The sequence below is a fragment of the Brevibacillus sp. FSL L8-0520 genome (genome assembly GCF_037963895.1).
Taxonomy (GTDB): domain Bacteria; phylum Bacillota; class Bacilli; order Brevibacillales; family Brevibacillaceae; genus Brevibacillus; species Brevibacillus borstelensis.
Genome location: NZ_CP150171.1, coordinates 1,523,528 through 1,984,900, shown reverse-complemented (window position 1 = coordinate 1,984,900; position 461,373 = coordinate 1,523,528). Strand labels below are relative to the sequence as shown.

415 protein-coding genes, 2 tRNA genes, 1 other RNA gene, 5 pseudogenes, 2 riboswitches and 4 other annotated features (2 of these 429 only partly in view) are annotated in these 461,373 nt (G+C 51.6%); of the genes and pseudogenes, 112 read left to right on the top strand and 311 right to left on the bottom strand.

The window, feature by feature from the left end:
- Together NSQ24_RS09845 and NSQ24_RS09840 are read right to left on the bottom strand one after the other, a co-directional pair.
- Positions 1–76: the 5' portion of an MFS transporter gene (locus NSQ24_RS09845; RefSeq protein WP_339167711.1), read on the bottom strand. The gene continues 1,148 nt to the left of window position 1, outside the view; only the first 76 of its 1,224 coding nucleotides appear in the window; its start codon is at positions 74–76; its stop codon lies beyond the left edge, outside the window.
- Positions 73–783 (bottom strand): FadR/GntR family transcriptional regulator, encoded by a 711-nt coding sequence (locus NSQ24_RS09840; protein WP_024983694.1) that lies wholly within the window; start codon positions 781–783, stop codon positions 73–75. Before NSQ24_RS09840 ends, NSQ24_RS09845 begins: the two co-directional genes overlap by 4 nt.
- Before the next feature lie 613 nt (positions 784–1,396).
- Between NSQ24_RS09840 and NSQ24_RS09835 the strand changes: the two genes are divergently transcribed.
- Positions 1,397–2,842: an IS1182 family transposase gene (locus NSQ24_RS09835; RefSeq protein WP_024985259.1), complete on the top strand. Its 1,446-nt coding sequence runs from the start codon at positions 1,397–1,399 to the stop codon at positions 2,840–2,842.
- Here NSQ24_RS09835 and ltrA (NSQ24_RS09830) read toward each other — a convergent pair.
- From ltrA (NSQ24_RS09830) to NSQ24_RS09820, 3 genes are all read right to left on the bottom strand, one after another.
- Positions 2,781–3,941 (bottom strand): group II intron reverse transcriptase/maturase, encoded by a 1,161-nt coding sequence (ltrA, locus tag NSQ24_RS09830; RefSeq protein ID WP_338463474.1) that lies wholly within the window; start codon positions 3,939–3,941, stop codon positions 2,781–2,783. The two genes, NSQ24_RS09835 and ltrA (NSQ24_RS09830), sit on opposite strands and share 62 nt — an antisense overlap.
- Before the next feature lie 1,342 nt (positions 3,942–5,283).
- A tRNA-Thr gene (locus NSQ24_RS09825) sits at positions 5,284–5,354 on the bottom strand.
- A 101-nt stretch (positions 5,355–5,455) separates the two neighbouring features.
- Positions 5,456–6,181, bottom strand: coding sequence for an NAD-dependent deacylase (locus tag NSQ24_RS09820; RefSeq protein ID WP_003390802.1), 726 nt, complete (start codon positions 6,179–6,181; stop codon positions 5,456–5,458).
- 86 nt (positions 6,182–6,267) lie between these two features.
- Between NSQ24_RS09820 and NSQ24_RS09815 the strand changes: the two genes are divergently transcribed.
- The gene (locus NSQ24_RS09815) at positions 6,268–7,056 is read left to right on the top strand and encodes a metallophosphoesterase family protein (protein WP_003390805.1); all 789 of its coding nucleotides are present in this window, start codon (positions 6,268–6,270) and stop codon (positions 7,054–7,056) included.
- Here the strand turns inward: NSQ24_RS09815 and NSQ24_RS09810 are convergent.
- Positions 7,053–8,885, bottom strand: a complete 1,833-nt coding sequence (locus tag NSQ24_RS09810; protein WP_243014395.1) for a copper resistance protein CopC — start codon at positions 8,883–8,885, stop codon at positions 7,053–7,055. The two genes, NSQ24_RS09815 and NSQ24_RS09810, sit on opposite strands and share 4 nt — an antisense overlap.
- Positions 8,886–9,006: 121 nt before the next feature.
- On the bottom strand, positions 9,007–10,065 hold the full coding sequence (locus tag NSQ24_RS09805) for a DUF4198 domain-containing protein (protein WP_339167709.1): 1,059 nt from the start codon (positions 10,063–10,065) through the stop codon (positions 9,007–9,009).
- Between the two features lie 228 nt (positions 10,066–10,293).
- Here NSQ24_RS09805 and NSQ24_RS09800 point away from each other — a divergent pair, with 228 nt between their 5' ends.
- The 5 genes from NSQ24_RS09800 (at position 10,294) to NSQ24_RS09780 (ending at position 14,454) form a co-directional block, all read left to right on the top strand.
- Positions 10,294–10,722, top strand: a complete 429-nt coding sequence (locus NSQ24_RS09800; protein ID WP_024985450.1) for a disulfide oxidoreductase — start codon at positions 10,294–10,296, stop codon at positions 10,720–10,722.
- Between the two features lie 3 nt (positions 10,723–10,725).
- Entirely contained in the window at positions 10,726–11,193 is a 468-nt protein-coding gene (locus NSQ24_RS09795; RefSeq protein ID WP_003390813.1) for a thioredoxin family protein, read from the top strand.
- A 274-nt stretch (positions 11,194–11,467) separates the two neighbouring features.
- Positions 11,468–12,268: a FixH family protein gene (locus NSQ24_RS09790; RefSeq protein ID WP_024985451.1), complete on the top strand. Its 801-nt coding sequence runs from the start codon at positions 11,468–11,470 to the stop codon at positions 12,266–12,268.
- A 187-nt stretch (positions 12,269–12,455) separates the two neighbouring features.
- The gene (locus NSQ24_RS09785) at positions 12,456–13,718 is read left to right on the top strand and encodes a stalk domain-containing protein (protein WP_338461757.1); all 1,263 of its coding nucleotides are present in this window, start codon (positions 12,456–12,458) and stop codon (positions 13,716–13,718) included.
- Positions 13,719–14,013: 295 nt separating this feature from the next.
- Positions 14,014–14,454, top strand: a complete 441-nt coding sequence (locus NSQ24_RS09780) for a GreA/GreB family elongation factor (RefSeq protein ID WP_003390819.1) — start codon at positions 14,014–14,016, stop codon at positions 14,452–14,454.
- 150 nt (positions 14,455–14,604) lie between these two features.
- Here the strand turns inward: NSQ24_RS09780 and NSQ24_RS09775 are convergent, their stop codons facing one another.
- From NSQ24_RS09775 to NSQ24_RS09760, 4 genes are all read right to left on the bottom strand, one after another.
- Complete coding sequence (locus tag NSQ24_RS09775; protein ID WP_003390822.1) at positions 14,605–14,958, bottom strand: hypothetical protein; 354 nt, start codon at positions 14,956–14,958, stop codon at positions 14,605–14,607.
- A gap of 228 nt (positions 14,959–15,186) precedes the next feature.
- On the bottom strand, positions 15,187–16,176 hold the full coding sequence (locus NSQ24_RS09770) for a C40 family peptidase (protein ID WP_243015109.1): 990 nt from the start codon (positions 16,174–16,176) through the stop codon (positions 15,187–15,189).
- Positions 16,177–16,389: 213 nt separating this feature from the next.
- Positions 16,390–17,553, bottom strand: coding sequence for a UDP-N-acetylmuramoyl-tripeptide--D-alanyl-D-alanine ligase (murF, locus tag NSQ24_RS09765; RefSeq protein ID WP_172920813.1), 1,164 nt, complete (start codon positions 17,551–17,553; stop codon positions 16,390–16,392).
- 113 nt (positions 17,554–17,666) lie between these two features.
- Complete coding sequence (locus NSQ24_RS09760) at positions 17,667–19,277, bottom strand: alkaline phosphatase family protein (protein WP_051925463.1); 1,611 nt, start codon at positions 19,275–19,277, stop codon at positions 17,667–17,669.
- 387 nt (positions 19,278–19,664) lie between these two features.
- Here NSQ24_RS09760 and NSQ24_RS09755 point away from each other — a divergent pair, with 387 nt between their 5' ends.
- The 3 genes from NSQ24_RS09755 (at position 19,665) to NSQ24_RS09745 (ending at position 22,633) form a co-directional block, all read left to right on the top strand.
- Positions 19,665–21,131 (top strand): potassium/proton antiporter, encoded by a 1,467-nt coding sequence (locus tag NSQ24_RS09755; protein WP_003390831.1) that lies wholly within the window; start codon positions 19,665–19,667, stop codon positions 21,129–21,131.
- Positions 21,132–21,321: 190 nt separating this feature from the next.
- Positions 21,322–21,918 carry a TetR/AcrR family transcriptional regulator gene (locus NSQ24_RS09750; RefSeq protein ID WP_024985455.1) on the top strand — a complete coding sequence of 199 codons (597 nt, stop codon included), beginning with the start codon at positions 21,322–21,324 and terminating at the stop codon, positions 21,916–21,918.
- Between the two features lie 13 nt (positions 21,919–21,931).
- Positions 21,932–22,633 (top strand): DUF2306 domain-containing protein, encoded by a 702-nt coding sequence (locus NSQ24_RS09745; protein WP_122958944.1) that lies wholly within the window; start codon positions 21,932–21,934, stop codon positions 22,631–22,633.
- 51 nt (positions 22,634–22,684) lie between these two features.
- Here the strand turns inward: NSQ24_RS09745 and NSQ24_RS09740 are convergent, their stop codons facing one another.
- Positions 22,685–23,017 carry a MazG-like family protein gene (locus NSQ24_RS09740; protein WP_003390838.1) on the bottom strand — a complete coding sequence of 111 codons (333 nt, stop codon included), beginning with the start codon at positions 23,015–23,017 and terminating at the stop codon, positions 22,685–22,687.
- Positions 23,018–23,109: 92 nt separating this feature from the next.
- On the opposite strand from NSQ24_RS09740, the gene NSQ24_RS09735 reads away from it, so the two are divergent.
- Both NSQ24_RS09735 and NSQ24_RS09730 read left to right on the top strand, forming a co-directional pair.
- Entirely contained in the window at positions 23,110–23,694 is a 585-nt protein-coding gene (locus NSQ24_RS09735) for a TIGR00730 family Rossman fold protein (RefSeq protein ID WP_122958943.1), read from the top strand.
- A gap of 153 nt (positions 23,695–23,847) precedes the next feature.
- Positions 23,848–24,336: a cation:proton antiporter regulatory subunit gene (locus NSQ24_RS09730; RefSeq protein ID WP_003390843.1), complete on the top strand. Its 489-nt coding sequence runs from the start codon at positions 23,848–23,850 to the stop codon at positions 24,334–24,336.
- Positions 24,337–24,415: 79 nt separating this feature from the next.
- Here the strand turns inward: NSQ24_RS09730 and NSQ24_RS09725 are convergent, their stop codons facing one another.
- The 8 genes from NSQ24_RS09725 to ltrA (NSQ24_RS09690) form a co-directional block, all read right to left on the bottom strand.
- A complete protein-coding gene (locus NSQ24_RS09725) occupies positions 24,416–25,636 on the bottom strand; it encodes a cation:proton antiporter (protein WP_003390846.1) in 1,221 nt (406 codons plus the stop codon).
- 133 nt (positions 25,637–25,769) lie between these two features.
- Positions 25,770–26,264 (bottom strand): cation:proton antiporter regulatory subunit, encoded by a 495-nt coding sequence (locus NSQ24_RS09720; RefSeq protein WP_003390849.1) that lies wholly within the window; start codon positions 26,262–26,264, stop codon positions 25,770–25,772.
- Positions 26,265–27,377: 1,113 nt separating this feature from the next.
- A complete protein-coding gene (locus tag NSQ24_RS09715; protein WP_003390853.1) occupies positions 27,378–27,833 on the bottom strand; it encodes a YhcN/YlaJ family sporulation lipoprotein in 456 nt (151 codons plus the stop codon).
- A 186-nt stretch (positions 27,834–28,019) separates the two neighbouring features.
- Positions 28,020–28,385, bottom strand: a complete 366-nt coding sequence (locus NSQ24_RS09710; RefSeq protein WP_003390856.1) for a sigma-70 family RNA polymerase sigma factor — start codon at positions 28,383–28,385, stop codon at positions 28,020–28,022.
- A gap of 33 nt (positions 28,386–28,418) precedes the next feature.
- On the bottom strand, positions 28,419–29,918 hold the full coding sequence (locus NSQ24_RS09705; RefSeq protein ID WP_003390858.1) for a recombinase family protein: 1,500 nt from the start codon (positions 29,916–29,918) through the stop codon (positions 28,419–28,421).
- 183 nt (positions 29,919–30,101) lie between these two features.
- Positions 30,102–30,413, bottom strand: coding sequence for a ParB N-terminal domain-containing protein (locus tag NSQ24_RS09700; protein ID WP_003390861.1), 312 nt, complete (start codon positions 30,411–30,413; stop codon positions 30,102–30,104).
- A gap of 221 nt (positions 30,414–30,634) precedes the next feature.
- Positions 30,635–30,946 carry a hypothetical protein gene (locus NSQ24_RS09695; RefSeq protein WP_035990217.1) on the bottom strand — a complete coding sequence of 104 codons (312 nt, stop codon included), beginning with the start codon at positions 30,944–30,946 and terminating at the stop codon, positions 30,635–30,637.
- A 400-nt stretch (positions 30,947–31,346) separates the two neighbouring features.
- Positions 31,347–32,645, bottom strand: coding sequence for a group II intron reverse transcriptase/maturase (gene ltrA, locus NSQ24_RS09690; protein WP_024985477.1), 1,299 nt, complete (start codon positions 32,643–32,645; stop codon positions 31,347–31,349).
- A gap of 652 nt (positions 32,646–33,297) precedes the next feature.
- Between ltrA (NSQ24_RS09690) and NSQ24_RS09685 the strand changes: the two genes are divergently transcribed.
- Positions 33,298–34,743, top strand: a complete 1,446-nt coding sequence (locus tag NSQ24_RS09685) for an IS1182 family transposase (RefSeq protein ID WP_024985259.1) — start codon at positions 33,298–33,300, stop codon at positions 34,741–34,743.
- Positions 34,744–34,772: 29 nt separating this feature from the next.
- Here the strand turns inward: NSQ24_RS09685 and NSQ24_RS09680 are convergent, their stop codons facing one another.
- The 3 genes from NSQ24_RS09680 to NSQ24_RS09670 all read right to left on the bottom strand — a co-directional run bounded on the left by NSQ24_RS09680 (position 34,773) and on the right by NSQ24_RS09670 (position 37,124).
- Positions 34,773–35,420, bottom strand: coding sequence for a hypothetical protein (locus tag NSQ24_RS09680; RefSeq protein ID WP_003390865.1), 648 nt, complete (start codon positions 35,418–35,420; stop codon positions 34,773–34,775).
- Positions 35,421–35,435: 15 nt separating this feature from the next.
- Positions 35,436–36,005: a C39 family peptidase gene (locus NSQ24_RS09675; RefSeq protein ID WP_003390867.1), complete on the bottom strand. Its 570-nt coding sequence runs from the start codon at positions 36,003–36,005 to the stop codon at positions 35,436–35,438.
- Between the two features lie 798 nt (positions 36,006–36,803).
- The gene (locus NSQ24_RS09670) at positions 36,804–37,124 is read right to left on the bottom strand and encodes a YopX family protein (protein ID WP_003387510.1); all 321 of its coding nucleotides are present in this window, start codon (positions 37,122–37,124) and stop codon (positions 36,804–36,806) included.
- A gap of 1,133 nt (positions 37,125–38,257) precedes the next feature.
- Between NSQ24_RS09670 and NSQ24_RS09665 the strand changes: the two genes are divergently transcribed.
- Positions 38,258–39,319: a transposase gene (locus NSQ24_RS09665; protein ID WP_339167702.1), complete on the top strand. Its 1,062-nt coding sequence runs from the start codon at positions 38,258–38,260 to the stop codon at positions 39,317–39,319.
- Here NSQ24_RS09665 and NSQ24_RS09660 read toward each other — a convergent pair.
- Entirely contained in the window at positions 39,316–40,023 is a 708-nt protein-coding gene (locus tag NSQ24_RS09660) for a tyrosine-type recombinase/integrase (protein ID WP_339167701.1), read from the bottom strand. The two genes, NSQ24_RS09665 and NSQ24_RS09660, sit on opposite strands and share 4 nt — an antisense overlap.
- Entirely contained in the window at positions 40,020–42,989 is a 2,970-nt protein-coding gene (locus NSQ24_RS09655) for a Tn3 family transposase (RefSeq protein ID WP_339167699.1), read from the bottom strand. Before NSQ24_RS09655 ends, NSQ24_RS09660 begins: the two co-directional genes overlap by 4 nt.
- 326 nt (positions 42,990–43,315) lie before the next feature.
- On the opposite strand from NSQ24_RS09655, the gene sulP reads away from it, so the two are divergent.
- The 6 genes from sulP (at position 43,316) to NSQ24_RS09625 (ending at position 47,996) form a co-directional block, all read left to right on the top strand.
- On the top strand, positions 43,316–45,076 hold the full coding sequence (sulP, locus tag NSQ24_RS09650) for a sulfate permease (protein WP_339167697.1): 1,761 nt from the start codon (positions 43,316–43,318) through the stop codon (positions 45,074–45,076).
- A gap of 109 nt (positions 45,077–45,185) precedes the next feature.
- On the top strand, positions 45,186–45,512 hold the full coding sequence (locus NSQ24_RS09645; protein WP_339167696.1) for a metalloregulator ArsR/SmtB family transcription factor: 327 nt from the start codon (positions 45,186–45,188) through the stop codon (positions 45,510–45,512).
- Positions 45,513–45,541: 29 nt separating this feature from the next.
- Positions 45,542–46,171, top strand: a complete 630-nt coding sequence (locus NSQ24_RS09640) for a hypothetical protein (RefSeq protein WP_339167695.1) — start codon at positions 45,542–45,544, stop codon at positions 46,169–46,171.
- A 137-nt stretch (positions 46,172–46,308) separates the two neighbouring features.
- Positions 46,309–46,716 carry a GNAT family N-acetyltransferase gene (locus NSQ24_RS09635; RefSeq protein WP_339167693.1) on the top strand — a complete coding sequence of 136 codons (408 nt, stop codon included), beginning with the start codon at positions 46,309–46,311 and terminating at the stop codon, positions 46,714–46,716.
- A 160-nt stretch (positions 46,717–46,876) separates the two neighbouring features.
- Positions 46,877–47,413, top strand: a complete 537-nt coding sequence (locus tag NSQ24_RS09630) for a transposase (protein WP_339167692.1) — start codon at positions 46,877–46,879, stop codon at positions 47,411–47,413.
- A 187-nt stretch (positions 47,414–47,600) separates the two neighbouring features.
- On the top strand, positions 47,601–47,996 hold the full coding sequence (locus NSQ24_RS09625) for a hypothetical protein (RefSeq protein WP_051925459.1): 396 nt from the start codon (positions 47,601–47,603) through the stop codon (positions 47,994–47,996).
- A gap of 230 nt (positions 47,997–48,226) precedes the next feature.
- Here the strand turns inward: NSQ24_RS09625 and NSQ24_RS09620 are convergent, their stop codons facing one another.
- Positions 48,227–48,436, bottom strand: coding sequence for a hypothetical protein (locus NSQ24_RS09620; protein WP_141334276.1), 210 nt, complete (start codon positions 48,434–48,436; stop codon positions 48,227–48,229).
- Positions 48,437–48,879: 443 nt separating this feature from the next.
- Between NSQ24_RS09620 and NSQ24_RS09615 the strand changes: the two genes are divergently transcribed.
- Positions 48,880–50,325, top strand: a complete 1,446-nt coding sequence (locus NSQ24_RS09615; RefSeq protein WP_024985259.1) for an IS1182 family transposase — start codon at positions 48,880–48,882, stop codon at positions 50,323–50,325.
- On the opposite strand, the gene NSQ24_RS09610 is transcribed toward NSQ24_RS09615, so the two are convergent.
- The 5 genes from NSQ24_RS09610 to NSQ24_RS09590 form a co-directional block, all read right to left on the bottom strand.
- Positions 50,264–50,698, bottom strand: a complete 435-nt coding sequence (locus NSQ24_RS09610; protein ID WP_339167691.1) for a sigma-70 family RNA polymerase sigma factor — start codon at positions 50,696–50,698, stop codon at positions 50,264–50,266. The two genes, NSQ24_RS09615 and NSQ24_RS09610, sit on opposite strands and share 62 nt — an antisense overlap.
- A 418-nt stretch (positions 50,699–51,116) precedes the next feature.
- Positions 51,117–52,106, bottom strand: a complete 990-nt coding sequence (locus NSQ24_RS09605) for a hypothetical protein (RefSeq protein WP_003387516.1) — start codon at positions 52,104–52,106, stop codon at positions 51,117–51,119.
- A 390-nt stretch (positions 52,107–52,496) separates the two neighbouring features.
- Positions 52,497–54,188 carry a methyl-accepting chemotaxis protein gene (locus tag NSQ24_RS09600; RefSeq protein WP_161785206.1) on the bottom strand — a complete coding sequence of 564 codons (1,692 nt, stop codon included), beginning with the start codon at positions 54,186–54,188 and terminating at the stop codon, positions 52,497–52,499.
- Between the two features lie 160 nt (positions 54,189–54,348).
- Positions 54,349–54,915 carry a GNAT family N-acetyltransferase gene (locus NSQ24_RS09595; protein WP_003387520.1) on the bottom strand — a complete coding sequence of 189 codons (567 nt, stop codon included), beginning with the start codon at positions 54,913–54,915 and terminating at the stop codon, positions 54,349–54,351.
- 147 nt (positions 54,916–55,062) lie between these two features.
- Positions 55,063–56,130 (bottom strand): HD-GYP domain-containing protein, encoded by a 1,068-nt coding sequence (locus NSQ24_RS09590; RefSeq protein WP_003387522.1) that lies wholly within the window; start codon positions 56,128–56,130, stop codon positions 55,063–55,065.
- 183 nt (positions 56,131–56,313) lie between these two features.
- Here NSQ24_RS09590 and NSQ24_RS09585 point away from each other — a divergent pair, with 183 nt between their 5' ends.
- Entirely contained in the window at positions 56,314–56,811 is a 498-nt protein-coding gene (locus tag NSQ24_RS09585; protein WP_024983692.1) for a Mov34/MPN/PAD-1 family protein, read from the top strand.
- Here the strand turns inward: NSQ24_RS09585 and NSQ24_RS09580 are convergent.
- The 4 genes from NSQ24_RS09580 to mltG all read right to left on the bottom strand — a co-directional run bounded on the left by NSQ24_RS09580 (position 56,759) and on the right by mltG (position 61,171).
- Complete coding sequence (locus NSQ24_RS09580; RefSeq protein ID WP_003387524.1) at positions 56,759–58,552, bottom strand: penicillin-binding protein 2; 1,794 nt, start codon at positions 58,550–58,552, stop codon at positions 56,759–56,761. The two genes, NSQ24_RS09585 and NSQ24_RS09580, sit on opposite strands and share 53 nt — an antisense overlap.
- A 116-nt stretch (positions 58,553–58,668) precedes the next feature.
- Positions 58,669–59,310, bottom strand: a complete 642-nt coding sequence (gene udk, locus NSQ24_RS09575) for a uridine kinase (RefSeq protein WP_003387525.1) — start codon at positions 59,308–59,310, stop codon at positions 58,669–58,671.
- Between the two features lie 66 nt (positions 59,311–59,376).
- On the bottom strand, positions 59,377–60,012 hold the full coding sequence (locus NSQ24_RS09570; protein ID WP_039070568.1) for an O-methyltransferase: 636 nt from the start codon (positions 60,010–60,012) through the stop codon (positions 59,377–59,379).
- Positions 60,013–60,079: 67 nt separating this feature from the next.
- On the bottom strand, positions 60,080–61,171 hold the full coding sequence (mltG, locus tag NSQ24_RS09565; RefSeq protein WP_051567355.1) for an endolytic transglycosylase MltG: 1,092 nt from the start codon (positions 61,169–61,171) through the stop codon (positions 60,080–60,082).
- Positions 61,172–61,401: 230 nt separating this feature from the next.
- On the opposite strand from mltG, the gene NSQ24_RS09560 reads away from it, so the two are divergent.
- Together NSQ24_RS09560 and NSQ24_RS09555 are read left to right on the top strand one after the other, a co-directional pair.
- On the top strand, positions 61,402–61,869 hold the full coding sequence (locus NSQ24_RS09560) for a hypothetical protein (protein ID WP_024983691.1): 468 nt from the start codon (positions 61,402–61,404) through the stop codon (positions 61,867–61,869).
- Positions 61,869–62,462: a hypothetical protein gene (locus NSQ24_RS09555; RefSeq protein WP_031932380.1), complete on the top strand. Its 594-nt coding sequence runs from the start codon at positions 61,869–61,871 to the stop codon at positions 62,460–62,462. The genes NSQ24_RS09560 and NSQ24_RS09555 overlap by 1 nt, the downstream gene beginning before the upstream one ends.
- A 143-nt stretch (positions 62,463–62,605) precedes the next feature.
- Here NSQ24_RS09555 and ltrA (NSQ24_RS09550) read toward each other — a convergent pair whose 3' ends face one another.
- The 6 genes from ltrA (NSQ24_RS09550) to NSQ24_RS09525 all read right to left on the bottom strand — a co-directional run bounded on the left by ltrA (NSQ24_RS09550) (position 62,606) and on the right by NSQ24_RS09525 (position 69,798).
- Positions 62,606–63,904: a group II intron reverse transcriptase/maturase gene (gene ltrA, locus NSQ24_RS09550; protein WP_024985477.1), complete on the bottom strand. Its 1,299-nt coding sequence runs from the start codon at positions 63,902–63,904 to the stop codon at positions 62,606–62,608.
- Positions 63,905–64,483: 579 nt separating this feature from the next.
- On the bottom strand, positions 64,484–64,774 hold the full coding sequence (locus NSQ24_RS09545; protein WP_003387530.1) for a DUF1292 domain-containing protein: 291 nt from the start codon (positions 64,772–64,774) through the stop codon (positions 64,484–64,486).
- 5 nt (positions 64,775–64,779) lie between these two features.
- Entirely contained in the window at positions 64,780–65,196 is a 417-nt protein-coding gene (ruvX, locus tag NSQ24_RS09540; RefSeq protein WP_024984956.1) for a Holliday junction resolvase RuvX, read from the bottom strand.
- Positions 65,197–65,346: 150 nt separating this feature from the next.
- On the bottom strand, positions 65,347–65,610 hold the full coding sequence (locus NSQ24_RS09535) for an IreB family regulatory phosphoprotein (protein WP_003387534.1): 264 nt from the start codon (positions 65,608–65,610) through the stop codon (positions 65,347–65,349).
- A 140-nt stretch (positions 65,611–65,750) separates the two neighbouring features.
- The gene (gene alaS / locus NSQ24_RS09530) at positions 65,751–68,399 is read right to left on the bottom strand and encodes an alanine--tRNA ligase (RefSeq protein ID WP_003387536.1); all 2,649 of its coding nucleotides are present in this window, start codon (positions 68,397–68,399) and stop codon (positions 65,751–65,753) included.
- Between the two features lie 334 nt (positions 68,400–68,733).
- A complete protein-coding gene (locus NSQ24_RS09525) occupies positions 68,734–69,798 on the bottom strand; it encodes an AI-2E family transporter (protein WP_003387540.1) in 1,065 nt (354 codons plus the stop codon).
- A gap of 393 nt (positions 69,799–70,191) precedes the next feature.
- Here NSQ24_RS09525 and NSQ24_RS09520 point away from each other — a divergent pair, with 393 nt between their 5' ends.
- A complete protein-coding gene (locus NSQ24_RS09520; protein WP_003387542.1) occupies positions 70,192–70,878 on the top strand; it encodes a TerC family protein in 687 nt (228 codons plus the stop codon).
- Between the two features lie 88 nt (positions 70,879–70,966).
- Here the strand turns inward: NSQ24_RS09520 and NSQ24_RS09515 are convergent, their stop codons facing one another.
- The 7 genes from NSQ24_RS09515 to NSQ24_RS09485 all read right to left on the bottom strand — a co-directional run bounded on the left by NSQ24_RS09515 (position 70,967) and on the right by NSQ24_RS09485 (position 77,669).
- Complete coding sequence (locus NSQ24_RS09515) at positions 70,967–71,824, bottom strand: MurR/RpiR family transcriptional regulator (RefSeq protein WP_122958167.1); 858 nt, start codon at positions 71,822–71,824, stop codon at positions 70,967–70,969.
- 281 nt (positions 71,825–72,105) lie between these two features.
- On the bottom strand, positions 72,106–72,291 hold the full coding sequence (locus NSQ24_RS09510) for a hypothetical protein (protein ID WP_003387544.1): 186 nt from the start codon (positions 72,289–72,291) through the stop codon (positions 72,106–72,108).
- Between the two features lie 27 nt (positions 72,292–72,318).
- A complete protein-coding gene (locus NSQ24_RS09505) occupies positions 72,319–72,525 on the bottom strand; it encodes a hypothetical protein (RefSeq protein ID WP_003387545.1) in 207 nt (68 codons plus the stop codon).
- A 36-nt stretch (positions 72,526–72,561) separates the two neighbouring features.
- On the bottom strand, positions 72,562–73,044 hold the full coding sequence (locus tag NSQ24_RS09500; RefSeq protein ID WP_003387546.1) for a PRC-barrel domain-containing protein: 483 nt from the start codon (positions 73,042–73,044) through the stop codon (positions 72,562–72,564).
- A 78-nt stretch (positions 73,045–73,122) separates the two neighbouring features.
- Entirely contained in the window at positions 73,123–75,384 is a 2,262-nt protein-coding gene (locus tag NSQ24_RS09495; RefSeq protein WP_024984957.1) for an ATP-dependent RecD-like DNA helicase, read from the bottom strand.
- Positions 75,385–76,094: 710 nt separating this feature from the next.
- Positions 76,095–77,237 carry a cysteine desulfurase family protein gene (locus tag NSQ24_RS09490; RefSeq protein ID WP_024983958.1) on the bottom strand — a complete coding sequence of 381 codons (1,143 nt, stop codon included), beginning with the start codon at positions 77,235–77,237 and terminating at the stop codon, positions 76,095–76,097.
- Between the two features lie 12 nt (positions 77,238–77,249).
- Positions 77,250–77,669, bottom strand: coding sequence for an Rrf2 family transcriptional regulator (locus tag NSQ24_RS09485; protein WP_003387550.1), 420 nt, complete (start codon positions 77,667–77,669; stop codon positions 77,250–77,252).
- Between the two features lie 107 nt (positions 77,670–77,776).
- Here NSQ24_RS09485 and NSQ24_RS09480 point away from each other — a divergent pair, with 107 nt between their 5' ends.
- Positions 77,777–77,950 carry a hypothetical protein gene (locus NSQ24_RS09480; protein ID WP_170208318.1) on the top strand — a complete coding sequence of 58 codons (174 nt, stop codon included), beginning with the start codon at positions 77,777–77,779 and terminating at the stop codon, positions 77,948–77,950.
- 41 nt (positions 77,951–77,991) lie between these two features.
- On the opposite strand, the gene NSQ24_RS09475 is transcribed toward NSQ24_RS09480, so the two are convergent.
- From NSQ24_RS09475 to NSQ24_RS09445, 7 genes are all read right to left on the bottom strand, one after another.
- On the bottom strand, positions 77,992–79,329 hold the full coding sequence (locus tag NSQ24_RS09475) for an AAA family ATPase (protein WP_024983959.1): 1,338 nt from the start codon (positions 79,327–79,329) through the stop codon (positions 77,992–77,994).
- Between the two features lie 6 nt (positions 79,330–79,335).
- Positions 79,336–80,091, bottom strand: a complete 756-nt coding sequence (locus tag NSQ24_RS09470; RefSeq protein WP_003387554.1) for a tRNA threonylcarbamoyladenosine dehydratase — start codon at positions 80,089–80,091, stop codon at positions 79,336–79,338.
- A 119-nt stretch (positions 80,092–80,210) separates the two neighbouring features.
- Positions 80,211–80,393: non-coding RNA, 6S RNA (gene ssrS, locus NSQ24_RS09465), on the bottom strand.
- Positions 80,394–80,443: 50 nt separating this feature from the next.
- Positions 80,444–82,228 carry an aspartate--tRNA ligase gene (gene aspS, locus NSQ24_RS09460; protein WP_003387555.1) on the bottom strand — a complete coding sequence of 595 codons (1,785 nt, stop codon included), beginning with the start codon at positions 82,226–82,228 and terminating at the stop codon, positions 80,444–80,446.
- Between the two features lie 42 nt (positions 82,229–82,270).
- The gene (gene hisS, locus NSQ24_RS09455) at positions 82,271–83,542 is read right to left on the bottom strand and encodes a histidine--tRNA ligase (RefSeq protein WP_122958166.1); all 1,272 of its coding nucleotides are present in this window, start codon (positions 83,540–83,542) and stop codon (positions 82,271–82,273) included.
- Positions 83,543–84,001: 459 nt separating this feature from the next.
- Positions 84,002–85,537, bottom strand: coding sequence for a coproporphyrinogen III oxidase (locus NSQ24_RS09450; RefSeq protein WP_003387559.1), 1,536 nt, complete (start codon positions 85,535–85,537; stop codon positions 84,002–84,004).
- Positions 85,538–85,622: 85 nt separating this feature from the next.
- Positions 85,623–85,796 carry a hypothetical protein gene (locus NSQ24_RS09445; RefSeq protein ID WP_003387560.1) on the bottom strand — a complete coding sequence of 58 codons (174 nt, stop codon included), beginning with the start codon at positions 85,794–85,796 and terminating at the stop codon, positions 85,623–85,625.
- Positions 85,797–86,075: 279 nt separating this feature from the next.
- Here NSQ24_RS09445 and NSQ24_RS09440 point away from each other — a divergent pair, with 279 nt between their 5' ends.
- The 3 genes from NSQ24_RS09440 to NSQ24_RS09430 all read left to right on the top strand — a co-directional run bounded on the left by NSQ24_RS09440 (position 86,076) and on the right by NSQ24_RS09430 (position 90,006).
- On the top strand, positions 86,076–87,974 hold the full coding sequence (locus tag NSQ24_RS09440; RefSeq protein WP_003387563.1) for an SH3 domain-containing protein: 1,899 nt from the start codon (positions 86,076–86,078) through the stop codon (positions 87,972–87,974).
- A 142-nt stretch (positions 87,975–88,116) separates the two neighbouring features.
- On the top strand, positions 88,117–88,908 hold the full coding sequence (locus NSQ24_RS09435; RefSeq protein WP_122958164.1) for a TetR family transcriptional regulator: 792 nt from the start codon (positions 88,117–88,119) through the stop codon (positions 88,906–88,908).
- A gap of 111 nt (positions 88,909–89,019) precedes the next feature.
- On the top strand, positions 89,020–90,006 hold the full coding sequence (locus NSQ24_RS09430; RefSeq protein WP_003387565.1) for an alpha/beta hydrolase: 987 nt from the start codon (positions 89,020–89,022) through the stop codon (positions 90,004–90,006).
- Positions 90,007–90,134: 128 nt separating this feature from the next.
- Here the strand turns inward: NSQ24_RS09430 and dtd are convergent, their stop codons facing one another.
- The 9 genes from dtd to NSQ24_RS09385 all read right to left on the bottom strand — a co-directional run bounded on the left by dtd (position 90,135) and on the right by NSQ24_RS09385 (position 101,750).
- Entirely contained in the window at positions 90,135–90,572 is a 438-nt protein-coding gene (gene dtd, locus NSQ24_RS09425; RefSeq protein WP_003387566.1) for a D-aminoacyl-tRNA deacylase, read from the bottom strand.
- A gap of 144 nt (positions 90,573–90,716) precedes the next feature.
- Positions 90,717–92,888, bottom strand: a complete 2,172-nt coding sequence (locus NSQ24_RS09420) for a bifunctional (p)ppGpp synthetase/guanosine-3',5'-bis(diphosphate) 3'-pyrophosphohydrolase (RefSeq protein WP_003387567.1) — start codon at positions 92,886–92,888, stop codon at positions 90,717–90,719.
- 412 nt (positions 92,889–93,300) lie between these two features.
- Positions 93,301–94,566 (bottom strand): group II intron reverse transcriptase/maturase, encoded by a 1,266-nt coding sequence (gene ltrA, locus NSQ24_RS09415; RefSeq protein ID WP_024985202.1) that lies wholly within the window; start codon positions 94,564–94,566, stop codon positions 93,301–93,303.
- 591 nt (positions 94,567–95,157) lie between these two features.
- Entirely contained in the window at positions 95,158–95,670 is a 513-nt protein-coding gene (locus NSQ24_RS09410; protein ID WP_003387568.1) for an adenine phosphoribosyltransferase, read from the bottom strand.
- 13 nt (positions 95,671–95,683) lie between these two features.
- Entirely contained in the window at positions 95,684–98,041 is a 2,358-nt protein-coding gene (recJ, locus tag NSQ24_RS09405; protein WP_031932375.1) for a single-stranded-DNA-specific exonuclease RecJ, read from the bottom strand.
- A 67-nt stretch (positions 98,042–98,108) separates the two neighbouring features.
- Entirely contained in the window at positions 98,109–99,029 is a 921-nt protein-coding gene (locus NSQ24_RS09400; protein ID WP_339167682.1) for a cation diffusion facilitator family transporter, read from the bottom strand.
- A 76-nt stretch (positions 99,030–99,105) separates the two neighbouring features.
- Entirely contained in the window at positions 99,106–100,047 is a 942-nt protein-coding gene (secF, locus tag NSQ24_RS09395) for a protein translocase subunit SecF (protein ID WP_003387571.1), read from the bottom strand.
- Positions 100,037–101,275, bottom strand: a complete 1,239-nt coding sequence (gene secD, locus NSQ24_RS09390; protein WP_003387573.1) for a protein translocase subunit SecD — start codon at positions 101,273–101,275, stop codon at positions 100,037–100,039. Before secD ends, secF begins: the two co-directional genes overlap by 11 nt.
- Positions 101,276–101,522: 247 nt before the next feature.
- Entirely contained in the window at positions 101,523–101,750 is a 228-nt protein-coding gene (locus NSQ24_RS09385) for a post-transcriptional regulator (RefSeq protein ID WP_003387574.1), read from the bottom strand.
- Positions 101,751–101,847: 97 nt separating this feature from the next.
- Between NSQ24_RS09385 and spoVB the strand changes: the two genes are divergently transcribed.
- Complete coding sequence (gene spoVB / locus NSQ24_RS09380) at positions 101,848–103,434, top strand: stage V sporulation protein B (protein ID WP_031932373.1); 1,587 nt, start codon at positions 101,848–101,850, stop codon at positions 103,432–103,434.
- A gap of 15 nt (positions 103,435–103,449) precedes the next feature.
- Here the strand turns inward: spoVB and NSQ24_RS09375 are convergent, their stop codons facing one another.
- Together NSQ24_RS09375 and corA are read right to left on the bottom strand one after the other, a co-directional pair.
- Positions 103,450–104,166 carry a DUF421 domain-containing protein gene (locus tag NSQ24_RS09375; RefSeq protein WP_031932372.1) on the bottom strand — a complete coding sequence of 239 codons (717 nt, stop codon included), beginning with the start codon at positions 104,164–104,166 and terminating at the stop codon, positions 103,450–103,452.
- 84 nt (positions 104,167–104,250) lie between these two features.
- Positions 104,251–105,228 (bottom strand): magnesium/cobalt transporter CorA, encoded by a 978-nt coding sequence (gene corA, locus NSQ24_RS09370; RefSeq protein WP_003387578.1) that lies wholly within the window; start codon positions 105,226–105,228, stop codon positions 104,251–104,253.
- 130 nt (positions 105,229–105,358) lie between these two features.
- Between corA and NSQ24_RS09365 the strand changes: the two genes are divergently transcribed.
- The gene (locus tag NSQ24_RS09365) at positions 105,359–105,730 is read left to right on the top strand and encodes a TIGR04086 family membrane protein (RefSeq protein WP_003387579.1); all 372 of its coding nucleotides are present in this window, start codon (positions 105,359–105,361) and stop codon (positions 105,728–105,730) included.
- Positions 105,731–105,835: 105 nt separating this feature from the next.
- Here the strand turns inward: NSQ24_RS09365 and yajC are convergent, their stop codons facing one another.
- From yajC to NSQ24_RS09320, 9 genes are all read right to left on the bottom strand, one after another.
- A complete protein-coding gene (gene yajC, locus NSQ24_RS09360; RefSeq protein ID WP_003387580.1) occupies positions 105,836–106,147 on the bottom strand; it encodes a preprotein translocase subunit YajC in 312 nt (103 codons plus the stop codon).
- Positions 106,148–106,158: 11 nt separating this feature from the next.
- The gene (tgt, locus tag NSQ24_RS09355; protein WP_003387581.1) at positions 106,159–107,289 is read right to left on the bottom strand and encodes a tRNA guanosine(34) transglycosylase Tgt; all 1,131 of its coding nucleotides are present in this window, start codon (positions 107,287–107,289) and stop codon (positions 106,159–106,161) included.
- 87 nt (positions 107,290–107,376) lie between these two features.
- Positions 107,377–108,405, bottom strand: coding sequence for a tRNA preQ1(34) S-adenosylmethionine ribosyltransferase-isomerase QueA (gene queA / locus NSQ24_RS09350; RefSeq protein ID WP_003387582.1), 1,029 nt, complete (start codon positions 108,403–108,405; stop codon positions 107,377–107,379).
- Positions 108,406–108,443: 38 nt separating this feature from the next.
- Positions 108,444–110,525: a SpoIID/LytB domain-containing protein gene (locus NSQ24_RS09345; protein ID WP_039069859.1), complete on the bottom strand. Its 2,082-nt coding sequence runs from the start codon at positions 110,523–110,525 to the stop codon at positions 108,444–108,446.
- A gap of 193 nt (positions 110,526–110,718) precedes the next feature.
- On the bottom strand, positions 110,719–110,937 hold the full coding sequence (locus NSQ24_RS09340) for a DUF2905 domain-containing protein (protein ID WP_171506119.1): 219 nt from the start codon (positions 110,935–110,937) through the stop codon (positions 110,719–110,721).
- On the bottom strand, positions 110,934–111,935 hold the full coding sequence (gene ruvB, locus NSQ24_RS09335; RefSeq protein ID WP_003387585.1) for a Holliday junction branch migration DNA helicase RuvB: 1,002 nt from the start codon (positions 111,933–111,935) through the stop codon (positions 110,934–110,936). The genes NSQ24_RS09340 and ruvB overlap by 4 nt, the downstream gene beginning before the upstream one ends.
- 4 nt (positions 111,936–111,939) lie before the next feature.
- On the bottom strand, positions 111,940–112,557 hold the full coding sequence (ruvA, locus tag NSQ24_RS09330) for a Holliday junction branch migration protein RuvA (RefSeq protein ID WP_243014538.1): 618 nt from the start codon (positions 112,555–112,557) through the stop codon (positions 111,940–111,942).
- Positions 112,554–113,054 (bottom strand): crossover junction endodeoxyribonuclease RuvC, encoded by a 501-nt coding sequence (ruvC, locus tag NSQ24_RS09325; protein WP_003387588.1) that lies wholly within the window; start codon positions 113,052–113,054, stop codon positions 112,554–112,556. Before ruvC ends, ruvA begins: the two co-directional genes overlap by 4 nt.
- Before the next feature lie 142 nt (positions 113,055–113,196).
- Positions 113,197–113,388: a hypothetical protein gene (locus tag NSQ24_RS09320; RefSeq protein ID WP_003387589.1), complete on the bottom strand. Its 192-nt coding sequence runs from the start codon at positions 113,386–113,388 to the stop codon at positions 113,197–113,199.
- Between the two features lie 60 nt (positions 113,389–113,448).
- On the opposite strand from NSQ24_RS09320, the gene NSQ24_RS09315 reads away from it, so the two are divergent.
- A complete protein-coding gene (locus NSQ24_RS09315) occupies positions 113,449–114,639 on the top strand; it encodes a hypothetical protein (RefSeq protein ID WP_339167676.1) in 1,191 nt (396 codons plus the stop codon).
- A gap of 60 nt (positions 114,640–114,699) precedes the next feature.
- Here NSQ24_RS09315 and NSQ24_RS09310 read toward each other — a convergent pair whose 3' ends face one another.
- The gene (locus NSQ24_RS09310; protein ID WP_003387591.1) at positions 114,700–115,269 is read right to left on the bottom strand and encodes a BofC C-terminal domain-containing protein; all 570 of its coding nucleotides are present in this window, start codon (positions 115,267–115,269) and stop codon (positions 114,700–114,702) included.
- Positions 115,270–115,460: 191 nt separating this feature from the next.
- Between NSQ24_RS09310 and NSQ24_RS09305 the strand changes: the two genes are divergently transcribed.
- Positions 115,461–117,449: a bifunctional 2',3'-cyclic-nucleotide 2'-phosphodiesterase/3'-nucleotidase gene (locus NSQ24_RS09305; RefSeq protein ID WP_339167675.1), complete on the top strand. Its 1,989-nt coding sequence runs from the start codon at positions 115,461–115,463 to the stop codon at positions 117,447–117,449.
- Positions 117,450–117,519: 70 nt separating this feature from the next.
- Here the strand turns inward: NSQ24_RS09305 and NSQ24_RS09300 are convergent, their stop codons facing one another.
- Both NSQ24_RS09300 and NSQ24_RS09295 read right to left on the bottom strand, forming a co-directional pair.
- The gene (locus tag NSQ24_RS09300; RefSeq protein ID WP_003387593.1) at positions 117,520–118,578 is read right to left on the bottom strand and encodes a phosphotransferase; all 1,059 of its coding nucleotides are present in this window, start codon (positions 118,576–118,578) and stop codon (positions 117,520–117,522) included.
- Positions 118,559–119,791 (bottom strand): hypothetical protein, encoded by a 1,233-nt coding sequence (locus NSQ24_RS09295; RefSeq protein ID WP_238986204.1) that lies wholly within the window; start codon positions 119,789–119,791, stop codon positions 118,559–118,561. Before NSQ24_RS09295 ends, NSQ24_RS09300 begins: the two co-directional genes overlap by 20 nt.
- A gap of 32 nt (positions 119,792–119,823) precedes the next feature.
- Between NSQ24_RS09295 and NSQ24_RS09290 the strand changes: the two genes are divergently transcribed.
- Positions 119,824–120,159, top strand: coding sequence for a hypothetical protein (locus NSQ24_RS09290; RefSeq protein WP_339167673.1), 336 nt, complete (start codon positions 119,824–119,826; stop codon positions 120,157–120,159).
- Positions 120,160–120,419: 260 nt separating this feature from the next.
- Here the strand turns inward: NSQ24_RS09290 and pheA are convergent, their stop codons facing one another.
- Genes pheA through NSQ24_RS09265 form a run of 5 tightly spaced genes read right to left on the bottom strand, consistent with a single transcriptional unit; the run spans position 120,420 to position 125,100 of the window.
- Positions 120,420–121,280 carry a prephenate dehydratase gene (pheA, locus tag NSQ24_RS09285; RefSeq protein ID WP_003387595.1) on the bottom strand — a complete coding sequence of 287 codons (861 nt, stop codon included), beginning with the start codon at positions 121,278–121,280 and terminating at the stop codon, positions 120,420–120,422.
- A gap of 20 nt (positions 121,281–121,300) precedes the next feature.
- Positions 121,301–122,233, bottom strand: coding sequence for a homoserine kinase (gene thrB, locus NSQ24_RS09280; protein WP_243014551.1), 933 nt, complete (start codon positions 122,231–122,233; stop codon positions 121,301–121,303).
- Positions 122,233–123,330: a threonine synthase gene (thrC, locus tag NSQ24_RS09275; protein WP_172920373.1), complete on the bottom strand. Its 1,098-nt coding sequence runs from the start codon at positions 123,328–123,330 to the stop codon at positions 122,233–122,235. Before thrC ends, thrB begins: the two co-directional genes overlap by 1 nt.
- A gap of 2 nt (positions 123,331–123,332) precedes the next feature.
- Entirely contained in the window at positions 123,333–124,631 is a 1,299-nt protein-coding gene (locus NSQ24_RS09270) for a homoserine dehydrogenase (RefSeq protein WP_003387598.1), read from the bottom strand.
- A gap of 25 nt (positions 124,632–124,656) precedes the next feature.
- Positions 124,657–125,100, bottom strand: coding sequence for an ACT domain-containing protein (locus tag NSQ24_RS09265; RefSeq protein ID WP_003387599.1), 444 nt, complete (start codon positions 125,098–125,100; stop codon positions 124,657–124,659).
- Between the two features lie 185 nt (positions 125,101–125,285).
- Here NSQ24_RS09265 and NSQ24_RS09260 point away from each other — a divergent pair, with 185 nt between their 5' ends.
- On the top strand, positions 125,286–125,438 hold the full coding sequence (locus NSQ24_RS09260) for a hypothetical protein (protein ID WP_170208321.1): 153 nt from the start codon (positions 125,286–125,288) through the stop codon (positions 125,436–125,438).
- A 167-nt stretch (positions 125,439–125,605) separates the two neighbouring features.
- Here NSQ24_RS09260 and NSQ24_RS09255 read toward each other — a convergent pair whose 3' ends face one another.
- The 7 genes from NSQ24_RS09255 to NSQ24_RS09225 all read right to left on the bottom strand — a co-directional run bounded on the left by NSQ24_RS09255 (position 125,606) and on the right by NSQ24_RS09225 (position 130,874).
- Entirely contained in the window at positions 125,606–126,265 is a 660-nt protein-coding gene (locus tag NSQ24_RS09255; RefSeq protein WP_003387600.1) for a PilZ domain-containing protein, read from the bottom strand.
- Between the two features lie 8 nt (positions 126,266–126,273).
- Positions 126,274–127,551 (bottom strand): GTPase ObgE, encoded by a 1,278-nt coding sequence (obgE, locus tag NSQ24_RS09250; protein ID WP_024983973.1) that lies wholly within the window; start codon positions 127,549–127,551, stop codon positions 126,274–126,276.
- Between the two features lie 10 nt (positions 127,552–127,561).
- A complete protein-coding gene (locus NSQ24_RS09245; RefSeq protein WP_003387602.1) occupies positions 127,562–128,149 on the bottom strand; it encodes a Spo0B domain-containing protein in 588 nt (195 codons plus the stop codon).
- Positions 128,150–128,257: 108 nt separating this feature from the next.
- Entirely contained in the window at positions 128,258–128,551 is a 294-nt protein-coding gene (rpmA, locus tag NSQ24_RS09240) for a 50S ribosomal protein L27 (RefSeq protein WP_003387603.1), read from the bottom strand.
- 2 nt (positions 128,552–128,553) lie between these two features.
- Positions 128,554–128,910, bottom strand: a complete 357-nt coding sequence (locus NSQ24_RS09235) for a ribosomal-processing cysteine protease Prp (protein ID WP_003387604.1) — start codon at positions 128,908–128,910, stop codon at positions 128,554–128,556.
- 10 nt (positions 128,911–128,920) lie between these two features.
- Complete coding sequence (rplU, locus tag NSQ24_RS09230; protein ID WP_003387606.1) at positions 128,921–129,232, bottom strand: 50S ribosomal protein L21; 312 nt, start codon at positions 129,230–129,232, stop codon at positions 128,921–128,923.
- Between the two features lie 10 nt (positions 129,233–129,242).
- Positions 129,243–129,320: a sequence feature (ribosomal protein L21 leader region), on the bottom strand.
- Between the two features lie 51 nt (positions 129,321–129,371).
- Positions 129,372–130,874 (bottom strand): Rne/Rng family ribonuclease, encoded by a 1,503-nt coding sequence (locus tag NSQ24_RS09225; RefSeq protein ID WP_339167671.1) that lies wholly within the window; start codon positions 130,872–130,874, stop codon positions 129,372–129,374.
- Positions 130,875–131,104: 230 nt separating this feature from the next.
- Here NSQ24_RS09225 and NSQ24_RS09220 point away from each other — a divergent pair, with 230 nt between their 5' ends.
- The gene (locus tag NSQ24_RS09220) at positions 131,105–131,644 is read left to right on the top strand and encodes a GNAT family N-acetyltransferase (protein ID WP_003387609.1); all 540 of its coding nucleotides are present in this window, start codon (positions 131,105–131,107) and stop codon (positions 131,642–131,644) included.
- Between the two features lie 25 nt (positions 131,645–131,669).
- On the opposite strand, the gene NSQ24_RS09215 is transcribed toward NSQ24_RS09220, so the two are convergent.
- The 21 genes from NSQ24_RS09215 to NSQ24_RS09115 form a co-directional block, all read right to left on the bottom strand.
- The gene (locus tag NSQ24_RS09215) at positions 131,670–132,506 is read right to left on the bottom strand and encodes a M50 family metallopeptidase (protein ID WP_024983976.1); all 837 of its coding nucleotides are present in this window, start codon (positions 132,504–132,506) and stop codon (positions 131,670–131,672) included.
- A complete protein-coding gene (locus NSQ24_RS09210; RefSeq protein WP_031932365.1) occupies positions 132,499–133,278 on the bottom strand; it encodes a M23 family metallopeptidase in 780 nt (259 codons plus the stop codon). Before NSQ24_RS09210 ends, NSQ24_RS09215 begins: the two co-directional genes overlap by 8 nt.
- 137 nt (positions 133,279–133,415) lie before the next feature.
- The gene (locus NSQ24_RS09205) at positions 133,416–133,616 is read right to left on the bottom strand and encodes a cold-shock protein (RefSeq protein ID WP_003387612.1); all 201 of its coding nucleotides are present in this window, start codon (positions 133,614–133,616) and stop codon (positions 133,416–133,418) included.
- Positions 133,617–133,877: 261 nt separating this feature from the next.
- A complete protein-coding gene (rodA, locus tag NSQ24_RS09200; RefSeq protein ID WP_003387613.1) occupies positions 133,878–135,008 on the bottom strand; it encodes a rod shape-determining protein RodA in 1,131 nt (376 codons plus the stop codon).
- A 124-nt stretch (positions 135,009–135,132) separates the two neighbouring features.
- Positions 135,133–135,927, bottom strand: a complete 795-nt coding sequence (gene minD, locus NSQ24_RS09195) for a septum site-determining protein MinD (RefSeq protein WP_003387614.1) — start codon at positions 135,925–135,927, stop codon at positions 135,133–135,135.
- A 78-nt stretch (positions 135,928–136,005) separates the two neighbouring features.
- Positions 136,006–136,677 carry a septum site-determining protein MinC gene (gene minC / locus NSQ24_RS09190; protein ID WP_024983978.1) on the bottom strand — a complete coding sequence of 224 codons (672 nt, stop codon included), beginning with the start codon at positions 136,675–136,677 and terminating at the stop codon, positions 136,006–136,008.
- A gap of 97 nt (positions 136,678–136,774) precedes the next feature.
- Positions 136,775–139,270 (bottom strand): penicillin-binding transpeptidase domain-containing protein, encoded by a 2,496-nt coding sequence (locus NSQ24_RS09185; RefSeq protein WP_339167668.1) that lies wholly within the window; start codon positions 139,268–139,270, stop codon positions 136,775–136,777.
- 42 nt (positions 139,271–139,312) lie between these two features.
- Complete coding sequence (gene mreD, locus NSQ24_RS09180) at positions 139,313–139,837, bottom strand: rod shape-determining protein MreD (protein WP_003387617.1); 525 nt, start codon at positions 139,835–139,837, stop codon at positions 139,313–139,315.
- The gene (gene mreC / locus NSQ24_RS09175) at positions 139,837–140,781 is read right to left on the bottom strand and encodes a rod shape-determining protein MreC (RefSeq protein ID WP_039069868.1); all 945 of its coding nucleotides are present in this window, start codon (positions 140,779–140,781) and stop codon (positions 139,837–139,839) included. The genes mreD and mreC overlap by 1 nt, the downstream gene beginning before the upstream one ends.
- Positions 140,782–140,795: 14 nt before the next feature.
- Positions 140,796–141,839, bottom strand: a complete 1,044-nt coding sequence (locus NSQ24_RS09170; RefSeq protein WP_003387620.1) for a rod shape-determining protein — start codon at positions 141,837–141,839, stop codon at positions 140,796–140,798.
- Positions 141,840–141,906: 67 nt separating this feature from the next.
- On the bottom strand, positions 141,907–142,581 hold the full coding sequence (gene radC / locus NSQ24_RS09165; protein WP_170208322.1) for a DNA repair protein RadC: 675 nt from the start codon (positions 142,579–142,581) through the stop codon (positions 141,907–141,909).
- A 122-nt stretch (positions 142,582–142,703) separates the two neighbouring features.
- Positions 142,704–143,288, bottom strand: a complete 585-nt coding sequence (locus tag NSQ24_RS09160; RefSeq protein ID WP_003387622.1) for a Maf family protein — start codon at positions 143,286–143,288, stop codon at positions 142,704–142,706.
- A gap of 11 nt (positions 143,289–143,299) precedes the next feature.
- A complete protein-coding gene (locus tag NSQ24_RS09155; protein WP_003387623.1) occupies positions 143,300–143,542 on the bottom strand; it encodes a DUF4321 domain-containing protein in 243 nt (80 codons plus the stop codon).
- 248 nt (positions 143,543–143,790) lie between these two features.
- Complete coding sequence (locus NSQ24_RS09150; RefSeq protein WP_122958157.1) at positions 143,791–145,005, bottom strand: hypothetical protein; 1,215 nt, start codon at positions 145,003–145,005, stop codon at positions 143,791–143,793.
- Positions 145,006–145,087: 82 nt separating this feature from the next.
- Positions 145,088–146,080 (bottom strand): ketoacyl-ACP synthase III, encoded by a 993-nt coding sequence (locus NSQ24_RS09145; RefSeq protein ID WP_031932363.1) that lies wholly within the window; start codon positions 146,078–146,080, stop codon positions 145,088–145,090.
- A gap of 137 nt (positions 146,081–146,217) precedes the next feature.
- Entirely contained in the window at positions 146,218–147,600 is a 1,383-nt protein-coding gene (gene murC, locus NSQ24_RS09140) for a UDP-N-acetylmuramate--L-alanine ligase (protein ID WP_003387626.1), read from the bottom strand.
- 1 nt (position 147,601) lies between these two features.
- Entirely contained in the window at positions 147,602–148,972 is a 1,371-nt protein-coding gene (locus tag NSQ24_RS09135; protein WP_003387628.1) for a folylpolyglutamate synthase/dihydrofolate synthase family protein, read from the bottom strand.
- Between the two features lie 43 nt (positions 148,973–149,015).
- Entirely contained in the window at positions 149,016–151,691 is a 2,676-nt protein-coding gene (locus NSQ24_RS09130; RefSeq protein ID WP_003387629.1) for a valine--tRNA ligase, read from the bottom strand.
- A 38-nt stretch (positions 151,692–151,729) separates the two neighbouring features.
- Positions 151,730–151,983, bottom strand: a binding site (T-box leader).
- 70 nt (positions 151,984–152,053) lie between these two features.
- A complete protein-coding gene (locus NSQ24_RS09125; protein WP_003387630.1) occupies positions 152,054–152,359 on the bottom strand; it encodes an STAS domain-containing protein in 306 nt (101 codons plus the stop codon).
- A 95-nt stretch (positions 152,360–152,454) separates the two neighbouring features.
- Positions 152,455–153,684, bottom strand: coding sequence for an ATP-binding protein (locus tag NSQ24_RS09120; RefSeq protein ID WP_024983982.1), 1,230 nt, complete (start codon positions 153,682–153,684; stop codon positions 152,455–152,457).
- Complete coding sequence (locus NSQ24_RS09115; protein WP_003387632.1) at positions 153,681–155,786, bottom strand: PP2C family protein-serine/threonine phosphatase; 2,106 nt, start codon at positions 155,784–155,786, stop codon at positions 153,681–153,683. The genes NSQ24_RS09120 and NSQ24_RS09115 overlap by 4 nt, the downstream gene beginning before the upstream one ends.
- A gap of 186 nt (positions 155,787–155,972) precedes the next feature.
- On the opposite strand from NSQ24_RS09115, the gene NSQ24_RS09110 reads away from it, so the two are divergent.
- Positions 155,973–156,152 carry a hypothetical protein gene (locus NSQ24_RS09110; RefSeq protein ID WP_003387633.1) on the top strand — a complete coding sequence of 60 codons (180 nt, stop codon included), beginning with the start codon at positions 155,973–155,975 and terminating at the stop codon, positions 156,150–156,152.
- A gap of 54 nt (positions 156,153–156,206) precedes the next feature.
- Here NSQ24_RS09110 and NSQ24_RS09105 read toward each other — a convergent pair whose 3' ends face one another.
- From NSQ24_RS09105 to NSQ24_RS09050, 12 genes and pseudogenes are all read right to left on the bottom strand, one after another.
- A complete protein-coding gene (locus NSQ24_RS09105; RefSeq protein ID WP_003387634.1) occupies positions 156,207–157,202 on the bottom strand; it encodes a hypothetical protein in 996 nt (331 codons plus the stop codon).
- Complete coding sequence (locus tag NSQ24_RS09100) at positions 157,199–158,188, bottom strand: hypothetical protein (protein ID WP_003387636.1); 990 nt, start codon at positions 158,186–158,188, stop codon at positions 157,199–157,201. Before NSQ24_RS09100 ends, NSQ24_RS09105 begins: the two co-directional genes overlap by 4 nt.
- 13 nt (positions 158,189–158,201) lie before the next feature.
- Positions 158,202–160,088, bottom strand: a complete 1,887-nt coding sequence (locus NSQ24_RS09095; RefSeq protein WP_339167661.1) for a LysM peptidoglycan-binding domain-containing protein — start codon at positions 160,086–160,088, stop codon at positions 158,202–158,204.
- Positions 160,089–160,887: 799 nt separating this feature from the next.
- A complete protein-coding gene (hemY, locus tag NSQ24_RS09090; RefSeq protein WP_024983985.1) occupies positions 160,888–162,312 on the bottom strand; it encodes a protoporphyrinogen oxidase in 1,425 nt (474 codons plus the stop codon).
- A gap of 3 nt (positions 162,313–162,315) precedes the next feature.
- Complete coding sequence (hemH, locus tag NSQ24_RS09085) at positions 162,316–163,257, bottom strand: ferrochelatase (protein ID WP_039069877.1); 942 nt, start codon at positions 163,255–163,257, stop codon at positions 162,316–162,318.
- Positions 163,258–163,273: 16 nt separating this feature from the next.
- Positions 163,274–164,311, bottom strand: coding sequence for a uroporphyrinogen decarboxylase (gene hemE / locus NSQ24_RS09080; RefSeq protein WP_003387640.1), 1,038 nt, complete (start codon positions 164,309–164,311; stop codon positions 163,274–163,276).
- A gap of 136 nt (positions 164,312–164,447) precedes the next feature.
- Positions 164,448–165,305, bottom strand: a complete 858-nt coding sequence (locus NSQ24_RS09075; protein WP_031932359.1) for a DUF4097 family beta strand repeat-containing protein — start codon at positions 165,303–165,305, stop codon at positions 164,448–164,450.
- Between the two features lies 1 nt (position 165,306).
- Positions 165,307–165,858 (bottom strand): DUF1700 domain-containing protein, encoded by a 552-nt coding sequence (locus NSQ24_RS09070; protein ID WP_003387642.1) that lies wholly within the window; start codon positions 165,856–165,858, stop codon positions 165,307–165,309.
- Positions 165,855–166,175 carry a PadR family transcriptional regulator gene (locus tag NSQ24_RS09065; RefSeq protein ID WP_003387643.1) on the bottom strand — a complete coding sequence of 107 codons (321 nt, stop codon included), beginning with the start codon at positions 166,173–166,175 and terminating at the stop codon, positions 165,855–165,857. Before NSQ24_RS09065 ends, NSQ24_RS09070 begins: the two co-directional genes overlap by 4 nt.
- Before the next feature lie 162 nt (positions 166,176–166,337).
- Entirely contained in the window at positions 166,338–167,603 is a 1,266-nt protein-coding gene (gene ltrA / locus NSQ24_RS09060) for a group II intron reverse transcriptase/maturase (protein WP_024985202.1), read from the bottom strand.
- A gap of 636 nt (positions 167,604–168,239) precedes the next feature.
- On the bottom strand, positions 168,240–170,114 hold the full coding sequence (locus tag NSQ24_RS09055; RefSeq protein WP_003387645.1) for a 5'-nucleotidase C-terminal domain-containing protein: 1,875 nt from the start codon (positions 170,112–170,114) through the stop codon (positions 168,240–168,242).
- 88 nt (positions 170,115–170,202) lie between these two features.
- A pseudogene (locus NSQ24_RS09050) lies at positions 170,203–170,980 on the bottom strand (alpha/beta hydrolase).
- Positions 170,981–171,094: 114 nt separating this feature from the next.
- Here NSQ24_RS09050 and NSQ24_RS09045 point away from each other — a divergent pair.
- A complete protein-coding gene (locus NSQ24_RS09045) occupies positions 171,095–171,526 on the top strand; it encodes a hypothetical protein (protein WP_122958153.1) in 432 nt (143 codons plus the stop codon).
- On the opposite strand, the gene NSQ24_RS09040 is transcribed toward NSQ24_RS09045, so the two are convergent.
- Positions 171,523–172,089 (bottom strand): GyrI-like domain-containing protein, encoded by a 567-nt coding sequence (locus tag NSQ24_RS09040; RefSeq protein WP_228006843.1) that lies wholly within the window; start codon positions 172,087–172,089, stop codon positions 171,523–171,525. The two genes, NSQ24_RS09045 and NSQ24_RS09040, sit on opposite strands and share 4 nt — an antisense overlap.
- Positions 172,090–172,320: 231 nt before the next feature.
- Here NSQ24_RS09040 and NSQ24_RS09035 point away from each other — a divergent pair, with 231 nt between their 5' ends.
- The gene (locus NSQ24_RS09035; protein ID WP_003387650.1) at positions 172,321–173,202 is read left to right on the top strand and encodes a hypothetical protein; all 882 of its coding nucleotides are present in this window, start codon (positions 172,321–172,323) and stop codon (positions 173,200–173,202) included.
- A gap of 90 nt (positions 173,203–173,292) precedes the next feature.
- Here NSQ24_RS09035 and NSQ24_RS09030 read toward each other — a convergent pair whose 3' ends face one another.
- Complete coding sequence (locus NSQ24_RS09030; RefSeq protein ID WP_243014756.1) at positions 173,293–174,723, bottom strand: PLP-dependent aminotransferase family protein; 1,431 nt, start codon at positions 174,721–174,723, stop codon at positions 173,293–173,295.
- A gap of 117 nt (positions 174,724–174,840) precedes the next feature.
- On the opposite strand from NSQ24_RS09030, the gene NSQ24_RS09025 reads away from it, so the two are divergent.
- Complete coding sequence (locus NSQ24_RS09025) at positions 174,841–175,779, top strand: EamA family transporter (protein ID WP_003387652.1); 939 nt, start codon at positions 174,841–174,843, stop codon at positions 175,777–175,779.
- Positions 175,780–175,902: 123 nt separating this feature from the next.
- On the opposite strand, the pseudogene NSQ24_RS09020 reads toward NSQ24_RS09025, so the two are convergent.
- The 10 genes and pseudogenes from NSQ24_RS09020 to hemA all read right to left on the bottom strand — a co-directional run.
- Positions 175,903–176,325, bottom strand: a pseudogene (locus NSQ24_RS09020) (transposase); the annotation flags it as partial.
- A 114-nt stretch (positions 176,326–176,439) separates the two neighbouring features.
- Positions 176,440–177,219, bottom strand: a complete 780-nt coding sequence (gene istB / locus NSQ24_RS09015; RefSeq protein WP_338462886.1) for an IS21-like element helper ATPase IstB — start codon at positions 177,217–177,219, stop codon at positions 176,440–176,442.
- A complete protein-coding gene (gene istA / locus NSQ24_RS09010) occupies positions 177,216–178,457 on the bottom strand; it encodes an IS21 family transposase (RefSeq protein ID WP_339166746.1) in 1,242 nt (413 codons plus the stop codon). Before istA (NSQ24_RS09010) ends, istB (NSQ24_RS09015) begins: the two co-directional genes overlap by 4 nt.
- A 112-nt stretch (positions 178,458–178,569) precedes the next feature.
- Positions 178,570–179,453: pseudogene (locus NSQ24_RS09005) on the bottom strand (IS1182 family transposase); the annotation flags it as partial.
- A 172-nt stretch (positions 179,454–179,625) separates the two neighbouring features.
- Positions 179,626–180,909, bottom strand: a complete 1,284-nt coding sequence (hemL, locus tag NSQ24_RS09000) for a glutamate-1-semialdehyde 2,1-aminomutase (RefSeq protein WP_122958150.1) — start codon at positions 180,907–180,909, stop codon at positions 179,626–179,628.
- A gap of 3 nt (positions 180,910–180,912) precedes the next feature.
- On the bottom strand, positions 180,913–181,890 hold the full coding sequence (gene hemB / locus NSQ24_RS08995; protein WP_003387655.1) for a porphobilinogen synthase: 978 nt from the start codon (positions 181,888–181,890) through the stop codon (positions 180,913–180,915).
- Positions 181,874–182,695: a uroporphyrinogen-III synthase gene (locus NSQ24_RS08990; protein ID WP_172920959.1), complete on the bottom strand. Its 822-nt coding sequence runs from the start codon at positions 182,693–182,695 to the stop codon at positions 181,874–181,876. The genes hemB and NSQ24_RS08990 overlap by 17 nt, the downstream gene beginning before the upstream one ends.
- Positions 182,692–183,633, bottom strand: coding sequence for a hydroxymethylbilane synthase (gene hemC / locus NSQ24_RS08985; protein ID WP_243014757.1), 942 nt, complete (start codon positions 183,631–183,633; stop codon positions 182,692–182,694). Before hemC ends, NSQ24_RS08990 begins: the two co-directional genes overlap by 4 nt.
- 26 nt (positions 183,634–183,659) lie before the next feature.
- On the bottom strand, positions 183,660–184,478 hold the full coding sequence (gene ccsA, locus NSQ24_RS08980; RefSeq protein WP_003387660.1) for a cytochrome c biogenesis protein CcsA: 819 nt from the start codon (positions 184,476–184,478) through the stop codon (positions 183,660–183,662).
- A 30-nt stretch (positions 184,479–184,508) separates the two neighbouring features.
- Entirely contained in the window at positions 184,509–185,870 is a 1,362-nt protein-coding gene (gene hemA / locus NSQ24_RS08975; RefSeq protein ID WP_327926483.1) for a glutamyl-tRNA reductase, read from the bottom strand.
- 405 nt (positions 185,871–186,275) lie between these two features.
- Between hemA and NSQ24_RS08970 the strand changes: the two genes are divergently transcribed.
- Complete coding sequence (locus tag NSQ24_RS08970) at positions 186,276–187,217, top strand: DMT family transporter (protein ID WP_024984474.1); 942 nt, start codon at positions 186,276–186,278, stop codon at positions 187,215–187,217.
- A gap of 120 nt (positions 187,218–187,337) precedes the next feature.
- Here NSQ24_RS08970 and NSQ24_RS08965 read toward each other — a convergent pair whose 3' ends face one another.
- The 13 genes from NSQ24_RS08965 to racE all read right to left on the bottom strand — a co-directional run bounded on the left by NSQ24_RS08965 (position 187,338) and on the right by racE (position 203,193).
- A complete protein-coding gene (locus tag NSQ24_RS08965; protein WP_003387663.1) occupies positions 187,338–188,690 on the bottom strand; it encodes a protein O-GlcNAcase in 1,353 nt (450 codons plus the stop codon).
- A 38-nt stretch (positions 188,691–188,728) separates the two neighbouring features.
- Positions 188,729–189,394 carry a ribosome biogenesis GTP-binding protein YihA/YsxC gene (gene yihA / locus NSQ24_RS08960; protein WP_024984473.1) on the bottom strand — a complete coding sequence of 222 codons (666 nt, stop codon included), beginning with the start codon at positions 189,392–189,394 and terminating at the stop codon, positions 188,729–188,731.
- On the bottom strand, positions 189,391–191,730 hold the full coding sequence (gene lon / locus NSQ24_RS08955) for an endopeptidase La (protein WP_003387665.1): 2,340 nt from the start codon (positions 191,728–191,730) through the stop codon (positions 189,391–189,393). The genes yihA and lon overlap by 4 nt, the downstream gene beginning before the upstream one ends.
- A 249-nt stretch (positions 191,731–191,979) precedes the next feature.
- Positions 191,980–193,677 carry an ATP-dependent protease LonB gene (lonB, locus tag NSQ24_RS08950; RefSeq protein ID WP_003387666.1) on the bottom strand — a complete coding sequence of 566 codons (1,698 nt, stop codon included), beginning with the start codon at positions 193,675–193,677 and terminating at the stop codon, positions 191,980–191,982.
- Positions 193,678–193,944: 267 nt separating this feature from the next.
- A complete protein-coding gene (locus tag NSQ24_RS08945) occupies positions 193,945–195,390 on the bottom strand; it encodes an IS1182 family transposase (protein WP_024985259.1) in 1,446 nt (481 codons plus the stop codon).
- 143 nt (positions 195,391–195,533) lie between these two features.
- Positions 195,534–196,799: an ATP-dependent protease ATP-binding subunit ClpX gene (gene clpX / locus NSQ24_RS08940; protein ID WP_003387667.1), complete on the bottom strand. Its 1,266-nt coding sequence runs from the start codon at positions 196,797–196,799 to the stop codon at positions 195,534–195,536.
- Positions 196,800–196,821: 22 nt separating this feature from the next.
- On the bottom strand, positions 196,822–197,403 hold the full coding sequence (gene clpP / locus NSQ24_RS08935) for an ATP-dependent Clp endopeptidase proteolytic subunit ClpP (protein WP_003387668.1): 582 nt from the start codon (positions 197,401–197,403) through the stop codon (positions 196,822–196,824).
- Between the two features lie 220 nt (positions 197,404–197,623).
- Positions 197,624–198,916: a trigger factor gene (tig, locus tag NSQ24_RS08930; RefSeq protein WP_003387669.1), complete on the bottom strand. Its 1,293-nt coding sequence runs from the start codon at positions 198,914–198,916 to the stop codon at positions 197,624–197,626.
- A gap of 134 nt (positions 198,917–199,050) precedes the next feature.
- The gene (locus tag NSQ24_RS08925) at positions 199,051–199,575 is read right to left on the bottom strand and encodes a metallophosphoesterase (RefSeq protein ID WP_003387671.1); all 525 of its coding nucleotides are present in this window, start codon (positions 199,573–199,575) and stop codon (positions 199,051–199,053) included.
- Between the two features lie 29 nt (positions 199,576–199,604).
- Positions 199,605–200,207, bottom strand: a complete 603-nt coding sequence (locus NSQ24_RS08920; RefSeq protein ID WP_024984471.1) for an XTP/dITP diphosphatase — start codon at positions 200,205–200,207, stop codon at positions 199,605–199,607.
- Positions 200,200–200,982: a ribonuclease PH gene (gene rph, locus NSQ24_RS08915; RefSeq protein ID WP_024984470.1), complete on the bottom strand. Its 783-nt coding sequence runs from the start codon at positions 200,980–200,982 to the stop codon at positions 200,200–200,202. The genes NSQ24_RS08920 and rph overlap by 8 nt, the downstream gene beginning before the upstream one ends.
- A 173-nt stretch (positions 200,983–201,155) precedes the next feature.
- Complete coding sequence (locus NSQ24_RS08910) at positions 201,156–202,214, bottom strand: GerMN domain-containing protein (protein WP_003387674.1); 1,059 nt, start codon at positions 202,212–202,214, stop codon at positions 201,156–201,158.
- Positions 202,215–202,362: 148 nt separating this feature from the next.
- Positions 202,363–203,193: a glutamate racemase gene (racE, locus tag NSQ24_RS08905; RefSeq protein WP_243014758.1), complete on the bottom strand. Its 831-nt coding sequence runs from the start codon at positions 203,191–203,193 to the stop codon at positions 202,363–202,365.
- Between the two features lie 168 nt (positions 203,194–203,361).
- Between racE and NSQ24_RS08900 the strand changes: the two genes are divergently transcribed.
- A complete protein-coding gene (locus NSQ24_RS08900) occupies positions 203,362–204,321 on the top strand; it encodes a superoxide dismutase (protein ID WP_243014759.1) in 960 nt (319 codons plus the stop codon).
- A 249-nt stretch (positions 204,322–204,570) separates the two neighbouring features.
- Entirely contained in the window at positions 204,571–204,954 is a 384-nt protein-coding gene (locus NSQ24_RS08895) for a DUF3899 domain-containing protein (protein WP_243014760.1), read from the top strand.
- On the opposite strand, the gene NSQ24_RS08890 is transcribed toward NSQ24_RS08895, so the two are convergent.
- From NSQ24_RS08890 to NSQ24_RS08830, 13 genes are all read right to left on the bottom strand, one after another.
- Positions 204,945–205,892, bottom strand: coding sequence for an oligopeptide/dipeptide ABC transporter ATP-binding protein (locus NSQ24_RS08890; protein WP_031932345.1), 948 nt, complete (start codon positions 205,890–205,892; stop codon positions 204,945–204,947). The genes NSQ24_RS08895 and NSQ24_RS08890 overlap by 10 nt on opposite strands.
- Positions 205,889–206,911 (bottom strand): ABC transporter ATP-binding protein, encoded by a 1,023-nt coding sequence (locus NSQ24_RS08885; RefSeq protein WP_003387681.1) that lies wholly within the window; start codon positions 206,909–206,911, stop codon positions 205,889–205,891. Before NSQ24_RS08885 ends, NSQ24_RS08890 begins: the two co-directional genes overlap by 4 nt.
- Positions 206,912–206,931: 20 nt before the next feature.
- The gene (locus NSQ24_RS08880) at positions 206,932–207,876 is read right to left on the bottom strand and encodes an ABC transporter permease (RefSeq protein ID WP_003387683.1); all 945 of its coding nucleotides are present in this window, start codon (positions 207,874–207,876) and stop codon (positions 206,932–206,934) included.
- 3 nt (positions 207,877–207,879) lie between these two features.
- Entirely contained in the window at positions 207,880–208,812 is a 933-nt protein-coding gene (locus NSQ24_RS08875) for an ABC transporter permease (protein WP_024984465.1), read from the bottom strand.
- Positions 208,813–208,830: 18 nt separating this feature from the next.
- Complete coding sequence (gene pepV / locus NSQ24_RS08870) at positions 208,831–210,264, bottom strand: dipeptidase PepV (protein ID WP_024984464.1); 1,434 nt, start codon at positions 210,262–210,264, stop codon at positions 208,831–208,833.
- 25 nt (positions 210,265–210,289) lie between these two features.
- Positions 210,290–212,341 (bottom strand): sigma 54-interacting transcriptional regulator, encoded by a 2,052-nt coding sequence (locus tag NSQ24_RS08865; protein WP_024984463.1) that lies wholly within the window; start codon positions 212,339–212,341, stop codon positions 210,290–210,292.
- Between the two features lie 68 nt (positions 212,342–212,409).
- Complete coding sequence (locus NSQ24_RS08860) at positions 212,410–214,065, bottom strand: peptide ABC transporter substrate-binding protein (protein ID WP_003387689.1); 1,656 nt, start codon at positions 214,063–214,065, stop codon at positions 212,410–212,412.
- A 69-nt stretch (positions 214,066–214,134) separates the two neighbouring features.
- Complete coding sequence (locus NSQ24_RS08855; RefSeq protein WP_003387690.1) at positions 214,135–215,160, bottom strand: asparaginase; 1,026 nt, start codon at positions 215,158–215,160, stop codon at positions 214,135–214,137.
- A gap of 275 nt (positions 215,161–215,435) precedes the next feature.
- Positions 215,436–215,594 (bottom strand): hypothetical protein, encoded by a 159-nt coding sequence (locus NSQ24_RS08850; RefSeq protein WP_339167649.1) that lies wholly within the window; start codon positions 215,592–215,594, stop codon positions 215,436–215,438.
- 10 nt (positions 215,595–215,604) lie between these two features.
- Positions 215,605–215,901 (bottom strand): 4Fe-4S dicluster domain-containing protein, encoded by a 297-nt coding sequence (locus NSQ24_RS08845; protein WP_003387692.1) that lies wholly within the window; start codon positions 215,899–215,901, stop codon positions 215,605–215,607.
- Positions 215,901–217,196, bottom strand: a complete 1,296-nt coding sequence (locus tag NSQ24_RS08840; RefSeq protein ID WP_003387693.1) for an FAD-dependent oxidoreductase — start codon at positions 217,194–217,196, stop codon at positions 215,901–215,903. Before NSQ24_RS08840 ends, NSQ24_RS08845 begins: the two co-directional genes overlap by 1 nt.
- Entirely contained in the window at positions 217,180–218,211 is a 1,032-nt protein-coding gene (locus NSQ24_RS08835; protein ID WP_003387695.1) for an electron transfer flavoprotein subunit alpha/FixB family protein, read from the bottom strand. The genes NSQ24_RS08840 and NSQ24_RS08835 overlap by 17 nt, the downstream gene beginning before the upstream one ends.
- The gene (locus NSQ24_RS08830; RefSeq protein WP_003387698.1) at positions 218,208–219,038 is read right to left on the bottom strand and encodes an electron transfer flavoprotein subunit beta/FixA family protein; all 831 of its coding nucleotides are present in this window, start codon (positions 219,036–219,038) and stop codon (positions 218,208–218,210) included. The genes NSQ24_RS08835 and NSQ24_RS08830 overlap by 4 nt, the downstream gene beginning before the upstream one ends.
- A gap of 328 nt (positions 219,039–219,366) precedes the next feature.
- Positions 219,367–219,476: riboswitch (glycine riboswitch) on the top strand.
- 290 nt (positions 219,477–219,766) lie between these two features.
- On the opposite strand from NSQ24_RS08830, the gene NSQ24_RS08825 reads away from it, so the two are divergent.
- Positions 219,767–221,122: a sodium:alanine symporter family protein gene (locus NSQ24_RS08825; protein ID WP_024984461.1), complete on the top strand. Its 1,356-nt coding sequence runs from the start codon at positions 219,767–219,769 to the stop codon at positions 221,120–221,122.
- A 42-nt stretch (positions 221,123–221,164) separates the two neighbouring features.
- On the opposite strand, the gene NSQ24_RS08820 is transcribed toward NSQ24_RS08825, so the two are convergent.
- Positions 221,165–222,610, bottom strand: a complete 1,446-nt coding sequence (locus NSQ24_RS08820) for an IS1182 family transposase (protein WP_024985259.1) — start codon at positions 222,608–222,610, stop codon at positions 221,165–221,167.
- Positions 222,611–222,731: 121 nt separating this feature from the next.
- Positions 222,732–224,177, bottom strand: coding sequence for an IS1182 family transposase (locus NSQ24_RS08815; protein WP_024985259.1), 1,446 nt, complete (start codon positions 224,175–224,177; stop codon positions 222,732–222,734).
- A gap of 276 nt (positions 224,178–224,453) precedes the next feature.
- Here NSQ24_RS08815 and NSQ24_RS08810 point away from each other — a divergent pair, with 276 nt between their 5' ends.
- The 4 genes from NSQ24_RS08810 (at position 224,454) to NSQ24_RS08795 (ending at position 228,023) form a co-directional block, all read left to right on the top strand.
- A complete protein-coding gene (locus tag NSQ24_RS08810; protein WP_031932341.1) occupies positions 224,454–225,212 on the top strand; it encodes a TrmB family transcriptional regulator in 759 nt (252 codons plus the stop codon).
- A gap of 93 nt (positions 225,213–225,305) precedes the next feature.
- Entirely contained in the window at positions 225,306–226,487 is a 1,182-nt protein-coding gene (locus tag NSQ24_RS08805) for an MFS transporter (protein ID WP_024983876.1), read from the top strand.
- Positions 226,488–227,176: 689 nt separating this feature from the next.
- A complete protein-coding gene (locus NSQ24_RS08800) occupies positions 227,177–227,536 on the top strand; it encodes a hypothetical protein (protein ID WP_327926498.1) in 360 nt (119 codons plus the stop codon).
- Positions 227,537–227,567: 31 nt separating this feature from the next.
- Positions 227,568–228,023 (top strand): N-acetyltransferase, encoded by a 456-nt coding sequence (locus tag NSQ24_RS08795; RefSeq protein ID WP_003387704.1) that lies wholly within the window; start codon positions 227,568–227,570, stop codon positions 228,021–228,023.
- Between the two features lie 49 nt (positions 228,024–228,072).
- Here the strand turns inward: NSQ24_RS08795 and NSQ24_RS08790 are convergent, their stop codons facing one another.
- Positions 228,073–229,404 carry an ATP-binding protein gene (locus tag NSQ24_RS08790; protein ID WP_327926500.1) on the bottom strand — a complete coding sequence of 444 codons (1,332 nt, stop codon included), beginning with the start codon at positions 229,402–229,404 and terminating at the stop codon, positions 228,073–228,075.
- Positions 229,405–229,481: 77 nt separating this feature from the next.
- Positions 229,482–231,167, bottom strand: a complete 1,686-nt coding sequence (locus tag NSQ24_RS08785) for a M20/M25/M40 family metallo-hydrolase (RefSeq protein ID WP_031932338.1) — start codon at positions 231,165–231,167, stop codon at positions 229,482–229,484.
- A 267-nt stretch (positions 231,168–231,434) separates the two neighbouring features.
- Between NSQ24_RS08785 and NSQ24_RS08780 the strand changes: the two genes are divergently transcribed.
- Positions 231,435–232,616 (top strand): M20 family metallopeptidase, encoded by a 1,182-nt coding sequence (locus tag NSQ24_RS08780; protein ID WP_003387707.1) that lies wholly within the window; start codon positions 231,435–231,437, stop codon positions 232,614–232,616.
- Between the two features lie 83 nt (positions 232,617–232,699).
- On the opposite strand, the gene NSQ24_RS08775 is transcribed toward NSQ24_RS08780, so the two are convergent.
- The 13 genes from NSQ24_RS08775 to cysK form a co-directional block, all read right to left on the bottom strand.
- Complete coding sequence (locus NSQ24_RS08775; protein ID WP_003387708.1) at positions 232,700–233,920, bottom strand: FAD-dependent monooxygenase; 1,221 nt, start codon at positions 233,918–233,920, stop codon at positions 232,700–232,702.
- A gap of 212 nt (positions 233,921–234,132) precedes the next feature.
- Complete coding sequence (ptsP, locus tag NSQ24_RS08770) at positions 234,133–235,884, bottom strand: phosphoenolpyruvate--protein phosphotransferase (RefSeq protein ID WP_339167647.1); 1,752 nt, start codon at positions 235,882–235,884, stop codon at positions 234,133–234,135.
- A gap of 2 nt (positions 235,885–235,886) precedes the next feature.
- Positions 235,887–236,147, bottom strand: a complete 261-nt coding sequence (locus NSQ24_RS08765) for an HPr family phosphocarrier protein (protein WP_031932336.1) — start codon at positions 236,145–236,147, stop codon at positions 235,887–235,889.
- A gap of 33 nt (positions 236,148–236,180) precedes the next feature.
- Positions 236,181–236,906, bottom strand: coding sequence for a KDGP aldolase (locus NSQ24_RS08760; protein ID WP_339167645.1), 726 nt, complete (start codon positions 236,904–236,906; stop codon positions 236,181–236,183).
- Between the two features lie 10 nt (positions 236,907–236,916).
- Positions 236,917–238,023, bottom strand: a complete 1,107-nt coding sequence (locus tag NSQ24_RS08755; protein ID WP_327969939.1) for a DgaE family pyridoxal phosphate-dependent ammonia lyase — start codon at positions 238,021–238,023, stop codon at positions 236,917–236,919.
- Positions 238,024–238,066: 43 nt separating this feature from the next.
- A complete protein-coding gene (locus tag NSQ24_RS08750) occupies positions 238,067–238,717 on the bottom strand; it encodes a DUF4310 family protein (RefSeq protein ID WP_003387714.1) in 651 nt (216 codons plus the stop codon).
- Positions 238,717–239,505 (bottom strand): DUF4311 domain-containing protein, encoded by a 789-nt coding sequence (locus tag NSQ24_RS08745; RefSeq protein WP_003387715.1) that lies wholly within the window; start codon positions 239,503–239,505, stop codon positions 238,717–238,719. Before NSQ24_RS08745 ends, NSQ24_RS08750 begins: the two co-directional genes overlap by 1 nt.
- Before the next feature lie 21 nt (positions 239,506–239,526).
- Positions 239,527–239,865, bottom strand: coding sequence for a DUF4312 family protein (locus NSQ24_RS08740; RefSeq protein ID WP_003387716.1), 339 nt, complete (start codon positions 239,863–239,865; stop codon positions 239,527–239,529).
- Between the two features lie 3 nt (positions 239,866–239,868).
- Positions 239,869–240,231 carry an SFCGS family glycine-rich protein gene (locus tag NSQ24_RS08735; protein WP_172920947.1) on the bottom strand — a complete coding sequence of 121 codons (363 nt, stop codon included), beginning with the start codon at positions 240,229–240,231 and terminating at the stop codon, positions 239,869–239,871.
- Between the two features lie 41 nt (positions 240,232–240,272).
- Positions 240,273–240,638: a hypothetical protein gene (locus NSQ24_RS08730; protein WP_003387718.1), complete on the bottom strand. Its 366-nt coding sequence runs from the start codon at positions 240,636–240,638 to the stop codon at positions 240,273–240,275.
- Positions 240,629–241,768: an amidohydrolase/deacetylase family metallohydrolase gene (locus tag NSQ24_RS08725; protein ID WP_024983886.1), complete on the bottom strand. Its 1,140-nt coding sequence runs from the start codon at positions 241,766–241,768 to the stop codon at positions 240,629–240,631. Before NSQ24_RS08725 ends, NSQ24_RS08730 begins: the two co-directional genes overlap by 10 nt.
- The gene (locus tag NSQ24_RS08720) at positions 241,758–243,698 is read right to left on the bottom strand and encodes a transcription antiterminator (protein ID WP_003387720.1); all 1,941 of its coding nucleotides are present in this window, start codon (positions 243,696–243,698) and stop codon (positions 241,758–241,760) included. The genes NSQ24_RS08725 and NSQ24_RS08720 overlap by 11 nt, the downstream gene beginning before the upstream one ends.
- A 239-nt stretch (positions 243,699–243,937) precedes the next feature.
- Positions 243,938–244,852, bottom strand: coding sequence for a cysteine synthase A (gene cysK / locus NSQ24_RS08715; RefSeq protein ID WP_003387721.1), 915 nt, complete (start codon positions 244,850–244,852; stop codon positions 243,938–243,940).
- Between the two features lie 282 nt (positions 244,853–245,134).
- On the opposite strand from cysK, the gene NSQ24_RS08710 reads away from it, so the two are divergent.
- Entirely contained in the window at positions 245,135–246,247 is a 1,113-nt protein-coding gene (locus NSQ24_RS08710; RefSeq protein WP_251255263.1) for a beta-eliminating lyase-related protein, read from the top strand.
- Between the two features lie 77 nt (positions 246,248–246,324).
- Here the strand turns inward: NSQ24_RS08710 and NSQ24_RS08705 are convergent, their stop codons facing one another.
- Positions 246,325–247,293, bottom strand: coding sequence for a hypothetical protein (locus tag NSQ24_RS08705; protein WP_339167641.1), 969 nt, complete (start codon positions 247,291–247,293; stop codon positions 246,325–246,327).
- A 138-nt stretch (positions 247,294–247,431) separates the two neighbouring features.
- Between NSQ24_RS08705 and NSQ24_RS08700 the strand changes: the two genes are divergently transcribed.
- Entirely contained in the window at positions 247,432–247,767 is a 336-nt protein-coding gene (locus NSQ24_RS08700; RefSeq protein ID WP_003387725.1) for a hypothetical protein, read from the top strand.
- 84 nt (positions 247,768–247,851) lie between these two features.
- Here NSQ24_RS08700 and NSQ24_RS08695 read toward each other — a convergent pair whose 3' ends face one another.
- Positions 247,852–248,199, bottom strand: a complete 348-nt coding sequence (locus NSQ24_RS08695; protein WP_031932331.1) for a YkgJ family cysteine cluster protein — start codon at positions 248,197–248,199, stop codon at positions 247,852–247,854.
- A 298-nt stretch (positions 248,200–248,497) separates the two neighbouring features.
- Here NSQ24_RS08695 and NSQ24_RS08690 point away from each other — a divergent pair, with 298 nt between their 5' ends.
- The gene (locus NSQ24_RS08690) at positions 248,498–249,055 is read left to right on the top strand and encodes a DUF3231 family protein (protein ID WP_051567372.1); all 558 of its coding nucleotides are present in this window, start codon (positions 248,498–248,500) and stop codon (positions 249,053–249,055) included.
- Between the two features lie 91 nt (positions 249,056–249,146).
- Positions 249,147–249,563, top strand: coding sequence for a DUF2243 domain-containing protein (locus NSQ24_RS08685; protein ID WP_003387728.1), 417 nt, complete (start codon positions 249,147–249,149; stop codon positions 249,561–249,563).
- A gap of 665 nt (positions 249,564–250,228) precedes the next feature.
- Here NSQ24_RS08685 and NSQ24_RS08680 read toward each other — a convergent pair.
- Both NSQ24_RS08680 and NSQ24_RS08675 read right to left on the bottom strand, forming a co-directional pair.
- On the bottom strand, positions 250,229–250,891 hold the full coding sequence (locus NSQ24_RS08680) for an O-methyltransferase (protein ID WP_003387729.1): 663 nt from the start codon (positions 250,889–250,891) through the stop codon (positions 250,229–250,231).
- Between the two features lie 104 nt (positions 250,892–250,995).
- A complete protein-coding gene (locus NSQ24_RS08675) occupies positions 250,996–251,616 on the bottom strand; it encodes a PadR family transcriptional regulator (RefSeq protein ID WP_243014942.1) in 621 nt (206 codons plus the stop codon).
- Between the two features lie 492 nt (positions 251,617–252,108).
- Here NSQ24_RS08675 and NSQ24_RS08670 point away from each other — a divergent pair, with 492 nt between their 5' ends.
- From NSQ24_RS08670 to NSQ24_RS08655, 4 genes are all read left to right on the top strand, one after another.
- Entirely contained in the window at positions 252,109–252,600 is a 492-nt protein-coding gene (locus NSQ24_RS08670) for a hypothetical protein (protein ID WP_243014943.1), read from the top strand.
- A 137-nt stretch (positions 252,601–252,737) separates the two neighbouring features.
- On the top strand, positions 252,738–254,309 hold the full coding sequence (locus NSQ24_RS08665) for an IS1182 family transposase (RefSeq protein WP_339167637.1): 1,572 nt from the start codon (positions 252,738–252,740) through the stop codon (positions 254,307–254,309).
- A gap of 35 nt (positions 254,310–254,344) precedes the next feature.
- Entirely contained in the window at positions 254,345–254,704 is a 360-nt protein-coding gene (locus NSQ24_RS08660) for a hypothetical protein (protein ID WP_003387732.1), read from the top strand.
- 247 nt (positions 254,705–254,951) lie between these two features.
- Complete coding sequence (locus NSQ24_RS08655; protein ID WP_339167636.1) at positions 254,952–255,536, top strand: DUF4183 domain-containing protein; 585 nt, start codon at positions 254,952–254,954, stop codon at positions 255,534–255,536.
- A gap of 962 nt (positions 255,537–256,498) precedes the next feature.
- On the opposite strand, the gene NSQ24_RS08650 is transcribed toward NSQ24_RS08655, so the two are convergent.
- The 6 genes from NSQ24_RS08650 to NSQ24_RS08625 all read right to left on the bottom strand — a co-directional run bounded on the left by NSQ24_RS08650 (position 256,499) and on the right by NSQ24_RS08625 (position 263,646).
- Positions 256,499–256,720: a response regulator transcription factor gene (locus tag NSQ24_RS08650; protein WP_003387736.1), complete on the bottom strand. Its 222-nt coding sequence runs from the start codon at positions 256,718–256,720 to the stop codon at positions 256,499–256,501.
- Between the two features lie 176 nt (positions 256,721–256,896).
- A complete protein-coding gene (locus tag NSQ24_RS08645; RefSeq protein ID WP_003387737.1) occupies positions 256,897–257,823 on the bottom strand; it encodes an ABC transporter permease subunit in 927 nt (308 codons plus the stop codon).
- A gap of 30 nt (positions 257,824–257,853) precedes the next feature.
- Positions 257,854–258,717, bottom strand: coding sequence for an ABC transporter permease subunit (locus NSQ24_RS08640; protein WP_024984218.1), 864 nt, complete (start codon positions 258,715–258,717; stop codon positions 257,854–257,856).
- Between the two features lie 165 nt (positions 258,718–258,882).
- Positions 258,883–259,341 carry a chemotaxis protein CheX gene (locus NSQ24_RS08635; protein WP_003387739.1) on the bottom strand — a complete coding sequence of 153 codons (459 nt, stop codon included), beginning with the start codon at positions 259,339–259,341 and terminating at the stop codon, positions 258,883–258,885.
- Between the two features lie 90 nt (positions 259,342–259,431).
- Positions 259,432–259,815: a hypothetical protein gene (locus NSQ24_RS08630; RefSeq protein ID WP_024984219.1), complete on the bottom strand. Its 384-nt coding sequence runs from the start codon at positions 259,813–259,815 to the stop codon at positions 259,432–259,434.
- 66 nt (positions 259,816–259,881) lie between these two features.
- Positions 259,882–263,646, bottom strand: coding sequence for a S8 family serine peptidase (locus NSQ24_RS08625; protein WP_227278121.1), 3,765 nt, complete (start codon positions 263,644–263,646; stop codon positions 259,882–259,884).
- A gap of 174 nt (positions 263,647–263,820) precedes the next feature.
- Here NSQ24_RS08625 and NSQ24_RS08620 point away from each other — a divergent pair, with 174 nt between their 5' ends.
- On the top strand, positions 263,821–265,425 hold the full coding sequence (locus NSQ24_RS08620; RefSeq protein ID WP_039069951.1) for an MDR family MFS transporter: 1,605 nt from the start codon (positions 263,821–263,823) through the stop codon (positions 265,423–265,425).
- 114 nt (positions 265,426–265,539) lie between these two features.
- On the opposite strand, the gene NSQ24_RS08615 is transcribed toward NSQ24_RS08620, so the two are convergent.
- The 4 genes from NSQ24_RS08615 to NSQ24_RS08600 all read right to left on the bottom strand — a co-directional run bounded on the left by NSQ24_RS08615 (position 265,540) and on the right by NSQ24_RS08600 (position 270,217).
- Entirely contained in the window at positions 265,540–266,931 is a 1,392-nt protein-coding gene (locus NSQ24_RS08615) for a hypothetical protein (protein WP_339167634.1), read from the bottom strand.
- Positions 266,932–267,058: 127 nt separating this feature from the next.
- Positions 267,059–267,808 (bottom strand): succinate dehydrogenase iron-sulfur subunit, encoded by a 750-nt coding sequence (gene sdhB, locus NSQ24_RS08610; protein ID WP_003387745.1) that lies wholly within the window; start codon positions 267,806–267,808, stop codon positions 267,059–267,061.
- 18 nt (positions 267,809–267,826) lie between these two features.
- On the bottom strand, positions 267,827–269,587 hold the full coding sequence (gene sdhA / locus NSQ24_RS08605) for a succinate dehydrogenase flavoprotein subunit (RefSeq protein WP_003387746.1): 1,761 nt from the start codon (positions 269,585–269,587) through the stop codon (positions 267,827–267,829).
- Positions 269,588–269,605: 18 nt separating this feature from the next.
- On the bottom strand, positions 269,606–270,217 hold the full coding sequence (locus tag NSQ24_RS08600) for a succinate dehydrogenase cytochrome b558 subunit (RefSeq protein WP_003387747.1): 612 nt from the start codon (positions 270,215–270,217) through the stop codon (positions 269,606–269,608).
- Positions 270,218–270,618: 401 nt separating this feature from the next.
- On the opposite strand from NSQ24_RS08600, the gene NSQ24_RS08595 reads away from it, so the two are divergent.
- On the top strand, positions 270,619–271,065 hold the full coding sequence (locus NSQ24_RS08595) for a DUF2507 domain-containing protein (protein ID WP_003387748.1): 447 nt from the start codon (positions 270,619–270,621) through the stop codon (positions 271,063–271,065).
- 181 nt (positions 271,066–271,246) lie between these two features.
- Here the strand turns inward: NSQ24_RS08595 and NSQ24_RS08590 are convergent, their stop codons facing one another.
- The 12 genes from NSQ24_RS08590 to NSQ24_RS08535 form a co-directional block, all read right to left on the bottom strand.
- On the bottom strand, positions 271,247–272,488 hold the full coding sequence (locus tag NSQ24_RS08590; protein WP_003387749.1) for an aspartate kinase: 1,242 nt from the start codon (positions 272,486–272,488) through the stop codon (positions 271,247–271,249).
- 223 nt (positions 272,489–272,711) lie between these two features.
- Positions 272,712–272,899, bottom strand: a riboswitch (Lysine riboswitch).
- Between the two features lie 94 nt (positions 272,900–272,993).
- The gene (uvrC, locus tag NSQ24_RS08585; RefSeq protein ID WP_003387750.1) at positions 272,994–274,769 is read right to left on the bottom strand and encodes an excinuclease ABC subunit UvrC; all 1,776 of its coding nucleotides are present in this window, start codon (positions 274,767–274,769) and stop codon (positions 272,994–272,996) included.
- Between the two features lie 33 nt (positions 274,770–274,802).
- Entirely contained in the window at positions 274,803–275,063 is a 261-nt protein-coding gene (locus tag NSQ24_RS08580) for a DUF2164 domain-containing protein (RefSeq protein ID WP_285844057.1), read from the bottom strand.
- Positions 275,064–275,385: 322 nt separating this feature from the next.
- Positions 275,386–275,703 (bottom strand): thioredoxin, encoded by a 318-nt coding sequence (gene trxA / locus NSQ24_RS08575; RefSeq protein WP_003387752.1) that lies wholly within the window; start codon positions 275,701–275,703, stop codon positions 275,386–275,388.
- A 217-nt stretch (positions 275,704–275,920) separates the two neighbouring features.
- Entirely contained in the window at positions 275,921–276,880 is a 960-nt protein-coding gene (locus NSQ24_RS08570) for an electron transfer flavoprotein subunit alpha/FixB family protein (protein WP_031932323.1), read from the bottom strand.
- Positions 276,881–276,899: 19 nt separating this feature from the next.
- Positions 276,900–277,667 (bottom strand): electron transfer flavoprotein subunit beta/FixA family protein, encoded by a 768-nt coding sequence (locus NSQ24_RS08565; protein WP_003387754.1) that lies wholly within the window; start codon positions 277,665–277,667, stop codon positions 276,900–276,902.
- 122 nt (positions 277,668–277,789) lie between these two features.
- Positions 277,790–278,563 carry an enoyl-CoA hydratase gene (locus tag NSQ24_RS08560; protein ID WP_003387756.1) on the bottom strand — a complete coding sequence of 258 codons (774 nt, stop codon included), beginning with the start codon at positions 278,561–278,563 and terminating at the stop codon, positions 277,790–277,792.
- A gap of 116 nt (positions 278,564–278,679) precedes the next feature.
- Positions 278,680–279,267, bottom strand: a complete 588-nt coding sequence (locus NSQ24_RS08555; protein ID WP_024984375.1) for a TetR/AcrR family transcriptional regulator — start codon at positions 279,265–279,267, stop codon at positions 278,680–278,682.
- Positions 279,268–279,396: 129 nt separating this feature from the next.
- The gene (locus NSQ24_RS08550; protein WP_024984376.1) at positions 279,397–281,097 is read right to left on the bottom strand and encodes an AMP-binding protein; all 1,701 of its coding nucleotides are present in this window, start codon (positions 281,095–281,097) and stop codon (positions 279,397–279,399) included.
- A gap of 215 nt (positions 281,098–281,312) precedes the next feature.
- Complete coding sequence (locus NSQ24_RS08545; RefSeq protein ID WP_024984377.1) at positions 281,313–282,305, bottom strand: LCP family protein; 993 nt, start codon at positions 282,303–282,305, stop codon at positions 281,313–281,315.
- 232 nt (positions 282,306–282,537) lie between these two features.
- Complete coding sequence (locus NSQ24_RS08540; protein WP_024984379.1) at positions 282,538–283,713, bottom strand: acetyl-CoA C-acetyltransferase; 1,176 nt, start codon at positions 283,711–283,713, stop codon at positions 282,538–282,540.
- Between the two features lie 103 nt (positions 283,714–283,816).
- On the bottom strand, positions 283,817–284,740 hold the full coding sequence (locus NSQ24_RS08535; protein ID WP_003387763.1) for a 50S ribosomal protein L11 methyltransferase: 924 nt from the start codon (positions 284,738–284,740) through the stop codon (positions 283,817–283,819).
- A 321-nt stretch (positions 284,741–285,061) separates the two neighbouring features.
- On the opposite strand from NSQ24_RS08535, the gene csaB reads away from it, so the two are divergent.
- The 3 genes from csaB (at position 285,062) to NSQ24_RS08520 (ending at position 288,166) form a co-directional block, all read left to right on the top strand.
- Positions 285,062–286,162: a polysaccharide pyruvyl transferase CsaB gene (gene csaB, locus NSQ24_RS08530; RefSeq protein ID WP_003387764.1), complete on the top strand. Its 1,101-nt coding sequence runs from the start codon at positions 285,062–285,064 to the stop codon at positions 286,160–286,162.
- A gap of 71 nt (positions 286,163–286,233) precedes the next feature.
- Positions 286,234–287,085: a class I SAM-dependent methyltransferase gene (locus NSQ24_RS08525; protein ID WP_003387765.1), complete on the top strand. Its 852-nt coding sequence runs from the start codon at positions 286,234–286,236 to the stop codon at positions 287,083–287,085.
- Between the two features lie 205 nt (positions 287,086–287,290).
- Positions 287,291–288,166, top strand: a complete 876-nt coding sequence (locus NSQ24_RS08520; RefSeq protein WP_031932320.1) for an AraC family transcriptional regulator — start codon at positions 287,291–287,293, stop codon at positions 288,164–288,166.
- A gap of 123 nt (positions 288,167–288,289) precedes the next feature.
- Here NSQ24_RS08520 and NSQ24_RS08515 read toward each other — a convergent pair whose 3' ends face one another.
- Positions 288,290–289,921, bottom strand: a complete 1,632-nt coding sequence (locus NSQ24_RS08515; RefSeq protein WP_339167631.1) for a polysaccharide biosynthesis protein — start codon at positions 289,919–289,921, stop codon at positions 288,290–288,292.
- A gap of 166 nt (positions 289,922–290,087) precedes the next feature.
- On the opposite strand from NSQ24_RS08515, the gene NSQ24_RS08510 reads away from it, so the two are divergent.
- Positions 290,088–291,269 (top strand): phenylacetate--CoA ligase family protein, encoded by a 1,182-nt coding sequence (locus tag NSQ24_RS08510; RefSeq protein WP_339167629.1) that lies wholly within the window; start codon positions 290,088–290,090, stop codon positions 291,267–291,269.
- 176 nt (positions 291,270–291,445) lie between these two features.
- Here the strand turns inward: NSQ24_RS08510 and murJ are convergent, their stop codons facing one another.
- Positions 291,446–292,975: a murein biosynthesis integral membrane protein MurJ gene (gene murJ / locus NSQ24_RS08505; protein WP_003387770.1), complete on the bottom strand. Its 1,530-nt coding sequence runs from the start codon at positions 292,973–292,975 to the stop codon at positions 291,446–291,448.
- Positions 292,976–293,148: 173 nt separating this feature from the next.
- Between murJ and NSQ24_RS08500 the strand changes: the two genes are divergently transcribed.
- Genes NSQ24_RS08500 through NSQ24_RS08490 form a run of 3 tightly spaced genes read left to right on the top strand, consistent with a single transcriptional unit; the run spans position 293,149 to position 296,858 of the window.
- On the top strand, positions 293,149–294,414 hold the full coding sequence (locus NSQ24_RS08500) for an O-antigen ligase family protein (RefSeq protein WP_003387771.1): 1,266 nt from the start codon (positions 293,149–293,151) through the stop codon (positions 294,412–294,414).
- Between the two features lie 10 nt (positions 294,415–294,424).
- Positions 294,425–296,056 carry a hypothetical protein gene (locus NSQ24_RS08495; protein WP_003387772.1) on the top strand — a complete coding sequence of 544 codons (1,632 nt, stop codon included), beginning with the start codon at positions 294,425–294,427 and terminating at the stop codon, positions 296,054–296,056.
- Positions 296,049–296,858, top strand: a complete 810-nt coding sequence (locus NSQ24_RS08490; RefSeq protein WP_003387773.1) for a hypothetical protein — start codon at positions 296,049–296,051, stop codon at positions 296,856–296,858. The genes NSQ24_RS08495 and NSQ24_RS08490 overlap by 8 nt, the downstream gene beginning before the upstream one ends.
- Positions 296,859–297,011: 153 nt before the next feature.
- On the opposite strand, the gene NSQ24_RS08485 is transcribed toward NSQ24_RS08490, so the two are convergent.
- Both NSQ24_RS08485 and NSQ24_RS08480 read right to left on the bottom strand, forming a co-directional pair.
- Positions 297,012–298,178, bottom strand: a complete 1,167-nt coding sequence (locus NSQ24_RS08485; RefSeq protein WP_227277575.1) for an MFS transporter — start codon at positions 298,176–298,178, stop codon at positions 297,012–297,014.
- A gap of 148 nt (positions 298,179–298,326) precedes the next feature.
- Positions 298,327–299,697, bottom strand: coding sequence for a glycosyltransferase family 4 protein (locus NSQ24_RS08480; RefSeq protein WP_122958123.1), 1,371 nt, complete (start codon positions 299,695–299,697; stop codon positions 298,327–298,329).
- 195 nt (positions 299,698–299,892) lie between these two features.
- Between NSQ24_RS08480 and NSQ24_RS08475 the strand changes: the two genes are divergently transcribed.
- Complete coding sequence (locus NSQ24_RS08475; protein ID WP_003387776.1) at positions 299,893–301,032, top strand: glycosyltransferase; 1,140 nt, start codon at positions 299,893–299,895, stop codon at positions 301,030–301,032.
- Positions 301,033–301,386: 354 nt separating this feature from the next.
- The gene (locus NSQ24_RS08470; RefSeq protein WP_031932314.1) at positions 301,387–302,214 is read left to right on the top strand and encodes a M55 family metallopeptidase; all 828 of its coding nucleotides are present in this window, start codon (positions 301,387–301,389) and stop codon (positions 302,212–302,214) included.
- Positions 302,215–302,310: 96 nt separating this feature from the next.
- Here NSQ24_RS08470 and NSQ24_RS08465 read toward each other — a convergent pair whose 3' ends face one another.
- The 4 genes from NSQ24_RS08465 to NSQ24_RS08450 form a co-directional block, all read right to left on the bottom strand.
- Positions 302,311–303,609: a nucleotide sugar dehydrogenase gene (locus NSQ24_RS08465; protein WP_122958122.1), complete on the bottom strand. Its 1,299-nt coding sequence runs from the start codon at positions 303,607–303,609 to the stop codon at positions 302,311–302,313.
- Positions 303,610–303,819: 210 nt separating this feature from the next.
- Entirely contained in the window at positions 303,820–304,125 is a 306-nt protein-coding gene (locus tag NSQ24_RS08460) for a 2Fe-2S iron-sulfur cluster-binding protein (RefSeq protein ID WP_122958121.1), read from the bottom strand.
- A gap of 15 nt (positions 304,126–304,140) precedes the next feature.
- Positions 304,141–304,551 carry a DUF350 domain-containing protein gene (locus NSQ24_RS08455; RefSeq protein ID WP_003387782.1) on the bottom strand — a complete coding sequence of 137 codons (411 nt, stop codon included), beginning with the start codon at positions 304,549–304,551 and terminating at the stop codon, positions 304,141–304,143.
- 65 nt (positions 304,552–304,616) lie between these two features.
- Positions 304,617–306,974 carry an endonuclease MutS2 gene (locus NSQ24_RS08450; protein WP_003387783.1) on the bottom strand — a complete coding sequence of 786 codons (2,358 nt, stop codon included), beginning with the start codon at positions 306,972–306,974 and terminating at the stop codon, positions 304,617–304,619.
- A 157-nt stretch (positions 306,975–307,131) separates the two neighbouring features.
- Here NSQ24_RS08450 and NSQ24_RS08445 point away from each other — a divergent pair, with 157 nt between their 5' ends.
- Entirely contained in the window at positions 307,132–307,506 is a 375-nt protein-coding gene (locus tag NSQ24_RS08445; protein WP_003387784.1) for a phage holin family protein, read from the top strand.
- 48 nt (positions 307,507–307,554) lie between these two features.
- Here NSQ24_RS08445 and larB read toward each other — a convergent pair whose 3' ends face one another.
- From larB to pheS, 5 genes are all read right to left on the bottom strand, one after another.
- The gene (gene larB, locus NSQ24_RS08440; RefSeq protein ID WP_003387785.1) at positions 307,555–308,304 is read right to left on the bottom strand and encodes a nickel pincer cofactor biosynthesis protein LarB; all 750 of its coding nucleotides are present in this window, start codon (positions 308,302–308,304) and stop codon (positions 307,555–307,557) included.
- Entirely contained in the window at positions 308,297–309,160 is an 864-nt protein-coding gene (larE, locus tag NSQ24_RS08435) for an ATP-dependent sacrificial sulfur transferase LarE (RefSeq protein WP_024984392.1), read from the bottom strand. Before larE ends, larB begins: the two co-directional genes overlap by 8 nt.
- A gap of 82 nt (positions 309,161–309,242) precedes the next feature.
- Complete coding sequence (gene zapA / locus NSQ24_RS08430; RefSeq protein ID WP_003387787.1) at positions 309,243–309,512, bottom strand: cell division protein ZapA; 270 nt, start codon at positions 309,510–309,512, stop codon at positions 309,243–309,245.
- Positions 309,513–309,604: 92 nt separating this feature from the next.
- Positions 309,605–312,028, bottom strand: a complete 2,424-nt coding sequence (pheT, locus tag NSQ24_RS08425) for a phenylalanine--tRNA ligase subunit beta (RefSeq protein WP_243013980.1) — start codon at positions 312,026–312,028, stop codon at positions 309,605–309,607.
- 20 nt (positions 312,029–312,048) lie between these two features.
- Entirely contained in the window at positions 312,049–313,083 is a 1,035-nt protein-coding gene (gene pheS / locus NSQ24_RS08420; protein WP_003387789.1) for a phenylalanine--tRNA ligase subunit alpha, read from the bottom strand.
- Between the two features lie 449 nt (positions 313,084–313,532).
- Here pheS and NSQ24_RS08415 point away from each other — a divergent pair, with 449 nt between their 5' ends.
- The gene (locus tag NSQ24_RS08415) at positions 313,533–314,258 is read left to right on the top strand and encodes a DUF2225 domain-containing protein (protein ID WP_024984394.1); all 726 of its coding nucleotides are present in this window, start codon (positions 313,533–313,535) and stop codon (positions 314,256–314,258) included.
- Here NSQ24_RS08415 and rlmB read toward each other — a convergent pair.
- Both rlmB and NSQ24_RS08405 read right to left on the bottom strand, forming a co-directional pair.
- The gene (gene rlmB / locus NSQ24_RS08410; protein ID WP_003387792.1) at positions 314,251–315,075 is read right to left on the bottom strand and encodes a 23S rRNA (guanosine(2251)-2'-O)-methyltransferase RlmB; all 825 of its coding nucleotides are present in this window, start codon (positions 315,073–315,075) and stop codon (positions 314,251–314,253) included. The genes NSQ24_RS08415 and rlmB overlap by 8 nt on opposite strands.
- Entirely contained in the window at positions 315,076–315,729 is a 654-nt protein-coding gene (locus tag NSQ24_RS08405) for a TrkA family potassium uptake protein (RefSeq protein ID WP_003387794.1), read from the bottom strand. It lies immediately after the preceding gene.
- Between the two features lie 200 nt (positions 315,730–315,929).
- On the opposite strand from NSQ24_RS08405, the gene sspI reads away from it, so the two are divergent.
- Positions 315,930–316,166: a small acid-soluble spore protein SspI gene (gene sspI / locus NSQ24_RS08400; RefSeq protein WP_003387795.1), complete on the top strand. Its 237-nt coding sequence runs from the start codon at positions 315,930–315,932 to the stop codon at positions 316,164–316,166.
- Positions 316,167–316,208: 42 nt separating this feature from the next.
- On the opposite strand, the gene NSQ24_RS08395 is transcribed toward sspI, so the two are convergent.
- The 7 genes from NSQ24_RS08395 to NSQ24_RS08365 form a co-directional block, all read right to left on the bottom strand.
- A complete protein-coding gene (locus NSQ24_RS08395; RefSeq protein WP_003387796.1) occupies positions 316,209–317,369 on the bottom strand; it encodes a Ger(x)C family spore germination protein in 1,161 nt (386 codons plus the stop codon).
- Positions 317,362–318,525 carry an endospore germination permease gene (locus NSQ24_RS08390; protein WP_172920939.1) on the bottom strand — a complete coding sequence of 388 codons (1,164 nt, stop codon included), beginning with the start codon at positions 318,523–318,525 and terminating at the stop codon, positions 317,362–317,364. Before NSQ24_RS08390 ends, NSQ24_RS08395 begins: the two co-directional genes overlap by 8 nt.
- Positions 318,522–320,054: a spore germination protein gene (locus NSQ24_RS08385; RefSeq protein ID WP_243013977.1), complete on the bottom strand. Its 1,533-nt coding sequence runs from the start codon at positions 320,052–320,054 to the stop codon at positions 318,522–318,524. Before NSQ24_RS08385 ends, NSQ24_RS08390 begins: the two co-directional genes overlap by 4 nt.
- Positions 320,055–320,171: 117 nt before the next feature.
- On the bottom strand, positions 320,172–320,558 hold the full coding sequence (locus NSQ24_RS08380) for a DUF1294 domain-containing protein (protein ID WP_024984397.1): 387 nt from the start codon (positions 320,556–320,558) through the stop codon (positions 320,172–320,174).
- A 2-nt stretch (positions 320,559–320,560) separates the two neighbouring features.
- Positions 320,561–321,178, bottom strand: a complete 618-nt coding sequence (locus NSQ24_RS08375) for a DedA family protein (RefSeq protein WP_003387800.1) — start codon at positions 321,176–321,178, stop codon at positions 320,561–320,563.
- 179 nt (positions 321,179–321,357) lie between these two features.
- A complete protein-coding gene (locus NSQ24_RS08370) occupies positions 321,358–323,139 on the bottom strand; it encodes a B12-binding domain-containing radical SAM protein (protein WP_003387801.1) in 1,782 nt (593 codons plus the stop codon).
- Between the two features lie 118 nt (positions 323,140–323,257).
- On the bottom strand, positions 323,258–323,770 hold the full coding sequence (locus NSQ24_RS08365; RefSeq protein ID WP_243013975.1) for a molybdenum cofactor biosynthesis protein B: 513 nt from the start codon (positions 323,768–323,770) through the stop codon (positions 323,258–323,260).
- A gap of 206 nt (positions 323,771–323,976) precedes the next feature.
- Between NSQ24_RS08365 and NSQ24_RS08360 the strand changes: the two genes are divergently transcribed.
- The gene (locus NSQ24_RS08360) at positions 323,977–325,416 is read left to right on the top strand and encodes a PLP-dependent aminotransferase family protein (protein WP_003387805.1); all 1,440 of its coding nucleotides are present in this window, start codon (positions 323,977–323,979) and stop codon (positions 325,414–325,416) included.
- 110 nt (positions 325,417–325,526) lie between these two features.
- On the top strand, positions 325,527–326,873 hold the full coding sequence (locus tag NSQ24_RS08355) for a TrkH family potassium uptake protein (RefSeq protein ID WP_003387806.1): 1,347 nt from the start codon (positions 325,527–325,529) through the stop codon (positions 326,871–326,873).
- Positions 326,874–326,895: 22 nt separating this feature from the next.
- Here the strand turns inward: NSQ24_RS08355 and NSQ24_RS08350 are convergent, their stop codons facing one another.
- The 10 genes from NSQ24_RS08350 to NSQ24_RS08305 form a co-directional block, all read right to left on the bottom strand.
- A complete protein-coding gene (locus NSQ24_RS08350) occupies positions 326,896–328,296 on the bottom strand; it encodes a Na+/proline symporter (RefSeq protein WP_003387807.1) in 1,401 nt (466 codons plus the stop codon).
- Positions 328,297–328,504: 208 nt separating this feature from the next.
- On the bottom strand, positions 328,505–329,599 hold the full coding sequence (gene leuB, locus NSQ24_RS08345; protein ID WP_024984402.1) for a 3-isopropylmalate dehydrogenase: 1,095 nt from the start codon (positions 329,597–329,599) through the stop codon (positions 328,505–328,507).
- Between the two features lie 221 nt (positions 329,600–329,820).
- A complete protein-coding gene (locus NSQ24_RS08340) occupies positions 329,821–331,356 on the bottom strand; it encodes a 2-isopropylmalate synthase (protein ID WP_003387809.1) in 1,536 nt (511 codons plus the stop codon).
- 42 nt (positions 331,357–331,398) lie between these two features.
- Positions 331,399–332,388, bottom strand: a complete 990-nt coding sequence (ilvC, locus tag NSQ24_RS08335) for a ketol-acid reductoisomerase (protein WP_003387810.1) — start codon at positions 332,386–332,388, stop codon at positions 331,399–331,401.
- Between the two features lie 55 nt (positions 332,389–332,443).
- Positions 332,444–332,944, bottom strand: a complete 501-nt coding sequence (ilvN, locus tag NSQ24_RS08330; RefSeq protein WP_003387811.1) for an acetolactate synthase small subunit — start codon at positions 332,942–332,944, stop codon at positions 332,444–332,446.
- A complete protein-coding gene (gene ilvB / locus NSQ24_RS08325; protein ID WP_003387812.1) occupies positions 332,945–334,681 on the bottom strand; it encodes a biosynthetic-type acetolactate synthase large subunit in 1,737 nt (578 codons plus the stop codon).
- 209 nt (positions 334,682–334,890) lie between these two features.
- Positions 334,891–335,349: a hypothetical protein gene (locus NSQ24_RS08320; RefSeq protein WP_003387813.1), complete on the bottom strand. Its 459-nt coding sequence runs from the start codon at positions 335,347–335,349 to the stop codon at positions 334,891–334,893.
- 9 nt (positions 335,350–335,358) lie between these two features.
- Positions 335,359–336,525 (bottom strand): sulfate adenylyltransferase, encoded by a 1,167-nt coding sequence (gene sat / locus NSQ24_RS08315; protein ID WP_003387815.1) that lies wholly within the window; start codon positions 336,523–336,525, stop codon positions 335,359–335,361.
- A gap of 19 nt (positions 336,526–336,544) precedes the next feature.
- A complete protein-coding gene (locus tag NSQ24_RS08310; RefSeq protein WP_003387816.1) occupies positions 336,545–337,246 on the bottom strand; it encodes a phosphoadenylyl-sulfate reductase in 702 nt (233 codons plus the stop codon).
- 181 nt (positions 337,247–337,427) lie between these two features.
- Positions 337,428–337,694, bottom strand: coding sequence for a hypothetical protein (locus tag NSQ24_RS08305; protein ID WP_003387817.1), 267 nt, complete (start codon positions 337,692–337,694; stop codon positions 337,428–337,430).
- A 272-nt stretch (positions 337,695–337,966) separates the two neighbouring features.
- On the opposite strand from NSQ24_RS08305, the gene NSQ24_RS08300 reads away from it, so the two are divergent.
- Positions 337,967–339,004: a hypothetical protein gene (locus tag NSQ24_RS08300; protein WP_039071390.1), complete on the top strand. Its 1,038-nt coding sequence runs from the start codon at positions 337,967–337,969 to the stop codon at positions 339,002–339,004.
- A gap of 285 nt (positions 339,005–339,289) precedes the next feature.
- On the opposite strand, the gene NSQ24_RS08295 is transcribed toward NSQ24_RS08300, so the two are convergent.
- Positions 339,290–339,577, bottom strand: a complete 288-nt coding sequence (locus tag NSQ24_RS08295; protein WP_003387819.1) for a tyrosine-protein phosphatase — start codon at positions 339,575–339,577, stop codon at positions 339,290–339,292.
- Between the two features lie 36 nt (positions 339,578–339,613).
- Here NSQ24_RS08295 and NSQ24_RS08290 point away from each other — a divergent pair, with 36 nt between their 5' ends.
- The gene (locus NSQ24_RS08290) at positions 339,614–339,997 is read left to right on the top strand and encodes a hypothetical protein (RefSeq protein ID WP_327926904.1); all 384 of its coding nucleotides are present in this window, start codon (positions 339,614–339,616) and stop codon (positions 339,995–339,997) included.
- A 114-nt stretch (positions 339,998–340,111) separates the two neighbouring features.
- On the opposite strand, the gene rplT is transcribed toward NSQ24_RS08290, so the two are convergent.
- From rplT to glp, 6 genes are all read right to left on the bottom strand, one after another.
- On the bottom strand, positions 340,112–340,471 hold the full coding sequence (rplT, locus tag NSQ24_RS08285) for a 50S ribosomal protein L20 (RefSeq protein WP_003387821.1): 360 nt from the start codon (positions 340,469–340,471) through the stop codon (positions 340,112–340,114).
- A 151-nt stretch (positions 340,472–340,622) separates the two neighbouring features.
- Positions 340,623–340,820, bottom strand: a complete 198-nt coding sequence (gene rpmI, locus NSQ24_RS08280; RefSeq protein WP_003387823.1) for a 50S ribosomal protein L35 — start codon at positions 340,818–340,820, stop codon at positions 340,623–340,625.
- Between the two features lie 54 nt (positions 340,821–340,874).
- Positions 340,875–341,378, bottom strand: a complete 504-nt coding sequence (gene infC / locus NSQ24_RS08275; protein ID WP_031932304.1) for a translation initiation factor IF-3 — start codon at positions 341,376–341,378, stop codon at positions 340,875–340,877.
- Positions 341,379–341,419: 41 nt separating this feature from the next.
- Positions 341,420–341,565, bottom strand: a sequence feature (ribosomal protein L20 leader region).
- A gap of 73 nt (positions 341,566–341,638) precedes the next feature.
- Positions 341,639–342,658 carry a GTP 3',8-cyclase MoaA gene (moaA, locus tag NSQ24_RS08270; protein ID WP_003387825.1) on the bottom strand — a complete coding sequence of 340 codons (1,020 nt, stop codon included), beginning with the start codon at positions 342,656–342,658 and terminating at the stop codon, positions 341,639–341,641.
- Positions 342,659–342,697: 39 nt separating this feature from the next.
- Positions 342,698–344,620 (bottom strand): molybdopterin biosynthesis protein, encoded by a 1,923-nt coding sequence (locus NSQ24_RS08265; RefSeq protein ID WP_039071391.1) that lies wholly within the window; start codon positions 344,618–344,620, stop codon positions 342,698–342,700.
- A gap of 76 nt (positions 344,621–344,696) precedes the next feature.
- The gene (gene glp, locus NSQ24_RS08260) at positions 344,697–345,932 is read right to left on the bottom strand and encodes a gephyrin-like molybdotransferase Glp (RefSeq protein ID WP_171506405.1); all 1,236 of its coding nucleotides are present in this window, start codon (positions 345,930–345,932) and stop codon (positions 344,697–344,699) included.
- 79 nt (positions 345,933–346,011) lie between these two features.
- Between glp and NSQ24_RS08255 the strand changes: the two genes are divergently transcribed.
- Both NSQ24_RS08255 and NSQ24_RS08250 read left to right on the top strand, forming a co-directional pair.
- A complete protein-coding gene (locus tag NSQ24_RS08255; protein ID WP_003387828.1) occupies positions 346,012–346,287 on the top strand; it encodes a ubiquitin-like small modifier protein 1 in 276 nt (91 codons plus the stop codon).
- Position 346,288: 1 nt separating this feature from the next.
- The gene (locus tag NSQ24_RS08250; RefSeq protein ID WP_003387829.1) at positions 346,289–346,561 is read left to right on the top strand and encodes a hypothetical protein; all 273 of its coding nucleotides are present in this window, start codon (positions 346,289–346,291) and stop codon (positions 346,559–346,561) included.
- Positions 346,562–346,636: 75 nt separating this feature from the next.
- Here NSQ24_RS08250 and NSQ24_RS08245 read toward each other — a convergent pair whose 3' ends face one another.
- Positions 346,637–348,445 (bottom strand): aldehyde ferredoxin oxidoreductase family protein, encoded by a 1,809-nt coding sequence (locus tag NSQ24_RS08245; protein WP_339167618.1) that lies wholly within the window; start codon positions 348,443–348,445, stop codon positions 346,637–346,639.
- Between the two features lie 254 nt (positions 348,446–348,699).
- Between NSQ24_RS08245 and NSQ24_RS08240 the strand changes: the two genes are divergently transcribed.
- From NSQ24_RS08240 to NSQ24_RS08220, 5 genes are read left to right on the top strand one after another with little or no spacing between them, the layout of a single operon-like run.
- A complete protein-coding gene (locus NSQ24_RS08240; protein ID WP_003387831.1) occupies positions 348,700–349,629 on the top strand; it encodes a helix-turn-helix transcriptional regulator in 930 nt (309 codons plus the stop codon).
- Between the two features lie 31 nt (positions 349,630–349,660).
- On the top strand, positions 349,661–350,605 hold the full coding sequence (locus tag NSQ24_RS08235) for an extracellular solute-binding protein (protein ID WP_339167616.1): 945 nt from the start codon (positions 349,661–349,663) through the stop codon (positions 350,603–350,605).
- Complete coding sequence (locus NSQ24_RS08230; RefSeq protein WP_003387833.1) at positions 350,589–351,251, top strand: ABC transporter permease; 663 nt, start codon at positions 350,589–350,591, stop codon at positions 351,249–351,251. Before NSQ24_RS08235 ends, NSQ24_RS08230 begins: the two co-directional genes overlap by 17 nt.
- Positions 351,252–351,255: 4 nt before the next feature.
- Positions 351,256–351,996, top strand: coding sequence for an ATP-binding cassette domain-containing protein (locus NSQ24_RS08225; RefSeq protein ID WP_003387834.1), 741 nt, complete (start codon positions 351,256–351,258; stop codon positions 351,994–351,996).
- 17 nt (positions 351,997–352,013) lie between these two features.
- Entirely contained in the window at positions 352,014–353,048 is a 1,035-nt protein-coding gene (locus NSQ24_RS08220; protein ID WP_024984411.1) for a ThiF family adenylyltransferase, read from the top strand.
- 221 nt (positions 353,049–353,269) lie between these two features.
- On the opposite strand, the gene thrS is transcribed toward NSQ24_RS08220, so the two are convergent.
- The 4 genes from thrS to NSQ24_RS08200 all read right to left on the bottom strand — a co-directional run bounded on the left by thrS (position 353,270) and on the right by NSQ24_RS08200 (position 357,865).
- On the bottom strand, positions 353,270–355,183 hold the full coding sequence (thrS, locus tag NSQ24_RS08215; RefSeq protein ID WP_003387837.1) for a threonine--tRNA ligase: 1,914 nt from the start codon (positions 355,181–355,183) through the stop codon (positions 353,270–353,272).
- A 352-nt stretch (positions 355,184–355,535) separates the two neighbouring features.
- Positions 355,536–356,453, bottom strand: coding sequence for a putative sporulation protein YtxC (locus NSQ24_RS08210; RefSeq protein ID WP_003387839.1), 918 nt, complete (start codon positions 356,451–356,453; stop codon positions 355,536–355,538).
- 166 nt (positions 356,454–356,619) lie between these two features.
- Positions 356,620–356,838 (bottom strand): hypothetical protein, encoded by a 219-nt coding sequence (locus tag NSQ24_RS08205; protein WP_003387841.1) that lies wholly within the window; start codon positions 356,836–356,838, stop codon positions 356,620–356,622.
- A gap of 79 nt (positions 356,839–356,917) precedes the next feature.
- Positions 356,918–357,865, bottom strand: coding sequence for a spore coat protein (locus NSQ24_RS08200; protein WP_339167613.1), 948 nt, complete (start codon positions 357,863–357,865; stop codon positions 356,918–356,920).
- A 220-nt stretch (positions 357,866–358,085) separates the two neighbouring features.
- Between NSQ24_RS08200 and NSQ24_RS08195 the strand changes: the two genes are divergently transcribed.
- From NSQ24_RS08195 to gerQ, 3 genes are all read left to right on the top strand, one after another.
- Positions 358,086–358,652 carry a VTT domain-containing protein gene (locus NSQ24_RS08195; protein WP_003387844.1) on the top strand — a complete coding sequence of 189 codons (567 nt, stop codon included), beginning with the start codon at positions 358,086–358,088 and terminating at the stop codon, positions 358,650–358,652.
- Positions 358,653–358,840: 188 nt separating this feature from the next.
- On the top strand, positions 358,841–359,263 hold the full coding sequence (locus NSQ24_RS08190) for a cell wall hydrolase (RefSeq protein ID WP_003387845.1): 423 nt from the start codon (positions 358,841–358,843) through the stop codon (positions 359,261–359,263).
- 46 nt (positions 359,264–359,309) lie between these two features.
- The gene (gerQ, locus tag NSQ24_RS08185; RefSeq protein WP_003387846.1) at positions 359,310–359,750 is read left to right on the top strand and encodes a spore coat protein GerQ; all 441 of its coding nucleotides are present in this window, start codon (positions 359,310–359,312) and stop codon (positions 359,748–359,750) included.
- Positions 359,751–359,805: 55 nt separating this feature from the next.
- On the opposite strand, the gene NSQ24_RS08180 is transcribed toward gerQ, so the two are convergent.
- The 15 genes from NSQ24_RS08180 to NSQ24_RS08110 form a co-directional block, all read right to left on the bottom strand.
- Positions 359,806–360,270 (bottom strand): PilZ domain-containing protein, encoded by a 465-nt coding sequence (locus tag NSQ24_RS08180; RefSeq protein WP_338461970.1) that lies wholly within the window; start codon positions 360,268–360,270, stop codon positions 359,806–359,808.
- 138 nt (positions 360,271–360,408) lie between these two features.
- Positions 360,409–360,582 (bottom strand): hypothetical protein, encoded by a 174-nt coding sequence (locus NSQ24_RS08175; RefSeq protein WP_155807990.1) that lies wholly within the window; start codon positions 360,580–360,582, stop codon positions 360,409–360,411.
- Between the two features lie 62 nt (positions 360,583–360,644).
- Positions 360,645–361,910 carry a GNAT family N-acetyltransferase gene (locus NSQ24_RS08170; protein WP_339167611.1) on the bottom strand — a complete coding sequence of 422 codons (1,266 nt, stop codon included), beginning with the start codon at positions 361,908–361,910 and terminating at the stop codon, positions 360,645–360,647.
- A gap of 218 nt (positions 361,911–362,128) precedes the next feature.
- A complete protein-coding gene (locus NSQ24_RS08165) occupies positions 362,129–362,758 on the bottom strand; it encodes an NUDIX domain-containing protein (protein ID WP_031932297.1) in 630 nt (209 codons plus the stop codon).
- 211 nt (positions 362,759–362,969) lie between these two features.
- On the bottom strand, positions 362,970–363,923 hold the full coding sequence (locus tag NSQ24_RS08160) for a Gfo/Idh/MocA family oxidoreductase (protein WP_122958112.1): 954 nt from the start codon (positions 363,921–363,923) through the stop codon (positions 362,970–362,972).
- Between the two features lie 364 nt (positions 363,924–364,287).
- Positions 364,288–365,553, bottom strand: coding sequence for a group II intron reverse transcriptase/maturase (gene ltrA / locus NSQ24_RS08155; protein WP_024985202.1), 1,266 nt, complete (start codon positions 365,551–365,553; stop codon positions 364,288–364,290).
- A gap of 607 nt (positions 365,554–366,160) precedes the next feature.
- A complete protein-coding gene (locus NSQ24_RS08150; protein ID WP_003387851.1) occupies positions 366,161–367,429 on the bottom strand; it encodes a cation:dicarboxylase symporter family transporter in 1,269 nt (422 codons plus the stop codon).
- 439 nt (positions 367,430–367,868) lie between these two features.
- The gene (gene murQ / locus NSQ24_RS08145) at positions 367,869–368,774 is read right to left on the bottom strand and encodes an N-acetylmuramic acid 6-phosphate etherase (protein ID WP_003387852.1); all 906 of its coding nucleotides are present in this window, start codon (positions 368,772–368,774) and stop codon (positions 367,869–367,871) included.
- A gap of 37 nt (positions 368,775–368,811) precedes the next feature.
- On the bottom strand, positions 368,812–369,774 hold the full coding sequence (locus tag NSQ24_RS08140) for a dipeptide ABC transporter ATP-binding protein (RefSeq protein ID WP_003387853.1): 963 nt from the start codon (positions 369,772–369,774) through the stop codon (positions 368,812–368,814).
- Positions 369,771–370,745, bottom strand: coding sequence for an ABC transporter ATP-binding protein (locus NSQ24_RS08135; protein ID WP_172920931.1), 975 nt, complete (start codon positions 370,743–370,745; stop codon positions 369,771–369,773). Before NSQ24_RS08135 ends, NSQ24_RS08140 begins: the two co-directional genes overlap by 4 nt.
- An 18-nt stretch (positions 370,746–370,763) precedes the next feature.
- Positions 370,764–372,092: a serine hydrolase domain-containing protein gene (locus NSQ24_RS08130; RefSeq protein ID WP_172920930.1), complete on the bottom strand. Its 1,329-nt coding sequence runs from the start codon at positions 372,090–372,092 to the stop codon at positions 370,764–370,766.
- A gap of 13 nt (positions 372,093–372,105) precedes the next feature.
- Positions 372,106–372,939 carry an ABC transporter permease gene (locus tag NSQ24_RS08125; RefSeq protein WP_003387856.1) on the bottom strand — a complete coding sequence of 278 codons (834 nt, stop codon included), beginning with the start codon at positions 372,937–372,939 and terminating at the stop codon, positions 372,106–372,108.
- Positions 372,940–372,954: 15 nt separating this feature from the next.
- Positions 372,955–373,896 (bottom strand): ABC transporter permease, encoded by a 942-nt coding sequence (locus NSQ24_RS08120; protein ID WP_003387857.1) that lies wholly within the window; start codon positions 373,894–373,896, stop codon positions 372,955–372,957.
- A gap of 63 nt (positions 373,897–373,959) precedes the next feature.
- On the bottom strand, positions 373,960–375,513 hold the full coding sequence (locus tag NSQ24_RS08115; protein ID WP_003387859.1) for an ABC transporter substrate-binding protein: 1,554 nt from the start codon (positions 375,511–375,513) through the stop codon (positions 373,960–373,962).
- Between the two features lie 23 nt (positions 375,514–375,536).
- Complete coding sequence (locus NSQ24_RS08110) at positions 375,537–376,760, bottom strand: anhydro-N-acetylmuramic acid kinase (RefSeq protein WP_051925446.1); 1,224 nt, start codon at positions 376,758–376,760, stop codon at positions 375,537–375,539.
- 212 nt (positions 376,761–376,972) lie between these two features.
- On the opposite strand from NSQ24_RS08110, the gene NSQ24_RS08105 reads away from it, so the two are divergent.
- Entirely contained in the window at positions 376,973–377,755 is a 783-nt protein-coding gene (locus NSQ24_RS08105; RefSeq protein ID WP_024984418.1) for a YheC/YheD family protein, read from the top strand.
- Positions 377,756–377,824: 69 nt separating this feature from the next.
- Here the strand turns inward: NSQ24_RS08105 and mscL are convergent, their stop codons facing one another.
- The 3 genes from mscL to NSQ24_RS08090 are packed head-to-tail and all read right to left on the bottom strand — an operon-like array spanning position 377,825 to position 379,998.
- Positions 377,825–378,289, bottom strand: a complete 465-nt coding sequence (gene mscL / locus NSQ24_RS08100) for a large conductance mechanosensitive channel protein MscL (protein ID WP_003387862.1) — start codon at positions 378,287–378,289, stop codon at positions 377,825–377,827.
- A gap of 48 nt (positions 378,290–378,337) precedes the next feature.
- On the bottom strand, positions 378,338–379,264 hold the full coding sequence (locus NSQ24_RS08095; protein ID WP_003387863.1) for a nucleoside hydrolase: 927 nt from the start codon (positions 379,262–379,264) through the stop codon (positions 378,338–378,340).
- Positions 379,261–379,998, bottom strand: a complete 738-nt coding sequence (locus NSQ24_RS08090; RefSeq protein WP_024984420.1) for a nucleoside hydrolase — start codon at positions 379,996–379,998, stop codon at positions 379,261–379,263. The genes NSQ24_RS08095 and NSQ24_RS08090 overlap by 4 nt, the downstream gene beginning before the upstream one ends.
- A gap of 225 nt (positions 379,999–380,223) precedes the next feature.
- Between NSQ24_RS08090 and NSQ24_RS08085 the strand changes: the two genes are divergently transcribed.
- Positions 380,224–380,583 carry a hypothetical protein gene (locus NSQ24_RS08085; RefSeq protein WP_003387865.1) on the top strand — a complete coding sequence of 120 codons (360 nt, stop codon included), beginning with the start codon at positions 380,224–380,226 and terminating at the stop codon, positions 380,581–380,583.
- 704 nt (positions 380,584–381,287) lie between these two features.
- Here NSQ24_RS08085 and NSQ24_RS08080 read toward each other — a convergent pair.
- The 7 genes from NSQ24_RS08080 to NSQ24_RS08050 form a co-directional block, all read right to left on the bottom strand.
- Positions 381,288–381,476: a hypothetical protein gene (locus tag NSQ24_RS08080; RefSeq protein ID WP_024984421.1), complete on the bottom strand. Its 189-nt coding sequence runs from the start codon at positions 381,474–381,476 to the stop codon at positions 381,288–381,290.
- A 342-nt stretch (positions 381,477–381,818) separates the two neighbouring features.
- Positions 381,819–384,377, bottom strand: coding sequence for an ATP-dependent helicase HrpB (hrpB, locus tag NSQ24_RS08075; RefSeq protein ID WP_339167604.1), 2,559 nt, complete (start codon positions 384,375–384,377; stop codon positions 381,819–381,821).
- Positions 384,378–384,418: 41 nt separating this feature from the next.
- Positions 384,419–386,836 carry an RNA polymerase recycling motor HelD gene (gene helD, locus NSQ24_RS08070; protein ID WP_339167602.1) on the bottom strand — a complete coding sequence of 806 codons (2,418 nt, stop codon included), beginning with the start codon at positions 386,834–386,836 and terminating at the stop codon, positions 384,419–384,421.
- 259 nt (positions 386,837–387,095) lie between these two features.
- The gene (locus NSQ24_RS08065; RefSeq protein ID WP_339167601.1) at positions 387,096–387,233 is read right to left on the bottom strand and encodes a hypothetical protein; all 138 of its coding nucleotides are present in this window, start codon (positions 387,231–387,233) and stop codon (positions 387,096–387,098) included.
- A gap of 25 nt (positions 387,234–387,258) precedes the next feature.
- Positions 387,259–387,702 carry a hypothetical protein gene (locus NSQ24_RS08060; RefSeq protein ID WP_172920927.1) on the bottom strand — a complete coding sequence of 148 codons (444 nt, stop codon included), beginning with the start codon at positions 387,700–387,702 and terminating at the stop codon, positions 387,259–387,261.
- Positions 387,699–387,944: a hypothetical protein gene (locus NSQ24_RS08055; protein ID WP_003387871.1), complete on the bottom strand. Its 246-nt coding sequence runs from the start codon at positions 387,942–387,944 to the stop codon at positions 387,699–387,701. Before NSQ24_RS08055 ends, NSQ24_RS08060 begins: the two co-directional genes overlap by 4 nt.
- A 112-nt stretch (positions 387,945–388,056) precedes the next feature.
- Positions 388,057–388,356, bottom strand: coding sequence for a zinc ribbon domain-containing protein (locus NSQ24_RS08050; protein WP_003387872.1), 300 nt, complete (start codon positions 388,354–388,356; stop codon positions 388,057–388,059).
- Positions 388,357–388,499: 143 nt separating this feature from the next.
- Between NSQ24_RS08050 and NSQ24_RS08045 the strand changes: the two genes are divergently transcribed.
- Positions 388,500–389,399 (top strand): SDR family oxidoreductase, encoded by a 900-nt coding sequence (locus tag NSQ24_RS08045; protein ID WP_339167596.1) that lies wholly within the window; start codon positions 388,500–388,502, stop codon positions 389,397–389,399.
- Between the two features lie 208 nt (positions 389,400–389,607).
- On the top strand, positions 389,608–391,590 hold the full coding sequence (locus tag NSQ24_RS08040) for a methyl-accepting chemotaxis protein (protein ID WP_003387874.1): 1,983 nt from the start codon (positions 389,608–389,610) through the stop codon (positions 391,588–391,590).
- A gap of 168 nt (positions 391,591–391,758) precedes the next feature.
- Here NSQ24_RS08040 and NSQ24_RS08035 read toward each other — a convergent pair whose 3' ends face one another.
- Positions 391,759–392,178 (bottom strand): NUDIX hydrolase, encoded by a 420-nt coding sequence (locus NSQ24_RS08035; RefSeq protein ID WP_003387875.1) that lies wholly within the window; start codon positions 392,176–392,178, stop codon positions 391,759–391,761.
- 89 nt (positions 392,179–392,267) lie between these two features.
- On the bottom strand, positions 392,268–392,462 hold the full coding sequence (locus tag NSQ24_RS08030; RefSeq protein ID WP_339167593.1) for a transcription initiation factor TFIIIB: 195 nt from the start codon (positions 392,460–392,462) through the stop codon (positions 392,268–392,270).
- Positions 392,463–392,647: 185 nt separating this feature from the next.
- Here NSQ24_RS08030 and NSQ24_RS08025 point away from each other — a divergent pair, with 185 nt between their 5' ends.
- The gene (locus tag NSQ24_RS08025) at positions 392,648–393,310 is read left to right on the top strand and encodes a YHYH domain-containing protein (RefSeq protein ID WP_024984427.1); all 663 of its coding nucleotides are present in this window, start codon (positions 392,648–392,650) and stop codon (positions 393,308–393,310) included.
- 262 nt (positions 393,311–393,572) lie between these two features.
- On the opposite strand, the pseudogene NSQ24_RS08020 reads toward NSQ24_RS08025, so the two are convergent.
- A pseudogene (locus NSQ24_RS08020) lies at positions 393,573–394,785 on the bottom strand (RtcB family protein).
- A gap of 222 nt (positions 394,786–395,007) precedes the next feature.
- On the opposite strand from NSQ24_RS08020, the gene NSQ24_RS08015 reads away from it, so the two are divergent.
- Positions 395,008–396,117, top strand: coding sequence for an NADH-dependent flavin oxidoreductase (locus NSQ24_RS08015; RefSeq protein ID WP_339167591.1), 1,110 nt, complete (start codon positions 395,008–395,010; stop codon positions 396,115–396,117).
- A 38-nt stretch (positions 396,118–396,155) separates the two neighbouring features.
- Here NSQ24_RS08015 and NSQ24_RS08010 read toward each other — a convergent pair whose 3' ends face one another.
- Positions 396,156–396,719 carry a histidine phosphatase family protein gene (locus tag NSQ24_RS08010; protein ID WP_003387881.1) on the bottom strand — a complete coding sequence of 188 codons (564 nt, stop codon included), beginning with the start codon at positions 396,717–396,719 and terminating at the stop codon, positions 396,156–396,158.
- Positions 396,720–396,870: 151 nt separating this feature from the next.
- On the opposite strand from NSQ24_RS08010, the gene NSQ24_RS08005 reads away from it, so the two are divergent.
- Positions 396,871–397,821 (top strand): TIGR01777 family oxidoreductase, encoded by a 951-nt coding sequence (locus NSQ24_RS08005; protein WP_311067676.1) that lies wholly within the window; start codon positions 396,871–396,873, stop codon positions 397,819–397,821.
- Between the two features lie 157 nt (positions 397,822–397,978).
- Here the strand turns inward: NSQ24_RS08005 and NSQ24_RS08000 are convergent, their stop codons facing one another.
- The 3 genes from NSQ24_RS08000 to NSQ24_RS07990 all read right to left on the bottom strand — a co-directional run bounded on the left by NSQ24_RS08000 (position 397,979) and on the right by NSQ24_RS07990 (position 400,731).
- Positions 397,979–398,524, bottom strand: coding sequence for a hypothetical protein (locus NSQ24_RS08000; protein WP_024984432.1), 546 nt, complete (start codon positions 398,522–398,524; stop codon positions 397,979–397,981).
- 176 nt (positions 398,525–398,700) lie between these two features.
- The gene (locus tag NSQ24_RS07995) at positions 398,701–399,093 is read right to left on the bottom strand and encodes a hypothetical protein (RefSeq protein ID WP_243013954.1); all 393 of its coding nucleotides are present in this window, start codon (positions 399,091–399,093) and stop codon (positions 398,701–398,703) included.
- A gap of 300 nt (positions 399,094–399,393) precedes the next feature.
- A complete protein-coding gene (locus tag NSQ24_RS07990; protein WP_122958170.1) occupies positions 399,394–400,731 on the bottom strand; it encodes a glycosyltransferase family 2 protein in 1,338 nt (445 codons plus the stop codon).
- A gap of 355 nt (positions 400,732–401,086) precedes the next feature.
- Here NSQ24_RS07990 and NSQ24_RS07985 point away from each other — a divergent pair, with 355 nt between their 5' ends.
- The gene (locus NSQ24_RS07985) at positions 401,087–401,797 is read left to right on the top strand and encodes an FHA domain-containing protein (protein ID WP_003387887.1); all 711 of its coding nucleotides are present in this window, start codon (positions 401,087–401,089) and stop codon (positions 401,795–401,797) included.
- Positions 401,798–401,890: 93 nt separating this feature from the next.
- Here the strand turns inward: NSQ24_RS07985 and NSQ24_RS07980 are convergent, their stop codons facing one another.
- The 4 genes from NSQ24_RS07980 to NSQ24_RS07965 all read right to left on the bottom strand — a co-directional run bounded on the left by NSQ24_RS07980 (position 401,891) and on the right by NSQ24_RS07965 (position 409,092).
- Entirely contained in the window at positions 401,891–403,903 is a 2,013-nt protein-coding gene (locus NSQ24_RS07980) for a penicillin-binding transpeptidase domain-containing protein (protein ID WP_327986057.1), read from the bottom strand.
- 263 nt (positions 403,904–404,166) lie between these two features.
- A complete protein-coding gene (gene htpG, locus NSQ24_RS07975) occupies positions 404,167–406,047 on the bottom strand; it encodes a molecular chaperone HtpG (protein WP_339167587.1) in 1,881 nt (626 codons plus the stop codon).
- Positions 406,048–406,252: 205 nt separating this feature from the next.
- Entirely contained in the window at positions 406,253–407,428 is a 1,176-nt protein-coding gene (locus NSQ24_RS07970) for a substrate-binding domain-containing protein (protein ID WP_338461996.1), read from the bottom strand.
- A 110-nt stretch (positions 407,429–407,538) separates the two neighbouring features.
- Entirely contained in the window at positions 407,539–409,092 is a 1,554-nt protein-coding gene (locus tag NSQ24_RS07965; RefSeq protein ID WP_003387893.1) for a 2-isopropylmalate synthase, read from the bottom strand.
- Positions 409,093–409,185: 93 nt separating this feature from the next.
- Positions 409,186–409,415 (bottom strand) — a binding site (T-box leader).
- A 300-nt stretch (positions 409,416–409,715) separates the two neighbouring features.
- On the opposite strand from NSQ24_RS07965, the gene NSQ24_RS07960 reads away from it, so the two are divergent.
- Entirely contained in the window at positions 409,716–409,898 is a 183-nt protein-coding gene (locus NSQ24_RS07960; protein WP_218032624.1) for a hypothetical protein, read from the top strand.
- A 394-nt stretch (positions 409,899–410,292) separates the two neighbouring features.
- Here NSQ24_RS07960 and NSQ24_RS07955 read toward each other — a convergent pair.
- The 4 genes and pseudogenes from NSQ24_RS07955 to NSQ24_RS07940 form a co-directional block, all read right to left on the bottom strand.
- A pseudogene (locus NSQ24_RS07955) lies at positions 410,293–410,692 on the bottom strand (DoxX family protein).
- A gap of 332 nt (positions 410,693–411,024) precedes the next feature.
- Entirely contained in the window at positions 411,025–411,447 is a 423-nt protein-coding gene (locus NSQ24_RS07950; protein ID WP_024984441.1) for a VOC family protein, read from the bottom strand.
- Positions 411,448–411,479: 32 nt separating this feature from the next.
- Positions 411,480–411,956: a helix-turn-helix transcriptional regulator gene (locus tag NSQ24_RS07945; protein ID WP_122958099.1), complete on the bottom strand. Its 477-nt coding sequence runs from the start codon at positions 411,954–411,956 to the stop codon at positions 411,480–411,482.
- Positions 411,957–412,017: 61 nt separating this feature from the next.
- Positions 412,018–413,055 carry an AraC family transcriptional regulator gene (locus tag NSQ24_RS07940; protein ID WP_031932271.1) on the bottom strand — a complete coding sequence of 346 codons (1,038 nt, stop codon included), beginning with the start codon at positions 413,053–413,055 and terminating at the stop codon, positions 412,018–412,020.
- 225 nt (positions 413,056–413,280) lie between these two features.
- Here NSQ24_RS07940 and NSQ24_RS07935 point away from each other — a divergent pair, with 225 nt between their 5' ends.
- Positions 413,281–413,856 (top strand): NAD(P)H-dependent oxidoreductase, encoded by a 576-nt coding sequence (locus tag NSQ24_RS07935; RefSeq protein WP_339167585.1) that lies wholly within the window; start codon positions 413,281–413,283, stop codon positions 413,854–413,856.
- A 15-nt stretch (positions 413,857–413,871) separates the two neighbouring features.
- Here the strand turns inward: NSQ24_RS07935 and NSQ24_RS07930 are convergent, their stop codons facing one another.
- A complete protein-coding gene (locus NSQ24_RS07930) occupies positions 413,872–414,804 on the bottom strand; it encodes a hypothetical protein (protein WP_039071102.1) in 933 nt (310 codons plus the stop codon).
- A 221-nt stretch (positions 414,805–415,025) separates the two neighbouring features.
- Here NSQ24_RS07930 and NSQ24_RS07925 point away from each other — a divergent pair, with 221 nt between their 5' ends.
- Positions 415,026–415,496 carry a DinB family protein gene (locus NSQ24_RS07925; RefSeq protein WP_172920920.1) on the top strand — a complete coding sequence of 157 codons (471 nt, stop codon included), beginning with the start codon at positions 415,026–415,028 and terminating at the stop codon, positions 415,494–415,496.
- Positions 415,497–415,659: 163 nt separating this feature from the next.
- Here NSQ24_RS07925 and NSQ24_RS07920 read toward each other — a convergent pair whose 3' ends face one another.
- Complete coding sequence (locus NSQ24_RS07920) at positions 415,660–418,053, bottom strand: penicillin acylase family protein (protein WP_172920919.1); 2,394 nt, start codon at positions 418,051–418,053, stop codon at positions 415,660–415,662.
- Positions 418,054–418,459: 406 nt separating this feature from the next.
- Here NSQ24_RS07920 and NSQ24_RS07915 point away from each other — a divergent pair, with 406 nt between their 5' ends.
- Positions 418,460–419,062: a sigma-70 family RNA polymerase sigma factor gene (locus NSQ24_RS07915; RefSeq protein ID WP_227277557.1), complete on the top strand. Its 603-nt coding sequence runs from the start codon at positions 418,460–418,462 to the stop codon at positions 419,060–419,062.
- 82 nt (positions 419,063–419,144) lie between these two features.
- On the top strand, positions 419,145–419,957 hold the full coding sequence (locus tag NSQ24_RS07910) for a hypothetical protein (protein ID WP_141334126.1): 813 nt from the start codon (positions 419,145–419,147) through the stop codon (positions 419,955–419,957).
- Positions 419,958–420,143: 186 nt separating this feature from the next.
- Here NSQ24_RS07910 and NSQ24_RS07905 read toward each other — a convergent pair whose 3' ends face one another.
- Positions 420,144–420,314, bottom strand: coding sequence for a zinc-binding dehydrogenase (locus NSQ24_RS07905; RefSeq protein ID WP_227277577.1), 171 nt, complete (start codon positions 420,312–420,314; stop codon positions 420,144–420,146).
- Between the two features lie 234 nt (positions 420,315–420,548).
- Here NSQ24_RS07905 and NSQ24_RS07900 point away from each other — a divergent pair, with 234 nt between their 5' ends.
- A complete protein-coding gene (locus tag NSQ24_RS07900) occupies positions 420,549–423,665 on the top strand; it encodes a GNAT family N-acetyltransferase (RefSeq protein ID WP_339167581.1) in 3,117 nt (1,038 codons plus the stop codon).
- Positions 423,652–424,509 carry an amidohydrolase family protein gene (locus NSQ24_RS07895; RefSeq protein ID WP_003387913.1) on the top strand — a complete coding sequence of 286 codons (858 nt, stop codon included), beginning with the start codon at positions 423,652–423,654 and terminating at the stop codon, positions 424,507–424,509. The genes NSQ24_RS07900 and NSQ24_RS07895 overlap by 14 nt, the downstream gene beginning before the upstream one ends.
- Before the next feature lie 122 nt (positions 424,510–424,631).
- Here the strand turns inward: NSQ24_RS07895 and NSQ24_RS07890 are convergent, their stop codons facing one another.
- Together NSQ24_RS07890 and NSQ24_RS07885 are read right to left on the bottom strand one after the other, a co-directional pair.
- Positions 424,632–425,156: a hypothetical protein gene (locus NSQ24_RS07890; RefSeq protein ID WP_051925441.1), complete on the bottom strand. Its 525-nt coding sequence runs from the start codon at positions 425,154–425,156 to the stop codon at positions 424,632–424,634.
- 284 nt (positions 425,157–425,440) lie between these two features.
- On the bottom strand, positions 425,441–426,079 hold the full coding sequence (locus tag NSQ24_RS07885; protein ID WP_024984450.1) for an isochorismatase family cysteine hydrolase: 639 nt from the start codon (positions 426,077–426,079) through the stop codon (positions 425,441–425,443).
- Between the two features lie 296 nt (positions 426,080–426,375).
- On the opposite strand from NSQ24_RS07885, the gene NSQ24_RS07880 reads away from it, so the two are divergent.
- Entirely contained in the window at positions 426,376–428,898 is a 2,523-nt protein-coding gene (locus tag NSQ24_RS07880) for an SEL1-like repeat protein (protein WP_024984451.1), read from the top strand.
- Between the two features lie 301 nt (positions 428,899–429,199).
- Here NSQ24_RS07880 and NSQ24_RS07875 read toward each other — a convergent pair whose 3' ends face one another.
- The 8 genes from NSQ24_RS07875 to ltrA (NSQ24_RS07840) form a co-directional block, all read right to left on the bottom strand.
- Positions 429,200–430,381, bottom strand: a complete 1,182-nt coding sequence (locus NSQ24_RS07875) for an MFS transporter (protein WP_339167578.1) — start codon at positions 430,379–430,381, stop codon at positions 429,200–429,202.
- 82 nt (positions 430,382–430,463) lie between these two features.
- On the bottom strand, positions 430,464–431,018 hold the full coding sequence (locus NSQ24_RS07870) for a MarR family transcriptional regulator (RefSeq protein WP_024984453.1): 555 nt from the start codon (positions 431,016–431,018) through the stop codon (positions 430,464–430,466).
- 300 nt (positions 431,019–431,318) lie between these two features.
- Positions 431,319–432,287 carry an NAD-dependent epimerase/dehydratase family protein gene (locus tag NSQ24_RS07865; RefSeq protein ID WP_003387920.1) on the bottom strand — a complete coding sequence of 323 codons (969 nt, stop codon included), beginning with the start codon at positions 432,285–432,287 and terminating at the stop codon, positions 431,319–431,321.
- Positions 432,288–432,466: 179 nt separating this feature from the next.
- The gene (locus NSQ24_RS07860; protein WP_003387921.1) at positions 432,467–432,988 is read right to left on the bottom strand and encodes a TetR/AcrR family transcriptional regulator; all 522 of its coding nucleotides are present in this window, start codon (positions 432,986–432,988) and stop codon (positions 432,467–432,469) included.
- Positions 432,989–434,329: 1,341 nt separating this feature from the next.
- Positions 434,330–435,001: an SUMF1/EgtB/PvdO family nonheme iron enzyme gene (locus NSQ24_RS07855; protein WP_339167575.1), complete on the bottom strand. Its 672-nt coding sequence runs from the start codon at positions 434,999–435,001 to the stop codon at positions 434,330–434,332.
- Positions 435,002–435,037: 36 nt separating this feature from the next.
- Entirely contained in the window at positions 435,038–435,406 is a 369-nt protein-coding gene (locus tag NSQ24_RS07850) for a DUF4180 domain-containing protein (RefSeq protein WP_003387923.1), read from the bottom strand.
- Between the two features lie 29 nt (positions 435,407–435,435).
- A complete protein-coding gene (locus NSQ24_RS07845) occupies positions 435,436–436,089 on the bottom strand; it encodes a TetR family transcriptional regulator (RefSeq protein WP_339167573.1) in 654 nt (217 codons plus the stop codon).
- A 283-nt stretch (positions 436,090–436,372) separates the two neighbouring features.
- Entirely contained in the window at positions 436,373–437,671 is a 1,299-nt protein-coding gene (ltrA, locus tag NSQ24_RS07840; protein WP_024985477.1) for a group II intron reverse transcriptase/maturase, read from the bottom strand.
- 120 nt (positions 437,672–437,791) lie between these two features.
- Here ltrA (NSQ24_RS07840) and NSQ24_RS07835 point away from each other — a divergent pair.
- Positions 437,792–438,915 (top strand): IS3 family transposase gene (locus NSQ24_RS07835; RefSeq protein ID WP_339166086.1). Its coding sequence is split into 2 segments (ribosomal slippage): positions 437,792–438,041 and positions 438,041–438,915, totalling 1,125 coding nucleotides; the frame shifts between segments, so codons are not numbered across the junction.
- Between the two features lie 601 nt (positions 438,916–439,516).
- On the opposite strand, the gene NSQ24_RS07830 is transcribed toward NSQ24_RS07835, so the two are convergent.
- From NSQ24_RS07830 to NSQ24_RS07820, 3 genes are all read right to left on the bottom strand, one after another.
- On the bottom strand, positions 439,517–441,586 hold the full coding sequence (locus tag NSQ24_RS07830) for a UvrD-helicase domain-containing protein (RefSeq protein ID WP_339167571.1): 2,070 nt from the start codon (positions 441,584–441,586) through the stop codon (positions 439,517–439,519).
- A 199-nt stretch (positions 441,587–441,785) separates the two neighbouring features.
- Positions 441,786–442,370 carry a TetR/AcrR family transcriptional regulator gene (locus tag NSQ24_RS07825; protein ID WP_003387927.1) on the bottom strand — a complete coding sequence of 195 codons (585 nt, stop codon included), beginning with the start codon at positions 442,368–442,370 and terminating at the stop codon, positions 441,786–441,788.
- Between the two features lie 278 nt (positions 442,371–442,648).
- Complete coding sequence (locus NSQ24_RS07820; protein WP_122958661.1) at positions 442,649–443,224, bottom strand: LysE family transporter; 576 nt, start codon at positions 443,222–443,224, stop codon at positions 442,649–442,651.
- 137 nt (positions 443,225–443,361) lie between these two features.
- On the opposite strand from NSQ24_RS07820, the gene NSQ24_RS07815 reads away from it, so the two are divergent.
- Entirely contained in the window at positions 443,362–444,228 is an 867-nt protein-coding gene (locus NSQ24_RS07815; protein ID WP_003387931.1) for a LysR family transcriptional regulator, read from the top strand.
- Positions 444,229–444,370: 142 nt separating this feature from the next.
- Entirely contained in the window at positions 444,371–444,511 is a 141-nt protein-coding gene (locus NSQ24_RS07810; protein WP_221175481.1) for a putative holin-like toxin, read from the top strand.
- 176 nt (positions 444,512–444,687) lie between these two features.
- Here the strand turns inward: NSQ24_RS07810 and NSQ24_RS07805 are convergent, their stop codons facing one another.
- Both NSQ24_RS07805 and NSQ24_RS07800 read right to left on the bottom strand, forming a co-directional pair.
- Complete coding sequence (locus tag NSQ24_RS07805) at positions 444,688–446,964, bottom strand: excinuclease ABC subunit UvrA (protein ID WP_003387932.1); 2,277 nt, start codon at positions 446,962–446,964, stop codon at positions 444,688–444,690.
- Between the two features lie 155 nt (positions 446,965–447,119).
- Entirely contained in the window at positions 447,120–447,461 is a 342-nt protein-coding gene (locus NSQ24_RS07800; protein ID WP_003387933.1) for a metalloregulator ArsR/SmtB family transcription factor, read from the bottom strand.
- Between the two features lie 172 nt (positions 447,462–447,633).
- Here NSQ24_RS07800 and istA (NSQ24_RS07795) point away from each other — a divergent pair, with 172 nt between their 5' ends.
- Together istA (NSQ24_RS07795) and istB (NSQ24_RS07790) are read left to right on the top strand one after the other, a co-directional pair.
- A complete protein-coding gene (gene istA, locus NSQ24_RS07795) occupies positions 447,634–449,142 on the top strand; it encodes an IS21 family transposase (RefSeq protein WP_251256056.1) in 1,509 nt (502 codons plus the stop codon).
- Entirely contained in the window at positions 449,139–449,882 is a 744-nt protein-coding gene (istB, locus tag NSQ24_RS07790; protein ID WP_025846873.1) for an IS21-like element helper ATPase IstB, read from the top strand. Before istA (NSQ24_RS07795) ends, istB (NSQ24_RS07790) begins: the two co-directional genes overlap by 4 nt.
- A 318-nt stretch (positions 449,883–450,200) precedes the next feature.
- On the opposite strand, the gene NSQ24_RS07785 is transcribed toward istB (NSQ24_RS07790), so the two are convergent.
- The 3 genes from NSQ24_RS07785 to NSQ24_RS07775 all read right to left on the bottom strand — a co-directional run bounded on the left by NSQ24_RS07785 (position 450,201) and on the right by NSQ24_RS07775 (position 452,552).
- Positions 450,201–450,755 carry a DUF1062 domain-containing protein gene (locus NSQ24_RS07785; RefSeq protein ID WP_327970109.1) on the bottom strand — a complete coding sequence of 185 codons (555 nt, stop codon included), beginning with the start codon at positions 450,753–450,755 and terminating at the stop codon, positions 450,201–450,203.
- A gap of 202 nt (positions 450,756–450,957) precedes the next feature.
- Positions 450,958–451,233, bottom strand: coding sequence for a CD3324 family protein (locus tag NSQ24_RS07780; protein WP_003387935.1), 276 nt, complete (start codon positions 451,231–451,233; stop codon positions 450,958–450,960).
- A 353-nt stretch (positions 451,234–451,586) separates the two neighbouring features.
- The gene (locus NSQ24_RS07775) at positions 451,587–452,552 is read right to left on the bottom strand and encodes a YafY family protein (protein ID WP_339167567.1); all 966 of its coding nucleotides are present in this window, start codon (positions 452,550–452,552) and stop codon (positions 451,587–451,589) included.
- Between the two features lie 50 nt (positions 452,553–452,602).
- Here NSQ24_RS07775 and istA (NSQ24_RS07770) point away from each other — a divergent pair, with 50 nt between their 5' ends.
- The 3 genes from istA (NSQ24_RS07770) to NSQ24_RS07760 all read left to right on the top strand — a co-directional run bounded on the left by istA (NSQ24_RS07770) (position 452,603) and on the right by NSQ24_RS07760 (position 455,830).
- Entirely contained in the window at positions 452,603–453,844 is a 1,242-nt protein-coding gene (gene istA, locus NSQ24_RS07770) for an IS21 family transposase (protein WP_339166746.1), read from the top strand.
- Positions 453,841–454,620 carry an IS21-like element helper ATPase IstB gene (gene istB / locus NSQ24_RS07765; RefSeq protein WP_338462886.1) on the top strand — a complete coding sequence of 260 codons (780 nt, stop codon included), beginning with the start codon at positions 453,841–453,843 and terminating at the stop codon, positions 454,618–454,620. The genes istA (NSQ24_RS07770) and istB (NSQ24_RS07765) overlap by 4 nt, the downstream gene beginning before the upstream one ends.
- Positions 454,621–454,852: 232 nt before the next feature.
- Positions 454,853–455,830 carry an NADP-dependent oxidoreductase gene (locus tag NSQ24_RS07760; protein ID WP_339167565.1) on the top strand — a complete coding sequence of 326 codons (978 nt, stop codon included), beginning with the start codon at positions 454,853–454,855 and terminating at the stop codon, positions 455,828–455,830.
- A gap of 55 nt (positions 455,831–455,885) precedes the next feature.
- On the opposite strand, the gene NSQ24_RS07755 is transcribed toward NSQ24_RS07760, so the two are convergent.
- Positions 455,886–455,961: transfer RNA gene (locus NSQ24_RS07755), tRNA-Ala, on the bottom strand.
- Positions 455,962–456,361: 400 nt separating this feature from the next.
- On the opposite strand from NSQ24_RS07755, the gene efeO reads away from it, so the two are divergent.
- From efeO to NSQ24_RS07740, 3 genes are read left to right on the top strand one after another with little or no spacing between them, the layout of a single operon-like run.
- A complete protein-coding gene (efeO, locus tag NSQ24_RS07750) occupies positions 456,362–457,222 on the top strand; it encodes an iron uptake system protein EfeO (protein WP_051567333.1) in 861 nt (286 codons plus the stop codon).
- Positions 457,223–457,225: 3 nt separating this feature from the next.
- Positions 457,226–458,497 carry an iron uptake transporter deferrochelatase/peroxidase subunit gene (efeB, locus tag NSQ24_RS07745; protein ID WP_024983189.1) on the top strand — a complete coding sequence of 424 codons (1,272 nt, stop codon included), beginning with the start codon at positions 457,226–457,228 and terminating at the stop codon, positions 458,495–458,497.
- A 17-nt stretch (positions 458,498–458,514) separates the two neighbouring features.
- Positions 458,515–460,401: an FTR1 family protein gene (locus tag NSQ24_RS07740; protein ID WP_035991247.1), complete on the top strand. Its 1,887-nt coding sequence runs from the start codon at positions 458,515–458,517 to the stop codon at positions 460,399–460,401.
- Between the two features lie 206 nt (positions 460,402–460,607).
- Here the strand turns inward: NSQ24_RS07740 and NSQ24_RS07735 are convergent, their stop codons facing one another.
- A protein-coding gene (locus NSQ24_RS07735) for a copper amine oxidase N-terminal domain-containing protein (RefSeq protein WP_339167562.1) crosses the window boundary here: on the bottom strand, positions 460,608–461,373 show its final stretch. It continues 1,073 nt past the right edge of the window; 766 of the gene's 1,839 nt are visible here — the last part of the coding sequence; the start codon falls outside the window, past its right edge — the gene reads right to left on this strand; the stop codon is at positions 460,608–460,610.

Here is a 461,373-nt window from a genome sequence, read left to right as displayed (position 1 = left end):
CAAGTATAATCCCGAAGGCGAGCAGCCATATGCCGGCCCGTGCTCCTTCACGGGATAAAGCTTGATCTGTATTCATTTTGCATCTCCCCGTTCTTGATCCTCGAAAGCCTGCTGCGCTGCTTCAATATGAGCCCGGACAGCGAGTATTGCCTCTTCCGGTCTGCCCGCGACAATCGCATCTATCAGCTCTCTGTGGATTTTTTTATGCAGGGCGAGTCGCTTGGACGCAGCCGAGAAAACCACTTTGTCTACCGTCTCTCCAATGGACTGCTGGATCGACTCAGTCATGTGCTCATAAAGCTCCAACAGGATGCTGTTGTGCGCTGCTTTTACGATAGACATGTGAAGCTGCACGTCTGCTTCAATATAGGTCTGGGCGTTATCGGCTACCTCGCTTGCTGTCAACCAGGTCTTCATGGCTTCCACGTCTTCCGGCGTTCTCCTGAGCGCAGCAAGGCGGGCGGCATCCTGCTCCAGTGCAGAACGCACCTCCAGCGTTTCTGTCAAGGCAGAGCGCTGAAACCGACGCTGCAGAGCAGCACCCAGTTCACTGGAAGAGCAAACATAGGTGCCGTCTCCCTGTCTTGTTTCCAGCATACCTGTATGCACCAAGGCCCTGACGGCTTCCCGTACCGTGTTGCGGCTGACCCCCAACTGATTGACCAGCTCCGGCTCTGGCGGAATTCGCGTGCCAACCGGCCAGTCCCCTGACTGGATCAGGGAATAGATCTGTGCTACAACCTGCTCCACCAGTGTCATTCTCCCTGCCTGTTTTAATTTCATAATTCTCACTCACCACCAAACGTAGGATGATTGGATGTTTTTGATTATAACATAGGCGAATGGTGTGTCAACCCATCAACTCTTTTGAAAATAGGATTATAGACCCTTGCTCCCGTTATTAAAGATGGGCTTTTTTAAAATTTTTTACAAAAGTTACAGGAAAACAGTAAAAAAGACCTACCCTTCTGACGATAAAGGTAGTAGACGCTTTTTCATTTTTCACCTGACCAATGATTGGTCAGGCTTTTTTTCTGTTCCAATCGAGTAGGAGGGGGCGACTAACCCCCGTCCTCTCACACCACCGTACGTACCGTTCGGTATACGGCGGTTCACCAAGCTTGACGAATTTGAGAATATCGTTGCACTAAGCTTTTCAGCCCTTGTTGTTGCCAGTAGGCAATGCCGAGGGCTTTGTGTATATGCGGAGATTTTGTGGTACGCCATGCACCCTTGCGGGTATTTGCAATTTCAATGGCTTTTACGTGAGATATGCCAAGAGAACGAAGTTCTCGCAGCCTGTAGACAAAGTTCCGTAAGGAACAGGGTCTGCAGGCTTTTTTGTTGAATATAGAACATGTTACGTTTTCAAAAGTTATTTTTTAGAGGTGGCATTATGCTTAATAAGCAAGAGGCCGAAGGGCGTTATCAGATATCTGCATTCTCGCTAGATGAGTTGGTGCCAGAAGATCATCTCGTAAGAAAAATTGAAAATGCAATCGACTTTTCGTTCATCTATGACTTGGTGGAAAGCCTCTACTGTCATGACAATGGCAGACCCAGTGTTGACCCTGTAGTCTTAGTTAAAATTGCTTTCATCCAATATATTTTTGGAATTCGTTCCATGCGACAAACGATTAAAGAGATCGAAACCAATGTTGCCTATCGGTGGTTTATTGGCTATGATTTCAGTCAGCCCATTCCCCATTTCACGACCCTAGGCAAGAACTATGTTCGCCGTTTTCGGGATACTCAACTCTTCGAGTCGATCTTCCTTCGAATATTGGAGGAGGCGGTTCATCATGGATTCGTGAAGCCTGATGTGCTTTTCATTGATGCTACGCATGTAAAAGCCAGTGCGAATAAGCATAAATACGTGAAAGAAATCGTTGAAGAACAAGCGAAGAAATATCAAGAGCTGCTGGACGAAGAAATCAATCAGGATCGTATTGCACATGGAAAGAAGCCCCTTGAAAAAAAGACAGAAACTTCGAAGAAGGAGGTGAAAGTCAGCACAACTGACCCGGATTGCGGATTGTTTGTAAAAGGGGAAAAGGAACGTGTATTTGCTTATAGTTTTCATACAGCATGTGATCGAAATGGATTTGTGCTTGGTGCCAAGGTAACGCCAGGCAATGTGCATGACAGTCAGGTTTTTGAGGATGTTTTGAATCAAGTGCGAAAGACGTTTGCACAGCCTCAAGCTGTGGCAGTGGACTCGGGATACAAGACGCCTTACATCAGTAAAACACTCCTTGATGACCAGATTCGCCCCGTTATGCCCTACACAAGACCACGCACCAAAGAAGGTTTTTTTAAAAAGCACGAATATGTGTATGATGAATATTTCGACTGCTACATCTGCCCGAACGAGCAAATCTTAACATATGAGACAACAAACAAGGATGGGTACCGTATCTATCGATCAAATTCTCAAGTTTGCCGAAGTTGTCCGTTCTTGAAACAATGCACGGAAAGTAAAGACTACACAAAGAGAGTGAGTCGCCACATCTGGGCTGATTACCTCGAAGAGGTAGACCACCTCCGGCATACCGAGGAAAACAAACAAATCTATAGCAAACGGAAAGAAACGATTGAACGTGTATTCGCTGATATGAAGGAAAAGCATGGCATGCGTTGGACGACCTTACGAGGACTGGAGAAGGTCACGATGCAGGCGATGCTTGTTTTCGCTGCCATGAACTTGAAAAAAATGGCGACCTGGCTATGGAAATCAGGTCGCCAAAAGGTGAACGATCAAAACACCTTCGGTATTTTCATCAAATTATTAAACAAACTCCCTCTGCTGTTCGTTCAGCGAGGGAGTTTGTCTGCAACCTGAGAGAACGAAGTTCTCGATATCTGGTTCTCACGCGTTTCCACTGCATCCACAAACAAAGACGGAGCCTGCGCCTTGTCCATTCCTCAATGGATTGTAGAATGCCCTTCGCGTCTGCAAGGGCGAAATATCCAATCCAGCCCATGAGGTACTGATTTATTCTTTCAATCCGCTTCTCCATCGAGATGCTCCACACCGGATTCGTGATCGTGCGGATTTTCTCTTTTAGCTTGAGGAGGGATTTGGGGTGGATGCGAATCCTTGTCTGTTTTGCAAAGGTAAAACTAAAGCCCAAGAATTTTCGTTTCCATGGTCGGTCTATCGCGCTTTTCTCCTCATTTACTTTTAGCCTTAGTACCTTCTCCAAGTGGTTTTGAATACTCTTCTTTACTCGTTCCCCTGCCCGTTTTGTTTTCACGTAGATATTACAATCGTCTGCGTAGCGGCAGAAACGGTGGCCTCTCTTTTCGAGTTCCTTGTCCAAATCATCAAGTAGGATATTTGCCAAAAGTGGGCTTAACGGCCCACCTTGCGGTGTTCCTTCACTTGATGTTGTACAGACGCCATTTATCATGATCCCCGCATTCAAGTAGGAACGAATCAGTCTTAAAATTCTCTTGTCCTGAACTTTTCGAGCCACACGGCTCATTAGAATATCATGATTTACGCGATCAAAGAATTTCTCTAGATCGATGTCCACCACGAAACGATATCCTTCGGAGATATACGCTTGCGCTTTCCTTACTGCCATGTGAGCGCTACGTTTTGGACGGAACCCATAGCTAGATTCCGAGAAGGTGGGGTCGAAGATCGGCGTTAACACTTGGAGGATGGCCTGCTGAATAAAGCGGTCTACCACGGTGGGAATGCCTAATAACCTTACACCACCGTCAGGTTTCGGGATTTCGACTCTGCGAACAGGTGAAGGTCTATAGGTTCCCCTTTCCATCTTCTCGCGGATGGCTTGCCAGTGTTCACGTAGATAATCGCGTAGTTGTTCGGTTGAAACACCATCGACTCCACCGACACCTTTGTTTTCCTCCACTCGTTGGAGTGCCATCCGTAAGTTTTCCCGTGATAAGACTTTTTCCAGCAAATCCATAATGATGTTCCTTCCTTCGCACATGCGGACTCCGTGCTTGCTGTACGATACTCAGCCCTCTTTTGTACCCTCGGGGCTTCACCCCTGCTCTTCAAAAGTAGTTCCTTGACAGAATTCTGCTTCGACGTACCGTATCAAAAGACATGGATCGCATGCTGACTTGATGTTCGGCCCTTCCCCATTCAAGCGTCCTCTACTCGGGTACTATGGCCTCTGCTGACTTCTGCATGTTCAGCGTCTCCTTACGGAGACGGTTACCAACAGTTGAAGGCGTTTCATGCAGACCTCCCCAGGTAAGAACGATAACTTTCATCCCATGTACCTGCCCAAGTTTACTACTGTATCCCTTGGCTGTATGGGGCTTTGTCTTGTTTGGCAGACTCGCCCGGATACAACAGCCTCAAATTGGGTTCGTGTACCTCAGGTCGGGATTTTGCCGCCGGCTTCCTTCAGATTCGACCTCGCGGTCGACACCCTTGCCTTGAGCTAACGGTTGGTACAGCCAACCCCCGTTCGGGACTTTCACCCTATAGCTATCGCCCATGCTGGGCGCACCAAAAAATCCCCCGTCCATGCATTCGTCCGGGGGCCTATACCTATTCCTTTTAGCTCCTGCTACAAACCAATTCGCGGTTATATCATGCACTCGTTTTCTGATATCACCAAAGGGATTCCGTTCTCCCCAAAAATACGTACTACGCGGATATATTGATGTACAGGGAGGTCCGGGAACATAAATGCAATTTCGCCGCTCGGAAAAGACGTGACGATGTGCGGGATGGAATCGGGTATCTTGGCCAGCTCGCGCCGAAAAGCAGCGGCCTTTCTCCACGGTACTTTAAAATAGAAGGAAGGACGAATCACGGGCAAACACGCTCCTTATTTGTTTCATTTCTGTATCGGAGAGTGCCGGGGCATCGAATATATGAAAAAAGCTGCGATATCGAGCTATAGGCATGATAATTTTGACGGGACTTTTGTATTACTTTTGCTCTCTGTTTCATTCATGAATAGCTTCTTACACCAATGCTCTGTATCTTCCGTTTACTTTGCAATACCTACAAAATGAGACTCCTCTTTTCCGTTGCGGACCAATTCACAAACGATCGCACTATGATTGGACAAAATTTTCCATGCCAGTAGCAACTCATTTTCGTTTGTCCTGTTGTGGCATTTTTTACATGCCGATCAACCCTTCGATCAGAGGCCAAATTAACACTATTTGCGTTTCCCTGCAAACGAAATAGAAAAAGCCCCTTCCATTTGCCCGTAAAAGACAATGAAAGAGGCGATTATGTATCGGATAAAAACGTCGATATGGCGAGCATTTGATGAAAAATGATGCCCCCACGCGGAATCGAACCACGAACTGATCATTACGAGTGATCTGTTATACCGTTTAACTATAGGGGCAGGTTCAAGACAGTTTCTCTTTTTCTGCCTGGTAAAATAATACCCAGCCGTTTTACAAAAATTATTCTAGTAAAAAGAAGGCTAAAAATCAAGAGGAAATTTTAATGTTTCCACTCGATTTCAGCCTTCCGCAAAACGTCGCCAATCGGCGCATCTTGTATCAACAGATCGGCAATACCGTCGAGATGGGTAGCATCCCGATTGATAATGACCAGCTTCGCCCCTCTTGCTTTCGCCTGCTCTGGAAACCAGTTGGCCGGACTTACGGCAAGCGATGAGCCCAGTACAAGGAACAGGTCTGCCCGCTCTGTCCATTCCACCGCTTGTGCAAAGGCGGCTTCCGGAAGCGATTCTCCAAACAGCACGACAGAAGGACGCAAAAACCCGCCGCACTCGCACGCAGTCCCCCCCTGATCCAAATAGCGGGCAGACTCGTATTTGTTTGTACAGCGCATGCAGGTAAGCGTGGCTAGTGTCCCGTGGAGCTCCGCAACACGCCGGCTGCCGGCACGCTGATGAAAGCCGTCCACATTTTGCGTAATGATCCCCTTGATCTGTCCCCGCCGTTCCCATTCGGCCAAAATCACATGCCCCTGGTGAGGCTTACACGACAGAAGCCCTTCCACTCTCATCCGGTAAAAGGAGACAAATTCCTCCCGATTGTTGCGAAGAGCATCTGTGCTGGCGAGTCTTGCCGGGTCTTTTCCCTGCCACCATCCCGTCCGTGCAGAACGGAAATCAGGCAGTCCGCTTTCCGTTGACATCCCGGCTCCCGTGAAAACGATGGCGTGGCGGGCATCCTTGAGCAGCTTGTTCAATTCGTCCAAAGCCTTCCCCTCCTCTCACGAATGCATACAATTGTTCATATTTTATAGGAAGTCAACGACAAAGTACACGGGGAGGAGCAGTCAAGATGAACATCTATCTCGTCTCAGACATCCACGGTCAGTATCAAGCGCTTCGCGAAGCCTTGCAGCGGGTTTCCTTTTCCCCGGAACGCCAAGACAGCCTCTACGTAATCGGAGACATGGTCGACCGCGGCCCCCAATCAAAAGAGGTACTGGAGTATTTGCTCAGTCTGAAGAATGCTTATCCGGAGCAGATTTTCTTGCTCAAGGGAAATCATGAGCAGATGTTCGAGGACTGGCTGAAGGGGAATATGGATCCCACTTTGTATTTGCTGATGAATGGCGGAGATGCCACCGTGCGCTCGTTTTTGGGGCGACAGGCATTGCGCCGCGCCTTTCTTGGCGAAGTCCCCCCCGTCGAAACGCAAAACGCAGCTCGCGAAGATATTCTTGCCCGTTACACGTACTTGCTCCCCACTCTCGAATCGCTGCCTCTCTACCAAATGCTGCCTGCCAATGAATCCACCGGAGGGCAGCCGCCGCTGCTCGTGCACGCAGGCATTCGGCCGGGCATCCCCCTTTCCAAACAACGTCCCGAGGACCTCCTCTGGATTCGAGAGCCGTTCTACGATCATTACAGGGGAGAAGAAATGGTTATCTTCGGTCACACGCCCGTCCCCAGGCTTCCCGGGTATACCGGACAGGGCCCTTGGCACCACGGGAACCTGATCGGCATCGACGGCGGAGCGGCGTCCCCGCAAGGCGGCATTCTCCTCGTCAACTGGCCTTCCCTCCGGTATGTTTATGTTCCGCTCAGAGGTCTGCAATCGGCTCCCCGGGTACGCCTCACTTAACGAATGATCGGCGGGGGAGTTGCCGAGAGCAGACCCGCCAATATCAAGGCCGCCAAGACAATGATGAGCTCAAGGCGCAGCGTCCAGGACAGCTTCTTCGCCAAGCGGAGAGCGTCTTTTTCCTGCAATCCGGAAAGCACGGTCAGTCTGGGCATTACCCGTCCGCGATGGAATGCGGCGATGAGTAGCGCAAGCAAAAACGCGCCGATCTTGGCGGTCAGGATGAGCCCGTACGAAGTGGTCGCCAGCTGCTGGAGCTGTGAGAAGCGGAGCAGCCCGAGGACAATGCCTGTCCCGGAAATGACTGCGACCGAATACAGTGCCAGCTGGGCGAATTGGCTCATCAATTTGTGCATGGCAATCAGCCCATCGGGATTCATGGCGAGCCGGAATGACAATACCGTCAATCCAGACAAGCCCCCCATCCAGATGACTGCCGCCGCCATATGGAGAACGTCAGAGGTCATCGAAGCAAATCTCTCCTGTCCTGCCATGGCGTGACCCGTCAATGGGAACGTGCAAAACAGGGCGATGACTGCTATCGTACTTCCCCACCGGAAATGAGCCGTATAGCGCACTGCCAGAAGAAGCAGGAAGCAGAGCAGGGGCCGAATCCATCCGATCGTGCCTGTCATCGTTTCACGAAGCAGCGTCAGCATGTTTTCCCCAAAGCCTCCCGGCAAGCGAAGCATGTCAGCCAAAAGGCAGATTCTTACGGCACCGCTCACCGCAAAAAAGAGCATGGCCAGCCAGATGATCAGCTTGACCTTTCTGCTGTGGAGCCACTTGGTGTCGATGGCCCGGACAAACCCTTCCCACCTGGAGAGAAACACCAAAATGCCTAAGCCTCCCGCAACAAGCACATCTGCCATCCGCAGCCATCTGTTCCATGCCTCATGAGCCTCGTGGTTATGGTCTTCCGGGGAGGCAAACTTGTCGGCGACAATTTCTACGCCGCTTTCCCCTTTTGTAACCTGGGCATCCGAGGAGCCATTTCCTTTTCCAACGGTTACGGAAGGCTGCTGTCCGTTATTTGCCTGAACCCCCGAAATGGACACCGATGGGGCTTGACCGGCTTCGTCGGCGGGAGATGTCTGTTCCGCTTTTACGGAGTTTTTATCCGCTTCCGCTGAAGAGGACTGCCCTGCTGTACCCGGGGCTGCAAGCTCTGAAGATCCTGTATTTTGCGATTGCCTGGCATCTTGGCTGTCAACGGGAGCTTTTTTCACTTCTTGTTGCGGGCTGGCAGCCTTTGGATCGGCGTAAGGAGCGGCCTTCTCTTCACTTTTTGAGCCTTTTGTTTTTTCCGTCGCTGCCGAAGCGTTCTCGTTTTGTTTAGCCGGTCCGTTTTTTGACTGATTCAAAGCTTCCTGTTCCTGTGCCGGAAGAGCAGTGGGCGGCGGAACAGCAGCTTCAGTCGTCTCGTCCCCGTCCAGGGAGACCGTATCAGCCGGACGATGTTTGGGCAGCGGTACTCCTACAGCGAATCGGAACGAGCCTTCCGTAACATGAGTATCTACCGACAACACTTGCCATTCCACACGGTATATACCGTTTTTCAAGGAAGAGACCGGCATCACGAGCGTCTTTTTTCCCTCTGCCCGAAACGTACCCGGTACGACCTCTCCCTGCTCTGTTTTCAAAACGAGCGAGCTCACATTTGCATTGATTTCCTCCGTGAAGGATATCCGTATCTCCTTCGGCGAGGTTTGCAGCTCTGACTCCTGCTGTGGCGAGGATTGATCCACATTGGCATGAGCGTACACAAATGACGGAACACTGCACACCATGCATACACACAGACAGAAGTAAAGGAGCCATCTTTTCATACGTTGTTCCCCTTTCCATTTGCCAAGCCCTTTCGCCGCCGAGAAATAGCTTCCGGCAGAGAAGACGACTAGAAAGCCGCCGAAAAACTTTCGACGGCTTTTTCCGATTGGCTATCGCTGCTTATTTCTTCGAGATGACAATCGCTTCCGGCAAAGTGCCGATCGGTGCCAATACTTCGACTGTCGCTCCTGCTTCCATTGCGGCTTTCCGCAAATCCACCTGGCCGGTTCCCTGATAAGCAGGATTCAAAGCCGTTTTCACGAATGTAGCTGGTACAGTCGTCTTCCCGTCAGCCGATGTCAGCCCGGACACGTCAGTCAGCTTGCCGTTGATATAGACGAGCGGCTGCGCACCCTTCGCCTTTTGCGCCGGGAGGGAAAACTTCCCGTTCTGGACGGAAAAGGTCATGGTTGCCTCGTAATTGGTTGTATCGTATTGACCTGCCACTTTTTCATCGGTAGCCGGTTTCGCCCGGAGCAGATAATAGTCAGCCGGGCCAGTCGTAAAGGCAATCGTGCCATTTGCATCTGTCTTGTAGATGGCCGCATCACTGGTGCTGCGGCGGATCAGGGTAATTTCCGAGTTTGCAAGCGGCTTCCCTTTTAGCAGCAGTTGAACAGACACCTTCTGATCAGGTGTAACCGCTGCCGGGTTGAACTGCGGCACCAGCTCCGCCCGATCCAGGCTGACCGGACGGCTGAAGCCCTTCAGCTCTTTTACTCTTTCCAAAGAAGGGATATCGCTGACGGCGACGAAGGATTTAGCACTGCGCAATGTCCGGCTGGAGACCTCGGCATTTTGAAAGAGACTGTCTCCTTCCACGGACACGATGTATGCACCCGGGGTGGAAGCGGAAAAAGAAGCTACGTAATAGTTGTTTTTCCCCGGCTCTGTCACTTCTTTCTCTTCTCCCGTATAAAAGAGAGTCGTGGTAATATCTGCTTTGCTTCCATTCGGAGAGGTAACGTATACTTTGGTAGAATCGGTACTCCACTTGCCCTCAATGCGATAGCTGCCATGATGGTTGGAGTGGTTTCCGAACAGCAACTCTACGTACGAAACCTCGCCAGCCGAGACAATCGGTGTATTGGTTTGCGACCAGCCGTCATGTGCCGATGCCGGTACAGCGAGCAGGCACGCCAAAGCGAGAGCAGGAATAAGCGTCATTCGTTTTTTCATGGTTGAGTTCCTCCCGATCGATTGTTTTTCCTTTGATATCCAGTCTCAGTATATGGCTCGTCCGCTGGATTGAGTATGACTCAACAGGGCTATCTTTGAGGGGCCAGGGTTGAACGATATGTGAACGTGGGTGAAAACAGGCAAGTTCAAACAGCGTTCACAAGTTGTTACTTAACATAAGTTACTTCCTTTATGTAATTATGGTAAGATAATGGGCGAGGTGTTGATATGAGACGAGAGAGTATAGTGGAGCAAGCGCTCTTTGCAGCCTGGGTGGTTTCCCTGGTCGCAACCGGGGGCAGCTTGTTCTTCTCGGAAGTGCTGAAGTACATTCCGTGCGAACTGTGCTGGTACCAACGAATTTTTATGTATCCGCTGGTCCTTTTGCTCGGGATCGCTTCCGCAAAAAAAGATTACGGAATTGCGCGATATGCCCTGCCTCTGTCTATTATCGGGGGAGCCATTTCACTCTATCACTATCTGGTACAGAAGGTCCCCGCTCTGCATGAGCTCGGCAACGCGTGCGGAATCATCCCGTGCAACACGGACTACATCAACTGGCTAGGCTTTATCACCATTCCGTTCCTGGCGCTCATCGCTTTTCTTTTGATTACCGTACTGCTTATTTTCATTCGTACCAATGGGAAGGAGAAGTAAAGCATGAAAAAGATCATTATCCTATCCGTCATCGCTGCTGTATTTCTGATCGGAGCCGTCGTGTATTCGGATATGGCCAACAAGCAAGCTGCAGAAGGAAATCCTTTCGGCAAAACAAATCTGAATCCGGCTACGATCGCTCAATTGGATGACCCCAATTACGGAAATCAAATTCTCCCTGACGAATTGAAAGCAAAGCTGGAAGGGAAAGAAGAGCTGTTCATTTACTACTACAGTCCGACTTGCGAACACTGCCAGCGAACGACACCCGTCCTGGTTCCGGTTGCCGATGAGCTGAAAGTGGATGTCAAGAAGCACAACCTGCTCGAATTTGCATCCAGCTGGGATGCGTTTGCCATTGAGTACACCCCTACTCTCGTCCACTACAAAGATGGAAAAGAAGTATCTCGTCTGGTCGGCGAACAGACAGCCGATGAATTGAAACAATGGTTTCAGGAACAGAAAAAATGACTTGCAGCCTCCCAATTTACGGGAGGCTTTCCTGTTCTCGCATAAAAAAGGTGGCGTTTATGTGAACACTCTTGTAAATCAACAGGGAAATAGCCCGTTTGAGTCATCTTTTTCTCCCCCTTTTTGCCTATAATGTTGTGGGAGCAGGAAAAGACTTTTCACACCGCCGGGCAGGATACTTGCCCCAGCGAAAAGAAACCGTCCGCTTTTTGATGCAATTTGACAAAAGCAGGGGTTTCTCGTAATTGTGATGACAGAAAGTGAGGATGTACAAGTGAAACGACATATATGGACAGTGATTGCCTCGCTCGCCCTGATCGTGGGCGCGGGCTGCAGCAAAGAAGAGAATGCCCTCCCCTCTGGGTCTCCTATTGAGGTAGCCTTGACGATTGAGCCGCAGGAGGTCGTAGCCAATGAAGCGGTAACCTTCTCGATAAAAGTGACCCAAGACGGTGCTCCTGTCGACGATGCCAGGGAAACGGAATTCGAAATCTGGAAGGATGGACAGGAACAGCACGAAACCATCCCGGCGACACTCCAAAAAGAAGGAGTTTACACCGCCCAAAAAACGTTTGCCGAGCCAGGAGCATACAACGTGATGTACCACGTGACAGCCCGCGATTTTCACAATATGCAAACACAGACCTTTACGGTAAAAGGCGCCGCTGATCAAGCTGACGGCTCTCATGCAGCGCACGAGCACGATCAGGCTTCCCAGCCGGAACATTCGGCTGCGCATGAACACGGCAGCTCTCACGGGTCAGAGGAACACCATCACGGTGCCGTTGTCAATATGCACTTTCAGCCGGCTGAGTCAATCAAAGCAAATGAAGCTGCTTCCTTGACGGTTCATGTGCAAAAGGACAACCAGGCTTTGACGGAAGCTGCGGTCAAATTTGAAATCTGGCGCGAAGGCGAAGAGAAGCACCAGTATGTGGATGCCAGCGAAAAACAGCCTGGCGAATACACGACGGCAAACGCCGCTTTCCCTGCTTCGGGTACGTACACCGTCAAGGTGCATGTGGAAAAGGGAGAGATCCATGACCATAAGGAATTCTCGGTAACCGTACAATAAGCCTTGCCATTCGAATGTTTGCGACAAGCCCCGCCCACTAGTATGAGCGGGGTTTTTTACGGCTTGGGCAGCCCGGCCGCTTTTCCGTTTTCTCAATATTTTTACATATCCACAGAAACTTTCATCTTGCAGAAATGTCCATGGACTGATATAAGAATCGAGTAGAGAGAAGTTGGGAGAGGATACGATGAAAAAGAACAAACGATCATTTTTGCTTGCACTCGCCTGTTTTGGCATGTTGAACGGACTGGTACCTTCTGCCGAAGCCGCGACAGTTCCGTCCGCCCCCACGATATTGCTGGATGGGTATCCGCTGACCTTTGCCGCTGAACCCAGACTTGTTGAGGGCAGAACCATGGTTCCCTTCCGTGTAATCGCGCAAGCGTTGGGAATTGACGTACAGTGGGACGGCAAAACGCGAACGATTACGGCGGACAAGGACGGGAAGCACATACAAATGCAGCTGGATAATCCGCAGGTTATGGTGAACGGCGTGGCCACGCAGCTCCCCGTCGCCCCCTTTGAGCAAAACGGGCACACCTTGATCCCCCTGCAGTTTTTCAGCACGCAATTCGGTGCGCAAGTAAACTGGGAGCCTGCCACACGGACCGTTTCGATTGCTTCACCGCGCCAGAAGCTGCATACCACGGCGTTTTACGCGATTTCATCTTATTCGCAGCGGCAGTATATCCCGGCGTTTGATGCAGTCGCGTTTGGTTGGGCCCGGATCGACGGCAATGCTCAGCTTACCCTTGAGGGGAAGGATTTTTATTGGCCGAAGCCGGCAAATGACATCACTCCCGAGAAGATCATCGAAGCCACCAAAGAACAAGGGACGGCTCCCTCTCTCATGGTGTTTGCCACAGACGGCACCGGAGAGCTGACGCGCCTGCTGTCTGAACCCGGTCTGCGTGAGCGTGCGATAGCTGAAATTGTCTCGCTTGCCAAGGAAAAAGGGTTTGCCGGTGTGTCACTAGACTTCGAAGGTCTTGGACTGAGCGGCGATATCGCATTGGCCCGCCAGCAATTTACCGAGTTCGTTCAGTTGTTGGCGAAACCTTTGCATGAGTCAGGCATTTTGCTTTCGCTCGTACTTCATCCCCTCAACAGCTCCTATCAGGGGTATGACTACGCCTCTCTTGGCAAGGTGGCCGATGAGCTCGTATTGATGGCCTACGCGTACGAGGACGAAAAGCGTCCCGAGCCGATGGGTAAAGTAAATGAAGCAATCACGATGGCACTGGCACACGTGCCAAAGGAAAAGCTGCTGCTCGGAATTTCAGCAGCCAGCGAAGACGAGCAGTCAATTGACAGCAAGGTCGGTCTGGCCAAACGCCATGGATTGAAGGGCATCGCTCTATGGCGCCTCGGACTCATCACCGAGGCCGAAAAGGCTCGCTTGGCGCAATCCATCGAAATGAAAGAAGCTGCTCCAGCCTTTCTTCAATAATCCCATGACGATAGCAACGCGAGCTCCATAGACTCATTGGAATCCCCCGTATCCGCCAAGGACACCGGGGGATATTTTGTTGTTTCTGCTTTTTCAAGGAGCCTGTGCCAACTGGAAACGATGTTGTTTTTTTCTAGGATTTAGGTAAAATGAAAGTATGGTCCCCTGCACATGGAGCAAGGGGCCACCTTTTATTATATGGGGGGATTATGCATGAAAATGAGGCGAACACCGTGGCGACTCGCAGACTTTGCTGACCGTTGGTTCATTCCAATACGAACAGGAGATGAATACGATGAACCGTAGTACCCTGCCTAATTCCATGCACCGCCGTTTGGTGGAGCAGTTGGTTTTCTTTGACGAACAACGCATTCCTTTTTTAGATCTTCATTTTGCCGGTAAACACAACGAACGCCAAAAAGCCAATCAGTGGCTGGACCAATATGTTTCTACTGTGGAAACACTGCTGAAGGAAACGAAAGATCAAGAGACTTCCCTATTGCCCAAAGTGGTGATCGGATCGCAAGTTGCTTTGCAATACGTGGATGACGGGTTGGAAGAGTCCCTGACGATCTGCTTTCCGGAACATACTGACCCCGATCTGGGACGAATCTCGTTCCTATCGCCTATAGGTCGACAACTGCTGATGAATCCTGTCAATGAGCCGGTCCGTCTGGAAATGCCCATGGGGACGCAGGAGGTCATTGTCCGCTCGATTCGTTTTGTCGACTGGTAACGTTGAAAATAACAGCAATCCCTTTTCCGTACTGTGCGATTGCCTTCACAATACACGACAGAACCGCGGCCACCCGACAGGGAAGGACCGCGGTTTATGGTTTTCCCCTAAAAAAAGAGCCGCTTTCGCAGCGGCTCTCATGTTCTCATTTTAAAAGCAAGTAAAGGATACAATCCGATTTAAAGCTAAGCCGAAGTATTGCCATGTGAAGCCGTTCCATCGATAGCCTGCAACTGTGGTGCGGCTGACGAAAACGGGATAAAACCAGAACGACCGGCCGTTGCGCAGCCAGACGAACGTAAAGCGGAACAAGCATCCTCGGAACGATCCGCGGTCTACGCGGAACTGCTGCCCGAAGGAACGAGGAGCGCTCGGTATCCTGCTAGGCGGCGGTACAGATGGCGGGGGCGGGAAGCCTCCGGGAGGGAATGCGCTGCTTCCAGGCGGCTGACTGCTGCTGCCGGGGGGAAAACCACCACTGCCAGGGGGAAACGGAAAACTCATGATCGTTACACCTCCTACAAGTTTCCCTATATAGAAATGCAGAAAAAGGCAGAAAGGCATGCGCGAATGCCGCTGGTCAATCATCCATTTTTCCGCGACTGCCGTCTGGCTCATGTCCTTGCTTTCTGTTTTAAGGGGAAATAAAAAGAGCGGTTGCACTGCAACCGCCCTGGTGATGGCTATTTCGGATGTTCATTTGATGCTTGCTCTGACTTACTCGACGTGCGATTAATACGGACGCCCGCCCATGATAAAGCGGTATTCCCAGTGGGTATCAGAAAAGTTGGTTATTTTCACACCGCCCGATTCTTTGGAAAACGTTTGCAACAGCTTGTCATCTCCCATGTAGATGCCTACGTGGGTAATGCTTTGCTTGAGGGGATCGACTCCTTTGTAATCCGACTCTTTCCAGCCGCGATAGCTCATGAAAAAGACGAGATCCCCTTTCTTCAACTGTTTCATGTCATAGGTATAGTGACCGTGCTGCTTCACATAATTCGCTTGCGAACGGGCACCGCCTCGTCCCATGTCGATTCCCAGACCATCCCGGTACGCCCACATCGTAAATTCTGAGCAGTCCATCGTATCTTTATTGGAGCGGGTAGAGCCGTATTGATACGGTGTCCCCAAATATTTTTTTCCAGCCTCGATCACCTTGTCTCCTTTGGACTCGGCATCATTGTTCACTGGTGGTTTCGCAGGGGCTGGATTACTTGTGCCTGTCCCATCCGTCAAAAAGGAACGCACCCCAACCAGTTTGCCTGTATAGGCGGACAGACGTTTTTCCACGACCTCGTCTTCGCCTTGCGAGGAATAGATGAACCGGTCATTCCCGACATAGATCCCCATAAAATTGGGATTGCCGGTCCCCTTGCTGGAGAAAAACAGCAGGTCGCCCGCTTTTACCTGATCCTTGCTCACTGTTTTTCCGGAACGATACAATTCAGCGATGGTGTCCTCAATGGTTACGCCTACTTTTCCAAATATGTACGTGGCCAAACCTGCAGAACCGAACTGAGTCGGGCCTTCCGCTCCATATTTGTAATCCTTTCCCAAAAGCGATTGGGCCAAGGCCGCTACCTGCTCCGCTTTGCCGGAAAGTTGCGAATCATCAGACGCTTCGGCTGCTTGTCCATTTTCTGCGAACATCAGCAGGGATGTACCAAGCATGACGGCAACCGTAGACTTCTGTATCCAATCTCGTTTCGTCACTCGCATTCTCCTCCTAGCTGTGTTTTCCCAACAGATTGGGTACGCAACCAGTTTAAAGCAAAAAGGGCGCAGCCGATAAGGCTGTAAATCTTTCCAACAGTGGATTTGATTACATAGTCCGAGGACAATAGCCCTATTTTTCCTGTATATATAGCAACACAAAACAAAGCGAACCAGCCTCGAGCAACATTCGAGGGGGAGTGGTTCGCGCAGCTATTCTTATCCGTTTTGCTCGGAAATCGCGAAGGCTTTTCTGCACAAAAAATCGACCGTCCGGTTCATTCGCAGGCGGTGAGAGCCTTTCACCAAAAAAGAAGTATCCGGACGAATGTGCTCATGCAGCATTCGATGCAGCTGTTTTTTGCTTCTGCAAAGGATTACCCTCTCGGGCGGAAAACCTGCCCGAATCGCACCTGCAGCGATATAACGGGCATGCTTGCCTAAAGCATACAAATAATCTACTTGTTTTCTGCAAGCATACTTCCCGACAAAAGAATGTCCTGGAACTGTGTACCTGCCCATTTCCAGCATACTGCCAAGGATCGCGATCCTGGTGCCGGTTTCAAGCTCCTCCAAAACATCCAATGCCGCTTTTACCGCCTGTGGATTGGAACTGTATGTGTCGTCGATCACATTGACATTGGGTCCGACATTCATGGTTGTCAATCTTCGGTTCTGCGGCTGGAATTGCCGCAACCCTTTTTCGATCCCTGAGACGGGAACTCCCAGTTGATGACTGACTGCGATGGCAAGCAGCGCATTGGAGACATTATGCTCACCTCTGACCGGGACAAAAAACGGAAATCGCTCTCCATCGATCGAACAATGAAAGCGGATGCCGTCCCCCTCCCGCTTGAGGCCGCTCGCCTGATAATCCGCTTGGTGCTTGATACCGATGGTGAAAAATTCCCCCTGGAACCTTCCACGAAAAGGCTGCTGTGTGAATTCGCGAGAATACGAGCAGTCCACATTGAGAAACACTTTTCCCTTTGGATCCATCGCACGTATCAATTCGGACTTTGCCATCGCCAGCGCGCGTATATCGCTCCCGACATTGCCGACATGCGCAGAACCGATGTTCGTAATCACAGCGTACCCAGGCTGAATGATTCGGCAATGGCGGGTGAGATCGCCTTTGTACAGCAACCCGTATTCGAGAACTGCGACCTGATGCTCGGGTCCAATCTGCTGGGCATGAGCCTTCAAGTTCCCCAAATAATTTCGGTTCCCTCTAGACTTGTAGATCGTAAATTGCGTACTCAGGATGGATGCGATCATCTCTTTGGTCGTGGTTTTGCCAGCACTCCCTGTAACCGCGACGACTGGCAGATGAAGCTGCACAGGCTGTTTGGCTTTTGCCCTTTTTCCACCCAAACGCCTCAATGGGCATCTCTCCTTTGGTTTCCAGGTCCACTTCCGCGTAACTATCCTATGAGCGTTCGGGACAGCCCGTATAGACCTCTAACCAGCCAAGCAGTTCCGCAGTCGGCTATTCTCTACCATTTCCTCTGGATCTGGATCAAGGAGAGAACAAATGACTTTATTTCTACTTGGCGCTCCGGCAACGAGGGAAGCCTGCCCTTCCCCGTCACGATCATCGGGGCCAGAGAGTCTTCGCGGTGCAAAGAACCGTGATTGCCTCCGCCCGGATGATTCGGGGACCGGTTCACATGAAGCTCCGTTCCCGGCATTGCAGTAGCTACGAGAAATTCTCCCTGGTGAGAATCGAGCGAACCCTTCAGTCTGGAAAACGCATCCGGGTATTCTGGCGACCCGATTCTCCGCTCTTTTCCGTGGACCGCAAGACCGAGCACGGACCAATCGCCCTCCACATCCCACAACTTCCCGAATTCGTCCCGGTACGCCTGCCCCTCCCTGTAGCGAAGCCACCGCTCCGAACCTCCCCGCCTCACATAAATCCACCCTTGCTCCTTCCACGCGACCAAATCAATCCGCGGATCGCTTGCAAACAGAGACACCAGCGCTGCAAGCGGGGCACGCTGGGACAAGGAGTAGACGTAGCACATCCGCCCGTTCACCGCAATTGCCACATCATCGTCAGGAGCGGCTGTCCTCCCCAGCGGTGTGTTGCGGTAACCTCGGGCCTGCATCAGCTCGTCCAGATCGATAACTGCCGTTTTTTTCTCCGCCACTGTCGCGGTAACGCCGCTGTCCCCCAGCAAAATAAATACGTGATCACGGAGCGCACGTTCCCAATCGCCGAATGCGTTCAGCAGCCGCTGCAGCCGTTCGTCCACCTCCAGCACCCCTGATACATCCGCAGGGCCTTTTTTATGCAGTTTTCCGTCCAAATCCGGAAAGTAGGCAAAAGTCACATCAGGAAGTGTTCCTTCTTTTATGAGCTGAAGAAGGCTTTGAAGCGTGTATTCGTCATGAAATCCATAAGCATGGGCGGGCCCCGTCGGCAACGGTGCCGGACTCACCTTTGACAAGGCGCCAAATCCAAGCAGATTCGGTCCCATCACATTCACCCGGCTGCTGCCCATCACCAAGCGAAGCAATTCGTTCGGGAAGACAAGCTGATGGGGAACATTCCCCCGATAAATCAAGCCGTTAATGGAAGCGGAAGTAAATCCGGCCTGGTGCAGCTCCTCGTGGAGAGTGCGAACGCGCTTTGAGAGATGAACCTGGTTTAAGTTCATCAAGGTGTCTGTCAGCAAATTAACTGGCCCCTGCTGCCATACCGCTCTTTGCCCGTCACCGTAGTTGACGATCCTTCTCTCAGAAGGGTGAAACCACAGCAAGCCAGGGATATTGTGCTCATCCGGATACGTTCCGGTCAACATGGAACTGTCTATGGTGACGGACATCGTCGGGAATGAGCTGATTACATCTCGCTTGTACACCCCGTTCTTGATCAAAAAGCCGATTGCCGGCAGCTTGTTTGCTTGCATCAATCGGTCTATCGCAGCCGATTGGAGCGAATCGACGAGCAGCATGATCACCTTGGGACGGCTGTCAGCAGACCGATTTTCTCCAGACAAAGGCAATTCTTGTTGGATGTGCGGCTTGGCGCATGCAGCTATCGCGCTGAGCATCAGTACGAAGCTGAGCGCTAGCAATAGAGACTTTCGTTTTACCGGCACGTTGTGTTCCCCTCCGCGATGTTTCGATCAGGCAGTATTTGTGTATGGTTAACATTTACACTCCCCAGCCGGAAACAACATTATCCCATCTGTCCCACGACGCCTGTCCCTTTAAATCAAAACAGCCCTGCTAAGCAGAGCCGCAACTTGTGCCGGGGAAGCCACGCCGTCCGGTTCGCGGAGGCGCAAAAATCTGTGTAAACTTTCATTGCTTGAGAAAACTGTTACAAACAATACTTGTTTGCGTTACAATAAAAGATGGTTGGCTTTTCCACTTTGCCGCCGAAAAGCAACTCTCCAAGCCAGGCGTCAGGCCAGCCCCTCCCAGGACGAATCCAGCTCTTTTACATAGACAGTCTTCCAGATTCTCAGAAAGTAGGTGGCTCTTTGGAATTTACGACAGACAGCATTATTTTGCTCTTTGCCATCCTTTTGGTTGTCGGTGTTCTGACCACGAAGTTTTCCTCCCGGATCGGCTTGCCCTCTCTCGTATTCTTTATCGCCGTCGGCATGTTCCTCAATCAAATCATTTATTTTGACAACGCCGCCCTGACCCAGCTCTTCGGCATAATGGCGCTGATCGTCATTCTTTTTGAGGGCGGCATGCAGACAAAGTGGAGCAAAGTGCGCCCCGTGATTGCTCCGTCTTTATCGCTGGCTACGCTGGGAGTTGTCTTGACCACGCTGGTTATTGGCGTATTTGCCGTATTCATTCTCCAGCTCTCCTGGCTCGAGGGGCTGCTGTTTGGCGCTATCGTCGGTTCTACGGACGCCGCCGCCGTATTTGCCGTGCTTGGAAACAAGAACATCAAAGAGCGGATTACCTCGCTTTTGGAGGCAGAGTCGGGAACAAACGATCCGATGGCCGTTTTTTTGACCGTCTCGTTCATCCAAATGATCCAGGAGCCCGAAGCCAGCTTCTTTACGATGATCCTTTCCCTGATCTGGCAAATGGGCTTTGGCCTCGTGATGGGATTGCTCCTGGGAAAAATCTCGGTCTGGGCGATCAACCGGATCAATCTGGATTCGTCAGGGCTTTATCCCGTGCTCGCCTTATCCCTCGCCGTGCTTACTTACAGCGGAACTGCGCTGCTTCACGGCAGCGGCCTGCTCGCGGTGTACGTCATGGCTATGGTTGTGGGCAATTCCGATTTGACCTATCGCCATTCGATCTTCCGCTTTAACGAAGGCTTCGCCTGGATGATGCAAATCCTGATGTTTATTCTGCTGGGGTTACTCAGCTTCCCGGACGATCTGCTGGTGATCGCGTGGCAGGGGCTTGCTCTCTCTGCACTGCTCATGTTTGTTGCCAGACCGATCGGCGTTTTCATCAGTACCGCCCTCACTCGCTATTCGCTAAAAGAAAAGATGTTTATTTCCTGGGCGGGCTTGCGTGGAGCCGTTCCGATCGTTCTGGCCACGTACCCGTTGCTCGCTGGACTGGACAATGGGATTCTCTTCTTTAACGTCGTCTTCTTCGTCGTGTTGACATCGGCTCTGATTCAGGGTGCGACGCTCTCCCCGCTCGCTCAGAGATGGGGGCTCACCAGTGCACAAAAGCCGGTGATTCCGCACAGCCTGGAGCTGGTCTCGATCGGCAAGACAAACTCGGAAATGATGGAAATCGAGGTAAAGGCCGGTACCCGTGCCGAAGGACAGGACCTGCAGTCTCTCACACTTCCGGAGAACACCTTGATCACAGCCGTCATCCGCCAAACAAAGTTGATCACTCCGCAAGGCTCGACTACACTTAAAGCAGGAGACATTTTGTACGTGCTCTGCGAAAAGAAAATGCGCGAGAGCGTGAAATCGGTCTTCCTGGAGCAGATGCCGGGCAAAGAAAGTGAGCAGTAGGACGGTCAGCGGAACCGTCCAAATTCCATCTCCACACTCAATCGCGAGATCTTCGGAAAGCGGTGTATGAAAGCCTTTTGTCCGAAGATCTTTTTTACTTCCCTCTTTACAGACTGACCGTCGGTTTGTATACTTTAACATGTAACACTTCCAGGGAATTTTTTCTTCCCCTCGAAAGGATGATCTGTTGATGATATCGCGAGCCAACGATTCCCCCAGCTTTCGTCTCCTGCTGGAAACGACCGCAGCGTGCATTCGGGAAAAAGGCTGCAAAAAAACAACGCTGCAGGAGATTATGAACCGGTCCGGGCTGTCCAAGGGAGCCATTTACCACTATGTGCGAAGCAAGGATGAGCTGTTCGGTCTCATCCTCAAGAACAAGCTGGAATCATTGAGCGACAGCTTTTATCAAACGGCGTACGCGAAAAAAGATTTGCATCATCCGATGGAAGTCATCGCTGCCAGTGTCCGGCCTTTTGCCAATCCGGATGACGTAACTACTCCTATTTTCTTGTATTTGCTCAGTCAACAGGACCAAGCATCTGTAAGAAGCATCCTGGAGGACGTGTACCGTCATTCAGAGGAGAACTCGATCAAGTGGATCGAGCTTGGAAAAGAGGCTGGTGTCATCCCTGAACACATCGACGCTCGCAAAGCAGTCCGGCGGTTTATCACGTATTCGTATGGACTTCGCGTCAGAAGCGTCATCAGTCCGGATGAAATGGAAGAAGCGATTGCGGACTACTATGAGCTGATGAAGCGCGAACTGACGAAGCCCAACACCTAAGGGAGGATTCATTATGGCGGGATTTGAATTTTTCAGGATTATTCATATCATTGCAGGCTTTCTTGCGTTAGTTGTCTTCTGGATTCCGATCGTTACGAAAAAAGGAGGAAAGGCGCATAACCGCGTCGGCTGGGTGTACGTCATCTCCATGGCCGCCGTCGCTGTGTCCGCCCTCTATATGGGGGTGTGGCGCATCGGCTTTGACCCGGACCGGACCTTGGCTTCGGTCTCTTTTGCCTGGTTTTTGATCTATATCTCCCTGCTCAGCTCGGCGACGGCCTGGTACGGCATGCGGGTGCTGCGATTTAAAAAACGCGTTTCTGCTCACCGCAACCCGTGGGATTTGCTGTTTCCCGGCCTGCTTTTCATCTCCAGCTTTTTTATCGGGGGCTACGGCTATCTGATCGACTCGCCGCTGCTCAACTGGTTTCCGCTCGTCGGCGTATTTCTCGGCGGCACTCAGCTCAAGTATTGGCTTCGCCCGCCTGCTACAAAAATGCACTGGTTTTTTCAGCACATGTCGGGCATGATGGGCTGTTGTATCGCAACGATTACCGCCTTCACCGTGTTTGGAGCGCCCCGTCTGCTTCATCTGGAGAGTGTAAATCCGATCATCTGGTTTTTCCCTACAATCGTGATAACCCCGGTTATTGTCGGCATGAGTGTCTATTATCAAAAGAAGTTCTCGAAAAAACCGATATCGCCAGGCAAGTAAACAGCCAAAGGAAGGCAGAATGGGATGCCTTCCTCTGTTGCCGTCTTCAGCCTACTTTTTCTCAGCCATTTCGCCAAATCGCTTAACCAGCTTTTCCTGATGCGCTTTCATGATCTCCTCTGGCCCCACACCGTACTGCTCGGCAAGCAGCACCAGATTCCCCAGTACATCACCCATCTCCTCGATCAGCTCGGCACGAATTTCTTCAACAGAACGATCCCCTTCATCCGGCCGGTCTCTTCCGATCTCCGTCGTCCGTACAGCACGTGCCAGTTCGCCCACTTCTTCCATTAAAAAACCGACCCGGATAAAGGGCCCGTACTTTGTCCAGCCGCGTTCTCCGTAAAAATCATTGACCCATTTTTGAAAATGATCCAGATTCATCGATCTATCCTTCCTTCTTCCAAGATTCACCTGTATACTATACCTTGGCAAAAGTCCGGTCAACTGCCGTCTTTAGCGAAGGAGGAAGAGCAATGAAACGAATTTGTGTCTATGCTGGCTCCAATCCCGGCACCAAACCCGTTTATACCGAGAAGGCAAAGGAATTGGGAATGGAATTGGCCAAACGGGGTTTGGAGCTCGTATACGGCGGGTCCAACATGGGTCTGATGGGAAGCACAGCAAACGCCGTCCTGGAAGCCGGAGGAGCCGCGATCGGGGTCATGCCTCGCGGGTTGTTCCGCGGAGAAATGGCCCACAGCGGGTTGACCCAATTTTATCAAGTGGAAAATATGCATGAGCGTAAGGCAAAAATGTCTGAGCTCTCTGATGCGTTCATCGCCCTGCCCGGCGGCTATGGAACCTTTGAGGAGCTGTTCGAAGCGCTCTGCTGGGGACAAATAGGCATTCATGAAAAGCCGGTAGGCGTCTTGAACGTCGATGATTACTACTCCCCGCTGATTCAGCTCGTCGAGACTGCCGTCGCAGCCGGCTTCATGCCTGCTACCCATAAGGAATTGCTGATCGTCGACAGCGCGCCTGTAAAACTTCTTGACAAGCTCGCTACGTACAAGCGTCCGAATCTGACAAATAAATGGAACGAACCGGATCAGTCATAATCAGACAGGGGCATTTGACACGCTTCTACAGACAATCCGTTTCGCCCAGCCCAGCCAGGAAAATCCTGCAAGCGGTTCCCAGACTTTCTAGCATCTTGGGCCTTCCTCCTGTATAATAGGGGCAACTTACGTACAAAAAAGGAGGTTGCCATTTTGAACATTTGGGAATCCGATTTGCCAGGAATCGGACGTAAATTTCAAATGGAGACCCGAATGGGAGAAAAGCTGGTTGTTGTCATCCATGACAGCGGCAGAAGAGAATTGTACTTCTTCGATGCCGGTGATCCGGATGAGTGCACATCAACCATTACGCTTGAAGACGATGAAGCCATGCAGGCAGCGGGAATTCTCGGCGGCATGAGCTACAAGCCGAAAGCGCTGGAGACCGTGAATCTCTCCCTGAACGATCTGGTTATCGAATGGTTCAAAATTCCTTCTGGGGCTGCATGCATCGGCAAAACGATAGGAGAAGTAGATGTCCGGCAAAAGACCGGTGTCACGATTATCGCCGTCATTGATCGGGAAAAGAAAAAACAGATCAACCCGGGTCCCGAGCACGTATTCATGGCGGATACGCAGCTCGTTGTGGCCGGCGAACGGGATCATTTGAAAAAACTGAAGGAATTGCTGCAACACGGCTAAGCTCTTTTACGAAAATAAAAGGGGCAGGTATCGATCATACAGATACCTGCCCCTTGCTTTTTTCAACCCAATGGTACGATCAACCTGTTCCATCGCCCTGCTGTTTTCGCCTGCTGAAATTCCCCGACACTTTTTCCCAGAAGTTGTAGATGGTTTTTGATTCTTTGGTCAATAGTGGTCCCAGAACAGCCAGGATCAGAACATACAGCACAGCGAAGGACTGAACGACCGGGTCCAGGCCTCCTGCCTTCCCGATGTTTGCCATGATAATGGAAAACTCGCCGCGTGATGCGAGCGTAAACCCGATATTGAAGGAAGCCCGCTTGGATATACCTGCCGAGCGTCCCCCCATCATGCCTGCGAAAATATTTGCCACAAGCGTGAGGACAACAGCCACGATCGTGATCCACACTGCTCCTCCAAGCGACATCGGATCAATTGTCAGCCCGAAGCCAAAGAAGAAGATCGCACCGAAAAAATCCCGGAACGGCAAAACCAGATGCTCGATTCGCTTGACATGCTTGGAATCCGCCAGCACAAGCCCCACCAAAAGCGCCCCGATCGCCTCTGCCACGTGCAGCGTTTCGGAAAAACCCGCCACCAGGAACAGAGCCGTAAACACGAGGATGAGGAACAGTTCGGTCGATTTGATGTCGAACAAGCGATCTACATACTTGATAACGTATCTTCCCGCGATCAGGAAGAACAAAATGAAGAGCAGCGCCGATAACGAAGTCATCAAAACACCTGTAAATGAGGTAGCTCCGCTCAAGACCAGGCCGGACAATATGGACATGTGTACGGCGATGAACAGATCGTCAAACATGATCATGCCCATGATAATCTCCGTCTCCGGGTTGGCTGTCCGTTTCAGATCAACGAGAACCTTGGCTACGATCGCTGTGGAAGAGCTGGTCATGATTCCCGCGACCACCAGCGTTTCCTTTAACGGCAAGTCCATCATCCATCCAAGCAGCAAGCCAGATACAAAATTGAGCGCGACGTAAAAAATACCGCCGACGAGGATTGATTTTCCCGACTTGATCAGGCGACTTACGGAAAACTCCAGGCCCAGGTAAAACAACAGGAAGAGCACGCCAAGACGGCCCATGAACTCGATAAACTCCGAGCTTTCAATAAATCGCAAATCAAGGATTCCAAAATGAGGTGCGTGCGGTCCTACCGCCATCCCTATCAAAATGTAAAATGGTATGACCGAGAAGCGCAGCTTTGTGGAGATCAAGCCGACGATTGAAATTAAAGCAAGGGCAAGCCCTATCTCAAATATTACGGTATCCATATGTTCCTCCTTTTTCAGTCTTTTTCATGAGTTGCTGATGCACAGCTTCCATCTTTTTTGCATCCGAAAATCAGTGGAATGCATGCAAATGGAATTTCTCTTGATTGCTTTCCAGACTGGGAAAAGGAGTACGCTAATCGCGTCCACCGAGCAAATACGCCTTTAAAGCTTTGAGATGCTGCCTCTCCCCTGCGACGATGAGCGTCGAGTTGGCAGTGAAGACATAATCGGGTCCTGGATTGATATGCTTCGTATGGTCTTTTTCTACGACAGCGATGATGGAGGCTCCCGTTTTCTGGCGAATCTCCAGTTCTCCGATCTTTTTCCCGATGCACTTTGCGCTGGCTTCGATTTTGTGCCACTCGATCACCAGATCGTCAAGGCTGATGTCAATCGACTCGAGCGCCTTCGGTTTATACGCCATCCCGCCAATAATGCCGGCAACCTGTCGCGCCTCTTCGTCATCGAGCGCCACCATCGAGACGCTGCTCTCAGGATCATCCTGGTCAAAATGGTACAGTTCGCGCCTTCCGTTATCGTGAATCACAACTACAAGCTTATCTCCGCTTTGGGTATCCAGTTGAAATTTTTTCCCGATTCCCGGCAAATGAGTTTCACGTACATTCATGAAAAATACCTCCAAGTTCGTTTTTAGCCATAACAAAGAAATCCCATCTGTACACTTAGTATTTTGGCAATCGCAACTCCCTTATCTGTTTTTCGTGAACAACAAAGCCGACTGTGCGCGCTTTCGCGTCGTTTTTCCATTCAGGCTAACGCAGTGTTCTGCCTCCGAGTAAGTTCTTGTATCATCGTTTTGTTCTGCCGAGTAAGTTCCTCATTGTTGTCCACAACAAAAATAGGAGTCGCTTCCTTTTTGCCAACAACATTCCTGTCAACTACATTGTGATTTATTTCACAATCGTGAGAATTTATTTACTAAACGACCTTGGCAAAATTTATTTTCATCCTTTATTCGAACGATTCAGGGATTTTTATACAATTTTTATACAATGGTGTGGTCCGTGCCAGACAGGCTAAAAAAATCATAGCTGTCGAGCTATCGGGAGGTGTTTGGGAGAAAAAACGTCGAGGTGAATTTAATAGGCATCAGAAAGAGACTTTTCATTTTAATGGGAATGAAAGTCCGATACGTAAACCGAGGTATAGGGGTAGCGCGAAGGAAAAGCAGCGGCAGCACAAGGATCAACAATGCTTCTCTGATAGGCGCATATTGAAACTTGATCGGAGATGCCTTGCGGAAATGAACGAAATGCTTTTCGTACGGATTCGCGGAAATTTGCGGAGAATCTTCTTCCATGGACTGAGCGTCTGCATTATACAAGGGAGCGGATGCAAAGACGATAAGGATTAGCACGCTAAAAATGAAAAACGGGATGCCCCTGCGACTCGCTTTTCTATTCAATGCGTGCACCTCCTTTCCAGATTTTTGTTCAGTGTCCCTGTCCTTGCGACGTTTGCCTCGCTCTCATCATCCAGGATTAAAAAACAAATAAACGCATAATAATTTTCTTATATTATGTATACATAAAAAGGGTATCATTTTGAAACAATTAAGTCAAATCAGATGCTTGTCTGCTTAGCTTGAAAACGCTCTCACTCGTTATTAAAAGGAATGCTCAAAATCCACTTTATGGTAAATCATCATTGAAAAGAACATAAAAAAAGCGGCCCTTTTCGCTGTGAAAAGAGAGCGCTGTCTGATAAATGATTGCTTTCTCTACCCTTTCATCTCTTTCTCAATTTGCTTGAGCTTTTTCTTTTGCTTGCAGGCTTTCTCCTGTTCACTGGACCATGGGGTGTCACTCAGTTTCTGCAATTCATCGATAAGCTTCTTGTCTGAGGTAACATGGATCGCAGAATCGGGAAACTCCTTTTTTAATTTCTCCCCGACTTCTTTTTCGATCGACTCCAATCGGAAGCGATTAAAGTTGCTTACTTCAATGGCGACGTCCAGCTCCTTGTCGATGTGAACAGCGACAGCTTTATCGATTCCATGTACTTGTTCCGTAATGGACTTGGCTTTCTGTTCCTTGTCAAAGAAACGAACCGGCGTCGGCTTGCACAGAGGATCTTCTGCCGCGGATTTTGTTTTTGCCTGTTGATTTTGATTGGCTTGCGGATTGCAGCCTGTGGCGAAAAGAACCAGAGACACGACTAGTACTATGGTACGCAAAAGAAAACCTCCCACTAAATAGCGTACCTTTAGCGTTTCCTAACATGGGTTTTCTATGATATGTAATTTGTTCTGTCGCCAGTACGGATGTTCTGAATTTGTATAGAAATCAAAAAACGCGAGAAGGACACTTTCATAAAATGTCCTTCTCGCGGATGACAGCACATACCTGACACACGGTAAGTGCTATCTATTCTGTGCCTGTTTTGTCCGGTAAAACTCATTAAACAGCTTCATCAGCGCCCGCTTTTCGATCCGGGAGACGTAAGAACGGGAAATGCCAAGCTCGCGTGCGATTTCTCTTTGCGTTTTTTCTTTGTCCTGATCCAGGCCAAACCTGCCGATTATCACTTCTTTTTCGCGTTCATCGAGAATGTGAATGTGCTGGTAAATCTTATTCGACTCCAGCTTTAGCTGGACAGCATCCACGACCTCGTCTGTTTCCGTGCCCAGGACGTCGATCAGCGTGATCTCGTTGCCCTCTTTGTCCGTACCGATCGGATCGTGCAAAGAGACATCTTTCTTGGTTTTTTTCAGGCTGCGAAGATGCATGAGGATTTCGATTCTAATGTCAATAGTGGCGCATCAGAAGGTGTAGAGCTCGATGTTATTTTCGTATACCCGTATCTCTCTTACTACATGACGAATGAGTTCTCGCTTATCCTCAAATGTAAGTTCATCCGGTTTTTTGGACAGATAATACTTTGCCGCTTCTTGGAGTAAATCTCGGTTGTAGCCACTTTCCTTCATACGCTGGGCTTGCTCTTCGAGTTCTGTGAGCTGTTGAAGCAGCCTTTCTTCCCTCGCTTTTAGATCACGCAGCTCTTGACGGATCTCCTCTTCGCCCAAGTCCTCTTCGCCTGAAGAAAACAGTTTTAATAACCGCTTTCGGCCATTCCTCGTTTTCTCCAGCTCCTTTTGCAGCCGTTCTACCTCTGCCAATTCGTAAGGTGCCTCGCTTCTTTCTTCGACGGCAGCAGCAATCTCATCTGGATTGTCCAGCCAAGATCGAACCGTTTCCCAGACTTCTTCATCCAGTTCCTCACACTTAATTTTTCGGCCACATCCATGATTTTGGGCACCAGCGGTGTTTTTTACATCGGTGTATTCGAAGACATGCTTCCCCCAATTTTTAGATTTCCGGCCGGTCATCGTGTTGCCGCAGTCTCCGCAACGAAGCAATCCACTCAGCAAATACTGATTTAGACTCCTGCCCGCCCAACGCCTTCTTGACTCTTTCAAAAGCTTTTGTGCATGCTCAAACTTTACTTCATCGATAATGGCAGGGCAGCTCAGTTGTATCCACTCTTCTTGCGGACGTTGACGCATCCGAACTTTTTCTTCGGAATTCCGGAATTTGTTTCCGAGCATGCCTTCCGTATTCCAACGATTCTGATAAAACCTCCCGATATACGCTTCGTTCATCAGCAATTGACGGACAACCTGGCGATGCCACACTCTGGCCCCGCGTTTGGTTGGAATGCCTTTTTCCGTTAGATACTTGGCAATCCCATTCATACCTTGTACCAATTCGTTTGGCTGCGTAAACAGGTCAAAAATCAATCTGACAACTGCCGCTTCCCCTTCATTTACAATCATTTGTTCTTTTTCCGGGTCATAGCTGTATCCATATATCTGAAAATCACGCAGGACACGACCTTGCCTTGCCTTCTCTCTTCTGCCACGGCTCATCCGTTCATTTATTTTTGCTTTTTCAAACTCCGCGATCGCTCCACGCATGCTATAAAATAGTTGTCCCTCAGGTGTCTTGGCATATTCCCCGTTTACAAAAACGAGCTCAATCCCACGCTTATCGAATTCGTCAGTAATAAGCAGCTGGTTCATGAGTTTTCGTGATAATCTGTCTGGATCGAGGCAGATGATTTTTGTTATAACGCCATCTTTTACATCTTGTCGTAATTTCGTGAGAGCGGGACGGTCCAGAAATTCACCTGACATATCGTCTACATACTCAACAACGTCAAGCGTTCCCGCCTTCTTCCGACATTCCCTGATCTGGTCATCAAGGCTGAAGCCGCTTTTTGCTTGTTCCTCGGTGCTTACTCGCGCGTAAATCCCGACCATCCAGCTTCTCCTTTCTGTACTTTCTCAGCAGATATCGGTAGCAGTCAGAACGAGCCTTGTCAGTCGTACTTCCGGGTATGATTCTTACATGCATCGTTCATCCCTCCCTGATCAGAGGGTATGCATATACTGCTTGTCAAAAGTCGTCATATAGAAAAAAGCCCCCAGTAAATAAAAGAGGCTTTATCGAAGAGCGTCCGGGTTTACATCGAGAAGGGAACGGCGACGGAGCCAATTGAAATCAAAGGATTCGGGGGTGCGTTTGATTGATACCTCTACCTCGGTGGCTCCCTGCTCGTGGACAAGGATTTTGAACTGTTGATGACCTCCAACGAGATTCCCGGTTCGTTCATTCCACACGATCGGTTCTACATACCCAAATTCTTCGATGGAGTATTTCAGTTTTTCATATTCCAGGTCGCCCGGCTGCAGTTCAATCCTTGGATTGTACGGGTTCAGGTTGATCATCGAAACAGGTATTTTTCGTAAGTCCAAGCTGGATTTCTCTTCTTAGTGGCGATAGATATAAGAATAAAGAATATTGCCAGCGCCAAAATCGCTGTAAGCCTTGATACAGGTGGGCTGGTGGCAACTTTTTGAGTGATGCGAAACGACTACTATTTACCTGAAAAAGTATACGTTTTGTATCACCGCAAAAAACAACGGTTGTGCTTAGAGCGTCAAGGCTTTAAGGCCTGTCTGCTTCTGGCGACCCCCTATTCGGAATTCGGGTCCTCCCCAGCTTCCGTGATCTCCCATTTGAAGAGTTGCAGGAGCGATGTTTCAGCTGACTTGCCGTTGAACGAATAAAGTGGATTGATCGCAAGCGCTGTCCTGCCGTCGATCTCCACGCGCCGAAGAATTCGCTCAGCGATGAACGCCCGGACGATCTTGCGGGCGGTCGGATAGGAACAGTCTGCGATGCAGGCAAGGTCCTTTACCGTAAGCGGTACACCTCTCTGGCCGCGCTCGTTATCGCCCTCAAGGAGATTGGTTCCCTCACTAGCATACGGCGTGATCTTCAACAAAAAGCCAGCCTCGGCGAGTGACAGCTTCCTGAGCCGTCGCTTTGCCTTCTGGCTGGCGTTTGATCTTTACGAATTTTGAGCTGCGGCCGACTGGACGAAATACTTTTACTATCTCATCCGAAAGCCGCAGCACTTCCTCGGTGTAAAATATTTCTCACGTATCTGAGTCAACAAACTGGCGCATTACATGATCATCACCATTGCTTCAATTGATGTGCGGAAATGTATAATCTAATTTGAAATTGTTACTTTCTTTATTTAAATGTAGAGTAGAGAACTGAAACTTTCGGGCGACCGTATGGTCGCCTTGCTCATTTCAGCTCCCCCTCATCAAACCGTACGTGAGGTTTTCCCTCATACGGCTTTCCGATGTTCTTCTTTCTTTGGCATTCGGCTTACTTTATCCGGCTAATTTCAATAAACTACCCTGCGTGTTTTGTATGACCTTCAGCTTTCCGGCATGTTTATTCCGCTTGCTTCTTTTCTTGTTGCAGAAGATTGTAAGGCGTTCAATCACATACCAGTCTATCCGTCTTGCCCATCGTTTGGCGATGGGCGAGATGAAGTAGTAGTTCTTGAACCCCCTTAGCTTGCGATTTAGCCCTTTCACTAGCTCTTCTAGAGACAGAAACAGTTTGTTCCTTGGTGCAGTGTATTCCTTAATTTTACGTCTCATTTCCTTCATTGCTTTCTTAGCTGGTACATGAGACATAGCAAATACCTTGCTCCCCCCTTTGTTGAACACGGGGAATTTGCGATGGTGCAGCCCAAGAAAGTCAAACCCAGTGGAATTGTCCCAAATATTAACGAGTCTAGATTTCTCTTTACTGAGACTAAGCTCCAGCTTGTTTAGAATAGCCATCAGCACTTGAATGCTTTCCAATGCTTCTTGTTTGGTTCTGCACATGATAACGAAGTCATCCGCATAGCGGATAAGTGTGCCAAGATGGGAGAATTGATTTTCCCAAATGGTGTCCATGTAGTTTAGATAGATGTTTGAAAGAAGAGGCGAGATTACCCCTCCTTGCGGAGTTCCCAGTTCTGTTTCATGGAATTGATCATTTTCCATGACCCCAGCCTGCAGCCATTGTCGGATAAGTTTCAGAACACGTCTGTCGCTGATTCTCATTTCGACCAGTTTCATCAACTTCTCATGGTTGATGTTGTCGAAATACCCTTTAATGTCAACATCTACGACCCAATAACACCTCTTGCTTGCTTTGCGTATCTGTGCAATTGCCTGGTGAGCATTTCTTCCTGGCCGAAAGCCATAAGAACAGTCCCGAAAATCAGCTTCAAAGATCGGTTCAATGACTAGCTTAGTAGCCATTTGGACCACCCGATCCTTGATCGTCGGGATGCCGAGTGGACGTTTCTTGCCATCCGGTTTAGGGATGTAAGTTCGACGAACCGGATGTGGACGATACCGCTTTTCTTTTAAATCTAGATAGATCTCGTTAAGAAAACGGCTCTCCCCATACTCCTCCACAATCTGTGCGATGGATTGTCCGTCGATTCCTCCGCTCCCTTTATTTGCTTTTACTCTCCTCCAAGCTGTCGCTAGAATATCCGGGCGGTAGATTTTGTCATACAAGGCATGAAATCGCCGTTTTGAGTTTGCCTTGGCACAAAGATATAGGGTTGTCCAAAGTTGTCGAGCTTTTACATCGGTGTAGTTAGCAAGTTTACTTGCATTCACTCACTCTTACCTCCTTCGACCCGTGAACAAAGCAGGGCTCCTTCCCTCCATAAGGTTGTGTTGTCCTTATGTTCATCGGTACTATGAACCCCTCCGACTCCCTCTCTGCCATCCACCACTTCCCTTACGGTTATAGGTTTCCGTTTTACGCTCCTGACGGGGCGTGCAGAGTAGGGTCTCCCCAGTTCCGTTAACTACTTTCTCAACATACCGCTCCCCATACCCCGAGGGATTCATAGGTGCTGTATTCCAAGTTCTCCACACCGTCCTTGGCCTTCGCCCATATGAAACAAGCTCGGCTTCCCTTTGTCCACCTCTCGGTGGTCTTTCTTAACGAGGCTGCAGGATTCACTTTATGTTACGGCCTGCTGATTTGCTCGCACTCTTTCGAGTTACTTTGTCACAGGGCTTCAACCTTAGGATTTCTCCACCAGTTGCCTGTCAGCTACGAGGTGACTTGGCTCCTGCCTCGGTTGGACTTTCACCAACTAGCAATTAACGGCTTGCTGGGCACGCTTCAATGATAAAAAAGGACAGCATATCGCTGTCCCCAGCCTGTAGACAAAGTTCCGTAAGGAACAGGGTCTGCAGGCTTTTTTGTTGAATATAGAACATGTTACGTTTTCAAAAGTTATTTTTTAGAGGTGGCATTATGCTTAATAAGCAAGAGGCCGAAGGGCGTTATCAGATATCTGCATTCTCGCTAGATGAGTTGGTGCCAGAAGATCATCTCGTAAGAAAAATTGAAAATGCAATCGACTTTTCGTTCATCTATGACTTGGTGGAAAGCCTCTACTGTCATGACAATGGCAGACCCAGTGTTGACCCTGTAGTCTTAGTTAAAATTGCTTTCATCCAATATATTTTTGGAATTCGTTCCATGCGACAAACGATTAAAGAGATCGAAACCAATGTTGCCTATCGGTGGTTTATTGGCTATGATTTCAGTCAGCCCATTCCCCATTTCACGACCCTAGGCAAGAACTATGTTCGCCGTTTTCGGGATACTCAACTCTTCGAGTCGATCTTCCTTCGAATATTGGAGGAGGCGGTTCATCATGGATTCGTGAAGCCTGATGTGCTTTTCATTGATGCTACGCATGTAAAAGCCAGTGCGAATAAGCATAAATACGTGAAAGAAATCGTTGAAGAACAAGCGAAGAAATATCAAGAGCTGCTGGACGAAGAAATCAATCAGGATCGTATTGCACATGGAAAGAAGCCCCTTGAAAAAAAGACAGAAACTTCGAAGAAGGAGGTGAAAGTCAGCACAACTGACCCGGATTGCGGATTGTTTGTAAAAGGGGAAAAGGAACGTGTATTTGCTTATAGTTTTCATACAGCATGTGATCGAAATGGATTTGTGCTTGGTGCCAAGGTAACGCCAGGCAATGTGCATGACAGTCAGGTTTTTGAGGATGTTTTGAATCAAGTGCGAAAGACGTTTGCACAGCCTCAAGCTGTGGCAGTGGACTCGGGATACAAGACGCCTTACATCAGTAAAACACTCCTTGATGACCAGATTCGCCCCGTTATGCCCTACACAAGACCACGCACCAAAGAAGGTTTTTTTAAAAAGCACGAATATGTGTATGATGAATATTTCGACTGCTACATCTGCCCGAACGAGCAAATCTTAACATATGAGACAACAAACAAGGATGGGTACCGTATCTATCGATCAAATTCTCAAGTTTGCCGAAGTTGTCCGTTCTTGAAACAATGCACGGAAAGTAAAGACTACACAAAGAGAGTGAGTCGCCACATCTGGGCTGATTACCTCGAAGAGGTAGACCACCTCCGGCATACCGAGGAAAACAAACAAATCTATAGCAAACGGAAAGAAACGATTGAACGTGTATTCGCTGATATGAAGGAAAAGCATGGCATGCGTTGGACGACCTTACGAGGACTGGAGAAGGTCACGATGCAGGCGATGCTTGTTTTCGCTGCCATGAACTTGAAAAAAATGGCGACCTGGCTATGGAAATCAGGTCGCCAAAAGGTGAACGATCAAAACACCTTCGGTATTTTCATCAAATTATTAAACAAACTCCCTCTGCTGTTCGTTCAGCGAGGGAGTTTGTCTGCAACCTGAGGACAGCATATCGCTGTCCCTTTTCTTTCTTATTTTCCTCCCCCTAGCGAGTCATCGTCAGAGACATCCTCGTCGCTAGAGTTTAGCCCATCGTTGATACTTTCAAGAACTTGTTCAGAACTGTACTTGGTTCCGGGACTAAGATCAAGTAGCTTCGCTGCTCGTTCTTCGAGCCATATACCTTCATTTCCATTTGGATCAACCGCTACAAAAATAAAACCACCTGCGTAGTCCAAATATTTCACTTGAACATCTTTACCATACTCCTGAATGATATCCTTGTACATTTCATACAATTCCGGCCCTGTTTTTTCGAGACCTGCTTGAATTGGCTCAGTATCCGTTGCTATAACTATGCCTTTAGCTTTATCTCCCTCCATAATAAACCACAGTTTTTCATCTGAAGGTACTAGTAAATCAGTAATACTAGAGCCTTTAAAAGATTTTATTGCTTCTGAATCAGGTAAATGAGCACTGTCGATTGAATAATCAGACAAATGAGATTCGTTCACATTATTTTTTTGTGGTGTTTTAGTTTTATTATTGCCTGCTGACTCGAATTTTTTATATGCATTAAAGGCATCCTTTTTCCCTTCATTAATTGCCCCGACAGCAGAAAACGAAAACATTACAGCAAGAGTTGCTATTCCCAAAACCGCAAATGTAATCTTCTTCATGTTTTACCTCCTCAATTAATTTTCCTCGAATCCATATATGGTATGGGTCCACTCTTGACCCGAGCTATCTACAAATCTGTCATAAGTCATAATAGAATATTCACCTTTATCAGGATCCATATACCTTAGATATTTAGTTGAGCTGTTTGTGTAGCCATCAATAACAACCATATGACCAATAGCTGTATTTCCCGTTTTCCATTTTATGCGTGCTAATACAGGTATATCATTGTTTATTTCCCTTACCGTCTCCTTAAAAGTTAATGAGTTATTCTCTCGATAACTTTGAAGCCCATAATGATCGAGTCCATCCATGACTTCACTAATATTTCCCGATTTATTCGAAACCTCACCTTTTACATATTCAACAAAATCGGATTGAGTAACTTTAATACCAAAATAATCTAATACAGATACTGAAGATGCTGCCCAGCACCATAACTCTGCTGCTTGAGTGACTTTTTTTACTCCTAAAGTTACAGTTGTTGAAGCAGCGTGTGATGGACTACTTACAGTTGCCAAAATTGACAAAGAAACTGCTGCAACCCCTAGTACAAAAAATTTTTTCATGCTTTTTTTATACACAGCAAGTCCTCCTACAACAAATATTATTGTGTACTGTCCACATTATAATGAAAATTACCATATTTTTGAATTAATGTCAACCTATTTCTAGAAACAATTCATATAATTGGAATTTCACTTCTTTCAATAATCTAACTTTTACTTCAAAAAGATGAGTGATACTGGACAGGGGGCGAGGGGCAGGAGCCGTCTCTCGCATTTAGCTCTGGTTCCTTGCTCTTAATTCAAGGTTACCGATCCCGTATGGAAAAAACGTCCATGATTTTTTTGTCCCTATTTTGTCCTGCTTTTTGTCGGGTTTTTGTCGGGAAAATAAGAAACGGCACTCAAATGATGCGGAGTGCCGTCGCGATTTGAAATATTGCTTCATTCTTTTTAATGTAATACTGATCCTTTGTCAGCCCTAAGTCCAGGTATACGTTGATGTCATTTACTCTGACCGGACTAGGTACTTTTCTTTAATGATTTTTCTTTCTGTTTCATCCAGTGAATACTGTAAAGCCCGCTCGATCTGCCTTGCTTTCAATTCGTTTTTTGTCTCTGAATGCTATAGCCGTGGAAAGAGTTGATCAATTCCCTCTTCCGCTTGCTCTTGTTTATTTTGAACAGCGACTCGGCGTTGTTAAGCCAGTTGTACCATACTAGAATCGTCTCTATACCACAGTTGGCAACCCCAACTCTCTGCCCCTGAATTTAAGTCTGTTGTGACTTCTGAGCACCATTTTTCCCCGTTTCTAAACCACGGCCCTGGAGTAGCTAGGTCACACATCTGTAGGTCCTTTTCTGCATCTCGTTCCATCACTTCCCCACCTCCAGCAGCTCCGGGTTTTCATAGATGTTGCCGATGACTACGTATTCAAACATACTCGGGAATACCCCCCAACCAATCCCGTATCCAGTTTCATCTTCGCCGATCCATTCAACAACCACCGGCTCTTCCCCAAACAGATCGCTACCTTTGTTGAACAGCAGACATACATCTCCCTCATAAATCTCCTTGCCGTTCTTGTCGCACAAGCCGGTGAATTGCATCAAGGTCGAATAATGACCATCTTCTACGTTGTGGATCAGAAACTCTGACAGATCAGGAGCATTCACCAGATGCTTCCACTGCAGCATGAGATTGTTAATTTTATCCTATATCCGTAACTTGATCTCACGTCCTTGCATCCCGTTCCCCTCCTGTTATTCGATCACGTCTTCTGGAATTTTCACTTTGCATTTTTCGCACGTTACCCGTGACCTACCCGACCAAGCAAAGTTCCCTTTCATTCCGTGCCTATAACCACACAACGCTTTTGGCGATCTTTTGTCCGTAACCGCGTGAACCGTACCAGAGCCACTTTTAATAATGCCGATCAGCTTGGACATTTCTCCACCTCTTTCCACAAGTAATGTTACTGTAGTGTTTTGATTAGTTTTGTTCTTTGATCAAAGGACTACATGCTTTTACGCGTAAGTCTTTAATTCATTGTGCAGACACTCCTTTTAGGCGGGTATTTTGGAGGGCGTAGCCCACACGGGAGGTGTCGCAGGTAGATTGCGAAGCAATCTACCGAGAAAATCTTTTCATATCTTTTCCACAGAATTAAACTAAATGATACCGATGTATCTCTGAACAAAACGTGGGCACATCCTCGGTTGTAGCTCTGCGTAATGTTTGGGAACATCGGCCTTTGCAGGAATAACTCTATTTCCTAACGAATCTTTTACGTTGCCAATGTATTCCTGAACACAATGTGGGCACTCCTGATGGATAGAGCTCTACTAACTATTTGGGAACATTGGTCTTGCAGGAGTACACTCGCTCACTAGCGAATCATATATATTGTGCAGTGACCTTTCATGGTTTTACCTACCATATTAGGATTGGGGCTGATAGATTTCAGACCTCTGATATAACACTGGGGCACTCCACGTGTATTGGCACTGCACCCATGTCAGCGTTTAACCCGTCCTTTGGCGGGTTTTTTTGTTTTCCAAAATTAACTAAACCAGAGCAGGAATTTTCTCAGAGGTAACGTATAAGTTTTTTAAAGTCTATATAACGGAAAATTGTACTCCATATAAAGTAAAGCAATTGAAACCCTTCAACGTTTGGGGCTAACTTGCGTTAGACCTCTTGAGACAATTTGGGTACAGATCACCTGGCGCTATAATCCTGACATGCTACATTGGGCAAATGAAGCTCTCACAGTAACTTGGATAGTCAGGTGTATTACATATTGCTTAATAAAAGGAGAACATAACTTATGAAGGAAGATCAGTTAATGACTTTTAGTGTCACTCAAACCGATGGGCAAAAAGAATTCGTAAGACTCTTTTATCCAATATACGTTGGTGTCGATATTGGAGCTGATTTTCATGTGGCTACCTGCATTACTCCCGAACAGTTTCGTGATGGAAAATGGAAAAGGGCCAAAACAATGAAATTCGATGCCGATAGTTTGGGTATCTCTGATTTCTTGAAGGCCCTTCAAGATGTACAGGAGCATCTAGGATTAAAACCAATCGACTTTTTCGTATTAATGGAGCCGACAGGTGGGCATTATTCCTTTCTTCTTCAACAGGTATTATTAAAAGCTGGTTACTCACTTCATATGGTTGAAAATGCCTCTGTTAAAAAATTTCGGGAAGAGACTCTTGGTATTCAAGAGAAATCCGATGCTATTGATGCTAGAACGATGGCCTATATGGGATGGCATAAATCGCTCCACCCCGATATGAAAGCTGTACGACTAGCGAGTCCAGCCTCAATGTCACAGTCTATCGTCCGTACTCTCATGCGTGATCGCTGGTTACTTACCACTACCCTGACACGCAGGAAAAACCAGGTGCAACAGTTATTTCAAATCACTCACCCTGACCTTAAAAGAGCATTTAAGAAGCTTTCAAGCCCTTCTGTGTTACGCCTAGCGTTAATGTATCCAACTGCTTTGGATATGAAGGGTCTCTCCGAGATTGAACTTCGAGAAGCAATAACCAAATGCGGTGCTAAAGCTATTGCAAAGAAGGCAGCCAGCGAATTAGCTCATGTTTTACCTAACACCGTTGCTCTGCCATTGGTCCATGTTGTCGATCGACAAAGTTGGCTTATCCAAGAAGCCTTGCGCATTGAAGAAAGTTTAAGCAGTATTGACGCAAGCATCCATGAGTTATTACATGGTAATGCTGAAAAAGGAACTTCCCCACACCCATATACCAATTTGCTCTTTTCTTTACCTGTCATGAGTGATAATTGGGCTTGTACTCTCATTGCTGTAATAGGGGGTAGTACCAGCGTAGCTGACACCACCCGCAAATGTATGGGTTAAACTGGAAAATTGTTAATAACCTCGTTATACTCAAACTGCGCATCAGTGATCGCCAGCTTTGAATATACCTCAAGTGATTTACGACTTTCGTGACCGGAATAGGGCTGAATCAACGCATCGTCAATGCCTTGCTTTTTCAACCAAGTCAGCAGAAAATGCCGAAGCTTGTGCGGCGATAAATTTTGAGCGAGTCCGGCTTCCTCGGAATACTTGGCCAAAATCTTACGAATTCCCCGATCTGTGTATTTTTTCTTCCAGGAGGATTCAAATACATAGACAGCCTGCTTCTTTTTCATCGAATCCGCGTGCATGGCCAGCAGCTCTTTAAAGGTCTGTGGGAAAGGAACAATCCGATCCTTGCTGCCCTTTCCTTTGTTGATCCGGATTTGGCAGTAGTGAAAGTCGATATCCGTCAGCTTGATGTTGATTAACTCGCTAACGCGGACGCCAGTATACATCAGCGTTTTCACGATCATCATGTCCTGAAAATTCTTTGTCTTCCAGACTACTTCGTAGTATCGTTTTAACTCTTCTTCAGTCGGGACATAGGGTAATTTTTTTGATACTTTCGGTACCTCTATTTCAAGCTCATCCCTTAGGTGCTGAAACAATCTTTTTAGGTAAGCATAGTCCGGACGTTCAGCCCGCAGGTATTTTGCCAGCTCGCGGGCTTTCTTTTTTGCAGATACACGTTTTTCACTCATGCCAATTCACCTTCTAGTGGAAGTCGTTCCTTCATGTCCAAACGGAATGTACCATACGGATTCACGTGGGTATAGATTAACGGGGTTAAAGCCCGGAAATCTTCCGGGGTCATAAGGTCAAACCATTTTTTCTCAGATAAAATATTTTGAAACATGATGGTGTTGATGTACACCAGGCAGTTTTGTAACAAATGCAGGGATAAAACGGCCATTTCCTGATCTTCCATGCGATTCGTGGCAATTTCTCCGCCTTTGCCATAGAAGATAAAGCTGTTGGCTGAGTTCCAGTTCTCTACGACATTCAATCCTTCGTTAATTTCGAGGCGCAGCTCCTCGGAGTGCAAATAGTTACAGAGGAAAATGGTTTTTACTGCCTTTCCCAGCTCTCCTAAAGCTTGATATGGAGGATGCTTAAGGTTATTCCGAGTGAAGCGTTTCAGGATGGCTTCGGTTTCTGCGGTACCCAAGCGTAGAGCTGTCGCATATTTCACCATTTGGTCATACTGCTGCCGGATTAGCTCCCAGTTTATCGGACGTGTCAGTACCGGTTGTAGATGAGGATAAGCATCTGTCATTCCTGGCTCCGGACGATACAGTTTTTGTGAGTGGATTGCTTTTAGTCGCGGCATGAGCTGAAAGCCCAGCAGATGACAAAAAGCAAAGGCGACTTCGCTTTGGCCGTGAGAATCCACATAGTTTTTCTCTACTTCCATATCAGTACAATGCCGGAGCAGCCCTTCGATCATGGCGGCAATCTCAGATGAAGAACATGATTTGAGTTGTGAATAGATGCACGTTGAATTTTTCTCCACATGCCAGTAAATCATCACGCCGCGGCCACGGTAACGGATATGCCACTCTGTCATAAGATTCTGATCCCAGGCCCCGAACTTTTTCGAGTCGGAGGCACAAGAAGTTGTTCCTTCTCCCCATATTTCCTGCATCCGCACCCGAAAGATCGCATTTACTACTTCTGCAATGGCATTACGTAGGTTGTCTTTGTGAATGAATTTACGCCGCACATAAAGAAGATCCTTATAGCTTTCGATATGATCACCAGCACTGACCCGTTTTAAGCCGGTATTGGTTCCAAGACCGTAAAGGGAAAGAATCAATCGTTTTTGCAGCGTCTCCCGATCTAAAATCTCGCGGTTAGCTACCGTTTTAAATTGTTCTGTAAATGAAATGCGCAAGTCCGTCTCCTTCAAAATGTCCAGCAGGCTGGTCATCGGCCAGCGGCGTGCGATTTCGGCTTTCACCCGAACCAAATTTAATGGCTCTGGCTGTGGTTCCAATGGAGAGACGGAGATCCAGCCGTTGCCTCTTTCCGTAATCCGTACTTTAGGGTTTTTTGGCATACCAGCGTGCAGCTTTTCTAGTCCTTGGATCATCTCTTGTTTAAGTGCAGCAATAAACGAATCCGCATCTAAGGGCTGATTCAATGCCTTATAGTTTTCTTCTCGTCGTTCCTCAAAATCAGACGGGAGGTCCTCGTCCGGATTCCGGTACCGGTTAGACCCAGGTACCCAGATTTCTTTGCAACGCAATTTATCCCGTAGCATCTGCAAGGCGCTGATCTCGTAATTGATTCGGTTAATCCGTTCCTGTCCTTTGTCATCTTTTTCGATAATAATTTCTTTGTACGCGGTACGAATGACACCATCGATCGGAATGTCATTGGCTAAAGGGAAATAATGCAGTCCAGTGTTCGCGTATTTTTTGATCAATTCCAATGCCCGGATCACTGGCCGATGAACCTCGTTATTGGAACGAAAATCTAGAATGCTGAGAATTTCCGGAACCATCCGCCGGTAATGGCTTCCATAGGAGGCACGAATGACGGTATGGACTTTTTCACGGTAAGCTGGGCCGGTATGTTTAAATTCTTTGACGAGATCCTTCAAGGTTTGTTCGTTGACCACTGGGTATAATACCTCTTTAATGATTCCATCTGGATGGTTGATAGCTGTTTGGGCTAGGTTGAACAAGCTTCCGTACTTGTTGCTGACTCGCCGTAAATCCTTCAGGATTTCCTTTTCTACCTTGCGTTCTGCTCGAACCCCAATGCGATGAATGATCTGAATAAGAAGATCGACCAGGTTGTCCGATATTTCCATGCTGCGAAGCCAGAAAAAAGCAGACAGCAACGTATACCGAATCGGCGCAGGATGGCGGCGCAACTCCCGAATATCCTCTGTAGCCACACGCTGCCGATATTTCTTCAGCACCTTCTGGGGGATATCTTTAAACAGATCGTCCGGAAGTTCCAAATTTCGAATCGTGCGCAACTTATTGATTTCTTTTAACACACTCTCAAGCCCTGCTCGTCCAGGATCGGCTTTCAATTCATGAAACGATAACTGACCATTCTCTTCTCCGGAAACTTCTTCGTCATCTATTTCCAAATAGGCGATGCTATTAATCAAGGAATCTATCTTGGCTAAGGTTGAGGAAGGTAGCTTTTGATATGCAGTTTGGAAAAAATTCTCTTCGTAGGTGTGAATGGCGGAACGAATGAGCCGTTCGATGCGGTCTGGGGTGGGAGGTACGATTTTCAGCTCACGAAATCGACTGTACACGTGTTCCTTTAGGTGCTCGACATCATGATCATGATACAGGACATGTTGGCATAACCATTCTGTCATTTCATGTGCGTCCTCTAGCGTATCCTCGCGGAAACCAAAGAACTCACGGATCTGTGTTCGATGGTAAGTGATTGAACGACCAGTCCAATCGTATCTGGCATACAGTTCCGGATCGGAAAAAATCTGTTTGGCAATGTAGGCAATCACAGCTTTGGGTACCTCGAACTTATGCGTTGGAAAACGAGCCTCGTTTTGGAAAAACTTGAATAGCACCGCAAATCCAATTCTGGTTTCTCCCGTTTTATTTTCGATCAACTTCATTTCGTTCGGGAGTATTGTAAAATGCTCAATCAACTCATCCAGTTCCCAATTTCGCTTCACATGATCCCCTCCAGATAAAGTTCCTATTATGGTGAGAGTCGGCACTTTGTATCCTTTTGAGTATAACAATAGACCGATCATTGTATGAATAAATGCGCAAAAATACTTGAAGTTCTAATACCAAAACAAAAATCGGAACTTTTAAGCGCACCATATCCAAATTAGATTTATCTGCACTTAGCATATTAAATATTACTTACCGAAAAGCATGGCAGAATGAAATGTAGTAATCCCCCTTTTCTTCGAATTGACAATGAGTACATTGAGGCGTACTATTTATGTATCTTCAAATAATCAAATATTCAAAAAGAAGAAGGGTTAAAAACATGAAGTGGATAGGAAGATTTGAAGACTACAACGTGAAATCATTCCAGAAAGATTGCATTTCAGGATTGATTGTTGGGATCATTGCCATTCCTTTAGGGATGGCATTTGCCATTGCATCGGGCGTAAAACCGGAATATGGCATCTACACCACGATTATTGCAGGTATTTTGATTTCCTTGTTTGGAGGCTCCAGATTTCAGATTGGAGGGCCAACTGGTGCTTTTATTCCCATTCTGTTCGGGATTGTCATGCAATACGGCTATGAAAACTTACTCATTGCTGGTTTAATAGCTGGAATTATGCTCGTCTTGATGGGGATTTTTAAGTTGGGCGCACTGATTAAGTTTATTCCTCGACCAGTCACCATCGGATTCACCGCAGGGATTGCCATTATAATCTTCTCCGGACAGATTGGTAATTTTCTTGGTCTTAGCGGTCTTCAAAAACATGAGGATTTTCTTTCCAATATGAAGGAAATTTGGGTGCACATTTCTACAACAAATCTTTATAGCGTAATTACGGCTTGTATTTGCCTGTTCATTATTTTGGTTACACCACGAGTGTTGCCAAAAGTACCAGGTTCACTGATCGGACTTGTGATATCAAGTATTGTAGCTTCGTTGTTGTTCGAAGGTAAAGTTGCCACAATTGGCTCTACGTTCGGCACGATACCTAGCACTCTACCCAGCTTTCATTTCCCTGAAATAACGTTGCAACGGGTTCAACAATTGCTAACCCCTGCATTTATCATTGCAATGCTTGGCGGCATTGAATCTCTTTTATCTGCAGTGGTTGCAGACGGGATGACCGGGCATAGGCATAACAGCAATCGGGAATTGATTGGTCAAGGAATTGCAAATATCATAACCCCTTTATTCGGGGGAATACCGGCAACCGGAGCAATAGCGCGGACAGCTACCAATATTAAAAATGGTGCGGTATCTCCTATTTCCGGTATCATACACGGACTTGTGGTGTTACTCGTATTGATACTGCTTGCTCCTTATGCATCACATATACCGTTGGCAAGCATGGCTCCCATTTTGATGGTTGTAGCCTGGAACATGAGTGAACGTAAAGAATTTGCTCATGTTCTCAGGACTAAGACGAGCGATTCAGCCGTGTTATTGATTACTTTTCTTCTAACAGTTTTTACGAACTTGACAACTGCTGTAGAGGTCGGTTTGATTCTTGCGGTGATTCTGTTCGTGAAACGAATGAGTGACATCTTGACTGTAGCCAAAGTGCTTCCCGATCCTTCGGTTAAACATGGGAAGGTAAAACCTCAAATGGTCACGGAGGGCCACGATTGTCCTCAAATCAGTATTTTTACCGTTGAAGGAGCTTTATTTTTCGGAGCAGCTGCCATGTTTGAACAGTCCATTATGAACACGATTCAATACCGTCCCAAAATATTGATCCTACGAATGGGGAAGGTTCCTTTCATGGATACCACAGGTGAGTCTAATCTGGCGAGTGTGGTTCAAGATTTTAAAAATCATGGTGGGCTTGTACTCATTTCCGGCATTCAACCTCAGCCCAATGAAGTACTAAGACGTACCGGACTTTATAAATACATTGGGCATCAACATTTCTTTGAACATACGGGAGAAGCGATTGATTTCGCCCTTACCCAATTGGAACATAACAAATGTTTAGGTTGTAAGAACTTTGCCTTCCGGGAATGTGCTCATTTGTCGGCTCCAGATCAATCAAAAATGCAAACGAAACCTGAGTTAAGTCCAGCTCATAGAGCATAGCAAGTGAACAGCCGTATAGGTTTTTACTGTTTATGTTTCTTGATTACGGTCACATCAAGAAATCGTAGATGTTGGTTTTACACGATTCATGAAGAATGGGGGATTTTTGTTGAATCTTGAGTTGCAACAATTCAAAGCAGATTTTTTTAAGGCATTGGGCCATCCTTTACGGATTCGAATTCTAGAGTTGCTATCTGATGGTGACAAAAACGTCAATGAGTTGCAGGTGTTAATAGGAAGCGAAGGCTCCGCTGTTTCCCAGCAACTTGCAATCTTACGGAACAAAAACATTGTGTACGGAACCAAGGATGGAAATAAAGTCACATACTCGCTTCGTGATCCTATGATCATCGAACTCTTAGCAGTCGCTCGACAAATCTTTAATAATCATTTGATTGATACGATCTCAATGCTCGATCGATTTAATGAGGAATAACAAGAAATGTCCGTAGGAAAGGAGAATCTATGTCTGGCACACGTAAAACATGTAGAAAAGCTAATCATCCCACAATTTCAAGTGAAAAAAAGGTAGAGTTTGAAAATCGTAAAGATGGGAAGTGTGTCACAACAAGAGAAGATGTGATTCAGTTTGGGATTAAGTACCTTGAAGGAATCGGTTCATCATATATTTGTCAAGTCTGTATCTCACATGGAGGGTCTTGTTGTTTGGATTGTCGCCATTTGAAATACGGGAAAGGATGCCAGCAGCGTAATACCAGTTGTACGGCGTGGTTATGCGGTTTTTTAAAGTTTATTTTCTACGAAGCAGGACTTCTTCAAGAATGGAATCAGTTTTGGGATCAAATACCGGGACAAGATTTCAGAAAGGACCATACTCCGCCTGTTTTTGTCATACAAACATGGTTAGAGGTACCCAATGTCCAGCTATTAAGCCAAGCATTTGCACAAGATTTAACTGACTTAGTTAAGAAAAATGATAACCCGTATTATATCAGTGAATTGAATAACGAAATTGACTGGTACGTAACGAGGTCGTTTTCTTATCACGATCCTGAAGTATTACGAGTCGTAAGGAAAAAATTGAAGAAAATAACAAGGGATTTTTGCCATTTTCAATCTGCAAAAGAAAGATAGAGAAAGGATAGTATCTTACCCTGCATGAAACCAGCCCCTGTGTCCACCTATCGGCAGCAGGGGCTTTTAAAGCAACTCCAAAAAATCTCATTGTGGTCGACAGAAGGGCTGCAAAAGTTTGGAGGGATTAGTGGAATATGGTCATTCAGTCATTTCAATTAGCAGATTATGCAGGAGTGTCAAGACTATTAACGAGTATTCTACCTGCGGAGTGTTTCGAGGAAACAAGGAGGGCTTTTGTCAACCAATTGTCACTCGATCACCATTTAATCCTTGTAGCATCGAAGAATGGGGAGATGATGGGCGTTGTCATTGGAACAATTGCTCAACACCGCGGCATTATTTATAGAGTCGTAGTCAAGCCAATTTATCGACATCAAGGCATTGGAACATCGTTGTTACATACTTTACATGCGCGCTTTACCCTTCGTCAGATCACGGAAATTGTAGTTGCAATTGACACTTATAATGTAAGCATCATGAGCTTTTTCGAATCAGTTGGTTTTAAAGACAAGACCATCATTACTTCTATAGACTCAAGGTAACTACAAGATCGTCCAGATCATAACTGGCAGTCATGACTCATCTTGTTCAAAAGGTGCAATTGATCACCGAACGAATTGATTGTTTACAGAATCATACACAGGAAAAATAATCACTTTCGTCCCTAGAGCAAGAAAAAGGAGTTAGAGGACATGGATAGACGTGTATGGAGTAATATTTTCCACTAATTTACATACGTTTGCGGATGGTGACAGCTACGCTGGTATTGGGCCAATAGGTGACATTCATCGGTTTAGTACCTATAAAGAATTTAAAAAATACCTTGGTGTATCTGCCGAAAATAAGCAGTCTGGGACTTCTGTAAAAGGCACTCGCCAGACGTTCAGTGGTGTTCGCGATACACGCAGGGTCATGTTTCAGATGGCTCTAATACTTATTGCCCAAAGAGGTGGTCCTAATGTGTTTGCGGCATATTACGAGCGCCTATTGGCACGTCAAATGCCAAAAATGAAAGCTATAGGACATATGTCTGGAAAAGTTGCAAAGATTATCTACAGTGTTCTAAAAACAGGTGTCCCCTACGATCCCAAAAGACACGCAGCAGCCTGTGGTGTTCCATGGAATGAGCAGTATAAGGAAAAGTCTTTAGATATCGATATAGAGCCATTTGAAACTGAAGCTAAAATGCTTGCCGGAATCTCAGATGAATCAGTCGACATTGAGATTGATGAAGAATAGTGCAACCTATGTGCTATTCTTCATTTCCATTCACTGTCTCAATGCTTTAATTCTGCCAAAATAGCGCGTTTTTATCGGAAAATGAAGCAATTTGTTATAAAAGACCTTACGGTTTTTTTCTGTTAAGCACTACGCTACATTTTGTTAAATATCATGGTTGGGGAAACTTTTTTCGAGGTGATCGTTCATGTTAGTTCTGAGCAGTATTATCCTGGCACTCATTTTCCCCAATAAAGTTGCACCTGACCAAATAGTTACATTTCAAAAGCATGCTGAAATATTACACGTCTCAACTGATTTACCTAAGATAGGTAACTGGTGGAGAGTGCCAAAAGGCGTTGATGAGATGACCATTTTTGTTAAAGCCAACAATACTGAAACAGTGCTGTTCTGGTTGATCCCAACCGGTACCCAAACATGGGGTCAAAGAGAACTAATCGGTTATGACAAGGACGGAAGTGATGGATGGACATTGACATGGAAGTTTGGAAATCGCGTTCTTCATGATCATATCCACGTACAAGCACTTGGTGATCAAACATTGTCTAACTCCTCCATTAACATAACAACAAGCTTTCCTTAATTACCGATTTTTTTAAATCAGCCTTTCAATCCACGCTTAACAATTAGACAATGATCGTATTTCGCCCAGTGAAATGACTTCCCATCTTCCCCAAATCATCGAACATACACCGACTTTCCCGATAACGAGATATCATCGACAATTCCATGATTCAAGTGCTTCCACTTGCTCCGATGGCAATTTGATTTGCGTGCTCGACTATATCGCCTTTTTTCAGACCATTTAGTGCTTCAGTTCGCATGCTGCTGTCCCTCCTCATTCGGGTTCATGTCCGCCAAGCGCGGAGCGTAGTAGTCGCTCAAGGTACTTCTCCCGCTTCGCGGAACCTCGACCAGCGAGCGCCGGTTAAGGCTGGTTCGTTGTCCCTTCAACCGGCTTTTCGGAAGTTCCGCCGGTAGGAAATCGGTGGCGTCATCATCCGGTCCCAAGAATGCAATCAAAATGCCACGCTTTTCTTTCCAGCTCCCCTTGGCCATCGGAATTAATTGAGAACGCTGTCGATCCAGATTACAGCCAGATAAATTTCTCCAAGTGGAAAAAAGGAACAAAAGCTGAACTCGTTTTTTGTGAGAAAGGCGAAGAAATTCTCACCACATATCATTTTGACGAAAAAGAATATCTACAGAAAGTTGTTATGTTGGAGTTGGTCGTGAAAGCATCATCTACGACAGAGAAAAAGAGATTGCTTCAATTATGGAGGAACTCACAGAGGCAGTGCGTAATGAATAGTTCCCAAAGATTCAAAGCACATAACAAACAAAGGAGAGCTTAGGCTCTCCTTTCAGCCTGTAGACAAAGTTCCGTAAGGAACAGGGTCTGCAGGCTTTTTTGTTGAATATAGAACATGTTACGTTTTCAAAAGTTATTTTTTAGAGGTGGCATTATGCTTAATAAGCAAGAGGCCGAAGGGCGTTATCAGATATCTGCATTCTCGCTAGATGAGTTGGTGCCAGAAGATCATCTCGTAAGAAAAATTGAAAATGCAATCGACTTTTCGTTCATCTATGACTTGGTGGAAAGCCTCTACTGTCATGACAATGGCAGACCCAGTGTTGACCCTGTAGTCTTAGTTAAAATTGCTTTCATCCAATATATTTTTGGAATTCGTTCCATGCGACAAACGATTAAAGAGATCGAAACCAATGTTGCCTATCGGTGGTTTATTGGCTATGATTTCAGTCAGCCCATTCCCCATTTCACGACCCTAGGCAAGAACTATGTTCGCCGTTTTCGGGATACTCAACTCTTCGAGTCGATCTTCCTTCGAATATTGGAGGAGGCGGTTCATCATGGATTCGTGAAGCCTGATGTGCTTTTCATTGATGCTACGCATGTAAAAGCCAGTGCGAATAAGCATAAATACGTGAAAGAAATCGTTGAAGAACAAGCGAAGAAATATCAAGAGCTGCTGGACGAAGAAATCAATCAGGATCGTATTGCACATGGAAAGAAGCCCCTTGAAAAAAAGACAGAAACTTCGAAGAAGGAGGTGAAAGTCAGCACAACTGACCCGGATTGCGGATTGTTTGTAAAAGGGGAAAAGGAACGTGTATTTGCTTATAGTTTTCATACAGCATGTGATCGAAATGGATTTGTGCTTGGTGCCAAGGTAACGCCAGGCAATGTGCATGACAGTCAGGTTTTTGAGGATGTTTTGAATCAAGTGCGAAAGACGTTTGCACAGCCTCAAGCTGTGGCAGTGGACTCGGGATACAAGACGCCTTACATCAGTAAAACACTCCTTGATGACCAGATTCGCCCCGTTATGCCCTACACAAGACCACGCACCAAAGAAGGTTTTTTTAAAAAGCACGAATATGTGTATGATGAATATTTCGACTGCTACATCTGCCCGAACGAGCAAATCTTAACATATGAGACAACAAACAAGGATGGGTACCGTATCTATCGATCAAATTCTCAAGTTTGCCGAAGTTGTCCGTTCTTGAAACAATGCACGGAAAGTAAAGACTACACAAAGAGAGTGAGTCGCCACATCTGGGCTGATTACCTCGAAGAGGTAGACCACCTCCGGCATACCGAGGAAAACAAACAAATCTATAGCAAACGGAAAGAAACGATTGAACGTGTATTCGCTGATATGAAGGAAAAGCATGGCATGCGTTGGACGACCTTACGAGGACTGGAGAAGGTCACGATGCAGGCGATGCTTGTTTTCGCTGCCATGAACTTGAAAAAAATGGCGACCTGGCTATGGAAATCAGGTCGCCAAAAGGTGAACGATCAAAACACCTTCGGTATTTTCATCAAATTATTAAACAAACTCCCTCTGCTGTTCGTTCAGCGAGGGAGTTTGTCTGCAACCTGAAAGGAGAGCTTAGGCTCTCCTTTGACATTAATATCTCGTTTTCAATGCACCGCGCTGCATACGTCGCCAGCTTTGTCCCCTTATCCACCTGGTAGCTCTCGATGGCCTTGATCAGCCCAATCGTTCCGATGGAAATGAGGTCTTCGCTGTCCTCGCCGGTGTTTTCAAATTTTTTCACAATGTGGGCAACCAGCCGCAGGTTGTGCTCAATGAGCTTATTCCGGGCGATCGGGTCGCCTTTGGCCATCAGCCGGAGGTACTTTTCCTCTTCCGTGTCAGGCAGCGGTTGGGGAAAAGCATTGTTTTTGACGTAGGCCACGAACAGCATGATTTCCTTGATAAACAGAGAAAGCGCCGCAAAGATGCTGGACACGCTTGCCACCTCCCACGAAGGATATGCGCTTATTTCTATCCTTATGTGGGCGATTGCCTACTCGTGCATGTACAGGGAAACCGCAGGGAAAAATGATCGTTTCCACTTTGCTTGCACCTACGACACTTTCTTCGCCAAGCACTGATGAGTCACTGTGCAAAGGAGGATACGCATGTTCAGACATGGTGAGAATATCATCATCATCGAGAATATATGGTTTATTTTGGTTCCCTTGCTACTTGGGATTATCGGTTTGTCTTGTCTTCTTGTCGGAATCGTAAGGAAAGACAAAATAAGCCTGCTTGTCAGTACTGTCTGCTTTCTGTGTCTCTTCCTTTTTGCCACTGCTTGTCATTTCTTAATTCCACCGATAACCGGTTAATCCATAGAGCTGACGTCTCTTTCTGGATCGAATGCGTCAATTCGCCGTCGCCTTGCGGTAGTATCCCTCGGCCTTGCTCTTGTAGCCGTTTAAGATTTTATTCGCTGCCGCCAGCTCCTGTTTTGCTTTCCCGAGCGCTTCCTTTCCGGCTTGAGCCACTTCGTTGTACTTTTTCGTGCGGTTTTCTTTGTCGGCGATCTGCTCTTTTACCTGACTCCACAATACCTCAGCCTGATTCAAATCGCCTTGCATAATTTCGATAATATTGCTGATCGACTTGGCCTTTTGCCCTATGCTTGCATCGAGCACATGGATACCATCCATAACTGCGCTCATGCTGGCCACCATGGATGACTTTACCTCTGACATGCCTGTGTCTTGACCCAAAGCCGCTATTTCCTCCGAGAGCGCCTGCAAATCTGCGAGGTGCTGTTCGTAAATGGCCTGATCCTCGGAAACGTTCAAATCGGACAAATACTTCACATTTTCAGCGATATCCGCCTCCAGCTTTGTCAGCTGCTCCACTTTTTTTGCCAATTCCGCCGCTTCCTTCGCTTTTTGCTCGGCCCGCTGCTTTTTGATATCCTCCGCTCTCTCGCTGACCCGCTGATTCAAAGCCACAAGTTTTTCATTGTAGGCCGTTGTTTGTGTCGCCACAAGCTTCGTTTCCGGTTCATACTGCTCCAGCCATTGCCCATGGAAGACGAGCTCGTCCGGCGTCACTGCTGCGGCAACGGCTTGCCCCTGTTGTGTAGTCAGTGACAATTTCCCCTCTTCCAAAGAGCCTGTAAAAATATAGGTGGTGTTTGTCACTGCCGGGAGATCGTCGATCGTCTCAACCTTCGCTTCCTGTAGTTCTACGGTTACGTTCTCTTTTCCCGGAATGACCTTGGCGTGCAGGACCCGGTTCTCCTCTTCGTACACGTACCCCTCCGCGAGCCGAACCGCGGTAAAAGACCATACGGCAAAGCCGGCCGCTATCAGTATCAGTAAAGCAGCGATGATGACCACATGTTTCTTTTTCACTTGTACGGCGACCCCTTTACTTCCTTTTTTATTCGCGTCGGCACATCTATGACATATGCCGCAGCGCGCTTCTATCATTCTACCATATCCTGCCTCTGTGCCTCCTCATAGATCCCCAGGTTCGTTCCATACTACCAGGTCTTGTGAGGGAGTTTCTTCTCATTGTGGGGCCTACCGACTAGTTCTTCTTTTCACCAATGTCCCTCAGTTCGGTTACCTGTTCTGGATGGACATTTTGGGCCGGCTGTGAAATTCAGTTATGAACGATGGATGCGGCTGAACAAAAAGAGAGGACCCTTCGCGCGTATCGCAAGTGTCCTCTCCTGGTGGTACTCTATATACGCCTTCAGGCTTTTCGCTTAGCCTGATGCGGCCTTCTGCCTTTGAATGCTACGACACCCGAAACCTCGAGACCAGCGTTCGCAGCTCCTCTGCCATTTTCTCCAACGCCCCGGCAGACGCCGCAATTTCCTGCATGGAGGCGAGCTGTTCTTCGGAAACGGATGCGACATTTTGCGAATTGGCTGCCGACTCCTCCGCAATTCGGGCCATCTCCTCGATAGACGCCTTGATTTGTTCGGAGCTGGCGGTCATCTCCTCGGCGACTGCGGTCACTTCCTGAATTTGCGCAGAGGTTTGCTCGACTGCGTGGAAAATGCGCTGGAAGCCTGCTCCTGTCTCTTCGACAATCTCCCTGCCTGCGGCTACTTCCTTCTGTCCTTGTTCCATGGCAGCAACGGCATGGGACGTATCAGATTGAATCTCACGGATCAGATTGGCGATTTGCTCGGCAGAGTTCTTGGACTGCTCGGCCAGTTTGCGCACTTCATCTGCCACGACTGCAAAGCCTCTACCGTGCTCTCCCGCCCGTGCCGCTTCAATCGCGGCGTTCAGAGCAAGCAGGTTGGTCTGATCGGAGATGCCAGTAATGACCTGGATGATCTCATCGATTTGCTTGGATCTTTGCTCCAGCCGCTTGACCACTTGGTCAGTTTGCCCGACGGCATCGCTGATCGTCTGCATCTGGTCGATAACCCTGTGAATCATTTCATTGCCGCGCTCGGTTTCTTTCGACGTCTCGACGGAAACCTCGGCTACGTTCGCTGCTGTTTGTGCTACCCGCTGGACGCCCAAATTCATCTCGGTAATGAGACGGACACTGTCTTCTACGCTGCGGCCCTGTACCTCGGCTCCATGAGCGACTCCCTGAATAGCAGACGCGATCTGGTTGGTCGCCTGAGTGGTCTGCTCTGCACTGGCAGTAAGCTGCTCGGATGAAGCGGCGACCTGCTGCGCATTGCCGACTACTTCCGTCACCAGCGTGCGGAGATTTTTCACCATCTGCCCAAAGGCCTGCGCCAGTTTGCCCAATTCGTCACGATTTTTGACGCGCCCGATCGCAACTGTCAAATCGCCGGCTGCGACCCGCTCTGCCGCAGCGGTCAACTGAACGATCGGCTTGGAAATATGGCGGGAGAGCCAAAAGCCGACGACGATCGCTGAGGCAATGGCGACCAAGCTGATGATCTTGATTGTATTGCGTATCTGCTCAACCAGCTCGCTGTTTTGCAAGGTCTCCGCTTCCATCAGCTTCTTTTCATTGTCCACGAGCAAATTTGCCAAATTTCTGATTTCGCGGGAGACTGGCATGGCATCGTTGAGAGCGACCCGCTTTGCGTTCTCCCAATCATTGGTGCCGATCAGCTTTTCGACTTGGACAGCCTTTTCCTTATACTGGTCATTCAAACGCTGCAGGCTTTCCAAAAGTGTTTTTTCTTCCTCCGTAGAAACCAATTCAACAGTCGATTTGATCGTGGCATCCAGAGTTTCAATCGCTTCGTCCATAGTACCGGCCGAATTCGCTTCGGCCAACAGAACGGCCCGTAGTGTGGAAATTTCCCGTGAAGCACTGTTTTGGATTTCTTTTGCATTTTCCAAAACCTGGACCCGTTTGCCAAGCAGTTCCGCATAGGAATCATTGAGCTGCTTGATAAATAAATAAGCAACGCCATTTGTAATCCCAAACATGAGCACGATACCCAAGAATCCCAGCAATAACTTGTTGCGAATAGACAGCGACAAATTCATCATCCTCCGTATATCATGCAAGACAAACCCCTACTCCATAGTACCCAATTATCATAATTTTCACAAGGAAGATAGTACCAATATATTGATAGATAAAACAAAGCCCCCGTGATCCTGCAGGAAAATCGGGGGCCACGCCCTTTGCACGAACGTCCTAGATCGGGACTGCCAGCATTTTGACCATATGATCGTACAAATGCCCGCTGACCATCAACGAGCCATCCATCTGATACCCGATATGCTCGTATAACTGGCGTGCGCGAACATTGTCTTTTTCCACCAGCAGGGCTGTCCGTTCATACCCCTGCCGTATCGCTTCCTCTTCAAAACTGGCCAAAAGCCGCGTGCCAATGCCTTTTCCCCGATAATTCGGGTCGACGACAAGCGTATCGAGATAATATTCGTCTGAGCGTGCTTCTTTGACGATGATGGGAGCTGTTCCGGTTAGTTGTTCCAAGCGCTTGGCAAATGGCCTGTCCAGCTCCTCGGTTCTGCTCCCGTGATAGCTGATCAAAAGGCCTGCCGGTTTCCCTTCGGCTACGGCGATCATGCAATTTTCATGGCTGATCCGGTTCTGTTTTTCCCGGAAAAACTGCTCCATGACTTTAATGGCCTCATCCTGTTTATCCGCTCCGGTCAATGTGTGGGCAATATCCCCGATTGCTTCATAGATCAGAGGGGCCGCCCAACTTGCGTCCTCTGGTGCCGCGTATCGTATCATGTTTGCCTCCTTGCATTCCCCTGTCAGAACTCTGTGTTCTGTCTACGTATAGACATACTATACCATTTTGCCATAACAATGAAAAAAGGTCGATCCCATAGAAAAAAGACGCTCTTTCAAAAAGAGCGCCTCCTTGCTGGCGAATGCCTATACAATCATTTTTTCAATGGTGAGCGAACGGTGGTTTCGCAGATCAACAAATTCCTTTTTCCTGCGGACCAACGGCCTCATCGGTTCATCTTGATGAATGAGAATGATTTCGACCTCTTCCCCGTCATTCAGCCTTGCCCTGGACCCGACGTACAGCTGCGCAATGTAGCGGACAAACACGGTAACAATTTCAATGTTGAGCAGCCCCTCACAGGCCGATTTCCACAGAAGTTGGGCCGCTTCAAAGGGCGATGTGCGGGTCTTGTACACACGGTCTGAACAGATCGCGTCAAACATGTCGGCAACGGCAAGCACCTGGCATTCAATCGGAATATTCTCCTTGGTCCTTCCTTCCGGATAGCCGGAGCCGTCCAGCCGCTCATGGTGAAGCAGAGCACAAAGCAAGAGAGTTTCACAGCATCCTTCCATCTCGTTGATCAGCTCATAGCCATAGACGGTGTGCTGCTTCATCTGGGCAAATTCTTCGTCCGTCAATTTCCCCGGCTTGAGCAAAATCTCTTTGGGAACCTTCATTTTTCCGATATCGTGCAAAAAGCCAGCAGCTCCCATGATCTTGACGCGCTCGTCGTCCCACTTGAGGAGCTGGGCTATCAAGGTTGAGAGAATGCCGACGTTTATGGAATGGCGGTATGTATAGCTGTCAGCTCCCTCAAGTACATACAGGGAGCGAAACAGTCCCATTCGCTTTTTGGTGCAATTGGCGACTTTGTGAAATGCTTCTGTAAATTCCTCCAGCCGAGGCATTCGCTCCAGCTCAACGCTTTCGAACAAGCGGCGCGTATCTTCCATCGCTTCCAAATAAAATGCCACGCTTTCCTGATCCGTCCCTAAATCCATCAGCTGATTAGAAATTTCTTCACCGTTCCCCTCGGACCAGGTGCGATCCGTAATATGCACATGATTGATCCGCTGTTTGCGAAAAAGCTGTACATGCGTTTCCGTGAGAACCGTTCCTTTTTGCAGCAGGAGGATCCCGCTATGCGAATACAAATCCTTTTCGAGGACGCGTCCAACCAACAAGAGATTAACAGAAGCCAATGGCATAGGATCAAAACCTTTCCTGCAACACTCTTTTTCTAAATTATAGGAAAAGCGCCTTTTGACTTACAACCCTTTTTTTGCCTTACATGGGTAATTGACCCGGGTCACCTGACTTGATCTCGTCATATGATAGGAGGCGGCCTTTATAAAAAGCATCGGATTTGCAGCGAAGGAGGTTTTCCTGCAATGGCTTCATTGTATCTCACACCAAAGGTATGGCGGCAGATTGAGCAAGCCGTACGAAAAAACCCCTATCTGGAGACGGGCGGCGTCCTGATGGGGTATCCGATAAGCGAGGATAGAGAAGAATGGCTTGTGACCTATGCCAGCGGACCTGGTCCCAAAGCCATTCATCAGCCCCACTCGATCATGTTTGACGACCAGCATTTGCGCAACCTGGTGAGAAAACAGCGAAGACGCAGACCGTGGCAATACATTGGAGATTGGCACAGCCATACGGTTCGCCGATTGTCCCCGAGCAAAGGGGATCGACGGACCATTTGGGAAAAGGCATCACAGTCTGTATACATGTCCACTTCCCCTTTCATGCTGATCGTCGGTCTAAACAAGCGCAATCAGTTGCAGGGCAGAGCCTACAGTCTTGGCGATACCCTTTCCGAGGTAAAGGATCTCAGAGTGATCGACCGGCAATTTCTTCAACAACGTCTTGAAAAATCTCCATAGCCCTGTTTCCGGTCGACACCGGCTGATTTTCGGCAACAACACAAATGGCATAGCGCGGGTTGTCAGCCGGAGCGTAGCCAGCAAACCACAAATGGTTTCTCTCGTTATGCCCGGCTCCCGTCTGAGCCGTTCCGCTTTTGCCGGCAATCGGCCATGAGCTGTTGTTCAAAAGCTTCCCCGTACCGCTCGTGACCACAAGTCTCAATAGTGTTCTCAGCTTTTTGGCAGTCACATAATCAATTCCCGCTTCGTCCAGGGACTGAACGGGAAACCGAAAAAACGATTGGCCGTTTTTATACGTGATTTCCTGTACAAGCCTTGCCTGGCCCGGCTGTCCCCCACGGGCGATCGTCGCCATCATATTGGCAATCTGCAGCGGGGTCATTCGGACATCTCGCTGTCCGATTGCTGTCTGAATCAATACGCCTTCGTCTTTTCGCGACACGTCATCCAAATAGACCCGCCCTTTTTCCTCGCCGTCTATTTGGCGAAAGCCTTCCAGTTTGAACAGATGAGCTGTACGATGCCCAACCTGTGTCAGCAATCCCAATCGCCGGGCATACTCCTCCAGCTTTTCCCCGCCTACCCGCTTGGCGATCTCTGCAAACGCGATATTGCAAGAGTGGGCAAATGCCTCGTCCATTGTCAGCGATCCGTGACCTTCCTTTTTCCAGCAGGAAAATCCGTATTTGCCGTAGCTGCCGCTGCAGTGAAACCGTTCCGTCGGCGAGATGATCCCCTCCGAAAGAGCGGCGGCAGCCACTACGGTTTTAAAAACCGAGCCCGGCGGAAGCTGCTTGACCGCACGATTTTGCCAATCCCCTTTCTCTGCCTCCACCCTGGACTGATCGTAGGCGGGGCGGCTCGCCATCGCCAGAACATCGCCAGTGGAGACGTCCAGAACGACTACTGAACCTACGTTCAGGCCTCGCTGGTCGATAATCCGCTCCACGCTCCGCTGCATCTGGGCATCCAGTGTCGAAAGCAGCGAAAGCGGGTAGTACTCGTTTTGCTGACTCGTATAGCGGATATCCAGACCTCGCAGCGGGTTCCCTTCTCCATCCACGTAATAAGACAGGACAGATGGCTCGATTCCTTGCAAAAACCTGTCAAAGCTCCTTTCAAGACCCGATGCCCCTACCGTAGTCTCGGCATTTTTCTTCCCTTGCTTCCATTCATCCGGGTAGAGCGATTGGACCAGCTCCGGGTTCCGGTGGATATATCCGATCACATGTTTGGCAACCTCTTCGCTCCGATACCGTTCCGTTACTGCCAATGAGACAATCCCGGGGATCGCCAGCTTGTTGATCCTCTCCGCCTGCTTTTCCGAAAGCGCCACCAGGCGTTTGGACGTATCTCTCAGCATCACAGGAGCCTTTGCATTTTTCATCAGGTCATTCAGCTGCTCTTCGCTCACACCTGCAATCGAAGCGACCTGTTTTAATCCGTCGGTCCCTTTCAAGCTGCCGCGGGCCAGTGGAAACAGGATCAGCGCCAGCTGCTCTTCTCCTGTGAACCGGTAGCCGTTTCGATCCAGGATATCTCCCCTGCCGCTGTGAAGGACGATGCTCTGTTGCCTCTGTTTCACCGCGTTTTTCACCAGATCGATGCCTCTCTTTGTAAAGCGGTGAGCCGCCCCCACCTGAATCCACCACAGCCTCGCGACGAGGCCGAGCCATAGAACAGTCATTCCCAGCAACAAAATGAATTGTCTTCTTTTCATCCTCCGCTCCAGCTGCATCCCTCATCCCTCCAGCCTTTTCCATCCAGTATGTCCCGAATGAAGGCGGCGGAAACAAAAAACACGCCTCATGATGGGCGTGTTCTGCACGTCGTTTTCGTTTCCGACATTCGTTTTCAGCGATTTGCCACCTGCTGCTTTTCCAGCAGGATATCGCGTATTTTCGTCGACAATAAATCAAGGGCTACCCGGTTGTATCCGCCTTCAGGGACGATCACATCAGCGTACCGCTTTGTAGGCTCGATAAATTGCAGATGCATCGGGCGGACAACCTCCAGATACTGGCTCACGACAGACTCGAGAGAGCGGCCCCTCTCTTCGATATCCCGTACGATTCTGCGGACAATCCGCACATCGGCATCCGTATCGACAAATACCTTGATGTCCATCAGCTCGCGAATCCGGGGGTCCTCCAAAATCAGCATGCCTTCCAAAATGATGACATCCTTCGGTTCGACCCGTACCGTTTCCTGCTTGCGGTTGTGCACCTTGAAGTCGTAGATGGGCTTTTCGATTGCTCTGCCTTCGATCAACTCTTGCAACTGGGCCAGCAGGAGGTCATTGTCAAACGCAAACGGATGGTCATAATTGGTGAGCACCCGCTCCTCCAGGCTCAAGTGGCTCTGATCCTTGTAGTACGAATCCTGCTCAATCATCGTGACGCTGTCATTTTGAAATTGTCGGTACAATTCTCTTGCTACTGTAGTTTTGCCGGAACCGCTGCCCCCAGCTACCCCAATCACAACGGGGTGACCCATGATTCATATCCCCTTCCTCATGCAGCCCTCTTCAACAGTTTTGTTCGAGGTTATCTTTGTCGCTTGTTATCTTTTTTTAAAACTGACAGCCAGACCGTCTCCGACAGGGATAAACGCAGTTTCCAGGTCGGGATGCTGGGCCAGATAGTGATTAAAGCCAATCAGCTTGTCCACCATGGGACGCAGTCTTTTCCCGGCTTCCTCCGGAGTGGCAACAAGACCGCGGAACAAGACATTGTCTGTCAGCACCATGCCGCCCGGCCGCAGCAGCGGCAGATACAGGTCCAGAAACGCACGGTACTGTCCCTTTGCCGCATCGATAAACAGACAATCGAAATGATACGAATCCGGAAGGCCGGTCGTAGCGTCTTTGAGAAGAACCTCTACCCGGTCTGCAACGCCTGCCTCGCTCAAGTTTGCTCTCGCTCTATGCAGTCTTTCCTCGTCGATGTCCATCGTCACAATCCGCGCTTGCGGTGCCGCTTCGGCCATCCAGATCGTCGAATACCCGATCGCCGTTCCGACTTCGAGGATTTGCTCCGGGCGGTGAAGCTGCAGATAAGACCGCATCACCTGGGCAGTAGGCAACTGCACAATCGGTATGCCTTCTGCCTGCGCCTCTGCTTCCATGCGCTGCATCAATGGAGAACGCGGGGGAACCAGTCCCGATACATATTCGTCGATCGCAGGATTGGTTATCATCACGTCACCCCCTTTTTTACAACCGAATTATTATATCACAAAGCCATTGCAATAGCAGAATACGCTGCTATTTTCCCCGGCTCTTTTTATCCAGTGCGTTGTGCTCTGCCAGCGTTTTGGAGAAGTAATGCTCCGAGGTGCCGTCCTTTTTCGTGACATAGAAAAAGTAATCATGGCTCTCCGGCGATACGGCAGCAGCGAGCGACGCTCTGCCCGGATTGGCGATCGGACCGGGAGGCAGGCCTGGGTGCAGATACGTATTGTACGGACTTTCTACCTTCAAGTCGTCATACGTAATTCTGTCCCGCTGCTTTCCGAGCACGAATTGGACTGTGGCGTCCGCCTGCAGAAGCCAGCCTTCCCGCATCCGGTTGTAGTATACGCCGGCTACGATCGGACGCTCCTTGTCGACGACGACCTCTCTTTCGATAATGGAAGCGAGGGTAACCGCCTCATCGATGGTCATTTTCCGCTTCGTGAGCTGCTGTGTCCATTCCGGCTTCCACTCTTTCTGGAACTGGGCCAGCATCCTGGAAATAATCTCGTGCTCATCGGCTTCCTTCTTGATCTCATAGGTTTCCGGAAACAGGTACCCCTCCAGGCGATGCTTGCGCCCTTCCTTTTGCGGTATCGCAGCGACGAACGGAAACTCGGGGAAGCTGCCCTGGTTTACCTCCTGCAGAAACTTTGCTTTGTCTACCAAGCCTTTCTCGGCCAGGTGATCAGCGATCTGTTCTACATTCCAGCCTTCCGGGATCGTAAAGCGCATCGCATTGACGACGGTTTTTCCCTCTTCCATCGCTTGCAGCATCTGATCGATCGTTTGCCCTGTCTGGAACTGATAGTCTCCGGCCTGCAAGCGGGAGCCTGTCCCTTTGTACTTGACATAGTATGCGAAAAGATCGGGATTCCGTATCAATCCATTCTCATGCAAAATGCGGCCAATCTGTTTTACGGATGAACCGGACGGAATTTGCACTTCTTTTATAACGGCTTCTCCGGCCACTGGCTGCAAGCCCTGATACACGTAGTAGATCAACCCTGCTGTACCGAGCAGCACCAGCAGGAATAAGATGACGACTGTACGGAAAAAACGGCCTCCCCTTCTCCGCTTTTGCACCGGCGGCCAATTCGATTGGTCGTCGTGTTTGATTGACATAGGATTCACTAAAAGAGTCCTCCTTCTTGGTGGCGCCTTTCTCCATTTTGCGGCAAGCCACACTCGGGCGATCGGGTAAAAGGTAACCGCCCATTATCTGTTTCATTATACCGAAGGCATGTCTACCTTGTCATCAACTCCTGAGCAGAAGCATTTTCCGGGAAAAAAGCAGGATTTCCCCTAATAAGAATGGAAGAAATAAACAAATAATTAGGAAGGAATTTTGCAGGATGAAACGCTTTTTCACCTTTCTGGAATGGTTCTTGGTTATTTGTCTCGGGGGGCAAGTCCTTCTTCTCTTGATCGCCTCGTTCACGGTGCTGTTTGCCAACGCAGATGAAATACGTTCTGCCAAAAAGGAGGGCACGTTCTATCCAGGTCCCGGCATCTCCCAAACGTATTATAACCGGGAATTGACGGTGGACGGAGTCAGGTACGACGGGAGCACGCTGAAGGTTTATATGACGAGCCGCGGTTCTGGATCGGCCAGTCTTCCCAGCTTTGTAAATATTGCTTCCGATACGGGTCAAGATCTAGACGTTAGATCAGGGGGACAATCGATCAGTTGGTTTGTTTCCAAAGGGTACTACCTGATAAAAGAAGCTCCATCCGATCTGCAATCCATCCGCATATATGCCGAAAGCTACGGCCAATCCTTCTCCTTTACCGTTCCCCTGGCCAAAGGAGGGATGGAATAATGCAAGAGCGCTTGCTAATGCGGGAACGCAGAAACCGCTTGATCCGCTGGTTGATTATTGCCGTATCCGTGATGATCCTGTTTCCGCTTTACTACCCAAGCCCGTGGTCGCCAAAAACCGCTGTTCGGCAGACCCTTGAAGGAATGGCCTTACCTTCCGATACCATCGAGGTGGTATCCATGATTCAAACAGGAAGCATGCACTCTGTCCTTTTTTACGATGAAGAGCATGAGCTTTACCACCATTTTTTCATGGACCGGCCGTTCGGCGTTCTCTGGCGAAACAGCGGCGGAGGCGGTGGGTATACCTTTGACCCGAACGAAATCCTAAAAATGAGCTGGGGCGGACAGCGGGAGGATGACAACTGGTACAGCTACGCTGTCGACCAAGTCAATGACCCGCGAATCCGCACGCTAACCGTCGAATGGAGTGACGGGGTCAAGCAATCGATGCAGCCGATCAAAGGCTTGTATCACTTTGCCCGTGTATTTGGAAAGGACGAGAAAGCAGCCGCCGTTCTTCTGGCCTATGATGCAGAGGGCAGGCTGATCTACCGTTTGGATGAGAACCAGCCGGCAATTCGCAAACAATAGATATGGTGTAGAGTAGAGAACTGAAACTTTCGGGCGACCGTATGGTCGCCTTGCTCATTTCAGCTCCCCCTCATCAAACCGTACGTGAGGTTTTCCCTCATACGGCTTTCCGATGTTCTTCTTTCTTTGGCATTCGGCTTACTTTATCCGGCTAATTTCAATAAACTACCCTGCGTGTTTTGTATGACCTTCAGCTTTCCGGCATGTTTATTCCGCTTGCTTCTTTTCTTGTTGCAGAAGATTGTAAGGCGTTCAATCACATACCAGTCTATCCGTCTTGCCCATCGTTTGGCGATGGGCGAGATGAAGTAGTAGTTCTTGAACCCCCTTAGCTTGCGATTTAGCCCTTTCACTAGCTCTTCTAGAGACAGAAACAGTTTGTTCCTTGGTGCAGTGTATTCCTTAATTTTACGTCTCATTTCCTTCATTGCTTTCTTAGCTGGTACATGAGACATAGCAAATACCTTGCTCCCCCCTTTGTTGAACACGGGGAATTTGCGATGGTGCAGCCCAAGAAAGTCAAACCCAGTGGAATTGTCCCAAATATTAACGAGTCTAGATTTCTCTTTACTGAGACTAAGCTCCAGCTTGTTTAGAATAGCCATCAGCACTTGAATGCTTTCCAATGCTTCTTGTTTGGTTCTGCACATGATAACGAAGTCATCCGCATAGCGGATAAGTGTGCCAAGATGGGAGAATTGATTTTCCCAAATGGTGTCCATGTAGTTTAGATAGATGTTTGAAAGAAGAGGCGAGATTACCCCTCCTTGCGGAGTTCCCAGTTCTGTTTCATGGAATTGATCATTTTCCATGACCCCAGCCTGCAGCCATTGTCGGATAAGTTTCAGAACACGTCTGTCGCTGATTCTCATTTCGACCAGTTTCATCAACTTCTCATGGTTGATGTTGTCGAAATACCCTTTAATGTCAACATCTACGACCCAATAACACCTCTTGCTTGCTTTGCGTATCTGTGCAATTGCCTGGTGAGCATTTCTTCCTGGCCGAAAGCCATAAGAACAGTCCCGAAAATCAGCTTCAAAGATCGGTTCAATGACTAGCTTAGTAGCCATTTGGACCACCCGATCCTTGATCGTCGGGATGCCGAGTGGACGTTTCTTGCCATCCGGTTTAGGGATGTAAGTTCGACGAACCGGATGTGGACGATACCGCTTTTCTTTTAAATCTAGATAGATCTCGTTAAGAAAACGGCTCTCCCCATACTCCTCCACAATCTGTGCGATGGATTGTCCGTCGATTCCTCCGCTCCCTTTATTTGCTTTTACTCTCCTCCAAGCTGTCGCTAGAATATCCGGGCGGTAGATTTTGTCATACAAGGCATGAAATCGCCGTTTTGAGTTTGCCTTGGCACAAAGATATAGGGTTGTCCAAAGTTGTCGAGCTTTTACATCGGTGTAGTTAGCAAGTTTACTTGCATTCACTCACTCTTACCTCCTTCGACCCGTGAACAAAGCAGGGCTCCTTCCCTCCATAAGGTTGTGTTGTCCTTATGTTCATCGGTACTATGAACCCCTCCGACTCCCTCTCTGCCATCCACCACTTCCCTTACGGTTATAGGTTTCCGTTTTACGCTCCTGACGGGGCGTGCAGAGTAGGGTCTCCCCAGTTCCGTTAACTACTTTCTCAACATACCGCTCCCCATACCCCGAGGGATTCATAGGTGCTGTATTCCAAGTTCTCCACACCGTCCTTGGCCTTCGCCCATATGAAACAAGCTCGGCTTCCCTTTGTCCACCTCTCGGTGGTCTTTCTTAACGAGGCTGCAGGATTCACTTTATGTTACGGCCTGCTGATTTGCTCGCACTCTTTCGAGTTACTTTGTCACAGGGCTTCAACCTTAGGATTTCTCCACCAGTTGCCTGTCAGCTACGAGGTGACTTGGCTCCTGCCTCGGTTGGACTTTCACCAACTAGCAATTAACGGCTTGCTGGGCACGCTTCATAAAAAAACGAGAGGGAAATTATCCCTCTCGTCTTCTCTCCTGGAGCTTTTCAGATTTCCTACAGATCTTCCTTCTCCAGATCGGTGATCAGGGTCTCGAATGTCGCTTCTACCTGCTCCCACTCTTCGTCGTCTTCGATCGGCTGGAGCATATCCGTGCCTTCGTAGCGGAGGAAGTGAACCTCGTACTCTTCTTCTTCCTCTTGATCGACAGGGACCAGGACCAGATACGAACGATCCTCGATGTCAAAGATATACATAATGCGGAAATCGCGAGGATCGTCGCTTCCTTCCTCGGTCAGCGCAATCACATCGCCTACTTCAAACTCCTCAAACAACTCTTCACTCATGCTCGTCACCTCGATTTCGCGTCCAAATAACCCTGCAGGATTAATACGGCCGCCATTTTGTCGATTACTTTTTTTCTTTTTTGCCGGCTGACATCGGCGGAAATCAGCATGCGCTCAGCGGCCATGGTCGTCAGACGCTCATCCCACAGGTGGACGGGCAAAGACGTATGTGCTTCGAGCTTGCTGGCAAAAGCTTGGCAAATCTCGCCTCGCGGGCCAATGGTGCCATTCATGTTCTTTGGCAAACCTACGACGATTTCACCCACGTCATACTGGGCGATCCACTCATCGAGGCGGGCAAAGTCCTTCTCTCTTGACTGCCGTCTGATCGTTTCCACGCCTTGGGCCGTCCAGCCCAGCTCATCACTGACGGCGACCCCGATCGTTTTGTCCCCGACATCCAAACCCATAATCCGTTTCATCCGACTCGCCTACTTACGCTGTTCTGATTAGATAACTCCGGCTTCGCCCGCATGTGGGCGAAGCCAATTGTACGACACACGGGATATGCGAATACCGCGGTACAACGGGGTGTTGCGTTTTTGCCGACCACCTTTTGGCAACAGGGATGATTACTTATCCCGATCGACCAAATAAACGGTTACCAGCTCTTCGATAATCCGGTCACGCTCAATTTTTCCGATCAAACTTCTAGCATTGTTGTGGCGGGGGATGAAAGCCGGGTCTCCGGACAGCAGGTAGCCGACAATCTGTGTAATCGGGTTGTACCCCTTTTCCTGCAGGGCCTGATACACCTCCGTCAAGGTTTCCCGCACTTCCTCTGACTTATTCTCTTTGGGCACCGTGAACTTCATGGTTTTATCCATCGAACTCACGATCAACACCTCGATTCATTGAGACTCTTCCGCTGGTTGCTTTGCCATTCCTTGTGTACTTCGCTTCGAACACACTCATTTCCTTGTTGTTTCTGCACTTTTCCACAAAAGTTGGCGAAAGTTGACGGACAGAGGCGGTATTACTTCGCCGCCAACTGTCCTTTTACCAGCTCATATACCAACTCAAGCGCTTCCTGCAGCTTGGACGGGTCTTTGCCGCCAGCCTGGGCCATATCTGGACGTCCGCCGCCGCCGCCACCGCAACGAGTCGCTACTTCTTTAATAATTTTGCCGGCATGCAAGCCTTGATCCATCAGGTCCTTGGTCACCCCTGTAACGAGGTTGACCTTTTCTCCATCGACGGAACCGAGCACGATTACGGCTGACCCGAGCTTGTTTTTCAGCTCATCGACCATACCGCGCAGGTTATCCATATCGGATGCAGATACACGTGCCGCCAGCACCTGCACGCCGTTTACCTGCTGGAGCTTGTCGGTCAAGGAAGCCGCTTCGATGTTTCCAAGCTTGGCGCGGAGGGATTCATTTTCGCGTTGTACGTCCTTGAGTTGCTGCTGGAGACTCTCTACACGGGCAGGTGCTTCTGCCAGCAGCGGGGCCTTCAGTGTTTGCGCCACTTCCTTCAAAATGCCGAGCTGTTCGTTCAGGAATTGGTAAGCGCCGCGTCCGGTCACCGCTTCGATCCGGCGCGTACCCGCTCCGATGCCGCTTTCGCTCAAAATCTTGAACAGACCGATCTCTGCCGTGTTGGCAACATGGCATCCGCCGCACAGCTCAAGGCTGTACTCGCCCACTTTGACGACACGAACGATATCGCCGTATTTTTCGCCGAACAAGGCCATTGCACCCATTGCCTTCGCTTCGGTCAACGAGCGATTCGAAATCTCGACAGCCAGATTGGCCCAAACTTTTTCGTTGACGATCTTTTCGATCTGCTCGAGCTCCTCAGGGGTGATCGCGCTGATGTGTGTAAAGTCGAAACGAAGCCGTTCCGGAGCCACCAGCGAGCCTGCCTGATTGACATGCGTTCCCAATACGTCTTTCAGCGCCTGATGGAGCAGGTGAGTAGCAGTATGGTTCTTCGTGATGTCGAGACGGGCTTCACGGTTTACCTCGGCCCGGACCTCGTCACCAACGCGAAGTGTGCCCGCTTCCACCGTCACCGTATGGATGTTTTGACCCATCGGCCCTTTTTGCACGTCGCTGACTCGTGCTTTGACGCTGTCGGAGATGAGTTCGCCTTCATCGTTGACCTGACCGCCGCTTTCCGCATAGAAAGGAGTGCGACTCAGGATGACCTGAACTGTTTGTCCTTCCTCCGCTTGATCAACCAATTGATTTGCTGACACAATCGCTTCGACTTTACCAGTCGCTACCAATTCAGTATACCCAACAAATTCGCTCGTAACCGTCAAATCGGAAAGCGGACCTCCCTGGATCTGCATGCTGTCCACGTCCTGACGGGCATCGCGGGCGCGCTGGCGCTGTTCCTCCATCGCTTGTTCAAAGCCGTCGCGGTCCACGGACAGACCTTGCTCACCCGCGAAATCTTCGGTGAGGTCGACCGGGAAGCCATACGTATCGTACATCTTGAACACTTCAGGCCCGGAAAGCTGGCTTTTGCCTTCTGCTTTCGCGGCTTTTACCATCTCGGACAAGATAGCAAGTCCATCGTTCAAGGTTTCGTGGAAACGCTCTTCCTCGGCGCGAATAACTTTTTCGATGAAAGCGCGCTTCTCCACCACTTCCGGATAAAACTCGCCCATCATGCTGCCGACTGTTTCCGTCAGGCGGTACAGGAACGGCTGCTCGATGCCCAGCTTTTTGCCCATCCGTACTGCACGGCGAAGCAAGCGGCGGATGACATAGCCGCGGCCCTCGTTGGACGGCAGGGCGCCGTCGCCGATAGCGAATGTGACCGTACGCGAATGGTCGGCGATGACTTTCAGGGCCACATCCAGTTCAGGGTCTTGTTTATAGGCTACGCCGGAAATGCGGCTGGCTGCTTCAATCAGCGGGAACAGCAGGTCTGTCTCGTAGTTGTTGTCCACTTCCTGAATGATCGAAGCCATCCGCTCCAGGCCCATGCCGGTATCGATGTTTTTCTTCGGCAGCGGCGTGTAGGTGCCGTCCGGATTGTGGTTGAACTGGGAGAATACGAGGTTCCACACCTCCAGGTAGCGCTCGTTTTCGCCGCCCGGGTACAGCTCCGGATCATTCGGGTCATTGCCGAAGCGCTCGCCCCGATCGTAGAAAATCTCTGTGTTGGGACCACTCGGGCCTTCCCCGATATCCCAGAAGTTTCCTTCCAGCCGGATAATCCGCTCTGCAGGAATGCCGATCTGCTTGTGCCAGATTTCGTACGCTTCCTCGTCCTCCGGGTGAATGGTGACGGAGAGCTTCTCCGGATCAAAGCCGATCCATTCCTTGCTTGTGAGGAACTCCCATGCCCAGTGAATCGATTCTTCCTTGAAGTAATCGCCGATGGAGAAGTTCCCCATCATTTCAAAGAAGGTATGGTGGCGCGCAGTGCGTCCTACGTTTTCGATGTCGTTGGTGCGAATCGATTTTTGCGCGTTGGTGATGCGTGGATTCTCAGGAATGATGCGGCCGTCAAAATATTTTTTGAGTGTGGCTACGCCGCTGTTGATCCAAAGCAGGGATGGATCGTCCACCGGCACCAGGGGCGCACTCGGTTCGATGCGATGGCCCTTTTGCACGAAAAAATCAAGAAACATTTTGCGAATTTGATTACCTGTCAGCTTCTTCATAAAAACTGCCCTCCTATTATGATGAAGTATGAAAATAAAAAAGTCCCCATCCCCTCAGGGACGAGAACTTGTCTCGCGGTACCACCCTGCTTACAGGCATCGTGATTCTGCGCATCCATGCCTGTCGCTCGATTAAGGCCGTAACGGTGCCTGGCCGCCGGTTTTTTCCCGGTCTTGGGAGTAGCCTTCCGTCGCTCTTCTTCTGGCCACTCTCTCAACCTGCGGAGTGTCCTCTCTGTAGAAGGGCTGCAACGTACTCGTTCCTTCATCGATCTGCGGGGTTATCCCCGTTACTCTTCATTGTCCGTATTATAAATTTTTTTACCGATTGCTGTCAACTTTCATGCATGATCAGAGCGATCCGGCTTATGACCACCTTGCAGACTGCCAAGACCGGGACAGCCACGATCAAGCCGATAATCCCGCCGATTGCCTCCCCGGTTAGTAGTGCGAGGATGATAAGCAGCGGATGCAATTGCAGGGAGCGGCCGACGACATTGGGCGAAAGAATATTTCCCTCCAGAATCTGGATGACCCCATTTACGGCCAAGACCAGCAAGGTCATCTTGAACGATATGGTCAGCGAAACGACGACGGCAGGGGCTGCGCCGATGATCGGGCCGATATAGGGAATGACGTTGGTCAGGCAGACGAAAGAGGCCAGCACGAACGGATACGGCATTCCGATAATCCAGTACCCGATATACGCGCACAGTCCCACGATGAGCGCGACGATCATCTGACCGTGTATGTAATTCCCCAATGACTCGTTGACATCTCGCAATACGGCAAGCACCTGTTTGCGGTAGCGGGCCGGTATGATCGCGATTCCCGTCCGGTGAAGATCTTTCATGTCCTTCAACAAATAAAAAGCGATAAACGGCACGACCGCATAGGCAAGCAGCTTTCCGAGCGTATTGCGGGCGTTGTTCACAAACTGCGTAATCGAGTGGGACATTTTCTCCTGTGACTGGATGATGACCCGGTCCACGCCATGTGAAATGCTGTCCGGCAAAAAGTATTTGTGCGACTCCCATTCACTCATCCATTTGTGATACCATTCGGTCAGTCTGGGAATATCGTCGGAGAGCTCGATCAACTGCGTCGTAAAAATGGGGATGGCGTTGACGACTGCGATAGCGATGATCAGTACGAACGAAGCATAGATCAACAGCACTGCCATCAGCCTCGGTACCCTGCGCCTCTCCAGCAACTGGACGATAGGATGCAGCAAATAAGCGATCAACAGCCCTACGATAAAAGGCAGGAGAATTTCTGTCAGCAGATGGTACCAGGCGCTAATCACAGGGCGCAGCAGCCAGAGCAAGTTGCCGATGATCAGCAGTACGATCAGCCAAATCGCAGCGGCAAACAGGCGGCTGTTGCGAAGTCCTTCCACGGCTGTGACCTCCTCTACGCAAATTTCGTATGGATTAGCATGTGTCAATTTGAAAAAAACATGTACATGGGTGACAGTTGCTTATTGACACATCTTGAGTAGCAGGTGTACGATATAAACACAAATGGATATTCTCCAAAGGGGAGTAGCTTTTTCGCAGCAAAGTCGTCATTACGGGAATTTTTTCCCCGGCTTTGTTGGCAACGTCACGTTCGTTGTAAGCAAGACCTTTGCCTGATTAGGTAAGGGTCTTTTCTGTTTTTTTCGACCTTTGCCTGTTAGGGTAAAGGTCGTTTTGTTTTCCTCATCGTGACACAGACTACATAAAAAGTGTCAAGCAGATTTGGAGCAGCGGCCTTTAGAGACATCCACAAAAAAGGAGGTTGGAGAAACATGGAGATGTTGTTTACACCTGCATTCTGGTCTGCGCTGCTTGCCATCATTGTCATCGATCTTGTGCTGGCGGGAGATAACGCTATCGTTATCGGGATGGCTGCTCGCAATTTGCCTGCCCATCAGCAAAAGAAAGCGATCATCTGGGGAACCGTCGGGGCGGTTGTCATTCGGGCAGCGGCGACTCTGGCTGTGGTCTGGCTGTTACAAATTCCGGGTCTTTTGCTCGTCGGCGGTTTGATGCTGATCTGGATCGCCATGAAGCTGCTTGTACAAGACGGAGGACATGAAACAGTCAAAGCAGGCTCCAGCCTGGGTGCGGCCATTTGGACGATTGTCGTCGCTGACGCTGTCATGGGACTGGACAATGTGATTGCAGTTGCCGGGGCAGCACACGGAAGCTTTCTGTTGGTGGTACTGGGCTTGATCATCAGTGTTCCCGTCATGGTCTGGGGCAGCACACTCGTGCTGAAGGTCATGGACCGCTACCCTGCCGTGATTTACATCGGATCAGCCGTACTTGCCTACACTGCGGGAAGCATGATTACAGGCGAGCCATTCCTGAAGGGCTTCTTTGTCGAATACCCGATCCTGAAATGGGCATTGATTGCCGTAATCGTTGTTGGCGTCCTGCTGATTGGCCGGATGAAAAATCAGGCGCAAAAACGGATGGCCGAACAATCGTAAACAAGAAACAGGCTTCGCCAGTTGGCGAAGCCTTCTTTGTTTGGTCATATCCCGTCGTTTACTTGCCCTCAGTCTTCATTTTCATCATCTATGAAGTCTCAAAAAACGGATAAAACTGCTGGATGCTCTCGTCGTACTGCTTGATTCGCCGCTGTACGTTGTTCCGGTCTGCCTGGACAACGCCGCTGACCAATACGTTCAACAAAGAAAAAATCGTAGCCATTCCTTTTAACGCTGTAGGCGAAGGAGTGCTTGCTTTGATCAGCACATCAGCAATCGGTCCGATCGGAGACAGCTCATCGTCGGTAATCGCCAGTATTTTTGCTCCCTTGTCCTTGGCTGCCGTGGAAAAAATGATCGTCTCTGACGTATAGCGGGGGAATGAAAAAGCAATCACCAGACTTTTGGCATCCACTTCCGTGATCAAGTAATTGGCATCATCAATCTGCCCTCGATACAGGTATGTGTTTCCCTTTACCACGTTTAGCGTGGAAGCAAGCCAGGTAGCGGGTCCGTGTGAGCTGCGGAACCCGACGACAATCAGCTTTTTCGCTTTCACAATCAGCTCCACCGCTCGCTGAAACTGCCCCGGATCCAAGGCGTTCATAGTCTTTCGAATATAGGCGATGTCCTGCTCCATATGGTAGGCGACCAGATCAGTCTCTCCTGCCACGTCTGTTGAGTACTGCTCCAACAGCTTGTCTTGTTTGCCCGAAAGCAGCATCAACTCGCGAATCTCATTTTGCAAAGCGGTATATCCGGAGTAGCCTAATGTATAACAAAGGCGGATGACAGTGGTTTCGCTCGTTCCCGTAAGCGAGCCGATTACCCTTGCCGGATGGAGCGCGACTTGCTTTGGCTCGTCCAGGATAAGCTTGGCAACCAATTTTTGCTGGTTGGTCAAAGTGTGGTAGTGCTTGCGGATCTGTTCGTTTACAGTGTCCATCTTTTCCTCCTCAACGCATTCTGACAGATCATCTTCTGTTCCGGCTGGCGGCAAAATTCGTCCCGCTCCCCGTCTCATCCATCTATCGATAAATGGGTATAGATTTTTGAAGAGAAAACTGCTCAATTATAAAATTTACGAAGCATAAGCACTGGCGTAGCCATTATATGGGACTAATCGTTATTTTACCAATACTTTTAAAATAATCTTTATTCCATTATGTGTATGCAAAAAAACCGGACGCACCTTGATCGCGTCCGGCTGATAGCTTGCCTAGCATGCTAACGAGCAAAAACTCGCATCAGCTTCTGGCTTGTTTTCATCATTTTTCTTACATCCCGCATGGAGACCGGCCAACGATTGATGTTCAACGCAAAACGTTTGCGGCGGCGCGGAGCCATCATATATCCGACAGCAGCCACGATGCCGCCTGCAGCTATAATGCCAAGCAGGTTTCGAGCAATCATTCGCGACACACCTCCGGTTTTGGATGTCTACATGCTTAACTGAGTCGGTACGATCTGTTCTTCGATAAACAGATCATTGAGCGAATGCAGTGAGCCGTCTTCTTCCACCTGGTAAACGGAAGCGATCTGCTCATTGGCTACGCTCATTTCAATAAAGCAGTTCCAGCAATAGTATTGATTGGTACCAATTTTGCCTATGTCTTTGGAACTGCAGTTCGGGCAAATCACACGCATCTATCTTTTCCTCCCTTTCACGCCTGGCTGCGAACCTTAATCCGGCACGATCAGGTTTTCTTCCCCAATAATGACGGACGGAGGAACGGACAGGCGTTTACGTCCTTCAGTAACGTCCGCCAGCCAACCGTTCGATAATTCGTACCCTACAATTTTCTCCCAGTCCGCAGAGAAGTAAACATCTTCCAATCGCCCGAGCAAGTTCCCCGAAGCGGAAATCACGGATTTCCCCTTCAGTTTCAGCTTCCCTGTCAGGACACCTGTGGGTTCCGAAGCGGCCAGTTGATCCAAGGAGGTAATTGCGTCTTTGCCCGAAACAGTGAGACAGGACTCTCCTACCGCATGAATGCGGCCCAGGGGAATATAGGTGCCGGATTGCAGCCAGCCCTGTTCGCTCAGCAAGACTCCTGCGACCTGCCAATTGTCGGAGTCAAAGAGAATGTCACGGATAACACCGATCTCTTCGCCTGTATCCAGGCAGACGACCGGCATGCCCACTACATCCAATGCCTTGCGCATAATGGGATTTCCCCCTTCCGCCTCTTTAGTATCGGGCGGATGGAATCGTTCCATACAGCGACAAAACAGGTTCCAACATCATCCTTGTTTCAGGCGTTCCTCCAGGTAGCTGTATCGTACGCCCTCTTCGTCTGTCTGGACGGCGATACGAAACGCTTCCGGCTCTCCACACATGATGAGAAATGATTTACTGCGCGTTATTCCTGTATACACCAGCTTCCGTCGCAGCATCCTGTGGTAATTTTTTACAAATGGCATGACGACGATTGGAAACTCGCTGCCTTGCGACTTATGAACGGAGCAGCAGTAGGCCAGCGTCAGCTGATGGTATGCAGACCGCTTGTACATCACTTCACGGCCATCAAAGGAGACGACGATCATTTCTTCATTCTCTGCGTTTTCATTTGGGTAAAAAATGGCGACAATCTCACCCATATCACCGTTGAACACGTGTTCTTCGGCGTTGTTTACAAGTTGAAGCACTTTGTCCCCCGTCCGAAATACGGTGTCGCCAAACGTCACTTCCCGTTTTTGGCCGGTCTTTGGATTAAACAGCTCCTGGAGCTCTTCATTCAACCGGTTTACACCCGCATTTCCTTTGTACATGGGCGCGAGGACTTGTACATCTTTTGCTGTATATCCTTTCTTTACGGCTCCCGAGCAAATTTGTTTCACAGCTTCGTTTACATCTTGTGGCGAACTTGTGAAAAATCTGCGATCAGGGGAGGAATCCAGCAGATCAGACGGGACAATTCCTTTCCGCACATCATGGGCGAGGCGAATAATCGACGATTCTTCCGCTTGCCGATAAATCTCCGTAAGCTGTACGCGCGGCAATAGCCCGGAACGAATCATGTCCTGCAAAACGTTCCCCGGGCCGACAGACGGAAGCTGGTCCGGATCGCCAACCATGATGATTTGCATGTCGCTTGGCAGCGCTCTGAACAATTGATTCGCAAGCCAAATGTCCACCATCGACATCTCATCTACGATCAACAGCTTTCCACGGATCTGGTGTTCGGCATCATGTTCAAAGCTGTCGCCTTTCCAGCCAAGCAGCCGGTGAAGCGTCATGGCGGGCAGCCCGGTCGTCTCCGCCATTCTCTTTGCCGCTCTGCCCGTAGGCGCGGCCAGCAGGATGGGAAAAGGATTGCTTTCGTCATATTTTTTCAGATCGAAGGAAATTCCATGCAGATGTGCAAATACACGACATATCCCCCGGATGACAGTAGTCTTCCCTGTACCCGGCCCACCTGTCAGCAGCATCAAGCCAGAAGTGATCGCCTGTTCGATCGCATCCCGCTGCGTCTGTGCATACGTAATATCCAGCTCTTCTTCGACTGCACCCATGGCCTGGTACAGCTCAGACACCGGAAAGGAAGCAAAGTCATCGCGGTCGGCAAAAAAACGAAGCCGCTTGGCCAAGCCGACCTCGGCAAAAAAGAGGCTTGGCAAGTAAACCCGCTCCTCGTCCCACATCACTTTGGAGGCGACAAACAGCGCTTCAATCGCCAGTCTGACCTCTTCCGGCGTAAAGGCATGTCCGCCGCACTCATGAAGCAAGCGCAGCGTTTTTTCACACAGCTCTTCGATCGGGAGAAAAACGTGGCCTTCGGCATAAGAAGCTTCCTGCAGCGTAAAAATAGCTGCTGCCTGGACCCGCTCCTCCGAGGATGCCGCGATCCCGGTTGAACGAGCGATCTCGTCCGCACGTTTGAAACCGATCCCCTGCACATCCTCGATCAGCCGGTACGGCTCCTCCGAAAGCACCTTCAAGGTCTCCAGCTTGTATGTCTGGTAGATGCGCAATGCGAGCTGCACTCCGATCCCGAACTCGTACAAAAACACCATAGCCTGTTCCAAAGAACGATGTTCCATCACCGATTCATAAATCTGCTTGGCACGTGCTTCCGATATCCCAGGCACCTCCGCCAACGACTCGGGACGGTCAGCGATAATCGACAACGCGTCGACTCCCAGATGCTCTACGATTCGTTTGGCCATCTTTTTGCCAATTCCCTGGAACAGGCCACTGGCCAGATACTTTTCTACGCCAGCCACCGTTTTCGGCGTTTCGCGCTCATAACGGGAAGCCGCGAATTGCTGCCCAAACCGGGGGTGTGTTTTCCATTCTCCGTAAAATGTGTACAGCTCTTCCGGATGAGGACGGGGGAAGTTTCCCACGACAACGACGTCATTCTCCTTGATCGCTTCCGAGGTCTCCTCTACTTTAAGACGAATAACTCCATACCACGTTTCTTCATTGTAAAAAATTTCTTGTTCCACATAGCCGCGAACGAATGGTTCAGCAAACAAAGGGAGTGTTTCCTGCGACATCATAGCGCCCCCTCGAAAGACATACTGGTTTTACACCTGCTGATACAGAAAAGAAACCCACCCGCAGCAGGAGCATCGCGGGCGGGGTCTACGCAATTCAGGAACCGTTCGTCAACGGGTCGACAAAACGGTCTGCCGATACTGATGTTTAGATTGTAAAACGATTTACTTGTTCTGACAACCGCTCCGCCATTTGAGCCAATTTCTCCGCAGCTGCTGTCATTTCCTCTGTCGTGGCCGTCTGCTGCTCGGAAGCGGCGGCAACCTTTTGGGTGTCAGGCGGAAACATGGCATGAAAAGCAGTTCTAGTGCCCTATTCTACATGTTTGTCCGCTGCCAATCCATCCACAATTTGGTGAAGAAGAGAAACAATGAAATCATTTGCCGGATATTGACAATGCAAATGGCTGATCGGCCTTGGGCTGTTTTCCGTGATGGTCAGCAGCATTCCGACTCTTTTTGTCTATCTTCTGGGTTGGCTTCTCAGTTTTCTGGGAGAAGCTACGCTGCTTCTCCTCCTGCGGCGGCAGCGTGGAAAGCTGCGGGAAGCGCTGATGTACACTGCCGGCATCGGTCTTGTTGTTCTTTGGTCTGTCCTGTAAATGAAAAGAAACTCAAGAGAGCATGCAAAAAACCAACGGATACACGCACCGTTGGTTTTTATCGTCTGTTCAACTCTTCGTTTCAGTTGAGCCACACTCGTTCGTAAACGGTTACCGTTTCAGCCGATGTACGATCTGGGCCACCTTCCGGGCAGCCCGCTCTGCTTCCTCAACAGTATTGGTGATTCCGAAGCTGAACCGAATCGCCGATTGGGCTACAGGGTCATCCAGGCACATCGCTTCGAGCACATGCGACAGCTCCAGCGAGCCGGACGTACAGGCGGAGCCGCTCGCGGCTGCCACTCCCTCCAGATCGAGGTTCATCAGCATCGTTTCGGTATGGACACCGGGAAAGCTTACGTTCAGAATATGCGGGAGGTGTTTTTCCGGATGCCCGTTTACCTCAAAAGAGATGCCTTCCTGCTGCCAGCACTGGAGCATTGTGGTGCGCATCTGCCGGTACTTGGCTACGCGCTCCTCCATTTCCTCCTGCGCGATCCTGGCCGCTTCGGCAAATCCGATGATACTCGCCAGATTTTCCGTACCCGCCCTGCGTTTGCGCTCCTGCGAGCCGCCGTGCAGGTAAGGGGTAAACGGCACCTTGCGTCCCAAGAACAGCGCCCCGACTCCTTTGGGGCCATTGATTTTATGGGCGGAAACAGACAGCATGTCGACAGGCAGCTTGCTGACGCTGATCGGCAAAACGCCCACGGCCTGCACGGCATCCGTGTGAAAAACGATTTCGCGCTCGCGTAGATAGCTTCCCATTTCTTCGATCGGCTGAATCGTTCCGACCTCATTGTTGCCGTACATGATCGATACGAGGATTGTATCCGGCCGTACTGCTTTTTTCAGCTCGTCTGTGCTGATCAAGCCCGTTTTGTCCGCAGGGAGATACGTTACTTCAAAGCCGAGCTGTTCCAGATGCTCGCAAGCATGCAGAACGGCATGGTGTTCGATGCTGGACGTGATCACGTGGCGGCCACGCTCGCGCTGGGCCATCGCTCCGCCAATGATCGCCATATTGTCCGCTTCCGTGCCGCCGCTCGTAAAGACCAGGGTCTGCGGATCGGCATCGAGGAAGCGTGCGATCGTATCGCGGGCTCCTTCCAGAGCTTGTCTCGCTTCACGTCCAAAGCCGTGGACACTCGAGGGATTTCCGTACACTTCTGTCAAAAATGGATGCATCGCTTCCACCACACGGGGATGTACCGGTGTCGTGGCAGCGTGGTCCAGATAGATTCGCTCTCGCACTAATGTCACCTTCTATATATAGAACATGTAGCCGTCAGAATGGCCTTCATCCTTATAACTGATCAAATCCTGCAAGGATGTGGAATCGAGTACTGCGGAAATGCTGTCGCGGATACGCAGCCAGAGGTAGCGCTTGGCCGGGTCTTCCTCCTCGGCAAACTCGACCGGGCTGATCGGTCCCTCCAAAACGCGGATGATGTCTCCCGCAGAGATTTCCTCGGGCTGTTTCGCCAAGACGTAGCCGCCGTACGCTCCGCGAATGCTTTTTACCAATCCTGCGTTGCGCAGCGGCGCGACGAGCTGCTCCAGATAATGCTCAGACAAATCGTGGCGCTGGGCGATACTTCTCAGCGAAACCGGCCCCTCTCCAAAGCGGTTGGCCAGCTCCATCATGATCGTGAGGCCGTAACGTCCTTTCGTAGATATTTTCACAGTAACAACTCTCCTCTATCTGCAGTATTCCCCGCAAACCAGTTTCCCCGTCTCTTACATTTCTCGGCTCGTCGGGGACACACTAGCTTCCAGGGGGTGAATGCACGATGGCAACGAACAAACGCTCGGAGAGAGGGCGCAACCATCCCTCCGACACGCTTTACGACCAGCCGGCCGGTACCATTGCCCACAAAGCTCGTTTTGGCGCCAGCGAACAGAGCAAGCAGCCAAATGAAAACGGCGATCTGCCCAACAAACCGGGCGGAAATGTGCGAACCTAAGCGATGCTCCCCCGTACCTTGGGGGAGTTTTTTATACGATATCAGCTTTGCGAATCGTCTGTTACCTTGTTTCGCTCATTTTGCAGGCGGCCGATTTCCTGTTCGTAGCCGATCGGCTTCGGCCGGTAAAATGCATAGTCCACCCCGTCCGGCAAATATTGCTGCTCAACATAGCCGCCAGGGTAGTTGTGCGGATACAAATATCCTTTTCCATGACCGAGGCGGGAAGCCCCTTTGTATGCGGAGTCGCGCAGATGGATCGGAACCGGCTTGTGGCCGTCTGTCCGAATCGTCTCTAGCGCCTGATTAATCCCGTTGTACGCCGCATTGCTCTTTGGAGCTGTCGCCAGATAGGTCGTCGCTTGGGCCAAAGGAATCCGTCCCTCCGGCATGCCGACCAGCTCCAGCGCCTGGAAACAGGATACGGCCACGGTAATTGCTTGCGGATCGGCATTTCCGATGTCTTCGGAAGCCGATATAATCAGGCGGCGGGCGATAAACCGCGGGTCTTCCCCAGCGTCGATCATCCGGGCAAGCCAATACAGGGCCGCGTCCGGATCAGAGCCGCGGATGGATTTGATGAAAGCAGAAGCCGTGTCGTAATGGTTGTCACCGCTTTTGTCGTAACGAACAGCACGCCGCTGGATCGACTCCACGGCCACATCGAGCGTGATGACGATGCGTCCGTCCGGTCCGGGAGGCGTTGTCGTTGCAGCCAGCTCCAGCGCGTTGAGCAGTCTGCGCGCATCGCCCTCGGCGTATTGGATCAAGTGATCCCTCGCCTCCGGCTCAACCTCCACATACAGCTCCGCCAAGCCGTTCTCTTCATCTGTCAAAGCCCGCTGTATCACCTGTTCAAGGTGTTCATGCGTCAATGGCTGGAGTTGGAAAATTTGCGACCGCGAAAGCAGTGCCGGATTTACCTCGAAAAACGGATTCTCCGTCGTCGCTCCAATTAGCGTAATGGTGCCCTCCTCCACATACGGAAGCAAGGCATCCTGCTGCGATTTATTGAAGCGATGGATCTCATCCACGAACAGCGTTGTCCGCTGGCCGCCCATAACCAGCCGTTCCTTCGCCTCGTCGACGACTTTGCGAATGTCAGCCACCCCTGCCGTTACGGCATTCAGCTCGGCAAAATGCGTCCGTGTCGTGCGGGCAATCACCTTGGCCAAGGTCGTTTTGCCTGTTCCCGGCGGCCCGTAAAAAATCAGCGAAGAAACCTGGTCAGCCTCAATCGCCCGGCGCAACAGCTTCCCTTCTCCAAGAATATGTTCCTGGCCGATCACATCGCGGATCGTCTGCGGTCGCATCCGGGCAGCAAGCGGCTTGCTTTGTCCCTTGTCGTTTGCTTCATGGGCAAATGAAAACAGATCCATGTCGCTCTACCCTTTTGCCGGCTGCCAGTCCAACAGATCGCGGACGACAACACTCGCTAGAATAAGTCCTGCTACGGAAGGGACAAATGCATTGCTGGCCGGGGGCTGACGCACTTTGCTGATCGGCGAATTCGGATCGGTTACGATCTGTTCGCGGACATCGGTGCGTATGGTCACCGGGATCTCCTTGGAGTACACCACTTTTACACCCTTGTAAATGCCGCTTTTTCTCAGTTCGCGGCGGATTACCTTGGCAATCGGATCGTAGCTGGTCTGGGAAATATCGGCCACTTCAAACTTTGTCGGGTCCATTTTGTTGGCCGCTCCCATGCTGGAGATGATCGGAATGTTGCGTCGTTTCGCTTCCAGTATCAGGTGCAGCTTGGCCGACATCGTATCCATCGCATCGACGATGTAATCAAGCTCATGGGCAAACAGCTGATCGGCCGTTTCCGCATTGTAAAACATGTTCAGCGTGACAACCTCGCAAGCCGGGTTGATGGCGGCAATCCGCTCTTTCATCAGTTCGGCTTTCTTTTGACCGATCGTATTGAGCGTAGCATGAATTTGGCGATTGATATTGGTAATGTCGACGACGTCCTTGTCCACCAGTACCAGCTTGCCTACGCCGGTGCGGGCCAAAGCTTCGACCGTGAAGGAACCGACACCCCCTACACCGAGTACCGCTACTGTGCTGTTTTTCATTTTTTCCAAACCTTCGGGACCGAAGGCCAATTCGCAACGAGAAAATTGATGAAGCATCCACCGTCAACCTTTCTGATCAAAGCATGACAATTCTTGAGGAACAAATCCAATCCGTTTATCGACTGGAAGGAGCATAAACGATATGCAATCGGAAAAGTAGGAATGTCAGACAAAAAAGGAGCCCCAAAATGCCGTGCTGCTCCTACAGTTTTGAACCTGCTCATCGCAGGTGGGTGTCTTGCCCAACCGTCCCGGACGTCCACTCGATGGAGGCATGTCCTCGCGATTGCGGACGAAAAACTCCCTAAAAAGACTTTGTGGCTCAAAACTATCGGAAGTCACGTACATCGCAGGGCTATTTATCAGTATTACCAATGTATCAAACGCTCATGCGACTGTGCAAGCCCGCTTATTCGGCTTCTTCGTCTTTTACCGTCGTCATGATGTTCAGCTCAGCCAGCTGCTTGTCGTCCACCGGACCTGGCGCATCTACCATCAGATCGCTTGCGCTCGCTGTTTTCGGGAACGCGATCACTTCACGCAGGTTGCTGCGGCCGGCCAGCAGCATGATCAAGCGGTCCAGACCGAGTGCGATCCCGCCGTGAGGAGGCGTACCGTAGTCGAATGCGTCAAGCAGGAAGCCGAACTTTTGTTTTGCTTCTTCTTCGGTCAGGCCGAGTGTACGGAACATTTTTTCCTGTACGTCGCGCTTGTAAATCCGCATCGAACCGCCGCCCAGCTCGTAGCCGTTGAGCACCATGTCGTAGGCCTGCGCCCGGACTTGGCCAGGATCGCTTTCCAACAGGTGCAAATCTTCGTCTTTTGGACGGGTGAACGGATGGTGCAGAGCCAGATAGCGCTGCGATTCCTCATCCCACTCGACCAGCGGGAAGTCGACGACCCAGAGGAAGGCGAACTGGCTGTGGTCGATCAGGCCAAGCTCGGCACCCAGCTTGGAGCGAAGCGCGCCCAAGGCATCGGCCACGACTTTCGGCTTGTCGGCCACAAACAGGAGCAGGTCTCCCTCTTCTACGGCCAGTCGTTCTTTCAGGCTGTTGATTTCTGCTTCGCCAAAGAACTTGGCGATCGGCCCTTTGACTTCGCCGTCCTTGAAGCCCATCCACGCCAGGCCTTTTGCACCGTAGCGGGACGCGAACTTGCCGAGATCATCCGCTTCTTTGCGGGAGTAATGTCCGCAGCCTTTCGCGTTGATCGCCTTTACCTGGCCACCGCCAGAGACGACGCTGGCAAACACTTTGAAATCGCTGGTTGCGACGAGGTCGGACACATCGGTCAGCTCCATGCCGAAGCGTACGTCCGGTTTGTCGGAACCGTAACGGGCCATCGCCTCCGCATACGTCAGACGCGGGAATGGTCTCGGCACGTCTACGCCGATCGTCGTTTTGAATACATGGGCAATCATTTCTTCCATCATCGGCAGCAGCTCTTCCATAGACAGGAACGAGGTCTCGATGTCCACCTGGGTGAATTCAGGCTGGCGGTCCGCACGCAAGTCTTCGTCACGGAAGCAGCGGGCGATCTGGTAGTAGCGCTCCATGCCGGATACCATCAGCAATTGCTTGAACAACTGCGGAGATTGCGGAAGCACGAAGAATTCGCCTGGATGCACGCGGGACGGCACCAGATACTCACGCGCTCCTTCCGGCGTGCTCTTGGTCAGCATCGGTGTTTCTACTTCGACAAAGCCCTTCTCGTCGAGGAAATCGCGGAATGCTTTGGCTGCCTTGCTGCGGAGAATCAGGGAGCGCTGCATTTCCGGTCGGCGAAGGTCCAGGTAACGGTATTTCAGGCGGACCTGCTCATCTACGTCGATGTCATCCTCGATTTGGAACGGAGGCGTTTTGGCGTCGTTCAGGATGATGATTTCGCTCACGATCACTTCGACTTCGCCCGTTTTCAGCTTCGGATTGACAGCCTCCGGTGCGCGCTTGACGACGGTCCCCTTTACAGCCAGCACGTACTCGCTGCGTACTTTGTCTGCCACTTCCCATGCGTTCTTGTTGTGCTCCGGATTAAAAACGATCTGGAGGATACCTGTTCTGTCGCGGAAGTCGATAAAGATAACGCCGCCGAGGTCGCGACGCTTTTGCACCCATCCGTTCAGGATGACTTCCTGTCCTACCTGTTCAAGTCCAACCTCTCCACATTGCACGGTACGATATTGCCAACTCATTTTTGATTTCCTCCACTCATTTTTCTGATGTCGATCTTGTATTTATCCCAAGCGGCTTGCGATGACAGCCGGCAGCTCAGCCAGCTTGATCTCCTGCTGCTCCCCAGTGGCCATTTCTTTCAGAACCGCTGTTCCGCTGGCCAGCTCGGACTCGCCAATAATGACGGTAAATCTCGCAGCCAGCCGGTCCGCTTGTTTCAACTGCGCTTTCATCTTGCGGTCGAGATAGTCCAGCTCAGCCGCCACACCTGCGCTGCGCAGACGGTCGACGAGGCGGAAGGCTGCCGACTTCGCATCCGGCGTCTGAATCGCCACGAAGCAGTCGATGCCGACGGACACCGGCAGTTGGACCCCCTGCTTCTCGAGAGCGAGCAGAAGCCGCTCGATACTGAGGGCAAAGCCGATTCCCGGCATGTCGTCGCCGCCGAGCTCTGCCACCAGCCCGTTGTAGCGTCCGCCGCCGCAGAGCGTTTCTACGGCACCGATTTCTGCCATTTTGATCTCGAAGGCAGTCTGGGTGTAGTAGTCGAGACCGCGAACCATGCGCGGGTTTACCGTGTAGGCGATTCCCAGCTCGGTCAGGTACGCTTTGACCGCTTCAAAATGCGCGGCAGACTCATCGCTCAAATACTCCAAAATAGAAGGAGCATCTTTTGTCAGCGTTTTGCAGGTTTCGTTTTTGCAGTCGAGCACACGCAGCGGATTGCGGTCAATCCGGGATTGACAGTCTGGGCAAAGCTGATCGCGCACGCCGTTCAGATGTTCGAGCAGGTGCTTGCGGTGGTTCGCCCGGTCCTCCAGCGTGCCCACGCTGTTGAGCTCGACACTCAGTCCTGTCAGCCCAAGCTCTTGATAGAGCCGCATCGCCAAAGCGATCACTTCCGCGTCAATCGCCGGATCGCTGGAGCCGATCGCTTCCGCTCCGAACTGGACGAACTGCCGGTAGCGTCCAGCTTGCGGGCGCTCGTGGCGGAACATCGGCCCGAGGTAGTACATCTTGACCGGCTGATTGGGCGAGCCGTACAGCTTGTTCTCCACGTAGGAGCGGACTACGCCAGCCGTTCCCTCCGGGCGAAGCGTCAAGGCGTCCTCGCTGCGCGGATTGGAGACGTTGTACATTTCCTTCTCGACGATGTCCGTCGTTTCTCCGACACCGCGCTGGAACAGCTCTGTGCTTTCAAACAGCGGTGTGCGGATCTCGTGATAGTTGAACCGTCTGCACAAGTCGCGCGCTTTGGCCTCGATGTAATGCCACAGTTCAACCGTACCTGGCATAATATCCTGCGTGCCGCGAGGAATTTGAATCTTTGCCATCTGTTAACCCTCCATCTTTGCTTCCTGCCGGAAACTAGTTCAAACCAAAACAAAAAATCTCCCGCCTCTGACATGCCGCTTGATGCAAACATGTCAGGGACGAGAGATCGGTTTTGCTCCCGTGGTGCCACCCTGCTTGGACTCCATTTCTCATACCGGAGCCCCACTTTTCCAGTCGTTAACGCCGACTTACGCCTGCCAGTTACTAAAAAGGGCAAAAAGCCGCTTCGTTCACTGCGGTCTTCGGGGATGTCATTCACCAAGTCGTCATAGGGAAATGCTCTCAGCCGCGGCAATTCCTCTCTGGCTATCCGTTTCCTGGGTACTTGTTCCCGTCATTAGATCGTTGTAAAAAAGGTCCTTTGAAAATCTTAATGCAAATCATAGCAAACGGCGAATCAGGCGTCAACAGGCACCGGATAAAACTTTTTTGACTGCGCCAAATTGACCAGCCGCACCTTACTTGCCTGCTCCGGCCTTTTCCACTGATGCTTGCGTGGACATTCCCCCGTACACCTGGTCGAGATCGCGGAGCTTCTCTTCGGTCAAAGTCCGGTACGTCTCGTTATACGTCTTCGGGTCCTTTGGATTCGGCCACCTGACAAGCTTGCCGCTGCCGGGGGCCATCAGCTTGGAGACGGCTCCGCAGCCGAGTCCGAGGATGGTCTGCGCCTCTTCCATGATCATGATGTTGTAGATGCTCTCCTGTCCCTCAAGGGCGTAGCCGACATTTTCCAGATTGCCCAGGATGTTTTTCTGGCGGTAAAGGTAGTAGGGATGATAGCCTTTTTCCCTCGTCCAACGGGAAGCAAGCTCCATCATCCGGCTCACTTCCTCCCGGCTGGCCACCTGGTAGCGCTCCTTGTTCTGCGTCATTTCGGAGGCCCGCTTGAATGAGAGGGTGTGAACCGTCAAGGAAGTAGGCATCAGCTTTTCTACTTCCCGCAGGCTGTGCTCCCATTCCTTCAGCCCTTCACCCGGCAAACCGATGATCAAATCCATATTGATGTTGGTCAAACCCATTTCCATCGCCAAATGGTATTTCTCAATCGTTTCCTCCACCGTATGATGACGTCCGATCGCCCGCAGCGTTTCCTGGGTGAACGATTGCGGATTGATGCTGATGCGGTCAACCTCCCACCGCTTCATCACGTCCAGCTTTTCACGGGTAATCGTGTCGGGCCTGCCTGCCTCCACTGTCAGCTCGCGTACGCCATCCATATGCGGAAAGGTCCGATGCATCGTCTGAAACAACTGATCCATGTCATCTGCCGTAATGCTCGTCGGCGTCCCTCCGCCAAAATAAATCGAGGTGATCCGCATATCCCGTTCCGTGAGCCATTGGCCCATTCGTTCGATCTCGTAGTGCAGCCCTTCCAGAAAAGGATTCACTGACGCTGTATGGCTGCGGATGGCGTATGCCGGAAAGGTGCAGTACGCACACTTGGTCGGGCAAAACGGAATCCCGATGTATACAGAAAGCTCCCGGTCGATCTGGTAAAAATCAGGAACGACTTTCAACTGCCTGTCGACGATCTCCTGAAGCAAGGAAAGCTTGTGGGGCCGAACCATGTAGTCCTTTTGCAAGCGGCAGTGAACGGCTTCCCGCTCCGCTCCTGACGAAAGCAGGCTATGCATCAGCTTGGTAGGCCGGATGCCGGTGAGCACGCCCCAGCCTTGCTCGATGCCCGTCAGTTCTTCCAGCAGTTGGAGCAAAACATAGCTGACAGCACGCTTGGCGATTTTCCGCTGTTCCTTTTCCTCCAGGACCGTGTACGGACGCTCCACCATCCGCTTTTCATGCCGGTCTCCTGCATGCAATTCTCCTGTGGCACAGACGCCATCTCCACGCTCCTCCAGGGAAAGCCGGATGCGAAGGCTGTCTGAGCCTTTCCATTCCGATACATATACAATTTCCGGGTCTTCATAAAACAAGGCGAGAATCAAACCGATTTCCCGCTCGAATTGATGTCCTTCACACTTCACCTGAATCATGGGTTCACCTGCTTTTCAGTCTGCCCCTTCATCTTATCCGACAAAAAAAGCGTGGTCAACCTGGCGAAAGCACCCGGAATTTCGTTCACCGGCGCAGCTTTCTTCTGAGCTCCTGCACATCTCTGATGCTGATGTGAAACTCCCTGGACATCTCCACGTCGTTCAATGTCGATTCCTTTTCCAGAAAGTCGTGAAAATCGACGGAGAACAACCGTCTGTTTGCCTCTTGCGCAAATGCTTCCTTGTTGGACTGCCTCATCTGCGTGCCTCCTTCTCTCATCCGTGCTGGTTGTATCCTAGTATGGCCCGCAGTGCAAAAAAGCATAAGGGACGCCCGGTCATCACGGAAATGGCTATCGCTGACGATGCTGTTTCCGGTTATGAAGAAAGCAATTTCAACCATAAAAATTTGGTATTTTATAAAGAAGTTTGTCGGAAAAAGCAGGAAAAGAAGAATGAGAGGACGAAAGAGTACTTTTGGTAAATTCCACTAAAATCGGTACTTCACATCTATAAAACTGGAAAGGGTGTCAAATTCGTGCGTTTTCGTCAACATCTCCTGCGGACACTCCTTGCTGTCGCCTGTGCCGTTACCTTGCCTGTCACTGCCGCCTTTGCAGCTGGAACCATCCAGGTTACGGTCGATAATCTCAACGTTCGTTCCGGTCCCAGCACACAGGATCAGGTAGTCACTACCCTGCCGATCAAAACGGTACTGCCTGTCATCTCTGAAAAGGGCGATTGGATCCATGTGCGTCTGCCAAACGGGAAAACCGGTTGGGTGGCCAATTGGCTGGTCACAAAGTCGGGCACAAGCACAAAACCGGCCCCACAGAGTGGCGCTCAATCAACCGCACCGCAGGTAGAGAGCACTACCGACAATGTAAATGTTCGCTCGGGTCCGGGACAAAACTATTCTGTCGTCCAAAAGATTAATCCCGGCAAAAAATACACGGTTACGCAGCGCAGCGGCGAATGGGTCCAAATTCAGCTGTCTGCAAGCGCCAAGGGCTGGGTCGCAGGTTGGCTCGTTACTGAGCACAATGCCGGAAAGCCAGCCGGTCAGCCGAGCACAACTCCTGACGGAGGAAATCCGCCTGCGGCGCCAGCCCATTCTGGCGGCTCTGCCGGGGCTGGACAAGCAGGATCACAGGGCAATTCTTTGACGCTTGAATACAATCCGTACATTTACCCGTCACCGGATTTTTCATTGCCCGCCATCGGACAGCTTCATTCCGGGTACACCATTACCGTCACGAAAAAGCAGAATGGCTGGATCCAGTTTCCATACGATGGCATACAGGCGTGGATTCCCGAGGAAGGAACCACCCAGCCTGGCACCGGACAGGCTAACGCAGGCAGCGGAGCAGCCAACCAGAACCAGCAGCCACCTGATGTACAGCCTCCGGCAAACAACGGAAGCACGAATACACAGCAGCCTGCCAAGCAGACAGCAACCGTACAGACCGACGGGTTAAATCTCCGGGCCGAGTCGAGCACAGCCAGCGCTGTCCTCGGTACGCTGAAGGCGGGCAGTACCCTGACGGTGCTGGAGAAAAAAGAAGACTGGTACCGGGTGCAAACGCCGGACGGCAAAATTGGCTGGGTCGCAGGCTGGCTCGTAACTGTCCAACAGCCTGTCATGCCCGCTCCCCCGGGACCGCATGTCACTGTCCTCAACCCGGACACGAATGTCCGTTCTGGCCCTGGAACGAATCACCCCATCCTCAAGCAGATACAGCCGGGTGAAAAATACTCGATCATCAAGCGCGAGGGCGACTGGTTCGAGCTCAAATTCACGGATGGTTCCACAGGCTTTGTAGCCGGCTGGCTGGTATCCGCGACAGGAACGCCGGCAGTTGTAAAAACAAACGCGCTGGTCGGCAAGGTGATCGTTGTCGACCCGGGACATGGCGGCAATGACAACGGCGCTACCGGCTCCAGCTTCTCCACTTTGGAAAAAACCGTGAACCTTCAGGTCGCCCTGCTATTGCGGAATAAATTGGAGGCCGCCGGGGCCAAAGTGATCATGACCCGCAGCGACGACCGGAAGCTGACGCTCCAGCAGCGTGTTGATGTGGCGATTCAGAACAACGCGGACATATTTGTCAGCATCCATCACAACACGCATCCGAATTCAACGACGAACGGAACGATCATTTTCCATTACAACAAAGGGAATTCAAGCAAGCTGGCCTCCCTTGTGCAAGCAGAAGTCGTGAAAGCGACGTCCTACAAAGACTTGCAGTCCCGCTTCGGCAACTACTACGTTCTGAGAGAAAATCCTGTAACCTCGATTTTGGCGGAGATCGGTTTCCTCTCCAACTACAATGAAGAGCTCCGGCTTCGCTCTGAGAAACAGCAGGATTTAGCTGCAGAAGGCCTCTTTAACGGGATTTTGCAGTACTTCTCATCGCAGAGCGTACAAGAAGGATAACCGTCAAACCCTTGTCTTCCAATGTGAAGACAAGGGTTCGTTTATTTTATAGGCTTGACGTTGCATTTTTGGAATCATATACTATTCGCATACTATTTGGTATGTAATCCGCATTATATTTCGTTATACTGAGGTGCAAGCAATGAAATCGAGTCAGCAAATACGGGCAGCGGCTTTACATCTGAGTGAGAAACGTCCTTTCGACAAGATCAGCTTTGCCGATGTGGCGAAAGCTGCAGGCGTACATTGGACGGCAGTACGACGCCATTTCGGCTCCAAGCAGGAAATGAGGAAGTGGCTGGAGGCGCAGCAAGCTGCCAGCGGATCTTCACTTGCGGATACGCGGACGAAAATTTTGGATGCCGCAGCCCGCGTATTCTCCAAGCACGGGTTTTCCGGGACGTCTCTGGACCTGGTAGCAGCAGACGCTGGCATGACCAAGGGCGCTGTATACTGGCACTTCTCAAGTAAAAGCGACTTGTTTGCGGCTCTTTGCGAACACCAGTTAAGCCAACAGTTGAAAGTCCTGCCGCAAACAGGTCGGATGGCGTTTGGCAACGGAAACAGCATAGCCGCAGTGAAGGGTCTGGCAGCTATGTTAGCAGCCCAATTCGAATGCTTCGAGCCGGATTCCCATGCACCCATGCTCTTTTTTGATTTCGTCACTGCTTCCCGTGATCCACTCGTGGCCGATGCGCTTCGTTCCGCCTACGGCCAGATTATTGAGGGGACTGCCGCGATGATAATAGAGTGGCAGAAGGAACAACTGCTTGCTGATGACGTTGACCCGCAAGCAATCGCCATTCTGTTTCAATCATTGATCAACGGTCTGCTTCTCGGGTTGCTTATCGATCCAAAGCGTGTCCAATTGCCTTCGATCACATCACAGCTTGCTCAACTTCTCTGGCAAGGGATTCAGCATAAAGGCAAATAGAAGAAAAACCCGTCCTTGCAAAAAGACGGGATCATTAATGCCATCAACATACCAATCAGTACGTGATTAACACACCAGATAGAATTCATATAAGGAGGTTGGTTTTCATCTATGAGCTTCCATATGAACCTGATGTTTATTCTGACCGCTTTTACTTTTGTTTTACTCTTGCTCCTCTGTTTGTATGTGCACAACCGAAGACTCGACCGCACCACAAGGAAAGCTTTCCCGCCGGCCGGAGAATACGTAGAGGCAGAACATATCCGGCTCCATTTCACCTCAAAAGGAACCGGTCGCCCGATCGTTTTTCTCCATGGAGGCATCTTGTCTTCCCGCGATTTTTCTAACGTTGTCAGCGAAGCGGCTTCCCGCGGGTTCCGGGCGATTGCCTTTGATCGTCCAGGATACGGGTACAGCGAACGGCCAAAGACCGAATGGGCGACCCCCCGCGTACAGGCGCGACTGCTCAAGGAAGCCTTGCGCAAACTGGACGCAAAACAGCCTATTTTGGTCGGGCATTCCTGGAGCGCCTCGCTCGTTCTCGCCTACATGCTGGACTACCCCGGCGAGCTTGCTGGAGCGGTTCTGGTCGCTCCCGGCGCATATGGTGGAAAAGCATATCCCGCTGGAGCGATAGACCTGTTCCTCGGCCGACTGCTGCGCGTACCCTTTTTGGGCAGCCTGGCCGCTCATACAGTACTGCCTCCCCTGGCGAGAAAGCTGACCTCAACCATGCTGCAATCTACGTTCTCGCCGGACAAAGTTCCAGACGGCTATCAGAAAATAGCGAATGCTCTATGGTCTCGTCCAAGTCAATTGCGTGCCAATCGCGAGGATATTCTCGCATTTGCGCAAACTATTCCCGCCATGGAACAGCATTATTCCCGGATACAGACCCCGACAGTCATTGTTTGCGGCGAAAAGGATCCATTTAGGCCCGACCTGCATGCGTACCGGCTCCATCGCGAGATTAGCCATTCGCGCTTGATCGTTTTGCCGGATACCGGACATATGATCCCGGCCTTGAGGCCAGCAGCAGTTGTCGACGCTGTTGAGCTTCTGATCCGCGAAATGGAGGATTCACTCCATGTAAAATAAAAACGGTGTCCGCCATGGTTCCTTTCTGCTACTAGAGGCGGCTAATAAAATACGAAAAGGAGCCGAGATGTCTCGACTCCTTTTTCTCTGTCAAGTGGATAGGGCCATCCACGAAAGCGACCTGATGTTTATGTTTCCACGATCAGCGTAACGGGACCGTCGTTGACGAGACGCACGTCCATCATCGCTCCGAATCGGCCTGTTTCTACTATCAAGCCTTTTTCCCGCAGCTTGGCATTGAGCAGATCGTACAGCGGCTCGGCCTTTTCGGGACGGGCGGCAGCCATGAAATTGGGGCGCCTGCCTTTGCGGCAATCGCCATACAGGGTGAACTGGGAGACGGACAGGATTTGACCGCCTGTATCCAGCACCGAATGGTTCATTTTTTCTTCGCTGTCTTCAAAAATGCGCAGGTTGGCAATCTTGTCGGCAATGAACTCTACGTCTTTCTCTGTATCCTCATGCGTAATCCCGACCAAAAGCACAAGGCCGTGGTCAATACGGCCGACCACTTCGCCTGCCACGGTGACACTTGCTTCGCGGGAACGTTGGACTACTACTCGCACAGCAGCAAAAACTCCTTCCAGATCATTCATCTTGCAGTACCAAAGGCTTGTCTCGATGGTATCTTTCTAAATTGCTCGCCCGTAGCGCTGGGTACTGTCCTTTGCTTACACCAGAACGAAACAAGAACACCCGATCTTGTGGGATCAGGTGCTGAGAATCCGTCGGACGGAATAAATGTCCTTGATGCGCTTGATGCGCTCGACCACTTTGTGCAGGTGATCGATATTGCTGATAGAAATCGTCATGTGAATGGTGGCTACCCGATTTTTGTCTGCTTTGCCGCTGACCGCAGAGATATTCGTTTTCGTCTCTGCCACGACCTGCAAAACATCGTTCAGCAGGCCGCTTCGATCCTGACCGGTAATCTCGATATCCACATGGTAGTTATGCTTGAAGTCGGTATCCCACTCCACATCGATCAACCGTTCCATGCACTCTTCCGTCAGGACGTTGGGACAGTCCTTGCGGTGAACGGAAACGCCTCTGCCCCTGGTGATAAACCCGATGATCTGATCCCCAGGGACCGGCGTACAGCAGCGGGAAATCCGCACCAGCAGATTGTCGACGCCCTTTACCTTGACGCCCGACTCGCTGCGGCCTGTTGACTGCGCAGGAGCTGGCTTGTATTCCGGCACAGGCGGATTTTGTTCCTCCCGCTCTTTGCGCAGCTTGTCGATCAGCCTGGTGACGATCTGGGAGGCTGTGATTCCGCCATAGCCCACAGCGGCGAACATGTCCTCATGGCCCTGAAAGTTGAAGCGGGTTGCAGCTTCCTTCAAATTCGCATCGGTCATCGCATCCTTGAGATCGTAGCCTCTGGCCTTGATTTCGGCCTCGACCATCTGCTGTCCTTTGGCTACATTCTCTTCCCGCTTTTCCTTTTTAAACCACTGCTTGATTTTGTTTCGGGCGTGAGCCGATTTGGCGATCTTCAGCCAGTCCTGGCTCGGGCCGTACGAGTGCTTGGACGTCAAAATTTCCACGATGTCGCCCGTCTTCAGCGAATAGTCGAGCGGCACAATTTTGCCGTTTACCTTCGCCCCGATCGTCCGGTTGCCGACGGCGGAGTGGATGCGGTAAGCGAAATCGAGCGGCACAGAGCCTTTCGGAAGCTCGACCACGTCCCCTTTTGGAGTAAAGACAAACACCGTGTCGGAGAAGAGATCCTGTTTCAAGGACTCCATAAACTCCTGGGCGTTTGGAGCCTCCTCGGAGCCCCCTTCAATAATCTCCCGCAGGTTCCCGAGCTTCTCGGCAAAGGAGCCCTGGACGACACTTCTGCCTTCCTTGTAGGCCCAGTGCGCTGCGATCCCGATCTCCGCCGTCTGGTGCATATCCCATGTGCGAATCTGCACTTCCAGCGGCTCGCCTTTCGGACCGATGACAGTCGTGTGCAGCGACTGGTACATGTTTGCTTTCGGCATTGCGATATAATCCTTGAAACGGCCGGGCATCGGCTTCCAGAGCGTGTGGACGATCCCCAGAACCGCGTAGCAGTCGCGAATGTCATTGACGATGATGCGAAGCGCGAGAAGATCGTAAATCTCGTTGAACTGCTTGTTTTGCTTCGTCATCTTCTTGTAGATGCTGTAAATGTGCTTGGGACGGCCGGATATTTCGGCTTCGATGTTCAGTTCCTTCAGCTTATCCTTGATTGTGTCTGCAGCTTCGTTGATGTAGGCTTCCCGTTCGGTCCGCTTTTTCTGCATCAAATTGACAATGCGGTAGTATTGCTGTGGATTGAGATAGCGGAGCGATGTGTCTTCCAATTCCCATTTCACGGAAGCGATCCCCAGGCGGTGAGCCAGTGGAGCAAAAATCTCCAGTGTTTCATCTGAAATTTCCCGCTGCTTCTCCTCTGACATATGGCGGAGGGTCCGCATGTTGTGGAGGCGGTCAGCCAGCTTGATCATGATCACACGGATGTCCTGGGCCATCGCGACCAGCATCTTGCGGTGATTCTCGGCCAGCTGCTCCTCCTTTGACTTGTATTTGATTTTATCGAGCTTGGTCACGCCGTCAACCAACAAAGCTACTTCTTGGCCAAATTCGCCCTGAAGATGTTCGAGCGAAACCTCGGTGTCTTCCACTACATCATGCAAAAAGCCGGCAGCAATCGTTACCGCATCCATGTGCAGCTCTGCCAAAATGCCAGCAACCGCAATGGGATGCATGATGTAAGGAACGCCCGATTTGCGCACCTGGCCTTCATGGGCTTTCTCTGCCAGCTGGTACGCGCGCGTAATCAGATCCAGGTCCGCTTTGGACAAGTAACTGCCTGCTTTTGTGAGTACTTCATTAATGCCGGTGCTCATAGTTCCTTCCCTTATCCTCTCATTAGAAAACCTGGCTGAGCCAAGCTTTTTTTGCGAAGCCTTAGCCTGCGAAGTACGGGACGTGCGGGTGTACGGCATAGGGCAGGAGTGCGCTCTTTTTCGCTGCTCATGCCGATAACCGGTAACAATCTTGATACGTCCGATCGTATAAAAAAAGCTTCATCGGAAGCTCACGGAGAAGCTGACGTTATTTCGTGCCGCTTGTGCTCCCCTCACTGTTGCACAGAGGGGAAAAGATGAAAACTGTCTATTTATCCTATTATCTTGTATGTCCATTGTAATGTAAAGGTGATTCTCAAGGGAAAGTTTGCAGGATGGCCAATCGAGTAGGAGGGGGCGACTAACCCCCGTCCTCTCACACCACCGTACGTACCGTTCGGTATACGGCGGTTCACCAAGCTTGACGAATTTGAGAATATCGTTGCACTAAGCTTTTCAGCCCTTGTTGTTGCCAGTAGGCAATGCCGAGGGCTTTGTGTATATGCGGAGATTTTGTGGTACGCCATGCACCCTTGCGGGTATTTGCAATTTCAATGGCTTTTACGTGAGATATGCCAAGAGAACGAAGTTCTCGATATCTGGTTCTCACGCGTTTCCACTGCATCCACAAACAAAGACGGAGCCTGCGCCTTGTCCATTCCTCAATGGATTGTAGAATGCCCTTCGCGTCTGCAAGGGCGAAATATCCAATCCAGCCCATGAGGTACTGATTTATTCTTTCAATCCGCTTCTCCATCGAGATGCTCCACACCGGATTCGTGATCGTGCGGATTTTCTCTTTTAGCTTGAGGAGGGATTTGGGGTGGATGCGAATCCTTGTCTGTTTTGCAAAGGTAAAACTAAAGCCCAAGAATTTTCGTTTCCATGGTCGGTCTATCGCGCTTTTCTCCTCATTTACTTTTAGCCTTAGTACCTTCTCCAAGTGGTTTTGAATACTCTTCTTTACTCGTTCCCCTGCCCGTTTTGTTTTCACGTAGATATTACAATCGTCTGCGTAGCGGCAGAAACGGTGGCCTCTCTTTTCGAGTTCCTTGTCCAAATCATCAAGTAGGATATTTGCCAAAAGTGGGCTTAACGGCCCACCTTGCGGTGTTCCTTCACTTGATGTTGTACAGACGCCATTTATCATGATCCCCGCATTCAAGTAGGAACGAATCAGTCTTAAAATTCTCTTGTCCTGAACTTTTCGAGCCACACGGCTCATTAGAATATCATGATTTACGCGATCAAAGAATTTCTCTAGATCGATGTCCACCACGAAACGATATCCTTCGGAGATATACGCTTGCGCTTTCCTTACTGCCATGTGAGCGCTACGTTTTGGACGGAACCCATAGCTAGATTCCGAGAAGGTGGGGTCGAAGATCGGCGTTAACACTTGGAGGATGGCCTGCTGAATAAAGCGGTCTACCACGGTGGGAATGCCTAATAACCTTACACCACCGTCAGGTTTCGGGATTTCGACTCTGCGAACAGGTGAAGGTCTATAGGTTCCCCTTTCCATCTTCTCGCGGATGGCTTGCCAGTGTTCACGTAGATAATCGCGTAGTTGTTCGGTTGAAACACCATCGACTCCACCGACACCTTTGTTTTCCTCCACTCGTTGGAGTGCCATCCGTAAGTTTTCCCGTGATAAGACTTTTTCCAGCAAATCCATAATGATGTTCCTTCCTTCGCACATGCGGACTCCGTGCTTGCTGTACGATACTCAGCCCTCTTTTGTACCCTCGGGGCTTCACCCCTGCTCTTCAAAAGTAGTTCCTTGACAGAATTCTGCTTCGACGTACCGTATCAAAAGACATGGATCGCATGCTGACTTGATGTTCGGCCCTTCCCCATTCAAGCGTCCTCTACTCGGGTACTATGGCCTCTGCTGACTTCTGCATGTTCAGCGTCTCCTTACGGAGACGGTTACCAACAGTTGAAGGCGTTTCATGCAGACCTCCCCAGGTAAGAACGATAACTTTCATCCCATGTACCTGCCCAAGTTTACTACTGTATCCCTTGGCTGTATGGGGCTTTGTCTTGTTTGGCAGACTCGCCCGGATACAACAGCCTCAAATTGGGTTCGTGTACCTCAGGTCGGGATTTTGCCGCCGGCTTCCTTCAGATTCGACCTCGCGGTCGACACCCTTGCCTTGAGCTAACGGTTGGTACAGCCAACCCCCGTTCGGGACTTTCACCCTATAGCTATCGCCCATGCTGGGCGCACCAAAAACAAAAAAACGGGCATTGCGCCCGTCTTTGCTTAATACTGTACAAGGGTTTTGACTGGAATGTCACCCAGTTTTTGGCGGCCATCCAGATAGGAAAGCTCGATGAAGAAGGCTGCACCTACCACGATTCCTCCCAGCTGCTCAATCAGTTGAATCGTCGAGGTGATCGTTCCTCCTGTCGCCAGCAAATCGTCGGCAATCAGCACGCGCTGCCCGGGCTGGATCGCATCCACGTGAACGGCGAGCGCATCCTTTCCATACTCCAGGTTATACTCTGCCTTGATCGATTCGTACGGCAATTTGCCCGATTTGCGGACCGGCACAAAGCCGACACCAAGCGCATACGACAGCGGAGCACCGACGACAAAACCACGTGCTTCCGGACCCGCGATCACTTCGGCATTCACTTCCTTGGCAAAAGTGGTCAATTCCTCAATCGCCGCTTTATAGGCTGGGCCGTCCTTTAACAACGTAGTGATATCCTTGAAGCGAATACCCGGTTGTGGATAATCAGGAATCACGCGAATGTACGATTTAAAATCCATGAAAAAATTCCTCCTACGCGGTGGTCGCTGCCACCTGCTGTTGAAAATGAGTTACCAGTGAATCGTACGAAGAGAGCAGCAGTTCCGTTACCAATTCGCTTTCTTCTTTCCACTCCATATACAGGCGGGAGCTGTCGAGCGGACGCTTCGCTGCTTGGGCGTTGAGCCTGATGGCCTCTTCCTCCATTGTAATGAAGTCCAGCTCTGCGAATACGGCGAGCATCCCTTCCAGTACATCCCGCTTCAGCTTCAACCTGCGTGCCATCGCATCCAGATGAATTCGCTGCACCAGGGGAACCTGCATGAAAAATTGATAGACGAGTTTAAATTGTTCGCGGCCCGGACAGGAGATCCGCTCAAGTCCGAGGTCAGGGTCCCCGAACAAACAGTAAATCCGCTCCGCCCGCTCCAGATACGCCACCGCACCAGCGAGATCGCTGCGGGTCTTGGGCAGATCGTAGAGAATCACATTCGATCTGGCGGCGGGATTGGCAGCGTGGTTCGGCGAGAGGTACAACAAGCTGTCTGTGCTGCCTCCGAGCGCAGCGACGGGGAACAGCTCCTCGTAGCTTTCCTGCCGAAACATGATCGTCAATGTCTCGCTGCTCTCCTGCAGCTTCCGCCACTTGTCGAGCTTATCTCTGCAGCCGCGCCAATCAAAAATTTGACGGTGAGGCACAGCGATATCCCGGATGGTGATTTGCGGCTTCCGGTTTCCGTTCCATTCATTTACCGACATCTCGCCTAGCACCTGGTAACGTGCTTTCGGCGTCACCTGGGAAACAATATGGGCCCAGTTGAAGCCGATCGCATCGATCTGGCAGGCATCCTTCACCAGCGAGCACTTCAAGTGGGTATCGTCCCGCCCGATCGTGCGCATGCCCGAGGCCTCCACATCGTTTACCAGCACCAGCGGCGTCGGATTGCCCATCCCGAACGGGGCCAGCAGCTCCAATTGTTCGGCAGTCTCCAGTGTGATTTCCGGCATTTCCAGGGCGACATCCACTTTCGTCAACGGAATCAAATCTTCGTCCGTCAGCCATTCGAATGCCAGTTTATTTAGCTGTTTGCGAAAAGCCTCCAGGTTATCCACAGGCAGTGTCATCCCTGCTGCCATGGTGTGCCCGCCGTAATGGGGAAGCCACTCTTTGCAGGCTGTCAAAGCCTCATACATGTCAAAGCCGGCAATGCTTCTCGCCGAGCCCTTTGCCGTCCCTTTTTCCGGATCGATCCCGAGGACGATTGTCGGTCGGTAAAATTTTTCTACCAGTCGTGAAGCCACAATCCCGACTACCCCTACATTCCAGCCTTCCTTGGCGACGACCAGCACCCTGTTTTCATCCAAAGGGTACTTTTCCAAGACCATACTGATGGCTTCATCGGTCATTTTCTGGACAAGCTCCTGCCGCTCCCGGTTCAACTCATCCAGCTGCTGGGCTGCCTCTTCCGCTTCCTGACCATCCTCTGTAGTCAAGAGCTTCACGGCCGCTTCTGCCGTCTCCAGACGTCCTCCCGCATTCAGTCTCGGTCCCAAGGCAAAGCCGACATGGCCGGCTGTGAGCTTTTCGGCATCCGCCAAGCCGCTTACTTTAATCAATGCCTGCAAACCCGGATTGCGGGTATGATTCAAGCGCTGCAGACCGAGTCTTGCCAAAATCCGGTTCTCATCCACCAGCGGCACCAGGTCGGCAATCGTCCCGAGCGCAGCCAGATCAACCAGATCGAGCGGCGGCTCCTCCAGCAATGCATGGGCCAGCTTGAAAGCGACGCCCACGCCTGCGAGCATGTCAAACGGATAAGTGCATGCAGGCTGCTTCGGATTGATCACGGCAAATGCCTCCGGGATAACCTCCGGAGGTTCATGGTGGTCCGTCACAATGACGTCCAGACCGAGTTGTTTGGCAAAGTCGACTTGCTCCACGGCACTAATACCGGTATCGACGGTAATGATCAGCTTGAAGCCCCTCTCGTGAATCTGAGACATGGCCTCCTTATGTAAGCCGTATCCTTCCGTGAAGCGGTTGGGAATATAGTAATCAAACACGGCGCCCATCCGTCTCATCAAATGAACCATGAGCGATGTCGAGCTGACCCCGTCTGCATCGTAATCTCCGTAAATACAGATCGGTTCCTTGCGCTCGATGGCCTGACGGATTCGATACACGCTGCTCTCCATCCCGTACAGGGCAAACGGATCGTGGAAGAGCTCGGGGCCCGCTTGCAGAAATTCTTTCGCACGCTGGGGAGAATCGATTCCACGAATCGCGAGAAGCTTGGCTACCAGCGGAGCCAAACCACACTCACGGGCGATCAACTCTGCCAGCTCATTATCGTACGCAGCCAGTTGCCAGCGTGTTTTCGCTCTCAGCATAGGCCTTCCTCCAATCCTCATTCATTATAGAGGAAAGTGTGGGAGGCTGACAACAACAGAAAGCGCTTTATTCTCTCATGCCTACCGTACGGTCTGCGGGCTCGGGATCGTATGGATTTACATGAATGAATACATCACGGACATCGGGAAAGCGGGAGAGCAGTGATTGCTTCACTTCTTTCCCAATCCTGTGTCCTTCTTCCACCGTGATGTGAGGGTCGACACCGATCTTTACATCGACAATCTGATAATGGCCGTGCTCTCTGGCGCGGAGCGAGTCAATCCGCATCACTCCCTCGACCGCTTCGATGGCGTGGCGCAGCTCGACGGTCTGGTCTTCGTGGAGAACGTGATCCAGCGCGTTGTGAATAGACTCGCGCATGATCTCGTAGGCCATTTTCAAAACGAGGATGGAAACAAAAATACCGGCAATCGGATCGAGATACAGCAGCCAGGGAAGATCGAAGCGTCCACCCAGTATCGCTCCTCCGATGCCGACCAATGCAGCAAAAGATGAAAACACATCGGATCGGTGCTCAAAGGCATTGGCAATCAAGGAGGGGCTGTTCAATTCTTTTCCCAGCTTGTATTTGTAGCGGAACATCCATTCCTTAACCAGCATCGAGCCGACCGCCGCCCAGACTGCGATGAAGCCAGGGGGCTCCAATGGCGAAAAAAGCGACTTGACCGATGCAGACCCGATTTCAAAGCCGACCACTGCAAGCAGCACCGAAACGATAATCGCGGCGATCGATTCCGCTTTTCCGTGTCCGTACGGGTGATCCTCGTCAGGCGGGCGTTCTGCCGCCTTCAGGCCGATCAGAACAGCCACCGAACCGACGACGTCAGATGCAGAGTGTACAGCGTCAGCGACGAGAGCTTGCGACTTGGCAGCCATGCCGATGACCAATTTGGCAGCAGCTAATGCAATGTTGCCGATGATTCCGACCCACGCGCCAAACTGGGCTTTCGCCAAACGATTGTCCATTCCCTACTGCCTCCCGTTATGGGGATTTGTCTTGAGAGTAAAAAACCGCGGGGGGATTCCCCGCGGTATCATTCAATCAGCTCTCTGTTGGAGCCGGAGAAAGACGTTTTTTTGCCAATTCCCGTTTTTTCAAGGTAACCCATACTTGTGCAGCCACGAAGATGGAGGAGTACGTACCGCTCACCAGACCGAAGATCAAGGCCAGGGAGAAGTTGCGAATGCTCTCGCTACCCAATACGGCAATGGCGACTGCAGTCAAGAAAACTGTCCCTACCGTAAAGACGGAGCGGCGCATCGTCTGCCACAGGGAGACGTTGACCAGATGCTCCAGATCCTCAACCGTTTTGGACTTCATTGTTCTTAGGTTTTCCCGAATCCGGTCAAAAATTACGATCGTATCGTTAATCGAGTAACCGACGATCGTCAAAATCGCCGCGATAAACGTCAAGTCCACTTCCAGACGGAATACCGAAAACAGCGCGATCGGGATGAAAACGTCGTGGATCAGACCGATGATGCAGGCGATCCCAAAGAGAAACTGGAACCGGATCGCGATGTAAATGATAATGCCGATCCCGGCGACGGCGACGGCAATCGCCGCTTTTTGCACCAGCTCTCTGGCGATGCTCGGGTCAACGGTAGCCTCTTGCTTGGATACCTGGTCGCCGTATTTCGCTTTCAATGCGCTCTCCAGCTTCTGCAATTGATCGGCCGGAATCGTGTGGTCAAAACGCGTTTGCGCCTGATCCTGCTTGTCTCCGTATTTGGTTACTGGAGTAAATACGGTGTTGGGCACGTTTTCTTTAATAAGCGTTTCGATGTCGGCAGTCTGGAATTCCTTACCAACGTAAATATCCAGACGTGTACCGGATTTGAAGTCTACGCCGAGGTTCAATCCCATAACCAGCATGCAAATCAAACCGACGATCAAAATCGTTGCGGAAAGCATGTAAAATTTGCGTCTATTCTTTACGATGTCAAACTTGATGACATCCTCGTGTTGTCGTTTAGAGCTCACCGATTTCACTCTCCTTTACACCGAACCAAACAGGCTTTTTAATCAAGTTGGCTCGGACGAGCAGCCCCAGAAGCAAACGGGAGCCAAATACGTTGGTCAGCAGGCTGACGATAATCGTCATCGCAAGCACGACCGCGAAGCCTTGGATGGAGCTTGTACCAAAGTAGAAAAGAACACCGGTAGCGATCAGCGTCGTAACGTGTCCATCGAGAATGGTAATCAATGAACGGCGTTCACCCGCACGGAATGCAGACAAAATCGTCTTGCCAGTGCGAATCTCCTCTTGAATACGCTCGTAGGTAATGATGTTGGCGTCGACCGCCATCCCTACGGACAAAATAAAGCCGGCAATACCAGGCAAGGTGAGCGTGGCATCCATCCAGTCGAGCACGACGATACTCAAATAGGTAAACGTCGCCAGCATGATATTGGCAACCAAGCCAGGAAGGCGATACACCACAAGCATAAAGACAAAGATCAAAGCCGCGCCTACATAGCCGGCGTTAATTGTTTTTTGCAAAGCGAGCTTACCGAGAGACGCACCTACAGAAGTAACCTGCTTTTCAACCAGTTTCGCAGGCATTGCGCCGGAGTTCAGCAAATCTGCCATTTCCTGTGCCGATTCCACTGTGTAGTCGCCGGAGATTTGTGCACTGCCGCCTGTAATGACGGTTTGAATAACCGGATTGGTCATCATCGTCTCATCCAGGTAAATCGCCATATGTTTATGCAGATTTTCCCGTGAGATTTGTTCCAGCTTTTTCGGATCGGAGATCTTCAGGGTGACGACTGGACGTTTCAGTTCATCATAGCCAACCCCTGCACCGCCGGGAGCCAGGTCGCTACCCTTCAAAATAATCTTGCCCTGCTCATCGCGGAACGTCAGTACTGCCGGTTTTCCGATCAATTCACGAAGCTTGTCCTGATCGGCAGCCTGTGACGCGATCTTTACGCGAAGGCGGTTGGGAAGCTCGGTTTCAATGACGGGTTCCGCCACTCCCCCGATGTTGATCCGCTTCTCGACCATACGCGCGGTCGCTTTCAACAGCTCGATATCCACCTTTTGGTTAGCCTCCATCGGCTCTACCACGTAGAGGATCTCAAAGCCGCCCTGCAAGTCCAAACCAAGTGTGATCTTGCCTGCCACCTGTGTAGTTGTCGTGGTCATCAATGTTGCCAATACCCCCACGATAACCAGGAACAGGAGGAATCTTCCCCATTTAATCATGTAGTAATACCCCTCTTTCCTTCCAGGGTTCCGTCGGTTGACGCGAAACCAATATGCCCATTATAGCGAAGTAAGAAAAAACGTGTCAATTTTTGTAGGAAAGCGGAACCATGGTAACCAACCCCTCGTTTAGCAAATAGGTTCCTATTTGCACATCCGCAATGAAGGGTTCGCCGAACGGACTGCCGTGTCGGGACCTCTTACACATTGCTTTCTCCCTCTACGAATAGACAGCAAAAAAGTTTCATTAGGAATTTTTGTACATCTGCACCATCAGGTAATTCATGTATTTATTCGGCTTTAAAGACAAAATGTCATTTACCAGCTGATGCAGCGGCGGCTCCTGCTTGTACGTGCTGACTACACACTCCCAGATGTCCTTTGGCCCTACATTTTCATACCCCAGAAGTCCGAATTCCTCTGCCTTGCTCTCGCATAGGCTGGCTACCTGCGCATACCAGTGATGCATCTCCATCTGCAATCCCCCTTTAAAGTAGTCATGCCGCTGGCGGCACGTCCATATTCTTATAGTGCACACTGTTCTTGAAATTTCGGCGGTAAAGGAGCCTGCCATGAGACAGTCTTTCTTATACGGAACCATTATCCTGATCATTGCCGGCGGCGTCACCAAATTGCTCGGTTTCGCCAACAGAATCGTGCTCTCCCGCATAATCGGGGCGGAAGGGATGGGGCTGTACCAGATGGTCGTCCCGCTGCTCTACTTCTTGATCACCTTGACGACCTTCGGCATGCCGGTTGCTATCGCAAAGCATGTGGCCGAGACGGAGGCGGCGAGCGACTCCCGCCAATCCAGGCGCTTTCTCATGCTTGCACTCGGTGTAACCGGAGCGATCAGCCTGGTGTTGTGCATCATTCTGTTCGCCTTTTCCGGCCCGATCGCCCGCCTCTTTTTTACGGATCCGCGAGCACATGTAGTCTTGCTGGCTGCCATACCGGTCATTCCCATCTCAAGCATCTCCATGGTATTGCGCGGCTATTTTCAAGGGAAGCACAACATGACGCCTACAGCTGTTTCCCAATTGGTCGAACAAATTTGCCGCATGGCGCTGGTCGTCGTCATGACCATCTCTTTTATGCCGCTGGGGATTCAGTATGCTGCCGCTGGCGCGGTAGGAAGCATCGTCTTTGGCGAGGCAGCAGGCTTTTTGTACATCCTCTGGCAGTATCGGCGGGCTACACAGAAAACGGCCGCACAGGTATGGGAACGCCCTCTCCTGGCAGCCATGGTTAACAGCCGAAACAGTTTGCGCCAACTGTTGCACGTTTCGTTTCCTGTTACGATGAGCAAGCTGATCGGCTCGATCGCCTATGTGATGGAGCCGATGATCGTCCCGTTTGCCCTCGTCTTGGCCGGGCTCTCTACCTCAGCCGCCACCGGCTTGTACGGACAGTTTGCAGGAATGGCTGTGCCGCTGCTGCTGTTTCCCACTTTTCTTACCTATTCCTTGTCCGTGTCGCTCGTTCCTGCTGTCGCAGAGGCCGCCTATCAAAAAAATGCTCCGCTCGTGCATCGCCGCATCTACCAAGCGATGCGGATTTCACTGGTGATCGGAGCACCTTGTACTGTCTTGCTGTTTATTTTTGCCGAACCTCTTTCCGGACTGCTCTACGGTGAACATCAATCGGAGGTTGGCATCTTGCTGAAGGAATTGGCCCCGTTTTCCGTGTTTCTCTTCTTTCAGGCGCCTCTGGCCGCCGCCCTGCAAGGACTTGATTTTGCCCACGTCGTGTTTCGCAATACACTGATCGGAGCTGTCGTCAAGACCGTGGCGATGTTTGTCTTTACAGCCAGACCCGAGTTTGGAATTCATGGCGCTGTCATTGCGACTAATATCGGCATTACACTAGTGACATTTCTGCACATTGCCAGCCTGGTAAAGAAAATCGGGTTTACGGTAGACATTGTAGAGATGGGCAAAATCGTCACGGCTATGTTTGCGATGGGCTACGCCGGCTCCTACATGGCTTCGCACTGGTTTGCCGACGTTTCCGTTGGCCGCCTGCTGTTGATCTGTTCGGTGGCCAGTATGCTTTTATACCTTTTGCTGCTTGTCGCTTTCCGGATTTTGGGGAAGCAGGACGTACGCCGCATTCCGTGGATCGGGGAACAACTGGCCGTCTTTTTTCCACGCCGCTGACACACGCGTTGGCGGCTACTGTTTTTTCTGCTTGTCTTTTTTATCCAGGTACATGATGCCCCGCTCGTCGATACTGCAAAATGAGACATCCCGGATATCCTTGATCCCGTATTTGCGAATCTCCCGCTTCAGCCAGAGCTCGTTTTGTCCGATTTTACGCAGAGCTTCCACACGTACTTTGCCGTCCAAAATAAGCGGTATCGGCAGTCCGGTGAAGGTTACGGGGCCTTTTGGCGGCGGATCGGGCAAGTTCAGGTCCTCGCGGGTCAACGGGTGCTTGGACTGCTTGGGAAAAACGCTCATTTGGCCGGTCGGCTCCATCACAGCAAACTCGACATCCGCCAGATTCTTGATATTTTTTTGCCGCAGATGCACCATCAGATCGTCAAAGTTGAGCCGATTTCTCCTCATGGCATCCTCGCGAATTTCTCCGTTCTCGATAATCAGATCGGCAGAGCCGTCTATGACATCCCGGACTTTTTTGCTCTTCAGTGAAAGCCAGGAGATTACGATCTCCAGCAAGCAAATCAACAGCATCGGTATATAGAACAAACTGGCCTGTTTGTCAATCTGTTCAATAGACAAGACAGCCATCTCCGCCAGCATGATGGAGATGACCACATCGAATACGGAGAGCTTCCCCAGTTCCCGTTTTCCCATCAGGCGAAGCAGAACCAAAATGAAAAAATACGAGAACATGGTGCGCATGAGCGCCGTTGGCAATTCTTCCATGGAAGTCGACCCCCTCACGCAGAGATTTGTCTATAGTCTCCGCGGGAGGTTCATCAACTATAAGCTCCAAATTTGGCTAATGCCCTACAGCCACTTTCGCTTGCGGAAAATGTGCAGCATGACAAAGGTCATCGCAATCATGACAGTCAAAGCTACAATCAGCATGTACGGCTCGGCCGCTTCACCAAGCCAACTGAACGTATTCATTCCGAAAAGGCCGGTAATAAAGGTCAGCGGCAGGATGATGGTCGAGATAATGGTCAAAACCCGCATCGTCTCGGTTGTTTTTGCGCTAATGATGGTGTAATAGGTATCGAGTGCACCATTTACCAAATCGCGAAATGTCTCGGTAGAGTCTGCGATCCGCTCCAGGTGGTCAGTCAGGTCAGTGTAGAACGGAACGTTTTCCTCGGAGATGTCAAACGAATAGCGCCCATTGACATTGGCAAAAATTCGTTTCTGCGGCAGAATCACACGGCGGATCAAAATAATCGTCCGCTTCAGCGCCAGAAACTCCTCCGTGATCTCCTCCATCTGGTGGTCAAAAATTTCGTCTTCCAACTCGTCAATACGCACGCTGATACGATCCATAATCGGGAAATATTCATCGGTAATCCCGTCGACAATGGCATACAGCAAATAATCCGGACCGCGATTCAAATAGGAAATATTGCGGTGACAGATCGAAGCGATCCTTCCAATCGTATTCATCGGCGACTTGTGGATCGTGACGATATAGTTGGGCCCGAGAAACACGTTCAGTTCTACCGTTGTAATTTCGTCGTCGCTTTCTTCATTGTATCGCAGAGCGTGAAACACGAAGAAGTAATAATCATCGTATTTATCCACCTTTGCACGTGGGCTTACGTGCAGGCAATCCTCAATAGCCAGCGGGTGAAACTCAAAAATTTTGGCGATATACTGCAGCTCGTTGTTTCCCACATCGTACAGATCGATCCAGAGCAGATCCTCCGGCGATTTCAGGAATTGGTCTTTCTGGCTGAGGTCCACATCATGAAACATCTTCTGTTCCGAGTGGTTGTAGAAATAAGTTTTGATCATGTTTTCTCACCCCCGTCTGGTTCCTCATCCATTCTACGAAAATTCTTCATGATGTTCAACGCGAAGATGAATACCCGGGTCAAGCCTTTCATATAGATGGTACAAACGTGACGAGTAAGGAGGGTTATCCTTGCGGAGTGCTTCCACTTCAGTCTTTGCTGGTCTTTTGTACACGCTTGGTCTGGTCTTGCTGGGCGCCTTGATGGCTGCCTTACTTCTCTCTTTCACATCCATACGCGAAAGCTCCCTGCCCTATTTCACTTATGTGATCAATGCGATCGGGCTTTTGGTCGGCGGATACGTCACCGGACGCCGTTGCGGCGGCAAAGGCTGGTATTATGGCGGTCTGACAGGACTCTTTTATTTCCTGCTGGTGATCCTGATCGGATTTCTCGGTTTTGATGCCCCGATGCAATGGGGGACCTTTTTCTACCTGATTGGCGCTTTTCTGCTGGCATCCTTTGGCGGGATCATGGGGGTCAACTCCACCTCGAAGCGGTAAAATGGCTTGCATGCATAAAATGGCTTGCATGCAAACGAAGGCGCAAAAAAGAGGGCAGCTCCACGTCTTGTACGGACTTGGAGTACCCTCTTTTTCCTTTGCCATCTATGCTTTCGACTCTTCCTTCGCTTCCTTGGACTCGGAAGCCGGCTCATTGCTGCTGGATACCACGTTGTTTACGGCGCCGCGGTCAAAAGTGACATGTACGTTGTGCGCGATACGCAGTGTAACGGTGTCGTCAGAGATATCCTGAATCGTTCCGTGCACACCGCCGATTGTCACAACCTTGTCCCCTTTTTTGATGGAAGCAAGCATCGCATTACGCTGTTTTTGCCGCTTCTGCTGCGGACGAATCAGCAGGAAATAAAAAATCACAAACATGATGATAAGGGGTAAAAATTGTTGTAAACCTTCCATGGGAGTCCTCCTTAAAAAGATCTATCTTCACTCAATCCATATTGAGCGAAAAACTGGTCTCGAAAATCGCCGAGGCGGTCTTCGGCAATCGCCTGGCGAACCTCTTTCATCAGGTTCACCAAGAAGTGCAGATTGTGATACGTAGTCAGCCTGATGCCAAACGTCTCTTCTGCCTTCACCAAATGACGGATATAGGCGCGGGTGTAGTTCTTGCAGGTGTAGCAGCTGCAATTCGGATCGAGTGGCCCGAAGTCCCGGGCATACTTGGCATTGCGGATCACAAGCCGTCCCTGGCTCGTCATGCATGTCCCATTTCGCGCAATCCGCGTAGGCAGAACGCAGTCGAACATGTCAATGCCTCGCATCGCTCCCTCGATCAGGGCATCAGGTGAGCCTACCCCCATCAGATAGCGAGCCTTGCCAGTCGGCAGCAGCGGAACCGTATGCTCGAGAATCTCATACATCAACGGGAACGGCTCACCGACACTCAGTCCCCCGATCGCGTACCCGGGAAAGTCCATCGATACGAGATCGCGAGCGCTTATCTCCCTCAGATCCTTGAACATGCCGCCTTGCACAATCCCGAACAGGGCTTGCTCATTTGGGCGGGTATGCGCTTTCAGACAACGCTCAGCCCAGCGGCTCGTTCGTTCCATTGATTTTTTCACGTAATCGTACTCGGCCGGATACGGGGCACATTCGTCAAATGCCATGAAGATGTCGGCACCCAGGGCATTTTGAATCTGCGTGGCCTCCTCCGGACCGATAAACAGCTTTTCTCCGTTCAGATGGGAACGGAAGGAGACGCCTTCCTCCGTAATCTTGCGCAAATTGCTCAGACTAAAGACCTGAAAACCGCCCGAATCGGTCAATATGGCGCGATCCCAGTTCATAAAGCCGTGCAATCCTCCTGCTTCCCTGACAATTTCATGTCCGGGACGCAAGAAAAGATGGTATGTATTGCTGAGAATAATACCGGCCCCGAGCTCTTTCAGTTCCTCGGGACTCATGGTTTTTACGGTCGCTTGTGTACCCACCGGCATAAATACAGGAGTGTCGATGGTCCCATGCGGCGTATGCAGCTTCCCGAGGCGGGCCCCCGTTTGCTTGCAGGTTTTGATTAGTTCGTAGCGGACAGCCAAATTATGTACACTCCTCAAGAATGTAATTCCTTCCTATTATATAGAAACTGGCTCCTGAGCACAAGAAAAACCGGGCTTTCCCCGGTTTTAAATCAGCAGCATGGCATCGCCGAAGCTGAAGAAGCGATACTCCTCTTTGACAGCGGCCCGGTAGGCGTTCATGATATGATCCCGTCCTGCCAAAGCGCTGACCAGCATGACAAGGCTTGATTTGGGCAAATGGAAGTTGGTCAAAAGACCGTCGATGATTCGGAAGCGGTAGCCCGGGTAAATAAAAATGTCCGTCCATCCCGATTCGGCAGCAAGCTTGCCGTCATGAGCCTGTCCGACCGTCTCGAGCGTCCGGCAGGATGTCGTTCCGACCGCGATCACCCGCCTTCCTTCCGCCTTGGCGGCATTGACGATTTCAGCAGTTTTTTGCGGAATCTCGTAGTACTCGCTATGCATGACGTGTTCTTCCACGAGATCGGCTGTCACCGGACGAAAAGTGCCTAAACCGACATGAAGCGTAATGTATGCGATTTGCACTCCCTTTTCTTCCAGCCGTTTTAGATACGCTTCCGTAAAATGCAGCCCTGCTGTCGGAGCCGCTGCCGAGCCCCGCTCCTTGGCATAGACTGTCTGGTACCGCTCCTGGTCGTCCAGTTGGGCGTGGATGTATGGCGGGAGCGGCATCGAACCGAGCTGATCCAGGATCTCGTAAAAGATTCCCTCGTAATGAAACCGGACGATTCTGCCTCCCGTCTCTGTCACGTCCTCGCACACACAGCGCAATTGCCCGTTGCCGAACACAACCTCCGTGCCCGGTTTCACCCGCTTGCCCGGCTTGACCAGCGTTTCCCAGCGGTCTTCTCCAAGCGATTTGAGCAGCAGGACCTCTATTTTTGCACCTGTGTCAGCCTTCTCCCCGATCAGGCGCGCAGGGAGGACACGACTGTCGTTCAAAACGAGCACGTCTCCCGGATTCAGGTAGTCGATCAATTGGGTGAATTGACGGTGAGCCAGCTCTCCTGTTCGCTTGTTCATGACGAGCAGGCGCGAAGCAGTTCGATCCTCCAGCGGATGCTGGGCAATTAATCGTTCAGGCAACTCAAAGTCAAATTGTTGTACGTCCACAAGCTCTTACTCCTCGTTTGTCAGTTGTCGTATCTATTCTAGTACTGTTCAATCGAAATGTCTTGGTAGTAGTGTTGCAAGATTTGCCGATAGTCATACCCGCTCTCGGCCATCGCTTTGGCACCGTATTGGGACACGCCCAGACCGTGTCCATAACCGGTCCCGCGGAACAGGAACATCTGCTGCTTTGTCGCGACCCGCCACTCATTTGAACCGTTTAAAATGAGGAACTGGTCATTGTATCCATTGGCAGACGAAGCGTAGCCATCGGCTCCAATCGCCATGACGCTCCCGTATTTGGGATAGGCAGTAGTTTTGCCGCCAGCGCCCAACACTGTAAATGTCCCCGTCTCTTCCACGTCGAACTTTGTGCTTCTCAATGCCGCTCCGCCTTGCTGGAAAATGGAACGGTGGGCATCCGGGGAAGAGACCTTCAGCGGGCGGCCGTTGGCTTCCATTTCCAGCACCCTGCCGGATGGTCCGCGCTCTGTAACACGCAAGGTCTGTACGACACCGCTTATGCGCGGCCCTTTGTTTTTGTCCTGGCTGGCATTGATCATTGCGGTCACCTCTTCAGCCGTGTAAGGCCCCCGTGTCCAGCTGTAGGCATTTTCCTCCGGTTCTTCTGTTACGATTGTAACGCTTGTCCCTGCGGACAGGGAGGTCAACACCCGGTGATAAGCGGTACTCGGGCCGGAGCGCAGGTTGGTGCCGTCACCAGTCACGACAGCCTCTTTCAGCCCCAGTGCGTTGGTTAAGCCGGTTTCCCGGACGAGATCGCTGCGGATAAACCCGAAGGTCCCGTCACCGAGCGAAACCTGGTACCATAATGCCGCCTTTTCCAACGGTTCCGTATCATCGCTCATGACCGAACGAATGTAAGGAACCTCATTTCCCCATACTTCCGTGCCGTCAGCGGTCAAACCTCCGGCATTGGAATAAAAGAGCGATTCGGCCACCTTGCCTTTATAGGTAATGACCTCTCCTTCGGTTTCGTCCACAGCTTTGCGGATGTCTTTGGACTCTTTGTCAAATCCGTAATACGCCTGCTCAAAGACTGTATCAGAAAGGTTCGCAATTCCGTACTTGTTCCCCTGGCCGACCGCTCTCGTCCGAGCCAGGACGGCCTGTGTTTTCAAAGCCTCCAACGGCCAGCCCGGCGCCATCTCCGAGCCAACTACGCCGTATAGATATTGCTCCAGAGGCAGTTCGTTGACAACCGCCATATTGCCTTTGTATTCCGAGAGTTCAATTTTCCCGCGATACTTTCGGCCATCCCGCTCCTCCACCTCGATTAGCGATTGGGAGCCCCCTTTCTCCGGCTTTACAGTCAGTGACGCCTGCGGAGAAAAAGCGTATTTCCAGACTGCTTCCGAGCCAAGCATGTCTTTTTTCAGAACGACATAGGACTTGCTGGCCGCCTCTTGATAGGAAAACCCGGGAAATGCGGATGCGGCTTTATTCGCCAGCTTTTGCACCGCATCTTTGCTTACCTCGTCCCCCAACCAAACGGCGTAGGACAGCTTGCCGCCATCGAGTAAAATGACCGGATAGGCGGATATCCCGGTAGAGGACAGGGCGGTTTGCCAGTCCTGCGCTTCTTTCAAACTGCCGAATCTCCCTGCTTCCACTCGCATCGGCCCTTTTACCACCGGCTGCTGACCGGTAGCTTGCGCGATTGACTTGGCTTGCGCCGAGGCCGCTTGCAAGGTGTCGTAGGTGCCGCTGACTACTTGGTACATCCGTTTGCCGCCTTGCTCGCTTTGCTGGATGGCGGCGTCTATCTTTCGCTGACTCAGTTGCTGAGCAACCTGCTGAGCCCGGTTGAGATCGCTTGTTTCGATTGCCTGCACATGATATTCATCTACCCGTACCCTGGCTGTATCTCCTGTCAAGGCCGGCAGTTTTGCAGCCCCGTCTTTTGTTCTCATGGATACTTCCAACCCGCCAGCCGCTGTCAATGTCACCGAAGGAACCACTCCCCGGTATCCCTGTCCATTATCAATAAACAGCGCAACCCGTATCGTATCCCCGGCTGCATCGGCCGGTATCTGCACCGCCAGTAGCGAAACCGATAACAGGCCCGCTGAAAGGACTTTTCCAATCTTCCGCTTCCACATGACGTCTTGTCCTTCCTCTCACCTGAATTGTTGAAAAGTCGAATTTTGGCATGAACTCCCATGTTTTTCGACAAAAACAGGCCATTTCCTGCCCAGACTGTACAATTTAGGTCCTCGGATGCAAGTCATGCGTGCATCTGCACATAGCAATGAACCCGCGTCAACGAGAACGCGGGCTTTTCGCATCTATTCCTCATTTAAACAAGCGAAACAAATAGGAAGCCAATGTTAGCACGATACTGATCACAATGCAGCTGACGACCGGAAAGTAGAACTTGAAATTCTCTTTTTCGACCACGATGTCTCCAGGCAGACGGCCCAAAGGCAAAAATCGTCCCCCGATTTGCCACAAAAGGCCAACAACAATCAGTACAGCCCCTCCGATGATGAGCAGTTTGGCTACCGGATTCATGTTTTTTTCATCTCCCGACCGAAATGTTCATAGGCGGCTGGTGTGGCGACGCGCCCTCTCGGCGTTCGCTGCATGAAGCCGATCTGGAGCAGGTAGGGCTCGCAGACGTCTTCAATCGTTTGGCTTTCTTCCCCGATCGTAGCGGCGATCGTGTCAAGGCCGACCGGTCCTCCATCAAATCTGTCGATGATGGCGAGCAGCAGCTTGTGATCGATATGATCCAGCCCGCAGGCGTCCACCTGCAGCCGCTCCAGCGCTTCCCTGGCGATCTGGGCCGTCACGACGCCGTCGCCTTGTACTTGTGCAAAGTCCCGGACACGTTTTAACAGGCGATTGGCCACACGCGGGGTTCCACGTGAGCGCTTGGCAATCTCGGCGGCCCCCTCCTCGCGAATCCCGATCTGCAGGATATCGGCGGCCCGGCTGACGATAAACGTCAATTCCGGCACTGTGTAAAATTCCAGGCGGTTTACCACCCCGAAACGGTCGCGCAGCGGTGAGGAAAGCATCCCGGCACGTGTGGTCGCACCCACGAGCGTAAACGGAGGCAGATCCAGGCGGACACTGCGGGCACTCGGCCCCTTCCCGATAATAATATCGAGCGCAAAGTCCTCCATCGCCGGGTACAATACCTCCTCCACGCTTCTGTTGAGGCGGTGGATCTCATCGATAAACAGCACGTCGCCTTCCTGAAGATTGGTCAGGATTGCCGCCAAGTCTCCTGGCCGTTCAATCGCCGGTCCTGACGTTGTCCGGATGCTGACACCCAGCTCGTTGGCGATAATCTGTGACAACGTCGTTTTCCCCAAGCCCGGCGGCCCGTAGAGCAATACGTGGTCAAGCGCTTCTTTGCGCATCTTGGCCGCTTCGATAAACACCTTCAGATTATCTTTCGCTTGTTGTTGACCAATATATTCATGCAAATAACGAGGGCGAAGACTGAGCTCTGCCGCATCCTCCTCCCAGTTCATTTGTGTCGTAATGATGCGCTGGTCCACTTCGCTACCCCCTCATAAACAAGGCAAGCCCCTGTTTGATTAATTGCTCGACCCCTGCGCCATTTTTGGCCGCTTCCGATAGCGTTCCGCGCACTTTTTGGATTTCCAGGTCTGAATAGCCCAACGCCTCAAGCGCATCCACTGCCTCCTGCAGAGCAGAAGCGGCTGTTTCCCCGGCCTTGAGCTCTGTCGCAGCTACTGTCTGGAAGGCGGAAGGTGTAAAGGCGGTGAGCTTATCCTTCAGATCGAGGATGAGCCGCTGGGCGGTTTTCTTCCCAATCCCCGGGAATTTCGTCAAATAAGCGACATTTTCCTGTTGGACTGCCATGACGATTTGTTCAGGAGTCGCTGCGGCCAGAATCGCAAGGCCGCCCTTGGGACCGATCCCGGAGACATCCAGCAGCTTGCGGAACAGGTCCCGTTCCTCCCTCGTAAGAAAGCCGTACAGCAGGATGGCATCCTCACGAACATGATGATGGGTGTAAAGCTTGGTCCTCGCCCCCTCGAACCGAACAAAATGATAGGGGTTTGGACAAAACAGGCGGTAACCGATCCCCCCCGCTTCCACCACGACAAAGTCAGTATCCAGATAGGCAAGCGTGCCCTCCACAAAATCAATCATTTCCGTACTCCTTCCGCAAGGGAAATAAATGTTCGAAATTGCGCATGGGTAATGGCAATTCCCAAAGCATCGGCCACGTCGTCCGGTTTTGGCGTTTCCTTCAATCGAAGCAGCATTTTGGTCATCTCCTGTATCTGCTTCTTCTCTGCTCCTCCGTATCCGGTAACAGCCTGCTTTACCTGCATCGGCGTATATTCGTATACCGGGATACCCGCCAACTCGGCCGCAAGCAGGATGACTCCCCGCGCCTGGCCTACTGTAAAGGCTGTCGTGACATTTTTGTTGAAGAACAGTTTTTCTACTGCCATCTCATCCGGTTTGTATGTATCGAGCAAGGTTTGCATGGCCTCAAAGATTTGCCTGAGTCTGAGCGGAACCGACAAGCCCGCCTCTGTCTGGATGCTGCCGTATTGAACAGGCTTCAACTGATTGCCTTGTTTATCTATCACCCCAAAGCCGACAATCGCAATTCCGGGGTCAATCCCGATGATGTGCATGGCTCACAACTCCATGTAGTTTTGATTTCTGTCTTTTACTGTACCATAAAGGACGGAAAAAGCGAACGTGCATTTCCATCTTGGTCTGCATTCGTCACACGAAAAAATCCGCCCCGGTCTGGGGCGGACTTTGCGGCGGCAGCTAGTGTTTGTTCATTCCAAGCGCATCAGCCTCGTCATGCTGCATGTGTGCATATTCATCCACATCATTTCGCATCTGTTCCTGGATCTGGTTGATCTGACGATAGTTCAGCTTGTTGTGCCCCTGGTTTAATTGAACGTACAAACGCTGATGGAACTGGTCTTTGTAGCTTCCTCTCGGCATCGAAGACATGCTGAAAGACTCCTCCTTGACCGCCGCTTGACATCAGTATGGGGAAAGATGCCTCTTGTTATGATGGCAAAAATTTGTCCCTGCCTCGCTTGCAATGGATGCACACTCTTATCCTCTCTGGCGCAAACTAAGACAAGAAAAGGAAAAGCTTCTCGCCTGGAGGTGGCCAACCTGCTTCGTTCTCTGCTGTTTTTGCTTTTATCCCTAGCTTTATCCTTTACTCAGCCTGCCGCAGCTGCTGCCAAAAAACGCAACGAAATGACCATCAGCGTCAGCGTCTCGCCAAACGCCGCTTTTGTTTCCCGGCTCGCCGTTGAACAGAAGAGCGGGTTGGCTCGGGCAATCACGCATAGTCCGACAGGCAATCCTGCCCAGGAGCCTTATCCTGTACGGGCTACTGTGCAAATTGGCGCGGATTCGTACCTGCTTGGCTTCGACAGCCTGTTCTACGATCGGAAGCGAAAAAGGGCTGTGCGTCTCTCCCCGAAAACGTTCGGGCAACTCGATTCATATGTATCCCTGCTGGAAGCCAGGCACTATGGAAGACCGACGCCCTGGAGCGAGGCTCGCCAAGAATTCAAGCGCATGAGCTATGCGACTGTGATTGATCTGGAGACCGGCAAGAGCTTTCGCGTACAGCGGCGGGCAGGAAGCAGGCATGCCGATGTGCAGCCCCTTACCCGTGAAGACACACTGATCATGAAACAGATTTATCAAGGGAAGTGGAGCTGGAAGAGACGGGCCATTCTGGTCCGGGTCAACGGAAAGCACTACGCGGCTTCCATGCACGGCATGCCTCACGGAGCAGGAGGGATCCCGGGAAACCAGTTTCCTGGCCATTTCTGCATCCATTTTCAAGGAAGCTCCACCCATCGAAAAACCGAACCGGATCCGGGTCACAGCTTGATGATACTGAAAGCGTCCGGAAAGCTGTACGAAGCCATTCAAACAGCCGACCCGCGGCAATTGGTCGATTATTTTCTGACCTCCTTGCACGAGCACGACTTCTTTTCCCTCAAAGTAGCGGCTGGTCCATACCCGCTGCCTCCTTTTTTGGAGAACATCGACTCCATCAAGCGGCAAAATGAGCTTGATCAGTGGCATGACGATGCCTCGCTTACTGCCGAAATCCCTGTTCGCGTCTCCTTTTTTTACCGGCAAGGACCTGAACAAAAAGAACTGTGGACCTTTTCGCTGGTCCGCTTGTCTCCGCTTGACCCGTGGCGAATCTGCAGCATAACAGCAGAATAAGCTTCCCGCATTTCCTCCCAGAAGAAAAAGAAGGCTCCCCTTGTTGCAAGGGAAAGCCTTCTACTCATTTCCTGCACCGATCTGGAACTCGCCAAAAGTGGACAGGACGCTGTTGTACTCAGCCAGGTCGCGGACGCGGATGCCTTTTTTGAGTGAAGCCACCTGTTCTTTCGACAGCCTTGCCTCCATTTTTTCCGTATTAATCCGGTAAAACGTCTGGACGACTTCCGCCTCCTCTGGCAAGCCGTTGAACAGCGTTAGCATCCCGTCCTTGGATATTCCGAAGTGGCCGTTCTCCTTGCACTCGGGCGCAATATCGTTCTCGCGCTTGTACAAAATCAGCTTGTCCGCCTCGGCCGCCACGATCTCCGAGCCATTATGCGCAGCCAAGGTTTGCGCCAGCTCGTTTCGCGGAATCTGGGAGACTTCTTCTTTTTTGACACCGCACAGATACGTTTTCGCCAGAACGACCTGATAGCTGTTGCTCATCGCCCCTACGCTTTCGGACGATTTGAGAAAAAGCAGTCCGTCCTGCTGTTTTCCAAACATATTGTCAAGCAAAACGCCTCCTGCCAAACCAGCTGCCAGAGCAGCAGCCCACGACGTGTAGATCATCCACTGCCGTCTCATTTTTCCATAGAACCCCTTCTGCCTCGTTTTCCTACCATTTTGGCCGAAATGGAAGAAAAGCATACCCTCATTCCCCAACATTCCCATCTTTACGACAAATTCACAAAGGAATTTCTACCATTTCCTTTCATTCGATGATAAACTGGCTGTGATTGTCATATTTTTCTTTATTAATGGAGGAATGCTAATTTATGAAAAAGGTGAGCACAGGCAAGCTTGTCGGTTGTTTACTGACTGCATCTCTAGCTGTCGGCGTACTGTCCTTCCCGTACAATACGGTAAGCGCAAATGCGGAAGCTACGCTTAAACTGCGTCTCCTGGAAACGACTGACCTTCATACCAACATCGTCAACTACGACTACTACCAGGACAAGCTGACGGATGAATTCGGACTGGCAAAAACCGCAACACTGATCAAAGCAGCTCGTGACGAAGCAAAGAACTCCATGCTTTTCGACAACGGCGACCTGATCCAGGGCAATCCTCTTGGTGATTATGTAGCCAAGATTGAGCCGCTGAAAGATGGACAAACCCACCCTGTATACAAAGCCATGAATCTGTTGAACTACGATGCGGGGAATATCGGAAACCATGAGTTCAACTTCGGGCTTGAACACCTCCAGCGCAGCCTGAAGGGCTCCAAATTCCCGTATGTAAATGCAAACGTTTACGTAGATGACAAGGACAAAAATCCTGACAACGACAAAAACTACTTTACGCCTTACCTGATCCTGGACCGCACCTTCAAGGATGAGGCCGGCAAAGACGTGAAGCTCAAGGTCGGCGTGATCGGTTTCGTGCCTCCGCAAATCATGAACTGGGATAAAGAGAACCTGCAAGGCAAAGTGATTGCCAAGGACATCGTGGAAACTGCGAAAAAATTTGTTCCGGAAATGAAGAAAAAGGGTGCCGATCTGATCGTCGCGATCCCTCACTCGGGCATCGGACCGGTAGAAGCGGGCCCTGGCCTGGAGAACGCCAGCTACCAATTGACCAAAGTAGACGGCATTGACGCCGTTCTGTTCGGCCACTCCCACTCTGTATTCCCGGGAGCCGGCTTTGAAAACATCCCTGGCGTAGACAACGAAAAAGGGCTGATCAACGGAAAACCGGCAGTCATGCCCGGATTCTGGGGCAGCCATCTCGGTGTGATCGATCTCACGTTGAAAAAGGAAAATGGCAAATGGACTGTAGCTGAAGCTACTACCAAAGCGGTGCCTATCTATGACAAAACAGAGAAAAAATCGCTTGCTGATGCAGACCAGAAGATCGTCGAAGCGGTGAAGGAAGATCACGATCACACGGTCGCATGGGTGCGCTCTTCGGTAGGTACCACAACCTCCCCCATCTTCAGCTATTTCGCTTTGGTACAGGATGATCCGTCCATCCAGATCGTGACCAATGCACAGAAATGGTTCGTAGAGAAAAATATCAAAGGAACGGAATACGAAAACATCCCTGTCCTGTCTGCGGGTGCACCGTTTAAAGCAGGCGGCCGCAACGGAGCCGCTTACTACACGAACATCCCTGCTGGTACGATCGCGATCAAAAACGTGTCCGACCTGTACATTTATCCGAACACGCTGAAAGGCGTACTGGTCAACGGTGCCCAATTGAAGGATTGGCTGGAGCGCTCCGCCGGTCAGTTCAACCAGATTGACGTGAAGAAAACAGAAGAGCAACCGCTCATCAATGAAGCATTCCCGACTTACAACTTTGATGTGATCGACGGCGTAACCTATCAAATCGATGTAACCCAGCCGTCCAAGTTCGACCTTGAAGGAAAAGTGGTCAATCCGAATGCAAACCGCATTAAAAACCTGCAATACGAAGGAAAGCCAGTCAAACCGGAGGATAAATTCATCATCGTCACCAACAACTACCGCGCGAATAACGGCGGGAAATTCCCGGGCGCTGATGGTACCACCATTGTCATCGACTCTCCTGACGAAAACCGTCAAATCGTGATCGACTATATCCTTAGCCAAAAAGAAATCAACCCGGCTGCGGACAACAACTGGTCCTTCGCTCCGGTGAAAGAAAAGGTAAACGTAACCTTTACCACCTCTCCGGATGCAAAACCATTCGCGGAAAAAATGCCTCATCTGAAATACCTGAACACCTTGGAAAGCGGATTTGCGAAGTTCAGCATCGATCTTTCCAAAGCAGGCTCCAAATAAGCAGGAGCGGCTTTTATACGGCACCTTCGACATGAAAAAAGCTGATGGCATAGACCATCAGCTTTTTTCTTTACCCGACAAAATGATACTCCCCCCATGGAGAATGACGGAAGAGATGTTCCCCCGATTGCAGGAAGCTTTGACGCGCCTCGCGGAGTCTGGCTTCCATCTGTACCAACTGCAGTACTCCTCGTACATGATAACCTGGGCGATTGCCGTAAACACCCGTTACTTCACGCAGCAAGTTGTCCGGGTAACCGAGCAGCTGGTGGATCATCCAGATTTGCGTGTCGCTCAAATACTGAATGCGGCAGTAGGCCTCAATCGCTTCAATAAAGGAAGACATTCGGTATTCTTGAAGAAGCAGCATTCTCCCCATGAATTGGACGAGGTCAACAAGCTGCATATCCTGCCCGACTGTATCGAGGTCGATTAAGTAGCAGCTGCCGCGGGGAGTCAGCAAAAAATTGTGGCTGGCCACATCCCGGTGTGCTAGCGTGCCTTGTTCCATAGACGCGTAGAGCTCCGCTGTCAGCGGCAATTTGTAAGCAGCCTGGAGAGTGCCTCGCCCTTCGCGAATTGCATCTTCCGCCATTTCTGAAATCAGCTGTTCGAGCCGATTTTGCGGTTCTTTCTGCTCGATATGCCAGGTGATCTTTTCGAAATGCTCCAGTCTGCTTTCCCATTTATCGATCAGCGCTGGCTTTCCATCAAACGGAAATGGCTCCGCCAGCGGAAAATCACGAGCGGCCTGGTGAAATCTGGCGAGGGTCATCGCCGCTCTCTTGACATCGGAAAGAGAAGCGTTATCCGATTCACGTCCATCGATCATATTCATAATCGTATAGTACTTCCCCTGAAAGGGAAAAATCTTTTCTCCCTCATAGTCAGACACGTACTTAACGGTATGGGTAAATCCTTTATCCCGGAGTATCTCTGAAAGCTTTGTCACCCACTCTGCTTTCTCTCGCTGTTTATACCCTTTCAAAATCCAATGGCCCCGATCCGTTTTCAGGTAATTCACGTTCCGACGAGGTTTTACCCCGTAAATACGGCAGCGGAATGCTTTTTCAAGAGACGGAACAATGGATTTGTTCATGTCCGGGGAATCAGGAAGAAGATTCGTCATATCCCGTTTCCCAATCAGGCCACACTTCCGGTGCTGGGAGAGCCGGCTTCTCTTTGGAATCTGGATATGACTCTTGGTAAGCTATATGCTGGTATCCGCGGCCGCAATCATCGGAATCGGGCGTTATGTGATGACTCTCCCCCCTGCGTCTTCTGTGACCAGATGAGCTGGAAGAGGATTCAACATACGTTCTTCTTCTTCTCTGTTTACGAGAACGGGGATAACTTCCATACGGTTCCTCTGGCGAGTGATAATAAGGGTAAGCAGGCGGCATCATGTTCGGCAAGTGGTCCGGCATAAAGTCCGGCATTGCGTGTGGCATCATATTCGGCATGAAGTCCGGCATCGTATGTGGCATCATATTCGGCATAAAGTCTGGCATCGCATTTGGCATCATATTCGGCATAAAGTCTGGCATCGCATCTGGCATCATATTCGGCATAAAGTCTGGCATTACATGCGGGATCATTGGCGGCATCATATTCGGATACGGCATGGGTGGACAAAACGGCATCATTTCCGGGAGTACCTCTGCCTGCACTTGCGGCATTGGGATAATCGGTGGCTGGCCGCACGGCGGGCATGGTCTCACAAAATCATGGTAAGGCTGCGGCGGCTGATATGGGTAGTAAGGCTGCTGCGGTATCGCTGGGCTCACCTGGGTTGGCGGTTGCATTGGTCTTCTTGGAGTGGGACGGAACGGCTGCTGTTGGCCTTTTAGTGTCGGCGGCACGGTCGGCTGCAGCGGGCTGACTTGTGTCCTCGGCATTGGCGGCTGCACTGGTCTTACCTGTGTCTTCGGCAGCGGCGGCTGCAATGGACTTGCTTGTGTCCTCGGCAGCGGCGGTTGCAGCGGACTCACTTGTGTCTTCGGCTCCGGCTGCTGCAGCGGACTCACTTGTGTCTTCGGCTCGGGCTGCTGCAGCGGGCTTACCTGCGTCTTCGGCCTAGGTGTTGGCAGTGGACTGGTCTTTTTCGGCGTAGGCGGCATGATCGGACGTGGAAGGACAGGAGCTTCGGCCAATGGTGAGACTCGCTGCGGCGGACGAGGCTGTGCAGGCGGCAGTGGCGGGAGGGCAGGTGGCATATTATTATCTGGGATAAAGGGGAGTGCCTGAGGTGTTTCGATCTCGGATTCGATCTCCATGCTTTCTTCCCTGTCAAAGTCTTCTTCCGATTCAATATCAATGTCCTCAGGTATATCCTCTTCCATCTCCGGCTCTTCCTCCGAGGGCTCCATCGGGCGTGTCTCAATCCGCTCCGGCACTTCCGGCACCGGCTGCGGTGCTGGTTGCGGCGCTGGTTGCGGCGCTGGCTGCGGTGCTGGCTGCGGTGCTGGCTGTGGTGCTGGCTGCGGTGCTGGCTGTGGTTCCGGCTGCGGCAGCGGAGCCTCCTTTTGCTCTTGGATTGGCCGTTCCTTTACCAGGGGAGATTCGGCTGGCTGCTGGATCGGGCGCTCTTTTACCCGGGGAGATTCCGTTTCCCCAAAGATTTGACTTTCACTTGCCTGAGGAGATTCACTTGATGAAAATGGTCTGCTTTGCTGCGGACGGACTGGAATCCCCATTGACGGAATTTTAACCCTCAAGCCGGGGTAGATGAGATCGGGATTTTTAATTTGACTGTTCAGGCGAAGCAGTTCTTTAAAGTCCACTCCATATTTTTTTGCGATTTTCCACATGGTATCGCCTTTTTGAACTACATGGATTCTCACTGTTTCTCCTCCTTCTCGGAAACTCCCTACCATGGTATGCACCCATGGGCGTTTTGCTCACCCGGTTAAAAAAGGGTTGACGCCCATCTTTGTCACCCGGTTTTTGGACAATAAAAAAGCCACCTGCTCAGGTGGCTTTGTACATGTAAAACGGATACGTGCCAAGCTGTCTGACTTGACAGCCCAGCGCCTCAATTTCTGCAAAGGCTCCAGGCAGCAGCACATCATCCATTTTTTGTTCGATATCGATTACAAAATAGTAGCTGCCCAACCCTTTTTTCGTCGGACGCGATTCAATCTTTGACAAGTTGATCTTGCGCCACGCAAAGGCAGCCAAAACCTGATAAAGCGCTCCGGGAAAATCCTCTGGCAGTGTCACCAGGATGGTAGTCTTCTCTTTGGAGGAGGAGGGCAGATCCAACGGCTCTTTGCCGATGAGCAGGAATCGGGTATAGTTGTTGGAATAGTCTTGAATCTCCTGCCACGCGAAAGAAAGTGGGTAAATTTCCGGATTTAAACGGGTTCCAATCGCAGCCCATGGCTCTTCCGGATGCTCACTGACAGTCTGCGCAGCTTTTGCCGTGCTGTTCGTATACTCGATCACAGCCTGGGGCAGATGCTCCCGAATAAAATTATGGCATTGGGCGATCGCATGCGGGTGTGACAATATTCGTTCAATTGCGGACAATTCCAGCTGCTCTTCCCGCTTGGCTACCAATAGATGCTGGGAAATAGGCAGCGCCAGCTCCCCCATGATCGGCAGGTCCACTTCGTGAATCAACCAGTCCAATGCTGTATTCACGGTGCCCTCAATCGTGTTTTCAATCGGAACGACACCGTAGTCGACTTCGCCTTTGTCAACAGCGACGATCACGTCAATAATGCTTGGATACGGCAGACGTTGAATCTGCAGCCCGGCGGTCAATGCCAACGCGGCTTCCTCGCTGAAGGTTCCGTGCGGCCCAAGAAAAGCAAGTTTCTTCTCCATGGCAGTACTCCTATCCGTATTTATCTCTCTTCGAATACCACCTGTGCGCCATGCTTATCCGGTTTCAGCTGCATCGCTCGATAAGAAACGCCATGTTTGCTCATGACAGATTCTATAAATCCGCTGAGGTTGTGCAAATCCTCCTCTGTTTGATAAAAGCAGAGGATAGTGGGGCCGGCACCGCTAAGAGTAGCACCCAGAGCACCGCTTTCAGCCGCTCCTTCCAGTATTTCAGACAAGCCGGGTACCAGTTCGGCGCGATACGGCTGATGCATCCGATCCTTCATCGCCTGGCTCAACAGGTCAAGTCTGCCTTGCGCCAATGCGGCCACAAGCAAACTGCTATGACCAACATTATATATGACATCCTGCTTGCTGTACATCTGGGGTAGGACATTTCGCGCTTTTTCCGTGGAGAGCGGAAAATCCGGGATGATCGCCAACGTTTTGAGCTCGTCGGGCGGATCGAGACGAACATACGGAATGGCTTGATGCTTCTCTTCAGGCATGGTAGCAACTACCACTCCGCCAAACAAAGACGCCCCTATATTGTCCGGGTGTCCCTCCAGCAAAGTCCCCATCCGGAACAGCTCGTCACGCGTATACGGCTCGCCTAAAAGGTGATTGGCAGCCACCAGTGCACCAGCGATGGCTGCCGCACTGCTCCCTAAGCCCCTGGTCAACGGAGCATCGCTCGCGGCCCGGATATACAGCTCCGGGGCGGACTGTCCTGCTTCGCGAAACAGCCCGGCAGCTACTTCATACAGCAGATTGCTCTTGTCGGCAGGCAGCCCTTGCATTTCAGGTCCGATCAGTTCGATTGCGGTCGTTTCGGCTACCGCCATTTCCACCGAGGAGTACAATTGAAAGGCCATGCCGATCGTATCAAAGCCTGGGCCCATATTGGCCGTACTCGCGGGTACATTCACCCGAACTTGCGAACGACTTTCCATCATGCCATCCCTGCTTTCTCGGCAATGAACGACATCACCGCTTCACGGGTGGCCGGGATCGACCGGGGCTCTTCGCCGACCAGCTTCAAAGCAATGTTGGGATCCTTCAAACCGTTTCCGGTCAAGACACAGGCAATCTGTGCGCCATCCGACAGCTTCCCTTGCCTGCGCAGCTTGATGATACCCGCGAGCGACGCAGCCGAAGCCGGTTCGCAAAAGATGCCTTCATGCTTGGCCAGCATTTGGTACGCTTCCAGAATCTCGTCGTCCGTCACGCTGTCCACCAGACCGTTTGACTCGGAAACGGCCTGCAGCGCTCCTTCCTTGCTCGCCGGGTTGCCGATACGGATGGCCGTAGCGATGGTTTCCGGATTGGATACGGTTTCCCCCAGTACGAGCGGAGCCGCTCCGGCCGCTTGAAAACCGTACATGTTTGGCAGGCTGTCGATCAAGCCGAAATCACGATATTCTTTGAAGCCTTTCCAGTAGGCGGTTATATTTCCTGCATTCCCGACAGGGATAGCGAGAATGTCCGGCGCTTTTCCCAACGCGTCGCATATTTCAAACGCCGCGGTTTTTTGTCCTTCGATCCGGTACGGATTGACGGAGTTCACCAGCGTAATCGGCTCTGACGCGGTAATTTCGCGGACGATTTGCAGAGCTTCGTCAAAGTTGCCGTCGATCGCGATAACCTCCGCCCCATACGCGATGGCCTGAGCCAGCTTTCCGAGGGCGATATTGCCATTTGGTATCAATACGATGCAGCGAAGTCCAGCGCGGGCTGCATAAGCAGCGGCAGCGGCAGACGTATTTCCCGTGGAAGCACACATGATGGTGCGGCTGCCTTCTTCTACAGCCTTGGCTACTGCCATGACCATGCCCCGATCCTTGAATGAGCCTGTAGGATTGAGACCTTCATACTTAAAGTGAAGCTCAACGGCCAGTCTCTCGCTCAGGTTCGGTGCATGAATGAGCGGCGTGCTTCCCTCGTGAAGACTGATCAGCGGGGTGTTTTCCGTCACTGGCAAAAAGCTGCGGTACCTCTCCAGGATGCCGGTGTGCCGTTTGATCATGTTCGGTGATGGTGCCTGGTCCATGTTTATTCTCCTCCCTCTACCCGGTAGCAGCTTTTGATTTCATGAACGATGTCCATTTCTTCCATGTAGGTGAGTACCGCGTCCATGTCGCCTTTGGCCGCCGAGTGAGTCACCAGGATGATTTCAGCCTGCTGACCGTTGTTGTACGGCTGCTGAACGACTTGCTCGAGAGATATATTTTTCTCCGCTAAAAGCTGTGTGATCTGAGCAAGTACACCCCGCTTGTCTGCCACTACCATGCGGAGGAAGTACTTGGACAGCTTTTGACTGTCTTCCTTCAGGATTTTCTCCTTGTATGGAGCTACCATGCCGCGGCCGTTTACGCCGAGCTTCATGTTCTTCACCACTGTCACGAGGTCGGAAACTACCGCTGTTGCCGTCGGCAGCTCGCCTGCACCCGGTCCGTAAAACATCGTCTCGCCTACCGCTTCCCCGTGCACGTAAACCGCGTTGAACACACCGTTTACCGATGCCAGCGGATGACTTTTGGCCACCATGGTAGGCTGTACGCTTACTTCGATGGCTTCTCCGTCGCGACGGGCCAAACCGAGCAATTTCACCTCGTAGCCGAGTTTTTTTCCGTAGGCGATGTCCTCTTTGGATACGCGGCTGATCCCTTTTACATCTACGTCTTCGAGCTTCATCGGAACGCGGAAGCCGAGCGTTGCCAAAATCGCCATTTTACGGGCGGCGTCAAAGCCTTCCACATCGGAGGTGGGGTCTGCTTCCGCATAGCCCAAAGCTTGGGCCTCCTTGAGCACTTCCGCGTAATCGGCCCCTTCCTGGCTCATTTTGCTCAGGATGTAATTCGTCGTTCCATTTACAATTCCCATCATTTTGGTAATTCGGTCGGATGAGAAGCCTTCCACCAATGCGCGCAAGATTGGAATGCCGCCCGCGACGCTTGCTTCGTAAAAGACATCACAGCCTTTTTCCTCAGCCTTTTGCAGGATTTCCCCTCCGTGCAGCGCCATCAAATCCTTATTGGCCGTGACCACGTGCTTGCCACGATCCAATGCAGCCAATATGTAATCTTTAGCCTGCGAGATGCCGCCAATGACTTCCACCACGACATCAATGCCTTCGTCATCCAATATATCGTGAACATCGGTGGTAACGATTTTTTCCATCGAAGGGATGCTGCGGGATTTTTCCGCATTCTGCACGAGAATTTTGCTGATTTCAATGCCAAGCCCAGTCTGCTTTTGCAGATCCTCCTGGTGGGCTTGAATAATCCGGACTACCCCTGTTCCAACCGTTCCAAACCCCATCAATCCTACGCGTACCGTTTGCTTCTCCATGTGAACTCCTCCCAAATTCGGCGACTTATCCGCGACCTACAATCATCGCTCTTCGCACGCCGTTTATCTCTTGCAACCCTTCCAGAAACTCTGTGCTCGGCACCTTCAGGTTCGCCATATCGACGGACAAGGTGATATTGGCAATTCCCTGCAGCGGAATCGTTTGGTTAATCGTCAGTACATTGCCGCCCAAGTCTGCGACGAATTGCAGGACTTTTGACAATAAGCCGGATCGGTGCTCCAACGCGAAGGTGATCGTCATAATTTTTTCACTCATCATCGCGTTGAACGGAAAAATACTGTCCTTGTACTTGTAAAAGGCGCTCCGGCTCAGTCCGACCCGTTCTACTGCCTCATTGACCGTATCGACTTCGCCAGAATCCAGCAATTTTTTCGCTTCAATCGTCTTGGCGATTGACTCGGGCAGGATGTCCGACCGTATCAGATAGAACTTTTCTTCCCGCTTCACTTGCTATGTCCTCCTGAGAAAAACAGTTGTTTTTACATAGAGGACATTATAGCCCATATCTTTTGATCTGACAATCCTTATCCGACATTTTTCTCATTCCAGCGGTTCTCGGGTTCACAGGTACATGCAGACTAGCCCCTTGGCGCAGACTAAAACGGATCACGTACGAAGCGAGGTGAAGCAGGATGGCAGGACGAGGCAAAACGGACAAGTCGGAACGTCGCAATAACCACCCCGCTGGCAAGCCAAGCTCCTTGGATCAATTCGGGGATAACCTCCGTGGGAAAAAGATGGCGCAATCGCCGCATATTACAGAAGATCCGAGCGGCAATGGATAGTACAGACAGCGCTTGAGCGAAATCATCTAAACGCAAAAAAAGTATGCCCTTGTCCCGGGCATACTTTTCTCTTCACTATGACGGTTTGCAAGACTCTGCGGCTAAATGTACAAAGGACCGCTATACGCGTAATTCCCTTTGGTTTCGGCTCAAAAAAATACCGCTCCTCAGGAGGAAGCGGTTTGTGCCAGTTGGTGATAGTAATCGCGAATGACCTTGTGGTATTTTTCATCGATATCGGTAAAGATCAGCTTCACGACGGCTTTTCCATCTTGAAACGTTTTTTCCACGACTTTGGCCATCGCCACCAGCTCCTGCTTGACCGAGGGGATCTCAAAGGAGAGGTGCAGAAACTCCCCGACCGCGACATATCCTTCCGTACTCATGACGAGCCTGGTAGGTGAGAAGTATAGCAGAACCCCTTCTGCCTTCTCTTCGATAGGGCGGGCCCCCATTACTTTATACGGAATCTTTACCGTAACGTTGGGCTGGAGTAATTTCAATTCACCTTTTGTGGAAATTTCAATCCCGACCGGAAGCAGTCGAGCCATTTTCACCGGCCAGATTGTCTCTTCCTGAATGACTTCCAGATCCAGCGAAGTAACGGTCGCATCTGTTTCCCAGCGCAGTCGAACCCGGGAGCCGACAAGCGGCGGGCGCTGCTCTTTTTCCTGCGAATAAGACACAATAAGGTATCCTGCTTGAACGTGCTCGACCATCACTGTCAGAGACCCTTGCGGCTGCTTGGCAAGGATCATCTGCAGGACGGCACCGCGATGCAATCGATTGTCAGCGAGAAAAGACGCCAGGGAAACTACGTCAGCCATACCATTCATCACTCCACGAATTCAAACTCAAAATCTCCGATCCGAACGGTATCTTTATCCCGCGCCCCATGCTTGCGCAAAGCGTCATCAACACCCATATTCCGCATCATGCGGGCAAAACGCTGGACCGAATCATAGCTGTTCAGGTTCGTCATGCGCACCAGCTTTTCGATTTTCTCTCCACTGACCACAAATACGTCTTCTTCCTTGGTAATGAAGAATGGATCAGGTTCTTTCTCGGCACGAAATACGACGCGCTCCTCGACCTCTGCCACCTCTTCGACTGTCAGCTTGTCCGGCAGCGTATCCAGCAAGTCCGCCACGGCGTACATCAATTCCCGAACGCCTTGACGAGTGGCTGCCGAGATTTCGAAAACTGTCACATCAGGAAGTTTTTCCTTGAAGCGCTTCAGGTTTTCCTTTGCCTCTGGCAAATCCATCTTGTTCGCTGCGACGATCTGATGACGCTCTTCCAGCCGCAGGTTGTACAGCTTTAATTCCTTGTTGATCTGAATGTAATCCTCATAAGGGTCCCTGCCGTCCACTCCGGCCATGTCAATGACATGAACGATCAATCGGGTACGCTCGACATGCCGCAGGAATTGATGGCCTAGTCCCACACCCTGGTGGGCTCCTTCAATCAGACCGGGCAAATCGGCCATGACAAAGCTGCGTTCACCCAAGTCCACGACACCCAAATTGGGCGTAATGGTCGTGAAGTGATATTCGGCAATTTTCGGTTTCGCTGCCGTCACAGAAGAAAGCAGGGTGGATTTCCCTACAGAAGGGTACCCAACCAGCCCGACATCGGCCATTACCTTTAGTTCCAGCGTAATGTAGCGTTCCTGTCCCGGTTCGCCGTTTTCGGAGATATGCGGTGCCGGATTGGCTGGCGTAGAAAAACGCATGTTTCCGCGGCCTCCACGTCCTCCTTTGGCGATTACAGCCCTTTGGCCGTGCTCCACCAGATCCGCAATGACCTCTCCCGTATCATCGTCCACCACCGTTGTTCCCGGGGGTACACGGACGATCAAATCCTCGGCACCAGCTCCATGCTGCGCCTTGTTGCGGCCATGCTCGCCGCGCGGCGCCTTGAAATGCCGCTGGTATTTGAAATCGACCAGTGTACGCAGTCCTTCGTCAACGACAAAGACGACGTCACCGCCACGCCCTCCATCACCGCCAGCCGGTCCGCCGAGCGGCACGTATTTTTCCCGGCGGAAAGAGACGGCTCCGTTTCCACCGTCCCCCCCTTTTACAAACACTTTCGCTTGATCGACAAACATGATGTCACCTCTATCCTTCCGCAACCGGAACTACCAGCTCCAGTATCCAATCCTCATCTGTATGTATCCATTCGGTGACGATCACCGGGCCCTGCATTCCTTCACGTACCAGTTTTTCCAGTTCGACCATTCCGGATGCACGAATTTTCCCTGCCAGATCGAACCGGAAGTGAATCCCCCGCTCGCCTTTAAACAAGGATATTTGCATGCTGGCTGGTTCGAACATATTTTTTTCCAAATGCTTATTCACTGTACATACAATACCTGACACCGTGTCAAACAAAGCCTTTTCATCCAGGACCGTCAACGCCAAATCTACATGGCTGCACACGTCCACTTCCATGAGCATGTCTTTGTTCAGCGCGTTAAAGGTCAAGAAGAAGACGGACAACATCGAGCTGTTTAGCCGGGCCAGCATACTTTCCTGCATCGCGAGTTCAGAGACGCGCTTCAGGTATGCTTCCCCTTCCTCAGGGCGGCCCAAACGCAGATAGCCAAGCAGTACCTGAACATGATTCAGCCAGTCATGACGCTGCCGATTTAATACGGTCAGCAGTTCGTCTGTTTGCTCTGTAAACAGCTTCCGCTCGTCTATCATTTTTCCCACCCAAACCGATAAGAATTTCTTTCTTGTACCTATTGTAACACATGAAAACGTAGACATAAAGAAAACCCAGCAACAAGGCTGGGTTTTTCGTTTCCGTATTTACGCTTGGGAAGCGACCGGCTCGATCACCACTTGTTTGCGATCGCGGCCCAGACGCTTGAAGCGAACAACACCGTCTGCTGTTGCAAACAGAGTATCGTCGCCGCCTTTCATCACGTTTTCACCTGGGTAAATTTTCGTACCACGTTGGCGAACGAGGATGTTACCGGCTTTTACGAATTGACCATCGCCGCGTTTCACGCCAAGGCGCTTGGAGATGGAATCGCGACCGTTCTTGGTAGAACCTACCCCTTTTTTGGAGGCGAAGAACTGAAGGTCTACAGTAAACAGCATTTTCATTGTGAGGCACCTCCTTGCCATTTGTCATCTTGTACCGAAACGTATGATCCGTACTGCTCCGCAACCGCCAGCAAGGATATGACCATGCTCTCCGCCAGTAGCTGCTGTTTCTCGTGGAGCTCTGCATCCTCCAAGGATGAAATGCTCCAGCGGAGAAACCCGCCGTCTTTTGGAGCCTGCGAAACTTGAGGAACGATGCCGAGCAGAGGGTGAATTGCATTCAAAATGCCAAAACTGATCGCTGATACAGCAGAACATACAATGTCCGAGCCATAGGCAGCCGCATTGGCATGTCCGGAAATGCACACCTCTTTAATCCCGTACGGCGCTCGATTCACGATCACTTCAATCATGGCCGATCACTTACGCGTTGATCTTTTCGATCACAACTTTGGTGAACGGTTGACGGTGACCTTGCTTGCGACGGTAGTTTTTCTTGGATTTGTATTTGTACACGATAATTTTTTGGCCTTTACCGTGTTTTTCTACTTTACCAGTTACCGTTGCGCCAGCTACAGTAGGAGCTCCTGCTGTAACCTTGCCGTCTTTGCTTACAAACAGTACTTTGTCGAAAGTAACTACGTCACCTTCAGTAGCAGCCAGTTTCTCGATGAAGAGAACTGCTCCTTCTTCTACTTTGTACTGTTTTCCACCGGTTTCGATAATAGCGTACATTGTGTGCACCTCCTATACTCAGACTCGCCTGTGCAGGTGCGCCGCGAAGGGCGACTTGAGAACCTGATCCGAGCGGTTACAGTATGCCGAGGCATAACTGTATGACAACCACTAGGATACCATATGGTGATTCGCCCAGTCAAGAATTTTTCGCATGAGAAAGCCAGAGCCGCTCCGCTTCTTGCCGACTTCCGGCATATAAAATCCGATAGCGCCCGCCCGACAGCTCTTCTGCCTTGCGGACGTACAGAGTGACCGGCCATGCCGATCCGTCTGCCTGTCCATTCTGCCAGTATTCAAACAGCCGATCGGACAGCTCCACGAGAGCAGCCTCCGCATCCTGGACTTTGGCCAGAGCTTCAAGATCTTCCCTGAGGTATCGGAAGCACTCCTCTATTTTCAGCATGCGTCCGCCGCCTTCACAGCACGGACACGGCTCTGTCAAACGTTCAGCCAGACTTGCTCTCGTCCGCTTTCTCGTCATCTCCACCAGACCGAGGGACGTCATGCCCAGCACGGACACCGGTACCGGATCGGCTTTTAGTGCACTCTCCAAAGCCTTGAAAACGCGCTCCCGGTTTTTTTCCTCGCGCATGTTGATAAAATCAACGATGATCATTCCTCCGATGTCCCGCAAGCGAAGCTGGCGGGCAATCTCATCGGCCGCTTCCAGATTCGCCGCGGTGACTGCCTGTTCGCGCTGCTGTCCGCCTCTGCCCGAAAAAGCTCCGGTATTGACATCAATCACGGTCAGCGCTTCGGTCCGGTCGATCACGATATTGCCGCCGCCTGCGAGAGGCACTTGCCTTTGAAGCGCTAGAGCGAGCTGCTCTCTGACACCCCACTGCGCAAACAGCGGCTCCTTTTGCCGATGCCAGCGAAGCTTTGGCAGCTCTTCAGGGAACATGGCTTCCATCAGCTTGCCAACCTTGCGAAAAAGAGCCGCGTCCTCAACAATCACTTCCTCTGCGCCATCGGCCAAAAAGTCCCGCAGCGCCGCTTCGATGAGACTGTCGTCCAGCAATAAACGGCACGGGGCCTTCTTGCCTTGCACCGCTTGCCAAGCGTCCCGCCAACGGCCGCGCAAATACGCCCATTCCCGCCTGAGCTGCTCTTCATCCGCTTCGGCCGCTTCGGTACGGACAATCACGCCCTCCCCCTTTTCCAAAAGCGAGGACATGAGCGTGGTCAACCGCTCCCGTGCGTGTTCGTTCCTGATTTTGCGGGAAACGGACACCGGCTCCTCACCCGCGCCCAGTCCTTCCGCCGGCAAATAGACGAGCAGCCGCCCCTGCAGGCTGACCCGCGCTGTCACTCGGGGAGCTTTCGTTTCCGTCCCTTCCTTGATCACCTGAACGAGCAGAGACTCGCCTTCACGCACATAGGCACTAATGGAACGCCCTGCTTTTTTGCCAGAGATCGGAGCTGCTTCGTCCACATACAAAAACGCTTGTTGATCATACCCGATATCGATAAATGCCGATTGAATGCCCGGCACTACCTTGGCCACTTTTCCGTAATAAATATCCCCTGACAGCGCCTCGCTCGCTTCCGCCTGGGTTCGCCATTCCACCAGCTTGCCCTTGTTCATGAGCGCTATGCGCAGCTGTCCACCAGCATTACTGATCCCCGCGCTTTTCAACAGACTGCCTCCTTGCCGATGCCCTTGATTATTCCCCCGTCCGGCCTGCTCATTTTGAGCAAAACACTTTCCGGCTTGCCGGCAGGATAATCATGCAGCGATCGAGTAATCTTTCATGATCCGTCCAAGACAGCTCCTTCAGAAGTAATCTAGCATAGCTGCGCGGGAATGAAAAGGGAAGGAGGATCGTCCAGGATGGTATCACATTCAGCAAAATAGGAGGGCCCCTGATGAGAGAAGAGAGGCAGCTGGGCATTCGCAAGCTTGCCCCGGAAGATGCCGTTCACTTGCGCGTGTGGCTGAATGACGAGCGTGTGCTGACTTATTATGAAGGGCGGGATCGGCCACATGACGACGCGATGATCCGTGCGAATTTTTTTCCGGAAGACGATGAAGGTGTCAGCCGTTTTCTTGTACTTTTCGGAGAGGAGCCAATCGGCTACGTACAATACTACCCCGTCGATAGCCAGGACAAGCTGGCATACGGGTACTCCCCCGATGAAGCCATCTACGGCATGGACCAGTTTATTGGCGAGCCGGTGTATTGGAACAAGGGACTTGGAAGCCGTCTCGTCTCAAGCGTAGTGCAAGCGCTCAGCACGGAAAAGCATGCTACCCGGGTGATCATGGACCCGCAAGCATGGAACAGGCGAGCCATCCGCTGCTACGAGAAGTGCGGATTTCGCAAGGTGAAGCTGCTTCCCCGGCATGAATGGCACGAGGGGAAAAAACGCAATTGCTGGCTGATGGAATGGCGTGCAGAAGACTGATCAGACGGCAGAAACGCCCGCTTGCTCAAAGCAGCTTGCCAACAGCTGTGTCGTGCTTCTTTTCAAACAGCATCGCATGCAGTAGCTGCTGCTCCGGCAACAGCCCCGTCCCTTTGACGTAGACCAGATGGGTATAGCCGCGGCATAACAAGTAGGATACCTCGATTACTGTCGCGGTCGGGGGTACTGTCAAAGCACGCACAGCCTGCTCTTCTGCAGAGCGGACGTATTTCTCCATCAAGAAACGGATGAACTGATAGGGGAAGCGCAAAAATGTCTGAATGTTGATGGCCAGAAGATAGACCGCGACAATGGCAACATTCAGTTGCAGCGAGAGGCTGGCCATTCCCAGCATGAAGGCAGCAAGCAATGTGCTTGCCGCTATTGAGGAAACTGCCGCTTTCCGGTACGGAAGATACCAGCATAGCAATGCCTGGAGTATCCGTCCTCCGTCCAAAGGCCAGATCGGCAAGAGGTTAAAGCCGGCGATGATCAGATTGCTCGTCAGAAAAAAGCGGGCCCACTCCTCTGTCCATAGGCCCAGTGTCCAACAGCCCCAAGAAAACGCCATCATAACGACATTGAGAAAAGGGCCGGCAAGAGCCACAACGATTTCATCCAAGGGATCGGTCGCATACGCCTCTTCCATCGTTGCCACGCCGCCAAACGGCAGCAACTGCACCTCCGTAACCCTCCATCCCAGCTCTCTGGCAACAGCCACATGTCCCATCTCATGAATGCAGACAATGATAAATAAAGAGAGTACTTCTGTGAACAAGCCCATGACCACTGAAAGGCCGATCACGAACCAAAAGAGCAGATGGATGCGAATACGGATGCCAAAGAGGCGCCAATCATTCAAAGGTGATCACTTCCAGCGGGTTGCTCGGTTGCTCCTGCACCTGCAGTCCTACGTACAGATGCCGTACTGTTTCATTGACCGCTCTCGGGACACCCACCACCTGCCCTGCCCCGAGAAAATCGTCGACCGCTACCTGGACCGTCTCCATGTTGCCAAACCAAAGCTCCCTCCCCTTCGCCAACCGAACAACCACTGTCTTTCCGTACCCAGGCTTGTCGCCGATGAAAGTCACCCAGCCTGTCTCTCCCATCACAACATTCCCGTCCCCTTCGGTGCTCAGGATGACCTTTGTGCTTTTCGGGTCGAAGGGCTTAGCCACTCTCCAGTCCGCTGACCATTTCCAGACGTTCAAGGTCTGCGGCGTGCTTGCGGGAACGGCTTTTGTACCGGATAACGACGGCAAAAGGGTCGGCAGGGAGCCAAACCGGGCCTCGTACCAACCCGCCACACCGGAAAAATTAAAATCGCGCGTCATGACTTCGCGCGCTTGGTTTTTCCAGGAAGATGGCAGCAGCGATGATTGAAACAAAACATAGGCCAGACCAATCAACAGCAGGGACGCAACAATCTGCATGCTCCATTTTTCTTGTGGCGGCAGCGAGGGAAAGCTTCCTTTTTCTCCGCGGGATGACGTCGGAAACAAATCGGAATCCGTCTCGATCGGGTCCTTCCAGTCATCCACAAACGGGGCGAAGCTGTCTCTTGATTGGGTGCGAATCCGTTCTACCCGCTCTCGTCTTCTCTCTTTCACACCATCTACTTTATCGAACATGTACATCCCTCCGAAGGCCAAGCTTTGGTACATCTTATGACTTGTCTCCTGGCAATATTCGCAGGCTTCAGAGGGTCCATATACATGCAAAAAAGCAGTCCCTCAAACGAGAGACTGCTTTTCGTATCTGCCAATATTTACAGTTTTGCAACGTTGGCAGCTTGAGGACCACGGCTACCTTGAACGATTTCGAATTCTACTTTTTGGCCTTCTTCCAGGGTTTTGAAGCCTTCTGTCTGGATTGCGCTGTAGTGTACGAATACGTCATCTCCGCCTTCTACTTGGATGAAGCCGTATCCTTTCTCCGCGTTGAACCATTTTACGATACCTTGTTGCATGAAACAAACCTCCCTAAACATTGCGCCCATGAGGCGAGAAAGTGTACCGTTAACCTGTTTTTACAGAGAAGTTTTCTTCAGTATGGAAAAAAGTCATACCCTGGCGAGATTTGACCACATGGTGGTGTCTTCTCTTCGAAGGTACGACCCACAACCAATCCATCAAATCACTACAGCTAGTAAAAATGGTTAACTTAGGTTGAGTGTATCACATTCGGATGAAATTGTCACGCATTTTGAAATGTGTGTGAACAACTCTTTTTAATCAAATCTGAGCTTGTCTTTGCGCATCCCGATATTGAGCACGACTCCCATAATCAGAAAATTCGTGAGCAGTGAGCTCCCTCCGTAGCTGATAAATGGCAACGGAAGACCGGTAATCGGCATAAGCTGAATCGTCATTCCGATGTTTTCAAAGACCTGAAAGGTAAGCATGCCTACAACGCCCGCGACGACGTACGAACCAAACGGATCTTTGGCCTCCATGGCGATCCGGATCATCCGGTAAATCAGGAAAAAGAACAGGATCATCAGCAGACCCGCTCCGACAAAGCCCAGCTTCTCGGCGATGACGGTGAAAATAAAGTCGCTTTCCCCTACTGGCACCCAGCCGAAGCTTGCCTGCGTCGGCGTGTTTACTCCCTTGCCCAGCAATTGACCGGAACCGATGGCAATCAATGACTGTTTCAGTTGAAAGCCTTTTCCCATCGCTTCCAGATCGGGATCCAGCCAAAAGACGATCCTGTCCCACTGGTATGGCTTGATGATCTTGAAGAAAAGCGGCTGCTTGTACATATAAATAAGCGCCATCGCTCCGAAAAAGCTGACGACCAGCGTACCCAAGTACAGGACGTGCTTGAGCCGGATTCCGCCTACGATCAGCATGGTGACCAGAATTCCGCAGTAGACAAGCGCACTTCCGAGGTCAGGCTGCACGAGAATGAGCAGCAAAGGTACGGCCACGATCAAGCCTACGGGAATGAGCTGATAAAAGTAATAGAACCGATTGTTGTCTTCCGCATGTTTGGCCAAAAGCCTGGCCACCGCGAGAATCGTAAATAATTTCATCGGTTCGGAAGGCTGAAATAGGATGACCCCCAAATTGTACCAGCTGGTCGCATTGTTGATCGGCTTCGTCTCAAAGACACCAATCAGCAGAATAATTCCGATCGCATAAAAAACGTATGCCAAAGAATGATACAGCCGATAATCGAACAGCAGTGTAACGGCGAGGACAACAAAGCCGATCGAGTACCAAAGCACTTGTTTCATGGCAGCATCCACGCCCTTGGCGGACCCGCTGATCCCGATGTAGCTGAATGCGCACAAGCCAAGCAAAATGACGAGAATAGCCCAGTCTATCTGTTTTAAATGTCGTTTTTCCAGGTCCATGGTTATCCTCCTAGAAAACCTTTCTCCCCTGTCAACAGACGGGGCTTTTGCCTCTGTTCATGATGTGTAGACGAAAGGAAAGAACAGGAGTGCTCCTGTTCTTTATCTATGTGCCATCATCGGTTTATTTAAAACCAAAGAATTTCCGGACTTTTTGAAACACCCCTGCTTTTTGTTCCAAAGGCTGCAATGGAACCGCTTCACCCAGCAGGCGGCGAGCAATGTTGCGGTAGGCAATGGCAGCACGCGACTCATGATTCATAACCGCCGGCTCACCTTGGTTGGCAGATTTGATGACATGATCATCATCTGGCACAACGCCCACCAAGTCAATGGCTAGCAAATCCAGAATATCTTCCACATCCAGCATATCGCCATTTTTCACCAAATGAGGGCGCACGCGATTGATGACCAGCTTGGGCATCCCCATTTTTTCCCGCTCCAAAAGCCCAATAATACGGTCCGCATCGCGTACAGCGGCTTTTTCCGGAGTGGTAACCACAATCGCCTGGTCAGCCCCGGCGACCGCATTGCGGAAGCCCTGTTCAATGCCTGCCGGACAATCAATGACCACATAATCGAATTCACGCTTCAGCTGGGTTACAATTTCTTCCATCTGCTCGGGGGAAACTGCCGATTTGTCTTTTGTCTGTGCAGCCGGCAGCAAGGACAGATTTTCGAACCGTTTGTCTTTGATCAAGGCTTGCTGCAAACGGCAGGACCCTTCCGCGACATCAACCAAGTCGTAAATGATCCGGTTCTCCAGACCCATCACCACATCCAGGTTGCGCAGCCCGATATCGGTATCCACCATGCATACCTTTTGGCCCAAAAGTGCAAGAGCCGTTCCCAGATTGGCGGAGGTGGTCGTCTTTCCCACGCCGCCTTTTCCTGATGTTACGACAATTCCAATACCCACATCCGTTCCTCCTTCAACTACGTCGAGTACCACATTTCACATCTGTATCCCGAATCGGCAAATTCTCTCCTAGTCGTCTCAATGTTTCCGTTCTCCCAGCTCTGGACGAATGCGGGGCAAATAGTTCATCTTGGCTACTAGCATCGTCCCATCTTCCAGGTACGCGAACTCGGTGCCGCCCGAACTACTGGCCCACTCTTCTCCCGGCTTGCTGATGACATCCGCAATCCTCAGTTGGGTAGGAGCCATGACCGCAGCGGCGATGATGGCCTGTGTATCTCCTTTGAATCCCGCGTGTACATAGCCGCGAAGATTGCCCAGAATGTAAATGTTACCGGTAGCACGAACAGTACCACCGGGATTGACATCACCCAACAGCAGCAGGTCTCCTTCAAACTCCAGCACCTGTCCGGAGCGAACCGTATGCACCTGAATGGAGAACGTTGATTTGAGGCGCTCGGCAAACGCTTCTTCTTTGCTAATGACATCCGCATCGATCGTATGGATGACAAGGTTCCCTTTTTGCCGAATGATATCCGTCAACTGCTCCTGCTGTTCAGGAGAGCAGTACCGCTTCCCCAGCTTGAGAGAAACGCGAATAAGCGGGCCTGACAGGATTTGTTGATGGCTGTGCTCTATTTTTTCACGCAAGTCGGTCAGCAGTTCTTCAAAGGAACAGGTATCGTCCATGAAAAAAACGAGTCCCTCTTTTGTCCCCTTGATCGTGACCTTGCTTTTTGCAGTCGTCACCTGTTTCACCTCGACCGATACCATTCGCCATGATGACAAAAGATTCCTGCTCTGCGTGAAAAAAATGCCGAATCGGGTCGGCAGCCCGGCAGCCCGTCTACCTGGTGGTAGACTGTTGGGATCCAGTAGCTGCCGTTGCCGTTGTTTGTGAACGCTCGGTTGTAGTAGTCGCAGTTCCAGATGGTGGTGCCGGAGTCAAAACTCCTGGATTCAACTCGTTATAGGCTTCAAGCAAACGACGGGCAACAGGTCCGGTAGCATCGGAACTCGAAGTCCCGTCACGCAAGCTGTTTGGCGCAACGACGACAAATACGACTTGGGGATTTTCATAAGGTGCATAGCCGACGAGAACGGCGTTTTCTGCTCTTTGGCCTGTTTGTGCGGTACCGGTCTTGGCCGCGACCGTAAACGGCAGGCCTGCAAACGTGCGATAAGCCGTACCTCCCGGCTGGGTTACCATTCGCATCCCTTCTTGCGCCACTTTAATGTACTTGGGATCGACTTCCACCCGGTTCAGAACCTGTGGCTCAATTACAGTCAGCGTTTGGCCGGGTTGTTTCGGATCAGTCGTACCGCTGCGGATTTCTTTTACCAGATGAGGACGCATCCGATAGCCGCCGTTGGCAATAGTTGAGACGTATTGTCCGATTTGCATCGGCGTGAACAGGTCGTACTGGCCGATCATGGCGTCTGCAAGGTTTCCGTAGAACAAGTTGGAGTTTTCCACTCCCTTTCGCTCTCCCGGCAGATCGATTCCTGTTTTCACGCCCAAGCCAAATTGGGCATTGTAGTAATCGAGAATGGAGAATTGCTCGGACCAGTGTGTCTTCGCCCGATTGGCCAAACGAATGGCCATTTCGTACATGTACGTGTTATTTGATACTTGCAGGGCACGCCGGGCGTTGACAATCCCATGGCCTCCCGGCTTCCAGTTCCGCTTGTACGACGTTCCGACCTTTAATCCGCCTCGGTCGTTAATCGATTCAGTTGGCGTGGTCAGCCCTTCCTGCAGCGCAATCATCACCGACAGCGGCTTATACGTAGAAGCCGGGGGATAAGCTGCATAAATGAAGCGATTTGATTCATTCGGGAGAATTTCTGTCGCGTATCTCTTGTTGAACTCTTTCCGGTCATAGTAAAGGTTCAAATCGTAATCAGGATAGCTGGCCATCGCCAGCACTTCGCCTGTATTCGGATTCATCACCAGCACATGGGCATCCTTGAATTCCTTCGGCGTGCTCGGTTTTTTCTTGAATGCCTCTACTTCTTCCTTCAAAATCGCCTCTACCTTGCTTTGGAAACGCCAGTCCAGCGACAGAACGAGATCGTCACCGGGCTCTGCGGGACGCCGGGGATTTCTCTCCACGGTTTCCGAATTTTTATTGACGTGCACCTCTTCAACGCCGTCTTTTCCCCGCAAGTAGCGTTCGTAGTAGCTCTCCAGACCCGTCACGCCTACTCGGTCGAATGGATTGTAGCCCTGTGCCTGGTATTCCTTTAGCTGTTCCGGCTTGATCGCGTTGGTGTAGCCGAGAATATGCGTAGCAAAGCCAGTACCGTCGGGATCCCGGAAAATTTCCCGGACCGGCTCGAGAACGACGGAGATTCCCGGCAGTTCAGACAGCCTTTCTTCAATCTTGAACCGCTCGTTGTCCGTGATATTTACCTTTACACGGCGGGGAATGTAGCTTGGCAGGTGGGACGAGCGCATCTCTTTCAACAGAGACAGCTTGTGCCATTGAAACTGGCGTTGCTGGTCATTCAGCTTCAAATTGATTTCCAGGCCAAACAGCGAAGCATACCGCAGTAAATCCATGTCGGATTTCGTGCCCAGCTCTGCCGGAGACGGCAGCTTCTCCAGCTGGTATTTTGTCTCTTTGACCAGATCGCTGCGGTCGTCCTTGTCCAGCGTCAGCTTCAACGGTACATTGGCAGCAATGGCGCTCTTCAATAGCTCCGTATCCGACATCCCGTCAAACGCGGACGACTGTCCTGGAGCACTCATCTTTGCTTTCAGCGCGTTCTGAACCGTCTTCCGCTCCTGATCGGTGAACGGAGATCGTACGCGCAAGCCCACGTAAAGCGCTGTTTTTACCAGATCCACATCGGACATTCCTTCCACTTCGCTTACCTTTGGCAGCTTTTGAAGCTTGGGAATGAGCTTGTTGATCAGCTCTTCCGTTTCTTTCGGCCCGAAGGCAACCGGCAATGTGGAATTCAGCTCGATCGTTTTTTTCAGCAATTCCTCATCCGTGCCCATCTTTTCCGCGTCTACAGTCAGGATTCGGGCCAAACGGTCGGCTACCTGTTCCTCATCAATGTCCTTTCCTTCCTCTTCCACATACGTAACGGTGTATACCGGTTTATTGGAAACGAGCACGGCTCCGTTCGTATCCAGAATTCGACCGCGGGGCGCAGGAATAGGCAGCTCTCGAATGCTGAACTTCTCCAATTCGTGCCGGTACTGTTCCCCTTCAACCAGCTGAACGTAGGCCAGTCGGAGGATGACAGCTGCAAAGAGCAGAAACACGATGATAAACAAGATGTTTAGCCGTACCGGAATATGCGATTTCTGTTCCTGGGTTTCACCCACGATCCTTCTCCTCCTCTCAGGGTGAATCGTCATACCAATGATTTATTCCAGCGGCACTTCCCGTTTGGAGATGACAGCCTTGCAGATGGTCTTCATCGGGAGATAAATCAATAGTCCAAACAGGATATTGAGAACCGTTGTCGGTATGATTTGCCAATTTAACATCCAGCGAACATCCAGCGGTGCAGTCGCAAATAACCGATGAGTGCTGTACAAAAGCCATTCGTGGCCAAACAGGATCAGGCTGCATGTGATGAAGACCATCGCAAAGCCGCGCTGAAACAAGACGACGATCAGCCCTGCGAAATAGCTGGCTACCATCATCGTCATCATGTACAGTCCTACAACCTGTCCATAAAGAACATCGTGGAGCAATCCGATGGCCAGGCCGTAGTACAATCCCTCACGCCTTCCCAGAAACATGGACACGAGCAAGGTACCTACAAGCGCAAATCGGGGTACTGTCATCCAGGACAGACCCCATGCGGAAGGCGACACAAACTGTATAACCGTTCCCTCAAGAACAAACAACAGCAGCAGCGTCAACGTCAGCAATAACCGAGACATTATTGTCCACCCCCGGCAGCCGGCGGAGCGGGTGGTGTCTGTGTCTGCTGGTTGGGAACCAATTCGCCTGTAGGCGTGAAGGTAAAGCTCCGTTCTACCACCATCACTTCATTTAATTGGGAGAAGTCTGCGCTGGGCTGGATGTAGGCCGTCTGCGTCAAACCGTAATCATCCGGCTCTACCCGGACAATATACCCGATCGGCAGATTTCGCGGTATCACCCCGCCCAGGCCGGAAGACACCACCTGCTGTTTTGCTTCAATTTTCTGTCCCCAAGGAATTTTTCGCATGATCAACAGACGCTCCTGAGGATCGTATTCTTCAATGACGCCGCTTACGGTTTGATAGGACGTCGTGCCGTTGGCCGCCTGCAGCTTCACCTGGATATAGGCAGATATGTGGTTTCGCCGCTCGTAGCTGGTCAACAGCTCGACTGTCGAAGAGAAATTGGCTACGCTCTGTACTCGTCCGATCAAGCCTTTGGCTGTCATCACTGCCATATCTTTTTTGATTCCGTGCTTTAATCCTTTGTCAATCGTAATCGTATTGTTCCAAGTGTCTGGATTTCGCGCCACTACCTCTGCGAAGCGGAGATCGTATGATTTTACCAGATTATCCTTCGCCTGCAGGGCGGACCGCAAACGTTCATTTTCCGCTTGCAGGTCGTGCAATTCGGCTGTCATTCTCGCGTATTGGTCCATACCAGCTTTCAGTACACGATTCTCCTCGTAAACATCATACGCATCGCCAATTCCCTGAAAAAAGCCGGAAACAGCCTGGGCAGGGCGATAAAAAAAGCCCTGCACCACGCTGAATGTATCCTTCAAAAACATTTCCGGCCAGCTGAGTTTAGACCGTTCCCGGGAAGTGAAACCCACGATCGTAATGAGCAAAACCAGGCCCACAAGGACAATGATCAGTCGCTTATTCCCGAAAAACGACATGCCGCAACCTCCGTTTATCTACCGCGTTTTTGTCGGGAAGAGGTTATACCGTGCTTTGACTTGAACAAGTGCAGGTTCTCCAACGCACGGCCGGTTCCGATCGCTACACAATCCAGTGCGTTTTCCGCAACGTGAACCGGCATGCCGGTTTCTTTGCTCAGAAGACGATCCAAATTGCGGAGCAAGGCCCCGCCACCGGTCAGTACAATCCCTCTGTCCATAATGTCCGCAGCAAGCTCCGGCGGACTTTTTTCCAACGTAACTTTTACAGCTTCCACAATCGCCGCTACCGTCTCGGCCAGGGCTTCGGCGATCTCCGTACTGCTGACGCTCAGCGTCTTCGGCAATCCCGTTACGAGGTCGCGTCCGCGGATTTCTACCGACTCTACTACTTCCGGCGGAATGGCAGAACCGATCTCCAGCTTCAGTGTCTCCGAGCTGCGCTCCCCAATCATCAGATTGTACTTCCGTTTGATGTATTGAACGATCGCCTCGTCCATCTCGTCCCCTGCTACACGAATCGAGCGGGCAGTGACAATTCCGCCTAGCGAAATGATGGCAACCTCAGTCGTACCGCCGCCGATGTCCACAACCATGCTGCCAGTCGGCTCCCATACAGGCAGATCAGCCCCGATGGCAGCGGCAAAAGGTTCTTCGATCGTGAATGCTGCTTTTGCACCTGCTTGGGTAGTCGCATCTTCCACAGCGCGCTTTTCAACCGCTGTGATCCCGGATGGAACACACACCATCACATTTGGACGGCGGCTGAACAGCCCTTTGTTCTTTTGCGCCTGATTAATAAAGTATCGCATCATAGTGGCGGTTGTTTCAAAATCGGCGATGACACCGTCCTTCATCGGACGAACGGCGACGATATTGCCCGGTGTACGGCCGATCATGTTTTTCGCCGCGTTACCGACGGCCTCAATGGTATTCGTATCGGTACGGATCGCCACGACAGACGGCTCACGAACGACGATTCCTTTCCCTTTTGCATAAACGAGTGTATTGGCAGTGCCAAGGTCAATCCCCATGTCACGAGAAAATCCACCAAACATAGAAAAACTCCTTCCGCTAAGTTCCAAATGCTAGTAAGTATTGTAAGTCATTAGCGAAACAGGGGGATTACAAATATCCCTGCTCCTTTAGGCTGACAAAGCTGCCGTCACCGATGATGATATGATCGAGCAATGAAATGCCGATCAGTTCACCGGCCTCCTGCAGTGTCCGCGTAACGGCAATATCCTCCCTGCTGGGTGTAGGATCGCCGCTCGGATGATTATGCAAGCAGATGACCGAAGCACTGCTGCGCCTGATCGCTTCTTTGAAGACTTCTCTGGGGTGCACGATCGAAGCGTCGAGACTCCCGACAAAAATAGTCTGTTTTCCGATCACGTGATTTTTTGTGTTTAGAAACAAGCAAACAAAATGCTCTTGGGTCAAGTGCCTCATTTCCGGAAGCATCAGCTTGGCGACGTCACGCGGCAAGCGAATCGTTGTGCGCTTTTCGGGGGAAGAAAGGGCAACCCTTCTGCCCAGCTCGAACGCAGCCTGCAATTCCACCGCCTTGACGGTGCCTACTCCCTTGATCCTTGTCAGCTCAGCATGAGAGGCTTGGGCCAATTCGCCGATGTCGCCGAAGGTGGCCAACAAGCGCTGCGCCAGTTGAAAAACCGTCTCTTGTTCTCTTCCCGTACGGAGCATAATGGCAATCAGCTCGGTGTCCGAAAGGTAAGCCGCTCCCTCCCGAAGCAGTCTTTCCCTTGGACGGTCATAGTAAGGGACGTTTTTCATGTGCATTTTGTTACACTCTTTTTGCGCCAATTTTTACCGCCTCCAGCTTCCATAGGAAGGTTGTGCGAGTAACGGCTGGCGATGAAGGCGTTTCAAGTGCTGTGTGGCCGTTGCCGCGTTTTCTTACGTTACAACAAGGAAATCCCGAAACGGGAAAGCATGTTGGCCGTCAGACAAAGAGGCAGGCCAACTACAGTAAAATAGTCGCCTGTAATGCTTTCTACCATGGTTGCACCTATACCTTGAATGGCGTAGGAACCAGCCTTGTCCATCGGTTCTTTGGTACGAATGTATGCGTGAATCTCGCGATCGGTCAGCGCTCGAAACCGCACTTGTGTCTTGCTGTGCTTTACTTCGGAGCGACCGGTTTCGGCATCGATCAGAGCAACCCCGCTGTATACGACGTGCTCCCGTCCTTGAAGAGAAGAAAGCATCTGAAACGCCTCCTCTTCGTCAGCAGGCTTGCCCAAAATGATGTCATCCAAAACCACAACCGTATCGGAGCCCAAGACAATACCCTTCTCTACTCTGTCTGCCACAGCCCTGGCTTTTCGGTATGCCAATTGTTCGACTACTTCGTGGGGGAGCAGCCCCTCCTGCGTGGATTCATCTACGTCACTGGTCATGACCGTGAAGTCGAAGCCCACTGTCTTCAAGAGTTCGCGACGGCGAGGAGATGAGGATGCCAAAATGAGAGATGTACTGGTTTTCATGTCGTCTCTACCTACTTCATTCTTCGATATATCCAGAACGCGAGGGCAAGCCCTCCAATACTAGCCAGATTTAGTTTTACCTGAAGGTTCAAGTCGTACTTCAAAATTTCTAAATCGGCTGCTGGTGACCATGTTATCTCTTTGCTCTTCGTCAGAAAAGGGACCCATGGCCCCAAAACTTCTCCCAGGATGCTTCCACATAACAACCCGGAAATTAAAAGAAAAACAAGTGTAAGCGTTTCTTTCCCCTTCATCAATTCTCCACTCCCTTTTTAGCAAGGGAATCTATTTTTGCCAACCATAAGTGTAGCAAATGGGACCACTCGAAACAATCCCTGATTGCTCCTGGTACTTACTGTATAAAAAGAAAAGACTTCCAGCAAGAATATATGCCGCAAGTCCCGTGTCCATTTGTCTATCTTTTGATGTTTTATGTCGGAGCAATAATCTGCCGCAAAGGGAGCGTCATGAGGCGTATGAGCGATAAGCAGGCTTCGTTAGGCTAGCTGTTTTTTTGAAGCTGGGCTACCCAGTCGGAATAGGATTCCCAGAAGGAGAGCACGCCAGTCTGTACTTGCCAGGCATATGATTCTGCGCTGGCCTGTTTCTTTGCCGCCGCTGCTTCTGCCATTTTCCCCTGTGCGGTCATCGCCTGATTAATCCCGTTCACCATGCCGTTGATCATGGGCTGCCATTGCTCAGAGGTCTGCAGCAATCGACTCTCCTCCAAAAACTGACGGTGCTGCTCTTTTAGCTGAGCCTCCTCTTCCTTTGACAAAGGCGGCTGGGCCGTGCTGACAACCGCACCGGATTGAAGAGACAGGGTCTTGGCTATTTTCCATCCGTTCTGCAAAAACCCGTTTACATCCGGCAGCTTCTCGCCAGTTGTCGCCGCTTGCAGGGAGACTGCCTTGTCAATTCCCGGGAAGGTCATTTCCTTTACATACACATCGATGCCCTTTTGCTTCAATATGCTGGCAAAGCCCAGTACAGCATCCCTGTTGGGAGAACCTGCTGCAAACAAGTACTGCTTATCGCTCCCCTTGTACAGAAGATGCGGAAGTCCCGCATCCTTGAGCGGCATGACTACGTCCTCTCTTGGCACGTCAGGCTGAAATGCACCGGCCTGAGCGACAAACAGCTTTTCATCGGGCAGCTTCAATTTTACCTCTTGTCCCGGGGCCTGTGTCTGGGATGAGACGGGCTTCGTCAAAGCTGCTCCCGGGTCTGTCGCTGATTTCGGCTCCGGCTCCTGTGCAGTCAATGTATGAACGGTATCGCTCAAAACGGCTTGGTACGATTGCGTTACCTGCTCCTGGTTGAATACAGTCAAAACCAGCAAGCCAAACAGCAAGCCGATGGCTACTGCTCCTCCTGTGCTCAGCAAGGTTTTCGCCCACCCTTGATCACGCACCCAATCTGGCACAATGATGGGCCTTCTGCCACCTGGAGTGTGGTGCTCATTTCCACCTTCATCCACTGGCAGAATCACGTCTTGTCGCGGCTCTTTCGGCTCCGTCTGCGACGTGGCGCGAAGCTGGGCCAGCCGTGACCAAGCATCCTCGTTTCGGACCGGCTTTGCCACAGGCGCCTGGCTTTGAACCGAATTCCACCGCATCGGCTGCTCCGCTTTTTTCTCCTTTTCCGCTCTCTTTCCGTTCCACCGCTCCCCGTTCAGCCTCACCGTAACCTTGCTCTTGTCTCTTTCCCCGTTCACGATAAACGCCTCCTCCACCCAGGCTACTTTGTATCAGCATACGTCTGGGAGGGACAGGTTATGACTCTCGGGGCGGACGTGTTTACGGGTTCCAGGAAAGCAGCAGCCCGGCGTGCACCAGCCCTCCGCCGAAGCCGTACAGCAAAAGCGTATCTCCCGGTTTCACCCGCCCGTCCCGGATGCCCAGATGCAAGGCTAGCGGGATCGTCGCTGCAGAAGTATTGCCATAATATTTCAGGCTGTAGAGCGTCTTTTCCATCGGAAACCCGCTCTTCTCACAAATCGACTCGATCATCCGCAAATTGGCACTGTGCGGGATAAACCAATCCACATCATCCAGGCTTTTGCCTGCCTTCTCCACGACAGCCTGCATTCCTTTGGGAACGGTGGTTACGGCCCATTTGTACACCTCTCTGCCGTTTTGCACGATCAAGCCGTTCCCGGCAAGCTCGTGGTCACCCATCCGGCTAGACAGCCCTGATCGATAGACGTGAATGCCCCCTTCTCCTTTTGCCCCCACGTTTGCGGAGAGGAACGAACCGTGGCCCGGGGCCGCTTCCACCAGCATAGCGCCCGCACCATCCCCAAACAGAATGCAGGTGGTGCGATCCGTGTAGTCTGTAACTTTCGACATCGTTTCTGCTGCCACGACAAGGATGCGGCGGTGCAAACCCGCGCTGATCATGCCATCAGCCAGATGCAGGGCATAAGTAAACCCGGCACATGTCGCATTCAGGTCGAGCGCTCCCGCATGAGTCATCCCGAAATGAGCCTGCAGTTTGCTCGCTACACTGGGAAACGGATAATCCGGCGTCGTCGTCGACACCAGGACCAGATCGACATCGGAGACGTCCTTGCCCCAGGTCTGCATCAGGTTTTCTACCGCAGCAATCGCCAAATCGCTCGTGTATTGATCTTCCGCTGCAATTCTTCGCTCATGGATTCCTGTGCGCTGCACAATCCATTCATTGGATGTATCCACCATTTCCTCCAGATCGGAATTGGTCATAATCCGCTGAGGCACATACGTCCCGATTGCCGTTATTCTCGCTGAGGATTTTCTTTCCAAAGACATATTGCAGCCACCCCTTTATCACTTAGTATTAGTACCTGGTACTAATTATATGGATTTTTGCTCCTTTTGACAAGAAAAAAAGCCCGGACTGTCGTCCAGGCTCCCATGAATATCTGTCTTGCTTTCATTTGCACGCGTTATTTCACCAGTTTTTCCGCCAGCCAGTGCGCCGACTTCCAGATGTCCCCGGCACCCATTGTCAGCACGAGGTCGCCCGGTTTGAGCGATCGCGCGAGATGATCCTGCACGAGCTCCTTGGTCGGAATGTACTGGGCGCGCGGATGGCTGTTGGTGCGGATTTTTTCAACCAGCACCTCTGCCGTGACGCCTTCGATCCGCGCTTCTCCCGCAGGTGAATAGATGTCTGTAATAATGACTTCATCTGCTTCCCCGAAGGCTTTGCTAAACTCATCCATCAAAAAGTACGTTCGGGTATAGCGCTGCGGCTGAAACACCGCAATTACGCGACGGCCCGATGCCCGCGCGCCATTCAAGGTCGCCATAATCTCTGTCGGATGATGGGCGTAGTCATCTACCACCAAAATGTCCTGTGCATCCCCGATGATCTGGAAACGCCTTTTGGCTCCGCTGAATGAGGTAAAGGCGGCTGCGATCTGTTCAAACGCAAGACCAGCCTCGAGGCATACGACAACTGCCGCCAATGCGTTGGCGATGTTGTGTTTACCCGGCACAAACAGCACGAGCTCTCCCAGCAAGACATCCTTGCGGTAAATTTTGCAGTTGGTCCGCCTGTCTCCGCAAACGATCTCCCTGGCACTGAAATCTGCCTGATCCACATATGCAGGCTGAATGGAGTACGTGATTGCCTCTCCCGTCATGTCTGCCATCAGTTCCCGGATATGCGGGTCATCCAAACAAAGGACAGCCTTTCCTCCCGGCTTCAAGTGGCTCAGGAATTTGGCGTAGGCACGCTTCAGGTTGGCAAAATCGCCGTCAAAATGCTCCAGATGATCCGGTTCGATATTGGTTACAACTTCATAAACCGGCCGGTATTCCAGAAATGAGCCATCGCTTTCATCGGCTTCGGCAATGACGAGGTCGCTTTTGCCTGCTTTCGCGTTGGTTCCTGCGCTCATCAGCTCGCCGCCAATGATGAACGTCGGATCAACACCGCATTCCTCGAGCACATGGGCAATCATCGAGGTCGTCGTCGTTTTACCGTGTGCGCCAGCTACAGCCACACCCGTACGCTCATTCAAAATACTGGCCAGCATTTGGGAACGGTGCAAAACCGGAATCCCTCTTTCCGCCGCCGCAACCACCTCCGGATTGTCCGGGGAGATGCTGGTGGAATATACAACCTTATCGCATCCTGCAACGTGACTGGCGTCGTGTCCAATATGCACGACAGCCCCACGCTGTACTAGTTTTTTGGCCAAGTCGTTCATTGCGACATCGGAGCCGGTTACCTTGTAGCCAAGGTCGATCAAGACGCGGGCGATGGCGCTCATGCCATATCCGCCTATGCCCACAAAGTGGACGTGTTGGGCCTGATCCACCCTATTCACCTGCCTCTTCTACAGTAGTGGGAAAGAATGTGCGCACTTGGGCGATGAAATAGAGCGAACCGCAGACAACCAACCAGTCGTCGCCGTTTGCTGCTCGGTTGTCCTTCACCCAAGAAGCGAGAAACTGGCGCCAATCGGAGACAATATCCAAGCGTGCAGCTTCCCAGCCTCCCGCAAGAAATGCCTCTTGCAATTGACCAGTCTCCGCGGCGCGGGGGAAGTCAAACTTCGTCAGTCGAACGGTTTCTACGTTTGTCTGCAATCCTCTCAGCGCTTCGGCCATCCTTTTCAGCGGCTTATCCGCCAACCCGGAGAACAGCAAATGCAGCCGGGTATTTGGCGTCGTCAACCGGTTCAAGCTGGCAACCAGCGCCTCGATTCCTTCCTGATTGTGAGCCCCATCCAACATGACCATTGGTCTTGGCGAGACTACCTCTAGACGCCCAGGCCAGCGAGTTTGTTGCAGTCCGCGCACAATTTCTTCTTCCTCCAGGAGATAAGACAGGTAATTGCGCAGAACGTCGATGGTCATCAGCGATACCGCGGCGTTTTCTGCCTGATGGGGGCCATTCATTGCCAGCCGGTATTCTGACTCGGCCCGCCGGAAAATGCTCCGGTAGCGGATCTGTTGTTCACCGATCCGCTCCTGCAGCTGCTCTGCATCAAAATGGGAACCGATGCGATACAGCGTACTTCGCGACCTGTCTGCGGCCTCCTGCAGGACCGCGAGCACTTCTGCCCGCCTTTCACCAGTGATGACGGGTACCCCCGGCTTGATGATCCCCGCCTTTTCCCGGGCAATCTCGGGAAGGCTGTTTCCGAGTACGTCCATGTGATCCATGCCTATGTTCGTAATGACGGTTGCGATCGGGAAAACGACATTGGTCGAGTCCAGTCGTCCGCCCAAGCCCGTTTCCCAGACCACGACTGCCGGTCTTGTCACGTTGGCAAAATAGAGGATGGCAATGAGTGTAATCACTTCAAATTCGGTAGGAGAGCCAAATCCTGATTCTGCTTCGCAGCGCTCCACAAGAACCCTTGCCTGTTCCACCAATTCGACCAAATCGGCTTGCGGAATCATCGCCCCGTTGTATCGAATCCTTTCCCGGAAATCGATCAGGTACGGGGAAGTGAACATCCCTACACTGTATCCGGCCTCCATCAGCATATGGCTCAGATAAGAGCAGGTAGAGCCTTTCCCGTTCGTACCGGCGACGTGAATAAAAGCAAGCCGTCTCTCGGGATTCCCCAATTGCCCCAGCATCCACTGCATTCTTTCCAGTCCCGGCTTTTGGCCAAACCGAAGCAGTCCGTGCAGCCAGTCTAGCGCTTTTGTGTATCCTTCCAATCCTTCAGCATTCATGCCGCATTGCTCCATTCTCAAAAATATGCGAAGGTACGGCGGTTCATTCGCCTTTTAGCTCAGATAGGCGGGCCATTACTTTCTCGCGTTTTTCCATGTAACCGGCCATCTTCGCCCGTTCCTCTTCGACTACTTTTTCCGGAGCCTTAGCCATGAAGCCCGGATTGTTCAGCTTTTTCTCGATTCGCTCGACTTCTCCGTGCAGCGTCGCCAGTTCTTTTTCCAGACGCTTCACTTCTTGGTCCAGATCAATCAATCCCGCCAGCGGCAAGAAAAGCTCCGCGCCTGACACGACTGCGGACATCGCTTTGTCCGGTGTCTTCAGCTGCTCGCTGATCTCCAGGCGCTCCGGATTGCAGAAACGGACCAGGTACTCTTCACCGCGTTGGAGACGTTCCAGCGTGAGAGAATCGCCCGGCTTGATCAAGAGCTCGATTTTCTTGGACATCGGCACATTCACTTCGGCCCGGATGTTGCGGACACTGCGAATGACTTCCACGAGCAGATTCATTTCTGCCTCTGCGTCCGGGAAAATCAATTGCTCATTTACTGTCGGCCAGGCTGCAACCGTGATGCTTTCTCCCTGATGCGGCAGTGCTTGCCAAATTTCCTCGGTCATGTAAGGCATGAACGGATGCAAGAGACGCAAGGTCTGATCGAGTACAGTGACCAGGACGGATTGGGTCGTCTTTTTCGCTGCCTCGTCATTGCCGTACAGCGGCAGCTTCGCCATTTCGATGTACCAGTCGCAAAGGTCATCCCAGATGAAGTTGTACAGGACGCGGCCAGCTTCGCCGAATTCAAACGCATCCATGAGACGGGTAACGTCTTTGATCGTCGCCTGCAGGCGGGACAGAACCCATTTGTCCGGTGTGGACAGGTTTCCACTAAGATCGATGTCCTCGTAGCCAAACCCTGTCAGATTCATCAAAGCAAAGCGGGACGCATTCCAAATCTTGTTGGCGAAGTTGCGGTTCGCCTCTACTTTTTCCCAGTAGAAACGCTGGTCGTTACCCGGCGAATTTCCCGTTGCGAGCGTAAAGCGCAGGGCGTCCGCTCCGTACTTCTCGATTACTTCCATCGGGTCAACCCCGTTGCCCAGCGACTTGGACATTTTCCGTCCTTCGGAGTCCCGAATAATGCCGTGAATCAAAACGGTGTCAAACGGATTTTTACCGGTAAATTCGAGTCCGCTGAAAATCATCCGCGCTACCCAGAAGAAGATGATATCGTAGCCGGTAACCAGTACATTGGTCGGATAGAAGTACTTCATATCCTCTGTCTCTTCCGGCCAGCCCAGCGTCGAGAATGGCCAGAGCGCCGAGGAGAACCAGGTGTCGAGAACGTCCTGATCCTGCACTAGCTGATGGCTGTGGCAGTGCGGGCACTCACCTGCATCTTCGCGGGAAACGATGGTCTCGCCGCAATCCTGGCAGTACCAGGCCGGAATCCGGTGGCCCCACCAGAGCTGGCGGGAGATGCACCAATCGCGGATATTCTCGATCCAGCGCAGGTAGTTTGTCTTGAAGCGCTCCGGCACGAATTTGACACTGTCCTCGCTGTACGCGTTGGCAATCGCCGCATCTGCCAGGGGCTGCATTTTGACAAACCACTGGGTGGACAGATACGGTTCAACCACGGCATCGCTGCGTTCACTGTGTCCAACCTGATGGATGTGCTCCTCGATCTTGAACATGACGCCTTGTTCGGTCAAGTCCTTGATGATTTGCTTGCGGCACTCAAAACGGTCCAGCCCTTTATAGCCAGCCGCATTTTCGTTCATCGTCCCTGATTCGTCCATGACGACGATTTGCGGAAGCTGATGTCTTTGACCGAGCTCAAAGTCGTTCGGGTCATGGGCCGGTGTAATTTTTACGGCACCGGAACCAAACTCAGGGTCTACATAGTCATCTGCCACGATCGGAATTTCCCGGCCAACGATCGGCAGAATGACGGTTTTGCCGATCAGATGCTTGTAACGCTCGTCTTCGGGATGAACGGCTACTGCCGTATCACCAAGCATGGTTTCCGGACGCGTCGTCGCCACTTCGATGTAGCCGCTTCCGTCTGCCAATGGGTAGCGCATGTGATGCAGGGCGCCCTTTACTTCTTTATAGATGACCTCGATATCGGACAGGGCCGTGCGGGCAGCAGGGTCCCAGTTGATAATCCGATTGCCGCGGTAAATGAGTCCTTTTTCATACAGACGTACAAATACCTCGCGAACGGCACGGGAAAGTCCTTCGTCCATCGTAAAGCGCTCGCGCGAGTAATCAAGGGCAAGACCGAGCTTTTCCCACTGCTCGCGAATATGCTCGGCGTAGATGTGCTTCCATTCCCACACCTTCTCGAGGAATTTTTCACGTCCCAGATCGTGACGGGAGATGCCTTCCTCGCGCAGCGTCGCTTCTACACGAGCTTGCGTCGCGATACCGGCGTGGTCCATTCCCGGCAAAAACAGCGCACTGTATCCCTGCATGCGCTTGGTTCGGGTGATGATGTCCTGCAGTGTCGTGTCCAGGGCATGGCCCAGGTGCAGCTTTCCCGTTACGTTTGGCGGCGGGATAACGATTGTAAACGGACGTTTCTGGGGGTCTCTCTCTGCTTTGAAAAAGCCTTTTTCGATCCAGTACGGATACCATTTGGATTCGGCTGCCTTTGGATCGTAGTTTTTCGGCAGCAGCTGATCAATGTCATTGGTCGCTTGTTGATTCGACATGGCAATGCCTCCTTAAGAAAATAAAAAAACCTTCCATCCCAAAGGACGAAAGGATTGTTTCGCGGTACCACCTTTGTTAATGCAAGCCTTCGCATCCATTGCCGAAGTGCCGCATTCACTCTGACAAGATAACGGTTGTTAGCCGGTCGCGGCTACAGCACAAAATATGTGCATTCACCGAAACAACTCCCGGGCGACCTTCGACCAATCCCTTCCTTAGAGAATCTCGCAGCTACTGATTCTCCTCTCTGCCAAGGCGTCCTGGTCTACTCTTCCCGTTCACAGCAATCACTTTGTTTCATTTCATGTCAATCGTATTATATACAATCCAGGTGCAGCCCGTCAAACCCGGTTTCACCTGGCTAATTCACGGTGATTCCGAGCGCTTCCGCAAATCCAAGGACGTGCAGGATGTCCATTATTTCTTCGCGTACATTGATGATCTCTACCCGCTTTCCCAAAGCGAGCAAATCTTTCGTCGTAAAAAACAGATTGCCGATGCCGGAAGAATCGACGAACGTCACATCCCGAAAATCAACCGTAACCGAGCCGTTTCTTTCTCCGTATTCGCGCAATAGATTGCCGACCTTGTCGCCTACAGCCATGTCCAATTCACCGGCAAAGTAAAGGGTAGCCTGTCCGTTCGTTTCTGTTGCCTGGAAGTCCATGCACACATACTCCTCTCACGCTTTCATTCTTTATTTATGTAACGAATTACCCCGTTATCAAGTTACCCAAGTTTTTCTATTTCCAAACATCGGAATTAACCGATCATACACTCTAAAATCAACCTCGTACCAGATGGAGAGGTGCCCAGACATACCCGGTCGCAAAACTGGAGCATGGCGTGAAAGCCAACCCCCAGCGAATGCTTGCTCGAGTAGCCTTGTCGCAGTGTCGCTCTCGGCAGCTCCTCCAGGAGAATTCCGTTCCCGTGATCATGTACAATGACACGTACTGTATTTTCCGCAGATGCGAGGTGGATGGTCACGGTCCCGCCGGTGCCATGCTTCAACGTATTCGTCGCCGCTTCATTGACAGCCACGACATACTGGAACTTCCGCTTTTCCTCTACCTGGAGCGCATCCATGATCCGCCTGCACTCCGTTCTGAGGAATGCCAGGTCTTCCGCCGACTGGATCAACACCGTTGCCAGCTTCAGTCCGTCTTCGGCCAGTACCGTCAACTCCGCATCTGTCAATAAAACAAGCTTGTCCTGGGTGACTGCCCCCAAGACCTGCTTGTACATGTCCCATTCTTTTTGCTGGCGCCGACGCTCTTCGGCAATGGCCTCTGTCACATCGATCAACGCCAGTCCACAGGTCTGATCCGGCAGAGGGGAGGCATACATTTCGTACATCTTGCTGCCATCGGACGAGACCAGCTGCTCCCTTACAGAAGTGCCGCTCTTTATGGCCTCTAGAGCTACTCGCCTCATGTCCCCTTCCATCAATTCTTCTGTCCGCTGGGCTCCAATCGGTCTTATGTCTCCATTCTCCATTACGTACAAGTAAATGCTCTGCACCTGACGCAAGATAGAGAGCTTTTGCAGCTCTTCCTTGATGAGGCGGTGCCGTTCATCCTCTGGCTCTTTCAACTCGGCCAGCATGTCTGTCGGTTGCTTTTCCGCACTATGATGCCATTGCAGGAATTCCTCCATGAGCAATCGCCCCAAAACCTCTTCCCGGCGAAGCACTTTTTCGATATCCAGCACATAGTAGGGAACATCGTGAATTCCTTGGAAAGCGTTCCCAATAATCCGGAAGTCGGACGCCAATTCTACTTCGACCCGATCTGACAGCTTTTGTTCATGACAGAACAGACCGATTGCGGTCCGGCAGATAGCGCGGAGTTCAGCCGATGCGACTTCGCCGGAATCCAGCTTCACCCTGACTGTGCGGGCAGGTATCACTTTTTGTCCTGCTCCTGCCCGCAATGCAGCTAGACAGTTCTGACACGCAGGATTCTGCGGGCACTCCTCACACAACATCATCGTTTCCTTTCCTCCTGTTCCGTACCTGATTGAAACCGCAGGATTAACAGGGATATATCATCGGACTGCAGACCCTCTTTCGTCCTCGCCCAGACATAGTTCTCCACCAACGCAATACTGTCGGTTTCACCCGACCGCTTTTCCTCGCTTAGCAAGCTCGAAAATCCTTTCAACCACGTTTGCAAGCATTGCTGGGAGTCTTTTCTGCTCATCTCCAGCAAACCGTCTGTATAGGCTAGCAGCATGCCGTCTTGGTCCAGGGGTACTTCGTCTGAAACGTAGACGCTATTCGGGAGCAACCCCAGACCCAGGCCGCCGCTGCATGGAAGGAGCCTTGCCCCGGAGCCGTCCAATATGAACGGCTGCGGGTGCCCGGCACGACTGATCGATAATGTGTGGTCTACCGAATCGTAGACTGCGATCAGCATCGTAATAAACGAGCGTGTTTTGCTCAAATCTTCGTAGAGCAATTTGTTCAGTTGATGCAAAATCAGTTCAGGTTTCCAATAGGTTTGCGTCACGGCCCGGACAGCGCTGCGGATTCCTGTCGTCATCAGGCTGGCTGGCAGGCCGTGGCCCGAAACGTCGGCCACCACAAAGCAAGTAAAGCGCTCATCGAGCATCAGGTAGTCCACATAATCTCCGCCCACATAGGTATAAGGGAGGAACACAGCCTTGGCTTGAAGACCGGGCAGGACAAGCCGTTCTCGGGGAATCAGCAAAAACTGGATTTTTTGCGCCAGTTCCATCTCCTGCTCCATCAAGCGCAGCTCCAGCAGCTGATTTTCCTGCAAGCATCTGAGGATCAGTCCGCGCACGTTTACGACCAGCAATTGAAAAAAGGATTGCTCCAGTTCAAGTTCTTCCACGCTCTCTGTAGTGCTTTTCGCCAGCATGACTACATACCTGGGTGCCAGCGGCGTATCCCTCTGTTCATCTACCACAATTTGTTCCGATATGTCTCTCTGGATATAGGGATGGTTGGGATCTCCCCTGACCACTTCATAATAAACTACACCTTCCTGCGATTCCAGAGAAATGCGCAAGTAAACGAGGTTGTCCATTTTGGAAAACCAGGCATCCACCAGCTCTTCGATCACCTGCTGCAGATTTTCATAGCTGACCTCGCGCAAGCTTTGTTCATTGCTAGCCAGCAAAATTTTTTCATAGGTTTGCTTGATGGCAAGGATTTGCGAGAGTTGATCATTCTTTCGTTGAATCTGATCCATATGTTCGGTAAATTTTTTCTCCAGACTGCTTGCTGTGTCCATCATCTGACGGACCAAGGATTGATTCCAACCTTTTGTCAGGAATAATCTGAAAACAGTGATAAGGGCACCAATTCCAATCCCGATTATATGGATGCGGGAATCGGGCCAGGTAAACATCGCGACTACCTCTACAAACAGCAATACCTGCATGGAATTCGAGTCAAGAAAGCTGAACCTCAACTGTTCATGCAAATAGCCATATTCGTTCATCAGTCGCCCTTTTGAAGGGTTGCGTGGAAAACGAATGTGAGCCCACAGCAAGATGCCAAGCGACAGTGAACCCATGATCATAAAAAGCGCCGTGGGCATGATCGGTTGAAACATGACAGCCACCGTAAACAGCAAAGTCGCAACCAACAATTTCGATTCTTTTTCTTGTTTACCGTGTACCAGCCCGTTTGCCAGAAAAACGGTTGTCCACGGAGCCAGCAGCAGAATGCCGCTCAGGATGTGCAGCAGGACAATCATCATACCCGCATCCTCTTGGTACAGCCATGAGCAAAGGGCCATCGCGCCGTAAACCGCTACAAATGCCATTGCATCCAGAATACTCTTCCACCGGTCATAGTAGATATGCGGCGCCAATGGGTACGCATGTATAGACATGAGAAAAAACAGGTAATACAGCATATCAAAGGGGAGGCTTAGTTGCTGGATGAGAATGTCGGGATGGTTTACCATCAGATGTGACAATCCCCAGGCGATCAAGCCGGCACCTTGTAAAAACGAAAGGTCGTACCAACGCTTTATCGATACCAATTGACGGGAGAGAAGCATGATGTATACGCCTGCCCCTATGCCGCTCGCGTAAAGCAACGCTTTCCATACCATTACGGATCACCTTTTTGCATTTGCATGTCTCTGCTACCCCTCTGCATTCTGTTCCCCGGTAAGGGCAGGTCCAAACGTCGGTTTTTTCATTATACAGCATCCGGCTCCGTTTCGAGCAGGGGGTTTCGAGAAAGCAGACACTGGCCTTTCGTCTTGTGCATATACTGGAGCTGAGAGGTGATCGCGATGTCTCGCTGGAAATACCACCCCACTTACTTGCGGATCAAATTCGGCTGCAGGCAAATTCTCCTTCCGTTGATTGTGTTTCAATTTATTCGCACGATATTCGTTCCTACATCCTTTGATGTCATCCTGCTGGGACTGCTGGCTATCCTGTACGTCGCCATTCTTCTTGAATGGCTCTGATAGCTGGTGCATGTACGCAAAAAAACGCCCCACCTGGTGAGACGTCTTTTGTGTCTAAAAAGCTTGCTGCACCCAGCGTTGCAGGCGTATCAAACGGTCCATATCCTTCTCCAGTCGTTTGACCGCGTACAATTCGCTCCACTCATTTTTCTCGCTGTAATAGGTACTGATATCTCGCATGATTCTTTCCGGATAAGTCAGAAAAGCGGCAAGCAAATTCGTTTCTTCCGGCCGCAGCGGAAAGATCTCTGAATAGTGCCGGTAAAGCTGACTGGCACCCGCCTCATCTCCGGCCAGGTAAAAATACGTCCGGTAGAACATGGCCAAGTCTCGGGTCGGGGTATCGAACACAGCCCGGTCAAAGTTCAGCATCCGTACTTTTCCGTTACGATCAGGCAAAAAGTGGGCTGGCTGTGGCGAACCGTGGATGAACGACAAGCGAAAATGAGCATGAGTCCGATGCCTTTCACGCCAGTCCCGCAGCAAGCCGATCGCACTTTGAGCCATCTCCTTGACGTAAGCGTGGTTGGCCAAAAAAACGACATCGAACGGGGAAGGATAGAGACGATGTCCTGCCGCCTCAGCCGCTCTTTCCGTCATATGCAGCATCGAGTCCCACCTGCGGAGCAAGGAATCGATCAATGGCTCCACTTGTCTCGGATCATCGAAACGAAAGTTCTGGGTCAGGTGATGAAGCTCTGCCAGGCGCTCTACAGCTGGCTTCGCCCAGGCTAACGGCTCTTCCTCCCACTTCTCTGCCCCCGGTTGCCAGGCGGTTAGATAATACGTATCTTCACCATGCAGAACATACGGTTCGTCGTATTTTGTATGAAAAAATGGGACAGCCCCATCCCACCCCTTTTGCTCCAGGTGACGGAGAACTCCGCTGACCAAATGCAAGCGCTGGGGAGCGGCTTGTGTCCTTTTGCAAATAAACGATCCATACGGAGTGATCGCTTTGTACACATTCGGGGCCTTCACCACGTCAACGGTCTGTGCGAACATGTCATATTCCTGAAACAGCGGAAAGATATCGTCAAAGCGACTCATGCTTTTGACTCACTCCTCGTTTCCTCGGCCCGTTCGGCTATATATTTCAAGAGCTGATCAACCATCTGCTGGCGGTTGACAGCCTGCTCGATTCGCGCCAAACGCGCCTCTCCCGGCTCGCGATACACCTCAATGCTAGACTGCACCATATGCGATATTTCCTCTGGATAGGCCATGAAAGCCAACAGGAGCGTGTAGTCGGTTTGACCAAGCGGCCGAATTTCCTCGTAACCACTTAAAAACGCTTCGATCAGTGACAAATCCTCGTGGCGGACAAACAGATCTCTCAGGTACCCGGCTGTATCCCGCTGAGCGACCGATAAAACCGGCTGGAAAAAACCGCGCAAAAACAGCTTGTCGTTTACCAGCCCCCAATTGTCCGGGCGCAAAGTGCCGTGGGAGACAAAGAGCTCTTTCTGATCGATCCTGGTACTCAAAAGCATGTCGGTGCAGCGCTCCATTCTCTCCAAAAGGGGCGGAAATAGCCAGCTATAAAAACGATGATCCCTGCCTGATTGTCTGCCGCGATAACGGAGAGATTCCCAAAAATCTTTTACCCTTCTCGTTGTCGCAGCCATTCTCGCCTGTTCTCGTTCCCAAAAATCGGCGGGGTGAAAGATACTGCCGTCCCGCTGGGATTCATGCATCATCGCAACGATCTTGCCGCATTGACGCATGGTATCCGTTCCCAGTGGTATCGATTCGATGCGGCGAAGATGATCTGTGAGCGTAATTCCGCGTTGGCCTACCACCAAATACGGCTTTGAATCCTTCGTCCGAATAAATCTCTCCAAATCGCGGAAACCTTGGCGAACCATTCGTTCACGCCATGCAAACGACCAACGCATGATGTCTACCCGTGGCCATATGCGCAGCTCTTTCGGACCGCGGTTTGTCTCCAACAGATGGCAATCGTTCAGCGGGGTGATGTGGATTACCCTTGCCCGATACCGTTGACACACTTCGGACAGATTGATTTTCTCCACGGCCCCCCGCTCCTCACTGTGGAATATAGAGTATTTGCCCGGCCACGATCTGGTCTGAACGCAGGTTGTTTACCTCCAGAATCCGAGACTGAGGAATGGCATAACGCTGACAGATCGTTTCCAGCGTCTCGTCGCGTTGAATGATGCACAACTTTAGCCGGCTTTGCTTTTCCTCTTTGCTGCGGACAAAGGAAGTGAGATTGTGCATCGTCTCGATCGAAGCCGAATCTGCTTCAAAGGAACCTTTTCGCGACGCCTGTGAAGAAGACTCTTCTTCCATTTTGGCCTCTTGCTGCACCCGGGTCGCTTGCGAAAAGATCGACGTGAGATTTACCTTGCCGCCTTCTTCACGCGCCGGTTTGCCCGATATCGCTACACGCACTTCCTTCTCTTCCACTGCCTCCTGAGGCTGCTGGGCAATGACCTCTACCGCCTCCTCGTCTGCTGTCTCCTGTGCTGCTGCTTCTACAGCGGCTTCATCCGCATCCGCTGTGGCCGGCTCAGCTTGCGCTTCCTCCCTGCTTTCATCGGAGACTCCCGTCGCGACGGTTTCTTCTTGCACAGCCTCCGGTTGGGTGCGAGGAGTCTCGGTCGACTGTGAGTCTGCCACCTCCCGCAACTCCAAAGGCGGTGCGGGCAGCGTCTCTTCGGATTGCTTTTCCGGTCGGGAATGAACCGGTTCAGCCGCCTGTGACTCTGCCACTTTGCCCACTTCCAAGGACGGCTCGGGAGCTATATCCCCGAATTTTCTTTCCGGTTGGAAGCGAACCGGTTGGGCCGCCTGCGACTCTGCCACCTTCCGCAGCTCCAAGGACGGCTCGGAAGCCGTTTCCTCGGATTGCCTCTCGACATGCGATACGAACTTCTTCTCGGGGGCCATCCCTTCGTAGAGCGCCGGATTCGCTTCAGGCTCATTCCATGACACCTGTTCGATAGAGGGGCTGCTATCGCGATCGGAGCCTTTTCCTTGTTCTTTGACCGTGAGCGCCTCGGTTACATCCCCAAATCCTAGACTTTCATTTTCTGTCCGGTTTGAAGTCCCCTTGTGCTGAGAAGCTTCAAACATCGCTGCAAACCCGCTCGGGCTTTGCTGTGCGGCTGGGGTCTGTTGCATCGCGTGGGTCTGTTGCACCCCGTGGGTCTGTTGCACCCCGTGGGTCTGTTGCACCCCGTGGGTCTGTTGCACCCCGTGGGTCTGTTGCACTGCGTGGGTCTGTTGCACTGCGTGAGTCTGCTGTGCTTCCTCCAGCGGGATTTGCCGATGCAATTCACTTTCCAGCTCCGCCAGCTTCCGCTCGATGTCCTCTAGCGAGATAGGCTGTGCAAGTTCTTCTGACTGATCTTGCGAAGCATGGGCAAATTGCCACTCTCCGCTAGAGGGAACTTCTCCATAGGAGACTGGTTCAGGATTGCCCGCAGGTTGTCCTGTCTGATAATTGGTCTCGGCAAACTTGATGCCCGCGATTTTCAGATCAGCCTCAATCATCACCTGATGGGGAGAATCAAGCTGGTAATCAAAGCTGTCGACAACTGCGTAAATATCCTCTATTTCAGCGATTCGATTCAAAGGAATCGTGATGTTTAGCGGAATCCTGTGGTGCAGTTGTTCCTCCTGGCCGTACAGCTGCCCGTCTGACCCGCCCGGCCGAAAAGGTGAAAAGGTCACCGCCTCAACCAAGGATTCCGTACCGCCTCCAGCTGTCTCAGAGGTGTCCTTGATCGGCTTGTATTTCCCGAATAATTGCAGGCAACCGGTGATGGAGATCGCTGACTCTGTTTCCAGCACCTCGACATCAGGAAACAACTCCAATTCTCTCCACTCGTCTATTCCGGCTTTATCCGATGAGAGGAAAATGGTTTCCTTGATGGCAAACGAAAGCAGTCCATCCTGTAGCGCCATCCGTGCTCCTCCTTTCAAGTGCAGGACATTTCTTTACACTATATGGGGCAGACGAGCCTTTTAGCACCGGAAAATTGGGTTTGGAAGAAGTCGCCTTGATTTTCAACCGAGAGTAGTAGGCAGTTACGTTGGAATAACCCCCCGTTTAAAGCTGCTGTAGCGGAGAGAAGCCTGTTTCCATTCTCCGCTCCGGTCTACGCTCCGCATGGAAGCGAACACTGTCCGCTCCGCAATGCTCCCGAGGGAATCGCAAAACGGCGCGCAGCTTTGAAGTGTAGTCATAGGTTGCGATTCTGTTTCCTCGGGATCATTGCGGAGCTGGGTGGGACTTCGCTAGTCGCTCCGACTGGAAACAGGCTTCTCTGGCGATCTGATCTGCTTCTGCGAGCTTTACAAAGCATGTGGGAGGGTTCAGGTTGTCTGTAGTTTTTCGCAGCCTTTATCAGTAGCTGTAGAGATGAAAAAGGAGAAAACGGCGAAGGTCTTTGGGACACTACCCAGGCGGAATGGAAAAAGCAAAACACGTTTTCAGCGTCCAACTCTGAGACGCTGCCCTGAGCAGACTGCTTTTGGACGCGGTTTTGCTTTTGGAATGGAGCCGGACAGTACAGCCCCCAGCAGTGTCCCACCGAACCTGTAGCCGTTTTCTCCTTTTTCATCTCCTCCACCAAAGCCTGTCCAACCGCTAAAATAGAAAAGCTGCGGCGGAAGAAAATCTCGATTCTTCGTCATAAGGAGCAAGGGCAGCACTTATCAGAACCAATCCGAGGGAATCGTACAACGTAAAAAAACCAGGGTATCAGCTCCCTGGTTTTTGCGTCCAATATTCCAATAATTCCTGTACAGTCTGTTTTGCCTGGTCAATACAGTCCGGCACCCCGACACCTCCGTAGGAACCGCCGGTCAGCCATACACCGGGCAGATGCTCCTTCATCTTGGCGGTGGCCCCTTTGAGCCATTGCTTGTGACCAACCAAGTACGGCAAGCCCCTGTTCCAACGGGTAACCTTGTAAAATTCGGGATGGTCATCGATCTGCATGACTTTCTGGAGATCGCGGACGACCACGTCGACGATTTCTTCATCAGAACGGTCTACAATCTCTTCGGCGCCCGGCTTGCCCACGTAGCAGCGTACAAGCGCCTTGCCTTTCGGCGTCGTATGCGGCCACTTTCGCTGAGTCCACGTGCACGCCGTGATCGTAAACTTTTCCTTGCGAGGGACGACAAAGCCTGTCCCTTCTTTATCGATCCTTACGCCTTGCTCGGGATAGGCGAGAGCGACTGTCGCCATAATCGTAGGCTTGGCGCCGCTGATCGGCGGTATATCGACATGCTCCTTGACAACTTCCCTGGCCAAATGATGAGGGATCGCTAAAATAACAGCGTCGGTATCAAAAACCTCACCATGAGCCAGTTCGACGCTATATCCGTCCTGGCGCTTTTCCAAGCGCTTGACAGCCGTGCTTTTCCGGACCGAGTCAGCAGGCAGCAGTTCTTCCAGTCGATCAGCGAGTGATTGCAAGCCGCTGGTCAAGCTCACGAACATTCCCTTTGACTTTGGCTGTCCCTCGGACTGTTTGCTCTGCTTAGGGCGAGAATTCCTCATCGCCATAATGAGGCTGCGGTGCTTCTGTTCCATCTGGGCGTATTGCGGAAAGGTGGAGAGAAGACTCAATTTGTCGATATCGCCACCGTAAACGCCGGAGATCAAAGGCTCGATTACATTCTCGATGACTTCATCTCCAAGCCGGCGACGGAAAAAATTCCCAACGGACTCGTCTTCGCCAGTTTGCGCCCCCGGCAATATCAAATCTGCCGCCGCTCTGAGCTTGCCCAACGGAGAGATAAGCGGTGTCATGGCAAAAGGCATCAGCTTGGTCGGTACACCCATCACGGCTCCCTCCGGAATCGTGTACAAACCGTTTTTATGCAGAATATACGCCTGACCCGCGTTGTTGTTTACCAGCCGATCACCCAGGCCGACATCTTTGATGAGCTCGGTTGCGCTCGTTTTTCGTTCCAAAAAGGAGTCTGCTCCCAGCTCAATGGTAAATCCCTCGTGCTTCCAGGTCTGAACCTTCCCGCCGGTCCTGTCGCTTGCTTCCAGCAATGTGAACCGGACTGGCAATCCTTGTTCCCGCGTCCATTTCTGCAGGTAGTAGGCAGCCGTAAGTCCAGTCATACCGCCGCCTACGATCGTGACATGCAGCTGTTTTTCGCTCATTTGCTATTTCCCCATTGCCGGCAGCTTTTTCCCGATTACATCAGCCAGACAGGAGATAAAAGCAGGTCTGGCATTCGGCATCGGGGGCCGGTAGTAATTGGCTCCGAGTTCATCGGTTACCGCTTTGCATTCGATGTCATTGTCGTAGAGCACTTCCAGATGCTCTGCGACGAAGCCGACCGGGCAGTACACGAAGGTTTGATATCCATGAGCGTTGTGCAGGTCGCGGGTCAAATCCTGCACGTCCGGTCCGAGCCATGGCTCGGGTGTATTGCCTGCACTCTGCCAGCCGATAGCGTAGTGCGAAATGCCCGCTTCTTTTGCGATCAATGCAGCCGTTTCCTCCAGCTGATGGGGATACGGATCACCCGATTGGAGGATTTTTTCCGGGAGACTGTGGGCAGAGAAAATCACCACGGCTTTGTCTCGTTGCGCTTCCGGCATCGATGCGAACGTATCCTTGATCGCATCGCTCCAATAGGAAATAAACCCGGGCTCCGTATACCAGCTCTCCACTGAATGGATTTCAGGGCCGCCGATGCTCGCTGCGTGTTCCTTTGCCCTGCCATTGTATTCTTTTACACTGTAGCTGGAATAGTGGGGAGCCAGCACCAAGCTGATCGCCTTTTCGATGCCATCGCGATGCATTGCCTCGACTGCATCCTCCACGAAAGGAGCGATGTGCTTTAGACCAAGATAGCCGACAAATTCCTTATCCGGAAAACGGCGGTTCATCTCCTGTTCAAGCTGGCGTACCTGCTCGTCCGTAATTTCGGCAAAGCGATTGACGCCACCCACCGCTTCATAGCGGGCTGTCAGATCGTCCAGCAATTCCTGCGAAGGCTTGCGGCCCCGGCGAATATGCGTGTAATAGGGTTCAATCTCTTCCTTCTTGCGCGGTGTTCCGTACGCCATCAGGAGTAATCCGATCTTTTGCTTGGACATAAGTAGCACCTCCGTATTACGCGTTCCGGCGATAACTGTGAATGAAGCTGGTCAGCTTTTGCAAGGTTTCTACTTTGGCGTCTGGGAACACTCCATGACCCAGGTTAAAGATATAGCCGGGCTGCTGCGTGCCCTCGTCAAGTATTTCCTTTGCTTTCGCCTCCAATTTTTCCCAAGGAGCCAAAAGCAGTGTAGGATCCAGATTTCCTTGCAAGGTTTTGGTGACGCCCAGCTCACGCGCTTTTGTGATCGAAGTCCGCCAGTCGAGGCCGACCACATCGACCGGCAGCTTGTTCCACTCCTCAAGCAGGTGACCACAGCCTACGCCGAAATAGATTGTCGGCACGCCCGTCTCCCGCAGCGACAGCAAGATGCGGTTCATGACCGGAGCGATAAATGTCCGGTAGTCTTCATCGTTCAGGGCGCCTACCCAGGAGTCAAATACTTGGACAGCTTGCGCGCCTGCGGCAATTTGCGCTTTCAGATATGTAATGGTCAACGTGCCCAGCTTCTCCATCAGCTTTTCCCAAGCTGCCGGCTGCGTGTACATGAACGATTTGGTTTTGTGATAATGCTTGGAAGGACCTCCCTCGATCATGTAGCTGGCAAGGGTAAACGGAGCTCCTGCAAAACCGATCAGCGGTACAGGGAGCTGCTGGCGCAAAATTTTGATCGCTTCCATGATGTATGGCACGTGCGTATCCGGGTCGAGCTCGCCCAGGCGATGGACATCTTCGAGCGATCCAATCGGGTTGGCAATGACAGGTCCGATCCCCGATTCAATGTTTACATCGACCCCGATCGGCTTGAGTGGAGTCATAATGTCAGCAAAAAGAATCGCAGCATCCACCCCGAGCTGCTCAACCGGCAGACGGGTTACTTCCGCGCAAACTTCGGGTATATAGTTCATTTCAAAAAATGTGTGCTTGGCACGGATAGCCCGGTATTCGGGTTGATAACGCCCCGCCTGGCGCATGTACCACACCGGCACATGATCTGTCGGTTCCTGGCGACAAGCTTTTAAAAACGTATCGTTAAACGGTTTTGCAGTCATGAATAAACCTCGCTTTACACGGTAATATTCCTTATCCTTATGATACCACTCGGCAATCGACAAAAAATGCATTGATTGTGTCAAAATCGTTATCGTTTCAACCACTGTTCTCCTGGTACCATTGTTTCCCAAAAGCTCAGTGACGAATACGAATATCCCCTGTTGAGCTGCTGACAGTCAGCGCCGGACCTTCCGTGCCTACCGATCCCGCTACTCTCTGCTCCCCTTTTTCCGAGTAAGACATTTCCGGCCAATCGGCTTTTATATCTCCCGTATCCGTAGCCAGTTCCATCTTTACTGCTTCGGGCAGTTTTAACAAGGATACCGTGATGTCTCCTGTATCCGTTCGGACATTTACGTCGTGCTTCATGTCTTTCAGTTGCAGCGAATCGATATCACCTGTACTGCTGAAGGCATCCACTTTTGCACTGACGGAGGATATGTCCATGTCGCCTGTATCTGTTCTCAGGGTGAGTGTTTCTCCTTCAAACCCCGCCAACTCGATATCGCCCGTGCTCGTTTTCAGCGTTCCTTCCTTTGCTTTGATCGCATTGATACGGAAGTCTCCCGTGCCGCTGTTCACGGCTATTTTTTCGTAGACCGCTTCCGGAATCATCACCTGGAGCTCCAGGTCTACCCGTTGATGAAAGAAAAAGCCGAACTGCATTTCAGTTGGTTCCTTTATCCTTACCTGCAGAATTCCGTCAGGGGTGACTTCCGTCGTAAACTTGATTTTGTCCAATCGCTTTCTATCAACCTCCCCGACCATTCTTGCAGTCGCACTGGACAAATTGCTCGTAGTCAACACGACGTCAGCGATGTCCGTTTCCACTTCGACACCCTTGATAGGCTGGTCGATTGTACGCAGTTCACTGACTGTCTCCGTGTCTCCCTTAAAGTCGGGGTTCAGTTTGAACTGCCAGACAAATCCGATCGCTCCAACGAGAAACAACAGACAGAAAAAGACGAACAAGACATTTATCATTCTTCTCATGCTATTTCCCCCTAATCATGCGGACATTAAAGTTCAGATAACGCAAAAATTGCCGATACAGCCATCGGCTCAAGCGGGCCAACCCGATCGCAAGCATTCCGCCCAAACCAAATGATGCCATCCCCGAGAAGAGAACCAGATATTGCTCATCTGCGTTTCCCGGAATTCCGTACTTCAAAAACAAGCCAATCGGTGTAAGCAGCAATGCCAGAGCGACGGCAAACAAACCGATAAGGACAGCAATCAGTCCGACAAATGGGCCCAATACGAAAACAAGGTTAAAAAAGCCCAAACTGACGGTCGCCAAAACAGCTCTCGTCATATTACTGATGGATGCGTTCGATTGTGCCTGATGAATGCGGTATCCGGCTAATATCTCGCGGGCAAGAACCTTTGGACTGCCCAGACTGTCGGCAATCTCCTGTTCGCTTTTCCCCCTGTCCACTCCGATCAAGAAATGTTCGGTATAGTCTGCCAATATGTCCAGGCGATCCTTGTCGGGCAATTCGCGGAGAAGCCCGTCAAGCTCATCCATAAATTCGCGTCTCGTCATAAACCGATTCCCTCCTCGATAATCTGGTTGACCCCGCGCGTAAATATTTTCCATTCCAGCACGAGGTCGTTCATATATCTGCGCCCTTTATCGGTGAGCTGATAGTACTTGCGCGGCGGGCCTTCCTGCGATTCGGCCAAGTAAGTAATAAAAAAGCCTTCCGTGGTCAACCTGCGAAGCAGGGGATAAACGGTTCCTTCTGCGATGTGAAATTTCTCTGAGATGCTGGCCACCAGTTCGTACCCATATCTGTCTTTTTGGGCAACAAGCACCAGTACGCAAAGTTCCAGTACGCCTTTTTTAAATTGAACGTTCACTTAGCATCACCATGTTAGATCTTACCAGAGCACTATTATACAATGCAAGGTACTTTATAAAAATAGATAAATGCACACGGGTAAAAATTGTGATCGAGTAGGAGGGGGCGACTAACCCCCGTCCTCTCACACCACCGTACGTACCGTTCGGTATACGGCGGTTCACCAAGCTTGACGAATTTGAGAATATCGTTGCACTAAGCTTTTCAGCCCTTGTTGTTGCCAGTAGGCAATGCCGAGGGCTTTGTGTATATGCGGAGATTTTGTGGTACGCCATGCACCCTTGCGGGTATTTGCAATTTCAATGGCTTTTACGTGAGATATGCCAAGAGAACGAAGTTCTCGATATCTGGTTCTCACGCGTTTCCACTGCATCCACAAACAAAGACGGAGCCTGCGCCTTGTCCATTCCTCAATGGATTGTAGAATGCCCTTCGCGTCTGCAAGGGCGAAATATCCAATCCAGCCCATGAGGTACTGATTTATTCTTTCAATCCGCTTCTCCATCGAGATGCTCCACACCGGATTCGTGATCGTGCGGATTTTCTCTTTTAGCTTGAGGAGGGATTTGGGGTGGATGCGAATCCTTGTCTGTTTTGCAAAGGTAAAACTAAAGCCCAAGAATTTTCGTTTCCATGGTCGGTCTATCGCGCTTTTCTCCTCATTTACTTTTAGCCTTAGTACCTTCTCCAAGTGGTTTTGAATACTCTTCTTTACTCGTTCCCCTGCCCGTTTTGTTTTCACGTAGATATTACAATCGTCTGCGTAGCGGCAGAAACGGTGGCCTCTCTTTTCGAGTTCCTTGTCCAAATCATCAAGTAGGATATTTGCCAAAAGTGGGCTTAACGGCCCACCTTGCGGTGTTCCTTCACTTGATGTTGTACAGACGCCATTTATCATGATCCCCGCATTCAAGTAGGAACGAATCAGTCTTAAAATTCTCTTGTCCTGAACTTTTCGAGCCACACGGCTCATTAGAATATCATGATTTACGCGATCAAAGAATTTCTCTAGATCGATGTCCACCACGAAACGATATCCTTCGGAGATATACGCTTGCGCTTTCCTTACTGCCATGTGAGCGCTACGTTTTGGACGGAACCCATAGCTAGATTCCGAGAAGGTGGGGTCGAAGATCGGCGTTAACACTTGGAGGATGGCCTGCTGAATAAAGCGGTCTACCACGGTGGGAATGCCTAATAACCTTACACCACCGTCAGGTTTCGGGATTTCGACTCTGCGAACAGGTGAAGGTCTATAGGTTCCCCTTTCCATCTTCTCGCGGATGGCTTGCCAGTGTTCACGTAGATAATCGCGTAGTTGTTCGGTTGAAACACCATCGACTCCACCGACACCTTTGTTTTCCTCCACTCGTTGGAGTGCCATCCGTAAGTTTTCCCGTGATAAGACTTTTTCCAGCAAATCCATAATGATGTTCCTTCCTTCGCACATGCGGACTCCGTGCTTGCTGTACGATACTCAGCCCTCTTTTGTACCCTCGGGGCTTCACCCCTGCTCTTCAAAAGTAGTTCCTTGACAGAATTCTGCTTCGACGTACCGTATCAAAAGACATGGATCGCATGCTGACTTGATGTTCGGCCCTTCCCCATTCAAGCGTCCTCTACTCGGGTACTATGGCCTCTGCTGACTTCTGCATGTTCAGCGTCTCCTTACGGAGACGGTTACCAACAGTTGAAGGCGTTTCATGCAGACCTCCCCAGGTAAGAACGATAACTTTCATCCCATGTACCTGCCCAAGTTTACTACTGTATCCCTTGGCTGTATGGGGCTTTGTCTTGTTTGGCAGACTCGCCCGGATACAACAGCCTCAAATTGGGTTCGTGTACCTCAGGTCGGGATTTTGCCGCCGGCTTCCTTCAGATTCGACCTCGCGGTCGACACCCTTGCCTTGAGCTAACGGTTGGTACAGCCAACCCCCGTTCGGGACTTTCACCCTATAGCTATCGCCCATGCTGGGCGCACCAAAAAGGGCCCTCTTCCCTCAAAGGGAACAGGGCCCGAATGATCCGCTTTCCTTATATGCCGGAATGCAATGATCAAATCCTATTCGTTTACTTCGACGATGCGACCTTCTACTTTCGGATTAACCGTCTTGCGTTTGATCAGCTCTTCTTCCACAATGCTGTAGAAAGTCAGACCTGTATTGAACGCAGGTTTGTTAAAGCTCTCATATCCGTCTCCGCCTGTTGCCAGGAAGTCATTGGTTGCGACCTTGTACGTCTTCTTCAGGTCGAGCGGCTGACCGCCTACCTTTACCTCGACAACGCGCTGACCCGCAGGCTTGCTTGGATTGTAGGTAAAAGACATGCCGCTGATTTGCGGGAAGCGTCCCTCTCCCGTCTCCACCTTGCTTACACCGCTTTCCAGCGCTTGACGCAGCTCTTCGCCGGTCACCTCGATCACGACCAGGGTATTCGGGAATGGCAGCAGGGTGTACAGATTTTTCTTCGTGATGTCGCCCGCCTTTAGCTGTGTACGGATACCGCCTGCGTTGGTCAGCGCAACGTCTGCTTCATGCCCCGGGATGGATTTCGTGCGCTCCAGCATGATGTCGGCGATCAGGTTTCCTACGTTTGTCTCCTTTTTGCGAACCAGCGCTCTGTCGCCATCAAGGTCTACCTCAGACTTGGCGATGACCACGTCCATGACTTCGTCGATTTTCTTGACGATCTCTTGAACCATTTTCTCTACCTCAGGATCAGCTTGAACGGTTTCGTCATACGCTTTCAAACCGCCGCTGAACGCAACCAGCTCCTTGCCGAGGTAGTACAGGTCTGCGCGTCCGAGAGACTTGCCGTACTCCCAGTCCTGTACGATGTACGTGCCGTTCACCAGCTCCGGCTTTTCCAGCGGCGTATGGGAATGTCCGCCGACGATCAGATCGATGCCCGGTACGTTTTTCGCGATCTCACGGTCAACATCCACGCCGACGTGGGAAACGACGATTACATGGTCAACCTCTTTTTTCAGCTGTGGCACGACGGTCTTCGCCACTTCTACAGGGTTTTTGAAGGTAAGGCCTTTCACGTTGTTCGGGTGGGTGAGGATCGGTGTATCCTCCGCTACAAAACCGACGAAGGCAAACTTTTTGCCGCCGATTTCCGCCTTGAAGGTAGGTACGAGCAGTTCTTTTCCATCCGCTTTGAACACGTTTGCGGAAATAACCGGGTGCTTCAGCATGTCGCGCAGCTTCAGCAGCTGTTCATAGCCAAAGTCAAACTCGTGGTTCCCTGCCGCCATTACGTTGTAGCCCAAGTAATTGAGGATCGGTACGACAGACTCCCCTTGGAATTGGTTGACGTAGACGGTGCCCTGGAAGGTATCACCCGCATCAAGCAGGAGGAAGTTGTCGTTCTCCTCACGCCAGTCCTTCAGCAGCGTGGCGATCTTGGCGTAACCGAATTCCTTCAAGTTTTTATCTTCTGTAATATGTCCGTGCGTATCATTGGTATGCGCGATCGTAATGTGTGTAGTAGCCGCATCCCCGAGCGCCTGGAAGAAATCGCCGCGGGTCACTTGCGCCTTGTTTTCCATTTCAATGGTGTAGCCCAGCTTTTTGGCGACCTCTGTCAATTTTGCCGAAGAAAGAACTTGTGTCGGGTTTTTGAAGTCATCCTGCATAATTGCTCCCTTGGTTTTTGCCCAAGCGAGGTAAGGCGCAGACCAATGCGCCCCTTTGTCAGGAGCAGAAATTTTGCTTCCGCCCAGTTTGGCAAAAACGACAACTGCTTCCGCCAAAGTCACATTGCGCTCAAGGGCAAGATCACCGTTTGCTCCCGGAGATACGATGGATTTCTTTACCATCCAGTCTACGTGCTGAACCGGATGCAGCGGTGCTGCCAGGACCGATCCGGCCATCAGGGACGAACAGATGGCAGCTGCCAGAGCGGCCAGGGTAATGCGACGTGCTTTTTTCATTCGCGCTTCTCCTCCCGTTATGTAAAAAATAAAAAATAGGACATCTCTGATTATAGCAAATATTTCTGGATAGATGTTCAGCTTCCTGCTAGATATTGGACAGGAATTGCTTGATCGCATCAGCCATTTTCTCGGGGGTTTCCAGCATTCCCATGTGACCAGCCTCCGCAAGCAGTACCCGAGTGACATTCGCCCCATCTGCTGTAAAGGTTTTGTCTGCCGGAATGATCTGGTCTTGTTCCCCTGCGATAAGCAGGACGGGACAAGCAAGCTTTCTGAGGACATGCTGCCGGTCTGCTCTTTCCCGCATCGCTTCCAATGTCCGGATCGCGCCGTCTGGCGGTGTTTGCAGGCCGACCTGTTTGACCCGCTCCCATTCTTCCGGATAACGGGATAAAGCGCCAGGGGCGAACAGCTTGGGAACCAGCGCCTTGATAAAGGGCTCTATCCCGTTTTGACGGATGCTCTCCATTCCTTTGGTCCGGTTTTCCTTTGCCTGCTCATCATCGGGAAACGCGGTAGAATGGATCAGCCAGCCTGTCGGGGTAGCGCTCGGCAAAAGCCAAGGCGACATAACCGCCCAAGGAATGTCCGAGGAGCGTCATCTTTTCAATCCCGGTCTCATCCATGAAAAAGGCAAGATCCTCTGCCATTTTCTCCACGGTGTACGTTTCATCCGGAACCGAACTGCCTCCGTGGCCGCGCAAGTCGGGAGCAAGCACCCTGCTTGATTTCTCCAGTCTCGGGATGAGCTTTTTCCAATATACCGAGCTTCCGCAAAAGCCGTGCACGAGACAGACGGCGTCTCCCGTCCCCCTGTCTTCGTAAGCCAGTTCGACTCCATTTTGCAATACCGCTTTTTTCATCTACTTCTCCTCCTTTTTCTATAGTCTCGCCATTTTTTCCAACATTTTTTCCCAACCAGGTTTACAATACAGGTAGAATTCTGGAGCCTGCCTCCCCGCAAAAGAGGGACGTTGATGCTCCAGGACGTAGAGGCCGTCGTCCGGCATGTGCTGGCGGATCAGCCCCGCAAGGAAATTCTGTTTATCGGTAAATCGATCGGCACGCTCCCCATTGTCAGCGGATTTGGCGAGTCCATGCTTCCCTCCGAGGCCTCCGCTATCCTGCTCACGCCGCTATTGAATCAGGAAGGATTTGCAGAGAGCTTGCTGGCCTGCAAGCAGAACATGTATCTGGTGACCGGCACGGCGGACCATTATTACCACAGCGAGACGATCGAACAGATTCGCGACAAACACGCCAACATCGAGTTGGACATCGTGCCGAACGCCGATCATTCACTGGAGATTCCTTTTGATACGACAGTGTCTTTGGAGACACTGCAGCAAGTTTTCTCCGGCATCAGCCGTTTTACGTCGGACACGCTTCGCTCGGACAATTCCCGCTAAGCGAGCGGGATCAGGATGTCATAGGCGTTTTCTTCCCGCTCTGCAGCATGACGGGGCGGGAGATATCGCTCATCGTAGCGCTCAAGGCGAAGCGCCTTTTCCTCTACCGCAAGCCCCTGGCGCTTTATCCAGTCAAAAGCGCGATGATACGTTGACTGAACTTGGTCCATGGGGCCCTGATGAGTGAACAGGGCGTAGCTTCTTGCCGGAATCGTAAATCCGACCATTCCTTCCGGGATGCGGTCAAATTTTGCTACTTCAACGGAAATGTACTCCGTGAACAATTGATAGGAACCGACTTTGCGTTCATCACTGACACCGTAAAAGCATAGCGGGTATTTCAGATTGCCAATTTCGTTCACCCTCTGCGAAAAAACGTCCCACAGCTTCGGCATTTCCACTCCCAAGCTTTGAAAGGGACCGGTAAAGCTTGCGCCTACCATCCACATTTCCGGCAATTGAACGATCGCTCCCTGCATCGCACACAGCTCCTTTTCTATCAATTTGGCTGGCATTTCCCTTTTTGCTATCTTAGCATGAAAGGCAGCTATTTTTATCTGCATGACATCCTCTTTTTGGAACAAACTATCATTAAACTTCTATCTCGATGCCTGCAGGGCGTCTCCCTTTCCTTTTACCCAGATCTGTCCCCCGCCCCATTCACGGTCCTGGTCAATTCGACCCCTTTTTGCCTGGAAACCTTCTTCGCTATTATCAACTCTTCCAGCCCTACCGATATGAGTAAGGAATATCGTTATTGAGGGCAGTGCTCAATGACATCAGGAGGATACACGATGAAGCAGTTTTCGCGTACGGCACTTTTCTTTCTCATGTTCCCCGCTTTATTTCTGACCGGCTTTTCGTCGGGAGAAAAACCGGTAAAAGCTACTTGGCTGTGGCAAACATACCAGACTGCGTCAGCCCCTGATCAGATCGTTGCGTTTGCAGCGGCAAAAGGGGTAAACCTGCTGTATCTGAAGATCGACACTTCGCTGAGACCTTCCTATTACCACACTTTTATCCAGAAAGCCCGCGCCAACGGAATGGAAGTACACGCACTTGGCGGCAAATCCGGCTGGGGACTGGAGCGAAACCGCCCGGAAATTTTGTCGCTCGTAGACTGGGTAGGCCGCTACAACCAGACGGTGGAGACGGATGCAGCCATAACCGGTATCCATCTCGATATCGAGCCGTATACACTCCCCGAGTGGAAAAGCGATCAAAATGAAGTGATCCGGCAGTGGATGGGCAATGTGAATGCTTACGTGACGAAGGCAAAAGAGCTGGACCCGTCCCTCCAGGTTGGCTGTGACATTCCTTTTTGGCTGGACAAGACGGCCTTGCCCGATCAGCCTGTTGTCTCGATTAGCGAGTGGCTCATCTCCAGGCACGATCATGTTACAGTCATGGCATACCGCGATCGGGCGGAAGGCCCAAACAGCATTTCGGCCCTCGTCACGCAAGAGCTGGAGATGGCGGACCGACTTGGTAAAAAAGTAATCGTCGCTGTAGAGACAAAGGAGAGCAATGAAGGCAATTTTGTCAGCTTTTATGAGGAGGGAACCGCTCGGATGGAAGACGAGCTAAGCAAGCTGAGTGAACTGTTGGCAAGCCATCCTTCTTTTGCTGGAGTCGCAATTCATTCCTATGAGTATTGGAGTGTATTAAAAGAGTAGTTCAAGAGAATAGTTTCAGAGAGCAGCGAAAACTCTTTTAGCCGCGGGCAGTAAAAACTCCGCCGTCGACTTGGCGGAGTTTTCGTGCTTTCATTCGACTGTTCCGGCGAGCTCGCTGGCCATGGAGATAAGCAGCTTCGTTCCCTCGCGAAGCTGCTTTTCACTGATATACGAGTAGCTAAGACGAAGCCACGACTTTGTCTCCTTTAATGGATCGCATATAGAGCCCGGTACAAACGAGATCGACTGCTCGATGCTTTTGGCAAGCAGCGCCTCCATGGAAAGGGATTCCGGCAGCTTGACCCAAAGGTTCAGACCGCCGGCAGGACTGTTCCATCTCCAGGCAGTAGCGGAGAGCTCCTCTTCCATAATTGTTTTTCGCACATTCAGGGCGGTTCGCAGCTTTTCAATATGCTGCTGCATGCGGCTGGAGGAAAAGTAATGGAGGAAGATTTTCTGATTGAGCAGCGGGCTCCCATTATCCGCCAGCGACTTGACCGTAAAGAAATGGCTCACCAGCGAAGGATGGAGGCAAACAGCGGCAATCCTCAATCCGGGCGCCACGTATTTGCTGAAGCTGCGGATATACACGACGTAGCCTTCCACGCTGTAAGAAAAGAGAGGCGGGGGCGGTTCGCTCTCAAAATACATGTCACGGAACGGGTCGTCTTCGATCACAAAACAGCGATACCGCTCGGCAAGCTCTACAAGCTGCTTTCTCTGCTCGGCCGGTACGGTGTAGCCCGTCGGGTTGTGATAGGTCGGGTTCAGGTAAAACAGACGCGGCTTGTACCGCTTCATATAAGCTTCAACCTGATCCAGGTCATAGCCGTTCGGATGAATCTCGACGGGGATAAGCTGGGCGCCAAGCTGCCTGAAAATATCAATAGCCGCACTGTATGTCGGACGCTCAATCAACACAGCGTCCCTCGGCTGGACAAGCATCCGCGCGAGCAAGTCTATGGCTTGCTGGGAGCCGGACGTAATCATGATGTCCTCTGGCGACAGGTGAAACCGGTGCTTGTGCATGAAGTATCGGCAAAGCGCCTCCCGCAGCTCCTCATCTCCTTGCACAGTGGAATAGGAGCTGAGCACCTTTGGATACAAGTCAAAAATCTCTTTTACGTATTCGGAAAAAAACCGGTTCGGCAACAGGTTGGGGTCGATCAGCGCATAGGAAAACTGATAAGTGACCGGCACTTTGTGAATTTCGGATAAATGGCTTTTTTTAACATAGGAGGAGACAATCGGCGAATCCAGATTGTCCAATGGCATCGCACCGCCGGGATGCACATAGTAGCCCGACTTGTCTTTGACATAGACTTTCTTTTCTTCCTTGAGCAACTGATACGCCTTGAATACGGTCAGGCGGTGGACGTTCAGTTCGGCTGCCAGCAGGCGGACGGACGGGAGCTTTTCATGCTCCTTCCACTCCCCGCGCTGGATTCGCGTCCAGATGTATTCATACACTTGTGCAAACAGCGTTTGGGTACTTGCTCTTGAAGAAAAACGGACGTCCATGCTTGCCTGCCTCCTTTGCCCTTATGTTTATCTTATACAAGCATTTCAGAATCTGTTCTGTTGTTTGAAAACTGTTCTATTCACCTCTTTTTATGATGATACCAAGGAGGCGTTACTATGGTCATCATCAATTATGTCGTGATGTGCTTGGTGTTTGGAACAACGTTTTTGGCGATCAAAATCGGGATCGATGCGGGAGCACCTCCCTTTTTCTCGGCTGGCCTGCGTTTTTTGGCCGCAGGTCTCCTGCTTTTCATTTGGATGGTCTGGAAAAAGCAAGCCCGTTTTTCTTTGCTTTTGCACAAGGAAATGTGGATTACCGGCCTTTGTCTGACATTCGGAACGTTTTCCACGCTGTATTGGGCGGAGCAGCATGTCACGTCAGGAGCGGCAGCGATTCTTTCCGCGACCGGTCCGATCATGATATTGCTGCTTCAGGCGACTGTCCTGCGAGAGCGGGTAACGGGCAAAGCGCTGCTTGGCTGCCTGCTTGGCTTTGCCGGTGTCGTACTCCTCGTCTTCCCGCAGGTTTCGATCACGGTCAGTCTGTTCTGGCTGCTCGGGTGTGTCGCTATTTTGATCGGAGAGCTGTTTTATTCCAGTGGCGCCCTGTATTCGAAACGCGTCATCCAGCGTTTTGCAGACGCATCGCCGATCGCCCTGAATGCAGCCCAAATGATTTACGGCGGTACCGCTCTGCTTGTACTTTCGCTTTTTACGGAGAAGATTCACCCCGAGACAATGCTTGCCCCAAGCGCCATCGGTTCGCTCTTGTATTTGATCGTGTTCGGCTCGATGGTCGGACATACGATTTTTTACTGGCTGGTCGCCAAAACCAATCCGGTGTTTCCCTCCACCTGGCTCTACATTTCACCGATCATCGCCATGGCCCTGGGGGCGATCCTGTACCGGGAAGCTGTATCCTGGCCGATGGCCGCAGGGGCCGCTACGACAATTTTGGGGATTGTTTTCATCAACGCTGATACGCTGCGGCAGATGATGAAAAGACCTGAAAAAGCCAAAGAGCTTGTTTGCCCCGTCCAATCCCGAACATAAACAAAAAAGTCCCCAACCGGGGACTTTCCAGGCTGTCGAGAAACCCCACAATATGTTGGAGTTTCTTCTTTCATAACAATAAAATTGAGCACGAAGTGCTGGAAGTCTTAGATAGCACCACACCTAACATGCCTTTGCAAGGTGGAGTGCTATCTTTTTTATATTTTGAACGGTTGCTGTCAGCAACGCTTGCTCTTGGACATTTTCACGTCCGCGCAACCTACAATAGCGAAGTCCATGCAGTTCTTTGGCATCTGCAAAACTTCGCTCTATCGTTTGGTATCTCAACCTGTATAGGTATTTTCCTGACTTACTTAAGCGGTTCTGTCGAACCCATTCTTTACTCTCTTCCCATACATGCCTGGTTATCACCTTTTGGTGATTTTTTGACCGTGTACACATAGTGAGCATCGGACATGCCTTACATATTTCTTTATTTGACTTATACATTCTGTATCCGTTACGGTCAGTTGTCGAATAAGCAAGCTCATGTTTTTGGGGGCAAATATAGACATTCTTTTCGGGATCATATTTAAACCGCCATTTGGTGTCAACTGCAAATGAAAATTCCCCATTATCTGCACTTGAATTTTCCCCATATTAGGCAATAGGTTTGTTTGAATAATGCCCCCGAGGGGGCTGGCGGCGGGAAAATTCCGTTCATTCGGTTTTATCTACAATTGTCTCTGGTCGAAAGAAACCAGCTTTTTTCTTCTCCTTTATGCGATAACTTTCTCCTTTAATGTTGATGGTGTGGGAGTGATGCAATAATCGATCAAGGATGGCGGTGGCAAGTACCGTATCTCCAAATATCTCTCCCCACGAACCATAAGACTTGTTCGAGGTAAGAATAATCGAACCAGATTCATAACGCTCCGAAACTATTTGAAAGAAAAAATGAGCTGCCGTTTCATCCATCTTGCGATAGCCGATTTCATCAATGATCAGTACATTTGGCTTAATAAAAGCCCGCATTTTTTGTTTGATACTATTGTTTTGATGGGCAATCTGAAGGGTCTGTACCAAATCGTGAGCAGTTGTAAAGTAAACTGTCAAACCTTGCTTAATGGCTTCCAAAGCCAATGCAACAGACAAGTGGGTCTTTCCGACTCCTGGCGGACCCAGCAAAATGAGATTCTCCTGTTGGTGCACAAACCGGAGGGTTGCCAAATCACGAATCCGTCTTTCATCTACGGAAGGCTGGAAACTGAAATCGAATTGCTCTAATGTTTTATGGTAGGGTAAATGAGCCAATCGTGTCTTCATTCGAATAAATCGCTCCCTCTTGGCCTTGATTTCCTCTTGCAAAAGCTTGTCCAAGAACTCCAAATACGATATATTCTGAGCAGCAGCTTCTTCTGCGTGGTGGTGAATAATTTCCGGGATTCGTACCCATCCCATTTGCGAAAAGGCTTCTTCTAAACGGGACTGGAGCATCATTGTACGATCACCTCCTCGTCAGCAAACTGCTCGTAGACTGATAAATCACGTTCCACCACTTCGGGGCTTGGATTTGAAACCAGACGCGGCATAGGTTGGGGAGCCTTCACGCGACTTTGGGTTTGAATCCCCTCGAAGTGTTTTTTATTGGTTACGACTTGTTTGGAACGAACTGCTTTTTGATGTTCAGCGATAATCGTGTTGCCCTGATAGATCCGGATAAGACCATTCTGGAGATCTTGTACCTGTACCGTATGACCAATATAGGTATAGGGTACAGAATACCTGCTTCCTCCGTAAGAAACGAGCAAATCGTTGGATACTCTTCGAGTATGCCGTTCTACTTCTTCGAACGGAACCGGGTTAAGCGGCTTCAACTGTTCATGTTTCCATCGATCTACCGGCTTTTCATGTGTGGTGCCGTGAATCCGTACATTGGCTACCGTATCCAACCAATGGCGTACTTGTTGATTCAAGTCACTCAGGCTGGTAAACGACTGTACGCGAGGCCAAAAATTCTTTCGCACATAGCCAACACCATTTTCTACTTTCCCTTTTGTTCGTGCACGGTAGGGGGCACAACGCCGGAGGGTAAAGCCGTGATGACTTGCAAACTGAGAAAAACGTTCATTCCACAATACATGGCCTTGGTCGTCGTAACCTGCAATGACGGTTTTCATATTGTCGTACAAGCATGTATCCGGTCTGCCGCCAAAGTATTGCATGGCACGTAAGTGACAGCCGATGAGGGTATCCAGCCGTTCGTTCTCCGTAAATTCCACATACAACATTCTCGAGTATCCCAAAACCATGACAAAGGCGTATAGTCGTTTATATCCACCATTCCATTCAACTTTGAAATGTCCCCAGTCTACTTGCGCTTGCTTACCAGGTGTGGTTTCATAACGGATCGTTGCCTTGGAGGTAACGACGGGGCGCAATGGTTCCATGAAGGAACGAAGGAGTCTAATTTGTCCTGAGTATCCCTGGGCTCTAATTTCATCAAACAAGACAACAGCATTTAAGCAGCCTTCTTCCATTCTCGCTTTGATATAGGGTTTAAATGGATCGAGGATGCTTGCTTTTTTGACGGTTCGCTGGTATTTCGAAGGTTCATCCCTCTTCAACCACTTACGGATTGTTTTTCGATCCCTCCCTAATTCGTTCGCAATTTGCGTGGTACTCATTCCTCTTTGTTTCATGTCTTTAATCAAGTAAAACTCCCCATTCTTTAGCATATTTCTCTCCTCCAGGGAGAGATTTTCTGCCGAAAGTGGGGAATTTTCAAGTGCCGTTATTGAGGATTTTAACAGTGCCGTTCACATTGGCGATAAGGCCTTTAACAGGTGAAAAAGCTCGATGGCCAATGACGGCAAAGATATTTAGATCGTGCAGAGCCTTGCAGATTGGAGTAGTTAAATAGCCAGCATCCAATGCAACGGCTTCAATGGTATCTGTAAACCCAAACTTCTCAATTTGGTGTTGTAGCCGATCTACATAAGGAACAGAATCATGAACGTTACCCGCAGTCACGTGTACATCAGTTATGATATTGTACTTATGATCGACTGTCCGATGATCGAGATAGAAAAAGCCTTCAGGCTTTCCGTCACGAACCATGTAACCACTGTCCGGATCAGTAGTACTCACCTTGATTTCCTTTTCTTCCTTCACATCCTCTCTAGGCTTCAATCCTTTTTTCCGTGTGCTTCACGGTCTTCATTAATGGCTGCTTCTAAATCACTAAGGTAGGCTCGACTAGATTTTTCAATAACATGCTTCTTAAATTTACGTTTGTTCGCATTTGCTTTCAGATGAGTGGAATCACTTATCAAAACACGTCCGCCAACCATGCGATGTTGGATAGCAAGGCGAACGATTTCATCAAAAATCTCTTGGAAAACATTTGTGTTTTTAAAACGAGTTCGACGATTCCAACTGATGGTAGTGTGGTCTGGAACTCGATCTGTTAGTGAAAGGCCAAGAAACCAGCGGTAAGCGATATTCGTCTGAATTTCCTTTTCGAGTTGTCTTTCTGACCGGATACCGTAAAGGTATCCAATGAAAATCATTTTAAATAAAACCACCGGATCAATGGCTGGTCTACCGTTATCTTCACAATAGTATTGGCGTACTTTTTCTCGGATGAAAGAGAAGTCTACATGCTTTTGAATAACTCGTAGCAAATGGTCCTCCGGGACCAACTCATCAAGGCATACAAATTCATATTGCATTTGTTGCTTTTTTTCATTAGAGGAAAGCACAATAATCACCCGCCAGTAAATGTAATTACAAGAATATTATAACACATTAACGCGGTGTCGTCATAAAATACAGGGGAATAAAAATGGCTGTCGACTTTCTCGACAGCCTGAAAAGTCCCCAACCGGGGACTTTCTTTGTTATTTACAGCCTTTTCATCGCTTTGTAGCTGGCGTCGATTGTCCGCTCGATATCCTCTTCCGTATGAGCAAGGGAAACGAACATTCCCTCGAATTGGGACGGCGGAATCATCACGCCTTCCTCCAGCAAATAGCGGAAGTAGGCAGAGAATTTGTCCAGATCGGCAGTCTTGGCCGTGTCGTAATTGACGACAGGCGTATCGGTAAAGAACAGGCAAACCATGGAGCCAACGCGGTTCAGCGTATGCGGAATACCGAGTTTGCGGGCATTTTCCGCAAGCCCCTCCGCCAGGCGGGCAGAGAGCGCCTCCAGTTTTTCATAGGCTCCCGGCTGTCCCAGCTCCTGCAGGGTGGTCAGTCCGGCCGCCATTGCCAGCGGGTTGCCCGAAAGCGTACCTGCCTGATAGATCGGTCCTGCCGGCGCGATTTGCTGCATGATCTCCCGTTTGCCGCCATAAGCGCCGACCGGAAGTCCGCCGCCAATTACCTTGCCCATGGTCGTCAGATCCGGAGTGATGCCGTACAGCTCCTGTGCCCCGCCACGGGATACACGGAAGCCGGTCATGACTTCATCAAAAATCAGCAGTGTGCCGTGTTGCTGCGTAATTTCACGCAGCGCCTCCAAAAAGCCCGGCTGCGGCGGCACAACACCCATGTTTCCGGCGATCGGTTCCACGATCACGGCAGCCAGGTCAGCGCCGAAGTTTTCAAATGCCAGCTTGACGCTTTCCAGATCGTTGTACGGGACCGTAATGGTGTTGACTGCTGTCGCTTCCGGCACACCTGGGCTGTCAGGCAAGCCGAGCGTAGCTACCCCGGAGCCGGCCTTGATGAGCAGGCTGTCGGCATGACCATGATAGCAGCCTTCAAACTTCATGATTTTATTGCGCTTCGTATAACCGCGGGCGAGTCGCAGAGCGCTCATCGTCGCTTCCGTTCCGGAGTTGACCATGCGAACAACCTCGACAGACGGTACGATTTCACAAACCAGCTTGGCCATTTCCGTTTCCCGTTCGGTTGGAGCGCCGAAGCTTGTTCCCAGCACAGCCGCTTCCTGAATGGCCGCCAGCACCTTTGGATGAGCGTGGCCCAAAATCAACGGACCCCAAGAGCCGATGAAATCGATGTAGCTGTTGCCGTCGACGTCTGTAATCCGCGAGCCTTCGCCTTTCGCGATGTAGACAGGGTTTCCGCCGACACTTTTAAAAGCGCGCACCGGGCTGTTTACGCCGCCCGGTATGTAACGCTGGGCTTCTTCAAACATGCGGGACGAATTGTCCATTTTCATTGTCTACTCACCTCGCAGCCATTTTGCCACGTCTTTGGCATGATAGGTAATGATCAGATCGGCCCCGGCGCGTTTGAAGCCGAGGAGCGTTTCCATCACGATCTGCTGTTCGTTGATCCAGCCGTTGGCAGAAGCTGCTTTGACCATGGAATACTCTGCGCTGACGTTGTACACCACGAGAGGCAAATCGAAGCTTTCCCGCAGTCTCAGCACCATGTCCATAAAAGCGAGGCCTGGCTTCACCATCAAAAAGTCTGCTCCTTCGGCTACGTCGGAAGCCGCTTCCCGCAGCCCCTCCCGCGCATTGGCCGGGTCCATCTGATAGGTTTTGCGATCACCCGATTTCGGCGTGGAGTGAGCTGCATCGCGGAATGGACCGTAAAAGCTGGAGGCGTATTTGACTGAGTAGGACATGATCGGAACATGAACGAAGCCAGCCTCGTCCAAACCTTCGCGAATCGCTGCGACAAACCCGTCCATCATGTTGGAAGGCGCGATTATATCGGCTCCCGCCTTCGCTTGAGACACAGCTGTGGCTACCAGAAGCTTCAGAGACTCGTCGTTGTCGATCTCTCCCTCGTGCAAAACGCCGCAATGCCCGTGATCGGTATACTGGCACAGGCACGTATCGGCGATCACGACCATATCCGGGTAGGCTTCCTTGATCTGGCGGATCGCCTGCTGTGTGATCGCGTTGTCATTGTAAGCCTCGGAACCACAGGCATCCTTGTGCTCGGGCACCCCGAACATCATCAGCGATTTGATCCCCAGCGAAGCGATTTCGTCCAGCTCTTCGCGCAGCCTGTCGAGAGAAAAGTGATACACGCCAGGCATGGACGGAATCTCTTCTTTTACATTCGTTCCTTCCACCACAAACAGCGGGTAAATCAAATCTTCCAGACGAACATGGTTTTCGCGAACAAGATCGCGCATACCCGCGCTTGTACGCAATCTGCGATGACGATCAAATGAAATGGCCATTTCCATTCCCTCCCCAATATGCTTTCAATGCTTCCAGCAAGCCTTCGACGGTGTACTCGCGGGCGACGACATCTGCCTGCAAGCCGTGCGCTCTTGCCGTATCGGCCGTGATCGGGCCGATGCAGGCAATGGTTACGCCCGCCAGCAGCTGCTTCCCCCCATAAGGGGCCATCGCTTCCATAAAATACGAAACGGTCGAAGAGCTCGTAAATGCGATAACGTCAATCAAGCCGTTCCGCAGGCGCTCCGCCGCTTCCGGAGCGTCCTTTGCATCGATCACGGTATGGTACACATCCACCTCCGTGACATCCAGGCCCATGCGGCGCAGCTCCTCCGGCAAGGTTTTGCGGGCAATGTCAGCCCGCGGCAGCAGCACGCGCTCGCCGGGCTGAAGCCGATCTTTCAGACTGGCGAGCATGCCCTCCGCCACATAATCGGAAGGTATCACCTCTGCTCTCAGCCCGTGCAAGGCGAGCTCTGCCGCTGTCTTGGGACCGACCGCAGCGAGGTGCCCCGTCAGCCTGTCGATCCCGATTCCGAGCTGCCGCATCCGATCAAGAAAAAAGCGAACCCCGTTTACGCTGGTAAACATGACCCAGTCAAAGCTGCCGATGCGGGATAAGGCTTCATCCAAACGGCTGCTGTCTTGCGGAGGCACCATTTTCAATAGCGGAAACGCATACGCTTCCCCGCCCAGAGCTTCCAACTGACTGATCAGCTCCCTCGCCTGCCCCCGCGATCTGGTCACCATCATGCGTATGCCGGCAAGCGGCCCCACATGCCCGCCTTCAACCGAGTGAATCATGCCTGGCTCTCCCTTTTCACCTGCTCCAGAACCTCTTGTGCCCCTTCTGCCGCCAGGACGTCAGCCACTTCGCGTCCGAGAGCAAGCGGGTCAACACCCGTAGCCGTCCGCTTGAACACACGCTTGCCATCCGGCGTAGCGACGAGACCGGTCAATGTAATGACAGGCTGCTTGCCACCCCCGTCGGAGACGGTCGCGTAGGCGCCGATCGGCACCTGGCAGCCGCCCTCCAGGCGATGCAAGAAGCTCCGCTCTGCCGTCACGGCAAGACGAGTTTCAGGATGATCAAACTTGCTCAGCAGCGCCAATGTCTCTTCGTCATCAGCTCGGCACTCGATCGCGAGCGCCCCTTGCCCGACGGCAGGAAGGCTGATCTCCACCGGCAAAAATTGGCTGATCGTACCATCCCAGTTCACCCGCTCCAATCCGGCTGCCGCGAGAACGATAGCGTCGAAGTTTCCTTCGTTCAGCTTGCGGATGCGCGTATCGATATTGCCGCGCAAGGATTCGATCTGGATGTCGGGCCGGTACGCCAGCAGCTGAGCCGAACGGCGCAAGCTGCTCGTTCCTACCAAAGCCCCATGCGGAAGCTCGTCAAGCGTCTTTCCGTCTTTGGAAAGAAGCACGTCACGAGGATCGACACGTTTCGGAATCGCTCCGATGACCAGCCCCTCCGGCAGCTCGGCCGGCATATCCTTCAGGCTGTGGACGGCCAGATCCGTTTCTTTGTCCAGCAGAGACTGCTCGATCTCTTTTACGAACAGTCCCTTGCCCCCGACCTTGGATAAAGTGACGTCCAGGATGCGATCTCCTTTCGTCACGATTTCGTGAAGCTCAAATGACGCGCTTTGATCAAGCTGTTTCAATTGGTCGACGACCCAGTTCGCCTGCGTGAGCGCCAGCATGCTGCGGCGCGTTCCTACTTTCCATGTTCTCATGGTAGCCTCCTAACATAGCCACTCGATTATAGCCAGTTATGAAATTTCGAAAAATCGGTAGCCAGAAAATTGATCAACACCAGCCCGAAGCTCGCCAGATTAAACAGCGCCAGACTGCGCATTTGCCATGTGTCGCTGTACCGTTTGTAGAGCCCGAACGAGTACACGCCCAGGACGACGAGCGACCATACGACCTTAGCATCCAGCCAAAACTTTTCGGGCAGTACCAGTTTTCCCCAAATGATGCCGACCAAAATGGCCAGCAGCAGCATGGGGACGCCCAGCATGTTCATTCGGTACGCGTACCCCTCCAACACATCCAGACTTGGCAGCCGGCGAAGCATCGGCGTCCAGCGCTTCGCTTTCAGCATGTTGTGCTGCAGCAGATACATGGCCGAGAAAACCATGGAAAGCGAGAAAGCCCCATAGCTGAACATCGCCAGCGTGATGTGAACCAACAGCAGCTCCGACGTCAATGGACCGGATACGGCGTTCAGCGGCGTCTCAGGCAAGAACATGGACAGAACCAGCACGACAAACCCGATCACATTGGTAAAAAACACCAGCAAATCTATGCGAAAAAAATAGTTGATCACAAGCGATAACGTAACCAGCACCCACGAATAAAAGAACAAAGTCTCAAATAAAGTAATGACGGGGAAGTATGCCTTTTCCGCCATTTGCGAGACAAAAAAAGCAGTTTGCAAGGCCCAAACGACAGCAAGCAACCCGAAAGCCAGTCGATTGACTTTCCGGTTGCTTTGCAAGAAGTCGTTGAAATAGAAGAGAACACTTGCAGCGTAGAGAAAGATCGTCAAATCATAGATCCATCTCGCATCGGCCATGTACTCTCTCCTCTCTTTCCGTATCGGTATCTACTCAGGGATCCGGGATGCGAGCACCTGTTCACGCGCGGAAGTCTGCTTTGCTTTTTCTTTTTCCCAGTTCGCTTCCCGCTCGGCCCGCTCCAGAATCTCTTCGAGTGCAAAAATCGTAGAGAACATGTCCAACACATCGGGGCCATCCTTCTTGGCTGCCAGCTCCTTTAGGCGAACGACCGGATCGTGCAATAACTGATTAATCATTCCTTTGGTCGTCTTGCGGATGATGTGCAGCTCTTTTTCTGTCAGGCCGCTTAGCTTGTTCTCCATCTTGCGCATGCCTTCGCTGTGAATATCAAACGCTTTTTCACGCAAGGCTGCAATCAGAGGAGAAACGCCCAATGTCTGGTACCAGGTCGTAAAGGCGACAATCTCCTCGGCAATCATGCCTTCCAGTCGTTCCGCTTCTCTGGAACGCTCTTCCAGGTTGCTGGCGACAATGCCTTCGAGATCGTCGATGTCGTACAGGTATACGTTGTCGAGATCGTGCAGGCTCGGGTCCAGATCCCGCGGTACCGCAATGTCGATCATAAACAGCGGGCGATGCCTGCGCTGCTTCATGATCGGCTGCAGCTGCTCCTTGGTGATGACGTATCCCGTCGCCCCCGTCGAGCTGATGACGATGTCTGCTGTGAGCAGTGCCGATGACAACTGCTCCATCGTACAGGCGTCCCCTTGGAATTTCTCGGCAAGCAGCTGTGCCCGCTCCAGTGTCCGGTTGGCTACACGAACATGTCCCGAACCATTGGCATGCAGATGTTTGGCAGTCAGCTCGCTCATTTTTCCCGCTCCGACGATCAGCACTTCTTTGCCGGAAAACGATCCGAAAATCTTTTTCCCCAGCTCGATCGCCGCGTAGCTGACAGACACAGCATTCTGTCCGATGGCCGTCTCTGTATGCGCCCTTTTCGCAAAGGTGATCGCCTGCTTAAACAGCATATTGAATACGGTTCCGGTCGTCTCCTGCTGCTGCGCTTGTGTAAAAGCATCGCGCACTTGACCGAGTATCTGCGTTTCTCCCACCACCATCGAATCCATGCCGCAGGAGACGCGGAACAGGTGCTCGATGGCTTGTTCGTTCCCTTTTATATAGAGATGTTCCTTAAAAGATTCCTTGCTCGCACCAAACCATTCCGCCAAAAATCGAAGCGTGTAATCGCGACCGACGTTCAGCTGATCGCAAACCACGTAAATTTCCGTGCGGTTGCAAGTCCCGAGGATCACGCATTCCGCGATGCTCTTCGTCTGGGAGAGGAGATAAAGAGCCCGAGACGTGCCGTCGTCGCTGAAAGTAAACTTCTCGCGAATTTCGACAGGTGCCGTTTTGTAGTTAAGACCCAGCAAAAGAATATCCATAGCGTCCTCCCGGTCATACATGCCAGTCAATTCTCTAATAAATGCACTATCATTATATCATTATGTCCTGAACGGGTCAGTTGTAATTGTGAAAAGTTTATTAACGGCCGACACTTTGGCGACAGAGCGCGCGATATTCGTCGAAAGGCAGCCCCATACGAAACCGTTTTGCAATCCGCTTCAGGGTGTTCGGTAAGCTTCTGACGACAATGTCCCTTCTCTATCCCCATCCTCTAACCGGATAAGCCAAGTCCGGGTTTTCCTTATTTTCAGACACCTTGTCAAAAAGGCAAGGCACAGGCAAAGTTTTTCCCTTGCTTTCCCGCTTTCTATCCCTTATCATGCTTGCAAGATCATTTGAACGTTTTGAATCATCTGATGATGGTGGAAGGAGAGAAGATGCCTTTGAAAAAACCGTGGATGGCGGATGTGACCCTGTTTTTGATCGCATTTGTCTGGGGAGCGACGTTTCTCGTCGTCCAACAAGCGATCTCAGCGCTGCCGCCGAACGCTTTCAATGCCATTCGCTTTACGATCGCCGCCCTGTTCCTGCTCGTGATACAACTCCTGTTCTTTCGCAGCCAGTGGAGGGCATGGAGCGGCGCCTTGCTCAAAGCCGGCTGTATCATCGGGTTTTGGCTTTGCCTCGGGTATGGGCTGCAAACAGTAGGGCTGTTGTATACAACGCCGTCCAAAGCCGGATTTATCACCGGCCTGTCCGTTGTGCTGGTCCCTCTTTTCGCTTTTCTGATCCTGCGCAGCCGCATCAAACCCGCGGCAATCGTCGGCGTCTTGCTGGCCGCGATTGGTCTGTATTTATTGACCCTGAACCAGACGCTCAGCTTCAACATCGGGGACCTCCTTGTATTTGGATGCGCGATCTGCTTTGCGCTGCAAATCGTCGTCACCGGCAAGTACGCGCCGCAATTTTCGGCTTTGCCGCTCGCCATCGTGCAGCTGGCAACAGTAGCGGTTCTCAGTTGGGTCTATACCTTCTTGTTTGAAGACTGGAGCAGGGCATTTAATCTGGAGATTCTTTTGATTCCGGAAGTCGCACGAGGACTGCTCATCACCTCGATATTTGCGACTGCGCTTGCCTTTCTCGCACAGACGGCTCTGCAAAAGCAGACCAGTTCTACCCGTGTCGCACTCATTTTTGCTCTCGAACCCGTATTTGCCGCCCTTACCTCTTATCTGTGGATCAATGAGGTGCTTACCGGTCGTCAAATCCTGGGGGGCTTGCTCATTTTCTTCGGAATGATCCTGGCTGAGCTTCCGATTGGCCAATGGCTAAAACTATCGCGAAGCCGACGCGAGAGCGAGGAAGAAAACAGAAGTTCGGCTTGAGAAAGTTCGGAAAGCGTGAGATCGGCATTTGATGATTGGAACGAAGACTGAAACGAACTATCGAACAAAAAAAGGAGCGGGTCTGTCTCGTACGTACGAGAGCCCCGCTCCTTTTCATTTCTATGTCGCCTTTTTTACTTCCTGCAATAGCGCTTCGACAAAGATGGGCATCACCTGACCGCAAACCTTTTGCGGCAGTCTTTCGGTCCGCTTCAGCCATCTTTTCAGGCGGAGCAAATGATAGGCCGCTTGTGGCACCCTGCCACTGCTGCCAGCATCGATCAAGGCAATTGCCGTCTGTCCTACCTTGGCCCAGTGCCAATACTTTTCGACCCATGGGCGTATTTCTGCAGACAGCTTCTGATTCTGCATACCCGTCAGCAGATGATTGGCTGTTTCCTCCATCTCGGCGAACAATCGCCTGAGCTCCTCGGTACCCTGCCTTTTGTCTCCATACAGAAAATGGAAACGAAACTGCATAAATGTCTCCATCAGAGCTGGGGACTCTGTTTCGTTCAAAAATGAGCTTTGCACATTGTCGGCAAAACGGAGAAAAGCTTCCGCATCGTCGGCTCCAGCCACTTCCTCCACTGCCCGCCTCCACGACTGAACGGGATCGTAGCCCTCCGGGTCGTTCAAGTAATCCGCTACCGTGATCAGCGGTATCTTGGAGCTCTCCGCCCACTCCATCGCATTCGCCACATAGCCTGCGGAAAGCCGGCCCAAACCCGGATCTCTGTGCCGCAACGGACCGATATGGAGCTCGTTTGCCATTGCAAGGTCATTTACAGGGTAGTTGTCCCAGTACAACGGGCGATGTCCTGTGTATTCCCGGAAGCGGACAGCGTCCCCTTCTGTAAGAAAAGGGGAACAGACGAATCTTCCTGTCCAAAACAGATCGATCTCATCAGGCAAGAGCTGCCCCAGTGTCGTAATGTATGGTTCATTTCCCATGCCGGAATACTGCGTCGGACACAGCACCAATTTGACAGGCTCCGGCCAGCTTGCCATCTGCTTGTACAGCTGCAACGCCGTTTCCGCATGAGCCTCCGCCAATGTGCCAAACTTCCTCGTATCCACTTCATGCAAGAGAGCCAGCGGAATATCGTCAAACTGGAGAGCGAAGTGCCTGACTCCCCTCTTGTACATAAACCGGTATTTATCCAGCAGTTGATCGGCATGAGCGCGGTTCGCGTACTCCATGTTCAAGCCGGGACTCAAACAGTAATAGAATGACAGCTTCGCCTTATGTGCTGCAGCGATGAGTTGATCGATTTGCTCCCGTTCAACTGGAGGATGGTACTCCTGCCACCTCTCACGGAGAAACGGATCGTCCTTGGGAGCGTAAAAGTACGCATTAAACTGATGCTTGCCTAAAAAATCAATCATGTCCAAGCGCTCTTCATGGGTCCATGGCTTGCCATAGAACCCTTCGATGACACCCCGTATGGGAAAGCGTTCGTGACACGTCACAAAATGGCCTCCTCTCCCGTCCGGCGTATACCAGCTTGCTATTGCGCCTTGCCTTCTGCCTGTTCGGCAGAGGAGGGAACCTTCTCTTCTTTCGCCTGTTCTCGCTTGGCCTCTTCGTATTCATAGAGGCGCCGCTTGATCTCTGACCATAATTCGTCCCGTCCTTGTCCCGTCTCGGACGAGAAAATGAGGATCGTATCGTCTCCGCGCATATTCAGATGCTGGCGGATCACTTTTGTATGCTGCAGCCAGCGGCCACGGGCAATTTTATCTCCCTTGGTGGCGACGACAACGGTCGGAATGCCGATCTCCTTGCACCATTCATACATGGCGATATCGTCCTTGCTTGGCGCATGGCGAATATCGACCAGCTGGATGATGAACCGCAGCTCCTTCCGCTGCTTCAGATACGTCTCGATCATTTTTCCCCATTGGCCTTTGATCGATTTGGCTACTTTGGCATAGCCGTAGCCGGGAAAATCGACAAAGTATAGCTGCTTGTTGACTTGAAAATAGTTAAGGGTTTGCGTTTTACCCGGTTTTTGACTGGTTCTGGCAAGCCCTTTGCGATTCATCATTTTGTTCAGCAGCGAGGATTTGCCGACATTGGATCGACCTACCAGAGCAATCTCCGGTAGGCCGTCAGTCGGATATTGATTGGGGCCGACAGCGCTGGTGATAAATTCGGCAGAGGTAATCTTCATTCGTGATCACCAACCGTCTTTTTAACGAGCGCGTGGCGAAGCACTTCATCCAGGTGCTCGACAGGGATAAACTTCAAATCCTTCCGTACGCTCTCTGGAATATCGTCAATGTCTTTTTCGTTTTCTTTTGGCAAAATGACAGTCGTCAAACCTGCGCGATGTGCAGAAAGCGACTTTTCCTTCAGCCCGCCGATGGGCAGGACGCGGCCACGCAGTGTGATCTCCCCGGTCATCCCTACCTCTTTCCGAACCGGAATCCCGGTCAGAGCCGATACAAGAGCAGTGGCCATCGTAATGCCTGCGGAAGGACCATCCTTTGGTATCGCACCCTCGGGAACGTGGATATGAATGTCGTTCTTTTCATGGAAATCGGGGTCGACGTTCCACTCGGCAGCCCGCGAGCGAATATAGCTGAATGCAGCCTGAGCGGACTCCTTCATGACATCCCCCAATTGGCCTGTCAAAGTAAGCTTCCCTTTTCCAGGCAAGACCGTTACTTCAACATTCAGCGTGTCGCCGCCCGCTTCGGTCCAAGCGAGACCCGTAACCGAGCCAACCTGATCCTCTTTTTCAGCAAGTCCATAGCGATAGCGCGGCTTGCCGAGAAGACTTTCCACTGTCTTCGCCGTTACGACCACACGCTTCTTGTCGCCGGCAACGATCAGTTTGGCTGCCTTTCGACACACATTGGCCGCCTCGCGATTCAGATTCCGCACACCGGCTTCACGGGTATACTGACGAATGATCTTTAGCATTGCTTCTTCCTGCACTTGCAATTTATCCTTGCCAAGACCGTGGTCCTGCATTTGTTTCGGCAACAGATAGCCGCGCATGATATTCAGCTTCTCCAGCTCGGTATAGCCGGAAATGGAGATGACCTCCATGCGGTCCAGGAGCGGTCGGGGAATTGTATGCAGGCTGTTGGCCGTTGTGATAAACATGACATTGGTCAAATCGTACGTCTCTTCGATGTAGTGGTCGCTAAACTTGTCGTTCTGATTCGGGTCCAGCACTTCCAGCAGAGCGGAAGCAGGATCGCCGCGGAAATCGGAAGCGAGCTTGTCGATCTCATCGAGAAGGAACACCGGATTGACTGTGCCAGCCTGTTTCATTCCCTGGATAATCCGGCCTGGCAGGGCACCTACATAGGTCCGGCGATGGCCGCGAATTTCCGCTTCGTCACGCACGCCGCCCAGTGAGATCCGCACGAATTCCCGCTCCAGCGCACGGGCGATGGAACGAGCCAATGAGGTTTTCCCTACCCCCGGAGGTCCGACCAGACACAGAATCGGGCCACGCATGGAATTGACCAGCTTCTGAACGGCCAGATACTCCAGTACCCGTTCCTTTGGCTTTTCCAGACCGTAATGATCCTCGTTCAAAATGTCTTCCGCATGCTTGATGTCCAGATTGTCTACCGTTTTTCTCGTCCAAGGGAGCGCCAGCAGCGTATCGATGTACGTGCGAATGACGGACCCTTCTGCGGAGGTCGACGGCATTTTTTCCAGACGTTCCAGCTCTTTTTCGATTTTGTTCTTGATCCGTTCAGGAGCGTCCGATTTGTCCAACTGGGCACGCAGCTCGTCTACTTCTCCCTGCCGTCCGTCGCGGTCGCCGAGCTCCTTTTGGATCGCTTTCATTTGCTCGCGCAAGTAGTATTCCTTTTGCGTCCGCTCCATCTGTTTCTTGACGCGGCCGCTGATCTTGCGCTCCAGCTCCAAAACCTCTCGCTCGTTGTTTAAGATGTCGAGGAGAATGTTCAGGCGCTCCTTGATGTTGGTCGTCTCCAGAATTTCCTGCTTGTCGCGCATTTTCAGCGGCAGGTGGGAGGCGATGACATCCGCCAGACGACCTGGTTCTTCAATATCTGTAACCGAGCTGAGCGTCTCTGGAGATACCTTCTTGGAAAGCTTGATGAACTGCTCAAAGTGGTTGAGTACGGCGCGCATCAGCGCTTCCACTTCGTTTTCGTCTCCGCTTTCCTCCTCCAGATACGTAATGGTTACCTGAAAGAAATCTTCCTGGCGAACATACTCTTCAATTTTGGCCCGTTGCAATCCCTCGACCAACACCCGGATGGTCCCGTTTGGGAGCTTCAGCATCTGTTTGACGCGGGCTACGGTGCCGACATTGTAAATTTGTTCGGCCTCAGGTTCTTCTATATGGACTTCCTCCTGCGTTGCAAGCAAAATCTTGTTGTCATCCACCATGGCCTGCTCCAGTGCACGGACAGACTTTTCCCGTCCGACATCCAGATGCAGCACCATCGATGGATACACAAGCAGCCCACGCAGCGGGAGGAGCGGAATCTCTCGTTTACCGGAACGATCGCCCAATCTTATGCACCTCTCCTTGATCTGAACAGTCTCTTGCAGTTTTTGTGTGAAAAAGCGGGTTAACCATGCTTGCCCAAAATGAAAGACTTGGTCGGACCGCCTTTTTTATACAAGCAAAAACGGCTCCTGAACAGCCGTTTTTGGTCACCAAGACACGCTGCTTTCTCCCTTCTTTTGGAGAAAGTCGAAGCTTCTTACCATTGTAGCGCAAACACATTCCAATGTCTAATTTCAAGGTGCGATCCTTCTTTACAAGGAGAGTGGCGAGGACGCCAGGTCTTCTGCAGGCAGCTGCAGCGTAAATCCGGCACTTTCAACCTCCGGCTCGGCATGATCCTTAAAGGCCAGCTCCAAAACCTGCTGCACCGTTGAAACAGGAATGACTTCGATCCCCTTCATGTCGGAAAACAGGCTTTGCCAGTTCTCTTCCGGGATAAACACACGCGTCGCTCCTGCTGCGCGGGCAGCCTCCACCTTGGCCACTACTCCGCCGACAGGCTTCACCTTTCCGTGAATGCTGACTTCCCCCGTCATCGCCAGCAGATTATCTACCGGAATTTCCTTGATCGCAGAATAGATGGCTGTCGTAATCGCGATACCAGCAGATGGCCCATCTACAGGCACTCCGCCAGGGAAGTTGATGTGGAGATCGTAATTGTAAGGGTGGATGCCCAAGCGGTGCAGCACTGTCAGAACGTTGTCGATCGAACCCTTGGCCATGGACTTGCGCCTGATCGTTCTGCTTCTGCCGCCGATTTCCTCCTCTTCGGCGAGGCCGGTCGTCGTGATGCGTCCGTTTCCTGCGATCGCTGCACGTGTCGCAGTTACTTCCAGTTCCATTACGCTGCCCATATTCGGTCCGTAGACGGCCAGACCGTTGACCAAACCGACCTGCGGAGTGGAGTGTACCTGCTTTTCCTGTCTCGGCGACTTTTGACTGCTATGAACGACCCATTCGACATCGGAGGACTGTATAACTTTTCTCTCCTCCGTCAAGGCAATCCCTGCGGCGATCTGCACCGTATTGATCGCTTCCCGTCCATTGGTCGCGTACCGCTCAATCACATGTACAGCGGCATCCTCCATCGTCATGTCCATTTTCGAAACAGCCGTACGAACGATGCTGCCGATCTCGGCCGGTTTGAGCGGACGGAAAAAGATTTCCAGACAGCGGGAACGAAGAGCGGCAGGCAATTCCTCCGGCATCCTCGTCGTTGCTCCGACCAGGCGAAAATCAGCCGGGAGCCCGTACTTGAATACTTCGTGTATATGCGAAGGAATCTGCGTGTTTTCTTCGCTGTAGTAGGCACTCTCCAGCATGACTTTTCGGTCTTCCAATACTTTCAGCAGCTTATTCATCTGAACGGGGTGAAGCTCCCCGATCTCATCCAAAAACAGTATGCCTCCATGCGCTTTGGTCACGGCTCCGGGCTTTGGCTGCGGCACCCCGGCTTGGCCCAAGGCACCCGCCCCCTGGTAAATGGGATCGTGGACAGAGCCGATCAACGGGTCGGCGATGCCTCTCTCATCAAAACGGGCAATCGTGGCGTCTATTTCGACAAATTTGGCTTCCGAATTGAAAGGCGACATCTTGTTTTTCTTCGCTTCTTCCAATACTACCCGCGCAGCAGCCGTCTTCCCAACGCCCGGGGGTCCGTAAATGATCACATGCTGCGGATTGGGACCGCACAGAGCTGCGCGCAGCGCTCTCAGGCCGTCCTCCTGCCCGACAATTTCTTCCATAGCAGCAGGCCGTGTTTTTTCTGACAGCGGCTCGGTCAAGGCAATCATGCGCATCCGGCGCAACTGATCCAGATCTTTGCGCGATTCCTTTTCGGTTGAGGTCTTGTTGGCCCGCTGGGTTCGCAGCAAATTCCAAAAGTAGGTTCCTATGATAATCCCGACAATCACTTCAATGCAGGCAATGACTAGTGTCGTATAGTTCATCCGCAGTCCCTCCCATGCTCACTGGCAACTATTTAGCAGGCTGTCCGTACTCGTCGGCGTTACTATCCCAGAACGGCCTTTCGTTCGCGTCTCTTGAACTATAATGAGTAGTATTGCCTCGCAGTGCGGGACATAAACTCAAAAACGAGCAGGTCCCGTCTATTGCCGTGATGCAGAAAGCCGAATTGGAGGTTAGATCTGGACTTGGCCGTGAAAAAGAAAAAAGTCCGTCCCCGACGAAAAAAACCACCTCGGGTTGAGGTGGTTTCAGGTTGCAGACAAACTCCCTCGCTGAACGAACAGCAGAGGGAGTTTGTTTAATAATTTGATGAAAATACCGAAGGTGTTTTGATCGTTCACCTTTTGGCGACCTGATTTCCATAGCCAGGTCGCCATTTTTTTCAAGTTCATGGCAGCGAAAACAAGCATCGCCTGCATCGTGACCTTCTCCAGTCCTCGTAAGGTCGTCCAACGCATGCCATGCTTTTCCTTCATATCAGCGAATACACGTTCAATCGTTTCTTTCCGTTTGCTATAGATTTGTTTGTTTTCCTCGGTATGCCGGAGGTGGTCTACCTCTTCGAGGTAATCAGCCCAGATGTGGCGACTCACTCTCTTTGTGTAGTCTTTACTTTCCGTGCATTGTTTCAAGAACGGACAACTTCGGCAAACTTGAGAATTTGATCGATAGATACGGTACCCATCCTTGTTTGTTGTCTCATATGTTAAGATTTGCTCGTTCGGGCAGATGTAGCAGTCGAAATATTCATCATACACATATTCGTGCTTTTTAAAAAAACCTTCTTTGGTGCGTGGTCTTGTGTAGGGCATAACGGGGCGAATCTGGTCATCAAGGAGTGTTTTACTGATGTAAGGCGTCTTGTATCCCGAGTCCACTGCCACAGCTTGAGGCTGTGCAAACGTCTTTCGCACTTGATTCAAAACATCCTCAAAAACCTGACTGTCATGCACATTGCCTGGCGTTACCTTGGCACCAAGCACAAATCCATTTCGATCACATGCTGTATGAAAACTATAAGCAAATACACGTTCCTTTTCCCCTTTTACAAACAATCCGCAATCCGGGTCAGTTGTGCTGACTTTCACCTCCTTCTTCGAAGTTTCTGTCTTTTTTTCAAGGGGCTTCTTTCCATGTGCAATACGATCCTGATTGATTTCTTCGTCCAGCAGCTCTTGATATTTCTTCGCTTGTTCTTCAACGATTTCTTTCACGTATTTATGCTTATTCGCACTGGCTTTTACATGCGTAGCATCAATGAAAAGCACATCAGGCTTCACGAATCCATGATGAACCGCCTCCTCCAATATTCGAAGGAAGATCGACTCGAAGAGTTGAGTATCCCGAAAACGGCGAACATAGTTCTTGCCTAGGGTCGTGAAATGGGGAATGGGCTGACTGAAATCATAGCCAATAAACCACCGATAGGCAACATTGGTTTCGATCTCTTTAATCGTTTGTCGCATGGAACGAATTCCAAAAATATATTGGATGAAAGCAATTTTAACTAAGACTACAGGGTCAACACTGGGTCTGCCATTGTCATGACAGTAGAGGCTTTCCACCAAGTCATAGATGAACGAAAAGTCGATTGCATTTTCAATTTTTCTTACGAGATGATCTTCTGGCACCAACTCATCTAGCGAGAATGCAGATATCTGATAACGCCCTTCGGCCTCTTGCTTATTAAGCATAATGCCACCTCTAAAAAATAACTTTTGAAAACGTAACATGTTCTATATTCAACAAAAAAGCCTGCAGACCCTGTTCCTTACGGAACTTTGTCTACAGGCTGAAACCACCTCGGGTTGAGGTGGTTTCTGCGCATTAGTATGAATCAGGCACTCTCGTGCTTTCGCTCCTGGCCTTCCTTTGTCAAAAGCTGGGGCTTCACTTTATCGCGAACCGTTTCTTCCGTGATGACGCATTTGCTCACGTCTTCACGAGACGGCAGCTCGTACATCATATCCAGCATGATCTGCTCGATGATGGCACGAAGTCCGCGCGCACCCGTATTGCGCTTGATCGCTTCCTTGGCGATCTGGCTCAATGCCCCTGCATCGAACTCCAGCTCGACGTTATCAAGGCTCATCAGCTTCTGGAACTGTTTGACCAACGCATTTTTCGGCTCGGTGAGAATTTTCACCAGCGTCTCTTCATCCAGCGGTTCGAGCGTGGCAAGAACCGGCAGACGGCCGACGAATTCCGGGATCAAGCCAAACTTCAACAAATCCTCCGGCAAGACGTACTTCAGGTACTCGCCTTGCTTGAGGTCGCCTTTTACGCCTTCGTTCATATCTGTGCCAAAGCCGATTACTTTTTTGCCCAGACGGCGCTTGATAATCTGTTCAACACCGTCAAACGCACCGCCGCAGATGAACAGGATATTGGAGGTATCGATCTGGATGAACTCTTGATGCGGATGCTTGCGGCCGCCTTGTGGCGGAACACTTGCAACCGTTCCTTCCAGAATCTTCAGCAGGGCCTGCTGTACACCTTCACCGGATACGTCGCGGGTAATCGACGGATTTTCCGATTTGCGTGCGACTTTATCGATCTCATCAATGTAGATTATGCCTTTTTCGGCCTTTTCCACATCGTAATCTGCCGCCTGAATCAGTTTCAGAAGAATGTTTTCCACATCTTCGCCCACATAACCCGCTTCGGTCAGCGATGTCGCATCAGCGATGGCAAACGGAACATTTAAAATCCGCGCCAGTGTTTGGGCCAGCAGCGTTTTACCGCTGCCCGTCGGTCCGATCAGCAGGATGTTGGATTTTTGCAGCTCCACATCCTCGATCTTGGCACCGGAATTGATCCGTTTATAGTGGTTGTAAACCGCAACCGAGAGAGATTTTTTCGCCATGTCCTGCCCGATCACATAATCGTCGAGGATGTTGCGAATTTCCATCGGCTTCGGAATTTCTTTCATGTCGATTTCTTCTTCGGTACCCAGCTCTTCCTGAACGATTTCATTGCACAACTCGATGCACTCATCACAAATGTAAACGCCAGGTCCAGCAACGAGCTTCCTTACCTGCTCCTGGGATTTTCCGCAGAACGAGCATTTCAGCTGTCCTTTATCATCATTAAACTTAAACATGCGCGTATCACCTCACACCGGGTCAGTTTTTCCGTTCAATAATGGCATCGATCAATCCGTAGGCTTTGGCTTCCTCTGCGCTCATAAAGTTGTCACGATCGCTATCTTTTTCCACGCGCTCATAAGGCTGACCGGACCGGTCCGCCAAAATCTGGGTCAGCTGCTTCTTTGTTTTCAAAATCCATTCGGTATGAATCCGAATGTCCTCTGCTTGACCGCGGACTCCGCCCAGTGGCTGGTGAATCATCACTTCACTGTTGGGCAGGGCGAAGCGTTTTCCCTTTGCGCCGGCTGTCAGAAGCACGGCTCCCATGCTTGCAGCCATACCGACGCAAATAGTGGAGACATCGGGCTTGATAAATTGCATCGTGTCGTAAATGGCAAGTCCCGCAGTCACGGAACCGCCTGGAGAGTTTATGTAGAGACTGATGTCTTTTTCCGGATCCTCTGCTTGCAAGAAAAGCAATTGAGCGACTACGACATTGGCCACTTCATCGTCAATTTCACTGCCGAGAAAAATAATCCGGTCCTTCAGGAGCCGCGAATAAATATCGTATGCGCGTTCTCCCCGATTGGTCTGTTCGATTACCATTGGAATTAACATATGTATTTCCTCCTCTGTCAGCAAAAGAGGTATTGCAGCTTACCCTGGCGGTTTTTTGGCCGCCGGCCGGCTGCAGATGAAGCATTTCCCGCTTGTACGGCGGGACGGATACAAAAAAGAAACGCGATGGTGAAAAACAAGGCACGAGGGTATCGTGCCTTGGTATCGAAGGTTCGGGAACGAAAATTCGCCCCCGAACGATCATGCGGTCTTCCTAAGATTATGCACTAACTTTGCTTTCTGCAACCAGGAAATCGACTGTTTTGCGAGTTTGCACATCACGGTACAGTGCAGCCAGTCCGTCTTGCGCAGTGAAAATTTTGCGAAGCTCGTCAGCTGGACGGCCGTAAACGCCAGACAGTTTTTCCAACTCAGCAGTTACATCCTCTTCACTGACTTCGATGTTTTCTGCTTTTCCGATTGCTTCCAGCACCAGAGAAGTGCGAACACGGGAAGTAGCGTCAGCGCGCAGTTGATCACGCAGTTGGCTTTCATCCATGCCGGAGAATTGGTAGTACAGATCCAGAGTCAGACCTTGGAATTGCAGGCGTTGTCCGAACTCATTGACCATTTGATCCAGTTCGTGTTCGATCATGACTTCTGGAATATCGATTTCAGCGTTTTCAGCCGCTTTCAGAACGAGCTGCTCGCGCACGTATTGTTCCTTGTCCTGTGCAGCTTTCTCTTCCAGCTTTTTCTTGGAGTCTGCTTTCAGTTCGTCCAATGTATCGAACTCGCTTACGTCCTTGGCAAACTCGTCGTCCAATGCCGGCAGGTTTTTGCGCTTCAGGCTGTTCAGCTTCACTTTGAAAACAGCTTCTTTGCCAGCCAGGTTCGGAGAGTGGTACTCTTCCGGGAATGTTACGGTGATCTCTTTTTCCTCGCCGATGTTCATGCCGACAACCTGCTCTTCAAAACCAGCGATGAACGTTCCGGAACCGAGCTCCAGAGAATAGTCTTCCGCTTTGCCGCCTTCAAATGCCACTCCATCCTGGAAGCCTTCGAAGTCGATCATTACGACATCGCCGTTTTGAGCTTGGCCTTCTTCTACAGCAACCAGCTCGGCGTGACGCTCTTGCATGCGCTTCAGTTCAGCGTCTACATCCTCGTCAGTTACCGCGAACTCTTTCGGCTCGATGGTCAGGTTTTTGTATTCGCCCAGTTTTACTTCCGGCTTAACAGTAACTGTCGCCTTGAAGATCAGGCTTTTGCCTTTTTCCATTTGTTCTACGTCTACTTCCGGACGGTCCACAGGCTCGATGCCCGTTTCGCGAACAGCTTGTCCGTAAGCGGTTGGAAGAATGATATCAAGCGCATCCTGATAGAGAGATTCCACGCCAAAACGCGCTTCGAACATTTTGCGCGGTACTTTTCCCTTGCGGAAGCCTGGTACATTAACCTTTTTTGAAACTTTTTTGAACGCCTGGTCAAGTGCTGCATCTACTTGCGTAGCGTCTACTTCTACCGTCAGGACTCCCTGGTTATTCTCTAACTTTTCCCATTTTGCTGCCACGTAAACTTCCCCTCCTAGATTGATTCAAGAGAAACACGCCTGTCGGGTCTGGCAAGGACCGTGATGACAGGGCGGTGCAATTCTAGCCATTATAACCATTCAAGTATAGCACATATTCTCCATTTTTCAAGAAGTCAGCTCCGCAGGGAAAAAGTTCCCCCCAGCTTCGGAGCTACCTTGCCCTTGTGGTCGTAGTAGGTTACCTGAACGACCACGGCCGACTCTTTTTGCTCGACTTTTTTCAAAATCGCATATGTCGGGACATCATACCCCCGCGGAAGCTGCAGGCTCCCCGGATTCAAAAAAAGGATGTCGCGCTCAACTGCGCATCCCGGCACGTGGGAATGACCGAACAGCACTACGTTCGCCCCTGTTTCCTCTGCTCGGTAATGAAGGCGCAGCAGCGAGCTTTTCACGCCAAACAGATGTCCATGTGTCTGGAGGATCGTAAGTCCCTTCCAGGAGGTCTTCCTCTCTGTCGGCACGTCCGAAGGGAAATCGCAATTTCCCTTGACCAGCTTCATGCCCGAAAACGGCTCGCGCTGATGGTCGACGCAGTAATCGCCGCAGTGAAAGACCATCTCCGCCTTGTGTCTTTCGACTACTTCCTTTACTTCACGGACCAGTCCATGGGTATCGCTCAGGATGAGAATGCTCACTTTTCCTCACTCTCCTTGCGTACACTGAATTACTCGCCGGACTTTAAGGTCGTCAGCAAATTCTGCATGGCCATGGCGCGGTGGCTGATCTGATTTTTTTCCTCGGATGTCAGCTCGGCCATCATTTTCTTTTGCTGCGGCAGATAAAAAACCGGGTCGTAGCCGAAGCCGTTGGTGCCTTTTGGTTCGCGGGCGATCACACCCTCGCAGGAGCCCGCTGCCACTACCGGCTCCCGTCCCGGCTCCACGAGGGCGAGTACGCAGCGAAATCTCGCCGTCCTCTGCTCGTCCGGCACGTCAGCCAGCTCGCCCAGCAGTTTTCGCCAGTTGGCTTCATCAGACGCATTCTCGCCGGAGTACCGGGCGGAGTAGACGCCGGGACGGCCGCCCAGCGCATCTACCTCCAGACCGGAATCGTCACCGACTGCCGGCATGTTCAAGTATGTAGAAATGGTTACAGCTTTTTTCAGTGCGTTGGCTTCAAACGTATCGCCGTCCTCCACCACTTCCGGAACGCCTTCGAACGCATCCAGGCTGATTCCTTCCCATCCCAATTCTGCAAAGAGCTTGTTAAACTCCTTCACTTTTCCTTTGTTCCGCGTAGCGAGTACGACTTTTTTCGGTTCAGACATGATTTTCCTCCGCCTCTTTCTCCTGATCGCCTTCGCCTTTGTTCTCAAAAGAGAGCGTCAGCTCGGACAAGGCCTCCCTTTGAGCGGCAAATAGCTGGTCAATGCCCTTTTTCGCCAGTGCAAGCAGCTCCTGCAGCTGTTCTACGGAAAAAGGAGCCTCTTCCCCGGTGCCTTGCAGCTCGACGAATTTTCCTTCCCCGGTCATCACGATGTTCATATCGACCGTCGCTGTCGAGTCTTCCTTGTAGTTCAGATCAAGCAAGACTTCCCCGTCGATAATTCCGACAGATGTCGCTGCGAGAAAATCAGTCAGCGGGTACTGTTTCCACGTACCGTTTTCGACGAGCTTTGACATTGCTTCTACCATCGCCACGTAGGCTCCGGTAATCGACGCTGTCCGGGTGCCTCCGTCCGCCTGGATTACGTCGCAGTCCAGCCAGATCGTACGTTCACCCATCGCTTCCAGTTGAACGACAGACCGCAGTGCCCGACCGATCAGACGCTGGATTTCCATGGTTCGCCCTGCCACTTTCCCTTTGGAAGACTCTCGGGCATTGCGTGATTCCGTAGCCCGGGGGAGCATGGCGTATTCGGCTGTAATCCATCCTTTGCCGCCACCGCGCATGAACGGCGGAACGCGGTCCTCCAGCGTCGCCGTGCAGATTACTTTGGTGTCTCCCACCTCGATCAGGCAAGAACCTTCCGCGTGCTTGATGTAATTCCGCGTAATCTTAACAGGACGCAGTTGGTCATGGGTGCGGCCATCATTTCTCATTCCATGTTCCTCCTAGTGTACTTTCATCAACTCCGCCCATTATACCAGAGAGACAAAACCACTTGCCACTCTGCACGGGGTTTGACTTGCGCCAGGTGCGTTGAAAGTTTGCCGGCCGACTTTCGGAAAAGCAAAACCACGCCGGGACCAGAGGCGTGGAATGATATCCTTCCTTAATATTGGATCGGGTTGATGTGAACGGACCGGCTGACCGGCTTGCTGAAATCAAAGCTTCCGCTCTTGAGCGGCTTGCCTTCCACCATGAGCTGAACATTTTTCGCTCCCGTACTGTCGGAAAGCGACAACACCAGCGATTCCAAAGCCTCCGGACTCGCTTCCCTGCCGTCATCGTATTTCAGGATATCATCGCTCAGATTGACAGTGACCAGCCCGTTTTCCTGGCGAACATCGAGAACGCGGGTCGTCTGCAGCAGCGAGCTGAAAAGAGGCGAGCCTTCTTTTGGTCCCTTGATCAATTCCTCTACAGCTGCTTTGGCAAGGTTCTCTGTTTCTGGCACCAGCCTCGTCACCGGTACAAAATACGTCCGTTTGTCATCGAGCTGCCCCTGAAAATAGACGGTGACCGAGGACGTTTTCCCGGGTACCGCCCCCTCTCCGAGCTCCACGTTGACTCCCTGATTGCGGTCGAGGTACGTGGTTGGCGTATTGCTTGCCGGCATTTCCGAGAGCGGCGTGCCGTTTACCCAGATCTGTACCGATTTTACGTTGCCAAACTCAGTGAGTGCCCGCGTCACCGCATCGACAATCTTTTTTTCCTGCTTTTCGTCGTACTTCTTAAACTCCTTGGAAAAGTCGACCGTAGCCACACCTTCCTTGATGACAAGCCCCTTTACCTCTGTCCCTTTTGGCAGGACGGCCGAAAAACCGCTGGGCAGCATGCTCTCTACCGGACCGCCTTTCACCATGTAGGTCAGTACCTGCTTTGCCATGCCTTCCACCTTTGGCAGCGTCAACGATACAGGTACGACGTATCCATTATTATCAAGCAGATAAACGGTTCGGTCGACCGATTCCTGTGTTGCCGCCACTGTCTCTCCGGCTGCAGCGTCTGCGGGGGTTTGGGTACCTGGCGTCTCCACCGCCACTTCCGACAACGGGGGCGGGTCGATGCTGGTCGCTTCCTTTTCCGGCCCAAACAATCCGCACCCTGAAAGCAGCAGGGCGCTAACCCCGATCACGGCCGTCATTTTGCCGATGCGTCGTATTTCCATGTTATCCAGCCTCCTCCAGACACTTTGTACTAACATGTATACGAGCATGGCTTGGGTTTATGCGTTGTTTGTCCGCAAAAAGGAAGGTTCTTTCGCGTCAATCAGAGAATGACTGACGAAAAAGAACCTCCTGCGTTTATTTGCCGACTCAGGATTGATACAGCTTTTCCAGCGACCTGCTTTCAACCTGTACCGGAAAGCCCAGCCATTCTTCCGCTATTCGCTGGAAGGAAAGCGCATTTCCGCTCGTGTAAAAGCAGTGTCTGGGAGGATCTGCAGGTCGCTCTTTTCCCCGCGCCAAACCGTTCGTGACGTCTCCCAGCAACCGGCTTACCTCGCGTGCCGTTTCCTCCGCCGAGCTGATGAGGGCAACCCCCGATCCGACGGCTTTCTGAATCAATGGCGCAAGCAGCGGATAGTGCGTGCACCCGAGAATCAAGGTGTCCAGTTCGAGACCCTGCAACGGCTCAAGGGTCCGCTCCACCTCTTTTTGCGCTTCCTCTGAATGCTGACAATGCGTCTCCACCAGAGGCACGAAGGCAGGACAAGCAAGTCCGACTACACATGAATCGGGTCTCAATCGCTTGACGGCCTGCTCATATGCTTTGGTGCGGATCGTGGTTTCTGTTCCGATCACCCCAATCCGGTCTGTTTTCGTTACGCTGATCGCTGCCCTTGCCCCCGGCTCGATTACCCCAATGACCGGCAACGGAAGCCTTCTCCTCGCTTCTTCCAGAACCACCGCTGTCGCTGTGTTGCAGGCAATGACGAGCGCCTTGATCGGAAACTTCGAGACAAACTCAATCATCTGAAAACTGTAGGCACGTATTTCTTCCGGCGTCCTGGACCCATAAGGACAGCGGGCATTATCGCCGAAATAGAGAATGGATTCACCGGGCAACTGCCGCATGACTTCTTTGGCAACAGTCAGCCCCCCCACTCCGGAATCAATGATTGCAATGGATTCATGGTCGCTCATCGGTGTGTCTCCCCTGTTGTGTTGTCCATACCTAATAGCATACCACTTCCTTTTATTTTCGCTACTACCATATGCGCTGGATATTTACCATGTACTCCGCGAATGCCGCACATCCGCTGGGCTTCTGTCATACGTTGTAGATGAGATTGCAAGCGAGGAGGAAAACCATTGCAGGAGCATACCCGACACCTGTCCAACTGGAGCCAGTGGGGCATTCAATGGATTGAGCATCTCCGCCGCCAGCATCGCTTCAATCGCGAACTGGAAAGGCATATGCACAAATTTGAAGAAGCCTTTAGCCAAATAGGCCGCAGGGCGAATTCACTTAAAAATGAAGAATCCGCAACAGCCATTCCTGCGCTGATGCAACAGGCAGAAGCTGTACAGCAGCAATTCCACCAGTTCCTGCGTCTGATCCAGGACCGCGAAAAACAGGAGCCCGAAGTCAGCCAGTCGGTGTACCCGTCTGCTCGCCAACCGGCACCGGTACCCATCGCTCGGCCTGTACCTATAGGCAAGCATACATTGCCCCCGATTCCCTATGCCTACGATGCACTGGAGCCGTATATCGATGCCGAGACGATGCGCATCCATCACGACAAGCTGCATCGCAAGTACGTAGAGGATCTCAACAAGGCGGAGAGCAAGCTTGCGGAAGCTCGCGCCAGAAACGACTTTGAGCTCGTCCGCCACTGGGAACGGGAGCTGGCCTTCAACGGAGCCGGACATTACCTCCATACGATTTTTTGGAACGTAATGAGTCCGGAGGGCGGCGGCGAGCCGACAGGAGATCTTGCGCGACAGCTCGCCCGCGATTTTGGCTCATTCGCCGCATTTCAAGCCCATTTCTCCCAGGCCGCCGAAAAAGTGGAGGGGCCGGGCTGGGCTATTCTCGTCTGGTCCCCGCGTGCACAGCACCTGGAGATTTTGCAGGCCGAAAAGCACCAGAATCTGTCGCAGTGGGATGTCATCCCGCTGCTCGTCCTCGATGTCTGGGAGCATTCCTATTTCTTGCGGTACAAGAACGACCGGGCCCACTACGTGGAAAACTGGTGGAAGCTGGTCAACTGGCCCTATGTAGAGGAGCGCTTTGGGCAAGCGAGAAACCTGCGCTGGCAGCCATTTTGACGAAGGAAACCTGTCGAAACCAAAGCCTATCCAAAAAATGCTTCATCAAAATATCCCCGGCCGGAGCTTGCGGCACGGGGATATTTGTTGGCCATCCACACTCGCCGCCTTTCGTATTGATCAGAAGCTATTACAAGTTTCCTAAGCTTCCAAAGGTTTAGACACAAGAGAGCGGAAAAATAAGTTATCATAGGAATATAGAATTATGAATCCGTTCAACCTCACTGTACAAAGGACGTGGATCACACCATGAGCAAACGGCTCGCATACCTGCTCCCCGCGGCGCTGCTGCTCGCACTCGCCGCAGGATTCCTCTTCTCTTCGCAGACGCTCCTGGGGCTGATCAACCAAAGCTTTCTAGCGGGACTGTTTTTATTGCTTCTCGGCAGCATCGCTCTGGTGCTTCGCTCCGGCTTTTTCACTGTGTTCTTCCAAGGCTTCAAGCAATTAAAGCTGCTTTTTTTCAAGCGGCCCAGGGTCATGGAAAGCGATTGGTTTCAAGAAAAGGACCCGGTATTGCAAAAAAAGACAGAGACGCTGATCCGAGTCTGCACGTCTCTGTCATTGTGGGCGGGGGCTGCCCTGCTGATGTTTTCGGTTGTGCTAACTTGCTTCTATCTCTATCAGTCGTAAAGGTGGCAGGCTACCCAGTGGCCTGCCTCCGCTTCTTTCCAGACAGGCTCTTCCAGTGCACAGCGCTCGGTCGCCTTCGGACAGCGGGTACGGAATCCGCAGCCGCTCGGGCGGTTGGCCGGGCTTGGCAGGTCTCCCTGCAAAATAATTCTCTCCCGCTTGACGGTCGGGTCTGGTACCGGCACCGAGGAGAGCAGCGCCTGCGTATACGGATGAAGCGGCAGCTTGTACAATTCGTTGCTGGTTGCAAGCTCTACCATTTTCCCCAAATACATGACGCCGATGCGCGTCGAGATATGCTTCACCATCGACAGATCATGGGCAATGAACAGATAAGTAAGCCCGCGCTCCGCCTGCAAATCCTCCAGCAGATTGACCACCTGTGCCTGAATCGAAACGTCCAGGGCGGAAATTGGCTCATCGGCAATGATAAATTCAGGCTCCACCGCAAGCGCCCTGGCGATGCCGATCCGCTGACGCTGACCGCCACTGAATTCATGCGGAAAACGGGAAGCGTGTTCCTTTCTCAGGCCGACGAGCTGCAGCAGCTCGGTAACGCGCTCCCGGCGCATTCCCCTGGCGAGGCCGTGGATGTCCAGTCCCTCTGCAATAATGTCCTCCACCGTCATCCGCGGATTCAGACTCGCCTGCGGGTCCTGGAAGATCATCTGTACATCCCGGTTGAACTGGCCCGCTTCCTTCCCTTTCAGGCGATGGACGTTCTTTCCTTTGTACAGCACTTCTCCGTCCGTATTTTCGTAAAGACGGATGATCGTCCGCCCCAGCGTAGACTTTCCGCAGCCGCTCTCTCCCACCAGGCCGAGCGTCTCGCCCTGCCTGATGGAAAATGTCACGCCGTCGACCGCCTTCAAAAGCTGGCCGTTTCCGATATGAAAGTGCTTCTTCAGGTTGTTTACTTCTACCAAGTTGTCTTTCATTCTCCCTGCCTCCCTGCTGCAACCAATTCCTCGATACGCGGCGCACGCGGATCATGCAACCAGCAGGCTGCCTGATGTCCCGGCTCGAACGTGCTGATCTCGGGCATTTGCTGATTGCAGATTTCCATGGCGTAATCGCAGCGGGCTGCAAAAGGACAGCCCTTCGGCGGGTTGAACAAGTCCGGCGGCGTTCCGTCGATCGGGACAAGCCGCTGCTTTTCCTCTCCGTCAATTCGCGGCAGAGAACGCATCAGACCCCATGTATACGGGTGGCGCGGCGCGGCAAACACGTCTTCAACCGTTCCCGTCTCCACCACGATCCCCGCGTACATGACAACCATGCGGTGGGCGATTTCAGACACGACGCCGAGATCATGGGTAATGATGACGACAGAGAGCTCCTGCTCCTCCTGCAGACGCCGCAGCAGGTCGAGGATTTGTGCTTGAATCGTCACGTCCAGCGCTGTCGTCGGCTCGTCTGCGATGACAAGCTGGGGCTGGCACGCCAGTGCGATCGCGATGACGACACGCTGGCGCATCCCGCCGCTGAATTGGTGCGGATACTGGTCGACCCGTTTTTCCGGATCGGGAATCCCGACGAGACGCAGCATCTCAATCGCGCGTTTTTGCGCTTCCTCGCGGGTTACCTGATGGTTGCGGATAAATCCTTCGACGATTTGCGTTCCGACCTTCATCGTCGGATTGAGCGCAGTCATCGGGTCCTGGAACACCATCCCGATCTTGGAGCCGCGGATTTGCATCCACTCTTTTTTCGTCAGATGGGTGATGTCGCTTCCTTCAAAGACGATCTTTCCGTCCACGATCCGGCCCGGAGGATTGGGAATCAAGCCCATGATCGCCTGGGCGGTTACGCTTTTTCCGCAGCCGCTCTCGCCGACGATCGCCAGCGTCTCCCCTTTGTCCACATGGAAGGATACGCCACGAACAGCTTGTACTTCGCCGCCGTATGTCTTAAAGTTCACTTTCAGGTTGTCAATCGTTAGCAGATGTTTTTCCATCGCGGTTCCTCCCTCCAGTCCTACTCGCGCAGACGCGGATCAAGTGCATCCTGCAAGCCGTCTCCAAATACGTTAAACGCAAACATCGTCAGTGAAATCATCAGGCCAGGGAAGAAAAGCCGCCACCAGTCGCCTGTCAAAATAACCCCCATCGCATCGTTGGTCATGGTTCCCCAGCTTGCGTCCGGCGCTTGCACGCCCAGGCCCAGGAAGCTGAGGAATGATTCCGCGAAAATCGCAGACGGAATCGTAAAGGTCAGGTTGACGATGATGACACCGATCGTATTGGGAATCAGATGTTTAAACAAAATTCGGGAAAACTTGGCTCCCAGCACTTGAGAGGCAAGGATGAACTCCTGGTTCTTCAACTGGAGGATTTGACCGCGCACAAGCCGCGCCATCCCTGTCCAGCCGGTAGCCGAGAGCGCGATGATAATAGTGAGCATCCCCGGTTCCATCACGACCATCAGCAAAATGACGACGAGCAGATACGGCAACCCGTACAGTACCTCGATCACACGCATGATGATGGTGTCGATCCGCTCACCCCGCTTTCCTCTGCCGGCCATGTAACCGGCAATACCGCCGACGGTCACGCCGATAATCAAATCGATCAGAGCGGCAACTACGCCAATCGTGAGGGAGATGCGGGCTCCGGCCCAGGTACGGGCGAACATGTCCCGGCCGAGATCATCCGTTCCGAACCAGTGCTCTGCCGACACCGGCTTGTTTTTCGTGAGCAGGCTTTGATCCGATGCGCTGTAAGGCACCAGATGGGGACCGATGATTGCCATCACCACGAGCAGCAGGATGATCGCAAGACCGAGCATGGCCAGTTTGTTTTTTACGAGTTTGCGCACCACTTGCTGAACATTTGTCAGACTGGGGCGCATGGATATGTCATGGGCTTCCGACTGCTTGGAAAGCGGTCGGAACAGCGGATCGATACGTTGTTCCATCGCCACTGGTTATCCCTCCTTGTTCGTCAGCTTAATTCTCGGGTCAATCAGGGTGTACGCCAAGTCGATCAGGAAGATCGTTACGATCAGGATGGAGCTGTAGAAAATCGTCGTTCCCAAAATTACCGGGTAGTCGCGGTTAAAGATTCCATCCACAAAGTATTTCCCGATGCCCGGAACGGCGAAGATTTTCTCCACCACGAACGTTCCCGTAATCAACGAAGCGATAAGCGGTCCCAAGAAGGTGACGACCGGCAGGATCGCGTTGCGAATGCCGTGCTTGACCACAAGCGCAAAGGTAGGAACACCTTTGGCTTCTGCGGTGCGAATGTAGTTCTGGTTCATCACTTCGATCATGCTGGCCCGCATGTAACGGGTGATGATCGCCAGCGGCCCGAAAGCCAAGGCGAGCGACGGCAGAACCGTATGCATCCAGGTGCCCCACGTTGCGACCGGAAAGATCGGAAACTTGATCGCAAAAAAGTTGATCAGGAGCGGCGCCATGATAAAGCTCGGAATGGCAATGCCTAGGACGGCTATCGCCATCGCAGCGTAATCAAGCCATTTGTTTCGGTTCAGCGCTGCGATGATTCCAAAGGTGATCCCGAAAAATATTGCAATGACAATCGCTTGCGCCCCCAAGGTAGCGGAAGCGGAAAATCCGTCGGCGATCATATCGTTTACGCCGCGCGTGTCTGACTTGATCGATGGACCGAGGTCAAGCATGACGAGGTTTTTCAAATAGAGCACATACTGTACGGGCAACGGCTCATCGAGGTTGTATTTGGCGCGCAGGTTGGCCAAAATTTGTTCCGGGAGCTGATCCGATTCGGAAGCAAACGGATCACCAGGTATGGCATGCATCAAAGAAAACGTCAGCGTCACGATGATCCACAGTGTGAGCAGCATCATCAGAACGCGTTTTACGAGGTAATGGGACATGGCTCAACCTCCATGATGTTATTTCGCCAGTTCGTACATGGCTTCCGCGTAGATAGCCATCGCCCTGAGCAAGTCGTCAATCTCTGCGTACTCATCGGTGAGATGAGCCATCGATTTCTTTCCGGGGAAGAGAGGGCCGAATGCGACTCCTGCTTTCAGCGATTTGGCATAGGTTGCACCGCCGGACGAAAGCAGTGTCGCTTCCTCTCCCGTATGATTGGTGTAGACGCGGGAGAGTGTTTGGATGACCGGATGATCCTTCGGTACGTAATGGGAGCGCGACGTCCTCAGGCTGGCTATCGTGACGTCCAGCTGCGGGGCCCGTTCCTTCAGTTTTTCAACGTACTCTTCCGGATTAATCGTCGCAGGGTAGCGAATATTCAGTCTGACAGAGCCGCCTTCGTTGCGGTCATAGGTCAGGATGCCGGCATTGACGGTCAAGCGCCCTGTAGCTTCGTCGGCGCAGGCAAGACCGAGCTTTTCTCCGTAGTAGTCCTCATGCAAAACATCGGACAACAGATTCAGGAAAGTTCGATCAGATCCGGCGAACGGCAGGCGATTGAGGAAGCTTGCCATAATTGTCCCCGCATTTTTTCCCTTGAACGGCTCCATGCCGTGGGCAGGCAAGCCTTTGGCAAAAAAGCGAAGTGAACCGTCGCCGCCCGGAATCACCTCTCCTGTGGCTCCATGTGCGAAAAGATGCTTTTGAAAGCTCTCTTGCAGATCCCGAATGGCTTGTTCGTTATCCGCGGCGGCCGGCAGAGAAACGATGGCAACCGCTTTTTCCGGTACGCTGTTCCCCTGGTCGCCAGAAGCAAACGAGAGCAAATTCCAAGACGACGAGTCATTAGACGCAATGCGCGGCGCAATCGCCAGCGTCGGATTGATCTGTCCCTTTTCCGCGTGAATCATAGGGAAGGATGCATCCGGGGAAAAGCCTACCTCCGGCAGCTTTTCTACCTTGGTGTAATGCTGCATGCAGAGCCAGCCACTCTCTTCATCCGTGCCGATAATGAGGCGAATCCGTTTGGATATCGGGAGCCCGGAGTCCTTCAACAGCTTCAGGGCAAAATACGCAGCCAATGCGGGCCCTTTGTCATCAATTGCCCCCCGGGCGTAAATTTTGCCGTCCCGAATGTCGGGCTCAAACGGCGGCGTCGTCCATCCTTCGCCAACCGTTACAACGTCGACGTGCACGAGAACGCCGATTTCCTCTTCGCCCTCGCCGTACTCCACATATCCGGCGTAGCCATCCAGATTTTTTGTGGCAAAACCGTCCGCTTCGCCCAGCTTGAGCAAGTATTCAAGCGCCTGAGCGACACCCTCGCCGAACGGCTTGCCCTCAGATGCGGTCGTCAAATCCTCAATGCTGTTGATTGACAAAAACGGAATCAGCTTGTCCAGATAACTCTCTTTCTGCGCTACAGCCGCTTCTTTCCAGTTTCCGCTCATCTCGATTCCTCCCTATCCGGTAGCTTTACTTGCAAAAGGCGAGAAACGCTTCTCCCTTTGATGAGATACTGCTGCCCTGCCGGCCCTTGCCGACACGGATCAATTCATCCTGCTGAAGCATTTTCAGACGGTAGCGCAGCTGCTGCGTGGTCAAGTCGATTCCTCGCTCGCGCAGCTGCTCCTGAAGTGCGTATCTCCCGCCTCCTGCCGTGGACAGCTCTTGAAGAATGGCGGTCATTTCGAGCAGAAACCCGCGCTTTTCGTACGCCTGATAGACTTCTTCACATTCATGCTGCAAGCCATCTGCTTCCAACGGGACAACGGCTGCAGTCTGCAAAAAGGGCAGATGATACGCGTAAACCTCTTCCTCCACCACGTGTGCCAAATACTCCACGACATTTTCCAGCTCGCGGATATTTCCCGGCCAGTCGTACGCCTGCATGGCGTTCAAAGCTTCGCGCGACAGGGTAAAAGGAGGGCGTCTCAAATCTACACAATAACGACGGATAAATGCGTCTACCAACCACGGAATATCTTCCGCCCGTTTTCGCAGCGGCGGCAAATGAATCGGCAAAATATTGAGCCGGTAATACAAGTCGGCCCGAAACCTTCCCTCTTTGACCATTTGCTGCAAATCCTGATTTGTGGCGGCGATGACCCGGATGTTGATCGGGATTACCTTGTTGCCCCCTACGCGCATGATCTGCCGCTCTTGCAGCACCCGCAGCAGCCGATTTTGGATCGCTCCGCTTGCGTCCCCGATTTCATCGAGAAAAATCGTCCCTTTGTGCGCCAATTCAAACCAGCCGATGTGTCCGCCCTTTCTCGCCCCGGTAAAAGCTCCCTCCTCGTAGCCGAAGAGCTCGCTTTCCAGAAGCGATTCGGAAATCGCGGCAAAGTTTACGCCGACGAACGGCTCCCGTTTTCGCGGGGAGGCATTGTGAATGGCTTGTGCCAGCAATTCCTTGCCTGTTCCCGTTTCGCCGAGCAGCAGCACGGTGGAATTGCTTCTGGCAATTTTTTTGGCGATCTGGATGACCTGTTGAAAGGACTGGCTTTTGCCGTAAATTTCGTCAAAGCTGTACTTGGCGATCAAGCCTTTGCTGTACAAGCGCAACCGGTAGTCGTGCTCCATCTTTTCGATCTCCGCTGCCTTCCGAAACAACAGCAGACTCCCCAGATAGCGTCCTTCCATGACGATGTGCATTTTTCGGAAAAAGTAAGTCCGGCCTGCCCAGTCCACGAGCACTTCTTCATTTTCGTCGCAGTCGCGAACCGTCTCCATAAAGTCTTCCGGCAGACAAACGGCCGCTTTCTCCCCTTGGACACCCGGTCCGTGCAAATGAAGCGTATCGATGGCTTTCTGATTGATAAACCGGATGACTTCTTGCTCGTCCAAAGCGATGACTGCGTCTTCAATCCGGTTGACAATACCCTCCAGATACATTTGCAGCAGGCGGGCATGAAGAATTTCATTGTTCAACTGCTTCGTGATGTAAATGAGCGACTGCATGGTGCGGGCTGTTACCTTTTGGAAATTCCCGTTGTCAAAATGGGCGTAAATCTCCAACCACGTAGACAAGTCGATGACCCGAAAGCCGATGTCGACGACCTTGCGAATCGTCGGAGGAACATGCTCGGCCTCGCCCGGCGTTACGGCGATGTCAATGTCCAGCGGATAATCAGATCCGGGGTAATACGGATACAGCTCAAAGTCCATCCCCGATGCGATCAAAAGCCTCATCGTTTCGTCCACCGTCTCGGCCGTATCGCTGACGAGCAGTACCTTCACACCTCTTGGTATCTCCAGCATTTCCCGCAGGTTGTGATAGGGCAGCATCCGCTTTGCCACGATCGCCCTGGAGTCTTGCGGCAAATACGGCTCCACCTGTTCGTAGATGCTTTTCGTGGAGAGTACAACCAGTGAACCTTCGGCAATCGGCCGGTAAGGCAGCTGGTCGACCCGCCGACCTTCGATATGAAAGTCTTGCGAGATGCCCAATTCATGGCATTGACTAACCACGGATTGTAAAAATTCGTCCATCTTCGCAACAAAGGTTACAGTCTTTTTTTCCATGAGTACCCGCTCCAAGATGTATAGTGAGGACAAGGGCGGGATTGCAAGCCCTTGTCCTCACTATCGTACTATTTTTTCGAAATTTCGGCCCACTTGAAGTCAAGCGTTCCAACAGGGTGACGGATAATACCTTTTACATTCGGCTGATCCATGAACACTTTGGTACCAAAGTAGATCGGCACAAGCGGCATATCGTCCATGAACATCTTCTCGGCATCGTGCATCAGCTGGAAGCGTTCTTTTTCGTCAGCCGTATTGCGGATTTTTTCTACCAGCGCATCGTACTCTTTGTTGCTGTAGTTGATGCGGTTGCCAGGATGATCGGTCACGAACAGCTCCAGGTAGTTGAGCGGATCGCCGTAATCAGCCGGGATGGTGGAACGGGAGATTTGCAATTGACGGGCGCGCTGGTCGGCCAGGAACACTTTCCATTCCTTGTTCTCCAGCTTTACATCAACACCCAGGTTTTTCTTGTACATTTCTTGCAGTACTTGCGCGATCTGCTTGTGGGCGTCGCTTGTGTTGTACGTCAAAGTAACCGGCGGAAGAGTCGTGTAGCCTTCTTCTTCCATCCCTTTTTTCAACAGCGCTTTTGCCTGTTCTACATCGTTGTCCTTGATGAAATCGCCGCCGACTTCACGGAAATCGCGGCCGTCCGGTTCAGGGAAGCCGACCGGGATATGCGCCAGTGCCGGAAGCTGTTTTCCTTGTGCCACGTTGTCGATCAGAGCCTGACGGTCGATCGCCAGTGCAAATGCCTTGCGGATGTTTGCGTTTTGGAACGGCTCCATTTTGACGTTCATCCGGTAGTAGTAGATGGATGCTTCCGGTTCCACTTTCGCTTCGCCAGAATCGATCAGTTGCTTTTTCATATCGTTTGGCACGGTTTGGATCATGTCCAATTGGCCTGTTTTGTACATTTGGTATTGGGTGTTTTCGTCGTTTACCATGACCCAATCGATGCCCGCGTATTTCACGGAATCCTTATCCCAGTAGCCTTCGTTCTTTTCTACTTTGACGGATTGATCATGTACCCATTCGGTGATTTTGAACGGTCCGTTGCTCACGAGAGTAGATGCTTCCGCAGCAAAGTTCGGATTGCTTTCTACCACTTTTTTGTTAACCGGGAAGAAGGTTGGCTGAGTCAGGATGTGCAGGAAAAATCCCGCAGGAGACTTCAGCTTTACTTCCAGTGTCTTCTCATCGATTGCTTTGACTTTTACGCCGTCGGCTGTGCCTTCGCCCTTGTTGAACTCCTCGGCTCCCTCGATGTAGTAAGCCAGGAATGCGGACGGGAATGCGTTCTTCGGATCGACGATGCGCTTGAACGCGTATTCAAAGTCTTGCGCCGTTACCGGATCGCCATTGGACCATTTGCTGTCGCGAAGCGTAAAGGTGTATGTTTTTCCGTCTTCGCTCACTTCCCACTTCTCGGCCATCGCCGGCTGCGGCTTGTGATCCTTGTCCAGGCGGGCAAGGCCCTCCATCGTTGCGTTCAGCACTTCGTTGGAGGTGCTGTCAAACCCTTTCGGCGGATCGAGAGAAGGCGGCTCCGTCTTCAGGTTCAACCGAAGCTTGGCCGAAGCGTCTGCTTGTCCTCCCGTTTCCCCCGCTTGCTGCTTGCCTGGATCTGCCGGTGCTGCTGACTGGCTGCAGCCTGTCAGCACCAGCGAGAGCAGCAAAGCGGAAGTGCTCAGTACTTTCCATCCTTTGCGCAAATTCATCGCAGGATTTCCCCCTTTTTTATGCTTGTTGTATATATGCGTAAACGGCTGTCAGGAAGCAACGAGCCTTTACACGCCCAGTGGAGTGTTGCTTGCGTGCAGGGTAAAGGCAGTTTCAATACGGCCTACTGCCTTTCCGCTCATGTTCTTTACGATCGGGTTGGTGTACTCTGCGAGCTTCTCAAGCGGACCGTCCGTGCCGATGCCGAGCTGGCGAAGCACTTCATTGACCACCGCGTATATAGCGCGCGGTCCGCCGTCCTCGATCTTCACAGCGATGCCGATGCCTGTTTGACGGTCGCCCAGGCAGTATACGGACTCTGCACCTGCCTTGCCAAACACTCGTCCGGCAAAGGCCGTCATCAAATCGGTACAGTAGCGGTTATTGCCGCCGACCATTTCCGGATGCGCAATCATCGCATCGGTGATCCGGGCAACCGCCTGACGGCGAGTCGGATTTTCGATCACGTCGGGCCTTGCCATTTTGGCGTACGCCCAGGCGTAGTGGGCCAGTGGCAGGCGGTGAACAGGAACGCCGCAACCATCCGTTCCCAGAACGATTTTGTCTTTTGGATAGGAAGTCAGATCGACAACTGCATCCAAAATGCGCTGCTGCACGGGGTGCTCAGGCAGATGGTACGTGGCTACTTCTTCTCCCATGTGTACAGCTGTAGCGATCATCCCTGCATGCTTGCCGGAACAGTTGCTGTAGATCGGGGTCAATGGCTTGCCCGCACGGATCAGTTCCTTATAGCTTTCCTCGTCGCGAGGCACATGGGTTCCACATTGGAGCATTTCTTCCGGCTGTCCGGCGCGTATCAGCATTTCCATCGCCCGCGAGCGGTGACGCGGCTCGCCGCTGTGTGAAGCGCAGCAGAGAGACAGATCGGCTGGTTCCAGTCCAAACTTGTCCGCTGTTCCCGTCTCAATGACCGGAATCGCCTGGATCGGCTTCATGCTGGAACGCGCGAAGGTTTGGCGATGAGGATCACCGTAGGAATAAAGCAAGTTTCCGTTTGCATCGACGACAGCTACATGACCGAGGTGTGTGCTTTCTACCGCATCCCCCCGGTATACGTTGGCTACCAGGTTCATGACTAATCTCCTTTGGTGTTGAAATATGGACTTGCTATGCAAACTGGTTATTGCAAGAGGCGTGCCAACTATTCAAACAAGACAAAGGACGTTGAATTTTCGCTTAATTCCTACGCTTCAGTCTGTTCTATCGATTGCGACCAATTAGTATTAGGTTACCCTATTTTTCTTAATAGGTGAACAATTTGTTTAAAATAGGTTAAAAAATTCTAACAAAAATGAAAAGCACCCCTTTTCCCCCAGCACCGGGGAAAAAGGGGCACCCATTGGCCCAGTTATTCGGTTGCTCCTTCTTTGCGCAGGCATTCGGCCTTCTCCAAGCTGACGAATGTATCCTCCCACATGACCAGATACTGCTCTCCCATTATGTCCAGGATGATTCCCCTCGCCCCGTCACCCGCGTACGTCACGACTTCGCCCACTTTAAACATCATCCATCGCCTGTTACCCCAATCTGAAGATGATGCCGTGTCCGCCTTTGGGGTATACCCATTTGATGTTTTCATGTGGACAACCGATCCGGCAGCTTCCGCATTCGTGACACCCTTCGTATCCCACATGCATTCGCACCTCTTCCCACTTGTACACTTCTGCCGGACAAAAAATCGTACACAGCTTGTCGGGACATTTTGTGGCACATACATCCGTATCCAATACGTGCAGGTGCGACTCCGTATCCGCCTTGAAGCGGACCAGGTACTGCTTTTCCTCGATCGATTGACCTTTGGGCAGTTCCTTCATCACTTCATCACCCTCCAAGCCTGCATCAGATCGCGGGCCATTTTCCACTTTTCTTTGGCGGAGCCAAGCTCCGTCCAGATTTTCTTTTGCTTCTCCCACTTGGAGCTGCCATCGACGGTGAACATCTGGCTGGCGGCCCTGTTCATGAGCGGAATGTACTTCTCGAAGTAATGCGGGTACTTTTCAAAGTGGTGCGTGGCATCCTTGTATTTTTTCATGTCCTGTCCAACGAAGCTGTCCATCAGCCTCTGCCGGTAAGAGTCGAGCATGGAAGCCGAAAAGTCTCCCGCAGCTTTAGCTTCGAGGATGGCCTCTGCCGCCAGCACCCCTGAAGTCATCGCCATATTGGAGCCTTCCCGGTGAATCGCGTTGACCAGTTGAGCCGCGTCCCCCACTACAATCACGCCATCGCCTACGACCTTCGGGATCGAGCGGTAGCCTCCCTCCGGAATCAGATGCGCCAGGTATTCCTGCTGCTCCGTTCCCTGAATGTACGGCCGGATGATCGGGTGCTTCTTGACGTAATCCAGTAGCTGATGCGGCTTGATCTTGTTCTTGATCAGGCCGGACAGCATCGCGCCGACGCCGATATTGAGGCTGTCCTTGTTGGTGTAGAGCCAGGCTGTTCCGAGAATTCCTTTGGTCGCGTCGCCGAAGATTTCAAACGTGCAGCCCTGGTCCTGCTCCAGGCTGAAGCGGTCTTCGATGATTTTCCGGTCGAGCTTGAGCACTTCCATGACCGCCAGCGCCACCTCGTCCGGGCGAAACTCCTTGTGAAAGCCGAGCGATTTGGCCAAAAGGGAGTTTACCCCGTCAGCCAGCACGACCACATCGGCAAACAGATCGCCGTCCGGGCGGTCTGTCCTCACCCCGATGACCTTCCCGTTTTCAACCAGACACTCAGTCACAACCGTTTCATTGACGAGCAGGGCTCCCTGCTGAACCGCCTTTTCTGCAAACCACTGGTCAAACTTCGCCCGAAGGACGGTGAAGTTGTTGTACGGCTCCTCTCCCCACTCCAGGCCCTTGTAGCTAAAGGTGACGGCGGATTTTTCATCGAGCAGCATGAACCGCTGCTCCACGATCGGCCGTTCGACTGGCGCTTCCTTGTAGAAGCCGGGGATAATATCCTCCATCATTTTGCGGTACAAGACGCCGCCCATCACGTTTTTGGAGCCCGGATACTCGCCCCGCTCGAGGAGCAGGACGTTGACACCCGCCTTTGCCAGCGTATACGCGCAGGACGTACCGGCCGGCCCCGCTCCCACGACAATGACATCAAATTTTTCCGCCATACTGTACCTCCTTGCCAGCCGTCACCTGGAACGCGTCGATCAGCATCGGAACGATCTCGAATGCATCCCCGGCAATGCCGTAATGACAGGATTGGAAAATGGGTGCCTGCGGGTCTTTGTTGATGGCAATGATCAGGCCGGAGTTCTGCATGCCGACCAGATGCTGGATCGCTCCGGAAATGCCAATGGCAACATACAGCTTGGGCGTGACTGTCACCCCGGTTTGGCCTACCTGGTGGGCGTGGTCGATCCATCCCGCCTCGACGGCATCCCGGCTCGCCCCTACAGTGCCTCCGATCGCCTCGGCCAGGCGATGGATGAGCTGAAAGCCTTCCTTGCTGCCGAGCCCCTTGCCCCCTGCGACGATAATGTCAGCCTCGTCCAGGCGGATTTTTGTCTGCGTTTCCCGGACGATCTTCAGCACCTTGGTCCGAATGTCTTCCTCCCGCAACGGGATGGATTCCTCGATGAGCTCTCCTTTGCGGCTGGTGTCGATCGGGAGCGCTTTCATGACCTTCGGCCGCACCGTGGCCATTTGCGGCCGGTGCTTTTTGCAGAGAATCGTGGCCATGATGTTGCCGCCGAATGCGGGCCGGCTCGCTTCCAAAAGCCCTGTCGCCTCATCCACATCGAGCATCGTCGTATCCGCAGTCAGCCCTGTCTCCAGATCGGTGGCAACCGCGCTGGCGAGGTCCTTGCCCGTCGAGGTCGCACCGTACAGGATCGTTTCCGGCTTGTGCTTTTCTACGCAAGCAATGACTGCACGCATGTACGATTCGGTCCGGTAATCCCGGAAAACGGGATCATCGTAGAGATAGACCGTATCGGCACCGTAGTGAAACGCGGTCGCGGCCAACTGCCGAACTCCCTCTCCAATCAGTATGCCGGCCAGGGGTACTCCCCGCTTGTCTGCCAGCTTTCGCCCCGCTCCCAAAAGCTCCAGGGAGACAGGCACGATTTTCCCGTCCTGGTGTTCGAGGAATACCCACACGCCTTTGTACTCGTCCAGATTCATGCCCGTGCCTCCTTCCCTGCAAAGAGCTCTTGTTTCTGCTGCAAAATTTCCATCAATCGCTCAACCTGCTGCTGTGCCGATCCCTCCAGCATTTCGCCGCCTTTTGGCTTTTCCGGAGGCCAGACCTTGGCCACAATCGTCGGGGAGCCTTTGAGACCCAGCAGTGTCCTGTCGACGTCCTCCAGATCGCTGACCGCCCAGATTACGGGCTGGTAGCGTGCGGCGCGAAGCATGTTGGGCAGCGGCGAATAGGGTACCTCGTTGATTTCCTTTTCCACCGAAAACAGGCAGGGCAAAGCGGACTGAATCACTTCATAGCCGTCCTCCAGCTTGCGGTGGACGATGGCATAGCCTTGCTGCTTGTTTACCTCGACCACCTTTTTCACGCTGGTCAAAGGCGGGATGTCGAGCCGTCTGGCAATGCCCGGTCCTACCTGGCCCGTATCCCCGTCGATCGTCATCTTTCCGCAGATGATCAGGTCGATCGGCTTTTCCTTGGCGATTTTTTCGAGGGCTTTCGTCAGCGCATAGCTGGTGGCCAGCGTATCTGCCCCGGCAAAGGCCCGGTCGGTAATCATGTACCCCTCATCCGCACCGATCTCGATGCATTTCCGGATCGCTTTGACAGCGGGCGGAGGCCCCATGGTCAGGACGGAAACTGTTCCCCCGTACCTTTTTTTCAAGCGGACAGCTTCCTCCACGGCATGCGCATCGTACGGATTCAAAATGGCAGGCGCGCTGGAACGGTCCATCGTATTTGTCTTCGGGTTCATCTTGATGATCTTCGTGTCCGGCACCTGTTTGATACAGGCGACGATATGCAGCATGAAAAACTCCCCCCTTGCAGCCCGGCGGGGCATCGTTTCGATGGCAGCTCTTGCACAGGTTGTCTCTTTTTGACACGACGCTTCGGGCGGCATGTTCATCATTGATATAACGTATTGCTCAGCGCTGTCGAATAGACCAAGAACTGCCAGAAGCGGGGGATCGATCAATTTTTTTCAATCCATTGACAAGCTCGCTTCGCTCCTTATAATTGATTTATAAATCACATATCGTTCGGATGAACCATTCAGGAGAAGACAGATGTCTACCGACGGGGCAAGGGAACCTTCCCGAAACTCTCAGGTCTAGGAAACTAGTAAAACTGCATGGGGACGAGCCTCTGGAGAGACTCCCTCTTTTTTCGAAAAGAGGATTGGGCACCGAAGGAGCAAATTCGCCGCGGCGAATAATCTCTCAGGTAAAAGGACAGAGTGGACGCTTGGACTTATACAAAAACGGTTAGTAATTTGTCGATAAAAAGCTTTGCTGTCAGTTCTCTCGAAGATATTCGTTCTTCGTATGACGAAGTTTTTTATGTGTTGCAGAAGGTTGAACATTTTACATGTTGCTAAACTTTTCTGCGCCCATCAACAAATGCGGTTTGCCGCCGGTTTTTTGTATTCTTATTTACGTAATTTTGTACGTCCTGCGACCGTCTCCAGAGAACATTTCATTTTCGGGTGAAATGTTTTTTCTTTTTCTCTTCAAAAACAGCAAGGGGGAAACCGAGATGGACATGCTTATGCAATGGTTGGAAATGGTGAATGGATTTGTGTGGGGACTGCCTACGCTGATACTGCTCGTCGGCACTGGGGTAATGCTGACGATCCGCCTTCGAGGGCTGCAGTTCAGAAAGCTGTGGTATGCGCTGCGCCTCGCTTTTGGGAAGCAGCAGGAGCAAACAGCGGCTGGGGACATCAACCACTTTCAGGCGCTGATGACCGCGCTTGCGGCAACGATCGGGATGGGAAATATCGCCGGGGTGGCCACGGCTGTCGCGGTCGGCGGACCGGGTGCTCTGTTCTGGATGTGGATCACAGCTCTGTTCGGGATGGCGACGAAATACGCCGAAGCGATTCTCGCTGTCAAGTACCGCATCCGGCAGGCTGACGGCACATTTTCCGGCGGACCGATGTACTATTTGGAGAAAGGGCTGAAGCAAAAATGGCTCGCTGTTTTGTTCGCCCTGTTTGGAACAATGGCTTCCTTCGGGATCGGAAACATGGTCCAGTCCCACTCCGTCGCTGAAGCGGTACAGTTGAACTTCTCGATCCCTCCGGTCGCAACGGGGATTGTGCTCGCTGCCTTTACCGCCTTTGTCATCCTCGGCGGCGTGAAAAAGATCGGACAGGTCACCGGCGTCATGGTGCCGTTTATGGCCCTTTTCTATATCGTTGCCGGAATCATTGTCGTGCTCTTTCATGCGGGTCAAGTACCGCAGGCATTGGCAGACATTGTACACGGAGCGTTTAACGGCACATCGGCTGCAGGCGGCTTTTTGGGAGCGACCGTAGCCATGGCGATCCAAAAAGGGGTTGCCCGGGGGGTTTTCTCCAACGAGGCTGGTTTGGGCAGCGCACCGATCGCAGCCGCGGCGGCAAAAACAGACGAACCGGCCAAGCAGGCGCTCGTTTCCATGACAGGGACGTTTATTGATACGATTCTCGTCTGTACGATCACAGGGCTTGCTTTGGTCACTACGGGAGCCTGGTCCACCGGTATGTCTGGCGTGGAAGCGACTACGTACGCCTTCCAAAGCGTCTTCGGTCAAGCCGGCAGCTACGTGCTGGCCGTTGCGATCATCCTGTTTGCCTACTCCACCATCCTCGGGTGGGCGTATTACGGCGAGAAATGCTTTGAATATTTGTTCGGCAAAGGCTCTGCCAAATACTACCGATTCGTCTGGGTAGTCATGGTCGCTGTCGGAGCAACGATGAAGCTCGATCTGGTCTGGACGCTCTCCGACATCATGAACGGCTTGATGGCAGTGCCCAACCTGATCGGCCTGATCGGACTCTCCGGTGTGGTCGTTGCCGAGACGAAGCGCTTTTTGAATGGGCCTCTGGAGTCGAAGCTGTCACAGTAAATATGCTCGCACCCCAAAATTTTCCCCCTCATAATGAGGGGGTCAGGTTGCAGACAAACTCCCTCGCTGAACGAACAGCAGAGGGAGTTTGTTTAATAATTTGATGAAAATACCGAAGGTGTTTTGATCGTTCACCTTTTGGCGACCTGATTTCCATAGCCAGGTCGCCATTTTTTTCAAGTTCATGGCAGCGAAAACAAGCATCGCCTGCATCGTGACCTTCTCCAGTCCTCGTAAGGTCGTCCAACGCATGCCATGCTTTTCCTTCATATCAGCGAATACACGTTCAATCGTTTCTTTCCGTTTGCTATAGATTTGTTTGTTTTCCTCGGTATGCCGGAGGTGGTCTACCTCTTCGAGGTAATCAGCCCAGATGTGGCGACTCACTCTCTTTGTGTAGTCTTTACTTTCCGTGCATTGTTTCAAGAACGGACAACTTCGGCAAACTTGAGAATTTGATCGATAGATACGGTACCCATCCTTGTTTGTTGTCTCATATGTTAAGATTTGCTCGTTCGGGCAGATGTAGCAGTCGAAATATTCATCATACACATATTCGTGCTTTTTAAAAAAACCTTCTTTGGTGCGTGGTCTTGTGTAGGGCATAACGGGGCGAATCTGGTCATCAAGGAGTGTTTTACTGATGTAAGGCGTCTTGTATCCCGAGTCCACTGCCACAGCTTGAGGCTGTGCAAACGTCTTTCGCACTTGATTCAAAACATCCTCAAAAACCTGACTGTCATGCACATTGCCTGGCGTTACCTTGGCACCAAGCACAAATCCATTTCGATCACATGCTGTATGAAAACTATAAGCAAATACACGTTCCTTTTCCCCTTTTACAAACAATCCGCAATCCGGGTCAGTTGTGCTGACTTTCACCTCCTTCTTCGAAGTTTCTGTCTTTTTTTCAAGGGGCTTCTTTCCATGTGCAATACGATCCTGATTGATTTCTTCGTCCAGCAGCTCTTGATATTTCTTCGCTTGTTCTTCAACGATTTCTTTCACGTATTTATGCTTATTCGCACTGGCTTTTACATGCGTAGCATCAATGAAAAGCACATCAGGCTTCACGAATCCATGATGAACCGCCTCCTCCAATATTCGAAGGAAGATCGACTCGAAGAGTTGAGTATCCCGAAAACGGCGAACATAGTTCTTGCCTAGGGTCGTGAAATGGGGAATGGGCTGACTGAAATCATAGCCAATAAACCACCGATAGGCAACATTGGTTTCGATCTCTTTAATCGTTTGTCGCATGGAACGAATTCCAAAAATATATTGGATGAAAGCAATTTTAACTAAGACTACAGGGTCAACACTGGGTCTGCCATTGTCATGACAGTAGAGGCTTTCCACCAAGTCATAGATGAACGAAAAGTCGATTGCATTTTCAATTTTTCTTACGAGATGATCTTCTGGCACCAACTCATCTAGCGAGAATGCAGATATCTGATAACGCCCTTCGGCCTCTTGCTTATTAAGCATAATGCCACCTCTAAAAAATAACTTTTGAAAACGTAACATGTTCTATATTCAACAAAAAAGCCTGCAGACCCTGTTCCTTACGGAACTTTGTCTACAGGCTGTCCCCCTCATAATGAGGGGGTCAGGTTGCAGACAAACTCCCTCGCTGAACGAACAGCAGAGGGAGTTTGTTTAATAATTTGATGAAAATACCGAAGGTGTTTTGATCGTTCACCTTTTGGCGACCTGATTTCCATAGCCAGGTCGCCATTTTTTTCAAGTTCATGGCAGCGAAAACAAGCATCGCCTGCATCGTGACCTTCTCCAGTCCTCGTAAGGTCGTCCAACGCATGCCATGCTTTTCCTTCATATCAGCGAATACACGTTCAATCGTTTCTTTCCGTTTGCTATAGATTTGTTTGTTTTCCTCGGTATGCCGGAGGTGGTCTACCTCTTCGAGGTAATCAGCCCAGATGTGGCGACTCACTCTCTTTGTGTAGTCTTTACTTTCCGTGCATTGTTTCAAGAACGGACAACTTCGGCAAACTTGAGAATTTGATCGATAGATACGGTACCCATCCTTGTTTGTTGTCTCATATGTTAAGATTTGCTCGTTCGGGCAGATGTAGCAGTCGAAATATTCATCATACACATATTCGTGCTTTTTAAAAAAACCTTCTTTGGTGCGTGGTCTTGTGTAGGGCATAACGGGGCGAATCTGGTCATCAAGGAGTGTTTTACTGATGTAAGGCGTCTTGTATCCCGAGTCCACTGCCACAGCTTGAGGCTGTGCAAACGTCTTTCGCACTTGATTCAAAACATCCTCAAAAACCTGACTGTCATGCACATTGCCTGGCGTTACCTTGGCACCAAGCACAAATCCATTTCGATCACATGCTGTATGAAAACTATAAGCAAATACACGTTCCTTTTCCCCTTTTACAAACAATCCGCAATCCGGGTCAGTTGTGCTGACTTTCACCTCCTTCTTCGAAGTTTCTGTCTTTTTTTCAAGGGGCTTCTTTCCATGTGCAATACGATCCTGATTGATTTCTTCGTCCAGCAGCTCTTGATATTTCTTCGCTTGTTCTTCAACGATTTCTTTCACGTATTTATGCTTATTCGCACTGGCTTTTACATGCGTAGCATCAATGAAAAGCACATCAGGCTTCACGAATCCATGATGAACCGCCTCCTCCAATATTCGAAGGAAGATCGACTCGAAGAGTTGAGTATCCCGAAAACGGCGAACATAGTTCTTGCCTAGGGTCGTGAAATGGGGAATGGGCTGACTGAAATCATAGCCAATAAACCACCGATAGGCAACATTGGTTTCGATCTCTTTAATCGTTTGTCGCATGGAACGAATTCCAAAAATATATTGGATGAAAGCAATTTTAACTAAGACTACAGGGTCAACACTGGGTCTGCCATTGTCATGACAGTAGAGGCTTTCCACCAAGTCATAGATGAACGAAAAGTCGATTGCATTTTCAATTTTTCTTACGAGATGATCTTCTGGCACCAACTCATCTAGCGAGAATGCAGATATCTGATAACGCCCTTCGGCCTCTTGCTTATTAAGCATAATGCCACCTCTAAAAAATAACTTTTGAAAACGTAACATGTTCTATATTCAACAAAAAAGCCTGCAGACCCTGTTCCTTACGGAACTTTGTCTACAGGCTGTCCCCCTCATAATGAGGGGGTTTTCCTATTTCTGCGGGATTCGTTTTGCGGGACGAGCGCACTTGCGGAGTGGATGCTCCCCCTCCTCGTGACATTACCGGACTTGCGGAAAAAAGTGTGTATAATAGAAGGCATATCTTCTATGCACGGATCAAACCGGTTGGAGGGCATTGTCATGTTGGAAACATTCGGATTTTCCCATTACGAAAGCAAAGTATATGAGACGCTCGCGGCAAGCGAGTCTCCCATGGATGCCACAATGATCGTCAAGCATTCCGGCGTTCCCAAAGCGAAAATTTACGAAGTGCTGACCCGTCTGGTAGACAAGGGCCTGGTCCTCGATTCTGTGTCGGATAAAAAGAAATGGTATACCGCTCTGCCGCTAAACAGCCTGATCGACAAGCTGACCAGTCAATTTCAGCACGACGTGGAGCGGCTCAAAACCTCTTTGGCCAGCAAGCAGGTACGGGATGACCGGATTTGGAACCTCAAGGTCGACTCCTCCATACGCGCTGAAAGCAAGCACTTGATTCAGCGAGCCGTCAAGTCCATCCGCATCTCCGCCTGGAATGACGATTTTGCCGGATTTATCCCTCTCCTCGAGGAAAAGGAACGGGAAGGCGTAGAAGTGGAAGCGCTGGTGGTCGGAGAGATACAGACAAACCTCAAACGGGTCCACGTCTTAATCCCTTCGGAGGAGCACGAGGGATTGGAACGCTTCCAGCTCATCGTAGCGGATCAGGAGGAGATCATGTTTGCCGGAGAAGAAGACGGCAACTGGCAAGCTATTCAGACGAGAGCACAGCCGTTTGTCAAATTCTTCGCCGACTTCTTTTTCCATGACGTAGCATTGGCCCGCATTACGCAAAAGCATTACGACCTGCTTTTTGGAGACGAAGAGATACGGCGCATGCTCATCCGGCTCCGTTACTAACATCATCCATGATTTTTTTCTTGAATGCGCAGACCAAAAAGGTTACCATCATAGTGGTAACCTTTTTTCAGGTGCAGAAAGGAGCTCTTCTGTGTGAATCCTCGCGTTTTTATTCTTGCTATTGCAACCTTTGTGGTCGGGACGGTGGAGCTGATCATCGGCGGGACGATGAATCTGATCACCGCAGACCTGAATATTCCGCTTAGCGCCGCCGGGCAATTGATTACAGTGTTTTCCCTGTCGTTTGCCGTTTCAGCGCCAATCCTAATGCACGTCACACGAAAAATTGCCCGCAAGCGCCTTTATTTGCTGGCCCTGTTCGGCTTTTTTCTGAGCAATGTGCTAGCCGCGCTCAGTCCGGTGTACTCGGTCCTGCTCATCGCCCGGATTCTTTCCGCCTCCTGCGGGGCCCTGCTGACCGTCTTGTCCATTTCAATCGCCACGCAAATCGTCGAGCCTGCCTACCGGGGCCGGGCATTGGGCATCATCTTCATGGGGATCAGCGGCTCTTTGGTGCTCGGTGTCCCGATGGGAATGACACTCGGCAACGCATTTGGCTGGCGTGCTCCGTTTTGGCTCATCGCCGGACTTAGCCTTGTGGCGATGCTCTGCCTCAGCATTATGCTGCCCAATGTTCAAACGCCTCCGGCGATACCGCTGCGGCAACAGCTCGCTTCATTGAAAAGCGAGAAGATCGTCAGCGCCCAGTTGATTACGATGCTGATGCTGACCGGCCATTTGACGCTGTATGCGTACTTTACTCCCTTTTTGCAGGAAACGATGCAGTTGGAAGGAGCCTGGCTCAGTTTTGTCTATCTGCTGTTCGGCGTCGCTGCAGTCATGGGCGGGGGCGTAGGCGGATGGATTTCCGATAAATGGGGGCCGCCCAAATCAATCCTCGTCATCGTTTCGGCCTTCGGGCTGGTGATGGCATCCCTGCCCTTTACCACCGGATCGCTCTACGTATTTTTGATCGTGATGGTGGTGTGGAGCGCACTGAGCTGGGCCATTTCACCCGCCCAGCAGAACTACTTGATCCAGACCTCTCCCCGGACAGCCGACATTCTGCTTGGGTTGAACACCTCTGTCCTGCACGTCGGGATCGCGCTTGGATCGGCTGTCGGAGGCATCGTGATCGAGAAAGCCTCGGTTCAGTACAACGCGTGGGTCGGCGCCTGCTTCGTCCTGGTTTCGCTGGGGTGTGCGGTCTTTTCCATTACCCGTCCCGGTTCCGAAAAGACGACTGCAGACGCTGCTTCAACTATCGACGCCTGAATCGCCAATCAACAAATCAGATCGTCCACAGCCGGCCCGTCCGGCTGCCCAGAAAAAGGCTTTGCGAGCGATGGCCCCGCTCCCGAAGCCTTTTTCTCGTTTCCAGCCGAATCTGGACGGTTCGGCTGGCCCCCTATTGGCATCTTTTCTGCCGAGAAAGCTTCCTGCGCCGGACAGACCGACCTCTTATTCCAGACCATTACAAAAAACGTAACTTTCCATCCTGTCATTCGTATCGAATTATGGCAGATTAAAAAATTGCCAAATATGGTGAATATCATTAAAAAGGGAGCAAGTTTGCCATGCAGCAAAAAAGGACTATAACCGTCTTTTGACGGTCAATAAGCTTTTGCGACCGTCGAACAATGGATGCCAGGGAAGGAAGCGGATTGCCTTGATCCAGGCCTGATCCGGCAAGCGGGGGAATGGCTGGGAGCCATGCATCGCCTCTCCGCAGAAAACGCCATTCCGTTTACTTCTTTCAGCCCGTGGAGCATGTTCGGCCCAACTGACGATCTCGCTGAAGACGTCTGCACCCCCCAAAAGCAGTGCAAGCCAGCGAAGCGAATCAAAGCTTGTGGCAGGAGATTTACGCGTTATACGAGAAAAAACGGACGTTTCTGGAGATATTGTGGCCAGATTTCCCCGCAGAAGCGGTATAAGGGGATTTTTCTCTGAATAACCTGCTCGTGGATGATGACGGCAGCCTGTGCAGCATCATTGACTTTCACCTTGCAGCAAACGATGTCTTTCTCTGTCACTTCGCCGGTGAAGCAGCGTTCTTGGCCTACGAAGCGGACCGGAAGGATGATGACTCCGAAGAGACGGGAGATCTGTACTTTGGCGCATTTGCCGCAGGATATTTCAAAAACCGGCAGCTCCATGATCTGGAACGGGACTGCTTGCAGGATGTGCTCAGGATAAAAAGAGCGTTTGCCTGTCATCAAGTGGACGATGTGCTGGACAAGTTCAACGCCGGAGAAATCGGCCAGGTTGACATGGCACTGGAAAAGATCCGATTTTGTTTAACGAAAACACTTCCTGTCTGATTGCTCATTTGTGAAGGGAGACGAATGGAAAATGACTATCCGTATCGAACAAGCATCACATGATCATTTTACCGACATCATCAAGCTGTGGAATGAAAATTGCAAAGAAGTAGCAGAAAGCGAACTGTCTGCCGAAGAACAGGAGAGTATCCATGACCAGCTCGTGCAATACACCCAATCCCGTTTCGGCGTGGTGTATGTAGCGCTCGACAGCGCTTCCAGACTGATCGGCTATGCTCTTGCCTCTCTGAAAAAAGATTTGATCGAAGACATCTTCCTCGGCCAAATCGACGAAGTATACGTTGTGCCGGAATATCGCAGACAGCACACGGCAAAAGCGCTTGTGGCAGAAATGAATGACTGGTTTCAGCGCCAGGAGGTCTCAGCCGTTTCCGTACTTGTCGATGTGGAGAACACTTCAGCGCAAAAATTCTGGGAGAAGATCGGCTACGGCAAGGAGTTTTTCGTTATGTCCAGCGATGAGTGATTGGGACGAAAGAAGCTGCCCTTAAAAAGGGGCAGCTTCTTAGAAATATTCATCTCTTCTTCACAGGCAAACGAACCTGAAACCTCGTGACTCCGTTCGCCGATTCGACGTCAATTTCTCCTGCGTACTTCCTTATGACCTCCCGGACGATCGAAAGACCGATGCCTCTGGGCGGCTCGCCATCGCGCCGTTTCGTGCTGACCCCCTCCTGGAAGATCGCCGTCAGTTGACGGGGCGGGATTTCGGGGCCGGTATTTTCCACCGTAAACCGGTACGCCGAATCATCCTCCTGGCAGCACAGCCGGATTCGCTTTTCTCCTTCCGCCTCCTCGGCCGCCTCAATTGCATTGTCCAGCAAATTGGACAAAATCTTGATCAGATCAACGGAAGGAATCTGGTCAAATGGGTGCTGGCTGACCTCCAATTGCATCAAAATTTGACGTGTCCGTGCCTTTTCCCATTTGGTATGCAGCAAGACCATCAACGCCGGATTTTGTATCCGTACGGACAGATCGAGTACTTTGGCCTCCCGAATCAGGGTCCTGATGTACTCATGCGCCTTGTCGTAATACCTGCATTCGATCAAGCCGTACAGAACCTGCATGTGATTGACAAAGTCGTGGCGGATCGAACGCATCGAGGCAATCACGGAACGGATCTCGTCCTGATACGTTCTCTCCGTATCCCCGACGGCCGCTTTCAGCTCGCGACGGTACCATTTTTGCAGCAAGAGGAAAATTGCCGCCAGCAGCGCGACAAACAATGCATGAAAGACAAAAGTGTATGTGCTGCTGCGCAACACTTCCCGGCCGATGCTGTACATATTGTCCGCGCTGACATCCACACCGAGAATGCCGATCACATGTCCGGCTTCGTCGTAGATGGGTGCCCCTGCCGACACGTACTCCCCATAAATCGGGTCTTTGATGACATCGGAATAGTAGCTGTAGCCCTGTTTCACCTGCCCGATTTGCTGTTCCGTCACGTTGCAAATTTGTCCAGGCGGAAACGAAAGCGGCGAATCGGGCGGGTGGGCGGTTACAACGGTTTTGGCAATTTTTTGGCGATCATCGATTTGCATCGTATAGACGTACAAAGCACCTGCCATCTCACGAGCGGCTTGCAGCTGCTCCTGAATTCTGGCAAAGGAGGCTTGATTGCTTGCAGGCGCTCGCAACAGCGTCCTGTAGGCCGATACGTCCAGTTTCCCGGCAATATATGCTGCTTCCTGCATGCTTTTGGATGCGAGGGAGATGTGCACGGATTTCATCGTGTTTCGATAGGAAACGGCCACATTAACGGCTGTCAGCACGAGCAGTATAATCGCGGCTATCCATAACACCAGCATGACACGGGGTTTTTTATATATGGTTACAAACATGTTCTCTACCCCATTGCGGACCCTATGGCATCCCCTTATCTTACAGCCATTTGTCTCCAGTCTCGGTCACGTTCATTCTAGTACACCTGCAGGGACGTGTCTATATTTACTTCGTTTCCGATCAGCTTGCGGATGACCAGATCGGTTAGCTGCGGAACGATTTCAGTCGAGAACGCGATTTCCATCCGCTCGTATTTTTTGTGCGCGTCATACCCATAAGGGCCGATATTAATGGCAGGAACATTGAGGTCGCGGATGTCTTCGTAATTCACATAGTGCTTGGTCCCCCAACCCGGGTTGTTGTCGCTTACGGCGCGAATCCCTGCTTCGTCATCACGCAAGCAAACCATGCTCATGTCGCAAATATAAGGAAAGAAATTTTTTGCTACGATCGGATGGGCATAGTTCGGTTGAACGGCTTCGACTGCCTCCTCCAATGCACGCAGCAGCTGCCTCTCCCGTTCGTCTTTGCCGCTCAAATCGATCGGCGGTGAATACAGCGAGGAATAAAACAGGATGATCGCCGGGCTTTTGTCCCTCATCCAGCTCCACTCTTCTTCTACCACTCTCGCGGCAAACATTCTCGTATCCAATGTCTTGTCTTGCATAAGCTCCTCTTTGAAGGCTTTCATATGAAGGGCGAATCTTTCCCCATGCTCCTCCAGCAGCTGCCCGTGCATCTCCTCGTAGATCATGACCCGGGGCTTCCACGGCAGCGGCTGATACGCTTCATTGCAGCGCTCGCGGTAACGGCGGTAGCGGTCTTCCAAAACACAGAGCGCATTGGCAAAGGCAATCTCCGCCTGCTCCTTCAACTTGTCCAGCACTTCCTTCGGCGACCAGGAAACGGTGAAAAAGTTGTAGTACACATAGGCTGACAGCGCGGTTTGAACCGTATAGGTCGGCTTCAAATCCATTTGCTTCAACGAAACCGGCGGTACCGGGATCTCACCCAACGCCTCGTCGCACAGCTCCGGATTGTAGCTGATCTGCCGCGTCAGCTCGGCGGCGAGAAAATTCGGGTCCAGGCCTTCAAAGCAGGAGCCTACATGCGTCTCCGCTCCCGTGATGAAAAAGGAAGGCAGGAGTTTGCCAATCGTCCCCTTGTAAACATAACGGTTTTCGTCTCCCTCATAAAGCGGCGCCACAAAATCCGAATTGATCAGCGCAATATATTCGAAGCCATGCTCTTCCTTCCAGCGTTTCAAGTCTTTGATGCCGGACAGTACTCCATGCGAACTGTCTTCTTCATCGCATTCAGCCAGCAGCACCAGGTTGCCCGCCAGCTCGTCGGGGTGCTCGGCGTAATATTTCAGCAAATATACATGGCTGGCCACCCCGCTTTTCATATCCAGCACACCGCGCCCGAAATGCCACTCGCCCGACTCCAACTGTTCTTTTACCAGAGGTGGCAGCGATTCCTGTCGAAGCGCTTTCATAAGTTCCTGCGGATGGCAAGCCTTGTCTTTCAAATGGCCAAAATCTTCGATGCCGACCGTATCGGTGTGTCCCATCAAAATGACGGTTCGACTGACAGCAGCCTTGGTTCCCTTTACGAAGGCAAGCACATTGTACCGCTCTACCTCATCGTCTACGGTACGTGAAAGGAGCAGTCTGTCCGGATGTTCCTGAAAATAGGGCAACGAGGATAACAGCTCATACAAGGCTCGGGCGACATCGATCTCTCCCGGCGTGTTGACCACACTCTCTACCTTCACCAATTGATCTGTCAATTGCAACACCACTTCACGAGAGGACAACATCTGAACACTCCTTTTCGCAAATCGCGGATCTGGAATAGAAACGGCCCGTCATGCTTTACCCAGGTCCATCTCCCTACATAACCCATTCGTCAGACGCATGGTTCATCCTGCCGATGGTCTTGATTTTTTCTGGCAGCTACCCTTTGCAATCATATGCTTTACAAGGTGATATTGCGAAAATTCGGTAAATTTATCTATACTAAAAGTGTTTCTTCATCTCTACATGCCCCGGCGTTCGTTGAAAACTATGGAATGGGAGTGAATTGCATGCGTGAACAATTATTTGCCCGGCTTCAAGAGCTGTACCCGGAAATGGTGAGCCTGCGGCGCGACCTGCACATGTACCCCGAGCTTTCTTATGAAGAAGTAAACACGGCAAAAAAAGTGGCAGATCGACTGGCGTCACTCGGCATCGAGGTACGTACCGGCGTTGGCGGCATGGGGGTCGTCGGGCTGCTCAGGGGCGGCAAACCGGGGAAAACGGTTGCTTTGCGGGCCGACTTTGACGCCCTTCCGATCCAGGATGAAAAAGAGGTTGCGTACAAATCCCGCGTCCCTGGCGTCATGCATGCCTGCGGCCACGACATTCACACCTCCGCCCTGCTCGGTGTCGCACAGGTATTGAGTGAAGTCCGTGATAAGCTGCCGGGCAATGTCGTATTCATTCACCAGTTCGCAGAGGAGCTGCCTCCCGGGGGAGCGCAGGCCATGGTGGCAGATGGCTGTCTCGATGGGGTGGACGTCGTATATGGCGCCCACGTCGCTTCCGACATTCCTTGCGGCGTCGTCGGGATCGGGAACGGTTTTGTCTCCGCCGCATCCGATCAGTTTGAGATTGTCGTCTCCGGCAAGGGCGGTCACGCTGCCCATCCCCATCAGGCCATCGACCCGATCGTCATCGGCAGCCAGATCGTGATGAATCTGCAGCTCATAGCCAGCCGACGAGTAGATCCGCTGGAGCAAATCGTCGTGTCCGTCTGTTCCTTCCAGGGCGGGGATGCTTTCAACGTCATTCCAGATTCCGCAAAACTGAAGGGAACTGTTCGTACATATAATGAAGAGGTTCGGGAAATGGCCGAAAAAGCGATCTTCCAAATCGCGGAGGCCGCTTGCCAGGCTTCGGGCGCAAGCTGCGAGGTCGTCTACCGGCGCGGCTACCCGGCCACCTGGAACCACCCCGAAGAGACACAAGCGCTATTTGATGTCGCCAAACAAATCTGGGGCGACAAAGAAGTCATGGAAGTCCCGCCGGGCATGGGAGGCGAAGACTTCGCCTACTACGTCAAGGAAAGACCCGGTACATTTTTCAACGTAGGCGGACAAAACCCGGACATTCAGGCGACCTATCCGCATCATCACCCCAAATTTGACGTCGACGAGCGCTCCATGGTCCGCATCGGGCAAGTATTCATCGCCGCTCTGCTCGACTATCAGGAACGGCATCAATAGCGGAAATACGTTCTCCAAACGCAAGTCAAGCTGATCGGAGGCCCTAGCGAAATATTGAATGCAGGGCCTCTTTTTTTGCAATGTTATACCTCATGCCCCACGATCCAATCGAGCCGCTTGCTTTGCAGGCGAGCCGGAATCATCCTCATGGCAAGATTGCGAACAGCGAGCGCCAACGGATTTTCCAGCTGGACAATCCTGCCCATCATGCGCGAGCCTCGTACAATCGCCTTGGTGCGCTTGAGCCTCAGCAGCTCGTATCGCTGGCATGCAGCCTCTATGCCTGAAGCAGTTACCGCGTTTTCAGCAGAATTAGCGGCGTTTTCCCGATACTTGGACAAAGACAAGCACCGGGCCAACACCAGCGCGTCTTCCATCCCTTGTCCAGCTCCCTGTCCCAAATTCGGCAGCATCGGATGAGCCGCGTCCCCGGCCAGTGTCACCCTCCCCGCGCTCCAGGACTTTAATGGCTTCCGGTCATAGATGTCGTTCCATAGCATGGCAGACACATCTGTGGCCGCGATCACTTCGCGTATTGGTTCGTACCAGCCTTCAAAGCGTTTCAGGAGGTCTTCCTTGTTTCCGGCAAAACGCTTTTCCGCGCCCTCCGGCGCATTGATCGCCGCAAACCAGTGAATCCGCCCGTGGCCAATGTGCGAAAAACCAAACCGAACCCCTTTTCCCCACGCCTCAAACCCGCCTCCCGTCTCCACGGGGTAGCGTTCATTCCTGTAGACAGCAATGCCCCGGACAGCCGTATACCCGGAATATCGCAGCAGCTCTTCGCCAAACAGCTGCTTTCGAACGTTCGAATGAATCCCGTCCGCCCCGATCAGCACATCGCCGCAAGCCGCCTCGCCGTTTTCAAAAAACGCCCGAACCCCGTTCTCTTCCGTCTCAAAACGGCTGAACGAATGCCCCAGGCAGATCGACTCCTTGCGTATGCACCCAAGCAAGGCCTGCTGGAGGTCAGCGCGGTGGATCATATAGCTGTCCGCCCCGCATCTCTGCGCTTGCTCCCTCACCGGCAGCCTGACGAGCAGCCTACCCGTCCAGTCGCGAATCTCCGCAGTCCGGACAGGGGCGCCCAATGCCCGGACTCGTTCTCCGGCTCCCAGCCTATCGAGCGCCTTCATCGCATTCGCGGCCAAAACAATACCGGCCCCGATCCCTTTCAATTCGCGTGCACGCTCATAGATGACTGCCTCCCAGCCGATCTGCTCCAGGGCAATCGCTGTACACAGGCCGCCGATCCCTGCACCGATGACGATCGCTTTTCCTTGTTTGCCAAAACGATTCTGCATCCCGGCTCCTCCACTTTCCGCTTCGTCTGTGCTTTCTTGCCCTTAGTCTACGGGCTTTCGGCATCGGCGTCCAGCTTCTTCCCTTGTGGGCAACTCTTTGCAAGTCTTACAGCTCATTAGCATCTCTCCCCTTCGCCCTTCTACTTAGGAACACAGAAAACCTCCTTTTGCCCATGGGGCATAAAGGAGGCCTGGATTTGTACGGAATGAAGTCAAGCGTTTATCTGCACCCGCGTTCTTTCCAGGAGCAGCGCCTTGACTTGCTCCTGACCCTCCAGCTTCAGGGCGGCTTCCGCGAGCTCCTTCATCTCTTCGAAGGACAGATGATTGATCAGCTCACGGGCAGCCAGCACAGACGATGCGCTCATGCTGAACCCGTCAAGACCCATGCCCAGAAGCAGCGGGATAGCCAGGGGATCGGAGGCCATCTCACCGCACATGCTTACACGGCGGCCGTATCGGTGAGCGGCATCGATCACCTGCCGGATCAGACGCAGAACGGCTGGATGAAACGGCTGATACAAGCCGGATACTTGTTCGTTCATCCGGTCGCAGGCGAGGGTATACTGGATCAGATCGTTGGTCCCGATCGACAAAAAGTCGGCGTCCCGGGCAAACAGCTCGCTGGCCAGGGCCGCTGCCGGCACTTCGATCATCAAGCCTACCTCAATGGCAGGGTCAAACGGAATCCCCGCTCGGGCAAGCGTTTCTTTTGCCTCCGCCAGCAACCGGTTCGCCGCCCGCCATTCTTCCAGCGTAGCGATCATCGGGTACATCAGCTTGACGGAGCCGTAGTGCGAAGCGCGGAGAATCGCCCGCAGCTGGGTAAGAAACAATTCCTCCCGATCGAGACACAACCGGATCGCGCGATAGCCGAGAAACGGGTTCAGCTCGCTTTGCAGGTTCATATACGGCAGCTCTTTGTCGCCGCCGATATCCAGCGTCCGGATGACGACCGGCTTTCCATTCATGTCTTGCGCGACCTGCCGATACGCCTGGAACTGCTCTTCTTCATCCGGCATACTTGCCCTGTTCATGAACAAAAACTCGGAGCGAAACAGTCCGATACCCTCTCCGCCAACCTGCTGCACAGCCCGACATTCATCCGGATGGCCGATGTTTGCTCCCACTTCGACACGATGCCCATCCTTGGTCACCGTGGGCAGCGCTGCCCAGCGTGCCTGCCTGTTTTTTTCCCGCAACCAGTCGGCGCGCTTTTGTTCGTAGAACGCAAGCTCCTCCTCGCCCGGTCGCAGACAGAGCAGTCCTGCTGTCCCATCCAGCACGATCAGGTCCCCATCCTCCACCTGCTCCAAAGCCTGTCCGAGGCCGACGACTGCCGGAATCCCAAGAGCACGGGCCATAATGGCGGAATGCGAGGTGCCGCCTCCGATTTGTGTGGCAAAACCCTTGATCAGGCCGGTATCAAGCTGGGCCGTATCGGATGGAGACAAGTCATGTGCGACAACGATGACCGCATCAAGCGTTCCTATCTCTTCCCGTGCGGCTCCTTGGCGATGGTCCCTGGCAACTTCTTGCAGACAGGACAGGAGACGCTGGCCCACATCCCGAATATCCGCCGCGCGCTCCCGCATGTACTCGTCTTCCAGTGATGCAAATAAACTCACGAGCTCGCCCGTCACTTTCTGCACTGCCGCTTCCGCGTTTATGTTTCCTGCTGCCAGCAGCACCTCGATTTGACCGATCAGCTCCGGGTCTTGCAGCAGCATCATATGAGCCTGAAAAATATCGGCTTCCTTCTGTCCCAGACGTTGCTTTGTTTGTTCATGCAATGTCGCCAGCCCGCTCAATGCCTGCTCGCTTGCTTTTTTGAAACGGGCCAGCTCCTGTTCAGGCGATTTTACTTCCTGACCGATTATTTGGTCCTGCTTTTTCCACACCTGTGCTCTGGCGATCGCGATTCCGGCGGATGCGCCTATCCCATGTACGCGTATGGTTCCCATGACTACTCGGCTCCTTGTTCCAGAAAGGCGGCCAGCTTATCCAACGCTTCTTCCTCATCGGAACCGTCGGCGGTCAGCTTCACGGTTTCCCCGTTTGCCACGGCAAGCGACATCACGCCGATGATGCTTTTGGCGTTTGCGCTTTTGCCCCCCTTGATCAAACCAATCTCACTGGAAAAGGAAGTGGCCGTTTTTACAAACAGCGTAGCCGGCCGGGCATGCAGGCCCTGGGGCAGTTGAACAACGACTTGCTTCTCTCTCATCTCGCTTCACTCCTATCTCGATTCGTTGAAAAGCTATACGGCAGGCAAGGCGGCAAGCAAATCTTCCACCTGATCGAGCCGCGTCAGCCCCGTCTCCTTATCCACAATGGATGTATAGACGTGCGGGATGACCTCTTTTACCCCTTGCTCCAGGCAGGTTTCCACGATGGGGCGGATCGATTTTTCATCAATCCCGCCCGTCGGCTCGAACACGGGAATGCCGTAGCGGACGGCTGCTTTTGCCATCATTTTGACTTCCTCCAGCTTTTCGGTTCCGCAGACCGGATAAAATTTGACCGAATGAACGCCGATCTCGGCAAGCATGGCGGCAGCGGCGTCGCAGGACACCAGGTCCTGAGCCTGCCCGCTGAGCGGACCGGTTGAGACAATAACCTTTCCCGGCGTGCCGCTTGGCGCAATCAGGGCATTGACGAGTGTGTGCCGGCTGTCAACCGCCTGCAAGGCACCCAGCGTAAAGCCGGCGGCAGGAAAAACCTGATTGACGTGATCGGGCTTCGTGAGTACAGCGGTCTCTGCGACCTTTCTCCACTGGCTTGGATCGCCTGCGCCAAGCCCTACTGACACGGGAATGTTTGCCCGCTGGTACGCTCTGATCGTTTCCGCAGTTGCCTCCGCAGAGGGGTAACCCTTGACCATAATGCCGATCAAAACGCGACCCTCTGCCGCATCGACGATCTGTCTGGCATTGTCCACATCTTTGGCCAGTACGTTTAAACGGATGACTGGTTGGATCGTCACGACTTATCACTCACTTTCTGTTGTCCCATATCTCTTTGAAGCGTGCGGCAATGACCTTCTCCTGGCCTTCATGGAGCGGGCGAGGATCGAGGAAAATCACTCCCGTATTGGCGTAATGGTTTCGCGTGAAAATGGCGGGATCACCCTTTTCGAGGAGCCGGATCACTTCCTTTGCCGAATATCCCGACTCGCGTTCATCAATCCGTACTTGTGTCCTGTAGATGTCCCGGCCAGCTTCGTCCTTGACCACACTGGCTGAAAGTCCGGGCAACTGGTTCAATTCCTGGGCGAGCCGTTCCGCCCGATCACGCCATTCTCCGCCATGGCCTGCTGCCTGACTGTACCTGGCAAGCGCGGAGAGCAGTCCGACGATCGCCTCCTTGCCCGTTTTCATGGCGCGCCCCACGCCTTTATACTGGGCCCGGCACGCTTCGATCAGGTCTTTGCGGCCGGTGATAAAGCCCGATGTCGGTCCGCCAATTGCTTTCCCCCCACTGTATATGACCAGATCGGCCCCCATCGCCACATAGCGGCGCAAATCCTCTTCCGCAGCGGCATCGACAATCACCGGGACCTTGTGATCGCGTCCGAGCTGTATCATCGTCTCAAGCGACTGCATGCCTTTTTGCACCGCATGATGGGATTGCACGAACAAAAGCGCCGCTGTCTGCTCGTCTATCTCCGCACGCAAATGCGCTTCCTCCACGTGATTCGCATGACCCGCTTCGATGGCCTGCCCCCCTCCGAGGGCAACCATCTGCCGCAGCGACGCTCCAAAATGCACCGCGTGTCCTTTTTGCAAAATGATTTTGTTTTTCAGTCCTGCCGAGTCTGGCAAACGTTCGATCAGACGCAGATCGGTACCGGCGATGACAGCCGCCACGCTGATCGCGATCCCCGCTCCCGCTCCCGCCGTCGGACAGCCGTCCTCGCCGCCGGTAGCCTCCGCGATCAGCTTTCCCGCTTTTTCGATCAGTTCGCTGATCTCTACGTAATCCATCGCCGCCTCACCCATGGCCCGGGCTACCTCCGGATGGACGGCGCTTCCGCCTAGCGCCGTCATTTTTCCGCTTGCATTGATGACTTGCTTCAGCCCTAGCTGCTGATAGATGCCCATATCTCATATCCCGTCCTTCCTGATTCTGTTTCCGACCCCCTGTTTACTGGGTAGGAATGGGGAAAATCGCGCCGAGAACCATGGCTCCGATGATCGCTCCTCCGGCGATCGGCTTATTGAAGTAGTAAAAGATGGCCGCTCCTGCCGTTGCACCGATTCCAACCGGAATGGAGGCCATGATGGCGGAAATGACGATGAGCGGACCGAGATAGCGTCCTGCGGCATTCCCTGCACCCATCATGACATCGGCTCCAAAGGTAGAGTTGACCGAATTGATCGTAAATTTGCGAATCAAAATAATTACCGTTCCAATCGCCAGCCCCAATACCGCCCCCGTCGTCAAAGCCAAGGGAAAGGAAATCAGTGGCGCAGTAAACCCGGCACCCAGCATCAGCGCCGGAACGCCGATTCCGATACCTGTTTGCAGAGAACCGCCGATGTCGAGGATGCCGACCAGCGGCCCCTCCAAAATCCGGGCAAACAGAAAGCTTGCGCCAAACGCGGCCGCAGCTCCGTATCCGCCTCCCTTGATACCCGCCTCGAGCATGGCGACAATCGCGATGTCGTTAAAAGCACCTACGTGATAGACGTAATACAGATGAGTACCGGCAAAGATTCCCGACGAGAGGCACGCGACAAAGAGGGCAAACGCCCATTCCGAATACCAAAATCCTTTTGCTTGCAGCTCATTCATTATTTCTTCACCGCCGATCCAAATGTTTCGTGAAGCTCAACCAGCCATTGCGGAATTTCTACTTGCAGACTCTTCAACAAAGCGACATCAAAGGCACGGAAGAAGCCGCTCAGAACAAACAAGAGTGCGACAGCCACGACCATCGTTTTTGTAATTCGGTTCCAGCCGCTGTCGTCCAGCCCTTTTCCGATCAGGATACCGAGCACGATGCCAGGCACGGCGTTGCCCATGACCAGGTGGGACATCCCGCCCAATACGGTGCCCCAGATTCCTGTGCGCTTCCCCGCATCCAAGGCCGCCATCCAGAAAACAATCGGCATGATCGGGTTGATCAGCCAGTTGGCGGCAGGGACCAGCACTTTTGTCGCCACCAGCTGCATCGATTGGGGAATGGCGGTTGCCGTCGAGTTGAGCAGCGTCACAACGACGACACCGACGAGTGCTCCGGCGAACGCCATCCGCTTCGGATTGTGCAGCGTTTCCTCGACGTTTTTGTTTTTCCAAAGAAGGATCGCAGCCGCCCAGTTCGGGATGACCCGGTGATCGACGTCCTGCGTCAGAGCTCCCGCCCCGACCACGGAAGCCCATGAGTTGAACAAGAAGCCAAGTCCGAACGAAAAATGGGAAATCGGATCTCCGGCGCAAGCATTCAGTTCTCCGAACGTGCGAAATGCCCCCATCCCCTGGACGTTCGGCGCGTGAAACATGCGAGCGGCACCCGCCCCCACGCCGAAGCCGACCAATGCGCCAATGACAATCGACTTCAAAACGATGATGATCGTTACCATGAACCTTCCCCCCTTTACTATCTATCGCTGACTTGCCACCTGTCCCAGCCTTGCTGTCTGTTCTGTCTGCGTTTGAAACGGAATGCTTGCCACGTCCACCACACCCAGCCGCACCTGGATATCTACGGTGATGTCGTACCTCGTTCGCGTGCGCGGGAAAAACAGGCCGAACAGACGCTCTTTGTACATGCTCTCTGTTGCTGATACGACCTCGATGCGGACCGGCTCGATACGAACGACGAGATCACTTGTCTGTCTGGCCACGACGTGCTTGATCTGTCCGAATATCTTGTTAAATGCTCCTTCCTTCGTATCCCCGCTGCCCGTCAGCCGCAAGCTCTCGATCCTCTCTCTGTACATGGCTTACTTCCCCCTCAGCTTTATGCATTCTTCGGTCATTCTTCTGCCGAGTTCCTCTGTATCCATAAAGCCAAAACCGATTACTTTCTTGCCGCTGCGCAGGGCTGTAATTCCCGCGTCCACAGAGCGCAGGCCATATTCGACGGGATAGCCGTACTTTGTCTTGGCCGTCAAAGCGCCTGCTCCTCCGCTGCCGCAAAACGACAAGCCGAGATCGGCCTCTTCCTGCTTCATGACATCTCCTACTTTCATGTCAGCCCCTACCCCAGAAATAACAATCGGGATCCCTCCGGCAGCCTCCACACCTTTGGCGATGTTCTGTCCCTTTCCCAAACGATCTCCGATGACGATCTTTACTTTTGTCATCCTTTCAGCCTCCCTTTGTGCAATGGTTTGCGGGTTTGTGTTCATTTCCCCTGGTTTGCTCGTATCGCCTCAAAATGGACAGCGAGCAGAAACACTTCCGTTCCGTCTTCCTGCGAGCACGTTTCCTCGCCAAACAGGACGCGGCTAGACAGCGACAACATTTCTGGGTGAATCTCCTCGAACAATTCCGCTTCGACCTGCGGCAGCTTTTCACCGCTTGCCATCCGGCGGACGAAAGCGAGCAGATGGGCGCAAATGGCCAGCCATCGATCACGCGGTATATCGATTTTTTTCTCCCGCATTTCCGACTCAATCATTCGCATGAGTCGTTTGCATTCTGAATATTCCGACATATTTTCATCTGCTGGTCCTGCTACTTCTCTCACAATCTCCTCAATCATGTGCATGTCAAAACCTTTCCTGATGAAATGACCTGTTGGGCAAACACGGTTTCTTTGGCAAAAATCGTTTCCTGTTCCGAATCGGTCAAAGCGGCGGGCACCTGTTCCTTTTTCAAGATTGTGACATCCGCATGGGCTCCAGGCGCTAGCGTCCCGATCTCCCGCTCAAGCCCCAGAACCTTGGCCGGGGCGGCAGTGCAAGCCGCTACTATGTCATACAAGGTGTAGCCCAGGGCGAGAAATTTGCTCATCGTATGCGTCAGGCTGTGGACAGGACCGTTCAGATTGCGCACATGGACGTCCGTGCTGATGGAGTAAGGGGCGATTCCCAGCGCTTTTGCCTGCTGCATGGTGCGAAAGCTGAAGCTGGCTTCGCCGTGCCCGACATCAAACAGCACTCCTCTGGCGAGAGCGGACTCTGCTTCCGGGATAAGCTGTCCCTGTTCATCCAGGATGCCTCCTTTTTTTCCATGGAACGCGTGCGTTACCACGTCCCCCTTGTCGAGCAGGCCGAGCACATCGGAAAGGGCTGGCGGAGCATTGCCGATGTGGACCATCAGCGGCACCCCGGCCTCTCGGGCAGCCTGCTTTGCCACCACCAAGGGAGCGAGGCCGTTCGCTTTGACCACAGACGCGCTCATCCTCGCCTTGATCCCGCGGATTGACGGCTGCTCGGAAATGAGCGTTACCGCGTCCTTCACTGCCAGTCTGGACATGTCGGACAGTTCGGCTCCGCCTTTGCACAAGCCGTCGCCTGAAATATTGAGAAACGCCAAAACACGTGTGACAGATGGCTCCACCGCCTCCTTCAGGAAAGCGTCGAATGTCCATGCCCCGGCGCTGCCCGCGTCGACCAGTGTGGTCACTCCCTGCTCAATGCCAACGGAATCAGCCCTAACCCCCAGCTGCGTGCTCTCAGGCATGACATGAGCATGCAAGTCGATCAGCCCCGGCGTAACAAAACATCCGGCGGCATCTATCGTTTCCCGCGCCCCAATAGGCTCTTTTGCCTGCCCCTCATCGGCCCTCTCGACGTCGAGGATGCGTCCATCTGAAATGACGATATCATATAATCCATTCAGCTTCTGGGAAGGATCGATCACCCACCCGTTCCGAATCAGCAAATCAGCACTCATCGTCTCCCCCCTCCTTTTTCGCAAGATAACGCAGGATGGCCGTTACTTCACTTTGCGGAACAATGATTCCCGCTTCCTGCATAATTTGGTTGATGCGACTGCGCCAAGCGGAATGCGCTGCGCTCTCTTCCCCGCCATGTACGTCCCATTCGTCATAGGAGGAACCGAATGCCAGCCGGTTTACCATCAGCAGCACATGGAGCACAAGCCCGCTTGCCGTCTGCTCCGTCAGTTGGCTGCGGAAGGCTTCCGTCAGCTTGCAGCTGATCTCGTATCCTTTTACAATCACATCCTGGGAAAGCCTCTCCACCAATGGCAAATCCCGTGGACTTATCTCCGTTGTCTCTATCGGCATCCAGGTATGTGGCGACTTCGCTGAGCTTTTCCTCACTCCGTCTGTTTCCGGCTCCAGCTCGAGCGCTTCCAGACAGGCATGGATGCGGCTGATGTCCTGACGGGTCGGCAGCGGATTCACGATGACCACAGGCACCTCCGTTTTCACTGGCAGCACACTGATGATCACGTCTACTTTGCGAGTAGCCAAATACTTTTCTACCTCCATGGTGGAACAAAGGCCGACGACCCTCAGGGAACGCACTTCGCTCTCCAGATGGGTCTTCAGGAACCGGGACGTCCCTCGCCCCGTACCGCAGACGACAAGCGCACATGCTTTTTTCTTGTCTTGCCAGCGGTCGTAGCCGGCCTGGAAATGCAGAACGAGGTAGGCGATGTCCGCATCCATCAAATAAATCCCGTAGGGCCAGAATACTTCTTCACACGATCGTTTTACCGCATCAAACATGCGCGCGTAGGAACGGCGAATCTCCTCGGTCAACGGATTGGGATAGAGGACGCCTTGCATATACCGGGTCATGCGGTCATTTACATGGGCGAAAAGGTGTTCACTGAGCTCCGGATCATCCCACAGCGGCGTTCGTACCATCTCCCCTACCTTTTTGATCAGCTCCCGGGTCGCCACATAAACGTCCAACGGCTGCCTGCTGGTCCGTCGCTTCAGGTGCACCTGTTCCGCTTCGAGCAGCGGCAGAGAGGAATAGGCAATTTCATGCTCGGGCATTTCCATACCCAAACGCGCGCACATCTCCCGCACTGCCCGCGCGTACAGAGAATAACTGCCCCACCCAGCCGCTTCCGCCATATCTGCCTCGTCCATCGAGACGATTTGCCCTCTCTTGACGCGGTTGACGACCATACACAATCGGATCATGATACTGATCAGCGTCCGATCCGGCAGGCTTTTGTCCAGCTTCGCCACGAATCCCTTGGTTAACCTGATGATTTCATCCAGCTCCGGCGGACTGATGAGCCACCTTTCCAAAAGCGGCCCTGCTCCGGTGCCGGGACCATGCTCCGGCAGGACCCCCTGGACCAAACGATACATGACGCTGCCATCCAGCAAATCATGTGTCAAACACTCGAGGGCATAGCGCTTCTGGCGTTCGCTGCCTTCCACCCGGATACCGTATCTCTGCTTGGAGACCAGCTCCAGGTGCAATCCGTCGAGCAGTTTCTCCGTCTCTTTTACATCGGCGATAACGGTATTGCGGCTCACCCCCACATGATCGGCCAAATCGTTCAGACGCTGGTAGCCGTCGGACAGGAGCAGGATAAACGCCAGATGTTTGGCCCGCTCTTTTTGGTGAAGGATGACGTCCTTGCTGCCGTGCTCATTGAGCTTGTGCCGCAGCTTTTGCAGGACCTCCTCGGCTTCGCTGATCCAGATTCCTTTATTCGGTTGGGAATGAAGAATAATGTTGCGGTCTTTCAGCCATTGCCTGATGTTCTCCAGATCGTATTTGATCGTCCGCTCGCTCACTTGAAAATCGTTTGCAACCTCGCGGATTTTCAGCGGGTTGGAACTGTCCAGGATCACCTTCAAAAGTGCTTGGGAACGCGATGTCAGCAGCATTCTTTTTCTCTTCACCCCCGTTGTGATCGACATTGATCTAACCCGAGTTCATTATATGAAACCGTTTTCTTGCGGTAAAGAACGATTCCTTTCCCCATTGATTGGTGCAATTTTTGCAATAGTCAGCTAAATGTTGGACTAATGGCTCTTTTCCTCTTGGACTAGTGATTTCTCGAACGAACTCCGTGAGCACAGAAAAGCCGCTGAACGACACAGCATCCAGCGGCGATGATTCCGTTTTAGAAAAAATTCATGCTCAAATAGCGTTCCCCCGTATCCGGTGCGATGCAAACCACACGTTTGCCCTCCCCGAGCCAAGCAGCCACCCGGATCGCCGCAAAAACGGCAGCTCCGGCAGACGGTCCCACGAGGATGCCTTCTTTGGAGGCGAGCGCCCGCATGCTCTCCAGCGCGTCTTCATCGGCGATCTGCATGATCTCGTCGTAGATCGCGGTATTCAGGATTTTTGGCACAAAGCCCGGGCTTGTGCCCACCAGCTTGTGCGGTCCCGGCTTTCCACCGGACAGGACAGGCGAGCCTTTTGGTTCCACAACCCCGATATACAGCTGTGGCAGCTTTTCTCTGAGCGCTTCCCCGGTACCCGTGATCGTGCCCCCTGTTCCCGCTGTGGCGATGAAGGCATCCAGCCGTCCTTCCATCTGCTCGTAAATCTCGCGGGCTGTGGTCACACGATGGATATCGGGGTTCGCTTTGTTTTCAAATTGATGGGGAATGAAGCTTCCGGGAATCTCTTTTTGCAGCTCCAACGCTTTGGCGATCGCCCCCGGCATCCGCTGCTCGCTCGGCGTGAGCACGACTTCTGCTCCGTATGCCTTGAGCAGATTGATCCGCTCTTTGGACATATTGTCGGGCATCACGAGGATCGCTTTGTACCCTTTCGCTGCCGCGTTCATGGCCAGTCCGATGCCCGTGTTGCCGCTCGTCGGCTCAATGATCGTGTCTCCCGGCTTGATCAGCCCCTCTGCCTCGGCGGTGGCGATCATGTTGTAGGCAGCCCGGTCCTTCACACTGCGGGAAGGGTTGTACATTTCCAATTTGACAAAAACATCTGCCGCACCCCCGGGCACGATCCGGTTAAGGCGAACCATTGGAGTATTGCCGATACAGTCTGTTATGTGTTGGTAAACGTTCATGAAGACCTCCTGTGTGGGAGCGGATTTTAATGTTTAGTATTACACTAAGAATACTACACTTTAACGATTTGCACGAGATTCTTTTCACCCTCTCCGCTGTTCCCAGCATGATCGTCGATGCGGGAACGACAGCCCCACACTTTCATTCGAATTAAAGCCCGTTTTCCTCGTCTGGAATGAAACCCTATCTGGCAACAAGCAGACAAAAAGTTATTCCTTTGGATATCCCTCATGTATAATTTTTTCCATAAAGCGATTCCCGTAAAAAGGAGTGGTGCAAATATGAACCCGCACAACCAATTGCTGACGGCCTATAAACAGACCGCTTATCCACTGGTTGGGCATGGAAAAAGAAATCTTCATGTGCTGAAAACTGTCTTGAATGAAATGGACGGGGATATAGAAAGCGATGCGTATGGTACAGGCGCGGTGATCGAAAACTTTCAAAAGAAACTGGCAGACTACTTAGGCAAAGAATCCGCCGTATTTTTTCCGAGCGGTACCATGGCCCAGCAAATTGCCATGCGAATCTGGTGTGAGCAAAAAGGGCTGAATAAGGTGGCCTATCATCCCTTATGCCATCTGGAAATTCATGAAGAAGACGGGTTGAAAAAGTTGCACCAGATCGAACCAGTCCTGCTTGCGGATGAGAACAGATTGATTCGATTGGAAGATGTTCTAACGATGCAGGAGAATATCGCGTGCTTGCTGCTTGAGCTGCCTCAGCGTGAAATTGGCGGGGAATTGCCTGAATATACAGAGCTTGAAGCCATTTCCGCCTATTGCCGCGCAAATGGAATCAAGCTGCATCTGGATGGCGCTCGCCTTTTTGAAATACTGCCTTATTACCAAAAATCGGCCGCTGACCTTTGCCGGCTTTTTGACAGTGTGTATGTTTCTTTTTACAAAGGAATTGGGGGAATTGCAGGAGCCATTCTTGCAGGCGAAGAGGATTTTACAAAGGAAGCAAAGGTGTGGAAGAGACGCCACGGCGGCGATTTAATCAGCCTTTACCCTTATATCGTCAGTGCCGATTATTATTTCGATCAACGATTGCATAGCTTCCAGCAGTATTTCGAGGAAGCGAAAGAGCTCGCTTCGCTCTACAATCAGTGCCACGCCGTCGAAACAAGGCCGCTCGTTCCCGTATCGAATATGTTTCATGTTCATGTTCGTTTGCCAAAAGAGCAGCTTGAGGCCGTATTGCTTTCCATTTATGAGGAAACAGGGGTTGGGCTCACTACACATCTAAAGAAAGTCGACGAGAGATTGTGCTCTTTTGAAGCGTCAATCGGCGATCAGTACGCGCAAGTCCCGAAAACAGCGCTTCGTAAAGCATTTCACATGCTGGATGAGAAAATAAGAGAAATCGTTTTTCGGGAAGGAAAAGATTGATCGCGGTGATAGATGGGCTGCCCCCTTCTGAACCATCCAGTGTTTTTTGGAGGGGGCAGTTGTTTACATTGTATTCCTTATTCCATCTCAAAATCCTCTCGTGCCTCTTCACCCGTCGGGGTTAGCCGATACTGTCCTTTGCGCTCCGGATGCTTCTCGGCCAAGCCTTTTGCAATCAAGGCCTTGAGCGGTTGGTTGACGTAAAGGGAGCCTTTCGTTTCGACGATATGGGGATGCAGTCCCGGCAGTTTCCTAGCAATCCTGGTCGGGGTCTGCCAATCTTTGGTCAAAACAAACAAAACGCTGAGTTGCTTTTCAGAGAGCGTTACGGCATGTTTTGCGGCATGTTTTTTTGGTACAGCTCCGTTTGCTTTTTGATTTGTCCCTCCCGGAAGGGCTGTCTCCACGTCCCGGAAACGGAAATACAGCTTTCCAGCCTCCTTCTTTCTCTCGCACCACCCCGCTTCATATTCCAGAAGCGCTTTCGCCAGTGATGCACGCGGACTGGCATAATGCGTTTCGCAATGGTCCAGGATTTCCTTGATGCTGCACCAGTCTCCTGCCCTTTTCAAGAAGTGTTTGACCTTGTTGATGGTGATCCGGTACGGAGTGATGTATCCGCCTCCGCTGTGGCCGCCTTTTATCCCGGAAGTCTGGTGATGTTCGGTCAGGGACTGTTGCAAATGAGGGACCGTCCGACGCATGAACCGAGCCTTCCCCTCCGTCCATACAGTTCCATGCTTGCTGACAAAGAGGACCCCGATCCCGTAATCCCGCAGCACCATGTTTACAAACTGCCTGTAGCCATTTTTCCGGTATGGAATGGCGATCCAAATGTAGTTGGCAAACCCGCGCCAGCGAAGTGCCTGATCAAGTAAATCCAGCGAAAGGGATTGCTTCATTTCCACAACGCCGACGAGCGGGCCGCTGGTCACGACGATATCGGCTCGTCCACCGGCCCGGCGGCATTCCACCTCCGGAAAAACCGTAAATCCCCGCTCTTCCATCCATTGCTTGATTGGATCGTATAAATCTGATTCTTTCACGTACTGTTCTCCTTTTCGGGGCTGGCTGTTCCTCCCGATACTCTTCCTGTTTGGCTCCGAACGAAAGGAATGTAATGCAAGCCGTCCGGACAAATTAAGCATGAATGCAAAGTCGAAGAGAAAGGGAGCTGCCGATCCATGACAAAGAAAGATTATGTAGCAAGTATTATCAAAAATATTCAAAAGCACAACGACATTATCCCTTCCCATCTGCAGGAGCTGTTGCAGGAAGTGAGCAGGAACGTAGAGACGGTCTCCTCGCAATCGTTTTTTATGCAGACAAATCACGTCGTGACTGAACCTGCTTCGCAGCGGACCTACAACCCGAACGAGCCCCTCTTTCGATTGTCGGAAGGATATCGTGAGCTTAAGACATTGGCGGAGACGAACAGAGCGTCAAGGCCTGATTTAAAATCGGCAGTTGACCAGCTCGAAGGGCTATTGGGCACCTCCGAGAGCTATTCCCCTGAATAAAGGGGCGTACTCGGATTTTCGGAGACAGGTATTGGTCGTAAATCGGATATTTTATGCGGAGGGCATGCCCTTTTCTTTGGTGTTTTATTGGAAGCTCTTCCAGGTAATATCAATACTCAGGTACCCTACAGGAGCTTCCTTCAGCGTTGCCTTTTCTTTTGTAGCCAGCTCCGGCTTGCGGAAACAGACCAGGTCTTTGTGAAAGCCAAACATACGGCAAATTTCAGGCCGAACAGCATGAATTCCACATTGGTCTTTATCCAGGTCGTAGAAAATGCACGTTCCGAAAAATCTCGGCTGATTTTCTAGCTCTTCGCGGATCTTGCGCGGCATGGATGCAACCTTCTTCTGAATTTTTTTCAATTCTCTCTCCGTTACGGGAACAGGGCCGCAGCATAAACCTTTGCAACCTTGACAAGGCAAAGTATCCATCTAATGTACAACCTTTCTAAATATTCTTGATAGATGTTTCTCCAAGAACATTATGTAAGGTTTTAATCTTCTTGTAAACAAGTCAAATATTTTACAATAACATAAAAAATATTTTTTGTCAAGAATATTCCGAAGGTCAATGGTTTTTACAATCTCCCGATAGGCGGAACTGTGTCCCCTCAAAATATACAACGAACCTGTTATGCCATCTTGTCTATTGTGTAAAATTACCTTCATAACTCTTCGTCCCTAGGCACACCCTAACATCGGGTTAAAAGAACCAGCAAGGAGACCCTACATGGACTTGAAAACTTTAATGAATTCCGGGAGGGCATTAATGGGAATCCTGAGTGGCAATCCACAAGATGAACCGATGCACTATGGTGAAGTGTTTGGAGTATGGAGTTATCTTTCGGCTTCAAAAGGCCTATTGGTGACGTATCAAACGTTTATCAATCACACCGGTGACAAAGATCTAAAAGGTTTTCTTGAAGATCTCACACGGGCGATGCAGCAAGAAATCCAGCAGGTCGAAAACCTGCTGAAAGCAAATGGAGTTGCACCTCCGCCTACCCCAGCCGAGCGTCCAGTCGCATCACTGGAAAGTATTCCGGCGGGTGCACGTTTTAACGATCCTGAAATTGCTGCAGGTGTCGGACATGATCTTGCCGCTGGACTGGTTGCGTGCAGCCAGATCATCGGGCAATGCATTCGGGAAGACATTGCCATGATGTATTCGCAATTCCATTCGGCAAAGGTTCAATTCGGTCAACGGTTGTTGCGGATCAGCAAAGAGAAAGGCTGGTTAGTGCCGCCGCCTCTTCATCTGCAGACACCCGAGCTCGTACATGCTTAGTTTTGTCGATAAGCGCTGCCGCAAGGGCAGTGCTTATCAGCTTTTATCTACATGAGATGGTTATTGACGATTGAGGGAGGAGGCCCGTTTTTTGAAAACAACATGTATAGGAGCCTTTTTGTTTGGGGTCGGCATGATCGGCATGCTCGATGGGATTGTTTTTCACCAAATACTGCAGTGGCATAGTGTGAACATGCATACGGATCGATTTCACCAGATCATGAGCGACGGCCTTTTTCATTTAATCGTAACGCTATTTATATTCATTTCCGGTGTTTTGCTGTGGAAAGGAGACCCCAAGGTCGGGGCAAGCAAATTTTGGGGCTGTTTCTTAGTAGGGGCTGGCGTATTTAATCTTATCGAAGGAATCACCAACCACCACATCTTGCAGGTCCACCATGTCAAACCGGGACCCAGCCAGCCTCTTTACGACATTGCATACGATCTGTTCGCCTTGCTGCTAGTGGTTATAGGCTGGATATTGCTGCGCCGGAAAAGCGCAGCGTAATTTTTTCGTTGCTGTATTCAAGTCGTACTAATTGTCTGCACACCCGCAACAACCTTCCCGAATGCTCGTCATATATTTTAGGATCATCCCCATTCAAGGAGGGCCCATCTTGTTTTCGTTTCATGCGGCCTTTGTGGCTTTTGGCTTTTGTCATTGGCCCGTGCCTGGTCTTGCGAAGGGCTGGGGTGATTTACCCGTTTTCACCGTTTTCACCTTTTTCTCTTGCTTCTCTTTCCGGAAGCAGGACTGATTTCATGATTCACCTTTTTAAACCTTTTGAATCATCGGCTTGGGAAGCAAGACTGCGTTGATGATCCAGCTTTAATACTTTTTTGAATTATCGGCTTACGAAAGGATGGTTCTATGTTAATCTTTATCGCTTTCATCGGGGCGATCTTCATCTTGATGTTTCTCAATACAATTGCATACATTGTTCATAAACCCAAAAAATATATACCCCCAGCTATCATTACAGCCATTCTGGGGGCGCTTTTGATTTCCTTCATTCTTTTAGCATTAAAATAGTTAGCATCTGTTGCCATTCATCAAAAAGTTGCGTTTATTTCTGCAAAGGGGCGACCGGCAATAATCTGAACTTCGTTTTCATATCGTTCGGCAGTGTCCGTGACAGCAAGCAGTCTTCCCCAAATTGCTGCGTCTTTCATTTACTTCACAATTCCAAGAATGAAGCCATCATAGCCTTTACTGCCGACTGTTTGCACTGCCGTCGAATCTATTCGGGTATCTTCGGACAGCAAATCGACGAATTGACGGATACCTTGGACGCTTGCGTCTTCGGGATCGATGACACGCCCCTTGCGAACGACGTTGTCTGCAATAATAACGGTTCCCGATCTTGAATAATTCAACGCCCATTTCAAATAATGGGGGTAGTTTGGTTTATCAGCGTCGATAAAAATAAAATCGAAAGCGGTGAACCCTTTTTCTTTTAGAGTTGGCAGGGTATCAAGGGCTGGGCCGACAATGACTTCCACTTTGTTTTCCAACCCTGCTTTTCTTATATTTTCTTCGGCAACCTTGGCATGATGCTCATCAAGCTCAAGTGTGACCAGACGCCCTCCCTCCGGCAATGCACGTCCAAGCCATATACTGCTGTATCCTCCGAGTGTGCCCAGTTCTAATATATTGTTTGCCCCTGCGAGCTTTGCGAGCAAATAAAGCAATTTGCCTTGATTGGGAGCAACATCTATAGCAGGCAGACCCGCTTCCGTATTTGCTTTTAGGATGGAATCCAGTACGGGATCGGACGTGTGAAGTTTCGTTTTAAAATAAAGATCAATGTCATTCCATTGTTCAGGTGTACTCATCTTTTTCCTCCTTGGATATGTTTCGGCAAGCTTCTTGTTTTCTCAAGTCTTTTTTGGAAAAATATGGGTATGTAGGGAGGACGAGGACATCCGATAGCTCCCTGTCAGCCTTTGTCCTTGGTATCGTCATCAGGCGGAGCATCCGATACTTTATTGGGCTCCTCATCCGAAGCCGCGAGCTCATGTAGGCTATGTTGAAGATTGATCATGATTTCCTTAAACTGGGATGCCTGTTTCGAGTCAGGGGTTTCCCGTGCCATCCTGGCTGCTTTGACCATCAGGGTAAATACGTCCGGCCAATCTTCGATGAGCTTCTTTACATCGCGCTTCTCAATTGCCCGGTGGCTGCCTTGCCTATTCCAACGATCCTTTTCCTGTACCGCCCGGGTTCTTCTTTCCTGAAGAAACTCGCCACCCTTATCCGTAATATGATACAGCTTTTTGCCATCTTCCTCGCTCGATACGACAAGCTCCATTTCTTCAAGCAGCTGCAAATTAGGGTAAATGGAACCCGGACTCGGGGAGTATAAACCACCGGTTTTCTCTTCCATCGCCTTAATCAGCTGATATCCGTGCATGGGAGCTTCTGATAGAAGTTCGAGTAAAGCGAATTTGAACTCACCTCGTTCAAAAAAACGCCGCTTACCTTCACCGCGCCCCCCAAAACCACCTCCGGATCCACCATGACGATGTCTCAGGTATGGTTCCGACCGCCCCCCTTCCATGTGTGAACCTCCAAATCCTTTCCATTCATGATTATGTCCCCATCGATTTCGTTGATTACAAAATTTCAACATCGGCACTCCTTATTTGTTTCAATACGATATATCGTGACAAGTCGAGTTTAATACGATATATCGTATTGTGTCAACGAGAAATTCGCTAGATGAACCTTTTATTCCCGCTGCCTTTATCCCTCCGTCTATTTTCGATTCATGAAAACTCTCGTCCAATCAAAAGGGGGATTTTGGTAGTACACTACTTTAGATCGTTATAAGGAGGGAAGTTCACTTGAAAAAGAAAAAGTCGAAAAGCAAGGCAATCAAGAAAGCAAATGTTCGCTTGGTGCATTATCCCACTCAAATAACCGGTTGTTTTCGGTGTTGCGGGCGCGGTTGGTGCGGTTGGTGCTGCCCAGAGCAAATTATGTGACCGCATCAGGAAATAACATTTGATTGCCAACAGGCACTCCCTATTCATTCGGGAGTGCCTGTTTTATGAGCTATTTACTATCTTTGGTTTCAAAGAAACGTGCTTCGCTGCAAAAAAATACGTTGTGTCGATCCGCTGCTCATTCACAAATGAGTGAGACAATACCCCTATTTGTCATACCCATTACTAGAAAAATAGGTAATTCCACTCAACTTCTCCCCAAGCATCAACTGCTCCTCGGAATAATCTGTACAAAACAGAAGGAGTGGTGGGGTCAAATGAGTAAATTTTCTTTTACCGGGTCGTTTAGCTATCGGAGCGCTGGTAAAAAGTTTTTACTTTTTGTTCCAAAAGGGGTAGGCGGAACATTCGCAATCTCCAACAACAGCCGGAGATCTTTTGTTCTCATTTTGGATGGCATCAAAGAGTTTTCCGTAAAGCCATATAGCATAGCCAGAATTGGTATTGCATCCCCAGGGTTCCCGACAAGAATTTCCATACAAACTCGCGGAGCAGCCAGAGGATCATTTATCTATCAACAAAACCAACAAAAATAACGAAGCGAATGCAGGATCTGCTGAATAAGCAGATTTCAGCCTGTAGACAAAGTTCCGTAAGGAACAGGGTCTGCAGGCTTTTTTGTTGAATATAGAACATGTTACGTTTTCAAAAGTTATTTTTTAGAGGTGGCATTATGCTTAATAAGCAAGAGGCCGAAGGGCGTTATCAGATATCTGCATTCTCGCTAGATGAGTTGGTGCCAGAAGATCATCTCGTAAGAAAAATTGAAAATGCAATCGACTTTTCGTTCATCTATGACTTGGTGGAAAGCCTCTACTGTCATGACAATGGCAGACCCAGTGTTGACCCTGTAGTCTTAGTTAAAATTGCTTTCATCCAATATATTTTTGGAATTCGTTCCATGCGACAAACGATTAAAGAGATCGAAACCAATGTTGCCTATCGGTGGTTTATTGGCTATGATTTCAGTCAGCCCATTCCCCATTTCACGACCCTAGGCAAGAACTATGTTCGCCGTTTTCGGGATACTCAACTCTTCGAGTCGATCTTCCTTCGAATATTGGAGGAGGCGGTTCATCATGGATTCGTGAAGCCTGATGTGCTTTTCATTGATGCTACGCATGTAAAAGCCAGTGCGAATAAGCATAAATACGTGAAAGAAATCGTTGAAGAACAAGCGAAGAAATATCAAGAGCTGCTGGACGAAGAAATCAATCAGGATCGTATTGCACATGGAAAGAAGCCCCTTGAAAAAAAGACAGAAACTTCGAAGAAGGAGGTGAAAGTCAGCACAACTGACCCGGATTGCGGATTGTTTGTAAAAGGGGAAAAGGAACGTGTATTTGCTTATAGTTTTCATACAGCATGTGATCGAAATGGATTTGTGCTTGGTGCCAAGGTAACGCCAGGCAATGTGCATGACAGTCAGGTTTTTGAGGATGTTTTGAATCAAGTGCGAAAGACGTTTGCACAGCCTCAAGCTGTGGCAGTGGACTCGGGATACAAGACGCCTTACATCAGTAAAACACTCCTTGATGACCAGATTCGCCCCGTTATGCCCTACACAAGACCACGCACCAAAGAAGGTTTTTTTAAAAAGCACGAATATGTGTATGATGAATATTTCGACTGCTACATCTGCCCGAACGAGCAAATCTTAACATATGAGACAACAAACAAGGATGGGTACCGTATCTATCGATCAAATTCTCAAGTTTGCCGAAGTTGTCCGTTCTTGAAACAATGCACGGAAAGTAAAGACTACACAAAGAGAGTGAGTCGCCACATCTGGGCTGATTACCTCGAAGAGGTAGACCACCTCCGGCATACCGAGGAAAACAAACAAATCTATAGCAAACGGAAAGAAACGATTGAACGTGTATTCGCTGATATGAAGGAAAAGCATGGCATGCGTTGGACGACCTTACGAGGACTGGAGAAGGTCACGATGCAGGCGATGCTTGTTTTCGCTGCCATGAACTTGAAAAAAATGGCGACCTGGCTATGGAAATCAGGTCGCCAAAAGGTGAACGATCAAAACACCTTCGGTATTTTCATCAAATTATTAAACAAACTCCCTCTGCTGTTCGTTCAGCGAGGGAGTTTGTCTGCAACCTGGGATCTGCTGAATAAGCAGATTTTTCTTTTTGCCTCTTGTCATGAGTCGTTTTTCGCCCGTCGGTCAAGAGCCAATTATAAGACGTGCGTGAGAACAGTCCACCCCCCTGCTTGCATCCGAGCATAGTTTACAGAAGTTCAAAATTAGGGAGGAATGGAACAATGCCTCAGACCCAACTTCGTCTGCCAAGACTAACACTTTTTGATGATGAAAACTATCGTGGAAGGAGCAGAGTTTTCCGCGGCAACGTAGCAATCCGCAATGTGGAAAGAATCTTTGATGAACCGGAAAGTTTACGATTTCGTTCAAATGGCAGAGGTGCAACTTTAGTTTTATTCTCAAGAAATAATTTTAAAGGTGCTTTTCGAATCATTCGCGTCAGCAGAAGTATAGCTGATGTCGAAAGAATCATCGGATTCGATTTCGAAGCCAACTCCATCATCATGACAAGCAGACGATTGACACTGCAACAAGTATTAAATATTCGGAGAACCGGAAAACTCCCGAGTGGAATTTTTTAATAGTGGATCATGTAAAACGGTCTATTTAGCATAAGGCGATCTATTAATACAACTCTGTTATGAGTGAAGTGACCTATAAGATGGTCACTTTTTTTAAAGTTTCCATCAAGAGGGGCGCAGTCCAGTCTGCTGATGAAGCAGACTTTTCTATTGCCTATTTTTGGTTGGTTCTCTTTGGCTATAAGTCTAACTACTTACGTTGCAAATTAACGTAGCATAAGTTAAGCCATGATGTGGAGGTGTCTGCATGCTATGCCGACGATCAAAAGGGGCTGAAAAAAGAAACAGGAAAAAAATAAAGTACTTACGTCCTCGCAAGAAGAAGTGTCCGAAGAAAAAACAAAAAATTGTTTGGGTTAAATGTCCGCGTCCCAAAATTATTGTACGCGCTCCTGCTGGGCCTCCTGGGCCCCAAGGAACACAAGGACCCCAGGGATTCCGTGGACTTCCAGGACCTCAGGGACTTCCAGGACCTCAAGGACCTGGTGGATATGAAGGCACCATAACAATCCTTCCAGAAGTATACCGATATTTTTATATTGCACCCGAAGATATTCAATTGACCCGCACAGTTACAATTGCCGCAACCCATTTCACGGACAATCAGAGAAATTTGGCAACAAGTTTTAGAGGACTAAGTCCCAGCAGCTACATCAGCCTCTTCGTAAACAGGATTTTGCAAGAGTCCAGTTTGAGTGAGATCAGTGAAAATGAACTGACACTCCTTGGAACAGGAGACACTATTTATTCAGGAACTCCTATTATTCTTGAGATCGTTAAATTCTCTGCTATAATCACCCCTGAAAATGAGGAATTCAACGGAGTCGATTAGCACTTACAAACTTCCAAAATCTTGCATTTGCTAAAAGCGAAGGAGGTGATACCAGATGCCAATCGTAAAACCCTTTATTGCAGGCAGAAGGTTCTCAGTCGGCGTTGTTGTTTTTTTATCCTCAAAGAGCCGAAATGTATTGTTAACGCTCCTTATTCCTCCCCATAGTTTGCAACCATAACCACATTCATTTGAAATCAGACGTAAAAAATGACCGCTAAAGCTTACCTAAGGGTGGTTAATCGATTGTTCAACAGTGTATGTTGAAGCTCCATCAGTCAGGTAACTGCAGAACTAGTTGCCGAGAGCTCCATTGACTTCAGCCCATGAATGCAAAATTGTACGGTAATACCTTGCTTCCCATTTCTTGAGACGGAAACCGATCAGCATAAATAAAAAGAAAAAGGTTCATAAAGTACCCTTAAACTCCTTTACGGAGCATCTATACAGCTTAGAAATAATAAATTTCTTGGCAAACACGTTGGGCATAACAACCTTGTGGTTCAGCCGCAAAGGCAGCACCTGAGACAGACATAACCATCATGATTGCAAAAGAAATAGCCAATCATTATTTCATAGGTATCACCTCCTTAATAGTAGATTATGATAAACAAGTTTACATACTTGCCATTTGTTTTAAAATTTTTGGTGTACGGGTGGCGAGCGTAACCAGATATGCTTCAGCCTTACTCATGCCTCGCATCGCAGCGCCGAGAAGGAAGAACTCATTAGAACAAGAGAAATCGTACCAGAGACGGTAAAGTTGGGGCCGGATTTTCCAAAAAAGACCTTGATGTTTGAATGAATTTTGGCACCCCCCGTAACTTCTCTACCCAAAATTGATTCACCGGTCGTAGAGTGGCTAAACTCGGACGATGCAAAGCCTGTTCTCCTGAATTTGGGCAAAAAAAAATCCTCCCTTCCATCGCAAGGGAAGAAAAGGGAGGCTGGGTGGGCTGGGTTCAAATCTCTAACTCACCAAGTCGAACGAGTTCGACTACTGCTTGAGATCGACCTTTGACACCTAATTTTTGCATGACATTGCTGATGTGATTGCGTACGGTTTTTTCACTGATGAAGAGTTGTCCGGCAATCTCTTTTGTTGTCTTATCCTGGACCAAGAGTTCAAATACTTCTCTTTCTCGATTTGTCAACAACGGCTTGGTTTGGTCGCTCCCCTTCAATCGTGCCACCCCTCCTTGTGGGCTCTACAGGAACAAGGTTGAGGGATTACAGAGTCACCTTATCCTATGTAGGGGGGTGGGTGGTGGTGCCGGAATTACGGGGATTTTAGGCTTTTGCCTTACATCCTATTCAAAAAATGGGCGATGGGTTCCGCCGGGAAAGCCCCCTTTCCCAACTAAATAAACGGTGTCCGTTGATACGTTTCCTGAAACCGGTCGCGAAGCCCCTTTGCCAGGAGCGAAAAGGAACCGATGGCAATGATAAAAGCAGCCAGCGGGATCATAAAAATCCAGGCGTTGTTCCCGTAGACAAACCCTCTGTACGAGCCGAGCAGACCAGCCCACTCGTTCGTAACGGAGTGATAAATGACCGGATCGTAGGTGACATAGGTGCCGCCCACAAACAGATCAAACATACCGAGCAGCCCCATCAAGGCCATGATGGAAATCATCTCGGTGACGGCGATCAGGACAAGCTGTTCTTTTAGCTGCGGGAGGACATGACGAAAAATGATCTGCTCGCGTCCGGCCCCGAGAGAGACGGCAGCCAGCACATACTGCGTTTCCTTGATCTGTTCGGTCTTTTGCCGGATCGAAGACGCGACGCTGGGGGCGCCAAGCAGTGCGACGAGGCCGATAAACAACAGCACCAGGGTGCCGATGGCCAGCTCCGAGTTCCGATTCAGCCCAACGAGTAAAAAGTACACCGGCAAAAAGAGAGGCATGTATCCCCAGGCGTTTTCGATCGAGAGCCACCACTTTTGCGGCTTGTCCTGAATGCCGATATAAAGGCCGATGATCGTACCGATCAAGAGGCGTGCGACAGCGGCGAGCATCGTGACGAACACGGTGTACGGCGCTCCGTGAAGCAGCTTTGTCAACAGATCATAGCCCCATTTGTCGGTGCCAAGCCAGTGCTCGCTTGAGGGGGAGAGCGGCGGGGAGATGATGACGGTCTTTCCATTCACTTCGACATTTCTCACTTTTTCTTGATGTTCCAGATCGTAGGGAGCGATATAGGGGCCAATGATCCCGAGAACGATCAGGAGCATCACAAGCACCGCTCCGACCCACAGGGATACATTCACTCGACGCTTCTGCATGGCAAAACCTCACTCTTTTTTACACTCTGCTTATTTGTAGACAGCAATCCGTTCAAACAGATACAAAATAGCCCGAATCAACAGGTACACCAATATGGAAAGCAATATAATGCCCATCAGACCCATTACGGCCGCGTTAAACTGATAAATGCCATTTTTGGAAAAAATGAAGCGGGTCAAGCCCACTACATTTAGAAGATATTCCACGATGAACAAGTTGGCCACCGTAATCGCGATGGTCTTCTTCAGATCCGCCAGCAGAAACGGCTTCACATTTTTATACACATGGTGAACGAGAATATGCCAAATGCCCATCCCCTTTGCCAAAGCGGTCTTGATGTAGTCCTCACCGCCGATTTGCCCGTATTTGAGACTGATTACCTTCATCAGGAAAATGGTCGGACCGATCGCCAGCATCGTGAGTGGGAACCACATGTTGCTGGAGTCACTTGTCGGGGAAAGTGTAATAATCCGAATATTCGTCCACTTGTAAAACTGAATCGCCGCCAAAATGGATAAAAATATCAGTACAAAGTCAGGAATCGTGGAGAGCAGATTCAATAGTTTTTGAAAGTAGCGAACAAATGCAAACCGCTGCAGGAACAGCCCGAATAACAAACTTGCCAAAACAGCGATCAATACACTGTAAAACATCAGTTCAAAGGAGTTGATCGCAAAAGGAACGATATCCTCCGCAATGCTCCGTTCATCATTTCCCGAGTAATAAGTACCCAGTGATCCTTCCCCTATCTGCTGAAGCAAATAGACGGTGTATGTGACGACTCTTTCCGGCGCAAAATGCACTTCCTCTTTCTCAACATAAAGCATGTACGGGCCGCCGCAGACAATCACAACGAGGAAAAACATCCCGATTAGCTGCCTAATATATGACAAACATTCATTCCCCCTTACTATCTCAAACAATACACGATCTGGAAAAAAACGGCCAGACAATCAAAAATATTTTATCTTTTTTTATTATTCCAACTCTTGCACAGATTCGTCAACCCTTCGCGAACCGAAAAAAAGGCGTTCTGCCAATGCAGAGCGCCCACCTTCCTACTTTCCTACCAGGACTTGGATTTCCATACGGCCCATGTCGCTTAAGTCAAGCGGGACTGTATATGCGGTCCGAGAACCCCATCTATTCTCCTGTGCCTGAATAAACTGCGGCGGAGTAATATCAATCACTACGCCTTGATTGTAAAGCATTGTGCTGGCGTTGCCGGAGATCATATTCCCGAGTTCCGATATAGCGCTTTTCCCGATTTCATCAAGTTCATTAACGGGGAAGCCCCCCATCATCGCTGATACAAGACGCAAGGCGAGGTCGTTTTGCAAGCCGAAAAACACGTCGCCTTCCAATTGACCGGTCATTCCAATGCGGATCCAGGTATGATCGTCCCGATAGTACCACTCTGTCATCTCCAATTCTCCCCGTTTGATCGTCACGTTGCAAAGCTGTTCAATCACAAAGGAAGCCGAATCCAGAAACGGATTGAGGTACTGGACGTTCATCTTCATTTCCTTCCTTCCCGTACGAATTTCTCCTCATGAGGCCCATTATAATGTCGAAAAATGGCAGAGACAAGTCGTTATCCAAAATATTTAAGGACTTTCGGTGTATAAAACAGGTACATCCGGAAAGAGAACCTGTACATTAGCACTAGTTTCTCTTGTGAAAATGAGACTGCATTTGCGCAAGTCAAGCACCTCGACTCCCACTTCATGACAGCTCAACTGCCACAAAGGGCTGCTTACTTCCTTAAAAGCAAAGACCGTATCTCCAAAAGCCAGACATTCTCTAATGCAGCGCTCTGCCGGAAAATCCGGCCCCTCCTCCAGCAAATGAACGGGCTCCACGCCAAACTGCTGCAACAGATGAACCCTGTCAGCGAGCTGCTCAGGGCGCTTTCGCGACACGTTTCTTCGCGGTGAAAGCAGCGGATATTCCTTTTTTACATATACCCAATCAATTCCATGATAAAACACGTTCACTCCTCCCTGCACAAAACATTTCAGACCCCGAAACAGAGAAAAGGATGCCGGCTGGCACCCTTATCTCTTTTTCCCTACGATGACCATCTCTGCTTTTGTTTCGCGCCCGAGGGCATCGACTGCCACTACGGACAGCTTCTGCTTGCCTTCCTTGACGCTGTTTACAAGCGCACGGAATTCTCCTCTGTCATTCACATCGACGAACACATGCTGGTCTGCATAATCCAGATGCATCCGTACGGTCCCAGGAGCATTCACTCTCCCGGAAATCTGCATGCTTTCTCCCGCATATACCTCTTTGTTCTTCTCTTCTATATGCAGTGCCGGCGCCGGCAAAGGCTTCGCCTGATACGTGTAGCGCTGCTCGGCGTGATGCATCACGAGCGAACCGGCCTGGGCATCCACATAAGCGTATACCGTCATAGAGGACTCATTGCCCGCGGCGTCTTTCCCCTCAAGCAAAATACGGTTTTCGCCGTGCTGAAGGGGGAGCGTCTGGGTGAAGTTTTTCTGCACGGCTTTCTCCAGGTGATCTTCCTCCCAACTGGAGACGATCTGTCCGTTGATGCTTACCTGGCCTTTGTATGTCTGATCGCGATACGCAAACTTTACGGGTACCAGCATTCGTTTGGTCCCTGCATCAAACCAGATTGTCTCGCTGCCGTCGTTGGTTAGCTGAAGCTGCGGAGGTGTCGTGTCTACGATGATCCGCTGCGTAAAATGTCTGCTGTTCCCATGCATGTCCTGGGCATGATAGGGAACGTAATTGAGCCCTTCCGGCAGCTTCAGGATGGTTTTAAATGAACCGTCCGTCTCGACCTGGACCGGATTTTTATTGATTTGCAGACGCACTCTGTCCAGCATGTCTTCACCCGCAATCCTGCCGTTGACCGCTACCTCAGGCTGACGGGTGACCAGCACCGAGGTGTACAGGTCATTGGGAAACTGGACAAACGGTGGGGTGACATCGCTTTTTCCATTGATGTTGACAACACTCATATTTCCCGCATAGTCATACGCCACCAGGGAAATCCGTTTGTCCGGCTGACTGACAATGGTGCTGGTTATGCTCGCAGAATAGGGTCCGCCCACTTTTTTCCCGCCTACATACAACAGGTAGCCTTGAATGTCCTTGTCGCGGGAGCTCCAATGTACTTTGTTCCCGGACAGGGAAGCAGTGACGACCGGGGCTTTTGTGTCTACTTTAATCGGAAGAGTCAGCGTGTGCCAATTGGCATGACGGCTGTCGATGCGGGCCCGGACGACGAATCGGTAGGCTCCATCCGGGACGGTTTCATAAACGCCCTTCTCGGGATTGTACTTTTTCCCGTCCCAGCTCCATTCTTCCCGCTCCGTATAGTAATAAGGGGTCCCCAGCTTTGATTGATCAAATTTGCTGATTTTCTCATCGCGTGACAGCGACCGGATGATTGTTCCTCCGCTGTCCACCACATCCACCGTCACTTGGCGGGCATTGCGCAAAAATGTAATCGAAGGAGCTGCAACATCATAGTGTCCGTCTCCATTTGGCGAAAATGCAATCTTGGCCGGATCGACCTGTACATGTCCGTCCTCGCTCACGCCAGTGACACCAAGGTAATCGCGGTATTTCCACTTGTCATTTTCCTTGTCGTGATACCAGGTCGTCTTGACGCCTGTACGGTGCTCCTGGCTCCCCGGGTCCCACATCGGCTGATCCATTACGCGCGGTTCATCCCATTTTCCGTAAAACCCGTAATAAGGCACCCGCAGCACAGGAATTTCGGAGTCGGTCGGCTGAAAAACAACATATCCCTCGGCAAAAATATTGCGGGGAGCGTTTTTCGGAATGTGCAGCGTTACCTTTACTTCTGCCCGCTGTCCGGGCTGAACGGTGACCTGCTGAGCGGAAAATCGCAATGCGGCCCCCTGCAGTGCTGTATCGGTAAGCATGTTAATCCCGTCCTGCCGCTTGTCCGTCAAGACCCCGAACTCATCCTTGACCTGATACGTGACCGGCTTTTTTCCGAACTTGTTCTCGACAAACAGGGAAAACGTCGTCGTTTCTCCAACCTCGCCCAGCGATACGCCAGCTTTCCCCTTGGCATCAGTGATAATGCTCGGGGTTTTAATCGCTTTGGCGATCTGCATCACGCCCGCACCTTGCACGCGCGGACTGTACGGCACTTTACCCGTCATCCCGCCGCTTGCCGTGCTTGCAGCACTGCGCGGGTCGAGTACCGGCTGCGCCGTATTCATTGCCGCGGCCTTCATCGTTTCAACCAGTTGTCGTCCGGACAACTGGTAGCCCTGTTTTTGGTAGGCCTGCTTCAGAAGAGCCATCCCGCCTGCCACATGAGGGGTAGCCATGGAGGTTCCGCTCTTGACGGCATAATCGGTTTCGCGGACGAGCGACAAAATGCCTCCGCCTGGGGCGGCAATCTCCGGCTTGAATTGCAAATCCGGCGTCGGTCCCCAGGAGGTGAAGGCGGAAACCGTTCCCCCATCCGGATACGGCATCGGATTTTGCGCGAACTGACCGTCAAAGTTGATTTTTACTTTTTTTCCCTTTTTCAACGCCTGCGTCAGCATTTCCCCCGTTTGCTTCAAAATCGAGACAGCCGGCAAGGCAGTGGTGGTCTCGGCGGAAATGATGAGCGGCCCCGGCTGATTGTTGTAGATCACAGCCCCTGCCGCTCCTTTCTCCTTGGCCAAACGCAGCTTCTCGTCAAAGGAAATGTCGCCTCTCTCCAGAAGGACCACTTTCCCTTTTACCGAGACGTTGTAATCCTCTTTTTTCCCTTTGCCCATGTACATCAGTTCGTACTGCTTCATCAGGGCTTGCACGGGATTCAACGCTTGTCCGCTGGCTGCGTGCCCATGGAGATACACGACCCTTTCGAGGCCCGGCACTCCCTCGACGGCGAAGCTGAGACCGGCAAGCGTGGTCGCATTTACAGACGCAACAGAGAAGGCGTCAGGAGCGAGACCCGGAGAGCCGATCATCGAGACATCCGGATTCTGCGCCTTTACCTTGTCACTGCCAAAGTAGGCGTCATTTCCTGCCGCGGCGACGACGATGACTCCGTTGTCGACAGCCCGTTTGACAGCATACTGCTCGGTATTGGTTTCATCTACATATCCTGCTGACGAGCCCAGACTGAGATTGATCACATCCGCTTTTTTGGCGATGGAATCATTGATCGCAAACAAAATAGACTCGCTCAGCCCGGGGACCTCCCCCTGGTAATTGCTGAAAACCTTTTGGCTCAAAAGCTGTGCTTCAGGAGCAACGCCTTTTATTTTTCCGTTGGCAGCCACAATGCCAGCCACATGAATGCCGTGTTGGGACTCGCCTACATCCTCTGTAATTTGATTGCGGTCTGCCCAGTTGTACCCGGGTATTACTTTTTTCGCTACTCCTGATTTTTGCTGTGCGGAACGCTTGTCCCGCGGGGCAGGCAAATCGGGATGCTTTCCGTTAATTCCTGTATCGATCACAGAGATGAGCATGCCTTCTCCCTTGACCCCGATCTCCTCCCAAGCCTTCTTCGCTTCGATCATATCCAGGTTGGAAGTGGGGGGATCCGCTACCTGCTCCCCCATCAGCACATGTTCGGCACGCGTCCATTCATCTGCAGATGCAGACTGGACTGTACCAGCATGAATAGCGCTTTGCATAGCTGGACTTGTCTGTCCGTCGTCAGGACGCAAATCGGACCAGACCTGCTGCTTGGTAATGGCGGCTACGGCTTCAGGAAAGTCGCCCTTTGCGCTCCAGGTGCCCGCCGTCGTTGACGGAAGCAAAACCAACGATAACCCGATGTAAAAGACCTGTTTCTTCATCGTTTGCCCCCTTCCTAAAAAACACCGAATACCATAAGTCTTCCATGGAAAGCAGACACCTATTCTCAAAAGGGAGATTTCACCTGTCTCGAGAATGCGGGATCTGCGGGCATACTACTGGGAAGAAAAAGACCGTGGCATCCGCAGTACGCCTATGGACAGGAGAGATACACGATGGAAACGCAAAAAAATAGAGGATTGTTGATTACTGGCCTGCTCGTCGCGATGTTGTTCGCCTCTCTTGACAATACGATTGTGGGAACAGCAATGCCGCGGATTGTCGGTGAGCTGGGGGGACTGGGGATTATGACCTGGCTGACCACCGCCTACATGCTCAGTTCCACTACGGTTGTCCCTATCGCCGGCAAAATGGCCGATCTGATCGGTCGGAAAACGGTTTATGTAACGGGCCTGATCATTTTCATGCTCGGCTCTGCGCTTTGCGGTATGGCTCAGTCCATGACCCAGCTCATCTTTTTTCGCGCTGTGCAGGGAATTGGCGGCGGCGTTATGATGCCGATGGCGATGATTATTATCGGGGACATTTTTACAGGGGAACAACGGGCCAAATGGCAAGGGGTGTTTGGAGCTGTATTCGGTCTGTCTTCGATCATCGGTCCGCAGGTGGGCGGTTGGATTGTAGACGCATCCAACTGGCGCTGGGTTTTTTACATCAACATGCCGGTCGGAGTACTGGCTACCATCCTGATCGCCATTGCGCTTAAAAACCGCCAGCAAACAGGTCCGGTCACCTTTGATATCTGGGGAATGTTTACGATGGTCGGAGGAGTCGTCAGCCTCCTTCTGGCGCTTACCTTCGGGGGCAAAAATTACCCCTGGCTCTCTTGGCAGATTCTTTCTCTATTCGCCTTGTCCGCCGCCTTCATTACCGGATTCATATGGATCGAAGGCCGAACAAAAGAGCCAATCCTGCCGCTGCGCCTGTTTCAAAACAGAACCTTTTCGCTTTTGAGCGGAATTGGCTTTCTGATGTCGGTCGGGATGTTTGGCGCGATTATGTTCGTCCCGCTGTTTATGCAAGGTGTCGTAGGCATCAGTCCCTCGGAATCCGGAACCGTCATGGTGCCGATGATGCTCTCGATGATGGCTGCCAGCATGCTTGGCGGGAGAATCGTCAAGTTTTTGGGAGTGCGGCTCCAGATGATTATTGGCATGGTCGCGATGGGCGCCGGCTTTTGGCTTTTGTCGACGATGGGCATGGAGACAACAAAATATACGACGATGGTGCATATGGTCGTGCTCGGGTTGGGAATCGGGCTGGTCATGCCGATGATTACCATTGCCTTGCAGGAGTCCTTTCCCAAATATCAGCTTGGCGTAGTGACTTCCTCCAGTCAGTTTTTCCGGCAAATTGGCGGGACGTTCGGGATGACGATCCTCGGTGCTGTAATGAACTATCATTCGACCAATTTGCTTACAGCAAGCTTGGTACCGTATCTGGAGCAGCTGCCGCCTCAGGCCCACGATATGGTCGTCCATTTTGAATCGATGATCAGGACGAATCCACAGGGGATGTATTCGATGCTTCTTAGTCCAGAGGCCCTGTCCCAAATCCCTGCGGCCATCCAGCAAACGCTGCTGCCCATCTTGAAAGTCTCGATGGTCGAATCCCTGCACCATGTGTACCGATACGGGCTGCTCTTCGTCCTGCTGGGAGCGATTTGCACGCTTTTCCTCGGCAACATCAAACTGTCCACCACACAGAAGAGTGAGGAAAAAAAGCCAAACAGACGTCCGGAGCCGGAGACACAACAGTGATAGGGACGATTTACAACAACAAGGCCCCTGTCGCAGAGCCGGTAGCATCCAACTCGCGGCAAGGGCCGTTTATCAATTCCCATCGTATGTACACCGGGTTTCAGCAATACCTCTTTACAGCTCGACAAGCTCGCCGGACTCACCATCGTACATGCAGTCACAGTCAATGACGTAGACAGGAATCGCTTTCTTTCTGCCGCGTCCGCTAGGGTCCGGGTAGTGGGGATCAAACATGTATCTCAGTTTGACAGTTACTCTGCCCTTCAGCGCATCCCAGGCTTCCGCTCTGGTTCGCAGAGCTTTCCGGAAATGGTCGTTTCCTGCGATTCCTTTCTCTTCGGCATGATCGCCTTCTCCCGCTTTGACACTCCGCCAGAAATCCAAAGCGTCTATAATCTGAACGAGTTCCCATGTATCTCGGTCAAAAAAGAAACGGATGCCTCCCCCCATCAAGAGCGGTATGCCGTGAATCATACGATGTACGTGGACGACTACCCGATTTTGGGGGAAGCTCTCGACAGCTTCCTGATCCGGTTTGCGGGTGTAGACGTACTCAAATGGATCGTCAGCATAGGCGGTGGATAAGTACGATCGGACAAGTTCCTTGGCAAGCTCTTTTTCCTCCATCGCAAGATCAGGGAAAAGCGGATGGGGCGCGTCGATCGCTGCTTCTGTCACGTGGTCGGAAAGACGCAGCTGCTCACGGTAGTCCTTGGTCCAAATCGGCTGTTCGTTCCATTTCACTGGCTTTGCGTCCGCTTCGTTCTGATACAATGCAATTCGCTCCAGCACCACGATTTCATCCGAAAACAGAAGTTCCCCCGTTTTGGCGTGAATGACATGCTCATGGCAGACATAGAACGGTTTTTCCAGCGAAAGGACCGGAAGATAGCCCAGGGACAATTGTTCTTCCGTGAGCTTTGCCAAAAGATTGCCGTCCGATATCCGTTCTTCGCCCTCTTCAAACTCGCAGTCATCCCATCTGCAATACAGGTGAAGAAGCTGATTATCATCTGCGTCCAGCCTTATGTCAAATTGCTGGTAGCTTCGGAATGGAATGCCGGCGCGGGCCCGGGAAAAGCTGAGCTCGTACCATTTGTCTCCGCATAACCGCTTTTTCCGGACTACAAGCTCGCCCAGATCAATCGGCAATCCGAGCTTTTCTATCCATTGGATGATGTGCCCCGAGACCTTCCTGTACATCTCATCGTCCATGTCCTCTACATCAAGATTCTCAGCCGTCTGGTCACTGCCATACCGATAGAAGGCAGTCAGCTTTCCCGTGCACGCATCCAGCACGGCGAGTATCGTATTTTTGTTTACCAGGCCTTCCTCATCCAGCTCCGGCTCTCCTCTTTTGTTCCACATCACTTCCATTGTATAGAAGGGCGTCTGGTTCTGTTCGCTATTTCGATAGATGCCGCTCGTTATGACTTCATGCGTACACGGTATGTCTGTCCACTGCTCTATTCTCTTGATCGCTTCTTCAACGGTTATCAGCTTCAAGGGCCATTCCTCCAAAGTACAAAAAATACACCTCTCTTTCAGTACGTGTGAAGAGCCCTGGTGGTTTCCTGAAAAAAAAGCGTACATCCCAGAGCGGATGCACGCTTTTTGAAAGCTGTGTTTCTTCTTACGAGAAGAAGAAGCGTTTCACAGCGTATTTGGTTGTTTCTTTGTTCATGTGAGCGATCGAAGTGGTGAGCGGAATACCTTTCGGGCAAGCCTGCACGCAGTTTTGCGAGTTTCCGCAGTCACCGATACCGCCGTCCTCCATCAATGCTTCCAGACGCTCATGCTTGTTCATTGCACCAGTCGGATGCTGGTTGAACAAGCGCACTTGCGAGATAGCGAAAGGACCGATGAAGTCGGATTTTTGGTTGACGTTCGGGCATGCTTCCAGACAAACCCCGCACGTCATGCACTTGGACAGCTCATAAGCCCATTGGCGCTCTACCTCAGGCATGCGCGGACCTGGTCCCAGATCGTGGGTACCATCGATCGGAATCCATGCTTTGACGCGTTTCAGGGCGTCAAACATGCGGCTTCGGTCGATAGAGAGGTCGCGCTGAACCGGGAAGGTGCTCATCGGCTCAAGACGGATTGGCTGCTCCAGCTTGTCGATCAGAGCGGAACATGCCTGACGCGGCTTGCCGTTAATCACCATCGAACAAGCGCCGCACACTTCCTCCAGACAGTTGGACTCCCAGTTGACCGGGGAAGTCTTTTGTCCTTGTGCGTTTACAGGGTTGCGCTGAATCTCCATCAACGCACCGATCACGTTCATGTTCGGACGGTACGGGATTTTAAATTCTTCCACATACGGAGCGCTGTTAGGGCTGTCTTGACGAGTGATTTTCAGATGAATAAGCTTTTCTGCCATGATCAGTTCCCTCCCCTCTTACTTCTTCTTCTTGTCAGACGTATAGTCACGTTTACGCGGCGGAATCAGGGAAACATCCACGTCTTCGTAGTAAATTTCCGGTGCAGTCGTCTCCGGATTGTACTTGGCCATCGTTGTTTTCATGAAGTTCTCGTCGTCGCGCTCTGGGAATTCAGGCTTGTAGTGAGCGCCGCGGCTCTCGTTGCGGTTCAATGCGCCGAGCGTGATCACGCGGGCGAGCACAAGCATGTTCCACAGGTGACGAGTGAAGGATGCGCCGGAGTTGCTCCATTTGCTCGTATCGTTGATGTTGATCTTCTTGTAGCGCTCCATCAGTTCCTGAATTTTTTCATCCGTTTTTTGCAGACGGTCATTGTAGCGCACTACCGTTACGTTATCGGTCATCCACTCACCCAGTTCCTTGTGGAGGAGGTATGCGTTTTCAGTGCCGTCCATCTTGAGGATGTTGTCGTACTTCTCTTGGTTTTGCTTGGTATAGCTGTCGAAGATCGCAGAAGACAGATCGTCGGCAGACTCATCCAGACCGTTGATGTACTCGATCGCTTTCGGACCAGCCACCATTCCGCCAAAGATCGCGGACAGAAGCGAGTTCGCACCCAAACGGTTTGCACCGTGCTGGGAGTAATCGCACTCACCTGCAGCAAACAGACCAGGAATATTGGTCATTTGGTTGTAGTCTACCCACATGCCGCCCATCGAGTAGTGAACAGCCGGGAAGATTTTCATCGGAACTTTGCGCGGGTCATCCCCGACAAACTTCTCGTAGATCTCAATGATTCCGCCCAGTTTTACGTCGAGCTCTTTCGGGTCTTTGTGAGACAGGTCCAGATATACCATGTTCTCGCCATTGATACCCAGCTTCATGTCTACACAGACGTGGAAGATTTCGCGGGTCGCAATGTCGCGCGGAACGAGGTTTCCGTACGCCGGGTATTTTTCCTCAAGGAAGTACCACGGTTTTCCGTCTTTGTATGTCCAGACGCGGCCACCCTCACCACGAGCGGATTCAGACATCAGGCGCAGCTTGTCGTCGCCAGGAATCGCAGTCGGGTGAATTTGGATCATTTCGCCGTTCGCGTAAATGACGCCCTGCTGATAAGCCGCAGACGCTGCTGTACCCGTATTGATGATGGAGTTGGTGGATTTACCGAAGATGATACCAGGTCCACCGGTAGCCATAATGACGGCATCTGCGCGGAAAGAGCGAATTTCTGCAGAGCGCAGGTTTTGTGCCGTAATCCCCTTACAGGTGCCTTTCTCATCCAACACGACACCGAGGAAATCCCAATATTCGTACTTGGTCACAAGACCTTCCGCTTCAAAACGGCGAACTTGCTCGTCCAGAGCGTACAGGAGCTGCTGACCGGTTGTCGCACCAGCAAAAGCGGTACGGTGATGCTTGGTTCCCCCGAAACGGCGGAAGTCCAGAAGTCCTTCTGGTGTACGGTTGAACATGACGCCCATCCGGTCCAGCATGTAGATGATGCCGGGAGCGGCGTCACACATTGCTTTTACAGGCGGCTGGTTGGCCAGGAAGTCTCCCCCGTATACGGTGTCATCAAAGTGTTCCCAGGTGGAGTCGCCTTCCCCTTTTGTATTAACGGCACCGTTGATACCGCCCTGCGCACATACGGAGTGGGATCGCTTTACCGGAACCAGGGAGAACAATTCGACGGGAACGCCTTTTTCTGCTGCTTTAATGGTAGCCATCAAGCCGGCCAAGCCACCACCGACAATGATCAGTTTACCTTTTGCCATGTATGAGTCCCCCTATCCCTATTGAATGAACGCTGCCATCGCGCTTAAGCCGATGAACGAAACGATAACGAAAATACCCATGGTTACGTAAGTGGCAATGCGTTGGGAACGCGGGCCGACAGTGATTCCCCAGTGAACGAGGAAAGACCAGATACCGTTGGAAAAGTGGAACACGGTGCTGAGAATCCCGATTGCGTAGAAAATGATCATTACAGGACTGCTCAGGATATTGGCCATCATGTCATAGTTGACTTCGGCACCCATCGCTTTTGGAATACGTGTCTCAAATACGTGCCATGCGATAAAGATGAGCGTGATAATACCTGTCAGGCGCTGCCACAGGAACATCTGGTTCCGGAATTGACTGAAGCTGCCGACGTTGTGCTTTGCTTGGAAAGCAATGTAGATCCCATACACAGCGTGGAACAGGATGGGAATGTAGATAAAGACAAATTCCAAGACAATCAAAAACGGAACATGTTCAATCAATCCTACGACCTCATTGAACGCTTCCGGTCCTCGGGTTGCCTGATAGTTCGCTGTCAAGTGGAACAAGAGAAACAGCCCGACTGGGAACAAACCGAGTAATGAGTGAAGCCTGTGACTCAAAAAGCTATGGCCTTTCGCCATACAGTGGTCCCCCTTTCAATTATATGTCGCGTCCTTTTCATAGAGCTTTTCTCCACTATCCTAACCCATTGCCACCATGGTTACACATAATCGAAGGGCGACTTTCTCCCTGGGCGTGGCAAATTGTGTCGGAATACGGAAAAAAGTTGGGCAAAACGTTGACCAAAACCAATTGTACTCCTGTCTTTATAGAGCGTCAAGACAATGAATAGACTAATTCTATTTTTAGAATGGACTAAAAAAATTTGCTATTTTCTATGAATCTGTCATATCCCGCTTCTCTTTCTCATACTACTATATCAAGTAACAAACCAGACCGCATTCTCTCGCAGGCCTCGGTGCAAAACCTTTGCAAAAAGGGACAAGCACCGGCCGCCTGTGCTAGAAAAGGAGGCATCCCGGTGAAAGAACAGGAACAACTCGGGGCACTGCTCCCCTCCCGTGTCATTACCGACATCGAACGCATTCACATGCCCTACCTGGGCTATCATCTGCTTCGCGAAAAACTGACAAGCACTCTTTTGGGAGAAAGCGAGCAAGCCATTCTCCACTGGCTGGGAAAAGACATTGGCCGTCAGATTCCGATCCAGTCCGCAGCGGGCCTCGTCATGCCTTTTATCAGGCTGGGCCTCGGCAAGCTGGATGTCCTGGAGGAGGGAGAGCGTCATTATCGATATCGATTGACGCACACGATTTTTTCATACATGCCGCCTGAACGAATTTTGCGCTCTCTGGCCCTGGAATGCGGAATCATTGCCGGAGCCGTCAACAGGTGGCAGGGCAGGGAGCCGGAGGTGCGAATGGAGCTGGCCGAGAAGGGGAGCGTCTTGATCTCTTTGGCTGTTTGAATGCGTGATTCTTCTGGTGCCATCACCTGAACAAAAGTCCCGGATCAGCTTCCCTATATTTATATAGAAGAAACAGGAAAATGGAATCAAATGCGCCTCGCTGCAATGAACAGCCAGACGGTCATATTTAACCCCCCTCTTCAACGAAAAGGGGGGAGGCGACTCTTGTATGTGGTTGTGCTTACAAACTGTGCACCACGGCTTCTTCGCTTACGTCCAAGCCGTAGGCCGTATGCAAGCTGCGAACTGCCAGTTCCGTAAGTTCTGCGGGAATCACGCAAGAAACCTTGATGTCGGAGGTGGATACCATTTTGATCGTGATGTCCTGCTCGGCCAAGACGCGGAACATCTCGGCGGCAACCCCCGGATTGTTCACCATGCCGGCACCGACGATCGATACCTTGGTCAGGCCCTCTTCATGATCGACTTTTTCAAAGCCAAGCTCTGCCTGATTGGAGGAGAGGGTTTCCAGCGCTTTTGGCAGGTCGCTGGCAGCCACCGTGAACGAGATGTTCGTCACGTCCGCATCATAGGAGCTTTGGATAATGATGTCTACATTTACCTGGTTGTCAGCCAGCGTATTGAAGAGGCGGGACAGGGTTCCCACTCGCGCAGGCATGCCCACGACCGTCAGTTTTGCCACATCTTCATCATGTGCCACGCCGCTTACTACTCTTCCTGTTTCCATATTGGCAACCTCCTCTACGTACGTACCTTCTTCAGCCGTAAAACTGGATCGGACGACGAGCCGCACTTTGTATGTTTTGGCCGCTTCCACAGAGCGCGGGTGAAGAACACCGGCCCCCAGATTGGCCAGCTCCAGCATTTCGTCATATGAGATACTGTCCAGCTTTTGCGCGGACGGAACGACCCGCGGATCGGCCGTATACACGCCGGCCACATCCGTAAAGATCTCGCATCTGTCGGCATTCAGGCCGGCTGCAAGCGCTACGGCAGAAGTATCGGAACCGCCTCGTCCCAATGTGGTTATTTCTCCTTCGGCACTGACCCCTTGAAACCCTGCCACAATGACGACACGTCCCCGGGCCAGTTCCTTTTGAATCCGCTCGGTTTTGATTTCCGTGATCCGCGCTTTGCTGTGGATCGCTTCTGTTGTGACACCAGCCTGCCAGCCGGTGAGAGAAATGGCGTCATAGCCGCGCTGATGCAGAGCCATGGACAAAAGTGCGATGGAGACCTGTTCACCTGTCGCCAAGAGCATATCCATCTCGCGCTCCGAAGGGTAGGCGGAAATTTGTTTGGCCATATCCACCAGCACATCTGTCGACTTGCCCATCGCGGATACGACAATGACCATATCATGGCCCGCTTTTTTATATTCAATAATCCGGTCTGCTACTCGAAAAATGCGTTCAATGCTACCAACGGAGGTCCCTCCGTATTTCTGCACGATCAACCCCATGCGGCTTCTCTCCCTTTTCCTTGAATAGACCAATGTCTCTATGGATATTCTCTGTCGAAACGAAACGTTGCATGAGTCTTTTCCTTATCAAAAAAGGCAACGACAAGGAAAATACCTGCCGTTGCCTACGTAATAGACAATATCGGTTCCTCCTTCCCTGGACCACGCAAGCCGCTGGCACAAAGCATGACAGTACAGCCCCTGTCATCTACACGCAGCAGACTCGTGAGATAGCTCTCCATCCGGCAATGGGGTATTGCTCGGATGACAGTCCTGTATTTGTTCAACACAGGCCCAGCACGCAAGGAAGCGGGTCTTCCCTCCGTACTTCGGCGAATCCCCCTTTCCGCTACCCGTCAACGATCCCGATCTCAGGGTGGTACTCATGGTTTTCGCGCCTCTACCTCACTCCAATAAAGGGAAGTGAGGTTACATATTCTGTTTGAAAGGGATTATATCACGCAAAAGGCACCGGTTCAAATATTATTTTGAACAATTTCTCAGCTCACATCTTCCTGAGATGGGCGATAATCTCCCGGGCCAGCTTGTCGCCAATCCCGAGCTGCCTGAAATCCTCGACAGTCGCCTCTTTCATCTTTTTCAGCGAACCAAAATGCTGGAACAGAAGCTTGCGCCGTTTTTCGCCGATGCCGGGAATGTCGTCCAACTGGGAAGAGAGCATCGTCTTTGTCCGGGCCTGCCGGTGAAACGTAATCGCAAATCGGTGGACCTCATCCTGCACGCGCTGGAGCAGGTAAAACTCATAGCTGTCCCGCTTCAGCTCGACCGGCTCGGGCGGATTCCCGTAGAGGAGCTGGGCAGTCTTGTGCTTTTCATCCTTGGCCAGACCGCATACCGGGATGTAGAGCCCCAATTCATTTTCCAGCACATCCATCGCAGCGCTGATCTGTCCTTTGCCTCCGTCAATTACGATCAGGTCGGGCAGCGTCTGGTTTTCCTTCAGCAGGCGCGTGTACCGGCGCCGGACTACCTCGCGCATCGAGCCGTAATCATCCGGCCCCTCGACGCTTTTGATCTTGAATTTCCGGTACTCTTTTTTGTCCGGGCGTCCATCTGTAAACACGACCATCGCAGAGACCGGCTCTGTCCCCTGAATGTTGGAGTTGTCAAACGCTTCGATCCGGTGCGGGGTTCCGATCCCGAGAATATGGCCCAGATTGTGCACAGCCTGAATCGTCCGGGCATCGTCCTTGGACATGAGCGCAAATTTCTCCTGCAGGGCAATGCGGGCATTCTCGCTGGCCATCTGCACCAGCTCCCGCTTTTTGCCGCGCTTCGGCGCATGCACCTTCACGCCCAGCCACTCGGCGAGCAGCTCCGGATCGCTTTCCTCCGGCAGCAGGATTTCCCGGGGGAGGGCATTCTGCTTGTCAAAGTAAAACTGGCTGACGTAGGACATGAAATCCTCTTTTTCGCCGCCGTAGTAAGGAAAAGAGGTCGTATCCCGCTCAATCATTTTGCCTTGCCTCATATAGAAAACCTGGACGCACATCCAGCCTTTCTCTACAGAAAATCCGATGATGTCGCGGTCGACCGTATCGGTGAAGGTCACCTTTTGCTTCTCCATGACCGCCTCGATGCTGCGGATCTGGTCACGGTACTCCTTGGCCCGTTCAAACTCCATATTCTCCGCCGCCTGCTGCATTTTCTCCGTCAACTGCTTTTTCATTTCCTCGTGGCCGCCGTCGAGAAAACGGGCAATCTCCTCGACCAGCCGCTGATTCTCCGCCGCCTCTACCTCGTACACACAAGGCGCCAGACATTGTCCCAAATGGTAGTAGAGACAGACCTGCTTCGGCATCGTTTTGCACTTGCGCAGCGGGTAGAGTCGATCCAGCAGCTTTTTCACCTCGGAAGCCGCGCCCGCGTTCGCGTACGGACCGAAGTAACGTGCCTTGTCCTTCAGCACTTTGCGGGTAATCTCCAGCCGCGGCTGCGCTTCGTTGGTGATCTTGATGTAGGGGTACGTCTTGTCGTCCATCAGTTTGACATTGTAGCGCGGATTGTGCTTTTTGATCAGATTGCACTCCAGGATGAGCGCTTCGATCGCTGAAGAGACGACGATGTATTCAAAATCGGCAATCTCGCTGACCAACAGCTGCGTCTTGCCGTCATGGCTTCCGGTAAAATAGGAGCGAACGCGGTTTTTCAGCACTTTGGCCTTGCCCACGTAAATAATTTCGCCCTCTTCGTTCTTCATCAGGTAGCAGCCCGGCTTATCCGGCAGGACTGCCAGCTTGTCTTTCAAGGAGCTGTTCACGGCTGCTCCCTCCCTTTCATGTACTCTCTACTCTCATAGACCGCTTCTGCGGTGCTGGGCAAGCGGTTGTTCCAGTGTATAAAAATCATCCTCCAGAGCGCTCATCCGCTCCAGCATCAGCTTGCGGCAATCCTCAACCGCCTGATTGTAAACGACAGGACCCAGGGTTTTCACAAAAAAATCAAGCATCTGCTCTGCGGCCAGACGCCCCAGCTCTTCTCCCCGCTCATCCTGAAAATACAACTGAACCTGGTTGATCACATGCTCTCTCTGTTCACGTGGAAACTTTGTCATTTTCACCTGAGTTCCTCCTCCCGCTCATTTGTCACACGTTTCTTTCATAAAAGATTTTGCAGGAAAACCATGTATGGCAATCTCGGTACATCGAGGTGACTGGCTCAAATTTGAAATGCGCACCGAATTCCCCCGCACACATCTGAAAAAAGCAGATTGAGGGAACATACGTTGTCCTTCCATGTTACCATGTTTTCAGTGAAAACTCGACGGAATCTCTCCCCATCCGTTTGAAAAAGCACCGTATCCATCCTTGGCCAAGCCGAAAAAAGCAGCACCCGCCATTGGCGAATGCTGCTTTTTATAGACCGTATTGCAAGGCTTACAGGTGTTTGCCGACAGTTCCCATGAGGGCTTCCTTCGGTTGGAAACCGATCACTTTATCTACCGGTTGACCGTCTTTGAATACGATCAGGGTAGGGATGGACATGACGCCAAAACGGCCTGCAGACTCCGGATTGTCATCGACGTTTACTTTCACGATTTTGAGCTTGCTGCCTACTTCGCTGTCGATTTGCTCCAATACAGGTGCGATCATTTTGCAAGGGCCGCACCAAGGAGCCCAGAAGTCAACCAGGACAGTTCCGCCTTGCTCTACTTCCTGGGAAAAGGTCTGATCGGTTGCATTAACGATAGCCATGGAATATTACCTCCTTAAATTCGGTACGGAAAAAGGTTCCACACGCCACTCAGTATACCATCCCCCGTAAAAAAAGACTACGTGCGGCGACACTTTCTGACATGTCAAAGTATAGTTTGTCCGAAGCGCCCGTTCCCTATCGCCTTCTTGGGCTGCCTCCGCAAAAAACAGCCTCGCTTCAGAGGAAGCAAGGCTGCAGATGTTCGTAAGCCAAGGGTTACACCAAAACCTTTTTAAATTCTGCAGTCAGCAGCGGAACGACCTCAAACAGGTCTCCCACGATACCGTAATCAGCTACTTGGAAAATTGGCGCTTCCGGATCTTTGTTGATCGCGACAATGACTTTGGAATTGGACATTCCCGCCAAATGCTGAATCGCACCGGAAATGCCGCAGGCGATGTACAGGTCCGGCGTCACCACTTTTCCGGTCTGGCCGATCTGCATGGAGTAATCGCAATAGTCGGCATCGCAGGCCCCGCGGGACGCTCCTACCGCCGCTCCCAGCACGTCAGCCAGCTCATTGAGCGGCTGGAAGCCATCCGCGCTCTTTACGCCGCGGCCGCCGGAGACGATGATCTTCGCTTCTGAAAGGTCGACCTTTCCGCTCGTTTTGCGAACGACTTCGCGCACGATGGAACGAAGGTCTTTGATCTCGACTTCAAATGGCACGACCGTCGCGGTTTTGCCTGTGTCGGCAGTACCTGCGGCGATGTTGTTCGGACGGATTGTAACCATGATTTTTCCGTCTTCAAAACGGCGCTTTTGAAACGCCTTCCCTGCGTAAATCGGCCTGACGAAAACTGGACCCGCTTCGAGCGCGGTAACATCCGAAACCAGTCCCCATCCAAGGCGTGCAGAAACGCGAGGAGCCACGTCACGGCCGATCGCCGTATGTCCGAGGACGACTGCGTCAGGACCGACAAACTCGATCAACTGCTTCAGCGCCTGGCTGTAAGCATCTGATGTGTATTGTGCCAGATCGGCGTGATCAACCACATAGACCGTGCCCGCTCCATGGTGTCCGAGAGCTTCGGCATGTGAAGCCGTATTCGGCCCGAACAGTGCAGCGACCACTTCTCCTCCCTCTGCAAGTATCCCTGCTGCGGCGAGTGCTTCCAGAGAGACATTGCGCAATTGTCCGTCACGTACTTCTGCTACTACCAGTACTTTTTTCATCAGAATCTCTCCCTCTCGCTTAGATTACTTTTGCTTCATTTCGCAGCAATTGCACCAATTCGGACACTTGTGCCGGGATTTCGCCGGCAAGGATGCGGCCTGCTTCCTTCTTCGGCGGCAGTGTCTGATCGACAACCTGTGTCTTCGGCGCAACATCTGCGGCAGAAAGGCCAAGATCGTCAGCAGTCAGGCGCTCCAAAGGCTTTTTCTTGGCCTTCATGATGCCTGGGAGAGAAGGATAGCGAGGCTCGTTCAGCCCTTGCTGTGCCGTGATCAGAACTGGGAGGCTCGTCTCCACCACTTCCGTATCCCCTTCGACGTCGCGCTCCACGCGAACGGAGCTGCCGTTGATCTCCAGCTTGACCGCTGTGGACACATGGTTGATGCCCAGCTCCTCCGCAAGGCGAGGACCGCCTTGTCCGGCTCCCGAGTCGACCGCCATTTGTCCGCCCAGGATCAGGTCGTAGCCGGTTTTGCGAGCTACCGCGGCCAATACCTTCGCCGTCGTATACTCGTCGCCGAACAGCGACTCGTCATCCACCAGAATGGCTTTGTCCGCTCCCATTGCCAATGCGGTACGGAGTTCTTTTTCCACGCGATCCGGACCTACCGAGACGACGGTCACTTCGCCCCCGTGCTCTTCCTTCAGCTTGATCGCTTCTTCAATGGCGTATTCATCGTATGGATTGATGATAAACTCAACGCCGTCATCCTGGATTTTGCCGTCTTGAATCACGATTTTTTCCTCGGTATCAAACGTTTGCTTCATGACAACCAGAATATTCACAAGAATACCTCCCTCATAGTGACGCTGCTGCCTCACGTATGCTACTGCGGCGAGCTGCATCCTGGTGCCCCCCCCGGAAACGCTGGGCAACGAATCCCTTTACCGTGCCTTCCATGTAGGTTCTAGCGATCGGCGAATTGCGGCTTTCGCTTTTCCAGAAAAGCGGCAACTCCTTCTTTTATGTCCTCTGTCCCGAATGCTTGGCCAAACAGCTTTGCCTCCTGTTCGATACCGGCAACGGGACCGTCTGTCATTCCTGTATGAATCGCGTTCAAAGCGAGCTTCATCGTGACGGAGCTCTTTTGGGCGATGACCGCAGCCAGTTCCTTTGCTTTTGCGAGCAGTTCATCGAGCGGGTACACAGCCTCCACCAGTCCGATCCGCAGCGCTTCTTCGCCGCCGATCATCTCCGAGGTGAGGATCATCTGTGTCGCTTTTCCTCGTCCCACCAGCCGGGGCAGTCTTTGCGTGCCGCCGTAGCCCGGGATGAGTCCGAGGTTCAGCTCCGGCAGACCCAGCTTCGCTTCCGGAGCAGCCAGTCTGATGTGGCAAGCCATGGCCAGCTCGAGGCCGCCGCCGAGGCAGGCTCCGTTGATGGCCGCTATAATCGGCTTGGGAAAGCTCTCCAGACGGTCAAACAGCTTCTGGCCGCTCCTCGCCATTTCTTCCGCATCTGCCGGCGAAAGCTCGGTAAACTCTTTAATGTCAGCGCCGGCGATAAAGAAGCGGCCTTCCCCGGTAACGACAATCGCCTTTACGAGCGCGTCATTTTCCAGTTCATCCAGGAGCGCTGCCAATTCCTTCAACGTCTCGTGGCTGAGAGCGTTGGCCGGCGGGCGGTTCACGGAAACGACCGCGATCCGGTCTTCCTTATGGACATTCCAATGAGAATACATCCTCTCTCCCCCTCTTCCTTTTCCCAAAAATGAAGGGCGCTGCTATCTGAGCGAACGCTCAGTCTTGCTATTCCCATTGTAACAAACGGACTGTCTCAACAAAAGCGTTTTCTTTCTCATTTGCCCTTCAAGCCAAATTGGAAGAGGTTATGAATGGGATCGACATGAGAAAGCAGGTCGTACTTGCATTGTTTCATGACCCAGGACGTCGTCACTTCATCCAGCGTGCCAAAAATCATTTTTCGAGCCAACCGGACATCGAGGTCGGAACGGAATACACCCTTTTCGATTCCTTCTCTGATCAACTCTTCGATCAGGTCGAAATACTGCTTCATGACCGCACCGATGCCCTCGCTGATTTCCTGATTGGATTGACGCAATTCGATCTGCGTCACTTTTGCCAGCTCCTGGTCGCGCGATAATTGGCTCAGATGAGTGTGAACAAGGATGTACAATTTTTGTTCGATGGATTCTGCCTGTGCCAGGCGTCCTCGGCCTTCCTCGATAAATGCTCCCATCTTCTCGTTGAAGAGCGAGATGAGGATGTCATCCTTGTTCTCAAAGTAGAGGTAGATCGTTCCGTCCGCTACCTTCGCCTCTTTTGCAATTCTGGATACCTGGGCGTTGTGATAGCCCTGCCGAGCGATGACGCGAACAGCCGCATCAATGATGGCTTGATACTTTTCCCCCGTTTTTTTCGCCATGATTCCCTCCACATTGATAGACAAGTCATTGCAACTGAATGACTATTCATTCATATTTAGTGTATGACAGTTCCCCTATTCTGTCAATCCAAAAGAAATGGCCTTCCTCCACGGAAGACCGCCAATCTGTCAGCTTGTTTTTTCCTGTTCATGCTGCTCTCGCCGAGCTTTGTCCTCCTCCTGGAGTTGACGGCGGAGAACCTTGCCGACGATCGTTTTTGGCAGTTCGGAACGCACCTCGTATTGCCTGGGTATTTTGTAGGCAGCCAAGCGCTGGCGACAGTACTGTTCCAGCTCGCTTTCGGCAACCTGCTGTCCTTCTTTGAATACGACAAAAGCCTTCACCGTTTCCCCGCGGTAAGGATCAGGCACTCCGATGACGGCCGCTTCCTGTATCGCCGGGTGCTCAAACAAAACTTCCTCCACCTCGCGAGGATAAATGTTGAATCCTCCCGCGATGATCATGTCTTTTTTTCGATCGACGATATAAAAATACCCACCCTCGTCCATATAGGCCATATCGCCCGTCAACAGCCAGCCGTCGCGCAGGACAGCCGCTGTTTCCTCCGGTCTGTTCCAATAGCCTGTCATGACTTGCGGTCCTTTGACGGCCAGCTCGCCAATCTCTCCCTGCGGCAGCTCCTCTCCCGTAGCAGGGTCGATAATTCGACAGTCCGTGTCCGGCCACGGCAAACCGATGCTGCCGTTCCTCCTTTTTCCCCAGATCGGATTGGAATGCGTGACAGGGGACGCCTCTGTCAATCCGTAGCCTTCCACCAGCTTTCCTCCGGTCAGCTCTTCGAACCGGGTCTGCACCTCCACCGGCAAAGCCGCGGAGCCGCTGACGCATGCCTCGATCGACTTCAAATCGTATTTGGGCAAATCCGGGTGATTGATCAAGCCGATATACATCGTCGGGGCGCCGGGGAAAAGGGTCGGCTTCTTCTTGTCGATCAGGCTCAGGATCTCCTTGACGTTGAATTTCGGCACGAGAATCAGTTCTGCCGCGATTGAAATTCCTTGATTCATCACGGTTGTCATCCCGTACACGTGAAACAGGGGAAGCGCTCCCAGAATGCGTTCCGTTCCCCGCTTGGTTTTATACAGAACAGCTTGGCACTGAATCGTGTTGGCGATCAAATTTTTGTGGGTCAGCATGACGCCTTTGGCTACTCCTGTCGTTCCCCCGGTGTACTGCAGCAAAGCCAGATCATGCTCCGGGTCGATATCAGGAGAGACAGGCGTGACAGCGCTTTCTTTCAACACAGAAAGAAAAGCCTCAACATCGCTTCCATAGGTGATTTGCGGATTGTGGCCTTGTTTTTTCTGTACGAATGGGTATATCCATCTTTTCACTGTCGGCAAAAAGTCGCCAATACTCGTAATAATCAGACGTTTTAAAGGCGTGGAAGGTCTTACGCCGGCGACGCGCTTGTACAACAGGTCCAATGCAATGATCGTCTCGGCACCTGAATCATGCAGCTGGTGAATCAGCTCCCGCTCGGTGTACAGCGGGTTGGTCATGACGACAGTGGCCCCCGCGAATAAGGCTCCGTAATAGGAAATCACGGCCTGCGGGCAATTGGGAAGCATGATGGCCACCCTGTCTCCTTTTTTGACGCCTCGCTTGATCAAAGCGTTGGCGAACTGGTAGGACATCGTCAACAGCTCACGGTAGGCAATCCGTTTCCCCATAAAAAAAAGGGCATTTCTCTCGGGAAAATCTGCTGCCGCCTGCTCCAGAAAATACGTCAGCGGAACACGGGGGTATTCCAGTGACGGTGCGGTTTCGGGCGGGTAACTAGCAATCCAAGGCTTGGCAATAGACATGGGCATTCCCTCCAGTCCCATATTGACCTTACCTCTCCCGTACGATCCACATTCATAACCTCTTCCACCTCCATTCTATTCCAAAGATAAGTAATTTTCCAACAAAATTTACAGAACGCAACCATATTCTCGGAAAAAATAACAAGAGATGTATCCTCTGTACTGATCAGATACATCTCCTCTCTCCATTTTACAGGCGCCCTTCTAGGCAGTGGTCAGGGAGCGAGCCCGGAGAGGATTGCTTGTTTGACCCGCTGCCGTTCCTGCTTGGGAACGAGGTGGTACCAGCCCAGCACGCCGTTGTGCCAGATCCGCTCATCGGAGCCGGTCAGCGTATCCGATTGGATTGCGTTTGGCGTCGGGTCGCTGTATGAGAGCAGCAGGGAAGCAATCTCTTTCTCCGTCAAATCGGTTTTCACATGCTCGCCGAGTATTTCCATCAGGGTAAATGCCTTGGCAAACGCTTCTGCGGACGTACCCTTTTCCGCCAATGCCTGAACGATCTCCTGCTGCCTGGCGATGCGTTCGTAGTCGCTGTCCTCTTTGCCCAGATCGTTTTTGCGGTAGCGGGCGTAATCCAGCGCCTGATCGCCGTTTAACGTTTGCAGGCCGGGCATAAGGTCGATATGGGTATCATCGCTTGGGTCGGTATACTTCATTCGCTTTTTCACCTGGATCGGCACGCCGCCCAGCTCATCCACCACTTTTCGAAAGCCGTCAAAGTCAATGGTCACGTAGCGGTCGATCTTGACGTCGAGAAACTTTTCCAAAGATTGCACGACCAGCTTGGGGCCTCCGTACGCCATGGCATGGTTCAGCTTGTCGTAGCCTTTTCCCGGCAGCTCCGTGTAGCTGTCTCGCGGGATCGACAATAAATAGACCCGCTGCTTTTCAGGGTGAATCGCAGCCAGCATCATCGTGTCCGACCTTGCCCGTTCACCGTCCCGGCTGTCGATCCCCATCACGAGCAGGACAAATGGCTTCAGCGGCTTCGTCCCGGCTAGCAATTCAAGCGGGGCAACAGCGGAAGCAGGCCGTTCGACGGTTACTCCCGGTTTTGTGTCCAGCGGCGCATACCACCCTCTGGTCATTTGCTTGAACTGATAAGCGCTGTATCCGACGGAAGCGATCAGAAAAACTGCCAGGCTGAACACCGTGTAGCGGAGAAGCTTCTTCCCGTGCTTGCGGATGAAGGAAAAGAAAGTGATCATGTGCGAACCCCCTTTGACGTATCCCGAACGGTCGACAGACGCGTATTGGTTAGATGGAAATTGCGTTGCGGCAAAAGCTGCTGCAAACGACGCAAATGGCAAACTGGGCCGTTCATGGCTCCAGCAGGCTGTCGTGTACGAAAAAACCCCATCTTCGCGGCGCTTGGATGGGGTCTTGCTTTCCATTTTTAACAGGGGATTCGTTTTTTAAACCTGCAATCGCTTGTTTTTATGGCCTTTCCACAATCATCGCCATGCCCATGCCGCCACCGACGCAAAGGGTAGCCAATCCGTACCTGGACCCTCGGCGCTTCATCTCGTGGAGGAGGGTGACAACGATTCGGCAGCCTGTGGAGCCGACCGGATGACCGAGGGAAATGCCGCTACCGTTTACGTTGGTGATCGTACGCGGCAGCTCCAACAGCTTTTCCACTGCCAGATACTGTGCTGCAAACGCTTCGTTCACCTCGATCAGCTCGATGTCAGCCAGAGTCAGTCCTGCCTTCGCCAATGCTTTTTTGACGGCTGGCACAGGGCCATAACCCATCAGATCCGGCTCCACCCCGGCCCATGCATAGGAAACGATGCGGCCGAGCGGTGCAAGTCCGGCTTCGCTTGCCCTGCGCTCACTCATCAGGATCACGGCGGACGCACCGTCATTCAATCCTGATGCATTCCCCGCTGTCACCGTACCATTCTCACGGAAGCTCGGCTTTAGCTTGGCCAGACCTTCTCTCGTCACCTCTCGTCTCGGATGCTCATCGGTATCCACGAGTACGGTTTCCCCGCGTTTTTTTACCGGGACAGGGATGATTTCCTCCTGAAAAAGTCCCCCGTCGATGGCGCGGATGGCGTTCTGCTGGCTCCTCAGAGCGATTTCGTCCTGCTCTTCCCGGGTGATGCCGTAAAGGTCTACCAGGCGCTCGACTGTTTCACCCATTAAAACGCCATGATGCGGGTCGGTCAGGAGCTCCCACATGGAGTCGGTCATCTCTCCGTGTGTCAGCCGCTTGCCCCAACGGGCGTTTTTCAGCACATACGGGGCGTTGCTCATGCTCTCCACTCCGCCTGCGATGACGACCTCCGCCTCGCCAAGCATGATTTGAGACACTCCACTGGCGATTGCCTGCATCCCGGACGCACATTGGCGCTGTACCGTAAATCCGGTCACTTCTTTTCCCAATCCGGCATCCAGGGCTGCCACGCGGGCGATGTTGGCCTCATCCGAGCGCTGGATACAATTGCCGAAAATGACTTCATTGATCAGTGCCGGGTCGATGCTTGCCTTGTCGATGACACCTCTGACGGCTGTCTCCGCCAACTTGCGAGCGCTTACATCTTTCAGCGCACCGCCAAACGTACCGATAGGTGTACGCCCGGCAGCCACAATGACTACTTGATCCATCCGACATCTCCTCCTCCGCCGACTGCGGTTGATCTGGCCTTCTTTCTCCATTTTGACACAGACCTGTTACAAGCGTGAACGAATATTTGCCGCAGGCGGTTTGTTAACCGATTTTCTCCATCATCACAGTCACCCACTCGTCGCTGGTCGACTCTTCCATGCATCGATAGCCCGCCTGCTCATAGGCGGCAATGACCTTTTCCCTGTTCCATACTACGATCCCGGAGAGGATCACATGCCCTCGAGGCGCGAGATGCCTGTCCACTACAGGAAGGATGGAAACGTCCTCGTCCCCGCCGATATTGAGCAAAATGAGATCTACCTCTTCCGGCAGCTCCGCCTCTACTCCAGGGTCTGCGATATCACCGATCACGATTTTCACGGCGTGTTCTCCAAGCTGATTGTTTGCTGCGTTGACGCGAATCTGATAATCGCTCTGCTGGTTGATATCCACCGCCCAGACCGGCATTTCGGCTCCGTTTTTCACACAGAAAAGGGAAAGGATGCCCGAGCCTGCTCCGATGTCCAGTACCCGTTTGCCGGACGGGGACCATTTTTGCAGCAATCTCAAAATATCCTGTGTCGTCCCGTGATAGCCTGTTCCAAAAGCTGCCCCCGGATCGATCCAAAGGACGCGATCCGCTTTTAGCACCTCTTCAGCCGTATTCCAGGACGGCGCAATCCACCAGTCTCCCACGCGCACCTCGCGGAATTCATCCTTCCACGAATCGTTTTCTTCGGCTACCTGTTCGACCTGCTGAAGTCGCACGGCCTCTCCCCAACGGCTGATATAGGCTTGGAGCTTCTCCACTTGTCCGGCCGCGCTCTCTTGAATCGGTTCAAATAAATAGACGATGACCGGGCCATTGGTGTTTTCCGCGTAATCATACCCGTTTTCCGTGGTCAAGACCTCGATTTGCGGCTCAACCCATCCAAGCGTATACGGACTTTCCAAAACCTCCCCCACAAACAAATCTTCCATTTCTCTGTCTACCAATAGGGTGTACTTATGCCATGTCGATTCCATTTTTTCAAGCTTGCTCCTTCCTCGTTTTTCAGCTTCGCTTGTCTTCTTCAAATAGCCAGAAACGGTAGTTTAATGATATGATACAATAATGGACTCATATCCACTCTGGAGGTATTCAGATGTTTGATGAATTTTTCTACCGCCGTCGGAAAAACAAAACGATGCTTGTCTTGATGATAGGCTTGATTATCCTGGGGATCGGCCTGTTTGCGATGGGTTTTCTGTATATGTTCTAAGGCCGCTTTACTTCCCCTTGTTTACTCGATTATACTTGAGAATGTGTTTTTCCTGTACGTTTGATATAGAAAGAAGGTTCACACCATGTCGCGTATACTCATCTCCGGGTATTACGGTTTCAACAATGCCGGAGACGATGTAGTCCTGTACGGCATCATCAGCGCGCTCAGGCGGGAACAACCGAATATATCGCTGGCCGTGTTGTCCAATCAGCCGGATCGGACAACCTCCCTGTTTGGTATCCCGGCGTACAACCGCTGGAGCCTGCCTGTCATCATGCGCGAGTTGATGAAAAGCGACATGCTGGTGATGGGTGGCGGAACCCTGATGCAGGACGTCACGAGTCCCCGCAGCGTTCTCTACTATCTGGGCATCGTGACGATCGCCAAGATGCTGGGCAAGCCGGTCGTTTTTTACGCCCAGGGGTTTGGCCCGATCCTCAAGAGAATCAGCCGCACCCTGATCAAACGGGTCGTGAATCGCGTCGACGTAATTACGGTTCGCGACTACGAGTCGGGCGACGACTTCAAAGCCTGCGGGGTGACAAAAGCTCCGATATATGTAACGGCCGATCCAGCTATGACAATCTCGCCAAGCGATGTATCCGACGAGCGGGGGCAAGAGCTGCTTCGCGGTTTATTTCCCGACCTGACAAAGCCGCTGGTCGCGATCTCGGTTCGTGACTGGAAGCAGGAGCAAGCCTTTAAACAGGTCATCGCCCGCGCTTCCGACATGTTCGTTGAAAAAGGATGGAACGTGCTGTTTTTGCCCATGCATTTTCCCAGTGATCTCGCCCCTTCGCGCGAAATTATCGGGATGATGCGTAGCGCTGGCGCACAGCTTCTGGACGCGTCTGTCACCTTTCACGATATCATGTCCGTGCTGAAACAGTGTGACTATGTCGTCGGCATGCGCCTGCACTCGTTGATTCTGGCCTGCATGCTGCAAACGCCGTTTACCGGTATTTCCTACGACCCGAAAATCGACCGATTTGTGGAACGCGCAGGCATGCCGAGCGCCGGACACATTACCCAGCTGGATGAATCCTTCCTGCTGCCCCTGCTGGAGGAGCGCATTTCGCAGCTCGACCGGGAAAGGGAAATCATCAGGGAGCATTCCCGGATACTCGCCCAGGAAGCTTCCAAAAGCAGCGAGCTGGTGCTCAAAGCTTTGCGACGTTCATAAATATTCGGGCCCTGCCGGGACGTTCAGTCTTTGCGGGGCTCTTTTCCGAATGCACGAAAGGAGGACTTTCCGTGTCCCTATCCTCTCAGCTGTTGCTTTCACTAAATAAATTATTTCCTCTTCCCGTCCATCCGTTCAATCTCGCCAATGACGGGCAGATGAGCTACACCGAATGGCAGTTTCAAAAAGGGGAGCAGACGATCCAATTTTTTCTCGACTACCATACCCAGGACCAGATGTTCCGCGATAAAACCGTACTGGACATCGGCTGCGGCGGTGGCGGAAAGACCTGCTATTACGGTACCTTTGGACCAAAAGAAATGATCGGTATCGACATCGTGCCCCACTACGCGGAAGAAGGCAATGCCTTTGCCCGCGAAAAAGGGCTGGATGACCGCGTACGCTTCATGACAGCCGACTCCGCCGAGCTGCCTTTTGCAGACAATACCTTTGACACGATTATCATGAACGATGCGATGGAGCACGTAGACCGGCCCGAGCTCACGCTGGAAGAGTGCTTCCGCGTACTCAAGCCCGGCGGCCATCTGTACATCAATTTTCCTCCTTACTATCATCCCTACGGTGCCCATTTGTCCGATGCGATCGGCATTCCTTGGGTCCATGCCTTTTTCTCCGAGCAAGCGCTGATCGACGCATACAAGCAGCTGGTCCGCGATTTGCCGGACGGACAAGACCGGATCTCTTTCCGCTTTGGCAAAAAGCCGGATGGCAGCGATACGATCGCCTACATCAATCAGATGACGATCAAGCGCTTCCGGCGAATCCAGCAAGGCGTCTCCCACCCTGCTGTCTACCAGCGCGAAGTACCGCTGCGGGAAGTGACCGCGGGTCTGGCGAAACTGCCGCTTTTCCGGGAGTTTTTCGTCAAGATGGTCGTCTGTGTGTACAGAAAGCAGGGATAGGTCCCGCGCTGGGCAACATTGTGGAAAAAGCAGGGATTTCCCCCCGTACACGCGAGATATATTCTCGCGTGCTTTTTTTATAAGACGGGGCCTTGCGTTTGTCATCTTGACCCTATTAGTCTCGCCCCCTGCAAACTTGTGCACGAATTGTCGGATGGGTTCCGGCAGCTTTTGCTATCCTCTAAGCCATGGGAGGTCATGAAAGATGGATTGGCTTGATAAAATGAATGCTGCCCTCCGTTATATTGAGGAAAATCTGACGGAGGATATTGATTTCGCTGAAGTCGCCCGGCTGGCCTGCTGCTCCCAGTACCATTTTACGAGGATGTTTGCTTTTATCGCGGGCGTTACACTGTCGGAATATATTCGACGCCGGCGCCTTACCTTGGCGGCTTTTGAGCTCACAGACAAAAACGTCAGGGTCATCGATGTGGCGATCAAATACGGATACAGCTCGCCTGACTCGTTTACCAGAGCCTTTCAAAGCTTGCATGGCGTAACGCCGTCAGAAGCGAGAAACAGCGGCCATTCGCTCAAAGCGTATCCTCCGATGACCTTTCATATTTCAATCAAAGGAGGAAGCAGTATGAATTATCGCATCGTGGAAAAAGAGGCATTTCGTATCGTCGGGTACAAGAAAAGGGTTCCCCTGATTTACAACGGGGTGAATCCGGAAATTGCCTCCATGTGGGAAGCTCTGGATGAAAGCAAGATCCAGCTATTGAAGCAGCTTTCAACTGTCGAGCCAAAGGGCCTGATTAGCGCATCGACGAATTTTTCCGAAGGACGGCGGGAACACGGGGAGCTCGATCATTACATCGGCGCGGCAACGACGCTGGACGGCCCCGATGACCTGGCTCAGCTTGAGGTACCGGCATCCACATGGGCTGTATTCGAGTCTGTCGGACCGTTTCCAGACACCCTCCAAAGCATCTGGGGCCGCATTTATTCCGAATGGTTTCCGTCCGCAAGCTATGAACTCGCGGAAGGCCCGGAAATGCTGTGGAATGAAAATAAGGACATTGCCTCTCCCACGTTTAAAAGCGAAATCTGGATTCCGGTCGTCAAAAAGGATCGCTGAGTCTGCGGCCTGAAATGGTTAAAAGACAGGAAAACAGTGCTGGCCCCTCATGTGTTCGTGAAAACGAAACTCATTGTACCAACAAAGGCTCTTATCCCGTGAGGATAAGAGCCTTCTTTTTGACTACCGCGCATCTGAAGAAGAGGACTGTTTCTTGCGCAGAGCGTTCATCAGCATGCGGAGCTTGTTGCCGCCCGGCAGCCATTCCAGTTCCTTCTCGTGAATGAGCGGAATAATGAGCAAAAGTCCGAGGTAGACGATCAGCCCGACGCCGACACCAGCCACGGTCTCTGCTGCCCCCAGAAGACGCGCTTTCCAGTGAAGCAAATACCCGACAGCCTCTGTCGTCCCCCAAGCCAAAAGCAGCATCAGATTGGACACCAAGAGCGGGTACAGCGCATCGATCTTCCAGTTGATCTCCATCCGAACGTAGCGGGCGATGATCCGCATATTCAGCAGGCACACAATCGACGTAGCCACCAGCCAGGAAACGGACAGGCCTTCCATTCCCATGATTGATGTAAACAACAGCGTCGCGGCGATTTTGATCAGCACACCCCAGACGAGGTTCAGCGCGGGCAGCTTTTCTTTGCCCAAGCCTTGCAGGATGCCATTGGTCGCCAATAGGAGCGAGAGCGGGATCGCACTGACCCCGAGAATCGCCATCGCCTTCGTCCCTTCCACATCTCCGTACAGAGCGAGATTGGCGCCTTCGGCAACCGCAGTCAGCCCAAGACCAGCGGGCAAACCGATCAGCCAGGCGAAGCGCATCGACAGCTTGGTCAAGGTTTGCACGCGTTCCTCGTCTCCCTGACGCTTCGCCTCTGCGATGGCAGGAACAATCGAAAGGGCAATGGACGAGCCGAACAGGCTGGCGAGCTGCAGGAGCGGACCGCCCCGGCTGTAAATGCCGAACCAGGTATCAGCCGTCAATCCGTCTACCTGCCAGACGTAGCGAAAAATATTGATCGCCAAAAAGGAGTCTACCAGGCTGAAGATCGGAATGACCAGGGCGCTGATGCAGATCGGCCAGGCGATCCGCCACATGGACAGGAAGAACTTCCGGTCATACCACCAGTCCAGCCGCTTCCAATCGCCGCCGATTGTTCCCGGCTGCTTGCGCTTGTGCAGCCACAAAAGCAACGCCAGAAAAACAAGACTGAGCATTGTACTGATCATCGTGCCGAAATTGACGCCGGTAATCACCGTATCCGTGTCTTCCCCCAGGGAGACCAGATACAAGGACGCGATCAAAATAAACGCCACCCGCAACGACTGCTCCACGATCTGCGACAGGCCTACATACATCATCTTTTGATGACCGTAAAAGAACCCGCGAAGAACCGCAATAAGCGGAACGAACAGCAGGGAGAGGGAAATCGCCCGTATCGGTTCGATCAGATGCGGATTCCCCATCATCCTGGCGATCAGCGGAGAGCTCACGTACAAAATGGCAAACAGGACGAGACCGATACCGCCCATCAGCACCATGCTGCGGGCGAGAATTTGGCTGACCGTCCCCTGCTTTCCCTCGGCCAGCGCTTCGGCGATCACACGGGACAAAGCGACAGGGACGCCGGCGGTGGCTAAGATCAGGAAGGTCAAATAGAGCGGATAAACCTCCTGATAAAGCCCGAGGCCGTTGTCTCCCACGATCTCCTGCAAGGGGATGCGGTAAAACATGCCGATTACTTTTGACAAAATCCCCGCCATCGCCAAAATAAAGGCGCCGGCGAGAAAACTATTTTTCACCATGGGAAGCTCCTTGTACAAACGTGGTAAAGGTTGAAATCCACTCTCTATCGTACTATCAATCGGCTCTAGTGGCAAACAGGTATAGGGTCCCAATTCGGCAGGAATACTGAGGGAATAGAAACCAAGGCACAACTTTGAATTATCTGCCGAAAAAGGAGGATTTCCTATGCCCCTGACCGGTTCTTTGATTCGAAACGTTCAATGGCCGCTAATGGAGCGTTTCAAGCAAAATCGAACACGTGTCTATATGCATGACCTGCGCGAGGCGCAAGCCCTCTCCGTTGAAAACCTAAAGTCTCGCCAGTCGGCCAAGCTGAGCCGGCTTCTGGAACACGCTGTTCATCACGTCCCTGCCTATACCGAGTTTGCCGAGGAATGGCATGCGGCAGGGAATAGCGAGGAGCCAGCCCGATTCCTGCAGCGGCTACCCCAGCTTGAGAAGAGCCGTTTTCGGGAGCAGGCCGACCGTTATTTGACGATAGGGGCCAACCCGGGTGAGCTGATCCCCAACCGGACAGGAGGCTCGACCGGGGAGCCGACCCGTTTTTTCCTCGACCGGCCTACGGTGGAACGCTACGAGGCTGCCCGTTGGCTCGGATTGTCATGGTACGGCATCCGGATCGGCGACCCTTCCGTGATGATCTGGGGCTCGCCGATCGAGCTGAACCGCCAGGACGCCCGCCGCTACCAGCTAAAGGAGCGCTGGCTGAAAAACAGGCTGATGATCCCCGCCTACGATTTGGACCAATCCCGAATCGAAGAGCATGTGAGGACAATCCGCCGCTTTCGTCCCGTCTACCTTTACGGTTACGCTTCCGCTCTTGCCTTGTTCGCCGAACTCATGCTGCAAGCCGGGCTCAGGCTGGGGTTTCCCCTCAAGGCGGTCGTCTCTACCGCAGAAACGCTGCATGATCACCAGCGCGCAGTGATCACAGAAGCATTTGAAGCTCCCGTCGTCAATGAATACGGCGCGAGAGACGGCGGGATCATCGCCTACCAGTGTCCGGCTGGCAGCATGCATGCGTTCAGCGAAAACTGCTATCTGGAAGTCGTCGACCCTGTTGCCGGAGAGCCTTTGCCCGTCGGGGAAATCGGCGTGCTGCTGGTGACCGACCTGCACAATCGCGTAATGCCCGCGCCTGCGCTATCAACTGGGCGATATGCTCGCACTCTCGTCACAGAATTGCACATGCGGCATCAATTATCCTGTGCTTCAGGAAATCGACGGCCGGGTCGACGATATGTTCGTTTCCATGCGGGGCTCCTTTGTCCACGGCCATTTTATCAATCACATCATCCGCAATATGGAGAGCTTCCGGACGTTTCAGCTCGTCCAGCACGAGCCTGACCGATTGACGCTCCGTCTGGTCAAGCACCCTGAGCGGTTTCGGGCTGATGACGAAGAAAAAGTTCTCCAAGGCATACGCTCTGCCTTGGGTGACGCCAGTATCCGATTAGAATACGTGAAGCACATCCCTCCAACGCCGTCTGGCAAAACCAGATACGCCATCCGGGAATGCCCGCTTACTGTGTCCCCCCGGCCGGAGTAGACCGCCTTTTCAAGACCTTCTGCAGCAACTCCGAGACGAGCGGCTCCCTCAGGATGGTCAGGACGGCAAAGTACACGACTACAGCGCCGCCAATTCCTGTCAGCATGTAGAGCCAGAGCGGCATAGCTGACAGCCAGGGGTCCACACCGATCAAGACTGCTGCCATGACCACGCAGCCAGCCAGCGTTTTCAAGACAGTCAGCAGGAAGCTTTTCTGTACCAGAACGCCGATCCTGCGCCACAACAAAATGAACAGCAAAATCGCTTGGCTGAATGCGGAAATGGCCGTTCCCAGGGCAATTCCTCCGTGATCCAGCACAGGAATCAGCAAGTAGTTGGCGACGGCGTACACGCCGATCCCGACCACGCCGATGAGCACTGGTGTCCGCGTATTTTCCAAAGCGTAGAACGCCCTCGTGATCAGGTCCCGGGCAGCCAGTCCGTACAGAGCCAATCCGTAGAAAGGGAGCGCCCAGGCCGTCAGCATGACGGAACGCTCGTCAAAAGCGCCTCTCTCAAAGGCCAGCCTGATAATCGGCTCGGCGTAGACAATAAAGCCGACGCTGACGGGCAAAAGCAGGATGAGCAGGTAGGCCAGCCCCTTCTGCAGGGTGCTTTTCATCTGGTCCATCTCCCCCCGCTTCACAAAGCTTGCAAGCAGCGGAAACAGCGGCAGTGTAAAAGCGCCGACGAAAATCGCCATCGGCATTTGGACGAGCTGATTGGCGTTGGCAAGCGCACTGAGCTTGCCCCCTTCCAGGCCGTTGGCAAAGCCTCTTTCCAGGAACGTAGTCGCCTGGGCCACAACGGCCCCGATCAGGATCGGAATGACGCGCTCGCCCATGTCCCGCAAAGCGCGGTCTTCTCTCCAGTGAAAGGCGAGCCGGTGACTGTAATCAAATTGCTTAAGCGTGACGAGCATCGGCAGCATGGCAGCGAGATAACCGAGTGTCGTCGCGATTGCAAGGCCTACCGGGCCGTAATGCGGCACCAGCAAGTACATCCCCACGATCACCACGGCTCCGTTCGCTACGGCGGAAACCGTCGGCGTAAAAAAATGCTGGTGTGCGTTGCTTACGCTGGACCACAATCCCGTCAGCCCGATAAAGATCGCCGACGGCCACATCCAGCGAAGCATTTCCGCCGTGAGCGCCAGGGTGTCGCCTTTTGTTCCCAGCAGCATCGCGATCGGCTCCGCAAACAAAATGCCGAGCACCGCGATCAGCGTGAATACGACGAGTACAATCGTCAGCATTTTGTGGTAAAGCTCACCGGTTCGCTCCTCTTTTTCCAGCATCCCCCGCATCGTCGGGATGAGTACGGCGTTAATCGCGCCAGGTATGACCAGAAACAAGGCAAGCGGAATCGTTGCCGCCGTGTTGAAGGCGTCGGTAAGTTTATCCGTTCCATACAGGCTGTTTACGTAAATGCTGCGAAAGAAGCCCAGAAGCCTGCCGACCAATGTCAGCACGATAATCATCGAGGCTGTTTTTAGCAAACTCATAAAATCGATTCTCCCATCTCTGCGACCAAATACATCTGCAACAGGCAAATACACCTGCTATCATATCGCATTTCTCTCAATCCTACCAATCTCTTTCCCCGCCGCCTTGCGACAACGAACGTCAATTCATTATAATGGATGAGTTAATCCAATGTAGGAGGATTTAAAAACAAATGAGAGAGACTGTGTTGAAGTGGGGGAGCCGCCCTATTACGTGGTTGTCTTTGCTTATGGCCTATCCCCTTATCGATTACGTCTTGCGCAAGTTCTTGCCGATACCTGTCGTATCATCGCTATGGGATGAGGGGCTACTGATCGTCCTCCTGCTGTTTGCGTTTGCCGCCTATTTCAAAGGCGCACGCAAGCTGCCATCCATCAAGCACCCGTTTATCGCGTTCATCGTCTTTGGCATCGCCCTGATGGTAACCGATATGACCAACTGGGATGCGAGTGTCGAGGGCTTTCGCGCCGTCTATCAGTACATGATCGCCTTTTTCATTGGTTTTTATCTGCTGGCGGACAGACAGCAGATGGCCAATATGCTGAAGGTTTTGTCGCTGATCGGTTTTATCACAGGTTTGTACGGGATCGCCCAGGTGATATTGGGTGTGGAAACGCCGATGGGCTGGGTCCAGGAGGGCGAGTCGACCACAACCCGGGCCTTTTCATTCGTCACCAGCCCGAACGTTCTCGGCAGTTACATGGCCTTGATCGCACCTATTTCTGTCGGACTTGCCCTGTATGTAGATAATGGAAAAGAACGGCTGCTCTGGATCGTCGTCGCCCTGTCTTCGCTTTTGGCGCTGGTCCTGACCGGATCGCGGGGTGCGTGGATCGCTCTGGCCGCCGCGCTGTTTGCCTGCTTTTACATTTGGAAGAAGCGCTGGGCTGGCTATCTGGTCCTTGCCGGAATCGTCGGAGTTCTCGCTCTCTATTTCGTGGTGCCTGAATCCGTACCGCTCGTCGGAACGATCAAAAACCGGATTTTCACGCTGTTTACTCCGGAGTACATGGAAGCTAGTGCACAGGCCGGACGACTCAAGCGTTGGGTTGATGCCTACGACAAAATGAGGCTGGAACCATTGTTTGGCGTCGGTCTGGGTCACCATGGCGGTGCCGTCGGGTCACGTCACTTCGGAACGATTTACACGGACAGCTATTTGTTCAAGAGCATTGCGGAGCTTGGCCTGATCGGGGTCGGCATGCTGATCGGCCTGATCGTCATGATCCTCCGCTACGCGGCTCGCGTGGTCCGCTCCCTGGTCAACAAGCCTGAGTTTTTCATGGTCCTGGGACTGTTCGGAGGCCTTGTCGCAGTCGTACTCCACAATACCGTGGAGAATATTTTCGAAGTGCCGTTCATGTCACTCTACTTCTGGCTGTTTGGCGGCTTCCTGGTAGCGCTGTACGCCGATCAAACGAACGAGAAAAGGTGGTGAGCTTACGCCCATGAAACGAAATGGAGCTTTGTCTGCAGTGAACTGGGCCTTGTACGCCATCGCCCTGTTCCTGATCTATCATATTTTGGTGAAGCCGGCGTTCCTCGACTTGTCCTGGATCGCATTGGTTATATTGTTGCCGCTGCTCGCCCTCTGCTACTATTTGCCGCATCCGGACGAGCGCAGGCAGATTGTCGTCTTTTCGCTGGGCTTTCTGCTCCTGGATCGGTCATTGACCCAGCTTGATGTCAAATCGATGGTCGCAGTCATCGTTGGCGGCGCCGTTGCGATCATCGTGGTTGCCGCTTTGGCGAAGTGGTACGGACGCCTGAGCTGGAAAGCCGTCGGCGCACTCGTGCTGATCGCCGTCATTGCAAACACGACGTTTTATCGCGATAACCTGTACGCACTCAGTCACTTTACGGTGAAATACGAGTCTGATCGCCTGTACAACGGAAGCTGGGTCGATTATTTCCCGATCGCCCTTCATGACGTAGACGGCGACGGCAAGCAGGAAATTATTACGTACGGCAATGCCGATGAGCTTCCTCTCCCGGATGAAGAAGCGCCGAAACCGGAGACAGAGGAAGAGAAAAAGGCGCTGGCTGACAAACTGCTTCACCTGCAGGCTGAGCCGCTCTCTCTGTACGTGATGAAGTGGCAGGACGGCAAGCTGGTTCGGATGCCAAATGATCAGATTCCGGCCGAAACATTGACAGCTGTTAAAGAAAAACTGCCATCAGATTTTCCGGGATTCCCGTACTATACGATGAAAGATGACCAGCTGGTGCCAAATGTTCAGCGTCAATCCTTTGCGGAAGGCATGCTGCAGATCGGCACCGCCCCGTATCGTGCCCTCTTGCTGGACCTGCAAAACATCGGGGACAAGCTGGCCGAAAATAACGGCAATATGGATGGCAGACTCTCTTTGGGAACGAAGTTCAAGGATCTCAGCATCCGTGAGGGTTTGCTGAGCGGTACGTACGAAGGCAAGCCTTTTGCCGCTACGACGAAAGCAACGAGAATTCTCGACACGATGAAGCTGCCGGACGGACGCGAGGGTCTCATGATCATGGGCGAACACATGAGTGTATTGGCTGTAGAGCCGGATGGTACGACTGTCGAAGCATACACATTGACTCGCAAGGAGACTGCACTGGCGACTGCCCGATTCATTCCGGCCGATGTGGACAATGACGGTGCGGATGAATTGCTGATCGGCAACAAGCCGTCTTACATCCTGAAAGCGATGCCTGATGGAAAATGGGACGTTTTGTGGTCGAGTCAGGAAGGCGACGAAAGCTTCAGCTTTACCAACTATGCCAAAGTGGGCAATGAAGACCAACCGGAGCTCATCGCTCAAGCGAAAAGCTGGGTCAGCATGAACAAGACCCGCTATCTGTCCGGTTATACCTATACACCGGAAGGATTGGAGCATAACTGGCGCATTTACATGCCTCTGCTCAACATTCAAATCGGCGACATCGACGGTGACCAATCGAACGAGATCGTTGCTTCCATCTATGACCAGCACCGCATTCTCGTATTCAAACGCCACAATGTACCAGTCGTTCCGCTCGTCAGTCTCTTGTTCATCGGATTGATTGGATACGGGATCGTAAGGAGGGTTCGCCATGCGTAAACGGACCACCGCGCTGCTTGCTCTGTCTGCTCTCGTTTCCGCTTCGCTGTTGACAGGCTGCACCTATGAGTCGGGTCCAAAGTCGTTCGCGCTGACCAATTACGGGGCTACGGACAGTACTCCCGCACAGACGGAATCTGCGACTGAATGGCTTCAGACAGCGCTGGAAAAAGGAAAAACCGATCCGAATGCACAGAAATATTGGTACAAGGGACACGTGATCAACTACATCATGGCCCGCACGACAACCAGCATGTTTAACGGCGCTGTCCGCAACCCTGACGGTTACAACGTGGACGCCCGGATCGCCCGTCAGGACTACCAGTACTACCGCATCGGAGACAAGAACTATGTTCGCGTCAAAGACGCCTGGATGACGGCGCGGGAGACGCCTCTCGAGTTTGATGTACTCAAAGGCTTTGACGACTGGCTCCCGTTCCTGGATCAAGCCGTGCAGCTCAATGACGACAAGGTGTACGGAACCGTCTGCGTACCCTTCCAGCTGAAGATAACCGGAGCTGAGTGGCTGGAAAAGAGCAACAGTCCGCTCTTTGAGTCTTTGAAAAAGCAGTTGGGAGATCGGCCCGACCTGGACTATATTTTGAAGGAATCAACCATTAAAACGACGTTCTGGATCGGCAAGGATGACCGCCTGCTCCATCAGTACGAAACCTGGATCATCCTGCCGATGCCCGAAGGCGGCACGATGGACCAGCAAATCTTCTTCCAGATGTTCAAATACAATGACTCTGGAATCGAAATTAAGGATCCAGAAGAAGTCGAGAAGTACTTGCTCTATTAACGCACGGGAAGAAAATCAGCGTTTCATCTTAAAGGAAGAGGCCGCGGCCAGGCAGATATCTGCTTGGGCCACGGCCTCTCTATTTATTTCTGCACCGATGAGAATGACTGCACTCGCTCTTTCGGATCATCATTTTTGCCCACAGCCCCATAGCTATTGGGTGCCCTCGCTCGGTTGTCTCTTCCAAAGCATCACGCTATACAAGCAACCCAACACCGAGCAAACCGCCATCACCTGATACAGCGCAGCTCCGCCCCAATGCTGAAAGACCCAGCCGCCTCCAAACGACCCGATGATGCCGGAAATGCCGAAGAAAATAACGGCAAGCACCGTCTGTCCTGTCGCCTTCCATTCCTCCGGGATAATCCGGTACAAGTACTGAATGCTGGCGGTGTAAAAAATGACAAATGTGATCCCTTGCATAAGCTGGAGAAACACCACCAGCATCGGGCCTGAGAAAGCTGCACAAAGAAAATACCGGATGGCGTAGATGGCCGATGCCAGAGTGATCATCTTGATCTCGTTTCCGTTTCGCAGCAGGCGCGGACTCAGCGCGAAGAAGGCCACCTCGCTGATCGCTGCCACAAACCAGGCCAAGCCTACCATGCCCGTATTTCCGCCCAAGCTCTGTACATATACGCCGAGAAAGCTGTCATTCGTACGATGAGGAATGGCCGCAAGCAGGACCAGGAGAAAGAAGCGCAGAGTCGCCGGATAGGTGAGAAACCGGCGAAGATCGGCCACTGAAAGCCGCTTGCCGCTGACAGGTGCATCGGGAACAACGAGACACAGGAGATAGGCAAGCCCTCCATACGCGGCGTATACCCAAAAAAGGTTCTCCATCCCGATTCTGTCCACGGTAAAACCGATGATCAGCGAGGCAGAGGCATACCCGATCGCGCCGAAGGTCCTGACCGATCCAAAGTGGATGCCGTGCTGCTCAGCTACGCGGTAATTCAAGCTCTCCGTCAGCGGATCGGTCGGAAGCATAAAGAAATACATCGCTCCCACCAAAACAAACAGCAGCCACAGCTGTGAAGACTGGAGCAGGGTGAATCCCACGACGAGAGACAAGCCCAGCGTTACGAGGATCACCCTTTTTATCGTCTTGCGCCTGTCGCTGACCATGCCCCAAAATGGTTGCGACAATATTCCGATGAACGATCCCATGCCGATCAATATTCCGATTTGCGCAGGACTTACGCCGCGAAATGCGAGATATACCGGCAGAAACGATATAAATATGGACAACAGCGAAAAATAGAAAAAGTTATAAGCCCTTAATGCTTGAATTGCCATCATATGCTCGTTTTCACTCACTCTCCCGTAACCGCTCCCTGCACAAAGCAAAGGACGCACAACATACATACCACGATTTCCCTGCAACGGTCAATTCTTAAGATGTACAGCCCCGCCAGGTTGTCGGACGGGGCTGTCATTTTATTTTGTCTTATCCTATCCTTGTTTGTCACTTGGCCAGCAGCTCACTCATTAACTGCGCCAGTTGACGTGCTTGCTCGCGTCTCTCGTAAGGCTTGACCCGTTCGGCAAACTCCACGCCACGGTCAGCCGCATCGATCTCACCTTGTTCCTTCCATGCCTGATACAGCTTGAGGTATGCCTGTTTCATCGCATCCTTGTCCTCCGGGTCGGCAACTTGTCCCAAGTGGAACGTTTCGATGATTCCGGTAGCTTCTCCGGCTTTGTTCAGAGCCAGGATCGACTTGCCGATTCCCATGTATTCATACAGCTTGCCCGGGATGTACGCTCCGGCATCGGGCGAGACATCGCCGATGAGCAAAAGGGCGTCCGCCCCTTTCATGAGACCAAGCGCCTCTTTATGCGGCAGATTCCCCAATACCCGGACAATATCGCCGAGGCCCAACGCTTCCACGCAATCCCGATTTTCCGAATAACCCGGATAGTCGAATACGCCGGCAAAACTGAGCAAAAGGTCTTTTCGGTCAACCTGCCCTTCCTCAATCAGCTCGTGGATCGCTTTCAGCAAAAGGCGCGGATTTCGCTTCTGGTACAAAATGCCCGCATAAACGGCATGAAACTTCCCTGGTACGGTATGCTGTGGAACCAATCCCTCAAAATCGGCCTGGTCAAACCCGTTATAGATGAGCTCCATCCGCCGTATACGGTGTCCATGCTTTGCCTTGAAGTTTTGGGCAAATGTCGCTGTCACAGTTGTAATCGCATCCGCCCTTGCCATAACCTTCTCTTCCATCCGCTCTTCCAGGCGCTCTCTCCAGGCGATTCCCGAGGTATGCATATTTTGTGTCCACGGATCGCGGAAATCGGCGACCCACTTGCATCCAAACTCCTCGGCCAGCCTCTGGGCAATCAAATGATTGGTCACCGGGCCCGACGTCGAAAATATCGCGTCTATTTTTTCCCGGCGCATAATCTCACGGCCCAGCTTGAGTGCCTGCGGGAGCCACAAAATCTGGTCGTCAGGGATCAACAGGTACGGTTTTACTTGTTTCAACATTTGTACAATGCCTTGCCTTAGTTTGCTCTTCAGACTGGTTCGAACCACCGCCGGTTCCGTGCTCGCAGCCGCCTTTGCTGCACCTTTCTGTCCCGCAGAAGCTCCCCCGCCTCTTCGCGGCAAGATCTGCAACTCCTTCGCCCGATGAATCTTCACATCATCCGGAAGTTGAGCCAGCAGGGACGGGTCCAATGTCGCATGGTAAACGGGATCGACTGTCAGCACATGTACATTCCAGCCGAACTCTCCGAGGTATTTCGCCATTTTTAACGGCCGCGGCACCCCTCCGCCGCCAATGGGCGGAAAATAATAGCATATGAGCAGCACGCTGTGAGTTTTCATCAGCAAACCTTCCTTGTATCGTCGTTTTTCTCCTTCATCAAGATACCACAAGTCCCGTGTTATTGCGAATAAACCAGTCATCTGCTATAGTGAGAATGGTTTTGTTTTTATTGGACGATCGGGATTTTTCCTGTTTTTGATACGAGAGAGCTTCGGTGAGAAGCTTTTTTTTACGAAGGTTCGGGTGGAGTTGTCATGAATAAACTGCGAGTCCTCCATGTTATCGGCGGAGGAGAGTTTGGCGGAGCGGAACAGCATATCCTCAATTTATTGTCTTCTCTTCCTGCGGATGAAGTGGAGACGGCCGTCGTCTGCTTTTACGACTCCCTGTTTGCCAGCGAGTTGCGCAAAGCAGGTGTGCCTGTCATTGCCCTGGACCGATTCGGGCGTTTTGACGTACGGCTTCTACAGGCGTTGCGAGAGGTATTTCGTTCCTTTGGGCCACATCTCATACATACACATGGCGTAAAAGCCAACTTCTTTTCCAGACTGGCCTCCCGGGGAAGCGGAGCGACACTGCTGACGACCGTACACAGCTCGCTTCGCTATGACTACGCCCATCCGCTGGCCTATGCGCTCGTATCCTTGATGGAACGAGGTACACGTCGATGGAACCGTCACTACATCGCGATCAGCGAGGCGATTGCGGAGATTTTGCACAAGGACGGCGTTCCACGAGAGCAAATCAGCGTCATTTACAACGGAACAGACCTTTCTCCATACAGACAGACACATCTGCGTGCGTCAGACCGGGCCTCCCTTCGAGCAGAATGGGGAATTCCAGCCGATGCCTTTTTGTTCGGGACGGTCGCGAGATTTGTGCCTGTGAAAGGACTCCCGCTTCTGGTGGATGCATTTGCTCAATTGGCGAGGGAGATGCAGGAAGGTCCGATCCCTTATCTGGTCCTTGTCGGAGACGGTCCGGAACGTGCCGTCCTGGAGGCGAAAGTTCGTGAGCACGGTCTGGAAGAAAGGGTCCGCTTCGGCGGGTTCCGCCAGGATATCCCGGCGTGTCTGCATGCATGTGACGCCTTTGTCCATTCTTCCTTGTACGAGGGACTGGGGTATACGATCATCGAAGCGATGGCCTCTGAAGTGCCTGTCGTAGCCAGCCACGTCGGCGGAGTCAAAGAATTTGTTACACACAAACAAACCGGTCTTGCCGTATCGCCCGGTGACGTGGCAGGATTGACCGAAGCGATGAAAACCATTTTGCAATCGCCGGATTTGCGGGAGCGGCTCGTCCACAATGCCCTGACTTTAGTGGAGCAGACCTTTACAATCCAGCACATGGCTGAACAAACACTGGCTCTGTACCGTCGTCTGCTTTCATAAACGCTGCTGGCAGCCGAGCAAAGCAACACTGGGATTATGGCAAAAAAACCATGCGATTTACAGATAAAAGCACGGCGTTGGCTTTAGCGGGCCCCGTGCTTTTTTCGTTGACTTCGGTTTTGGGCCTGTGCATTCGCTTTTTGGCCATGTGCATTCGTTCCTTGCATTCGCTTCTTACTTCCGTTCTGCATTCCCTTGCTGTTTTTTGTGTCGAGCATTCCCTTCTTGCTTTTACCATTCGCTTTTGCTCCAACTGTTTGCAACGTTTTTCCATTTTTCTGTTGCCTGTATGGAAACAATCTGTTTTGATAAGAAAGAATGATTCAGAATTGCTAGAAAGGACGGCGAATGGCTATGAAACTGTTTCTTTCCGTAGACATGGAAGGAATCTCCGGTATTGTCGACACATCTTATATCAATCCAGACTCAGGCATGAACTATGCACGAGGCCGTCAATTCATGACCGAAGACGCCAATGCAGTGATCGAAGCAGCGCTGGAGTGGGGAGCTACAGAGATCGTTGTAGCCGACAGCCACAATACGATGAATAACATCCTCTGGGAGTCGCTGCATCCCGAAGCGAAGCTTTTGGCCGGCTCACCACGCGATTACTCCATGATGCAGGGCCTGGACCAGAGCTTTGACGCCGCTTTTTTCATCGGCTACCACACACGTCAGGGCGTCCCGGGCGTACTCAGCCACACGATGTCCGGGGTTGTTCGCAACATGTACATCAACGGACAGGTCGTAGGAGAGTTTGGCTTCAACGCCGTCTATGCCGGTATGTATGGCGTTCCGGTCTGTCTTGTTTCCGGCGATGACTTGATTGCAAAGGAAGCCAAACAGCTCATCCCGGAAATCAGTACGGCTATCGTAAAAACAGCAGTTTCCCGCACCTCTGCTCTCTGCCTCTCCCGTGACGAGGCCACAGCGGAATTAAAACGCCAGACCAAGCGGGCTCTTTCCCGAGTAGCACAAGTAAAGCCCGTGGAATTCGCTCAACCGCTTGAGCTCTCGATTGAATTTTCGCATACCGGACAAGCCGAAATGGCGGCGATTGTGCCAGGCGCACGCTACGATGCGGAAAAAGGGATCGTTTCCTACACGCCGCAAGATCAGCACGACCTTTACAAAACGATGCGGGCTATGATCAATCTCGCATCTGGCGCAGAATTTTTCTAACCAGTTTGGCTTATCAAGTACCTTCGATATGAAAAAGGCTCCTGCCGGCTGGAAACCGGCGGAGCCTTTTTCATGCAAACCCGAACCTTTCTTCGGTTAGATTCGGACTACAGTCACCTGCTCGTCAAGCGAGCGCGGGATGCGGTTTTTGGTATCAAACAAAACAGGAGACGAACTCATCAGACTGATCACTTTGTCCCAATCCAGCTCGGCAAATTCCTTCTGGATAGCCGTCAGCATGATGGCGTCTGCTCCGCGAACAGCTTCTTCGACCCTCTCTTTCTTGTGGTCGTAGCGGTTTGGTACGGCCGGGTCGTAGGAGCGAACGTCGACTCCTTTGGCCTTCAATGCAGCAATCAGATCATGGACCGGACTTACCCGGTCATCGTTGGAAAAGTCCTTCATCGCCAGTCCAAACACAGTCACACGGCTTCCTGCCAATGTTTTGCCGGCATTCTGCAGCGCTTTATCCAGCATGTCCACCAAAACGCCAGGCACACTGTCGTTTGTCGTGCGGGCCAACTGCAAGAGCGGGAGCGGAACACCCAGCTCTCTCGCTTTCGGCTGCAGGTAGTACAGGGCGTTTGGAAGGCAGAAGCCGCCCACTCCAGGTCCCGGTGTCAGCAGGTTCACGCGCTTGTGCGTGTTCGCGATGCGAATCAGCTCAAACGTGTCGATCCCGAAAGACTCGGCAAAACGGGCAAATTCCTGAACCATCGCGATGTTCACGTCACGCTGAATATTTTCAATGACTTTCGCCGTTTCAATCACACGAATATCAGAAATAGTGATTTCCGTTTCACTGATCACGGAAAGCAGCTGTTTCCCCTTCTCTGCACTCTCCGGGTTGATCCCGCCGAGGACCAGAGGCATATGAATGAACTCCTCGAAAGCTCGTCCTTCGGCAATGCGTTCGGAGCAGTATGTCAGGTAAAAATCCGTTCCGGCTTGAAGTCCGCTTGCTTCTTCCAGGATCGGTTTGATCACTTCTTCTGTCGTCCCCGGAACGACCGTGCTTCGGATCATCACCGAATCGCCCTTCTTCAACACTTTCCCGAGCGTTTCCGCACAGTTTTTGAGCGGTCCCAGGTCAGGATCACCATTGAAGACCGGCAGTCCAACCGTCACGATATAATTCGTAACCTCGGCTGCAGCTTCTTCATAGGAAGTGGTCGCACGAAAGCGGCCAGCGGCGATTTGCTCCCGCAGAATCTCCGCCAAAGTTTTGCCTTGGTAGGATTCCAGGTGATGGGAATGCCCTTTGTTAATCTCATCTACTACATGCGGTACGACGTCCACACCGACGACATGTGCCCCTTTCAGGGCGTAAGTGAGCGCAAGCGGCAGTCCGACAAACCCTAATCCGACAACAGCAACGCGTACTGGCTGAGTCATTGAGTATCTCCTCTTTCATATTCTCTGGTTATAGGTTGAGTGCATTGCCTACGACAGATAATAAACCCCTGCCGCAATAAACACTACACATAATGCGATGAGGACCTTGTACAGCGTTTCCAAGGCCATGCCTCCTCTTCCCTAACTCGTTACATTCTGCCAAAGTCTAATTATACTCTCCATCGGCAAATGGTTCAACGGGAAACGTCCCTAGCCATTCGTGGGCAAATAGACGGTCAGCGGGCCTGTGACATACACTTGACAGCTCAGCCTCAGTCCGGCTGCAAAGTCCGCTCCCAAACGATACCGCTCTGTAGGAGAGGGTTCGCTTGCTGAACCAGGGGGAATTTCCATTCGCAATCGGCAAGTGGCGCACTTTCCCGTAGTACAAGCAAAATCTACCGGAAAACGCTCCCGCACCATGGCCAACAGCAAATTTCCCCCAGTCCTCACTGACAGATGGCTGCGCTCTTCTCCCTGAACGACGGTAACTGTCACACACCCTGACTGATCCATTCTTCTCGCCTCCCGTTATCTCGTCAAACTGGCACCGATAACAAAGGAAAAACCGACAGAAAGCACCATCGCAATAAAACCGATCGCCCGGTTGTCATTGCCGATCTCTTCATCTACATTGAAGCTTGGAGTCATAAATTCAAAAATAAAATAGCTGCCCAGCAAGAGAAAAAAACCGAAAGTTCCCCAAATCAGCGCTTGCCCGATGGAGTCATGGTGCTGGATCGAATAGCTGAAAATATTGGCAATCCCGAACATCTTTCCTCCAGTAGCCATGGCGACAGCGAGGTTCCCCCGTTTTAATTCCTGCCACACCTGATACCGGGTCACAAGCTCAAACAAGGAAAGAAAAACGATCATCGCAAGCCCGGTAACGGTATAGTAGGCAAACGTCCCCAAATACTGATTGTGTAACAACTGTTCCATCCAGAACCTCCCTGCACAAAAGAAAATCAGGACAGGCTAGAGCCGACGTTCAACCCGTCATCCGGTTATCTCAGCTCGACGATCGTTGCTCCGACGCCGCCCTCCCCCTGACCGCCTAAGCGAAACGATTTCACATTGCGGTGCTGGCGCAAATACTCGTGCACCCCTTTTCGCAGCATCCCTGTGCCGTGTCCATGGATAATCGATACAGAGTGGAAGCCGGCCAAGAGCGCTTCGTCCAGAAACTGGTCGATTTCCCGAATCCCGTCCTCGACATTGTATCCACGCAGGTCGAGGTCCAGCTTGGCAGTGCCTTTGCTTCGCTTTACAGCGGTGTACTCCACGGCTTGCTGAGGGGCTTTGATGGAATTGAGGACGTTCATGTCGTCCCGCTTGACCTTCATTTTCATAATGCCGATCTGGACGAGGAACTCGTCTCCCCCGACCTTTTCCAACACAGTTCCCTTTTGCCCAAAGCTTGTTACCATGACTTCGTCGCCGACTTTGACCTGCGTGGCCCGTACCGCTTTTGCCGGTTTTTTCACCTTTTCCTTCTCAAGCTCCATGACGGCGCTGCCCAGCCGTTTTTTCGCCTCGATCAAACGGTGCTCTTTAATTTCGACGCCTTCCTTCATCATGCTCCGCAGCTCGCGGATAACGGCTTCGGCTTCCTCTTTTGCCAGTTGAACGGCGATGCGTGCTTCTTCCTCCGCTTCCTCCAGCCGTTTGTTCTTCTCTTCGGCGAAGCGAGCCCGCTCTTCTTCAAGCTGCTGGCGCAGACGTTCGGCTTCGCGCCGCAGCTCTTCGGCAGTCTCCCTTTCCGCTTCAGCCGTTTTGCGGTTTCGCTCCAGGGAGGCGATCATGCTCTCGACCTGATTGTCCTCTTCGCTGATCGAGCCTTTGGCAATTTCGATGATTTCCTCTGGCAAGCCGAGCCGCTTGGCAATCGCAAACGCGTTCGACCGTCCCGGGACACCGATGAGAAGTCTGTAGGTCGGCCTGAGCGTCTCCACATCAAACTCAACGCTCGCATTGATCACGCCCGGTCTGTCATAGGCGTACGCCTTCAGCTCGCTGTAGTGCGTAGTGGCGATCAGCCGGGCTCCGCGTTGGATGACGTGATCGATAATCGACATCGCCAAAGCTGCACCCTCGGTCGGGTCCGTTCCTGCACCCAGCTCGTCAAATAACACAAGACTCCGCTCATCCATCGAAGCGAGAATGTGAATAATATTCTTCATGTGACTGGAGAAAGTCGAGAGGCTCTGCTCGATTGACTGTTCGTCTCCTATGTCGGCGAAAACAGACGAGAATACGGTAACCTCGCTCTCTTCCTCCGCAGGAATATGCAATCCTGCCATCGCCATGATCGACAAAAGTCCGACTGTCTTTAGCGATACCGTTTTCCCGCCTGTATTGGGACCAGTCACTACAATTGCGCTGTAAGCTCCGCCCAGCTCCACATCAACCGGTACGACGGCATTATGGGGAATCAACGGATGGCGGGCCTTTTTCAGGCGCAGGTACCCACGGTCATTGAGTTTCGGGCATACAGCCTTCATCGCTCCAGCGAGCTGAGCCTTGGCAAACATAAAGTCGAGCTCGGCCAATGCATCAATATTTTCCTTCAGTTCCTCTACGGACTGCGCAACAAGCTCTGTCAGCGTATAGAGGATGCGCTCTACCTCCCGCTCCTCGCGAAGACGAAGCTCGCGAAGCTTGTTGTTCATCGTCACGACTGCTTCCGGCTCGATGAACAAGGTAGCGCCCGATGCCGATTGATCGTGCACAATCCCGCCAAATACATGGCGATATTCCTGTTTGACCGGAATGACAAAACGGTCGCCGCGAATTGTCACGATATTTTCCATCAGCATCTTTTGGTAGGAGCTTGATCTCGTCATCTGGTCCAGCTTTTCTCTGACGCGTGCTTCCAATTGGCGGATTTCCTGCCGAACCTGGCGAAGCTCCGGACTCGCACTGTCAACCACCGCACCGTCGTCATCGATACAGCGCCTGATTTCCGTCTCCATCTCGCGCAGCCCTTCAATCCGTTCTGCCTGGAACTGCAGCATCGGGAGCGGCTCATTTTCACAAAGGTCGAGCAGGAAATGGCGCAAACGGCGTCCAGCGCCGATCGTTCCTGCTATGTCCAACAATTCCATGGGAGCGAGCATGGCATTCAAACGCGCCCGCTGAATCGGTGCGCGAATGTCGCGGATGCCTCCGAGCGGAACACTTCCCTTCAGCCGAAGCGCCGTCACTGCCTCGCTAGTCGCCTGCTGCGCGGACCGGACTTCTTCGATCCGCAAGAACGGCAGCAGCGCTTCCGCTTTTTCTCTCCCGTATATGGACGTCGCCTTTTCCATTAAAAGCGCGACGATCTTTTCGTATTCCAAGGTTTTTAAAACCCGTTGTTCCACAAGTGGTGCCTCCTTTATCGCTTGGAAAAAACCAATCATTCGTATTATATCACGGAGCTTGCGGCAAGAATAATTTAACGCGATTTCCACGGCATAGTTCCCTTTAAAATCAGCCAAAATGAGAAGGAATCAACATCTGCAAAGGAGGATCACACGTATGACGATTTTACGCCACGTTATCCGTTTTGTGGTTGCTGCTGTCGTACTGATGTTCGTCGGGTTTCTCGTACCCGGTTTTTCGGTTAACAACTTCTGGACCGCTCTCATTGCGGCAGTAGTTATCGCACTGCTGGGATGGGTAGTTGAGGCATTCTTTGGTGATCGCATCTCTCCATACAATCGCGGGATTGTTGGTTTCCTTGTAAGCGCAGTCGTGATTTACCTGACCCAATTTGTCGTTACCGGCTTCTATGTGACCATCCTCGGGGCTCTGCTCGCTTCCCTCGTGATCGGAATCATCGACCTGTTTATTCCGATCAAGACACATATGGATTTGCGCAATGGCGACGCCGGAAACAGACAAGAAACCTGAGTTCGTATAGTGCAAGAGCCAACCATCGGGTTGGCTCTGCTTTCGGTTTTATGAAGACGCCGTTTGTCTGTGGATCATTCCTGCCAGGTAGCCGGCTCCAAAGCCATTGTCAATATTGACGACAGCTACGCCGTTTGCACAGGAATTCAGCATGGACAGCAGGGCTGCCATACCTCCAAAATTCGCTCCGTAGCCGACGCTGGTGGGAACGGCAATGACCGGTTTGTCTACGAGTCCCGCCAGAACGCTTGCCAATGCTCCCTCCATGCCTGCGATGCAGACAATCACAGCCGCAGCGCGAATCTCATCCAGCCGCTGAAACAAACGGTGAATCCCCGCTACACCGACGTCTGCGATGACTCTGGCTTCACTGCCGAAGCAGCGCACCGTCCAAGCCGCTTCCTGCGCAACTGGCCAATCGGAGGTACCGGCAGCCACGATCGCTACATAGCCTTCGCGGACGGGCTTCAGCGGACTTTTTGTACTGATCAGCAGCCTGCCCTCTCTTTCGTACCGAACGTCCGGCCAATGCTTTTGCACCGCTTCCGCCTGCTCATCACTGACGCGTGTAGCCAGAACCAATTCCTGGTGCTCTCTCAATCGGGCAAATATTCCAACGAGTTGCTCTGCGCTTTTGCCTGCCGCGTATACGACCTCGGGAAAACCGGTTCGTTTCTTTCGATCAAGATCAAGGGTCGCATAATCCAGACGGCTGCTTCCTTGAACAAGCTCTAGCGCATGTTCGACATCAATCGTGCCTGCTTTCAGCTCTTGAAGAATTTTTCTCAAGTCATCCATGGGTCTGTTTCACTTCCGCTTGCAGTACGGCATTCATGCTGCCAGTCTTGTATCCGAACAAATCGAGGGTTACGTACTGAAACCCGATCGCCCGCAGCTCGCGGTCAATGCTTTCCCGATGCTCCAGCAAGCGCGGAAAATCGTCCGGACTGATCTCGATTCGTGCAATGGTCTCGTGGTGGCGCACCCTGACCTGATGAAAACCGAGGCTCATCAAGAAGCCCTCCGCCCGATCGATTTGATCGATTTTTTCCAGTGTAATCTGCGAACCGTACGGAACACGTGAAGACAGGCAAGCAAAAGACGGCTTGTTCCAAGTGGACAGCCCCATTTGCTTTGACAACTGCCGAAGCTCTTCCTTGTAAAGTCCGGCTTCCTGCAGCGGACTGCGCACGCCCCGTTGAACGGCTGCTACTCTCCCCGGGCGGTAATCGCCCAAGTCGTCCATGTTGGCGCCGTCACAAATAACGGCATTCCATTCATTTTTTTCAGCCAATTCCCCTAAATGCTCATACAATCCGTCCTTGCAGTAAAAGCAGCGGTTGACCGGATTTGCCACAAAATTGGGGTTTTCCATTTCGCGGATTTCAGTCGTGACAAATCTGGCTTTGAGCTGCTTTGCCAGCTGCTTGGCGGCCTCAAATTCGCGTGTCGGGAACGTTTCCGATGCTGCTGTGACGGCAATCGCGGACTCCCCCAATTCTTCAACGGCGCGGGCCAGCAAAAAGGTGCTGTCCACTCCGCCCGAAAAAGCGATCAGGACACTGCCCATCTCGCGAAGAATCTCTCCCAGCTTTTCGTTCTTTTGTTCCAGAGTCAGCTGACTTGCAGCCTCCACCAACGCTTCTTTGCTCATCAGTCGCGCTCCTCTCCGTTCGTGATTGTCAAGCTTGCGACAATAGGGAAAAGAGAGGCAAAAAGCCCCTCTTTCCAAACATCTATGATGGATCGTTCGCATCCTCCTGAAGCATCTTCAACAGCGCTTCGTACTCAGTACGCAACCGGAAGTATTCGTCTGCGATGTTTACTGCGGTAAGTACGGCAATTTTGGCCGTGTCCAGGCGATGGTTGCCTTTTCCGATTTCATTCATTTTATCGTCTACGAATCCGGCTACCATGCGCATATGGTTCACACTTGCCTTTCCACTGAGCCGATACTGCTGACCATATATATCTACTGTCAACCGATTCTTACCATCACCTTGCACGAAGGCTTCCTCCTCCAAAACAGCTCTGAGACTTCCGTACCATTGTATCTCAGATTAGGTTACTGAAAATGTCAGGTTTCGTCAAGTTCTCCTTACATCCGCAGCTCAGCACCCGTCTCTGTCCGCAACGCTTCGACGACGGCTTGCGTCACCTGCTGGACCTCTTCGTCCTGCAGTGTCCGGTCAGAGTGACGGAATACGAGGGAGAAGGCCATGCTCTTTTTGTCGGTTGCGATACGTTCACCTGTATACACATCAAACAGCGTCAGCGATTCCAGCAAATCCCCGGCTGCTTTGCGGATGACGGACTCCAGCGCATGCGCGGGCAGATCGCGGTTGACAACCAGCGCCAGATCCCTCGTAATAGCAGGGTATTTCGGAAGCTGGTTGTAATGGCCCACAGGTGCAGCCGCCTTCGTCAGCTCTTCCACATCAAACTGGAAGACGTACGTTTCAGCCAGATCATGCGCTTTTTCCGTAGCAGGATGGACCTGCCCGAAGTATCCGAGACGGCGGTCAGCTACCCATGCCTCTGCCGTGCGGCCCGGATGCATCCCGGCCAGATTCGCTTGGGCGCGGTATTCCACGCCGGTGATACCAAGACTTGCGAACAGCGATTCCACCAAACCTTTCAGCAGGTAAAAATCAACCGCTTGCGTCTGTCCCATCCAGTTCGTCGGCAGCCATTGGCCAGTGAGTGCACCGGCCAGGTAAAGGGGCTCTTCCGGAAGCTGTGTCAGCTTTTCCTCCGTGCTCAGGAACACGCGTCCCAGCTCAAAAATGGAGACATTGTGATTCTGTCTGTTCTTGTTGTAGGAGACGGTCTGCAACAGGCTTGGAATCAGGCTGATGCGAAGCACACTGTGCTCTTCGCTCATCGGCATCGCAAGCGGGATCGGCTTGGCAGCGATCTCATGCAGTCCGGCGACCTCTTCTGCCTTTTCCGGGTGGAGAAGCGCATATGAAATCGCTTCGTTCAAGCCTGCTCCGATCAAATGACGGCGGATCGTCCGGCGAATTTTTTGCTCATATGTCAACTGACCCTGTGTGGTCATCCCTTCTGGAAGGGTGGTCGGAATGTTGTCATACCCGTAAAGGCGGGCTACTTCCTCCACCAGATCCTCCGGCAGCATGATATCCCCCCGTCTCGTCGGAACGGTAACGGCCCATTCTTCGCCGTTTTGTTCATAAGGGAACTGGAGGCGGTCAAAGATTGGCGTAACATCCGCTGCGGACAGAGCGGTTCCCAGATGCTGATTGATTTTGCTCAAGGTGACCGATACGGCGGCCGCCTTCGGCTCGCGGACCGTCGCTGTAGCCTGGCCCTTGGAAACCGTAGCGCCGGAAAGCTGCTGGATGAGGTACGCTGCACGTTCTCCAGCCTCCTGCACGCGCGCTTGGTCGACGCCCTTTTCCCAGCGGACACAGCCCTCTGTCCGCATTCCCAGCTTGCGAGATGTACGGCGGACTGTCTGCGGCGTGAACCAGGCAGCCTCCAGGATAATTTCCTTGGTTTCCGGTGTAATTTCAGAGTTGGCTCCACCCATGACACCTGCGATAGCCAGTCCTTTTTCGCGATCGGCAATCAACAGCGTTTGACTATCCAGCTCGCGCTCCTGATCGTCCAGCGTTACCAGTTTTTCACCCTCTTCCGCGAGACGGACCACGATGGAGCGGTCTTTTACCATCGCCGCGTCAAATGCGTGCAACGGCTGTCCGTACTCCAGCATAACGTAGTTGGTGACGTCCACGACGTTGTTGATCGGACGGATACCTGCTGCCATCAAACGGTTTTTCATCCATTGCGGAGAGCTTTTGATCACGGCATTCGTAAAATGGCGTCCTACGTAACGATAGCACTCGTCCTCTGCTTCAATCTCCACTGTAACCGGATTGTCTTCGCCATTTTCGACGACTGCAATCTCCGGAAGAATCACTTCGCGGCCGAGAATGGCGGCCACCTCATAGGCGACACCGAGCATGCTCAGACAGTCGGAGCGGTTTGGCGTCAAGCCCAGCTCCAGCACGTAATCGTCCATGCCCAAATAGGAAACGGCGTCCATGCCTACTTCTGCGTCCTCAGGCAGGACCATGATGCCTTCCTGCTGGTCTTTGGCAAGCAGCTTGTCATTGAGGCCCAATTCTTTCGCCGAGCAAATCATTCCCTGCGATTCTACGCCGCGCAGCTTGGAGCGCTTGATATGCAGGTCTCCAGGCAGCTTGGCTCCAATCAGAGCGACGGGAACCTTTTGTCCCTGAGCGACGTTGGGAGCTCCGCACACGATCTGCAGATCCTCTCCCTGCCCTGCATCCACGATGCATACATTCAACCGGTCAGCATCCGGATGCTTGCTCTTTTCCTTTACATAGCCGACTACAACTTGGGAAACTCCCGCATTGCACGGTTCGACCGCATCCACTTCGATTCCGCTGCGGGTCAATTTCTCCGCCAGCTCGTAAGGTGTGATGTCATGCAGATCGACGTATTCCGATAACCACTGATAAGATACCTTCATGACTCTTTCGACTCTCCTTTCTAGGACCGGTTAAATTGTTTCAAGAAACGTACGTCATTTGTATAGAAATGGCGAATGTCTTCGACGCCGTATTTCAGCATGGCGATCCGCTCAACACCCATCCCAAAGGCGAATCCGCTGACTTCCTGCGGATCATAGCCGGCCATCTCCAGAACACGCGGGTGCACCATGCCGGAGCCGAGAATTTCGATCCAGCCGGTTTGTTTGCAAACGCGGCAGCCTTCTCCACCGCACTTGAAGCATTGCAGGTCGACTTCCGCGCTCGGCTCGGTAAACGGGAAGAAGCTGGGACGCAGACGGACCTGCTGATTCGGTCCGAACATCTGACGGGCAAACGTGAGCAGCGTTCCTTTCAAATCGCTCATCCGGATTCCCTTGTCGACTACGAGCCCTTCAATTTGCGTGAATTGATGGGAGTGGGTCGCATCATCGTCATCGCGGCGGTACACTTTACCCGGGCAAATAATCTTGACGGGTGTTTTCCCCTCTTTTTTCAGCATCGTGCGAGCCTGTACAGGCGATGTATGAGTCCGCATCAAAATCTCTTCCGTCACGTAAAACGAGTCCTGCATGTCGCGAGCCGGGTGGTCCTTGGGCAGATTGAGCATCTCGAAGTTGAAGTGATCCAGCTCTACCTCCGGCCCCTCGGCAATGTCAAAGCCAAGGCCGATGAAAATGTCCTCGATCTCCTCGATGATGCGGGAGAGCGGATGCATTGTACCTGCCGGGATCGGGCGTCCCGGCAGAGTAACGTCCACCGACTGGGAGGCGAGCTTGGCTGCGAGCTGCGCCTCTTCCAGCGCTGCCTGTTTGCCGGCGAAGGCTTCCTCCAATGCACTGCGAACCTCATTGACCAATTGGCCTACGACAGGACGCTCTTCCGGGCTCAGGCTTCCCATTCCTCTCAGGAGCTCTGTCAGCTCCCCCTTTTTGCCAAGATACTTTACACGCAGCTCTTGTAGCTGCGCCCCATCCGCGACCTGGCTGATCTGGGCCAGGGCAGACTGTTTCATTTCCTGTAACCGCGTTTGCACGTCATATCGCTCCTTTACTGATTTTGGTAAAAAAAGAAAGACCCGCCCCAAAAAGGGACGAGTCATTACTCGCGGTACCACCCTTGTTAAACAGAGCCATACGGCTGCGGAGACACGATCCTGGTCCTCCAGCCCTCCATACGGCTTTGCTTCACTCGTTCATGATAACGGGTTGCCCCGGTTACCCCCTACTTTGTTCCTAAAATACTGTTCAGGGGCCAGCTCGAGAGTGAATTCGGCAGCTATAGTGTGGGATGCTTTCAGTCAACGGCATCTCCTCCCTGAAAAACTATAGGTCCTGCGTACTAGTCTCTGTCATCGCTTTGCGTTATAATGCAGTTGTAGGAAAATTATAGCGCAACCTAAGCTAACTTTCAATTATACAAATGTTGCATGATGATTCGGCCCGGCTCCTACGAAATACCCTCTTTGGGAAGGGGACTTCAGACATGATCGACCAGGTTTCCGCTCTCTATGACAAGAAAATAGCTTGCCTGCATTGCCAATCCACCTTTACATCAAAACGAGTCCGCAGCGGCTCTCTTTCCATGTTGAAGCGCGACAGTGATTTTTGTACATACTTCAAGGAGCAATCGCTGAACCCGATCCTCTATACGGTCAATGTCTGCCCGTCCTGCGGTCTTGCCTTTAGCGACCAATTCAAGCAGCACCTGACTCCCTCGCAAAAAAAATTGGTGGGCGAGCTGATTTCCGCAAAATGGACGCCCAAGGAATTTGGGGGGATCCGCAGTCTGGAAGCAGCATTGGCCGCTTACAAACTGGCGATTTACGCAGCCGAGCTGACCGATCAGGTGCATTCCGTCAAAGCTGGCCTTTATTTGCGTCTGGCCTGGCTCTGCCGTTTCCAGGAAAACCAAGCGGAAGAAAAACGTTTCCTCCACATCGCCGCAAATGAATACGAGCAATCTTTCATCCATTCTGATTATACACAAGGCGAAAAAGAGATGTCGGAAGTTCGCGTCCTGTACCTGATCGGCGAATTAAAGCGACGCGTTGAGCAGTATGACGAAGCGATCCAGTATTTCTCGCGTACGCTGGAATACAGAAATCGCACGATTGAAACGGGCATACTCAGCATGGCCCAAGACCAATGGGCACAGGCTCGGGAAGATTACAAAGCAAAAAAGCAAAAGCAAGCGGCGAAGATCAGTTGACGGCCTGACCGATTCTCTTCCGTTGGGCCTCGTACACCAGTATGCCGGCTGCAACAGCCGCATTGAGCGATTCAGCCCGTCCGTACAAAGGAATGTGTACATAGCCGTCAGCAAGACGAGCCACCTGCTCGGAAACTCCCCGCCCTTCATTCCCGATCACGATTACCGCTTTTCCGCGATAATCAGCCTCGTCATAGGCGAGGCTGTTTTCTTTTAGCGAGGAGACGAGTACGTTGGCCCCCTGCTGTTGTAAAGTCTGAATTGCCTCGGGCAGGGAACGCAGAAAAACGGGCAGGCGGAACAGGGCTCCCATCGTAGCACGAACGACTTTTCCGTTGTACAGATCGACGCTACCCTCGCCCAGAACGACGCCATCCACCCCTGCGGCTTCGGCTGTGCGCAGAATCGTCCCGAGATTTCCCGGGTCCTGGATTTCATCGAGAACAAGCAGCAGGTAATCCCGCTCCGATGCTCTTTCTATCCATTCTGCCCAGTTTTCCGAATCTATTTTCACCTCAGCGACAATTCCCTGCGGAGATTTTGTCTCTGTCAACTTGCCAAGAACCGCAGAAGACACAGCGATCACCTGTACGTCTGTCCCCCGCTCGTCTAACGCCCGCAGGCATGCCGGATCAATCCCTCGACTCTCATCGTAGAGAACGGTAACCACCTGTGCCCCGCTGTTCAGCGCCTCCTCTACGAGATGGGCGCCTTCCACCAGAAAACGGTTCTGCTCCTCGCGCCCTTTCCGGTTCAAGAGCTGGTGCAATCGCTTGACCAGTGGATTTTGTACGGACGAAATCACTTCATGACGCATTTAGTCTTGCTCCTCAAATGTTTTTAGATGCTTGTTGTTTCCGATCACGACGAGGACGTCGCCAAACTGGATCACCTCGTCCGGACTCGGGGCGATATTGAACTTGTCACCGCTTTTAATTGCGATGACGTTTACCTCATAGCGTGCCCGGATGTCCAGCTGGCGCAAGGTTTTCCCCACCATTTTCGAGGACACTACGACCTCCGCCACGCTGTAATCCTCAGCCAGCTCGATGAAATCAAGAACATTGGCCGAGATCAGATTGTGTGCGACTCGCACCCCCATATCACGCTCCGGGAAGACGACCCGATCCGCGCCTACCTTGTAGAGCACCTGTCCGTGCCTTTCATTTTGCGCTTTGGCGACGATCTTTTTGACGCCCATTTCCTTTAGAATCAGCACGGTCAAGATGCTGGCCTGAATATCGGCTCCGATCGAGACGACGACGACATCAAAATTGCGGATGCCAATCTCGCGAAGCGCTCTCTCGTCTGTAGAATCGGCTGCAACCGCATGGGTCACGTACTGAATATTTTCATTGATTCGCTCTTCATCCTCGTCGATCCCCATCACTTCGTATTCCATTTCATACAAGGTGCGGGCTACACTGGATCCAAACCTGCCCATGCCAATGATAGCGAACTGCTTGGACATTCCTTCCACTCCTTCTTCATTCCTGCCTGCTGTTGGGTTAAAAAGCCCATCTCATCATTCGCAGAAGACATCCTCGGATAGTTGAATACCAAGCATTATAACACAAGGATTTACCCTGCTACAAAAGCAGGTATGAGCTTACCTGGAAAGACGAATACTAGGGGGGCAACCCATATCGAAAAAGGGGGTGTCCGTCCGTCATGAACATCGCTTCTCTGAACCTTCGTCAGGCGATTATGTACAAAATGCAGGGCTCTGACGCAAATGCCGTCGAAGATACCATCAGTGACGCCATTTCCACCGGTCAGGAAAAAACGCTTCCGGGATTGGGCGTGTTGTTCGAAGTGCTGTGGCAAAACAGCGATGCCTCGAGCCGTCAGGAAATGGTGCAAACGATTGCCGAGCATCTGCCGAAACAGGCTGACCGTCCGATTTAATCGAGAAGAGAGGGAGGGACTTCGTGGTCTCTCCCTTTTCACTTAGTGCATTTCCATGCCAAGTCGCCGCAGCTTTATCGTATATTTCACCTCAATCGGGAATTGCTTGAAGTCTTTGAACCAGTCATGCTTTCTCCAGTAATCCGCATAATGATGGCCGCGCATGGCGAGACCGAGTTTGAGGATGTCGCTGTTGTACTGCTTCTGCAGGATATCAAGCATTTTCCTGGCCCGTTTTTCCATTTCTTTTTTGATGAGTTTCTGCAGCATCACGATCACCTCTTCCGGCGACCCTTCAACGTTTTTGGTCATTTCGATAATGTCCCCCTGTATCTCGCATAAGTACGCAACGCCATGTCCGCTATGGTTATCCTGTCCCGTCGCATGCGATCCTTTCATTTCCAATTTCGTTCTGACGAAGTGAGGACGAAAGGAGATATACCCTCCTCCCTTACCCGGGAGCGGTACGATGACATCTCCTCCCCTTTTCTCATCTCTCAGCTGCAAAAGTGCCCACGTATGGATATCATTGAGCGAGCCGACCATTTTTTGATCCCGAAAAACAGCTACCCCTTTCCATTTGACGTCATCCTTATAGGCCTGCACATAGTTTAGCATCGGCTGCAAGGTCTCATTGGACGTCTGAATCAAGTATTCGCCCATCGTTTGGTCAGGGATCGTGCCCATTTTCGTTCCATTTTCGATGAGATCCATTAAAAACACGACGGGAATCTGGATCAAGCCGGGTTTCATCTCCAGCAAATCGGCTGCTCTCCCTTGAACGACGACAGGCCACATCAGACGTCGTATTTGAGGGTCCCGCCGAAAGCTGTCAATGATGTCATCCATTCCTCTTCTGGCCACGTCTTCACTGATAGCGAGCACACGCGTATGCCCGAGGAAAATCCGCTGATTCAGACGCTGCTGAAGATTGTTGACGGCATCAGTTACGGTTTTCCCGGTAACACTCATAATTTTTACCGCGTCCTTGTTTCCTCCCCCTCCCTGCCCGCTGCTGCCGGCAATTTTGATCGGAATCGGAATTTGTACAGTCAATTTATATAAGTTCTGCCTGCCCTCGACCAAGTCGATGCCAAGCGCGATAACGGATGTTCTCTCCTCCAGTTCGCGCCGATCCCAGCAGCCTGTCAAAAGCGTCATAAAGAGTAATAAACAGCATAGGGAAGCCCAGGCTTTACCCATGCGCATCACTTCCCTTTTCCCTTTTTCTTCCCCGGTCGCGATAGAGCATGATCAGCCAGTGGATCAAAGGTGAGACGACGCTGATCCAGACGATTGTATATCCGATTAAAGAGGTCATCTTAAAGAGCTCCACGATGTTCTGCGGTCCAATCGCAACGAAAAAAAGGGGAAAGATCAAAACAATAGATGCAATCCGCTGGAAAAGCATTCCCTTCTTCAGAAGCTGGCGCAAGCCGTAGATTACTGCATAGTATCCATTAGCTACGGTTGTAAAAACAGCCGCTACCCAGACAGCGAGAAAAGCCGATTCCAGCCGTTCCAATATCAATCCGGGCACTTGCGTCGACTTGACGAGCTCCAAGGTCGGCCAGGTTACCCTTTGCAATTCCTCATGGCCAAAAACGACGATCCCCGCGAGGACGATCAATGTGTATACAAAAACAGAGATCCCGATACCGTAGAACCCTGCTTTGACTTTTCCCGTATTTTCGTGTGCAAAAGCGAAAAAGATCAGCATGATCTCGTAACCTTGAAATGAAAAATTGGTCTCAAACGCCCCCGTGATAATGGTCTCCCAAGGCACCCTGATCAGTGGGAGTATGTTGTTCCATTCCGCTTTTTGAAAGGACGCAAGCGCAATAAACAGAATCGGGAACAAAATGAGCGGAAACAGGATTTCATTGACCCGGGCAAGGGTATCGATCTCGTGCAAGCAGAGAATCACAGCCAACACGAACATCGAGACAATAATGACCTCCAGTGGCGTATCCATCAATACAGCTGTAACGACCACCTCACCAAAAATACGGGATGTTATGGCCGTGGTTACGAAGAGAGCAATGAGAAACATCATAATCCATGGCAGGCTGAGCCAAAACCCCAAACGGGATTGTTCGTGTCCCCCCCACACAATCCGACTGTACTGGATAAATGTCAGTCCAGGGAAACGTCTGCTTAAAACCGCGATCAACCAAATCGCAAAAAACGTCAGAACCGACCCCAAAATTGGAGCCATCCAGCCCGCTTCAAACATCTTTTCAGTGGTTGTTCTCGGCAATGTCAGAACACCTACGCCAATCAGCGTGCTGGTAATGAGCGAAGTCATCTGCCACAGGGAAAACGTATTGTGCTGCGGATCTTTCCCAAGCTGGCTCATGACTTCTCTCCCCCCTTGCGGATCTCGTCCTGAGGATGGAACATGGTGGGGCGCCTTGTCAGCCACCTGAATGGCATGCGAATGACCATGTCCCTCATCGCGACCAAATTAATCGGGCTGATCGGTGTCAAGTAAGGCACGCCAAACGACTTCAGGGACGAAAGATGGATCAGGATAATGATGATAAACAGCATAATCCCGTACAAGCCAAACATCCCCGCCAATAGCATCAACGGGAATCGCAGCATCCGAATGGCGATAGCGGCACTATAGCTGGGGGTTGCAAAGGAACCGATCGTGGTCAGCGCGACGAAGATGACCATGATCGGACTGACGAGGCCGGCCGAAACGGCGGCTTCACCGACGACAAGCGCTCCAACGATTCCGATGGTAGGTCCAATGGGGCCAGGCAGACGTACGCTTGCTTCCCGCAAAATCTCAATCGCCGTCTCCATAATTACTGCCTCCATCACAGACGGAAAAGGCACAGTTGAGCGTCCGGCAGCCATGGCTATAACAAGCCGGGAAGGGATCATTTCCGGATGAAACGAGCTGAACGCGATGTAAAGAGACGGCATAAGCAGCGCGATAATCATGCTGACTCCCCGAATCATCCTGATAAAGGTTGCGATATAAAAGCGTTCATAGTAATCTTCCGGGCTCTGATAGAACTGCGAGAAGACAGCCGGTGCGATTAGGGCAAACGGAGTGCCATCAACCAGAATCGCCACCTTTCCTTCCAGCAGGTTGGCGACCACCTTGTCCGGCCTTTCCGTGTTCTGTATCTGCGGGAAAGGAGACCAGCGGGTGTCCTGGATCAACTGCTCGATATAGCCGCTCTCTAATATGGCGTCGATGTTGATGTTTTCAACCCTTCGGCAAATTTCCTGAACGATGGGCTGATGAGCGATCCCCTCGATATAAGTAACGTAAATATCCGTCTGTGTCCGTTGGCCTACTACAAAATGCTTGAGCCGCAGGTTGGGGTCTTTTAGCCGCGACCGGATTAGCGCTGAATTAACGCAAAGCGTCTCTGCAAAGCCGTCGCGCGGCCCACGTACGACAGACTCCGTTTTGGGCTCTTCCACCCCACGTCGATCCCATCCCCTGGTGTTGTTTAAAAACACCTTGTTCTGTCCATCCAGAACAAGCACGGCATTTCCAAATAGGATGTTGCGAATCGCCTGCCGCAGTCGGTCTGTAGATTCCAGCTCATTGACAGCCGGTTTTTCGTAGGTGACACTCGTGGAAGCCATAAACCGTATGATATACTCACTGACCACACCTCGGTCCACCATGCCATCTATGAATAGCAGAGCGGCCTCTGTGCCGTTTTTCACAGTAAACCTCCGTACCACCAAGTCATCGCTTTTGCCGAGCTGTTTCTCCAGCAGGGCGAGGTTTTCTTCCAGACTGGAGGAGAGGATCGTATCAGGGACGCTTTCCATGCTTTTGTTGGCATGTTGGGTAAGGGCAGCATTCCGCAAACTTGCTTTTCGCTTTTCCCACGCTTTCCAAAACTGGCTCAACGCTCTCCCCCCTGTACCGTCAGATGTGGTTAGTGTGCCCAAAAATGGATAGAACACTCTCCTTTTCATTCTGATGGAACAGGTAAAACGTCCGTTGAACAACAAAAAAAACCGCCTTTACGACAAGGCGGACCATTTCAGGATATAGCGAATCGCTAGAAAAAGCAGATACATCTGAATGATGAAAAAAACCGGAACAGGGATCGTAAAAGAGAGGTGCTTGGTCTTGTGGCGGAAAAAGAGCATACCCGCCCAGGTCCCTGCTGCCCCTCCCAATGCAGCGACGAGCAGGAGCCCGGATTCGGGTATGCGAAGCCTTCCCTGCTTGGCGCAGCGCTTGTCGTTTGCCGTCACCATGAAGGCGTACACATTGACAAGAATGATGCCCGCAAGCAGCCAGAGCAGCTGCTGGCTCCACCAGCCGTACCCGATCATGAGCCAGGTACACGCCAGCAGAGCATTGCGAACCCTTTTATACGTTTCCAAATGATGCTGGTTGTTCATCTTTATTCTCCTTTTGCCCGAAAAGCGCGATTGGCAACAATGAACCGGCGAATGAGAAGACCTGCAGCAAACAGAACCGCCAGCACCAGAAGGCCATATAAACCGTAGGAGCGGATTAATGTGATGATCCCTTCTACATTGCGTCCAAAAATGTATCCAATCGCATAAAACGCAGCCGTCCATAATAAGCCGATCGGGTACGACAAAATCGCATAGCGTCGGAAGGTCATTCCGCTCATTGCGACGATATACGGAACCACGTGCCGAACCACAGGAAACAAATAGCTGAAGCAAAGAGCCAGCGTGCCGTACTTCTCCAGCAAAGCAGTAGAGCGCTGGACCGTATGCCTCATCTTTTCCGTTTTGGACAACCACTTCAGGATCGGTTTGCCAAAGAATTTTCCGAGCAGAAATCCGATCGTCAATCCCGAAGCTACTCCGATATAGCCTGCCAAAAAGGCGTAGACCGGGTCCAGCAGTTTAATTGAAGCCAGAAATCCCCCCGTGGCCACCACCAATTCGTCTGGAATGGGCAATCCGACGATCCCCAGCCAGAGCAAAAAGAAGATGGCAATATAGCCGTATTGCTCGATTATCGACATCAACAGGTTGATTTCCATGGCGCAAAAAATCCCCTATCCTCGCCGCTTGGCTCTGTTTCGTTTAGGCCGTCGGCGCTATTTCCAATTTCATATCCCTTTTACCTATACGGATGCACAGACCCAAAAGTTACTTGTACTATTTTGCAATCTAAACAAGGCTTTTATCAATACAAATCATTTATTGAACAAGAAATGATCTACCGAATGGACAAAAGCTCGTCTTGCTTGACCACCGTATAGGAATTATCCTGACCTTCCTGATAGGGATAATACACAACCAATACATGCGAACCTTCTACAAGCTCACCAGATTCCTCCCATTTCCCAATGTCGAAGGAAACAAGAGCAGGCAGGGTGTGCTTGAAATACTCCTTCTCCGTTGCGGTATGTCGGGCGAAATCTTCGCGCAGCTGCTCGCGTTTTTCCGCGACGACCTGATAGAGCGCTTGCAGGTCCGATTTTTCCAGTACGTCATCCCACCAGAGCTTTCGCGGGCGATGCTTTTGATTCCGCAGGTAATCGTATTTCATCAGGCTGAGAATGTGCTGCATCTGCTCTGTCCCGCGAGTCTCCAGAAACAGGCGCAAACGGAGAAACAAATCCTCCAACTGATGACCGATCCGGCTCCACCCTTTTTCTTCCCAAAAATCTCCAAACTCCTGAAAGAAATCAAAAGGTGTGGCAAAGGTGCGGGTCACAAGCCATTCCAGCGTGTTGTCCATACGATGCGCATTCCAGTACTTCTCCAGAATATCCTCTGCCCGCTTGATCCGCTGCATATCGCCAAAAGAGAGTACATTGTTCCCGAGAATTTCGTACGGTGCCTGGTCCATGTAAATATAGCCGTGATTGGCTGCCCGCGCTCTGACGCCAGTACCGCGCAGCATCTTCAGAAAACCGAGCTGAAGCTCTTCCGGCCGAAGCGCGAACACATCGTTGAACGTCTTGCGAAACGAATCGTAGTCCTCTTCGGGGAGTCCTGCAATCAAATCAAGATGCTGGTCAATTTTTTTGGAATTCTTGATTTTGGTAACGGTATTGGCCAGGCGATCAAAGCGTTGAATCCGCTGTACGAGGCGGTTTGTCTCGTCATTGGTCGACTGGACGCCGATTTCAAACCGGAAAATTCCCGGAGGCGCATTTTCAATCAGGAAGTCGAGAACGTCGGCACGCAGAATGTCGGCCGTGATCTCGAACTGAAACACGGTTCCATTGTGATTGTCAATCAGGAACTGAAAGATCTCCAATGCGTACTTCTTGTTGATGTTAAACGTCCGGTCGACGAATTTAATCGTTTTGACCCCGTGGGAAATAAGCCTCAATAAATCAGCCTTCACTCGCTCAAGGCCAAAATAGCGGACCCCGTCTTCAATGGAGGACAGGCAGTACTGGCACTTGAACGGACAGCCGCGCGACGCTTCGAAATAAACGACCCGATTGTTCAGCTCGTCCAGATCCTCTTCAAATGGGGAAGGGATGGAATCCAAGTTCTCAATTTGTGCACGCGGAGCGCTAAACCTGACGTGCTCTCCGTCGCGATAGGCGATGCCCGCGACGTCCTTTAAGCGAGGAGGCTCTCCTGTACGAAACGATTCATCATAGGCTTGCATCAATTCAAGAAACGTCTGCTCGCCTTCTCCCAGCACGATCACGTCGAATTCCGGATGCTGCTTGAGCCAGTGGTCGGCATCATAGCTCACTTCCGGACCTCCGACGATGACGGGCAGGTCGGGACGGATTTTCTTCAAGTTGGCGATCACGTCGATCGTCTCGCGTATATTCCAGATGTAACAGGAAAAAGCGGCAATATCCGGCTGCCGCTTGTAGATGTCACCGACGACATTCAGGGTTACATCGTTTATCGTGTATTCGGCCAATTCAATATCGGGAAATGTCGGCTTTGTATAGCTGCGCAAATAACGCAAGGCCAGTGAAGAGTGTATGAACTTGGCGTTAAGTGTAGACAATAAAATTTTCATCTGTACGTGTACTCCTCTTGGACAAATCTCCCCCTGTCTTTCGCACAGGGGACAGGCACTTTTTGCCTTCTGTAACAGTATCACAAGCCATGCCCGGCAGCAAATGCAGATACTGGTCCTACCCTTTTTTGGTCAGCTCCCGGATGACATGTCCAAGCTCCGGCACGATCAAACGATTCATCGCCAAGCGGACTGCTCCTGTAGAACCTGGCGTAGAAAAAATGGCCTTTCCCTGTTTGACTCCTGCGACCGCTCTGCTGAGAATGGCTGCCGAGCCGATGTCCTCCGTGTAGCTCAACATGCGGAACAACTCGCCGAAGCCCGGAATCTCCTTTTCCAAAAGACCCGAAACGGCTTCAAATGTATTGTCCCGAGGAGAGATGCCTGTCCCGCCATTTAGCAAAATCGCTTGAACCGCCGGATCAGCCACTCCTTCTTCGATGGCTGCGATCACCTGTGCAGGCTCGTCCTTTACGATGCGATATTGCAAAGTAAGATGGCCAGCCTCCCGCAACAGCTCCATCATCAATTGGCCGCTCTTGTCCGTCTCTTCGGTCCTTGTATCTGAAACGGTAATCACCATGCAGCCCACTTGCTTCGGGGCATTTGCCTTATGCTCCTTCGTGCTCATATGATTTCATCCTCTCTGGAAACGGCATAGGAAAAACCGTCCCGCCCCCCGTCTTTTATCTGAAGCCATGATACCATTTTCATGGCAGGCCTATCCAGTCACGTGCAATACCGTTCGATTACATGTTTCACTCCCTGCTGGATCGGGATTGTTTTATAATGAGGCGATAGAAGGTTGACATTGCTTTCATCGAGGTGGGTACTCACATGCCAAATCGCCCTTTCTTTTCCTTTCACTTTCACAAGCATTCCAAGACACCGCTTAACGTTCAACTGTTCGAACAGTTGCAAACAGCCATCTTGCGCGGCGCCTTTCTCCAGGGAGACCAGCTGATTTCGCTTCGCGAGATGAAGGCGATCACCGGCTGTTCTTTGGAAACGGTGAAAAAAGCGTACGATTTGCTGGTCCAACATGAATGGGTAGAAGCCCTGCACGGAAAGGGGTATTTCCTCACCGCAAAAGCCAGGGAAATGCGACGCAGCGACCGGCTCCCTCTCGCTGATATTCCGCTCTTCTCATTGGCTGATTCTACACCCCCGCCAGGCGACGACTTGCTGCGCCGACTGCGCTCTTCCTTTGCGGATAGCGTAAACGTGCTGACTGAACAGGCAGGGCAAAAGAAACTCCGAAGAATACAGGCTGCAGACGCCTATTGCGTACATTTGAACAGCCGGGGAATACCTGCCGCACCTGAGCGTCTGCTATTGTTTAACCGCAGTACAAGTGCATTTACCTTCGTTGTTCAGCAGCTTATGCAGAAAACAGATATCGTCTTTGTGGAAGAATACCATTACCCTGTATTTTCCGCTATGCTGAAACACTGCGGCATCACCGCAAAAGCGATCCCCCTGGACAGGGAAGGCATCGATATAGAAGCTTTGGAGGCCGCCACGAAAGCAGCTCCTCCCGGGTGGCTTTTGATCAATCCGCATCACCATTTTCCTACCGGGATCAGCTATTCCCGCAAGCGAAAAGAGTATTTGCTAGACTGGGCGGAAAGAAATCGCGTGACGCTTTTGGAAAACGACCATCACGGAGATTTGTGGTTTCGCAGACCAAGTCGCACGCTTTACCAGCTTGCAGTGGAAACAGGACGCTCAGTCCCCGTCTATACGCTTCATTCCTTTTCCAAAACGCTTGGGCGCGACCTTCAACTAGGGGCGCTCGTGCTTCCAAGCCAGCTTACGGAGGAGGAGCGTGAGCGTTTGCGGCAGCTCGTTTCCCTTACAGGTGCAGAGCCATCCTTGCTCATTTTGGAGGCGGCCGTTTCCCTCCTGAACGATCCGTGGTTTGCCGAAGTTTATCTGGCGGAAAGACGCTCTCTCTTTTTTGCCAGATGGCAATGCCTGCTTCAGGAACAGCCGCAAGCACTGCCGGCACATGCCCGCCTGCTGCCGATAAAAGGCGGACTCAATACGTGGATCGAGTGGGGGACGCCCAGTCCGCACGCTGCCGCACAGGAAGAACGGGTAATTGCTCACCTGCGCGAGGAGGGACTTGAACTTGCGGCAGGAAAGTCCTTTCGCCTTCCCGACGAACCAGAGAGACTCATCCGGCGGCCAGCCGTTCGCTTTCCGTTAGCTCCGCTGGACAAGCGCGAGCTGACGTATTGGCTGCAGCGCCTGGGAGCCATGCTCCTTCGTTAAAAATCCATCTTCACCTCTTGCACTTCGTCTATTATACTTACATTGGTTCCTGACATACTAAGCGAAAGCCTTTTGCCCAATCAAACGGAGAGAACCGAGGATGATCGCGAATGATACGGAAAATTGTAGAGAAGCTCCACCTTGATCCCCCGAAAACCCTTGTCCTTGGTTTTGCCCTTATTATTCTGCTTGGTGCCTTTCTGCTCACGCTGCCGGTCGCGACGATCGACGGGGCGGGACTTTCCTGGCTGGATGCCTTGTTTACCTCTACGTCCGCCACATGCGTAACAGGATTGGTCGTCGTGGATACAGGCACGACATTTACTTTGTTCGGGCAGCTCGTGATCTTGAGCTTGATCCAGGTCGGCGGGCTCGGCTTCATGACCATCGCCACTTTTTTTGCTCTGATCATGCGCAAGCGAATTTCTTTGCGCGAGCGCCTTCTCCTGCAGGAATCCTTAAACCAGGTTTCGATTGAAGGGATTGTGCGCCTGGCAAAGCTGATCATTATTTTTACAGCTATCACCGAGGTTATCGGCGGATTGCTGCTGGCCCTGCGCTTTTCTTTTGACATGCCGGTCGGCAGAGCCTTTTACTACGGCTTTTTTCATGCCATCTCCAATTTTAACAACGCCGGCTTCGACTTGATGGGCGACTTCTCCAGCCTGACACGCTATGTATCGGACCCTGTTGTGACGTTGGTCGTCTGCGCCATGATCATTCTGGGCGGGATCGGCTTCATCGTCGTCAGCGAAGTGTTTGAATACCGTCAGACAAAGCGATTGTCGCTCCATACAAAAGTTGTTTTGTACACGACTGCCTGTCTGATCCTGATCGGTACCGGACTGATTTTTATACTGGAATACAACAATCCGAAGACGCTTCAGCCGCTTTCGCCATTGGGGAAGGTGCTCGGCTCCCTGTATCAGTCCGTCACGGCACGTACGGCAGGCTCCAACACGTTGAGCATCGGAGATATGCGGCAGTCTTCCCTGTTTCTCATCATCCTGTTGATGTTTATCGGGGCCTCTCCAGGGTCTACGGGAGGCGGTATCAAGACGACGACCTTCGCTACCCTGATCGGAGCCGTCATCGCCCAGATCAAAGGGAAGGAAGATGTGATTTTTTTCCGCCAGAGATTGCTGCCCCATGTCATCTATAAATCGCTGACTGTAACCGTCATCGGGATGCTTGTCGTCATCGTCGTAACGATGATCCTCACCATTACCGAAGCGGGTGCCGAATTTTTGATGATCCTGTTCGAGGTGACCTCCGCATTTGCCACAACGGGGCTTTCGATGGGACTTACCCCGCTGCTGACCCCGATCGGCAAGATCCTGATCATCCTGACCATGTTTGCAGGCAGGCTAGGCCCCCTTACCATCGCCTTTGCACTAGCCCAGCGAAAGCAAAAGGAATACTACCGCTATCCAAAAGGAAAAATCATGATTGGATAGCGAATAAAACAGCCCCGTCACTTCAGCCCAGAGGCCGAATGGACGGGGTTGTCGTTTTTCGCGCCAATAAATAGCCGGCAAGCAACAGGGCAAGGCTCCACGCTCCACTCACATAGAGCGGATCGATACCGGTCACAGGCAGCAGCAGCCAGCTCCAGACCAGTGCGAAAATCGGCGCGCCCCAAATCGCGACTGCTCCATAGCGCTCATGTACCGGCGTCAACTGAAACAGGAAGAAAAGCACGGGGAAAAATACCGTGACCCCTCTGAGCGTCATCGCCAGGAAGGCCCAATGAAGAATGAGTGCATGCTCATCCAGACAGACAAATGCGTAAGCCATCAAAATTACAACGATGATCAACAATCGTGAGAGGGCCAGATTTTTTTTGTCTGAGCGAAAGCGGTCCGTATATTTCTGGATGACATCCCGATTGAGAATCGTTGCGATGCTGAGTGTCAATGCGGCACCTGTCATCACCACAGAAAGCAGGATAACGGCATATGCCCCACCGGCCAGCCATGTCGGGGAATGGAGCAGAAAGAACTGGGGAACGGCCTCGCGCGGTGAAAGCTGCGGATGCGTGTCATGCATATACATCCCGATCCATGCACTCACCAGACCGATCAAAATGATGACAACTCCCGCTGTCACGGCGCCTGTCCGGGCATCTGCGGCACTGCGGCTCGCGAAAATGGGCTGAAGATACGCCTGCGTAGAAAAAATGCCGACGATCATTGCTGCACCCTGCGCCCAGCCTATGCCTGCTTCCGGCACAGTCAGAGTGAAACGCCCTTCGCCCCACCAACGGATGTAGCTGTCTCCGCTCACTTGCCACCACAGCCAAGCGCCAGTCCCGACCAGCAGCAGTACAAGCATGGCTGTTTTTAACGTCCCGACGATGCTCGCTCCCATGAAACCGCCAGCCAGCACGTAAGCAAAAATTAAAAAGGACGGGATCAACGCCATAACAACCAACGGCCCTTTCCAGAAAACAGTGACGAACGGAAGGGCAGCCAGCAATTGTGCGATCACCTGGATAAACATGCCCAAGGATAAAAACAAGCTGGCTCCCAGTTGCGAGCGGCGACCGTATTGCCCTCCGACCAGCTCTGGCAGCGTCTCCACCCTCATCCGAATAAAGCGATTGGCAAACAGCCCAAGCAGCATGACCGCAACCCCGCCGCCCAGCGTAAACCAGATCGAAGCCAAGCCGTACTGAAAGGCAAGCTCTCCCGTTCCGACGATAGAGGTGCCGCCGACGAATCCACCTACCAGGGCTCCGGCAACCATCCCGGCTGACAAGGAGCCCCCTGCATTGCTAAAATCGCTGCTGCGCCGTACAGCTCGCTTCGCCACAACACCGGCAACGACTGTACACATCAAGACCGCAAGAAAACTGAGCAGAAATCCGATCGAGGACACGCTGTTCTCCCCTCTAATGCTGCTTTGTTGGGCCGCCACGGCAACACGTGGCGACATCTGTCAAAAGATTGAGTTAATGACTTTAGTATATTACAAGAATGAGTTCATTTACAATAAGGGTTTACCCTTCCAGTGATATGAGGCATAAAAAAGACCCTGCTTGCTGTCGGCACAACGACCTTTGCAAACAGGATCCCGTGTATTCTCTTTACTTGGAAACGGCGGAGCCGGAGAGTGCTTCGCACACCAGTCGGCCCATTTCTTTTGTTCCAATCGCTTTGCTTCTGTCTGCGGCGATGTCTCCGGTACGGTGTCCCGCTTCCAGTACGGACCAGACAGCACGCTCTACATCATCTGCCGCTTTGTCCATCCCAAAGGAGAGCCGGAGCATCATCGCTGCGGACAGGATCGTCGCCAACGGATTGGCGATTCCCTGTCCGGCGATGTCAGGCGCCGAACCGTGAACTGGTTCGTACAGGCCAAAGCTTCCCTCAGCGAGGCTTGCCGATGCCAGCATACCGATCGAACCGGTCAGCATGGCCGCCTGATCGCTCAAAATGTCCCCAAACATATTTTCTGTCACGATGACATCAAACTGCTTCGGAGCCCGGACCAACTGCATGGCGCACGCGTCTACCAGCATATGGGAGAGCTCGACGTCCGGATAATCGGCCGCTACCCGCTCTGTTACCTTCCGCCAGAGACGGGAGCTTTCGAGAACATTCGCCTTGTCTACCGAGACGAGGCGTTTTTGGCGCTTGCGGGCCACATCAAACGCGACGCGGACGATACGCTCGACCTCCGCCTCGTGATAGATGCATTGGTCTTCTGCCACTTCGCCGTTCGGTCCGTCGTAGCGTTTTTTCTCTCCGAAATAGATGCCGCCTGTCAGCTCCCGGACGACGATCAGATCGACGCCAGATACGACCTCCGGCTTGAGCGAGGACGCCTCTACCATCGAGGAATGCATGGTCGCCGGCCGAATATTCGCAAACAAGCCCAGCTCTTTGCGAATGCCGAGAAGCCCCGCTTCCGGACGAAGATGGCCGGGATTTTGATCCCATTTGGGACCGCCCACGGCACCCAGCATAACCGCATCCGCTTCTTTTGAGATCGCGATGGTTTCTGCTGGCAGCGGTGTTCCATCTGTGTCGATGGCGATACCGCCGATGCGTCCGTATTTGTAGTCAAATGTTACTCCTTCACGTTCTGCCACCAAAGAGAGAACCTTGACCGCTTCCTCCATGATTTCCGGTCCGATTCCGTCTCCGGGCAGGACTGCGATGCGATAGTTTTTTTTCATCTTCATCCCGCTTTTCTTTCAGTATCGTCTCATGCAAGTATGGTTGATCTCTTCCACGTATCGTTTTTCTTCTATTTATATATGGTTTCATGCAGCCGATTCATATCCGGTATCATACAACCGAATCGTTTTACCGGCTGCGTTCGGTTTCCTATCATTTTTACCGTCTGCCGTACGCTTTGGTCTCTTCCACTCTATCCTTTTTACCGTTCGTCACACGCTCAGCTCGTCGCTGCTACCAGGGCCTCTCCGCGACGCTCCAGAATCTTGTTGATGGCCCGCACATAAGCAATGGCGCTCGCTTCCAGAACGTCCGTGCTTACGCCACGGCCGGTTACCGTAAGATCTCCCTGCTGCAAGCGGACAAACACTTCTCCGAGGGCATCCTGGCCTTGTGTTACCGAGAGAATTTTGTAATCGGTCAGACTGACCTCTTCACCCGTCGCCCGATCAATTGCCTTGTAAATGGAATCAACAGAACCGTTTCCGCATGCAGCCTCCTCGCATGTCGAACCATCTGCCCGCACCAGTCTTACGCTCGCGGTCGGTACGGAGAGGTTGCCGTAGGAAAGCTGTACGGACTCGAGGCGGTACATTTCCGTCCCGCGGACCATTTTTCCGTCAACCAGAGCCAGAATGTCATCGTCGCTGATCTCTTTCTTCTTGTCGCACAATTCCTTGAAGGAAGCAAAAGCCGCGTCGATCTCTTCCTGCTCCAGATGGTAGCCAAGCTCCACCAGCTTTTCTTTGAAAGCATGGCGGCCGGAGTGTTTGCCCAGCACCAGCTTGTTGGATTTGAAGCCGACGGATTCCGGACGAATAATTTCGTAGGTGGTCGCCTCTTTGAGCACGCCGTCCTGGTGAATTCCCGATTCGTGGGCAAACGCATTCGCCCCCACGACCGCCTTGTTCCCAGGCACGATCATCCCGGTCAAACGGCTGACCAGCTGACTGGTCCGGGCGATTTCCTTCAGATTCAGCTTGGTCGTCGCCTCGTAGAAATCCTTGCGAGTCTCAAGGGCGAGAGCCACTTCCTCCAACGCTGCGTTGCCTGCGCGCTCTCCGATACCGTTGATGGTTCCTTCCACTTGGGTCGCGCCCGCTTCCACTGCGGCGAGGCTGTTTGCCACCGCCATGCCCAAATCGTCATGGCAGTGACAGCTCAGGCGGATTCCTTCCACTCCGGGAACGCGCTGGCGCAGCTCGCGGAAGATGTTTCCGTACTGGTACGGTGTCATGTAACCGACTGTATCCGGGATGTTGACTGTGGTCGCGCCTGCTTTGATCACAGCTTCTACCACTTCGGCCAGAAAATCGATCTCGGTGCGGGCAGCATCCTCGGCGGAGAACTGCACTTCCGTAAAGTATTTCTTGGCGTATGTGACTGCTTCCACCGCTTTTTCCAGCACCTGCTCCTTGGACATGCGCAGCTTGTGCTCGCGGTGAATCGGCGATGTCGCCAAAAAGACGTGGAGGCAGGCGTTTTGCGCATGGCGCAGCGCTTCGTATGCCTTATCCATATCGCCCTTGACCGCGCGGGCCAGGCTGACGATGGTGGAATTTTTCACGCGCTTTGCCACTTCGGCCACGGACTTTTGGTCGCCCGGGGAGGCAGCGGCAAAACCCGCTTCAATTCTCGTAACGCCCAGCTTCTCTAGTTGTAGGGCGATCTCCACCTTCTCGTTCGTGCTGATGTTGACGCCCGGAGACTGCTCCCCGTCGCGCAGTGTTGTATCAAAAATCTCAATGGTCCGCATGAACTTTCCACCTCCACAAAAGTTGTTGTTTTGTTTTTTTTCTTATTTATTCAGCCAGGACATCATGCCACGCAGCTTCGCACCCACTTGCTCGATGCCGTGTTCTGCTTCCAGACGGCGGCGAGCATTGAAGCCAGGGCGGTTCGCCTGGTTTTCCAAGATCCAGTTGCGGGCGAATGTGCCGTCTTGGATTTCCGCAAGCACTTTTTTCATCTCTTTGCGAGTTTCGTCCGTGATGATGCGACGGCCCGTGCTGTAATCGCCGTATTCAGCCGTGTCACTGATCGAGTAGCGCATGCGGGCGAGTCCGCCTTCGTACATCAGGTCAACGATCAGCTTCAGCTCATGCAGACATTCGAAGTAGGCAATTTCCGGCTCGTATCCAGCCTCAACCAGCGTATCGAAGCCCGCTTTTACCAGCTCGCTCACGCCGCCGCACAATACAGCCTGCTCACCGAACAGATCTGTTTCAGTCTCTTCGCGGAAGGACGTTTCGATGACGCCCGCCCGGGTGCAGCCGATGCCGCTTGCGTACGCCAGTGCTGTTTCCTTCGCTTTGCCGGAAGCATCCTGGTATACCGCGATCAGACCTGGAACGCCGAAGCCCTCTTGATACACGCGGCGCACGAGATGGCCCGGGCTCTTTGGAGCAACCATGATCACGTCAACGTCTGCTGGAGGCACGATTTGCCCGAAGTGGATGTTGAAGCCGTGGGAGAAGCAAAGCGTCGCGCCCGCTTTCAGATTGCCTGCGATCTCGTCGCGGTATACTTGCGCCTGACGCTCATCCGGCATGAGGATTTGCACCACATCTGCACGGCTGGCCGCTTCCGCTACCGATACGACTTCAAAGCCGTCTTTTGCCGCTTGGTCCCAGGATTTCCCTTCACGAAGACCGACAATGACTTTATAACCGCTGTCGCGCAGGTTTTGTGCTTGCGCGTGGCCTTGGCTGCCGTATCCGATAATTGCTACCGTTTTTCCTCTCAGTGCCTCTTTGTTTACGTCTGCTTCATAGTACATAGTTACCATGTGTATAGCCTCCCTAAAAAAGTTTAGTTGTTATCATTATTCTGAATATGCTGGTTTATACGTTGGCCGGTACAGGCACAACACTGCGTGCCATTGCCATGGAACCGGTACGCGTCAGCTCAATGATACCGTAGGTTTGCAAAAGAACGAGCAAGGCGTCGATTTTTTCTGTATCCCCTGTTACCTGGACGATCAGCGAATTTGGACCTACATCGACGATTGCGGCCCGGAACGGCTCGACAATCCCGTTCAATTCGGCCAACTGGCTCGGGTTGGCACTTACTTTGATCAGTGCCAGCTCCCTGGATACAAAGCTGTTTGCGCTGAGGTTCGTAACATTGATCACATCAATCAATTTATAGAGCTGCTTCATTAATTGATCGATTTTTTGCTCGTCTCCCCCGGTGGTGATGATCATCCGGGACAGCCCCGCCTCTTCGCTTCCTCCGACAGTGATGCTGTCGATATTGAAGCCGCGCTGGCCAAACAGATTGGCGACACGCGTCAGCACGCCGGGTTGGTCATTGACGAGTACGGCAATCGTATGTCGCTGCATCTAGTCGTCCCCCAATACCATTTGATCTAATGTGTTGCCGGCAGCAACCATCGGATAGACGTTTTCTTCCTGGGCCACGCGGAAATCCACAACGACTGGACCGTCATGCCGGAGTGCTTCGGCCCAGACAGCTTCTGCCTCCTCTGGCGTCGATGCCCGCAAGCCCTTTACTCCGTAAGCCTCTGCCAATTTGACAAAGTCCGGGCTGCAGGTCAGATCGATCTGGCTGTAGCGGTTGTCGTAGAACAGCTCCTGCCACTGGCGAACCATTCCGAGACACTGGTTGTTGATGATGGCGACCTTGACCGGTACGCGATACTGGGCGAGAATTGCCAGCTCCTGGTTGGTCATCTGGAAGCCGCCATCCCCTACCACCGCGATAACTGTTCGCTCTGGATGTGCAATCTGCGCGCCGATCGCGGCCGGGAAGCCGAAGCCCATCGTGCCGAGACCGCCCGAGGAGATGAAGGAGCGGGTATGCTTGAACTTGTAGTACTGTGCCGTCCACATCTGATGCTGTCCGACGTCTGTCGTGACAATCGCTTCTCCATTCGTGGAGCGGTACAGCAGTTCAATCACCGCTTGCGGCTTCAAGACCTCGCCATCCTTTTTGTAGCTGTACGGCTTTTCTGCCTGCCACTTGTGCAGCTGCGCAATCCACTCCTCGGAGTCGCACCGGGAGATGAGCGGCAGCGCCTTTTGCAAGGTGCTCTTCACATCTCCGGTCACCTTTACGGCTGTGGAGACGTTTTTGCCAAGCTCCGCCGGATCGATGTCCACGTGGACGATGCGGGCTTTCGGAGCAAACTCCTTCGTCCGCCCCATCGTGATCCGGTCGTCGAAGCGGGCACCGAGCCCGATGACACAGTCAGCGTTGAGCAGCGCCTGATTGGCTGTGTAGGAGCCGTGCATTCCCGGCATTCCCAGAGACAGCTCGTGTACCCCTGGAAATCCGCCCAGCCCCATGAAGGTGTTGATGACCGGAATCCGCGCCGCTTCGGCGAAAGCGCGCAGCTCCTGATCGGCTCCGGCGGAAATGATCCCGCCGCCTGCCATGATTACGGGCCGCTTCGCCTTTGAAATCGCCTGAACGAAAGCCTCGACATCCTCGTCGCTCGGCACTACCTCGGCTTGATAGCCGCGAATTTCCACCTTTTCCGGATAGAAGAACGGCGCCTTGGCATTGCTGACGTCTTTCGGAATGTCGATCAGGACCGGTCCCGGGCGCCCTGTCGTTGCGATATGGAACGCTTCTTTGACGACTCGCGGAATGTCGCGGACGTCACGCACAAAGTAGCTGTGCTTCGTGATCGGGATCGTAATGCCCGTGATGTTGGCTTCCTGGAACGCATCCGTGCCGATCAGTTGCTGAGCCACGTTGCCTGTGATGCAAACGAGCGGAACGGAGTCCATCTGCGCCGTGGCAATCCCGGTTACGAGATTGGTAGCCCCCGGCCCGGATGTGGCGATGACCACGCCCGGCTTTCCTGTCGCCCGTGCATAGCCGTCGGCTGCGTGAATCGCGCCTTGCTCGTGCCGGGTCAGGATGTGCTTGAAGTAGCTGCCGTACAAAGAATCGTAAATCGGCAGGACCGCACCGCCCGGATAGCCAAAAATGTACTCCACTTGCTCCAGGATCAGGCTGCGCAGAAGCGTCTCCGCCCCTGTCACCTCCTCACCGAACTTGACCGGCGGCATGCCGTTCTTTCCTTGTAATTCGGCTGTTTGTACACTCATGTTTCTCTCCTCCTCCCACGGTCTCTTCATGTATTGAAAAAACCTATTGGCTAATAGAAAAACCCTTTCGCCCCGACACGGTTTTGTATGCCATGTCTGTTTGGGGCGAAAGGGTTCGCGGTACCACCCAACTTCATCGGCGCCTCACGGTCAGCCGATCTCAGCCAGTCGATTGAAGACTGCGACACGGTAACGGGTGTCAATCGGCCCTACCTACTAGCCGCTATGGCGGCAGCGACTTTCAGTAAGGCGGCTCGAAGGCGAGCAATGCTCTGCATTCTTTGCCCAGTTCTCATCATCCTGGGCTCTCTGTAAAAGAAGTGGCAGGCACCATCCTTGTCATAGCCGGTTTGAATCAATATTTTCAATATTTCATTGTTGTCTGAAAATAAAGTGTTATGTCTGATTATAGCCACGCGTCTAGGGGGTGTCAACGAGATAAAAAACATTTTGCCGGACTTTTGTCCGAACGAATGTTCAGTCAAAAACGGCTTCGCCGTGCGGTTTTTTCGTGTAAGCGGATTCACATTCTTTTCAAAAAATTTGCGCTGCCGCTGCATTTTCTCCGGCCCAGAGCCCCCTCCATCCTGCTTTCCGTCGAAAAACGAGTCAGGAGATTCCGATCCCTGCCCAGCAAAAAAGCCCGGGCTTTCCCGGACTTTCGGCATGGTCTCTCTTTACGCTTTCAGCCCATTTTTCTCCGCCATCCCTCTGATCAGCACCTTGGCTACCTCGGGTCGGGAAAATTCGGCTGGAGGCATCACTCCGTTGCGAAGCAGCTCCCTTACCTTTGTACCGGACAGCTTTACATGCTGCTTGCTGTCATGCGGGCAGGTCTTGCCTGTCGCCATTCCTTGGCATGCCTTGCAGTAGAAGCTGTGTTCAAAAAAGAGCAGTTGAATCCCCAGCTCCCCAGGCAAAAACTCGGAGAAAATGTGCTGTGCATCATAGGTTCCATAGTAATCTCCGACTCCGGCATGATCCCGCCCTACGATGAAATGGGTGCAGCCGTAATTTTTCCGCACCAAAGCATGAAACACCGCCTCTCTCGGCCCGGCATATCTCATCGCTGCCGGAAAAGAGGCCAAAAACACCCTGTCCCGCGGATAGTAATGCTCAAGCAGCACCTGATAGCTCTCCATCCGGACGACAGCCGGCACGTCGTCCGCCTTCGTTTCCCCCATCAGCGGATTCAGAAACAAGCCGTCGACGATTTCCAAAGCGGTCTTTTGGATGTACTCATGGGCCCGGTGGACCGGATTGCGTGTCTGAAACCCGACGACAGTCTTCCAGCCCTTTTCCTTGAATGCTTCCCTCGTCTCCGCCGGCGTATAGTAGGTATCGGCAAACAGTGCGGGAATGGGTCTTTTCAGGACGTCGATCGGACCGCCAATGTACAGATCGGGCTTCTCAAACAGCTTTTTTACTCCGGGATGCTCCAGATCGTTTGTACGGAATACATGCAAGGCTTCTCGTCTTTTATCAGGCTTGTATTTGCTGTTAACCGTCAGCACTGCGTACACCGTACCATCTTCCCCCGCCAGCAGCACTTCGTCCCCGATCCCGACATCCCGCACAGTTCTCTCATCCACGGCGAGGGTGACCGGAATCGACCAGACCGTGCCGTTTTGCAAACGCATCGATTCGACAACAGACTCGTAATCCGCTTCTTCGAGAAAGCCGGTAAGCGGCGAAAACGCTCCGATGGCAATACAATCGATGTCTGACAGCGTCCAGCGATCCACCGTTATGACCTTGCGGCTTCCTTTCTGCGGCAACCTTTTTTCCGGCGATACGAGTCGATTGATCAAAATGCCACCGTGGGGCAGGCTGCACTGTTTCATCATCCTCATCTCCCATTGCTTATTTATGCAGTCCGCATTCTGTTTTCGAAAAACCGCTCCACCTGCCAGCACGGGGGTCCTCTCCCGGCATTACAGGCCGGGTGCAAACACTGCATCCAATACTCGGATAGTGGCGATCATGCAGAGGGTTGTAGACGACATCGTGGGACCGGATGTACGTCCAGACGTCTTCCTGAGTCCAATCCGCCAACGGGTTCAGCTTGACCAACTGAAATTTTTCATCCCACTCCACCTTTTTCGCATTTGCCCGCGTAGGGGCCTGCTCCCGCCGAATTCCTGTAATCCATGCGCTATATGTGGAAAGAATTTCTCGCAGCGGCTCTACCTTCCGAAGCTTGCAGCAGAGATTCGGTTCCCTTTCCCAGAGCTTGTCGCCGTATCTCTCCGCCTGTTCTTCCAGAGTGAGCGCTGGCAGCTTTTGAATGAATGAGATGCCATAACGCTCTTGCAAGCGATCCCTCGTCGACAGCGTTTCCGGAAAGTGTTTGCCTGTGTCGAGATAAAAGATTGGCGTTTTCGGGGCCAGCTTGTGCAGCATGTCGATCAAGACGACGTCTTCCGCACCGAAGCTGGATGCCAGGACAATCTCTGTCCCAAACTGTTCGATTCCCCATGCGAGCACATCCTGGGGGTGCTTGGTTTCCAGGCGGTAAGCTGTCACATTCAGCTCCGCGTCCGAAAACCTGCGTTGATGGGTCATGCGTTTACTCTCCCTTCCTGCTAGGCTTACCTCACATCATATGAGGAAAGCAGGCGGGTGGATATTCGTCCCGGCAAACAATTGCCCACCGGCAGCCAGTGAATTCTCCCGTCAGTGATCGACTTTCCCGGAGAGCAAAAAAGCGCCGCCGGATTTTTTCATCCAGACGGCGCTCTTGAATTTACTTGTCAGAGTTTTCGTTTTCGTAGGGAGCAAAGAAGCTGACCACCGGCATTGTGGCTGGTGTTGCCAGTGATGTTGTGGCTTGCGCTGCCGCTTGCCCCTCAGACTGGCTGCTGTCAGATACGGTGCTTTTTCCCAGGAACGAGGATGGCGGCACCACGTATGTTCCTTTATTTTCGCTCTCCTTGGCAAAGGCTCCTGTCGTCAGCATCGCCGAGCTCGCTACTGCCAGAAGGCCCAACATCATCCATTTGTTCTTTTTCATCTGTTCTAACACTCCTATCCAGGATTTTCTTTCACGCTCTCATCGTAACGCATCTGCATGGAGGCCAGAAACGGACGGGAGATGGGTTTTATTTCCTCCCGGAGACGGATGCATCGGCAGGTTTCAAGCCTGAGTTCCCCCGGTGAGGCATACCATCCTTTCCAAGACCATTGCACCAGTACCAAATTCTCATTTTTTCCCAATTCCATGTACAAAGAAGAAAAAAATGGTACGATGCTGTTGTTCTGATTTTTTTCCTAGGAGGATTATGCATGAAGAAAGTGATCGGCATATGGCTTACGGCCATTCTCTTGATTGCCGCTCTCACCGCTTGTTCGCAAAACGCCAAACCGGCTGATGAGAAGGCCCCCCAAAAAACCGAGGAGGCTTCATCGGATACGAAAACATCCGATACATCCTCATCTGAAGCAAATAAAGCTCCCGGAGAAGCCGTCCCCTTTGAAGTGGTTGGACAGTCCTCTGAAGACGCTCCGACCGATCAGGGTCAGACCGAGGTGCGTCTCGGGGGGAATGTTACCGTCGAAGAGAAGGAACTCGTCATCAAAGGGACCAGCAATCTGCTGCCTGGGGCCATCGTGGAGGCGGAGGTTACCTCAAAGGGCTACAACATGTGGGGATACAAGGCAAAGACAGAAGTTAACGGGGACGGCAGCTTTGAGATGACTGTAAAAAAGCCGGATGTCAAAAATACGATGGATGTGGAGCTTTCCTTTGATCCCTACGACCAAAGCGATCGCCTCAAGAAAGTCTATGGAGATAGCGGGGAGAAGCTGGCCGGACCATTCGTCTACCAGTCCAGCAATTTTGCCGAGATAGCATACTACGCTGCTGCTTACGCTCATGTGGCCCATGATGCCCCACTCAAAACGGCCGTCGCATTTGAGACTCCGAAGTGGGATAGACCTTCCGATTACGGGGACCCGACCGTCTGGTTCAAACCAACTGTGACCAAGGATGAAAAATACCTCTACGTCTCGGTAAAAAGCAACCTGTTGGAAGGGGCAACTGTCAAAGGGGATGTCGATATTCCCGGGCACATTCATTACGGATACACGGACTCTACGCGTGTCAAGCCCGATGGCTCGTTTACCTTGCAAATCGCCCATCCCAAAAAGGTCAAGGAGTATTATTTCCTGATTCGCTATGAGCCTGAAGAGGTGACGTGGCCAACCTTGAAGGAAGCCTACGGAACAAAAGGCGAAAAGCTGAAGGGTGAACTGGTCAAAGTGAAAGACAAAGATGACAAGACGATCAATATCGTAGAGATGAAAATCAAAATTACCGAGTAGAGCCTGACTTTCAGTCGAAAAATGCGTGTAAAAAAGAAACTGCCGGTTCGCTTCACTTTCGCAAGCAACTCGGCGGTTTCTTTTTGTCTTAGCGAGCGGCATATGAGCAGACAGTCATATTTTCGGCGTCCGAATCGCTGCTATTTGGCGTCTGTCTCGCTGCTTGTGACATCCATCTGTTATTTTTTAAGCGCGACTCGCTGCTTTTCGGAGACCATGAGTTCACTTGCAGCTTTTCAAAAGTCCCACCGCAGCTTTTTAAAAGTCCACTCGCAGCGCTTCCCTTTATTTCTTCTGAGCAGCCTCAGGCTTCTTCGGTGTTCCTTCCAGAAGCAAATCCTGCATCGCTTTGCGCTTCTCCTTCGTTAGCCCCAGCGCTTTCTCCAGGTATTCGTCATAGGAGCCGTAAGACTTCTTGATTTCGTCGAGAGCAGTCTGGAGGTACTCCTTGCGCACATCCAGCAAGCCTTGAGAAATCTCCATGCTGTATGGATCGAGCGCGTCCTTGAACATGTCGACCGCGATCTTGTTTGCCCCTTCGCGGTATGTATTGCTTTGCTGAGCAGGAGTCATCCATTACGGTCTCTTCCGGTACGTCCAGGGTTAACTTTGGCTGCAAAAAGCTTTTTGGAGATTTTTCCGTCTCAGGGCTCATCCATCTTTCACTACTCGGTTCTCGAGCAAACAGGCGAAGGCATTCTCGGCTACGACGATTTTGGGCCGTACTCGATGCGAGACGTTCGCGCCGAAGTATGGCGACTGCCCTCTGTTCTTACTGCCGTTCGCGAAAAGCAGACGACTGTCTCCTTGTCCGATTCGATGCACCAGTATCCTTCTCGTTATGTACAGGGGTTGAACCATTTGCTGATCGTGCCGATCTGCTCGTCGTCAACCGTCATTGGTTTTGCCGGATTATGCAGGCATGCAGGCGGTCCTTCTTCGATTTCCCAAAACCTGGTCCATTATGCATCAAATCCGCTGTCAGGAAGCTAAAGGCGCATAACCGCTCGCAGGCCGTGGCCAAAGCGATGGGCCGGGGGCTGATTTGCTAACTCGATAAAAATAAAAAAACCGGTCAACCCCGAAGGGACGACCGGTTTTATTGTCTTACGCGTTCAGTTTGCTTTTTGCAACTGTTGCCAGCTCGTTGAATGCCAGTTTGTCATTCACAGCCAGATCAGCAAGCATTTTGCGGTTTACTTCAACGCCAGCCACTTTCAGGCCATGCATCAGACGGCTGTAGGACAGACCGTTGAGGCGAGCTTGCGCGTTGATACGAGTGATCCACAGTTTGCGGAAATCACGTTTTTTCTGACGACGGTCGCGATACGCGTACATCAGGGACTTCATTACCTGTGCGTTCGCGGATTTAAACAGGCGATGCTTGGAACCGAAGTATCCTTTCGCCAGCTTCAGGATTTTCTTATGACGACGGCGTGATACAATGCCACCTTTTACTCTTGGCATACTAAATTCCTCCTGATATTCCAGCACGGCGGCCTGATTGACTAGCGGCCGGGGCGAAAGCCAGACTGAAAGCTGGCCGGCTTACCCAACCTCCACAAGGCGCTTAGGGAGCACATGCTGATCATAGTGTTTGTTGGTTCGAGAATACGGTTTACAGATACGTAACCAGCTGTTCGATGCGTTTTTGGTCGCCTTTGGACACCAGAGCGCCTTTGCGCAGGTGGCGCTTCGCTTTGGTGGATTTGTTGGCAAACAAGTGGCTGGTGTAAGCGTGGTCGCGCTTCAGTTGGCCGGAACCAGTCTTTTTGAAACGCTTCGCAGCGCCTTTATGAGTTTTCATTTTCGGCATGGTGGTAATCCTCCTGTCCTAAACTGCTGTTTCGAGGCGGTGTGGCCTCGGCTTTTACTTTTCCGCTTTCGGCGCCAAAATCATGATCATGCTGCGGCCTTCAATTTTAGGCTTGCGCTCTGGAGCTGCAAGATCTTCACAAAGGGTGGCAACACGTTCCAAGACTTGCTGTCCGATCTCGGAGTGAGTGATTTCACGTCCACGGAAACGAATCGAGCACTTCACCTTGTGCTGTTCTTCCAAAAACTTGCGGACGTTGCGAAGCTTCGTTTGAAAATCGTGTTCCTCGATGTTGGAAGAGAAACGCACTTCCTTCAACTCGATGATCTTCTGGTTGCGACGCGCTTCCTTTTCCTTCTTTGCCTGTTCGTACTTGAACTTGCCGTAGTCCATGATACGGCAAACCGGCGGCTTGGCTGTCGGAGCTACGTTCACCAGATCGAGATCAGCTTCCTGCGCGATACGCAGCGCTTCTCTGATGGGCACGACTCCCAACTGGCTCCCGTCCGATCCAATTAAACGGACTTCACGGGCGCGAATCGCTTCGTTCACTAACAGTTGATCCTTGCTAATACTTGCCACCTCCGTCTTTTTCGAGAAGGAACAAAAATGTGCGAACGCTAATGCGCCCGCACATATCTCACCTAGCAAATACAACAGATTCACAGATTGCTTTGCGAGTGACCTGTCAACAGTCAAAATGACGTCGAACCAGGTGAGAAGCTGGGCGCTCCTGCTTTTTCTCGAAGGTATAAGTGTTTATACTCATATAATCATACTGGGTGAAGCAAGTCTTGTCAAGGGGGACTTCACTTTCACTATCCACCGATATGGGACATCTCTACCTTGGATCGTTTGGCGATCCCCGGCGTATTCTTGAGACGCTCCTCGGAATAGCGGTCATCCCGGCGAAGCCAGATCGAGCTGATCAGCTCCCGGATTTCCCCGTCGCTCTTCCCTTCCCGCAGCGGCTCGCGCAAATCCTCGCCGGACGAGGCAAACAGACAGTTGTACATTTTGCCCTCCGCCGACAAGCGGGCACGCGTACAAGTGGAGCAAAACGCCTGGGTGACCGAAGAGATCAAGCCGATCTCCCCCTCCTCGCCGACATAGCGGTACCTCGATGCGACTTCTCCGTAATAATTGGGATCAGCGGCTTCCAAAGGCATCTCGCTGTGAATCATGCTGACGATCTCCCTGGATGGCACCACCTGATCAAGCCTCCAGCCATTGCTGTTGCCGACGTCCATGAACTCGATAAAGCGCAGGATGTGCTTTTTCTCCCGGAAATACCGGGCCATCGGCAGGATATCCTGGTCGTTGACTCCGCGCTGCACGACCATATTGATTTTCACGCCAAGTCCCGCTTCAGACGCAGCCTCTATTCCTTCGAGTATCTGCTCCACGCGGTACCCTCGGCCGTTTATCTTGCTAAAGCGCTCGTCATCGAGAGAATCCAGACTCACTGTCACTCTGTCGAGTCCCGCCTGCTTCAGCTCCTTGGCGTGCTTGGCCAGCAGCGAGCCATTGGTGGTCATCGCAATATCCTTGACCCCCTCTACCCCGCGAATCATCCTGATCAAGTCCGCCAGATTCCTGCGCATCAATGGCTCTCCGCCTGTAATGCGGATTTTCTCGACACCGAGCGAAGTAAAAATGGCGGTCAACCGTGTAATTTCCTCAAACGTAAGCAGCTTGTGCTGCGGCAAGAACGGATAGTCCGGGCCAAATATTTCAGCAGGCATGCAGTATTGGCAGCGAAAATTACATTTGTCTGTCACAGATATGCGCAAATCGCGGAGAGGACGTTTTCGTGAATCAAACACTTGCTTTTCCATCGCTGACCACTCCCCATTCGCCATCATTACCCTGCTTGCTTACGTGGGTGACAGATGGGACGATATATATATGATACTGCCAGAATCGCGGCAATTGTAGCCCCCTAAACGCTCAACTTCTTGAACAAATTGCGGAGAACGGATGATTTCCAAAAGCTGTGCGCCCTCTTCGCTCCGGTAGAACGATCCGCTCATCAGCAGATCATAGCGCTCTTCGGCGACCGGAATAAAATCGAGTCCCATCGCTTTGGCCGCCGAATAAATGCCCAGTCCGACATCAGCAGTGCCACCGGCGACCGCGGCGGCGACACTTAAATGGGAGACTGCCTCACGGGAATAGCCGTAAATGTCCGCTTGATCAATCCGCTCTTGCTTGAGCAAATAATCCAGCAGCAGCCTCGTTCCCGCACCCCTTTGACGGTTGATGTACGTGACGCCGGGTCTTACCAGGTCGCGAACCGTAGCAATCCCCAGCGGATTTCCCGGTTTGACGATCCAGCCTTGCTGACGGTAGACCAGCTGGATGAGCACCACGTCCTTGCCGGGCAAATATTTTTCCACAAACGGCTGATTGTAGGTGCCTGTCGCTTCATCGAACAAGTGGATACCTGCGATATGGGCTTCCCCTTTTTGAATGGCCAGAATCCCTCCCATACTGCCGAGATGGGAGGAGACGAGGAACCGATCCGGATGGGCCAGGCGAAGCAAGGTATGGAGCACGTCCATGGACAAATCATGGCTTCCGGTAGCTACGATCGTGTTATGAATCTGCTCGAGCGGCCGATACAGCTCGATTTCCGCCGTCTCTCCCTGCTCGTATCCGAGATGGCCGGGGGAGATTCGCAAGAGCCCGTCGGCCCGTACCATCGACATGGTGACTCCCGCCGCGCGGGTCAATGGATTGGCGATGTACCTGCCGTCGATACAGCCGACCGTCATGCGGATAAAGTCTTCCGCTCCCATGACGGAAACGATGCGTCGCCCGATTGTCGCTTTAATCTTCTGACGCTCGTTCTCCATCACTCCATAATACCGATGAATGAGCGAACGGGCAAACCATTCCAGATTCAAGTAGGCGGAAACGGGATATCCCGGCAGCCCGATCACGGGTTTTCCTTCCACAATCCCGACTACCACCGGCTTTCCCGGACGGGTCGCTACTCCATGTGTCAGCACTTCCCCCAGCTCTTCAACGACATGGACGGTAAAATCCTCCCGGCCCGCTGACGAACCGGCATTCAACAGCACCAGGTCCGCATCCTGCACGGCCGATTTGACCGCTTCCCTGATCAATCCGCAGTCGTCCGGAACGATGCTGTGAATGACCGGCTCCGCCCCCCACTCCTCCAAATAAGCGGCAAAAACGGCTCCGTTAAATTCGATGATCTCCCCTTCGGCTACCTTCTCGGAAGGAGGGATCAGCTCCGATCCGGTCGGAATGATGACAACTCTCGGCTTCTTGTAGACCGGAATCGTGACATTGCCGCCCGCGAGCAATGCTCCCAGATCGACTGGCCGCAGCTTGTGGTGGGCCGGCACGATGACCTCGCCGATCACAACGTCTTCGCCGATCGGACGGATATGCTGCCAGGGTGCGACCGACTCCAAAATCTCGATCGTCTCCTCGTCCACCTGATGCACATATTCGATCATGATGACGGCGTCGAATCCGTCGGGAATCGGGTCTCCGGTATCTACTTCTACGTAGTCCTCCCCGCGCTTCAGCCTGACGGGATGCTGCTCGTCTGCCCCAAATGTCTTCTCAGCCCTTACGGCGATGCCGTCCATCGCAGATGCATGGTAATTGGGCATGGAAACCTTGGCGTAAATCGGCTCGGCGGTAACCCGGCCAAGTGCTTTTGCCGTCGGAATGTACTCGATCTGCGGCGCGAAGCGGACTTTTTTCGCAATCTTCTCTTGTGCTTCCCGAAGCGGGGTGTCTTCCAGGTAGATTTTCCGCATACTTCTCCTCCTGCGAACGTTTCAGCGTTGGTTTGATCCCTGCGCTTTCGCCCTTCTATGACTTGCTTTTTTTGCTTCAGCTCTTGAAAAGATGTACTTTGACAGACTCGCCTTCTACGATTCCTTCTTTATTTGCCGCAATCTCCACGATCCCTTCGCTTTCGACCAGCGTGGAAATCAGGCCCGACTTTCCAAAGACGGGCACAGCCCACAAGCCGTCCTCTCGCTCCTCCAGCTTGACTCGAATGTAATCCGTCCGCCCAACCGCGGAAGGGACGTTTCTCGCTATTTTTGCCGACAGGCGCAGGTCCGTCTGAGCCGGGCGAAGCCCCTGGAGTCTCTCCAGTATGGGGACAGCGAAGAGTTGAAACATAATCATCGCCGATACCGGATGACCGGGCAAGCCCATCACCGGTTTTTCTCCCGCTTTTGACAGAATTGTCGGCTTGCCGGGCTTGGTCGCGACACCGTGAACCAGAACGCCGGGATCACCGAGAGACTGCATCACCTGTACGGTGTAGTCCCTCGTCCCGACGGAGCTGCCGCCCGACAAAATGAGAAAATCCACTTTATGAAACAATTCGCTTGCCCGTTTGGCAAAGGTATCGTAATCATCTTTGACGATTCCCCCGTACAGGACCGTTGCTCCGCATTGCCGGGCTGCCGCTCCGATGGTGACGCTGTTGATGTCCCTTACTTCTCCCGGGGCAAGCACCTTTTTTTCCGAAGGAACGATCTCGTCTCCGGTGGACAATATGCCGACGATTGGCCGAGGGTGTACACGCACCGATGTCCTTCCGATCGCAGACAGGACGCCAAGATCCTGTGGACGGAGCCGATGCCCGCAAGCCATGACCAGCTCTCCTCGCTCCACGTCGTCGCCGGCCCGGACGATATTTTCGCCTGGAGCAACTTGCCGGAAGACATTCAACATCTCCCCAACCTCTTCGACATGCTCGATCATGACGACGCTGTCAGCCCCGGCAGGGATCATCCCTCCTGTCGGAATTGCCTGAGCCTGTCCTTCATGCAGGGCAGTATCCGCTGCCATGCCCATCTCGATCCGGCCTGTTATGTCCAGGAACGCCGGCAATGAATCCGAGGCCCCAAACGTATCTTTGGCGCAAACAGCAAAACCGTCTACCGTCGAGCGGGAAAAGTGCGGCACCTGCTCATCAGAGATGACGTCTTCGGCAAGCACCATCCCGCACACTTCGATCAGGGGAAGCTCGACGGGAGGCCGGCAGGGCTGGAATTGCTCGTTGATGATGCGCAGCGTCTCGGACACGGTTTTTACATGGAAGAATTTCATGTCTGCCTCCCTTTGGAATAATCGTTTAGCTTGATCACAGGATCGACTATAATTACAAGAAAAAGGAGAAAATTCCGATATGATCGTAAAGGTATTCGCCAATTTCCGCGAAATTTGTCAGGCAAAAACGGTAGAAGTCCCTACAGACAACGGCAATCGGGTCATCGATATCCTCGAGACGCTGATCAGGATGTTTCCTGCGTTGGAAGAGGAGGTCTTCACACCGGAGCGAACACTCAAACCATTTGTCCACGTCTTTATCAACGGGCGCAATGTCATTCATGCAGACGGGCTGGAGACACGCGTGCAGGAGGATGACCAGTTTGCGCTGTTCCCTCCGGTAGCAGGAGGCTGAAATGGCTGAGCAAACCGTGGAGCTGCGCGGCATCCCTCTCTCTCACCTGATCACCTATCTCGCCGAGTGCGGCGGAGTGCCGCTCGGCGATACGCTGCCGATCACAGTCCGAGGCGAACGTTGGCAAGCTGAATTGTTGCGGGAGGAAACCATACCGATTACCTCCCGCTTTGAGGTGCAAGCCGTGTTTATCCGCTTTCAGGCTGACGATCAGGGAACGCTCGACCGACTGTGGGAACGCTTTCGGATCAAGGTTCTCCGGGTTGGCGGTTGACAGGCCGGAAACAGCCGGCGAGAAAGAAAGATAGCCAGAAAAAGGTGGATGCCAGGCTCCACCTTTTCTTGCTTGCTAGGAAATGCCCAGCTCTTTCAGTTTTGCTTCAGGCACAACGCCGTCCACCCAGCCGCGCACCTGGTAGTATTCGTCCAGCATGACGTCCATGCGGCTTACATGGCCGGCACTGTTCCCTGTTCCCGGCTCTTCCGTAAAGCGTTTGGGCAGGTGGTCGTCCTCCCGTTTATTGAATCCGGCCAGGTTGTTGTAATGGCGCTCCAGATTGTAGATGCGCTCGCCGATTTTCATGACGTCGTCCGCGCTTACTTGAACGCCGGTCATCGTCGCGTACTGCTCAGCGTAGTTCTCCGCATTTTCCGAGAACGAGGAGAATTTGCAAATGTTCATCGAGTCGGAGAAGGCCAATAGGTCCTGGAATACCTTCAGCAGCTCTCCCTTGCCTTCCGATTTCAGGCGGTCTGTCGGCATCGGGATACCGGCAATTTCGCTGGCAACCGTGTACCCGCGCAGGTGACAAGCCCCCCTGTTGCTGGTCGCGTAGCCGAGTCCAATCCCCTGGATGCCGCGCGGATCATACGCCGGAATGGCCTGACCCTTGACGCACATCGCCAGGTTTTCGTCGCCGAAGTGCTTCGCCGCTCGGGCGGTTCCTTCTGCGAGCACATCGCCGATCCCTTTCCGGAAGACGAGCATTTCCGTCAGCTCGATCATCCGGTCTGCATCGCCCCAGTCGATTCTCTCTTCCGTCAGCCCCTTCTCGTACGCTTCCATCATACAGGACAGCGTATTCCCCAGCTCAATCGTGTCCATGCCGTGCTCGTTGCACAGATTGATCAAAAAGGAAATCGGCGCCGCGTCGCTTACTCCACAGTTGGCGCCAAGCGCCCAGCCGGACTCGTACTCGAAGCTCTCGACGCGGGTTTTGTACTTGCCTTCCTTTACTTCGACTTCCTTTTTGCAGGCTACCGGACAGGCATGGCAGGTATTGTCCGCCACGAGCAGCGTAGCGTTGACCGTCTCGCCGCTGTGCCCCTCTGCTCCGTCCCAGTGCGAATATTTGGAATTCATCGTCGGAAGTGCGCCTACTTCATTGATGATACTGGTCAAAACGTTCGTGCCGTATACAGAGAGACCGCCCTTTTTCGGAGCCGTCAGACCGCCTTCCATGATCGCTTTGAGCGCCTTCTGGTTTGCTTTCTTGTACTCCTCATCCTGTGCAGGCTGCGGCATGTTTCCTTTTTGGGGCGCCTTGATGACGATCGCCTTCAAATTCTTGCTGCCGGCTACCGCCCCTGTGCCCCCACGCCCTGCCGCTCGGTCGTTTTCGTTCATGAACCCCGCAAAGCGAACCAGATTCTCTCCCGCTTGTCCGATGCAGATCACACTTAGGTCTTCCTTGCCGTAGCGCTCTTGCATCGCCTTTACTGTAGCGCGGGTCCCCTTTCCCCACAAGTCGCTTGCATCGCGCAGCTCTCCCTGTCCGTTCTCGATGTACAGGTAGACTGGTTTGTCGCTTTTGCCTTTGAAAATGACGTTGTCGATGCCCGCCCACTTCAGCCGCGCAGCCGACCATCCGCCCATGTGGGAATCCGTCACCGTACCTGTCAACGGAGACTTGGTCACCATACAGAGACGGCCGCTCATCGCCGAGCGCGATCCGGTCACCGGTCCGGTCATCACACAAAGGATGTTCTCGGCAGAAAACGGTTCCACCTGCGGACCGTTGTCATACACGTATTTCACTCCAAGCCCGCGTCCACCGATGTACTTCCTCGCCAGCTCCTCGTCGATCTGGCGATAATCCACGGCACCGGAAGAGAGGTCGACCAGGATCTCACGGTTTTTGAAACCTCCCAGGTTCATCGCATGCTTCCCCCTTTTTTTCCATATGGTTGAATCTGAACGTTATCCTCTCTAAGTTCGACTATCGAGCAGGATTTCCTTCCTATAATACTGCGGCGGATCGGCAAAATTACCAATTTTTCGATTATTTTTTCGACTGATGTATTGCCAAGCGAACCATTCCTCAAGTATGTTTGTTTTAAACAAAACGGAACCAAACTGCTACCAACAAAACCAAACAAAACCAAATTAACGTGCTCGGAAGGGGGATTCTGGTGGATCGGGCGTATCTCACTCCGGAAGAGGTCGCTGCAGTATTAAAGCTGTCCAAGTACACCGTTTACGAGATGATCAAGCGCAAGGAATTGCCGGCTTCCAAAATCGGACGAGCCCTGCGCATTCTCCGAACTGATCTCGACCATTTCATGCGCGCTCACAAATCGTCAGAGGAGGAGCTTCCGACTCTCCATGACCGCTCCGCCGTTTTGCGAAGAGGTCACCCGCTGCAGGAGATTTACTTTGCCGGCAGCCATGACTTGTCGCTCGACCTGCTCACCCGTATGATCGCCAGACGCGGGGTAACGCTGTTCCCTGTCTATTCCGGGAGTATGGACGGATTGATCGAGCTGTACAAAGGCCGCGTGGACATCGCCGGCTGTCACCTGCTGGACCAGACGACCGGCGAGTATAACCTCCCCTATATCCGCTCTCTGCTGCCAAACGAGGAGGTGGCCGTCGTCAATCTCGTCACCCGTTGGCAAGGGTTTATCGTGCCTCTGGGCAATCCGCGGATGATCACCAGCTGGGAGGAGTTTCTCTCGGGCCGTCACCGCATCGTCAACCGTCAGCGAGGCTCAGGCACTCGGGTGCTGCTCGACTTCAAGCTGCGCCAGCTCGGCCGCTCCGCCGATCGCGTACCCGGCTACTACCGGGAAATGAACACACACTACGAGCTTGCTTCCGCTGTCCTGCGGGGAGACGCGGACACTGCACTGGGAATCGAAAGTGCCGCCCGCGGGCTTGGACTAGACTTTTTCCCTGTGCAGGAAGAGCGGTACGATCTCGTATTGCCTACGAGACTGCTCGATCAGGAGCGATTCCGCATCATGCTCGAGGTGCTGCGCGACCCGGGCTTTAAACAAATGGTCGTCGCCATGGGAGGCTACGGGGTGTCCTCAACCGGAAAAATAATTGACAGAATGTAAAAATGATTTCAACAATAGGGAGATGATTAGATTGAAGCGTCTTTATGTCTCTTTCTTCGCTGCCGTTCTTTCTTTGCTTCTCGCCGCCTGCTCGCAGGAGCCATCGGCAGCAACGCAAAGCTCGCAGCAGCCTCCGGCAGGAAATCAGCAGCAGGCCACCGCTGCGGAGCCGCGGCAACCGGCAGCTCCCGAATCGAAGCCGTCGGAATCGTCCGCCAAGGAGATCGTTTTGGCCACGACGACCAGCACGCAAGATTCCGGCCTGTTGGATGTGATGCTGCCCGCCTTTGAGCAAAAGAGCGGCATCAAGGTAAAGGTCGTCGCCGTCGGAACCGGACAGGCGATCAAGCTGGGCGAGGACGGCAATGCCGACGTGCTCCTCGTGCACTCCCGAAAGGCGGAGGACGAATTCGTATCCAAAGGATTCGGAACAGACGCCTATGACGTCATGTACAACCAGTTCTACATCGTAGGTCCCGCTGATGATCCGGCCGGCGCAAAAACAGCGAAAACCGCAGCAGAAGCGTTTGCCCTCATCGCGGAAAAGAAGGCTCCATTCATCTCTCGCGGTGATGATTCGGGAACGGACAAGAAGGAGAAAAGCATCTGGAAGGAAGCGAAGCTCACTCCCGAGGGCGACTGGTACCTCTCCTCTGGTCAAGGAATGGGGGCAACCCTGCAAATGGCGGATGAGAAAAATGCCTACACGCTCACAGATGAGGCCACCTATCTCTCCCGCAAGCTGAATTTGCAGGTCGTCATGCAGGGAGATCAGTCTTTGCTGAATCCATACGGCATTATCAAAGTAAAATCGACTTCCAAACCGGATGAAGCGATGCAATTTATCCAGTTTTTCACCGGCGAGGAGGGGCAAAAAAATAATCGGCGAGTTCGGGAAAGACAAATACGGAAAAGGGCTGTTCGTCCCTTCTGCCAAGAAACGATAGGGGCTCTGCTTCATGCTCATGACCCCTGAAGTATGGGAGGTTGTCTGGCTCTCCCTCAAAGTGACAACGACTGCAATATTGCTCGGCTCTTTGATCGGCATTCCGCTCGGCGCCTGTCTCGGTCTTTATTCTTTCCCGGGAAAACGGCTGGTTATCGTATTGATTTACACTTGTATGGGTCTTCCCCCGGTGTTGGTCGGGGTCATCGTCTATTTATTGCTCTCCCGATACGGGCCGCTCGGTTCGCTCGGCCTTTTGTTCACTCCGGAGGCGATGATGCTTGCCCAGGTCGTCTTGGTCACTCCGATCCTGGCTGGATTAAGCCTGTCTGCCGTCCAGGCAAAGGAGAGGGCCTATTGGGAAACCGCGAAAAGTCTCGGTGCCAGCCCTCTGCAGCTCGTCTTTACCATCGTCAAGGAAGCGCGCAAAGGCATCTGGGCTGGCGTAGCAGCCGCATACGGCAGAGCGATTTCCGAAGTTGGCGCCGTCATGCTCGTGGGCGGTAATATCGAGCACCATACACGGGTTATGACCACAGCGATCATACTCGAAACGAGAATGGGCAACTTCACGGCAGGACTGCAAATGGGATTGGTCCTTTTGCTGATCAGCTTTTTGTTCAACAGCTTCTTGGTTATCGGCGTACTGAACCAATTAAAAACCGGGCGGAGATGACAGGATGAACAAGCTCAAGCTCAGCGACCTGGAAGTCGCCTACAGAGGAAAGACCGTATTGCGTGTAGACAAAGCCGTATTTGAACATAGGAAAATCTACGGCATCGTCGGTCCCAGCGGTTCGGGCAAAAGCACCTTGCTGCGTGCGATGACGCTGTTGGAGCAGCCGGCTGCAGGCAGGATGGATGTGTTTGGCACGGTTGTTGACCTTTCTTCGCTCACCCACGCAAAAGGCTTGCCACTGCAGCGGCGGATCGGTTACGTCCCGCAAAAGCCAACCATGTTTGACTCCACCGTCTTTGACAATGTAGCACTGGGGCTGCGTTATCGCGGAACAGATCGGACGGCGATCCGTTCGCTCGTCACGGAAGCGCTGGAACTGGTCGAGCTGGGGCATACGGCCAAGCAGCGTGCGCATACCCTATCGGGCGGAGAGGCGCAGCGGATCGCCCTGGCAAGGGTGCTGGTATACCAGCCTGATCTGCTCTTTCTCGATGAACCGACTGCAAACCTCGACCCTTATCACATCGCCATTTTCGAGCGAGTGCTGAAAGCGATCCAACAGACGCGGGACATCACGATCCTGATCGTGACTCACAATTTGCAGCAGGCAAGGCGGTTGACCGACGAATGCTTGTTTATCCACAAGGGACGGATCGTTGAAAACGGAAGTACGGAGGCGTTTTTTACCCGGCCGAAAAGTCCCGAGCTGCAGGACTTCCTCTGCGGCCGGATGATTTACTAAAAAAGGGGGCCTGGATAATGAATCCGGATTGGATGCAGCGCTATTCCAGACAGATGCTGTTTGCCCCGATCGGCAGTGCGGGACAAAATATGCTGCAACAGAAAAAAGCGGCAGTCGTCGGGATGGGAGCACTGGGAACCGTCCTCGCCAATCACTTGGCGAGAGCCGGCGTCGGATACCTGCGGCTGATCGACAGGGATTTTGTGGAGGAAAGCAACCTCCAGCGGCAAATGCTCTACGATGAAGCGGATGCCAGGCAGCATCTGCCAAAAGCGGTCGCCGCAACTGCCAAGCTGAGGCGCATCAACGCTGACATTGCTGTCGAAGGAATCGTCGCAGACATCAGCCCGGTCAATGCGGAAGCCCTGCTCTCCGATGTGGATGTCATTCTCGACGGGACAGATAACTTTCAGATTCGTTATCTGATCAACGACGTAGCCGTAAAGCATTCGATTCCCTGGGTTTACGGCGGCGTTGTAAGCGCGCGCGGAATGTTCTCTGTTATCCGCCCCGGCATCACTCCCTGCTTTCGCTGTCTATTTCCTACCGCTCCCGCAGGACGGGGAGAAACATGCGATACAGTCGGCGTGATCGGCCCTATTGTTCACATTGTCGCATCCTACCAGGCGACGGAAGCGCTCAAACTGCTCATCGGAGCGGATGACATGCTGAATCCCCATCTGGAACAGCTAGACATCTGGGAAAACGACTTCATGCAGATGAATGTCGCAAATGGCCGAAATCCTGCATGCCCCGCCTGTGTCGGGCGAAGCTTCAGCAGTCTCGAGTGGCAAGAAGGGGCTGAGGAGTTTGCCGCGCTGTGCGGCAGAGATACGGTCCAAATCAGCCCGCAGCGCCCCCTCTCTGTCAATCTCGACCGAATGGCCGAGCGCTTTCGCGTCCTCGGACGAGTCGAAGCCAATCCGTTTCTGCTCCGCTTTCATGTGGAAGGCTGCACGCTCGTCTTTTTCCAGGACGGACGCGTGCTCATCCAGGGTACAGATGACATCGCAGCTGCCCGGAGACTGTACGCCAAGTACGTAGGACATTAACGGACAGTCGGGAGCAAAAAAGCCCTGGTCTGCAGATCATTCCAAGAGGGGGTCCGGATCGCTCGTCGCCCGAGTTCGCTATCCCGAGTTTGCAGTCCCGGGTTCGCTTTATGAAAAAAGGTGCTGTCCCGGCTCTTGCGGACAGCACCTTTTTCATTTCCGATTTCAAACGGACAGCTTGTTTGTTTCTCCCCTGTACTGACCCAAGCGGTCTGTCAGGTTTACTTCATTTCGCTAATCTCGGCTTTAATCTTGTCGAGGAAGGCATCTACGCTCATGCCGCCCTCGTCGCCTACGCCGCGCTTGCGGACGGACAGCGTCCCTTGAGCGACTTCGTTTTCACCGATAACCAGCATGTAAGGCACTTTTTGCACCTGTGCCTCGCGGATTTTGTACCCGATTTTTTCATTGCGGGCATCAAGCTCCACGCGAATGCCGGCTTGCTCCATTTTTTCCTTGACCTTTTGCGCGTATTCCACATGCACTTCATTGATCGTCATCAGGCGAACCTGAACCGGAGCGAGCCAGACCGGGAATGCGCCAGCATAGTGCTCGATCAGGATACCGATAAAGCGCTCCATCGAACCGTACATGGCGCGGTGCAATACGACCGGACGATGCTTCTCGTTGTCTTGGCCGACATATGACAGGTCAAACTTCTCAGGCATTTGGAAGTCGAGCTGGATCGTACCGCACTGATGGCGGCGTTTCAGCGCGTCCGTAATCTGGAAGTCGATCTTCGGTCCGTAGAACGCACCGTCTCCTTCCTTGATTTCGTACGGCAATCCCGCTTCTTCCAACACGTTTCTCAAGGATGTTTCGGCAATCTCCCACAGCTCATCGGAACCCATCGAATCCTCAGGACGAGTGGAAAGAGCTACGCTGTACTCAAATCCGAACACTTTGTAGATCGAGTCGATCAAACGGATCATGCTCTTGATCTCTCCCTCGATCTGGTCCGGACGAACAAATACGTGGGCATCGTCCTGACAGAAGGTCCGTACCCGAAGCATCCCGTTCAGTGCGCCGGAATACTCGTGGCGGTGCACCTGACCGAATTCGGAGTAGCGAATCGGCAGATCGCGGTAGGAGTGCATTTTGTTTTTATAGATCAGCATGTGGCCGGGACAGTTCATCGGCTTCAATGCATAAGTGGTATTGTCTACCTCGGAGAAGTACATATTCTCGTGGTAATGATCCCAGTGGCCCGACTGCAGCCAGAGGCGCTGGTTCATAATAAACGGAGAGCGCACTTCCGTGTAGTGGGCCAGCTGCTGCATGCGGCGGGAGAATTGCTCCAGCTCGTTGCGGACAGTGAAGCCGTTCGGCAGATAAAACGGCATGCCTGGCGCTTCTTCGGAAAACATGAACAGCTCCAATTCCTTGCCCAGCTTGCGGTGGTCGCGTTTTTTCGCTTCTTCGATAAAGTGCAGATATTCATCCAGCTCCGCCTTCTTCGGCCAAGCCGTGCCGTATACGCGCTGGAGAACCTGGTTATCCGAATTTCCGCGCCAGTACGCCCCAGCCACACTCATCAGCTTGAATGCTTTGATGAAACCGGTGGACGGCAAGTGCGGTCCGCGGCACAGGTCGAAGAATTCACCCTGCTCGTAGATGGTGATAGTGGCATCTTCCGGAAGGTCGCGAATCAACTCCAGCTTCAGGTGATCGTTAATTTCCTTGAAGATCGCGACTGCTTCGTCACGGCTTACTTCTTTGCGGCGGATCGGCAAGTCTTCCTTGATGATCTTTTCCATTTCCGCCTCGATTTTTGGCAGATCATCCGGGGTGAGTGCCACCGGGATATCCATGTCGTAATAAAATCCGTCTTCGATCACCGGACCGATGCCCAGCTTTACCTCTTTCCCGTACAGGCGTTTAATCGCCTGAGCGAGCAAGTGGGCCGTGCTGTGACGATACACTTCCACACCATCCGCGGAATCAAGCGTAACGATCTCAACGGCCGCATCCTCCTCGATCGGTGTGTAAAGATCGACTACCTTGCCGTTTACTTTACCGGCAACCGCCTTTTTCTTCAGACTGGAGCTGATCGAACCGGCGATCTCTTCGACAGTGACGCCTGCGTCATACGGACGAACGGCGCCGTCAGGGAATGTAACGTTGATTTGTGCCACGATCCATACTTCCTTTCTCCATCGTATTTGCTTTGTTTAGGGAAAATAAAAAAGCACTCATCCCTGAAGGGACGAGTGCTTGTAACCCGCGGTACCACCCTACTGGCCTGTAGACATGCCCTGCCCATAAACGGGTCAAAAGCAGGTCGATTCCAGACCTCTCGAAAACGTAACGGTTTGAACCGGCTCGCCGATACTGTGAGCAAGAAGCTCTTTCCCGGCGGCTACTCGAAGGGGGTAGATCGATACGTGTACGCAGCGGGCTTCCAGCCTGTGTCCCGCCTCTCTGGAGCAACATGGGTATCGTCCATGTCCTTCTCATTGTATTTTCCGTGTTAGGTTGTTTTTCGTATTATAAAGGAGTTGGTTTGTTTACGTCAAGTACACGTCTGCCGGACAGACACAGGGAACACGAATGGCAGGTGATCAGCCGGTTTTCAAAAATGCTGCGAACGGTCTGTGTCAATGCGGGCCTGTCCTGCGCCATGTGAAAAACGATACGTTCCGGCGCAATCGCTACCAGAGCGCTCACCAGATAATCCTCTTCCCGGCATTTCTGTTCATCCGTAAACATGACGGCGTCCAGATGGTCCAGCCAGATTCGGTCTCCGTGTTTGTCATAGAGATGGAAAGGTTTGTCCACACTAGGAACAACGTGAACGACTTCCTGCTTGGCTTCCTGATCGGCGATAAAAAAGCGCAGCAGGTCAACGAACTCCTGATACTGCCTGTCTTCGAGATAATCGTCAAGGCCGGTTTCGATCAGCTCAAACAACTCATTCCAATGCTCCTGCAGACGGAAGCGGACAAACCCGAGTACGTTCAATTCGCGCTCGTCCTCCAGGTAGTCCCGCACTTTCCGGTATATCCTTGCTTTCCGGGTAGTCGCTTGCAGAAGATCGGCTTCTTCTTCCCCTTCTGCAAAAAGCCGCTGGACGAACGGAATAACGTAAGGCCACTCTTCTTCAAGCTGCTCGGACTCGATCAGGTCGCCGGCTATTTCCTCCATGACCTCCGGTTCCTTGACCCGAATGACCCACTCGGCTACAGCCAGCGAGATAAATGCACGTGCCCATTCTATCGTCTCCGCATCGTATTCTTCCATACACCAGCTTTGAAAGCGAAACATCCTGAAATCGCCCTGATCGCGTTCTTCATATGTAATGCGCACCGGATCGGTGTTGACCCGCTCCTTCATCTCATCGATGATCGAGCGAAAAGCATCACAATGCGCAGGGACATTTTCAAAATATAAGGCGTACGTTTGCATCGTCCATCTCCCCAATCCGCAATGTAGTTACAGTATATGTCCTGCTTGAGGCGATATACTTTTAAACGGATGGAAACAGAGGGAAGGTTGCACATCGAAGACAGCGGGCGCTTTTCAAAGCAAGAAAAAACAACCCTACCTCTTGGCAGGGTTGCGCTGCTAATAATTATTCAAAGCCGATCTCCTCATACACTTCAGGGTCCCAATAAATAACCGATTGCTCCAAGGGAACGTTCATCTCGCGTGCTCCGTTGGGCTTTCCGTTGAAGTAGATAATTTCCGTAATGGCCAAACGATCGCCTCGTATGTCGATTTCTCCCTTAAATTCAAGAGTGGTTCCATTTGGTGCAAAAAAGATGACTTTCCCCGATCCCAGTGTTTTCATTGGGTACCTCCCGTTGTATGGTCTGTACCCTTATAGTAGTAGACAATCTTTCCCAACGTCAACAATTCCTAGAGACTTTTTACCCAATTGTCGAATCTGAAGCTCCTTTTTTTCTGCTTCGCCCCTGTCTGTTGTCGGTCGACTGAGACAGACTGCTGTAGGCTTCCGCTGTCAAAGTTCCCTCGGCATCAGCCGCGACCTGCGTCTCCTCGCTCACTCCGTAATGCTCCTGTCTGTACGTGGGAGAGGAAAAAATTTGGCTTGCATTCGCTGGTCGCTGCAGTGTTGGGCTCGGGTAGGACACGCCTGAGATGGCGGAGGTCTGCTGCGAAGCAGGGCCCTCGGGCTCAACCGCGTTCGTAATCACCGTCCCGTTATGAGGCGAAGGCATAGCCGCGGGAGGCGGTGTCATTTGCTGCCCCGCACCCTGGCTCCCTTCGGACGCCGGTTGGTAGCCGCGCAGCAATTGCGCATTGGCGGTCGGCTGCATCGTCAGGAATGGATAGTATCCCTTTCGCTGCATATAGCCCCACATTTCGTAAGCCTGGTTGGCGCAGTTGACAGCACTCTGCAGCAGCATGTTTCGGAGCTGTGGATGGGCAGCCTCAAGCGCTGCCGCCATTTTGCATGTTGCCCCTGACTTGTGCAGGCCCAGCATTGCCAAAGAAACATCCCGATCGTCCATCTGATTGGGATGAACATTCGGCTGTTGTGTTTGCGGATACGTTTGCGGGTACATTTGCGGCATTTGACCGGACTGCATGGTGCCCATGACTGCATGTGCCGCCGCTATCGCTGAAGCAGGACGGTATGGCAGCGCCTCTCCCGCACCCAGCCCGTGGACGGTATGGACCATGCTGTTGTACTCATTTTGCATGAATTGCAGCTGATGGCCAAGCAGGTGACTCAGTTCAGGGTCGCGAACATAAGGAGCATACAGCTGGGCCGTATTGATCGCATTGACCGCCTCATTCAAAACTTCGTGCAGCTCCATCACTTCATGTGCTCCGTACGCGTGAGGTTGCATGTGACCAATTCCTCCTTTTCACAAATCCCTAACAGTATGTCCTTTTCTGTTGGCAAATAGAAGCAAGTTTCTTTCTGCATTTTCCATGTTTTTCTGTAACTCTTTTCGCCGACCAACGTAATACGAGACATATACCTTTGTACAAGACATATATAGAACTACAGAAACGATTTCGTTTCCTGTATAATGAAACGATAATCAAGGACTTGAGGAGACGCTCATGTTTGAACAAATTACACAAGTTTTCATGCAATATGGAGTCTGGGGGCTATTTGGACTTTCTTTTTTGGACTCGTTTATCGTACCCGTTCCTCCCTTTTTCTTGCAGATCGCGATGAGCCTGATCGATCCAGCCGCTGCCCTGCGCTATGCCACGGTCGCGTTTACCGGCTCTATCCTTGGCGCTCCGATCGGATACATACTGGGCAAGTGGCTCGGCAAACCGATCTTGAGAAAGATCCTGCCGGAAAAGTGGACAAAGCTGGCTACCGAACAGTTCGACAAAAACGGAGATGCCGCCGTATTGATTGGTTCCTTTACTCCCATCCCTTTCAAGGTGTTCACCATTTTAAGCGGCGTCTTTAACTATTCGCTGACGAAGCTTATGCTGTTTGCCATTCTCGGTCGGGGTATCAAATTTTATCTCATCGGAATATTGTTTCACCTCTATGGAAAACACGCCAAAGTATTGCTCGACGAATACCTGGAAATAGCCGTGCTGGGCATCGGTGCGGTTGTCGCTATCGCCTGGCTGGTATGGAATAAACGCAGAAAAAAAACCGCTTGATTGTCTGCTGAAAAGTGTTTGCCTTTGAACCAAAAACGCTCCGGAAAGTGCGCTGTCCCTCTTCCTGGACGCGTTTTTTTGTTTGCGGCCCCAAATACCTCGTCTCTTTCGCAATATTTCATGGACATTCACCTAATATGTACCTCCCCATATATTGTAATTGTGAGTTTTTTGGAGGAGGTGAAGCGATGGCCGTAATCAAGGTAAACTCCAGAGATGTCGACATGTTGGCTCGTCTGATCCGTGCCGAAGCCGAGGGAGAAGGGGAACTGGGCATGCTGATGGTCGGAAACGTCGGTGTGAACCGCATTCTTGCCAATTGTCTTGATTTTAGAAATATACGAACGATGCGGGACATGGTGTTTCAGTCACCGGGAGGTTATGAAGCTGTACAAAAACCTTACTTCTATCAGCGCGCCAGGGATAAGGAGCGCCGCCTGGCAAGACGAGTCGTAAATGGAGAGCGCACGCATCCCGCCTCAAACGCATTGTGGTTTTTTCGACCCAGCGGCAACTGTCCGGCGCAATGGTATAACCAGCGAAATTCGGGACGTTACAAGGCCCACTGCTTCTTCGTCCCTTCCCCCAGGGATTGCCCCCGTGTTTTCTGATTGTACTTGATGGTGCTTGCAAGTCCAGAAAAGGAGAGAGTTCATCATGAGTCAACAAATGCCTTACAATCCTTATGTCACCTACCCCTATACGGACATGTATCCTTCTTCATCCTTTCCGTACCAGATGGGCCAGCAGCCGGTTCAACCGGGACAACAGCAAGCTGTCCCCATGCAGCCAAGCGGAAGTCTGATTCCCGGAACGCCTCTGGCTCCCGGTCAGGTCGTTGAAGAATCCTACATTGAGAACATCCTTCGCCTGAACCGCGGAAAGGTGATTACGGTTTACCAAACCTTTGAGAACAATACCCAGTGGAATGCGAAAATTTTCCGCGGTGTTCTGGAAACGGCAGGGAGAGATCACATTATCCTCAGCGACCCGGAATCGGGAAAACGGTTTCTGCTGCTGATGGTAAACACTGACTATATCACCGCAGACGAGCATTTGAACTACATTCCTCCGGCACTGCCTTCAGGTATCCGCTAAAAACAAAAAACCTCATCGCTTGCAGATGGGGTTTTTGTCTGTTCAGATATACGGATTACACAACCTGCGGATCGCTTGAATCGGCTTTGGCAAAATACGCTTGCTTCTCATCCTGCCAAAACAAGCCGCTCGGCAAAGAGCTTTTTTGCCTCATGCGAATCGCCAGCAGATTGACCATGCGATTGATCTCGGCGTGGGCCCACTCGTCCATCGTAAATTTGACAGCGTATTCATAGATCGTTTCATTCCAATTGCTGTTGCGAACGACATGTCCGTACATTTTCAATTGCCGAGAAAATACCTCTGTTTCAAATTCAAGCACCAACTGATCATTTACCGGCAATTTCAAATCAGAGAGAAAGCGAAGGCCGCCACCTCCTATGTCTTCGATCAAAACATCTGCGCTCCCCACCTTCATCGTCTTTCCTTTTACCATGACGATTGTCATGCGCGAACAGAGCGGGGGAACCAGCTGCAGTCGAAAGTAGTCTCTTCGTTGCCAATTGATGACGCCATTCACCGTTTTCACCTCATGTTAAGGAATATGGTCCTGTTTCTTTGGGATCACCGTTTAGCGAGTGACTTTGGCGAAATAAACGCAAAAATGGAAAAAAACGCCGCGAACACGGCGCTTATGATATTTTCCGCAAAACCTTCCTTATTCTTTTTTCTGCTCCGGGTAGTTCATTTCCTTCTTGGTAATGGGAGAATTTTCCCATAAATGATTTTGATCAAACTTGATCGTGTCTTTGCGCATAAAGCGGAACAGGAGGTCTACCACCCACCAGACCAAGACCATGAAGATGAAAAATATGAGAACAGCTCCCCACACGGAATACCTACCCCCTCCCCTTTTACTGCCACTATATGAAGAGAAGGTAGAGTTGATTCGACCTAAAAACCGGTCGTACAGCGTGGCTTGCAAGGGACGGCAAACAACCGGTCTATCACCTCTACGTATTCGGGCCGCGACAAATGGGCCAGCCCGTACTGGTATAAGCTGTGAAAGCGGACTGCCCCCATGACAAGCGAAGAAAAATCGGAGATATCGAGTGATACTTCCGCGTCGGCTTGTGCGGGCGTTTCCGGAAGTAGCCCGGGCAACCCGTCGCGAAAGCAGATGGTATAACTCTTTTCATTATCCGGCAGAAAGCTGTCGCGAATATGAAAGGTAAGCGTGCAGCTTTCCCTTCCCATACGGTGATCCGCCATTTGACGAAAATAACCCGCTACATCAATCATTCGATACATCAGCCCGACACCGGACGCATGGCTTTCATGATAGTAGAAGGGGATCAGACGGTCAGAGCCGTTTCCCGGATCGGCGAGCAGAAAGTGAAAATCTTCTTCCTGGGTATAAAAGATGCAGCGCCTGACCTGGTCGGCTTGGCTGCGCAAAAAGGCGAGAAGTCCACGCATGGCCTCCGGCGTTTCACAGATAAACTCCTTGACGTGCAAATCGTGGATGCTGGCATTTTCCTGTCTGACCTGTTTAAACTGCAGGACCAGATAGCCGCTTAGCTGTCCATCCTTTCGGCAGCCAAAGGCGATATGCTCCGGCCGATCCAGAAAGGCATCCAGCTCGCGTGCCGTCTTTTCGATCATCCCGTGGGTTTTCGCGGCATAGCGGTTGTAGCACCCCAGGATATCAGCGCGGTCCTCCTTGGACAGAGCAATGACGTCCTGCTTGCTCCCGGCAGGCAGGTCCAGAGGAGAAACCCGGTATTCATTCATTTTGGTTCCGGCTCCGAAGCCCATCTGTTTGTAAAAATCGACTCGGAACGGATAAAGGGAGACGAGACTGACGCCACGATCACGGTATGCCCGCAAAAAATGGAGCAGCATCGATTTGGCTATTTTCTCCTTTTTGTGCAGCAGGTCAACAGCGACGGTACCGATCCCTCCGGTGAGCAGCCGTTTTCCATGAACATTCATGTGAAAATCGAACCATTTCATCACACCGACCATCCGGTTGTCGCGAAAACAGCCGACAAAAGAAACCCCCGGATCCTCCTGCATGCTTTCGCGAATCCGATTGATCCAGCGTTCCTTCATATCCGGCACTTGCATTTCCTGTCTCGGATATGCCATTCCGACTATTCTGACGAATCCCTCCGCTTCGGAAGGCTTCAATACGCGGATTTCTTCCACCGGCATCATCCCCCGCTTCCCTTTTTTCAGTTGCGATACATCTGATAAAAAATATTTTACTGAATGCTTCCATCTTCTGGCAAGAAAAAAGAGACAATCAGGCTTTGTATCGCCCGCTCTCGAACCGCTGCCACTCTCACAATGCTCGCTATTGGAGCAGCCGAATGGATAAAAGGGCATCCCGGTAGACAAACCGGGGCCCCTTCATGTTGCCGTGCAGCCTGTTTTTATGATGTGCCGGCCAGTTTTCTGATCGCCTTGAACACTGTCTGATAGTAGCTTTTCTCATGAGCGACCAGGTCTGCCATCCCCACCTCTTGGCTTACTCCAGAGACGCTTCCGTCTTCGTCGCAGACGAATCCGCTCGCTCGAACCGAAGAAATCTCGCCGTTCAACAATCTCATCAGCTCATCAAGCCGAATCCAGAGCAAGCCGGTCAGCTCCTCCTGCTGGATCTGGTACGCTTCCAAGGGCTGGTCGGATTCATATCCGTACACGTGGCAAATCTCCCTGTCGACAATGCCCGGCTCACCGGAAACATCCCGTATGACTCCAATATGCTGCAAGCTCTCATACGAGACAGCCAGTCCCAGCTCTTCCTCCAGCTCACGCACGCCGTCCCTCGGCCCTTCACCGGCAAGCAGATGGCCCGCCGAAGTGATATCCAGCTTGTTTGGCGAGGTGTCCTTCTGAGGATGGCGTTTTTGAAATAGCAGGTAGACCCGCTCTTTCTCCCGGCGGTATATCCAACAGTGAAACGTCTGATGCCACAGTCCGAGCCGATGCACTTCACTGCGCGCTTCCGTACCGATCCATTGCCCTTTGTCGTCAAAAATATCCAGCGTTTCTTCCTTCACTTTGTTCACCTCAATCGAACAATTTGCTTCCTGCGTTGCAATCCCGGCAAGCTTCCCAAAACCGGCTGCAAATGCAAATCTGTGTCATCGCTCCGACGTTCTCAACTACTGCGCGGCCCGGGCTTCGATCCGTTCGGACTTGACATTTTCATCCTGCGTGATGTGCCTCTGGCTGACAATCTATCGGGCCGGAACACGCATATAGAGCGGTTTATTCTTTTCCATGCAAGGCCTCCAAGGCTTCCTGGACCACGAGTCCGGTATCAAAGCCGATCAGTCTCGCCTCTTTTCCATCCAGCGCATTCGCCAGCTCATCGAGCAGCAGGTGCATGCGATCCTGATCCGGCACCTGGACTTCTTCCAGCGGCTGGCCCATCCCCCCTGCCAGCAGCGTGCTCCAGTTTTTCACAGACAGCGTCCCTTTTGTACCGTAGACCGTATAAGCCAAATGCTCCTCATGAGCGATGCCTGCGAGGCCATTAATCGTGACGGGCGTTCCGTCCGGGAGACGAAGCAGCGCGGAAATACCCGTTTCACATAGCTCCTGGTTTTCCGGGTAGTCCACATCAGAGCGAACTACTTCGCAGCGGCCCAAGAGTGCATAGGTCAGGTGGAGAAAGTGCGGCAGCACTTCGCGGACAAAGCCGCCCTGCTCCCGGCCGGAAAGCCATGCTGTCTGCTGCCAAGGACGCGGCCACTGATGGAAATGAGTGACGATGTCCACCCTGCGCACGCTTCCGATCTCCGCCAGTCTCCGCTTCAGCTCGGGAAAAATCGGACGATAGAAGAGCGGAAAATTCATGGCGTGGATAACACCAGCCTCAGTTGCCGCCCGCAGCATCTCTTTTCCTTCCTGAACCGAGTTCGCCAAGGGCTTTTCGCACAGCAAATGATTCCCTGCGGCAAGCACGTCCAAGCCAATCGGATGGTGAAATTTAGGTGGAACTGCTATGTAAACAAGATCGAGCTCCGCTTCACGGAGCAATAGCCGATGGTCTGTATGCCAAGCTGCGATGCCGAAGCGGTCTGCCACTTCTCGGGCACGCTGCGAAGCGGCATCACAAACTGCCGCCACCGTGAAGCGTTCATGGGTATTCATTGCGTGCATAAGACGCTCCCCCATCACTCCGGAACCAATGATTCCAACTGAGTAGCGTTCCTTCATAAAAAAATCCCTCTTTTCCGACTTTTTGTTCTCTGGCACAAGGCAGGCGGGACTTCCAACGTGCCAGTTATTTCCAATCCTCCCTATTGCATGTTTGCTGCACTCGGATTTCTCGCTTTTTTCGCATACACAAAAAATACAGATGCGTTTGCGCAGTCATGCGCTTTGACCGCCTTCCCTGCCGATGTGCTCCGGCAAATGTCTTTATCGTACCGTTAGCGGCCTTTGGAGCGCTTCGCGAAAATTGCTCTTCTCTCCGGTCAATTTCTGCGTAGTCCTCACTTCATGATACAAATCGAGTAGGAGGGGGCGACTAACCCCCGTCCTCTCACACCACCGTACGTACCGTTCGGTATACGGCGGTTCACCAAGCTTGACGAATTTGAGAATATCGTTGCACTAAGCTTTTCAGCCCTTGTTGTTGCCAGTAGGCAATGCCGAGGGCTTTGTGTATATGCGGAGATTTTGTGGTACGCCATGCACCCTTGCGGGTATTTGCAATTTCAATGGCTTTTACGTGAGATATGCCAAGAGAACGAAGTTCTCGATATCTGGTTCTCACGCGTTTCCACTGCATCCACAAACAAAGACGGAGCCTGCGCCTTGTCCATTCCTCAATGGATTGTAGAATGCCCTTCGCGTCTGCAAGGGCGAAATATCCAATCCAGCCCATGAGGTACTGATTTATTCTTTCAATCCGCTTCTCCATCGAGATGCTCCACACCGGATTCGTGATCGTGCGGATTTTCTCTTTTAGCTTGAGGAGGGATTTGGGGTGGATGCGAATCCTTGTCTGTTTTGCAAAGGTAAAACTAAAGCCCAAGAATTTTCGTTTCCATGGTCGGTCTATCGCGCTTTTCTCCTCATTTACTTTTAGCCTTAGTACCTTCTCCAAGTGGTTTTGAATACTCTTCTTTACTCGTTCCCCTGCCCGTTTTGTTTTCACGTAGATATTACAATCGTCTGCGTAGCGGCAGAAACGGTGGCCTCTCTTTTCGAGTTCCTTGTCCAAATCATCAAGTAGGATATTTGCCAAAAGTGGGCTTAACGGCCCACCTTGCGGTGTTCCTTCACTTGATGTTGTACAGACGCCATTTATCATGATCCCCGCATTCAAGTAGGAACGAATCAGTCTTAAAATTCTCTTGTCCTGAACTTTTCGAGCCACACGGCTCATTAGAATATCATGATTTACGCGATCAAAGAATTTCTCTAGATCGATGTCCACCACGAAACGATATCCTTCGGAGATATACGCTTGCGCTTTCCTTACTGCCATGTGAGCGCTACGTTTTGGACGGAACCCATAGCTAGATTCCGAGAAGGTGGGGTCGAAGATCGGCGTTAACACTTGGAGGATGGCCTGCTGAATAAAGCGGTCTACCACGGTGGGAATGCCTAATAACCTTACACCACCGTCAGGTTTCGGGATTTCGACTCTGCGAACAGGTGAAGGTCTATAGGTTCCCCTTTCCATCTTCTCGCGGATGGCTTGCCAGTGTTCACGTAGATAATCGCGTAGTTGTTCGGTTGAAACACCATCGACTCCACCGACACCTTTGTTTTCCTCCACTCGTTGGAGTGCCATCCGTAAGTTTTCCCGTGATAAGACTTTTTCCAGCAAATCCATAATGATGTTCCTTCCTTCGCACATGCGGACTCCGTGCTTGCTGTACGATACTCAGCCCTCTTTTGTACCCTCGGGGCTTCACCCCTGCTCTTCAAAAGTAGTTCCTTGACAGAATTCTGCTTCGACGTACCGTATCAAAAGACATGGATCGCATGCTGACTTGATGTTCGGCCCTTCCCCATTCAAGCGTCCTCTACTCGGGTACTATGGCCTCTGCTGACTTCTGCATGTTCAGCGTCTCCTTACGGAGACGGTTACCAACAGTTGAAGGCGTTTCATGCAGACCTCCCCAGGTAAGAACGATAACTTTCATCCCATGTACCTGCCCAAGTTTACTACTGTATCCCTTGGCTGTATGGGGCTTTGTCTTGTTTGGCAGACTCGCCCGGATACAACAGCCTCAAATTGGGTTCGTGTACCTCAGGTCGGGATTTTGCCGCCGGCTTCCTTCAGATTCGACCTCGCGGTCGACACCCTTGCCTTGAGCTAACGGTTGGTACAGCCAACCCCCGTTCGGGACTTTCACCCTATAGCTATCGCCCATGCTGGGCGCACCAAAAAAGGGCCCTTTCGCCTGATGATTCCGGCGAGGGGCCCTTTGACCGTTTTACGCCACCTTGGATGTGGCTTCACGGATGTATTCTTTTGCTTTTGCCTGGTCAAACTGCCCTTCCCAGCGGGAGATAACGACAGCGGCAAGAGAGTTGCCGACAACGTTGACCACTGTGCGAGCCATGTCCAGCAGACGGTCGATTCCCGCGATGAAGGCAAGACCTTCAAGGGGAATGCCGACAGAGCCAAGGGTCGCAAGCAGTACGACGAAGGATACTCCAGGCACGCCCGCAATCCCCTTCGAGGTGACCATCAATACCAGCATCAGTGTAATTTGCGCACTGATCGGCATGTGAATGCCATACATCTGCGCGATAAACAAAGCCGCCAGCGCCTGATAGAGCGTGGAGCCGTCCAGGTTGAACGAGTAGCCCGTCGGAATGACGAATGACGTGATGGCTTTCGGACAGCCAAGGCGCTCCATCTTTTCCATGATCTTCGGAAGCACCGACTCCGAACTGGCCGTAGAATAGGCCAGAAGAAGCTCGTCCTTCAAGATCTTGATAATGGAAAAGATCGAAATCCCGCTCATGCGTGCAATGACACCGAGAACGACCACAATGAAGAACAGCATCGTCAGGTGTACCAAAATGACCAGCTTCCCGAGCGGAACAAGGGACGACAGACCGAATTTGGAAACGGTTACGCCAATCAATGCGAAAACACCGAACGGCGCGAACTTCATGATTGTGTTGACGACCCAGAACATGGCGTCCGCCACACCCTGGAAGAATCGAAGAACAGGTTGACCCTTTTCTCCGGCAGCGGCAACCCCGAGTCCAAACAGGACGGAGAAGAAGATAATCGCCAGCATATCGCCTTTGACAATCGATTCGAATACGTTTTTCGGCACGATATTGACGAAGGTATCAACAAAGCTGTGGCTTTGCGTCGATTCAGCCGTCTCCACATATTGGTGGATATCGGTTTTGGCAAGATTCGTCATGTCAACCCCGACACCGGGATGGAACAGGTTCGCTGCAACAAGACCGACAATAATCGCAATCGTGGTAACGATTTCAAAATACAATATCGTTTTTCCGCCGATCTTCCCCAGCTTTTTGATGTCTCCCACACCAGCAACCCCGACGATCAACGTGGAGATGACGATCGGAACGACGATCATTTTAATCAGCCGGATAAAGATGTCGCCAATCGGCTGCAGGTAGCTCGCCACCGCAGGATTGCCGTAAAAGATAGCACCTACCAGAATACCAAGGAATAGACCGATTACAATTTGAATGGCTAACCCGAATCGTTTCATCCTGACACCTCGCTGTCCTTTCGTAATTGTGTATATATCAGTACAAAATCGACAAGGAATTGTCGAAATTTGTCGAAGTAACAATATTATAGTAGCAGACACGGGTTTTTTTTCTCAATGTAAAGAAATTCCTTTTTGCACTTTCGACACTGTTTTCTGGTATCTTTTGGATGGTACTGAAAATTACATGGTTGATCTATATATTTTTCGCTAGGTTATCATAGCATAACTTTGACAAAATCTGCGTTTTTTGTATTCTTATTTATTTTCTATAATTTCATTATGATTAAACTCTACTGAATATTTTTGAACTAACTTCTTCCTGGAAAACGCAAAAAACCGGAGCGGTCTCCCCTCCGGTTTGGTTCCTATCTATCGAAAACAATTGTATACAGCACATTCCTGTTACATTTTTCGGCAACGGTGACTACTACATCTCTTATCCGTACAGGCGGATGGCGTCGCGAATTCTCCCATTGGTCTGTTCGAGTAGCTGCAGCGCCTCTTCCCTGTTCGATCCGGTCAGCTTCATCAAAATGGCGGCTTTCGCGTCTCCGTTGGCCAACTCGGCCAGCCGTCCGGCTTCCTCGTATGTGACACCCGTGACCTCCATCACGATTCGCTTGACCCTCTCCCGCAGCTTTTGATTGGTCGCCTGGACGTTGACCATCAGGTTGCCGTATACTTTCCCGAGCCGAATCATCGTTGCTGTCGTCAGCATGTTCAGTACCAGCTTTTGCGCTGAGCCTGCCTTGAGCCGGGTAGACCCGGTTACGACCTCCGGCCCGACAACAACATTGATGGAGACATCGACTCCGCCATCGATCAGCGCTGTCTCATTGCAGGACAGCGAAATCGTCCTCGCTCCGATCGTCTGTGCTGCCCGGAGCGCTCCGATCACATAAGGCGTACGGCCGCTGGCGGCTATGCCCACAACAACATCTTTTCCTGTCACGTTGTATTTGTGAATGTCTTCCTCGCCGAGCTCCTCGGAGTCTTCCGCTCCTTCTACCGCCCTGATCATCGCCGAAGGTCCTCCGGCGATAACCCCCTGGATCAGCTCGGGGTCCGTACCGAATGTGGGCGGACACTCCGACGCGTCCAGGATGCCCAGACGGCCGCTCGTCCCGGCGCCAAAGTAAAACAGGCGTCCCCCGTTTTGCAGCGAATCGACGATGATCTCAACTGCGTCCGCCACTTGATCGAGGACGTCCTCAACCGCGTAGGGCACCTTTTTGTCCTCGTCGTTCATCACCTGCAAAATTTCGCGCACAGGCAGTTGATCCAGGTCCCTCGTCCTTTCGTTTTTTCCTTCTGTCACAAGTTCTTTCAAGTTCTCCAGCATCCCGTTCGCTCCTCCCCTGCTCTCCTATTTGCGTCTTTTACTCCAGATGGCATGAGACCCAATGCCCTTCTTCCTTTTGTCTGAGCAGCGGGATTTCGCTTCTGCACACATCCATGCAGGATCGGCAGCGCGGGTGAAACGTGCATCCGGCTGGCGGATTGGACGGACTGGGCAAGTCTCCCTCCAGGATGATGCGCTGCAGCTCCCTTTTCGGATCGGGAACCGGCACAGCGGACAGCAGTGCCTGGGTATACGGGTGAGTAGGATTCCGGTACAAGGACTCCTTGTCAGCCACTTCCACCACTCTGCCCAAATACATGACCGCCACACGGTCCGATATATGCCGAACAACGCTCAAATCGTGGGAAATAAACAAATAGGTCAACTGAAATTCCTTTTGCAAATCCTGCATCAGATTGAGGATTTGCGCCTGAATGGACACGTCGAGAGCGGATACCGGCTCGTCGGCGACAATCAGTTTTGGCCGCAGGATCAAAGCCCGGGCAATCCCGATCCGCTGCCTTTGCCCGCCGGAAAATTCATGCGGGAAGCGGCTGAGATGCTGCTTGGACAAGCCGACGATCTCGATGATTTCTTCTACCCGTTTTTGCCGCTCCTGGGCCGTTCCGATTCCGTGGACGATCAGCGGGTCTTCCAAAATCCGCCCGACTGTCTTGCGCGGGTTGAGCGAGGCAAACGGGTCCTGGAACACCAGCTGCATATCGCGGCGCACCCCTCTGAGGTCAGCCGGGCTCAGCTTGCAAATATCCCGTCCCTCGAAAAAAACCTCCCCCGCGGTCGGTTCGATCAGCCGGAGTATGCATCGTCCGGTCGTTGATTTGCCGCATCCCGACTCTCCGACAATACTGACCGTCTCGCCGGGATAGATCGTCAAGTCAACGCCGTCGACCGCGCGGACCACTTTTTCTTGTCCGAAAAAGCCTTTTTTGCTGACAAAATGCTTCGTCAGCGATTTGATTTCCAAGAGCGGCTTCGTCATCGCTCATCCCCCTCCTGATACAGCCAGCATCGGCACTTTTGACCGCCCTCGACAGGAAGAAGCTGCGGGTTTTGTTCCCGGCAAATGTCCATCACGTGGGAACAGCGCGGAGCGAAACGGCAGCCCGCCGGCATCTCGTGCAGCAGCGGCACCGAGCCCGGAATCGCCTCCAGCCGCTCCGCATCCACACTGACGCTCGGCATGGAATTCAACAGCCCTTTTGTATAGGGGTGCTTCGGCTCCTCGAACAGCTTCGTAACTTCCGCTTCCTCCACGATTTGTCCGGCGTACATGACGATGACCCGATGGCACATCTCGGCTACGACGCCCAGGTCGTGGGTAATCAACAAAATCGAAGTATGGTTTTCCGCCCTCACCTTTTTCATCAGCTCAAGGATTTGCGCCTGGATGGTTACATCGAGCGCTGTCGTCGGTTCATCGGCGATCAACAGCTTGGGCGAGCAAGCCATCGCCATCGCAATCATCACCCGCTGCCGCATCCCTCCGGACAACTGGTGCGGGTACTCGCCGACGATCTCTTCCGCGCGGGGAATCCCGACTTCCCTGAGCAACTGGACCGCTCTCTCCTTTGCTGCTTGCTTGGAGAGTCCGAGATGGCGCCGGAGCGGCTCGCCGATCTGTTTTCCGATCGTCTGGAGCGGATTGAGCGACGTCATCGGCTCCTGGAAGATCATCGCGATCTCGTTGCCGCGGATCTTTTGCATTTCCTTTTCTGACAGCGTCAAAAGCTCCTTCCCTTCAAAGCGTATGCTTCCGGTCATTTCTGCATTTTTGCCCAAAAGGCGCATGATCGACAGACTGGTGACGCTTTTTCCGCAGCCGGATTCCCCGACGATTCCCACGGTTTCTCCGGCTTGGACAGTCAGACTGACACCGTCGATGATCGTCAGGCTCTTACCCGATTGGGCAAAGGATGTACGTAATTGATCGATGTGTAGCATGGCAGCCATTGTTCTTCCTCCTTTTGCTCAGGATGAGCCTGCCGTCCCGATTAGGGAAAACAGCTGATTGCAGACAGAGCGCCTCCACGGACCGATCAGGCTGCTGACAGTCGGATGGACCCGGTTTGTCAGGATGATCAGCGTCGCGCCTCTGGCCGGATCACGCCAGATCGATGTTCCGGTAAATCCCGTGTGGCCAAAGGCTTGGCTGGAGAGGACATCGCCGCCTGTGCAGCCTGCAGCCATCTGCTCCAGCGTGCCCCCCGTCGCGGATGCTTCCCACCCCAGCGCTCTCATCGGTGCAAGCTCACCCGTATGGGAGCGGACTGCCGTGGCTCGCAGGACGGGATCGATCCGCACGGGCGACTCGTTTGAAGTCCAGATGCGCATGTACCGTTCCGTATCCGCGCTGGTGGAAAACAGCCCGGCGTGGCCGCTGACGCCGTCGAGGCCGTGATATGCGTTGCAGTCATGCACCGATCCCCGGATGATTCCTCTCCGCCAGTCAAAGCAAGCCAGACGCTCCGACAGCTCACGGGCGGACGGCAGTCCGAGCGCTTCCTCCTGGATCAACTGCTGCCTTGCCATGTCCTGCTCATATGCATTGCCGTTCTCCGTCGGTGCGATTGCGCTCACATCCAGGCCGTCATGCTGCAAGGGCAGATAGCAGGTACGGGTCATCCCGCTCGGTTGAAAGATAAGCCGCTGGGCCAATTGATCTAGCGGCTCATCCCATGCCCGCTCCAGGATAAAGCCAAGCAGCATGAAGCCAAGATCGCTGTAGACGACCTGTTTGCCGGGCGTCCCCGTCATCGCCTCAGCCGCGATCAGCCGCAGGTACTCCTTGACGCCGCGGGCATAGAGGAAAAAGGGGCGCCAAGCGGGGAGGCCGGAAGTATGGGTCAATAGATGCAGCAGCGTGATCTTGCGTTTCGTTGTTGCATCCGTCCCCTCTTCCAGCTCCGGGAGATGGCGGGTGACGGAATCTGTCAGCGACAGCCTGCCTTCCTGTACGCTGAGAAGAACGAGCGGCAGCGCAACCATCACCTTCGTCAGCGAAGCCATGTCATACATGGTGTTGGCATCGACCTCGATGCCGTCTTTTTTCCCGTCTCCGTGCTTGGATGAATCTGCGGGGCTTGCAGAGCTTGTCATGTTCGGCTCTTCTACCGAGCCGAATGCCTGCTCCTGCTCGTCCTGTGCACCCTCTGTCTTCCCGACCGCTACGGTTATGGCAGGAAGACCGTCTCTGGCAAGAGTGGCTATTCCCCCCGGGAAAATCCCTTGGCTGATGCCCGACTCCAGATTTTGTTTCAAACGCTCTCGCAAGGCAGATTCGAGCTGATCGTGACTCATCTTCGTCCCTCCGTTACTTGCCGCGGTGGCGCGGGTCGAGAATATCGCGCACAGCGTCCCCAAACATATTGCAGGAAAGGATGGTGATCGTCATTGCCACGCACGGCCAGATGATCATTCCCGGCGCCAGCTCCATATAGCGGCGCGCTTCCGAGATCATTCCGCCCCACGAAGGGTCTGGCGGCTGAATGCCGAGACCGAGAAAGCTGAGCGCCGATTCTGTCAAAATCGCACCCGAGATAGCGAGGGATGCCTGGACCAGCAGCGGTGCCGTTACATTCGGGAAAATTTCCAGAAACAAAATGCGCGGCGTACTGGCGCCGATAGCCCTTGCGCTTTCCACGTACTCCTGATTTTTGATCGATAGGACTGCTCCCCGGACCGTTCGCGTAAAGATCGGAATATTGACAATTCCGATCGCCAAAATGGTATTGAAGGCCCCTGGCCCAAGCGCGGCCACGATCGCCAAAGCAAGCAAAATTTCCGGAAAAGCAAACAGCACGTCCATTACACGCATCACCAATCCGTCAATCCAGCGGCCAAAGTAACCGGCGATCAATCCAAACAGCGTGCCAAAAGCGACGCTGACCAGCACCGAGGAAATTCCCACCATCAGCGAGACTCTGGCTCCGTAGATGATCCGGCTCATAATGTCTCTGCCGAATTGATCCGTGCCGAGAATAAATTCGCCGGAGCTGCCCTCCATGCGATGATCCTGAAACATCTGCGTCGGATCGTATGGAGACAATACGGGAGCGAAGGCAGCGGCCAGAGCGAGCAGCAGCAGGACGATCAGACAGACGACTGCTGTTTTGTTCTCAAAAAAGCGTCTTCGAAATGTGCGCATGTCGCATTCCCCTTGTCAATACTTGATTCGCGGATCAATCCAGGTGTAAATCAGGTCGATGATCAGATTAACCAAGACGAACACCAAAGCGACGAACAGGACGCCTCCCTGTACGACAGGATAATCCCGCTGGTAAATGCCATCCAGGACATACTGCCCCAGTCCCGGTATGGAAAACAGTTGTTCGACAATGACCGACCCGCCCAATAGGTAGCCGATCTGCATACCGGCAATCGTAACGATAGGGATGGAGGAATTTCGCAGCGCATGCCCCATTACCACGGTCCATTGACTGTTTCCTTTGGCACGAGCGGTGCGGATGAAATCTTTGTCCATCGTTTCCATAAAGGCGGAACGGGTCATCCGCATCACGCCGGCAGCGACGACGATTCCCATCGTAACCGCCGGGAGGATAAACACTTTGAATGCCTCTGCCGGATCATCCCAAAAGTGGACCACATCGATCGGCGGAAACCAGTTGAAATACAGCGACAGGCCGAGCAGCAAAAGCGTACCGATGGCAAAGTTGGGAACCGAAATCCCGAGCAAGGTCAAAATGCGAATCACCTTGTCCGTTTTGGAGTGAGAGCGAATCGCCGACAGGATGCCGAACGGAATGGCCAGGGTCCAGCCGATCACAACCGCCATAATCGTCAATTGCAGCGTAATCAAGAACCGCTTGAGAATCTGCGGCAAAATTTCTTCGCCGGTGTGCACTGAAACACCGAAATCCCCTTGCAAAAGTCCGCCGGCCCAGTGCAGGTACTGGCTTATGAGCGGTTTATCCAGCCCCATCTCCGCTCGCAGGACGGCGACTGCCTCCGGGGTCGCTTCCGTCCCGAGCATGATCGACGCCGGATCGCCCGGAACGAGATGGAGGATCGTAAAAACGAGGATCGAAATGCCGACAAGGATGGGAATCAAGCTAATGATTCGTTTGATCAGGTAACTTCCCATAGATACCCCTCCACAAAAGAAGAAATCGGAGAGATCGTCTCCCCGACTCCCTCCCTATCTCACTTACTTCTTCACCGATGCTCTCACCAACGCGGTGGATTCGCCCGCTGCCGTCGGCGAAAAATCGACGTTGTCGCGGACCGCGTAAAAGTTTTTCGGAGAAGCCAGGAACAGGTTTGGTGCGTCTTCTACCAGCAGCTTTTGCGCTTCGTCATACAATTTCTTGCGTTCTTGCACATCGACCGTCTCCAGCGCCTTTTGAACGAGCTCATCGTATTTCGGGTTGGAGTAATTCCAGACGTTCGCCGATCCTGTAGTCGAGAAGAAGTAGCGCATCGAACGGTCGGAGTCCACGCCGGATGTATTGCGGCCGACCATCATGTTCATATCTTTGGATTTCCAGGTGTCGATGTAGTTGCCCCACTCCAGTTGGTTGATTTTCGCGTTGATGCCAATCGCTTTTAAGTGCTGCTGAATGATTTGCGCCGACTCAACCATGTCCGGGTAAGTAGAAGCTGTTTCAATGACCGTGTCAAAGCCGTTTGGATACCCCGCTTCTGCAAGCAGCCGCTTTGCCTTTTCCACATTCGGCGTGTAGCTTGGATAGCTGGACGGATCAAGCGCCCAGCTGGTCAGTGCCGGTGCGATCGGCCCGGTCACGGATGCCTCGCCCTTCCATACGGTTTGCACGATTTGATTGCGGTCTACGGCATAACTGATGGCCTGACGGACACGCGGATCGTCAAAAGGCTTTTTCTTCACGTTGATACCGAGATAGCTGTACTCCAGAGACTGGTAGCTCTTGATCTGGATGCCCGGCTTGCCCTCGAGAAGCTTCGCCGAATCCGCCGATACAGCGCTGATGTCGATTTTGCCGGCGCGAATGGCAGCCATGCGCTCTGCCTCATCCTTCATGATCTGAAACTTGATCGCGTCTACCTTTGGCAATTCCTTGTTAAAGTAGTCCGGGTTTTTCTTCAGCAGGACATACTGTCCAGGCTCGCTTTTTTCCAGGATGAACGGTCCGGTGCCATTGGCTTCCTTCGTCAGATCAGTCGATCCCTTCGGAACGATGGAAGCCGAGGACGCGGACGCATTGGTCAGGAAAGCCGCATCAGGGGTTTTCAGCTTGAAGACGACTGTTGCAGGGTCCGGCACCTCGATCGTATCGACACTGGCGAAGTACGATTTGGCGATCGAACCGGTGTCCGGATTCAAAATGCGCTCAAAGGTGTACTTTACGTCCTCCGCGGTCATCTCTTGTCCGTTGTGGAACTTGACACCCTTTCTCAGATGGAAGGTAATGCTCTTTCCGTCGGGAGCCGTTTCCCATGATTCCGCCAGCCCCGGGACGAGATCGAGATTGGCGTCCAGCTTGGTCAGGCTGTCATAAACCAATGAGTAAACGCGTGCACTGGAGGCCGCAGGCACCTTGTGCGGATCGTACCCGACCGGCTCCTGATCGACCGCGACGATCAATTCCGATTTTCCTTCAGTCTGGGATGCTCCCTCGGACCTCGGCTTGGAATCGCCTGCAGGTGCGCTCCCGCCTCCCGAACAGGCTGAAAGCATAAGGGACAGCGACAGGAAAAAACTTGCCAACACTCTCTTTTTCACGTTTTTTACCCCCTGAGTTTCGGTTAATACAAACAGATATTGCCTAATGGGACTGCCCGTTTCGCGCCGGTTACCGACGGTACATTGCTCGGGCGGCCCATCAAGGTTTCATGTCCCAATACAGCGAAGGCGATTGCTTCCTTGGCATCGTCCGGCACCCCGTACGCCTGCGCTGTCGTCAGCGCGATACCATCGGGCAGTTCGTCCCGGAGCATGCGAAGCAGCGTCTTGTTATGCGCTCCTCCTCCAGACACGATCACCTCGTGAACCCGGGCATGGGGAAACACAAAATGGCGGTACGCATCCGCGATAGAAGCTGCCGTCAGCGCCGTTGCGGTAGCTGCGATATCCTCTGCGGAGAGGCCGAGCGCCCTTGCATCACTGCACAACCGGGCAGCAAATGCTTTGCCGTACACTTCCCGCCCGGTGCTTTTGGGCGGTGCGAGCCGGTAATAGGGGTCAGACAACAAGCCCGAGAGCAGCTCGGAAGACACTGTTCCGCCTGCCGCCATCGCTCCGCTCTCGTCATAGCGAAGTTTTCCGTCCGTCAGGAGCTGGATGATCTCGTCGATCACCATGTTCCCCGGACCGGTATCAAAAGCTGTCACTTCCTGAATAGCCGCTCCGGCAGGAAGTACCGTCACATTGGCAATCCCCCCGATATTTTGCAGCAAGCGGCCTTTTTCCGAATGGCGGAAGAGCACATAATCGGCATAGGGGACGAGCGGAGCGCCCACCCCTCCGGCTGCCAGATCCCTCGCCCGAAAATTCCCCACTACAGGGATTCCGGTACGCTCTGCCAAGGTCGACAGCTCGCCGATCTGCAGGGAAGCGCGGACATTTGTCATCCCTTCCGGCCCGGGAAAGGGCACAGGCCTGTCGATATGCCAGACGGTTTGCCCATGGACGCAGACTGCATCAATCGCCTCCGGGGAAAGATCCGCCTTTTTCAGAAGCTCGCGAACAGCATGGGCGTACCATTCCGCAAGTCCGTAGTGTACCGCCGTCAATTTGTCCAGACGGGCTGTATCAACGCTGCACAAGCTCTTTACCCATTCGCGAAGCTCGTCGGAATACGGCAAATAATGAAATTTCTGCAGACGCACACTCTCGATTTCTTCCCGGTCGTCCGTCAGAATCTCCACGAGCGCCGCATCGACTCCATCCAGCGAAGTCCCTGACATCAATCCGATCAACGCATGCTTCTTCCTGCTCCGATAGTCTTGCAGCCTGGGAGTTTGATTCATGATCTCACCTACTCTCACCCTGCTTATCTTTACGAAATTGCCTCTCTAACGAATGTTTGGAATAGTCAATCCTGTTATCGCTTTCATTATATGAAATAAAATTACCACGGTCAATTGAAATAGAGTAAATAATATTTCAAGAAAAAGAGTGGAGTTTCCGGTCTTGCTGTATATCCTATCAAGAGAACTGTCTATGAATGGAGGGCATACGCTTGATTCCTTCTTCAAAGTGGAGCCTGCACAAATTTTTTGACAGGCATCCGGTCATTCGAGGCTATCTGCCTGCTACGGCTTTGTACCAACCGGCGCTGCTTGATTCCTTTCTTCAGAAGTACGATACGGTCTACATCAAACCGAGTTCAACACATATGGGAAAAGGCATTATGAAGGTATGGAAAACCGACAGCGGATATGCATGGGTCAAGGAGCGCGGACAGACCGTCACCGCCTCGACACTGGGGGAACTGAAACCAATCGTCAATCAGAGCGTGGGCAATAGCAAGCACATTATTCAAAAGGGGATTCCGCTGGCCGAGGTAAATGGACGGCCGTTTGACATCCGGGTAATGATGCTGCGCAATGGGGCAGGGAAGTGGCAATACGCCGGCATGCTGGCAAAGGTCGCCGGCCCTGACAGTGTCATTACCAATGTCGCCCGGGGCGGCGGCTATGTCACCACGGTGCCCAAAGCACTGCGACAATCCCAGGCGGTAAAAAGCGAGCAGGTGAACACTGTCACACGCGAGCTTATCCGATTGAGTCACCATGTATGCTCCCACTTTAACAAATACAAGCATTCGTCTCAAATAGGGATTGATTGGGCAGTAGACAAAAAAGGCGGGCTCTCCATTATCGAAGTGAATTTCGATTTTCCTTCTCACGGCCTGTTTGCGAAGCTGCCTGACAAGACGTATTACCGTTTGATCAAGCGTTTGCGCTCTCAGTATTTGGCCAGACGTGCACGCCTGAAAAAAAGAAAGCCGGCCTCTCGATAAAAGAGAGACCGGCTCGGCAATGACGATAGCGCTATTGGCCCGTCTTGCTTTCTCATCGTTTTTCTACCGTTATCCTTGCGCCGCTTTTGCCTCGATTTCGGTCAAAGGCGATGTGCACTGCGGGCACCGGGTCGCCTTGATCGGAATGGAAGAGATGCAGAACGGGCATTCTTTCGTAGTCACAGGCGGTTTTTCCGGTTCGTTCTTTTTGCGGAAACGATTCACCTGCTTCACGACAATAAAGATGGAGAACGCGATAATCAGAAAGTCGATGACGGTATTGAGAAACAAGCCGTAATTGATCGTGGCAACCCCCGCATCTTTGGCTTCTTTCAGAGTCGCAAAGTCTCTGCTGTCCAAACTGATGAACAAGTTGGAAAAATCCACTTTGCCAAGCAGCAAACCTACTGCCGGCATGATGATGTCGTTAACCAAGGATGTTACGATCTTGCCAAAAGCAGCTCCGATCACAACCCCGACTGCCAGATCAACGACGTTCCCCTTTAAAGCAAACTCTTTAAACTCTTTCAGCATCGGCCTCACCTTTCCATGTGCATTCACACGCAGTGTACTTATCTTCTATCAGAAAACATTTTGCAAAAAGTGTTCGACGAACCGCTCATGGTCAACTTCCAGGCAAACGTCGACATTGGCGGCGGCAGCCGGATGCTTCCGCCTGTCGCCAATGGTTCGCGCATCCGACAGTCCGCCGGATGTATCCACTGAGACATGCATCGGAACGGCAGTCACAAAGGTCGGATCAATGACGACCCCGACAGCCAGCGGGTCGTGAAGCCCGCATCCCCGGACATTCCCTACCTGCGCGTAGGCATTCATGTAAAATTCGCACATGTCGGCAAACAAGCGGGAAACATCCGTCCCCTTTTCGCGCCACAAGGCCAGATGCTCCCTGGTCAAAAGCGTCTGCATCGTCACATCGAGGCCGACCATCGTCACCGGAATGCCGGACTGAAAGACCAGCTCTGCCGCCTCCGGGTCCGCACAAATATTTGCCTCCGCCACCGGCGTCCGATTACCCGGCACTGTCACGGCTCCGCCCATCACGACGACCCGCTCCACCAGCGCAGTCATTTCCGGCTCGTCCCTGATCGCCTTGGCGAGGTTTGTCATGCTGCCCACGGTAACGATCGTCAGCTTGCCAGGGTGTCTCCTCGCCTGTTCGATCATGAATGCCGATGCCTCTTGCTTCTGTACAGGCGTTTGCGGCGGCGGAAGCTCGATGTTACCCAAGCCGTTTTCTCCGTGAAACAGCTTGGCTTTTTCCTTCAGCTCGCGGAACAGCGGCCGCTTGGCTCCCGCATAGACCGGTATCTGGCTGTATCCCAAAAGCTCCAGAATTTGCACGGTATTTCGCGTCGCTTCCTCCACCGTAATGTTTCCAAAGGTCGTGGTGATTCCCAAAACCTCCAGCGCCGGTGAATGAACGGCGTAGGAAATGGCGAGAGCGTCGTCGATTCCTGTATCTACATCAAGTATTATTTTTTTCATTGCTTGTCCCCCGTCCCCATGACTTCCATAGCACGTTTGACGACTGGCTCCGTCTGAATATCGAGGCACACCTCCGTGTCAATCCCGACACGCGGAATCGCCCGGAGATCTGCTATCAGGGCGCCGCGGGAAAGCGTGCTCTGGCAGTCGACGGAGATCTTCAGTGTCTGCCTCTCTGCTATTTCCGGATGGATCGCTGCCATCATTGCCGCACACGCATCCAGACTGTTTCCCCCATCCATCCGCATATGTAGCGCATAGGTCGCATCGAGCGGAACGAGGAGGAGCGGCAGCTTGGAAGCCAGGACGAGCGCGGCTGCCTCCGGATCGGCATGCATGTTCGCTTCGGCAATCGGGGTGACATTTCCCGGTACGCGGATTGCGCCTCCCTTTACAATAACGGCCGCAAACTTTTTCGCCAGTTCCTTGTCCATTTGGAGGGCCTTGGCCAATTCTGTCAGGGGACCGAGTGTGACCAGGATCAGCTCTCCTCTATGCAGGTTTGCCTGCCGGACAATCAGCTCCGCCCCTTGGTCCGCTTGCGCCAGCAACAGGCCGCTCTGTCCTGCCGACTCCAGCACTTGTCTTGTCTGATTCATCGCCTCTGTTTGACTGGGCCCGCCAAAGACGATGCCCGTCAGCTCTATGTCAGGTGAACCTAAAGCGAGCCGCAGCGCCGGAATATGGTCTGTTCCCTCTCCCGTCACCAGCAGCATCTTTTTCTTTGTGTGCATGCTTTCACCTCGATTTCTACTCGCTCCTAATCCTAATCGAATCTGAAAAAACCGTCAATTGAATGCCATCACTCATTGCTGCCAGAAGTATGCACTAAGCCGAAGAAGCGCGAGGCATGCACGGAATCGAAGCGCTTGCAGGCCGACTGCTCTTCCACGCTTGCAACTTGACAATCAATCTTTTACACTAATCCATAGTTTCAAAAAAAGGAGTTTGCCCTCTACATGTCCCTGAAAATAGCCAGCCCACAACAAGAATTGCTCGTTTGCTTGCAGCAGCAGCTTGTCGAAATATTGCTCCGGCATAAAAAGAAGCCCTACCTGCCGGTCTGGGGCGAACTCTATTCAATTTTGAGAGAATTTGTCAAAATATCCAGAAAATCCAGCCAGAATCTTTTGCTCTATTCGATTTCGCCGACTGGCTCGCTCCATTTTATACATGAGACAGGCTTGTTCCGCGTAGATATTCCTGACCCCGGCCTGACGATTTCTCTCTCTACCGACGAATTGATTGAGGCATTGATCGCCGGACGCTTTTTTCCCGCGCTGCCTCCAATCGACACAGCCTCCCCGTTACCGGAGTAGCATTCGAGACAGTGGGAGATTTTTTTATCTCAACCTTGTATAAACGAAAAAATCCTGGCTTTCGCCAGGCAATTGAGGGTAGTACTGAATTATTCACGTGAATAACATAGCTTCATTATAGTTCTTTATTCCTGATTATGCTATGCGAATTTATAGGAAATATCACCTAGATCATCCAGTGAAAGCGTAAAAAAATAGAGCGGCTCTCCTGCACAGTTTCGAGCCGCTGCTGCAAAGTTACGAACTCCCCAAGTTCGCTTATACAGATTGTACTATGTAATTTGAATATCGAAAAGTGTCGTCTTTTGAATTTACGATAGAAAATGGCAAATGTGCGAAGTGTTAGGAAAAAAGTTCAGCAAACAAAGGAGCCATTCACCTTGCAGAATCACAGTATTCACGCATGCTGAACCAAATCCGCTTCCTCTGATTTTCTTAATCATTTGTAATCCATTACCTGCTTGAGATGCTATTTTTATAGCGGTGCTGCAAACAAAATTCGCCTTCACCATATTTTTTAAGCTAAGAAAGGCTCTCGGCATTCTCTCCGTGAGTCGCCGGCATTTCTGCCAGGCAGGGAGCTTCCATCGCATCTGGCTTTTGCCATGCTCCGCTTAATGTCTGTACGATGAAAATAGAGGGTGCCATGCGTCATGAAGTCCTTGTTAACGCTGGACAGCCCTCTCTTTTGAATGCTTGTTTGCTTACCGGTGAGTGCCAAATAAAATGCAGAGGTAGACGTACTGGCTGATACTCACCTCGGGAAAGAAGAAAGCCAGATTGCTTTTTCCGGGAGTCTGTCTGACCGAATACCGCAGCTTGCTGTTTCGCAGCGATTGGGCCATCCGGTACGCCTCGCTCCAGGTCGCATGGAAGGAAATATTTTTTGCCATTCCTGTCAAACACCTCATCTTGATAGTGCTCATCTCATGAACATAGCATGTCCAAAAATTGGCTGAAAGATTTATTTGAAATGACCCTTGGTTCGAGCTTTAGGGGAGAAGATGAACAAGGAGAAAAACGCAGGCGGTTCGGTGGGACACTTGCGGGTGAGTTGGACTGTCCGACTGCATTCCAAGATTCAATCGGTACTTTAACGTCTTGGCGATGCCGGACGGGACTACATAACGCTCAGGCGGCTGCTGGATACCCTTTCAGGGGGTGAAAGACAGCGCATAAAAGAGGCTGTTCCCCAAGCAATTGTTGACGCTTGGAGAACAGCCTCTGGCAAATGTTCATTTCGCGGACGGTTTTGGCCGCACCTTGCTCGTCGGCATCGCTTCCAGGGGATCGTCCGGCCAGTAATGCTTGGGGTAGCGCCCTTTTAAATCTTTTTTCACATCAAAATAGGCATTCTGCCAAAAGCTTGCCAAGTCTCTGGTCACCTGGACCGGCCGATGTGCCGGAGACAGGAGGTGCAGCGTCAGCGGAACACGCCCGTAACAGATGCGAGGGGTTTGCATCAACCCGAACATTTCCTGCAGCCGGACAGAGAGGACCGGCGCATCCGGGTCGCTGTAATCAACCGGAATCCGTGAGCCGCTGGGCACGCCGATATGCGTAGGCGCTTCTTTGTCGAGCTCTCTTCTCTGCTCCCACGAGATCATTCCAAGCAGGATATCTGCGAGGGAGAGGCGCTGCAGATCCGCACCTTTTTTCATCCCGTGCAAATGGGGGCCAAGCCAGTCGGGAAGCGTTTCCCTTAGCGCCTCGTCCGATACATCCGGCCACTTTCCTTGCCCTTGACTTTGCCCCTGTTCCTGCCGGTGCATGAATTGCAGACGCTGCTGCAACTGCCGGGCTTGTTTCGTCCAGGGCAACAGCTCCAATCCTTCCGATGAGATACCGGAGAGAAGCGCATACAATATATCTTTCGGGTCGGGCTCTAGCAAAGGGGCTTCCTGAATCACAATGGCTCCCAGGCGCTTGCGGACTCGCGCCCTCACGCTTTGCTGGCCTGCCTCCCAATAGACGAGGGCCTCGTTTTCCATCTGGTCAGCAAAATACTTTTCCAGCTGCTCCGCGTCAATCGGCGCTGCCAAGTAAATCGTGCTTTCACTTCCCTGGTCATCCAATTCGGCTGCCACCAGATAAGGGGCGTTCGCGAGAGACTGTATTTTCGTAAAAACCGCACCTCTCCCGTTTTGCAGCAGAAAACGGCCATTTTCCCTGCGCTGGGCGATCCGGTCCGGAAAGGCATACGCAAGCAGCAGTCCGCACGCTGCCGTGTCTGAAGCCTCCTGCTGTATGCCAAACGAATGTTTCCAATGCTCCGCTTCGGCCCATACGCTTCGGCAGAGCGAGCGATTGAGCGATATTCCCGCATATTCCTCCACCTGATCTGACCCTGCATCCTGAACAAAACGCAGCGCTTCAACCCGTGTCCGGATATCGACATCCTCGCCTGCCCGCAAGCCACGAAGCACATCCCGCTCGCCGAGCAAAGCGGCCAGCTCGCAAGCCAGCCCGCCCAGACCAAGCGGGATTGCGACGAGGATCATATGGGCCAGTCTTGGAGGCAATCCCGTTTCCGCCATTCTTTTGCCGTGCGGGGTCACCGCCCCCGACTCATCGAGTGCCCCCAATCTGGCAAGAAGCTGGCGGGCCTGCCTGAATGCCGCAGCGGGAGGAATATCCAGCCACGAGAGCTCAGACGGATCGGCTACGCCCCAGACTGCCAATTCCAGCGCAAGCGCCGTCAGATCCGCCTCCTTGATTTCCGGCGTCCGTGCCGCTTCCAATTGCCGTTCCTCTTCCTTTGTCCACAAGCGGTAACAGGTGCCCGGTCCAAGCCTGCCCGCACGTCCCCGACGCTGATCCGCCGACGCCCTCGCCACCCGTACGGTCTCGAGTTTGGTCAGTCCGGTGCGCGGCGAAAAGCGCGGGACTCGCATCAGTCCGCTGTCGATGACCGTCCTGACACCTTCCACCGTCAGACTGGTCTCCGCAATCGACGTAGCCAGCACGATTTTCCGCTCACCAGGCGGGCACGGCGCAATCGCCCGATCCTGTGCCGCCGAGGGCATATTTCCGTACAACGGTTCTATTCGAATACGCTTGCCTGCGTTCTCCTGTCCGCCCAGCTCCAGCTCTTTCAGCCTGGCTTCCACTCTGCGAATCTCTCCTGCTCCCGGCAGGAACGTCAGGATATCCCCTTCTTCCTGCTTTAGCGCATGCTGGATGGTATGAACCACTTTTTGTTCGAGCGGCCCTTCCCAGCGGGTATCCAAATAATGGGTTTCCACAGGAAAAGAACGCCCCTCGCTCCTCAGGATCGGAGCACCGTCCAGCAAGGCGGACACAGGCTCTGCCTCCAGCGTTGCGGACATGACCAATATCCGCAGGTCATCCCGCAGCAACTCACGGGACTGAAGGCAAAGGGCTAGGCCCAGATCGGCCTGAAGACTTCGTTCATGATACTCGTCAAAAATGACCATCCCCACGTCTTCCAAGGCCGGATCAGACTGCAGCATGCGTGTCAGTATCCCTTCGGTAATGACTTCGATCCGCGTTTTCGGGCCTACGCGGCTATCCATCCTGACCCGATACCCCACTGTCTCCCCCACTCGTTCTCCCCGGGAAGCTGCCATGTACCGGGCAGCCATGCGGGCGGCAAGCCGGCGAGGCTCCAGCATCAAAATCCGGCGTCCTGCGAGCCAGGGCTCGTCGAGAAACGCCAGCGGCACACGCGTGGTTTTCCCTGCACCGGGTGAAGCGATCAGCACCGCGCTGGCATGAGAGCGAAATGTCTCCAGCAAGCTGGGCATGATCGAGTCGATCGGCAGTGTCTTCATCTCATCACCTCATCCGATTGCGAACAAACCTTCTCTCTTCTTTACACTTCAACATAAGCATCTGCCGGAGCGTCCGCCAAAAACGGACTCTTTTCACCCAGACAATACAGATGCAGCTCGTGCATGGCGCGGGTGCAAGCCGTGTAAAAGAGCTTTCTCTCCCTTTCCCGGCCGTATTGCGCCCGGGAAGCATTGTAAATGATAACGCCGTCAAATTCTACCCCTTTGGCGAGGTAGGCCGGGATGATGTGAAAGCCTTCTTCAAAAGAGACGGTTTCTTTGTCAATCAGCCGAACCGGTACCTTTTCGCGCAGCGCTTCATACGCTTCCCGGCTCTCCTTAGCCGTTTTGCAGATGACAGCAATAGTGCGATGACCTGCTGCCGTCATTTCGCCAATCCGGGCTGCGACTTTTTCTGCCAAATCCTGCTGATCCGACACCTTCGTCAGTGTCGGCTTTTTCCCGTCGCGGTTAAACGGTTCGATCGCATGGTCGCCGCGAAGCATGGCACTGGTAAACTGGACGATGGGCCTCGTAGAGCGATAGCTCCGGGTCAGGATGATTTTCTCGGTATGTTCCTCGCCGTACAGTGTCGCAAGCCCGGCAAAATCCTGGCCGCTCGTCGAATGGGCATAGATCGCCTGATTCAAATCACCCAGCACAGTCAATTTGGCATGGGGAAACAGCCGTTTCATAAAGGCAAACTGGAACGGGGAGTAGTCCTGGGCTTCATCGACGAACACATGCCGAACTGCTGTATTCGTTTGAAAGCCTTCCACCCTTTCCTTCAAATATAAAAAGGGAGTGGCGTCTTCCCAGAACAGATTCCCGCCATCCAGGCACGCCATAGTCTGCGAGCAAATCTCCGGCCAGTGCCCGGGAAGCTCCAGGGAGCCTGTGAGCGATTGCACGAGCTGCGGATCTTCAACCAACTGCCGGTACAGCGCCGCAAGATCGATGAAGCGCAGCTGCTTGACTTCCCTGCGAAGCGGGGCAAAATGCTCCTGCACGACCTTCACTGCGAGCAGCTCCCGTTCCCGGTCAAAATCGTTGAACGTCTCTCCCGAAAACTGTTTCTTGCCTCTCAGCTCTTGGTACACCCGCTGATAATCATCGCGATCCAATAGCTCAATGGCTTCATCCACCCAGGCACGGTTTATTTCCTTTTTCCCGAGCCGTTTCAGCTCACCTAAGAGCCATTCCGCCAGCAGCCTCATCCGGTTAGGGATGCGCAGTGAAGAATCCATCTCGTAAAATCGCTCTTTGATCGCGTCCGCGGAAATCAGCGTACGCCCGCGGAATTTCACGTCCCGGAAGCACATTCCTACATTTCGGAGCGATTCGACGTATGCATCGATCACCCGGAGCCATTCACCGCCAGCCTTGTAGCGGATTCCCTCCGCACGGGCGTTGTATCCGGGTTCGTTCATTGCCGTGTAGATGTACTCCATCTGGGAGAACGGATCTTCTACCGTGAACCAATCGCCGAGTCTGTGTTCCACGTATTCCTGAAAGGTGGTCTGCTGCATGTTTTCCTCGCCCAGCTCGGGCAGAACGGTAGAAATGTAGCTGTTAAACATCGGGTTCGGGGAAAACAGGACGATCTGCTCGGACCGGAGCGTTCCCCGATAGCGGTAGAGCAGATATGCGACGCGCTGCAGCGCTGCAGACGTCTTCCCGCTTCCGGCTGCTCCCTGGACGATCAGGAGCCGTTTGCTTGTGTTGCGGATAATTTTGTTCTGCTCCTTCTGGATGGTGGCGACGATGCTTTTCATCTGACCGTCGGCCTGTTTGCCCAGCACCTCCTGCAACAGCTCGTCGCCAATCGTCACGCCGGTGTCGAACATCGAGCAAAGCACGCCGTCGCGGATGATATATTGCCGCTTCAGCTCCATGGTGCCGCTGATCAGACCGCTTGGCGTTTCGTATTGCGCCGGGCCTGGGGAATAGTCGTAGTACAGGCTGGAAACAGGGGCACGCCAATCGTACACGAGAAACTCCACTTCATTTTCATCGAGAAGCGAGCCGATCCCGAGGTAAATCCTTTCCGCAGTCTTCTCCCCGTCTTCGCGGAAATCAATGCGGCCAAAGTACGGAGATTTTTGCAAACGAACCAGCGTTTTCAACTGATTGCTCGCATGCCGGTGCAGCCGCTCCCGCTCGGAGAGAACCTCAGCCTGCTGCTTGATGCTGGCATACGTCTCGACTGCTTCGATAGCATCGTCGAAGTTGACGGTCACATCCTCCCAAAAGTTCTTGCGGATGTGGACAATATCTTCCTTTACATCGCTTACATGCTGTTCAAGAGATTCAATGCGCCGGGAGATCACGCCTACAACCTGCTCCACCCGCTTCTGTTCTTCCTGTCGGTCCTCTGCTTCTTTTCGATCCTCCTGCCCTTTGACCTGATCTTCCAGTCTTCCTTGATCTTCGTGTCTGCTCTGGTCCGACATGCTCATGCGCGTTCCCCTTTCCTGCTCCTTTTTTCTTTGCCAAGATGGGTTTGACAAAAGGGATTCCATGTGATAAGATATTATTGGGATAATATTTTGTTGTTCTGATCGCGAAGTGCAATCACTCCTCATTGTAACACAGGAGTGCTATGATTTCAATTTCCCACTTTTACTTGAAACGACCAAAACGGAGACGCAACGTGCGGCTCCGTTTTTTTATGCCCATATAAGCTGCCCCCAAGCTGGGCTTATCCATACATGATTTTCAACACGTCTCGCTCTTTTGTCCCAAAAATGATTGCGGTCCCGGTCCATTTTCCCCGCCATCCGTTACCATGTAGTGCTCCTCTTTCATATCGAACGTTTTGGGATTGAAAAGTTGATCCCACTCCATCCACATCATGAACCCTCCTGCATGCTTTGGTCCTTTACAGAATGGACAGAAGCGGTTTTTTTACAGATACCTCCGACTGCCGATCGGGGAGGAGAGTCAATTTGATCTTTCCCCTGTACAGCTTGTTTTGTCCGCCTTCTATGTACCCTGCCAGCGTAATCCCTTTGTCTTCCCCGGCAGGAGTAGAGCTGTCGCCGCTCGGAGGCAATTGACTCTCGCCGGCATAGTGAAAAGAAATGCTGCTCTCCCCAGTCTTGTCTCTGATGTCGATGACAGCTTGAAAGGATGTCCCCGGCTCCAGCTTGGGAACGCTGATCATCCCGTCAAAAAAGCGAAGCTCTGCTCCCTCCACCACGCCTCCACTCTTGTTTTGGATTGTCAGCTCGATGTGATTCTGGAAACCGAAAACCCATTGGTACAGTACGATTGCCAAAAACCCTGCCAAAACGATCCAGAGCGACATTCGGATGAGCCTCATGTGTGCTTCTCCTCTGTTCTGCTCGCATTTTCGCAAGTAACGCCCGCAGCCTCCAGCAGCACCTTCCCCATCCGTGCCGCTTCTATCAGGCAAAGCTCGAATTCAACCTCTCCCGATACATGTGAAACTAGCTGAATAATGTCGGGACAATCGTGGTTGCAGATTAAAAACTGCTCCCATTTTGCCTCGGAGCGCGGTACCTTTTGCGCGTGAAATCCGCTTTTGAAGCCGCCTAACGTCATCCTTATCTCCTCGCGATTCTGCTAATTTTGAATCAGGTCAATCGCATTTCGCCCCTCGTCTAACAGGTTTGAAAAAATGCCGCCATTCGCCACCGGAGTTCTCCTGCTGTTCCTAGCCGAAAAACAAGTCGAGAACATCCCGGGGAAGCGACGCATCCTTGCGGTAAAACTCGCTGTAGCCGCAGCCGTTGCAGCTCACCACATCGAAGCGCTGGTACTGCATATTCAGCACCCGTGACAGCGTCCCTCCCGTCGCGGACATTTCCGTGACCGTTGCGGATGTACCCCCGCATTTGGGGCAGCCGGATTGCCTGTCGTCCTTGTTGTAGTGGCTATTCCCCGTTTTCCGGGTACAACTGCATTGAAGATTATGGTCGAGCCATTCATTGCAAATGTGACATTGCTGCCGCATCGGACTTTCTCCTCCCGTCTTTCCTCTATGTGATTGACGTTTCAAAAAGCAAACCGTTTCTTCTGTCCAAAGACATTTCCGTCTGCACACCCCTCACCGGCAGGAATACATTGTCAAGGTAAACGCCTAATGGAGGAATGCGCATGTTTCCCATGTACCCCTATTACTCCTTCCGTACCGAATGCGAGACCAAGCCGATTGCATTTCCGCCTCAGCACCAGGAGCGTCAGCCTGGTCTGGAGTATTTGATGGTTCCCTTGCCGATAGCCGAAAACCCGGGCTACATCGGATCAGGCAAACTGCAGGACAAGGTAGCCGTCATTACCGGAGGAGACAGCGGTATCGGACGGGCCGTTGCCATCGCCTTTGCCAAAGAGGGTGCGGATGTTGTCATTGCCTATCTTTACGAGCACGAGGATGCGGCCGAAACAAAACGGCGTGTCGAGGAGCTTGGCAGACGTTGTCTGTCCATCGCAGGAGACCTGCGTCACCCGGGGACTTCCCGTGATGTCATCGGCCAGACCATCGAAACATTCAGCCGACTTGACATCCTTGTCAATAACTGCGCTGTTCAGTATCCGCAAAATAGCATTCTCGACATCTCCGACGAGCAATTGGACAACACGTTCCGCACCAATCTTTTCTCTTTCTTTTACATGACGAAGGCAGCCCTGCCTTGCATGAAGCGTGGAAGTGCGATCATCAATACGACCTCGGTCACTGCCTATGAAGGTCAAAAGGAGCTGATCGATTACTCCTCGACCAAAGGTGCGATCGTGTCGTTTACCCGCTCCCTCTCGTTGTCATTGGTCAGTGAAGGCATCCGGGTAAACGCCGTTGCCCCCGGTCCGATCTGGACACCGCTGATTCCCTCCAGCTTTTCGGCAGAACAAGTCATGTCCTTTGGCCTGGACACTCCGATGAAACGGGCCGGCCAGCCGTTTGAACTGGCGCCGGCTTACGTCTATCTTGCTTCCGACGATTCCAGCTACGTCAGCGGCCAAGTCCTCCACGTAAACGGAGGGACGATCACTTCATCGTAAGAGAAAAAGTCTTTTGCTCCCACCGCTTTTTCGAACCTGCCCGAATCGAAGGATAAACGGGCAGGTTTTTATGTTTGACGATAGTGAATAAGCTGAAAAGAAAGAAAGTGACACGATACATTTCCAAGTTTGCCAAGCTATGCTATTTTAATTTAGTTGATTTTTATCTGTTATATATAAAATTCGTTCTCAAAAGGGGAAATCATGCATGTCAGACACCATGAAAAACCGCAGAGGATTTTCGGTCCGCTCAAAGCTGATTCTATCCTTCGCCCTCCTTCTCATCATACCAAGCCTGGCTATCGGCGGATTTTCCTTTCAAAGCGCCAAGCAAAACATGGAGCAGGAGGTTCTCCGCGGTGCCCAAAAGGACGTGGAGCTGCTCAGTCTCCTCATCCACGATACCATCTCCCCCAAAATAAGTGATGTGGATTATTTCTCTGCGCACATCAACAAGCAGGATTTTGCGGGAGACGACAGTCCTCTGGTCAGAAGCCGGTTGGATCAGTACCACAGCCTCCATCCTGAATTAGTGAGCGTCTATGTGGGAACGGACAGCGGCTCCATGATTCAGTCCCCCCGCAAAAAACTGCCGGACGGCTACGATCCGCGCACAAGACCTTGGTATCAGCAAGCAATGGCCCAAAAAGGAAAAGCGGTGATCACCGCTCCCTACATCGCTGCTACTACGGGCGATATGGTTGTGACGATTACACAAAGTCTGCGGGACGGCTCAGGTGTGGTGGCCGTTGATCTGGATCTCGACAATTTGAAAAAGCTCACCTCCGAGATTCGCATCGGAGATGAAGGCTATGCGACTCTAATCGATCAAACGGGGAAATACATCGTCCATCCGACGGAAAAAAGCGGTTCGGAAGCGGACAATTCCTGGGTCACAGCGCTGCAAAAGCAAGCGACAGGATTCTTCAGTACAACTATCGAAGGACAAGCTGCAGACATCTTGTTTGCAACCAATTCTCTTACAGGCTGGAAGATCGCAGGAATTATGTATACCCATGAGATCGAGCAAGCAGTTCAGCCGATCTGGTACCGTACCCTGCTCGTCATGGCCCTCTCGATCGCGCTGGGAGCCATCCTCGTCTATGCGATTATCCGATCGATCACGATTCCTTTGAACAAGATGATGCAGGTCGCCGAAAAAATCAGCCAGGGGGACCTGACGGAGAATGTACACATTCAGACTCGGGATGAATTCGGCCGGCTCGGACAGACGATCCAACATATGCAGGATACTCTGCGCGAGCTTTTGCAGGAGGTAGCGAGCAGCTCCGAACAAGTAGCCGCGGCGGCGGAGCAACTGACGGCAAGTGCCGGTCAGACGAGCGGTGCGACGGAGCAAATTTCCCTGACCATGCAGGATGTCGCATCCGGGGTAGACAAGCAGGCGCAAAGCGTTGAACAGGCGTCCGCCACCATTGCCCGTTTGTCAGAGCGCGTTCATCTGGTCTCAGAGAACACGGAGCGGGTCTCTTCGCTTACTGCAGAAGCTTCGGAGCAGGCTTGCAGCGGGGAAGCGGTTATCCAGGATGCGGAGCAGAAGATGAATGACATTCATTCTGCCGTTCGCAATTTGGCAGACGTCATCCAAGGGCTCGGCGATCGCTCCCAGGAGATCGGTAGCATTCTCGATGTCATCACCGGAATTGCCGAGCAGACCAACCTGCTGGCTCTCAACGCCGCCATTGAAGCCGCGCGGGCAGGAGAACAAGGACGAGGTTTTGCTGTCGTGGCAGATGAAGTACGGAAGCTGGCAGAGCAGTCGGCCCAATCAGCCACCCAAATCTCCCGCTTGATCGCCGCCGTCATGGATGAGACGAGTCAAGCTCTGCAGTCCATGGCCCAAACAACGTCAGGTGTAGAAGAAGGGCTAGCCGCTGTCAGCAAGGCGGGGCGTTCCTTTGCCCACATCGAACAATCCGTCCAGACCGTCGATCAAAGCATGCAGGAAGTAACCGGCGCCATGCAGCAAATAGCCGACGCGGCCGAGCAATTGGTGTCTGCCATGAAAACGATCACCAGCTCGGCGGAAATAGCCGCTTCCCGTACGCAAGAAGCCTCGGCTGCTTCCGAAGAGCAGCTCGCTTCGATCGAGGAGATTGCCTCATCCGCTACGTCCTTGTCTCAGATGGCAGACCGTCTGCAGACTCTCGTCGGACGGTTCAAGCTGTAGCGAAACACAACAAGCTCATGCATACCAACAAAAGAAAGGGATATCTCCACTGGTGGGGATGTCCCTTTTTTCTCAAACGCTTACGGCTTAGCCGAAATCCACGGACTGATGAGCCAATTCAATTGCGTTAAGCTTACCTTTTTCGACAATCAATCGTTCCTGGCTCGATTACTCTTGCGGTTCCCCTTGAATCACATAGTCAGCTCCTGCTCCACGGAGCAGGGCGGAGACACCATCAGGATGGTAAGGCAGCAAACGATCCGCCTCAGCCAGATCCACCCATTTGACTTCCAAAATCTCAGAATCGTAAGGAATCGTCTCAGGGCGCTGAAGAATTTCGCCGCGAAACGTAATAAAGTGGACGTGCTCATCTCCGATATACGCTTCATTGACGGCAACGATTCTGGACACGTTCACCTCGTAACCGGTCTCTTCCCGCGCTTCACGGATGGCGGCTTCCCGCAAAGTCTCCCCTGCCTCTACTGCTCCTCCCGGCAGACTCCAGCTTCCTCGTTTATTGAAGACCAAGAGCACCTGATTTTTTTGTTCGTCAAATAACAGCGTATATGCGACATCTACTCTCTTCAATGATTAGCCCTCCGGTATATGATAGAAATGTTGGCTTTCGGTCTTTGGCATGGTCCTGGCGAGGCTTTTTTGATTAGCCGCTTCATGTGCTACTCCTGGAACTTGGTCGGCTTTTCCACATAGCTTTCCAGAATGTATCCGCAGCTCGTACAAATGATATGGATCACAGCAGAATTGGTAGAAAAGATTTTGTTCATGGGGGCTATGGAGGCATACCCGCTTTGCTTTCCCTTTCCCCATTCCGTTGCATAGCATTTGGGGCATGGTGTGGCCGTCGTTTCCATCTCAATCATCCTCCTTTTTATGTTGGGGCGACCTTCACTGGAAATGGTTTACACGAGATAAGCATAGCATAGATTGGGTCGGCCCTGCCCCTTTCTCGAACAATAATCGGATTTTCGCTAACTTTCCCCAAAAAGCACAGGCAATCTATTATAATAGAAGAAATGGAAAAAGGAGGGTATATTCTTTGAAAAAGGGAATCATCTTTCTTCTTTTACTAGTCTTGGCGTTCTCGATTCTTCCGGCTTCATTTGCCCATCCGGGCAGAACGGATGCGAATGGAGGCCACACCTGTCGAACCAACTGTGAAAAGTGGGGACTCCGATACGGAGAGTATCATTACCACAATAGCGGAGGGTCGAGCTCAAGCTCATCTGGCAAGAGCAGCCCACCATCTCCAAAGTCGACCCCGAAGCCTGCTCCGCAACAGTCATCAGCACCTGCCCCTGTCATCATACCAATCATCGCCGTCAAATCAGCAATGGTTTACATTCAACCTGTTCAGCATGATGATTATATGATCGGTCAGGTAGAGTACGGAACTATAGCCCAGGATCATGGGACGGTTGAAGGATGGATTACTTATCATTTTGCCGACGGACGCATCGGTTACATTCCGAAAACCGTCATCACCCAGTACGAATCGATTCAGCCGAAGAATGTTACCGTGCAAGTGGACAAGGCTTACGTCTTTGCCATTCCTTCTGCCTCTGGAAGCGCCAACGGGTCGCTGACGAAAAACACTACGGTGCAGGCGTTGGGGAAAAGCGGGGAATGGTATTATATTTCGACAACGGATAGTCAAGGAAACGCGATAAAAGGATTTCTCTCCGGTACCGTAGCTTGGTAACGCGCTAGAGCGTCCTGCTTGGGACACCTTGATAAGCCGCGGACACAAACCCGCGTTTTCCCCGGCTCAACAGGTGTCCCATCCCCCTTTGCATCCTCTGCTTTCCTTGCTCTCACAAAATTTGCTCTTTTCCCTTTTTCAATTGGCTCCTTGGGCCGTGATCAGCCGTCTTCCTTCCATATTGCTGCAAATGTAAAAGGAGGGACAGCCCTACAGCTCCCCCTAAGTCCGATGCTTTACAACGCTTTACACTTACGAACACTCAATCCTTATACGGATCAAACTCATCCGCACCCGCCATGCAAACACCGATGGGCTTCAATACATGCAAAACCTCTACCGTCTCCTCATGGGCCCGCAGTACCTCGGACAGCTTTTTGTATACGAACGGACTCTCATCCGTTCCCGCTCCGCGAAGCTCCACGCCAAACTCGCTGATCGCCCGCTTCATCTGCTCCACGGTAATTTTGCCGCCGCTGCGCTTGCGCGTTTTCCAATTCATCCTGCCGGCCGCCTCGGTACGGCTCATGATTCTACCTGCTCCGTGCACTGTGCTGTAAAAGGCCTCCTTGTTTTCCTGTGTATCCTTTCCTTTCACGATGACGGACAAATCACCCATGCTGCCCCCGATAAAGCCAAGCTGACCCGGCGCTGATGGCGTCGCCCCTTTTCTGACGACCACGTACTCTTTGCCGTCATGCATTTCCTTCCAGGCGAAATTGTGATGGTTATGAACCTCGAAAGTTGTTTCCGCACCGAGAATGATCGATCACATAGTCACGGCCTGCATACGCGTATTTGCCCGCAAGCGTCATCGCCTTGAAATACATCTCGCCCAGCTCGCTGTCCAAATCGAGCAGCGTCGGCGGCTGATCCATGCTCTCGCCCGGTGCCTTGTCCGAAAACCTTCGCCCATTCGCCAGATTCAAAAATCCGCTGGCGGTCTTGTGTCCAAACCCGCGACTGCCGAAATGGTTGGCGATCCACACCATTCCCGTCGCTTCCTCCACGAACAGATCGACGAAATGGTTCCCGCTTCCCACGGTACCGAGCTGGCTTTTGGCCAAAGCCTTCAGGGAGTCGTGCTCGTGTTTGCCGATCTGCTTGTACACGTACCAATCTTCCTCTTCGAATAGATCGTGATCGACCTTCTCGTTGTTGACCCGCCCGATTCCAAAGGAAATGGTTTTGGCGATCTCATCCATGATTTGCGGGATTTTCGTCTTGATTTCCTCATAGCGGAGGTCGGTACGGACGGCCTTGTTTCCGCAGGCGATGTCGTACCCGACGCCGGAAGGAGAGATTTGTCCGTCGTAGACGACAACGCCTCCGACAGGCTGCGAGTATCCTTTGTGGTGGTCCGCCATGAGCAATACTTGGACGACATTGCCGTATTTGGAGCAGGTCACGGCCTGCGATACCGCATTTTCAAGTGGGGTCCCCCACACTCTTACATTGGCAATGGTTTGGTACATGATTTCGTTTTTCTCCTTTTTTCTTTACTTATCATTTATGAATTGTCTGTTTTGGGATAGTATCCAGTATTATACAACAGTTTCTTTTCTTTTTCTTGGTGGCAAAGTCTGGGCTTGTTCTCTTTACTGACAATCCCTGTCAGTGAAGCCCCGTTATAATCATAACTAAGACTGCTAGGAACAGACCGATAATCGAATCATCCAGATAAGGAGATATATGCTATGAACGATAGATTCCAACCGATTTTCGAACCTTTTGTTCTTCCTTGCGGCGTAGAGCTGAAGAACCGGATCAGCATGGCACCGATGACCATTTCCGCCGCCAACGCGGATGGATCCGTTTCCGACGATGATTTGAGCTACTACAGCCGCCGTTCTCGCGGAGTCGGCATGGTGATCACTGCATCCACGACTGTCAGCGCTCAAGGCGGGTTCCCCGGTTCAGCAGCAGCCGATCGCGATGAAATGATTCCCGGACTAGCCCGGCTTGCTTCCACGATCAAGGAGCACGGCGCCAAAGCCATTCTGCAAATTGTCCACGGTGGCCGGCAGTGCCCTGCCTCCAATGGCGATGTCGTCAGCGCAAGCGCTGTCCCCATGGAAAAAGAAGGGGGCGTAGTCCCGCGCGAATTGCGCGAGGAAGAGATTGTCGAGATCATCCGCACCTTCGGAGAAGCGACGAGACGGGCGATCGAGGCAGGATTTGACGGAGTGGAAATCCACGGGGCGAACGGCTTTCTGATTCAACAGTTCTTTTCGCCGCATTCCAACAGGCGCAAGGACCGCTGGGGCGGAACGCTGGAAAAGCGAATGGCGTTTCCGCTGGCGGTCGTAGACGAAGTCCATCGGGTCGTCCGCCAGTACGCCAAAGAGCCTTTCATCATCGGATACCGGCTCTCCCCCGAGGAAGCGGAAACACCCGGTATTACAATGGCGGACACATTGCCCTTTGCCGAGGCTCTGGCTGCAAAGCCGCTCGATTACCTGCACATTTCTCTCAACGATTTCTGGTCAGTCCCCAGGCGCGGGATCGACGATGACCGTCCGCGCATCCAGATCATCCATGAGCGTGTCGGCCATCTGGTTCCCGTCATGGGTGTAGGTGCCATTCGCACCGCACAGGATGCCGTTCGTGCTTTGCAAACAGGAATACCGCTGATTGCCCTTGGCCGAGAACTGATCATGGAGCCGGACTGGATCGAAAAAATCGCCGATGGACGAGAAGACGAGATCAAGACAACGATTGCCAAGGATGATCAGGCCAGGTTGGCCATACCTGATTCCCTCTGGAGAATGATCGCCGGTGTACCCGGTTGGTTTCCGGTGGAATGAGCGGCGTTCGCATTTTTCCGCAAGACCACTACAAGGGATCAGAGGCCAATCTCTGATCCCTCCGCTTTTTCAAACACATACAGGCGTCCATTGGCGATTGTCCGCAGCGCCGGACCTCTAAAGCCTCTGTTCACCAGCTCTTTTCGCATGAACAGCATGAAAGCTGCGTGACCGACGATCAGCACATCTTCCCCGCCCTTTAAGAGAATATCGTCCAAAAGCGTTGAAATCCGCGCTTGCACAGCTTTTTTTCCCTCAAGCTGGGACGGATGATTCAACAGCCACGCCACGCGGAGTATGAAAGCCCAGCACCAGAAGGGCATTTTGGCTTCCCCGCGAAAAACCGGGTAGATCGGTATCTCTCTCAATGCTGCCGTCCGGATATTCTCCCCGTCGTAGATGGTCTCGGCCGTTTTGACTGCTCGCGGCAGATCGCTGGCGTAGCATCTCGTCCAGGCAATCCCTCCCAAGTCTACTTCCCCCGTCTTGATATCGGCCTCGTCGTATTCCGCAAACCATTGCATCACTTCCTTCTGGCTCAGCAACGCCATTCCCGGATTATCTTTTTTCACTTTAAAATGCCTTACCAATCCAATCTTCACTGCTCGTCTCCCCTCCAAAACCCAAAAACGGAGGGAGATGAGCCTCTGCCCCCGCATCTATCCAATTTTTGGTATACTCAACTATGTACAACTGTTACGACGCTTCGCGTTATATCCGATCAAAAACGCAACCCATGGAAGGGTGAATTCTGTGAGCAATAAAATCATTCTCGCTGGCGGCTCCGGCTTTTTGGGGAACGCGTTCGCTTCCTTTCTATCAGAAAAAGGCTATGAAGCTGTCATCCTCTCACGCAGTGCCTCCGGAAACAATCCGCATGCCAGGTACGTTGCCTGGGACGGGGCTGCAGTCGGCGAATGGGCGGCCGAGCTCGAGGGCAGCCGAGCTGTTGTCAATTTTGCCGGAAAAAGCGTCAATTGTATCTACACCAAGAAAAATAAAGCGGAAATTATCCAGTCCAGACTTTCCTCTGTCAAAGCACTGACAGATGCGATACTGGCATGCAAAAATCCGCCTCCCGTATTTGTCCAGGCGGGCTCCCTTGCGATTTTTGGAGATACCCGCCAGCTTTGCGACGAAGAAGCTCCACACGGGGAAGGCTTTTCCGTGGAGGTTTGCAAACGGTGGGAGGAGGCCTTCTTTGCGGTGGAGCTTCCAAAAACGAGAAAAGTTTTGCTGCGGATCGGCTTCGCCTTGGGGAAAAACGGGGGCGCCCTGGAGCCGCTCATGAACCTCGTAACATACAACCTCGGCGGCACCGTCGGCTCGGGCGACCAATACATTAGCTGGCTGCACGTCGATGATCTGAACGAGATGATTTTCGCCGCGATCCAAAACGAACAGCTGCAGGGAACCTACAACGCAACCGGCCCCACCCCTGTGACCAACCGCGAATTCATGCAGACATTGCGGAAGGTCATGAACAAGGGATGGGCTCCTCCTGCTCCGGCCCCATTGGTATGGCTCGGTGCCTACCTGGTCATGAGAACAGAGCCCAGCCTTGCCTTGACCGGGAGGAATTGCGTCCCCAAAAAGCTGCTCGATGCGGGATTTTCATTCAGGTTTACCGATTTGGAAGAGGCATTGCGGGATATTATCGAGACGAACGAACATGGTGCTGGCGCTTTCTCCTTTTTCCGCTGATCGTGCGGCACGAGACGCTATCGTTTGCCCCCTGTCCATGCAGCAGGCGAGTCAGTATTTTGAAGAGAGAGAGCTGCTATTTTTGCGGAAAACAAGCTGCTATTTTTTGATGCATTCAAATCACCATTTTTGCAGCTTCCGCCTGGTTGCATCGGATTTACGGTTCCTGCTGGACATGCAGCAAATTTCCGATGGAGAACCTGTCGTATGTCTTTGCGTTGTCCTTTGATGTCCAGCTTACAACCGCATATGACGTTTCAAACATGCGCCGAATCGCCTCCTCATCCAATCCTCTCGCATCGAAGATGACGGATTGTTCCGAGATCGCAAAAGGCTCCGAGCCAACATTGTTTTGTTCAAATGAACTCGTGGAAATCACCCGCGACTGGTCGAACTGTTTGATTACTGTCGACAGATACGGAAGCTCGATCTTTCTGTCCGTTGCACTTTTCGAGTCATCGATCCGTACGCTGACCTCAAGTTTTCTGAGGTCTTTTTTGTTGGCTTCCGGGACAGATGCCGCATCCTGCTCTTCTTTCGATAAATGGCTTACTGTTACTTTTATCGTTGCTTTCGGATTCTCTTTGCCCAGGCCGAAAACAAACATGACCATGACAGCAGCGACGCCGAGCAAGAAAATGACTGTTTTTCTGATACGCTTCACTTCCCTGTCAAAGATTCTTCTTCCGATAGTATTCTTCACAGGTTCTCCGGCTTCCCTGATCAAAAATTGAGAGAGCGGCTCGCATAAGTTAGAAGATATAAACATAGAATGATAGCAGCAGGTTTCCTTTAAGGATATAGCACCCGACATGCGTTCTTCTTGGCACGCCCTGCTCCTGTTATTCACTGTTCCTGACAAACATCGCTTTTATAAATCTAGCTAGAACAGGATGCTTTGCTACCTTTTAAGCGGACAAACGATAGACACAAAAAGTATACATACGAAGCAGATGCTCCCAAAAGATAGAACTTGAAAGAAAATGGCACAAATCTTCCCGTCACTATCAGAAACAGAATCCCTGTAGCGGCTACACCTGCGATTACATAAAGCAGGCTTTCTATGAAAAAACGCTTGACAGGCTTCGTATTGCCGATAGGCTTCAACAACCAGTCAATCGCAATAGCCATGGGAATTCCCAGGAAAAGTACCGTTGGGAAAGTAAACATCGCCAGCGGCAACACCACGAACCGATCTTGAAAATAGAAAAGTGCGGCTCCAAAAACAAACAGAAAGCTGGCCGGAATGCTTGCGATAAAATGCTGCGCCATATGTGTGCCTCCGTGATCAAGAAATGGCTTTTTTTCCTTGCTCCTAGCATTTCACCAATCCTTCAAGCAGCATGTGGTCCGATCTCCCCATACAGCGCCGCAACGTGTGCCGGGAGAGGCACACGTCTGAAAATGGCAAAAAGCTTCAAAGGAACCTCAAAAGGGTGGTCAGGAGTTGAATTGATTATAACAAAAGGTGGAAATAGAGTTAACTTTCGCAAAGAAAAAACCTCACCGAGAAGTGAGGTCGAAAAACGGATTCTCTTCTTTAAAAACTCGCTTTGTTCAATGGAAAAAAACCTATTTCCAGACCCGGCCAAGCTTTAGACACTCCTGAAAATATCCGCAAACAGACACCGGGCTCATGATCATCTGGTAGCAAAGCACAAATGCAACAAAGCCCCAGCGGTTCCGTCTGATCTTCAGATCCAGAGTGCGAAAGACGTATTTCTGGTAGCGGTACAAAATCATATTTTGCAAAAGCGCCAACGGCAGGACGAGGAGGGTAATCGGTCCGACAATCCAGTAGTGCCCAAAGAAGGCCGCGACCAAGCCGGGAAGCCAGCAAAACGTGTACACGAAATCGAGATAGGGCATGAGCAGGTTGTAGCCGGTCAAGAACCGGGCAAACATAATCGGCTGCTGCCACGGCTTTATCACTTTCAACGCCTCGATCATTCCTCTGGCCCAACGGCTGCGCTGTCTGAAAAAGTGCTTGAAGGTGGTGGGAACATCGGTAAAAGCCACGGCCAGCGGTTCAAAGAAGACTCTTTGGTTGGTGCCAAGCAAACGCCAGGTCAACACAATATCTTCTCCGATCGCATCCGGCCACCCGCCGATATTTCGGATCGCATCCGTTTCGTAGAGGGAAAAGGCCCCCTGTGCTACAAGCGTCCCTTGGTATAAACCTTGTAATCTTTTGATGCTGGCAATACCCAAAAAGTAATCCCATTCCTGGATTTTTGAAAGGAAATTGTCGCGGCTGTTGCGAACGAGCACCGCTCCGGCCACAGCACTGACATCTGCGGGCGCAGACAGCATGCGGGCAACGATATAGCGGATCGCTTGGGGATGCAGAAGCGTATCGGCGTCTAGTGTCACGACATACCGGGTCGTCACCAAAGGAAGGGCCCGGTTCAGCGCGTGATGCTTTCCGGCTCTGGTCTCTTCAACAACCAGAATGTCCAAGCCGAGCTGCTTGCCGAGCTCTTTCGCTACTTCAGCCGTTCGGTCGATGGAGCCGTTATCTACTACGATGACGTCTATCTTGCCCTCGTGGTCTTGTTTGGCGATCTGGTTGAGCGTTTCTCCGATCCCTTTTTCCTCGTTCCGGCAGGCAATCACAATCGTAATGTCTTCTTTCGGAGCGAGCGTCTTGAAGGTCGGTTGACGATCCACAAGCAGACTGGCAATCATAAATGCATTCATATATCCCGGTATGTAAGAGATGCCCGCAATCACGGCAAAAGCGACGAACGAAGGTATGTACTGCTCCAGATCATGGACCCATGGCAAAGACAGGACAATTGAAAGGGTCATCCAGGAAACGGCAATCAATTGACTGATCCAAAATTTCATCTTTACCGAAATATATCTGGAGGAGGCCGCACGATTTAATGGTTGTTTGGGGCAATTCATGTTGGACTGCAAAGCTAGGACCCCCTGCCACGGAAACCCCACAGGCTCCCGTGATGTTTGACTAAGATTGTGAAAGGCAGCACACATAACCAGCATACCTCATGGCATTGCAAGGGCTACATGATAGCCTTTTGGAAATGCAACCAAAGAATAGCAACCACGTTGGCTGCTGTGGCCAAAGTGTCCGGAAGCAAAAAAGCCGCCTCAGGGCGGAGGCGAATGCTGGCGTCTTTCATAATCGATTGGATACCGATTCACAAAACTCAATGAAACATTCTATCACGATCTGTCGTACTATGAAAGAATATAACTTTTACAAGCAAATCCATTGATCATCAGAAGGAGGTTATCCATTGTGAGTTTGCCGTCACAATTGGTTGTCATCCGCGGATTTCCTTTTGACGGGGGATCAACCTTTCGGCTTCTGCAATCCAGCACCTTATTGGGAAGAAAAGATGGGTCATGGGAACCGGATATCGCATTTGACAACGTCTACGTCTCTCGAAAACAGGCATCGATTTCCTTTGAAAACGATCACTACTATATTATGGATTTGGACAGCAAGCATGGAACAGAAGTCAATGGGCAGCGGCTGATGCCCTTTGTGCCGACGATTCTCGCAGCCTCCGACAGCATTTCATTTGCAAGGGGGATGGTTGCTCTTGTTTTTTCTCCGGTAAATCTGGAAGAGACATTGGACTTTAAACCCTTGTTCCTGCAAGGCAGTACCCCTCTGGAGGAGGACCCTGTGAGACAGATCATTTGGATTCATGGCCGCAGCTTTCACTTTTCCGAAAAGGAATACAGATGTCTGGAGCTTTTGTTGCGCAAGGAACGGCAATTTGTCGGCAAAGACGAAATCATTCGCTATGTATGGCCGGAGCGGCCGGCAGACCCGTTGCTTCCCTCCGTCAGCTCGGAGGAAATCAATTCTCTTCTCTACCGAATCCGCAAAAAAACGAATCACGCCGTCACTATTGAAAATATCAGAGGCAAAGGTTACATATTGAAGCTGTTGCCGCCACAACAGACAGAATCGCAGGCGCCAGCCCATTCCCGCTGCTAAATAGCTGCTGCTTGACATCATCAAAGGACCGGTGCACTTCACCGGTCCTTGCTTGTTGACGTTCGAGTCTTTCCCTTGCCCGACAATTGTGCTTTACGACGCATTCTTCAACACCTGCTGAAAGATACGCTTGACCTTCTTCGTGACGACACTGCTCCCTCCGCGTCCTTTCACATCTTCGACCATCATGGACAACAGCAGCTCCGGAGCATCGGCATCAAATCCGACAAACCATCCGTTTTCTTGGCCGTCCGCGTCTTTGCTCTGTTTCAATTCTGCCGTCCCGGTCTTGCCGGCGATGGATTTCCCCGGAATATATGCGCCGTGTCCCACTCCATCGGGGCTGCTGACCGCTTGAATGAGGTCTTTTCTCAATAGCGCCGCTGTCTCGGGAGTCATGGCTTGCTCCTTCCAGATGCCCGGCTCTTTTGTCTTGCCATCTTCCAGCAGCAGGGGGCGAGGGATATTGCCTTCGTTCACGAGTGCCGAATAAACCAATGCGACGTGAAGCGTGGTCATCTTTACTTCCCCCTGCCCGTAGCCGGTATCCGCAAGCAGAATTTCGTTCTGGATGCCGCTGTTCGAAAGCTGCGACTTGCTAAACGGATAGGGAATGGGCAATGCTTCGCCTATTCCGAACTTGGCGCTCTCTTTTTCAAATGCTTCGGCACCGATCTGCAGTGCTGCCTGCGCGAAGTATATGTTGTCCGAATAAATGAGAGACTTCAGCAGATTGACGGATTTCGCCGCATGGACGCGCGTGACGAAATAGTTGCCCCACGAACCGTCTTTGGCCCACGTCAGCCCGGAGATTTGTTTCTCTTCGCCGGGATCAATGGCATTTATATCCAGACCGATCGCAGCCGTGACGACTTTAAATGAGGAGCCGGGCGAATACCCCTTTGAAAACCGGTTCAAAAAAGGATTCCGGGGATCGTTCTGCCACTGCTCGTATTGACGGCTGGACAATCCGCGTATGAACGCATTCGGATCGTATGACGGGCTGCTCGACAAAGCAAGAATTTCGCCCGTCTTCGGCTGAACAGCCGCGACAGATGCCGACTCCTGCTTTACCTCGTCGTAGATGGCCTGCTGCAGGCTTGCATCGATGGTCAGCTTGATCGTTTCCCCCGGAACAGCCTTCGTTTCGGCAATCACCGCTTTTTGCTTGCCTTTTTCATCGGCAACGGCGATAACCGCTCCGTTTTTTCCTCTCAATCGGTCTTCGAATACTTGTTCCAAGCCGGCTTTTCCGATTTGATCGCCGATGCGATAGCCCCGATCCTTGTGCCGCTTCAGTTCCTCGGCACTCATCTCGCCTATATATCCGGTCAGGTGCGCTGCAGCCTCGCCATACGGATAGACACGCAGTTTTTTATCCTGGAAACTCACCCAAGGGACATTTCTGTATTCCGCTGCGGTTTCTTCCCCCGCAAACGCGATGGGAACAAATAAATCAGGCTTGACCCAGGAAGCGCTCAGCTTTTTGTCGATCTCCTCCACGCTGATGCCCAGCTTCTCAGCCAGTTCCGCTTTATTCTTTTCCGCGGACTCCCCCAGCTTCCCCGGAATGATGCCAAGCTGCAGAGCTGCTCCGTTTAGCGCCAAGCCGTTTCCGTGTCTGTCCAGTATCTCGCCGCGCTCCGCTTTAATGGTCTGCACCCGCACCTTATCTCCCTTTTCCATTTGCGGGAAAATAAGCGAGGGCTCCCACTCGATCAGCCACTTTGTTTCCTTGTCGAGCTCGGTCTTTTTGAGCTTTAGTTGATGGTCGAAATCCAGCGGACCGGCAACCGTGTCCATTTTGACGTGATAAGGGACGGTCATTTCCGCTTTTTCCGCTTCGTCTTTGCCAGCGGGCTGCTGCTCCACGGAGATCTTCTCGATCGAAAGGTTCTTTGCTTCGATCCCGTCATAGATTTTCTCGTAGCGCTGCGCGAATTGTTCGGCAGTCATCCCGGCTTTTGCCTCGGGCGTCAATTGTTCGTACATCTCTGAAAAATGCTGCTGCTGCCAGTCGGAAAGATACGCCTGCGCGACATCCTCGGGGTTTTCTTCCTGCTTGCTGCATCCAACCAGAGCCAAGATGAAAAAGAAGGCAGCCATCGTCCATACCTGTTTTTTCACTGTCCATTCACCCTGCTTTATTGAATGATGATAGCATTCCTTTCCTGATCGCTCAGAAGAGGGCCGACATTGGCCGGCCGGTCTACTGGCCGTACATGCGCTCCTCCTTCGTCGCGACAGCTACATCATAGGTCAGGGCGCATTCCCGATCAATAGATGAACAATGATAACAAAATGATAATGGGAAAACGAAAAAACGCTTGAGGCCACTTCAGAACCCCAAGCGTTTTGCGTCACGTTCATCAAACCATGATTTTGCAAATATCATTTGTAAATTCGACAGGATCTTCAACTGGCAGGCCTTCGATCAAAAGGGCTTGATTGTACAAGAGAGCCGTATACAGATTCAGCTTCTCCTTGTCTTTTTCATAGGCGTCTTTCAACGATTGGAACACGTCATGCTGAACGTTGATTTCCAGCACTTTGTCCGCCTTCACATTGGGGTTGTTCGGCATGGCGTTCAAGATTTTTTCCATTTCGATCGTCACTTCCCCTTCTGTCGACAAACAGACAGGGTGACTCTTCAATCTCTTGGATGCTTTTACTTTTTTCACTTTGCCCGCCAACAGGCTGGTCATATAGTCGAACAGTTCTTTGTTCTCGCTGTTCTCGGCTTCGTCGGCGCTTTGGCTATCATCCGCTTCGATGCCCAGGTCGCCGCTCGATACGGAACGGAATTCCTTGTCTTTATACTTTTGCAGCATCTTGATGGCGAACTCGTCGATGTCGTCGGTGAAATACAAAATTTCATAGCCTTTTTCGGCCACCAGCTCTGTTTGCGGGAGCTTTTCAAGCCGTTCATTCGATTCCCCGGAGGCGTAGTAGATGTATTTCTGTTCTTCCGGCATTCTCGCCACATATTCATCGAGCGTAACCAGCTTTTTCTCCTTGGACGAATAGAACATGAGCAAATCTTGCAGGACATCCTTATGGCTTCCAAAATCGCTGTAAACGCCGAATTTCAATTGTCTGCCGAACGATTTATAGAATTGCTCGTACTTTTCTCTTTCATTTTTCAGCAGACTTTGCAGCTGGCTTTTGATTTTGCTGGCGATGTTTTTCGCGATCAGCTTCAACTGCCGGTCATGCTGCAGCATCTCCCTGGAAATATTGAGAGACAAGCTTTCCGAATCTACCATTCCTTTGACAAAGCTGAAATGGTCCGGGAGCAGATCAGCGCATTTGTTCATGATCAATACGCCATTGGCATACAGTTCGAGGCCTTTTTCATATTCTCTGGTGTAATAGTCGAAAGGAATGCTCTCCGGGATAAACAGGATGGCCTGATAGGACACCGCGCCATCCGCGTTGATATGGACATGCGCGAGCGGCTTGTCGAAGCCGTAATGCTTTTCCGCGTAGAAGTTCTCGTAGTCTTCATCCGTCAGCTCGCTCTTGTTTTTTCTCCAGATCGGAACCATGCTGTTGATCCGCTGTTCTTCCTGGTACTCCTCGTACTCGTTGTCGCTGCCTTCCTTCAGTCTTCTTCCGGTCACATCCATCTTGATCGGATAACGGATAAAGTCGGAGTATTTTTTGATGATCGCCCGCAGGCGGTACTCCTCCAAAAACTCGTCGAAGCTCTCTTCCTCCGTGTTTTCTTTGATCTTCAGGATGACGTCTGTACCGACCGTTTCCTTTTCGCACGGCTCAATCGTATAGCCGTCCGCTCCGGAAGACTCCCACTTGTATGCGCTGTCGCCGTTCAGCGCTTTGCTGATCACCGTCACGACATCCGCCACCATAAATGCGGAATAAAAGCCGACGCCGAATTGGCCGATGATCGCATGGCCGTCTTTCGTTTCGTTCTCTTTTTTGAACGCCAAAGAGCCGCTCTTGGCGATGACGCCGAGGTGATTTTCCAGCTCTTCCTTCGTCATGCCGATACCGGTATCACGGATGGTCAAGGTTCTGTTTTTCTTGTCGGCAATGACCTTGATATAGTAGCTGTCTTTGTCAAAGACCAGGCTCTCGTCAGTCAGCGCTTTGTAGTAAATCTTGTCGATCGCGTCACTCGCGTTGGAAATCAGCTCGCGCAAAAAAATCTCTTTTTGCGTGTAAATGGAATTGATCATCATTTCCAAGAGCCGCTTGGATTCCGCCTGAAATTGCTTCTTTTCCATTGGACATTCTCCCTTCCCCGGAAACTTGGTTCATCGATGTAGCGATCGCGATAGCGAATCTTTTTTAGCACTCTTTGGCCTTGAGTGCTATCCACTATTTTTTATAGCAATACTCCCTTTTTGTGTCAACGAGGTTTAGTGACAGAACGCTCGTATCACGCCTATCAATCCAAATCCAGTCTTGGCGGCCGGTCCTGCAGCTTGCCTATCGAACAGCCGGATCCGCTATCGGCACATAGCCGGTCTTTTCCACCAGCCACTGTCCTTGTGGCGACAGGATCCACTCGATCAGCCTGGATACGTTCGGATTGTCGCTGCCCGCTGTCACAGCGTAGAACTCGGCAGTCAACGGATACTCCTTGCTGCTGATCGTGCTTTTCTCCGGCTTTACTCCCTCCACCTCAAGCAGGCGAATATTGCCGTTGCTTGCCATCTCGGTCGCGAAATAGAGGAATGAATAGCCGATGGCGTTCTTGTAGTTCCGGTAGTTCGCCGTCTGCTCGATAATTCTCCCCATCCCTTGGACCACATCCTCCTGGGGAGGGGTCATCAGCTCCTTGTCTCCCATGAACCTCTGCAGCATGCTTTGGCTTCCGCTGTTCTCCGGCCGCTGGAAGGCGCGAATCGCTTCATTGGGGCCGCCTACCTCCTTCCAGTTGGTGATCTTTCCCGAGTAAATATCCTGGATTTGCCCGGTCGTCAGCCCTTTCACGGGATTTTCCGCGTTGACGAAAAAGACGAAGGCTTCCCGACCAATCGGCGTCAGCTTCAGCTCTTTGCCTTTCCTTTTGGCTTCCTCCAATTGCGATTCGGAGGGAGCAAAGGCAAAGATGACATCTGCGTTGCCTACGATCAAATTTTCGTATGCCTGCGGAGTCTTGCTTACCATCACTTCGCCATCGTACAGATCGTACTGCTTCTCTGGATAAACCGCCTGCACAAAGGCGGCATATAAAGGATAAAACGCTGTCGCTCCGTCAATTCTGGGCAGCCCGGATTCCAGCTTGAGGGTCGAGGGCTCCTCCAGCTTTGCCGCTTTCGTATATGGCTGAAACGGGCGGTACTGCTCCAAATCTACATCCTGCTCGCCAACGGTTTCGATACTGTTATGGTAGGCGTAGTTGATCTCATAGCCTGCCACGGCCAAGAGACACAGGCCAAAACAGACCGCCAGCGATCGATAAAGGATACGCGGCTTGATTGGAGTGAACATTCGCAAAATAACGAACAGAATGAGCACAGCCGTTACTACTGCCGAAAGCGGCGTATAAAATTTTACTCCGCCTTGCAGCGTTGTAAACAACATCGCCATGAAACCGAAAAACAGCAGGCCAGCGATGATCACGATGCAGCCAATGATTTTCCCGATAAGATTGTACATGTCTGCCCCCTTGCTCTTTTCTCTACTGCCCATTATAAGCGAATGTAAAAGAATGGCAAAAGGAACAAATCAAAAACCCCTGGTTTCCCAAGGGCTTTTGATTGTCCAGCTTACCCAACCGGATTCAAGCTCTCATTCGTCACATCAAGCAGGACGGCGTTGATGCCGTTGAGGAAAGCCATGGCGCTCGCCTTGATGATATCCGTGTCCATGGCCCGTCCGGAGTACGTTTTGCCTTGATGATCGATGCGAATATTGACGCGCCCGATCGCTTCTTTCCCTCTGGACAAGCTGTTGATTTTGTAATCCTTCAATTCCACGTCCAGTCCCACCAACGATTTGATGACACTGTACAAAGCATCGATCGGTCCGTCGCCGACCGCGCTGTCTGTAAATTCCTCGTTGCCCTTTTTCAGCTTGACAGTGGCCGTCGGATACTGGTCATTGGTCATCACCTGGAAGGATACCAGCTCATACAGTTGACCGCAGCTTTGCTGCTGAAGCGCGCGGTGATTGGTGACCAGGTAGTAGACGTCGTGGTCGTACACTTCTTTTTTCGAATCGGCCAAGGCGAGGAATTTTTCAAACAGCGCCTCAAAGTCAGCCGCATCGCCTGTGTCAAAGCCCATTCTTTCCACCGCATTTTTAAACGCATGGCGGCCGGAGCGGGCCGTCAAAATCAGTTCCATGCTCTCCGCCCCTACGTCTTCCGGCGAAATGATTTCATACACCTGTTTATCCTTCAGCAAACCGTCCTGGTGGATGCCGGAGGAGTGAGCAAAGGCATTTTCCCCGGTAATCGCTTTGTTCACCTGTACATCCAGTCCAGTCAGGTACGTGAGCAGCTTGGATGTTCGCAGCAGCTCTGTCGTTTTGATATTGGTGGAGCAATTGTAGTAATTCTCCCGGACCTTGAGTCCCATCACGACTTCCTCAAGTGATGTATTCCCGGCTCGTTCACCCAAACCGTTAATGGTCACTTCGACCTTTTCCGCCCCGTTTTTCACGGCAGCAAGTGTATTCGCCGTAGCCATCCCCAGGTCGTTATGGCAATGGACGCTCAGGATGACGTCCTCATTGAGATTTTTCAACCGTTCGTTGATCTTGCGGATCAGCTCGCCGAATTCCTCCGGGACCGCATATCCAACCGTGTCCGGCACGTTGATGATGGTAGCGCCTGCTTTGACGACGGCTTCAATCGTTTTCCACAAATATTCGAAATCCGACCGGGATGCGTCCTCTGTCGAGTACTGCACGCGCGGAAGCAGCGTTTTGGCGTATTTCACCGCGTCGACCCCCATCTGCAGAACGGCGTCCTTGGAGCGGTTAAATTTTTTGTCCACATGGATGTTCGAGGTACCCAGCACGATGTGGATGAACGGGTCCTGCGCAAGCTTGATGCTATGGTACACGGCGTCGATATCGCTTTTGACCGCGCGCGCCAGTGCCGTAATCGAGACGGCGTCCCCTACGCTTTTGGCAATTTCCTGAACCGCTTGAAAATCCCCCTGCGACGAGGCGGGAAAACCGGCTTCAATCATATCTACCTGCAGTCGTTTCAACTGCTGTGCGAACTCGACTTTTTGGTGGACATTCAGTTTGGCGCCCGGCACTTGTTCTCCGTCGCGCAAAGTGGTATCCAATACGATAATGTTTCTTGTCATCTGTGCTTCCTCCCCAGTACTCCTTGTTTTCTGTATATCAAGCGGGGGCGGCTAAACCCGGACTTTAACCAACAAAAAAACCCCGTCTCTACGTATAGAGACGAGGTTGACCCCGCGGTACCACTCTACTTCATTTCCTGTGAAATGAGCTCATTCGATGGCCATCACCATCTATCCTTGTAACGGTGGAACTCCGGCTTACCCTACATTGTCAGGCAGCAGTTCATAGACGAGTTCGAAATGAATGATACTGCCGCTTCGCACCGACCAACGGCTCTCTGAAAGATCTTTTCATTTCTACTACTTCTACTCATAACCATTTGCTTGTTAAATTATTGGAAATTGTATTACATTCGTAAAGTTGTGTCAACAGGCAAATCTTTTTTATGCTTGGGGTATCTTGCTCATATCCCTGTACAGCATATTCCACCGATGGCCGTCCAAACGGTGAAACCGATCCCGTACATCCATCCCAAATCCTTGTCGCGATGGAGGCGTCTCTTTTTAAGACGCCGCTACACTCTTAGTGCAATCTCTAGTTTCTCCTGATAAAAGGTTGTAAAAATTCCGTATTATGGCTTATCCTAAACCTAATCTGGAAGGAGAGGACGTGCAAACCGGTAATGGTGCGTACAGAACCAATCATTGCAGTGAATGATGTGAAGGCCAGTTCGCAGTGGTATCAATCGCTGCTCGCTTTCCAAAATAGCCACTCCAACGGCATATTTGATCAGCTTGTTGATACGGATGGAACATCCTGCTTTGCCTGCATCATTGGGGTGATCATGGGCATCCGTCGTTACTGAGTCCGGATCATGGAAAGCCTGGAAACGGACTGTTGCTCTTTTTCCGGGTTGACGATTTCGACCGTGCATGGGAAAGAGCTCAATCGCTTGGAACAAAGATTGAGGAAGAGCCCCATCTTAATCCGTTTGCCGGACACAATGAATTCACCTTGCGCGATTTAGACGGATATTATATCACAATTTGCTCTGTACCGGTTTGAGGTACGGCAGCACTCCCGACTCTCTCCTTTCGTTGGAAGGCGGCCTTTCAACTGCAGTAGCAAATGATAAACGCCACTACGGCAAAAAGAGAACCGATCAGAAACACCTTCTGAAAGGCCGATGCCCAGCCCCTCTTTGGAACCAACGAAAACACCGGCAGTTCAGCCGGTGTAAGGAAGCGTATTTATCCTTCTCAATCCTCTCTGTTTTGCAGGGGAATGAGTTTCCGTGCCCTTTCGTTTCTCAGCCAAATCGCTCCCCAAGCCAACACCGCAAGATAGACCGGAAACAGGACATGGCTGAAAAGAGGAGCATCCATGCGAATGTGTGTAGCGATGGCCCCCCCCGAAATAGCCGGTCAGCAGGACCGCGCCCAAAAAAGCTGTACGAGGAATCGCGTAAAGAATCGTGGAGATGAGTCCGAGTGTACCAATCACAGCAAGATGATGCTGGGCGTATCCGAGCTGCAGTGTTCCTTCCACTACGGGAGCTGGTTGAATAAATTTGAAAATACTGTCGAAGAGCATAAACAAAATGACAAGTCCGCTCATGATTCGCGCCGTCCACAGCCGGCTTTTTGAAATGCTGTTCATCCTGTCATTTCTCCTTTCCTCATTTTCCACTTTCGGGCGTTTTTACGATCAAGCTTCATTTCCATTCGAAATACCTTCCTTACCGCTTTGCTCTGACTTCTCCCATCCTCCCTTTCCCTGCAACAAGGATCGTGCCTCTTGTATACGTAAATAGTAGCAAAACAAATCATTCCTGGTTTCTTATGGATTGCTGTCATACGCTAGATGCCAACTCCATTCAAAGAAAATACCACGTCCGCTGACGTGGCTTGAATGTGTTTGTAAGCTCCAGCATGTCGGCAGGATCAATCCTGTACTCCTACACTGACCATACACCGAATACAAGCGGCAAGTTAACCCTCAATCTCCCAGGCCGGATTCCAGACTACCTCCCACAAATGGCCGTCCGGGTCCAGGAAGTGCCCGGAGTATCCGCCCCAAAAGGCTTCATGCGCCGGGTCTGTTATCACGGCCCCGGCCTTTTCGGCGAGTTCCATGATCTTGTCCACTTCTTCTTTGCTGCCGACATTGTGACCGATCGTAAATTCGGTTGAGCTTGGCGATGCCAAAGGAACCTTCGCCTCATGGGCGATGTCCTTCCGCTGCCAGATAGCGAGCTTGAGCCCGGCTTGCAGGTCAAAAAAGGCAACGGCGCCGTGTTCAAATTCTGTACCGATGATCCCCTGTGTCTGCAAACCGAGTCCGTCGCGATAGAATGTCAGCGATCTTTCCAGATCGTCTACCCCCAATGTAAGAACGGAAATTCGCGGTTTCATCATCTTGAACAGTCCTCCCAGAGCTGATTTTTTTATTCACTTTTCACATATGATCGCCGGTTGCCACCCTTTTTTATAGTAAAAAACGGACACGTTTCTTTGCTTTTTACCTGTTTGAAAACCTGGTTGGGAGTCAATCCATAATAACGTTTAAATTGATTGATCAAGTGCGCCTGATCGTAATAACCGTATTTTACAGCTACGTCAGCGAAATGGGACTGCGATCCATTATTCAGCTCTCGCAGCAAGCTCTGAAAGCGGATGATGCCTGAAAGCTCTTTTGGGCAGACCCCCAGCTCTTTTTGAAAGCCTCGTCTTATATTCCGGTCACTGTATCCGAGCAAGTCAGCCAAAGAGCTCATCGAAACCATTCCGCGACTGACGTACATGTATTGCAGACTCGTTTGCAGCAGATCGTCGGAATCAGCTGCCTGTGCATGCAAACATTTCAGCAAATCGAGCAGTTCGCGCTGCACGGCAGGTGTTTGAAAAGGAAGATACATTCGCATGTGAATTCACTTCCTTTTGATCATAGATTCATCGACGCCGGGATTGTATGTGCGGCAATGCTCATAATTCAGCAGTATCGAGGGATACCGATTTTTGTCTTCTCTGAGCCCGGTACTGCCCCGGCGTCAATCCCGTCCATTTTTTAAATGCAGCTTGAAATGCGCTTGGCTCTGTATAATGCAGCAAGTAGGCAATCTGACTGATGGAATACTCGTGCTTGTTTAAATAAACCAACGCGATTTCCTTGCGAACGCGAGCCGACAACTCATTATAAGACGTACTCTCTTCCTTTAGCTTCGCTTGCAGTGATCGCGTACTCATCTGAAACGATGCTGCTGTCTCCTGCAAAGTCGGAAGAGACGCAGGCATGCACGCCATCATCCATTGGAAGACACGGTCCGAAAATTCCCTTCCTCTGAGCAGCTTCTCTCTGACTTCTTCTGCGATCGGTTCAAAAGCTCTCCGCAATCGCGGATCTGAATACAGGATCGGATATTGCAGAACCTCCTTGCTCATGCGCAGCCCATTTTCCCGCCCGTCAAAGCGCGGCTCTACGCCGAATATGGACAAGTACGGGCCGTCATCCGCAGGAGCTGCATGGGCAAATTGCAGCTCCTTTATCGCAATGGACCGGTTGCTCATGCGGGCAATCAAATGATACAAGGAGCTGACCATATCCTCCACGCACTGGCGGGACATCGGCGTTGGGGTTGTCTTGTAAAACCGGAGGATCGCATCGTCTCCCTGCTCCTCCCAATCCAGATTATACCCGCTGCAAAGAATCACGTTGTACCTTTGATAAGCCTTCAGCGCATCGACGATTCTATCGGAGTGCATCATGACATAGCCGAGAATGCCCATATCGGCGATGTCCGTAAGCTCTCCCTGATGCAGGCCGAAATAGTCGTCCTGCGTAAACCGGGCGGCTTCGTTCATCAACCGCACCAGCTCGCTCTCGTCTATGCGGGCGTCCACATCCTGCAGCTTCGCCATGTCAAAAGAAACGTGACGGCAAAACTGCCCGAAATCGAACCCTTTTTGCGCGATGGTCTTCATGATCGGGTACACCATGGAAATGGCAAATCCCTGGTCATCCATCAACGTCCAAGCCTCCCTTTTGCGCAAAACAACAACATTTATGCGCTTTGCATCATTTATGTGTCCGAAATTCATCCGTTATACTGAATACAGTCCTTCTTTCCATCCTATCACAATGAATGAATCGCATCGGAAGGCTACGGTTTTTGCTCCCGCCCGGCAGTGTGTGCAAACCGCGGAGGCAGCCAATTTTTTCATAATACGCACAAAGGGGGATACAGAAAGTTGAATATTCTCGTAATCAACGGACATCCCGATCCGGAAAGCTTTTGCTCTGCCTTGTCCCATGCTTATATGGAAGGGGCCTCCAGCACAACGGCACAAATTCGGACCATCGACTTGAGCCAAATTGAGTTTGATCCGAATTTGAAGTATGGGTACCGGAAAAGAACCGAGCTTGAAAGCGACTTGCAGGAAGCGCAGGAATTGATCCGCTGGGCCAACCATCTCGTCATTGTCTACCCGACTTGGTGGGGAACGATGCCTGCCATCCTGAAGGGATTTTTTGACCGCGTCTTTTTGCCCGGGTTCGCGTATAAATACCGAACAGATTTTCCATTATGGGATAAGCTCTTGACCGGAAAAACGGCGCGTTTGATCGTCACTATGGATACGCCTGCCTGGTACAATCGCTTGATCTACAGACAAGCCGGGCATCTCGTGATGAAACGAAACATCTTGCATTTTTGCGGGATCAAGCCAGTGCGTGTGACCGAAATCAGCCCGGTGAACTCTTCATCGGAGAAGCAGCGGGCCAAATGGCTGGAGAAAGCAAGGCAGCTAGGCTCCAAACTGGCGTAACACCGACGGATACTGTCATTCACTGGCGATTCGCAGCAACTTCCCGCTCTCATATTTGTAAGTTGCCGACTCCGTACGGACGGACTCGCTGTCCATTGCAGCTTGGACTTTGATTGTATGCGGACCGCTCTCCGTGTTTGCGATGGCAGAGCTCAAGGAAAAATGGGGTACCTGCAGCACCGCCTTGACCGATTCGCTCTTCTCAAGCACGCTGCCCCTCCAGCGGTATATGTTTACATCCGGCCAGTGAAGGTGCAAGCCTTCAAACTGATTGACCAGTTCATCCGCTCCGTCTCCGTCCAGGTCTGCAAGACGCGGGTTCCCCCAATCCTCAAAGGCGAACCATTTGTCTTGGGAACTATCATAGTAAAAATAACCCATCCTGGCCGGTCCGTTTGCAGCTAATGCCGCTGCACCCTGCAGCACGTAATTTGAGCCCGCAGCGGCATGGTTTTTCTCCAACAAGACCACGGAAGCCTTTTTCTTTTGAATGGCGTCTTCAATCAGACTGGCAGAAAAACATTCCCGATAGCCGAACGTCTCTCCTTTATGTTCAAGAAGAGCAACAGCCTGGTAATCGGAACCGCAAGAGGCAACCGGATTTGTTTCTTTAAACACTTGCAAAAATGCCGGGCTTCCCGCTACGTTTCCGAATGGAATGGTTCCGGCATGCTCCCATGTCTGGGCAGGCTTTGCATTTTCGAGTTCTGTAAGCTCAACCGCTTGGAACAAGAGTGCAGCCTGTTCAGGGAACGAATACGCAGCGATGCCTTCTGCTTCCGGCTCCAAACGTGCTTGCAAGCCATAGCCTTCTGAGCGAACCGTTTTTTCAAGGCCATCCCCGTCGACCCGTAAGGTTGGTTCGGATTCCATTGGGTTGCCGCAAGCACTTGCAGCTACTACTAGCAAAATCATCACTGTGCAGAGATGAATCCGTATGTTACCCATCAGCTTTTTCTGCTCCTCGTACAAATTTCAACTAAATAGACGGCTGATCCCATGAAAAGTTTCCTTCTGGCCTGCCATGAGGTCCGTTCAGTAAAAAACCACGTCTTCCACAACGTGGTTACATTTATTTCGTGAAAACCCAGAAGGTACTTGCTCTATATCGAAGAATTATATTCGAAATGGCTACCAGCCACACGAATTATGATGAAGGAGAGGAACGGATGGAAAAGTTGATCGAGGAGTACCGCCAAGACCATGAGCTGCTGCGAGAAGCCGTTGAAGGATTGTCTGAGGAGGAGTTGCGGTTCCAACCTGCACCGGACAAATGGAGCATCCACCAGATTCTTATTCATGTTGCAGATGCCGAAATCTTGGCGACACATCGGCTGAGAAAAGTCTTGGCGGAGGAAGAACCGCTTCTCCTGTCATTTGATCAGGAAGCCTGGACGGATAACCTGGGATATGAACGGTTGGACCGCAAGCAGCATATGCTCCTGTTCCAAATGCTGCGGACCAGCATGCTGCCGCTTCTGGAAAATCTGACTCCCGAGCAGCTTGAACGAGTCGGGCAATATCCCGATGGAGTGCGGTACACATTCAAAGAGCTGCTGGAATTGCGCGTCCAGCATGTCCGTGACCACCTCGCCCAGATTGAGCGGGTAAAGCAGGCATTTCGGGAGGATAGGGTATAACCGTATACGTTAGTTGTGATGATGAAATTAACGGGTTCCAAATAAAAACAGCGGTAGTCTAAGACTTTATTTTCATGTCTTAGATCTCCGCTGTTTGGTTACGTACTTTATTTTTACCTCTTCAAAGTATAAAATGGGACCCGTCTTCGCACGACCTAACCATTTACTTGGGCCGGAGCGTTAGCACATGGCCTGTTTCCTTTGCTTCCGTAATGGATGTGGCATGGTACACTCCCTCTACCCACGCACCAAACTGATCGTCGTACCAAGGGCTTTTGACATGTCCCGACTGACCGGGACCGACTACATGATACCCCTTTGTCAGATCATTCGTATCGACGACAAACCGCCAGGATGCCCCGTGGTTGATGAGGCCCGTCTTTTGATTGTAGCTGGCGGCCTGGACAGTTACGGCGCTCCCCCCTGCCGGGATCGGTTTTGCCCAGTTAAAGAGGTAGTTTAGTCCGGTCACGCTGGACAAGGGGTGAAGAAAAGACATTTGATGAGCCTCGCCCCACTTCCATTTCTCGCTGTTTGTTCCGTGGGCAGCTTCGATTTCCGCAATGGCTTCCTGCAAAGCAGCGTGAAGCACCTTGGAAAGCCCTCCCTTCTCCTGTACCCAAGGACCCGGCTTGCCGGTGTGGGCTCTGCGGATCAGATCGTCGACGATTTGCCTCTTTCCTTCAAACAAGTCATTCATGCTGTCCGGTATTTGCTCCTTGAACAGGACATTCGCCACTTGTCGCATCCACGTATGAAATACGAGAGGCGCAGCCAAATCTTTGTCGTCGACGAAATTCCATGTTTCCAGCACAGCGAGAACAGCCTTTTCTTTCTCCGTGAGCGGCTCCTTTTTCACATGCTCCAAAAAGATCGGCACGAATTCATCAGCCTGCAGGTTTGCTTGATCCATTTGCAGCTTTTGCATGTCCTCCACGGTCAGCTTTTCCTTTGCCTGCAGCACCTGCTGTATTCTCATTTGACGATACGGCTGTGCCCAGACATTGCTGATGTGGTACGGATAGCTGTCATCCGTGACTTTGTAATTCGCGCTGGAGATGAAGCCCTGCTTTGGATTCACAGTCTTGGGGAGCTGGTCGTACGGGATGTACCCCGTCCACTCGTATTCATCTGTCCACCCGGGAACAGGGACGAGGCTGTTGCCCTTTTTGCGGATGGGAATTTTCCCGTTTGCCTTGTAGGCGATGGTCCCATCCTGTGCGGCAAATACAAAATTTTGCGTCGGCGTGTGGAAGTCTTCCAGCGCCTTTTCAAACTCGTTCCAGTTTTTCGCTTTATTCATCCGCAAAACCGCTTCCAGCTCCCGGGATGGCTCCAGCGCCGTCCACTTCAACGAGAAAACGGTATCTTTGCCGCTATCTTCGGCGAACTCCGAAATAACAGGCCCATGTCTCGTAATGGTGACCTGATACGGGATCGTCTCTTTGTCCTTCACCCGGATCGGCTCATCGATGACCTGTGCTTCCTCCCATTTCCCCATGTAGAGAAACTGGCTCGGCTGCTCCGGATTTCTTTTTTCGATATACAAATCCTGTACATCCGGTCCCGTATTCGTCACTCCCCAGGCCACATGCTCGTTATGGCCCAGAATAATCCCCGGGACTCCCGCAAAAATAACACCGCTCACATTTACCGAAGGAGCCTTCAGATGGGTCTGGTACCAAATGGATGGCGTCGCCAGGGACAGGTGCGGATCATCCGCCAACAGCGGCTTGCCCGACGCGCTTTTTTTGCCGCTAACCACCCAGTTGTTGCTCCCATTGAATTCAGGGGGAATGATCGCTTTGGCAAAGCTTTTCTCGACATCTACTTTTCCATCCCCGATGGGCGGAATGATCGGAGGCCCCGCTTTTTCCTCGTTCGGGAACAGATCGTACGCCTTCTCTTTCGGAAAATGGTTCAGGAGGTAATAGCGAAACGCTTGCCCTTCCCAATGCCCGCCCAGATCATAGGCCATGTATTTTCCGATGGTCAGCGAGTCGAGCGGCGTCCATTCCTTTGGCTCATAGCCCAGAAGTGCAAATTCGATGGGCAAGGCTCCCTTTGCCTTCGCCTCGCTGATGTAGGCATTCACCCCGTCTGCATACCATTGCAGGATATCCTTGGCTTCCTGCGAGTAGACCTCATGGGAGAGCTTTGCCGCTCTGCGCAATCCGAGCGTCCGGAAGTATTTATCGCGGTCCACAGCCTTCTCGCCAATGACTTCGCTGAGCTCGCCGGATGCTTGCCTTCTGCTCAAGTCCATTTGAAACAGGCGGTCCTGTGCCGTAACATATCCTTGGGCCATGAATAAATCATGCTCGTTGCTGGCGTAAATATGCGGGACGCCATGCTCATCTCTTGCGACCGTTACCGATTCTGCAAGCCCCGCCACGGAAAGCTCGCCTTCGATCTGCGGCAGCGACCTTGCTATGTATGCGTTTGCGATTCCAAATAAAACAGCGCTGATTACAAGCAAAACAACCACTGCGGCAACAACAATCTTGACCGCTTTTTTCCTTCTGCTCACCTTCTGTTTTTGAAGCACAGCTTCCATTGAACTCGCCCCCCCTTTTGTACAAGGTAAAAAATGAATGACTATTCAGTTAATTTTCTTTAGTATACCACAAAACCGCCCAATAGAAAAAAATTCCAACCCCCCCGAAACCTATCCCCGGATTTCCCGACGATCTTGAGTCGTTCCTGCATGCAAGCTGTTGCCCGTGCACTGGCATTTCGCGGATGCCCGTATCGATTTGAACGTTCCGGGCGTAACTGTAGTTGGGCATTGGCTGTCTTGTCCACAAAAAGGTTGACCGCCCTGTTGCTGCTTCCTGTATGTTGAACTGGTGCCAACTTTGATTTCACGGGCGAGAACGACTGCTCCCGTCCGTCCATTTCTTATTTTTTTCGGTAACCGTCACATTTTGATGTGGCTCCTTCGTTGTTTAGGATGAAAGGGGGTGAGCGGTTTGGATGAAGCTGAACTACAGGGGATCATCGCTGACGTATTGAAGGGTGATACCGAGAAGTTCGAGAAGATTATGCACCTCTACCAAAAATCGATTTTTCTCTATTGCTATCACATGCTGGGCCATCATTCCGAAGCCGAGGACAGCGGCCAGGAAGTATTTTTGAAGGCATATCGCTATTTGGAGAAATACAGGCCCGAGATTCCGTTTGGCGCCTGGCTGTACAAGATTGCCTACCATCAGTGCATCGATGTGATTCGCAAGCGAAAACTGGCGAAATATCTCCCTTTCTTTTATCGGGACGAGAAAGAAAACAAACACGTGGATCAGCAAATCGAAGCCCATTATTTCGACGAGTCCGTGCATAAGGCGATGTCGAAATTGTCGGTGGAAGAGCGGAACCTGTTGATTTTGCGCTGTGTAGAGGAAAAGAGCTATCAGGAAATCAGCCTCATTCTGAATCAAAGCAGCGCCACTCTTCGAAAAAAATACGAACGTTCGGCTGCGAAATTCCGCAAGTACTATGCCCAAGGAAAGGAAGTGGGACCAAATGAGATCGGACAGGGATCAGGATTTGAGAGAACTTTTTCATGACCCACGAATTCCCGATGTAGACTTGACGGGAAAAGTGATGGGGAAATTGTACGCCGAACAAAAAACAAAGGAGCGATTTTTCGTGAAATACAAAGTGGGTTTATTGGTAGCGGCAGGAATGGTTTTGACAGTCTCTTCGGCTTTTGCGGCAGTCAACTATCACTCTTTGAAAAACAAGCAGGGAAATGTGGTATATGAGAAAAAAACATTGGAAGAATCAGGCTATACTCGTCCTTCCAAAGATGAACAAATCCGCTCGCTGAAAAGCGGCGGATACGCCGACGAAGTGTTGCAAGAAGGCACGGCCGGTCTCTTTTATGTCGTTTCGGACATTCCGGATATGAAAATTTACACCGAAAGCAAGGGCATTTCCTTTACGGATGTGTCTAAGCTCCGAGACAAAATGAAGGATCAATCCGTCAAGATTTTAGACAGCCTGGAAGGCAAATACAAGTTTGAAAGTGCAAGAGTCGACTTTGAGCCTATGACTTATGTGAATCCTCTCAGCCCGGAAGAAGAGGCAGCCATTGCGAAAAAGCTGAAGAGGCAGGCCGAGGAGTCCAAAAAAGAGTTTGCCATGATGCCGGTGGAGCTGTCGAAGGACTACTGGAGAATCCTCAGCATCTACAACAACCAAGGAAAAGACATCCGGGTTACGATGTCCAAAACAAGCAGCAAAGAGACAGTTATCGTTCACAAAGAGTGGGACCTGAAGGAAGAAAAGCTAATGGTAAAAGGGGTAGAAATGATCTTCACGGATTTTGGCACGGGGAAAAATATTCACTGGGTGTACGACGTGCCAAACACGAACCAGACGATCCGCTACCATATCGAAACATCCAATCCGGTGACCAAAGAAGAGTTGGTCAAGATCGCTGAGTCGTACCTGGATTAATTTGCGTGGCGGGTTATCCAAGGAAACGATTTACGTACTCTAGCTGATCGTTTCAGATGATCACCAAGTAGACAGAAGTCTTTCTGGACACAGGTTTGACAAGCTGGCAGAATCGAGTAATGCAGAATCGTCAAAGCGCCCCTTGCTTCTTCCAAAGCCAGGGGCGCTTTGATATATACAGTCCAATCAAGAGACATCCAACACGACTTTCCCTCGTCCATGACCTTTCTCCACCTCTCGATGAGCATCGGCCGCTTGTTCCAGCGGAAACGTTTTTCTCATGAACACCTGCAGTTGTCCTTCGGCATACAGCTCGACAATCGCGGCTAAACGGGCGCCGGAGCGCTCCCGGAAAATGACGACAATGAACGATGCCTTCTTTCAGGCTGCGGGCTTTACGTCCAATTTCGTTTGCCGGGTAGTTCTAATCGTCTTGCACGTCTTTACCTCCTCGCTAAAAGGTTGTTGGGGAGCCGTATCCCTCTGCCACCGATAAAGCAAAATCGATGAACCCCGAAACCACCCCGTCCTCTCATACGTATTCTCTTGCAAGATGACAAATATTCCAAAATTATCGAGGTGCAGTCAATCATGGAATCTATTTCTATCGTTCCCTACCGCCCCGAACTGGCCGCAGCCGTCGCTGACATGTGGAACGCCAGCCGGGATAGCTGGGGGGGCGGAAACTCGATTACAACGGCGGAACAAATCCTGCAAGAAGAAGCAAGCTCTGATTCTCTCGCCGTTTACCTGGCGATGGATGGCGATAAGGTCGTTGGCTACTGCAGCCTGGCCGAGTACCGGGAAGATACGGGTGCCCTCTATATCCCGCTGCTCAATGTGCGTCCTGACTACCAAGGAAAAAAAGTGGGACGCATGCTGCTTGCACGCGTGCTGGAGCAAACGATCCAGCTCGGCTGGCCCCGACTTGATCTCTACACGTGGGCAGGGAACACGAAGGCTGTACCCCTGTATAAAAAATTCGGCTTTTTCTGGGAAGACCGGGACGATACCACTCATCTCATGAACATGATCCCCACTGTGCTAAGGACAGAGGCAATCGCCCCCTATTTTGAGGAGCTCGACTGGTATCAGGACTCCACCCGGGAGATTGTCGTTGAACCCGACGGGAGAAAGGAAAACGGCTTTGACTATTTCACCTACTCCTGGGCAAAAGGCGAAAAGAGCCTGCGCGTGGAGTTTGAACGGCTCGGCCGCGGCATGCGCCTCATCGAAACAGAAGACTATCTCCTGTCTGCGGAGGTTGAAGGACCGAAGCTGGTCTTTGGCCGGGAGTACCGGATTCACTACCGGATCGTCAACAAATCGGGCAAGCCGCTGCAGATTTCCTTGAAGGGAGCACCCAACGAAAACATCCGCTTTGATTATCAGCAGGAGCTTGCAGTTACCGGGGAAACGACACTGTCGGCAAGCTTTTTTGTCGGCGGGATCACCGAAGAACAAAGCGTCTGGCGTACGCATCCCCGTGTCTGTACGCACATCCTGATCAACGGCAAGGCCGCACTGTTTCAGGTGGGAATTCTCCCCAAGTTTCCCGCTTCCCTTTCCCTGCAAGTGCCCGGGCTCACCTATCCGGGGCGGACAGCACAGTTTTATTTGGATGTGGAGAACAGCTTTGAAGAAGAGGCAGAGTTTTCCTTCGAACTGCCCTCCTGTTCCTTTCTCCGCATCAATCAGCAGCGCCATACACTCCGGCTGCAAGGCAAAGAACGCGTCTCTCTCCCGCTTGACGCCGACCCCTATGAGCACGGCTTTTACGAGGCCGATGTGCAGGTAGAGGCGAAGCTCGCGGATGGCGGCTCTGTCTCTTTTTCCAAAAAAATCGGTGCCGCCTTTACAGGACCGGGCGCCATGCTGTCAGGGGAAACGGAACAGACGTGGCAGGTGCACCACGGCCTCCACGCGCTCTACTTCAACAAGGAAGACAACGAGATCACCGTTGTCAGCGGCACTGGCGGAGAGCCAACCTATCTCACCTATCCGAAGATCGGCAAGCCGTATTCCAGCGAGTTTTCCAAAAAACGTCCCGAGAAGGTCGAATGTATCGTGGAAAAAGGAGCGATCGGCTTTTGCGCTGCTTACCGCTCCGGCTCATTCCCTCAAATTGCGTTGATCGGAAAGACGCTCCTCTTCGGAGACGGCACGGTTGTTCACGAATTGGAACTGACCAATCTCTCCGCAGACAGGCTGGGTACGGAGCTGTGGCTCAGCCAAGGCTTTGCCCATCCTATTTTCCGCCCGATCCTTCCGTATCAAGGCCGCTATGTCCAGACACCGGCATCGTACGGGAGCGACATGGACTATTGGGACGGCGAGCTGATCAGTGAGAACTGGCTGTTTTCAAGAAACGATATCCCCTGGGGCATGTGCTGGCCCGAAGAATACCGTATCGATCTTCAAGGCTGGCATATGTCTCTGGAAACCAGTCTCGGCATACTGGAGCCGCATGGCAAAAGGACATTTGGCCCCTTCTACATCACCTGCGGGAGCTTTACGGATTGGAAGGAATTCCGTGCGTTTGCACGAAAAGAAGCATTGCCGGCGGACTTGTCCCTGACCGATCATCTGGAGCTGGTTGTGAGCGAGCACAATCCTTTTATTGATAGCGATAAATTTGAAGTACAGGTAAAAGAGTACAAGCAGCAGTATCTCGATGGAGAACTGACTGCTTCGCTGGAGAGCATGCCAGATAGCGGACAAGCGCAGCGCTTTGCGGAGGATGAGGAAAAGACGGAATCCGGCTACTCCTTTGCCGCACCAGAAAAATCCTGTGAGCTCGTCCGCATAGACGGGCGGTTTGCGACACATGAGACTCATTTGCGCAGTGTTGTGTTTCCGGTTGGGCCAGGAAAGGTTTTACTGGAGACGGCAGAAGAAAAAGGGCAGCAAGTCTATATCGCCGACAATGGCCCGCTGCGGATCAAGGCAGCTCCCGAGTTCTCGCCGTCACTCTTCTCGCTTTCCAGCCACGGCCAGGAATGGCTGGCTACCTCCTTCCCGGAGCGCGGGCCCAAATCATGGTGGAATCCGTGGACCGGCGGGATTGGCAATATCATCGCGGAGCTGAACTCGTTTTCCCTGATCAAGGAGGAGCGGACGGCCTCCTTTGTCCATCTGGTTGATAACAGGCAGAATGTCTGGCAGGGCATCAAGCTGAGCTACGATGTGCAGAAGCAGGAAAAGTATCGCGGTCTGACATGTCATCAGTATTACCTGCTTCTGCCGGGTGTCCCTGTCCTCTGCCATACCGTAGAGATCGTGCAGAATACCGGAACGTATTTTGCCGGCAAGGAATGGTCGACAGAGATCTTTTTGCGGACAGAGGATACAGACGAAGAGATTTGGCTGAAAACCGCAGGAGCAAATGGCGAGGAACTGTGCTACAAGCTGGGGCAGGGTGAACTGTCCGTTGCCGAAATCTCCGATTATATCGTCGGCTCCGCTTCGCGCAACGACCAGATGCACATTGTCACCGACCTGGATACGGCAGATGTGAGCCTCTACGCCAACAAGGAAGTGGCCGTCGCCTCGGTCGTGCGCGAACTCAACCTGCCGAGCGGCAGCACTGCCTTTACCCCGCCCGTCTTTTTCGTGTTTGCAGACAAGAAGATCCCGTCCGATTCCCTGTCTGCATTGCGGGCAATCCGGTTTTCCGAGCAAGGGAGGACACGCGATGAAAATCATTGATGCCCATATGCATTTGTCCCATATCGAGGAGTTCAAGCGGACTGCGGCAGAAAAGTCGGGGGTTGATTACTCTGTCGCCGGCATCCTGCAGGAATACGCGGAAAATGGAGTGGTACTGGGGATCGGCATGGGGCTTACGGAGACAAAACAGGACGGCTTCCCCGATGCGGAGGCTGCCACTCCGATGGGTCTTGATTTGACAGAAGAACTCCCGCCGCAGCTCGTGTACTGCCTGGGAATCAATCCTTTCAAGCTGGATCAAGCTGCCGTGGCCAGGCTGGAAGCAGACCTGCAAAAGCCAAACGCGGTCGGACTCAAAATCTATCTGGGCTACTATCCCTTCTACGCCTACGATAGCGTCTATGACCCGGTCTACGAGCTGGCGGCCAAGCATCAGGTGCCTGTCGTCTTCCACACCGGCGATACGTATTCGGAGCGAGGGCTGTTGAAGTACTCCCATCCGCTTACGTTGGACGAGGTGGCGGTGAAGCATCGGGAGGTTACCTTTATGATGGCCCATTTCGGCGATCCGTGGGTGCTGGATGGGGCGGAAGTCGTTTACAAAAACCGCAACATGTTCGCTGATCTCTCCGGCTTGATGGTAGGAGATGCCGCCAATTGCGCCCGGCTGAAGGACTCCCCGCTCTTTTTCGCCCATTTGCGCCATGCGATCACGTACTGTGACCACTATGACAAGTTTTTGTTTGGAACCGACTGGCCCCTTGCTCCGGTGAAGCCGTACATTCAGTTCGTCCAGGAGCTGATTCCGGCCGAATATCACGAGGATGTGTTTTACAAGACGGCTCTAAAGGTGTTTCCGAAGATCAAAGCGTTGGTTGAGTAGACTTTGGGACGCTTGCTGTCACATAAGAAATCCCATGTCGATTCGCGTTTAACCTGCGAAGGAACATGGGATTTTTCTTGTTCTTGAAAACTCCTTCATTCTTTCTTTTACCCTCCCCCTTTTCAATCGTAATAGCCTTTTTCAAAAACAATTACGGTCTCCACCGGATTCTCTGGCTCATATATGCCAAATTCAGCATAAACCCCGAACCCGTACTTATGTGAGATGAACCCCGCCTCTATTTCCAAGTCGCTATCATATTGCCTGACGAACTCCATTGCCTCTTTCAATGAGCAATCCAGGAGATTCTTTCCATGAAACAGAACAGACGCCGGCGGAAAAAATTCGATCGCATTGCAAATCTCAGGCTCCTTGTAGTAGACAAAGCAGATGCGATAATCATCTTCTTTCTCGTGCAGCCGTCGGTATTTTCGCGGATTAAAATTCAATGCTTTTTGAACTTCTGCCGGTGTCATCCCAAGTCGCAAAACGCCTGCACCCACATAAGGATCGATCACAAATTCCGTAATGCCGGGATACTCGCTGTCATTTTTGGGACGATCCTCTTTGGGAACATTTCTCGGAGGCTCTGGATCCGGAATGTTGTACTTTTTTATGATCTTTTCCTTTATATCATCGGGAAGCAAAGCCCTCTCCTCCTTGAGAAAAATCATATTCGACTCAAACCATCCATCTGCTCACCTATACAGTTTCCGCAGCGGTAACGAGCAATGGAACTTTTTCGAGCCACTCTCTCAAACTTTAGCACAAATTGCCAACGGTCTATATCGCCTCTCAATCACACATAAGTTCCAATTCGATCCTTTCAACGCTTCCCCTTCCATACAGATACATTTTTCTTTGTCCGCATAACAGAAAAAACGGCATCTCTGCCGTTTCTGTATGGGTAGATGAATTTGCAAGACGGACCTCACCCTCGCTGCACACGATGCATAAAGTCCTCCGCCGTCATGACATGAGCGGTCGACACATTGAGCAGAGCGAGCGTGACGCGGTGCACTTCCTCTGCCGGGACCTGGCCAAACCCAGTATCGGGATAGTCATACGTTCCGGTCGCATCGGAGAGAAAGGCGACGCGATACCCCAGGTACATCGCATCGCGGGCGGCGGAATGGCAGCAGTTTTCCGTCGTTACCCCGGTTATGGCTACCGTCTCGATCCCCTTGCTCCTCAAAATGATGTCCAGATCCGTACCGAAAAACGCGCTGTAGCGGTGCTTTTTAATCACCGGCTCACGGGGCTGCGGCGCCACCTCCGGATAAATTTCCGCACCCGGTCTGCCATCTATGAGACAGGCCCCTTCAGCGATCGGCGGATAGATTTCGCCAAACATGCCAAGGTCTGACCCATCCTCGCGATGAACATGCGCCGTATAGATCACCGACATTCCTGTTTCCCGGGCAAACGCAAGAAGGCGAAGCAAGGTGGGCAGGATGCGGCGCCCCATCGGCGTCTCAAGCGGCGCACCTTGTGCGATAAAATCATTTTGCATATCTACGACGAGAATAGCCGTCTTTTTTGGATCAATCTGTTCAATCCGCATACCCATGGCAGTCGCCTCCCGATCTTTTGTCCAGCGCTTTTGAAGCATTCGCTCGGCAGCACCAGCTTGCCAGCCTAATGGAATCATTCTATCAGAGGTGCAGCCGCTTGAGTGTAATCCGGTTAACACCTTATCTGATTTTTCTGTATATTCATATAAGTATTCGCATTGACTCAATCGTATTGTGAGCGAATGGGTCTTTTGAAATATGAGCTAATAATCTATTGGTGCTATACTAAAGGGAAATTTAGCATAATCTAGCGTTTATCGTGAATTTTGAAAAAACAAGGAGAAACCAAAGGATGTCACACAGGGTATATGTATACAATGTCAGCACCCCTTCCGAAGCGCAGGACACCGACAGGATGATGCTGGAATGGGGCTATGAAATGCCTCTTTTATTGCAGCCGCTCCTGGTCGACGGCGGATTTGTTGCCGGCAACAATTACAACAATCACACAGAGCCCGATAATGCCGGCCTGTATTATGCTGCCCAACCGGGTATCGAAAACTTGAAGCGCTTTTACGATTTTCTCGAAAAACAGGAAATGCTGATCACAAACAAAGAAGCCTTTGTTGAAGCCAAAAACAATCTCTTCACTTACCTCGACAAACTGAAACTCCCGTATTTCCACCTGGATGCCTGGGACGTATTCAATATGGACGACACCCCGCATGCCGAACAGGCCGAAGTCTGGCTGGCCAATATTGCCCATAACAATGAGATCATCAAAAAGGCAATGGAAAACGACGACATCTCGCTGCTGAACGATTCCGACTTGATGGACGTGAGCCCCGGCTTTGCGTCGTTTGCCGAGCTGCTCAACTATGAAAATTACCAATACGGCTGGGGACACATCTGGCAGCCCTATGAAGAAGAGCCGGAAGTAGAGATTTATGAGGAAAATGGCTTATGGGGCCTGAAAGACAAGGATGGAAAGGTATTGCTTCATCCGCAATTTGACGAGTTTTACGGTTTTGGTCCCGAGGATCTTGCCGTGGTCTCGCAGGGCGGCAAATTCGGCTACGTGCATAAATCAGGCAGGATCGCCATCCCCTTGGTCTGGGAGGACGCATACGATTTTGAATACGGCACCACATCGGCTATTGTCAAACGAAATGGTCAATTCGGCCTGATCGACCCCAACGGCAACACAGTCGTCCCCGCACAATATGAAGCATTGGAATCCCTGGACTACAGCGGACTTTTCACGGCAAAGAAAGACGGGAAATGGGGAGTCGTGGACCAGAGCGGCTCCACCGTCATCGATTTTGAATGTGACGAAGCTTTCGAGAACGGGCACGGATTTTACCATACAGCAGTAAAAGGCCGTAAAAACAAGAAAATATTCAATGATCATTTTGTCTATATCGGTGAATTTCCGTTGTCAGCAGTGGAATCCATCGGCGAGGGGCTTCTCCTCGTAAAACCGCACAAGAATGCCAACCACAGCACCTTATACAAAAAGGACGGCACCATTTGCGCATCCGGCTTCGAGAAGATAAACAGGCAAGCCAGCTTTCCCAATATGCTTGTACTGCGAAAAGGGAAAAAGTATGGCGCTCTCGGTTTGCGGCAGGAAAGCCTGTTGCTCCCCTATGAATTTGATGCGCTGATTGATATGAACGCCTATATCGATTCTCGGCCGAGCAATTTGGTACTGGCCCAAAAGGACGGGCAAAAAGGCGTGTTTGACGGTGATCCCGATCGCCCGACATGGTTATTTCCATTGGAAGATTACCAAAGCATTCTTTGGCTGTACGAAAACGCTTTTGCCCTGAAGCGAAACGGGTTGTGGTGCATCGCCTATTCGCCTGAAAACCGGCTCGGCGGATTCGAATTCGATCTTGTGGTACGAAAAGCGCCTGTTAGCGGTTTCGCTTATGCTTTTAAAGGACCTGACGTGTTTGTGGCAGACGAGTCCGGGGTGTCGATGGCTGATAAAACTCTGGTTCTGCAGGATGCCGAGGATATCGATTACAACTATTATTTTGATGCCAACGTGCGCAATCGCCTGCTAACCTATGCAGAAGCGGCCATCGCCGATGATGGCGAAGCAGATGAACACACATCGGCGGAGGATTTGTATGATCTTGCCCTGGCTGCCTGTGACGCGGGCGATTATGAGAAAGCCATCCAGTACGATACCATAGCCGCTGAAAAGGGCTATGCCCCCTCCATGAACAATCTTGCTCACATGTATTACAGCGTAGAGGGCTATCTCGATGACGACAAGGCCTTTTTCTGGTACGAAAAGGGCGCTGAGGCAGGCAATGCGTATGCCATGAACGGTCTGGGCATTTGCTATCAAAACGGAGTAGGGACAGCACCCGATATGGAAAAAGCGTTGTATTGGCTCGGCAAAGCTGCGGACAACGGCCTTGCGCTTGCCCACACCAACATGGGCTCCTTGTATTATGAAGGACATCTGGTGCCGCAAGATATCGACAAGGCGCTCTGGCATTACCAGCAGGCGGAGCAATTGGGCTCGCCGCAAAACGGCTGGCTTGGCTACTTGCACGACCTGAAAGGGGAGTATGAAAAGGCCTTCGGTTATTACCAGAAGGATTATGCAGAGGGCAGCGACGTGGGAGCCTATAACCTGGGGATTTGTTTCAGTCAGGGACTGGGCACAAGCAAGGATGTTGCTGCGGCCATCACCTATTTTCATGCCGCTCTGGATAGAGAATATCTACATGCCCATATTGAATTGGCTAGAATATACCGCAACGAAGATGACTTTACGGATGAATCGCTGGCAAGACACCATATCGCGGAGGCCGAAAAGGCCGGCCTGGAAATCCCTGACGATCTCCATTCTTAACCCGGCCAACATCCCATGCACGCGCCTCTTCCGGCTCTACGTTGCGGCGCTGCATGGCGGCGGTGTTTATTTTCTTAAAAACCGCCGACGAATCTGTCGCAGTGGCCGTTCTCGGAAAAAGTAAGGGAACTACCACATACAAATCCCATGTCTCTTCGTGTTCACTATATGAAGACATATGGGATTTTTCATGCCATGCCGCAGCAGCCCCGGGAAAGAACAAAAAACGCTCGGAATTCCAAGCGCTTGAGATTATTTTGATGGAGTATTGGTTGAAGCCCGGATGTGTCCATGAACGTGATTACTTCCCGGCATCCATTTCTTTCGGAATGTCTTCGCGGACCAGGCTGGCAGCCGCCAATCCAATGCCGGGAACGAGTGCAAGCAGGATAAATGTCTCCGCGAAGCTGCCCGTTTTCATAAATGAAATGGATAAAATCCGCCCCAGGCTTGTTCCCGCAAACAGGACAAAGGTATAAACGGAGACCGCAATGCCGCGCGATTTGCCTGCCAGCAGACCAACGAGAGAAATCAGCGAAGGAACAGCCAACGAGATTCCGCTGACAAAAATGAGCGACATCCCGATCAATAGCGGCAAATTGTCTGTCATTCCCAAGGGAGCTATCCCCGCAACAGCCAGCAACAGAGCGAAGCGCAATACGGTGCGGACTCCGAATCTTTTCGCCAGTTTTCCAGCGAGCGGGGAAATCAGCATGCCGAAAACACCGATCGCCCGGACGTACAGGATTTCCTGACTGGCAAGCCCAAAATCAGGCCCGCTCAGGTAATTTCCCAGCACGGTATACATGCTCACAAAAGACATCAACAATACCAGAGCCACAAGGTAGCACAATACAAGATTTTTTTGCCTGAACAGTCTTCCGATATGCTGAAACGGCTCCAAAATATTGGCATGAGGATGCTGAATTTCTCCCTTCGGCAGAAGCCACTGAACGAGTATCGCGGTAGCGGCGTAAACTGCTGCCAGGGTATAAAATACGGCGTTCCACCCGTATGCCTGACTGATCAAACCGCTGGCCACCTGTCCGACGATTCCGGCAACCAGAAATCCTGTGCTGATAAACCCGATTGTCGTCACCCTTTTGTCTGCCGGAAACATCTCTACAGCGTAGGCCAAAGCAACCGGGGAAAATGTGGCCGCAGCGGCCCCTTGCAGCCCTCGAAGGACAAGCACCCATGAAAAACGATCCACTGTCCCGAGCAGCAAAGAAATCAGCGACAATACAACAAGCCCGACAAAGATGATTGGCTTTCGTCCGTATTTATCGGACAGCGCACCGTAAATCAGGCAGCCAATCGCAAAACCGATTGAAAAAACGCTTCCTGTTGCGGCGGCTTGTGTAAGGGTAGCGCCAAACTGTTCTGCAAATAGGGAAACAAGCGGAATCGTCACATAGAGACTTGACATAACAACCATCCCGGACCAGCATAATACGGCCGTCATCAAGGAATAATTGCGCATGGTGCACCTCTTTTTCGTTTTTTCGATTTTGAAACTGATGCATGAATATAGTTAGATAATCTAATCATTAGCAGAAAAAAATTTATCTTCCCACTCCCAGCCTTCTTTCTATAGCAGCATTCAACCTAAGCAGCAGCTTTTCCAATACTCTGCGCTCCTCCGGCTCCAGCTCGCTGACGAGCGAAGAGCATGCCGACCAAAAGGTGGGAAGAACACCTTCGACCAACTCCCGTCCCTCGGGTGTAATGCTGACATGAATCATACGCCGATCCAAAGAGCTTTGCTCCCGTGCTATCCAATTGCGCTTTTCCAGCCAATCCAATAAAGCTGTCACAGAGGCGCGACGGATTCCAAGCCGCTCCGCGATTGCGGAGGGAGTGATCAGTTCCCTTCCATCGTGAAGCGTCAGCAGCAACAGCAAATCGAATTTGCTCTCGGTAATGTTAAAGGGCGCCAATTCCAGGTCCATCACATCTAAAACGTTGTCCCCGAGCCACATCAACAGCAGCCCCAGATGTGCCGAATGCCGGTCCGTGCTGCTGGAAGCAGTTTTGTCCATCAGCTCCAAATATGGCGTAACGCCTAACTTTGGCAAGGACTGATCCGCTAAATGGTCATGACTGTTTTTCCTGACCATGACTCCACCTCTATAATTAGATTATCTAACTATATGGTAATATAACTTGTTGTACACAGATTTGCAAGCCTTTGTTTTATCTTTTCTAGTCTTCCAAAGCCACCTTTGCCCATGGGAAGAACCCCCGCTTTTCTTTAGCTCCAAAAAGATTGATAAATAAATAAACGCAGCATACATCCGGCTGCGTTTAAGATAGAAATGGCAGGATATAGCGGGATCGATACACCGCTCTCTACCAGGTCAGTGCAGAGCCTTCCCTTAACGGTTCGTTCTACCTGATCATTAGTGATTAATCAATAACTATTGCAGAGACCCATTTCTTCCCTGCAGCAAACGAACCGTTCTCCCGATACCCTCTTCAAAAGCTGTCGCCCGAATCGGACCGATCAAGCTCTCGTATTTTTCTCCACTCAAGACTAGCGGCTCTTCTGTTAAATAGAGCATCTCGATTACCTCCTTCATCACCGGTACGAACATCCCAAGCAATGCCAGCCCTCCTCTGCCGAGAGGTATAACCGGTTTGGAGCTTCCGCTTGCCTGCCTGGCGATTCGCACGATCTCCTTTCCCGAAATCAGGCCTGCCCCCGGTATATTCCAATTCTCCCCATAGGCTTCTTCCTTGGCGGCCAGCTCCGCGATCATGAATGCCGCGTCCGGCAAGTAAACGTACTCCCGGGGAACACGCATGTTTCCGATGAAAAAAGCCATCCTGCCAGCCGCAATTGCTTCGAGCGTAGAGCCCAGATAGGAAGCCTCGTTCGCGGTGGGACCATAATAATCCGGCAAACGGACGATCATTACCCTGGCCCGCTTCCACCGGCTGTCGAACAGCATTTGCTCATACGCAAGCCTTGTCTTCCCTTTTCTCGTATGAGGCTGCTTCGGATGATCCTCGGTCACCCGCTCCATCTGTCTTCTGCCATAGGGATAAATGCCATCGATGGCGACTACCTTCAAGCTTAGCTGGCCCGCTGCCTCCATCACCGATTCGCCGAGAGGAAGCAGCTTGCTCTCCATCTCGTGATACGGCACATTCGCACAATGAAACAGGACATCCGCACCTTCCGCAGCCCTGACGATGTCATACGGACGAAAAGCATCCCCTGCCGCAAGCGTGAGATTCTCCGGATTGCCGAGTCTGTCCCTCAGCCGCTCCAGCTTCTGCAAAGATCTTCCGAAAGCCACCGTACGAATGCCCCGTTTCACTAGCTCTTCCGTTATCGCAGCGCCTGTACCGCCAGTTGCTCCTACAACAATCGCTTTTTCCAATGGGATCACCTCATTTGTTTTTGTTATCGATTAATCACTAACTATCGGACTAGCTAAATTGATCATCAGCAAGCTATTCGATTTCGTTATTTGTAATTGATCAATCACTAACTTAAAGACAATGTATCACGTTGTAATTGATCAGTCAATCACAACTTTCGCAAAATCTTTCCCCCCCTTCAAAATTCCTTCAATTCGGGCATGTTCAGCGCTGTCGAGATGTTGCACAGCATCCCTCGTGCCAGGAACAGCATTGTTCGTTCTTCCGGATTTGGAATGCCGGCAGCACGGAAGGCTTCCAATACGATGCGGCGAACCTCCCCGAATCCATTTCGCATCGCTTCGCGGATCGAGTCTTCTTGAATCGTCTGCGCCTGCATCTGAAGCAGTATTTCATTCCGGTACGCATTCAAAATTTCATCATAAGCCTGGATCAGGTCTGTCTCCAGATGCTCCGGCGACGCAGACCCCACGACCTTGCGGAAGGAATCGATCACCCGCATCCAGGATACCTCCAATGCTGCAAGCAGCAACGCTTCTTTGGTCGAGAAAAAGCGAAAAATGTACGGCTGCGATATTTCGGCTCGTTTCGCGACTTGTGCTGTCGTTGCCCTGTAGTATCCAATCTCTGCAAATACCTCGATGGCTGCAGATATGATCTCCGTCCTGCGATTCACTGAAGTCGTCTCTGATTTCGACATCGGATTTCTCCTCACTTTTTACTGGTTAGTGATTCATCAATTAGTTCCCTATTATATACCAGGATTCGCTATGAAACAATTCAGCAATGACCGATTCTTCATCAATTTGCGCCTATAGTAGCGCTGCTGGCGCTGGTTGTTGCCACGGTCACAGCGGTTTAATCAAATGGAATGACCGTCCTTGCAAAGGGTTACGGTCTGTTTTTCACCGTATTCCAAAGCAGACCGCCTTCAAAGGGGGTCTACTGAGCAAGGATTCGTGTCATCGCACGCCTCCTTCCCTGCGCCAATGACGAACTCGCGGTCTTTGGCCAGTTCATGAGTATTCAGAACCTCTCCATTTAATCGTGAGTTGTTACAAGCCGACGTTTTTTGTCGACAACAAAAACTGTAAATCAAGCAATATGCGTTGTACGATTAAATTGCCCGTTGTAAAGTATCTGTCTTATCCGTTGATGGAACGCCGTGTGCGATGAAAGTCGCCCGCACGGTGTATGCTCGAACGAAACCCTCACAAAGAGAAGGGGATAAGTCGAGAATAGCAATCGACCTCCTGTCGTTCAAGATCATAATGGAGTCCTGGAAGTAACTTATATAAATCAATACGCCGAGGGGACTTTAGGTCCAACTTACTCTGCTTTTTTGGACCCCGACGGAGATGAACTTACATTTACAGCCGAATCGGATGATCCATCAGTCTCTGTTACTGCTTATCCAACCAATTTATCTGCGAGATTTCCAAAACAAACAGTAGGAAGCACGATAACGATTACCGTTACAGCTCACGACGGTAAAGGCGGCACAGTATCCAGCAAGTGGCTTATCATTTGTAGATAACTTCCCTCCATCAACGGCCCTCGGGTTATTCCGAGGGTTTTTTATCGCTTTTTCGGGAAGCTCCCATCGTACTTTCTATAATTACCGTTTGTTACATGCTTGACCAATAACCAAACCCATTATGTAGGTCCTTTTATTCACCCTGTCATGAGTCTATTTTTCATTCCCGGAATATACTGCTGCTGAGAACTGGGAAGGAGTGTAAGAAAAATGGCTTATCCAGTCCAAGGACCTTCTTCTTCACCGCCGCCTGGAACGATCCCTCCAAAACCTGCTGTTTCCTATATTGTTGATTGTTTATATGCGTTCACTTTTGTGTGGCTTATCAATGGGGATAGGTTTTGGTTTTATCCAACGCGAGTAGAGTACGGCGAATTTTCCGGTTATAGATGGAATGGATTTGCTTGGGTGTTTTACGGAATCGATCCCAGATTTATTGATGCAGCTTCATGCCCACCAACCCCTCCCCCTTAGTAAGAGGCAGGGGTTACTTCATTTGCCGCCTCACACGGAGCTGGCAAGACGAAAACCGAGGTCATCAATGCGAAACGTAGGGTGACTGCGGCGTCGGCATGTCGCTCCGCAGCCTCTAGCCTCTTCTGCCCAACTGCCACCGCGGAAAATTCTGTAGGAACCGTATACATTCTCATCATAGAGATCCCAGCACCATTCCCACACGTTTCCGATCATATCATAGAGCCCCCACGCATTTGGCGCCTTACTTCCTACCTCGCGAGCCATGCCGCCAGAATTTCCACGATACCATGCGATCTTATCAAGCTCTCCATACCGATACCCGGCAGCTCCTGCCTTGCATGCGTACTGCCATTCCGCTTCTGTGGGAAGACGATAACCATCCGCCTCCCAGTTGCAGACGACACTCCCACCATCATCACTTATCGAGTAACATTCCTGCAGGCCCGATAGCTGAGAAAGCAAATTGCAAAATAATACCGCATCATTCCAGGAGACCTCTACAACGGGAGTCTGAGGCGAGTCATTAGCTCCGGCTGTCTCTTGCATAATCGAGAAATATAGCTCATGCGTCACGGGAACCGCTGCGAGCAAAAACGAATTCACTTTTACCGTCCATGTCGTTTTCTTGCGATCATCTCTTAATTGAATATGACCCCGAGGAATTTTCACCATCGGATACTCAGTATGACTATGTCGCATGATTGACTGACACCCCCCTTCCGCCCGCTCTGTCTTCTACTTCAGCCTGCTTAACTTCTCAATCGCTTGTTCTTCTGTCGGCAGGAAAAAGATATCCTTTCCGTTGTTGGATTCATAGATGAAATCCTTTAAGCTCTTGCTTGAATACACAGAGAAATCTCCGACGATGGCAAGCTTCACGCGGTAATTGATGAACTTCTGCAGGATTTCGCCCGCCAGGCGTGTTTTCAAATCGAAAAAGCTTTCGCTTACCAGAGACTTGTTTAGAATGATGCGATCGCAGCCTGTCTCGTAATGAACAGTTGCAATAAGATCCAATGCCGACTGCACATCCTCTATAACGATCTCGCTGCTGCTCACAATGGCAACATCCGCCCCGCCTGCTTCGATTTTCGCTATTTTCATATATCTCCTCCTCGTTTTGCTTTGACTGCTTATTCCTTGGCAAGCCTTCTCACGTATTCCTCACAAATGTATCGGTTGTCTTCGCCATTTACGGTCGGAATGCCCGCCACTCGAAAGAAGCTGAGACCTACTACCATCGCCAGCAGTCCATACGCTGCGCTTTTGGGATCTTCTACAGACATATGTCCCGTTCTGTTGCCGTAATCAAAAATCTTGGCAATGCCATGAAGATCATTTGAATAGCTCTCGGATACGACTTCCTGCAAATTGCGATCCAGCGCGGCTTTTGAAAAAAACTGCATAAAGAGCTTTGCTTTGTCTTCATATGGGATATACATTTTTTCAATGCCATCCAACTGAGAAACATTCATGCTTTTCCCTTCGTCATCACGGTAAGTCGGGAGGATATGCTTCAGAGTAACGTCAATCATTTCCTTGGCTGTCATCGTGCTTTCCATTTCTGCTTCAATTTTCAGACCAAAATACGCCAGAAATGCTTTAAAGGCTTCAATCGTCAGCGTATCCTTGTTCTTGAAATAATAGGTGACCACCCCTTTTGAGCAGCCGGCATACTCCGCGACCTTTTCCAAAGTCATGCCATCAATCCCGTGCTTGCTAATGCAGGTGAGCGTGGCGTTGATGACCTCTGCTCGACGCTTTGGTTCCATTCCTACTTTGGGCATTGTTTCACTTCACCTTACTCTTTTTTATACCGAACGGTCAGAATAAAAAGAGTGTACTCGATGATGGGGATTATTGTCAAATGGGGACGTTCATATGATGAGAAGATATGCATGGGACGTACTCTGCCTTGCCTGCTTGAGCGCGTTGTAGAGTAGAGAACTGAAACTTTCGGGCGACCGTATGGTCGCCTTGCTCATTTCAGCTCCCCCTCATCAAACCGTACGTGAGGTTTTCCCTCATACGGCTTTCCGATGTTCTTCTTTCTTTGGCATTCGGCTTACTTTATCCGGCTAATTTCAATAAACTACCCTGCGTGTTTTGTATGACCTTCAGCTTTCCGGCATGTTTATTCCGCTTGCTTCTTTTCTTGTTGCAGAAGATTGTAAGGCGTTCAATCACATACCAGTCTATCCGTCTTGCCCATCGTTTGGCGATGGGCGAGATGAAGTAGTAGTTCTTGAACCCCCTTAGCTTGCGATTTAGCCCTTTCACTAGCTCTTCTAGAGACAGAAACAGTTTGTTCCTTGGTGCAGTGTATTCCTTAATTTTACGTCTCATTTCCTTCATTGCTTTCTTAGCTGGTACATGAGACATAGCAAATACCTTGCTCCCCCCTTTGTTGAACACGGGGAATTTGCGATGGTGCAGCCCAAGAAAGTCAAACCCAGTGGAATTGTCCCAAATATTAACGAGTCTAGATTTCTCTTTACTGAGACTAAGCTCCAGCTTGTTTAGAATAGCCATCAGCACTTGAATGCTTTCCAATGCTTCTTGTTTGGTTCTGCACATGATAACGAAGTCATCCGCATAGCGGATAAGTGTGCCAAGATGGGAGAATTGATTTTCCCAAATGGTGTCCATGTAGTTTAGATAGATGTTTGAAAGAAGAGGCGAGATTACCCCTCCTTGCGGAGTTCCCAGTTCTGTTTCATGGAATTGATCATTTTCCATGACCCCAGCCTGCAGCCATTGTCGGATAAGTTTCAGAACACGTCTGTCGCTGATTCTCATTTCGACCAGTTTCATCAACTTCTCATGGTTGATGTTGTCGAAATACCCTTTAATGTCAACATCTACGACCCAATAACACCTCTTGCTTGCTTTGCGTATCTGTGCAATTGCCTGGTGAGCATTTCTTCCTGGCCGAAAGCCATAAGAACAGTCCCGAAAATCAGCTTCAAAGATCGGTTCAATGACTAGCTTAGTAGCCATTTGGACCACCCGATCCTTGATCGTCGGGATGCCGAGTGGACGTTTCTTGCCATCCGGTTTAGGGATGTAAGTTCGACGAACCGGATGTGGACGATACCGCTTTTCTTTTAAATCTAGATAGATCTCGTTAAGAAAACGGCTCTCCCCATACTCCTCCACAATCTGTGCGATGGATTGTCCGTCGATTCCTCCGCTCCCTTTATTTGCTTTTACTCTCCTCCAAGCTGTCGCTAGAATATCCGGGCGGTAGATTTTGTCATACAAGGCATGAAATCGCCGTTTTGAGTTTGCCTTGGCACAAAGATATAGGGTTGTCCAAAGTTGTCGAGCTTTTACATCGGTGTAGTTAGCAAGTTTACTTGCATTCACTCACTCTTACCTCCTTCGACCCGTGAACAAAGCAGGGCTTGGATCGGCTACACTGAATTGGACAATTCTCTTAAGGTCTAGTAGATTGAAATCAAATCGACAAGGAACGGAGAGAATGTCATGCAGAAACGTGAGCGTCGGTCATTTACAGACGAGTTCAAGCAGCAGATGGTTCAACTTTACGAGAATGGGAAACCGCGTGCAGATATTTTGAGAGAATATGATCTGAGTGCATCTGCGTTTGACCGTTGGGTCAAACAGAGTAGAACAACAGGTTCTTTCAAAGAAAAAGACAACCGAACCGAGGAAGAAAAGGAACTCATAGCGCTGCGTAAGGAAATCCAACGGTTGAAGATGGAAAACGATATTTTAAAGCAAGCAGCGCTGATCTTCGGACGAAAATAACGGTAATCCAGCAAAACGCTCATAAGTATCCCATATCGGCCATGTGCAAGATCCTTCAGGTCAATAGGAGTACCTACTACTACGAGAGCAATGAGCAATCATCTGTCAATGATGAAGTGGAACAAGCAATTATCCGTATTTTTGAAGAGAATCAGCGCGTGTATGGAGCAAGGAAAATCAAAGCAAAGCTTCAAGAAGAGGGAATGACGGTTTCCAGACGGCGCATTGGACGTCTGATGAAGAAAAACGGCTTGGTCTCGGTCTATACAGTGGCGCAGTATAAACCGCATATGTCGTCATGTAACGAATCGCCGATCCAGAACGAACTGAATCGCGAGTTTGCGAAAGAAGCACCACTGGAAGCCGTTGTGAGTGACTTGACATACGTTCGGGTCGCCAATAAATGGCACTATATTTGTTTGCTCGTGGACTTATTTAATCGGGAGATCATCGGTTACAGCTGCGGAAAATTTAAAGATGCCGCACTAGTCTATCAAGCATTGGCAAGCGTAAAAGGAGATCTACGCCAAATCCAGCTTTTTCACACAGATCGTGGCAGTGAGTTTAGAAATCTCACGATTGATGAAGTGATCAACACGTTCAAGATCAAGCGTTCATTGAGTATGAAAGGCTGTCCCTATGACAATGCAGTTGCGGAGGCAACCTTTAAGCTGATCAAAGCCGAGTTCGTGAGAAATCGCAAATTTGAATCGCTATCTCAGTTAAAGCAAGAGCTAGGAACATACGTCAAATGGTTTAACGAAGCTAGGATTCATTCCACACTAGGATATCTAAGCCCATTAGCGTACAAAGAGAAGGCACTTAAGAAATCTGTCTAGTCAGGTGTTGACAATCCAGCTCCTTCCCTCCATAAGGTTGTGTTGTCCTTATGTTCATCGGTACTATGAACCCCTCCGACTCCCTCTCTGCCATCCACCACTTCCCTTACGGTTATAGGTTTCCGTTTTACGCTCCTGACGGGGCGTGCAGAGTAGGGTCTCCCCAGTTCCGTTAACTACTTTCTCAACATACCGCTCCCCATACCCCGAGGGATTCATAGGTGCTGTATTCCAAGTTCTCCACACCGTCCTTGGCCTTCGCCCATATGAAACAAGCTCGGCTTCCCTTTGTCCACCTCTCGGTGGTCTTTCTTAACGAGGCTGCAGGATTCACTTTATGTTACGGCCTGCTGATTTGCTCGCACTCTTTCGAGTTACTTTGTCACAGGGCTTCAACCTTAGGATTTCTCCACCAGTTGCCTGTCAGCTACGAGGTGACTTGGCTCCTGCCTCGGTTGGACTTTCACCAACTAGCAATTAACGGCTTGCTGGGCACGCTTCACACAAAAAACCACGCTCATCTGGGCGTGGTTGCGTCTTAAAGCGGCTAGCTTCACCATTTCACCGTTCCATCGCTTACCTGCTTAACTTCTTCACCGCCTCACTGCACCAACTGCAATAAAAATGGCGAAGCCTCTCCTGAATAAGTAAGCGTAAGCATATGCATGGCTCTTGTGCAGGCGATATACAGCAAGCTTCGGTCCATGTCTGTCTTGTAGTTTTCCGCATCGACAAAGGGCACGAGCACTTGATCAAACTCAAGGCCTTTGGCCAAATGTGACGACGTGACAATGACCCCCTCACGGAATTGATCGCTGCCAAAATCCAGTAGATGGACGGCTTCCCCACTACTCGCGATCTCTTGATACAGCTTTTCCGCCTGGCTTTGCGACTTGCAGACGATGCCCAAAGTGCGCTGCTCCGATTTCTGGAAGCTTGCGATGATTTTCTTGATCTGTGCAAGCTCGGCGCTGCTGTCACTCGCCTTTTTGATCTCAGGGGAAGGGCCATGGCGTTCGATCGGAATCATTCGGCTGTTCGGGTTGATTTGCTGGGCAAACCTGATAATTTCCATGGTCGAGCGGTAGCTCTTTAACAACTCAACGGTTTCCGCATTTGGAAACACCTTTTTGATCTCTGTTATCGAAGAGGAGGAGTAAGGATTCACGGATTGATTGCAGTCCCCCAGAATGGTCTTTTTGCATGTGAACAAACGGGACAAAACGGCGTATTGTACGGGTGTATAATCCTGCATTTCATCCACCAGCAAATGCTTCACTTCCTCAAAGCCCTTTGTTCCTTCCAGGTGGATTTTTATATAGACCAGAGGAAAAACATCGGAAAACTCCAGCATCTTTGGCTTTTTCAGCTTGAACAATTCCGGTCTTCCCATGTATTCATAGAAATCCTTGTAGATTACAAGCAAATTCAGAGATGCAAACATTTTCTTGATTGCCGCTTTGACTTTTCTTGCTGTGGCTGCTGTTGCTTTGTCGCCATTTTCATCCCTTGCGTTTGCCGCAATGATCGACGCTGTTTTCTCCAGTCTTTGCTTGATTGGCAGGTTTGCGGCACCGCGATAAGCGCGCATGATGTCTTCTTTTGCGATATGCACGTTGTCGAATGCTATATCATCTGGGACAAAGGAAGCCTCGCTCATATGGGCCAGAAACTGATCCAGACGTTCTACCATCTCTATGCCGGATTTATATTGGATGCGTTCAATGAGAGACTGGTCGTTCGAGGCTGCAAGCTCCGCCACCTGCTGGCTGAAGCTCTCGAATTTGCATACGCCGTCAAGCTCTTTCGCCGCAATCTCTTCGATCCCGATCTCCATAATCTTCTCCTCCCCCAGCTCAGGGAGGATGTTGGAAATATAGTCGGAAAACACTTTATTCGGGGAGATAATCCATATATTCTGCGAAGTGATCGTCCCTTTGCTTCTGTACAGCAAAAAGGCGACCCGGTGAAGGGCGACCGAGGTTTTGCCTGATCCGGCAACGCCTTGAATGATTAGTTCATGGGAATGCTCATTGCGAATGATGACGTTTTGTTCCTTTTGAATGGTAGCGACAATATTTTTCATCTTCTCGTTGGATGTCTGACTGAGCTCTCTTTGCAGGACTTCGTCGTTGATGTTCAGCGAGCTTTCAATCATGTATTGCATGACGCCATCTTTGATCTTATATTGTCTTTTCAAACAGACCTCCCCTTCAACCTGTCCTGCCGGAGAGGGGTAAGAGGCTCTGCCTACCTCAAAATCATAGAACATGCTCGCGACAGGGGAACGCCAATCATAGATGAGGTTCTTTTGGCTGTCCTCTTCGCTGAAAGCATGGACCCCGATGTAGTGGGAATCGCTTCTGCTCTGGCCGTCAAGGACGAAATCCACTCTTCCGAAATACGGGGACTCTATTAGTTTCCGAAGCCTTCTTTCTTTGTCGACAGCCTTCTCTCCCTGGTCAATCGTGAGCATGATGTCGATCTTGTTTGCTGCTGTTTCCGCCGGGTCAAGCTCGGACCTGTTCTCCCAAAGGTATTTTTTGGATTCCATAATCTCATGATGTGCCTTGCTGATCTTTTGCTCAATCGTTTGCAGCGCTTTTTGCAGCTTGGACACGATGTTGGCCAAATGTTCTCTTTCTTCCATTTCCGTCTGATTCTCGATCATAGACGCCGCCCTCTTTTCTTAATAAGAATGTACTCATAAGTGTAGAGAACTTCGCAAAAAAATATAGACTTATACTTTTCTTTGTAGTATTATATTTTAATCGTGGGTCCAAAAAACGGCATACAAAAATGCCATAAATTTGCATATTAAAGATGACAAAAACCAAGTTCCTGAGAGCAGGACTTGGTTTTTTTGGTGATTAACCATGACAGAAATCCTTGATAATCTGCTTCTTTACTTCCTCAACCGGATAGCCGGGGTACACAGTCATCAGCAGCATAACACCGTGAAGCGCGGAGGAGAAGTATAAGGAACGGAGTGCTGGATTCGCTACTTCCATTCGCTCGAATATTGCACACTGGGTTTCGAATTGCCTGGCCATTTCCTGGTTTAACATTTGGCTGTATTTGGATAACACAGCATCCTCTTCAGGCTGCGTCTGCAGATGAAGGAGAAACCGGTACGCCTTCGGATTTTGTACAATGTGGCTTAACGCGCCTTCAACAATATGTGCCAACTGATCTTTTGGTGAAGGGAGCGCGGACGCCGTTTCGATGACATTCGCTATCTCGTCTGTCCGAATTCGAACGATTTCTGCCAAAAGGCCTTCTTTGCCCTGATAGTAGTTGTAAAGCAGCCCCTTGGAGATGCCTGCTCTTTTGGCAATATCCTCGACAGATGAAGCATGGTACCCCCGTTCAAGGAAGACCTCCATGGCTGCGGTACTTATACTGTTCTTGGTCTGTTGGCGAATTCGTTCGTTTTCTTCCCTGCTGCGTGGCATGGATCATTCACTCCTTCGATTTTAGAAAAGAATGAATATGCGTGGCAAGGTCCTCAGCGTGCGTCAATGTCAACATATGATCCGCTCCCTCCACCTTGGCGAATCTATTTCTTCTATCGCAACTTCCGAAGCCGAGCGCTTTTGAAACGGTCTACTGTGCCTGGAAGTCTTCTTACCGGACGGCTCCTTCCCTCGTTTTATTGTACATTTTCCCATTTATGCGTGACATGTTCGGGTCACAGTAATAAACGCTGGAGAAGGTAAAGCTCACTTCTTTCTTAGAAAATGGTTATCGCAGAATAGATGAGCAACAAGCACATGATCATATTTATGATCCTATCGTATTTTGCAAATATCTTTTTAAAAGCCGCACCACATAAGGCCCACAATAGCAATGCTGCGCAGCCAATCAGTATGGTGACGCACATAAAAAAGAGCTTGGCTTCATTTGAGTCGTGATAGGGAAGAATGAAAGTTGACATGGCAGTTAAGAAATACAAGATGCTTTTTACATTCAAAATCTGAAAAAGCAGGCCTGCAAAAAAAGAAGACCGGCTATTCGTGTCCGTACCCTCGGCTCCCTTGGAAAATGCCATTTGCCATGCCAGATACAACAGGTACGCCGCACCCGCTGCTTTCAAGTATGGTTCTGCCATGGGAATCCACTGATAAAGACTTGCCGTCAGCAGCGAGGTACCTATCCCAAGCATAATAAACCCTGAAACTATTCCCATGTTGAAGGGAGCAGATCCTTTGAAACCATATCTTCTTGCCGTGTTCATCACTAACAGGTTGCTTGGCCCCGGGGTAATGGATGTAATAATGATATAGAGAAGGAATGCGGTAAGATTCATTTCCTTGATCTCTCCTCTCGTTAATCAGTTGCAAAAGAATACGTGATTCATTGTAATACCTGCCTATTTATCGGTAAAATTGAAATCACGAATACCAAATATCATTTTTTTGAATACACAAGAGGAGGCCAACCCTTTTGGATATACGACATTTTCTTACGTTTCGAACCATTGTCGATGTCGGCAGCTACACGAATGCCGCCAAAAAATTGGGCTATACGCAATCAACCATTACTTCTCATATACAAGCGTTGGAAAGGGAGATCGGCGGCGAATTATTTACTTACATCAGAAGAGAGCTGCAACTGACCTCCCTGGGAAAAGAACTGATTCCCATGGCCGATGAATTGCTCGATACGTATCATCGCATAACCCAGATGAAAAACCATGACAAAGTAAGCGGAGAGCTAAAAATTGCTGCCCCGGAGTCATTAACGATTTCGCGTTTGGGGCCCATTCTGAGGGAATATACAACGAAATATCCGGATGTTACGATCATCGTAAGCAATGGCACCTGCGGGCAAAACCAAAAAGATTTGATGAGCGGACTCGTCGATATTGCTTTTATGGTTTGGCCCAAATTGGAAATCGATCATTGCATCCACCATCAATTGCACAAGGAAGAGATCGTTTTGATCGCCAGTCCAAAAAAAAAGCGGCACTTTGATGAATATAAAGGGACTGACGAATACTTTATTGCGAATGAAGATGGATGCAGTTATCGCACCATGTTTGAGACGTATCTCGTGCAGAATCAAATCCCGACATTTCAAACGATGGAACTGTGGAGCCTGGAGGCCATCAAGCAATGTGTGATGAGCGGTTTGGGCTTTTCAGTATTACCCTATGTCACCGTAAAAAATGAAGTTGAAAACGGATTATTGAATATTCTTGAACACAACGAACAATTTGAGCCCATTTACTCGCATCTGCTCGTCAAGTCAAAAAAGTCGCTTTCTCCTGCGGTGCAAAAGTTTATTGAGCTGACGTTGGAAGCTGTGTAGGTACGGAGAATGGAAATGCTGAAACGCAATGGGTCTCTGCTTTTATAGCATTTTTGAAGCTGGTGGATCGTAAAAGTTCAATAGCCGATATTCTACTTAAAGAACATCGGCTTTTATTTTTTTATATACCGTACAACTTTTCATGTTTTACACGGCCAGTGTAACGTTTCTACCGGCTAGGGTTAAAGACGCTTTGACACGGATGATCGGTTTTGGTCCGCTTCTTATTGCACTGCTCTCACTGATTGTCGCGATCATTGCTGCGATTAGCCAAAAGAAATAGACCGCCCTCGCCAAGGTAAGCGGTCTATTTCTTGGTCACAGATCCGAAGCCGACTGCCTTTGAAGCAGTCTGCTGTGCCAGGGAGTCGTGTTACAGCACGGCTCCTTCTTCTTCTTACTAAACGTTTTCCAGTTTTTACAGGCAAGATTCGCGTCATGAAAATATACAGACTTGCTTTACGGCAGTGGATTAGATGCCTTCATCAAGTATTTTCCCGTGATCGACTGTTCTGCATGGATGATCTGCGAAGGGGTGCCCTCGAACACCACCTGCCCGCCCTTGCTGCCGCCGTCCGGTCCCATATCGATGATCCAATCCGCTTGGCTGATCACATCGAGATTGTGCTCGATGACGATCACCGTATTGCCGGCATCCACGAGACGGTTCATGATCCCCAGAATGTGACCGATATCTGACATGTGTAGTCCGGTCGTCGGCTCATCCATCACATAAATGCTGCCTTTCTTATGCAGCTCGCTTGCCAGCTTGATACGCTGGCATTCCCCTCCCGAAAGCGTGCTGAGCGGCTGACCGAGCGTAATATAGTTCAGCCCCACATCACTCATCGCCTGGAGCTTGCGAACAACCTCTTTTAGCTCAAAAAAATCCAATGCCTGCTCCACAGTCATCTCCAGCACTTCTGCAATTGACTTGCCGTTCAGCTTGTACGCGAGCACTTCTTCCTTGAATCGTCTACCTCCGCATACTTCGCATGGCAGCTTCACGCTGTCGAGGAATGCGAGGTCTGTATACACAACACCCAGCCCTTGGCAGTTCTCGCAAGCCCCCTTGGAGTTGAAGCTGAACAATCCTTGGCTCACCTTGTTCGCGGAAGCAAACGCCTTGCGCACATCATCCATAATGCCCGTATAGGTCGCGGGATTCGAGCGTGTTGACACTCCTACCGCCGATTGGTCGATGACAATCGCATCCGGATGCTGGCTGAGGAATACTTCGTTAATCAGCGTGCTCTTGCCCGAGCCGGCGACACCCGTAACGACTGTGAGCACCCCCGTTGGAATATCTACACTTACATTTCGCAGGTTGTGCAGTGTGGCATTCTTTATGGACAGCTTGCCGGACGGCTGCCTGCAATCGTGCTTCAGGAGGAGCGGCCGCTTCATATGGGTGCCCGTCAGCGTATCTGCTTCGAGCAGCCCCTGGAAGCTTCCTTCATACACGATGGTACCGCCGCGGCTCCCGGCATATGGTCCAACATCGACGATATGATCCGCCACCTTGATCACATCGGGATCATGCTCGACGACGATCACGGTATTCCCCTTGTCGCGCAGCTTCTGAAGCAACCCATTTAACCGGTGTACATCACGGGGGTGCAAGCCAACGCTGGGCTCATCGAAGATGTAAGTGACATCCACAAGACTGCCGCTCAGGTGCTTCACCATCTTGACGCGCTGCGACTCGCCGCCGGACAATGTATCCGTCTCCCGGTCCAGCGTCAAGTAGTCAAGTCCGATATCCACCAAATGCTGCAACCGCTCTGTCAGCGATTTTACGATCGGAGCGGCGACCTCGTCGTCAATCTCCCGTATGACGCCGATGAGCTGTCCGACCTCCATGGAGGACAGCTCCGCAATGTTCCGTCCATTGATCCTGCAACTGAGCGCGGCCTGACTGAGTCTCGCGCCGTGGCAGCTGGAGCAGGTACCTTCGGTGATGTACGGTGCAACAGCTTTTTGTGTGCGCTCCGATTTCGTCTTTACATCCTGCTTGATGTACTTGTTGGTGAACTTCTCGATGACACCCTCCACTGTAATATTCATTGCCTTCCCGGCGAAATCCATCTCCACTTTCCTCGCCTTGGCGTACAGCAGCTGCTCCAGCTCCTCCTCCGAATAATCGCTCAGTTTCTTATCGAGATCGAAGGCCCCCGATTGCACGATCATATTCCACTCCCAGCCGTTCACCTTATAGTCAGGGAGCAGGATGGCCCCTTCATTCAACGACTTTGACATGTCCAGCGCCTTGCTCATGTCTACTCCCAGCCTGCGGCCGATTCCGTTGCACTCGGGACACATGCCCTGCGGATCGTTAAATGAAAACATGTGCGCTTGTCCAATATAGGGCTGACCCACTCGGGAGAAGAGAAGACGAAGAATGGGAGAAATGTCGGTAATCGTGCCCATTGTGGAATGGGAACCGCCGCCCAGCCGCTTCTGATCCACAATAACCGCCATGCTCAGGTTCTCGATCGCATCCGCATCTGGCTGCGGATAGCGCGGCAGGAAATTACGCACGAACATGCTGAAGTTCTCATTTAGCAAACGCGTGGATTCTGCGGCAATCGTATCGAAGACGATTGATGACTTGCCCGATCCGGATACCCCGGTGAAAATTGTGATCTTCCGCTTGGGAATGCGCAAGGATACGTTCTTGAGATTGTTTTCCCTTGCAGCCGAGATTACGATATATTCCTGATTGGATTCGCTCATGTTATCATCCTTCCGAAAGTGAATTTCTGCTTGCCTCCTCGCAGGACGGCCGCAAGCGCTTGAAGATCAGGGTTTGGCATTGGCGGTTGATACGCACTCGTTCCAGGTTGCCTGGTAGTTCCGAGAGCAATTGGCGGTAAAGCTATTGAGCCCTGTCATACGTTCTCCTTTCTTTTGTAGTCGTAGTCGAGCATATTGTCCTCGAAATTGTCGAGTCGTTCTTCCCACAGGATGCTGAATGAATCGAACCATTCATCCAGCTCCTGAAACGGCCGGGCTTCAAGGCTATATATTCGCTGCTGGGCCTTGCTGCGGACGCGTACCAACCCAGCCTCGCTCAAAATACGCAAATGGCGAGACACTTGCGGTTGGCCGATGTTGAGAGCCTGAACGATTTCACTTACGGATCGCGGTCCTTGTTTTAAAAGTTCGACAATGTTAAAACGGTTCGGCTCGGCGATCGTAATTAATGTTAGTTGCATCGATGTCGTGTTCATGTTTTTAATATACACCATCACGTATATACACACAAACGCATATAACGACTGTGAATGCTAATCTAATAATTGACCACCTAGTGGTACATCGCTCATAAAAAAGTTGACCACCTGAGCACCTCTTTCCTGTATCTTGTAGTTGTCTAGACAACAAGATATAGGAGGAAAGGAAATGCTTCAGATGGCTAATTATGAGTTTATCAGGAAACAACACTTTCTGCTAGGGAAGTCGATTCGTCAAATTTCTCGCGAAACTGGCTACTCGCGTCAAGTGATACGAAAAGCCTTGACATCAACGGAAATCCCTGTATACCAGCTTTCAAAACCGAAGCCGAAGCCAGTCATTGATTTTGTCAAGCCCATCATCTTGGAATGGCTGCGTCAAGATGAACAGGCTCCCCCGAAGCAGCGTCATACTGCCAAACGTATTTACCAGAGACTCGTTGACGAACATGGATTCACCGGCGGTGAATCTACTGTACGACGCTACGTCAGAGAGTTGCGGGTTTCTCCTCCTAAAGCATTTGTCCCTCTTGATTTCCCGCCAGGGCGATTTGCCCAATTTGACTGGGGTGAGGTTACGGTTCATTTACAAGGGAAACAAGTGAAGGTTCAAGTCTTTTGTATGCGTTGCACATACAGCAGAAAGATTTTCATCAAGACATTTGCTCATCAGAAGCAAGAGGCTCTTCTCCAAGGTCATGTAGATGCTTTTGAATTTTTCGGTGCTGTTCCCCAAGTCATCACATACGACAACCTGACAACAGCCGTTAAGAAGGTATTGGAAGGCAAAAATCGCGAGGAACAAGAGCGATTTATTCAGCTACGTGCCCACTACCTGTTTGAAAGCTATTTCTGTGATCCGGGAAAAGGGCATCAAAAAGGCCAAGTGGAAAACCTCGTACAGTTTGCCCAGAGGCAATTTTTTGCACCTGTTCCTAGTGTTTCTTCTCTGGAGGAGCTAAATCAAATCCTCCTCGAAAAATGTATCTCTTACGAGAATACAACCGTTCCCCGGTCTTCCCTAACGGTTGGAGAAGCATTTGTTCAAGAGTTGCCCATCATGCTTCCATTGCCTCCACGGCCATTGGATTGTTTCCGTGTTGTACCCGTGAAAAGCAATACGCTATCCATGATCCACATTGAAAAAAATGCCTATTCCGTCCCGGTTTCCTATGCATCGACCCAACTTATTTGCCGAGTATTTGCTGAAAAAATTGAGGTGTATCACGGAAAAAGCCTGATTGCGACGCATGAGCGGTGCTTGGAAAAAGGAAAGGAGATTTTGCAATACGATCATTATCTGGATTTACTTCTTATTCGCCCAGGAGCAGTTCTTTATGCTAGACCATTGCATCAGGCAGGATTACCCGCCATTTACCAAAAGTTCTTGGACAAGTGCCGTAACCGACCAGGAGGGATGAAGGAGTTCGTTCGACTCTTGCTTTTGCACCGTGAATTCGATACTTCTCTCGTCGAAGAAGCACTGGGGGAGGCCTGCCAAAAAGGGATGTTCCAGTATGATGCCGTAAGGCAATTATTGTTTCAGCGAACATTGCCGGAACACCGTTTGCCCCAACTCTCGTTGGCGGAGGATAGCTCTGTTCCACGTATTCAGGTAAAGGCCCCAGATCTTAGCCAGTACAATCGTTTGTTACAGAAAAGGAGTGTGGTTCATTGAGTACGAGTTTCCTGCTTGAAACCTACGCGAAACGCCTTCGCTTACCTGCGATTAAACGTGTCTATAAGGAAATCGCCCATGATGCTGCTGAACGGCAAATTCCCTACGAGGAGTTCCTCTTAGCCCTACTAGAGCAAGAAGTTCAGCAAAGGGATGCTAACCAAATCGCGAGTCGCATCAAGCACGCCAAATTCCCTTCTATGAAAACGCTCGATCAATTTGAATTCTCGGCGATTCCGTCCCTCAATAAGCCCAAATTGCTTCAACTGGCTCGTTGTGAGTACATCGAAAAGGCAGAGAACATCATGTTTATCGGAAACTCTGGCACTGGCAAAACTCATCTCTCCATTGCACTCGGGAAGGAAGCTTGCCATCATGGCTATTCCGTTCAGTTTTGGACTGCCGCTAAAATATGTAACGAGCTTATGGAAGCTCAGTCCCAAAAGCGAATCCTCCAGCTAGAGAGGCAATGGTTGAAAACAGATTTGATTATTTTGGATGAAGTCGGGTTTGTCCCTCTGAGTCGGACCGGGGCGGAGTTATTATTCCAATTTTGTGCGGCCCGCTATGAGAAAGGAAGCATGATCATTACCAGTAATCTGGAATTTACGGAATGGACACAGATTTTCAAAGATGAGCAAATGACGTCAGCCCTGGTTGATCGGCTTACCCATCGTGCCCATATCTTTGCAATGAATGGAGACAGCTATCGCTTTAAGCAGAGCATTCAAAGATCGTGATCATGAAAAAGTTACCCACCCGACGGGTGGATTGATTTTTGCCATGGTGGTCAATTTTTTGATGAGCACGGTGGTCAACATTTTGATTGACATTCACAAACGACTTTTTTAACCACCTCACTATCAGGGAACCAGCATTTCTTTCCAGCTTCAAAACTCCGAAGCTGTGAGTGCGATTTTTTACGTTCGATGTCGGAAACCGCCAGTGAACGTCTTCGACGGAACTCCGTCATTTAAAGATAAACAAAAAAACGGCATCTCTGCCGTGTAGAAGGAAAACGGCGGCTACATACCTGTTGTCAAAACCGCCGTTGACTTTCAGTTCTCAATTATCAAAACAACTTCTGTTTGTATTCTGCATTTTTTTAAGTCAAGCCCGCTAGCGCTTCGGATTGACTCGTTGGTTATCCTTTGCTCAAAAGCCTTTTGAGACAAATTCAAGATTTCCCGTAACACAGCAGATACTTTCAGCCGAGATGGATAGGGGCTTTTTATGTGTAATTCGATAGGCATGGAAAAATCAATAGCGGGCCCTCGTATTTTGTACTTTGGAAGGCCAACTTCAGCTCCGTTTTTCTGTATCAGCTCCGTATCCATAGCATATTTCTCCACAAGCTCTCCGTTATTGCTATGGAACCCCTCCAATATTTCGGAGGCAATGCTTTTGGGATTGATACGGGAGTAAATAGTCATATTCCATGTAGAATCGCAATTTGAACATTTATAGATTAACCATATATCTAAATACTTGCGTTGAGCATTTACACGAAATAATCCGGAACAAACATACTCTGTTTTTTTGCCACATTTCTTGCAATACTTGATTGCAGGTGGTGGAGATAGATACTGTATATCCACGTTTACGATTTGCATAAAATGTTATCCTTCCTATTCAGAATGAAATAGGAAAGAGAAAAGGCGGATTGTCACAAATCCTTTTCATAAACGTCCCCCCAGTCTGGCATTTCGTCTACCTACATTGTATGATCCTGTCCTGCAAAGCCAAACCTCAAAGACTTTTCGTAAAAGAAAATGAGCCAATACAGTAGATAAACTGCATTGGCTCATTCTATGCTCAAGGAATGTTTCTTTGTTCCCGTATTATCCTTTGCATGCTTTTCAAAGACAAAAAATATTTATCAGCTAATTGTTGCAGACTATTCCCCGCCAAATACTCTTCATAAATCTGCCTATTTCGCTGCTGTAATTCTGTGCGGGTAGATGTATTTGACCCCCATTCTTTTTTCTTGCCTGATTTTCTGGGGATATAGATAAACTCACCGTCTACATACTCTTGCACCATCTCAAGCAAGTCATTCGGGAGTATATGAATCGCCCTCTTATAGCTCATTTTGCTCTCCTAAAAGTTTTATTTTTAGGAATAGCAAAGGCTATGTTCGCATCTGATTTCTACCCTTGTAGCTGTTCATTGCAATAGCCTTTGCTATGCAATGTTAACGATTGGATTAAGCATATATACAAGCCTCCTCCTGCCTAATTTTGTAAAATTATAACACCGCCCTGCTTTGTTATCAAGAACAAGAGCATTTTGGTGCAGCACCGAGCGTGGGCTCCAGATGGGACCTACCCGGGATCGAACCGACGACCACTTGACTGCCCAGTGTGGCGCACTCCCGTAGTGGTTTATTCAACTGCTCCAAAAAACTGATTGGGTACGATCCGCGACTGCAACGGGAGCAACCGTTACCTATCAGAATAGTGCTTGAGCAGCTCTTGTGACAGGAAATAAATACGGTCAATCATTTCACGCGGCTCGATAACCTTTGCCGCAGTACCTAACTGGAGAAAATACCTGGATACAAATTCGACTTCACTTTTATCAATCATAGTGTCAATGTATCCTTGATCTTCATTCATCATCACAATATCAGGCTCCAACCAGGGCTGGCTCCGGCATTGTCTCAGTCCTTCCCTCGTCAACTCCACGTATAATCGGAGCGGATTCATTGGCGATTTGGCAGCGTGTCTGTCCAACCATTCGTGAAGAGTGACTTGCGGGTCTTGATGCCTTTCCATAACCTTCAAGGATAAAATCCGGTCTGTTCGAAACAATTTTACCTCGTTATTGGCAAGATCAATGGCGGGCATATACCAGAATCCATTGTACGTATAGATACCGATTGGGGAAACTTCGCGGATCGTATTCTTTTCTTTTGACGCGTATTCGATTTGCAGGTTCTGCTTCTCTACAGAAGCTTCGATGATTTCCTGTAGAAATTGTGACGGAACGCTTCTTTTTATATTCCAAAAGGACAACACACCCTCCAGCCGATCTATTTTTCTCTTTATATCAATCGGAAGGCTTGAATACAGCTTTGCGGAAACAGATTTGATCTCAATGTCAAAGGGCAGTGATTGATAGAATTGTAGTGATTGAAATGCAAAGAAAATGGAGAAGGCTTCATTCTCGTCAAAGATAATGGGTGGCAGCAGCCTGCTGTTCAACACTCGATAACCGCCGTTTCGACCAGGCTCGGTATAGAGGGGGACGCCCATTTCACTCAACTCTGACAAATACCTATGTGCTGTTCGCACCGAAATATCGAATTCATAGGCAACGTCCTGAGCAGTAAGGAGCGCTTCGCATTGACATACATCATCAGGTTGAATAAGTGTGAACGGCACTGTTAAAATCCTCAATAACGGCACTTGAAAATTCCCCACTTTCGGCAGAAAATCTCTCCCTGGAGGAGAGAAATATGCTAAAGAATGGGGAGTTTTACTTGATTAAAGACATGAAACAAAGAGGAATGAGTACCACGCAAATTGCGAACGAATTAGGGAGGGATCGAAAAACAATCCGTAAGTGGTTGAAGAGGGATGAACCTTCGAAATACCAGCGAACCGTCAAAAAAGCAAGCATCCTCGATCCATTTAAACCCTATATCAAAGCGAGAATGGAAGAAGGCTGCTTAAATGCTGTTGTCTTGTTTGATGAAATTAGAGCCCAGGGATACTCAGGACAAATTAGACTCCTTCGTTCCTTCATGGAACCATTGCGCCCCGTCGTTACCTCCAAGGCAACGATCCGTTATGAAACCACACCTGGTAAGCAAGCGCAAGTAGACTGGGGACATTTCAAAGTTGAATGGAATGGTGGATATAAACGACTATACGCCTTTGTCATGGTTTTGGGATACTCGAGAATGTTGTATGTGGAATTTACGGAGAACGAACGGCTGGATACCCTCATCGGCTGTCACTTACGTGCCATGCAATACTTTGGCGGCAGACCGGATACATGCTTGTACGACAATATGAAAACCGTCATTGCAGGTTACGACGACCAAGGCCATGTATTGTGGAATGAACGTTTTTCTCAGTTTGCAAGTCATCACGGCTTTACCCTCCGGCGTTGTGCCCCCTACCGTGCACGAACAAAAGGGAAAGTAGAAAATGGTGTTGGCTATGTGCGAAAGAATTTTTGGCCTCGCGTACAGTCGTTTACCAGCCTGAGTGACTTGAATCAACAAGTACGCCATTGGTTGGATACGGTAGCCAATGTACGGATTCACGGCACCACACATGAAAAGCCGGTAGATCGATGGAAACATGAACAGTTGAAGCCGCTTAACCCGGTTCCGTTCGAAGAAGTAGAACGGCATACTCGAAGAGTATCCAACGATTTGCTCGTTTCTTACGGAGGAAGCAGGTATTCTGTACCCTATACCTATATTGGTCATACGGTACAGGTACAAGATCTCCAGAATGGTCTTATCCGGATCTATCAGGGCAACACGATTATCGCTGAACATCAAAAAGCAGTTCGTTCCAAACAAGTCGTAACCAATAAAAAACACTTCGAGGGGATTCAAACCCAAAGTCGCGTGAAGGCTCCCCAACCTATGCCGCGTCTGGTTTCAAATCCAAGCCCCGAAGTGGTGGAACGTGATTTATCAGTCTACGAGCAGTTTGCTGACGAGGAGGTGATCGTACAATGATGCTCCAGTCCCGTTTAGAAGAAGCCTTTTCGCAAATGGGATGGGTACGAATCCCGGAAATTATTCACCACCACGCAGAAGAAGCTGCTGCTCAGAATATATCGTATTTGGAGTTCTTGGACAAGCTTTTGCAAGAGGAAATCAAGGCCAAGAGGGAGCGATTTATTCGAATGAAGACACGATTGGCTCATTTACCCTACCATAAAACATTAGAGCAATTCGATTTCAGTTTCCAGCCTTCCGTAGATGAAAGACGGATTCGTGATTTGGCAACCCTCCGGTTTGTGCACCAACAGGAGAATCTCATTTTGCTGGGTCCGCCAGGAGTCGGAAAGACCCACTTGTCTGTTGCATTGGCTTTGGAAGCCATTAAGCAAGGTTTGACAGTTTACTTTACAACTGCTCACGATTTGGTACAGACCCTTCAGATTGCCCATCAAAACAATAGTATCAAACAAAAAATGCGGGCTTTTATTAAGCCAAATGTACTGATCATTGATGAAATCGGCTATCGCAAGATGGATGAAACGGCAGCTCATTTTTTCTTTCAAATAGTTTCGGAGCGTTATGAATCTGGTTCGATTATTCTTACCTCGAACAAGTCTTATGGTTCGTGGGGAGAGATATTTGGAGATACGGTACTTGCCACCGCCATCCTTGATCGATTATTGCATCACTCCCACACCATCAACATTAAAGGAGAAAGTTATCGCATAAAGGAGAAGAAAAAAGCTGGTTTCTTTCGACCAGAGACAATTGTAGATAAAACCGAATGAACGGAATTTTCCCGCCGCCAGCCCCCTCGGGGGCATTATTCAAACAAACCTATTGCCTAATATGGGGAAAATTCAAGTGCAGATAATGGGGAATTTTCATTTGCAGTTGACATAAGAGCTTTGCCTTGGATATAAACATTCACTCCTCACCATAAAACATGTCAGTTATTGTCATGGTATTCTTGTACACTTTCAAATGCAACAAAAACACAGGTCAAATGAGGAGGTTGCTATGAATAATAAGATGGATACGATGAAAGCTGCGGTGCTTAATCGGTTTGGTGGTCCTGAAGAACTCGTTCTGCAAAAGATTGATTTGCCCGAGATCGGACCCGAGGACGTGCTGATTCGCGTTGAATACGCAGGTGTGGGAGAATGGGATACATTTGAACGTCAAGGAGGGTATGCGTCAATGCTGGGCATAGAACCCCGTTTTCCTTATGTATTAGGTTCAGAAGGGGCTGGAACTGTGGCTGCAACAGGCGAAAAGGTTTTGGCATTCAACATTGGCGATAAAGTGTACGCCCCCGGCTTTCTTCATCCCCGAGGCGGATTCTATGCAGAGTATGCATCTGTTCATGTCAAATACGTGTCTCCGATTCCAAATGGTATGACCGTTCAGGAAGCAGCGGTGGTCTCCGGAGTGGGGATTACTGCGCTGCGTGGACTTGAAGATGTATTGGAGCTTAAACAAGGAGAGTCTATCATGATTTTTGGCGCCAGCGGAGGAGTAGGCCACTTGGCGGTACAGCTTGCGAAGTGCAAAGGGGCACGAGTATTTGCCGTTGCTTCAGGTAAAGACGGCGTTGAGATGATACAGAATCTCGGCATCGATGCGGTGATGAACGGCCGTACAGAGGATATTGCTTTGGCATCTAGTACGTTCGCTCCTGAAGGTTTCGATGCTGCCTTGTTTTGCGCAGGCGGGGAGGCCGCCAATGCAGCGATGAAATGTATTCGCAGGGGGGGACGCGTCGCATATCCCAATGGCATACGCCCCGCGCTGCAGGCACGTGACGGAATAATCGTATCTGGATATAACGGCGAACCGGATACCGACATTATTAGGCGATTGCATCATTACCTTGAAAATGATCAAATAACCGTTCATACCAGCCGCACGTTTTTGCTGGAAGAAGCACGCGATGCACATATCGCGCTCACGAATCATTACCTGGGGAAATTATGTCTGAAAGTAAGCTCAGAATGATGGTGGCATGAAATCAAAAAACGCAGCCGGGATTGGCTGCGTTACTTGCTATATATGGTGGAGCATAGCGGGATCGAACCGCTGACCTCTACACTGCCAGTGTAGCGCTCTCCCAGCTGAGCTAATGCCCCATATTTTCCTTAACTTCTCTCGCTTACAAATAGGAGTATAGCACATCCAAATTTATGATGCAACTAAAAATTTCGCTTTCCAAACCTAAAAAGTTTAACCCCCGCCTTTCAATTATATCCTCCATCCCCCTCGGAAACACTCCCCCGTTTTCACTCCCTGCCCTCAACAAAAAACAGTTGACGATTTCCCCTCTCCCCTATTACTATAAACAACAGCATTGATAATGATAAACATTATCAATTACTTATATCCAACTTTTATCTCTTCCTTATTCATTCGTTCAACCCATACTTACTGACCAAAAATCAAAACACAAAACGCTCAACCAGAAAGGGGAAAACTCCCGTGTCCATCAAGTCCAATCCTACCAAATTCCTCGCAGTTCTCAGCCTGTCGGCGATGCTTGCTGCTTGCGGCCAAGCCGGAACCGCCGAAAAAACGGACACAGCGGCCGGTCAATCGCAGTCCGACGCAGTAGCCGGCACTAGTCAAGCCGGTGAAACCACTCAAACTAGCCAGTCCGCCGCTTCAAACGAAGCCGACCAGGCAGCGATCGAGCAATACCACAAATTCGTCATCAGCCAGACGGATCAATTTGTAAAAGAAACCGACGCTTTCGTCAAAGCGGTCAAGGCGGGCGATCTGGAAACGGCCAAAAAGCTGTATGCGCCTACCCGCATGTACTTTGAAAGAATCGAGCCAATCGCCGAATCGCTCGGAGATTTCGACCCGTGGATCGACGCTCGCGAAGGCGATGTACCGGATAGCGAATGGCGCGGCTTCCACCGTTTGGAGAAAGCGCTATGGGTAGACAAGTCAACCAAAGGCATGGACAAAGTGGCTGACCAGCTGCTCCAGGACGTAAAACAACTCCGCGTGAAAGTAGAGCACGTCGAGATCGACACCCAGATGCTCGTGACCGGCGCTGTCGAGCTGCTGAACGAGGTCTCCTCCAGCAAGGTTACCGGCGAGGAAGAGCGCTACTCCCATACCGACCTTTACGATTTCGCAGCCAACGTCGAAGGCGCCAAGGAAATTTACCTGGTCCTGAAGCCGACACTGGAGAAAAAAGATGCAGCCCTGGCGAAAGAAATCGACACCCGCTTTGCTGAGCTTGACCAGTCGCTTGCACCGTACCGCAAAGGAACCGATTTTGTTCTCTACACAGAACTGAAACCGGAAGAAACAAAAAAACTGAGCCAAACGATTGACGCTTTAGCCGAGCCATTGTCCAAAATCGGCACGGTGTTGGAGGGGTAACGGATGGATTCCAATCAGGACCGGAAAACATACACCCGCCGCGACTTGCTGAAGCTGGCCGGAGCAGGAGGCGTCGGGCTGCTGCTCGGCGCCGGCGGCGTGGGCAGTCTGATGATGAACAGCAAGACGACGGCATCTGGGTCCCCCGGCACTCCTCCATCTGCTTCCGAAGACATCGTTCCGTTTTACGGGAAGCATCAGTCTGGCATTGTGACGCCCATGCAGGATTTTATTTGCATGGGTGCTTTTGATCTGACGACGACCGATGTCCAAGCAGTGCGGGAGCTGTTCAAAAGCTGGACAGAGGCCTGTGCGCGGATGGCTGCGGGGCAGGGCGTCGGGGAGGAAAGCACGAATGCATTCCTCCCTCCTACCGATACGGGCGAGGCCATTGGGCTATTGCCGACACGGCTCACCTTTACATTCGGGGTGGGCGCTTCCTTCTTTGACCAGAGGTTTGGCCTGGCTGGAAAACGGCCGGAGGCACTGATCGACATGCCCCGCTTCAAAGGGGACGCGCTGGTCGACGATTGGTCGGATGGCGATGTGGTCGTGCAGGTATGCGCCAACGATCCGCAGGTCGCCTTTCACGGAATACGCAACCTGGCCCGGATCGCCCGGGGGAAAGCTGTCCTGCGCTGGCTCCAGCAAGGCTTCCAGCGTACAGGAGCGGCTGATCCGAAAGGCTCCACTCCCCGCAATTTGCTCGGCTTTAAAGACGGGACGAACAACCCCGATGTACAAAATGCGAGCGTTGCCGATGAGGTCGTCTGGGTTTCCTCCACTGACGGTCCGGCCTGGATGACAGGCGGCAGCTACATGGTCGTCCGCCGGATTCGCATGCGTATCGAAGTGTGGGACCGCACCTCGCTTGGCGAACAGGAGCTGACCTTTGGCCGCCACCGCGATTCCGGTGCGCCAATCGGGGAGAAGGACGAATTCGCCAAGCTCGATTTCAGCAAAAAAGATGCCAAAGGAAGGCCGCTCATCGACCCGGCCTCGCACGTGGCGCTTGCCCATATGGAGGGCAAGGTGCAAATCCTGCGTCGAGGCTACTCCTACTCGAACGGCATTGACCTTAAGACCGGCCAGCTCGATGCAGGCCTGCTGTTTATTTGCTACAACCGCGATCCGCGCAAGCAATTTGTCCCGATGCAGCAAAAGCTCGCTGCCCAGGACCGGTTGAATGAGTATATCGTTCACGTCGGCAGCGGACTGTACGCATGCCTGCCCGGTGTCGGGCAGGGCGGGTATATCGGAGATACATTACTGTGAGGTTGGAGGTGGGCATTTTGAAACGCACAATATCGATTCTGCTGCTATGCTTCCTGCTGGTGTTGCCAGCCTCCTCATTCGCCGCTCCCGAATCGGGCGCCGCCAAGCAGTCAGACCAGCTGATCTCCCTCGTCAGCGATGCGTTGATCTCAGCAGGAGACAAAAATCTGGATCAAGTGAAGGACGCGATCTCCAAGCTGAAGACGCTCTGGGCGGAAACAGCTGCGGAGGAAGCTGAGGGAGCTTCCTCGCCTGGTACGAGCAGTAATTCTACGCCAGGCACAAGTACGGATTCCCCGGACGCCCCCGCCCCGATTGCGGGCGAGGCCAAGAGCAACGGTCCAGAGGCGAAGGCTGTCACGGAGGCCATTGCCGCTGTCGAGCAAGAGCTCTCGCAAGCAAATCCCGATACGGATGCCGTTTATGCGAGCGTGTCTGCCTTGGCAAAAGCGATCGATACGTACGTCTCTTCCCTCGACGGCGAGAGCAAGCAGGAAAAGGCGCATGAAAGCATCAAGAAAATCCTGCCGCTCATTCAAAACAGTCTGACCGCAATCCAGTCGGAGAAATGGGAAGAGGCCAAAAGCAGCTACCAATCGTTCGTCAATGGATGGTACAAAGCAGAGAGCCTGATCCGCCAAGAGGACGGCAAGTTTTACGGAAAGATCGAAGTAAAAATCACCGGCGTGCGGATTGCGCTGAATACAGAGCCGCCGGACAAGGCAAAGGCTGTGCAAAAGGTGCAAGAATTGATCTTTGTCCTGGACGACTATCTGGCCGGCAAATCTGCTGCAGCAAGCGGCGATACGGGGGCTATGGGCGAGATTCACAGTATCTCCGACCTGATTCAGCTGCTCAACGCTGTGCAAACGGACGTGCAAAACGGCCGGGCGACAGACGCAGCGGACAAAATGGACCAGTTCATTGTAGCCTGGCCAACGGTCGAGGGAGTCGTTTTGACGAAGTCGCAGGATGCGTACAACCGGATTGAAAGCAGGATGGTTTCCATCCCCAGCCTGCTGCTCTCCCAGCCTCCGAAGCTGGAGCAGGCGGATGCATTGTTAAATGAGCTCCGTGATGAGCTTGCGCCGTACAGCCAGTCCGTTTCCTACTCGGCTTGGGATGCCGGAGTGATCCTGTTCCGCGAAGGCTTGGAAGCTATCCTGGTCATCGCTGCCCTGCTGACGTTTTTGAACCGCACGGGCAATGCCGACAAGCGAAAATGGATCTGGTCCGGCGCCGGTGCAGGCGTGGTTGTGTCTGGAGTGTTTGCGCTCGTCCTGACTGTATTTTTGTCCCACCTGTCCACAGGCAACTCCCGCGAGCTGATCGAAGGGGTTACCGGTCTGATCGCCGTTGTCTTCATGGTGACGATCGGGGCGTGGCTGCACAGCAAGTCCAATCTGCGCGCCTGGAACCAGTTCGTGGAAAAATCGATTGGGGCATCGGTGGCAAAAGGAGCGCTCTGGTCATTGGCTTTGACGTCTTTTCTGGCTGTAATGCGGGAAGGCGCAGAAACGATCATTTTCTACATCGGGATGGCGCCTTCTATTCAAATGTCTGACCTTCTGTTCGGCATCGGGGTCGCACTCGTTTTACTGGCCGTGATCGGGTACGCGCTGATCAAAATGAGCTCTCGCATTCCGATTCGCTCGTTCTTTTTGGTCGCGAGCCTATTGCTCTACTATTTGGCGTTTAAATTTATCGGCGTGAGCATACATGCCCTGCAGATTTCAGGGAAGCTTTCGGCGCATATGTCTGATCTGTTGATCGACGCCCCTTCATTTGGTTTGTACAGTAGCTGGGAGGGCACCATTCCGCAACTGATCGTTCTGCTTGTCATTGTGTGGAATATAATCCGGGTCGAGCGGAAAAACCTGAAAGCCAGGGCTGCTGTCTCTTAACGCTGAGCATTCCCATTCAATAGAAAATCCCTCTGGCAATACGGCGACTGCTCTTTCGTTTGCAGTCCGCCAAAGCTAGAGGGATTTTTTATTGACTAACACAAATCTTTTTATTGACTAGTTACTACACTTATCAAGGAAGAAATATCACGTTAAGCTCTGCCGTCTTTTCGGGCAGCGGACAAAAACGGTTTCTCCCGCTTCGCCTATTCGTTGCTGATCACGACCGAGTTGGAGTAAGCATCCCAGCCTACCTTCGCTCCCAGCGCTTCGCTGACAAAACGGATCGGCACCATCGTCGTGTCTCCGTTAAAGAGCTGGGCCGGGACGTCCAGATTGATCTTTTTTCCGTTCTTATACGCGACCTTGGACCCGATCGTCAGTTGAATCGTGTTGTTGTCTTTCGTAGCCGTTACGGTTTGGGTCGCTTCGTCCCATTCTACCTTTGCCCCTAGCGCTTCAAAGATGGCACGCAAAGGAACCAGCGTACGACCGTCGATTTCGACCGGAGACTTTTGGAACACTTGCAGCGCCCCGTCGATGAAAATGACGATATCCTTCGTTTGGTTGACGGTGACAAAAGCCGGCAAAGAGGTTGCCCAGGAACCGCTGGCCGTATCCTCCACCTCGATCACAATCGTGTATCCACCTGTCGGCAGGTTCAGCCCTTGCAGGGAGAAGACCGGATTCTTCGGATTCAGCGAAATGCGCTTCACCGACTTGCCGTACTCATCATAGACGACGACATACCACTCATAACTGCTGTACGAGCTTTTCCACTCCAGGGTGATGCTGATCGTTCCATCGCTGTTTACTTTGATGCCGCCCGGAAAGGAGGCGCCGCTCGGAATCGTAAACGTCGAGCTGCTTTTCGTTGAGATCGTCCACGAAATGCTGGAGGAGTACGATTTTTTGCCGCCGTTCACCATTTCCAGAACGAGCGCGTATTCGCCTGCCGGAAGGGACAGGCCT

Excerpts from the sequence above, each read along its gene's own strand:
- NSQ24_RS08945 (WP_024985259.1), bottom strand. The coding sequence starts at position 195,390 with ATGCTTAATAAGCAAGAGGCCGAAGGGCGTTATCAGATATCTGCATTC.
- NSQ24_RS08405 (WP_003387794.1), bottom strand. The coding sequence starts at position 315,729 with ATGTCCAAGCAGTTCGCTATCATTGGCATGGGCAGGTTTGGATCCAGT.
- NSQ24_RS07920 (WP_172920919.1), bottom strand. The coding sequence starts at position 418,053 with ATGGAAGCTGTGCTTCAAAAACAGAAGGTGAGCAGAAGGAAAAAAGCG.
- NSQ24_RS08780 (WP_003387707.1), top strand. The coding sequence starts at position 231,435 with ATGCGTGAACAATTATTTGCCCGGCTTCAAGAGCTGTACCCGGAAATG.
- NSQ24_RS07850 (WP_003387923.1), bottom strand. The coding sequence starts at position 435,406 with ATGAAAATAGCGAAAATCGAAGCAGGCGGGGCGGATGTTGCCATTGTG.
- sat (WP_003387815.1), bottom strand. The coding sequence starts at position 336,525 with ATGAAACAGTGCAGCCTGCCCCACGGTGGCATTTTGATCAATCGACTC.
- NSQ24_RS08210 (WP_003387839.1), bottom strand. The coding sequence starts at position 356,453 with ATGCAAACGTACGCCTTATATTTTGAAAATGTCCCTGCGCATTGTGAT.
- NSQ24_RS09155 (WP_003387623.1), bottom strand. The coding sequence starts at position 143,542 with ATGAAGGGGAAAGAAACGCTTACACTTGTTTTTCTTTTAATTTCCGGG.
- udk (WP_003387525.1), bottom strand. The coding sequence starts at position 59,310 with ATGGGTCACCCCGTTGTGATTGGGGTAGCTGGGGGCAGCGGTTCCGGC.
- NSQ24_RS09255 (WP_003387600.1), bottom strand. The coding sequence starts at position 126,265 with ATGGCTGACGTAGTTTCCCTGGCGTCTTTTCTCGCTGACAATCGATTG.
- NSQ24_RS08160 (WP_122958112.1), bottom strand. The coding sequence starts at position 363,923 with ATGAAGGAACGCTACTCAGTTGGAATCATTGGTTCCGGAGTGATGGGG.
- NSQ24_RS09245 (WP_003387602.1), bottom strand. The coding sequence starts at position 128,149 with ATGATAGACGAGCGGAAGCTGTTTACAGAGCAAACAGACGAACTGCTG.
- NSQ24_RS09040 (WP_228006843.1), bottom strand. The coding sequence starts at position 172,089 with ATGCAGATAAAAATAGCTGCCTTTCATGCTAAGATAGCAAAAAGGGAA.
- NSQ24_RS08190 (WP_003387845.1), top strand. The coding sequence starts at position 358,841 with ATGGCCGTAATCAAGGTAAACTCCAGAGATGTCGACATGTTGGCTCGT.
- ilvC (WP_003387810.1), bottom strand. The coding sequence starts at position 332,388 with ATGGTAACTATGTACTATGAAGCAGACGTAAACAAAGAGGCACTGAGA.
- NSQ24_RS09160 (WP_003387622.1), bottom strand. The coding sequence starts at position 143,288 with ATGAAAACCAGTACATCTCTCATTTTGGCATCCTCATCTCCTCGCCGT.
- hemL (WP_122958150.1), bottom strand. The coding sequence starts at position 180,909 with ATGAAAATGGACAATTCGTCCCGCATGTTTGAAGAAGCCCAGCGTTAC.
- alaS (WP_003387536.1), bottom strand. The coding sequence starts at position 68,399 with ATGAAGAAGCTGACAGGTAATCAAATTCGCAAAATGTTTCTTGATTTT.
- NSQ24_RS09780 (WP_003390819.1), top strand. The coding sequence starts at position 14,014 with ATGAACCGTAGTACCCTGCCTAATTCCATGCACCGCCGTTTGGTGGAG.
- NSQ24_RS08570 (WP_031932323.1), bottom strand. The coding sequence starts at position 276,880 with ATGAAAAAAGTACTGGTAGTAGCAGAAGTACGTGACGGACAATTGCGC.
- NSQ24_RS07845 (WP_339167573.1), bottom strand. The coding sequence starts at position 436,089 with ATGCCCAAAGTAGGAATGGAACCAAAGCGTCGAGCAGAGGTCATCAAC.
- leuB (WP_024984402.1), bottom strand. The coding sequence starts at position 329,599 with ATGAAAAAAAACTATCGCATCGCAGTCCTGCCCGGAGACGGAATCGGA.
- NSQ24_RS09840 (WP_024983694.1), bottom strand. The coding sequence starts at position 783 with ATGAAATTAAAACAGGCAGGGAGAATGACACTGGTGGAGCAGGTTGTA.
- NSQ24_RS08860 (WP_003387689.1), bottom strand. The coding sequence starts at position 214,065 with ATGAATTTGCGCAAAGGATGGAAAGTACTGAGCACTTCCGCTTTGCTG.
- NSQ24_RS08690 (WP_051567372.1), top strand. The coding sequence starts at position 248,498 with ATGGACTTGAAAACTTTAATGAATTCCGGGAGGGCATTAATGGGAATC.
- ptsP (WP_339167647.1), bottom strand. The coding sequence starts at position 235,884 with ATGGGAACCATACGCGTACATGGGATAGGCGCATCCGCCGGAATCGCG.
- NSQ24_RS08590 (WP_003387749.1), bottom strand. The coding sequence starts at position 272,488 with ATGGGGTTGATCGTGCAGAAATACGGAGGGACCTCCGTTGGTAGCATT.
- NSQ24_RS07780 (WP_003387935.1), bottom strand. The coding sequence starts at position 451,233 with ATGAGCTATAAGAGGGCGATTCATATACTCCCGAATGACTTGCTTGAG.
- NSQ24_RS09030 (WP_243014756.1), bottom strand. The coding sequence starts at position 174,723 with ATGGACGTCCGTTTTTCTTCAAGAGCAAGTACCCAAACGCTGTTTGCA.
- NSQ24_RS08830 (WP_003387698.1), bottom strand. The coding sequence starts at position 219,038 with ATGCTGCATATCGTCGCCTGTATCAAACAGGTGCCGGACACGAAGATC.
- NSQ24_RS08490 (WP_003387773.1), top strand. The coding sequence starts at position 296,049 with ATGCGTAAACGGACCACCGCGCTGCTTGCTCTGTCTGCTCTCGTTTCC.
- NSQ24_RS09450 (WP_003387559.1), bottom strand. The coding sequence starts at position 85,537 with ATGATTCAGGTGAAGTGTGAAGGACATCAATTCGAGCGGGAAATCGGT.
- rpmI (WP_003387823.1), bottom strand. The coding sequence starts at position 340,820 with ATGCCGAAAATGAAAACTCATAAAGGCGCTGCGAAGCGTTTCAAAAAG.
- NSQ24_RS08795 (WP_003387704.1), top strand. The coding sequence starts at position 227,568 with ATGACTATCCGTATCGAACAAGCATCACATGATCATTTTACCGACATC.
- NSQ24_RS08390 (WP_172920939.1), bottom strand. The coding sequence starts at position 318,525 with ATGAGCCAGCTTGGGAAAGATCCGCAGCACAATACGTTTTCCCTGTGG.
- NSQ24_RS08730 (WP_003387718.1), bottom strand. The coding sequence starts at position 240,638 with ATGCACATGATTGAGGAGATTGTGAGAGAAGTAGCAGGACCAGCAGAT.
- hrpB (WP_339167604.1), bottom strand. The coding sequence starts at position 384,377 with ATGAAGACACTGCCGATCGACTCGATCATGCCCAGCTTGCTGGAGACA.
- NSQ24_RS09555 (WP_031932380.1), top strand. The coding sequence starts at position 61,869 with ATGCAAGAGCGCTTGCTAATGCGGGAACGCAGAAACCGCTTGATCCGC.
- NSQ24_RS08520 (WP_031932320.1), top strand. The coding sequence starts at position 287,291 with ATGGATTGGCTTGATAAAATGAATGCTGCCCTCCGTTATATTGAGGAA.
- NSQ24_RS09400 (WP_339167682.1), bottom strand. The coding sequence starts at position 99,029 with ATGGACAATCGTTTGGCGAAAGCCCAGTTTGGCGCGTGGGTCGGAATC.
- NSQ24_RS09835 (WP_024985259.1), top strand. The coding sequence starts at position 1,397 with ATGCTTAATAAGCAAGAGGCCGAAGGGCGTTATCAGATATCTGCATTC.
- hemA (WP_327926483.1), bottom strand. The coding sequence starts at position 185,870 with ATGGATATTCTTTTGCTGGGTCTTAACTACAAAACGGCACCTGTCGAA.
- NSQ24_RS08845 (WP_003387692.1), bottom strand. The coding sequence starts at position 215,901 with ATGAAGGAACTGCCCAAAGGTCAATCGATCGAGGAAAAGCAGTACCTG.
- aspS (WP_003387555.1), bottom strand. The coding sequence starts at position 82,228 with ATGAGTTGGCAATATCGTACCGTGCAATGTGGAGAGGTTGGACTTGAA.
- NSQ24_RS09775 (WP_003390822.1), bottom strand. The coding sequence starts at position 14,958 with ATGAGTTTTCCGTTTCCCCCTGGCAGTGGTGGTTTTCCCCCCGGCAGC.
- NSQ24_RS07960 (WP_218032624.1), top strand. The coding sequence starts at position 409,716 with ATGGTGCGTACAGAACCAATCATTGCAGTGAATGATGTGAAGGCCAGT.
- ltrA (WP_024985202.1), bottom strand. The coding sequence starts at position 94,566 with ATGGATTTGCTGGAAAAAGTCTTATCACGGGAAAACTTACGGATGGCA.
- NSQ24_RS09595 (WP_003387520.1), bottom strand. The coding sequence starts at position 54,915 with ATGATACGATACGCGGCACCAGAGGACGCAAGTTGGGCGGCCCCTCTG.
- NSQ24_RS08455 (WP_003387782.1), bottom strand. The coding sequence starts at position 304,551 with ATGGAACAGTTGTTACACAATCAGTATTTGGGGACGTTTGCCTACTAT.
- NSQ24_RS08080 (WP_024984421.1), bottom strand. The coding sequence starts at position 381,476 with ATGGCAAAAAATATTTCCTTCCATGCGACCTGGAGCGAGGCGTACCGG.
- NSQ24_RS08810 (WP_031932341.1), top strand. The coding sequence starts at position 224,454 with ATGTTGGAAACATTCGGATTTTCCCATTACGAAAGCAAAGTATATGAG.
- NSQ24_RS08340 (WP_003387809.1), bottom strand. The coding sequence starts at position 331,356 with ATGCGGACCATTGAGATTTTTGATACAACACTGCGCGACGGGGAGCAG.
- NSQ24_RS08740 (WP_003387716.1), bottom strand. The coding sequence starts at position 239,865 with ATGTACAGAGAGAGGATCGAGAGCTTGCGGCTGACGGGCAGCGGGGAT.
- ilvN (WP_003387811.1), bottom strand. The coding sequence starts at position 332,944 with ATGCAGCGACATACGATTGCCGTACTCGTCAATGACCAACCCGGCGTG.
- NSQ24_RS09305 (WP_339167675.1), top strand. The coding sequence starts at position 115,461 with ATGAAAAAGGTGAGCACAGGCAAGCTTGTCGGTTGTTTACTGACTGCA.
- rodA (WP_003387613.1), bottom strand. The coding sequence starts at position 135,008 with ATGGACCTGGAAAAACGACATTTAAAACAGATAGACTGGGCTATTCTC.
- ruvA (WP_243014538.1), bottom strand. The coding sequence starts at position 112,557 with ATGATTGATTTTGTGGAGGGCACGCTTGCCTATCTGGATACTGACTTT.
- NSQ24_RS08885 (WP_003387681.1), bottom strand. The coding sequence starts at position 206,911 with ATGGAAAAACATCTGCTAACGATTGACAACCTGAAAGTGAACTTTAAG.
- NSQ24_RS08195 (WP_003387844.1), top strand. The coding sequence starts at position 358,086 with ATGTTTGAACAAATTACACAAGTTTTCATGCAATATGGAGTCTGGGGG.
- clpP (WP_003387668.1), bottom strand. The coding sequence starts at position 197,403 with ATGTTAATTCCAATGGTAATCGAACAGACCAATCGGGGAGAACGCGCA.
- pepV (WP_024984464.1), bottom strand. The coding sequence starts at position 210,264 with ATGAGCGGAAACTGGAAAGAAGCGGCTGTAGCGCAGAAAGAGAGTTAT.
- cysK (WP_003387721.1), bottom strand. The coding sequence starts at position 244,852 with ATGAACGTTTACCAACACATAACAGACTGTATCGGCAATACTCCAATG.
- NSQ24_RS08555 (WP_024984375.1), bottom strand. The coding sequence starts at position 279,267 with ATGGCGAAAAAAACGGGGGAAAAGTATCAAGCCATCATTGATGCGGCT.
- NSQ24_RS09235 (WP_003387604.1), bottom strand. The coding sequence starts at position 128,910 with ATGATTGAAGTGATCGTGAATCGAGCGCCGTACGGGATTAAAGAGGTG.
- istA (WP_339166746.1), bottom strand. The coding sequence starts at position 178,457 with ATGCTAAAGAATGGGGAGTTTTACTTGATTAAAGACATGAAACAAAGA.
- NSQ24_RS08910 (WP_003387674.1), bottom strand. The coding sequence starts at position 202,214 with ATGGAAATACGACGCATCGGCAAAATGACGGCCGTGATCGGGGTTAGC.
- NSQ24_RS08875 (WP_024984465.1), bottom strand. The coding sequence starts at position 208,812 with ATGTCCCATTACCTCGTAAAACGCGTTCTGATGATGCTGCTCACACTG.
- NSQ24_RS09735 (WP_122958943.1), top strand. The coding sequence starts at position 23,110 with ATGAAACGAATTTGTGTCTATGCTGGCTCCAATCCCGGCACCAAACCC.
- NSQ24_RS08560 (WP_003387756.1), bottom strand. The coding sequence starts at position 278,563 with ATGTATTCTCATTGGAATGTCCATAAGGAAGACCGGATCGCGGTCGTT.
- NSQ24_RS09810 (WP_243014395.1), bottom strand. The coding sequence starts at position 8,885 with ATGAAAAGATGGCTCCTTTACTTCTGTCTGTGTGTATGCATGGTGTGC.
- NSQ24_RS08790 (WP_327926500.1), bottom strand. The coding sequence starts at position 229,404 with ATGTTTGTAACCATATATAAAAAACCCCGTGTCATGCTGGTGTTATGG.
- clpX (WP_003387667.1), bottom strand. The coding sequence starts at position 196,799 with ATGTTTAAGTTTAATGATGATAAAGGACAGCTGAAATGCTCGTTCTGC.
- NSQ24_RS08300 (WP_039071390.1), top strand. The coding sequence starts at position 337,967 with ATGAAGAAAGTGATCGGCATATGGCTTACGGCCATTCTCTTGATTGCC.
- NSQ24_RS09515 (WP_122958167.1), bottom strand. The coding sequence starts at position 71,824 with ATGGACACTGTAAACGAACAGATCCGCAAGCACTACCACACTTTGACC.
- NSQ24_RS08225 (WP_003387834.1), top strand. The coding sequence starts at position 351,256 with ATGAACAAGCTCAAGCTCAGCGACCTGGAAGTCGCCTACAGAGGAAAG.
- NSQ24_RS07810 (WP_221175481.1), top strand. The coding sequence starts at position 444,371 with ATGTTTTACACGGCCAGTGTAACGTTTCTACCGGCTAGGGTTAAAGAC.
- csaB (WP_003387764.1), top strand. The coding sequence starts at position 285,062 with ATGTCGCGTATACTCATCTCCGGGTATTACGGTTTCAACAATGCCGGA.
- rpmA (WP_003387603.1), bottom strand. The coding sequence starts at position 128,551 with ATGCTGTTTACTGTAGACCTTCAGTTCTTCGCCTCCAAAAAAGGGGTA.
- NSQ24_RS08540 (WP_024984379.1), bottom strand. The coding sequence starts at position 283,713 with ATGGATCAAGTAGTCATTGTGGCTGCCGGGCGTACACCTATCGGTACG.
- NSQ24_RS08125 (WP_003387856.1), bottom strand. The coding sequence starts at position 372,939 with ATGCGCACATTTCGAAGACGCTTTTTTGAGAACAAAACAGCAGTCGTC.
- murQ (WP_003387852.1), bottom strand. The coding sequence starts at position 368,774 with ATGCTGGAGAACTTGAAAGAACTTGTGACAGAAGGAAAAAACGAAAGG.
- NSQ24_RS09795 (WP_003390813.1), top strand. The coding sequence starts at position 10,726 with ATGAAAAAGATCATTATCCTATCCGTCATCGCTGCTGTATTTCTGATC.
- NSQ24_RS09500 (WP_003387546.1), bottom strand. The coding sequence starts at position 73,044 with ATGCGCAAGGCATTGGATGTAGTGGGCATGCCGGTCGTCTGCCTGGAT.
- NSQ24_RS08865 (WP_024984463.1), bottom strand. The coding sequence starts at position 212,341 with ATGGAAAAAAAGACTGTAACCTTTGTTGCGAAGATGGACGAATTTTTA.
- NSQ24_RS08015 (WP_339167591.1), top strand. The coding sequence starts at position 395,008 with ATGAACGATAGATTCCAACCGATTTTCGAACCTTTTGTTCTTCCTTGC.
- NSQ24_RS08465 (WP_122958122.1), bottom strand. The coding sequence starts at position 303,609 with ATGACTCAGCCAGTACGCGTTGCTGTTGTCGGATTAGGGTTTGTCGGA.
- NSQ24_RS07860 (WP_003387921.1), bottom strand. The coding sequence starts at position 432,988 with ATGTCGAAATCAGAGACGACTTCAGTGAATCGCAGGACGGAGATCATA.
- obgE (WP_024983973.1), bottom strand. The coding sequence starts at position 127,551 with ATGTTTGTCGATCAAGCGAAAGTGTTTGTAAAAGGGGGGGACGGTGGA.
- NSQ24_RS09045 (WP_122958153.1), top strand. The coding sequence starts at position 171,095 with ATGCTCCAGGACGTAGAGGCCGTCGTCCGGCATGTGCTGGCGGATCAG.
- hemY (WP_024983985.1), bottom strand. The coding sequence starts at position 162,312 with ATGAGCGAAAAACAGCTGCATGTCACGATCGTAGGCGGCGGTATGACT.
- istA (WP_339166746.1), top strand. The coding sequence starts at position 452,603 with ATGCTAAAGAATGGGGAGTTTTACTTGATTAAAGACATGAAACAAAGA.
- ilvB (WP_003387812.1), bottom strand. The coding sequence starts at position 334,681 with ATGAGTGTACAAACAGCCGAATTACAAGGAAAGAACGGCATGCCGCCG.
- efeB (WP_024983189.1), top strand. The coding sequence starts at position 457,226 with ATGGATTCCAATCAGGACCGGAAAACATACACCCGCCGCGACTTGCTG.
- NSQ24_RS07990 (WP_122958170.1), bottom strand. The coding sequence starts at position 400,731 with ATGAATTGCCCCAAACAACCATTAAATCGTGCGGCCTCCTCCAGATAT.
- hemE (WP_003387640.1), bottom strand. The coding sequence starts at position 164,311 with ATGACTGCAAAACCGTTTAACGATACGTTTTTAAAAGCTTGTCGCCAG.
- NSQ24_RS08755 (WP_327969939.1), bottom strand. The coding sequence starts at position 238,023 with ATGGGCATCTATCAGCAGCTAGGGCTGAAGCAAGTCATCAATGCAAGC.
- NSQ24_RS09115 (WP_003387632.1), bottom strand. The coding sequence starts at position 155,786 with ATGGTATGGAAAGCGTTGCTTTACGCGAGCGGCATAGGGGCAGGCGTA.
- NSQ24_RS08495 (WP_003387772.1), top strand. The coding sequence starts at position 294,425 with ATGAAACGAAATGGAGCTTTGTCTGCAGTGAACTGGGCCTTGTACGCC.
- ccsA (WP_003387660.1), bottom strand. The coding sequence starts at position 184,478 with ATGGCCGATGCGAGATGGATCTATGATTTGACGATCTTTCTCTACGCT.
- sdhA (WP_003387746.1), bottom strand. The coding sequence starts at position 269,587 with ATGGCAAAAGGTAAACTGATCATTGTCGGTGGTGGCTTGGCCGGCTTG.
- mreC (WP_039069868.1), bottom strand. The coding sequence starts at position 140,781 with ATGTCGTTTTTCGGGAATAAGCGACTGATCATTGTCCTTGTGGGCCTG.
- NSQ24_RS08840 (WP_003387693.1), bottom strand. The coding sequence starts at position 217,196 with ATGGCGGAAAAATTTGATGTCATTGTCGTGGGAGCGGGGCCGGCCGGT.
- NSQ24_RS08375 (WP_003387800.1), bottom strand. The coding sequence starts at position 321,178 with ATGGAAATCAACCTGTTGATGTCGATAATCGAGCAATACGGCTATATT.
- sspI (WP_003387795.1), top strand. The coding sequence starts at position 315,930 with ATGAACATCGCTTCTCTGAACCTTCGTCAGGCGATTATGTACAAAATG.
- NSQ24_RS08135 (WP_172920931.1), bottom strand. The coding sequence starts at position 370,745 with ATGGCTGCCATGCTACACATCGATCAATTACGTACATCCTTTGCCCAA.
- NSQ24_RS08635 (WP_003387739.1), bottom strand. The coding sequence starts at position 259,341 with ATGAACGTCCAGTACCTCAATCCGTTTCTGGATTCGGCTTCCTTTGTG.
- NSQ24_RS09585 (WP_024983692.1), top strand. The coding sequence starts at position 56,314 with ATGGCTTCATTGTATCTCACACCAAAGGTATGGCGGCAGATTGAGCAA.
- NSQ24_RS07825 (WP_003387927.1), bottom strand. The coding sequence starts at position 442,370 with ATGCCACGCAGCAGGGAAGAAAACGAACGAATTCGCCAACAGACCAAG.
- istB (WP_338462886.1), top strand. The coding sequence starts at position 453,841 with ATGATGCTCCAGTCCCGTTTAGAAGAAGCCTTTTCGCAAATGGGATGG.
- NSQ24_RS08380 (WP_024984397.1), bottom strand. The coding sequence starts at position 320,558 with ATGAACAACCAGCATCATTTGGAAACGTATAAAAGGGTTCGCAATGCT.
- NSQ24_RS08365 (WP_243013975.1), bottom strand. The coding sequence starts at position 323,770 with ATGAGCACGAAGGAGCATAAGGCAAATGCCCCGAAGCAAGTGGGCTGC.
- NSQ24_RS09430 (WP_003387565.1), top strand. The coding sequence starts at position 89,020 with ATGAGCTTCCATATGAACCTGATGTTTATTCTGACCGCTTTTACTTTT.
- NSQ24_RS08085 (WP_003387865.1), top strand. The coding sequence starts at position 380,224 with ATGTCCCTGAAAATAGCCAGCCCACAACAAGAATTGCTCGTTTGCTTG.
- NSQ24_RS08990 (WP_172920959.1), bottom strand. The coding sequence starts at position 182,695 with ATGATTCACTCGGTTGAAGGCGGGCATGTGGGGCCGCTTGCCGGCATA.
- NSQ24_RS07785 (WP_327970109.1), bottom strand. The coding sequence starts at position 450,755 with ATGCAAATCGTAAACGTGGATATACAGTATCTATCTCCACCACCTGCA.
- NSQ24_RS09480 (WP_170208318.1), top strand. The coding sequence starts at position 77,777 with ATGGCAACGAACAAACGCTCGGAGAGAGGGCGCAACCATCCCTCCGAC.
- NSQ24_RS08835 (WP_003387695.1), bottom strand. The coding sequence starts at position 218,211 with ATGAATCTGGACGAGTACAAAGGCGTGTGGGTATTCCTCGAACACCAG.
- NSQ24_RS09740 (WP_003390838.1), bottom strand. The coding sequence starts at position 23,017 with ATGAATCTGGATCATTTTCAAAAATGGGTCAATGATTTTTACGGAGAA.
- NSQ24_RS08535 (WP_003387763.1), bottom strand. The coding sequence starts at position 284,740 with ATGGAATCGACATGGCATAAGTACACCCTATTGGTAGACAGAGAAATG.
- NSQ24_RS08660 (WP_003387732.1), top strand. The coding sequence starts at position 254,345 with ATGCCTCAGACCCAACTTCGTCTGCCAAGACTAACACTTTTTGATGAT.
- NSQ24_RS09615 (WP_024985259.1), top strand. The coding sequence starts at position 48,880 with ATGCTTAATAAGCAAGAGGCCGAAGGGCGTTATCAGATATCTGCATTC.
- NSQ24_RS08815 (WP_024985259.1), bottom strand. The coding sequence starts at position 224,177 with ATGCTTAATAAGCAAGAGGCCGAAGGGCGTTATCAGATATCTGCATTC.
- moaA (WP_003387825.1), bottom strand. The coding sequence starts at position 342,658 with ATGGAAAAGCAAGTGTTTGATTCACGAAAACGTCCTCTCCGCGATTTG.
- NSQ24_RS08890 (WP_031932345.1), bottom strand. The coding sequence starts at position 205,892 with ATGAAAGACAACTTGGTAGAAGTAAACAACCTGAAGAAGCACTTTCAT.
- NSQ24_RS08045 (WP_339167596.1), top strand. The coding sequence starts at position 388,500 with ATGTTTCCCATGTACCCCTATTACTCCTTCCGTACCGAATGCGAGACC.
- NSQ24_RS08205 (WP_003387841.1), bottom strand. The coding sequence starts at position 356,838 with ATGAAAACACTGGGATCGGGGAAAGTCATCTTTTTTGCACCAAATGGA.
- thrC (WP_172920373.1), bottom strand. The coding sequence starts at position 123,330 with ATGGACCAGGCACCATCACCGAACATGATCAAACGGCACACCGGCATC.
- istA (WP_251256056.1), top strand. The coding sequence starts at position 447,634 with ATGCTTCAGATGGCTAATTATGAGTTTATCAGGAAACAACACTTTCTG.
- NSQ24_RS08580 (WP_285844057.1), bottom strand. The coding sequence starts at position 275,063 with ATGACAAAGTTTCCACGTGAACAGAGAGAGCATGTGATCAACCAGGTT.
- NSQ24_RS08765 (WP_031932336.1), bottom strand. The coding sequence starts at position 236,147 with ATGAGAGAGAAGCAAGTCGTTGTTCAACTGCCCCAGGGCCTGCATGCC.
- NSQ24_RS08220 (WP_024984411.1), top strand. The coding sequence starts at position 352,014 with ATGAATCCGGATTGGATGCAGCGCTATTCCAGACAGATGCTGTTTGCC.
- ruvX (WP_024984956.1), bottom strand. The coding sequence starts at position 65,196 with ATGAAACGGATTATGGGTTTGGATGTCGGGGACAAAACGATCGGGGTC.
- NSQ24_RS08265 (WP_039071391.1), bottom strand. The coding sequence starts at position 344,620 with ATGCGGAAAATCTACCTGGAAGACACCCCGCTTCGGGAAGCACAAGAG.
- NSQ24_RS08360 (WP_003387805.1), top strand. The coding sequence starts at position 323,977 with ATGCCAAATCGCCCTTTCTTTTCCTTTCACTTTCACAAGCATTCCAAG.
- NSQ24_RS07945 (WP_122958099.1), bottom strand. The coding sequence starts at position 411,956 with ATGCGAATGTATCTTCCTTTTCAAACACCTGCCGTGCAGCGCGAACTG.
- NSQ24_RS08510 (WP_339167629.1), top strand. The coding sequence starts at position 290,088 with ATGCCCCTGACCGGTTCTTTGATTCGAAACGTTCAATGGCCGCTAATG.
- NSQ24_RS08030 (WP_339167593.1), bottom strand. The coding sequence starts at position 392,462 with ATGGAAACGACGGCCACACCATGCCCCAAATGCTATGCAACGGAATGG.
- NSQ24_RS08120 (WP_003387857.1), bottom strand. The coding sequence starts at position 373,896 with ATGGGAAGTTACCTGATCAAACGAATCATTAGCTTGATTCCCATCCTT.
- NSQ24_RS08720 (WP_003387720.1), bottom strand. The coding sequence starts at position 243,698 with ATGCTGCTGACATCGCGTTCCCAAGCACTTTTGAAGGTGATCCTGGAC.
- ruvC (WP_003387588.1), bottom strand. The coding sequence starts at position 113,054 with ATGCACATCATCGGGATTGACCCCGGAATTGCGATTGTCGGCTTTGGG.
- NSQ24_RS08230 (WP_003387833.1), top strand. The coding sequence starts at position 350,589 with ATGCTCATGACCCCTGAAGTATGGGAGGTTGTCTGGCTCTCCCTCAAA.
- NSQ24_RS08320 (WP_003387813.1), bottom strand. The coding sequence starts at position 335,349 with ATGCCGAAAGTCCGGGAAAGCCCGGGCTTTTTTGCTGGGCAGGGATCG.
- NSQ24_RS08480 (WP_122958123.1), bottom strand. The coding sequence starts at position 299,697 with ATGAAAACTCACAGCGTGCTGCTCATATGCTATTATTTTCCGCCCATT.
- NSQ24_RS07940 (WP_031932271.1), bottom strand. The coding sequence starts at position 413,055 with ATGGATGACCAGGGATTTGCCATTTCCATGGTGTACCCGATCATGAAG.
- NSQ24_RS09075 (WP_031932359.1), bottom strand. The coding sequence starts at position 165,305 with ATGAGAAGAATGATAAATGTCTTGTTCGTCTTTTTCTGTCTGTTGTTT.
- NSQ24_RS09625 (WP_051925459.1), top strand. The coding sequence starts at position 47,601 with ATGTTAGTTCTGAGCAGTATTATCCTGGCACTCATTTTCCCCAATAAA.
- NSQ24_RS08040 (WP_003387874.1), top strand. The coding sequence starts at position 389,608 with ATGTCAGACACCATGAAAAACCGCAGAGGATTTTCGGTCCGCTCAAAG.
- NSQ24_RS09320 (WP_003387589.1), bottom strand. The coding sequence starts at position 113,388 with ATGTCTTCGATGCCGAGAGGAAGCTACAAAGACCAGTTCCATCAGCGT.
- NSQ24_RS09745 (WP_122958944.1), top strand. The coding sequence starts at position 21,932 with ATGGCGGGATTTGAATTTTTCAGGATTATTCATATCATTGCAGGCTTT.
- NSQ24_RS09560 (WP_024983691.1), top strand. The coding sequence starts at position 61,402 with ATGAAACGCTTTTTCACCTTTCTGGAATGGTTCTTGGTTATTTGTCTC.
- NSQ24_RS09300 (WP_003387593.1), bottom strand. The coding sequence starts at position 118,578 with ATGACGAATCTTCTTCCTGATTCCCCGGACATGAACAAATCCATTGTT.
- NSQ24_RS09110 (WP_003387633.1), top strand. The coding sequence starts at position 155,973 with ATGTCTCGCTGGAAATACCACCCCACTTACTTGCGGATCAAATTCGGC.
- rph (WP_024984470.1), bottom strand. The coding sequence starts at position 200,982 with ATGAGAAATGATGGCCGCACCCATGACCAACTGCGTCCTGTTAAGATT.
- recJ (WP_031932375.1), bottom strand. The coding sequence starts at position 98,041 with ATGCTGAGAGCGAAAACACGCTGGCAACTGGCTGCGTACGATAATGAG.
- NSQ24_RS09590 (WP_003387522.1), bottom strand. The coding sequence starts at position 56,130 with ATGCCATTGGCTTCTGTTAATCTCTTGTTGGTTGGACGCGTCCTCGAA.
- larE (WP_024984392.1), bottom strand. The coding sequence starts at position 309,160 with ATGAGCAAAGAAGCGTTGGTGGAGGCTGCAAGTCAGCTGACTCTGGAA.
- NSQ24_RS08255 (WP_003387828.1), top strand. The coding sequence starts at position 346,012 with ATGATCGTAAAGGTATTCGCCAATTTCCGCGAAATTTGTCAGGCAAAA.
- radC (WP_170208322.1), bottom strand. The coding sequence starts at position 142,581 with ATGCACATGAAAAACGTCCCTTACTATGACCGTCCAAGGGAAAGACTG.
- NSQ24_RS09025 (WP_003387652.1), top strand. The coding sequence starts at position 174,841 with ATGGTCATCATCAATTATGTCGTGATGTGCTTGGTGTTTGGAACAACG.
- NSQ24_RS08695 (WP_031932331.1), bottom strand. The coding sequence starts at position 248,199 with ATGGATACTTTGCCTTGTCAAGGTTGCAAAGGTTTATGCTGCGGCCCT.
- NSQ24_RS09310 (WP_003387591.1), bottom strand. The coding sequence starts at position 115,269 with ATGAGACGGCAGTGGATGATCTACACGTCGTGGGCTGCTGCTCTGGCA.
- NSQ24_RS07820 (WP_122958661.1), bottom strand. The coding sequence starts at position 443,224 with ATGAATCTTACCGCATTCCTTCTCTATATCATTATTACATCCATTACC.
- NSQ24_RS09135 (WP_003387628.1), bottom strand. The coding sequence starts at position 148,972 with ATGAATGCTGAAGGATTGGAAGGATACACAAAAGCGCTAGACTGGCTG.
- NSQ24_RS08200 (WP_339167613.1), bottom strand. The coding sequence starts at position 357,865 with ATGCAACCTCACGCGTACGGAGCACATGAAGTGATGGAGCTGCACGAA.
- murJ (WP_003387770.1), bottom strand. The coding sequence starts at position 292,975 with ATGAGTTTGCTAAAAACAGCCTCGATGATTATCGTGCTGACATTGGTC.
- NSQ24_RS09495 (WP_024984957.1), bottom strand. The coding sequence starts at position 75,384 with ATGATGTCGCAGGAAACACTCCCTTTGTTTGCTGAACCATTCGTTCGC.
- NSQ24_RS09410 (WP_003387568.1), bottom strand. The coding sequence starts at position 95,670 with ATGGATTTTAAATCGTACATTCGCGTGATTCCTGATTATCCACAACCG.
- secD (WP_003387573.1), bottom strand. The coding sequence starts at position 101,275 with ATGATTAAATGGGGAAGATTCCTCCTGTTCCTGGTTATCGTGGGGGTA.
- NSQ24_RS08250 (WP_003387829.1), top strand. The coding sequence starts at position 346,289 with ATGGCTGAGCAAACCGTGGAGCTGCGCGGCATCCCTCTCTCTCACCTG.
- NSQ24_RS08445 (WP_003387784.1), top strand. The coding sequence starts at position 307,132 with ATGACGATTTTACGCCACGTTATCCGTTTTGTGGTTGCTGCTGTCGTA.
- NSQ24_RS08050 (WP_003387872.1), bottom strand. The coding sequence starts at position 388,356 with ATGCGGCAGCAATGTCACATTTGCAATGAATGGCTCGACCATAATCTT.
- hemC (WP_243014757.1), bottom strand. The coding sequence starts at position 183,633 with ATGAGAACATGGAAAGTAGGAACGCGCCGCAGCATGCTGGCGCTCACG.
- sulP (WP_339167697.1), top strand. The coding sequence starts at position 43,316 with ATGAAGTGGATAGGAAGATTTGAAGACTACAACGTGAAATCATTCCAG.
- NSQ24_RS09680 (WP_003390865.1), bottom strand. The coding sequence starts at position 35,420 with ATGAAGAAGATTACATTTGCGGTTTTGGGAATAGCAACTCTTGCTGTA.
- NSQ24_RS09720 (WP_003390849.1), bottom strand. The coding sequence starts at position 26,264 with ATGAATGTACGTGAAACTCATTTGCCGGGAATCGGGAAAAAATTTCAA.
- NSQ24_RS09270 (WP_003387598.1), bottom strand. The coding sequence starts at position 124,631 with ATGGAGAAGCAAACGGTACGCGTAGGATTGATGGGGTTTGGAACGGTT.
- NSQ24_RS07875 (WP_339167578.1), bottom strand. The coding sequence starts at position 430,381 with ATGCGCAATTATTCCTTGATGACGGCCGTATTATGCTGGTCCGGGATG.
- rplT (WP_003387821.1), bottom strand. The coding sequence starts at position 340,471 with ATGCCAAGAGTAAAAGGTGGCATTGTATCACGCCGTCGTCATAAGAAA.
- NSQ24_RS09315 (WP_339167676.1), top strand. The coding sequence starts at position 113,449 with ATGATGGCAAAAATTTGTCCCTGCCTCGCTTGCAATGGATGCACACTC.
- NSQ24_RS09375 (WP_031932372.1), bottom strand. The coding sequence starts at position 104,166 with ATGGAAGAATTGCCAACGGCGCTCATGCGCACCATGTTCTCGTATTTT.
- NSQ24_RS09420 (WP_003387567.1), bottom strand. The coding sequence starts at position 92,888 with ATGAGCACCGGCATTAATGAAGTACTCACAAAAGCAGGCAGTTACTTG.
- NSQ24_RS07760 (WP_339167565.1), top strand. The coding sequence starts at position 454,853 with ATGAATAATAAGATGGATACGATGAAAGCTGCGGTGCTTAATCGGTTT.
- NSQ24_RS09220 (WP_003387609.1), top strand. The coding sequence starts at position 131,105 with ATGAGAGAAGAGAGGCAGCTGGGCATTCGCAAGCTTGCCCCGGAAGAT.
- NSQ24_RS09800 (WP_024985450.1), top strand. The coding sequence starts at position 10,294 with ATGAGACGAGAGAGTATAGTGGAGCAAGCGCTCTTTGCAGCCTGGGTG.
- NSQ24_RS09445 (WP_003387560.1), bottom strand. The coding sequence starts at position 85,796 with ATGAGGCAGTCCAACAAGGAAGCATTTGCGCAAGAGGCAAACAGACGG.
- NSQ24_RS08515 (WP_339167631.1), bottom strand. The coding sequence starts at position 289,921 with ATGGTGAAAAATAGTTTTCTCGCCGGCGCCTTTATTTTGGCGATGGCG.
- NSQ24_RS09805 (WP_339167709.1), bottom strand. The coding sequence starts at position 10,065 with ATGAAAAAACGAATGACGCTTATTCCTGCTCTCGCTTTGGCGTGCCTG.
- NSQ24_RS08065 (WP_339167601.1), bottom strand. The coding sequence starts at position 387,233 with ATGATGTGGATGGAGTGGGATCAACTTTTCAATCCCAAAACGTTCGAT.
- NSQ24_RS08055 (WP_003387871.1), bottom strand. The coding sequence starts at position 387,944 with ATGACGTTAGGCGGCTTCAAAAGCGGATTTCACGCGCAAAAGGTACCG.
- helD (WP_339167602.1), bottom strand. The coding sequence starts at position 386,836 with ATGAGCATGTCGGACCAGAGCAGACACGAAGATCAAGGAAGACTGGAA.
- NSQ24_RS09260 (WP_170208321.1), top strand. The coding sequence starts at position 125,286 with ATGGCAGGACGAGGCAAAACGGACAAGTCGGAACGTCGCAATAACCAC.
- NSQ24_RS09750 (WP_024985455.1), top strand. The coding sequence starts at position 21,322 with ATGATATCGCGAGCCAACGATTCCCCCAGCTTTCGTCTCCTGCTGGAA.
- NSQ24_RS09815 (WP_003390805.1), top strand. The coding sequence starts at position 6,268 with ATGAACATCTATCTCGTCTCAGACATCCACGGTCAGTATCAAGCGCTT.
- NSQ24_RS09660 (WP_339167701.1), bottom strand. The coding sequence starts at position 40,023 with ATGAGTGAAAAACGTGTATCTGCAAAAAAGAAAGCCCGCGAGCTGGCA.
- NSQ24_RS09670 (WP_003387510.1), bottom strand. The coding sequence starts at position 37,124 with ATGCTGCAGTGGAAGCATCTGGTGAATGCTCCTGATCTGTCAGAGTTT.
- NSQ24_RS09120 (WP_024983982.1), bottom strand. The coding sequence starts at position 153,684 with ATGATGTTGTGTGAGGAGTGCCCGCAGAATCCTGCGTGTCAGAACTGT.
- NSQ24_RS08415 (WP_024984394.1), top strand. The coding sequence starts at position 313,533 with ATGATCGACCAGGTTTCCGCTCTCTATGACAAGAAAATAGCTTGCCTG.
- NSQ24_RS08645 (WP_003387737.1), bottom strand. The coding sequence starts at position 257,823 with ATGCAGAAGCGTCGAGTGAATGTATCCCTGTGGGTCGGAGCGGTGCTT.
- NSQ24_RS07830 (WP_339167571.1), bottom strand. The coding sequence starts at position 441,586 with ATGATCGAGAATCAGACGGAAATGGAAGAAAGAGAACATTTGGCCAAC.
- NSQ24_RS08150 (WP_003387851.1), bottom strand. The coding sequence starts at position 367,429 with ATGAAACGATTCGGGTTAGCCATTCAAATTGTAATCGGTCTATTCCTT.
- hemB (WP_003387655.1), bottom strand. The coding sequence starts at position 181,890 with ATGGCCATTTCATTTGATCGTCATCGCAGATTGCGTACAAGCGCGGGT.
- gerQ (WP_003387846.1), top strand. The coding sequence starts at position 359,310 with ATGAGTCAACAAATGCCTTACAATCCTTATGTCACCTACCCCTATACG.
- NSQ24_RS09665 (WP_339167702.1), top strand. The coding sequence starts at position 38,258 with ATGAAGGAAGATCAGTTAATGACTTTTAGTGTCACTCAAACCGATGGG.
- NSQ24_RS07930 (WP_039071102.1), bottom strand. The coding sequence starts at position 414,804 with ATGGGTAACATACGGATTCATCTCTGCACAGTGATGATTTTGCTAGTA.
- NSQ24_RS09125 (WP_003387630.1), bottom strand. The coding sequence starts at position 152,359 with ATGGACTTCCAGGCAACAGAAACGAACGGACAGGCTACCCTTTACTTT.
- corA (WP_003387578.1), bottom strand. The coding sequence starts at position 105,228 with ATGATCAAAACTTATTTCTACAACCACTCGGAACAGAAGATGTTTCAT.
- NSQ24_RS08140 (WP_003387853.1), bottom strand. The coding sequence starts at position 369,774 with ATGACGAAGCCGCTCTTGGAAATCAAATCGCTGACGAAGCATTTTGTC.
- NSQ24_RS09295 (WP_238986204.1), bottom strand. The coding sequence starts at position 119,791 with ATGGAAGAGGATATACCTGAGGACATTGATATTGAATCGGAAGAAGAC.
- NSQ24_RS08305 (WP_003387817.1), bottom strand. The coding sequence starts at position 337,694 with ATGAAAAAGAACAAATGGATGATGTTGGGCCTTCTGGCAGTAGCGAGC.
- hisS (WP_122958166.1), bottom strand. The coding sequence starts at position 83,542 with ATGGCAAAGATTCAAATTCCTCGCGGCACGCAGGATATTATGCCAGGT.
- NSQ24_RS08665 (WP_339167637.1), top strand. The coding sequence starts at position 252,738 with ATGCTTAATAAGCAAGAGGCCGAAGGGCGTTATCAGATATCTGCATTC.
- NSQ24_RS09570 (WP_039070568.1), bottom strand. The coding sequence starts at position 60,012 with ATGATAACCAATCCTGCGATCGACGAATATGTATCGGGACTGGTTCCC.
- NSQ24_RS09725 (WP_003390846.1), bottom strand. The coding sequence starts at position 25,636 with ATGGATACCGTAATATTTGAGATAGGGCTTGCCCTTGCTTTAATTTCA.
- larB (WP_003387785.1), bottom strand. The coding sequence starts at position 308,304 with ATGGATGACTTGAGAAAAATTCTTCAAGAGCTGAAAGCAGGCACGATT.
- NSQ24_RS08500 (WP_003387771.1), top strand. The coding sequence starts at position 293,149 with ATGAGAGAGACTGTGTTGAAGTGGGGGAGCCGCCCTATTACGTGGTTG.
- yihA (WP_024984473.1), bottom strand. The coding sequence starts at position 189,394 with ATGAAGATTACCTCTGCCGAATTTATCACCAGCGCTGTCGGCCCCAAT.
- NSQ24_RS08785 (WP_031932338.1), bottom strand. The coding sequence starts at position 231,167 with ATGTTGTCCTCTCGTGAAGTGGTGTTGCAATTGACAGATCAATTGGTG.
- glp (WP_171506405.1), bottom strand. The coding sequence starts at position 345,932 with ATGAAATTCTTCCATGTAAAAACCGTGTCCGAGACGCTGCGCATCATC.
- NSQ24_RS09095 (WP_339167661.1), bottom strand. The coding sequence starts at position 160,088 with ATGGCGCTACAGGATGGACTGCTTTCGTTTGCCATCAAGGAAACCATT.
- hemH (WP_039069877.1), bottom strand. The coding sequence starts at position 163,257 with ATGTCCAAGCAAAAGATCGGATTACTCCTGATGGCGTACGGAACACCG.
- NSQ24_RS08820 (WP_024985259.1), bottom strand. The coding sequence starts at position 222,610 with ATGCTTAATAAGCAAGAGGCCGAAGGGCGTTATCAGATATCTGCATTC.
- pheA (WP_003387595.1), bottom strand. The coding sequence starts at position 121,280 with ATGGAGAAGAAACTTGCTTTTCTTGGGCCGCACGGAACCTTCAGCGAG.
- NSQ24_RS09340 (WP_171506119.1), bottom strand. The coding sequence starts at position 110,937 with ATGAATCCGGTAGCCAAACTGCTCATCATCGGAGGGGCTGTACTGATT.
- NSQ24_RS08675 (WP_243014942.1), bottom strand. The coding sequence starts at position 251,616 with ATGGAAGGGGGGCGGTCGGAACCATACCTGAGACATCGTCATGGTGGA.
- NSQ24_RS08625 (WP_227278121.1), bottom strand. The coding sequence starts at position 263,646 with ATGAAGAAACAGGTCTTTTACATCGGGTTATCGTTGGTTTTGCTTCCG.
- NSQ24_RS09640 (WP_339167695.1), top strand. The coding sequence starts at position 45,542 with ATGTCTGGCACACGTAAAACATGTAGAAAAGCTAATCATCCCACAATT.
- NSQ24_RS08725 (WP_024983886.1), bottom strand. The coding sequence starts at position 241,768 with ATGAGTGCTGATTTGCTGATTCGGAACGGGTGGGTGATCGATCCTTCC.
- NSQ24_RS09470 (WP_003387554.1), bottom strand. The coding sequence starts at position 80,091 with ATGCTTCATCAATTTTCTCGTTGCGAATTGGCCTTCGGTCCCGAAGGT.
- NSQ24_RS08600 (WP_003387747.1), bottom strand. The coding sequence starts at position 270,217 with ATGGCGAAAGGCCATAGCTTTTTGAGTCACAGGCTTCACTCATTACTC.
- pheT (WP_243013980.1), bottom strand. The coding sequence starts at position 312,028 with ATGAAGGTATCTTATCAGTGGTTATCGGAATACGTCGATCTGCATGAC.
- NSQ24_RS09435 (WP_122958164.1), top strand. The coding sequence starts at position 88,117 with ATGAAATCGAGTCAGCAAATACGGGCAGCGGCTTTACATCTGAGTGAG.
- NSQ24_RS08060 (WP_172920927.1), bottom strand. The coding sequence starts at position 387,702 with ATGAGGCTCATCCGAATGTCGCTCTGGATCGTTTTGGCAGGGTTTTTG.
- NSQ24_RS08245 (WP_339167618.1), bottom strand. The coding sequence starts at position 348,445 with ATGAACCTGGGAGGTTTCAAAAACCGTGAGATCCTGGTCGACCTCTCT.
- NSQ24_RS08370 (WP_003387801.1), bottom strand. The coding sequence starts at position 323,139 with ATGAAAATTTTATTGTCTACACTTAACGCCAAGTTCATACACTCTTCA.
- NSQ24_RS07855 (WP_339167575.1), bottom strand. The coding sequence starts at position 435,001 with ATGCGACATAGTCATACTGAGTATCCGATGGTGAAAATTCCTCGGGGT.
- NSQ24_RS08670 (WP_243014943.1), top strand. The coding sequence starts at position 252,109 with ATGAGCTATTTACTATCTTTGGTTTCAAAGAAACGTGCTTCGCTGCAA.
- NSQ24_RS09510 (WP_003387544.1), bottom strand. The coding sequence starts at position 72,291 with ATGATTGCTCGAAACCTGCTTGGCATTATAGCTGCAGGCGGCATCGTG.
- NSQ24_RS07995 (WP_243013954.1), bottom strand. The coding sequence starts at position 399,093 with ATGGCGCAGCATTTTATCGCAAGCATTCCGGCCAGCTTTCTGTTTGTT.
- NSQ24_RS09770 (WP_243015109.1), bottom strand. The coding sequence starts at position 16,176 with ATGCGAGTGACGAAACGAGATTGGATACAGAAGTCTACGGTTGCCGTC.
- NSQ24_RS08850 (WP_339167649.1), bottom strand. The coding sequence starts at position 215,594 with ATGATGTTTAAAGTGGGCGAAGTCGTGACGTACGCGGGTGACGGGGCG.
- ltrA (WP_024985202.1), bottom strand. The coding sequence starts at position 167,603 with ATGGATTTGCTGGAAAAAGTCTTATCACGGGAAAACTTACGGATGGCA.
- NSQ24_RS08700 (WP_003387725.1), top strand. The coding sequence starts at position 247,432 with ATGACAAAGAAAGATTATGTAGCAAGTATTATCAAAAATATTCAAAAG.
- NSQ24_RS08750 (WP_003387714.1), bottom strand. The coding sequence starts at position 238,717 with ATGAATGAGCTGCAAGCAAAAGGATTTTGGTATTCGGAATGGGCGTTT.
- ltrA (WP_338463474.1), bottom strand. The coding sequence starts at position 3,941 with ATGGATTTGCTGGAAAAAGTCTTATCACGGGAAAACTTACGGATGGCA.
- NSQ24_RS08470 (WP_031932314.1), top strand. The coding sequence starts at position 301,387 with ATGAAACTGTTTCTTTCCGTAGACATGGAAGGAATCTCCGGTATTGTC.
- NSQ24_RS08655 (WP_339167636.1), top strand. The coding sequence starts at position 254,952 with ATGCTATGCCGACGATCAAAAGGGGCTGAAAAAAGAAACAGGAAAAAA.
- NSQ24_RS07805 (WP_003387932.1), bottom strand. The coding sequence starts at position 446,964 with ATGAGCGAATCCAATCAGGAATATATCGTAATCTCGGCTGCAAGGGAA.
- NSQ24_RS08110 (WP_051925446.1), bottom strand. The coding sequence starts at position 376,760 with ATGAATCAAACTCCCAGGCTGCAAGACTATCGGAGCAGGAAGAAGCAT.
- NSQ24_RS09520 (WP_003387542.1), top strand. The coding sequence starts at position 70,192 with ATGGAGATGTTGTTTACACCTGCATTCTGGTCTGCGCTGCTTGCCATC.
- mltG (WP_051567355.1), bottom strand. The coding sequence starts at position 61,171 with ATGTCAATCAAACACGACGACCAATCGAATTGGCCGCCGGTGCAAAAG.
- NSQ24_RS09385 (WP_003387574.1), bottom strand. The coding sequence starts at position 101,750 with ATGGAGATGCATCACTGGTATGCGCAGGTAGCCAGCCTATGCGAGAGC.
- NSQ24_RS09545 (WP_003387530.1), bottom strand. The coding sequence starts at position 64,774 with ATGAGTGAAGAGTTGTTTGAGGAGTTTGAAGTAGGCGATGTGATTGCG.
- NSQ24_RS09345 (WP_039069859.1), bottom strand. The coding sequence starts at position 110,525 with ATGTGGAAGCGGAAGATTGGAAAAGTCCTTTCAGCGGGCCTGTTATCG.
- NSQ24_RS08170 (WP_339167611.1), bottom strand. The coding sequence starts at position 361,910 with ATGATGCCGGTGGAAGAAATCCGCGTATTGAAGCCTTCCGAAGCGGAG.
- NSQ24_RS07800 (WP_003387933.1), bottom strand. The coding sequence starts at position 447,461 with ATGAACACGACATCGATGCAACTAACATTAATTACGATCGCCGAGCCG.
- NSQ24_RS08825 (WP_024984461.1), top strand. The coding sequence starts at position 219,767 with ATGGACATGCTTATGCAATGGTTGGAAATGGTGAATGGATTTGTGTGG.
- NSQ24_RS07880 (WP_024984451.1), top strand. The coding sequence starts at position 426,376 with ATGTCACACAGGGTATATGTATACAATGTCAGCACCCCTTCCGAAGCG.
- NSQ24_RS08090 (WP_024984420.1), bottom strand. The coding sequence starts at position 379,998 with ATGCACACAAAGAAAAAGATGCTGCTGGTGACGGGAGAGGGAACAGAC.
- NSQ24_RS07870 (WP_024984453.1), bottom strand. The coding sequence starts at position 431,018 with ATGGTCAGGAAAAACAGTCATGACCATTTAGCGGATCAGTCCTTGCCA.
- NSQ24_RS09055 (WP_003387645.1), bottom strand. The coding sequence starts at position 170,114 with ATGAAAAAAGCACGTCGCATTACCCTGGCCGCTCTGGCAGCTGCCATC.
- NSQ24_RS09105 (WP_003387634.1), bottom strand. The coding sequence starts at position 157,202 with ATGAGTCGCTTTGACGATATCTTTCCGCTGTTTCAGGAATATGACATG.
- NSQ24_RS08710 (WP_251255263.1), top strand. The coding sequence starts at position 245,135 with ATGAACCCGCACAACCAATTGCTGACGGCCTATAAACAGACCGCTTAT.
- istB (WP_338462886.1), bottom strand. The coding sequence starts at position 177,219 with ATGATGCTCCAGTCCCGTTTAGAAGAAGCCTTTTCGCAAATGGGATGG.
- NSQ24_RS08550 (WP_024984376.1), bottom strand. The coding sequence starts at position 281,097 with ATGTCTATTGCCAAGCCTTGGATTGCTAGTTACCCGCCCGAAACCGCA.
- NSQ24_RS08310 (WP_003387816.1), bottom strand. The coding sequence starts at position 337,246 with ATGACCCATCAACGCAGGTTTTCGGACGCGGAGCTGAATGTGACAGCT.
- NSQ24_RS09475 (WP_024983959.1), bottom strand. The coding sequence starts at position 79,329 with ATGGATCTGTTTTCATTTGCCCATGAAGCAAACGACAAGGGACAAAGC.
- NSQ24_RS09635 (WP_339167693.1), top strand. The coding sequence starts at position 46,309 with ATGGTCATTCAGTCATTTCAATTAGCAGATTATGCAGGAGTGTCAAGA.
- NSQ24_RS08295 (WP_003387819.1), bottom strand. The coding sequence starts at position 339,577 with ATGACTCCTGCTCAGCAAAGCAATACATACCGCGAAGGGGCAAACAAG.
- NSQ24_RS09035 (WP_003387650.1), top strand. The coding sequence starts at position 172,321 with ATGAAGCAGTTTTCGCGTACGGCACTTTTCTTTCTCATGTTCCCCGCT.
- lonB (WP_003387666.1), bottom strand. The coding sequence starts at position 193,677 with ATGAACTATACGACACTAGTCATTGCCTGCATTGAAGTGATTGTCGGG.
- trxA (WP_003387752.1), bottom strand. The coding sequence starts at position 275,703 with ATGGCTATCGTTAATGCAACCGATCAGACCTTTTCCCAGGAAGTAGAG.
- NSQ24_RS09170 (WP_003387620.1), bottom strand. The coding sequence starts at position 141,839 with ATGTTTGGTGGATTTTCTCGTGACATGGGGATTGACCTTGGCACTGCC.
- rplU (WP_003387606.1), bottom strand. The coding sequence starts at position 129,232 with ATGTACGCTATTATCGAAACCGGTGGAAAACAGTACAAAGTAGAAGAA.
- NSQ24_RS07950 (WP_024984441.1), bottom strand. The coding sequence starts at position 411,447 with ATGAAACCGCGAATTTCCGTTCTTACATTGGGGGTAGACGATCTGGAA.
- NSQ24_RS08620 (WP_039069951.1), top strand. The coding sequence starts at position 263,821 with ATGGAAACGCAAAAAAATAGAGGATTGTTGATTACTGGCCTGCTCGTC.
- NSQ24_RS08895 (WP_243014760.1), top strand. The coding sequence starts at position 204,571 with ATGAGCAAACGGCTCGCATACCTGCTCCCCGCGGCGCTGCTGCTCGCA.
- NSQ24_RS08735 (WP_172920947.1), bottom strand. The coding sequence starts at position 240,231 with ATGACAAAAGTAAAGATCGTCATCGGAGATCGTTTGGGAAAGGGACAG.
- NSQ24_RS08920 (WP_024984471.1), bottom strand. The coding sequence starts at position 200,207 with ATGTCTGAACCGAAAAAAGTCGTACTCGCTACGCGGAACAAAGGAAAA.
- racE (WP_243014758.1), bottom strand. The coding sequence starts at position 203,193 with ATGAGCGACCATGAATCCATTGCAATCATTGATTCCGGAGTGGGGGGG.
- NSQ24_RS08395 (WP_003387796.1), bottom strand. The coding sequence starts at position 317,369 with ATGGGTAAAGCCTGGGCTTCCCTATGCTGTTTATTACTCTTTATGACG.
- NSQ24_RS09580 (WP_003387524.1), bottom strand. The coding sequence starts at position 58,552 with ATGCAGCTGGAGCGGAGGATGAAAAGAAGACAATTCATTTTGTTGCTG.
- NSQ24_RS08855 (WP_003387690.1), bottom strand. The coding sequence starts at position 215,160 with ATGAACCTGGTAGCCAACGTATACCGGGGGGATGCGGTAGAAAGCACA.
- NSQ24_RS07885 (WP_024984450.1), bottom strand. The coding sequence starts at position 426,079 with ATGGGTATGCGGATTGAACAGATTGATCCAAAAAAGACGGCTATTCTC.
- thrB (WP_243014551.1), bottom strand. The coding sequence starts at position 122,233 with ATGGAAAGTCGTTCGCAAGTTCGGGTGAATGTACCCGCGAGTACGGCC.
- NSQ24_RS09210 (WP_031932365.1), bottom strand. The coding sequence starts at position 133,278 with ATGTTCGATAAAGTAGATGGTGTGAAAGAGAGAAGACGAGAGCGGGTA.
- NSQ24_RS08460 (WP_122958121.1), bottom strand. The coding sequence starts at position 304,125 with ATGGATCAGTCAGGGTGTGTGACAGTTACCGTCGTTCAGGGAGAAGAG.
- NSQ24_RS07980 (WP_327986057.1), bottom strand. The coding sequence starts at position 403,903 with ATGGCTGCCTTCTTTTTCATCTTGGCTCTGGTTGGATGCAGCAAGCAG.
- ltrA (WP_024985202.1), bottom strand. The coding sequence starts at position 365,553 with ATGGATTTGCTGGAAAAAGTCTTATCACGGGAAAACTTACGGATGGCA.
- yajC (WP_003387580.1), bottom strand. The coding sequence starts at position 106,147 with ATGGAAGGTTTACAACAATTTTTACCCCTTATCATCATGTTTGTGATT.
- NSQ24_RS09705 (WP_003390858.1), bottom strand. The coding sequence starts at position 29,918 with ATGGTCGGGATTTACGCGCGAGTAAGCACCGAGGAACAAGCAAAAAGC.
- NSQ24_RS08355 (WP_003387806.1), top strand. The coding sequence starts at position 325,527 with ATGATACGGAAAATTGTAGAGAAGCTCCACCTTGATCCCCCGAAAACC.
- NSQ24_RS09685 (WP_024985259.1), top strand. The coding sequence starts at position 33,298 with ATGCTTAATAAGCAAGAGGCCGAAGGGCGTTATCAGATATCTGCATTC.
- NSQ24_RS09130 (WP_003387629.1), bottom strand. The coding sequence starts at position 151,691 with ATGTCGAATCAACAAGCGACCAATGACATTGATCAGCTGCTGCCGAAA.
- NSQ24_RS08680 (WP_003387729.1), bottom strand. The coding sequence starts at position 250,891 with ATGAGTACACCTGAACAATGGAATGACATTGATCTTTATTTTAAAACG.
- NSQ24_RS08745 (WP_003387715.1), bottom strand. The coding sequence starts at position 239,505 with ATGGTAACGATCATCATCGTTTTGAAGTCGATTGTCATTGGCGCATTG.
- rlmB (WP_003387792.1), bottom strand. The coding sequence starts at position 315,075 with ATGCGTCATGAAGTGATTTCGTCCGTACAAAATCCACTGGTCAAGCGA.
- mscL (WP_003387862.1), bottom strand. The coding sequence starts at position 378,289 with ATGCTGAAAGAGTTTAAAGAGTTTGCTTTAAAGGGGAACGTCGTTGAT.
- NSQ24_RS09785 (WP_338461757.1), top strand. The coding sequence starts at position 12,456 with ATGAAAAAGAACAAACGATCATTTTTGCTTGCACTCGCCTGTTTTGGC.
- mreD (WP_003387617.1), bottom strand. The coding sequence starts at position 139,837 with ATGTCTCGGTTATTGCTGACGTTGACGCTGCTGCTGTTGTTTGTTCTT.
- NSQ24_RS09145 (WP_031932363.1), bottom strand. The coding sequence starts at position 146,080 with ATGTCTTTGGAAAGAAAATCCTCAGCGAGAATAACGGCAATCGGGACG.
- NSQ24_RS09070 (WP_003387642.1), bottom strand. The coding sequence starts at position 165,858 with ATGACGAGACGCGAATTTATGGATGAGCTTGACGGGCTTCTCCGCGAA.
- NSQ24_RS08475 (WP_003387776.1), top strand. The coding sequence starts at position 299,893 with ATGAATAAACTGCGAGTCCTCCATGTTATCGGCGGAGGAGAGTTTGGC.
- htpG (WP_339167587.1), bottom strand. The coding sequence starts at position 406,047 with ATGGAAAAGAAGCAATTTCAGGCGGAATCCAAGCGGCTCTTGGAAATG.
- NSQ24_RS07895 (WP_003387913.1), top strand. The coding sequence starts at position 423,652 with ATGAAAATCATTGATGCCCATATGCATTTGTCCCATATCGAGGAGTTC.
- NSQ24_RS09205 (WP_003387612.1), bottom strand. The coding sequence starts at position 133,616 with ATGCAACAAGGTATCGTAAAATGGTTCAACGCGGAGAAAGGATACGGC.
- NSQ24_RS08775 (WP_003387708.1), bottom strand. The coding sequence starts at position 233,920 with ATGCAGAATCGTTTTGGCAAACAAGGAAAAGCGATCGTCATCGGTGCA.
- NSQ24_RS07925 (WP_172920920.1), top strand. The coding sequence starts at position 415,026 with ATGGAAAAGTTGATCGAGGAGTACCGCCAAGACCATGAGCTGCTGCGA.
- spoVB (WP_031932373.1), top strand. The coding sequence starts at position 101,848 with ATGAGACAGTCTTTCTTATACGGAACCATTATCCTGATCATTGCCGGC.
- NSQ24_RS07970 (WP_338461996.1), bottom strand. The coding sequence starts at position 407,428 with ATGTACAATCTTATCGGGAAAATCATTGGCTGCATCGTGATCATCGCT.
- sdhB (WP_003387745.1), bottom strand. The coding sequence starts at position 267,808 with ATGGCAGAAAAGCTTATTCATCTGAAAATCACTCGTCAAGACAGCCCT.
- NSQ24_RS09505 (WP_003387545.1), bottom strand. The coding sequence starts at position 72,525 with ATGCGTGTGATTTGCCCGAACTGCAGTTCCAAAGACATAGGCAAAATT.
- NSQ24_RS07965 (WP_003387893.1), bottom strand. The coding sequence starts at position 409,092 with ATGACAAGAAACATTATCGTATTGGATACCACTTTGCGCGACGGAGAA.
- NSQ24_RS09710 (WP_003390856.1), bottom strand. The coding sequence starts at position 28,385 with ATGCATCTTCGCAGCCTGAAAAAAACCAAGAAAGATGTCTCTTTGCAC.
- efeO (WP_051567333.1), top strand. The coding sequence starts at position 456,362 with ATGCTTGCTGCTTGCGGCCAAGCCGGAACCGCCGAAAAAACGGACACA.
- NSQ24_RS07900 (WP_339167581.1), top strand. The coding sequence starts at position 420,549 with ATGGAATCTATTTCTATCGTTCCCTACCGCCCCGAACTGGCCGCAGCC.
- NSQ24_RS08095 (WP_003387863.1), bottom strand. The coding sequence starts at position 379,264 with ATGAAAAAAATAATACTTGATGTAGATACAGGAATCGACGACGCTCTC.
- NSQ24_RS08130 (WP_172920930.1), bottom strand. The coding sequence starts at position 372,092 with ATGAGTCACGATCAGCTCGAATCTGCCTTGCGAGAGCGTTTGAAACAA.